This window comes from Caballeronia sp. LjRoot34 (assembly GCF_964253815.1).
Lineage (GTDB): Bacteria > Pseudomonadota > Gammaproteobacteria > Burkholderiales > Burkholderiaceae > Caballeronia.
The window spans coordinates 173,015-634,387 of the sequence record NZ_CAXUSB020000001.1; the positions used below are offsets into that span (position 1 = coordinate 173,015).

392 protein-coding genes, 2 tRNA genes, 1 other RNA gene, 3 pseudogenes and 2 riboswitches (1 of these 400 running past the window's edge) are annotated in these 461,373 nt (G+C 60.3%); of the genes and pseudogenes, 229 read left to right on the plus strand and 169 right to left on the minus strand.

Annotation, left to right across the window (positions count from 1 at the left end; translation table 11 throughout):
- Positions 1-2: 2 nt before the first annotated feature.
- Together aceK and ACSQ36_RS00790 are read right to left on the minus strand one after the other, a co-directional pair.
- The gene (gene aceK, locus ACSQ36_RS00785) at positions 3-1,802 is read right to left on the minus strand and encodes a bifunctional isocitrate dehydrogenase kinase/phosphatase (RefSeq protein ID WP_436180597.1); all 1,800 of its coding nucleotides are present in this window, start codon (positions 1,800-1,802) and stop codon (positions 3-5) included.
- A 140-nt stretch (positions 1,803-1,942) separates the two neighbouring features.
- Positions 1,943-2,407 carry a MerR family transcriptional regulator gene (locus ACSQ36_RS00790; RefSeq protein WP_436180598.1) on the minus strand — a complete coding sequence of 155 codons (465 nt, stop codon included), beginning with the start codon at positions 2,405-2,407 and terminating at the stop codon, positions 1,943-1,945.
- A gap of 109 nt (positions 2,408-2,516) precedes the next feature.
- Here ACSQ36_RS00790 and ACSQ36_RS00795 point away from each other — a divergent pair, with 109 nt between their 5' ends.
- Positions 2,517-3,596 (plus strand): MBL fold metallo-hydrolase, encoded by a 1,080-nt coding sequence (locus ACSQ36_RS00795; RefSeq protein WP_436180599.1) that lies wholly within the window; start codon positions 2,517-2,519, stop codon positions 3,594-3,596.
- Positions 3,597-3,646: 50 nt separating this feature from the next.
- Here ACSQ36_RS00795 and ACSQ36_RS00800 read toward each other — a convergent pair whose 3' ends face one another.
- Positions 3,647-5,233: an ABC transporter substrate-binding protein gene (locus tag ACSQ36_RS00800; protein ID WP_436180600.1), complete on the minus strand. Its 1,587-nt coding sequence runs from the start codon at positions 5,231-5,233 to the stop codon at positions 3,647-3,649.
- 247 nt (positions 5,234-5,480) lie between these two features.
- A riboswitch (yybP-ykoY riboswitch) is annotated at positions 5,481-5,658 on the plus strand.
- A 136-nt stretch (positions 5,659-5,794) separates the two neighbouring features.
- Between ACSQ36_RS00800 and ACSQ36_RS00805 the strand changes: the two genes are divergently transcribed.
- Positions 5,795-6,805, plus strand: a complete 1,011-nt coding sequence (locus tag ACSQ36_RS00805) for a sodium:calcium antiporter (RefSeq protein WP_213764667.1) — start codon at positions 5,795-5,797, stop codon at positions 6,803-6,805.
- Between the two features lie 143 nt (positions 6,806-6,948).
- Here the strand turns inward: ACSQ36_RS00805 and fliT are convergent, their stop codons facing one another.
- The 3 genes from fliT to ACSQ36_RS00820 all read right to left on the minus strand — a co-directional run bounded on the left by fliT (position 6,949) and on the right by ACSQ36_RS00820 (position 10,486).
- Complete coding sequence (gene fliT / locus ACSQ36_RS00810; protein ID WP_213764668.1) at positions 6,949-7,248, minus strand: flagellar protein FliT; 300 nt, start codon at positions 7,246-7,248, stop codon at positions 6,949-6,951.
- A gap of 21 nt (positions 7,249-7,269) precedes the next feature.
- Entirely contained in the window at positions 7,270-8,850 is a 1,581-nt protein-coding gene (gene fliD, locus ACSQ36_RS00815) for a flagellar filament capping protein FliD (RefSeq protein ID WP_436180601.1), read from the minus strand.
- Positions 8,851-8,989: 139 nt separating this feature from the next.
- Positions 8,990-10,486, minus strand: coding sequence for a flagellin (locus ACSQ36_RS00820; RefSeq protein WP_436180602.1), 1,497 nt, complete (start codon positions 10,484-10,486; stop codon positions 8,990-8,992).
- Positions 10,487-10,734: 248 nt separating this feature from the next.
- On the opposite strand from ACSQ36_RS00820, the gene ACSQ36_RS00825 reads away from it, so the two are divergent.
- Positions 10,735-11,682, plus strand: coding sequence for an aldo/keto reductase (locus ACSQ36_RS00825; RefSeq protein ID WP_436180603.1), 948 nt, complete (start codon positions 10,735-10,737; stop codon positions 11,680-11,682).
- Positions 11,683-12,035: 353 nt separating this feature from the next.
- Complete coding sequence (rpsU, locus tag ACSQ36_RS00830) at positions 12,036-12,248, plus strand: 30S ribosomal protein S21 (RefSeq protein ID WP_031357080.1); 213 nt, start codon at positions 12,036-12,038, stop codon at positions 12,246-12,248.
- A gap of 276 nt (positions 12,249-12,524) precedes the next feature.
- Here the strand turns inward: rpsU and ACSQ36_RS00835 are convergent, their stop codons facing one another.
- The 3 genes from ACSQ36_RS00835 to ACSQ36_RS00845 all read right to left on the minus strand — a co-directional run bounded on the left by ACSQ36_RS00835 (position 12,525) and on the right by ACSQ36_RS00845 (position 14,593).
- A complete protein-coding gene (locus ACSQ36_RS00835; protein ID WP_436180604.1) occupies positions 12,525-12,884 on the minus strand; it encodes a hypothetical protein in 360 nt (119 codons plus the stop codon).
- 162 nt (positions 12,885-13,046) lie between these two features.
- Complete coding sequence (locus ACSQ36_RS00840) at positions 13,047-13,472, minus strand: hypothetical protein (protein ID WP_436180605.1); 426 nt, start codon at positions 13,470-13,472, stop codon at positions 13,047-13,049.
- 479 nt (positions 13,473-13,951) lie between these two features.
- Positions 13,952-14,593 (minus strand): DNA-3-methyladenine glycosylase I, encoded by a 642-nt coding sequence (locus ACSQ36_RS00845; protein WP_436180606.1) that lies wholly within the window; start codon positions 14,591-14,593, stop codon positions 13,952-13,954.
- A gap of 317 nt (positions 14,594-14,910) precedes the next feature.
- Here ACSQ36_RS00845 and ACSQ36_RS00850 point away from each other — a divergent pair, with 317 nt between their 5' ends.
- Complete coding sequence (locus ACSQ36_RS00850; protein WP_436180607.1) at positions 14,911-15,813, plus strand: BadF/BadG/BcrA/BcrD ATPase family protein; 903 nt, start codon at positions 14,911-14,913, stop codon at positions 15,811-15,813.
- Positions 15,814-15,852: 39 nt separating this feature from the next.
- Complete coding sequence (locus ACSQ36_RS00855) at positions 15,853-16,689, plus strand: Cof-type HAD-IIB family hydrolase (RefSeq protein ID WP_436180608.1); 837 nt, start codon at positions 15,853-15,855, stop codon at positions 16,687-16,689.
- 162 nt (positions 16,690-16,851) lie between these two features.
- Here the strand turns inward: ACSQ36_RS00855 and ACSQ36_RS00860 are convergent, their stop codons facing one another.
- Both ACSQ36_RS00860 and aqpZ read right to left on the minus strand, forming a co-directional pair.
- Positions 16,852-17,136: a PXPV repeat protein gene (locus tag ACSQ36_RS00860; RefSeq protein ID WP_436180609.1), complete on the minus strand. Its 285-nt coding sequence runs from the start codon at positions 17,134-17,136 to the stop codon at positions 16,852-16,854.
- Between the two features lie 349 nt (positions 17,137-17,485).
- On the minus strand, positions 17,486-18,205 hold the full coding sequence (gene aqpZ / locus ACSQ36_RS00865; RefSeq protein WP_213764678.1) for an aquaporin Z: 720 nt from the start codon (positions 18,203-18,205) through the stop codon (positions 17,486-17,488).
- A gap of 293 nt (positions 18,206-18,498) precedes the next feature.
- On the opposite strand from aqpZ, the gene ACSQ36_RS00870 reads away from it, so the two are divergent.
- Entirely contained in the window at positions 18,499-18,804 is a 306-nt protein-coding gene (locus ACSQ36_RS00870; RefSeq protein ID WP_213764679.1) for an H-NS histone family protein, read from the plus strand.
- 220 nt (positions 18,805-19,024) lie between these two features.
- Here ACSQ36_RS00870 and ACSQ36_RS00875 read toward each other — a convergent pair whose 3' ends face one another.
- The gene (locus ACSQ36_RS00875) at positions 19,025-20,095 is read right to left on the minus strand and encodes a glycosyltransferase family 4 protein (protein WP_436180610.1); all 1,071 of its coding nucleotides are present in this window, start codon (positions 20,093-20,095) and stop codon (positions 19,025-19,027) included.
- 762 nt (positions 20,096-20,857) lie between these two features.
- Here ACSQ36_RS00875 and motA point away from each other — a divergent pair.
- The 13 genes from motA (at position 20,858) to ACSQ36_RS00940 (ending at position 34,258) form a co-directional block, all read left to right on the plus strand.
- The gene (gene motA / locus ACSQ36_RS00880) at positions 20,858-21,718 is read left to right on the plus strand and encodes a flagellar motor stator protein MotA (protein WP_213764681.1); all 861 of its coding nucleotides are present in this window, start codon (positions 20,858-20,860) and stop codon (positions 21,716-21,718) included.
- Between the two features lie 33 nt (positions 21,719-21,751).
- Positions 21,752-22,741: a flagellar motor protein MotB gene (gene motB, locus ACSQ36_RS00885; RefSeq protein WP_436180611.1), complete on the plus strand. Its 990-nt coding sequence runs from the start codon at positions 21,752-21,754 to the stop codon at positions 22,739-22,741.
- Between the two features lie 66 nt (positions 22,742-22,807).
- Positions 22,808-23,188: a response regulator gene (locus tag ACSQ36_RS00890; RefSeq protein WP_213764683.1), complete on the plus strand. Its 381-nt coding sequence runs from the start codon at positions 22,808-22,810 to the stop codon at positions 23,186-23,188.
- A gap of 127 nt (positions 23,189-23,315) precedes the next feature.
- On the plus strand, positions 23,316-25,562 hold the full coding sequence (gene cheA, locus ACSQ36_RS00895; protein ID WP_436180612.1) for a chemotaxis protein CheA: 2,247 nt from the start codon (positions 23,316-23,318) through the stop codon (positions 25,560-25,562).
- Positions 25,563-25,618: 56 nt separating this feature from the next.
- Positions 25,619-26,152: a chemotaxis protein CheW gene (gene cheW, locus ACSQ36_RS00900; RefSeq protein ID WP_346730505.1), complete on the plus strand. Its 534-nt coding sequence runs from the start codon at positions 25,619-25,621 to the stop codon at positions 26,150-26,152.
- Between the two features lie 44 nt (positions 26,153-26,196).
- Positions 26,197-28,014 carry a methyl-accepting chemotaxis protein gene (locus ACSQ36_RS00905; RefSeq protein WP_436180613.1) on the plus strand — a complete coding sequence of 606 codons (1,818 nt, stop codon included), beginning with the start codon at positions 26,197-26,199 and terminating at the stop codon, positions 28,012-28,014.
- 151 nt (positions 28,015-28,165) lie between these two features.
- The gene (locus tag ACSQ36_RS00910) at positions 28,166-29,113 is read left to right on the plus strand and encodes a CheR family methyltransferase (RefSeq protein WP_436180614.1); all 948 of its coding nucleotides are present in this window, start codon (positions 28,166-28,168) and stop codon (positions 29,111-29,113) included.
- Positions 29,110-29,829, plus strand: a complete 720-nt coding sequence (gene cheD, locus ACSQ36_RS00915) for a chemoreceptor glutamine deamidase CheD (RefSeq protein WP_436180615.1) — start codon at positions 29,110-29,112, stop codon at positions 29,827-29,829. Before ACSQ36_RS00910 ends, cheD begins: the two co-directional genes overlap by 4 nt.
- Positions 29,826-30,941, plus strand: a complete 1,116-nt coding sequence (locus tag ACSQ36_RS00920) for a protein-glutamate methylesterase/protein-glutamine glutaminase (RefSeq protein WP_213764689.1) — start codon at positions 29,826-29,828, stop codon at positions 30,939-30,941. The genes cheD and ACSQ36_RS00920 overlap by 4 nt, the downstream gene beginning before the upstream one ends.
- Before the next feature lie 92 nt (positions 30,942-31,033).
- Complete coding sequence (gene cheY / locus ACSQ36_RS00925) at positions 31,034-31,429, plus strand: chemotaxis response regulator CheY (RefSeq protein WP_436180616.1); 396 nt, start codon at positions 31,034-31,036, stop codon at positions 31,427-31,429.
- A gap of 11 nt (positions 31,430-31,440) precedes the next feature.
- Positions 31,441-32,139 (plus strand): protein phosphatase CheZ, encoded by a 699-nt coding sequence (cheZ, locus tag ACSQ36_RS00930; RefSeq protein WP_436183058.1) that lies wholly within the window; start codon positions 31,441-31,443, stop codon positions 32,137-32,139.
- A gap of 259 nt (positions 32,140-32,398) precedes the next feature.
- Positions 32,399-32,926, plus strand: a complete 528-nt coding sequence (locus ACSQ36_RS00935) for a DUF2844 domain-containing protein (RefSeq protein WP_436180617.1) — start codon at positions 32,399-32,401, stop codon at positions 32,924-32,926.
- Between the two features lie 18 nt (positions 32,927-32,944).
- Positions 32,945-34,258: a DUF3443 domain-containing protein gene (locus tag ACSQ36_RS00940; protein WP_436180618.1), complete on the plus strand. Its 1,314-nt coding sequence runs from the start codon at positions 32,945-32,947 to the stop codon at positions 34,256-34,258.
- A 129-nt stretch (positions 34,259-34,387) separates the two neighbouring features.
- Here ACSQ36_RS00940 and ACSQ36_RS00945 read toward each other — a convergent pair whose 3' ends face one another.
- From ACSQ36_RS00945 to argS, 4 genes are all read right to left on the minus strand, one after another.
- Complete coding sequence (locus ACSQ36_RS00945; RefSeq protein WP_436183059.1) at positions 34,388-35,158, minus strand: SDR family oxidoreductase; 771 nt, start codon at positions 35,156-35,158, stop codon at positions 34,388-34,390.
- 43 nt (positions 35,159-35,201) lie between these two features.
- The gene (locus ACSQ36_RS00950; protein WP_436180619.1) at positions 35,202-35,855 is read right to left on the minus strand and encodes a thiol:disulfide interchange protein DsbA/DsbL; all 654 of its coding nucleotides are present in this window, start codon (positions 35,853-35,855) and stop codon (positions 35,202-35,204) included.
- 188 nt (positions 35,856-36,043) lie between these two features.
- The gene (locus ACSQ36_RS00955; RefSeq protein WP_213764694.1) at positions 36,044-36,796 is read right to left on the minus strand and encodes an SPOR domain-containing protein; all 753 of its coding nucleotides are present in this window, start codon (positions 36,794-36,796) and stop codon (positions 36,044-36,046) included.
- 204 nt (positions 36,797-37,000) lie between these two features.
- On the minus strand, positions 37,001-38,785 hold the full coding sequence (gene argS, locus ACSQ36_RS00960) for an arginine--tRNA ligase (RefSeq protein ID WP_436180620.1): 1,785 nt from the start codon (positions 38,783-38,785) through the stop codon (positions 37,001-37,003).
- Between the two features lie 443 nt (positions 38,786-39,228).
- Between argS and ACSQ36_RS00965 the strand changes: the two genes are divergently transcribed.
- The gene (locus tag ACSQ36_RS00965) at positions 39,229-39,555 is read left to right on the plus strand and encodes a DUF1840 domain-containing protein (protein ID WP_089164573.1); all 327 of its coding nucleotides are present in this window, start codon (positions 39,229-39,231) and stop codon (positions 39,553-39,555) included.
- Positions 39,556-39,715: 160 nt separating this feature from the next.
- On the opposite strand, the gene ACSQ36_RS00970 is transcribed toward ACSQ36_RS00965, so the two are convergent.
- From ACSQ36_RS00970 to ACSQ36_RS01005, 8 genes are all read right to left on the minus strand, one after another.
- Complete coding sequence (locus ACSQ36_RS00970) at positions 39,716-39,934, minus strand: hypothetical protein (RefSeq protein ID WP_213764696.1); 219 nt, start codon at positions 39,932-39,934, stop codon at positions 39,716-39,718.
- 139 nt (positions 39,935-40,073) lie between these two features.
- Entirely contained in the window at positions 40,074-42,791 is a 2,718-nt protein-coding gene (metH, locus tag ACSQ36_RS00975; protein ID WP_436180621.1) for a methionine synthase, read from the minus strand.
- Between the two features lie 7 nt (positions 42,792-42,798).
- A complete protein-coding gene (locus ACSQ36_RS00980) occupies positions 42,799-43,503 on the minus strand; it encodes a DUF4276 family protein (RefSeq protein WP_436180622.1) in 705 nt (234 codons plus the stop codon).
- Positions 43,503-44,600, minus strand: a complete 1,098-nt coding sequence (locus ACSQ36_RS00985; protein WP_213764699.1) for an AAA family ATPase — start codon at positions 44,598-44,600, stop codon at positions 43,503-43,505. Before ACSQ36_RS00985 ends, ACSQ36_RS00980 begins: the two co-directional genes overlap by 1 nt.
- 28 nt (positions 44,601-44,628) lie before the next feature.
- Positions 44,629-45,717, minus strand: coding sequence for a homocysteine S-methyltransferase family protein (locus tag ACSQ36_RS00990; RefSeq protein WP_436180623.1), 1,089 nt, complete (start codon positions 45,715-45,717; stop codon positions 44,629-44,631).
- 189 nt (positions 45,718-45,906) lie between these two features.
- Entirely contained in the window at positions 45,907-46,164 is a 258-nt protein-coding gene (locus tag ACSQ36_RS00995) for a BTH_I0359 family protein (protein WP_056358215.1), read from the minus strand.
- A gap of 559 nt (positions 46,165-46,723) precedes the next feature.
- A complete protein-coding gene (locus ACSQ36_RS01000; RefSeq protein ID WP_436180624.1) occupies positions 46,724-47,953 on the minus strand; it encodes a DUF3108 domain-containing protein in 1,230 nt (409 codons plus the stop codon).
- 191 nt (positions 47,954-48,144) lie between these two features.
- On the minus strand, positions 48,145-49,008 hold the full coding sequence (locus ACSQ36_RS01005; protein ID WP_436180625.1) for an IclR family transcriptional regulator: 864 nt from the start codon (positions 49,006-49,008) through the stop codon (positions 48,145-48,147).
- Between the two features lie 293 nt (positions 49,009-49,301).
- Here ACSQ36_RS01005 and ACSQ36_RS01010 point away from each other — a divergent pair, with 293 nt between their 5' ends.
- The 4 genes from ACSQ36_RS01010 (at position 49,302) to ACSQ36_RS01025 (ending at position 53,263) form a co-directional block, all read left to right on the plus strand.
- Complete coding sequence (locus ACSQ36_RS01010) at positions 49,302-50,288, plus strand: fumarylacetoacetate hydrolase family protein (RefSeq protein WP_436180626.1); 987 nt, start codon at positions 49,302-49,304, stop codon at positions 50,286-50,288.
- A gap of 134 nt (positions 50,289-50,422) precedes the next feature.
- Positions 50,423-51,601 (plus strand): ABC transporter substrate-binding protein, encoded by a 1,179-nt coding sequence (locus tag ACSQ36_RS01015; protein WP_436180627.1) that lies wholly within the window; start codon positions 50,423-50,425, stop codon positions 51,599-51,601.
- A gap of 24 nt (positions 51,602-51,625) precedes the next feature.
- Positions 51,626-52,453 (plus strand): enoyl-CoA hydratase/isomerase family protein, encoded by an 828-nt coding sequence (locus ACSQ36_RS01020; RefSeq protein ID WP_436180628.1) that lies wholly within the window; start codon positions 51,626-51,628, stop codon positions 52,451-52,453.
- Positions 52,454-52,534: 81 nt separating this feature from the next.
- Entirely contained in the window at positions 52,535-53,263 is a 729-nt protein-coding gene (locus tag ACSQ36_RS01025; protein WP_436180629.1) for a PhaM family polyhydroxyalkanoate granule multifunctional regulatory protein, read from the plus strand.
- Between the two features lie 42 nt (positions 53,264-53,305).
- Here the strand turns inward: ACSQ36_RS01025 and ACSQ36_RS01030 are convergent, their stop codons facing one another.
- From ACSQ36_RS01030 to ACSQ36_RS01045, 4 genes are read right to left on the minus strand one after another with little or no spacing between them, the layout of a single operon-like run.
- Positions 53,306-53,824: a chalcone isomerase family protein gene (locus ACSQ36_RS01030; RefSeq protein ID WP_436180630.1), complete on the minus strand. Its 519-nt coding sequence runs from the start codon at positions 53,822-53,824 to the stop codon at positions 53,306-53,308.
- Positions 53,825-53,850: 26 nt separating this feature from the next.
- A complete protein-coding gene (locus tag ACSQ36_RS01035; protein WP_436180631.1) occupies positions 53,851-55,134 on the minus strand; it encodes a class I SAM-dependent methyltransferase in 1,284 nt (427 codons plus the stop codon).
- Positions 55,135-55,140: 6 nt separating this feature from the next.
- Positions 55,141-55,989, minus strand: a complete 849-nt coding sequence (locus ACSQ36_RS01040; protein ID WP_436180632.1) for a DUF1365 domain-containing protein — start codon at positions 55,987-55,989, stop codon at positions 55,141-55,143.
- On the minus strand, positions 55,986-57,290 hold the full coding sequence (locus ACSQ36_RS01045) for an NAD(P)/FAD-dependent oxidoreductase (protein WP_436180633.1): 1,305 nt from the start codon (positions 57,288-57,290) through the stop codon (positions 55,986-55,988). Before ACSQ36_RS01045 ends, ACSQ36_RS01040 begins: the two co-directional genes overlap by 4 nt.
- 325 nt (positions 57,291-57,615) lie before the next feature.
- Between ACSQ36_RS01045 and ACSQ36_RS01050 the strand changes: the two genes are divergently transcribed.
- The 3 genes from ACSQ36_RS01050 (at position 57,616) to rfaE2 (ending at position 60,664) form a co-directional block, all read left to right on the plus strand.
- Positions 57,616-58,617: a MerR family transcriptional regulator gene (locus ACSQ36_RS01050; RefSeq protein ID WP_436180634.1), complete on the plus strand. Its 1,002-nt coding sequence runs from the start codon at positions 57,616-57,618 to the stop codon at positions 58,615-58,617.
- A 520-nt stretch (positions 58,618-59,137) separates the two neighbouring features.
- On the plus strand, positions 59,138-60,010 hold the full coding sequence (locus ACSQ36_RS01055) for a ferritin-like domain-containing protein (RefSeq protein ID WP_213764712.1): 873 nt from the start codon (positions 59,138-59,140) through the stop codon (positions 60,008-60,010).
- Between the two features lie 171 nt (positions 60,011-60,181).
- A complete protein-coding gene (gene rfaE2 / locus ACSQ36_RS01060) occupies positions 60,182-60,664 on the plus strand; it encodes a D-glycero-beta-D-manno-heptose 1-phosphate adenylyltransferase (RefSeq protein WP_436180635.1) in 483 nt (160 codons plus the stop codon).
- Positions 60,665-60,682: 18 nt separating this feature from the next.
- On the opposite strand, the gene ACSQ36_RS01065 is transcribed toward rfaE2, so the two are convergent.
- Genes ACSQ36_RS01065 through ACSQ36_RS01075 form a run of 3 tightly spaced genes read right to left on the minus strand, consistent with a single transcriptional unit; the run spans position 60,683 to position 62,716 of the window.
- On the minus strand, positions 60,683-60,922 hold the full coding sequence (locus tag ACSQ36_RS01065) for a hypothetical protein (protein WP_213764714.1): 240 nt from the start codon (positions 60,920-60,922) through the stop codon (positions 60,683-60,685).
- Between the two features lie 13 nt (positions 60,923-60,935).
- The gene (locus ACSQ36_RS01070; RefSeq protein WP_436180636.1) at positions 60,936-61,772 is read right to left on the minus strand and encodes a type III pantothenate kinase; all 837 of its coding nucleotides are present in this window, start codon (positions 61,770-61,772) and stop codon (positions 60,936-60,938) included.
- Positions 61,769-62,716 (minus strand): biotin--[acetyl-CoA-carboxylase] ligase, encoded by a 948-nt coding sequence (locus ACSQ36_RS01075; protein ID WP_436180637.1) that lies wholly within the window; start codon positions 62,714-62,716, stop codon positions 61,769-61,771. The genes ACSQ36_RS01070 and ACSQ36_RS01075 overlap by 4 nt, the downstream gene beginning before the upstream one ends.
- 182 nt (positions 62,717-62,898) lie before the next feature.
- Between ACSQ36_RS01075 and ACSQ36_RS01080 the strand changes: the two genes are divergently transcribed.
- The 9 genes from ACSQ36_RS01080 to ACSQ36_RS01120 all read left to right on the plus strand — a co-directional run bounded on the left by ACSQ36_RS01080 (position 62,899) and on the right by ACSQ36_RS01120 (position 71,309).
- Entirely contained in the window at positions 62,899-64,032 is a 1,134-nt protein-coding gene (locus ACSQ36_RS01080; protein ID WP_213764717.1) for an MlaE family ABC transporter permease, read from the plus strand.
- The gene (locus tag ACSQ36_RS01085) at positions 64,032-64,910 is read left to right on the plus strand and encodes an ABC transporter ATP-binding protein (RefSeq protein WP_213764718.1); all 879 of its coding nucleotides are present in this window, start codon (positions 64,032-64,034) and stop codon (positions 64,908-64,910) included. The genes ACSQ36_RS01080 and ACSQ36_RS01085 overlap by 1 nt, the downstream gene beginning before the upstream one ends.
- Before the next feature lie 75 nt (positions 64,911-64,985).
- Entirely contained in the window at positions 64,986-65,954 is a 969-nt protein-coding gene (locus ACSQ36_RS01090) for an MlaD family protein (protein WP_436180638.1), read from the plus strand.
- A 110-nt stretch (positions 65,955-66,064) separates the two neighbouring features.
- Positions 66,065-66,742 (plus strand): ABC-type transport auxiliary lipoprotein family protein, encoded by a 678-nt coding sequence (locus ACSQ36_RS01095; RefSeq protein ID WP_436180639.1) that lies wholly within the window; start codon positions 66,065-66,067, stop codon positions 66,740-66,742.
- Between the two features lie 114 nt (positions 66,743-66,856).
- Positions 66,857-68,032: a VanZ family protein gene (locus tag ACSQ36_RS01100; protein WP_436180640.1), complete on the plus strand. Its 1,176-nt coding sequence runs from the start codon at positions 66,857-66,859 to the stop codon at positions 68,030-68,032.
- Positions 68,033-68,087: 55 nt separating this feature from the next.
- The gene (locus ACSQ36_RS01105) at positions 68,088-68,420 is read left to right on the plus strand and encodes a (2Fe-2S) ferredoxin domain-containing protein (RefSeq protein ID WP_089165576.1); all 333 of its coding nucleotides are present in this window, start codon (positions 68,088-68,090) and stop codon (positions 68,418-68,420) included.
- An 11-nt stretch (positions 68,421-68,431) separates the two neighbouring features.
- On the plus strand, positions 68,432-69,064 hold the full coding sequence (locus tag ACSQ36_RS01110) for an alpha/beta hydrolase (protein ID WP_436180641.1): 633 nt from the start codon (positions 68,432-68,434) through the stop codon (positions 69,062-69,064).
- A gap of 634 nt (positions 69,065-69,698) precedes the next feature.
- Complete coding sequence (locus tag ACSQ36_RS01115; RefSeq protein ID WP_213764723.1) at positions 69,699-70,910, plus strand: D-alanyl-D-alanine carboxypeptidase family protein; 1,212 nt, start codon at positions 69,699-69,701, stop codon at positions 70,908-70,910.
- A gap of 126 nt (positions 70,911-71,036) precedes the next feature.
- Complete coding sequence (locus ACSQ36_RS01120; protein ID WP_213764724.1) at positions 71,037-71,309, plus strand: DUF493 family protein; 273 nt, start codon at positions 71,037-71,039, stop codon at positions 71,307-71,309.
- Here the strand turns inward: ACSQ36_RS01120 and ACSQ36_RS01125 are convergent.
- A complete protein-coding gene (locus tag ACSQ36_RS01125; protein WP_436180642.1) occupies positions 71,293-72,273 on the minus strand; it encodes a transcriptional regulator GcvA in 981 nt (326 codons plus the stop codon). The genes ACSQ36_RS01120 and ACSQ36_RS01125 overlap by 17 nt on opposite strands.
- Positions 72,274-72,395: 122 nt before the next feature.
- On the opposite strand from ACSQ36_RS01125, the gene ACSQ36_RS01130 reads away from it, so the two are divergent.
- The 6 genes from ACSQ36_RS01130 (at position 72,396) to ACSQ36_RS01155 (ending at position 79,996) form a co-directional block, all read left to right on the plus strand.
- A complete protein-coding gene (locus ACSQ36_RS01130; RefSeq protein ID WP_213764726.1) occupies positions 72,396-72,722 on the plus strand; it encodes a DUF2917 domain-containing protein in 327 nt (108 codons plus the stop codon).
- Positions 72,723-72,887: 165 nt separating this feature from the next.
- Positions 72,888-73,637 (plus strand): lipoyl(octanoyl) transferase LipB, encoded by a 750-nt coding sequence (gene lipB / locus ACSQ36_RS01135; protein WP_436180643.1) that lies wholly within the window; start codon positions 72,888-72,890, stop codon positions 73,635-73,637.
- 13 nt (positions 73,638-73,650) lie between these two features.
- Positions 73,651-74,661 (plus strand): lipoyl synthase, encoded by a 1,011-nt coding sequence (lipA, locus tag ACSQ36_RS01140; RefSeq protein ID WP_213764728.1) that lies wholly within the window; start codon positions 73,651-73,653, stop codon positions 74,659-74,661.
- Positions 74,662-75,136: 475 nt separating this feature from the next.
- Complete coding sequence (locus ACSQ36_RS01145; RefSeq protein ID WP_213764729.1) at positions 75,137-76,420, plus strand: dicarboxylate/amino acid:cation symporter; 1,284 nt, start codon at positions 75,137-75,139, stop codon at positions 76,418-76,420.
- Positions 76,421-76,489: 69 nt separating this feature from the next.
- Positions 76,490-78,547, plus strand: a complete 2,058-nt coding sequence (locus ACSQ36_RS01150) for a sensor histidine kinase (RefSeq protein WP_436180644.1) — start codon at positions 76,490-76,492, stop codon at positions 78,545-78,547.
- Positions 78,548-78,655: 108 nt separating this feature from the next.
- Complete coding sequence (locus ACSQ36_RS01155; protein WP_436180645.1) at positions 78,656-79,996, plus strand: sigma-54-dependent transcriptional regulator; 1,341 nt, start codon at positions 78,656-78,658, stop codon at positions 79,994-79,996.
- A 111-nt stretch (positions 79,997-80,107) separates the two neighbouring features.
- On the opposite strand, the gene ACSQ36_RS01160 is transcribed toward ACSQ36_RS01155, so the two are convergent.
- On the minus strand, positions 80,108-80,644 hold the full coding sequence (locus ACSQ36_RS01160; protein WP_436180646.1) for a peroxiredoxin family protein: 537 nt from the start codon (positions 80,642-80,644) through the stop codon (positions 80,108-80,110).
- Positions 80,645-80,890: 246 nt separating this feature from the next.
- On the opposite strand from ACSQ36_RS01160, the gene ACSQ36_RS01165 reads away from it, so the two are divergent.
- Complete coding sequence (locus ACSQ36_RS01165; protein ID WP_436180647.1) at positions 80,891-81,523, plus strand: hypothetical protein; 633 nt, start codon at positions 80,891-80,893, stop codon at positions 81,521-81,523.
- A 387-nt stretch (positions 81,524-81,910) separates the two neighbouring features.
- Here ACSQ36_RS01165 and ACSQ36_RS01170 read toward each other — a convergent pair whose 3' ends face one another.
- Both ACSQ36_RS01170 and ACSQ36_RS01175 read right to left on the minus strand, forming a co-directional pair.
- A complete protein-coding gene (locus ACSQ36_RS01170) occupies positions 81,911-83,491 on the minus strand; it encodes a YifB family Mg chelatase-like AAA ATPase (RefSeq protein WP_436180648.1) in 1,581 nt (526 codons plus the stop codon).
- Between the two features lie 103 nt (positions 83,492-83,594).
- A complete protein-coding gene (locus tag ACSQ36_RS01175) occupies positions 83,595-83,870 on the minus strand; it encodes an accessory factor UbiK family protein (protein WP_213764733.1) in 276 nt (91 codons plus the stop codon).
- Between the two features lie 463 nt (positions 83,871-84,333).
- On the opposite strand from ACSQ36_RS01175, the gene ACSQ36_RS01180 reads away from it, so the two are divergent.
- The 7 genes from ACSQ36_RS01180 to ptsP (ACSQ36_RS01210) all read left to right on the plus strand — a co-directional run bounded on the left by ACSQ36_RS01180 (position 84,334) and on the right by ptsP (ACSQ36_RS01210) (position 92,153).
- Positions 84,334-84,672: a P-II family nitrogen regulator gene (locus ACSQ36_RS01180; RefSeq protein ID WP_031364354.1), complete on the plus strand. Its 339-nt coding sequence runs from the start codon at positions 84,334-84,336 to the stop codon at positions 84,670-84,672.
- 32 nt (positions 84,673-84,704) lie between these two features.
- Positions 84,705-86,204: an ammonium transporter gene (locus ACSQ36_RS01185; RefSeq protein WP_436180649.1), complete on the plus strand. Its 1,500-nt coding sequence runs from the start codon at positions 84,705-84,707 to the stop codon at positions 86,202-86,204.
- 301 nt (positions 86,205-86,505) lie between these two features.
- Entirely contained in the window at positions 86,506-87,795 is a 1,290-nt protein-coding gene (gshA, locus tag ACSQ36_RS01190) for a glutamate--cysteine ligase (protein WP_213764735.1), read from the plus strand.
- Between the two features lie 151 nt (positions 87,796-87,946).
- The gene (gshB, locus tag ACSQ36_RS01195; RefSeq protein WP_436180650.1) at positions 87,947-88,906 is read left to right on the plus strand and encodes a glutathione synthase; all 960 of its coding nucleotides are present in this window, start codon (positions 87,947-87,949) and stop codon (positions 88,904-88,906) included.
- Positions 88,907-89,274: 368 nt separating this feature from the next.
- Positions 89,275-89,769 carry a PTS sugar transporter subunit IIA gene (locus tag ACSQ36_RS01200; protein WP_213764737.1) on the plus strand — a complete coding sequence of 165 codons (495 nt, stop codon included), beginning with the start codon at positions 89,275-89,277 and terminating at the stop codon, positions 89,767-89,769.
- A 122-nt stretch (positions 89,770-89,891) separates the two neighbouring features.
- Complete coding sequence (locus ACSQ36_RS01205) at positions 89,892-90,161, plus strand: HPr family phosphocarrier protein (protein ID WP_031364349.1); 270 nt, start codon at positions 89,892-89,894, stop codon at positions 90,159-90,161.
- A gap of 231 nt (positions 90,162-90,392) precedes the next feature.
- Entirely contained in the window at positions 90,393-92,153 is a 1,761-nt protein-coding gene (ptsP, locus tag ACSQ36_RS01210) for a phosphoenolpyruvate--protein phosphotransferase (RefSeq protein WP_436180651.1), read from the plus strand.
- On the opposite strand, the gene ACSQ36_RS01215 is transcribed toward ptsP (ACSQ36_RS01210), so the two are convergent.
- The 4 genes from ACSQ36_RS01215 to gpmA form a co-directional block, all read right to left on the minus strand.
- Positions 92,141-93,358: an autotransporter strand-loop-strand O-heptosyltransferase gene (locus ACSQ36_RS01215; RefSeq protein ID WP_436180652.1), complete on the minus strand. Its 1,218-nt coding sequence runs from the start codon at positions 93,356-93,358 to the stop codon at positions 92,141-92,143. The two genes, ptsP (ACSQ36_RS01210) and ACSQ36_RS01215, sit on opposite strands and share 13 nt — an antisense overlap.
- Positions 93,359-93,541: 183 nt before the next feature.
- Entirely contained in the window at positions 93,542-94,300 is a 759-nt protein-coding gene (locus ACSQ36_RS01220; protein ID WP_436180653.1) for a HesA/MoeB/ThiF family protein, read from the minus strand.
- A 285-nt stretch (positions 94,301-94,585) separates the two neighbouring features.
- Complete coding sequence (locus ACSQ36_RS01225) at positions 94,586-96,199, minus strand: S41 family peptidase (protein WP_436180654.1); 1,614 nt, start codon at positions 96,197-96,199, stop codon at positions 94,586-94,588.
- 555 nt (positions 96,200-96,754) lie between these two features.
- Positions 96,755-97,501, minus strand: coding sequence for a 2,3-diphosphoglycerate-dependent phosphoglycerate mutase (gpmA, locus tag ACSQ36_RS01230; protein WP_436180655.1), 747 nt, complete (start codon positions 97,499-97,501; stop codon positions 96,755-96,757).
- 200 nt (positions 97,502-97,701) lie between these two features.
- Here gpmA and ACSQ36_RS01235 point away from each other — a divergent pair, with 200 nt between their 5' ends.
- From ACSQ36_RS01235 to ACSQ36_RS01250, 4 genes are all read left to right on the plus strand, one after another.
- Entirely contained in the window at positions 97,702-98,127 is a 426-nt protein-coding gene (locus ACSQ36_RS01235; protein WP_213764744.1) for a rhodanese-like domain-containing protein, read from the plus strand.
- Entirely contained in the window at positions 98,124-98,384 is a 261-nt protein-coding gene (grxC, locus tag ACSQ36_RS01240) for a glutaredoxin 3 (RefSeq protein ID WP_158937140.1), read from the plus strand. The genes ACSQ36_RS01235 and grxC overlap by 4 nt, the downstream gene beginning before the upstream one ends.
- A 133-nt stretch (positions 98,385-98,517) precedes the next feature.
- On the plus strand, positions 98,518-98,991 hold the full coding sequence (gene secB / locus ACSQ36_RS01245; protein ID WP_089165294.1) for a protein-export chaperone SecB: 474 nt from the start codon (positions 98,518-98,520) through the stop codon (positions 98,989-98,991).
- A gap of 24 nt (positions 98,992-99,015) precedes the next feature.
- Positions 99,016-100,014, plus strand: a complete 999-nt coding sequence (locus tag ACSQ36_RS01250) for an NAD(P)H-dependent glycerol-3-phosphate dehydrogenase (RefSeq protein WP_436180656.1) — start codon at positions 99,016-99,018, stop codon at positions 100,012-100,014.
- A 36-nt stretch (positions 100,015-100,050) separates the two neighbouring features.
- Here the strand turns inward: ACSQ36_RS01250 and trmL are convergent, their stop codons facing one another.
- Both trmL and ACSQ36_RS01260 read right to left on the minus strand, forming a co-directional pair.
- Positions 100,051-100,521, minus strand: a complete 471-nt coding sequence (gene trmL / locus ACSQ36_RS01255) for a tRNA (uridine(34)/cytosine(34)/5-carboxymethylaminomethyluridine(34)-2'-O)-methyltransferase TrmL (RefSeq protein WP_213764746.1) — start codon at positions 100,519-100,521, stop codon at positions 100,051-100,053.
- 19 nt (positions 100,522-100,540) lie between these two features.
- On the minus strand, positions 100,541-101,278 hold the full coding sequence (locus ACSQ36_RS01260; RefSeq protein ID WP_436183060.1) for a ComF family protein: 738 nt from the start codon (positions 101,276-101,278) through the stop codon (positions 100,541-100,543).
- A 232-nt stretch (positions 101,279-101,510) separates the two neighbouring features.
- On the opposite strand from ACSQ36_RS01260, the gene ACSQ36_RS01265 reads away from it, so the two are divergent.
- From ACSQ36_RS01265 to ACSQ36_RS01300, 8 genes are all read left to right on the plus strand, one after another.
- A complete protein-coding gene (locus ACSQ36_RS01265; protein WP_436180657.1) occupies positions 101,511-102,482 on the plus strand; it encodes a methyltransferase domain-containing protein in 972 nt (323 codons plus the stop codon).
- 307 nt (positions 102,483-102,789) lie between these two features.
- Complete coding sequence (locus ACSQ36_RS01270) at positions 102,790-103,266, plus strand: DUF2244 domain-containing protein (protein WP_213764748.1); 477 nt, start codon at positions 102,790-102,792, stop codon at positions 103,264-103,266.
- A 207-nt stretch (positions 103,267-103,473) separates the two neighbouring features.
- Positions 103,474-105,114 (plus strand): cytochrome c oxidase subunit II, encoded by a 1,641-nt coding sequence (coxB, locus tag ACSQ36_RS01275; protein WP_436180658.1) that lies wholly within the window; start codon positions 103,474-103,476, stop codon positions 105,112-105,114.
- 89 nt (positions 105,115-105,203) lie between these two features.
- On the plus strand, positions 105,204-106,841 hold the full coding sequence (ctaD, locus tag ACSQ36_RS01280; protein ID WP_213764750.1) for a cytochrome c oxidase subunit I: 1,638 nt from the start codon (positions 105,204-105,206) through the stop codon (positions 106,839-106,841).
- Between the two features lie 100 nt (positions 106,842-106,941).
- Entirely contained in the window at positions 106,942-107,082 is a 141-nt protein-coding gene (locus ACSQ36_RS01285; RefSeq protein ID WP_213764812.1) for a cytochrome oxidase small assembly protein, read from the plus strand.
- Positions 107,083-107,087: 5 nt separating this feature from the next.
- A complete protein-coding gene (locus ACSQ36_RS01290) occupies positions 107,088-107,660 on the plus strand; it encodes a cytochrome c oxidase assembly protein (protein ID WP_213764751.1) in 573 nt (190 codons plus the stop codon).
- An 88-nt stretch (positions 107,661-107,748) separates the two neighbouring features.
- Entirely contained in the window at positions 107,749-107,955 is a 207-nt protein-coding gene (locus tag ACSQ36_RS01295) for a DUF2970 domain-containing protein (protein ID WP_213764752.1), read from the plus strand.
- 84 nt (positions 107,956-108,039) lie between these two features.
- Positions 108,040-108,897: a cytochrome c oxidase subunit 3 gene (locus ACSQ36_RS01300; RefSeq protein WP_213764753.1), complete on the plus strand. Its 858-nt coding sequence runs from the start codon at positions 108,040-108,042 to the stop codon at positions 108,895-108,897.
- A 324-nt stretch (positions 108,898-109,221) separates the two neighbouring features.
- Here the strand turns inward: ACSQ36_RS01300 and ACSQ36_RS01305 are convergent, their stop codons facing one another.
- Positions 109,222-109,431 carry a twin transmembrane helix small protein gene (locus ACSQ36_RS01305; protein WP_213764754.1) on the minus strand — a complete coding sequence of 70 codons (210 nt, stop codon included), beginning with the start codon at positions 109,429-109,431 and terminating at the stop codon, positions 109,222-109,224.
- A gap of 99 nt (positions 109,432-109,530) precedes the next feature.
- On the opposite strand from ACSQ36_RS01305, the gene ACSQ36_RS01310 reads away from it, so the two are divergent.
- The 5 genes from ACSQ36_RS01310 to ACSQ36_RS01330 all read left to right on the plus strand — a co-directional run bounded on the left by ACSQ36_RS01310 (position 109,531) and on the right by ACSQ36_RS01330 (position 113,822).
- Complete coding sequence (locus ACSQ36_RS01310; RefSeq protein WP_213764755.1) at positions 109,531-110,286, plus strand: SURF1 family protein; 756 nt, start codon at positions 109,531-109,533, stop codon at positions 110,284-110,286.
- 201 nt (positions 110,287-110,487) lie between these two features.
- The gene (locus ACSQ36_RS01315; protein WP_436180659.1) at positions 110,488-111,144 is read left to right on the plus strand and encodes an SCO family protein; all 657 of its coding nucleotides are present in this window, start codon (positions 110,488-110,490) and stop codon (positions 111,142-111,144) included.
- A 24-nt stretch (positions 111,145-111,168) separates the two neighbouring features.
- Complete coding sequence (locus ACSQ36_RS01320; RefSeq protein WP_436180660.1) at positions 111,169-112,314, plus strand: COX15/CtaA family protein; 1,146 nt, start codon at positions 111,169-111,171, stop codon at positions 112,312-112,314.
- Positions 112,315-112,320: 6 nt separating this feature from the next.
- Positions 112,321-113,226: a heme o synthase gene (cyoE, locus tag ACSQ36_RS01325; protein WP_213764758.1), complete on the plus strand. Its 906-nt coding sequence runs from the start codon at positions 112,321-112,323 to the stop codon at positions 113,224-113,226.
- A complete protein-coding gene (locus ACSQ36_RS01330) occupies positions 113,223-113,822 on the plus strand; it encodes an SCO family protein (RefSeq protein ID WP_436180661.1) in 600 nt (199 codons plus the stop codon). The genes cyoE and ACSQ36_RS01330 overlap by 4 nt, the downstream gene beginning before the upstream one ends.
- Before the next feature lie 97 nt (positions 113,823-113,919).
- Here ACSQ36_RS01330 and ACSQ36_RS01335 read toward each other — a convergent pair whose 3' ends face one another.
- Both ACSQ36_RS01335 and ACSQ36_RS01340 read right to left on the minus strand, forming a co-directional pair.
- Positions 113,920-114,210 (minus strand): YciI family protein, encoded by a 291-nt coding sequence (locus ACSQ36_RS01335; protein WP_436180662.1) that lies wholly within the window; start codon positions 114,208-114,210, stop codon positions 113,920-113,922.
- 68 nt (positions 114,211-114,278) lie between these two features.
- Entirely contained in the window at positions 114,279-115,178 is a 900-nt protein-coding gene (locus ACSQ36_RS01340) for a bifunctional helix-turn-helix transcriptional regulator/GNAT family N-acetyltransferase (RefSeq protein ID WP_436180663.1), read from the minus strand.
- A 686-nt stretch (positions 115,179-115,864) separates the two neighbouring features.
- Between ACSQ36_RS01340 and nagA the strand changes: the two genes are divergently transcribed.
- From nagA to cyoD, 9 genes and pseudogenes are all read left to right on the plus strand, one after another.
- Positions 115,865-116,968 (plus strand): N-acetylglucosamine-6-phosphate deacetylase, encoded by a 1,104-nt coding sequence (nagA, locus tag ACSQ36_RS01345; RefSeq protein WP_436180664.1) that lies wholly within the window; start codon positions 115,865-115,867, stop codon positions 116,966-116,968.
- On the plus strand, positions 116,961-117,968 hold the full coding sequence (locus ACSQ36_RS01350) for an SIS domain-containing protein (protein WP_213764813.1): 1,008 nt from the start codon (positions 116,961-116,963) through the stop codon (positions 117,966-117,968). The genes nagA and ACSQ36_RS01350 overlap by 8 nt, the downstream gene beginning before the upstream one ends.
- Positions 117,969-117,982: 14 nt before the next feature.
- Positions 117,983-120,574, plus strand: coding sequence for a phosphoenolpyruvate--protein phosphotransferase (ptsP, locus tag ACSQ36_RS01355; protein ID WP_213764763.1), 2,592 nt, complete (start codon positions 117,983-117,985; stop codon positions 120,572-120,574).
- Between the two features lie 118 nt (positions 120,575-120,692).
- Positions 120,693-122,459 (plus strand): N-acetylglucosamine-specific PTS transporter subunit IIBC, encoded by a 1,767-nt coding sequence (gene nagE, locus ACSQ36_RS01360; protein WP_436180665.1) that lies wholly within the window; start codon positions 120,693-120,695, stop codon positions 122,457-122,459.
- Between the two features lie 355 nt (positions 122,460-122,814).
- On the plus strand, positions 122,815-124,197 hold the full coding sequence (locus ACSQ36_RS01365) for a DUF1996 domain-containing protein (protein WP_436180666.1): 1,383 nt from the start codon (positions 122,815-122,817) through the stop codon (positions 124,195-124,197).
- Between the two features lie 314 nt (positions 124,198-124,511).
- A complete protein-coding gene (cyoA, locus tag ACSQ36_RS01370; RefSeq protein WP_436180667.1) occupies positions 124,512-125,402 on the plus strand; it encodes a ubiquinol oxidase subunit II in 891 nt (296 codons plus the stop codon).
- Positions 125,403-125,417: 15 nt separating this feature from the next.
- Positions 125,418-127,296: pseudogene (cyoB, locus tag ACSQ36_RS01375) on the plus strand (cytochrome o ubiquinol oxidase subunit I); the annotation flags it as partial.
- A gap of 118 nt (positions 127,297-127,414) precedes the next feature.
- Positions 127,415-128,023 carry a cytochrome o ubiquinol oxidase subunit III gene (cyoC, locus tag ACSQ36_RS01380; protein WP_213764767.1) on the plus strand — a complete coding sequence of 203 codons (609 nt, stop codon included), beginning with the start codon at positions 127,415-127,417 and terminating at the stop codon, positions 128,021-128,023.
- Positions 128,024-128,356: a cytochrome o ubiquinol oxidase subunit IV gene (cyoD, locus tag ACSQ36_RS01385; RefSeq protein ID WP_158937165.1), complete on the plus strand. Its 333-nt coding sequence runs from the start codon at positions 128,024-128,026 to the stop codon at positions 128,354-128,356.
- A 228-nt stretch (positions 128,357-128,584) separates the two neighbouring features.
- Here cyoD and rpoH read toward each other — a convergent pair whose 3' ends face one another.
- A complete protein-coding gene (gene rpoH / locus ACSQ36_RS01390) occupies positions 128,585-129,520 on the minus strand; it encodes an RNA polymerase sigma factor RpoH (protein WP_158937166.1) in 936 nt (311 codons plus the stop codon).
- Between the two features lie 384 nt (positions 129,521-129,904).
- On the opposite strand from rpoH, the gene ACSQ36_RS01395 reads away from it, so the two are divergent.
- Positions 129,905-130,471, plus strand: a complete 567-nt coding sequence (locus ACSQ36_RS01395) for an acyloxyacyl hydrolase (RefSeq protein WP_213764769.1) — start codon at positions 129,905-129,907, stop codon at positions 130,469-130,471.
- A gap of 45 nt (positions 130,472-130,516) precedes the next feature.
- Positions 130,517-130,912, plus strand: a complete 396-nt coding sequence (locus ACSQ36_RS01400) for a nuclear transport factor 2 family protein (RefSeq protein WP_213764770.1) — start codon at positions 130,517-130,519, stop codon at positions 130,910-130,912.
- Between the two features lie 208 nt (positions 130,913-131,120).
- On the opposite strand, the gene leuA is transcribed toward ACSQ36_RS01400, so the two are convergent.
- Both leuA and ybiB read right to left on the minus strand, forming a co-directional pair.
- Positions 131,121-132,779: a 2-isopropylmalate synthase gene (gene leuA, locus ACSQ36_RS01405; protein WP_436183061.1), complete on the minus strand. Its 1,659-nt coding sequence runs from the start codon at positions 132,777-132,779 to the stop codon at positions 131,121-131,123.
- A 453-nt stretch (positions 132,780-133,232) separates the two neighbouring features.
- Complete coding sequence (gene ybiB / locus ACSQ36_RS01410) at positions 133,233-134,192, minus strand: DNA-binding protein YbiB (protein ID WP_436180668.1); 960 nt, start codon at positions 134,190-134,192, stop codon at positions 133,233-133,235.
- A gap of 370 nt (positions 134,193-134,562) precedes the next feature.
- Between ybiB and ACSQ36_RS01415 the strand changes: the two genes are divergently transcribed.
- The 3 genes from ACSQ36_RS01415 to ACSQ36_RS01425 are packed head-to-tail and all read left to right on the plus strand — an operon-like array spanning position 134,563 to position 136,534.
- The gene (locus tag ACSQ36_RS01415; RefSeq protein ID WP_436180669.1) at positions 134,563-135,261 is read left to right on the plus strand and encodes a fumarylacetoacetate hydrolase family protein; all 699 of its coding nucleotides are present in this window, start codon (positions 134,563-134,565) and stop codon (positions 135,259-135,261) included.
- A gap of 20 nt (positions 135,262-135,281) precedes the next feature.
- On the plus strand, positions 135,282-135,926 hold the full coding sequence (gene maiA / locus ACSQ36_RS01420) for a maleylacetoacetate isomerase (protein WP_436180670.1): 645 nt from the start codon (positions 135,282-135,284) through the stop codon (positions 135,924-135,926).
- The gene (locus tag ACSQ36_RS01425; RefSeq protein ID WP_436180671.1) at positions 135,923-136,534 is read left to right on the plus strand and encodes a LysE/ArgO family amino acid transporter; all 612 of its coding nucleotides are present in this window, start codon (positions 135,923-135,925) and stop codon (positions 136,532-136,534) included. The genes maiA and ACSQ36_RS01425 overlap by 4 nt, the downstream gene beginning before the upstream one ends.
- A gap of 45 nt (positions 136,535-136,579) precedes the next feature.
- Here ACSQ36_RS01425 and ftsY read toward each other — a convergent pair whose 3' ends face one another.
- A complete protein-coding gene (gene ftsY, locus ACSQ36_RS01430) occupies positions 136,580-137,644 on the minus strand; it encodes a signal recognition particle-docking protein FtsY (protein ID WP_436183062.1) in 1,065 nt (354 codons plus the stop codon).
- Between the two features lie 917 nt (positions 137,645-138,561).
- Here ftsY and rsmD point away from each other — a divergent pair.
- From rsmD to ACSQ36_RS01445, 3 genes are all read left to right on the plus strand, one after another.
- Entirely contained in the window at positions 138,562-139,239 is a 678-nt protein-coding gene (gene rsmD, locus ACSQ36_RS01435) for a 16S rRNA (guanine(966)-N(2))-methyltransferase RsmD (protein ID WP_436180672.1), read from the plus strand.
- Positions 139,240-139,424: 185 nt separating this feature from the next.
- Positions 139,425-139,931 carry a pantetheine-phosphate adenylyltransferase gene (gene coaD, locus ACSQ36_RS01440; protein WP_436180673.1) on the plus strand — a complete coding sequence of 169 codons (507 nt, stop codon included), beginning with the start codon at positions 139,425-139,427 and terminating at the stop codon, positions 139,929-139,931.
- Between the two features lie 89 nt (positions 139,932-140,020).
- The gene (locus tag ACSQ36_RS01445) at positions 140,021-140,278 is read left to right on the plus strand and encodes a YfhL family 4Fe-4S dicluster ferredoxin (RefSeq protein WP_213764777.1); all 258 of its coding nucleotides are present in this window, start codon (positions 140,021-140,023) and stop codon (positions 140,276-140,278) included.
- 29 nt (positions 140,279-140,307) lie between these two features.
- On the opposite strand, the gene hisC is transcribed toward ACSQ36_RS01445, so the two are convergent.
- The 8 genes from hisC to ACSQ36_RS01485 all read right to left on the minus strand — a co-directional run bounded on the left by hisC (position 140,308) and on the right by ACSQ36_RS01485 (position 147,534).
- Entirely contained in the window at positions 140,308-141,372 is a 1,065-nt protein-coding gene (gene hisC / locus ACSQ36_RS01450; protein WP_436180674.1) for a histidinol-phosphate transaminase, read from the minus strand.
- A 52-nt stretch (positions 141,373-141,424) separates the two neighbouring features.
- Complete coding sequence (gene pth, locus ACSQ36_RS01455) at positions 141,425-142,033, minus strand: aminoacyl-tRNA hydrolase (RefSeq protein WP_213764779.1); 609 nt, start codon at positions 142,031-142,033, stop codon at positions 141,425-141,427.
- A 143-nt stretch (positions 142,034-142,176) separates the two neighbouring features.
- On the minus strand, positions 142,177-142,806 hold the full coding sequence (locus tag ACSQ36_RS01460; protein WP_436180675.1) for a 50S ribosomal protein L25/general stress protein Ctc: 630 nt from the start codon (positions 142,804-142,806) through the stop codon (positions 142,177-142,179).
- Positions 142,807-142,962: 156 nt separating this feature from the next.
- Positions 142,963-143,916 (minus strand): ribose-phosphate pyrophosphokinase, encoded by a 954-nt coding sequence (locus ACSQ36_RS01465; RefSeq protein WP_213764781.1) that lies wholly within the window; start codon positions 143,914-143,916, stop codon positions 142,963-142,965.
- A gap of 48 nt (positions 143,917-143,964) precedes the next feature.
- Positions 143,965-144,041, minus strand: a tRNA-Gln gene (locus ACSQ36_RS01470).
- 55 nt (positions 144,042-144,096) lie between these two features.
- On the minus strand, positions 144,097-145,017 hold the full coding sequence (ispE, locus tag ACSQ36_RS01475; RefSeq protein ID WP_436180676.1) for a 4-(cytidine 5'-diphospho)-2-C-methyl-D-erythritol kinase: 921 nt from the start codon (positions 145,015-145,017) through the stop codon (positions 144,097-144,099).
- A gap of 16 nt (positions 145,018-145,033) precedes the next feature.
- Positions 145,034-145,606 carry a lipoprotein insertase outer membrane protein LolB gene (gene lolB / locus ACSQ36_RS01480; RefSeq protein WP_436183063.1) on the minus strand — a complete coding sequence of 191 codons (573 nt, stop codon included), beginning with the start codon at positions 145,604-145,606 and terminating at the stop codon, positions 145,034-145,036.
- A gap of 59 nt (positions 145,607-145,665) precedes the next feature.
- A complete protein-coding gene (locus ACSQ36_RS01485; protein ID WP_436180677.1) occupies positions 145,666-147,534 on the minus strand; it encodes a tetratricopeptide repeat protein in 1,869 nt (622 codons plus the stop codon).
- A gap of 85 nt (positions 147,535-147,619) precedes the next feature.
- On the opposite strand from ACSQ36_RS01485, the gene mutM reads away from it, so the two are divergent.
- Together mutM and mutY are read left to right on the plus strand one after the other, a co-directional pair.
- Positions 147,620-148,450, plus strand: a complete 831-nt coding sequence (gene mutM / locus ACSQ36_RS01490) for a bifunctional DNA-formamidopyrimidine glycosylase/DNA-(apurinic or apyrimidinic site) lyase (RefSeq protein ID WP_436180678.1) — start codon at positions 147,620-147,622, stop codon at positions 148,448-148,450.
- Between the two features lie 4 nt (positions 148,451-148,454).
- Entirely contained in the window at positions 148,455-149,513 is a 1,059-nt protein-coding gene (mutY, locus tag ACSQ36_RS01495) for an A/G-specific adenine glycosylase (RefSeq protein ID WP_436180679.1), read from the plus strand.
- 33 nt (positions 149,514-149,546) lie between these two features.
- Here mutY and ACSQ36_RS01500 read toward each other — a convergent pair whose 3' ends face one another.
- The 11 genes from ACSQ36_RS01500 to kdsD form a co-directional block, all read right to left on the minus strand.
- Complete coding sequence (locus ACSQ36_RS01500) at positions 149,547-150,179, minus strand: LON peptidase substrate-binding domain-containing protein (protein ID WP_213764786.1); 633 nt, start codon at positions 150,177-150,179, stop codon at positions 149,547-149,549.
- 34 nt (positions 150,180-150,213) lie between these two features.
- On the minus strand, positions 150,214-151,110 hold the full coding sequence (rapZ, locus tag ACSQ36_RS01505) for an RNase adapter RapZ (protein WP_213764787.1): 897 nt from the start codon (positions 151,108-151,110) through the stop codon (positions 150,214-150,216).
- Between the two features lie 97 nt (positions 151,111-151,207).
- Entirely contained in the window at positions 151,208-152,176 is a 969-nt protein-coding gene (gene hprK / locus ACSQ36_RS01510; protein ID WP_213764788.1) for an HPr(Ser) kinase/phosphatase, read from the minus strand.
- A gap of 186 nt (positions 152,177-152,362) precedes the next feature.
- Positions 152,363-152,854, minus strand: coding sequence for a PTS IIA-like nitrogen regulatory protein PtsN (gene ptsN / locus ACSQ36_RS01515; protein ID WP_165086018.1), 492 nt, complete (start codon positions 152,852-152,854; stop codon positions 152,363-152,365).
- A gap of 403 nt (positions 152,855-153,257) precedes the next feature.
- Positions 153,258-153,617, minus strand: coding sequence for a ribosome hibernation-promoting factor, HPF/YfiA family (gene hpf / locus ACSQ36_RS01520; RefSeq protein WP_213764789.1), 360 nt, complete (start codon positions 153,615-153,617; stop codon positions 153,258-153,260).
- Positions 153,618-153,792: 175 nt separating this feature from the next.
- Positions 153,793-155,316, minus strand: a complete 1,524-nt coding sequence (locus tag ACSQ36_RS01525) for an RNA polymerase factor sigma-54 (RefSeq protein WP_213764790.1) — start codon at positions 155,314-155,316, stop codon at positions 153,793-153,795.
- 164 nt (positions 155,317-155,480) lie between these two features.
- Complete coding sequence (lptB, locus tag ACSQ36_RS01530; RefSeq protein WP_213764817.1) at positions 155,481-156,248, minus strand: LPS export ABC transporter ATP-binding protein; 768 nt, start codon at positions 156,246-156,248, stop codon at positions 155,481-155,483.
- Between the two features lie 11 nt (positions 156,249-156,259).
- Entirely contained in the window at positions 156,260-156,970 is a 711-nt protein-coding gene (gene lptA / locus ACSQ36_RS01535) for a lipopolysaccharide transport periplasmic protein LptA (RefSeq protein WP_436180680.1), read from the minus strand.
- Positions 156,971-157,018: 48 nt separating this feature from the next.
- On the minus strand, positions 157,019-157,618 hold the full coding sequence (lptC, locus tag ACSQ36_RS01540) for an LPS export ABC transporter periplasmic protein LptC (RefSeq protein ID WP_213764792.1): 600 nt from the start codon (positions 157,616-157,618) through the stop codon (positions 157,019-157,021).
- A gap of 5 nt (positions 157,619-157,623) precedes the next feature.
- Entirely contained in the window at positions 157,624-158,187 is a 564-nt protein-coding gene (locus tag ACSQ36_RS01545) for a KdsC family phosphatase (protein ID WP_436180681.1), read from the minus strand.
- Entirely contained in the window at positions 158,187-159,170 is a 984-nt protein-coding gene (kdsD, locus tag ACSQ36_RS01550) for an arabinose 5-phosphate isomerase KdsD (protein ID WP_436180682.1), read from the minus strand. Before kdsD ends, ACSQ36_RS01545 begins: the two co-directional genes overlap by 1 nt.
- A gap of 181 nt (positions 159,171-159,351) precedes the next feature.
- Between kdsD and ACSQ36_RS01555 the strand changes: the two genes are divergently transcribed.
- The 5 genes from ACSQ36_RS01555 (at position 159,352) to purU (ending at position 164,600) form a co-directional block, all read left to right on the plus strand.
- Positions 159,352-161,352 (plus strand): monovalent cation:proton antiporter family protein, encoded by a 2,001-nt coding sequence (locus ACSQ36_RS01555; protein WP_213764795.1) that lies wholly within the window; start codon positions 159,352-159,354, stop codon positions 161,350-161,352.
- A 31-nt stretch (positions 161,353-161,383) separates the two neighbouring features.
- Positions 161,384-161,959, plus strand: coding sequence for an adenine phosphoribosyltransferase (locus ACSQ36_RS01560; protein WP_436183064.1), 576 nt, complete (start codon positions 161,384-161,386; stop codon positions 161,957-161,959).
- Positions 161,960-161,998: 39 nt separating this feature from the next.
- Entirely contained in the window at positions 161,999-162,613 is a 615-nt protein-coding gene (locus ACSQ36_RS01565) for a LysE family translocator (protein ID WP_213764797.1), read from the plus strand.
- Positions 162,614-162,817: 204 nt separating this feature from the next.
- Positions 162,818-163,663, plus strand: coding sequence for a DUF4743 domain-containing protein (locus ACSQ36_RS01570; protein ID WP_436180683.1), 846 nt, complete (start codon positions 162,818-162,820; stop codon positions 163,661-163,663).
- A gap of 67 nt (positions 163,664-163,730) precedes the next feature.
- Positions 163,731-164,600: a formyltetrahydrofolate deformylase gene (gene purU / locus ACSQ36_RS01575; protein WP_436180684.1), complete on the plus strand. Its 870-nt coding sequence runs from the start codon at positions 163,731-163,733 to the stop codon at positions 164,598-164,600.
- A 1,114-nt stretch (positions 164,601-165,714) separates the two neighbouring features.
- Here purU and ACSQ36_RS01580 read toward each other — a convergent pair.
- Complete coding sequence (locus ACSQ36_RS01580; protein WP_213765774.1) at positions 165,715-166,788, minus strand: AI-2E family transporter; 1,074 nt, start codon at positions 166,786-166,788, stop codon at positions 165,715-165,717.
- Between the two features lie 88 nt (positions 166,789-166,876).
- Positions 166,877-169,750 (minus strand): excinuclease ABC subunit UvrA, encoded by a 2,874-nt coding sequence (gene uvrA, locus ACSQ36_RS01585; protein ID WP_436180685.1) that lies wholly within the window; start codon positions 169,748-169,750, stop codon positions 166,877-166,879.
- A 328-nt stretch (positions 169,751-170,078) separates the two neighbouring features.
- Between uvrA and ACSQ36_RS01590 the strand changes: the two genes are divergently transcribed.
- The 12 genes from ACSQ36_RS01590 to ACSQ36_RS01645 all read left to right on the plus strand — a co-directional run bounded on the left by ACSQ36_RS01590 (position 170,079) and on the right by ACSQ36_RS01645 (position 186,248).
- Positions 170,079-171,281, plus strand: coding sequence for an MFS transporter (locus tag ACSQ36_RS01590; protein WP_436180686.1), 1,203 nt, complete (start codon positions 170,079-170,081; stop codon positions 171,279-171,281).
- Between the two features lie 179 nt (positions 171,282-171,460).
- Positions 171,461-171,991, plus strand: a complete 531-nt coding sequence (locus ACSQ36_RS01595) for a single-stranded DNA-binding protein (protein WP_436180687.1) — start codon at positions 171,461-171,463, stop codon at positions 171,989-171,991.
- 254 nt (positions 171,992-172,245) lie between these two features.
- Positions 172,246-173,550 (plus strand): tyrosine-type recombinase/integrase, encoded by a 1,305-nt coding sequence (locus ACSQ36_RS01600; protein ID WP_436180688.1) that lies wholly within the window; start codon positions 172,246-172,248, stop codon positions 173,548-173,550.
- Positions 173,468-175,081 carry a tyrosine-type recombinase/integrase gene (locus ACSQ36_RS01605; RefSeq protein WP_436180689.1) on the plus strand — a complete coding sequence of 538 codons (1,614 nt, stop codon included), beginning with the start codon at positions 173,468-173,470 and terminating at the stop codon, positions 175,079-175,081. The genes ACSQ36_RS01600 and ACSQ36_RS01605 overlap by 83 nt, the downstream gene beginning before the upstream one ends.
- 106 nt (positions 175,082-175,187) lie before the next feature.
- Entirely contained in the window at positions 175,188-177,080 is a 1,893-nt protein-coding gene (locus ACSQ36_RS01610) for an integrase (RefSeq protein WP_436180690.1), read from the plus strand.
- Entirely contained in the window at positions 177,058-177,477 is a 420-nt protein-coding gene (locus ACSQ36_RS01615) for a hypothetical protein (protein ID WP_436180691.1), read from the plus strand. The genes ACSQ36_RS01610 and ACSQ36_RS01615 overlap by 23 nt, the downstream gene beginning before the upstream one ends.
- Positions 177,437-178,144, plus strand: coding sequence for a hypothetical protein (locus ACSQ36_RS01620; RefSeq protein WP_436180692.1), 708 nt, complete (start codon positions 177,437-177,439; stop codon positions 178,142-178,144). Before ACSQ36_RS01615 ends, ACSQ36_RS01620 begins: the two co-directional genes overlap by 41 nt.
- Positions 178,145-179,220: 1,076 nt before the next feature.
- Positions 179,221-179,868: a response regulator transcription factor gene (locus ACSQ36_RS01625; RefSeq protein ID WP_213765778.1), complete on the plus strand. Its 648-nt coding sequence runs from the start codon at positions 179,221-179,223 to the stop codon at positions 179,866-179,868.
- A 154-nt stretch (positions 179,869-180,022) separates the two neighbouring features.
- Positions 180,023-180,700, plus strand: coding sequence for a response regulator transcription factor (locus tag ACSQ36_RS01630; protein WP_213765779.1), 678 nt, complete (start codon positions 180,023-180,025; stop codon positions 180,698-180,700).
- Between the two features lie 97 nt (positions 180,701-180,797).
- Positions 180,798-181,442 carry a response regulator gene (locus ACSQ36_RS01635; RefSeq protein WP_436180693.1) on the plus strand — a complete coding sequence of 215 codons (645 nt, stop codon included), beginning with the start codon at positions 180,798-180,800 and terminating at the stop codon, positions 181,440-181,442.
- Positions 181,443-181,683: 241 nt separating this feature from the next.
- Complete coding sequence (locus ACSQ36_RS01640) at positions 181,684-182,460, plus strand: aquaporin (RefSeq protein ID WP_213765781.1); 777 nt, start codon at positions 181,684-181,686, stop codon at positions 182,458-182,460.
- 14 nt (positions 182,461-182,474) lie between these two features.
- On the plus strand, positions 182,475-186,248 hold the full coding sequence (locus tag ACSQ36_RS01645) for an ATP-binding protein (RefSeq protein ID WP_436180694.1): 3,774 nt from the start codon (positions 182,475-182,477) through the stop codon (positions 186,246-186,248).
- Positions 186,249-186,422: 174 nt separating this feature from the next.
- On the opposite strand, the gene ACSQ36_RS01650 is transcribed toward ACSQ36_RS01645, so the two are convergent.
- Positions 186,423-187,343 (minus strand): LysR family transcriptional regulator, encoded by a 921-nt coding sequence (locus ACSQ36_RS01650; protein WP_213765782.1) that lies wholly within the window; start codon positions 187,341-187,343, stop codon positions 186,423-186,425.
- Positions 187,344-187,818: 475 nt separating this feature from the next.
- Here ACSQ36_RS01650 and ACSQ36_RS01655 point away from each other — a divergent pair, with 475 nt between their 5' ends.
- From ACSQ36_RS01655 to ACSQ36_RS01665, 3 genes are all read left to right on the plus strand, one after another.
- The gene (locus ACSQ36_RS01655; protein WP_213765783.1) at positions 187,819-188,982 is read left to right on the plus strand and encodes a porin; all 1,164 of its coding nucleotides are present in this window, start codon (positions 187,819-187,821) and stop codon (positions 188,980-188,982) included.
- Positions 188,983-189,204: 222 nt separating this feature from the next.
- Positions 189,205-189,621, plus strand: a complete 417-nt coding sequence (locus ACSQ36_RS01660; protein WP_255631501.1) for a CHRD domain-containing protein — start codon at positions 189,205-189,207, stop codon at positions 189,619-189,621.
- Between the two features lie 101 nt (positions 189,622-189,722).
- Complete coding sequence (locus ACSQ36_RS01665) at positions 189,723-190,649, plus strand: alpha/beta hydrolase (protein WP_436180695.1); 927 nt, start codon at positions 189,723-189,725, stop codon at positions 190,647-190,649.
- A gap of 20 nt (positions 190,650-190,669) precedes the next feature.
- On the opposite strand, the gene ACSQ36_RS01670 is transcribed toward ACSQ36_RS01665, so the two are convergent.
- Positions 190,670-191,512 carry an EcsC family protein gene (locus ACSQ36_RS01670; protein WP_436180696.1) on the minus strand — a complete coding sequence of 281 codons (843 nt, stop codon included), beginning with the start codon at positions 191,510-191,512 and terminating at the stop codon, positions 190,670-190,672.
- A gap of 106 nt (positions 191,513-191,618) precedes the next feature.
- Between ACSQ36_RS01670 and ACSQ36_RS01675 the strand changes: the two genes are divergently transcribed.
- Both ACSQ36_RS01675 and ACSQ36_RS01680 read left to right on the plus strand, forming a co-directional pair.
- Positions 191,619-193,217: an MDR family MFS transporter gene (locus ACSQ36_RS01675; protein WP_436180697.1), complete on the plus strand. Its 1,599-nt coding sequence runs from the start codon at positions 191,619-191,621 to the stop codon at positions 193,215-193,217.
- 119 nt (positions 193,218-193,336) lie between these two features.
- A complete protein-coding gene (locus ACSQ36_RS01680; protein ID WP_436183065.1) occupies positions 193,337-193,825 on the plus strand; it encodes a MarR family winged helix-turn-helix transcriptional regulator in 489 nt (162 codons plus the stop codon).
- Here the strand turns inward: ACSQ36_RS01680 and ACSQ36_RS01685 are convergent.
- Positions 193,822-195,096, minus strand: a complete 1,275-nt coding sequence (locus ACSQ36_RS01685; protein WP_436180698.1) for an amino acid deaminase — start codon at positions 195,094-195,096, stop codon at positions 193,822-193,824. The genes ACSQ36_RS01680 and ACSQ36_RS01685 overlap by 4 nt on opposite strands.
- A 146-nt stretch (positions 195,097-195,242) precedes the next feature.
- Between ACSQ36_RS01685 and ACSQ36_RS01690 the strand changes: the two genes are divergently transcribed.
- From ACSQ36_RS01690 to ACSQ36_RS01705, 4 genes are all read left to right on the plus strand, one after another.
- A complete protein-coding gene (locus ACSQ36_RS01690; protein WP_436180699.1) occupies positions 195,243-196,154 on the plus strand; it encodes a MurR/RpiR family transcriptional regulator in 912 nt (303 codons plus the stop codon).
- A gap of 40 nt (positions 196,155-196,194) precedes the next feature.
- On the plus strand, positions 196,195-197,676 hold the full coding sequence (locus ACSQ36_RS01695; RefSeq protein WP_436180700.1) for an N-acyl-D-amino-acid deacylase family protein: 1,482 nt from the start codon (positions 196,195-196,197) through the stop codon (positions 197,674-197,676).
- A gap of 19 nt (positions 197,677-197,695) precedes the next feature.
- Entirely contained in the window at positions 197,696-198,079 is a 384-nt protein-coding gene (locus ACSQ36_RS01700; protein ID WP_436180701.1) for a RidA family protein, read from the plus strand.
- A gap of 186 nt (positions 198,080-198,265) precedes the next feature.
- Positions 198,266-199,285, plus strand: a complete 1,020-nt coding sequence (locus ACSQ36_RS01705; RefSeq protein ID WP_436180702.1) for a fimbrial protein — start codon at positions 198,266-198,268, stop codon at positions 199,283-199,285.
- A 3-nt stretch (positions 199,286-199,288) separates the two neighbouring features.
- Here the strand turns inward: ACSQ36_RS01705 and queF are convergent, their stop codons facing one another.
- From queF to ilvA, 4 genes and pseudogenes are all read right to left on the minus strand, one after another.
- On the minus strand, positions 199,289-200,119 hold the full coding sequence (queF, locus tag ACSQ36_RS01710) for an NADPH-dependent 7-cyano-7-deazaguanine reductase QueF (RefSeq protein WP_436180703.1): 831 nt from the start codon (positions 200,117-200,119) through the stop codon (positions 199,289-199,291).
- The gene (locus tag ACSQ36_RS01715) at positions 200,119-201,021 is read right to left on the minus strand and encodes a 5'-nucleotidase (protein ID WP_436180704.1); all 903 of its coding nucleotides are present in this window, start codon (positions 201,019-201,021) and stop codon (positions 200,119-200,121) included. Before ACSQ36_RS01715 ends, queF begins: the two co-directional genes overlap by 1 nt.
- A gap of 123 nt (positions 201,022-201,144) precedes the next feature.
- Positions 201,145-201,221 (minus strand) — tRNA-OTHER (locus ACSQ36_RS01720).
- Positions 201,222-201,385: 164 nt separating this feature from the next.
- Positions 201,386-202,561: pseudogene (gene ilvA / locus ACSQ36_RS01725) on the minus strand (threonine ammonia-lyase, biosynthetic); the annotation flags it as partial.
- Between the two features lie 966 nt (positions 202,562-203,527).
- Between ilvA and ACSQ36_RS01730 the strand changes: the two are divergent.
- From ACSQ36_RS01730 to aspS, 12 genes are all read left to right on the plus strand, one after another.
- A protein-coding gene (locus tag ACSQ36_RS01730; RefSeq protein WP_436180705.1) for an IS5 family transposase occupies positions 203,528-204,339 on the plus strand; the annotation gives its coding sequence in 2 pieces (ribosomal slippage) (positions 203,528-203,876 and positions 203,876-204,339; 813 coding nt in all).
- Between the two features lie 707 nt (positions 204,340-205,046).
- On the plus strand, positions 205,047-209,138 hold the full coding sequence (locus ACSQ36_RS01735; protein WP_436180706.1) for a DUF3683 domain-containing protein: 4,092 nt from the start codon (positions 205,047-205,049) through the stop codon (positions 209,136-209,138).
- 36 nt (positions 209,139-209,174) lie between these two features.
- Positions 209,175-209,603, plus strand: a complete 429-nt coding sequence (locus tag ACSQ36_RS01740; RefSeq protein WP_436183066.1) for an HIT family protein — start codon at positions 209,175-209,177, stop codon at positions 209,601-209,603.
- A 49-nt stretch (positions 209,604-209,652) separates the two neighbouring features.
- On the plus strand, positions 209,653-210,063 hold the full coding sequence (locus ACSQ36_RS01745; RefSeq protein WP_436180707.1) for a gamma-butyrobetaine hydroxylase-like domain-containing protein: 411 nt from the start codon (positions 209,653-209,655) through the stop codon (positions 210,061-210,063).
- A gap of 96 nt (positions 210,064-210,159) precedes the next feature.
- Positions 210,160-210,891, plus strand: a complete 732-nt coding sequence (gene ubiE / locus ACSQ36_RS01750) for a bifunctional demethylmenaquinone methyltransferase/2-methoxy-6-polyprenyl-1,4-benzoquinol methylase UbiE (RefSeq protein WP_213765800.1) — start codon at positions 210,160-210,162, stop codon at positions 210,889-210,891.
- A 25-nt stretch (positions 210,892-210,916) separates the two neighbouring features.
- A complete protein-coding gene (locus ACSQ36_RS01755; RefSeq protein WP_436180708.1) occupies positions 210,917-211,942 on the plus strand; it encodes a Tim44 domain-containing protein in 1,026 nt (341 codons plus the stop codon).
- Between the two features lie 180 nt (positions 211,943-212,122).
- The gene (locus ACSQ36_RS01760) at positions 212,123-212,824 is read left to right on the plus strand and encodes a ubiquinone biosynthesis accessory factor UbiJ (RefSeq protein WP_436180709.1); all 702 of its coding nucleotides are present in this window, start codon (positions 212,123-212,125) and stop codon (positions 212,822-212,824) included.
- Between the two features lie 11 nt (positions 212,825-212,835).
- Positions 212,836-214,413, plus strand: coding sequence for a ubiquinone biosynthesis regulatory protein kinase UbiB (ubiB, locus tag ACSQ36_RS01765; protein ID WP_213765803.1), 1,578 nt, complete (start codon positions 212,836-212,838; stop codon positions 214,411-214,413).
- A 7-nt stretch (positions 214,414-214,420) separates the two neighbouring features.
- The gene (locus ACSQ36_RS01770; protein WP_213765804.1) at positions 214,421-215,080 is read left to right on the plus strand and encodes a methyltransferase domain-containing protein; all 660 of its coding nucleotides are present in this window, start codon (positions 214,421-214,423) and stop codon (positions 215,078-215,080) included.
- Between the two features lie 227 nt (positions 215,081-215,307).
- Entirely contained in the window at positions 215,308-215,727 is a 420-nt protein-coding gene (locus tag ACSQ36_RS01775) for an FmdB family zinc ribbon protein (RefSeq protein WP_436180710.1), read from the plus strand.
- A 198-nt stretch (positions 215,728-215,925) separates the two neighbouring features.
- Positions 215,926-216,582, plus strand: a complete 657-nt coding sequence (locus tag ACSQ36_RS01780) for a DUF502 domain-containing protein (protein ID WP_213765806.1) — start codon at positions 215,926-215,928, stop codon at positions 216,580-216,582.
- A gap of 78 nt (positions 216,583-216,660) precedes the next feature.
- Positions 216,661-218,463, plus strand: a complete 1,803-nt coding sequence (gene aspS / locus ACSQ36_RS01785; protein ID WP_436180711.1) for an aspartate--tRNA ligase — start codon at positions 216,661-216,663, stop codon at positions 218,461-218,463.
- A gap of 116 nt (positions 218,464-218,579) precedes the next feature.
- Here aspS and ACSQ36_RS01790 read toward each other — a convergent pair whose 3' ends face one another.
- Both ACSQ36_RS01790 and ACSQ36_RS01795 read right to left on the minus strand, forming a co-directional pair.
- Complete coding sequence (locus ACSQ36_RS01790) at positions 218,580-218,891, minus strand: helix-turn-helix domain-containing protein (RefSeq protein ID WP_436180712.1); 312 nt, start codon at positions 218,889-218,891, stop codon at positions 218,580-218,582.
- Positions 218,888-219,178 carry a toxin gene (locus ACSQ36_RS01795; protein ID WP_436180713.1) on the minus strand — a complete coding sequence of 97 codons (291 nt, stop codon included), beginning with the start codon at positions 219,176-219,178 and terminating at the stop codon, positions 218,888-218,890. The genes ACSQ36_RS01790 and ACSQ36_RS01795 overlap by 4 nt, the downstream gene beginning before the upstream one ends.
- Before the next feature lie 394 nt (positions 219,179-219,572).
- Here ACSQ36_RS01795 and nudB point away from each other — a divergent pair, with 394 nt between their 5' ends.
- The 7 genes from nudB (at position 219,573) to ACSQ36_RS01830 (ending at position 228,671) form a co-directional block, all read left to right on the plus strand.
- Entirely contained in the window at positions 219,573-220,049 is a 477-nt protein-coding gene (gene nudB / locus ACSQ36_RS01800; RefSeq protein ID WP_213765808.1) for a dihydroneopterin triphosphate diphosphatase, read from the plus strand.
- Entirely contained in the window at positions 220,046-221,326 is a 1,281-nt protein-coding gene (locus ACSQ36_RS01805; RefSeq protein WP_436180714.1) for a phospholipase D-like domain-containing protein, read from the plus strand. Before nudB ends, ACSQ36_RS01805 begins: the two co-directional genes overlap by 4 nt.
- Before the next feature lie 203 nt (positions 221,327-221,529).
- The gene (locus tag ACSQ36_RS01810) at positions 221,530-222,129 is read left to right on the plus strand and encodes a TetR/AcrR family transcriptional regulator (RefSeq protein ID WP_213765810.1); all 600 of its coding nucleotides are present in this window, start codon (positions 221,530-221,532) and stop codon (positions 222,127-222,129) included.
- An 87-nt stretch (positions 222,130-222,216) separates the two neighbouring features.
- Complete coding sequence (locus ACSQ36_RS01815) at positions 222,217-224,004, plus strand: acyl-CoA dehydrogenase C-terminal domain-containing protein (RefSeq protein ID WP_436180715.1); 1,788 nt, start codon at positions 222,217-222,219, stop codon at positions 224,002-224,004.
- Between the two features lie 84 nt (positions 224,005-224,088).
- Positions 224,089-226,524: a 3-hydroxyacyl-CoA dehydrogenase/enoyl-CoA hydratase family protein gene (locus ACSQ36_RS01820; protein WP_436180716.1), complete on the plus strand. Its 2,436-nt coding sequence runs from the start codon at positions 224,089-224,091 to the stop codon at positions 226,522-226,524.
- Between the two features lie 93 nt (positions 226,525-226,617).
- A complete protein-coding gene (locus tag ACSQ36_RS01825; RefSeq protein WP_436180717.1) occupies positions 226,618-227,817 on the plus strand; it encodes an acetyl-CoA C-acyltransferase in 1,200 nt (399 codons plus the stop codon).
- 89 nt (positions 227,818-227,906) lie between these two features.
- Positions 227,907-228,671, plus strand: coding sequence for an enoyl-CoA hydratase (locus ACSQ36_RS01830; protein WP_213765814.1), 765 nt, complete (start codon positions 227,907-227,909; stop codon positions 228,669-228,671).
- 96 nt (positions 228,672-228,767) lie between these two features.
- Here the strand turns inward: ACSQ36_RS01830 and fdhD are convergent, their stop codons facing one another.
- Positions 228,768-229,616, minus strand: a complete 849-nt coding sequence (gene fdhD / locus ACSQ36_RS01835; protein WP_213765815.1) for a formate dehydrogenase accessory sulfurtransferase FdhD — start codon at positions 229,614-229,616, stop codon at positions 228,768-228,770.
- Between the two features lie 204 nt (positions 229,617-229,820).
- Here fdhD and ACSQ36_RS01840 point away from each other — a divergent pair, with 204 nt between their 5' ends.
- Both ACSQ36_RS01840 and ACSQ36_RS01845 read left to right on the plus strand, forming a co-directional pair.
- Entirely contained in the window at positions 229,821-230,297 is a 477-nt protein-coding gene (locus ACSQ36_RS01840) for a nitrate reductase associated protein (protein WP_436180718.1), read from the plus strand.
- Positions 230,298-230,667: 370 nt separating this feature from the next.
- Positions 230,668-233,844, plus strand: a complete 3,177-nt coding sequence (locus ACSQ36_RS01845; protein WP_436180719.1) for a sensor domain-containing protein — start codon at positions 230,668-230,670, stop codon at positions 233,842-233,844.
- Here the strand turns inward: ACSQ36_RS01845 and ACSQ36_RS01850 are convergent.
- On the minus strand, positions 233,790-234,185 hold the full coding sequence (locus ACSQ36_RS01850; protein ID WP_213765818.1) for an acyl-CoA thioesterase: 396 nt from the start codon (positions 234,183-234,185) through the stop codon (positions 233,790-233,792). The genes ACSQ36_RS01845 and ACSQ36_RS01850 overlap by 55 nt on opposite strands.
- 315 nt (positions 234,186-234,500) lie before the next feature.
- Between ACSQ36_RS01850 and ACSQ36_RS01855 the strand changes: the two genes are divergently transcribed.
- Positions 234,501-236,396 carry an ABCB family ABC transporter ATP-binding protein/permease gene (locus ACSQ36_RS01855; RefSeq protein WP_436180720.1) on the plus strand — a complete coding sequence of 632 codons (1,896 nt, stop codon included), beginning with the start codon at positions 234,501-234,503 and terminating at the stop codon, positions 236,394-236,396.
- A 104-nt stretch (positions 236,397-236,500) separates the two neighbouring features.
- Here ACSQ36_RS01855 and ACSQ36_RS01860 read toward each other — a convergent pair whose 3' ends face one another.
- Positions 236,501-237,892, minus strand: a complete 1,392-nt coding sequence (locus tag ACSQ36_RS01860) for an MFS transporter (RefSeq protein WP_436180721.1) — start codon at positions 237,890-237,892, stop codon at positions 236,501-236,503.
- Positions 237,893-238,261: 369 nt separating this feature from the next.
- Between ACSQ36_RS01860 and ACSQ36_RS01865 the strand changes: the two genes are divergently transcribed.
- The 6 genes from ACSQ36_RS01865 to ACSQ36_RS01890 all read left to right on the plus strand — a co-directional run bounded on the left by ACSQ36_RS01865 (position 238,262) and on the right by ACSQ36_RS01890 (position 244,046).
- The gene (locus tag ACSQ36_RS01865; RefSeq protein ID WP_436180722.1) at positions 238,262-239,230 is read left to right on the plus strand and encodes a LysR family transcriptional regulator; all 969 of its coding nucleotides are present in this window, start codon (positions 238,262-238,264) and stop codon (positions 239,228-239,230) included.
- A gap of 109 nt (positions 239,231-239,339) precedes the next feature.
- On the plus strand, positions 239,340-240,662 hold the full coding sequence (locus ACSQ36_RS01870) for a Glu/Leu/Phe/Val family dehydrogenase (RefSeq protein WP_213765822.1): 1,323 nt from the start codon (positions 239,340-239,342) through the stop codon (positions 240,660-240,662).
- 281 nt (positions 240,663-240,943) lie between these two features.
- A complete protein-coding gene (locus tag ACSQ36_RS01875; RefSeq protein WP_213765823.1) occupies positions 240,944-241,837 on the plus strand; it encodes a glutamate/aspartate ABC transporter substrate-binding protein in 894 nt (297 codons plus the stop codon).
- Between the two features lie 69 nt (positions 241,838-241,906).
- A complete protein-coding gene (locus ACSQ36_RS01880) occupies positions 241,907-242,647 on the plus strand; it encodes an amino acid ABC transporter permease (protein WP_213765824.1) in 741 nt (246 codons plus the stop codon).
- Entirely contained in the window at positions 242,647-243,324 is a 678-nt protein-coding gene (gltK, locus tag ACSQ36_RS01885) for a glutamate/aspartate ABC transporter permease GltK (RefSeq protein ID WP_213765825.1), read from the plus strand. The genes ACSQ36_RS01880 and gltK overlap by 1 nt, the downstream gene beginning before the upstream one ends.
- The gene (locus ACSQ36_RS01890) at positions 243,321-244,046 is read left to right on the plus strand and encodes an amino acid ABC transporter ATP-binding protein (protein ID WP_213765826.1); all 726 of its coding nucleotides are present in this window, start codon (positions 243,321-243,323) and stop codon (positions 244,044-244,046) included. Before gltK ends, ACSQ36_RS01890 begins: the two co-directional genes overlap by 4 nt.
- A gap of 231 nt (positions 244,047-244,277) precedes the next feature.
- Here the strand turns inward: ACSQ36_RS01890 and ACSQ36_RS01895 are convergent, their stop codons facing one another.
- Both ACSQ36_RS01895 and ACSQ36_RS01900 read right to left on the minus strand, forming a co-directional pair.
- On the minus strand, positions 244,278-244,631 hold the full coding sequence (locus tag ACSQ36_RS01895) for a YegP family protein (RefSeq protein ID WP_047895661.1): 354 nt from the start codon (positions 244,629-244,631) through the stop codon (positions 244,278-244,280).
- Between the two features lie 82 nt (positions 244,632-244,713).
- Positions 244,714-245,616: a class II glutamine amidotransferase gene (locus tag ACSQ36_RS01900; protein WP_436180723.1), complete on the minus strand. Its 903-nt coding sequence runs from the start codon at positions 245,614-245,616 to the stop codon at positions 244,714-244,716.
- Between the two features lie 403 nt (positions 245,617-246,019).
- Here ACSQ36_RS01900 and pyrC point away from each other — a divergent pair, with 403 nt between their 5' ends.
- From pyrC to rnpB, 3 genes are all read left to right on the plus strand, one after another.
- The gene (gene pyrC, locus ACSQ36_RS01905; RefSeq protein WP_436180724.1) at positions 246,020-247,111 is read left to right on the plus strand and encodes a dihydroorotase; all 1,092 of its coding nucleotides are present in this window, start codon (positions 246,020-246,022) and stop codon (positions 247,109-247,111) included.
- 64 nt (positions 247,112-247,175) lie between these two features.
- Positions 247,176-248,054 carry a DUF3025 domain-containing protein gene (locus tag ACSQ36_RS01910; RefSeq protein ID WP_436180725.1) on the plus strand — a complete coding sequence of 293 codons (879 nt, stop codon included), beginning with the start codon at positions 247,176-247,178 and terminating at the stop codon, positions 248,052-248,054.
- Between the two features lie 64 nt (positions 248,055-248,118).
- Positions 248,119-248,536: RNase P RNA component class A (rnpB, locus tag ACSQ36_RS01915), an RNA gene on the plus strand.
- A gap of 71 nt (positions 248,537-248,607) precedes the next feature.
- Here the strand turns inward: rnpB and ACSQ36_RS01920 are convergent.
- Entirely contained in the window at positions 248,608-249,030 is a 423-nt protein-coding gene (locus ACSQ36_RS01920; RefSeq protein ID WP_436180726.1) for an OsmC family protein, read from the minus strand.
- Positions 249,031-249,689: 659 nt separating this feature from the next.
- Here ACSQ36_RS01920 and rplM point away from each other — a divergent pair.
- The 3 genes from rplM to erpA all read left to right on the plus strand — a co-directional run bounded on the left by rplM (position 249,690) and on the right by erpA (position 251,129).
- The gene (rplM, locus tag ACSQ36_RS01925; protein ID WP_031357525.1) at positions 249,690-250,118 is read left to right on the plus strand and encodes a 50S ribosomal protein L13; all 429 of its coding nucleotides are present in this window, start codon (positions 249,690-249,692) and stop codon (positions 250,116-250,118) included.
- Positions 250,119-250,129: 11 nt separating this feature from the next.
- On the plus strand, positions 250,130-250,522 hold the full coding sequence (rpsI, locus tag ACSQ36_RS01930; protein WP_089158812.1) for a 30S ribosomal protein S9: 393 nt from the start codon (positions 250,130-250,132) through the stop codon (positions 250,520-250,522).
- Positions 250,523-250,763: 241 nt separating this feature from the next.
- On the plus strand, positions 250,764-251,129 hold the full coding sequence (gene erpA / locus ACSQ36_RS01935; RefSeq protein ID WP_031357523.1) for an iron-sulfur cluster insertion protein ErpA: 366 nt from the start codon (positions 250,764-250,766) through the stop codon (positions 251,127-251,129).
- Positions 251,130-251,357: 228 nt separating this feature from the next.
- Here the strand turns inward: erpA and ACSQ36_RS01940 are convergent, their stop codons facing one another.
- A complete protein-coding gene (locus ACSQ36_RS01940) occupies positions 251,358-252,491 on the minus strand; it encodes an anhydro-N-acetylmuramic acid kinase (protein ID WP_436183067.1) in 1,134 nt (377 codons plus the stop codon).
- Between the two features lie 404 nt (positions 252,492-252,895).
- On the opposite strand from ACSQ36_RS01940, the gene tyrS reads away from it, so the two are divergent.
- From tyrS to ACSQ36_RS01955, 3 genes are all read left to right on the plus strand, one after another.
- Entirely contained in the window at positions 252,896-254,158 is a 1,263-nt protein-coding gene (gene tyrS / locus ACSQ36_RS01945) for a tyrosine--tRNA ligase (protein WP_436180727.1), read from the plus strand.
- A gap of 4 nt (positions 254,159-254,162) precedes the next feature.
- Positions 254,163-254,621, plus strand: coding sequence for a D-aminoacyl-tRNA deacylase (dtd, locus tag ACSQ36_RS01950; RefSeq protein WP_436180728.1), 459 nt, complete (start codon positions 254,163-254,165; stop codon positions 254,619-254,621).
- A gap of 66 nt (positions 254,622-254,687) precedes the next feature.
- Entirely contained in the window at positions 254,688-255,350 is a 663-nt protein-coding gene (locus ACSQ36_RS01955) for a histidine phosphatase family protein (protein WP_436180729.1), read from the plus strand.
- Here the strand turns inward: ACSQ36_RS01955 and ACSQ36_RS01960 are convergent.
- From ACSQ36_RS01960 to ACSQ36_RS02005, 10 genes are all read right to left on the minus strand, one after another.
- Entirely contained in the window at positions 255,347-256,282 is a 936-nt protein-coding gene (locus ACSQ36_RS01960) for an oxygenase MpaB family protein (protein WP_436180730.1), read from the minus strand. The genes ACSQ36_RS01955 and ACSQ36_RS01960 overlap by 4 nt on opposite strands.
- 48 nt (positions 256,283-256,330) lie before the next feature.
- Positions 256,331-257,395, minus strand: coding sequence for a Holliday junction branch migration DNA helicase RuvB (gene ruvB, locus ACSQ36_RS01965; RefSeq protein ID WP_436180731.1), 1,065 nt, complete (start codon positions 257,393-257,395; stop codon positions 256,331-256,333).
- An 88-nt stretch (positions 257,396-257,483) separates the two neighbouring features.
- Positions 257,484-258,065, minus strand: coding sequence for a Holliday junction branch migration protein RuvA (gene ruvA / locus ACSQ36_RS01970; protein ID WP_213765836.1), 582 nt, complete (start codon positions 258,063-258,065; stop codon positions 257,484-257,486).
- A gap of 21 nt (positions 258,066-258,086) precedes the next feature.
- Positions 258,087-258,629, minus strand: a complete 543-nt coding sequence (ruvC, locus tag ACSQ36_RS01975; RefSeq protein ID WP_031357515.1) for a crossover junction endodeoxyribonuclease RuvC — start codon at positions 258,627-258,629, stop codon at positions 258,087-258,089.
- Between the two features lie 105 nt (positions 258,630-258,734).
- Positions 258,735-260,300: a bifunctional phosphoribosylaminoimidazolecarboxamide formyltransferase/IMP cyclohydrolase gene (gene purH / locus ACSQ36_RS01980; RefSeq protein ID WP_213765837.1), complete on the minus strand. Its 1,566-nt coding sequence runs from the start codon at positions 260,298-260,300 to the stop codon at positions 258,735-258,737.
- A 106-nt stretch (positions 260,301-260,406) separates the two neighbouring features.
- Entirely contained in the window at positions 260,407-260,640 is a 234-nt protein-coding gene (locus tag ACSQ36_RS01985) for a Fis family transcriptional regulator (RefSeq protein WP_031357513.1), read from the minus strand.
- Positions 260,637-261,749, minus strand: a complete 1,113-nt coding sequence (gene dusB, locus ACSQ36_RS01990) for a tRNA dihydrouridine synthase DusB (RefSeq protein WP_436180732.1) — start codon at positions 261,747-261,749, stop codon at positions 260,637-260,639. The genes ACSQ36_RS01985 and dusB overlap by 4 nt, the downstream gene beginning before the upstream one ends.
- A 429-nt stretch (positions 261,750-262,178) precedes the next feature.
- A complete protein-coding gene (locus ACSQ36_RS01995) occupies positions 262,179-263,417 on the minus strand; it encodes a UbiH/UbiF/VisC/COQ6 family ubiquinone biosynthesis hydroxylase (protein WP_436180733.1) in 1,239 nt (412 codons plus the stop codon).
- Positions 263,407-264,813 carry an aminopeptidase P N-terminal domain-containing protein gene (locus tag ACSQ36_RS02000; protein ID WP_436180734.1) on the minus strand — a complete coding sequence of 469 codons (1,407 nt, stop codon included), beginning with the start codon at positions 264,811-264,813 and terminating at the stop codon, positions 263,407-263,409. Before ACSQ36_RS02000 ends, ACSQ36_RS01995 begins: the two co-directional genes overlap by 11 nt.
- Before the next feature lie 31 nt (positions 264,814-264,844).
- Positions 264,845-266,173, minus strand: a complete 1,329-nt coding sequence (locus ACSQ36_RS02005) for a THUMP domain-containing class I SAM-dependent RNA methyltransferase (protein ID WP_436180735.1) — start codon at positions 266,171-266,173, stop codon at positions 264,845-264,847.
- 270 nt (positions 266,174-266,443) lie between these two features.
- On the opposite strand from ACSQ36_RS02005, the gene ACSQ36_RS02010 reads away from it, so the two are divergent.
- Together ACSQ36_RS02010 and ACSQ36_RS02015 are read left to right on the plus strand one after the other, a co-directional pair.
- Positions 266,444-266,818: a type II toxin-antitoxin system RelE/ParE family toxin gene (locus ACSQ36_RS02010; RefSeq protein WP_436180736.1), complete on the plus strand. Its 375-nt coding sequence runs from the start codon at positions 266,444-266,446 to the stop codon at positions 266,816-266,818.
- Positions 266,811-267,116, plus strand: coding sequence for a helix-turn-helix domain-containing protein (locus tag ACSQ36_RS02015; protein WP_436180737.1), 306 nt, complete (start codon positions 266,811-266,813; stop codon positions 267,114-267,116). The genes ACSQ36_RS02010 and ACSQ36_RS02015 overlap by 8 nt, the downstream gene beginning before the upstream one ends.
- A 64-nt stretch (positions 267,117-267,180) precedes the next feature.
- Here ACSQ36_RS02015 and ACSQ36_RS02020 read toward each other — a convergent pair.
- The 4 genes and pseudogenes from ACSQ36_RS02020 to ACSQ36_RS02035 form a co-directional block, all read right to left on the minus strand.
- Positions 267,181-267,501, minus strand: a pseudogene (locus ACSQ36_RS02020) (low molecular weight protein tyrosine phosphatase family protein).
- 140 nt (positions 267,502-267,641) lie between these two features.
- The gene (locus ACSQ36_RS02025; protein WP_213765844.1) at positions 267,642-269,084 is read right to left on the minus strand and encodes an NAD(P)(+) transhydrogenase (Re/Si-specific) subunit beta; all 1,443 of its coding nucleotides are present in this window, start codon (positions 269,082-269,084) and stop codon (positions 267,642-267,644) included.
- Complete coding sequence (locus ACSQ36_RS02030; RefSeq protein WP_436180738.1) at positions 269,081-269,410, minus strand: NAD(P) transhydrogenase subunit alpha; 330 nt, start codon at positions 269,408-269,410, stop codon at positions 269,081-269,083. The genes ACSQ36_RS02025 and ACSQ36_RS02030 overlap by 4 nt, the downstream gene beginning before the upstream one ends.
- A gap of 1 nt (position 269,411) precedes the next feature.
- On the minus strand, positions 269,412-270,563 hold the full coding sequence (locus ACSQ36_RS02035) for a Re/Si-specific NAD(P)(+) transhydrogenase subunit alpha (protein WP_213765846.1): 1,152 nt from the start codon (positions 270,561-270,563) through the stop codon (positions 269,412-269,414).
- Between the two features lie 220 nt (positions 270,564-270,783).
- On the opposite strand from ACSQ36_RS02035, the gene ACSQ36_RS02040 reads away from it, so the two are divergent.
- The 4 genes from ACSQ36_RS02040 (at position 270,784) to ACSQ36_RS02055 (ending at position 275,230) form a co-directional block, all read left to right on the plus strand.
- Positions 270,784-271,290: an NUDIX hydrolase gene (locus ACSQ36_RS02040; protein WP_436180739.1), complete on the plus strand. Its 507-nt coding sequence runs from the start codon at positions 270,784-270,786 to the stop codon at positions 271,288-271,290.
- Positions 271,291-271,302: 12 nt separating this feature from the next.
- Positions 271,303-272,481, plus strand: coding sequence for a tRNA 2-thiouridine(34) synthase MnmA (gene mnmA / locus ACSQ36_RS02045; protein WP_436183068.1), 1,179 nt, complete (start codon positions 271,303-271,305; stop codon positions 272,479-272,481).
- Between the two features lie 396 nt (positions 272,482-272,877).
- Positions 272,878-273,453 carry a TetR/AcrR family transcriptional regulator gene (locus ACSQ36_RS02050; protein WP_436180740.1) on the plus strand — a complete coding sequence of 192 codons (576 nt, stop codon included), beginning with the start codon at positions 272,878-272,880 and terminating at the stop codon, positions 273,451-273,453.
- Between the two features lie 751 nt (positions 273,454-274,204).
- Positions 274,205-275,230 carry an alpha/beta hydrolase fold domain-containing protein gene (locus tag ACSQ36_RS02055; protein WP_436180741.1) on the plus strand — a complete coding sequence of 342 codons (1,026 nt, stop codon included), beginning with the start codon at positions 274,205-274,207 and terminating at the stop codon, positions 275,228-275,230.
- Positions 275,231-275,316: 86 nt separating this feature from the next.
- On the opposite strand, the gene ACSQ36_RS02060 is transcribed toward ACSQ36_RS02055, so the two are convergent.
- The 5 genes from ACSQ36_RS02060 to ACSQ36_RS02080 form a co-directional block, all read right to left on the minus strand.
- Positions 275,317-275,937 (minus strand): glutathione S-transferase C-terminal domain-containing protein, encoded by a 621-nt coding sequence (locus tag ACSQ36_RS02060; protein ID WP_213765851.1) that lies wholly within the window; start codon positions 275,935-275,937, stop codon positions 275,317-275,319.
- Between the two features lie 231 nt (positions 275,938-276,168).
- Positions 276,169-276,891 carry a PqiC family protein gene (locus ACSQ36_RS02065; RefSeq protein ID WP_436180742.1) on the minus strand — a complete coding sequence of 241 codons (723 nt, stop codon included), beginning with the start codon at positions 276,889-276,891 and terminating at the stop codon, positions 276,169-276,171.
- Positions 276,888-278,561 (minus strand): intermembrane transport protein PqiB, encoded by a 1,674-nt coding sequence (locus tag ACSQ36_RS02070; RefSeq protein ID WP_436180743.1) that lies wholly within the window; start codon positions 278,559-278,561, stop codon positions 276,888-276,890. The genes ACSQ36_RS02065 and ACSQ36_RS02070 overlap by 4 nt, the downstream gene beginning before the upstream one ends.
- Positions 278,554-279,255 carry a paraquat-inducible protein A gene (locus ACSQ36_RS02075; RefSeq protein ID WP_213765854.1) on the minus strand — a complete coding sequence of 234 codons (702 nt, stop codon included), beginning with the start codon at positions 279,253-279,255 and terminating at the stop codon, positions 278,554-278,556. Before ACSQ36_RS02075 ends, ACSQ36_RS02070 begins: the two co-directional genes overlap by 8 nt.
- A complete protein-coding gene (locus ACSQ36_RS02080; RefSeq protein ID WP_436180744.1) occupies positions 279,252-280,055 on the minus strand; it encodes a paraquat-inducible protein A in 804 nt (267 codons plus the stop codon). Before ACSQ36_RS02080 ends, ACSQ36_RS02075 begins: the two co-directional genes overlap by 4 nt.
- Before the next feature lie 465 nt (positions 280,056-280,520).
- On the opposite strand from ACSQ36_RS02080, the gene ACSQ36_RS02085 reads away from it, so the two are divergent.
- From ACSQ36_RS02085 to ACSQ36_RS02110, 6 genes are all read left to right on the plus strand, one after another.
- On the plus strand, positions 280,521-281,081 hold the full coding sequence (locus tag ACSQ36_RS02085) for a cytochrome b (protein ID WP_436180745.1): 561 nt from the start codon (positions 280,521-280,523) through the stop codon (positions 281,079-281,081).
- A gap of 145 nt (positions 281,082-281,226) precedes the next feature.
- Positions 281,227-281,799, plus strand: a complete 573-nt coding sequence (locus ACSQ36_RS02090) for a YceI family protein (RefSeq protein WP_436180746.1) — start codon at positions 281,227-281,229, stop codon at positions 281,797-281,799.
- Between the two features lie 48 nt (positions 281,800-281,847).
- Positions 281,848-282,432 carry a YceI family protein gene (locus ACSQ36_RS02095; RefSeq protein ID WP_436180747.1) on the plus strand — a complete coding sequence of 195 codons (585 nt, stop codon included), beginning with the start codon at positions 281,848-281,850 and terminating at the stop codon, positions 282,430-282,432.
- A 393-nt stretch (positions 282,433-282,825) separates the two neighbouring features.
- Positions 282,826-283,086, plus strand: coding sequence for an MFS transporter (locus tag ACSQ36_RS02100; RefSeq protein WP_436180748.1), 261 nt, complete (start codon positions 282,826-282,828; stop codon positions 283,084-283,086).
- A 5-nt stretch (positions 283,087-283,091) separates the two neighbouring features.
- A complete protein-coding gene (locus ACSQ36_RS02105; RefSeq protein ID WP_436183069.1) occupies positions 283,092-283,793 on the plus strand; it encodes an MFS transporter in 702 nt (233 codons plus the stop codon).
- A gap of 1 nt (position 283,794) precedes the next feature.
- On the plus strand, positions 283,795-284,001 hold the full coding sequence (locus ACSQ36_RS02110) for a hypothetical protein (protein ID WP_255631499.1): 207 nt from the start codon (positions 283,795-283,797) through the stop codon (positions 283,999-284,001).
- Between the two features lie 51 nt (positions 284,002-284,052).
- Here ACSQ36_RS02110 and ACSQ36_RS02115 read toward each other — a convergent pair whose 3' ends face one another.
- The 7 genes from ACSQ36_RS02115 to queA form a co-directional block, all read right to left on the minus strand.
- Positions 284,053-284,310, minus strand: coding sequence for a BrnA antitoxin family protein (locus ACSQ36_RS02115; RefSeq protein ID WP_213765859.1), 258 nt, complete (start codon positions 284,308-284,310; stop codon positions 284,053-284,055).
- Positions 284,311-284,369: 59 nt separating this feature from the next.
- Entirely contained in the window at positions 284,370-284,648 is a 279-nt protein-coding gene (locus ACSQ36_RS02120) for a BrnT family toxin (protein ID WP_436180749.1), read from the minus strand.
- Between the two features lie 209 nt (positions 284,649-284,857).
- Positions 284,858-285,808 (minus strand): protein translocase subunit SecF, encoded by a 951-nt coding sequence (secF, locus tag ACSQ36_RS02125; protein ID WP_213765861.1) that lies wholly within the window; start codon positions 285,806-285,808, stop codon positions 284,858-284,860.
- Between the two features lie 17 nt (positions 285,809-285,825).
- Positions 285,826-287,895, minus strand: coding sequence for a protein translocase subunit SecD (secD, locus tag ACSQ36_RS02130; protein WP_436180750.1), 2,070 nt, complete (start codon positions 287,893-287,895; stop codon positions 285,826-285,828).
- 132 nt (positions 287,896-288,027) lie between these two features.
- Complete coding sequence (gene yajC / locus ACSQ36_RS02135) at positions 288,028-288,351, minus strand: preprotein translocase subunit YajC (RefSeq protein WP_213765863.1); 324 nt, start codon at positions 288,349-288,351, stop codon at positions 288,028-288,030.
- 170 nt (positions 288,352-288,521) lie between these two features.
- On the minus strand, positions 288,522-289,709 hold the full coding sequence (gene tgt, locus ACSQ36_RS02140; RefSeq protein WP_436180751.1) for a tRNA guanosine(34) transglycosylase Tgt: 1,188 nt from the start codon (positions 289,707-289,709) through the stop codon (positions 288,522-288,524).
- 114 nt (positions 289,710-289,823) lie between these two features.
- A complete protein-coding gene (queA, locus tag ACSQ36_RS02145) occupies positions 289,824-290,876 on the minus strand; it encodes a tRNA preQ1(34) S-adenosylmethionine ribosyltransferase-isomerase QueA (protein ID WP_436180752.1) in 1,053 nt (350 codons plus the stop codon).
- Positions 290,877-291,246: 370 nt separating this feature from the next.
- Between queA and recG the strand changes: the two genes are divergently transcribed.
- The 7 genes from recG to ACSQ36_RS02180 all read left to right on the plus strand — a co-directional run bounded on the left by recG (position 291,247) and on the right by ACSQ36_RS02180 (position 301,002).
- Complete coding sequence (gene recG, locus ACSQ36_RS02150) at positions 291,247-293,487, plus strand: ATP-dependent DNA helicase RecG (protein ID WP_436180753.1); 2,241 nt, start codon at positions 291,247-291,249, stop codon at positions 293,485-293,487.
- A gap of 595 nt (positions 293,488-294,082) precedes the next feature.
- On the plus strand, positions 294,083-295,042 hold the full coding sequence (locus ACSQ36_RS02155; protein WP_213765867.1) for a hydrogen peroxide-inducible genes activator: 960 nt from the start codon (positions 294,083-294,085) through the stop codon (positions 295,040-295,042).
- 360 nt (positions 295,043-295,402) lie between these two features.
- Positions 295,403-296,896, plus strand: coding sequence for a catalase (locus ACSQ36_RS02160; protein ID WP_436180754.1), 1,494 nt, complete (start codon positions 295,403-295,405; stop codon positions 296,894-296,896).
- Between the two features lie 80 nt (positions 296,897-296,976).
- Positions 296,977-297,147, plus strand: coding sequence for a hypothetical protein (locus ACSQ36_RS02165; RefSeq protein WP_165086332.1), 171 nt, complete (start codon positions 296,977-296,979; stop codon positions 297,145-297,147).
- 155 nt (positions 297,148-297,302) lie between these two features.
- Positions 297,303-297,794 (plus strand): Dps family protein, encoded by a 492-nt coding sequence (locus ACSQ36_RS02170; RefSeq protein ID WP_213765869.1) that lies wholly within the window; start codon positions 297,303-297,305, stop codon positions 297,792-297,794.
- A 372-nt stretch (positions 297,795-298,166) separates the two neighbouring features.
- Positions 298,167-299,027, plus strand: coding sequence for a 4-hydroxybenzoate octaprenyltransferase (ubiA, locus tag ACSQ36_RS02175; protein WP_436180755.1), 861 nt, complete (start codon positions 298,167-298,169; stop codon positions 299,025-299,027).
- A 340-nt stretch (positions 299,028-299,367) separates the two neighbouring features.
- The gene (locus ACSQ36_RS02180) at positions 299,368-301,002 is read left to right on the plus strand and encodes an Ig-like domain-containing protein (protein WP_436180756.1); all 1,635 of its coding nucleotides are present in this window, start codon (positions 299,368-299,370) and stop codon (positions 301,000-301,002) included.
- A 132-nt stretch (positions 301,003-301,134) separates the two neighbouring features.
- On the opposite strand, the gene proC is transcribed toward ACSQ36_RS02180, so the two are convergent.
- The 6 genes from proC to ACSQ36_RS02210 all read right to left on the minus strand — a co-directional run bounded on the left by proC (position 301,135) and on the right by ACSQ36_RS02210 (position 308,323).
- Positions 301,135-301,947 (minus strand): pyrroline-5-carboxylate reductase, encoded by an 813-nt coding sequence (gene proC, locus ACSQ36_RS02185; RefSeq protein WP_436180757.1) that lies wholly within the window; start codon positions 301,945-301,947, stop codon positions 301,135-301,137.
- A 26-nt stretch (positions 301,948-301,973) separates the two neighbouring features.
- Positions 301,974-302,678 carry a YggS family pyridoxal phosphate-dependent enzyme gene (locus ACSQ36_RS02190; protein ID WP_436180758.1) on the minus strand — a complete coding sequence of 235 codons (705 nt, stop codon included), beginning with the start codon at positions 302,676-302,678 and terminating at the stop codon, positions 301,974-301,976.
- Positions 302,679-302,759: 81 nt separating this feature from the next.
- A complete protein-coding gene (gene glcF, locus ACSQ36_RS02195; RefSeq protein ID WP_436180759.1) occupies positions 302,760-303,986 on the minus strand; it encodes a glycolate oxidase subunit GlcF in 1,227 nt (408 codons plus the stop codon).
- Positions 303,987-304,002: 16 nt separating this feature from the next.
- Positions 304,003-305,091, minus strand: a complete 1,089-nt coding sequence (glcE, locus tag ACSQ36_RS02200; protein ID WP_213765874.1) for a glycolate oxidase subunit GlcE — start codon at positions 305,089-305,091, stop codon at positions 304,003-304,005.
- Positions 305,092-305,246: 155 nt separating this feature from the next.
- A complete protein-coding gene (locus ACSQ36_RS02205) occupies positions 305,247-306,740 on the minus strand; it encodes an FAD-linked oxidase C-terminal domain-containing protein (RefSeq protein ID WP_213765875.1) in 1,494 nt (497 codons plus the stop codon).
- A gap of 167 nt (positions 306,741-306,907) precedes the next feature.
- Positions 306,908-308,323, minus strand: coding sequence for an FAD-binding oxidoreductase (locus ACSQ36_RS02210; protein ID WP_213765876.1), 1,416 nt, complete (start codon positions 308,321-308,323; stop codon positions 306,908-306,910).
- A 193-nt stretch (positions 308,324-308,516) separates the two neighbouring features.
- Here ACSQ36_RS02210 and ACSQ36_RS02215 point away from each other — a divergent pair, with 193 nt between their 5' ends.
- Both ACSQ36_RS02215 and hmpA read left to right on the plus strand, forming a co-directional pair.
- Positions 308,517-309,068 (plus strand): cob(I)yrinic acid a,c-diamide adenosyltransferase, encoded by a 552-nt coding sequence (locus ACSQ36_RS02215; RefSeq protein ID WP_213765877.1) that lies wholly within the window; start codon positions 308,517-308,519, stop codon positions 309,066-309,068.
- Positions 309,069-309,201: 133 nt separating this feature from the next.
- On the plus strand, positions 309,202-310,404 hold the full coding sequence (gene hmpA, locus ACSQ36_RS02220) for an NO-inducible flavohemoprotein (RefSeq protein ID WP_436180760.1): 1,203 nt from the start codon (positions 309,202-309,204) through the stop codon (positions 310,402-310,404).
- 65 nt (positions 310,405-310,469) lie between these two features.
- Here hmpA and aroG read toward each other — a convergent pair whose 3' ends face one another.
- Positions 310,470-311,543, minus strand: a complete 1,074-nt coding sequence (gene aroG / locus ACSQ36_RS02225; protein WP_436180761.1) for a 3-deoxy-7-phosphoheptulonate synthase AroG — start codon at positions 311,541-311,543, stop codon at positions 310,470-310,472.
- Here aroG and ACSQ36_RS02230 point away from each other — a divergent pair.
- Complete coding sequence (locus tag ACSQ36_RS02230; protein WP_436180762.1) at positions 311,542-311,811, plus strand: hypothetical protein; 270 nt, start codon at positions 311,542-311,544, stop codon at positions 311,809-311,811. The two genes, aroG and ACSQ36_RS02230, sit on opposite strands and share 2 nt — an antisense overlap.
- A gap of 175 nt (positions 311,812-311,986) precedes the next feature.
- On the opposite strand, the gene tldD is transcribed toward ACSQ36_RS02230, so the two are convergent.
- From tldD to ACSQ36_RS02245, 3 genes are all read right to left on the minus strand, one after another.
- Complete coding sequence (gene tldD, locus ACSQ36_RS02235; protein WP_436180763.1) at positions 311,987-313,453, minus strand: metalloprotease TldD; 1,467 nt, start codon at positions 313,451-313,453, stop codon at positions 311,987-311,989.
- A gap of 100 nt (positions 313,454-313,553) precedes the next feature.
- Positions 313,554-314,387 carry a carbon-nitrogen hydrolase family protein gene (locus ACSQ36_RS02240; RefSeq protein ID WP_436180764.1) on the minus strand — a complete coding sequence of 278 codons (834 nt, stop codon included), beginning with the start codon at positions 314,385-314,387 and terminating at the stop codon, positions 313,554-313,556.
- Positions 314,388-314,472: 85 nt separating this feature from the next.
- The gene (locus ACSQ36_RS02245) at positions 314,473-318,672 is read right to left on the minus strand and encodes a YhdP family phospholipid transporter (protein WP_436180765.1); all 4,200 of its coding nucleotides are present in this window, start codon (positions 318,670-318,672) and stop codon (positions 314,473-314,475) included.
- Positions 318,673-318,878: 206 nt separating this feature from the next.
- Here ACSQ36_RS02245 and glnE point away from each other — a divergent pair, with 206 nt between their 5' ends.
- Positions 318,879-321,674 (plus strand): bifunctional [glutamate--ammonia ligase]-adenylyl-L-tyrosine phosphorylase/[glutamate--ammonia-ligase] adenylyltransferase, encoded by a 2,796-nt coding sequence (gene glnE / locus ACSQ36_RS02250; RefSeq protein ID WP_436180766.1) that lies wholly within the window; start codon positions 318,879-318,881, stop codon positions 321,672-321,674.
- Between the two features lie 1,197 nt (positions 321,675-322,871).
- Here the strand turns inward: glnE and recN are convergent.
- Entirely contained in the window at positions 322,872-324,527 is a 1,656-nt protein-coding gene (gene recN / locus ACSQ36_RS02255; RefSeq protein WP_436180767.1) for a DNA repair protein RecN, read from the minus strand.
- Positions 324,528-324,534: 7 nt separating this feature from the next.
- A complete protein-coding gene (locus ACSQ36_RS02260) occupies positions 324,535-325,437 on the minus strand; it encodes an NAD kinase (protein ID WP_213765885.1) in 903 nt (300 codons plus the stop codon).
- A gap of 221 nt (positions 325,438-325,658) precedes the next feature.
- Here ACSQ36_RS02260 and hrcA point away from each other — a divergent pair, with 221 nt between their 5' ends.
- From hrcA to ACSQ36_RS02275, 3 genes are all read left to right on the plus strand, one after another.
- Positions 325,659-326,678, plus strand: coding sequence for a heat-inducible transcriptional repressor HrcA (hrcA, locus tag ACSQ36_RS02265; RefSeq protein ID WP_213765886.1), 1,020 nt, complete (start codon positions 325,659-325,661; stop codon positions 326,676-326,678).
- A 206-nt stretch (positions 326,679-326,884) separates the two neighbouring features.
- Positions 326,885-327,952, plus strand: a complete 1,068-nt coding sequence (gene hemH, locus ACSQ36_RS02270) for a ferrochelatase (RefSeq protein WP_436180768.1) — start codon at positions 326,885-326,887, stop codon at positions 327,950-327,952.
- A 33-nt stretch (positions 327,953-327,985) separates the two neighbouring features.
- Positions 327,986-328,393, plus strand: a complete 408-nt coding sequence (locus ACSQ36_RS02275; protein WP_436180769.1) for an RNA-binding S4 domain-containing protein — start codon at positions 327,986-327,988, stop codon at positions 328,391-328,393.
- On the opposite strand, the gene ACSQ36_RS02280 is transcribed toward ACSQ36_RS02275, so the two are convergent.
- On the minus strand, positions 328,365-328,526 hold the full coding sequence (locus tag ACSQ36_RS02280) for a hypothetical protein (RefSeq protein WP_213765889.1): 162 nt from the start codon (positions 328,524-328,526) through the stop codon (positions 328,365-328,367). The genes ACSQ36_RS02275 and ACSQ36_RS02280 overlap by 29 nt on opposite strands.
- Before the next feature lie 272 nt (positions 328,527-328,798).
- The gene (locus ACSQ36_RS02285) at positions 328,799-328,984 is read right to left on the minus strand and encodes a hypothetical protein (protein WP_213765890.1); all 186 of its coding nucleotides are present in this window, start codon (positions 328,982-328,984) and stop codon (positions 328,799-328,801) included.
- Here ACSQ36_RS02285 and grpE point away from each other — a divergent pair.
- From grpE to pabB, 5 genes are all read left to right on the plus strand, one after another.
- Positions 328,983-329,564: a nucleotide exchange factor GrpE gene (gene grpE / locus ACSQ36_RS02290; RefSeq protein ID WP_213765891.1), complete on the plus strand. Its 582-nt coding sequence runs from the start codon at positions 328,983-328,985 to the stop codon at positions 329,562-329,564. The two genes, ACSQ36_RS02285 and grpE, sit on opposite strands and share 2 nt — an antisense overlap.
- A gap of 26 nt (positions 329,565-329,590) precedes the next feature.
- Positions 329,591-329,986, plus strand: coding sequence for a thioredoxin family protein (locus tag ACSQ36_RS02295; protein WP_213765892.1), 396 nt, complete (start codon positions 329,591-329,593; stop codon positions 329,984-329,986).
- A gap of 197 nt (positions 329,987-330,183) precedes the next feature.
- On the plus strand, positions 330,184-332,139 hold the full coding sequence (dnaK, locus tag ACSQ36_RS02300) for a molecular chaperone DnaK (RefSeq protein WP_213765893.1): 1,956 nt from the start codon (positions 330,184-330,186) through the stop codon (positions 332,137-332,139).
- A gap of 332 nt (positions 332,140-332,471) precedes the next feature.
- Positions 332,472-333,614 carry a molecular chaperone DnaJ gene (gene dnaJ, locus ACSQ36_RS02305; protein ID WP_213765894.1) on the plus strand — a complete coding sequence of 381 codons (1,143 nt, stop codon included), beginning with the start codon at positions 332,472-332,474 and terminating at the stop codon, positions 333,612-333,614.
- 19 nt (positions 333,615-333,633) lie between these two features.
- On the plus strand, positions 333,634-335,427 hold the full coding sequence (gene pabB, locus ACSQ36_RS02310; protein ID WP_436180770.1) for an aminodeoxychorismate synthase component I: 1,794 nt from the start codon (positions 333,634-333,636) through the stop codon (positions 335,425-335,427).
- 58 nt (positions 335,428-335,485) lie between these two features.
- Here the strand turns inward: pabB and panB are convergent, their stop codons facing one another.
- The 6 genes from panB to hda form a co-directional block, all read right to left on the minus strand.
- Entirely contained in the window at positions 335,486-336,301 is an 816-nt protein-coding gene (panB, locus tag ACSQ36_RS02315) for a 3-methyl-2-oxobutanoate hydroxymethyltransferase (RefSeq protein WP_213765896.1), read from the minus strand.
- A gap of 58 nt (positions 336,302-336,359) precedes the next feature.
- Positions 336,360-337,067 (minus strand): deoxynucleoside kinase, encoded by a 708-nt coding sequence (locus ACSQ36_RS02320; RefSeq protein WP_436180771.1) that lies wholly within the window; start codon positions 337,065-337,067, stop codon positions 336,360-336,362.
- A gap of 59 nt (positions 337,068-337,126) precedes the next feature.
- Positions 337,127-337,654: a 2-amino-4-hydroxy-6-hydroxymethyldihydropteridine diphosphokinase gene (gene folK, locus ACSQ36_RS02325; protein WP_213765898.1), complete on the minus strand. Its 528-nt coding sequence runs from the start codon at positions 337,652-337,654 to the stop codon at positions 337,127-337,129.
- 83 nt (positions 337,655-337,737) lie between these two features.
- The gene (pcnB, locus tag ACSQ36_RS02330) at positions 337,738-339,339 is read right to left on the minus strand and encodes a polynucleotide adenylyltransferase PcnB (protein ID WP_213765899.1); all 1,602 of its coding nucleotides are present in this window, start codon (positions 339,337-339,339) and stop codon (positions 337,738-337,740) included.
- On the minus strand, positions 339,332-340,018 hold the full coding sequence (locus ACSQ36_RS02335; RefSeq protein ID WP_213765900.1) for an HAD family hydrolase: 687 nt from the start codon (positions 340,016-340,018) through the stop codon (positions 339,332-339,334). The genes pcnB and ACSQ36_RS02335 overlap by 8 nt, the downstream gene beginning before the upstream one ends.
- Positions 340,019-340,094: 76 nt before the next feature.
- Positions 340,095-340,820, minus strand: coding sequence for a DnaA regulatory inactivator Hda (gene hda / locus ACSQ36_RS02340; RefSeq protein WP_436180772.1), 726 nt, complete (start codon positions 340,818-340,820; stop codon positions 340,095-340,097).
- 232 nt (positions 340,821-341,052) lie between these two features.
- Here hda and purM point away from each other — a divergent pair, with 232 nt between their 5' ends.
- Both purM and ACSQ36_RS02350 read left to right on the plus strand, forming a co-directional pair.
- Positions 341,053-342,108 (plus strand): phosphoribosylformylglycinamidine cyclo-ligase, encoded by a 1,056-nt coding sequence (gene purM, locus ACSQ36_RS02345; RefSeq protein ID WP_436180773.1) that lies wholly within the window; start codon positions 341,053-341,055, stop codon positions 342,106-342,108.
- Between the two features lie 1,106 nt (positions 342,109-343,214).
- Positions 343,215-344,345, plus strand: coding sequence for an IS110 family transposase (locus tag ACSQ36_RS02350; RefSeq protein ID WP_436180774.1), 1,131 nt, complete (start codon positions 343,215-343,217; stop codon positions 344,343-344,345).
- 457 nt (positions 344,346-344,802) lie between these two features.
- On the opposite strand, the gene ACSQ36_RS02355 is transcribed toward ACSQ36_RS02350, so the two are convergent.
- From ACSQ36_RS02355 to thiL, 4 genes are all read right to left on the minus strand, one after another.
- Positions 344,803-348,108: an SNF2-related protein gene (locus tag ACSQ36_RS02355; protein ID WP_436180775.1), complete on the minus strand. Its 3,306-nt coding sequence runs from the start codon at positions 348,106-348,108 to the stop codon at positions 344,803-344,805.
- Between the two features lie 72 nt (positions 348,109-348,180).
- Positions 348,181-348,681 carry a CinA family protein gene (locus ACSQ36_RS02360; RefSeq protein WP_213768533.1) on the minus strand — a complete coding sequence of 167 codons (501 nt, stop codon included), beginning with the start codon at positions 348,679-348,681 and terminating at the stop codon, positions 348,181-348,183.
- A gap of 54 nt (positions 348,682-348,735) precedes the next feature.
- Positions 348,736-349,272 carry a phosphatidylglycerophosphatase A family protein gene (locus tag ACSQ36_RS02365; protein WP_255631769.1) on the minus strand — a complete coding sequence of 179 codons (537 nt, stop codon included), beginning with the start codon at positions 349,270-349,272 and terminating at the stop codon, positions 348,736-348,738.
- Positions 349,262-350,305 carry a thiamine-phosphate kinase gene (gene thiL, locus ACSQ36_RS02370; RefSeq protein ID WP_436180776.1) on the minus strand — a complete coding sequence of 348 codons (1,044 nt, stop codon included), beginning with the start codon at positions 350,303-350,305 and terminating at the stop codon, positions 349,262-349,264. The genes ACSQ36_RS02365 and thiL overlap by 11 nt, the downstream gene beginning before the upstream one ends.
- Positions 350,306-350,552: 247 nt before the next feature.
- Here thiL and ACSQ36_RS02375 point away from each other — a divergent pair, with 247 nt between their 5' ends.
- The 4 genes from ACSQ36_RS02375 to ACSQ36_RS02390 all read left to right on the plus strand — a co-directional run bounded on the left by ACSQ36_RS02375 (position 350,553) and on the right by ACSQ36_RS02390 (position 354,560).
- On the plus strand, positions 350,553-352,859 hold the full coding sequence (locus ACSQ36_RS02375; protein WP_213768531.1) for an NADP-dependent malic enzyme: 2,307 nt from the start codon (positions 350,553-350,555) through the stop codon (positions 352,857-352,859).
- Between the two features lie 172 nt (positions 352,860-353,031).
- Positions 353,032-353,319, plus strand: coding sequence for a hypothetical protein (locus tag ACSQ36_RS02380; RefSeq protein ID WP_436180777.1), 288 nt, complete (start codon positions 353,032-353,034; stop codon positions 353,317-353,319).
- Positions 353,320-353,478: 159 nt separating this feature from the next.
- Positions 353,479-353,997, plus strand: a complete 519-nt coding sequence (locus ACSQ36_RS02385) for a ribonuclease (protein ID WP_346730649.1) — start codon at positions 353,479-353,481, stop codon at positions 353,995-353,997.
- A gap of 5 nt (positions 353,998-354,002) precedes the next feature.
- Positions 354,003-354,560: a barstar family protein gene (locus ACSQ36_RS02390; RefSeq protein WP_213768530.1), complete on the plus strand. Its 558-nt coding sequence runs from the start codon at positions 354,003-354,005 to the stop codon at positions 354,558-354,560.
- A 178-nt stretch (positions 354,561-354,738) separates the two neighbouring features.
- Here ACSQ36_RS02390 and ACSQ36_RS02395 read toward each other — a convergent pair whose 3' ends face one another.
- Both ACSQ36_RS02395 and ACSQ36_RS02400 read right to left on the minus strand, forming a co-directional pair.
- Positions 354,739-355,476 (minus strand): 16S rRNA (uracil(1498)-N(3))-methyltransferase, encoded by a 738-nt coding sequence (locus ACSQ36_RS02395; protein WP_436180778.1) that lies wholly within the window; start codon positions 355,474-355,476, stop codon positions 354,739-354,741.
- Positions 355,477-355,590: 114 nt separating this feature from the next.
- On the minus strand, positions 355,591-356,004 hold the full coding sequence (locus tag ACSQ36_RS02400; RefSeq protein WP_062089626.1) for a VOC family protein: 414 nt from the start codon (positions 356,002-356,004) through the stop codon (positions 355,591-355,593).
- Positions 356,005-356,377: 373 nt separating this feature from the next.
- Here ACSQ36_RS02400 and tkt point away from each other — a divergent pair, with 373 nt between their 5' ends.
- On the plus strand, positions 356,378-358,408 hold the full coding sequence (tkt, locus tag ACSQ36_RS02405; protein WP_436180779.1) for a transketolase: 2,031 nt from the start codon (positions 356,378-356,380) through the stop codon (positions 358,406-358,408).
- Positions 358,409-358,500: 92 nt separating this feature from the next.
- Complete coding sequence (gene gap, locus ACSQ36_RS02410; RefSeq protein ID WP_213768527.1) at positions 358,501-359,511, plus strand: type I glyceraldehyde-3-phosphate dehydrogenase; 1,011 nt, start codon at positions 358,501-358,503, stop codon at positions 359,509-359,511.
- A gap of 111 nt (positions 359,512-359,622) precedes the next feature.
- Here the strand turns inward: gap and fur are convergent, their stop codons facing one another.
- Positions 359,623-360,051: a ferric iron uptake transcriptional regulator gene (gene fur / locus ACSQ36_RS02415; RefSeq protein ID WP_213768526.1), complete on the minus strand. Its 429-nt coding sequence runs from the start codon at positions 360,049-360,051 to the stop codon at positions 359,623-359,625.
- Positions 360,052-360,252: 201 nt separating this feature from the next.
- Here fur and ACSQ36_RS02420 point away from each other — a divergent pair, with 201 nt between their 5' ends.
- The 9 genes from ACSQ36_RS02420 (at position 360,253) to ACSQ36_RS02460 (ending at position 369,822) form a co-directional block, all read left to right on the plus strand.
- On the plus strand, positions 360,253-361,104 hold the full coding sequence (locus ACSQ36_RS02420) for an outer membrane protein assembly factor BamE (protein WP_436180780.1): 852 nt from the start codon (positions 360,253-360,255) through the stop codon (positions 361,102-361,104).
- A 154-nt stretch (positions 361,105-361,258) separates the two neighbouring features.
- Positions 361,259-362,056, plus strand: coding sequence for a 4-hydroxy-tetrahydrodipicolinate reductase (dapB, locus tag ACSQ36_RS02425; protein ID WP_436180781.1), 798 nt, complete (start codon positions 361,259-361,261; stop codon positions 362,054-362,056).
- Positions 362,057-362,106: 50 nt separating this feature from the next.
- Positions 362,107-362,814 carry a MotA/TolQ/ExbB proton channel family protein gene (locus tag ACSQ36_RS02430; protein WP_436180782.1) on the plus strand — a complete coding sequence of 236 codons (708 nt, stop codon included), beginning with the start codon at positions 362,107-362,109 and terminating at the stop codon, positions 362,812-362,814.
- Between the two features lie 56 nt (positions 362,815-362,870).
- Positions 362,871-363,296: an ExbD/TolR family protein gene (locus tag ACSQ36_RS02435; protein WP_436180783.1), complete on the plus strand. Its 426-nt coding sequence runs from the start codon at positions 362,871-362,873 to the stop codon at positions 363,294-363,296.
- A gap of 347 nt (positions 363,297-363,643) precedes the next feature.
- Positions 363,644-366,238 carry a leucine--tRNA ligase gene (gene leuS, locus ACSQ36_RS02440; protein ID WP_436180784.1) on the plus strand — a complete coding sequence of 865 codons (2,595 nt, stop codon included), beginning with the start codon at positions 363,644-363,646 and terminating at the stop codon, positions 366,236-366,238.
- A 92-nt stretch (positions 366,239-366,330) separates the two neighbouring features.
- Positions 366,331-366,882, plus strand: a complete 552-nt coding sequence (locus ACSQ36_RS02445; RefSeq protein WP_213768537.1) for an LPS-assembly lipoprotein LptE — start codon at positions 366,331-366,333, stop codon at positions 366,880-366,882.
- A 23-nt stretch (positions 366,883-366,905) separates the two neighbouring features.
- Positions 366,906-368,024, plus strand: a complete 1,119-nt coding sequence (holA, locus tag ACSQ36_RS02450; protein WP_436180785.1) for a DNA polymerase III subunit delta — start codon at positions 366,906-366,908, stop codon at positions 368,022-368,024.
- An 85-nt stretch (positions 368,025-368,109) separates the two neighbouring features.
- Entirely contained in the window at positions 368,110-369,387 is a 1,278-nt protein-coding gene (locus ACSQ36_RS02455; RefSeq protein WP_436180786.1) for a glutamate-5-semialdehyde dehydrogenase, read from the plus strand.
- A gap of 18 nt (positions 369,388-369,405) precedes the next feature.
- Positions 369,406-369,822, plus strand: a complete 417-nt coding sequence (locus ACSQ36_RS02460) for a CopD family protein (RefSeq protein ID WP_213768518.1) — start codon at positions 369,406-369,408, stop codon at positions 369,820-369,822.
- Positions 369,823-369,839: 17 nt separating this feature from the next.
- On the opposite strand, the gene ACSQ36_RS02465 is transcribed toward ACSQ36_RS02460, so the two are convergent.
- Entirely contained in the window at positions 369,840-370,616 is a 777-nt protein-coding gene (locus tag ACSQ36_RS02465) for a copper homeostasis protein CutC (protein ID WP_436180787.1), read from the minus strand.
- Positions 370,617-371,274: 658 nt separating this feature from the next.
- Between ACSQ36_RS02465 and ACSQ36_RS02470 the strand changes: the two genes are divergently transcribed.
- The 4 genes from ACSQ36_RS02470 (at position 371,275) to ACSQ36_RS02485 (ending at position 385,203) form a co-directional block, all read left to right on the plus strand.
- Entirely contained in the window at positions 371,275-373,590 is a 2,316-nt protein-coding gene (locus ACSQ36_RS02470; RefSeq protein ID WP_436180788.1) for a type I secretion system permease/ATPase, read from the plus strand.
- A complete protein-coding gene (locus ACSQ36_RS02475; protein ID WP_255631768.1) occupies positions 373,587-374,864 on the plus strand; it encodes an HlyD family type I secretion periplasmic adaptor subunit in 1,278 nt (425 codons plus the stop codon). Before ACSQ36_RS02470 ends, ACSQ36_RS02475 begins: the two co-directional genes overlap by 4 nt.
- A 6-nt stretch (positions 374,865-374,870) precedes the next feature.
- Complete coding sequence (locus ACSQ36_RS02480) at positions 374,871-377,066, plus strand: TolC family protein (protein ID WP_436180789.1); 2,196 nt, start codon at positions 374,871-374,873, stop codon at positions 377,064-377,066.
- Positions 377,067-377,730: 664 nt separating this feature from the next.
- A complete protein-coding gene (locus ACSQ36_RS02485; protein ID WP_436180790.1) occupies positions 377,731-385,203 on the plus strand; it encodes a YadA-like family protein in 7,473 nt (2,490 codons plus the stop codon).
- A gap of 266 nt (positions 385,204-385,469) precedes the next feature.
- Here the strand turns inward: ACSQ36_RS02485 and ACSQ36_RS02490 are convergent, their stop codons facing one another.
- Complete coding sequence (locus tag ACSQ36_RS02490; RefSeq protein ID WP_436180791.1) at positions 385,470-386,315, minus strand: MurR/RpiR family transcriptional regulator; 846 nt, start codon at positions 386,313-386,315, stop codon at positions 385,470-385,472.
- Between the two features lie 296 nt (positions 386,316-386,611).
- Here ACSQ36_RS02490 and edd point away from each other — a divergent pair, with 296 nt between their 5' ends.
- The 9 genes from edd to ACSQ36_RS02535 all read left to right on the plus strand — a co-directional run bounded on the left by edd (position 386,612) and on the right by ACSQ36_RS02535 (position 410,873).
- Entirely contained in the window at positions 386,612-388,510 is a 1,899-nt protein-coding gene (gene edd / locus ACSQ36_RS02495) for a phosphogluconate dehydratase (RefSeq protein ID WP_436180792.1), read from the plus strand.
- A 58-nt stretch (positions 388,511-388,568) separates the two neighbouring features.
- The gene (eda, locus tag ACSQ36_RS02500) at positions 388,569-389,201 is read left to right on the plus strand and encodes a bifunctional 4-hydroxy-2-oxoglutarate aldolase/2-dehydro-3-deoxy-phosphogluconate aldolase (RefSeq protein WP_213768511.1); all 633 of its coding nucleotides are present in this window, start codon (positions 388,569-388,571) and stop codon (positions 389,199-389,201) included.
- 245 nt (positions 389,202-389,446) lie between these two features.
- Positions 389,447-390,835: a GntT/GntP/DsdX family permease gene (locus tag ACSQ36_RS02505; protein ID WP_436180793.1), complete on the plus strand. Its 1,389-nt coding sequence runs from the start codon at positions 389,447-389,449 to the stop codon at positions 390,833-390,835.
- Positions 390,836-390,845: 10 nt separating this feature from the next.
- Positions 390,846-391,346: a gluconokinase gene (locus tag ACSQ36_RS02510; protein ID WP_436180794.1), complete on the plus strand. Its 501-nt coding sequence runs from the start codon at positions 390,846-390,848 to the stop codon at positions 391,344-391,346.
- 666 nt (positions 391,347-392,012) lie between these two features.
- Positions 392,013-395,810, plus strand: a complete 3,798-nt coding sequence (locus tag ACSQ36_RS02515; protein WP_436180795.1) for a beta strand repeat-containing protein — start codon at positions 392,013-392,015, stop codon at positions 395,808-395,810.
- Positions 395,811-396,167: 357 nt separating this feature from the next.
- On the plus strand, positions 396,168-401,039 hold the full coding sequence (locus tag ACSQ36_RS02520; RefSeq protein WP_436180796.1) for an Ig-like domain-containing protein: 4,872 nt from the start codon (positions 396,168-396,170) through the stop codon (positions 401,037-401,039).
- Positions 401,040-401,436: 397 nt separating this feature from the next.
- A complete protein-coding gene (locus ACSQ36_RS02525) occupies positions 401,437-403,644 on the plus strand; it encodes an Ig-like domain-containing protein (protein WP_436180797.1) in 2,208 nt (735 codons plus the stop codon).
- A 533-nt stretch (positions 403,645-404,177) separates the two neighbouring features.
- Complete coding sequence (locus ACSQ36_RS02530) at positions 404,178-409,211, plus strand: beta strand repeat-containing protein (protein ID WP_436180798.1); 5,034 nt, start codon at positions 404,178-404,180, stop codon at positions 409,209-409,211.
- Positions 409,212-409,928: 717 nt separating this feature from the next.
- Positions 409,929-410,873: a hypothetical protein gene (locus ACSQ36_RS02535; RefSeq protein ID WP_436180799.1), complete on the plus strand. Its 945-nt coding sequence runs from the start codon at positions 409,929-409,931 to the stop codon at positions 410,871-410,873.
- 81 nt (positions 410,874-410,954) lie between these two features.
- Here the strand turns inward: ACSQ36_RS02535 and purB are convergent, their stop codons facing one another.
- On the minus strand, positions 410,955-412,343 hold the full coding sequence (purB, locus tag ACSQ36_RS02540; RefSeq protein ID WP_436180800.1) for an adenylosuccinate lyase: 1,389 nt from the start codon (positions 412,341-412,343) through the stop codon (positions 410,955-410,957).
- 152 nt (positions 412,344-412,495) lie between these two features.
- Here purB and ACSQ36_RS02545 point away from each other — a divergent pair, with 152 nt between their 5' ends.
- Both ACSQ36_RS02545 and ACSQ36_RS02550 read left to right on the plus strand, forming a co-directional pair.
- Positions 412,496-412,741 carry a FitA-like ribbon-helix-helix domain-containing protein gene (locus ACSQ36_RS02545; RefSeq protein ID WP_213767580.1) on the plus strand — a complete coding sequence of 82 codons (246 nt, stop codon included), beginning with the start codon at positions 412,496-412,498 and terminating at the stop codon, positions 412,739-412,741.
- On the plus strand, positions 412,738-413,160 hold the full coding sequence (locus ACSQ36_RS02550; RefSeq protein ID WP_436180801.1) for a type II toxin-antitoxin system VapC family toxin: 423 nt from the start codon (positions 412,738-412,740) through the stop codon (positions 413,158-413,160). Before ACSQ36_RS02545 ends, ACSQ36_RS02550 begins: the two co-directional genes overlap by 4 nt.
- 32 nt (positions 413,161-413,192) lie before the next feature.
- Here the strand turns inward: ACSQ36_RS02550 and murU are convergent, their stop codons facing one another.
- Positions 413,193-413,885: an N-acetylmuramate alpha-1-phosphate uridylyltransferase MurU gene (gene murU, locus ACSQ36_RS02555; RefSeq protein ID WP_436183070.1), complete on the minus strand. Its 693-nt coding sequence runs from the start codon at positions 413,883-413,885 to the stop codon at positions 413,193-413,195.
- A 17-nt stretch (positions 413,886-413,902) separates the two neighbouring features.
- Positions 413,903-414,943, minus strand: a complete 1,041-nt coding sequence (locus ACSQ36_RS02560; RefSeq protein ID WP_436180802.1) for an aminoglycoside phosphotransferase family protein — start codon at positions 414,941-414,943, stop codon at positions 413,903-413,905.
- A 248-nt stretch (positions 414,944-415,191) separates the two neighbouring features.
- On the opposite strand from ACSQ36_RS02560, the gene ACSQ36_RS02565 reads away from it, so the two are divergent.
- The 6 genes from ACSQ36_RS02565 (at position 415,192) to ACSQ36_RS02590 (ending at position 423,607) form a co-directional block, all read left to right on the plus strand.
- On the plus strand, positions 415,192-417,570 hold the full coding sequence (locus ACSQ36_RS02565) for an LPS-assembly protein LptD (RefSeq protein ID WP_213767583.1): 2,379 nt from the start codon (positions 415,192-415,194) through the stop codon (positions 417,568-417,570).
- A gap of 124 nt (positions 417,571-417,694) precedes the next feature.
- Positions 417,695-419,065 carry a peptidylprolyl isomerase gene (locus tag ACSQ36_RS02570; RefSeq protein WP_213767584.1) on the plus strand — a complete coding sequence of 457 codons (1,371 nt, stop codon included), beginning with the start codon at positions 417,695-417,697 and terminating at the stop codon, positions 419,063-419,065.
- A gap of 11 nt (positions 419,066-419,076) precedes the next feature.
- The gene (pdxA, locus tag ACSQ36_RS02575; RefSeq protein ID WP_436180803.1) at positions 419,077-420,069 is read left to right on the plus strand and encodes a 4-hydroxythreonine-4-phosphate dehydrogenase PdxA; all 993 of its coding nucleotides are present in this window, start codon (positions 419,077-419,079) and stop codon (positions 420,067-420,069) included.
- 60 nt (positions 420,070-420,129) lie between these two features.
- Positions 420,130-420,942: a 16S rRNA (adenine(1518)-N(6)/adenine(1519)-N(6))-dimethyltransferase RsmA gene (rsmA, locus tag ACSQ36_RS02580; protein WP_213767586.1), complete on the plus strand. Its 813-nt coding sequence runs from the start codon at positions 420,130-420,132 to the stop codon at positions 420,940-420,942.
- 414 nt (positions 420,943-421,356) lie between these two features.
- The gene (locus tag ACSQ36_RS02585) at positions 421,357-422,505 is read left to right on the plus strand and encodes a porin (protein ID WP_213767587.1); all 1,149 of its coding nucleotides are present in this window, start codon (positions 421,357-421,359) and stop codon (positions 422,503-422,505) included.
- Positions 422,506-422,662: 157 nt separating this feature from the next.
- Positions 422,663-423,607 carry a LysR family transcriptional regulator gene (locus ACSQ36_RS02590; RefSeq protein WP_436180804.1) on the plus strand — a complete coding sequence of 315 codons (945 nt, stop codon included), beginning with the start codon at positions 422,663-422,665 and terminating at the stop codon, positions 423,605-423,607.
- A gap of 9 nt (positions 423,608-423,616) precedes the next feature.
- On the opposite strand, the gene ACSQ36_RS02595 is transcribed toward ACSQ36_RS02590, so the two are convergent.
- From ACSQ36_RS02595 to ACSQ36_RS02665, 15 genes are all read right to left on the minus strand, one after another.
- Positions 423,617-424,552: a DMT family transporter gene (locus ACSQ36_RS02595; RefSeq protein ID WP_436180805.1), complete on the minus strand. Its 936-nt coding sequence runs from the start codon at positions 424,550-424,552 to the stop codon at positions 423,617-423,619.
- Between the two features lie 553 nt (positions 424,553-425,105).
- The gene (gloA, locus tag ACSQ36_RS02600) at positions 425,106-425,492 is read right to left on the minus strand and encodes a lactoylglutathione lyase (RefSeq protein ID WP_213767590.1); all 387 of its coding nucleotides are present in this window, start codon (positions 425,490-425,492) and stop codon (positions 425,106-425,108) included.
- Between the two features lie 177 nt (positions 425,493-425,669).
- Positions 425,670-426,662, minus strand: coding sequence for a M48 family metallopeptidase (locus ACSQ36_RS02605; RefSeq protein WP_436180806.1), 993 nt, complete (start codon positions 426,660-426,662; stop codon positions 425,670-425,672).
- Positions 426,663-426,758: 96 nt separating this feature from the next.
- A complete protein-coding gene (locus ACSQ36_RS02610; protein ID WP_213767592.1) occupies positions 426,759-427,568 on the minus strand; it encodes a lysophospholipid acyltransferase family protein in 810 nt (269 codons plus the stop codon).
- A gap of 48 nt (positions 427,569-427,616) precedes the next feature.
- Positions 427,617-428,180 carry a D-glycero-beta-D-manno-heptose 1,7-bisphosphate 7-phosphatase gene (gene gmhB / locus ACSQ36_RS02615; RefSeq protein ID WP_213767593.1) on the minus strand — a complete coding sequence of 188 codons (564 nt, stop codon included), beginning with the start codon at positions 428,178-428,180 and terminating at the stop codon, positions 427,617-427,619.
- 11 nt (positions 428,181-428,191) lie between these two features.
- The gene (glyS, locus tag ACSQ36_RS02620) at positions 428,192-430,291 is read right to left on the minus strand and encodes a glycine--tRNA ligase subunit beta (protein ID WP_436180807.1); all 2,100 of its coding nucleotides are present in this window, start codon (positions 430,289-430,291) and stop codon (positions 428,192-428,194) included.
- An 18-nt stretch (positions 430,292-430,309) separates the two neighbouring features.
- A complete protein-coding gene (gene glyQ / locus ACSQ36_RS02625; protein WP_213767595.1) occupies positions 430,310-431,317 on the minus strand; it encodes a glycine--tRNA ligase subunit alpha in 1,008 nt (335 codons plus the stop codon).
- A gap of 183 nt (positions 431,318-431,500) precedes the next feature.
- A complete protein-coding gene (locus ACSQ36_RS02630; RefSeq protein ID WP_436180808.1) occupies positions 431,501-431,998 on the minus strand; it encodes a GNAT family N-acetyltransferase in 498 nt (165 codons plus the stop codon).
- On the minus strand, positions 431,979-433,706 hold the full coding sequence (lnt, locus tag ACSQ36_RS02635; protein WP_436180809.1) for an apolipoprotein N-acyltransferase: 1,728 nt from the start codon (positions 433,704-433,706) through the stop codon (positions 431,979-431,981). Before lnt ends, ACSQ36_RS02630 begins: the two co-directional genes overlap by 20 nt.
- Positions 433,707-433,922: 216 nt before the next feature.
- A complete protein-coding gene (locus ACSQ36_RS02640; RefSeq protein ID WP_213767598.1) occupies positions 433,923-434,828 on the minus strand; it encodes an HlyC/CorC family transporter in 906 nt (301 codons plus the stop codon).
- Between the two features lie 259 nt (positions 434,829-435,087).
- Positions 435,088-435,756, minus strand: coding sequence for a gamma-glutamylcyclotransferase (locus tag ACSQ36_RS02645; protein ID WP_436183071.1), 669 nt, complete (start codon positions 435,754-435,756; stop codon positions 435,088-435,090).
- Between the two features lie 33 nt (positions 435,757-435,789).
- On the minus strand, positions 435,790-436,257 hold the full coding sequence (gene ybeY / locus ACSQ36_RS02650) for an rRNA maturation RNase YbeY (RefSeq protein ID WP_436180810.1): 468 nt from the start codon (positions 436,255-436,257) through the stop codon (positions 435,790-435,792).
- 2 nt (positions 436,258-436,259) lie between these two features.
- Positions 436,260-437,369, minus strand: a complete 1,110-nt coding sequence (locus ACSQ36_RS02655; RefSeq protein ID WP_213767599.1) for a PhoH family protein — start codon at positions 437,367-437,369, stop codon at positions 436,260-436,262.
- Positions 437,370-437,401: 32 nt separating this feature from the next.
- On the minus strand, positions 437,402-438,763 hold the full coding sequence (miaB, locus tag ACSQ36_RS02660; RefSeq protein ID WP_213767600.1) for a tRNA (N6-isopentenyl adenosine(37)-C2)-methylthiotransferase MiaB: 1,362 nt from the start codon (positions 438,761-438,763) through the stop codon (positions 437,402-437,404).
- A 170-nt stretch (positions 438,764-438,933) separates the two neighbouring features.
- Positions 438,934-439,899, minus strand: a complete 966-nt coding sequence (locus tag ACSQ36_RS02665) for a LysR family transcriptional regulator (protein WP_436180811.1) — start codon at positions 439,897-439,899, stop codon at positions 438,934-438,936.
- Between the two features lie 119 nt (positions 439,900-440,018).
- Here ACSQ36_RS02665 and ACSQ36_RS02670 point away from each other — a divergent pair, with 119 nt between their 5' ends.
- The 3 genes from ACSQ36_RS02670 to ACSQ36_RS02680 all read left to right on the plus strand — a co-directional run bounded on the left by ACSQ36_RS02670 (position 440,019) and on the right by ACSQ36_RS02680 (position 442,723).
- Positions 440,019-440,459 (plus strand): VOC family protein, encoded by a 441-nt coding sequence (locus tag ACSQ36_RS02670; protein WP_436180812.1) that lies wholly within the window; start codon positions 440,019-440,021, stop codon positions 440,457-440,459.
- Between the two features lie 10 nt (positions 440,460-440,469).
- Positions 440,470-441,648, plus strand: coding sequence for an MFS transporter (locus ACSQ36_RS02675; protein ID WP_436180813.1), 1,179 nt, complete (start codon positions 440,470-440,472; stop codon positions 441,646-441,648).
- 205 nt (positions 441,649-441,853) lie between these two features.
- Positions 441,854-442,723: a hypothetical protein gene (locus ACSQ36_RS02680; RefSeq protein ID WP_436180814.1), complete on the plus strand. Its 870-nt coding sequence runs from the start codon at positions 441,854-441,856 to the stop codon at positions 442,721-442,723.
- 205 nt (positions 442,724-442,928) lie between these two features.
- Here ACSQ36_RS02680 and ribB read toward each other — a convergent pair whose 3' ends face one another.
- The 3 genes from ribB to glpD all read right to left on the minus strand — a co-directional run bounded on the left by ribB (position 442,929) and on the right by glpD (position 446,581).
- The gene (gene ribB / locus ACSQ36_RS02685) at positions 442,929-443,654 is read right to left on the minus strand and encodes a 3,4-dihydroxy-2-butanone-4-phosphate synthase (protein ID WP_436180815.1); all 726 of its coding nucleotides are present in this window, start codon (positions 443,652-443,654) and stop codon (positions 442,929-442,931) included.
- A 158-nt stretch (positions 443,655-443,812) separates the two neighbouring features.
- Positions 443,813-443,992, minus strand: a riboswitch (FMN riboswitch).
- Positions 443,993-444,092: 100 nt separating this feature from the next.
- Positions 444,093-444,842 (minus strand): helix-turn-helix domain-containing protein, encoded by a 750-nt coding sequence (locus ACSQ36_RS02690; RefSeq protein WP_213767605.1) that lies wholly within the window; start codon positions 444,840-444,842, stop codon positions 444,093-444,095.
- Positions 444,843-445,006: 164 nt separating this feature from the next.
- Complete coding sequence (gene glpD / locus ACSQ36_RS02695) at positions 445,007-446,581, minus strand: glycerol-3-phosphate dehydrogenase (protein ID WP_436180816.1); 1,575 nt, start codon at positions 446,579-446,581, stop codon at positions 445,007-445,009.
- Positions 446,582-446,835: 254 nt separating this feature from the next.
- Between glpD and ACSQ36_RS02700 the strand changes: the two genes are divergently transcribed.
- A complete protein-coding gene (locus ACSQ36_RS02700) occupies positions 446,836-447,213 on the plus strand; it encodes a hypothetical protein (RefSeq protein WP_436180817.1) in 378 nt (125 codons plus the stop codon).
- 85 nt (positions 447,214-447,298) lie between these two features.
- On the opposite strand, the gene ACSQ36_RS02705 is transcribed toward ACSQ36_RS02700, so the two are convergent.
- Positions 447,299-447,496, minus strand: a complete 198-nt coding sequence (locus tag ACSQ36_RS02705) for a hypothetical protein (RefSeq protein ID WP_031359543.1) — start codon at positions 447,494-447,496, stop codon at positions 447,299-447,301.
- A gap of 319 nt (positions 447,497-447,815) precedes the next feature.
- Positions 447,816-448,595: a DeoR/GlpR family DNA-binding transcription regulator gene (locus ACSQ36_RS02710; protein WP_213767608.1), complete on the minus strand. Its 780-nt coding sequence runs from the start codon at positions 448,593-448,595 to the stop codon at positions 447,816-447,818.
- 765 nt (positions 448,596-449,360) lie between these two features.
- On the opposite strand from ACSQ36_RS02710, the gene ACSQ36_RS02715 reads away from it, so the two are divergent.
- Both ACSQ36_RS02715 and ACSQ36_RS02720 read left to right on the plus strand, forming a co-directional pair.
- A complete protein-coding gene (locus ACSQ36_RS02715; protein ID WP_213767609.1) occupies positions 449,361-450,188 on the plus strand; it encodes a ferritin-like domain-containing protein in 828 nt (275 codons plus the stop codon).
- A 230-nt stretch (positions 450,189-450,418) separates the two neighbouring features.
- The gene (locus ACSQ36_RS02720; RefSeq protein ID WP_436180818.1) at positions 450,419-450,934 is read left to right on the plus strand and encodes a hypothetical protein; all 516 of its coding nucleotides are present in this window, start codon (positions 450,419-450,421) and stop codon (positions 450,932-450,934) included.
- Between the two features lie 172 nt (positions 450,935-451,106).
- Here the strand turns inward: ACSQ36_RS02720 and ACSQ36_RS02725 are convergent, their stop codons facing one another.
- The 4 genes from ACSQ36_RS02725 to ACSQ36_RS02740 all read right to left on the minus strand — a co-directional run bounded on the left by ACSQ36_RS02725 (position 451,107) and on the right by ACSQ36_RS02740 (position 455,936).
- Positions 451,107-452,630, minus strand: coding sequence for a DEAD/DEAH box helicase (locus ACSQ36_RS02725; RefSeq protein ID WP_436180819.1), 1,524 nt, complete (start codon positions 452,628-452,630; stop codon positions 451,107-451,109).
- 325 nt (positions 452,631-452,955) lie between these two features.
- Positions 452,956-453,576 (minus strand): PAQR family membrane homeostasis protein TrhA, encoded by a 621-nt coding sequence (trhA, locus tag ACSQ36_RS02730; protein ID WP_213767612.1) that lies wholly within the window; start codon positions 453,574-453,576, stop codon positions 452,956-452,958.
- A 278-nt stretch (positions 453,577-453,854) separates the two neighbouring features.
- The gene (locus ACSQ36_RS02735; protein ID WP_213767613.1) at positions 453,855-455,153 is read right to left on the minus strand and encodes a c-type cytochrome; all 1,299 of its coding nucleotides are present in this window, start codon (positions 455,151-455,153) and stop codon (positions 453,855-453,857) included.
- 21 nt (positions 455,154-455,174) lie between these two features.
- Complete coding sequence (locus ACSQ36_RS02740) at positions 455,175-455,936, minus strand: c-type cytochrome (RefSeq protein ID WP_436180820.1); 762 nt, start codon at positions 455,934-455,936, stop codon at positions 455,175-455,177.
- Between the two features lie 438 nt (positions 455,937-456,374).
- Between ACSQ36_RS02740 and ACSQ36_RS02745 the strand changes: the two genes are divergently transcribed.
- Positions 456,375-457,310: a CopD family protein gene (locus ACSQ36_RS02745; RefSeq protein WP_436180821.1), complete on the plus strand. Its 936-nt coding sequence runs from the start codon at positions 456,375-456,377 to the stop codon at positions 457,308-457,310.
- A 41-nt stretch (positions 457,311-457,351) separates the two neighbouring features.
- On the opposite strand, the gene ACSQ36_RS02750 is transcribed toward ACSQ36_RS02745, so the two are convergent.
- Positions 457,352-457,654, minus strand: coding sequence for a hypothetical protein (locus tag ACSQ36_RS02750; RefSeq protein ID WP_213767616.1), 303 nt, complete (start codon positions 457,652-457,654; stop codon positions 457,352-457,354).
- A gap of 290 nt (positions 457,655-457,944) precedes the next feature.
- A complete protein-coding gene (gene dgoD / locus ACSQ36_RS02755) occupies positions 457,945-459,093 on the minus strand; it encodes a galactonate dehydratase (protein WP_213767617.1) in 1,149 nt (382 codons plus the stop codon).
- A gap of 155 nt (positions 459,094-459,248) precedes the next feature.
- Here dgoD and ACSQ36_RS02760 point away from each other — a divergent pair, with 155 nt between their 5' ends.
- The 3 genes from ACSQ36_RS02760 to ACSQ36_RS02770 all read left to right on the plus strand — a co-directional run.
- Positions 459,249-459,944, plus strand: a complete 696-nt coding sequence (locus ACSQ36_RS02760; RefSeq protein WP_436180822.1) for a FadR/GntR family transcriptional regulator — start codon at positions 459,249-459,251, stop codon at positions 459,942-459,944.
- 152 nt (positions 459,945-460,096) lie between these two features.
- Complete coding sequence (locus ACSQ36_RS02765; RefSeq protein WP_436180823.1) at positions 460,097-461,146, plus strand: DedA family protein/thiosulfate sulfurtransferase GlpE; 1,050 nt, start codon at positions 460,097-460,099, stop codon at positions 461,144-461,146.
- Positions 461,147-461,207: 61 nt separating this feature from the next.
- A protein-coding gene (locus tag ACSQ36_RS02770) for an alpha/beta fold hydrolase (RefSeq protein ID WP_436180824.1) crosses the window boundary here: on the plus strand, positions 461,208-461,373 show its 5' end (the start). It continues 194 nt past the right edge of the window; 166 of the gene's 360 nt are visible here — the first part of the coding sequence; its start codon is at positions 461,208-461,210; its stop codon lies off the right edge, out of view.

Genomic DNA, 461,373 nt, shown 5'->3' on the forward strand with positions numbered 1-461,373 from the left:
TTTCAAGCGGCGCGTGCTGCGGGTGCACCGTCCAGAAAACGCTCAGGATAACGAACGCAAAAACGGATGCTGCGTTCATACGGGAAGAAGTCGGCGAGCTCGCCGTTGAGGATCTGTTCCTTGTGCTTTTGCCAGAGAGCGGGGTCGAAGAAATCGGCGTGATGTTTCATGAACACGTCGCGCACGCGCGGGTCGCCGAGCAGGAACGTATTGTAGGTTTCGGGGAAGATGTCATGCGGCCCGACGGTGTACCACGGCTCGCCCGACATCTCGTCTTCCTCGTTGCGCGCTTGCGGCACTCGGCGCACATTGCAGTCGGTCAGGTATTCGATCTCGTCGTAGTCATAGAACACCACGCGGCCGTGGCGCGTGACGCCGAAATTCTTGTAGAGCATGTCGCCGGGGAAGATGTTCGCCTGGATCAGTTCCTTGATCGCGTCGCCATATTCCTTGATGCCGTGCTCGATTTCCGACAGCGTGCCGTTCTGCAAATACAGGTTCAACGGCGTCATGCGGCGCTCGATGTACAGATGCCTGATCACGAGGTTATCGCCTTCGTATTCGATCATTGAAGGGACCTCTTTGGTGAGCTCTTTCAGCAGCGCATCGTCGAGGCGCGATAGCGGCAACGCGACGCTGGAATATTCGAGCGTATCGGCCATGCGCCCAAGACGATCATGGCGTTTGACGAGCTGATATTTGTCCTGGATCTTCTTGCGCGTGGTTTCCTTCGGCGGCGGGAAGGTGTCCTTGATCAGCTTGAACACGTACGGAAACGAAGGCAGCGTGAACACCAGCATCACAAGCCCCTTGATGCCGGGCGCGATGACGAATTTATCGCTGGAATGGGAGAGATGATGCAGCAAGTCGCGATAAAACAGGTTCTTGCCTTGCTTCTGCAATCCCACCGACGTATAGATTTCCGCCTTCGGTTTGCCCGGCATGATCGAGCGCAGGAACTGCACATACGCCGACGGCACTTCCATATCCACCAGGAAGTACGAATGCGAGAAGCTGAAGATGATCAGCAGTTGTTCGCGCTGCAGCAGGACCGTATCGAGCGCGAGCAGGCCGGGTAATGCGTGACGCACGGGCACGGCGAAAGGCACGACCAGATCACCGTTGATGATCCGGCCCACTATGTACGCCGCCTTGTTGCGAAAGAACAGCGACGACAGCACGTGAATCTGAAAGTTAGGCGCAGCCTTGAACTCGCCGAACGCTTCGGTAATGGCTTGCATCACGCATTGAACGTCGCGCTGCAAATCCTCGAACGGCGGCTCAAGCTGGAAGTTCGTCACGATCCGCTCCAGCGTCGCGGCGAGCCCGTCTTTACTCGGGTAATACGCGCGATAGGTCGGCTTGGCCGCGAGTTCGTCGTTCTCGATGTACTCCGTCGAAATAGCCGGCCGCACGAAAATAAAGTCGTTGTTGAAGTACGAGCGATGCAGGATCTTGCAGCACACCGAATTGAAGAACGTTTCAGCGCACTCGGGCTGCCGGTGCGACGTCAGCAAGCCGATGTAATGCAACTTGATCTGCTGCCAGATTTCATCGTCTATGTGCTCGGCGTCGTACTCGTCTTCCAGACGCATCACGCACTCTTCCACCCGATCGTCGTACGACGTGATGCGCTCACGCGCGAGCCGCTGCAGCGCGTGCCAGTCGCCGGCCTCGAATAGCCCCTTCGCCGCGATGGCCGCATCGCGAAACACGCGATAGTGACGGTCGAAGCCTTCGAGCAGCGTTTCCGCGACATCGAAGCCAATCTGCGACGACAGTAACTTGGGAAAGTGATTCATATCGACCCTGCACTTCGTGTGGTGTCGCGTGACGTGGTGACGTTATCTATAAGTGTCAGACCGGGCTTTGAATCCGGCCGACATTGTATCGCCGGACGTTTTTGGTTCGTGAGCGAAGGCAGTCCTTGCCTGTTACGAACTCACGGCACCTTCGCGCTTTTCTTCCCGCTTGTATCCGCGGATTCAGTCGCCATTGCCGCCTTGCGCGTGCGTTTTTCAGCGTTCGTTGAAAGCAGTGCACGCCCTTGCGCTTCGTACACGGCGAGCTCGGCGAGCGTTGCGTTCAGGTCGTCCAGTTGCCGCTCCAAAACTGCACGATGCGCCGCGATGGTGTCGAGAAACGCATGCAACTGGGTGTCGGTCCCGGTCGGTGAATCATAGAGATCGAGCAGCCTCCTCACCTCCAGCAACGTGAACCCAAGCCGCTTGCCGCGCAGCGTCAGCTTGAGCCGCGTGCGCTCGCGCGCCGAATATACGCGGCGCATGCCGTTCGTTCCTTCGCGCGCCGGCGTGAGCAACCCCTGGTTCTCATAGAACCGGATCGCGCGCGGCGTGATCTCGAATTCGCGTGCCAGTTCGGTGATGGTGTAGCGCGTGTCTGTCATTGAATTACAAGGTTCCCAGCGCTTTTCTGAAGTCGACGTTAAAATGCAGGTTAACGTTAGCGTCAACTTGGCGGCAATGCAACCACTGACAACCCGGAGAGCCGACCGCATGAACCCGCTCGAACAGCAACTCGATTACGTTTTCGCAGACCGTCTTCCTGAGAGCGGCCACGCGATGGAAGTCACGCCCGGCGTGTTCTGGGTGCGCATGCCGTTGCCGTTTGCGCTCGATCACATCAATCTATGGGTTATGCGTGACGAGATCGACGGCGTGGCGGGCTGGACCATTATCGATTGCGGCATTTCAGACGAAACGATCCGGGCGAACTGGGAGCGCACCTTCGACACGCTGCTCGACGGCCTGCCGGTGCTGCGCGTGCTTGTCACGCATTGCCACCCAGACCACCTCGGTCTTGCAGACTGGATCTGCAATGGCGGCGAGAAGAAACGATGGGACCCGGTCAGGCTCTGGATGTCGCTGGGCGAGTACGCCATGGGCCGCGTGATGTCGGCCGGCGATGGCTCCGACGCGGGCGGCGAGCGCGCGGCACGGCACTTCTCCCGGCATGGAATGACGGACCCGGCGTCGCTCGAAGCGCTGCGTAAGCGCGATGCGTATTACCCGAAGCTCGTGCCATCTATTCCGCCGGTTTATCGTCGCCTGCGGGATGGTGACAAGGTCAAGATTGGCGGCCGTGAGTGGGAAGTGGTGACAGGGTTCGGCCATTCCCCTGAACATTGCGCGTTCTTCTGCGCTCAGACGAAGGTGCTGATTTCCGGCGACATGGTGCTGCCGCGCATCTCGACTAACGTCTCGGTGTTTGCTATTGAACCGGAGGGCAATCCGCTCGCGCTGTTCCTCGGTTCACTGGGCCGCTACGAATCTCTTCCCGCCGATACCCTCGTGCTCCCTTCGCATGGCAAGCCGTTTCGCGGCATGCATACGCGCATCGGGCAGCTTCGGGATCATCACGCGGCTCGCTTGGCGGAAGTACGCGAGGCCTGCGCGATCAAACCGCAAAGCGCCGCTGACATTGTGCCGCTCATGTTCAAGCGTCCACTCGATGTACACCAGATGACATTCGCACTCGGCGAAGCGCTGGCGCATTTGCATTTGCTCTGGCTTGCAGGCGAACTCGTTCGCCATACCCATGATGAAGACGGCGTGATCCGTTTCTCGCCAAAGTAAAAAAGCCGGGCGTTTGCGCGCCCGGCTTCTTCAGTGAATCAAAGCAACGACTATTGAACCACGACGGTAGCGAAGTTCTGCCGTCCGAACGGACTCACCCGATATCCGCTGACATTGCCGCGCGTGATTGCTGACGCGGTCGGATAGCCAAGCGGAATCCACAGCGCCTGGTCATGGATAATCTGCTGCGCTTCGGTATAAGCCTTGGTCCGCTTGCCTATATCCGCGGTCGCCTTGCCTTCATCGATCAACCGGTCCAGCGTTGGATCGCAGAAGCGCGCGAAGTTGATGCCCGAGCGCACTGCGGCGCAGCTAAATAGCGGCGATAGATAGTTATCCGGATCACCGTTGTCGCCGGCCCAGCCCATGAACAACATGTCGTGCTGACCCTGCTTCGCTTCCTTGATCAGCTCACCCCATTCGATTATTTTCACCTGTGCCTTCACGCCGATCTTCGCCAGATCCGCCTGCAGCAACTCGGCGCCCACCTTCGGATTCGGGTTCAGCACGCTGCCGTTCGGACGCACCCAGATTGTCGTGTCGAAACCGTTTGGGAAGCCTGCGTCGGCGAGCAGCTTCTTCGCGCGATCGACTGAATACGGATACGGCGTGATCTGCTTGTCATAGCTCCACGTATTCGGCGGGTACGGATTCACAGCGGGCGTGGCCGTGTTTTCGAAGACGGTCTTCAGGTACGTCGTACGATCAAAGGCGATGTTCAACGCCTGACGCACCTTGGGGTTATCGAGCGGCTTTTTCTGCGTGTTCAATGCGACGAACGCCGTCATGAACGCCGGCGTCTCGACCACTTTCAATGAACTGTCCTTCTGCGCGTCGAGCACGTCCTGCGGCTTCGGCGACAACGCGATCTGGCATTCACCCGCCTTGATTTTCTGCGCGCGCACGGAGGCGTCGGGCGTGATGGCGTAGATCAGCCGGTCCACTTTAGGCTTCGCTCCCCAGTACGTCGGGTTCACGTCGTAACGGATCACGGCGTCTTTCGTGTAGCTCTTCAGCACGAACGGACCGGTGCCGATCGGCTTCGCGTTCAGGTCGGTTTCGTGGCCGGCCTTGAGCAACTGGCTGGCGTATTCGGCCGAATAGATCGATGCAAAGCCCATGGTGAGGATGGGCACGAAGGTCGCGTTCGGCGTGTTGAGCTCGAACTTGACCGTGTTGTCATCGACTTTGGAGACGGACTTGATCAGCTTGACCAGGCCCATGGATTGCGCGTGCGGGAAGCCGCTCGCACCCGCCACCTTGTGCCACGGATTGCTGTCGGAGAGCATGCGGTCGAACGAGAACACCACGTCGTCGGCGCTCAGTTTTCTCGACGGCGTGAAGTAGTCCGTAGTCTGGAACGCCACGTTCGGCCGCAGATGAAACGTGTAGGTCAGGCCGTCGGGACTCACGTCCCATTTCACGGCGAGCGCGGGCGTGACCTTTTTCGCGACTTCATCGTAGGAGACTAGCGTGTTGAAGATCACATCCGCCGATGCGTTGGTCGTCACCAGCGAATTGAATTGCACGACGTCGAAGCCATCCGGGCTCGACTCGGTGCACACAGTGAGCGGTTTCGCGATCGCGAGCACCGGCGCGATGGCCAGTACAGCGGCTGCGAGCATTCTGAAGCGCATGAGATCTCCCGTTACGAACGTGGTCGTCAGTGTTAGTTAGTCAGTCAGACGTTTCTTGTTTGGCAGTTGCAGCTTATTGTACGGTGGGCTTCGTCGGACGCGCCCGTGCAACGAATGGGCCTGCGGGGCCGTAGCTTACTGAACCGTTATTTCCGCTACAACGACCGATTCGGGATATGCATATGGGCCTGTGACAGTTTTTTGAACATCCCGGCGGCCGGTTGCCTAATCCACCGACGCACGCTAAACTCGTGGCCGTCTTTGGGGAGTAGCCTTCCTTCCGCAATGGGAGGAGGACGCGTCAACATACTCGGCTTGTTAGCCGTGGCGCGTTCGACCGGTCAGGTTTGGCGAGACCATGGGTGCATCTTGTCGTTCACGGTCGGACGGCGCGGGATTGCACCCTGGTTCGCTGACGTCCGACCGTGAAATCATCGTGTCTCCAAAACAAAAACACCCTACATCCGCCCCAGGCCATATCTCGAGTTCGCCGGTTTCTCCGCCGTTGTTCTGCCACTCCCATTGCGTCACCTGCTCGCCGGCTTCATCGCGAGGTGCCGCATGACGCTGCTTTTCCTGCAACTCGCGCTGATGCTCGTGGTGATCCTGGCGGCATCGGAACTCTTCACCAACGCGCTCGAACATCTCGGCGAAAAGCTCGGCATCTCCGAAGGGGTCACCGGTTCGCTGTTCGCGGCTATCGGCACGGCGCTGCCGGAAACCACCGTGCCAATCATCGCATTGATGGGCGGCACGGCCAGCCGCGCGGTGAACGAGGAAATCGGCGTGGGCGCGATCCTCGGCGCACCATTGATGCTGGCGACCTTGTCGACGTGCCTGATGGCCGTCGCCGTGCTCAAGACGCGGGGCCTCAAAGGGATCGTTGCGCCCGAACATAGCGGCTTCACCCGCGATCTCAACTTTTTCCTCTGTGCTTTCCTGATCGCGGCGGCCGCCATGTTCGTGCCGCATCACGCATGGCAAGTGCGCGCGCTGTTTGCCGCGGGACTGGTCGGCGTGTATGTCACGTATGTGGTGACGACGTTCCGTGCGTCCGCCAGTCTTGTCGAAAAGGGCCACGGCACCGAGGCGCCCGAGCGGCTGCTGATCTCGCGCTTCGGGTTGCCTACCTCGCTTGCGAGCATCGTCTTGCAGATGATTCTGGGCGTGGTGTTGCTGGTTGGCGGTGCGAAAGGTTTTATCGCCGGCGTGGAAGGGGTCTCGCGAGTGCTGGGGATATCGGCGTTGCTGCTCTCGCTGATCATCATTCCGATCGCAACCGAACTGCCCGAGAAGGTCAACAGCATCATCTGGGCGCGGCGCGGCAAGGATACGCTGGCGTTCGGCAACATCACCGGCGCAATGGTGTTCCAGGGGACGCTGCTGCCGGGTATCGGCATCATGCTGACGCCGTGGGAGCCGCGTGTGGAGGTGATGACGGGCGTTTTTATCACGCTCGCGGCGGCTGCGTGGCTGCGTTTCAACGCGAAGAAGGGCGGGGTCGTGCTGTGGGCGCTGCTGGTGAACGGCGGGCTTTATGCGCTGTATCTGGCGCTGACGCTGGGGCGCTAGCCCATAAGAAAACACCCCGGAAGCACGCAGGCGCCCGGGGTGTTGAAGTAGCCAAAAGCGCTAAGCGCGTGGTTTTTGTTGTTGTCTTTTCAGAGTCAGAGGAAGGTTAAGGTGGCGTACCGGCCTCGGCCTTCCTCTCCCCATCAGAACCTGGCGGCCTGGTGATACTTGCTGGCCGCCTTGACCTTGTTCATCGCCGAACTGTATTCGATCTGCAATTCCGATTGCGTTGTCTTCGCGTCGGCGGCAATGGCGGCATCGATTGCCTGGATCCGCTTGATCACGTCCATGGCCGTGGCGTCCTGTTCCGGCGTCAACTCCATGAAAAGCGGTGTCCGCTCCTCGGTCAGGCTGGCCGCTTCCTGCCAGTCCGCCATGGCTGCCGCATGCTGGATCGCGAGCGTCAACTCAAGCAGGCGGTCGATCAGACTGTTCTGTTCCATGTCGATTTATCCTTGCCCCAATCAGCTGTTGTTGGCCGATGCCAGCGCACCCGCGCTATCGGCGCCGCCGAACAGTTGCGTCAGGTATTGCGAGTTGTTGTTCATCGTCGCCATCAGCGTATTGAGCGCCGTGAACTGCGCCTGGTACTGGCTGGTGAGCTGCGCCGTATAGGCGGTCAAGGTGGTTTGCTGCGTCGCGATGCTCGCAAGGTCCGTGTTTACCGCTGCCTGGCTGTTCGAAATCAGGCCGCCCGTGGCCAGAAACGAGTTCAGGCTGGTCGTCATCTGTGCGGCCACGCCGGTCGTCTGATTGAATAGAGCCGCAACCCCGGACGGGTTGCTTTGGAGCGCGGCGGCGAGCTTGGTGGAATCGATCACCAGTGAGCCCGCTGGCTGCGTCGCGGTGGCTTGCCCCTGTAGCGTGATCCCGATCGCTCCCAGGGAGATGGTCGAATTGCCGTTCGGCACGCCGCTGTCGATAATGCCCGCCAGCGTGTTCTGGATGGTGGTAAGCATCGGGTTGGTGGCCAACGCGCCGCCTTGCGTGCTTGCTGCCGCCGAGTTGTCGTTGCCCACCTGGCCGTAGGTGGTGACAAGCGTGTTGTAGAGACTGACGAAGCTGTTGATCGCGGTGGATGCCGACGACGTGTTTTGTGCCACGGTCAGCGTCTGCGGGGTGCCGGGCGGCGTACCGATTGCGGCAGCGGTCAGGTTCAGCGTGACCCCCTGGAGTGCCGTGGTCACCGTGTTGCTGGAACTGGTCGCTGCTGTCCCGTCGATCGAGAACGCGGCATCTTGTGCGGACGCGGTTTGCGTCCACGCGCCGGCGCTCGTGTTCACCGCCGACGTGAAGGTCGATGCAGCCCCGCTGGTGCCGGGCGTGGACGTGACGCCGAGGCTGGACAGGCCGGCATCGCCCGCCACGCCGGTTACTGCAACATTGATCGTGTTCGATGCCCCCGTGGCCGTCGATCGCAGGACCAGATGCGCGCCGTCCGTGCCGGTGACGACCGTGGCCGTGACGCCGGGATTGTTTGCCGAGGAGTTGATGGCGCTGGCAATGCCGCTCACCGTGTTGTCCGTCGACGTGATGGCGACGCTCATCGACTTGCCGCCGACCGAGATATTCATCGTGCCGGTGCCGAGCGCCGTCGTGCTGCCGAACGCGGCCGACGAGAGTGTTTGCGCGCTGGCAATTTGCGTGACCGCGACAGAATAGGAGCCTGCCGACGCGGTGGTGTCGGCGGTTGCCGTCAGTCCGGTACCGTCCGCCGTCGCCGTGAACTGGCCCAGGGCGCTGCCGTTGGATAGCGAAGCAATGCCGGCCTGCAACGCGCCGAGCGCCGCCTGCAACGCGCCGATGGCCGAAAGTTGGGTGTTGTCGTTCGTCTGTTGTGCGGAGAGCGTGCCGGTTTGGCCTGCCACCTTTGCATTGACGAGGCTCGTGACCAGCGACGAGACATCCAGCGACGAATTGCCCGTGGAACCGCTGATGATGGATTGCGCGGCGGCCGCTTCGGCTGCGGCGGACGCCGCGGCGGTGGCGGCTGCTGTGGCCGCGGCCGAGCCGGCCGAGCTGGAGGCGCTGGGAATCGTCGACATTGAGATGCTCCGTACGTCGGTTTTGCTTTCGAGCCTGAATGATAAACGTTTGTAAAACGTGTAGGGGAGGCTGGCCTCCCCGGAAAACGGATTGGGCAGACGCGTCTTGCGACGCGCCTGCCGTTACTACTTAAGGCTATTACTGGAGAAGCTTCAGAACTTGCTGCGGCAACGAGTTAGCTTGCGCCAGCACCGAGATACCGGCTTGTTGCAGCACTTGAGCCTTGCTCAGGTTGGCCGTTTCCTGTGCGAAGTCGGCGTCCGTGATTTGCGACTGAGCACCGGACAAGTCGGTCGACTGCGATTGCTGCGCCGCGGACAGCGACGTGAAACGGTTTTGAGCCGCACCCAGGGTTGCCTGGATGTTGTTGACCGTTTGCAAGGCGTTATCGATCGACTCCATTGCAGCGTTCGCGCCGTCCGTCGTGCTGACGTTGATGTTGGCAACCGTCGGGGGGGCATTGTTAGAATTTACCGCCGAGATCCCTGCAACTGCGGCGCTCGGGTTCGGACCGCCGGAGAAGCCCGCGACAGTCGTCAACGGACCAGCAGCCTTGAACGCCAAAGTGCCGGGCGCTGTCGTACTTCCCGTAGTTACGGTGAACAGAGCTGCGATGGCAGGCGCGCCGAGTGCGGCCCCGTTTTGGTCGGTGAACGAGAAGTTGCCTGTCCCATCGGTCTTGACAGTGACCGATGTGATAGACGCACCGGTCGTGACTGCTGCGCCGTTCGCGTCTAAACTCAGCCCGGTAACGGTTCCAAGCGTAAAACCTGCAGAAGCTGCATTGCCCGCGGTGTTCGCGGCGTTCAGGGCCGTCAGCGCGGTACCTGCAGCGGTCAGTGCGGCAGCCTGCGTTGCAGCACCCGAAAGGGCGCCTTGCGGGACGAGGGTCAACGATGTGCCGGTACCGGTGGTACCAGTGAGCGGACCGAACAGAGCGGTGGAAACTGAGCCAGACAGTGTCTGGTTGTTCTGGTCGGTGAACGTGAAGCCGCCCTTACCGTCTGCGAGAACGTTAATCGTCGTGATCGCCGGCGTCGCCCCTGCGGCAGCTGCGGCGCCAGTGCTATCCAGAGACAGACCGGAGAGCGAGCCCAGCGTTGCGCCTGATGCCGGAAGTCCCGTACCGAGTTGCGCTGCGGACACGCCATTGCTCAGATTCAGGCTGATCGTTTGACCAACGTTCGCGCCGATCTGGAAGCTGACATTACCCGCAGAGCCGTCCAGCACGTTCTTGCCGTTGTAGTTCGTTTGCGAAGCCACGCGGCTTACTTCAGCGATCTGCTGCGCCACTTCCTGTTGCAGTGCTGCCTGGTCGCTTGCCGACAGCGAGCCGCTTGATGCCTGCACCGCCAACGTACGAATGGTTTGCAGGCTCGACGTGATCTGCGCCAGACCGCTCGATGCCGTCTGGATCATCGAAACGCCGTCGTTCGCGTTCGACACGCCTTGATTCAGGCCGTTGATCTGCGTTTGCATGCGGTTCGAGATCGCCAGACCGGCTGCATCGTCTGCCGCGCTGTTGATGCGCTTGCCCGACGACAGACGCGTAATAGCTTGCGACAGTGCGCTTTGCGACGTGTTCAAGTTTTGCTGAGCGACCAGCGAGTTAAGATTGCTATTGATGCTAAGCATTTGGATTTCTCCTGAAAGAACTAAAAGGGCTGTTTTTGGCTACTGCACGGTCCTGTTGCATGGCGGTTCCGAGTGATGTAGCCGGCCGCCTACATGGGTTAGCGGCGCGTGAAAAAAAAACTTGAGGACTTAGGTAAGGATTTGTAGGGGGAATAGCAGTCGGCGCGCAGCCTGCGAGTAAAAGGATTCGCGGGTATTCTTTTTCGATCAGTTATTTCGTGTTTGCCTACAACAACCCGGGAGCAACCATGCAGCACCGCACTATCGGTAAGTCGGAAATCAAAGTCGCGCCGCTTGTTTTCGGCGGAAATGTATTCGGCTGGACCGCCGACGAACGGACATCGTTCTCCATCCTCGACGCCTTCGTCGACCACGGCCTTAATTTCATCGATACCGCCGACGTCTATTCCGCCTGGGTCGACGGCCACCAGGGCGGCGAGTCGGAGACGATCATCGGCAAGTGGCTCAAGGAAAGCGGCAAGCGCGACAAGATCGTGCTGGCAACCAAGGTGGGAATGCTGAGCACGCGGACGGGGCTATCTGCGGCGAATATCGAGGCCGCCGTCAACGATTCGCTGAAACGCCTGAAGACGGATTACATCGACGTCTACTTTTCCCATCGAGACGACGATAAAACGCCGCTCCTGGACACGCTCGGCGCGTATCAAAAGCTGATTACGGCGGGAAAAGTGCGCGTGATTGGTGCGTCGAATTACACCGGCGAAAGGCTGGAAGAGGCGCTGAAGATATCGGCGAAAGAGGGTATTGCGAGTTATCAGGTGCTTCAGCCTGAATACAATCTTTATGATCGCGCCGGTTATGAGAATGACCTGGAACCGGTTATCAAGGCGCACAAGATATCGGTTGTGACGTATTACAGCCTGGCGAGCGGTTTCCTGAGCGGGAAATACCGATCCAAAGCCGATACCGAAAACAGTGCGCGTGGCGCGAAAGTGTCGGGTTACCTGAATGACCGGGGCTTGAGGATTGTTAATGCGCTGGTTAAAGTGTCGGATCGCCATGACACGGAGCCGGCGGCAATCGCGCTTGCGTGGCTGATCGCACGGCCGGGCGTAACGGCGCCGATCGCGAGCGCGACATCGGTCAAGCAACTCGAGACCCTTGCCCACGCGACCCGCATTACTTTGGCGCCCGAAGACGTCGCACTCCTCGACGAAGCCAGCAATCCGGACTGAAACCGGCAAAAAGCACGCATGATCATGGGGTTGCCACCCCGCAAATGGGTTTTGCGGGGTTGGCGACCGGGCGACGATCTGATAACATCTCGCCCGAATCGAGATTTTTGCCCGATGGCGCAGCTATTTTTAAGCGACGCCGGGCGGCCCGAAGTGCGCTGCTCCGTTTTCGACAGACTGCGCATGCCGTGATCGGCGGTGAAATCCCACCTCTCTCTTTTCCGGCCTCCGTGGCCGCTTTGCTCGTGTCCGCCGTTGTTTGGGTGGACGATCGGAGTGCCGGCGCGCGGCGTTGCCTTAGGTTGACGCTTCGCCGCGCAGTCAGAAAAACGTATCAGCGATTTAGGACATCCATGACCACTATTGTTTTGAAAGAAAACGAGCCGTTCGACGTTGCGATCCGTCGCTTTCGCCGGACCATCGAAAAGAACGGCCTGATCGCCGAACTTCGCGAACGTCAGTCGTACGAAAAGCCGACGACGGCACGCAAGCGCAAGAAGGCGGCAGCAGTCAGCCGTCTGCGTAAGCGTCTGCGCAGCCAGATGCTGCCCAAGAAGCTTCACTAAGTCTTGGCAGGTCGCAGCCTGATTGACCGGCTGCACCGGGCAAAACGGCGATGCCGCCCGCAAGGGTTGCATCGCCGTTTTGCTTGTCTGATTTGATTTGCTGGTTTTAAGTCCTGGGTTTACTTCGGCTCGCGGCTCAGCTTGTTCGGGTCGTCGTGGTGGGACTTCTGTCGTGGTGGGACTTCTGTCTTCTACGCCTTGAGCGGATCTTCCTCGCTTTCGCATTTGCTCCGGCTTGGCAGGCCTTCGCGTAAGCCGGCGGGCGTTTATTCGCGCCTAGACAAACGCGTGCCGTTCGCCCACGCGCGCCAGGAGCTGGGGCCATTCGTCCACGTTGAAATCGTCGTGGACTTCCTCCAGTTCAATCAGCAACTCGACGATGTCCGGATCGTAGGCATTGACCTCCGACGCATACAGCGCGCGCAACAATGAGCCGTCCTTCGCATGCCGGTAGTACGAGATCCCAACGCCTTCGATCTCCGGCTGATACAACTCGTCGGCGATCAGCGAGCCGATCGCGCACTTGCGGCCATTGCCGCTGCGTAGCCGGCACGAACCGTTTTCGTCTTCTGATACAGCCCGTTGCGTAAGCAGATGGCTGCTCACGCGCTCGTAGATGTCTCTCGCCGTTAACATTGCATTGCTCGTTGCTTTGACTGTTTCGTTGCTCGTCCGCGCGCCTGTTTATTCGTTCGATATCGGCGCGGGCGGGGTTCGTTCGTAGGGTCAGTGCGAGGGGAATCGTTTCAGCAGCGTGGCCGCCTCGCGGAGCCCCGCAAAACCCTGTCCAATTTCCGCTCAGGCTGCCGACTTAAGTCGATCCGCCGACAAGTTGAACTGCCGGGCAATCGACGCAAATCGTTCGCGCCATTCCCACTTTCCGAACACGTCGTGTACGTTTTGCAGGCAACTGAGCAGCTCGACGGTCGTCGGGTCGTAGACGTTGATATTCGAGCGCAAGAGCGCGCGCTTCAGCGCAGTCACACCGACATCCATGTATGCCGGCACGGTTTCCGGCCCCTTGCCGACGTAGCGAATGGGCACGCCTTCCATGGCGGTCATGTAATCGCGCGCCTTGATGAAGCTGCCGACGGGACAACCGCCGCAATAACCGCGATATGCACCGCCGCCGCGGGGCAACAACGCTGCCTGGCCTTGGCCAAACAGGTGAAGCACGGCACGGTCGAAGATTTCCTGGTGTGTTAAGAAATTAAGGTTTTTCATTCTGGTTCTCCCCTGCACCGACAACTGCGGTGCTTCGTGGGTGTTCATCAACAGCGTTATCAGTATCGGACGCAGACTTCGTCGGCATAGCGCGGCCGACCACATAAAAACCGCGTCATTTCAGCGGTTTGCCTACTTGGCGGTGATCGTTCGCACGCTCTGAATACGCTTGGTAAGTGGTAAGAAGCGACAGCCGTTTCAGAGTCAACTGGCTCGCCGGAAAAAGCCGCTTACAACGTATTTATAGCGGTTCTTTCCGGTAAAAAAGTGGTGCTATGTGCGGTTGGCCGCAATTCTGACATGATGTCTGACTTCTTGCACAGAGGCGGAATCCCGTAAAAGCTTTGTAGTAAAGGCTTCAGAGCGTGATTCACCACGTAGATACGGCTATCGTCAGGATTTTCCCTGACGAGGCCTTAAACCGCGAAAAATGTTGCGAAAACGCAATGTGCGTATCGGAAAACGGTGGAGCAAATTACCTAATTTGTTTGGCGCTTGGCGGATTCGCGGCTGGGGACGGCTGCGCTGTTGCGGAACCGGCAGAAACAGGCGGCCTCGTGGTCGTTGATCATGCCGGTTGCCTGCATGAACGCGTAGCAGATGGTTGTTCCAACAAACTTGCAGCCGTATTTCTTGAGCGCGCGGCTCATGGCGTCGGAGACTTCGTTGGAGGCGGGCCCCTGTGCATAAGTTGCGCGCGGGGTGTCAATGGGCGTATTGCCAACGAACGACCACACGAAATTCGCGAGCGAGCCGTGTTCCGCCTGGATGCGCTGCACCGCGCGAGCATTAGCGACGGCCGCCGAGATCTTCGCGCGATTGCGGATGATGCGGGCGTCGAGCAGCAACCGGGCTGCGTCGTCTTCGCTAAAGGCGGCCACCCGGTCTATGTCAAAGTTGTGGAACAGAGCCCGATAACCTTCACGCTTGTTCAAAATCGTCAACCATGACAGTCCGGCCTGCGCGCCTTCCAGCACGAGCATTTCGAACAGATGGCGATCGTCGTGGGACGCAACGCCCCATTCCTCGTCGTGATAGCGGGCGAGCGATTCGGTTGTCACCCAGCCGCAACGGTGCGGCTCGGTGTTGTCGGATGGGCGGTTCTTCTTCGGGTTTGTCATGTCGGGTTCGGGGACTGCGGGGTTGGCGTTCGATCAGCATAGGCGGAAGGGCAGGGGCAGAACAGTCGGCCGATTGGCCTGGTTCTCGGGCGACTTGCCGCGCATGAACGTTTCCCGCGCGGCAAGACCGGTATGCGACGGCTCGCCGGACGCATAGGTATAACGAACGGCATAACGTCCAGTCCCAGTGGCAGTTGGCACATGGGAGAAGGTTGCCCAATGGTTACCCGATACGCGGGTTGTCCTGCGGCGTTTCAGGTCGCATAGCCCGTTCGGCTGAGTGGCGGCGTGCTGGTAGTGCCGTTAAGCTTGCGGGCATGACTACCTCAACTTACACACATAAATACCTGATCGGCGTCGACGGCGGCGGCAGCGGTACGCGCGTCGTCCTGGCGGACACGGAAGGCATCGAACTGGCACGTGCGATGGGCGGCCCGTCAGGCCTGGCGCTCGGTGTCGAGCGTGCGTGGGAAGCTATTGAAACGGCGTGTTCGCGCGCGTTTGAAATAGCGGGCCTGCCGTTCGAGTGGAGCGCATGTGCGCTTGGCTGTGGCCTCGCCGGCGTGAATCACGCGGGTTGGCTTGCCCAGTTCCATGCCACCGCGCCGGACGGGTGCGCGCTTGCCGTCGAAAGCGACGCTTTCACTACCTTGCTCGGTGCGCATGGAGGCGAGCCCGGCGTGATCGTAGCGCTGGGAACGGGCAGTATCGCCGCGTCGCTGGATGCCAACGGTCAGTTAGCGATCGCGGGCGGTTATGGTTTTCCGAGCGGCGACGAGGCGAGCGGAGCCTGGTTGGGCTTGCGGGCGGTCGTGCACTTGCAGCATGTGCTGGACGGCCGGGCACCCGCCGACGACTGGTCCGCAGCGTTGCTCGCATGTACGGACGCGACTGATCGGGACAGCCTCGTCGTATGGCTGTGCGCGGCAAATCAAACGGGTTATGCAACGCTGGCGCCAACGGTTTTCGAACATGGAAAACATCCGTTCGCGGCTCGCCTGCTTGAGGAAGCGGGGTATGAGATCGCAAAAATGGTGTCGGCGCTGGACCCGGACCAGTCCCTGCCGGTCGCGTTGTGTGGCGGGTTGGCGGTACCACTGACTCCGTTCGTTCCGGACGCGCTGCGCAGTCGCTTGCGTCTGCCCCTCGCGGACTCTGCTGCAGGCGCTCTGCAACTGGCGCGCCACGCCGCGAGCCGAAAATCGGCCCATGAGGGCTAAAATGCGAGGTTCCTAACGGCTTAAAGGAAAGTGCTTCCCATGTATTCCATCATCGCTACCGATCTCGACGGCACCTTGCTCAACAGCGACCATCAGGTCGACCCGTTCACCGTCGAAACGGTCCGCGAACTGGAAGCGCGCGGTGTGCGTTTTATCATCGCGACGGGGCGGCATTATCGCGATGTGGTCGGAATTCGGAAAGTGCTCGGCATTGACGCTTATCTGATCACGTCGAATGGCGCACGCATTCACGCGCCGGACAACGAACGTATTTACGCCCGCGACATTGCTCCGGCGGCGGTGCGCCGTCTGGCCCAACCTGATCTGGCGGGAAGCGAGCGCGTGATCGTGAATCTCTTCGCCGACGACGCCTGGCTGATCGACCGTCACGCACCCGAACTGCTGGCGTTCCATCAGGATTCGGGCTTTGACTACGACGTGATGGACCTGCGTGAGCACGACGGCGAGAACATTGCGAAGGTGCTGTATATCGGTGAGCCGGACGATCTCAAGGTGACCGCGGCGAATCTCGAACGCGAATTTGGCGATTCCATCTATGTCACTTATTCGATGCCGGATTGTCTCGAAGTGATGACGTCTGATGTCTCGAAGGGGCGGGCGTTGCAGTTTGTGCTGGACAGGCTTGATATCGACACCGCGCATTGTGTCGCTTTTGGCGACAACATGAACGACATCGATCTGCTCGAGACCGCGGGTCGGCCATTCATGATGAACAACGCGAATCCGGCGCTGATCAAACGCCTGCCGAATGTCCCGAGGACGGGCAACAACTTCGAGGCCGGCGTTGCACATCAATTGCGTGCCTTGTTCGGCATGACGGATGAGCTCGCGGCGCCGGCTCGCGTTGACGAATAAAGCGGCTTAGGCTGGAAGCGCGAGATTAGCCGAGGCAGTGCTCAATGCGGCGTTCGCCAGCGTCGTAGCCGTGCCCTTGACTCGTAGCAAAAAAGGGAACGCCTCGACCGGACGCTCCCTTTGCGCGAACGATTCTTGGCGAATCGCTACGCCAAGCGCAACTTATCCGCGCCGATTCCAGCCGTCATGACCGTAGCCGCCGTGATCCCAGCCAGTGCGGTTCCAATGTCCGCGGTCCGGTCCGCCCCAGCGGTCATCGCGATGACCCCAGGTGGGCGGCGGAGCGCGATAAAACGGCGCAGGCTGGACATAAACCGGTCCGGGTTGCACATAGCCGGGCACGCCCAGCGACAGCCCAATAGAGAGATCCGTGTGCGCCTGCGCGGCGCCGACAGCGTCCATTGCCAGACCGGCAGCAACCAGCAAATGAGTGACGATGCGTTTCATGGTGTTCTCCTTTTAGGGCGACGCGTGTCGCATGACTCCAATCTACGCAATGGCTGTCTTACGAGTATCGACGAGTTGTTAGCGAATGAAAGTGTCGCGAAAGTTTCAAGTCCGGGTTCGTCTGCAGAGTAAATGTCCGCAACGCCCTTTCAGCTATTCTTTGTCGGATGATTTCCCCGCCTCGCATAAGTAAATTGACGTTTAAAACACTCTCGGGCCGTAAGCCGCCATTACATTTGTCGCGGATTATTCATATTGATCTGCTGTATCGACGCAATAAAAACGAATTGCACAATAAAAAGCCGGGCGTTCAGTGCCCGGCTTTTTATCGGTTTTCACCGTTTTTAATTCACGCTGCAGCAAGCGCCCGGTTCTTCGCACCGGTCAGCAACGGATAAACTACGCCCGCGATGATGGCGCCAATGATCGGAGCTACCCAGAACAGCCACAACTGGTCCAACGCTGCACCGCCCACGAACAACGCCGGGCCCGTGGAACGCGCCGGGTTAACCGACGTATTAGTGACCGGAATCGAGATCAGGTGGATCAGTGTCAGGCACAGGCCAATGGCGATTGGCGCAAACCCGGCAGGTGCGCGGCTATCGGTGGCACCCAGGATGACGAACAGGAAGAAGAACGTCATCACGACTTCACACACGAGCGCTGCGATCATTGTGTAATGACCGGGCGAGTGGTCGCCGTAACCGTTGGTGGCAAAGCCGCTGGCAACCAGGTCGAAACCCGGCGCGCCGCTGGCGATCACCGACAACACGTACGCGCCGATCACGCCACCCACCACTTGGGCCGCAATGTACGGAACCAGATCGCGGACCGGGAAGCGTCCTGCAACCGTCAAACCGACGCTCACCGCCGGGTTCAAGTGGCAACCCGAAATGTGGCCGATGGCGTAGGCCATGGTGAGCACCGTCAGGCCGAACGCAAGCGCTACGCCCGCGAAGCCGATACCAAGTTGAGGGTAACCCGCGGCCAGCACTGCGCTGCCGCAGCCGCCCAGCACGAGCCAGAACGTACCAAACATTTCTGCGCCGAGGCGCTGTCCTAATCGCATGATTCGTAGTCCTAAAAATATATAAAAAACTGAAACAAACCCGACGCTTGTGATCACGAGTATTGGTACGGACGACCACGGCGGGTAAGCAGTGTAATCCGAGTCTCGGGACTAGTTGTCAACAATTGTTAAATCATCGGGAACTAAGGGATCTCTTATTAGGAATGCCCTATAGTTTCAAGATTCTTCTCATTTGCATTAGGATTTTTCGCAATTGGATGTTCAAACGTTGCATCTTTTAATCGATGCCGTTACGCTTCTCAATAATCGCAGGCTATTAGAAGGATTGGGAAATGTCGCAATACACCGAGCTCAAGGCGCAGATCGCCAAGCTTCAGGAACAGGCGGAGGAGGTACGCCGCGCAGAGCTGGAAGCAGTACTGGTGGATATCAGACGCAAGATCGTGGAATACGGGCTCACAGCCCAGGACCTGGGATTGTCGGTGGTCCGGCGAGGCCGGCCACCCAAGAAGGAGCCGCTGCCGCCGATCTATCAGGATCCCAAGTCCGGCAGCACATGGAGCGGCCGCGGCAAACCGCCGAAATGGATCGCGGGAAAGAATCGCGAGCGCTTCCTGATTAGTCAGGCGCACTCTTAAAGGAGTGCGGTGGGCGCATCGAATAGTGCAGACAAAAATAGAAGTAAATGCTGGCACGAATGAGCACAAAAAAATCCGCCCAAAAAGGCGGATTTTTTGTGCTTTGCGATAAACCGCTGGATAACGATGCAACCATCGTTTCCAGTCACGCGGGCGCCGCAATTCCAGGCTTTTCCGAGCGTCGCCCGGTCTCCGGGCGACTGACGGAGTTAGCCGGAATTTAGCCGATCGCCACTCGGCGCAATACCGGGCGCTTGGCTGCCTGCAACAACGCGGTATAGCTTTCGACATAGTTCAGCGCCATGGTCTTTGCACTGAAGCGGCGTTCGAACTGCGCACGAATTTCGGTACGTGAGAGTTCGCCCAGGCGCTGAAGTGCGCCGACCGCACCCTGCACGTCCTCGCAAATGAAGCCCGTCACGCCGTGGTCGATCACTTCCGGCACCGAACCGCGATTGAACGCGATCACCGGCGTACCGCACGCCATGGCCTCGATCATTACCAAGCCGAACGGCTCTGACCAGTCGATCGGGAACAGCAACGCCTTGGCACCCGACAGGAACTCCGGCTTTTGCTGCTCGTTGATCTCGCCGACGAATTCCACGCTAGCCTTCGACTCCGCCAGCAACGGCTCGATCGTGCTCTTGAAGTATTCCTGGTCGACCTTGTCCACCTTGGCGGCGATCTTCAGCGGCAGACCGCTTTGAGCGGCGATCTTGATGGCGAGATCGGCGCGCTTTTCCGGGCAGATACGACCCAGGAACGCGAGGTATTCCGGCTTCTTGTGCGTCTGCGGCGTCAGCAGCTTTTCCGGCAGTCCGTGATAGATCGTGTTGAGCCACCCTGCTTGTGGAAGCGGTACGCGTTGTGAATCAGAGATCGAGATGACCGATGCATCAGGAAACGCGCTGAACACCGGTTGCAGTTCGGGCAGATCCAGCCGGCCATGGAGGGTGGTCAAAAACGGCGTGTCCATTTGCGAGAACAGCGAGAACGGCATGTAGTCGAGGTGGAAGTGCAGCACGTCGAATTCATGCGCCCGGCGCCGTACGTTCTCCAGCAGCAGCGCGTGCGGAGCATTCCAGTCGCGGATGGACGGATCAAGGCGCAACGCGCGCGGCCAGGCGGCTTCCAGCTTCGCCTTGGTCTGCGAGTCGCCGCTTGCGAACAGCGTCACGTCATGGCCGAGATCAACCAGCGCGTCGGTCAGATACGACACGACGCGCTCAGTGCCGCCGTAGAACTTCGGGGGGACCGCTTCGTGCAGCGGTGCAATTTGTGCGATACGCATAACGTGACTCTCCTGTTCGTGTGGGCTTCGACGCGCAGTCTCCAAAACGAAACGAAAACCGGTGAAGCCTTGCGGACGGGCCAGCGCCAATGCTGCCGCCCCTGAAAATAAGACCCGGATGAATCGGGTTATCCCTTACGACCCATTATCAAGATGACTCTCCGTATCAACGAGTCATTTTTCAAACGCTTAACCTTGTTACAGGCCGACACACCGGCCGTTACGAAGCTCGACGTATTGCCGACGCCCTTATACGGCAAGCGATTGCGCGGCCATCATTAAATTGCGCGGTGCAAGATGCATTGCCCAGGACGCCAGATGCAGCAAGGCGTGTGCCACCGTGCAGTCACGCCGGTTGTACCTCGCCGGCGGGCGGTGCCATCCCTCACCCGTCAAACAAATGTGCGTCGCGTGAAGATTTACCAGGGTCCGCCGTTAATCAGACGACAAGGCGGCCGGCCCGGAAAACGCATTCGTCCATTTCAATCGGACTAATGCTTGCTTACAACCTGTTACCGGTTCGTAAGCTAAAAATCGGAATTTTTGCCCGATTTCTCGCTCGCAATGCACCCGCAGGCGAACAAGGCAACCGCACCGGCGCACCAGCCGACCACCTTACAGGTTTCGACGCGCCGCCAATAAAGACGATCCCTGAGGCTCGCCCACGCCGTCCCCATCCGCGATTTCCCTTCAAAGTTTTCCAGCTACTTGCCGTAAACCACTTAACGGCGGTTTCGCCGATGCAACCATGAGGGTTCAATTGTGCTGATTTTCATCGGAACACTAGTGACGCTGTTGTCCGTTTTCGGCGGTTATGCGCTGGAAGGCGGTCACCTTGGCGCATTGGTCCAGCCCGTTGAAATCCTGATGATCGCGGGCGCCGGCCTGGGCGCGTTCATCCTCGGCAACGGCATGAAGACGATCAAAGCCACGCTGCGTGTGATCCCGACACTCTTCAAGGGTTCGAAGTACAACAAGGACGTATACATGGAGTTGATGGCGCTGCTCTACGTGCTGCTCGCAAAAGCACGCAAGGAGGGCACGCTGACGCTGGAGTCCGATATCGACGACCCGGCTAAAAGCCCGATCTTCGGCCAGTACCCGAAGATCCTGGCGGATCGCCATATCGTCGAATTCCTTACTGACTATTTGCGCCTGATGGTCGGCGGCAACATGAACGCGTTCGAGATCGAGAGCCTCATGGACGAGGAGATCGAGACCCATCACGCGGAAGGCGACGGCCCGGCGCAGGCGCTGCACAAGGTAGGCGACGCGATGCCCGCGTTCGGTATTGTCGCGGCCGTGATGGGCGTGGTCCACACCATGGCGTCCGCCGACCAGCCTCCGGCCATCCTTGGCGAGATGATCGCGCAGGCGCTGGTCGGGACGTTCCTCGGCATCTTGCTTTCCTATGGATTGATCGGCCCGCTCGCGAGCGTCGCGGAACAGCGCGTGGCGGAGTCGACGAAGATGTTCCAGTGCATCAAGGTGACGATCCTGGCGAGCCTGAACGGCTACGCACCGGCTATCGCGGTGGAGTTCGGCCGCAAAGTGCTCTTCTCCACCGAGCGTCCGTCGTTCTCCGAACTGGAAGAACACGTGCGCCGCGTGAAGGCGAAGTAACCGCCTTTCGCGACCGAGCGCCCGGAGCCAGCCATGTCGAACAACAAAGATCGTCCAATTTTCATCAAGCGCGTCATATCGAACAAGAAGCCGCACTACGGCGGCGCCTGGAAGCTGGCTTACGCCGACTTCATGACGGCGATGATGGCGTTCTTCCTGTTGATGTGGCTGCTGAGCGCGGTGTCGCCGACGCAGCGCCAGGGGATTGCCGAGTATTTCAACATGCCGCTCAAGAACGCGATCATGGGCGGGCAGCGTACCGGCATGGACTCCAGCATCATCGACGGCGGCGGGCGCGATATTTCAAGCCCCGAGCCGGGCACGACTCGCATGAGCGACGGTACGCGGCGCGTGGACCGGCTCGACGAGCAGACGTTGAGGGCCGCGCAGGGCGAACTCGAGCGGCGCGACCAGGCCCGTTTGCACGACCTGCAGGTCAAGCTGATGTCCGCGATCGAAGCGAACCCGGTGTTGCGCCAGTTCAGGCAGCAGATCCGGATTGATTCGACGCAACAGGGTCTGCGAATCGAGATCGTCGATACCCAGAAGCGCCCGATGTTCGCGCTCTCCAGCAACAACGTGGAGCCCTACATGCGCGACATCCTGCGCGAGATCGGCAAGGCGCTGAACGACGTGCCGAACCGGATCGTGGTGCAGGGACACACCGACGCCACGCAATACGCGGGCGGCGAAAAGGGTTACAGCAACTGGGAGCTGTCGGCGGATCGCGCGAATGCGTCGCGGCGCGAGCTGATCTCGGGCGGCATGGACGAGTCGAAGGTGTTACGGGTGCTTGGACTGGCGTCGACGCAGAACCTGAACAAGCAGGATCCTTTCGATCCCGAGAACCGGCGCATCAGCATCCTTGTGTTGAACCACAAGTCGGAAGCGTCCATGACGCGCGAGGACATGCCGGCGACCACGATTACCAGTAGCGCGGGCGGCCCCGCCGGCCCGGTTGACGTCAAGCCCAACCTCGGCTCACTGGCGCCGGCATTGCCGGCCATGAAAGCGACACCATGACGGCAGCACCATGAGACACGCTCACGAGAGCACGACAAGAACATCGGACAGAGGGCGGCACACATCATGATCAAGAACATTCTGGCTATCGACGACTCGGCTGCCATGCGGCAAATCCTCTCGGCGACGTTTGTCGCGGCGGGGTATCGCGTGGTGTTGGCCATGGATGGCGCAGAGGCCTACGAAGCAGCGCTCGCCGAACAGTTCGATCTCGTGATCACCGACCAGAACATGCCGGCCATGAGCGGCCTGGAACTCATCGGGAAATTGCGCGGACATCGCGCGTATGCGAACACGCCGATCCTCGTGCTGACGACCGAGTCGGGCGAGCCGTTCAAAGCATCGGCGCGCGCAGTGGGCGCGACGGGCTGGATGGAAAAACCGTTTGATCCCGACATGCTGACCGAACTGGTCGCCACGCTGTCGGGAGCAGAACACCCGAACTGAAGCAACCGTTTTTTGCATGAAGCACGACGCACGAAGCATTAGTCCTTAAGCATCAGGTACGAAGAACACATTAGCTTTTACGACGCGCATAGCGACGACAGACAAGGCATCCGGTGGTGACCCAGGCATGACACTCGACATTACGCAGTTCTATCAAACATTCTTCGACGAAGCCGACGAATTGCTCGCGGATATGGAGCGGTTGCTGCTCGCGCTGGATCTGGCGAATCCCGATCCCGAGGATCTCGGCGCGATTTTTCGCGCGGCGCATTCCATCAAGGGCGGCGCGGCCACGTTCGGTTTTTCGGCGCTGACCGAGACGACGCACATCCTTGAGTCGTTGCTCGACCGGGCGCGCAATAACGAGCTGGTCCTGCGTCGCGACATGATCGATACGTTCCTCGAAACCAAGGACGTGCTGTCGGATCAGCTCAACGCATATCGCGCCAGTGCTGAGCCGGACGCAGCGGCCGCCAAGGCGATCTGCGCGAAGCTCGAATACCTGCGGGATAACGATCCGGCTGACGGTGTAATCGCCGCCGCTGAAGTTGCGCAGCCGGAGCCGTCGTTCGCCGAAGCCGCCGCAATTGCCCAGGATCTCGCGCAAGTCGCGCTGGCGCTCGGGCCGAACGAGCCGCCGCCGCATGTGGTCGAGCAAGCGAATGAGGCGGTCGAGGAAGACGGCGAGTGGGCAGAATTTCCGGCGACGCCGGACGCAAGCCATGATGCCGGGCAAGACGGTCCTCACCTGAAAATTACATTGCGGGGGGTAGGGGAGAAGGACCAGGCTCTGCTGACTGAGGAGCTTGGAAACCTGGGGAATGTTGTCGGAGAAAAGAAGTCGGGCAGCGATTTGACGTTGTGGCTCGACTCGGATGTGTCCGCCGACGATATCGTCGCCGTGTGCTGTTTCGTGATCGATGAAGCGCAGATCGCGGTCAGCCGCGGCAATGCAGCGGACGCGGCGCCTGCTAGTGGGTCGCAAGCTGCTGCAGAGCAGGAAGATCTGGAAAAGTTGAATGAGGTGGCAACTGAAGCACCCGCATCTGAGAAGACGGAACCGGTGGCGGTCGCCGCCGAGTCCCGCAACAAGACACCTGCAATCGCTGCGGTGACAGAAGCGCCCGAAGCGCCGAAAGCACCCGAGGGCGACAAGAAAACGCGCGCGGCAGCCGCGCCCGCCGCTGCGGAAGGCAGCTCCATCCGCGTGGGCGTGGAGAAGGTCGATCAACTGATCAACCTCGTCGGCGAACTGGTGATCACGCAGGCAATGCTGGCCGAAACCACGAGTACCTTCGACCCGGCATTGCACGACCGCCTGTTCAACGGCATGGCGCAGCTCGAACGCAATGCGCGCGATCTGCAGGAAGCGGTGATGTCCATCCGCATGATGCCGATGGACTACGTCTTCAGCCGCTTCCCGCGCCTCGTGCGCGATCTCGCCGCGAAGCTCGGCAAGGAAGTGGAACTCGTCACGTTCGGCCAGGCGACCGAGCTGGACAAGAGCCTGATCGAACGCATCATCGATCCGCTGACGCACCTGGTGCGCAACTCGCTCGACCATGGCATCGAAACCGTGGAAGCGCGGCGTACAGCGGGTAAAGCGGCGACGGGACAACTGGTGCTGTCGGCGGCGCATCACGGCGGCAACATTGTGATCGAAGTCAGCGATGACGGCGCCGGCCTGCGCCGCGACAAGATTTTGGCGAAGGCGCTCAAGCAAGGCATGCAGGTCAGCGAGCAAATGTCCGACGACGAAGTCTGGCAACTGATTTTCATGCCGGGCTTTTCCACCGCCGAGCAGGTCACGGACATCTCCGGCCGCGGCGTCGGCATGGACGTGGTGAAACGCAACATCCAGGCGATGGGCGGTCACGTGGAGATCCAGTCGCGTGAGGGCAAGGGCACCACCACGAAGATCGTATTGCCGCTGACGCTCGCGATTCTCGACGGCATGTCGGTGAAGGTGGGCAGCGAGATTTTCATCCTGCCGCTGAACTTCGTCATGGAGTCGCTGCAACCCGTTGCCGACGATATCTACACGGTCGCCGGCGGCGAGCGCGTGGTACGCGTGCGCGGCGAATATCTGCCGCTGGTCGCGCTGCATCAGGTCTTTGAAGTGACCGATGCGCGCACCGAACCCACGCAGGGAATCATCACGATCATCCAGTCGGAAGGGCGTCGCTTTGCCATGCTGATCGATGAACTGGTCGGCCAGCAACAGGTAGTGGTGAAGAACCTGGAAACGAATTACCGCAAGGTGCACGGCATTTCTGCCGCGACCATCCTGGGCGACGGCCGCGTCGCACTGATCGTCGACGTAGCGGCGCTGAACCGTGAAAACCGCTCGGCGCACGGCGCGTTAACTCACTAATGCGCTAGTGCACTAATCAGATAGTCGGAATACCTAACCAATTTTTGGAGGCTAATGTGGCAGCAGACATCCAATCGATTACTTCCGCGGCACAGCGCCGTGACGTTCAACGTGTCAGCCAGGCTGAAGCGGCAGGACAGGAGTTCCTCGTCTTCACGCTGGGCGCGGAAGAGTACGGCATCGACATCCTGAAGGTGCAGGAAATTCGCGGCTACGACAACGTCACGCGCATTGCGAACGCACCCGCGTTCATCAAGGGCGTGATCAATTTGCGCGGCATTATCGTGCCGATCGTCGACATGCGCATCAAGTTCAATCTCGGTCGCGTGGAGTATGACAACCAGACGGTCGTGATCATTCTCAACGTTGCGCATCGCGTGGTCGGCATGGTGGTCGACGGCGTGTCCGACGTGCTCACGCTGCAAGCCGACCAGGTCATGCCTGCGCCGGAATTCGGCGCCACGCTCACCACCGAATATCTGACGGGGCTCGGTACCGTCGATGGCCGGATGCTGATCCTGATGGATATCGAAAAGTTGATGACGAGCAAGGAGATGGAGTTGATCGACTCCGTCGCCGTGACCGCCTGAGTCTTTATATCGTTGGCTACCAACACGCTGGTCGGGAAGAAGACATGCTTAAGAACTGGTCGATTCGTACCACGCTGACGCTCGTGGGTCTGCTGTTCGTCGGGTTTGCAGCAGTGGTGAGCGCGTTGTCGCTGAACGGTTTGCGCTCAGCGGGCAATTCGCTTTCCTTGCTGGCGGACAGCGACATGGTGTCCATGCGCGCACTCAACGACGCCTCGTCGAACCTGCTGCGCTCACGCGTGGCGCTCGACCGCGTGCGTTCTCTGACTGAGGCGAACAACGCCGATGAAGCCAAGAAGGCGCTCGATCGCGGGCAGTTCCTGCTCGATAACTCGAACGAGAGCTGGAAGCTTTTCGTGTCCACGCCCAAGCCGATGCTGCCGCAAGCTACGCTCGACGACATCGTGGCGAAACACGACACGCTGATGCACGAAGGCGTTGAACCGGAGTTCGCGGCGATGCGCGCCGGCGACATGGCCGCGTATCACGCCATTGCCGACACGAAGATCAGCCCGATGTTCATCGCTTTCGACGCGGCCACGGCTGTCACGGTCGGTTTAACGCAGAAGCACGCCGAGCAGTTGCGCAGCGACGCGGCGGCGAGCATTACGTTGCTGATCGAGGTGATCGTCGGCGTGATGGTGCTGGCCGTGCTGACGCTGATCGGCACGCGCGTCGCGCTGGGCCGCATGATCGTGCAACCGATCAACGACGCTATCGATCACTTCGAGCGCATCGCTAAAGGCGATCTGACCCAGTCCGCGCATACGGACAAGACCCACGAGATCGGCCGGTTGTTTGCGGGCATTGAACGGATGCGAACGAACCTGACCACGATGGTTGGATCGGTGCATCACGGCGCGGAATCCATCGATGTCGGGGCGCGGGAAATTGCGAGCGGCAACACGGATCTCTCCCAGCGTACGGAAGAGCAGGCGGCGTCGCTGCAGGAAACGGCGTCGAGCATGGAGCAGCTCACCAGCACCGTGAAGCAGAACGCCGAGAATGCTCGCCAGGCGTCGCAACTGGCCGTCAATGCGTCGGATATCGCGTCGCGCGGCGGTCAGGTGGTAGAGCAGGTCGTGGACACCATGAGCGCGATTTCATCGAGTTCCAGCAAGGTGGTCGACATCATCGGCGTGATTGAAGGCATCGCGTTCCAGACCAATATTCTCGCGCTGAACGCGGCCGTGGAAGCGGCCCGGGCGGGAGAGGAAGGGCGCGGTTTTGCCGTCGTGGCAGGCGAAGTGCGCAGTCTCGCGCAACGCAGCGCGGCGGCGGCGAAAGAGATCAAGTCGCTGATCGGCGACTCCACCGCGAAGGTCGAAAGCGGCTCCGTGCTGGTTGCGCGCGCCGGCGAGACGATGGACGAAATCGTGCAGGCCGTGCGCCGCGTCACCGACATCATGGGCGAGATCAGCGCCGCGTCGGACGAGCAGTCGCAAGGCATTGAACAGGTGAGCCGCGCCGTCGGGCAGATGGACGAAGTCACGCAGCAGAACGCGGCGCTGGTTGAACAAGCGGCGGCCGCAGCGGCGTCGCTTGAAGAGCAGACACGCAAGCTGAAGGACGTGGTTAGCCATTGGCAGGTCAGCAGCGACGGGCCTTCCAGCGACCCGCGCGCGCGACTTGAACCGAAAGTCACGACCCGGGCGCACGCAAGCCCGGCGATTAAAGTTGCCGCGCGGCCTAACGTCGCGGGTAATCGCGCCGTTAATAAGCTTATCGCCTCACCGGCGCCGGCCGCTTTGGTCAATGGTTCAGGCAACGCTTCGGCACCGGCAGCCGCGGCAAAACCGGTCGCGAAAGCGCCCGCCACGAAGCCCGCAGTTGTCGCGTCCGGCGACTGGGAAACTTTTTAAGGCAGTGTCAGACGACCATGCAGGCCCATTGCATCGCGCTCCTCGACGGGCGTTTCACTGAAGCGCGCCGGGCCGTGTGGTTGTCGAAGAAATGCGGTGCAACGCCCGTACGGGATGCAGCCGATGCACGTTCCAGCAGAACAAAGGCTAGATGATGGCAACGCGCCCGAGCGTCGAACCCCTCCGCGACCGGACCCGAAACGGTTCGGAAGTGGAGCGCGACTTCGAATTCACCAGTGCCGATTTCGGCCGTATTCGCGAGCTGATTCACCGGCGCGCCGGGATTTCGCTGTCCGAACATAAACGCGACATGGCTTACAGCCGTCTCGCGCGACGTCTGCGCGCCTGCAATATCGATACATTCCGCCTGTATCTCGATCGTCTTGAAGCACAGCCGGATAGCGACGAGTGGGAAGCGTTCACCAACGCGCTGACCACGAACCTGACTGCGTTCTTCCGCGAATCGCATCATTTCCCGATCCTCGCCACGTTCGCGAAAAGCCGTCCGCAACCGTTCTCGGTGTGGTGCTCGGCGGCATCGACGGGAGAGGAGCCGTATTCCATCGCCATGACGTTGATGGAAACACTCGGCGACGCCGCCGCGCGCCATTGCACAGTGATTGGGACGGACATTGACAGCCAGGTCTTGCAGAAGGCCGACGCGGGCGTCTATTCGCTCGATTCGGTGAAAACACTCGGGGCCGAACGCCTGAAGCGTTTTTTCCTGAAGGGCACGGGCGCGCACGCCGGCATGGTGAAGATTCGCCCGGAAGTACGCGCGCTGGTGAAGTTCGAGCAACTGAATCTGACGGACGCGAAGTACGCGCTGCCGGGCCAGTTCGACGCGATCTTCTGCCGCAACGTGATGATCTACTTCGATAAACCCACGCAGGCGCAAGTGCTCGCACGCTTCGAGCCACTGATGAAGTCGGGCGGTTTATTGTTCGCCGGGCACTCGGAGAATTTCACCTACGTGACGCAGGCGTTCAAGCTGCGCGGCCAGACGGTGTACGGGTTGTCGCGTGACGCTGTGGCGGCGGCAACGGCCGCGGCAGCCGCGAAGAAAGCGGGCAAGACGCTTGCCGGGGAGCTGGCATGAGCGGCTTGCCGATCGCATCGAACCTTTACTTCGACAACCATTTCAAGCTCCCGGGCGTGAAGCTGTTGCCGAACGAGTTCTACATGACGAGCGAGGATATGGTGCTCGTCACGGTGCTCGGTTCATGCGTGGCGGCATGCATTCACGATCGCTCGGCCGGCATTGGCGGGATGAATCATTTCATGCTTCCCGACGACGGTTCCGACGCGTCGCAATCCAGCTCGGATTCCATGCGTTACGGCGCCTACGCCATGGAAGTGCTGATCAACGAGATGATCAAGCGCGGTGGCCGGCGCGAGCGCTTCGAAGCGAAAGTGTTCGGCGGCGGCGCAGTGCTGGCGGGCATGACGACGATCAATATCGGCGATCGTAATTCGGAATTCGTCCGCCGATATCTTGCGCTGGAAAAGATTCGCATCGTGGCCGAGGATCTGCAAGGCATGTATCCGCGCAAGGTCGCGTTCATGCCGCGCACCGGTCAGGCAATGGTCAAGAAACTCATCACGCAACAAGACCCGAGCGTGGTCGAACGCGAGCGGGCGCTCGCGCGGCAAACACCCGAAGCACGCAGCGAACGGCTTGCAAAAGCGCGTGCGCGTGTCGAGTTGTTCAGTCGACCCAAAACGACAACACCCGATAAACCCCGCATCGAATTATTCGGTGCCGCAGCCGGCCTGCAGCGAACCGTCCGCACGAAGACGGTGGAGGAAGCATGACAACGGCCCGGAGCACGGAACCAAAAATCAGTGTGCTGTGCGTTGACGATTCAGCGCTGGTGCGCAGCCTGATGACCGAGATCATCAACTCTCAGCCCGATATGCACGTGTGCGCAACCGCGCCTGATCCGCTGGTGGCGCGCGAGCTCATCAAGCAGCATAACCCCGACGTATTGACGCTCGACGTCGAAATGCCGCGCATGGACGGTCTCGATTTCCTCGAAAAGCTGATGCGGCTTCGGCCGATGCCGGTGGTGATGGTGTCGTCGCTGACGGAGCGTGGCTCGGAAATCACGCTGCGCGCGCTGGAACTCGGCGCGGTGGATTTCGTGACGAAACCGCGCGTGGGCATTCGCGACGGCATGCTCGAGTATTCCGAAAAGCTCGCCGATAAAATCCGCGCGGCCGCACGCGCACGAGTGCGGCAGACGCCTCACGTCGTGCACGCGGCGCCCGGTTCAAGCGGCGCGGTGGCTGCGGCGAAACCGACGCCGAACCTGAACAATCCGCTGGTGAGTACGGAGAAGCTGATCATCGTCGGGGCATCGACGGGCGGCACCGAAGCGATCCGCGAACTGTTGGTGCCGCTGCCGCCCGACGCGCCCGGCGTGATGATCGCGCAGCACATGCCGCCGGGCTTCACGAAGTCCTTTGCCCAGCGCCTGAACGGCCTCTGCCGGATTGCGGTGAAAGAAGCCGAGCATGGCGAACGCGTGCTGCCGGGCCATGCGTACATCGCACCCGGCGACTCGCATCTGGTGCTTGTGCGTAGCGGTGCTAACTATGTGGCGCATCTCTCCGACGCCCCACCGGTCAACCGCCACCGTCCTTCCGTTGACGTGCTGTTCCGGTCCGCCGCGCAGAACGCCGGCAAGAACGCGCTCGGCGTGATCCTGACCGGCATGGGCCGCGACGGCGCGCAGGGCATGCTGGAGATGCAGCAAGCCGGCGCGTACACCTTCGCGCAGGACGAAGCGAGCTGCGTGGTGTTCGGCATGCCGCGCGAGGCTATCGCAACGGGCGGGGTGAGCGAGATCGCGCCGTTGGCGGAAATGACCCGGCGCGTGATGGCGCGGCTCAATTCAATGGGTGAACGTGCGCAGCGCGTTTAGTCGTCGCCAACAGCCTCGCCGAAAGAATTCGGATAGAAACGCGGCGTGATGCGCCGCTTGAAGAAAACACAGGAATACAAGGAGCAGTGAAGATGGACAAGAACATGAAGATTTTGATCGTCGACGACTTTCCTACGATGCGTCGTATTGTGCGAAACCTGCTGAAAGAGCTGGGTTTCTCCAACGTCGATGAAGCGGAAGACGGCGCGGCCGGTCTCTCGCGCCTGCGCGGCGGCGGCTTCGATTTCGTCATCTCCGACTGGAACATGCCGAATCTCGATGGCCTGGAAATGCTCAAGCAGATCCGTGCCGACAACACGCTTGCCCATCTGCCTGTGTTGATGGTGACGGCGGAATCGAAGAAGGAAAACATCATCGCCGCGGCGCAGGCCGGCGCGAGCGGATACGTGGTCAAGCCGTTCACGGCTGCGACCCTCGACGAGAAGCTGCAGAAGATCCTCGAAAAGATGGCTAAGGCCGGGAGCTGACCGTGAACGAAATGACGAACCACGAGACGCTCATCGATATCGAGCAGGAAGGCGATGCATCGAGCGACCGCATCCTGGCGCGCATCGGCCAGTTGACGCGGACCCTGCGCGATTCCATGCGTGAACTCGGCCTCGACAAACAAGTGGAAGCCGCCGCCGAGATGGTGCCGGACGCGCGCGACCGCCTGAAGTACGTCGCGACGATGACGGAGCAGGCTGCCGAGCGCGCACTGAACGCCATCGAGTTGGCGAAGCCGCTGCAGGAGACCATGCAGCGCGACGCACAGGCGCTCGATACCCGCTGGGAGCAATGGTATGGCGCGCCGCTCGAGAACGCGGACGTGAAGACTTTGCTGGCGGACACCCGGGGCTTTTTGCAGCAAGTGCCGGTGCACACGGTCGCGACCAATACGCAGTTACTCGAAATCATGCTCGCGCAGGATTTCCAGGATCTGACCGGCCAGGTGATCAAGAAGATTACCGACGTGGTGTACGTGATCGAGCAGCAATTGCTCAGCGTGCTGCTGGAGAACATCGCGCCCGAGCGGCGTGAACAATTTGCGGCACAGGCGGCGGCGCTGGCCGCGTCGAGCCCCACGGGCTCGTCGGAAACCTTGCTGAACGGTCCGCAGATCAATCCGGAAGGCCGCACGGACATAGTCCAGGACCAGACTCAAGTCGACGATCTGCTCGCCAGTCTCGGCTTCTGACAATACGGACCACTCGACGCGCGCGGCCTTCGCGCTGCGCAGGTGCACGCACTTGCCCGCGTCGAGCCGTTGCCTGCGGCGTTACCCCCTGAAAGTCATTTATCGGCGCTCGACCGTACGCGTTTGTACGAAGCGTCGTTTTCCCGGTTCCGACTCATTCGACTGGCATACTGGTAGTGCTTTCTTTTGGCTTTTGTGGCGCGAACGTTGCAAAAGGCAAAATACCGAATATTGAGATAATCGAAACAGGGGAGGCGGAGTGAACACTTCGATCATTTCATTGGGCTCGCGACGCGTTACTGCGCTCGCCAGCCTGGCGGCAGGGCTGACATTGAGCTTGCTGGCTGTATCGCCGGCTTATGCCGTGCTTGGCGGCGCGCCGATGACACCGCCCGCCGGCGCCACCGTCAATAACGCCGTGGCGCGTGCGGCGGTCTCGGCGGTTGCTTCCGCAGCGGGTGCATCGGCCAGTTCTTACACCGTGCGTACCACGACGCTCGCCGTCGGGACGGTGGTGAACGAGTATGTCGGCGCGGATGGCGTGGTGTTTGGCATTGCGTGGCAAGGTCCAAGAATTCCCGATCTTCCGACCTTGCTCGGCAGCTATTTCCCTCAATACGTGCAAGGCATCCAGAACCAGCGTGCCAACGGTGGCGGCCGCGGGCCGGTCAGCGTGGCAGGCAGCGCGCTGGTGGTCCGCTCCGGCGGCCACATGGGCGCATTCGCCGGGCACGCCTACCTGCCGCAGTCCTTGCCAGCGGGCGTCAGCCCCAGCGACATCCAATAACGGACGGAGACTTCTACTATGCGTCCGACGATTTCCTCGTCCAAGCCGACCCTGCTTTCGGGCCTGCTCCGCTGGCTCGCCGTGCTGAGCGTGTCGGTGTTACTCGCTGCCTGCGGTGGCGGGGGCGGCGATTCAGGCAGCAGTTCCGTCGGCAGCGGCGGCAGTAGCGGTGGTGGCAGCGGCGGCGCCGATGGCGGTGGCAGTGGTAGTGGCTCCAGCGGCACGCCCAACGCTCAGCCGATCGCGTCGACGGCGTCCAACACGGTGCCTATCACCGTGGGACCCGGTGCACAAAACTTCGTCAATATCCCGAACGTAACGGTGACGGTGTGCGCGCCCGGCACGAACACGTGCCAGACCATCAACAACATCCAGCTCGATACCGGTTCGTACGGCTTGCGTTTGGCAAGCGACGCGGCGGCGCAGATTGTCGGCAGCTTGCCGGTGGCCCAGTCGACGAGCAATGGTCAACTGGCGGAATGCACGCAATTCGCCGATGGCTTCACATGGGGCACCGTGCGCACCGCCGACGTGAAGATTGGCGGCGAAACCGCGAGCGGCATTCCGATCCAGGTTGTGGGCGATCTGCCTGATTCCACGGTGCCGCTCAATGGCTGTATCAACGGCAGCAACGAGAACAGCTCGCGGCAACTGGGCGCGAACGGGATTCTTGGCGTGGGCGTGGCGGCGACCGATTGCGGTGCGGCCTGTACGAACGCCGCAACCAGCAACTACTACTCGTGCCCGAGCGGGACAAACTGCTCGGCCATTGCCGTGCCGGTTGCCCAGCAGGTGGTGAATCCGGTGACGAAGTTCGCGGTGGACAACAACGGCGTGATCGTGCAATTGCCGCCGGTGGCGACGTCCGCGGCGTCGGTGACCGGCACGTTGGTATTCGGTATTGGCACGCAGAGCAATAATGCGTTGACTGGCGCGACGCGGTATCTTTCGACGGACTTTGGCAACCTGGTTGGAACCTATAAGGGCGCGGCGGTTACGACCATTGTCGATTCGGGTTCGAACGGCCTGTTCTTCACCGACAGCTCATTGACGGCCTGTACGTCCACGTTTACGGACTTCTACTGTCCGGCCAATTCGCAGGCGCTCAGTGCAACTGTTACCGGGCTGAATGGAGTAACGGGCACGGTGAACTTCACGGTCTTGAACGCGCAGACGCTGGCGGCCAGCGGCACGAACTACGCGCTTAACGGACTGGCCGGGAGCATTGGTTCATTCCCGACGCTGTTCGACTTCGGCCTGCCGTTTTTCTTCGGACGATATGTCTATTTCGGCTTTAACACCAACGGAAATACGCCGTACGTGGGGTTTTAAGCGCGTTTAGTTCCGTTCGATAGACTCAAAGGCGACGACGAAAAGCAACAAAGCCCGGCGGGTTTTTGCGCCGGGCTTTGTTTTTCGCGGAAGCGGTTTTTGCCTTCGCACGCATACGGTTCCAAACGATCATTCCGCTGCGCGTGGCTTCCTCGGCGCCTTCTCCAGCAAGCGGTCATACAGCCAACGCGGCACCACGTGGAGCATCGCGCCAGCAACACGCATCTGCCATGGAAACGTCGCAAACCTCTTCTTCCCCGCGATTGCATCGGCGGTCTTGATGGCGAATACGTCGGCGTCCATCAGGAAGGGCATCGGATACGGATTGTGCTCGGTCATCGCGGTGCGGATATAACCCGGCGCGATAGTCACCACCGACACCCCTTTCGGCCGCATCTCCACCCGCAGCGCTTCGAGATACTTCAGCGCCGCCGATTTCGATGCGCTGTACGCGCCCGAACCCGGCAATCCGCGGATACCCGCCACGCTCGCTATCCCAACCAGCGTTCCGCGCCGTTCCTCGACCATGCGGGCGACGAATGGCTCAAACGTCGCGATCATCCCGAAGTAGTTGATATCCATCACGTCGCGAAAGGTATCGAGATCGCCATGACCGGTCAGCGCGCCGCGGCTGACGCCGGCGTTGGCGATCACCACATCGGCGCCGCCATGCTGCGTACAGAACTGCGCCGCGGCGTGGCCAAGCGCGGCGGCATCGCGGACGTCGGCGGGATAGATCGAGATGGAATGGGAGGGAAAGCGTGCGGCGAATGCCGCGAGAGTGTCGCCACGACGGGCAACGAGACCAAGCACCGCGCCGCGCCGGAGATATTCCTCGGCGAGCGCGAGGCCAATCCCGCTGGATGCGCCGGTGATGAAAACTCTCAACCGGGCGGGCATGACGCCATTGCCCGGCGTGTCCTTCATGGCGGCGCTCACGCCTTTACATCTTCTTCGCGCGAACCTGGCTGACCAGGAAATCGAGGACCTGAATCGTGCCCGGCAGGCTGTTCGTGGTGGCCGGACCCGTTTCGTACTTGCCCTGCACGGCGATCGTCGGCACGCCGTCGATCTTGTAGTCCTGCAACAACTTGTTATCGCGTTGGAGGTCGCTTTGTGTCGAGAAGGAGTTGTACGCGTCCATGTACTTCTTCTTGTCGACACCTTGCGTGGCGAGGAACGTAGCCTGCGCTTCCGGCGTCAGCAGATAGTTCTTCTTCACGTGGATCTCGTTGAACACGGCGGGCGTGAGCTTGTCCGCGAGGCCGAGTGCGTCGAGTGCGTGATACATCTTCGAGTGCGGGATGAAGTCGTCGCGGAAGGCAACCGGCACGCGCCTGAAGGCGACATCAGGACCTTGCTTCTTGACCCATGCTTCGAGGTACGGGTCGAATTCGTTGCAGTGCGGGCAGCCATACCACATGAATTCGATCACTTCGATCTTGCCCTGCGCGTCCACCGGCTGCGCGGTTTGCAGCACCGTGTAGTCGGTGCCCGCGACAGGCGCTGCCGGCGATGCGTGCGCCGCATTCATGGCGCCCAGGGTGCCGGCTGCAAGGCCGATGGAGAGAGCGAGGGCGCGGAAGAGTTTTTTCATAATGACCGGGAAAGGGCGTGGAGACGCGAAAGGGGAACACACGACGCTTAAAGGAGGCTTAAACCGGCTGGGCCTCGCCGGCCTGGTTCCGACCGGCGGCGCCACTGTCAGCCGCTGCTGCCATGCTATCAACCCGCGGCAGCCTTGCATGAAAGGCCGCGCGGGCTGCGAGGTCTACTGCTGAATGCTCACTGCTTCGAGAAGCGGATAACGGCGGTATCCACGCCTGCGTCGGACAGTCGCTGACGCACGGTGTTCATGTCCTCGAACTTCGTGAACGGCCCGATCCGTACGCGGAAATATGTGACGTTGCCCGCATCGCGTTGCGTGACCTTCGACTCGAAACCCTGGAAGCCGAGCCGCGCGCGCTGCTGCTCTGCATCGGCCTGGGTCTTGTACGCGCCAACCTGCAGGAAATAGCCGGTGTTCGCGTCGCCGGGTGCGGGCGGCGTGACCTTGGCCGTCGACGAAGCCTGTGCCTCAGCCGGCTTTTTCGCAGGCGTTGCGCTCGACGAGCTGCTCGGGGCGTTCGCGACCGGCGGCACGGTAGCTGGCTTCGGCGCAACGGCCGTACCGTTCGCGGCCGATGGCGGCACTTCCAGGATCTCCGGTTCGTCCTGCACGCCCGACGACTGCGTCTGGTTGTTCGTCTGCCCCGGCGCGGTGTTCGGCGGCGCGGGCTGTGCGGCTTGCGGCACGGCCTGGCCGGGCGTCTTGCCCTGTAGCGGCCGGTTGGGATCGTACGGCTGGCCCGTGGCGGGCGTGGAGCCCGCGTCGGCTGGAGCCGGCGCGACCTTCGCGACGAACGGCGTGGGCGCGCGCGTGATGTACAGCGCCACGATCACTGCAATTGCAAGGCCGACAATCAAGCCCAGCACGATACCGAGAAAAGTGCCCCCGGTTTGCTTCGACTGCTTCGACGTGCTGCGTGGTTTTGCCATCGTATGAATAGCCTGCAAAAAGTCTTCTGAATGGCCGTCGATTATAACGGCGGCCTTAAGCGTGGTTGGGCGTTGCGCGGTATTAGGTTGCCCGGTGTTGCGTCAGGTCATGCACCCGTCGTCAGCCGTCTTCACCCGTCGTACGTGCGCCGCGCTGCTTTTATGCGCCGGGCTATGACACGCCCGACACGCCCGGCGCGGGAATCACATCTTGACGGGGGCGGACACGCCGATCAGCGCGAGACCGTTTTCGAGCACCTGCCGCGTAGCGGCAAGCAACGCAATGCGCGCGTTGCGCACGCCATCTTCCTCCACCAGCACGCGCTCCGCATTGTAGAACGAGTGGAATTCGCCCGCGAGGTCGCGCAGGTAGAACGCGACCGCGTGCGGCGCGAGTTCGTCGGCGGCGTGCGAAAGCATGTCCGGATACTCGGCGAGCTTGTTCAGCAACGCCATCGCGCGTTCGCTCGAGAGCGGCGAGAGATCGACGCTCGGCAGCGTCGCTGCATTGCCGGCGTATTTCGTCTTCCAGTCGCCGAGGATCGTGCAGATCCGAGCATGCGCGTACTGCACGTAATACACCGGGTTTTCGTCGCTCTGCTTGAGCGCCAGATCGATATCGAAGACGAATTCGGTGTCGGCCTTGCGTGAGATCAGGAAGAAACGCACGGCATCGCGGCCGCGGCGAATGGTGTCTTCATCGATCTGGTCCGGTGCGACTTCCTCGCCCGGCGTCATGCCGCCCGACCATTCGATCAGGTCGCGCACCGTCACATAGCTGCCCGCGCGCTTCGAGATCTTCACTTCCACGCCGTTGCGCATGACCGTGACCATCTTGTGCAGCACGTAGTCGGGGTAGCCCTTCGGAATGCCGATGCCAAGCCCCTGCAGCCCCGCCCGCACGCGCGCGATGGTGCCGTGGTGGTCCGAGCCCTGCACGTTGATGACCTTGGTGAAGCCGCGCTGCCACTTCGCCACGTGGTACGCGACGTCCGGCACGAAGTAGGTGTACGTACCGTCGGACTTGCGCATCACGCGGTCCTTGTCGTCGCCGTCGTCGGTCGTGCGCAGCCACAGCGCGCCGTCCTGCTCGTAGGTCTTGTCGGCGGCGATCAGCGCGTCGACCGTGGCTTGCACGCGGCCTTCGTTATACAGCGACGACTCCAGGTAGAACTGGTCGAAGTCCACGCCGAACGCGGTCAGGTCCAGATCCTGTTCGTGGCGCAAATATGCGACGGAAAAGACGCGAATAGCGTCGATATCGTCCACATCGCCCTTCGCTGTCACCGGGGAGCCATCCTTGGCCGCGACCGTCGCGCCCGCCAGATAGTCGCGTGCGATATCCGCGATGTACTCGCCGTTGTACGCGTTCTCCGGCCACTCCTTGTCGCCCGGCGCAAAACCGCGGGCGCGCAATTGCGTGGACATGGCGAGATTGCCGATCTGCACGCCGGCGTCGTTGTAGTAGAACTCACGATGCACCGCGTTGCCTTGCGTGCCGAGCAGGTTCGCCAATGCGTCGCCGAGCGTGGCCTGACGGCCGTGGCCCACATGCAGCGGCCCGGTCGGGTTGGCCGAAACGAATTCGATCAGCACGCGTTTGCCTTCGTCGCGGGCGTTGTAGCCGTAGCGCGCGCCTTCCGCGATAACCGCCGGCACCACGGCCTGTTTCGCCGCTGCCGCCAGCCGCAAGTTGATGAAGCCCGGACCGGCGACCTCGGCGGCATCGACCAGGCCCAGCGCTGCCGGCAGAGCGAGCACCGCATCCACGATCTGCTGCGCCAGTTGGCGCGGATTCGCGCGCAGCGGCTTGGCGATCTGCATGGCCACGTTCGACGCCACGTCACCGTGCGCCGCGACTTTCGGGCGCTCCAGGACGATGACCGGCGCGACAAAGCTCGCTTCCGATGCGCCTTGCGACGCCTGTACGACCTGCTTGACCGCGTCGGCGAGCAGCGTTTCGAGTGTATGTTTTTGTGCGGGCAGCATGCTGATTCTTAAATCCGGTAATTGTTTCGATCCACGCGCTCGCTGAAGAACGCGGCAAAAACGTGCGATTGAGCTTCAAACGCCGATACGACGCGTGTTTCTTTGTTTGCTTCAATCCACTGCGCTCGCCCGGAAGCGGGCGAAGACTTCCGACACTCGGTCAGGACGCAATGCATGTCTGCGTATGCGCGTCTGGAAGCATAGCCGGAGCCGGTTGCGGCGATAACGCCAAAACCGGGGTTTTGTAACCGGTGGCAACATTCGCTCGGTTAAATCGGGATTTTAGCAGGTGCTAATATGTCGAATCAGGGTCGAGTCGAGAAAGCGAGTCAGGAATTAAAACAATGCGCCGGCGTGTGGTGTAGTGGCCTGGGCTGTTGTCACGCTTGGCGCATCTCGCTCATTAGCCACAAAAGGCCAACATAAAGGGAAAGGACCTTGCCATGCTGATCACATTTAAAACCAGAGCTGCACCAGACGTTCAGATGCTCGACAACCTTGCTGATTACCTGCTTGGCATCATCGGTAAGCGGCTTGGCGAGCGCGGCGTCATTACGCATGAAGAACTCCCTGAATGCATCCAGAAGCTGGAATCGGCTGTTGCGACGGACAAGCAGGAACGCGCCGAGCACGATGGCCACTTCCACGAAGGCGAGCCCGGCCATGAACCGCACGAGATTCCCGTCGGTCTGGCGCAGCGTGCGTACCCGTTCCTCGACATGATGCGCCTCGCCCATCAGGCCGAGGGTGACATCCTGTGGGGCGTGTGAGTCTCGGATTGAGCCTCGGGTGATGTGGCGGGATTTGTTCGCTGGCTGAGCCTGACGCGCACCGGTAAGTCAGCATTAAAAAAAACCCGCATCGTTGCCGATGCGGGTTTTTTTGTTCCGATGAATACGGAGCGTACGGACGCGTAGATGCATACAGTGCTTACTGCGCAGCTCCGGATGCCGGCACGCTCGAGCCTTTCTTTGCACGCGGCTTGCGGGGTTTCTTCTTGTGCTCCACGACGGGCGGCGAATAGCTCGACGCGGTGCTCGAGCTTGCGCCCGTACCCGGCTTGGCGTTGCCCTGCGCGAAGGCAGCCGGACTTCCCGACGTGAACAGCACAGCGACAGCAACGGCGAGGACAGGCGTCAGCTTGCTCATTTTCGACTTTCTCCGTGACGATTGAAGGAATGCGTGACCGCCGCCATGACGGCCTTTGCACCCCTTCGAGTGTAAGGAAAACCAAAATAACCGTAATAGACTTCGCCAATATTGTGCCGTTGTGATTCCCGGTATTTGCCTACAGTAACGGTGCCAGCGCGCGTTCGGCGTCGTTCTTCGAAATCGCCATGCGCTGCGCGAAGCTTTCCACCTGATCGTCCGCGATCTTGCCGACCGAAAAGTACGTGCTTTCCGGATGCGCGATGTAAAAACCCGACACACTGGCCGCCGGCAACATGGCCAGCGATTCCGTCACCGTCATGCCGATCTCGTTGGCTTGCAGCACGTCGAACATGTCCTGCTTCACCAGGTGATCCGGGCACGCCGGATAACCCGGCGCAGGACGAATTCCCCGATACTTTTCTTCGATCATGGCGGCGTTGTCGAGCGTTTCGCCGGCCGCGTAACCCCACAGTTCGCGGCGCACCCGTGCGTGAAGCGCTTCAGCGAAGGCTTCAGCGAACCGATCGGCCAGCGCCTTCAGCATGATCGCGCTGTAGTCGTCGTTATCGGCTTCGAACTGCTTCTCTTTCTTGTCGATATCCAGGCCCGCCGTCACCGCGAACATGCCGATGTAATCCGCCACGCCCGAGTCCTTCGGCGCGATGAAATCCGCGAGCGAGCGGTTGGAACGCTGCACGCCATCCACGATGGGACGCACGGTTTGCTGGCGCAGATTGCGCCATGTCATGGCGACTTGCGTGCGGGTATCGTCGGTATAGATTTCGATGTCGTCGTCGTTCACCGTGTTCGCCGGCAGCAGCATCACCACGCCGTTCGCCTGCAACCAGCGGCCCTGGATGATACGCGAGAGCATCGACTTGCCATCGGAGAAAACGCGGCGCGCCGATTCACCCACGATCTCGTCGTTGAGAATGGCCGGATACGGGCCAGCCAGATCCCAGGTCTGGAAGAACGGCGCCCAGTCGATGTAGTTCGCCAGTTCCGCGAGATCGTAGTTCTTGAAAATGCGCCGTCCGATGAAGGTCGGTTTTTTCGGTTCGTAGCTCGCCCAATCGATCTTCGTCTTGTTGGCGCGCGCTTCGGCGTAGGTCACCATGGGCTGCGCCTTGCGGTTCGCGTGCTGCGTGCGAATGCGTTCGTAGTCCGTCTTGAGGTCGGCGAGATATTTCTTTGCGCCGTCGTCGGAGAGCAGGCTCGACGCCACTGATACCGACCGTGACGCGTCCGGCACATAGACCACCGGACCATCGTAATGCGGGGCAATCTTCACGGCCGTATGCACGCGCGAAGTCGTCGCGCCGCCAATCAGCAGCGGCGTTTGCTTGTCACGGAAATAGGTGTCGCGCTGCATTTCGGACGCGACGTAGGCCATTTCTTCGAGGCTTGGCGTAATCAATCCCGACAAGCCGATGATGTCCGCACCTTGCTCCTTCGCCATCGCGAGGATGGTCGCGCAGGGCACCATCACGCCCATGTTGACCACTTCGAAGTTATTGCACTGGAGTACGACCGAGACAATGTTCTTGCCGATGTCGTGGACGTCGCCCTTCACGGTCGCGATCACGATCTTGCCCTTCGGCCGGACGTCTTCGCCGGCATCGGCCATGCGCTTCTTTTCTTCCTCGATGTACGGGATCAGATGCGCCACGGCCTGCTTCATCACGCGTGCCGACTTGACCACTTGCGGCAAGAACATCTTGCCCGCACCGAACAGGTCGCCGACGATATTCATGCCGTCCATCAACGGCCCTTCGATCACGTTGATCGGCCGGCCGCCTTCCGCTTCAATACGCGCCCGGACTTCTTCGGTATCCTCTACGATGAAGTTCGTGATGCCGTGAACCAGCGCGTGGGCGAGACGTTTATCGACGGGCTGGTTGCGCCATTCGAGGTTCTCTTCTTTCTTCGCGGCGCCGGTTTTGAATTTATCGGCGATTTCGAGCAAGCGGTCCGTGCCGTCCTCGCGACGATTCAGCACTACGTCTTCTACCCGTTCGCGTAGCTCGGGATCGAGATCCTGATACACGCCGAGCTGACCCGCGTTCACAATACCCATGTCCATGCCCGCTGAAATCGCGTGGTAGAGGAACACGGTGTGGATGGCTTCACGCACCGGATCGTTGCCGCGAAACGAGAACGACACGTTCGACACACCGCCGCTGATCTTCGCGTAGGGCAGGTTTTCCTTGATCCAGCGCGTGGCGTTGATGAAGTCTACGGCGTAGTTGTTGTGTTCTTCGATGCCCGTGGCGATTGCGAAAATGTTCGGATCGAAGATGATGTCTTCCGGCGGGAAACCCACTTCGTTCACGAGGAAATCGTATGAGCGCTTGCAGATCTGCGTCTTGCGTTCGTAGGTATCGGCCTGGCCGTCTTCGTCGAAGGCCATCACGACGGCTGCTGCACCGTAGCGTCGAATCAGCGTGGCGTGATGGCGGAACGCGTCTTCGCCTTCCTTCAGCGAGATCGAGTTCACGACCGCCTTGCCCTGCACGCATTTCAGGCCCGCTTCGATCACTTCCCACTTGGACGAGTCGATCATGATCGGCACGCGCGAGATATCCGGCTCGGACGCGATCAGGTTCAGGAAGCGAACCATGGCCGCTTTCGAATCGAGCATGGCCTCGTCCATGTTGATGTCGATGATCTGCGCACCGTTCTCAACCTGCTGGCGCGCGACGGCCAGCGCTTCGTCGAACTGGTTGTTGAGGATCATGCGTGAGAACGCCTTCGATCCCGTCACGTTGGTCCGCTCGCCGACGTTGATGAAGAGCGAACCGTTGGTGACGTTGAACGGCTCGAGGCCGGAAAGGCGCATGGTGTGATCGGTCATGGCTGGCTTAGCTTATGGATTCTGGGAGTCGGACGGCCAACGGCTGCGCGCCGATGTGCAGCAGTCGTTCAAACCACTGCCGGAAATGCGGGCACTGTTCGCGAATTTTATCGAGCGTGATTCTTACTGCGCTCGCCGGGCCGTGCGTTGTCTTTCTGTAACGAGGACGGAGAATTTCTAGTCGCTTTGATGGCGCGGTGTGCGGTGAGTCGTTGATCCATTCTGGGTTCGCGACATCAGCGCGCACCTTCGAAAGCGCTGCTCGATGTTTGTCCCACTCCGGTTCCGCATCGCAAAGCTTGCCGATGTCCGAGAACAATAACGATTCGAACTCGTGCGGTTGGATGTGCGGGATGAAACGCTCCGGACGGCAGCCGACGCGCGCGACGATATCGGCATGCAGAAGATGTTCGATGCGTGCAGCACGGTTGGATGCCTGCAGGCCCACGGAGTCAGTGACGCCTGGAAAAGTCTTGTGGAGCGCATAGAGATCGAACATGGTGCTTACATACGCGTCGTCATACTGCTGCAGCGCGTTTCTCACGGCGCGTGTTGTACGCTCGAGATTGAGCCCGCCACCGCGGTGTCCGCGAGACGTTTCTATGAGCAAAGCCTTCGCGTGGATGTTGGATAACCGCAGGACGGGGGCCAGCACCGCTTTCACAAAAGCCTCTTCGGTCGGACCTTCGCCGATAATGAACAAACGGGTCATCACGACGGCCTCCCACCCAGCACATTCTGATTCCAGAGCTCGCCGAGCGAATAGTCTTCCAGCCAACCTTTGAGGTGTTCAGCGTCGAGACGGTGAAATGTCGACGCGCCGCCTTCCCGGTCCACGACGACGATGTCCTCGGGCTCCATCAAGTTCATCAATTCCACCGATTGCGTGGAGACGATTACTTGCTTCCGCTCGGCCGCGCGCTTGAGCAGATCGGCGAGGATGACGATAGCGTACGGATGCAGACCGAGTTCCGGTTCGTCGATCAGAATGGTGTCCGGCATCAAATCCCATGGTTGCAGCAACAGCGTGCTCAGGCAGATGAAGCGAAGTGTGCCGTCAGATAGCGCGTGGGCATTGAACACCACGTCAGGCTTTCCTTTTTCCAGCCACTCTAGCTGGACCATTTTGCTTTCTTCGCGGGCTCGAACGAAATCGTCGAAGAACGGGGCCACGAGTCGGATGGTCTCCACGGTCATGCGGTAATTGTCCGGATACGAAGTCCGCAGAAGACCGAGGTAGGCGGCAAGGTTTGCGCCATCGACTTGAAGGCGGAGAGTGTCGAACGGAGCGTGTTGTTGCTTTACCTTTGCGTCTGAGCCGGTGTCGTGGAAGTGATAGACACGCCAACTATCAACGCCTTTCAAAACCGCTGACATGCGAGGATCGATTGACCCAGTTAGCAACGATTCCGATTGTCCGGAACCCAATAGGCGCCACGTCCCGGAAAGCAAGCTTTGGTCGGCCGTAAGACCCGCCGCCGGCACGCCTTCCTGTTCAAAAATCAGGCGCTTATCGTTAGTTGGACGGAGGGTGAAGCTGTATCCGTGTCCTCCAAACGTGAGGCCGGCGTATATACCGGCCGTCGTCTTCCTGCCGAATCGCAGCAACGCATCTGGGCCGCCTTCCACCTGCGAAAACAACTGAAACCGCTGCCCAACGATCTCTGCCAGCATTCGGAAGAAGCTAATGAAGTTCGATTTACCGGCCCCATTGGCCCCAATCAACACGTTCAGATTGCGCAACTCGAAGTCACGCAATTCGCGTATCGACTTGTACCCGGTGATCGTCAGTTTGTTGACGGCGGCCATTGATCAGTTCCAGTAGGAAAACAGCAAATCAAACCGTCTCGGTCTCATCTTCACGATAATGCGACGGCCACTTCCTTGGCTTTACATCAGCCAGTGCCTTCGCGATTTCCGCGATATGTTCCGGGGTCGTCCCGCAGCACCCGCCCGCCAGATTCACCAGCCCCGCCTGCGCAAATTCCTTCAGCAAGCTGGACGTGACATCGGGCGTTTCATCGAAGCCTGTATCGCTCATCGGATTCGGCAAACCCGCATTCGGGTAGCACGAGACATACGTGTCGCAAAGCTTCGACAATTCAGCGATATACGGCCTCATCAGCGCCGCGCCCAACGCGCAATTCAAACCAAACGTCAATGGCCGCGCATGACGCAGCGAGTTCCAGAACGCCTCGACCGTTTGCCCCGACAGGATGCGCCCCGAAGCATCGGTCACCGTGCCCGAAATCATGATCGGCAGCAGTTCGCCGGTGTCCTCAAACAATTGATCGAGCGCGAATAACGCGGCCTTTGCGTTCAAGGTATCGAAGATGGTTTCGACCAGGAACAGATCGCAGCCCGCATCCATCAGCGCCTTCGCCTGCTCGTAATAGGCCTGGCGCAGTTCGTCGAAGGTCACGTTGCGCGCGGCCGGGTCGTTGACGTCCGGCGAAATGCTCGCGGTCTTCGGCGTCGGCCCGATCGCGCCCGCGACAAAGCGCGGCTTGTCCGGCGTCGAGTACTTGTCGCAAGCCTCGCGCGCCAGCTTTGCCGACTGCGTGTTCATTTCGACCGCAAGCGATTCCATGCCGTAATCGGCCTGCGCCACGGTCGTCGCACCGAAGGTGTTCGTCTCAAGAATGTCCGCGCCGGCAGCCAGATACTGGTCGTGGATCTCACGAATCACGTGCGGCTGCGTGATCGATAACAACTCGTTGTTGCCCTTGATGTCACGAGGATAGTCGGCAAAACGCTCCCCGCGATACGCCGCTTCGTCGAGCTTGTAGCGCTGGATCATGGTACCCATTGCGCCGTCGAGGATGAGAATGCGCTGTTGCAAAAGGGCAGGCAACACGGCGCCGCGCGTGTACGGGCGGCGCTTTGCGGCGGATTTCGGGGCATCAATGGCGGCGGACGGATTCATGATCGACATGGCTCCAAACAGGCTGAAATAACCTGACATTGTATCTGTAGTAGGGCACGAACGCTTTCTTATGGCGCTTTCCAAAACACCCGGCAATCAAGCGTCATGAACAAAAAACCCCGCCACTTTCGTGGCGGGGTTTTGGGAGGTGTCGCTGGGTGTTCTTACCGCTTAGCCAAGGTAAAACGCTTAATGGAGGATCACCGGCTGGTTCATCAAGATGTCGAACTGGCCGAGAAACTCGTCCACGTCCTCCAACGATTGTTCTTCCTGCATCAACTTCTGGACATGCTCGCGAAAACGCGCCGCGAGTGCGCCGTCAATGAAGATTTCGCGCTGCATGGTCTTGTCCACGATCTCGTAACCCCCCGCTTTCATCGCGAGATGATTGTCCTGCGGCGGGAATTCGACTACACAATAGTTAGGGCTGTTGTAGATCATTTGCATGGCGACACTCCTTATTCCTGTTTGCCCGTAAGGCGTTTCACCGTCTTACATTGAGCGTTTGGGTTGGAATTCAAGGGGTGGCCTCGACGTTGATACCGAAAGCCCATCGAGGACCTTTGTTAGACATTCTCCCGCAAAAATGTTTCCAGAAGTGCCCTGAAACGCTGTGTTTCTTCTACTGGGGACAGATATGACACGTCAAGTATTGCGAATCTTGCATTCATGTTTGAATCCACCACCGCTTTCGTCCGCATCGCCGGTAATGACTCGCTCAGGCGTTTTAATCGATGTCAATTGCGCCCTCAAAGCGAAATCGCGGATCGTTTCCACGACCCTGACGAAACCTTCAACCGATGTACGTACAACCATTTCACCCGATGCCTGACCGCTTGATCGACACTTAGATACTGGCTCTGTTGACACGCGGCATCAGTTCGGGATCGAACTCTCCTCACACATCCTTGCACGTTCTGGCATCACCTGTTTAACGGAGTTTTTCGTCGAATCTTTACCCCAGACTACACGGCCTGGCTTAAGCCTGCGTTAAATCGAGCGGATATCAGGGCTTGTCGGATTCAGGCGCGACGGGCGCTGCATCTTCAGACGCATCCGGCGTGCCCGCACCGGATTGACCTGGCGTGGTGGACGGCGCTTGCAGCTTGCCGCGCCAGAGCATCTCGATCTGCATGCCGTTCGGCTCCGTCTGCAGAATACGCACGGGCAGCCAACCCAGTGCAGGTGCGAGCCAGATGTCGAGACGCCGGCGATCACCTTCGCGTCGTGGCAGGCGGGTGAAATGGCGAGCCTGTATGTTGCCGTCAGCGGTCTGGACGTTTTCATCGCCGACGGTTTCTATCGGCCAGATCTCGTTGCTGTCGTTATCGGCAACACTGAATTGACGCACTACGCCGGGCTTGTAAGTATCGGGCGAGCCGCGCACCAGAGTCGACAATTGCATGACCACGCTGAAACGGTCTTGCGCACCATCGGCAAGCGGCTGGTTATTCGGCGTGCGGGTGTAGACCAGTTGCTTCGTGGTGCGATCGAAGACGGTGATGTCGGCGGCGCGGCGGCCACGCTGCTCCGAGTATTGCTCAGGCGCAATGCCGAATCCGTCGATATGGCCCTCGCTGGAATACACATACGGTCCGACAAACGGCAGGGGGATGGAGACGACCATCTCGTAGTGCTGGCCATCGTTGAGCCAGTGGATATTGCCGATCTGGTTCATCACGCCATTGATGCGCGTGTCGTAACGAAGTTCGCCCGAGGGCGGGACGCTGAATTTATCGCCGGTTGCGGCGGCGGCTGCTTGAGAAGCTGCCGCATCGCTCGCGGCTTTCGCCGCGGCCTGTGCGGTTGCTGCTTGCGCTGCCGCTGCTTGAGCCGCTTGCTCGGCCTGAGCTGCTTGTGCTGCTTGTGCTGCTTTTGCCACTTGTGCTGCTTGAGTTGCCTGTGCCGCCTGTTCAGTCTGCGCCGTCGTGATGGCGTGCGTGGGTTGGGGCGACGGCTTGGGCTTGGGAGCGGGCCGAGGCGGCGCGACAGGCACCGGCGCTTGCACTACCGGCTTGGGCGTTAGCAACTCGACCTGCACCGGGACATGTTCAGCCGGCTCCGGATTCGATGCGTTCCCGCTCCTGTCCACCCAGCGCCCCGCGACCCAATGCAGTGCGAGAACGACGAGCAGCACGATCAGCCACACGACCCATCGAAGGGAATGGTCGGCGGATGAATTGTCGGACGATGCGCCAGCAGTGGCGCGACGGCGGCGAAGCAGGGAGAACGGCATCGGCTAGCTCAGAAACGCGCGTGGTCGGGCAAGCGGGAAAACGCTGCGAGGGAACAATCGGCAACGATCATGACAGAACGCGAATGATCAAAGGACCAGGCAGGACCAGGCGAAACGCGCACGAAACGCATATGACTCGCGGGCACGCCGCGATGTTCCGCACTCGTTAAGCATCGTACGATCCTCAAGTCTTACCGTTCGCCCGGTTTATACCCGAGTTCGTAAGAAAGTTGTCCGGCGCATTCTCGCAAGGCGGTGTCAATCTCGCCGCCCCAGCGGGTATCGAATGATCCTTCGTGGCCGAGCGCAATCAGCCCGAGCGCGAGGTCGCCGGTCGAGTCGAACACCGGCGTGCAGAACGCATGGATGGTCGGCAGCAACATGCCCTCCACGCGCGCCGCGCCGTGTGCACGGATCTCGGCGAGCACCGGTTCAATATCTGCCATCGACTGCCGTGTGGCGGCGAGTTCGCGATCGAGCATCGCTTGCGTCTTGCTGCGCGGTAGCCACGCGGCAAACAGCAAACCCGTCGCCGATGACAACAGCGGCATGACATCGCCCAGTTTCAACGAAGCCTTCGCCGGATAGCTCGACTCCATCCAGTGCACGACCGTCGGACCCTGATTGCCCCATACCGCGATCCCCACCGTCAGGTCCAGCCGGTCGCGCAATCCCGTCAGCGCGATGCGTGCGAGTTTGACGCCATCGACCCGGGCGAGGCGCGCCAAACCCATCTGCAACGCGAAACCACCCAGCTCATAACGCCCGGATACCGGGTCCTGAGAGACCGCGCCAAGCCGCAGGAAACTCACCAGGTAACGATGCGCCTTCGCCGGGCTCATGCCGGCGCGCTGAGCGAGATCGCGCAGCATCATCGCGCGCGGCTCGTTGGTCAGCACGTCGAGCAGGCGGAAGCCGACTTCGATCGACTGGATGCCGGAGCGGGACTTTTCCTCGGCGGTGTCGGCGGTGTCGGCGGAGTCGAGGACATCGTCGGCTTCGGCCTGTTCGGATGAAGGCAACACGGACGAACCGGGACGGCTGGGAGAGGACATGGAGAAATCGATAACGGCGTGAGCCGGTTCACAAAACGAGGTTAGGCCGGAGGCGCGTGAGCGGCCTGAATGGCGACGGCAAATAGCTAAAAATAGCTAAAGCAACTGCTTGAAACGGCAACCGGCAAACGCCATCACCGCTCAAAACGGACGTCCACCAGCCCTGAAAACGAACCGCCAAACGCAGCGAACCGTTCCACCGCATCAGCCCGAATCATCCCAAAACCGCCCCGACATGATTCACCATCGTAAAATAGATTTCCTCCATCGTCACTAAACGTACAAAACGGCTTATGAAACTTGCCACGCTGAAGGACGGAACGCGCGACGGCCAACTGGTCGTCGTATCGCGTGATTTGCGCACGGCGGCCATTGCCGACGCGATCGTGCCGACGCTGCAACGCGCGCTGGACGACTGGACTTTTTACGCGCCCCAGTTGCTGGATCTCTCGGATTCGCTGAACCAGGGCCGCGCGCGCCACTCGTTCGCTTTCGACCCCAAAGCCTGCATGGCGCCGCTTCCTCGCGCGTTCCAGTGGGCCGATGGCTCGGCTTACGTGAACCACGTCGAACTCGTGCGACGCGCCCGCAAAGCGGAAATGCCGCCCGAATTCTGGACCGATCCCTTGATGTACCAAGGCGGTGGCGACGATCTGCTCGGACCTGAAGACGATATCGTGTGTGCATCGGAGGCTTACGGCATCGACTTCGAAGCAGAAGTGGCCGTGATCACATCCGACGTGCCGATGACCGTCAAACCCGCCGACGCGCTCAGGCACGTCCGCCTCCTGATGCTGGTCAACGACGTCTCGCTGCGCAACCTGATCCCCGCCGAGCTTAGCAAAGGCTTCGGGTTTTTCCAGAGCAAGCCGGCCACGGCGTTCTCGCCGGTCGCGGTTACGCCGGACGAACTTGGCGACGCGTGGCGCGAGGGTCGTGTGCATCGGCCGATGATCGTGCACTGGAACGGCAAGAAAGTCGGCCAGCCCGATTGCGGCACGGACATGGTGTTCAACTTCGGCGAGTTGATCGCCCACGCGGCCAAGACCCGCAATGTGCGCGCGGGATCGATCGTGGGTTCGGGCACGGTCTCGAACAAGGATACGAAGCGCGGTTATTGCTGTATCGCCGAGAAGCGTTGCCTGGAGACCATCGAGCACGGCGCGCCCACAACCGAGTTCATGAAGTTCGGCGACAGCGTGAAGATCGAAATATTCGATGAAGCCGGCAAGTCGATTTTTGGTGCAATCGATCAGTCGGTCGTGGCGTTGAATGAATAACCGATGAATAGCGACGCCGCCAGTAAGGGGTTTCGCCCGATGCGCGCCCATGCTGCGCCGCCCTACACTTAGCCGCATTGCGTCGAAACGCTTACAAAAAACTGCGTCGGCGCACCCATAACAAGGAGACTTCGATGCAGTCAGGCGGCGGATGGGGAGCGGCGTTCAGGCAGTTGGCGGCGGGTGTCTTGATCACACTTTCAACGGCAGCCTGGGCGCAGACGCCGCATGTGAAGATCGGGCTGGTGTTGTCGTTGACGGGACCGGCCGCGTCGCTCGGCATTCCGGCACGAGACACCGTCGCGTTGCTGCCGAAGGAAATGGGCGGCCGCCCGGTGGACTACATCATTCTTGATGACGCCTCCGACACCACGCAAGCCGTCCAGACCACGAAGAAGCTGATTTCCGAAGATCACGTGGACGCGATCATCGGTTCATCCATTACGCCGAACTCGCTCGCCATGATCGATGTGGTCGCCGATGGTCAGACGCCGATGATCTCGCTCGCGTCGTCGTCGAAGATCATTGAACCGGTGGATGCCAAGCGCCACTGGGTCTTCAAGACGCCGCAAACCGACGCCATGATGGCATCCGCCATTGCCGAACATGCCAGCAATCATGGCGTGAAAACGATGGCGTACATCGGGCAGGCCGACGCGCTTGGCGAGACCTTCTACGTGGAAGTCGCGAAGTTCGCGCAGCTTCACCACATAACGATGGTAGCCAACGAACGCTTCAACCGGACGGACACCAGCGTGACCGGACAGGTGCTGAAGATCATGGCGGCGAAGCCGGACGCGGTGGTCGTGGGTGCAGCAGGTACGCCTGCCGCGTTGCCGCCGAAGACCTTGAAAGAACGCGGTTACAAGGGCGCGATTTATCATAACCACGGCACGGGCAATCGGGACTTCCTGCGCGTGTGCGGGGCGGATTGCAACGGCACGTTCCTGCCAACGAGCCCGGTACTCGTCGCATCGCAACTGCCCGACGATCATCCGGCGAAACATCTCGCGCTCGACTACATCAAGCTGTATGAATCGAAGTACGGCGCGGGGTCGGTCTCGGCGTTCGGCTCGTATGCATGGGACGCGGGTATGTTGCTGAACCGCGCGGTGCCGATTGCGCTGAAAGCGGGGGCGCCGGGCACGCCTGAGTTCCGTACCGCTTTACGCGATGCGCTGGAAAACACGCAGAATTTTGCGGACTCGAACGGCCTTGTCAACATGACGCCGAACGATCATATCGGTCTCGATCAGCGTGCCCGCGTGATAGCGGAGATCGAGAACGGCAAGTGGATCTATCAACCGCGTTGATCTTTCTTTAGCTAAGGCACGGCCATGAGCGACCTTTCTCTGTACGCGCATTACACGTCGCTGGAATTGCGGCGGCATGACCACGGTGTGCTCGAAATCGTCATGAACGGTGCGGGCGCGAACAAGAGCGGACTCGCGACCGCGGATGCGAACATGCATCGCGAACTGGCGGATATTTGGCGTGATATCGATCGCGATCCAGACACGCGCGTCGCATTGATTCGCGGCGAGGGGAAAGGTTTTTCAGGCGGCGGCGACCTGCATCTGGTCGAACAGATGGCCTCCGACTTCGAGGTCCGCGCGCGGGTCTGGCGCGAGGCGCGTGATCTCGTTTATAACGTGATCAACTGCAGCAAGCCGATCGTCTCAGCCATGCACGGACCGGCGGTCGGTGCGGGACTGGTTGCAGGCCTTCTCGCCGATATTTCCATCGCGACGAAAACTGCGCGCATTATCGATGGACACACGCGGCTCGGCGTGGCCGCCGGCGATCACGCGGCAATCGTGTGGCCGTTGCTGTGCGGCATGGCGAAAGCGAAGTATTACCTGCTGTTGTGCGAACCCGTGAGCGGTGAGGAAGCGGAGCGCATCGGGCTGGTGTCGCTGGCGGTGGACGAAAGCGACTTGCTGACGAAAGCGTTCGACGTCGCGAACCGTCTGGCGCAAGGTTCGCAGACCGCCATCCGCTGGACGAAATATGCGCTGAACAACTGGCTGCGAACGGCCGGCCCGGCCTTCGATACCTCGCTGGCGCTCGAATTCATGGGCTTTTCCGGGCCCGATGTGCAGGAAGGCATCAAGTCGCTGCGTGAGCGGCGCGCGCCCGATTTCCCGGGCGGATCGCCGTTTTAGATCCGCATCGACCAGTTTGTAGTTTCCCCTTTACCCGATCCCGATCCCTATACGTACCCGCAGCATCAAGGAGAAAGTCTCATGACCGATACGCCCGGCGGTACGTCGCCCTTTGGAAGTTTCCCAGGCATGACCGGTTTTCCCCAGGGCGACATGATGGAAAAGATGTGGGACATGATGAAGCTGAACCCGTTCGCGGCAGCCGCGGCACCGGGCGGGTCGCCGTCGCTGTCCATGATGTCCGACATGCTTGCGCCGCTCACGAACGTTGAAGAACTCGACAAGCGCATCAAGGACATGCGCGCGGTCGAGCAATGGCTCAAGCTCAACCTGAACATGCTGCAATCGGCTATCCAGGCGCTGGAAGTGCAGCGCGCGACGCTAGCCACGTTGCGCGCGTTCGGTGCGTTCGCGCAGTCGTCGGTGGAGAAGGCTTCGTCGTCGGCGCCATCGGCCGCATCCGGGTGGCCTGCGCCGCCGGGGAAAGAGCCGAAGGCCGAGCCCGAAACCGAGACGCCCAATGAAGCTGGCGTGAGCGACGCTTCATTCGATCCGTCGGGCTGGTGGAACATGCTTCAATCGCAATTCAACAGCCTGGCGACCTTGGCGATGGCGCAACAACATGCTGGCGCGGCGACGCCGAGCATGAGCACGGATGAAGACGAAAACGGCGATGACGACGGCGATGACGAGATAGAGCCGTCCGAAGCCACCGCGCCGCCCGAAGCCGACGCGCCGCCAGCGGCCAGGAAAGCCGCGGCGAAGAAAACGCCTGCCAGGAAAGCGGCGCCACGAAAGAAACCGCTTTGATTCATGCTTCAAGCGGCGTGGCGGCGAGGTTGAAACGCCAACCTACTGCGCCGCGCCGTTAGCAAGCAACTGATTGCGCAAGCCCGGCGCCGACGTGCGCGGATCGAGCCAGATCGAGAAGAATGCGCGAGCGAAGTCGTCGCCGGGAATAGTGCCGATAACCTTATCGTCGGCATAAAACGTCGTGCCACGTTCCGGCACGAATATGCCAATGACATGATCTCCCGGCTGCACGTCCGGGAAGATTTCCTCCATCTGCTCTTGCCATTGCTCCGTCTGCTCTTTGCTGGCTACCTTCAGGTTGTCCATTTCCTCCCGACCTCTTTTAGCGATCGAGCGGCCCTTGAAAGCGCGCGCATATTCGATATCGAGCGCAAACGGCCGCGCGGTCAATTCCTTGCTCGACAGACCGGTTGGCCCGACAAACAGCTTGGCGTCGTAGATATGAAAACCGTACATGCGCAACTCGCCTTCGCCCTGCACGCGCGCCTGGGGAATCGTCTGACGCACGACCGGAGCGGCATCGAAAGCAAACGCCTGCAGCGGTAAGACAATCAGCACCAGAGCAAGCGCGGCGATCCTTGCGATCAGGCGTGTTCCAGCGTGAACTGGATGACGTCGGTGTTCGAGTGCGCGAACGCGGCCTCGCAATAACATAAGTAAAAGTCCCACAAGCGGATGAATCGTTCGTCGAATCTTTGTGCACGAATCTCATCGAGCCGCGCAACAAACGCATTGCGCCACATCCTGAGCGTGCGTGCATAGTCGCGGCCAAAGGAGAACTGGTTGACCACTTTCAGCCCGTGGCGTTCCGCCGATTGCACGAACACGGCAGGCGAAGGCAGCATACCGCCTGGAAAAATATACTGCTGGATAAAGTCGGTACTCGTCCGGTAGCGATCGAACAGCGCGTTGTCGATGGTAATCGTCTGCACGCATGCGCGCCCGCCGCGCTTCAGATTGCGCTTGATGCATTCAAAGTAGCTCGGCCAATATTCCTCGCCCACTGCTTCGAACATTTCTATCGATGCAATCGCGTCGAACTGGCCGTGGGTATCGCGGTAATCCTGCAGGCGAAGATCGGTTTGGTCGCTGAGCCCCGCGTCCGCCAGACGCTGCTGCGCGTAAGCGAGCTGTTCGGTGGACAGTGTCAGGCCGGTCACGTTCGCTTTCGCTTCGCTTGCAGCGAGTTGTGCGAATCCGCCCCAGCCGCAACCGATTTCCAGCACGCCTGGATTGACGCCTTCGAGCTTCAATTCGTTCAACAATCGCCGGTATTTCGCGCGTTGCGCGTCGTCGAGCGTCTGGTCCGGCGAGCCGTCGAAGAGGGCGCTCGAATAGGTCATCGTGCCGTCGAGCCAGAGCTTGTAGAACGCGTTGCCAAGATCGTAATGTGCGTGGATGTTGCGCCGGCTGCCTTCCTTCGTATTCGCGTTGCGCAGATGCCGGAAGCGATTCGTCAGCTTGCCGAACCACGAACCGTAGACGACGGCCTCGATCGTCGTGCGGTTACGCACCATGATGTCGAGCAGCGCGGCGAGATCGTCGGTATGCCAGTCGCCCGCCAGGTAGGTCTCGGCAAAACCGATATCGCCGCTCTTCAGCGCCGCCGCGCACACGTTCCAGTTGGTCAGCACGACACGCGCATACGGCGGGTTGCCGGCGGCGTCAGGCGCTTGTCCGAAACGGCGCGTGGTGCCGTCGGGGAGGTGGACATCGAGGACGCCGTGTTGAAGCTGGCTCAAAAGCCTGAGCACGACGCGCGCGGCAGCGGGTTTGCGCTGCGCGCGATGAGTCCGCAGCAAGGGCCGGATGAACCATGATGCGGCCGGGCTGCGAAGCGATGAAGGGGCGGAGGGCTGTGTCGACATTGCAAGTCACCTGGTCCTGGTCGGCAATTCGGCCCGCTCGTGCGAGACGTTCGCAGACGGCGGAGTGGGTTTGCTCACGAACGGCACGCGCTTGAAGAACAGCTTCAGCGCTTGCCAGTGAATTTTCGCGACAACGCCGAACGTCATCAGCGGATAACCGAAGAACACGCGCAGCACATTGCGGGCATCGAGCGGACGAGCGCTTCCCGCGATGCTGGTCTGCAGCAGCGGACCCTCGCCGTCGTCGTAGTCGATGCGCGCCAGCGAGCGCAACGGCTTCCCTCGTTTCGGCGATGCAAACATGAAGCGGAACGTGTAGTGCCCTTGCACCTGGCAGAACGGCGACACGTGGAAAACCTTCGCGGCGGTGAGCGGTGTGCCGTTCAGGACGCCGCTGCCTGGATCGAGCAGGTAGCAATGGCGCTCGCCGAAAGTGTTGTTCACTTCGCAGACCACGGCGCGTAATGCGCCGTCCGCGCGCTCGCAAAACCAGAAGCTCACGGGATTGAAGACGTAGCCCAGCACGCGCGGGAACGTGTGCAGGAAGATCTCGCCAGTGGCGTCGTGGATGCCGTTTTCATGCAGCATCGATTCGATCCATTGGAGCGCCGTTTGTCCCTCGGCACCGTGGTCGCTGTCGTGAAAGCTTAGTAAGCCGAATCGATTGGTCGCGAACAAGCGCGAGTCGCGCTGCGTACCTTGGGCCAACCTTGCGGCACGTGCGCGGAGCGGTAGCCGCAACGTGTAGACGCCGTAGGAGAACGCGGTGCGTGCCGGGCGCAGCCGCTTGTGCCGCACGGGCCCGACGAGCAGCAGGTCGGGGGCATCGAAGGATTGAGGGGTGGGCGTACTCATGCCGCAGGCGCCGGTTCGGTGCTGCTTAATGTCGCAAGGGCCGCAAGGGCAGTCAGCTTCGAGGCCGCTTCCAGCCCGGACGTCAAGCCGTCTTCGTGGAAACCGTAACCAGTCCATGCACCTGCGAACCACGTATTGCGTACGCCTTGCATCGACGGCAAAGAGCGTTGAGCCTGGACAGCGGCTTGATCGAAGACCGGGTGGCTGTAGGCGAACTCGCGCATTACCGTGTCGCGACGCGGCTCACGTACCGGATTCAGCGAGACGATGACTGGCGTCTTGAACGGCAACGGTTGCAGCTTGTTGATGAGGTAATGCACGCATAACTGTGGCTCGCCGCCCAGCTCGCCGGTGCGGCTTTCGTAGTTCCATGCCGACCATGCGCGTTGCGCCGGCAGCAGCGAAGCGTCCGTATGCAGCACCGCGCGATTCGGCGCATAGCCGATCGCGCCGAGCGTGGCCGATTCGTCATGCGAGGGATCGGCGAGGACGGCCAGCGCCTGGTCGCTATGGCACGCAAGCACGACGTGATCGAAGTGTTCCGACCCCCGCGCGCTATCAATCTCCACGCCGTGCACGTTGCGTCTCACCGATGTCACGGGCGCACCCACGCGGGCATCGCCTATGACGGGCAGCATCCGCCGCACGTATTCTCGTGCGCCGCCGTTGACGGTGTGCCAACGCGGCCGGTCGTTGACTTGCAGCAGGCCGTGGTTATGACAAAAGCGAATCAGCGTGCCGATGGGAAATGCCATCATCTGCGGCGTGGAGCACGACCAGATTGCGCCGATCATCGGTAGCAGGTACCAGTCGCGAAATGCTGTCGAAAACTTTTCGCGTTCGAGAAAACTGCTCACCGGCTCGGCGAGTTGAACGTCCTTGCCAGCCAGCGCCAGCGCGGTGGTCGTGCGGTTGAACCGCAGGATATCGGCCAGCATGCGCAGGAATGCCGGGCGCAGCAGATTGCGGCGCTGTGTGAAAACCGTGTTCAGGTCGCTGCCCGCCCATTCCAGCCGACGGTCTGTCAGCGATACGGAGAACGACATATCGGTCGAAGTGGTCGGGACGTCGAGTTCTTCGAACAGCTTCACCAGATTCGGATAAGTGCGGCGATTAAAGACTAGAAAGCCGGTATCCACGCCGTGCGTGATGCCGTCGAGTGTCACGTCCATCGTGTTCGTGTGACCGCCAAAGTAGCTGTTGGCCTCGAACAGCGTCACGTCGATGCCCGCCTTGGCCTTCGCCAGCCGATAGGCGCATGCGAGCCCAGAAATCCCCGCTCCGATTACTGCAACTTTCATGACGTTGCTCCGTGTGTCTTTGTCTTTGTGTCGACGGCCTGATGGCTCTGACGGCTCTTTGTATGGAACTGCCGGCGGTTGCTCATGCCGCGTTCAAGGTGATTTACGCAATCCCGGTCGCGATGGATGCACGCAGCAGGAATTAAACGACCATTCGTTGACGATGTTTTGTCCACGACAAAATAGAAATTTCTCTATGATCGATAATGTTTAGAATTGTTGTTAGAGTCTACGAATAATGAAATTTAGGTGATTTTTCTTCATCAGTTAATTTATCTATTCAATAGTTTTGTCCATGACAAATACGTCGGAAACTGACCAATCCATGAACGTTACGGTGGGTGGTGAGACTGGAGCAGCAGGCCTGACGCCGATGAATCCTGACCCAACAGGCACGGCGGAGGACAGTGCTGTGGCGGGTATCGCGGGTATTGGCATTGGTGCGATTGCCCACGAGATCGGGCTTACGAAGGACACGTTGCGGGTCTGGGAGCGGCGTTACGGCTTTCCGCAACCGTTGCGATCTTCTGGCGGCGAGCGGCTCTATCCGCAAGAGCAGGTGACCAAGCTCAGGCTGGTCAAGCGTCTGCTGGACGCGGGCCACAGGCCGAGCAAAGTCTTGCCGCAATCCATCACGCGGCTACAGCAACTGGCGGAAGATTCAGGCGTGGGACAGGACGCGCCGGACGGGGAGCTCGATCGGCTCGTTGAGTTGCTGCGCGCAGGCCGATACGACGACTTCCGCTTCGAGCTGCTCAGGCGTGCTACGCGCGAAGGGCTCGCGCGCTTCGTTCTTGATGTGGCCGCGCCGTTGTCGGCGAGGGTGGGCAATGCATGGGCGGCAGGCACGCTGCAGGTCTATCACGAGCACCTATTCAGTGAAGCCTTGCAGGTCACGCTGCGCTCGCTGATGCGCCCGCTCTCCGAGGCTTTGCGCGGACGAGGCGCGCACCCGCGGGTGGTGCTCACCACCTTGCCGGGCGAGGCGCACGGGCTCGGCATCTTGATGGCCGAGGCCATGCTCGCGCTGGCCGATTGCGAATGCATGACGCTCGGGACACAGACGCCGCAGCAAGACATCGTCGACGCCGTTACGGCCCATGAAATCGAGATCGTCGCGTTGTCGTTTTCCGCTTCCATGCCCATGCAGGCTGTGGTCAACGGACTCATGGAGTTGCGCGCGGTGCTGCCGCCGGAGGTGGCAATCTGGGTTGGCGGTAGCAGTCCTGCATTACGGCGCAAGCTCCCTGACGGCGTGTTGAACGTCGCTGGACTTGGGCCGATTGAAGACGCCGTAGCGGAGTGGCGCCATACCGCCATGCTATGATCGACAGCCTGTTTGATGCAGCATCCACTTCGCACTACGGTTGATGCAGCGAGGGCCGCCCGGCGAGACCAAGGTACGATTCATGGTCCGGTCCAGGGCATGGCGTAAAACGTGTTGCGCCTTGCGCCTGTCACGCGCGAAAGGCATGCTTCACGCGGCGTACACAGCCGTACGGTGGCGGAAGTCCGGCAAAGATTTCGCCCAGGCAACAATTTTTAACAAGGTGTTGAAAAAGGCTTTAAACGAGCTTCATTACAGCTCGCGCTTCGTACTTACCTCAGGCACAGGGTTCGCTCCTCACCCACGGTAGACATTGCAACGCCGCTTACTGCCGCGCGTTTGCAACGGGCAGAAAGTCGCAGAGGGACGCGACAGGCGCTTCTTTACCGTTTTTGCATCTGAGCGCCTGATTCCCGCGTAAAATTGAAAGCTTCGCTGCTGGCGGCGCGGTTCCCGCGCGAGCCGGCTACAGTTACAACAGACAGTACTGTCGCACTATGTTGCAAACCAGGGGTGGACTATGAACACGATGCTTTATCCGGAACTGTATAAATCGCTGGAATCGGTTCGTTGGGACATGGAGAAAGATATTCCCTGGGACAAATTCGACTCGGCGCTGCTGACCGACGAACAAGCCAAGACCATCAAGATGAACGCGATCACCGAATGGTCCGCGTTGCCCGCCACGGAAATGTTCCTGCGCGACAACCACAACGACAGCGATTTTTCGGCGTTCATCAGCGTGTGGTTCTTTGAAGAACAGAAACATTCGCTCGTGCTGATGGAATACCTGCGGCGCTTCAAGCCTGAAATGGTGCCGACCGAAGAAGAACTGGACGCCGTTCGCTTCGAATTCGATCCCGCTCCCCCGCTCGAAACGCTGATGCTGCATTTCTGCGGCGAGATCCGCCTGAACCATTGGTACAGGCGCGCGGCCGAATGGCATACGGAGCCGGTGATCAAGCACATCTATGAAACCATTTCACGCGACGAAGCACGTCACGGCGGCGCGTATCTGCGTTACATGAAGAAAGCCATGACGCAGACCGGCGATATCGCGCGCGCTGCGTTTGCGAAGATCGGTGTCCTGATGGCTTCGGCACGGCGCACGGAAAAACCGCTGCATCCGACCAATCTCCACGTGAACCAGGCGCTGTTTCCGCGCGACACAATCCAGTCGCGTTTGCCGGACCCGGAGTGGCTCGAACACTGGCTCGACGAACAAATTCGCTTCGACGACAGTTGGGAAAAGAAAGTCGTCGAACGCATCCTGCATAACCTTTCCATTCTGTTCGAACGCTCGTTCGCGACGGCGCAGGAGTTGAACCGGTATCGCAAGGAAGTGGTGTTACGCCTGCAAGCTGCACAAGCGGCGTCGCAACTGCCGGCCTGACCGGAATTCCGACTTGTTGTTCTGAACAGCCCGCCGGTTTGTGACCGGCGGGCTGTTTTGTTTATAAAGGGTGCGTTTCCTGCGCAAACACGCTTGGACGGAAACGTGCGTCGAAGGCGGCCGGCCGCGTGGCACACTACGGTCCTTCTGAATCCCTCATCGCTTACCGACATGCCTGCTCCTTTCGAACGCAAGATCATGACGCGCGACGCGCTCGCTGCAGTGCGCCCGCAATTCGCGTCGCCGGTGGTTTTCACGAATGGCGTCTTCGATATCCTGCATCGCGGCCATGTGACCTATCTCGCCGATGCGAAGGCGCTGGGTGCAACGCTGATTGTCGGTGTGAACAGTGACGCGTCGGTGCGCATGCTCGGCAAGGGCGACGACCGCCCGATCAATCGCGAAGACGACCGCATGGCGCTGCTGGCCGCGCTGGAAAGCGTGGATTGGGTGGTGAAATTCGAGGAATCGACGCCGCTGGAGCTGATCGGCGAACTGCGTCCGGACGTGCTGGTGAAAGGCGGCGATTACGACATGGACAAGCTGGCCGAATCAGCGCTGGTGCGGAGCTGGGGCGGCAAGGCGCTGGCCATTGCGTTCGAGCACGATCGCTCGACCACTGCATTGCTCAAGAAAGTGCGCACGCAGGGATAAGTGCGTCGGCCGAAACGCTTATTGCGTGAGCGGCGCAGCCTGCACCGGCGCGGCGGGCGCGGGACCACCGACCACGGCCTGATCGGCGGCTTCTTCGGGGCTGATCGGGTGAACCCGTACTAATTCCGGATGCACTTGCCGGTCGAGATGTTGCGGTTCGCGTCCGCCGGCCGACGGCAGCGGTCCGAACACGCCTTGTACGACAACGAACATCAACAGGTTTGCCAAAACCAACAAGGCGAGCAGCCAGCGCAACATGGAAAGCGCTCCATCAATCAGGTGAACGGGAAACGGCGGCTTCGCGAGCGATCAATGCAAGCCCCGCGAGCACGAGGGAGTCGTGGCGAGTATGCGGCACCTTTAGCGCGCCCGCCACTTCGCTGGCGCCACCGCCGCTGAGAATCAGGCGTACATCGTTGTTTCCATTATTCCCATTGTTCCATTGAGCGCGCAGATCCTGCCACGCGCGCTCGATCAAGCCCGCCTGCGCGAGCAGGCATCCCGATGACAAAGCCGTACGCGTGTCGGTGGCGAAAATACCGTTGGATGAGCTGATTGCGCGGCGGGCGGTGTCAGGCGGAAGCGTGGGCAATTGTGCGGTGTGGGTGCCGAGCGATTGCATCATCATCAGCCAGCCGGGTGCAATCAGGCCGCCTGTGAAGGTGCCGTCGGCGAGGAGCGCTTCAAGCGTCGTCGCCGTGCCGATAGTGGCAATCAGCAAGTTTTCCCCGGGGTACGCGGCGTGCGCGCCGATCATGCCGCACCACCGGTCGCTGCCGAGCGCCGCTGGTTCCACGTAGCGATTCGTCACGCCCGATTGTTGCGCCTGAGCGCGCACGATCGTGCGGGGCAAGCCGGGCCAGCGTGCATCAAGAAGGGCTGTCATGCGCTCGCCCACGCGCGGCCCCGCCACGTTCGAAATCCATGCGCTTGCGGGCCGCGGCAAACTGGACCAGTCGGCTATATCCGCGAGAACGGCTTCAACGTCGATGTGCTCGAACGCGCCGCCGTTCAGCGTTTCCTGGGCCGCGCTGACCAGCGACCACTTGATCCGGCTATTGCCTGCATCGATAAGCAGAAACGGTCCTTCAAACGGTCCTTCGCTCACGGCCGTTGCTCCGCAAGCCGCAGCGAGACGTCGCCGGTGGTGGCGGTTCTCAGGCCAGTCGGCGTATCGATCTGCAACTGGCCGTTATCGTCGATACCGACTGCCACGCCGCGCGCCACTTCCACGCCTTGCTCAAGCAGCACCACCTCGCGTCCCGCGTACGCGTGCGCGGCGAGCCACTGCTGACGAAACGGGCGGAAGCCATCGGCGGCAAAACGCGCGAGGGTGGCATCGAGCGCGTTCAGGACGGCGGCGAGGGTATCGGTGAGATTCGCTTCGGGCCACGCGCGCGACAGCGATGCCGGCGTATTTCCCGGCGCTGGAAGGGCGTTTCGACGCTGGGCTTCATCGAGTTCGGCTGCCAATTCCGCCGCCCCGTGCAGGTTGATGCCAATACCGATCACCACCGCGCTCGCCCGCGGCGTATTCCACGCGGTTTCGATCAGGATGCCCGCGAGTTTGCCGTCGTCGAGCAGGATGTCGTTCGGCCATTTCAGCGCCAGTCTCGCCGATGCCGCCAGCGGCAAGCCGTTCAGCGCTTCGAGCACGCTCGTGCCGACCGCGAGGCTCAGGCCTGCGAGCCCTTCCAGCGCCCGCGGCAGCACGCAAGCGATGGAAAACAGCAACGCATTGCCCGGTTGCGCCACCCACGCGCGGCCCCGGCGGCCCCGGCCGGCTGTCTGCAAGTATGCAACTCGCACGAACGGCGTGCCATCGGCGGCCTTCAGCGTCGAACGTGGCGAGAACGAGTCGGGTGCCGACGCTGACGTCTTGTTGCGGGGCTGCTCCTTGAGCTGCGCCATCAGGTCGGCATTCGTGGAGCCCGTTTCATCGACGATCTCGATCGGCCAGCCGCGCACCGGCCGCGCGGCGAGCGACATCAGCCGGTCGCGGTCGATCCGCCAGGCGGCGTCGAGCGGGAAAGACGAGTTGGATGAGTTCATATCCGCATTGTAGCGATCTGGCGCCTGGGAGCTGGCCGGGGAAACGCGCAAGCCGATCGTTGCACCGCGTCTGGGTGCCGAAACCCTGGCCGATTGGCCAACGCCCCGCCTGTTCGAGATTCCACCACGTACCTTCGCTACAATGGCTTCTCCCTCCACCCTACCCGGAGCGTTTTCAAGCCTTGAACTTCGACACTCCGCCCGGCCTGTTGGTCGAGTCCGGCCAGCAGGGCAAGGTTGTCCGGCTTTCCGGCCAGTGGACGGCGTTCGCACTGGCGCGCGACCACGCGAACACCAAGCGAGGCGTGGTGGACCGGCTGCGCGGCGTGGGCGAAGAAGCGATCAAGCAGTGGGATCTCCTGTCGATCGAACGGCTCGATCACGTCGGCGGACAGGCGCTGTGGCGCGTGTGGGGCAGGAAGTTGCCGGAGCGCGTCACGCTCTCGGACACGCAAAGGGAAATCTTTGAACGGGTCGCGTTGCTTGACGCGAATCGTGAAGAGCCTGAGCAGCCGGATCGTATCGATCCCATCACGCGTTTCGGCCTGATGCTGTTCTCGTTCGTCGAGCATCTGCAAGGCGGCCTGGCCATGTTCGGCGGCTTCGTGCTCGACCTGATCGGACTGGTGCGGCGGCCCAAGCGCATTCCGTGGACTGAAATCTCCGCGAACATCTATAGCGCGGGCACGCAGGCGCTCGGCATTACGGCGCTCGTGGCGTTCCTGATCGGCATCGTGTTGAGTTACCTGTCGGCGCAACAACTGCGCATGTTCGGCGCGAACCAGTACATCGTGAATATCCTGGGGCTTTCGGTGATCCGCGAGCTCGGGCCGGTGCTGTCAGCCATCCTGGTCGCCGGCCGCTCCGGCTCCGCCATCACCGCGCAGATCGGCGTGATGCGCGTGACGGAAGAGCTCGACGCCATGCAGGTCATGGGTATCCCTCACGGCCTGCGGATCGTCTTGCCGCGCGTGCTGGCGCTCGGCATTGCCATGCCGCTGCTGGTCATGTGGACCAACATGGTCTCGCTGCTCGGCGGCGCGCTGGCGGCGAAGCTGGTATTGGGTATCGACCTGTCCTTTTTTGCGCGCTCGCTGCCCTCGGTCGTGCCGATCGCCAACCTGTGGATCGGGCTCGGCAAGGGTGTGGTGTTCGGCATGCTGATCGCGTTGGCCGCGTGCCATTTTGGCTTCCGGATCAAGGCGAATTCGCAGAGCCTGGGCGAGGGGACAACGACTTCGGTGGTGTCATCCATCACTATCGTGATTCTCGCCGACGCCGTGTTCGCCATCCTCTTCCAGTCGGTGGGCATCTGATGTCGGCTACCCTTGCATCCGCTGTTCGCGACAAACCGACACCCGTCACCACCGAACCGGTGATCGAAGTCGTGGACGTGACGAAACGCTACGGCCGTACGGTGATTCATGAGCATCTGAACCTGGAAGTGCGGCGCGGCGAAATCCTCGCGTTGCTAGGTGGATCGGGCTCCGGCAAGACCACGCTCGTACGGCAGATGCTCGGGCTGGAATCGCCCACGTCGGGCACGATCCGTGTGCTCGGCGACGAGTGGGCAAACATGGACGAAGACACCGCGCGCATCCTGCGCACGCGCTCCGGCATGATGTTCCAGCAGGGTGCGCTGTTCTCGTCGCTGTCGGTGTACGACAACATCGCGCAGCCGTTTCGCGAACTGGGCAAGATTCCGGAGGACCTGATCCGCGAGTTCGTGATGCTCAAGCTCGAAATGGTCGGGCTGTCGTGCAAGAACATGAGCAAGATGCCGTCGGCGTTGTCGGGCGGCATGGTCAAGCGCGTGGGGATTGCACGGGCCATCGCGCTCGAACCCGAATTGCTGTTTCTCGATGAACCAACGGCGGGGCTGGACCCTAAGGCATCGGACGAATTCGTCGATCTGATCGCCACGCTGCATCGCGCGCTCGGGCTGACCGTGGTTCTTGTCACACACGATCTCGATACCATGGTCGCGCTGTCCACACGGGTCGCGGTGCTGGCCGACCGGCGGGTACTGGTGGCAGCTCCTGTGGAAGAGGCGGTGGCCGTGGATCACCCGTTTATCCGCGAATATTTTCTCGGGCGGCGCGGCAGGCGCGCGTTGCAGGCGCTACCGCCCGAGCGCCGCGCAAAATTGCCGGCTATCGCGCTGGAAGACGCGCCATGCGGCCCCGCACTCTAGCCGTTCTTACGGGCGTTCTCATGAACGGTTTTCAGGAAAGCTCTGGCAGTACGTAGTAAAAAAAGGAACCTGTTGATGGAAAACAAATCCCATGCGTTCTGGGCCGGTCTGTTCACTATCGGGCTGTTGGTCGCTATCGGCCTCGCGGTGTTCTTTTTCAACGTGGACCGCACTGTGCGCGTGCCGTACGACCTCGTCGCGCGCACCAACGTGACGGGTTTGTACACCGACGCGGACGTCCGGTATCGCGGGCTTGGCGTGGGCAAGGTGGAGTCCATCAAGTTCGACCACAACAATCCGGGGCAGATCCGCATCCGCATCGAGGTCGACAAGACCGCGCCGATCACGCAGTCCACGTTCGCTACGCTCGGTTTCCAGGGCGTGACAGGGATTGCATTCGTGCAGCTTGACGATACCGGCAAGAATCCCGCGCCGCTGGTTTCATCGGCGCAGAAGGTGGCGTCGCTGCCATTGCGCCCGGGCTTGTTCGACCAGTTGCAGCAACGCGGTGACATCCTGATCAGAAAATTTGAACGGATTGCCGACGATGCCGACAAATTCCTGTCCGACGACATGCGTGATCAGGTGCAGCAAACCGCGAAGAGCTTGCAAGGCGCCGCTGACAGCATTGCGGTGTTGAGCAAGCAGGTCGGCCCGGTGGCGGAGCAACTGCCGCGCACGCTGAATCAACTGGACCGGACACTCGCGTCGACCAATGCGCTCGCGAACAGCCTCAGCCGGGCGGACGGCCCGTTCGTGACCAACATGAATCGAGCGGGCGAGGCCGCTCAACGCGCCGGCCAGGTGATGAACGAAGTCAACGAGTCGTTGCAGGAAATGGCCGCGCGGGTGGGTTACGAGACCTTGCCACGCGTGAATTCCCTGGCCGACGACGTGGGCAGCGCGGCGCGCTCCGTGGATCGTGCCGCCGAGACCTTCAACCGGAATCCGCGCAGCGTGCTGTTTGGCGCGCCGCAGCCGACGCCGGGGCCCGGTGAGCCGGGTTTCCAGTGGCCGTCGGCGCCGTCGAGTCCATCGAAATGAAGTTGTAAAACATGGCGCAGAACCATCCGCCCCGGGTCCGCTGCCCACGGAAATTTGGCGGACTAGAGTTCGATGTCCAAGCGTTTTTGATCTTGAAATAGGGAACTGTGATGCCACACACGATCTTGCAGGCGATGCGCTTATCGAAGCGTGCTGCGCGCCCGCTGCCGCGGGCGCGCTCCGGTTTTATCAGCCTGGCCGGTTCAGCCGTTCTAGCCGTTGCCGCCATGCTCGCGGGGTGCGCGTCGGGACCACCCGCGGCGGTGTCGAATATCCGCTACGACCTGGGTGCGCCCGCGCCGCTTGGCAACACCATGAACATGCCGCCGGTGAAAGTGCTGGCGGTGAGCGCAGCGAAAAACCTGGATACCGACGCGTTCGTGTATCGCCTGAAATATGCCAATGCCCAGCGCACCGGCAGTTATGCGGATAGCCACTGGACCATGTCGCCGGCGGAGTTGCTCACGCAGCGCCTGCGCGCGGCGCTGGCCTCGCGCGGACCGGTGCTCACGGGGGCCGACTCGGTGCGCGCGCCCATGTTGCAGGTTGATCTGACGGACTTCGAGCAAGTATTCGATGCTCCCGAGCAAAGCCATGGCGAGGTCTCGGCGCGGGTGACGTTGTCGCAGCATGGGCAGGTGGTCAGCCAGCGCACGTTCATCGCGCGGGCGCCTTCGTACACGGCCGATGCCGCCGGTGGCGCGCGTGCGCTCGCCGCAGCTTCCGACGACCTGATCGCGCAAATGGCGGCATGGCTCGGCGTGCAGCCGCTGGTCGCTTCGCAGTGAACGCCGCGAACCGCTTCAGGACCGCTCGGTGAATGCCATGCAGGCTGACGCGGCGCGCTGTGTTCCGGAACGAGCAAGGGTGCGAGGGCCAACGCAAGAACAACGGCGGCGCGCATGACGCTCAAGCACTGGCAGCGCCGTCCGTCCGCGCTCTCGCGGCAGGCGCTGGCGGTTTATACAATGCTGGTCGTCTACGGGTCGCTGTATCCGTTTTCCGGCTGGCGAACGCTCGGAATCGGCCCGTTCGCGTATCTCACTGATCCGCTGCCGCAATATCTCACCGCGTTCGACGTCATCACCAACGTGCTCGGTTACATGCCGTTCGGCGCGCTGGCCGTGCTTGCGCTCTATCCGCGCTGGCGTGGCGCGCTTGCGGCGGGCGTGGCATTTATCGGCGGGGCGATGTTGTCGGGCTCGATGGAAGCCGTGCAGACCTATCTGCCCACACGGGTGGCGTCGAATCTCGATCTGGCCGCAAACGCCCTCGGCGCGCTGCTGGGCGCGGCGCTCACCGCGCCCGCCACCAGCATGCTGCTCGACCGGGGCTTGCTGCGGCGCATGCGTTTCATGTGGTTCGAGCGCGATGCCGCGTACATGATTGGCTTATCGGGGCTCTGGCCGTTCGCCGCGATGTATCCCGCGCCGTTCCTGTTCGCTGTGGGCGATTTGCCGCGCGTGCTCTGGTCGAGTATCGACCCGGTCATGCAGGACGCGCTGCTCGCGTGGACACCTGACGCATGGAACGTCGCGACCTGGCCGGCGCATTTGGGCGCCAAGCTCCCCGACGGCGCCTGGGAAACGCTCATCACCTCGCTCAACCTGTTTGCCGCGCTGGTGTTGGCCACGTTGCCGATGCGCACTCGCGCGCCACGTGTGCGGCTGCTGCTCGGCCTGGTGATCGCGACGCTCGGCGCGAAGGCGGGCGCGACGTTCCTGCAATCGCGCGCCGGGCTCACGTTTAACTGGGCGACCGACGGCGCCATTGCCGGCATAGCGTGCGGAACGCTGGTGAGTTTGCTGTCACTGCGATGCTCGCGGGCGTGGCGTGCGACGCTGGCCGGTCTTGCGCTTGTCGTGGCGCTGGTGCTGGTGAATCTTCTGCCGGTCAATCCCTACTTCGATATCGTGCTCGCCGACTGGCGCCAGGGGCGTTATCTGCATTTCAATGGCCTTTCGCAGTGGCTTGCGTGGGTGTGGCCGTATGCTGCACTTGGCTGGTTGGCATCGACTGCGGAGCGCGCATTTCTTGCCCGGCGGCGTGACGGCGGCGAAAAGCGCCGGTCGTTATAATCGGCTGAAAGCGACACAAAAATCCCACGACATCAAACATCTTCCGGCCAAGCTCATGGACCCGTTCTACAAATATCACGTGTTCTTCTGCCTTAACCAGCGCGACCCCGACGCCGCGCGCCCGAGTTGCGCGAATTGCAATGCACAGGCCATGCAGGAGTACGCGAAGAAGCGCGTAAAACAACTCGGGCTCGCCGGCGACGGCAAGGTCCGCATCAACAAGGCCGGCTGCCTCGAGCGCTGCGAACTGGGGCCGGTGGTCGTCGTGTATCCCGAAGGGACCTGGTACACGTATGTGGACGAAGCGGACATCGATGAAATTGTCGATTCGCATCTGGTGAATGGCAAGATCGTCGAGCGTTTGCTGATCGACCAGCCTGTGGTCTGAGGGCTCACGCAATGAACGCACAGACTGACAGGTTCCTGCTCGACGGGCCGGTGGGCAAGATTGAAGTCGCGCTGGATCGTCCCGGCGACGGCGCGCCCACGCGAGGCATTGCGCTGGTTGCGCACCCGCACCCGTTGTACGGCGGGACGATGGACAACAAGGTCGCGCAGACCCTCGCGCGCACGCTCGTGCAACTTGGGTACGTCACGTATCGCTCGAATTTTCGGGGCGTGGGTGAAACGCAAGGCGAGCACGACAACGGCACGGGCGAACGCGACGATCTGCTGGCCGTGGTCGCTCATATGCGCGCACAGCCGGGCCAAGCCGATGTCCCGCTGGTGCTCGCCGGTTTCTCGTTCGGCACGTTCGTGATGTCGCATGTGGCGAAGCACTTGCGCGAGTCGGGCGAGGTCATCGAGCGGATGGTGTTCGTGGGGACGGCGGCGAGCAATTGGCAGGTGGCCGAAGTGCCGGACAACACGCTCGTGATTCACGGCGAAGTGGACGAAACCGTGCCGATCAGCTCCGTCTACGATTGGGCGCGGCCGCAGGAATTACCCGTGGTCGTGATTCCCGGCGGCGAGCATTTCTTTCATCGCAAGCTGCATGTGCTGAAGAAGATTATCGTCGACGCATGGCGTTGAATCGGCCTCGGCTTTACGCTTCACCTGTACCAACCGTCTGTTGAATCAACGCGCGGCGAGAGGCTTTCAAAGGCTTCGCGTCGCAGCCGCTTTTATCCCATTTTTCACGAATCCCCGGCACATCCAGCCACTTTCGCGGTAAAAGCGGTTTGGCGCACGGGTATAATGGCGCAGACTTTTGCGCGACCGCTTGTCGGTTCAGCGCTTGCCGTAGCGCATGCGGCATGTGTCCGGTATCTGCATAACCGGATGCGTTTTGCCCATGTGCCGCTCGAGTATCGAAGCGCGCGGAGGTCAGTCCAGCGAGCGTTTTATGCCGCGCCGGCGGATTAAGGATTCAACCGGGCTCTCGCCGGGTTTGCCTTGGGTTTTAAGTTTGCGTGCTTTACGCCGTGTTTTAAACTCTCCGCCATTCAGCGGCAGTTCGAACCCGATTTAAAAGCCGTCAAACGAAAACCGATGCAACCCGAGCGGTCCTGACGGGTCCAACGAATCCGCTTGTCGCGCGGCATCGAAAAATGTCATCGCCCAAGCGCTCTACCGGACTGCCCTTCCGCCTGTACAACCCGCGCGTTGCGTGTTTCCTTGAAGGGAATGCCTGACTCGCCGATGTTTTTTCTGCCGATCCGAACCTATGCGCTTTTCCCCTTCAAGCTTGTCCTTCGTCGCTCCTTCCTCCATTCATCGCGCTGTCACTGCCGCTATCGTCTTGCCCGCGACACTTGTCGCGGCAACCGCTTTTGCGCAAGTGCCGCCGCCCGATGTCACGGCGCGTTCCTGGGTTCTCGTCGATGCAACCAGCAATCAGGTCCTTGCTTCCGGCAACCCGGACGAGCGCTCGGAGCCGGCGTCGCTGACCAAGCTCATGACCGCTTATCTTGTCTTCGACGCGCTGAAGTCGAAGAAGATCAACATGGACCAGACGGTCATGCCAAGCGAGGCCGTGCGCCGCGTGGGCACGGACGAGTCGCGCATGTTCATCGAGGCGAACAAGCCGGTGACCGTGCACGATCTCGTGTACGGCATGATCATCCAGTCGGGTAATGACGCGGCTATCGCGCTGGCTGAACTGGTGGGCGGCAGCGAGTCGAACTTCGTCGCGCTGATGAACGCGGCGGCGAAACAGATCGGTATGAAGAATACCCATTTCGCCGATGTCAACGGCATGCCCGACCCGCAGCACTACACCACGGCAGGCGATCTGGCCGTGTTGTCCACGCGCCTGATTCGCGATTTTCCCGAGTACTACAGCATCTTCTCGGTGAAGGATTTTACCTATAACAAGATCAAGCAGCCGAACCGTAATCGCTTGCTGTGGATTGATTCGACCGTCGATGGCCTCAAGACCGGCCATACCCAGGCCGCCGGATATTGCCTGATTGCTTCGGCGAAACGTCCGCTGGACGGCGTGCCCGACGCCAGCCGCCGTCTGGTCGCCGTGATGATGGGCGAGCCGAAAGAGCACAACCGGGTGCAGGACAGCCTGAAAATGCTGAACTACGGCTATACGGCCTATGACGCGCTGCGTCTTTACAAGGCGGGTCAGGTGATCGAGTCGCCGCGTGTTTACAAGGGTACGGACAACCTGGTGAAGGCGGGCGTGGAGACGGATCAGTACATCACGGTGCCGAAGGGCATGGGCGACAAGGTCAAGCCGACGGTCACGCATAACGACACCATCATTGCGCCGATCAAGAAGGGCCAGCAGGTTGGGACCGTGAAAATGATGGCGGACGGCAAGGAAGTTGCGCAGTTTCCGCTGGTCGCGTTGCAGGATGTGCCGCAAGCCGGTTTTGTCGGCCGGACGTGGGACTCGCTGCTGATGATGTGGCAAAAGAAGAAGTAAGCGGAAGAAGTAAGCGGAAGAAGTAAGCGGCAAGGCACGGCGGCGGTTGGATTTACGTGATCCGGCTCCATCTATGCCTGCTGTACGACGCCCGGGTGGACCGGGCGTCCTGTGATGGAGAACACCATGAGCTCACCCGATATCGACGCCCTGTTCGATTTCCCCTGCGATTTCCCGATCAAGGTGATGGGCGCGACGCATCCGGAATTCCGCGATGCCGTCGTGACCGTAATCCGCGAATTTGACGACCAGTTTGACATCGAGCGTATTGAAGTGCGTCCGTCCTCGGGCGGTAAATACACCGGTCTGACTATTACCGTGCGGGCGCAAAGCCGCGCGCATCTCGACGATATCTATCGTGCGCTGACCGGCCATCCGATGGTCAAAGTGGTACTTTGAGCCTCAGTTCCGGCGCGGCCGGCAGCGGCCGCACGGGTGCATCGCAGGCGGCCGGCGTGCACTCGTAGAGTTGCTTGAAGCGCATGATTTCATCGAAGAGCCAGGTACGAAAGACCTGCACGCGTTGCGTTCCCAGCAACGCGGGCGGGCACACGAAGTAGTAATTCCACGGGCTCGGCCCGTCTACATTGAACAACCGCACGAGCCGGCCCGCCACGATTTCATGCATGGCAAGCGATCGGCGTACGAGCGCAATTCCCTGGCCTTGAATGGCCGCCTGCAGCAAATTCGACGAATCCTCGTATAAAACCCCGCGCTTTGGCTCAGGAAAGTCCACGAGCCCGGCTGCATCGAACCACGGCTTCCAGAGCTCGTCGTGCGAGCGCAGCAGCGGCACGTCGGCCATGTCGGCGGGTGTGCGCGGCAGCTTGCCGCCGTTAAAGTTCGGCGAACACGCCGGGAAAAACACTTCATCGAGCAATTCTTCCGCGTGCAATCCGGCATATTTGCCCAAGCTGCTGAAACGGATGGCGACGTCCACGTCGTCGCGGGTGAAATCGGTCAGCGTATTGGTCGAGAGCAGTTCCAGGTTGATTTCCGGATGTTCCTCGATAAACCCGCCGATCCGCGGCGTCACCCAGCGCGCTGAAAACGACGACAACATAGATACCACCAGCCGCCGGTCCCGTTCTCCTGATCGCAGGCGGCGCGTGGCTTCGGCGAGGGCGGAGAGCGTGGCACGGACCTCGGTGGCGTATTGGCGGCCAATGTCGGAGAGGCGTACGCGTTTGCCGTCGCGAGCGAATAGCGTGACGCCGAGATCGGCTTCGAGCGCGCGGATCTGGTGGCTGACGGCGCCGTGGGTGACGAACAGTTCGTCGGCGGCGCGTGAAAAGCTTTCGTGACGCGCGGCGGCTTCGAAGGCGCGCAGCGCGTTTAGGGCGGGGAGTTGTCGGAGGTCCACGGGCGTTCACTCGAGTTGCATATGTGAATTTATCTCACAAACCGAAGAAAATTGCTCGTTTTGCTGAAACGTATGCTGAGCCTATCTTATAGCCATGAACACGATTTTTGGCGGAGGCTGTCATGCGAGAAATATCCACAAGCATCACGTTTGAGATAGGCGATGGTGAAACCGTTCCGATGAAGATCGGCCGCAGCGTTCGGTTGGTCGTTCAGGGTGCGCCAGTGTGGGCTACGCGCAGTAACGATACGGAAGATTACTGGCTTGTACCAGGCGATTGCCTGAAGCTGCGTGAGCGTGAACGGTTGTGGCTGAGTACAGAAAAAGGGCGTACGGCGCAGGTGGTGTTCACGTTGGCGCCGCGGCCAGATCAGCGGGCGATTGGATGGCTGGCACGCGGTTTTGAGAAGCTTGCCGGGCGGTTCCGGTCGGGATGGAGGACGGTTTAAAGGTTTTCCGTTCTCGCTCATGTAGCGCTGTAGTTTGGCTCGCACAAGATTGCAGGGCTTAGCGGTCGAGACTGAAGCCGGGCCTCGACCGCCAGGCCGCAAAACCACTCCTTCAAAAACCGTCCGCCGACGCGAGCAACCGAAGTTCGGTAAACTAACGGGACTATGTCCGCCCAGCCGGTAATAACTCCCCACTCAGCGTCAATAGACCACTCCGTCCCTAGCGCGTTGACCCCGTCGGTCATTTTCCGCTGGCGTGGCCTTGAGCCCTACACACAAAGCTTCGACGCCATGCGCGCCTTCACGGATACGCGCACGCCCGAGACCGTCGATGAAATCTGGCTCGTCGAACATCCGCCCGTTTTCACGCTGGGACTGGCCGGTGATCCCGCGCATCTGCTCAACCCCGATAGTGACATTCCGCTCGTCAAAGTCGATCGTGGCGGCCAGATCACCTATCACGGGCCCGGACAAGTTGTTGCATACCTCCTGCTCGATCTACGCCGCCGCAAACTCATGGTCCGCGAACTCGTGCAGCGAATCGAGGCAGGCGTGATCGAAACGCTTGCATCGTATAATCTCGCAACGGAACGCAAGGAACGCGCGCCGGGCATCTACGTCGCGCCAACGCCGTCGCAGCTCGCCCATGCAGGCGCAAAGATCGCAGCGCTCGGGCTGAAAATTCGCAACGGCTGCAGTTATCACGGTGTGAGCCTCAACGTGAAAATGGACTTGCAACCGTTCCTCGCGATCAACCCGTGTGGCTATGCCGGCCTCGAAACCGTCGACATGGCAACACTCGGCGTGGCGGCAGACTGGAACGACGTGGCTCAAACGCTGGCAGAAAACCTCACTCACCATATTGGCGGCCACAGCGCGACCGCCGCCCAACCGCAGAACGGCGTGGCCGTCTGAATGGACCGACCGAATGACTGACGTAACCGGAAATCTGGCTGGCAGCACCGCTACTTCGACCCCCGCTGCGGCGCCCTACGACGCCACCGCCAAACAAAAAGCGCAGGCGAAAACGGCGCGCATCCCGATCAAGATCATCCCGATCGAAAGGCTGAAAAAGCCGGAATGGATTCGCGTGAAGGCCGCAACGGGCAATTCACGATTCACCGAAATCAAGCAGATCCTGCGCGAACACAATCTCCATACGGTCTGCGAAGAAGCGAGCTGCCCGAACATTGGCGAATGTTTCGGCAAGGGCACCGCGACCTTCATGATCATGGGCGATAAATGCACGCGTCGTTGCCCGTTCTGCGACGTGGGCCACGGCCGCCCCGATCCCCTCGATGCCGACGAACCGCTGAACCTCGCACGCACTATCGGCGCGTTGAAGTTGAAGTATGTCGTGATCACGAGCGTTGATCGCGATGACCTGCGCGACGGCGGCGCAGCGCACTTCGTGGAATGTATCCGGCAGGTGCGCGAGCATTCGCCGATGACGCGCATCGAAATTTTGACGCCGGATTTTCGTGGCCGACTGGACCGCGCAATCGGCATCCTGACCGCCGCGCCGCCTGATGTGATGAACCACAATCTTGAAACGGTACCGCGTCTGTACAAGGAAGCGCGTCCGGGTTCGGATTACGCGCATTCGCTGAAGCTGTTGAAGGACTTCAAGGCGCTGCATCCGGAAGTGGCGACCAAGTCCGGCCTGATGGTCGGCCTGGGCGAAACCGAAGAAGAAATTCTTCAAGTCATGCGCGACCTGCGTGAGCACAACGTCGATATGCTGACCATCGGCCAGTATTTGCAGCCTTCCGAACATCATCTTCCGGTGCGTTCGTACGTGCATCCGGATACGTTCAAGATGTACGAGGAAGAAGCGTACAAGATGGGCTTCACGCACGCGGCCGTTGGCGCGATGGTGCGTTCGAGCTACCACGCGGATCAGCAGGCTCACGACGCGGGTCTGGTCGGCGCGATGTAAGTTTTCCTCTGGCTTGACCAGTACGAAAAAACCCACGGAAACGTGGGTTTTTTCGTTTTGACACCGCTCCAATTGCCCGGAACGCGCGACCTCGCCGAACCCTCTTCCAATCCCCCGCAAACCTCGGGAAAGCCCGTAGATAAAGCGTCTCAGGGATAACCCGAATGCCGTCCGGATGGTCGGACGGTCTAATTCCCGAATTCCGGAAACGCAGATTTTCACTGTTTCGCGTCAACAAAAAATCCTTAAAAATCAATGCCGAACGCGGGTCAAAAACTGGCATCGACCTTGCAATATGAAGGGTGGCCAGACAGGCCATAAAAAAGACAGGGAGACGATTCGATGCAACCCATCCCATTCAGCTTTACCTGATTTTGCCGACGCCAGACGCGCATCGCCGCAGCCTAGCGCCGGCGCGTTTTTGTCTCACCCCTTTGCTTTTTCGCCGACCATGCCCGGAACAACTGTGACAACCGTGAAGAAACCTTTTTATAAAGTCCTGTATGTGCAGGTGCTGTTGGCTATTGCCATCGGCATTGCGCTCGGGCATTTTTATCCTGCGCTCGCCACCGAGATGAAACCGCTCGGCGATGGGTTCATCAAGCTCATCAAGATGGTGATCGGCCCAATCATCTTCTGTACGGTCGTGACCGGTATCGCCGGCATGGAAGACATGAAGAAGGTCGGGCGCGTAGGCGGCAAGGCGCTGCTCTACTTCGAAATCGTCTCGACGTTCGCACTTGTGCTCGGCCTGGCCGCGACGCACCTGCTGAAACCCGGCGTTGGCTTCAATATCGATCCGGCTACGCTGGACGCCAAGGCGGTCGCTTCGTACGCCGCGAAGGCGCACGGCCAGACGACCACCGATTTCCTGATGCACATCATTCCGGACACGATCTCGTCCGCATTCGCGCAAGGGGAAATCCTGCAGATCCTGCTGGTCGCGCTGTTGTTCGGTGCCGTGCTGGCTACTGCAGGTGAGAAAGGCCGCGTGGTGACGAGCTTTATCGAAGGCTTGTCGCACATCCTGTTCGGCATCGTGCGCATCATCACGAAGCTGGCCCCGATCGGCGCGTTCGGCGCAATGGCGTTCACCATCGGCAAATACGGCATCGGCTCGCTGATCCCCATGCTCAAGCTGATCGGCACGTTCTATCTGACGTCGATCGTGTTCGTGGTCGTCGTGCTTGGTGCGATTGCGCGGCTGGTGGGCTTCAACATCTTCCGGTTCGTCGCGTACATCAAGGAAGAAATGCTGATCGTGCTGGGCACGAGCTCGTCGGAAGCCGCGTTGCCGCAATTGATGCTCAAGCTCGAAAAGCTCGGCTGCTCGCGCTCGGTGGTGGGCCTCGTCGTGCCGACCGGTTATTCGTTCAACCTCGATGGCACCAACATCTACATGACGATGGCCGTCCTGTTCATCGCCCAGGCCACGAACACGGACCTGACGTGGACGCAGCAACTGACGCTGCTCGCGGTGACCATGCTGACGTCGAAGGGCGCAAGCGGCGTGACCGGCGCAGGGTTCATCACGCTGGCTGCAACGCTCGCTGTCGTGCCGACCATTCCGCTGTCGGGCATGGTGCTGATTCTTGGCATCGACCGCTTCATGAGCGAGTGCCGCGCGTTGACGAACATCGTGGGTAACGGCGTGGCGACGGTGGTTGTGTCGGCGTGGGAAAAGGAACTGGACCGCAACAAGCTGCGCGATCAGCTCAAGCACGGCGCGGTGGATACCGAAGCCGAAACCGTGTCCTGATCAGGCGAAGCGGCGGCTCATCCGAGTTCGCTGCTTAGTCGACATCCACGCGAAAGGGAATCAACAGCAATGAAAGCGGCGAAGCATTCGGCGGCGGATGCTTCGCCGCATGCGTTTACGGAGCAGGGCACGGAGCAGGGCACGGAGCAGGGCACGAAGCAGGGCACGAAGCAGGGCACGGAGGCATCGGCGGAAACCGCGTTCGAAGCGGCGCGTGCCACAATCGGGCTTCCCCATCGTCTGGAGCCCGTTCACGTGACCCGGCGTTTGGTCGTTTTCCTGCTTCTCCTCGCGGCGCTGGCCGGTGTATGCGCGCTCACGTGGAGCATCGCGTGGCAACGCGGGCTCGACACGTTGCGCCAAAACGCGGCGGCGCGTGTCGACCGCACGACGGCCGAGCTGAAAAGCACGCTCGACCGTTACGAATATCTGCCTTATCTGCTTTCGCGCCACCCGTTCGTGCAGGAGGTTCTAGCCGATCCGAACCCAGGCTTCGCCGCACGCGCGGACCGTTATCTCGCCGACCTGAACACGCACGCGCGCGCCACGGCGACCTACATCATCCAGTCGAACGGGCGCTGCGTGGCGGCGAGCAACTGGAATGGACCGGATAGTTTCGTGGGCGCGGAATACCTGTTCCGGCCGTATTTCGTCGATGCAGTCAAAGGCGGCACCGGCCGCTTTTTCGGGCTCGGCACGATCTCGCGCGAGCCCGGTTATTTCATCTCGCAGCCGGTATTCAAAGAGGGCACGCGGGACATTATCGGCGTGGCGGTGGTCAAGCTGAACCTGGAATGGCTGCAAGGCGCCGATGCCTCCGAGCCGCTGCTCGTTACCGACGATCACGGCGTGATCTTCCTGTCTTCCGTGCCGGCGTGGAAATATCACACGCTGCGGCCGCTGCCGAAGGACATCGAAGCGTCGGTGTATTCGGCGCGGCAATACGCGCAGCATCCGATCACCGCGTTGCCGATGACCATCGTGCGCACGCTCGAAGACGGCGCGCAGATTGTGCGCGTGGGAGGCGGGCGCGACGCGCCGAGTTTTCTCGCCACGCAGCGCGCATTGGGCGAGCCCGATTGGCACTTGATGACGATGGTGTCTCTCGATCCGGCGGTCGATGCCGCGTGGAGCGCGACGATTGTGACCGCGCTCGTGTTCGTCTCGCTATGTTTGCTCGCGTTCTACTGGCGCATGCGGCGTGTGCGCGTGCGTGAAATGATCCGCAGCCGCGCGCTGTTGCAGACGGCTTATGCCGAGCTGAACGAACGCGTCGCGGAGCGAACGGTGGATTTATCGGAGGCGAACGCGTTGTTGACCAAGGAGGTGGGCGAGCGCACGCGGGCCGAACAGGACTTGCGCGCCGCGCACGACGAGCTGATCCAGGCGAGCAAACTCGCCGCGCTCGGTCAGATGGCGGCGGGCATCACGCATGAACTGAACCAGCCGCTTGCCGCGTTGCGCAGTTTCTCTGACAACACCCGCGTGCTCATCGAGCGCGGCGATCACGTGGCGGCCCATGAGAATCTCGAGGCGATTGCCGCGCTGACCGAGCGCATGGGAAAGATCACGAATCAGTTGAAGTTGTTCGTGGCGAAGGCCCGTCCGAAAAACGCGCGTACCGATGTTGGCCGCGCATTGCGCAACGTGCTGGCCATGTTGCAGCCGCGCATGAAGAACGTGGTACTCGCCTTCGATGCCAACGAACGCGCCGATTCCAGCCCGCCGCTGTATGTGCGCTGCGAGGATTTGCGGCTTGAGCAAATCCTGATCAACCTGATTGGCAACGCGCTGGACGCGGTGGCCGCGTGCGATGTTCCTCGTATCGAGATTGAGTTGGTGAGGTACGAAACAACGGTCGACATTCTGGTGCGCGACAACGGGCCGGGCATTCCAGCGGATGTCCTGCCGCGTCTTTTCGAGCCGTTTTTCACCACGAAGGAAATGGGTCACGGATTGGGCCTGGGATTGGCGATTTCATCGGCTATAGCGCGGGATTACGGCGGCACATTGGTCGCACGCAACCTCGTCCCGCAGATGGAAGTGGATGGGCCCGAGGGCGGCACGCAGGCCGACGCGGATCGCTCGCACGGGGCAGAATTCGTGATTACGCTGCATCGGGCGTGAAAAGCAGGCTGTAGTAGCACGTGCCACATGCTGAGAAAATGCGATGACACGCCGTCGCTCGCGCCGAAAGCGGCACCACAAAGCAATACCCCGCAGGAGTAGAAACCCATGACCACAGGCGTTCAGGTGATTTTCATCGAAGACGATGAACTGGTGCGCCGTGCAAGCGTGCAAAGCCTCCAGCTCGCGGGCTTCGAGGTAACCGCATTCGGCAGTGTGGAGGGCGCATCGCGCCTGATCGATGCCAGTTTCCCGGGCGTGATCGTGAGCGACATCCGTCTGCCGGGTGCGAGCGGTCTCGACCTTCTGGCTCAATGCCACGAGCGGGCGCCCGAAGTGCCGGTGATCCTCGTGACAGGCCACGGCGATATCTCGATGGCCGTCCAGGCCATGCGCGACGGCGCCTACGATTTCATCGAAAAACCCTTCGCGTCGGAGCGTTTGATTGAAGCGGTTCGCCGCGCGCTGGAACGCCGCACACTCGTGCTGGAAAACCGCGCGCTGCGGCGTGAACTTGCCGGGCAGAGCAGTGTGGCGCCGAGAATCATCGGACGCAGCCCGGCGATTGAACAAGTACGCAAACTGATCGCCAACGTCGCGCCCACTGACGCCTCCGTGCTGATCAACGGAGACACCGGCGCCGGCAAGGAACTGATTGCGCGTAGCCTGCACGACTTGTCGCCGCGTCGGGACAAACCGTTTATCGCGGTGAATTGCGGCGCATTGCCCGAGCAGATGTTCGAGTCCGAGATGTTCGGCTACGAGGCCGGCGCGTTTACCGGCGCGCAGAAACGTCGTATCGGCAAGCTTGAACATGCGTCGGGCGGCACGCTGTTCCTCGATGAAATCGAAAGCATGCCGCTCGCGTTGCAGGTCAAATTGCTTCGCGTGCTGCAGGACGGCGTGCTGGAGCGGCTGGGTTCGAACCAGCCGATTCGCGCGAATTGCCGCGTGATCGCGGCCGTGAAGGGCGATATGACGGAGCACGTCGCGGCAGGTACGTTCCGGCGCGACCTGATGTACCGGCTAAACGTGGTGACGATCACGCTGCCACCGCTCGCCGAACGCCGCGAAGACGTGGTGCCACTCTTCGAACACTTTTTGCTCGATGCCGCCGTGCGATACGAGCGCCCCGCGCCTTTGCTCAACGATCGCCAGCGAGCCGAGCTGATGCAGCGCGACTGGCCGGGCAATGTGCGTGAACTGCGCAACGCGGCGGACCGGATGGTGCTGGGTATCATCGATGAAACCGGCGTCCCGCTCGATGCCGCCACGCAATCGCTGAAGGAGCGTACCGAGCAGTTCGAACGCGCGGTGATCGGGGAGGCGCTGGAGCAGTGCGGCGGTGTGGTGGCCGCGGCGGCCGATCGGCTGCAACTGGGCAAGGCCACGCTCTACGAGAAGATCAAGCGCTATGGGCTGGCGGCGAAGGGTGAGGTCGAGCGGTAGGCCGCGTGTGATTTTCCGCGTATTTTCCACGCCTTAAAAAGCAAAACGCCCGCCGATGAATCGGCGGGCGTTTTGCTTGTGCCTGGGGTAACGCGTCAAGCCGAAGCGGCGTCAGGCTGCGTTCAGCGCTTTGTCGAGAAGCGCATCGAGTTCCGCGAACGTCGGCTCACCCACGTAACGCTTCAAGATCTTGCCGTCCTTATCCACGACAAACGTAGTCGGCGTCAATTGCACGTTGCCGAACTGCTTCGCCGCGCTGCCGTCGTCCATTGCAACCTTGAACGGCAGGTTGCGCGTCTGCGCGTAGTTGGTCACGTACATTGGCGCGTCGTATTTCATCGCCACCGCCACGAATTCCAGGCCGCGGCCCTTGAAGCGGTTGTATGTGTCGACCATCGCCGGCATCTCTTTCATGCAGGTTTCGCAGTCGGTCGCCCAGAAGTTGATCAGGTAGACCTTGCCCTTGAGATCCGTCGATGTCGAAATCTTCTGACCCGACAACAGCGTGAACGTGGCGTCCGGAACGCGTTGCTGGCCGCCGAACGCAAAGTAGCCGGTGCACGCAATCACGCCGGCGACAACCGCCATCAAGATATAGCGCAGCGGGCCCTTGCTGCGCCCGGGTGAAACCTGTGAATTTTCTGACATGGAAACCTCGAGCGTGCTCGGTTCGTATCTGGTTCGTACTCGACTGATTTGCAACAACGCACAGCAATGCCAGCTTGCCTGGATGCAGGGCATTTTAGCCCCAATCTTGAAAAAGCGTTCTGCGTGCGGCTTGCTGTGAGCCTTTTGCAAGGCAGGGATCGTCCCGTGCGACAGCCGCCGTCTTGATCACCGTCAACGGTTTCAGCACCGGCAGCGGATAATCATGCTTTTCCCCCAGCTTTTCTCATGATCCGATCTTTCCCCCGCGCCTTGAAACGCGCTGTTTTTCATGCCGTAGTGTCTTCCCCGCGCACGCTGTTCAAGTCGGCCGCTTCGACCACCACGCTCCTGGTCACCGCCGCCGCGCTGCTGGCCTGCACGCCGGCCTATGACTGGCGCACGATCCAGAACAACGACGACGCGTACGAAGTTACCTTTCCGGCCAAGCCGCGTTCCGACGCCCGCGATATCGACGTCGCTGGCAAGCCGATGCATATGAAGATGCAGATGGCCGAGGCGGGCGACGCGGTATTCGCCGTCGGTACGGTTGATTTGCCCAACGCGGACCCCGCGACCCAGCGCGCTGCGCTCGATTTTCTTCAGCAAGGATTGGCGCGCAACCTCAATACCGCGCCCGCTGCGCATCCTGTGGATATCGAAGTGGCGGCAGGCGGACGTTTGCCCGGGGCGGAAATCACCGTCAGCGGGACGAGTTACGCGAGCGAGGCGAGCGCCAACGGCCAGAAGAGCGAAACGCGTCAGATCCGGGCCCGTTTCATCGCCAAAGGGACGCACGCTTACCAAGTCGCAATCGTCTCAACCAAGGCGCCGCCACCCGATCAAATTGATCAATTTTTTTCCTCGTTCAAACTTTTTTAAGTATTTGCCCCGAATCGTGTCCATTCGTTCGTCAATATTTCTCAAATTGAACGACGCGCAGCAAACGTTTCGTATCTGAGAAATCGCACAAGCATTTACAGCTAAAACTAGGATTTATCTCAGTTTTTTCAACTATCCACAGAGGCTGTGGATAACTTTGTGGAAAACATCGCCGCGCCCTCGCCAAGTGCCCGTCCGACGCGGCTTTCCTTACTTTGCCTTGATTCAGTGCAGTCAAAAATAGTTAATAAAATCAAAGGCCTGACGATCATTGACAAAATAGGTGTTTGATCAGATGTTAGAGAAACAAAGAACGATGCAATGTGCATAAGTCAAGTCTTGACAGCCGATTTTTCTTTTTTGCGGGCGGCAGTTCCGACGTGTGGTTTATGCGGTCGCAAATGCCCGTCGATATTGAATTGCTTCGGCGAGGTGAGTCGCGGTCGGTGAATCGGCCGCCGCGAGATCGGCGATCGTGCGTGCCACTTTCAGAACGCGGTAATACGCTCGTGCCGACCAGCCGAAACGTTCGCCGGCTTCGCGAAGCAAGGCTTCTCCGGTGGCATCGAGCTGGCAGACAGCGTCCACTTCCCGTCCGTCCAGCTCACGATTCGTCTTTCCTTGCCGTTCGAGTTGCCGGTCGCGCGCCTCGGCGACACGCCGTGCAACGACCGCGCTGGTCTCGCCAACGGATGCACTCCTCCCCGACAATTCCGCCGGCGACAACGCGGGTAATTCGATCTGGATATCGATGCGATCGAGCAGCGGCCCCGACAACTTGCGCAGATACCGCGTAGCGACGTCGGGCGTGCATCGGCAGCGGCCGTTCGGATCGCCGCGCCAGCCGCACGGGCAGGGATTCATGGCTGCGACCAATTGACACGCCGCCGGAAAATCGGCCTGATGCGCGGCGCGTGAAATAGTGATGCGACCAGCCTCTAGCGGTTCGCGTAGCGTCTCGAGCACCTTCCGGTCGAATTCGGGCAGTTCGTCGAGGAACAGCACACCGAGATGCGCCAGCGTGATCTCGCCGGGTTGCGGCGGATTGCGTCCACCTACCAGCGCAACCGAACTCGACGAATGATGCGGCGCGCGAAACGGTCGCTGGCGCCATTGCGAGGGCGAAAATCCGAGCATGCTGGCGGACAGAATGGCCGCCGACGACAACGCTTCGTCGTCGGTCATGGGCGGAAGAAGGCTGGGTAGCCGGGCAGCGAGCATTGACTTACCCGCGCCGGGCGGCCCGACCATCAGCAGATGATGTCCACCGGCCGCCGCAACCTCGAGCGCGCGGCGCGCGCCGGGATGGCCGATCACGTCGACGAGATCGGGCAACGGCGCGCGCCTGCGCAGCAGGGAATCGGGCGCCGCACCGCGGATAGGCGTAAGACGGCCATCGACAGAACCACTCAGGTGTGCACACAAAGCGGGCAGATCGGCGGCCCCGAATACATCGATACCCGGTACCAGCGCCGCTTCGGCCGCACTCCCCAGGGGCAGATAGATTTCGGGCATGCGGGAATCGGACTCGCGGATGGACGCGCCTTCGAGCGCCGACCCGGCGCGCGCATATTGACGCGCAGCGCCACAGGCCATGGCGAACGCGCCGCGCATCGGGCGCAGTGCACCGGTCAACGACAATTCCCCGGCGAACTCGCGATGCAGCAGCGCATCGGCCGGAATCTGGCCACTCGCCGCAAGAATGCCCAAAGCGATCGGCAGATCGAAGCGGCCGGATTCCTTTGGCAGGTCAGCGGGAGCGAGATTGACGGTGATGCGGCGAACGGGGAAATCGAAACCGCAATTCTGGAGTGCTGCGCGCACCCGCTCGCGGCTTTCACGCACTTCGAGATCGGGCAAGCCGACGATTGAAAACGAAGGTAATCCATTGGCGAGATGAACCTCGACGGTCACCTCGGGCGCACGCCCAGGGGCGGGCGCGCGGCTGCGCACCACGGCAAGCGACATGATTTTTTCCCCGCTGCCGTTGCCTCGCTAATTCGAGGCGCCGGCTTAATGATCCAACATCACGGCTCGCTTAGCCGATGACACGCTTTAGAACATCTGGACTTCAGTCCTGGACACTGGACGAACTGGACGACGGTCCGCCGCCCAGCTTCGCTTCCAGCTGCGCGACGCGTTGTTCCAGTTCCTCGAGCCGGGCGCGCGTACGCACGAGCACTTGCGTTTGGGTATCGAATTCTTCACGCGTCACCAGGTCCAGCTTCGAAAAACCCTGGGACAGCATGGCTTTCATATTCTTTTCAATGTCCTTTGCCGGCGAATTCTTGAGCAGCTCGCTCATCTTGGCCTGGAAGTCATTGAACATGTCATTCGGTTGTTTCATGCGGTTTTCCTCTTGCGCACCATATAAGTGCATTCATTGTTAGCTCAGTGCTCCGGCAAACCGGATGATCCAATTTGGTGCGTACTCTGGCGCATCAGGAGAACCCCGACCCCTCCGCGCAACACGATGCCGCGCTTTGGAACACATCTGCTTGCTGGACCTTGCGAGCACTCTAGCAACGATCCACGGTGCGCGCCAGCGAACGCAAGCGTTGCTGGCCATCCGGTCTACGCCCACGCATTGCATGCCCTTCGAGCCGGTTTGACCGGTCATGGACACGCGCATGGCATACGAGTTGCATATGTGGCCCGGGCCTTGTCCGTGCGCGCTTTTCCGGGCGGTCGGCAATGCGGCGTGGCGCATCAGACACCACTCGCGACGGACATGAGGCAACGGGGATCAGGCATCGGACCAGATTAAAGCGCTCACGCGCCAACTCTGTTCGACACACAGCGAGGGATACATGAAGCTTATTACCGCAATCATCAAGCCGTTCAAGCTCGACGAAGCACGCGAAGCGCTATCGGCTATTGGCGTCTCGGGCATCACCGTGACCGAGGTAAAAGGCTTCGGCCGCCAGAAGGGCCACACGGAGCTGTATCGCGGCGCCGAATACGTGGTCGATTTCCTGCCGAAAGTGAAGATCGAAGCGGCGGTTTCCGACGACATCGTCGACCAGGCGATCGAGGCGGTCGAGCGCGCGGCTCGCACGGGCAAGATCGGCGACGGCAAGATCTTCGTCACCCCGATTGAACAAGTCATTCGCATTCGCACCGGTGAAACCGGCGCGGACGCTCTCTAAAAAAAGACACGGCGATAAGAGGAAACAGAAGAATGCGTAAATTATTGATGTCCTTGTTGATGGCGGGGTCGCTCTTGGGAGTGAGCGTCGGCACCGTGATGGCGCAGGATGCATCCGCGCCAGCGGCTGCATCCGCCGCGGCTTCAGACACGACCGCAGCGGCACCCGCAAGCGCACCGGATACAGCCTCCCCAGTCAGCGCCGATGCGGCCCCGGCTTCGGGCGCTGACGCAGCATCGGCGGCCGCTCCGGCTTCCGGCGCATCCGACGCCGCACCGGCTGCGCCGACGGCACCGTTCTCTGTTGATTCATCGAAGATCAATTCCGGCGATACCGCCTGGATGCTGACCTCCACCGCCCTCGTGCTGTTCATGACGATCCCGGGCCTGGCGCTGTTCTATGCGGGCATGGTCCGCAAGAAGAACGTGCTCGCGACCGTGATGCAGAGCTTCGCGATCTGCTGCCTGGTCACGATCCTCTGGACCGTGGTCGGCTACAGCCTTGCGTTCACACCGGGTAACGCGTTCATCGGCGGCTTCTCGCGGGTGTTCCTGCACGGCATGAACTACATCCACGGCGACAAGGCGACCACCCTGACCGTCAGCCATCTGGCTCCGACGATTCCGGAATCGGTCTACTTCGTCTACCAGATGACGTTCGCAATCATCACGCCGGCGCTGATCGCCGGCGCGTTCGCTGACCGGATGAAGTTCTCCGCCATGCTGGTCTTCATGGGACTGTGGACGATCATCGTCTACTCGCCGATCGCGCACATGGTCTGGGAACCGACGGGCTGGCTGTCGGCGGCTGGCATCCTCGACTTCGCAGGCGGCACGGTGGTTCACATCAACGCCGGTATCGCAGGTCTGGTGTGCTGTCTGGTGCTCGGCAAGCGGGTCGGTTACGGCCGCGAAGTCATGGCGCCGCACAACCTCGTGCTCTCGCTGATCGGTGCTTCCATGTTGTGGGTCGGCTGGTTCGGCTTCAACGCGGGTTCGGCAGTGGCGGCTGACGGCCGTGCTGGTTTCGCAATGCTCACCACGCAAATCGCTACCGCATTTGCCGCGTTCGGCTGGATGTTCGCCGAATGGCTGGCCAAGGGTAAGCCTTCGGTGCTCGGCATTATCTCGGGCGCGGTGGCAGGTCTCGTGGCGATTACGCCGGCTTCGGGTTTTGTCGGCGTGACTGGCGCGATCGTGATCGGTATTGCGGCTGGTGTGGTCTGCTTCTGGTCGGCAACGTGGCTCAAGACGAAGCTCGGCTACGACGATTCGCTCGACGCGTTCGGCGTCCACGGCGTCGGCGGTATTCTCGGCGCGCTCCTGACCGGCATCTTCGCGGTCAAGGACATTGGCGGCGCGGACGGCAGCATCCTGCTGCAAGCCAAGGGCGTTCTCACCACGCTGGTCTACAGCGGCGTGGTCAGCTACATCCTGTTGAAGGTTATCGACATGGTCATGGGTCTGCGTGTCACAGAAGAAGAGGAACGTGAAGGCCTCGACGTCTCGCTGCATGGCGAACACGTCGAATAAGAAGTTTTTCGATGGAGGTGATGCCCGGCGCGAGAGGCTGCGGCGTCATCCCCTGATCGAGCGCAAGCAATAGCAGTAAGGCTCCGAGACAAGCGCAGCGATTTTGCCCGCCCACTTAGTGGCGGGCATTTTTTTGCCCTCGTTTTTGTCCCGGTTTTGTGCGAGGTAATGGTTTCTGGCTGGCGGGATTGATGCAAACACCGGCACGAACCGTGCGAATAGGCTTGGGAAAAGGCAGTTCATACCCAAATACGTGAGGCGTTTGTTCTACAATCTTTCCTCTTAAGTCCGCGAGTCATCAATGGTTCCGCACCTCGTTACGGCTTTAAACGGCCCTTTGCTCGATCTCGAGCGGAAGATACTCGACGCGACGCCGTCCATCGAACGCTGGTTTCGGCTGGAGTGGCAAGAACACACCCCGCCGTTCTATTGTTCGGTCGACCTGCGCAACGCCGGTTTCAAGCTCGCTCCCGTCGATACCAACCTGTTCCCCGGCGGCTTCAACAACCTGCCGGTGGAAGTGTTGCCGCTCGCCGTGCAGGCCGCGATGGCGTCGATCGAAAAGATCTGCCCCGACGCGAAGAACCTGCTCGTGATCCCCGAGCGCCATACTCGTAACGCGTTTTATCTTGAGAACGTTGCGCGGCTCGCCACGATCATGCGCCAGGCCGGGCTGAACATTCGCTTCGGCACGCTCGACGAGAATATTCACGGACCGGTCACCATCGCGCTCGCCGATGGACAGAAGATTGTCCTGGAACCGCTCGAACGCACGCCGCGCCGGCTGGGCCTGAAAAACTTCGATCCCTGCTCGATCCTGCTGAACAATGACCTGTCCGGTGGCATTCCGCCCGTGCTGGAAAACCTGCACGAGCAATATCTGCTGCCGCCGTTGCATGCGGGCTGGGCCGTGCGCCGCAAGTCGAATCACTTCGCCTGTTATGACGATGTCGCGAAGAAGTTTTCGAAGCTCGTCGAGATCGATCCGTGGATGATCAACCCGTATTTCGCGCACGTGGAAGGCGTGGATTACGAGGCGCGTACCGGCGAGGAAGCGCTGGCGGATGCAATCGATGGCGTGTTGAAGAAGATTGCGAAGAAGTATCGGGAATATGGAATCAGCGAGAAGCCGTATGTCGTGATCAAAGCCGATGCCGGCACCTACGGCAAAGGCGTCATGACGGTGCACGACGCGTCGGAAGTCGCCGCGCTGACGAAACGCGAACGCGTGAAGATGAACGACGCGAAGGAGGGCCTCGAAGTCCACGACGTGATCGTGCAGGAAGGCGTGCACACGTTCGAGCGCGTGGAAAATGCAGTCGCCGAGCCGGTGGTCTACATGATCGACCGGTATGTGGTGGGCGGGTTTTATCGTGTGCACGATTCTCGTGACCGCGACCAGAACCTCAACGCGCCGGGCATGCATTTCGTGCCGCTCGGCTTCGAGCATACGGCCTTGCCCGACGCCCATGCGAAGCCCGGCGCCGCGCCGCCGAACCGCTTTTATATGTATGGCGTGGTGGCGCGGCTGGGGTTGCTCGCGGCATCGGTGGAACTGGAAAAAACCGATCCGGAAGCCATTCAGGTCTAAGCTTCACCCCATCACGACGGCCGCACGAAGTTGCGGCCGTTTTGCACTTCAGGCGCGAACCCGCGCGACGTGTTAAAAATCGCGTATTGCAGGGCGCTGTTTGCCGCCGCCTATTGAATAAACCAAGGCCGAACGGCCGCTCTGGACGCTTATGGACATCCTTTTTATCGCCGATCCGCTCGATCACTTCAAGATCTACAAAGACACGACCTACGCGATGATGGCCGAAGCCGCGCGTCGCGGACACACGATCTACGCGTGCGAGCCGCAGCATCTGGCCTGGGTCGGCGGCAAGGTGGAAGGGGCAGTGCAGCGCGTGACAATCGTCGGCGACGAAGCGGATTCCGCGCGCTCGCCGTGGTACGAAGCCGCCGCGCCGGAACTGCTCGACCTCAAGCATTTCGGCGCTGTCCTGATGCGTAAAGACCCGCCATTCGACATGGAATATGTAACGTCAACGTGGCTTTTGGAGTTGGCCGAGCGCACCGGCGCACGCATCTTCAACAAGCCGAGCGCGATCCGCGATCACTCGGAAAAGCTGGCAATTGGCGAATGGCCGCAATTTGTCGTACCGACGCTGGTTACCCGCGATGCCGCGCGTCTGCGGTCTTTCCACGCCGAGCACGGCGACGTGATCCTCAAGCCGCTCGACGGCATGGGGGGCATGGGCGTGTTTCGCGTGAAGGCTGACGGAATGAACCTCGGCACGATCGTGGAAATGCTCAGCGACAACGGCGCGCGTAGCGTCATGGCCCAAAAGTTCATCCCGCAAATTGTCGATGGCGACAAACGTATCCTGCTGATCGGTGGGCAACCCGTGCCGTATTCACTTGCCCGGATTCCACAGGGCAACGAAGTCCGCGGCAACCTGGCCGCGGGCGGATTGGGTCGCGCACAACCGCTCACCGAAAACGATCGCAAGATTGCGGAAACGCTGGGACAGACGCTGTTCGCACGCGGCTTGCTGCTGGTCGGACTCGATGCCATTGGCGACTACCTGACCGAAGTGAACGTGACCAGCCCCACGTGCTTCCGTGAAATCATGGACCAGACAGGTTTCGATGTAGCCGGTATGTTTATCGATGCACTGGAACGTGCGGCCGCAGCTTAAGCAAGAAGCTGGCGATCAGTTTAATGACGAGCGGGAAGCGAGAAATTAGAGGTGGCTGTCGAAGAAGGCAGCCCAACCGTTGATTTCTCCCAGACTGTTACAATCTCCCGCTCATGAGATTCGTTTCGTGGCGCGATCCGGCCCCGAAATTGAAAGTGGAAACTTGCTGCAGCGCATAACGCTGCGCATAGCGTGCGAAATCCGACTAAGCTTAGGTATTGGCGCTTGTTGACGTTTCTGCACCCGGATCGATGTTGCAGTCGCGTTTTGCAATGTTTCGCAATTTTTCAGCACGCAATTGGCATATATAACAGCAAGTTCCCACAATTTCCGACGCATCTCGTCGTTTTGGGGCAGCACACTCTGACATGGCTGGCATTCTAATTATTGCGCACGCTCCGTTCGCTTCGGCGTTACGTGAGTGCATTACCCACATTTATGGCGGTTTGCCCGCACGCATTGGTGTGATCGATGTGAAGCCGGATTGCGACCCCGTTGAAGTCCGAGCGTTTGCGCGTTCCGAAATCGACCGTCTGAAGGAAGAAAACGGTGCGATCGTCCTCACGGACGTGTTCGGCGCGACGCCTGCGAATATCGCGCAAAGTTTGGCAAGCAACAGCGTCCGCGTGCTCGCCGGCGTCAATCTGCCCATGCTCGTGCGCGCCGTCTGTTACAGGACCACGCCGCTCGACACACTGGCTGAAAAGTCGCTGCAAGGCGGATCGAAGGGCATTCAGGAGCTGGATGCCTCGACGCCCGCCAATCCCTGCGCAATGGCCAGCGCCGCAGCTGCGGCCGTTGCCAATTGCGCTGTGGGCGCCGCCGCGACCAGTTGCATGCCCGCCAAGGTGGCAAGTCACTGAGCCGCGCTTGAGCGCGTCAAGTTGCTCCGCTGACGGCACATTGGCCGCACGTTAAGAAGATCGTTAAAAAGCATTGACCCAGCTGCATCGCGTCAGCCCTCTCACCTAGCGCCCGGAGCATCATGCTGCAACAGGAAACAACTATCGTGAACAAGCTGGGGCTGCACGCGCGTGCTTCAGCCAAGCTCACACAACTGGCGGGAAACTTTCAATGCGAGATCTGGATGAGCCGCAACGGCCGCCGGATCAACGCGAAAAGCATCATGGGCGTGATGATGCTCGCGGCGGGAATCGGCAGTACGGTAACAATCGAAACTGAAGGCTCCGACGAAGCAGAAGCCATGAAGGGCATCCTTGCGCTCATCGCAGATAAATTTGGCGAAGGACAATGACGTTGTCCTGCCTGCAGCACTGAGAAAAAGCCGCGCATTGACGCGGCTTTTTTGTGCCCGTGGACATGGCGTTGACACGCGGCGCAACAAACTGCGTCAGTTTGTGACAGAAAGTTGCTGCAGCGCAAAGCGTGCCAAATCGCGTTCGAATTTATAATGGTGCGCGGATCGCATCGCCAGCCGGTGGTCGACAAAACCGCGAGCCATACCCATAACTAGAGAGAGGTGCGCGTGTCGTTCACGCTGCATGGAATTCCCGTTTCGCGCGGTATCGCCATCGGCCGCGCGTATCTGATCGCGGCGGCTGCACTCGATGTCGATCACTATCTGGTCGAACCGGATCGCATCGACAGTGAAATTGAACGCTTTCATACGGCGCAAGCGCAGGTGCACGCGGAGCTGGACGCCTTGCGCGACGATCTGGCTGCAGATGCCCCCAGCGAAATGGGCGCGTTTATCAACGTCCATTCCATGATCCTGAACGACGCCATGCTCGTTCACGAAACCATCGATCTCGTCCGCACGCGCCGCTACAACGTGGAGTGGGCGCTGACCGAGCAGCTTGAAATCCTGAGCCGCCATTTCGACGATATCGAAGACGAATATCTACGCGAACGCAAGGCCGATATCCAGCAAGTGGTGGAGCGCGTGCTGAAAGCGCTGGCCGGCGCACCGTCCACCGCTACGCTTGTCGTGGATGGCGCGGCGACCAACGGCCACAACGACATGATCGTGGTCGCCCACGACATCGCGCCCGCCGACATGCTGCAGTTCAAGACCCAGGCGTTCAAGGGTTTCGTGACGGATCTCGGCGGCCGTACGTCGCATACGGCTATCGTGGCGCGTAGCCTGGGTATTCCGGCGTCGGTCGGCGTGCAGCAGGCGAGTGCCTTGATCCGGCAGAACGACTTGATCATCGTGGATGGAGATCACGGCATTGTGATCGTCGATCCCGCGCCGATCGTGCTGGAAGAGTATTCGTATCGGCAGAGCGAGAAGGTGCTTGAGCAGCGCAAGTTGCAACGCCTCAAGTTCTCGCCGACGCAAACGTTGGACGGCACCAAGATCGACTTGTGCGCGAACATCGAATTACCCGACGACGCCAAGACCGCGCTCGATGCAGGCGCGATGGGCGTGGGCCTGTTCCGCAGCGAGTTCCTGTTCATGAATTACAAGGACGAGTTGCCGGAAGAAGAAGAGCAATTTGCGGCCTACCGGCGCGCGATCGAATTGATGAAGGGCCGGCCGGTGACCATTCGCACGATCGACGTGGGTGCGGACAAGCCGCTTGAATCCATGGGCGGTGGCGACGGTTACGAGACCGCGCAGAACCCGGCGCTGGGTCTGCGGGCAATCCGCTGGAGCTTGTCCGAGCCGCAGATGTTCATGACGCAATTGCGGGCTATCTTGCGGGCATCGGCGTTTGGCCACGCGAAGATCCTGATCCCGATGCTCGCGCATGCGCAGGAAATCGACCAGACGCTCGATCTGATTCACGAAGCGAAGCGCCAGCTTGACGATGCGGGTATCGACTACGATCGCAACATTCAGGTCGGCGCGATGATCGAGATTCCGGCGGCCGCGATTGCCGTGCGGCTGTTCCTGAAGCGGCTGGATTTCCTGTCGATCGGGACCAACGACCTGATCCAGTACACGCTTGCAATCGATCGCGCCGATAACGCCGTCGCGCATCTGTATGACCCGTTGCATCCCGCGGTTTTGCACTTGATCGCGTTCACGCTGCGCGAAGCGAAAGCTGCGGGCGTCCCGGTTTCGGTGTGCGGTGAAATGGCTGGCGACCCGACCGTGACACGCCTGCTGCTCGGCATGGGCCTCACCGAGTTTTCGATGCACCCAAGCCAGTTGCTCGTGGTCAAGCAGGAGATCCTGCGGGCGGACTTGAAGGCGTTGCAAAAGCCGGTCGCGGACGTGCTTGCCGCGTACGAACCCGCGGAGTTGCTCGCCGCGCTGGCGGTGCTTCAGAGGGCTTGAGCGAGGCCGCGCTCGGCGATGAGTTTATCGACCACGCGCATCACGAACTCAGGCGTGATGATTGCTGTGCATTGAAACTGCTGCGGTTTGTCGAAGCGGCGGGGGCACCAGGCGAAGTTCTTGTTGTCGAACTGCGAAGTCGTGTCGTTGAAGCAACTGTTGCAGCCGTGAAAGTTGATCACGCGATACGGCGTGCGGAACTCGGTCGACGGATGAGAGAAGCCGCTGATCATGACCACCGGGGCGCCCACGGCCCATGCCAGCCAGGACAACCCGCTTCCGAGGCCGACAAAAAAATCCGCGTGTTGCAACAGGCTCATGCGTTCCTGGAGCGGCCGGTTGCCAGTGAAATCCTCGGCGCCTTCTGGCATTACGTTCATGTACTCGGTGTTGCCATACTCCTTGTCGCGGTCAATGCATAACACGCGATATCCTTGCGTTTTCAGATGCTCGATCAGCGTTGGCCAGCCGCGCGGATTGTTCCAATACTTGCATTGCGCCGTTGATTGCGTTGCTATGCATACATAGCGCTCGGCAATCGTGCGCGTCGTATCCTCTATAACCACCTTCGGCCGGCGTTCTTCGGAAGGCACGCCAAGCATATAAGCAATCATGTCCTGCATGTTGGATATACGCGGATCAGTGGGTTGATGATCGCGTTCGGAGAAGGGCTTGAGCAAACCCGGGTAATACGTCGCGTAATACGTCTGGCTTTTGAGTTCAGCTTCTGTCCCGATATGAATATCCGGATAGCTTTCCCGAAACAGAGGCTGCAAGTGCTCGGGCAACTGCATGTAGATTTCGCATTGGTGCTGTTCCCTGAATGCGTCGAAAATCGGCAGCCACGCGAGCGAATCGCCTAACGCCAGACGCGCCATGTGCAACAGAACTTTTTGCTTGGTGGCGTCGAATGCGTGGGAGAACACCAGTCGCGAGCCGTCGAATACTTGCAAGAGGAAGCGCACGAAATACTTGCGTCGACTAGTGATTATCGCGTTGGCCTCCACGACTTCGTCCAGAAGAACGTTGAACGTGTCGAGGTCAGTCATCCGAACATGCCACCCGTCTACGGGTACCTGTACCCGGCAACCGTAGTTGAAATCGTAGAGGATACCTTCGGGTCCTGTCAGCGCCGGGATACCGGGCTTGGCGAATTCGGTCTCGGTCCTGCCGCGCTGCGTGCTCGTATTTGCGGTGTTGCTCACGTGTGGCTCCAATTGCGTTGAAAGTGTAGTAGCCACGATAAGCCGGCCCGACGATCAGAAAAATTGGAGAACTCTTAAATTTGAGACGGCGAGGGAACATGCGCGCTCGCTGACGCACGGCCGGAGAGCCGAGCAGGCTGTCAGGCGGTGCTGCGATGACCTGATTGGACTTGTTAAAACAGACTATTTCTGTGCGTGCGTTCCGCAAACCGGGCAGGTTGTCTGCCGTGCGATGCGCATCGTGTTCCATTCCATGCGCAACGAGTCGAGCATCATCAGGCGGCCTTCGAGCGTCGTACCGAACCCGCCAATCACCCGTAGTGCCTCGGCCGCCTGCATGGCGCCGATGATCCCGACCGTCGGCGAGAAGACGCCCATGGTCGAGCACGCGACTTCCTCGAACGCTTCGTCTGGCGGGAACACGCATGCGTAGCACGGGGATTGCGCCGAGCGGAAGTCGAAGGTGCTGATCTGGCCGTCGAAGCGAAGTGCGGCGCCGGAGACGAGCGGCACGCCGTGGGCGAAGCACGCAGCGTTGATCGCGTGGCGAGTGGCGAAGTTATCGGTGCAATCGAGTACGACGGTGGCGTGTGGGACGTGGGCGTCGAGCCACGCTGCATCGGCGCGAACGGCGGCTGTGGTCACCTTCACGCCGGGGTTCAGTGCGGCGAGCGTAGCGCGGGCCGAATCCACCTTCGATTCACCGACCGATGCGCTCACGTGCAGGATCTGGCGCTGGAGATTGGTGAGATCGACAGAATCGGCGTCGACCAGCGTGATCTCGCCGACACCCGCCGCCGCCAGATACATCGCGGCCGGAGACCCGAGCCCACCCGCACCAATGATGATGGCGTGCGCATCGAGAAAGCGCTGCTGCGCTTCGATGCCGATTTCATCGACGAGGATGTGACGGGAATAGCGGAGAAGCTGATCGTCGTTCATCGAGCGCTCAAGTAGGCTACGACCGGAATACCTGAGAGCAGGAAACAGGCGCACGGTCGCGAAAGCGCTATTTTAATCGCGTGTCGAGGGGCGTTGGGACAGAGCACTTACTCCGGTCCCAGGCAATCACAGGATGCTGAGGTGGGACCGGGAGCGCAACGGGGGAGTAAGACTGGCGCGGCACCTATGGTGTGCCGGAGGACGGCAACGTGAATTCGTTGCTGGTTACTGCTGAATCAGTGGGCGAGGCTATCGAGCCTGCGCCCACTGATTCCGGGACCAAACTTACTGTGTAGCCGAAGCGGGCACCGGTGCAGACGCGGGCGCCGGCGTGGCATCGGCACCTGGCACGTCGGAAGCCGGCGTTGCATCCGCCCCTGGCGTAACCGGCAACGCGGGTTTGACAGCAATAGGAGCCGAAGCCGAGGGAGCCGGCTTATCCTGCGCCAGTTTCCTTTCGGAATAAGACTTCGATTCCTGCACCGGCTTGCCTTCCAGCTTGTTCAGCGCTTGTGCGAGCATGAAGTCATCGGCGGTGCCGAAATCGACAGGCTTGCGCTCGCGATCCTTACGGCGTTGCTCCGGCGTCTTCTTGTCGTTCTGCTCTTCAAGAATCCGCAGTTGCTCGAGCCGGTCCGCTTCGCGCGCGTCCTGTTCCTTCTTCTCGTTCGGGTCCTGCGTATTGGCCAGGTGGTTTGAATAATCCACTTCGCGCGTGACGAGCGCGTCGTCCGGATCACCCTCAGCGTATTGATCGACCGGAACGTCCGGGCGGATACCCTTGTTCTGGATCGACCTGCCGCTCGGCGTGTAGTAATACGCGGTGGTCAGACGCAGGGCGGTGTCGGCGGTCATTGGCCGGACGGTCTGTACCGAGCCCTTGCCGAACGTGGTCTTGCCGACAATCAACGCACGATGATGATCCTGCAGCGCGCCCGCGACGATCTCGGAAGCCGACGCCGAGTACGCATTGGTCAACACGACCATGGGTACTTTCTTGAAGATTTCCGGCAGGTTCTTCAGCGGATCGGAGTCGAAGGACGGCAGGCGATAGTTGTCGTACGTATCGCGGAAGGTTTGCTTCGCGTCCGCGATTTGCCCATTCGTCGACACCACCACGGCGTTATCCGGCAGGAACGCACCGGCCACGCCGACCGCGCTCTGCAGCAAACCGCCGCCGTTGTTACGCAGGTCAAGCACGAGGCCCTTCAGGTCCGGCTGCTGGCGCGCGAGATCTTGCAGCTTCGCGGCGAGATCCGGCACGGTGCGTTCCTGGAAGCTCGTGATCCGGATGTAGCCATAACCCGGCGCCGGAATCTTCATCTTCACGCTTTGCACCTGGATGATCGCGCGCGTCACCGTGACCGGGAAGGTCCGGTCGTCGGTCTTGCGGAAGATGGTCAGCGTGACCTTGGTGCCCGGATCGCCGCGCATTTGCTTGACGGCGTTATCCAGCGTCATGCCGCGTACCGGCTTGTCGTTGATGCGCGTGATCAGGTCGCCCGGACGAATGCCGGCGTGGAACGCCGGCGTATCTTCAATAGGCGAAATCACCTTGATCAAGCCATCTTCCGCCGAAATCTCGATACCGAGACCCGCGAAGCGACCCTTGGTCTGCTCCTGAAGCTCTTCGTAATCGGTTTTGTCTAGATATGACGAATGCGGATCGAGGCTCGATACCATGCCCTTGATAGCCGCGGTGAGAAGCTTTTTATCGTCGACCGGCTCGACGTATTCATGTTTGATTTGCCCGAATACTTCGGCAAACAACCGCAATTGATCGAGCGGGAGAGGCGCGGTGGCGGCTTGCTGGGCGGATGCGGAGAGTTGCAGCGTTGCAAATACGCCGGTAGCAAGGCCCGCGGCGATCAGGCCGATGTTTTTCAGGTTCTTTCGCATAGAGTCTGTTGCGGTCGAAAGCGGATTAGGCTGCGTCGTGGTTGACTGGGCAGTATAACTGCAAGCCCCGGACCACAACTTAAACGCAGCTTAAAGGGTTTCGCCGGGAAATGAATGGGCGGGTTCTTTTTATGCGTGATGGTTTCAAAACGAGTGTCCGCCCGCAAATGTCGGGCCCGGATTAAGGGGATTCGCAACGCGCGAGATCGGACGGCTTATTTTCGCGCGTTCGGACGATAAGCGCTGGTGAGGCGGAGGAATGGAGGGTGGGCGCGCTTTCCGGGATGCGGGCCAACGGCTGGGGACCGTGTCGGCTGAAAGCGCGAACGCGAGAGTTGCCGTTACCTTAGAGCCGCGCCGCAAGGGGCATAAATCACGGATACCGTGCGCAAGCGGCCACGCGAGCTCGCACGGCTGCTCCCTCTCAACGATACATCCGGCGAGCACCACGACCGGCGTGCACGCGAGAACCCCCCCGGCCATGCTTCAAGCCAACGGTCAGGAATGCCGGATTAGAGCACCCGCAACCGTCAGCCATTCTCGAAACAAAAACCCTTAACCCGCCTTCCCTTGTTTCGCGACCGCCGCCTGCGCCTTGGCGATTGCTTCCGGGTCGCCGAGATAATAGTGCTTGATCGGCTTCAGGTTTTCGTCGAGTTCATACACGAGCGGCACGCCGTTCGGGACGTTCAGGCCAACGATGTCGTTGTCGGAAATCCCGTCCAGATACTTGATCAGCGCGCGCATGGAGTTGCCGTGGGCGGCAATCAGCACACGCTTGCCCGACTTGACGGCCGGCGCAATGGATTCGTTCCAGATGGGCATGACGCGGGCGACCGTGTCCTTCAGGCACTCGGTCAACGGCAACTGCTCGCGCGGCACTCTTGCATAGCGAGGGTCGTTGAACGACGTGCGTTCGTCGGACGGATCGAGTGCAGGCGGCGGCGTGTCGTAGCTTCTGCGCCAGATCAGCACTTGCTCGTCGCCGTATTTCTTCGCGGTCTCGGCCTTGTTCAGACCGGCGAGCGCACCATAATGCCGCTCGTTCAACCGCCACGAATGGACGACTGGCAAGTACATTTCGTCCATCTGGTCCTGCACGTGCCAGAGCGTGCGGATCGCGCGCTTGAGCACCGAGGTGTAAGCCAGGTCAAAGCTGAAGCCGGCTTCCTTCAGCAGCACGCCGGCCTGCTGGGCCTCACGAATGCCTTGTTCTGTCAGGTCGACGTCGACCCAGCCTGTGAATCGGTTTTCCTTGTTCCACGTGGATTCGCCGTGGCGGATGAGCACTAGCTTGTACATGATGTCCGTTGAGAGGTCGGTTAGTTGGGAAGCGGCAAAAAAGCTGGAAACTGGCATCGATTCTGTGCGGCAACGCGTTCTGGCGCAACTCAGCCGATTGGCCGAGGCCATCGCGGAGGACGGTTATTTTATAATGGCTGGATTGTCCCGATTTTTTTCGACCTTTCATTTTTCCACACTCCCAATCCGGCGGTCCCGACGTGAAGTTTTTCACCGATTACACCAACCTTGTTCTTATCGCCGTCGCCCTCATTTCTGGTGGGTTGCTGCTTTGGCCGACGATTGTCCGGCGCGGCCGCGGAAGTGTTTCCGCTCCCGAGGCCGTTCAACTGATCAACCGGCGTAACGCCTCCGTGATCGACGTACGGCCGGCCACCGAGTATTCCAAGGGGCATCTGCCGGCGGCGCGAAACTTCGAGATTTCGGAGCTTCAAGCAAAAATTGGCCAGATCGCGAAGAATAAGAGCAATCCGGTCTTGCTCGTGTGTCAGACCGGCCAACAGTCCCAGAAGGCGAGCCAGATCGTGAGCGATGCCGGTTACGCCGAAGTCCACGTATTGCAGGGCGGGCTGGATGCCTGGCAAAAAGCCGGCATGCCGGTCGTGAAACAAGGAGCGGTAAAGTGAATAAAGTGATCATGTACAGCACGCAGGTGTGCCCGTATTGCCAGATGGCCGAACGTCTACTAAAGTCGCGCGGCGTGGAAAACGTCGAGAAGGTGCTGATCGACCGTGATCCGGCGCGGCGTGAAGAAATGATGACGCGTACGGGGCGCCGTACGGTGCCACAGGTATTTATCGGTGAAACGCATGTTGGCGGTTACGACGATCTGTCCGCGCTCGATCGCAAAGGCGGCCTGGTGCCGCTGCTCGAGGCCGCCTGAACAAGCAGCGGATCATCAGGCCGGGCGCGTCGGCCTGAATGTATTCGCTGCGCAATTACGCCGCCTGCGGTTTTCAGCCGGAAAAAACCGGAAAAACCGCGGGTGGCACATTAAATAATCAAGGGAAACAACCATGTCTGACGACAACAACCAGCCGTTCTTCAACATCCAGCGCATCTACTTGAAGGACATGTCGCTCGAGCAGCCCAATTCGCCGGGCATCTTCCTCGAGCAGGAAATGCCGTCGGTGGAAGTGGAAGTGGACGTGAAGGCCGAGCGCCTGGCGGAGAGCGTGTTCGAAGTGCTGGTAACGGGCACCGTGACCGCGAAGGTGACCGACAAGGTCGCGTTCCTGATCGAAGCCAAGCAAGCCGGTATTTTCGATATCCGCAACATTCCCGCCGATCAAATCGATCCGCTGGTCGGCATTGCGTGCCCGACCATCCTGTTCCCGTACCTGCGCTCGAACATTGCCGACGCCATCACCCGCGCCGGTTTCCCGCCGATCCACCTCGCCGAGATCAACTTCCAGGCGCTGTACGAACAACGTATTTCGCAGTTGTCGGCAGCTCAGGAAGGCGTGGCCAACGGCGCGACGCTGAACTAAATCCCGCATATTCCGGAGCCGGGCATGCAAGTAGCCGTTCTCGGCGCCGGTGCGTGGGGCACCGCACTGGCTGGCCATCTGGCCACTCGCCACTCTACGGTGCTCTGGGCGCGCGATCGCGCGCTCATCGAGTCACTGTCCCAAACGCACGAAAACGAGCGCTATCTGCGCGGCATAACGCTGCCCGCAGCGCTTCAGTACGACGCTGACCTTTTTTCAGCGCTGGGTCACGGCGCGGCGGAAGACGCTCTGTGCGTCGTTGCAGCACCGGTCGCGGGCTTGCGCGCGCTCTGCCGCAACATGCGTGAACTGGATATAGTTCCGGCGCATATCGTCTGGTTGTGCAAAGGCTTCGAAGCCGACACGCAATGCCTGCCGAACGAGGTGGTGGCGGCCGAATTGCCGCAGCACGCGAGCAACGGCACGCTTTCCGGACCGAGCTTCGCGCGTGAAGTCGGGCAGGGTTTGCCGGTGGCGCTGACAGTCGCGAGCGCGTCGGCAACGCTCGGCGAGCGGACCGTTGCCGCGTTTCATCACGGCGCCATGCGCATTTATACCGGCGACGACGTGATCGGCGTGGAAGTGGGCGGCGCGGTGAAGAACGTGCTGGCCATTGCAACCGGCATTGCCGACGGCCTTGGCCTGGGCCTCAACGCCCGGGCCGCGCTGATTACGCGCGGACTGGCCGAGATGTCACGGCTAGGCGTGGCGCTGGGCGGGCGCGCGGAAACCTTCACCGGCCTGACCGGGCTCGGCGACCTGATTCTCACGGCGACGGGAGATTTGTCGCGTAATCGCACGGTCGGCATGCAGTTGGCAACAGGCCGTTCGCTCACCGACATCCTCGCGGCGCTAGGTCATGTGGCCGAGGGCGTGCGATGCGCGCGGGCCGTGCTGGCGCTGGCGGAGACTCACGGCATCGACATGCCGATCACACACGCCGTGTGTCGCGTGTTATTCGAAAATGTCGCGCCGCGTGACGCTGTTCACGCGTTGTTGAGCCGCGATGCAAAAGCGGAGTGAGGATTCTCCGGCGCACGAAGACTGCGCGAAGATTCTTTATTCACCGCCCTCGAACCCTGTCTGACGCCATGCTTCGAACGTCACGACCGCCACCGTATTCGATAAATTCAAACTCCGGTTCCCCGGCCGCATAGGCAAGCGCACGCGCCGGTCATTCGTGAACTGAGTGAGCACCGTGTCCGACAAGCCCCGGGTTTCCGCGCCAAAGACGAACCAGTCACCCGCCCTGAACGTATGCCCGAAAAATGGCGTTGACCCGCGCGTGGTGAACGCAAACATGCGGCTCACGTCGGGCGCCTCGGTTTCGAGGAATGCCGCCCAGTTCGCATGGACATGCATCTGCGCATACTCGTGGTAGTCGAGGCCGGCGCGGCGCATCTTGGCGTCGTCGAGAGGGAAACCGAGCGGTTCGATCAAATGCAGGCGGGCGCCGGTATTGGCGCATAGCCGGATCACGTTGCCGGTGTTCGGCGGAATTTCAGGTTCGACCAGTACGACATTGAACATAAGCGATAACTCGTGAAAATTAGTCTTGCGGCGTGCGCAGCGCGACGAAGTTGGTGACACGCCGCGCGCCGGCGGCTTTCAGCGTAAAGGCCAGCGCGTCGAGCGTGGCGCCGGAGGTCATGACGTCATCGACAATTGCCACGTGCTGGCCGCGTATCTCGCGCAGCACCGTGAACGCATTGCCGACGTTTGTGCGCCGTGTATCGAGATCGAGCTTTGCTTGCGGCGCCGTGTCCCTGATACGCCCGATCAGCGTTGCGTCAGCCAACGAGCCGAGCCGGCGCGCAAGCGGTTTCCCGATCGACCACGCCTGGTTGTAACCGCGCATCCTCAGGCGCCGTGGCGACAGCGGCACAGGAGCGACGACATCCGGTGCCGCCGTGTCGGTACTCTCGAATGCGGCGTGCAGCTGGCGCGCAAATTCGTCGGCCGCTGCCAGCCGCGCGTGGAACTTGAGATCAAGCGCGAGTGTATCGAGCGGCGCGTGGTAATCGGCCAGCGCGATGGTCGCGTCAAAATGCGGCGGCTCCGCAATACACCGCTTGCAAGGCAAATGCGCTCCACTTTTAACGCCAGCAGATGCGGCCGAGGCCGCGGCAAGCACCGGCACGGGCAGTGCACAAACCGGGCAACGCGTGCGTGTCTGGTTCCAATACTGTTCATCGCAGCCAGCACACAATACTTTCTGCGACAAATTGCCACACAATGCGCACTGACTGGGCAACGCGATGTCGCGCAACTGGCCGAGCCGCTGCATGGCTGTGGCAGAAGCCGCGCGCAGCGAGCCTGGACCGCGCGATATGACACCAAGGACACCAAACCGTAGCTTCATACGTTCGATCCAGGGAAAGCGTGGCAGCGCAAAAATCCGCCTCAAGTGAGCGGGCGAGCGCTCAGGAGGACCGGCCGGAACCGTTGCACGGTCTGGTTTGGCTGAACGTTTCAGGAATCGACCGAGTATACTTCGCACTCTTAGAAAGTAGGTTGTCATGTCCCCAACTCCTGCCAACGCTGGCCGTCCGGCCTACGATTCGCGCCGTCTGCAGCGAATTTTCGACCGTCGCGCCTCGACGTTCGACGACGTCGCGTTCCTGCCGCGCGAGATCGCGCAGCGCATGCGCGAGCGGCTCGACTACATCAAGGTAACGCCCGTGCGCGTGCTCGACGCGGGCTGCGGCATGGGCGCCGACTTGGCCGGCCTGCGCGAGCGTTTCGCCGATGCGTCGGTGCTCGGCATGGACTTGTCGGCGGCTATGCTGGCCCGGGCGAACCAGGCCGAGATGGCCGAATCCGAAGCCAACGCCGGCTGGCGCCGGTTTCTTCCCGCCACGCTGGGCAAGGCGTTCGGCGCGCGCGGCCCACAACTGGCGCAGGGCGACTTCGCTCACCTGCCGTTTGTTGCAAGCGCGTTCGAGATGCTCTGGTCGAATCTCGCGCTGCACTGGAATGCGCGGCCCGACCTCGTATTCCCCGAATGGGCGCGTGTGCTCAAGGTGAACGGCCTTCTGATGTTCAGCACGCTTGGTCCCGACACGCTGAAAGAGCTCAGCGGCGCGTACGCGCAGGCGGAAAAATCACTGGGCCTGGCGCCACAGCGGCACACCATCGAGTTCGTCGATATGCACGATCTCGGCGACATGCTGGTCGAGAGCGGCTTCGAGATTCCGGTGATGGATCAGGAGGTGCTGACGATCACGTACAAGTCGCCGGAATCGCTGCTGAAGGACGTGCGCCGCTGGGGTGCTTATCCGCGTGACGTTGTGCCGCAAACGCATGCTCGCGCGTTGCGTGACGCGCTTCACGCAGCGCTCGAAGCGCGCCGCCGCGAGGACGGCACGATCCCGCTGACCTTTGAAGTGATCTATGGACACGCATGGAAGGCAGTGCCGCGAATGACGGCGGAGGGGCACGGTATTGTGAGGCTCGAAGACATAGGACGAGGCTCAAAACGGAGCAAGTAAACCAGTCAAAACAGCCTTTCCCACTCCTCGATCACGCGTGTTGACACGCATCCAAAAGGATGCGGCAAAAGGGCGCAGAGGCTTGTGCGGCTTGGCTTTGCGGCGTGCACCACCTTGCTTGTGGATGCTGGGCAACGCGCCTATAATGCGTCAGTTTGTCGCCGGGCTGGCATGATTTTGGGCGCATTCTGAGTGATTGGCGGCGGGAATAGATGTGACGCAGGTGTGCAGGAAGCTGGCAGCACGTGAGCAACACGCGGCGCGGTTGAGACAAATCTGACGCGGGAATCCAACGCGGGAGACGGCGATGCAAGCAACGGATCTGCCGATGGACACCGAACCGGTCATAAAGGACTGGTTGATCAAGCGGAACTGTTCTGTCTCGCCGCGGCAATTCGTGGCGTTCTACGTGTCGCTTGCGCTGTTTTCGTTGCTGATCGCGAGTTTGCTGGTGTGGGCGGGCGCTTGGCTGGTGCTGCCTTTTACGGGTATCGAGTTGCTGGCGGTCGGTATCGCGTTCGTCATTTACGCGCGGCATGCTGTCGACTACGAGCGGATTCTACTGTTTCACGACCGGCTGCTGATCGAGCGGATGGACGCGGAAACGCTCACGCAGAGGGAGTTCAATCCGCGCTGGGTGAGAGTCGAGCCGGGGGCAACACCGAGAGATCCGGTGAAGCTGGTGTCGCGGGGGGAGTCGGTGCCGGTCGGGATACATCTGGCGCAGCATCGTCGCAAGCAGTTCGCCGTCGAGTTGCGGATATGGCTGAGGCGCTGCGGTTGACAGTCTGAGGATGCGCCGGCTGGGCGCATTCAGGATGTCCGGTTGGCGGCGCTCCGCGGCAAAGCACGGAACCGGGAAGCAAGAGGGAAAGTACGCGGGAAGTATGTAGCAAAGCGGCACACGCATCGACACGCGCCGCCGAGTAGATCGTTTCCAGGGGAGGCGATGCATGAGTCGGACGGGTGCATACGGGGGTCGAGGGTCTGAATGGAAATTTTGGGTAAGGAAGCTATGAAAACAATCAAGCGAGCCCTGTCGGGCGTGCTGGCGTTAAGCGGACTCCTGTTCGCCGGCGCGGCCCTGGCGGTCAACGACAGTCCTGGCGGTCCTGCAGTTAACGAACTTAACTTCCAGACGCCGGTGACGAAGATCGCCGAAGAGCTCTACGGCCTCCATACGTTCATGCTGATCATCTGCACGGTGATTTTTCTCGGCGTGTTCGGCGTGATGTTCTATTCGGTCCTGATGCACCGGAAGTCGAAAGGACACAAGGCTTCGAATTTCCACGAAAGCACCACCGTCGAAATCATCTGGACGATCGTCCCGTTCGTGATCGTCGTGCTGATGGCGTTGCCGGCCACGAAGGCCGTCGTCGCCATGAAAGACACCACCAACGCCGACCTGACCGTGAAGGTCACCGGTTATCAGTGGAAGTGGGGCTATGACTACGTGAAGGGGCAGGGCGAAGGCATCAACTTCCTGTCCACGCTCTCTACCCCGCGTAGCGAAGTGAACGGCCAGACGCCGATCACGGACCTGTATCTCCAGGAAGTCGACAATCCGCTCGTGGTTCCGGTCGACAAGAAAATCCGCATCATCACCACCGCCAACGACGTCGTGCACTCGTGGTACGTCCCGGCGTTCGGCGTGAAGCAGGACGCGATCCCCGGCTTCGTGCGCGACACGTGGTTCAAGGCCGAGAAGATCGGCACGTTCCGCGGCTTCTGTACCGAGTTGTGCGGCAAGGAACATGCGTACATGCCGGTCGTGGTCGAAGTGTTGTCGGCTGAAGACTACACGGCGTGGGTCGATGGCCAGAAGAAGAAAATGGCCGCCAGCGCGGACGATCCGAACAAGACCTACACGATGGACGAACTGAAGGCGCGCGGCGCACAGGTCTATACGTCGAATTGCGCGGTCTGCCACCAGCCGACCGGCAAGGGCGCTGGTCAGTTCCCGGCGCTCGATGGCAGCAAGATCGCCAATGGCCCGATCGCGGACCACGTGAGCATTGTGCTGAAGGGCAAGGGCGCGATGCCGAACTGGGGCGCGACGCTCAATGACGTCGAGATCGCTTCGGTGATCACGTACGAACGCAATACCTGGGGCAACCACACGGGCGACATCCTGCAACCCCTGCAAGTCGCCGACGCACGTAACGGCAAGATGCCCGCAGGCGGCGATCATCTGGCGGGCGCAGGCGCTGCGGCTGGTTCGGATGCAGCGGCCAGCGGTGCAGCGGGTGGTTCGGAAGCAGCCAGTGCGGCAGCGCCGGCATCTGCCGCGGCGTCGGACGCTTCGGCTCCGGCGGCTGCGTTGCCGGCGAGCGTGTATTTCGAGACGGGCAAGGATGCATTGCCTGCCGACGCCGCCAGCGCCGTCCAGGCTGCAGCGGATTACGCGAAGGCTCATCCGGACGCGAAGCTGACGCTGTCAGGTTTCACCGACGCAACCGGCTCCGCCGCGAAGAACGCCGAATTGGCGAAGACGCGTGCGCAGGCTGTTCGCGACGCGCTGAAGGCCGCGGGCGTGGCGGAAGACCGCATCATTTTGAAGAAGCCGGAAACGATCACGGGCGGTGCTGACGCGAGAGAAGCACGGCGTGTGGAGATCAGTCCGGCTGCCTGACGTACCCGTTCGCCCAGCTTCCATCTGAATGAAAGGAAGCTGGCGTAGCGTACGCACAAGTGCCGCAGTATTCGCTTTAGGAGATTGTCATGTCTAGCATCGGACACGATGTACCCGCGGGCCACGACCATGGCCACGCTCATGATCACGGTCATGGCCACGACGAGCACGCGCACGAACTGCCGTACGGCTGGCGTCGCTGGCTATTCGCGACGAACCACAAGGACATCGGTACCTTGTACCTGTTGTTCTCGTTCATCATGTTCCTCTCAGGGGGCGTGATGGCGCTGATGATCCGCGCCGAGCTCTTCGAGCCTGGCCTGCAGATCATGCGTCCCGAGTTCTTCAACCAGTTGACCACCATGCACGGCCTGATCATGGTGTTCGGCGCGATCATGCCGGCGTTCGTCGGTTTCGCGAACTGGCAGATTCCGCTGCAGATCGGCGCGTCGGACATGGCCTTCGCGCGCATGAACAACTTCAGCTTCTGGCTGCTGCCGGTGGCCGCCATCCTGCTGATCACGTCGTTCTTCGTTCCCGGCGGCGCGACCGCTGCCGGCTGGACGCTGTACGCGCCGCTCTCCACGCAGATGGGCCCGGGCATGGACTTCGCCATTTTCGCGATCCACCTGATGGGTGCGTCGTCGATCATGGGCGGTATCAATATCGTCGTGACGATCCTCAACATGCGCGCGCCCGGCATGACGCTGATGAAGATGCCGATGTTCTGCTGGACCTGGCTGATCACCGCCTACCTGTTGATTGCCGTGATGCCGGTGCTGGCAGGCGCGATCACCATGGTGCTGTTCGATCGCCACTTCGGCACGTCGTTCTTCAACGCAGCAGGCGGCGGCGACCCGGTGATGTACCAGCATATCTTCTGGTTCTTCGGGCATCCCGAGGTGTACATCATGATCTTGCCGGCGTTCGGGATCGTGTCGCAGGTGATTCCGGCGTTCTCGCGCAAGACTTTGTTCGGTTATAGCTCGATGGTGTACGCAACCTCATCCATCGCGATTCTCTCGTTCATGGTGTGGGCGCACCACATGTTCGCCACCGGCATGCCGGTGACGGGTCAGCTCTTCTTCATGTACGCGACCATGCTGATCGCGGTACCCACGGGCGTTAAGGTGTTCAACTGGGTCGCCACCATGTGGCGCGGTTCGTTGAGCTTCGAATCGCCCATGTTGTTCGCCATCGGCTTCCTGTTCGTGTTCACCATGGGCGGTTTCACGGGCCTGATCCTCTCCATGGCGCCGCTTGATATCCAGATGCACGGGACTTATTACGTGGTGGCGCACTTCCACTACGTGCTGGTGGCGGGGTCGCTGTTCGCGCTCTTCTCCGGCTGGTATTACTGGTCGCCGAAGTGGACCGGCTGGATGTACAACGAGACGCGCGGCAAGATCCACTTCTGGGCGTCGATGATCTTCTTCAACATCACCTTCTTCCCGATGCACTTCCTGGGCCTCGCCGGCATGCCGCGTCGTTATGCGGATTACCCGGCGCAGTTCACGGACTTCAACCAGATTGCGACGATTGGCGCGTTTGGTTTCGGTCTGGCGCAGGTGTACTTCCTGTTCGCGGTGGCGTTGCCGGCGTATCGCGGTGGCGGTGATCTGGAGAAAGCCAGCGACAAGCCGTGGGACGGCGCCGAAGGTCTGGAATGGACTGTGCCGAGCCCGGCTCCGTTCCACACGTTCGAGCAGCCGCCGCACGTCGAGTAAAGCCACGCAGCGCGTTCCGTTCAGATTCAAAAAAACGGGACGCGCGCCACGCAGGACAATGACAGCGAAGCGCATGACTAGCGGAATAAAGCCTGAACGGATGACCCGGAATTCACAGAAGCAACGCACGCCCGAGCAAGTTCGCGCGGGCAACAAGCGGCTTGGCCTGATCCTGCTGGCGGTAGCCGCGGTGTTTTTCGCGGCGGTTGTCGTCGATCAGTACGTTCGGTCGAGAGGCTAGGGAACGTGTCGACGCCCGAGGAGATCAAGGAAGATCGCGCGTTCAACCGCTCGATGATGGTCAAGCTGATTGTGGTGGCGGCGGCCATGTTCGGTTTCGGTTTTGCGCTCGTGCCCATGTATCGTGCGATCTGCTCGATTACCGGCATCAACAATCTCGTGCAGCGCGACGTGGGCGCACGGGAAGCGAGGAACACGCAGGTCGACACGAGCCGCAAGATTTCCATCGAATTCGATGCAAACGCGCGCGGCCCGTTGCAGTTCAAGCCGGAACAGAACACGCTGGACGTGCATCCGGGCGAAGTGATGACGGTGATGTACGAGGTGACCAACCAGCAAGCCCGCACGGTTCAGGCGCAAGCCATTCCGAGCTACGCGCCCATGCAGGCCACCGAGTATTTCAAGAAGATCGAGTGCTTTTGCTTCACGCAGCAGACGTTGAAACCGAACGAGACCCGGCGCATGCCCGTGGTGTTCGTGGTGGACCCGAAGCTGCCCAAGGATGTGAAAACGATCACGTTGTCGTACACGTTCTTTGAATTGACCGCGCCTGCGTCGGTGTCGCGAAGCGGTATATAGCCCATAAGGCCGCGCTTTCCGGCAAATACGCGGCAGCCGGTGGTACGCAGAGTGGTACATAAGCCGCGCCAGGCGACGGAGACGTGAGATGGTTGAAACACAAAAGCAGGCGCCGAAGAACAGCTTTCTCCGGTTGCTGAAGGCAGTTTTCTGGTCGTTCTTCGGCGTGCGCCGCCGCAGCGACCTGGAAAGCGATGCCTCGTTGAACCCGCTGCATTTGATCGCGGCCGGGGTTATCGGGGCGGCGCTGTTTATCGTCGTGTTGCTGGTGGTGGTGCGGGCGGTGGTGGGATAACGCCAGTGGCGTTGCTGCGGAAGGATCAAGCGGCGGCAGTGGCAGAAAAAATTCAAGCAACTGGATCGAAGTGGAGAATCAATAATGAGCGGTCAAAACGAAAGCCCGTACTATTTCGTCCCGCACCCGTCGAGACATCCGATCATGGCCGCCACCGGCCTGCTGATCTCGATGGCTTCGCTGGCGTCGTGGGTCAATGGTGAATCATGGGCGCCGATCACGTTTGTCATCGGCCTGCTTTGGCTGCTGTACACGCTGTGGCACTGGTTTGGAGACTCCATTGGGGAATCCGAAGGCGGGATGTACGGCAAGAATGTCGACTTGTCGTACCGATGGAGCATGAGCTGGTTCATCTTCTCCGAAGTGATGTTCTTCGGGGCATTCTTCGGCGCGTTGTTCTACGCCCGCGAGATCGCGCTGCATGAGTTGGGCAGCCTCGATTACAAGCTGATCTGGCCGGACTTCACCGCTGTTTGGCCGAACAACGGTCCTGCCGCGCTGGTGTCGCACTTCCGGTCCATGACGCCGTGGCCGCTGCCGACCATCAATACCGCGCTGCTGCTGAGTTCAGGCGCGACGCTGACGGTTGCTCACCATGCGCTGCGCGAGAATCATCGGAAGAAAACGATTATCTGGCTGGCTGCGACCGTGCTGCTTGGCGCATGCTTTTTGTTCTGCCAGGGCTATGAATATTTCCACGCGTACAACGAACTGAACCTGACGCTGGCTTCGGGCGTGTACGGTTCCACGTTCTTCCTGCTGACGGGTTTTCACGGCTTCCACGTGTTTCTCGGTGGCACGATGCTCACCGTCGTTCTCGTGCGTGTCATTCGCGGGCACTTCACCGCGGAGCATCACTTCGCGTTTGAAGGGGCCGCGTGGTACTGGCACTTCGTGGACGTGGTGTGGCTCGGGTTGTACGTGGTCGTGTACTGGTTGTAAGTATTCAGGCAACGGTCCAGGCTGTGGCGGATGTTGGTGGATTGATCCACCCGCGTCCGGCCTGGCAGGATGGTTTGAAGTGGATTGAAAGAAGTCGATTGAAAAAGATGCTTTGCAAAGCGCCGCCTCGACCTGACTCGGGCGGCGTTTTGTTTTTGAACGCGGCTTGGCGGAATGTTGAGGAAGGCGTTTCCTGCGCGGTTTTGTCGCAGTGTTGAGTGCAACGGCCCGCTAGTATTCCGCGATCCCGGGCGAACCTTCGCGCTGCCGGAAGGCCCAACCCACACGTAACTTAAGACCTAAGAGACTTAAGAAAGACGTTACTCAGCGTCCGAGCGGAATCCCGGTGGACTGAATCCAGCCCATCCAGTGCGCGAACAGGATGAAGAGGAACAGCGAGATCGACAGCCCGACCCGCATGGCGAGCGACCACACCATACGTTGGGTCTTGCCCTTGTCGGTCATCATGAAGTACAGCGCAGAACCCAGGCTCGCGATGATGAGAATGAATGCAATGGCAACGAATATGTGCATGAAAACAGCCAGTTGGCCTAGGAAGTTCGATGGTTCGATTATCGCACCGCAGGTAACATGCCGCGTGGGCGTTCAGGTTTTCGTCGGTGGAAATGCGGTATGAAAATTCGTTTCTGGCCGGCGCTGATCATTTTGATCGTCATGGCGGTTACCGTGCGTCTCGGCTTCTGGCAGCGGGACCGTGCGCATCAGAAAGAGCAGTTGAACGCGCAGATTGTCGCGTTTGAAAACGCGCCCGTGCAACGCGTGGGCGCGACGCCGATTGCGCTGAAGGACATCAATTTTCATCGTGTGCTGGCGCGTGGTACGTTCATGCCCGATCGGGTTGTATATCTCGATAACCGGCCCTATAACGACCAGCCGGGTTTCTACGTCGTGATGCCGCTTAAGCTTGATGGCGGCGGGGTGGTCCTGGTGAATCGCGGCTGGTTGCCGCGTAATCTGGCGGACCGCACGGGCATTGAGCCGTATGACACGCCGTCAGGTGTTGTCGAGATTGAAGGCGTTGCGCGGGCGAACGCGTCGCAGGCTTTCGAACTCGGACACGGCGGTTCCGCGGCGCAGCAAAAGATTCGGCAGAATCTCGATGTCGCCGCGTACGCCACCGAAACGGGTTTGCCACTGCAACCGTTCGTGATCCAGCAATTGAACAACAGCGGTGACAAGCTGGTGCGTGACTGGCCGGCGCCCACCATGGGCGTAGATACCAACTACGGCTACATGCTGCAATGGTGGGGTATGGCGCTCGCCGCGCTCGGGTTCGGGCTGTACGCGGCAAGGCGCGCGGCGAAGAACGAAGGGAAGAAGGACGGTGACGGGCAGGGCGCACCGGAAACGCTGGATGGGAAAGTCTGATCCAATAATCGACGGGTTGGGCCAGTAAAGGACGACGCGTGTGTTCGCGTCGGGCGGGCTTGACCGGAAGTGATGGGCCGACGCACACGACCAACACCGGGACCGGCCGGCAGCCATGAAGCAGGCGCCCTGCGCTTGAATGAACGCATCGCATGAAAGAAGTACGCGATGCCGCAAACGAATAGAGGCAACATTTTGTCCATGCAAACTCCCCGACCGTCCGCGTCTGCCATTCACAAGGCGCGCGCCCAGCAGCAGGAACGCGCGCCCGGTTCATGGAACAAGGGGCGCTGGATGCTGATCCTGCTCGCGGCCGTTTGCGCCGCGCCGGTCCTCGCGTCCTACTTTATGTACTACGTGGTCAAGCCAACCGGTGGCACCACGAGCTACGGTGCCCTGATCGAGCCGCAACGGCCGATTCCCGACCCACTCGTCGTCACCGACGAACAAGGCAAGCCCATGCCGCTCACCGCCTTGCGCGGTAAATGGCTGATGATCACGGTCAACGGCAGCGACTGCAGCGAACAGTGCGTCACGCGCCTCTTCTTCATGCGGCAGGTGCGCGTGCTGCAAGGAGCGGAACGCGACCGGGTGGTCAACGTCTGGCTTCGTACCGATGACAAACCGGTGTCGAGCGTGATCCAAACGGCTTATCCACAGCCGGACACGCGCATGCTGGTCGCCGATCCCAAAGCCGTGGCGGCGTGGCTGCCGGCGGGCGCGGATTCGCAACTCACCGACCATATCTTCCTGGTCGATCCCAATGGCAATCTCATGATGCGGTTCCCGAAGAATCCGGAGCCGGAGAAGATCAAGGCGGATCTGGCGAAGCTGCTGAAGTGGTCGCGGATCGGTTGAGGACGAGTTGAGGACAGTGCACGCATGACTTACGTTTTACAACTCGGATTGATCGGCATCTGCATTGCGTTGTTGCCGCTTTCGTATGTGTGGGTGAAAGCCGACGACAACAAATTCCGCAAGCTTGTCTGGCTGACCACGTTCCTGACGCTCGACCTCGTGATGTTCGGTGGTTTTACGCGTCTGACCGATTCCGGTCTCGGTTGTCCCGACTGGCCGGGTTGTTACGGCACGTCGTCGCCGTTTATTGCGCATGCGGCCATTAACGCCGCCTATCAGGCGATGCCGACGGGGCCTGTGAGTATCGGCAAGGCGTGGATTGAAATGATCCACCGTTATTTCGCCATGGCTATCGGCGTGTTGATCATCGCGCAGGTTCTGATTGCATGGACGGCGCGTTTCAAGCGTCGGCCGTTGCACGTATCGCCCTGGTGGCCGACCGGAATCCTGATGCTGATCGTGGTGCAGGGCGCGTTCGGGGCGTGGACGGTCACCATGAAACTGCAGCCGGTGATTGTGACCACGCATCTGTTGCTCGGGCTGGCGTTGCTCGGCGCGCTTGGCTGGCTGGCCGCGCGCCAGACACCGATTCCCGCTATCGATCCCGCCGCCGCTCGCTGGCTGCCCGCGGCGTTAGTCGGATTGTTGCTGCTGGTAGTTCAGATTGCGCTGGGCGGCTGGGTCAGCACGAATTACGCGGTGCTCGCCTGCACGGACTTCCCGCTGTGCAATGGCGCGTGGATTCCGCCGATGAACTTCGAGCACGGCTTCCACCTGTGGCGGGCGCTCGGGATGACCGGCGACGGCGATGTCATCTCGCAGGACGCGCTCGTCGCGATTCACTGGACCCACAGGACCTTTGCGATCGTCGTCGTGCTATACACGTTGTGGCTCGCGGCGAAACTGCGGCGATTTGAGTCGTTGAGAAAACCCGCCAACGGCATCATGATCGTGATCGTCGTGCAGTTCCTGACGGGATTGTCGAACATCCTGCTGCAGTGGCCGCTGCCTGTTGCCGTGGCCCACAACGGCGGGGCGGCCATCCTTTTGCTGTTGCTCGTTATGGTAAACTTTCGAATCTCCTCCAGCCGTCCCGGCCATGTTGTGGGGTCGCCTGCCACGGCCCCGCGCGACGCCGTTCCCGCATCACTCCCGCGCCAAGCTCCGTGAGTTTCTATGGACAGCACGACACTGATTTCCCCGTCCGGTAACCGCCTCTCGCAGTACATTGCGCTGACCAAACCGCGCGTGACGCAACTCGCGGTTTTCTGCGCGGTCATCGGCATGTTCCTGGCCACGCCGGGCATGGTGCCGTGGACTGTGCTGATCGGCGGAACCGTGGGCATCTGGCTGCTGGCCGGGGCCGCGTTCGCCATCAACTGCCTGATGGAACAAAAGATCGATGCAATGATGCGCCGCACCGCGTGGCGTCCGTCCGCACGCGGCGAGATCACGCCTGTGCAGATCTTGCTGTTTTCAGCGGTGCTCGGCGGCGCAGGCATGTGGACGCTCTACACGTTCACGAACGCGCTGACCATGTGGCTGACAATCGCCACGTTTGTTGGCTATGCGGTGATCTATACCTGTTTGCTGAAACCCGCGACGCCGCAGAACATCGTGATTGGTGGTGCGTCGGGCGCCATGCCGCCGGCGCTTGGCTGGGCAGCCGTCACGGGGCATGTGCCCGGGGACGCATGGATTCTTGTCCTGATCATCTTCGTCTGGACACCCCCGCACTTCTGGGCGCTGGCGTTGTATCGGCGGAAGGATTACGAGAACGCCGGCTTGCCAATGCTGCCGAACACGCACGGCGAGAAATACACGCGCCTGCATATCCTTTTGTACACGGTGATCCTGTTTGCCGTGACCATGATGCCGTTTATCTCCGGCATGAGCGGTCTGCTGTATCTGGCGTCGGCCGTGGTGCTTGGCGGCGTTTTCCTTGGGTACGCGTGGAAGATTTATCGTGAATATTCCGATGCCCTCGCGCGCAAGACCTTTCGGTTCTCCATCGTGTATTTGTCGCTGCTGTTCGGCGCGCTGCTCGTGGATCATTACGTGCGGACGGTGATCGGTTTATGACGTTTTCAGTTCGGGGAATCGCTGTCTGGTTGGGATTCGTTTTGGCCGCCGCGCTGCTCGCAGGATGCGACAGCAAACCGGCGTTCACGAATCTCGACATCACGGGCAATACGCAGTTCGGCAGCGAGTTTTCGTTGCCCGACACCAGCGGCAAAACGCGCACGCTCGGTGACTTCAAAGGCAAGGCCGTGGTGCTGTTCTTCGGCTACACGCATTGCCCAGACGTTTGTCCGACCACGCTCGCCGAACTCTCGCAGGCGCTGCAACAACTTGGCGACGACGGCAAGCGCGTTCAGGTACTGATGGTCACCGTCGATCCCGCACGCGATACAGCGCCGTTGCTGGGCGAATATGTGTCGGCGTTCAGCCCGACGTTCATCGGCCTGCGTCCCGCCGACACGGCCGAACTCGTCAAGATCACGAAGGATTTTCGCGTGTATTACGCGCAGGTTCCCGGCAAGGCGGCGGGCGATTACACCATGGACCACACGGCCGCGAGTTATGTATTCGACCCGCAAGGTCGGCTCAGGTTGTTCGCACGCGACGGGCAGGGCGTGGATACGTGGGTACACGATCTGAAGTTGTTGCTCGATTAAGCGGACGCTTGCTGATAGTGACGCCAAGGCCGTTTCAACTCACGTTGAAACGGCCTTTTTCGTAGGTGATTCCCGCTCAAACTATCGCCGACAACGCTCACGACGATTGCGGCAAATTCAGTCCCGGTGCCAACCGCGTGGCGTTGAACTCGATGATGTCGTAGTGCACGAGCCGCTGCTGCGAGAAGGGGTCTTTCGCAATGATCGCGTCGAGCCGGTCACGGTCCATGGTTGCCGCCAGGATAATGCCGCCGTCGCACGGTATTTTGGGCCCAGCAATAATAAACGCGCCGGCATCGAACTGCTGTTCGAGATAGAGGCGATGAGCGTCGAGCGCGTCGTCGATTTCAGCGAGCGCGCCGGTGTAGCGCAGATGAATGACGTACATGGGCGATTTCAACCGATAGAGAACGGGCCTCAATATTAAGCCCACGCGGCCGCTCCGGTGCGCAGGCTCTAAAAGGCGCGCGGTCCTTTCAAGCGCTTTTCCCATTCGCCCTGGCCGCTTAGTTCCTCGAAACCAAATGGCCGCAGAAGAGGGGCAACCGGAACCGGGTTCAGATCGCTCGCGCAGACGATGCGGTCATACCCGGCCTCGGTGGCAAACGTCACGCACGCGTTGATCAAACGGCGAGCGATACCGCCTCGCTTCACGCCCGGTTCCATGAACAACGCCGACAGCCGTGCACTCCCGGTTGACGCGCCTATCAGCAGGCTCGCGCCTACGCTGACGCCTTCCTGCTCGGCAATCCAGCACGCATTGCGCAGCGGATCGGGTGCGGTCAGGTAATCCGCTACGACAATCGCGGTACGCGTTTCCCGCTCACATTGCGCTTGCATTCCATCGGGGGCGAGTTGCGCCTCGCGCTCAACGATCCAGCCGAAATCACCCGGCCGCGGACCGCGCAGCCGAACGCGTGCTGCGTCGCCGTTGGGCCCGAGCAGGCGCTGGACACAACCCATTGATGCAAGCAATTGCGCGCGTTGGTCCGGCGTCATTGCGTCCAGCGTGGCCGATACGTCGTCGCGCACGTGCGTGCTTAGCGCAGCCAGCGTCGTCTCTCCGGTCGTGGTCAATGAAACCTGGTTGCGGCGGGCGTCGCCGGAAAATGGCTGCCTCTCGATCAGTCCGGCGCATTCGAATTGCGTCAGCATCCGGCTCAGATAGCCGGTATCGAGCCCGAGCGTGCGCGAGATGTCCGCCGCCGTGCACGTGCCGGCGTGCATGACAGCAAACAGCACGCGCATTTCCGTTAGCGAGAGCACGCTTTGCTCGACCAACTCGTGCGGCGCCCTGACATGGCACGCATAAAACCACTGGAAACGGCGTACCGCCGCCGTCAGGCCGTTGCTCATGGAACTGTCCATATCCGCCTCGCTCTCTCGTTTTTATGCCGTTCGCCGTTTCCCCCGGCAAATCGATCGAGACCATTGTGCCGATAAAAAGTATGACCGTGCAGAAGAGCGTCGGCGGCACCTCTTGCAGCGGTCGACGGGCGTCTATAGTGTGTAGACCAGCAGCATTGAAGTGGGCTGTAATTCGAGGGTAATTACTGATGCGAAAGCATCCGTGAAATCAATTCGAGATACGTTCAACCTATTGATAATTAACAAGTTTGTGCGAGACGCGCCAATTGATTTTGAAAATTGACTGGTATTATTTTGGTTATATAATGGGCTCGCAAAAGATGGCGGCTTCGTGACCATTCTTATGCACAATCGATCAGTCAAATGATCGTAAAAATTGGTCGCAAAGTGTCAATCAAGGTGTCTGGCTGGCGACCCGTTCTTGCGTTATCAGTGCATTAAGCATGACGCCAGAGTTCCTCCATCACCGGGCCGGCGAGACGTCGAAACAGACGTCGCAAAACAATTCCAGAGGCGAAAAACGCCATCGCGGGACGTCACCGGGAACCGTTTTACCGGCGACTTCCGGCCTGCTCGCAGCGGGTGCGACGGTTGATGGAGCTTCATCATGCGCAAGCGCGCACCGCCAGACGCGCCTGATGCACGTCAAGCGGTACGTTTCACGAGAGAGATTCATGCTGAAAGGAAACATCCTGACGACCGACGGCTGGATATACGGCTCGGTCGAGTTCGCAAACGGACGGGTGACAGCGCTCGAAGGTGCGCGCGTGGACCCGAAGACCAATGACGCCCCGTACATCCTGCCGGGCTTCGTCGACTGCCATGTGCATGGCGGCGGCGGTGCGGACATCATGGAGGGCGGTGACGCCGCGACCACCGTTGCACGCGAGCACGCGAAGCACGGTACCACCAGCATGCTTGCCACCACCATGACCGCTCCGCGCGACGAACTCATGGCGGTCGTCGCGGGCCTCGGCGAACAATCCATCCGCCGCGCGCCAGGTGGCGCCCGCGTGCTGGGCGTTCATCTGGAAGGCCCGTATATCAATCCCGGCAAGCTCGGCGCGCAACCGGATGCGGCAGCGGTTGCGGTGCGCGACGAAGTGCTGAAGTACTTGTCGCTCGCGCCCATCCGCGTGGTCACGATCGCGCCGGAAATCTCCGGGCATATTGAAGTGATCCAGGAAATGGCGGCGCGCGGCGTGCGCGTGCAAGTGGGCCATTCGCTCGCTACTTACGACGACGCCGTCAATGCGCTCAAACACGGCGCACGTGGTTTCACGCATCTGTTCAACGCCATGTCGCCGCTGCATCACCGCGATCCCGGCGTGGTCGGCGCGGCGCTCGCGCATGCCGAATATGCCGAACTGATCCCCGATCTCCTGCACGTGCATCCCGGCGCAATCCGGGCTGCGCTGCGCGCCATTCCGCGCCTGTATGTAGTCACCGACAGCACCTCGGCGTCCGGCATGCCCGACGGCGAATATCGCCTGGGCAGCCAGCACGTCACGAAGTGCATGGGTGGCGTGCGTCTTGCCGACGGCACGCTCGCCGGCAGCACGCTGACCATGGATCAGGCGCTGCGCAATCTTGTCTCCATCGGCTTGCCGATAGCGGACGTTTCCAATCGCCTGTCACGCTACGCCGCCGATTATCTCGGCCTCGAAGACAGAGGCCGGATCGCGCGTGGCGCGTGGGCGGACCTCGTTGTTTTCGATCGCGAACTTGCGTTGACGGCTACTTATGTTGAGGGTGAATCAATTGTCGAATATGCTTGACGAGGCACTGGCCTCCGCCGAAGTGGTGGTCGCCCAGCTCGCCGATACCTCCCACATTGAAGCACTCGCCGCACGGCTCGCCGAAGAGCCGCGCCACGTTGCGTTGACTGTTGCGCGCGGTTCATCGGATCACGCCGCCAGTTACTTCGCAGGCCTGACCATGAGCCGTATCGGCGTGCCGGTCGCTTCGTTGCCCATGTCGGTTGCGACCTTGCAGCAAGCCCCTTTGCGCGTGAAAGGTCAACTGGCGGTGGCGTTCTCGCAGTCCGGCAAGAGTCCCGATCTGATCGGCACGATGCAGGCGTTGCGTGCCGCCGGCGCGCTGACCGTGGCCGCCGTCAACGCGCCCGGTTCGCCGCTCGCCGAAGCGTGCGAGTGGAATCTGCCGCTGCTGGCCGGGCCGGAATTGTCGGTGGCCGCGACTAAAAGCTATATCGCGATGTTGTCGCTTTCGGCGATCGTGATTGCGCATGTGCAGAAAGACGTCGAGTTGCTGAACGCCTTGAAAACGCTGCCCGACGCATTGCGCGCGGCGGGCAAGCTCGACTGGTCGCACGCTGTCGATGAACTGAAAAACGTCGACCGCATGATCGTGATCGGCCGTGGACTCGGTCTTGCGATTGCCCAGGAAGCGGCGCTGAAGCTGAAGGAAACATCGGGCATCCAGGCCGAAGCGTTCTCCAGCGCGGAAGTGCGGCATGGTCCCATGGAGCTTATCGGCGAGGACTATCCGCTGCTCGTGTTCGCACCGCGCGGTCCGGAACAGGCCGGCTTGATCCAGCTCGCCCGCGACATGCGCGCGCGCGGCGCACGCGTGCTGCTCGCTGCGCCCGCCGATGTGCCCGAAGCCACGTTGCCGCTGGTCGAGACCGCCCATTTCGCGCTCGATCCGATCGCCGCGATCCTGTCCTTCTATGTGATGGCCGACGCCTTGGCAGCCGCGCGCGGGCGTAATCCCGACGCGCCGCGCCATCTGGCCAAAGTCACCGAAACCCGTTAATCGAGAGTCATCCGATGCGCCGTGCCGAGGAGTCCCTGTTGAATCATTCCCCCGAAAACCCGAACGATTTCGTGTTGCTCGCGCCGTTCACCGGCCCGATGGTGCCGCTCGCCGATGTCCCCGATCCTGTGTTTGCGGACGGCATGTTCGGTGATGGTATTGGTATCGATCCGCTGTCAGGTGCGTTGCTTTCACCCTGCGATGGCGTCATCACGCATCTTGCCCGCACTCATCACGCCGTGACTTTGCGCACGCCGCAAGGGGCGGAAATCCTGGTTCATATCGGTATCGATACGGTCGAGCTTTCCGGAAAAGGTTTTACGCCGAAGGTCGAGCAGGGCGCCAGCGTGCGCGCCGGCCAGGTGCTGATCGAATTCGACGCCGACTACGTCGCGCAGAACGCGCCGAGCCTCGTTTCCGTGATCGCAGTCGCCAATAGCGACGCGTTCGAGGTGGTCGAGCGCGCTGGCCGAGGCATGTTGACGGCGGGCGAAAGCCAGTTGCTCGTGCTGCGCGGCAAGGGCGGCGCGAAAGCGGACGCGGCCCGCAGCGACTCGAATTTCACCGATGAAGCGCGCCGCAACGTAACGCTCGCGCACGCCGGCGGTTTGCACGCGCGGCCCGCTGCGCGCGCCCGCGAAGCGGCGCGTGGTTTCGACGCCAAGGTGGAAGTCCGTTTCAACGGCCGTAAAGCGCCGATTGAAAGCGTGGTCGGTTTGCTCGGACTCGGCGCAGGCGAAGGCGCGACGGTCGAATTGCTCGGCGTGGGCGCGCAAGCGGTCGCGGCGGTAGACGCGGTCGCGGCGGAATTGCTGCGTGAAGCGCATGGTGAAGTGGAAGAGAAACCGGCGCGCACGCAATCTCCCGCGCCGCTCGCGGTGGTCCGCGAACCCGGCAAGCCGCTCGATCCGAATACGATCGCCGGCGTGTGTGCATCGCCGGGAATTGCGGTCGGCAAGCTCGTGCGCTGGGACGATAACGACATCACGCCGCCCGAACAGGCAACCGGTACATCGGCAGCGGAAAGCCGCCTGCTGGATAAAGCCATTGCTACCATCGACGCGGAACTGGGCGAAACCGTACGGACTGCTTCGCAACGGGGTGCGGTCGGTGAGGCGGGAATTTTCGCGGTGCATCGTGTATTGCTGGAAGACCCCACGCTGCTGGATGCCGCGCGCGATCTCATTAGCCTGGGGAAGAGCGCCGGCTTCGCGTGGCGTGAAGCGATCCGCGCGCAGATCGTGTTGCTGTCGACTATCGAAGACACGTTGCTGGCTGAACGTGCGTCGGATCTCCGCGATATCGAAAAGCGCGTGCTGCGCGCGCTCGGTTATACGAATACGGCGGCACGCGAATTGCCCGACGAAGCCGTGCTCGCCGCCGATGAATTCACCCCCTCCGACCTGTCGTCGCTCGACCGTACGCGCGTGACCGCGCTGGTGATGGCACGCGGCGGCGCGACGTCGCATGCGGCAATCATCGCGCGCCAGATCGGCATTCCGGCCCTGGTCGCGGTAGGCGACGCGCTGCACGCCATCCCCGACGGGACGCAGGTCGTGGTGGATGCATCGGCAGGTCGGCTGGAGCACGCGCCCACTGCACTCGATGTCGAACGCGCGCGCCTTGAGCGCCAGCGTCTCGCGGGCGTGCGTGAGGTGAACCGGCGCACGTCACAGGAAGCGGCAGCAACGCACGACGGCCGCACGATTGAAGTCGCGGCGAACATCGCGACACTTGACGACGCCAAGACTGCCGTCGATAACGGCGCGGACTCGGTCGGTCTCCTGCGCACCGAATTGTTGTTCATTCATCGCCAGTCGGCACCTACAGCCGAGGAACATAAGGACAGCTATCAATCGATCGTGGGCGCGTTGAACGGGCGCACGGCGATCATCCGTACGCTCGACGTGGGCGCGGACAAGGAAGTCGATTACCTCACGCTGCCGCCTGAAACGAATCCGGCGCTGGGCTTGCGCGGCATTCGCCTGGCGCAGGTGCGCCCCGATCTCCTCGACGACCAGTTGCGTGGTCTGCTCGCGGTGCAACCGTTCGGCACGGTGCGCATTCTCCTGCCTATGGTCACCGACTCCGGCGAACTCGTGCGTTTGAGAAAGCGTATCGATGAACTCGCGGCGGAGATTGGCCGGACCGATCCCATTCAAGTGGGCGTGATGATCGAAGTGCCGTCGGCGGCGCTGCTGGCCGATCAACTCGCTCAACACGCGGATTTCCTGTCTATTGGCACGAACGATCTCACGCAATACACCCTCGCGATGGACCGTTGCCAGGCCGATCTCGCCGCCCAGGCCGACGGTTTGCATCCCGCGGTGCTGCGCCTGATCAAGGCAGCAACGGACGGCGCGGCGAAACACGGCAAGTGGGTCGGGGTGTGCGGTGCGCTGGCCGGTGACCCGGTCGCCGTGCCCTTGCTCGTGGGACTGGGCGTGACGGAATTGTCGGTGGATCCGGTTTCGGTTCCCGGCATCAAGGCGCTCGTGCGCAAACTCGATTACCCACTGTGCCGTCAGCGCGCTGAGGATGCCTTGGCGCTCGAATCAGCACAGGCAGTAAGAGCAGCAAGCCGCGAAATCTGGCCGCTGGACTAACACGTCCGTCCGGCAGCCAGCCTTCGCGTTTATCGCGTTTATTAGTAAAAAAAGCTTCGATCGACAACATGTTGTACCAACACGATCAACGACAAGACACTTATCTCTGGAGAACCTGATGGACGCTAACCTGTTTGCAAGAATGCAGCGTCTCGGCCGCGCGCTGATGCTGCCGATTGCCGTGCTACCGGTGGCCGGGCTGCTATTGCGCCTCGGCCAGCCGGATGTCTTCAACATCAAGATGATCGCCGATGCTGGCGACACCATCTTTACTAACCTGCCACTCTTGTTCGCCATCGGCGTGGCAGTCGGTTTTGCGAAGGACAATAACGGTACGGCCGGTCTGGCGGGTGCGATCGGTTACCTGATCGAAATCGCGGTGATGAAGGACATCAACGACAAGCTCAACATGGGCGTGCTGTCGGGGATTCTTGCGGGTTGCGTGGCCGGGTATCTCTATAACCGCTATAAAGACATCAAGCTCCCTGAGTACCTCGCGTTCTTCGGAGGGAAACGCTTCGTGCCGATTGTCACGGGGGTGACCTGTCTGGTGCTCGGCATCGTACTTGGCTATGTCTGGGCTCCAATCCAGGCGGCTATCGATGCAGCCGGCGGCTGGCTGACGGGCGCAGGCGCGCTGGGCGTGTTCGTGTTCGGCGTGCTGAACCGGATCCTGCTGGTGACGGGTCTGCACCACATCATCAACTCGCTTGCATGGTTCGTGTTCGGTTCGTACACGCCCCCGGGCGGCGGCGCAGCGGTGACGGGTGACTTGCATCGCTTCTTTGCCGGCGATAAAACGGCAGGCGGCTTCATGACGGGTTTCTTCCCGGTCATGATGTTCGGCTTGCCGGCAGCGTGCCTGGCCATGTTCCATGAAGCACCGAAGGAACGTCGCGCAATGGTCGGCGGCTTGCTCTTCTCGATGGCCCTGACCGCGTTCCTGACGGGCGTGACCGAGCCGATCGAATACACCTTCATGTTCCTCGCACCGGCGCTGTACGCGATCCACGCGGTGCTGACGGGCTTGTCGCTGGCTATTTGTTCCGCGTTGGGCATTCACCTTGGCTTCACGTTCTCGGCCGGTGCCATCGACTATGTGCTGAACTACGGTCTTTCGCAGCGCGGCTGGCTGGCGATTCCGGTGGGCATTGTCTACGCTGTGGTCTATTACGGACTGTTCCGCTTCTTTATCCGCAAGTTCAACATGGCAACGCCGGGCCGTGAGCCTGCTACGACCGACGCAGAAGTCGAATCGTACGACAACACGGGCTTTGTTTCCCCGACAGCCGGTGCTACCGTGCCGCGCGCAGTACGCTACATCGCGGCTTTGGGCGGTGCGTCGAACCTGACGCTCGTCGATGCCTGCACGACCCGTCTGCGTCTTTCGGTCGTGGATTCGGCGAAGGTTTCGGAACCGGAATTGAAGTCGATCGGCGCACGCGGCGTGTTGAAGCGCGGCGCGACGAGCGTGCAGGTCATCATCGGACCGGAAGCCGATCTCATCTCCGATGAAATCCGCACCGAACTCGAACGTTCATCCCCGCGCGGTGCAACGCCGGCTTCGTCCAAGCCTGCCGCTGCTCCTTTGGCTGCGGTCGCTCCAGGCGAGCAAGGTCCGCTGGACCCCGATCCGGTGCGCTGGCTTGCGGTGTTCGGTGGTGCGACCAATGTCGCTTCGCTTGATGCTGTTGCTGCAACGCGGCTGCGCGTGGTGGTGCGCGATCCGTCGTCGGTGGATCGTCAGCGTTTGTCGGCGCTCGACGTAGCCTGGGTGTCGGCAGATACGTTCCACATTGTCGTGGGCAATTCAGCGCAACGTTACGCGGACACCATGGCGAAGCGTCTGTCTTCTGGCGGTGGCGCGGCGCCGCTGCCGGCATAACTCGCGCCGTAGCAAGAGGTTGGCGGTTGGGCCTTCAAGGGCCCAACCGCTGACAAAGTGAACCCATTGATGCAGATGGGCTCGCAAGTTTCAAATTCCTTTGGTTTACCTGACGACCCGGCATGGCGAAAGTCATGATCCGGGTCTATTATTTGTTGCTGTATAAATAAGTAAAACTAAATAAATCGTTCCGGAAAGCATTTCCCGCGGTCGTTTCTTCCACGTAAGGGAACTGCCCTCCAGAAAGTTTGGTTATCGCCTTCGTCATTGCAAATTGATTAATAATACTAAGTAATTAAATCGTATCGAGAAACTGATTCCATCTACGTTTACGTTTCCTTCTCAGGAGTCGTTCATGAAAGTAAAACTTGTCATCTGGACCTTGCTGATGTTTGTCGCCGGGGCTGCTCACGCTAACCAGTTCAACACGCAATGCGCTTACTCTCATACGTTGCCGGACGATCCCATTGTTTACCCTGGAAAGCCGGGAGAAGCGATGGTGCATGACTTTTTCGGTAACGCAAACGCAGACGCTTACAGTACCTACGATTCATTGAACAATAATAAGGTCATCACGTGCGATTCGGCTGCGGACCGTTCGGCATACTGGACGCCGCAATTGAAGCGAGCATCGGGTGTCATCTCTCCGATGTATCAGAAGACCTACTACAAGAATGACCAGGCGGTGGTTGCTGTTCAGGCGATTCCGCCCGGATTGCAGATGCTGGCCGGAGATCACATGGGGACCGCTCCGAACTCGCACATCAACTTCTTGTGCGCTGGCAGCGGGAGTTACACAACCACCATGCCGAAAAGCTGCCCTCCTATCAGCAGCAATTCCCCGCCTTCGCAGCTCAATATCTCGGTGCATTTCCCAGATTGCTGGGATGGCAAGACTCTGACGCCCTTCGGAAGCAACCGGGCGAACCTGATGAGCAGCCTCATGAAAGCGGCAAAGGGCCAACTCAACGTGGCGTATCGGAACTCCGACGGCACATGTCCCAGTGCTTATCCGGTCAAGATTCCGGAGTTGCAAATGAATGTTGCGTATGACCTCGGGAGCGATCCGGATTTGTCCACCGCGCAGTTATCGCTCGACCCAGTGTTGCAGAATGGCACGTGGGTGCCGCAGTGGGGAAGCATGTACACCGCACATGGCGACTTTATCAATGCATGGCACGTACAGACTATGCAATACCTGGTCGATACATGCATGAACAAGGGCGGTGATTCGGGCGGTGTTCCCGGTGGGTCCTGCGACAAGAGCATTCCTGTCTATTACTCAGCGGCCGCGGCAAACGTCCAGTTGGACGGCAACGGCGCCGTTCGTCCGACGGGCGCAACTCTGGTCTCGGCGCCGGGCGACGTTATCCTGATCAAATTTCCGATGCCGGAAAACCTGGACGACTACCCGTATGTCGGCTCTTTCCTCCAGACTCTCGGCGGCAATATCACGGATACCAGTGCAGTTTCCCTTTACGTGTATGCCGCTTCGACTGACTGGGACGACGCGGCTAATTTACCCAAGGCGTCGGCATGCGGAACGACGGGCTCCATTGGCCGGTTCTATGCGGACAACGTGCAGCAGGTGCGGACCACTGACATCAGCGCGTATATCGCGGCGCAAAAACAAGCTGGAGCGAAGGAGATCGGACTCTGTATCCGAAATACTACGAAGGTCACCTTCCAGTTCTCATCACGCGAAGGGTTATGGGCGCCGGGACTTTACCTGAAGTGAAAGAATAGTCGTTATTCTGCATCAAATGATAGGTGGTTCGGGCATGATCCAGGCTCGAACCACGTTCTACGGGTGATCAGTAACGTATTCCCTTGTTCATAATTTCCGCCACTAATTTAGTTATCTCGATAATTCCCGCAAAAACTCCATAAATCTTTTACAATTAATATGCGGCAATAAGACGCATCGAATAAACACAAAATATTTTTCGAAAAAATTGGATTAAGTGGACCCTTGAAGTCGCGCTACCCTTCTCCCCGAGGCTGATTAAAAGTCTAACGTAATATCTCAAAAACGTTGAAATCGGGCAAGGTATGAAACAAAAATCCGGGTCGGGGTTTTGCAAGCGATTAGCAATTTTCCCTGCTCTTCTTCTGTCGGGCTGTGGTCAGATGGATCTTCTCGATCCTAAAGGCAGCATCGGACTGGCTGAGAAGAATCTTATTCTTACGTCTACGTACGCCATGCTGATCGTGGTGGTGCCGGTGATCTTCCTGACGCTGCTGTTTGCGTGGAAGTATCGGCAATCAAATACATCGGCCGAGTATTTGCCGAAATGGGCTCACTCTACCAAGATTGAAGTGGTGATCTGGCTCGTCCCGAGTCTGATCATTTTGTATCTGGGTATTTTGACGTACAAGAGCACACACGCGCTCGATCCTTATCAGCCAATCGTGTCAGAGGTCCAGCCAATTAATGTCGAAGTTGTTGCGCTCGACTGGAAATGGTTATTCATTTATCCGGATCTGGGTATTGCATCGGTTAACAGAATCGAGTTTCCGGTCGGTACGCCGGTGAACTTCAAGATTACGTCGGATTCGTTGATGAACTCGTTTTTCATTCCGCAATTGGGCGGCCAGATTTATGCAATGGCGGGCATGCAGACCAAACTGCATTTAATCGCGGACGAAGCGGGCGATTATGCGGGCATCTCTGCGAATTTCAGTGGTCAAGGCTTCTCGGACATGAAATTCCGGGCCGTGGCAACTACGCCAGAGGAGTTTGCGGCCTGGGTCTCGAAGGTGAAGTCATCGCCGAGTCAGCTCGACGGCGTGAACTATGCAGCCGTTGCCTTGCCGACCGAAAAGCATCCGGTCCAGTACTTCTCCAAGGTCGACGCAAATCTGTTTCAGAGCATCGTCGCGAAATATAACAACGGGCATGCTCGCAACATACCCGACCCGATCTGCCGCACGAAGGGGTAAGCCATGTTTGGAAATCTGTTGGGAAAATTAACGCTAGCGGACATACCGTTCGATCAGCCGATCATCATGGGCGCGGCAGCGTTCATGGCGCTCATTGTGCTGACCGTGGTGGTCGGGCTGACGTGGTTCAAAAAGTGGGGCTATCTGTGGAGTGAATGGCTGACGTCGGTTGATCACAAGAAGATTGGCGTGATGTATATCGTGGTGGCGGTATTAATGCTGCTGCGCGGTTTTGTCGATGCGCTCATGATGCGCACGCAACTCGCGCTCGCGTCTAATGGGCCGGGATTCTTGCCGCCCGAGCATTACAACCAGATCTTCACGGCGCACGGCGTCATCATGATTTTCTTCATGGCCATGGCGTTCATGATCGGCCTGATGAACATTGTCGTGCCGCTGCAAATTGGCGCACGCGATGTCGCGTTCCCGTTCATCAACTCGCTTAGTTTCTGGATGACCGCGCTTGCCGCCATCCTGATCAATATCTCGCTGGTGATCGGGGACTTCGCGCAAACCGGCTGGCTCGCTTATCCGCCATTGTCGGAGCTGCAATTCAGTCCTGGGGTGGGTGTCGACTACTACTTATGGAGTTTGCAGATATCCGGCATAGGGACTTTGCTCACCGGCGTCAACTTCTTCGTGACCATCATCAAGATGCGTGCGCCGGGCATGACGCTCATGAAGATGCCGGTGTTCACCTGGACGTCGTTGTGCTCGAACGTGCTGATTCTCGCCACGTTCCCGATCCTGACCGCAACGCTCGCGTTGCTGGCGCTTGACCGTTACCTCGGCATGCATTTCTTCACGAACGAAGCCGGCGGCAACGCCATGCTGTATTTGAACCTGATATGGGCGTGGGGACATCCGGAGGTGTACATCCTGGTGCTGCCGGCGTTCGGCATCTACTCGGAAGTCGTGGCTACGTTCGCGAAAAAGCCGTTGTTCGGCTACAAGACCATGGTCTACGCCACGTGCTCGATCATGGTGTTGTCGCTGCTCGTCTGGCTGCACCACTTCTTCACCATGGGTTCCGGCGCGAACGTGAATGCGTTTTTCGGGATCATGACCATGATCATTGCCATTCCGACCGGCGTGAAAATCTTCAACTGGCTGTTCACCATCTATAAGGGCCGGCTGGAATTGTCATCGCCCGTGCTGTGGACGCTCGGCTTCATGATCACGTTCACCGTTGGCGGAATGACGGGCGTGCTGCTGGCCGTGCCGGGCGCTGACTTTGTGCTGCATAACAGCCTGTTCCTGATTGCTCACTTCCATAACGCGATTATCGGCGGCGTGGTGTTCGGGTATCTTGCCGGCTTTACGTACTGGTTCCCGAAGGCGTTCGGTTTCAAGCTGAACGAAACGCTCGGCAAGTGCGCGTTCTGGTGCTGGTTCGTCGGCTTCTGGACCGCGTTCATGCCGCTGTACGTGCTCGGTTTCATGGGCGCGACGCGCCGCATGAACCACTACGACACGCCAGGCTGGCAGCCGTACATGATCGTTGCGTTGATTGGTGCGTTGATCATCCTCGTGGGCGTGGTGTTCCAGATCGCTCAGGTTGTCGTCAGCGTCGTGAAGCGGAACTCGCCCGCGTACAAAGACGTCACCGGCGACCCATGGAACGGCCGCACGCTCGAATGGGCGACCAGTTCGCCGCCGCCCGTCTATAACTTCGCGGTCGTGCCGGTGGTCCATGAACTCGACGCGTTCGCACACATGAAGGAACGCGGCCGCACACGCCACGCTGTTGAGGATTATCGCGACATCCACATGCCGCGCAACACGAGCGCGGGTCTGTTTGTTGGCTTGTTTAGCCTGGCTGTGGGTTTTGCGATGGTCTGGCACATCTGGTGGCTCGCAACTGCGGGGCTTCTGGGCGTGATCGTCACGCTGATCCTTCGTAGCTATGACAACGACATCGACTACACCATTTCGGCTGAAACCATCGCCGGCATGGACGGCACGCCGACGCTGACACCAGCGCGGACGCTGGACCTGCAGGAGGCACTGTAATGCTGCAAAAAACCATCCCACTCGATTTGCCCGGATCGCACGATGACCACGGCGCGTCGAATACCGTGCTGGGGTTCTGGGTGTACCTGATGACCGACTGCATTATTTTTGCGTCGTTATTCGCAGTGTTCGCTGTCTTGGGTCATCAGTTCGCCGACGGGCCGTCCGGCAAGGACGTGTTCGAGCTTCCCGGCGTCATGCTGGAAACCGCCATCCTGTTGCTGAGCAGTATCACGTTCGGCTTTGGCATGCTGGCCGCTCACAAGGGCAAGTCGACCGCGCTGCTGGCGTGGCTCGGCGTGACGTTCGTGCTGGGCGTTGTGTTTATCTGCATGGAAATCCACGAGTTCGGCTTGCTGATCTCGCAGGGTTACGGACCTGATCGCAGTGCGTTTTTGTCGGCGTTCTTCACGCTGGTCGCGACGCACGGCTTGCACGTAACGGTCGGCCTGATCTGGATGGCGGTCCTTGCGGTGCAGGTAATCGGCAACAAGAAAGTTACCCAGCGCGATCTGACGCGCCTCACGTGTCTCAGCCTTTTCTGGCACTTTCTGGACATCGTGTGGATTTGCGTCTTTACCTTTGTTTATCTGACGAGCGTCGTATAAATGGCAAACGCACATTCAATCGATACCGGCGCGGGCCACGGCAGCGTGCGCTCGTATGTCATTGGCTTCGTCCTGTCGGTCGTGCTGACGGCCGCGGCTTTTGGACTGGTCATGCAACAGGCGTTGGGGCCGACAGAATCGATCATCGCCATCGCGGTGCTCGCGTTCATTCAAATCCTCGTGCATCTGGTGTTTTTCCTGCATATGAACACGTCTTCATCGCAGCGATGGAATCTGCTCTCGCTCGGATTCGCCGTGCTGGTGGCGGTGATCCTGATCGGCGGGACGTTGTGGGTACTCCATAACGTCGGTGCGCACATGATGTCGCGCTAGAGGTTGTAGACGGTCTGCTGGCTGGACGCTGAGCGGCGCCATGGGGAAACCTCTGGCGCCGCTTTTTATTGGTAGGTGTCGGGCACGCCGTACACACGCAAATCGAGCAGACAAAGAAAAGCCCGCCGTCTTTCGACGGCGGGCTTTCAAGTCTTCTCCACGCAATGCTCATTCGCCCATTCACGCACCGCTAAAAAACTCAAGCGGCGAAACTCCTGCGCTAAACGGTCAAGCGTACTCGTGCAGCGCCGTGCGCATTTTCTTCATTGCGCTGGCTTCGATCTGGCGAATCCGTTCCGCCGATACCCCGAACTCGTCGGCGAGTTCATGCAGCGTCTTGCCGCCCGAGCCGTCGTCTTCCACTTCGAGCCAGCGCGCCTGAACGATCCGGCGGCTGCGTTCGTCGAGCGATTCGAGCGCGGTCGACAACCCCTCGCTTTGCAGCTTGTCGAACTGACGCGATGCAAGCACGTTGGTTGGCTCATTGTGCGAGTCGGCCAGATACGCGATAGGCGCATACGATTCTTCGCCGTCGTCGATCTGACCTTCCAGCGCAATGTCGCCGCCGGAAAGACGCGTTTCCATTTCCGAGACTTCTTCGCGCTTCACATTCAGCTCTTTCGCCAGGCTATCAACCTCGTCCGGCGTGAACGCGTTGTGCCCGGTCTTGTGGCTGCGAAGGTTGAAAAACAGCTTGCGCTGCGCCTTCGTGGTCGCCACTTTCACCGTGCGCCAGTTGCGCAGGATGTACTCGTGAATTTCAGCCTTGATCCAGTGCATGGCATACGACACCAGCCGCACGTTTTGTTGCGGATCGAAGCGCTTCACAGCCTTCATCAAACCGATATTGCCTTCCTGAATCAGGTCGGCGTGGGGAAGGCCGTATCCCAGGTAATTGCGGGCAATCGATACCACCAAGCGCAGATGCGACAGCACGAGCTGACGCGCCGCGTCCAGGTTGTCGTTGTCACGGAATTCGGTGGCGTACTGACGTTCTTCCGACGGCGTTAGCATCGGAATCCGGTTGACAGCCGAAATGTAGGCGTCGATGTTGCCGATCTGGCCGGTCAACATGGACGACTGCGCAAACGTCAGCGCACCTGCCGAAGCGGCCTTGGCCGGCGCCGAGTGTCCAGTATTCGGGAGGGTCATCGCATTGGTCACGCTTGTATGCTCCTTATCAACAAAAAACCCGATGAAAAACCGGGTCTAGCAGGATATTAGCACTCTGCTATTTCGAGTGCTAAGGATTAGAGGGGCCTTGTGTGTCCAAGTTCCCATACGCTATTAGAATCTCTGCTCCAATAGCCAATAAGTGCTTTCCCGCACTGTTGCACGCCGCGAAACGCTTTCGTTGTCAAACTTACCGAAAGAAATTTGCAAGATTTCGCATGATTTACCCGGCAATCGGGATTCGACGAAACTTAATTCCGTGTTTTCCTCATTCAGCAGAACTCTTCTGAGCACTTTTTTGAGACCGTCTCTAAAATGGCGACTTGCTGCGTTAGCGGCGAGCCTGTCTTATGAGAATCCAGCTCCGGAGTATTCATGCAGAAGAACAAAAGTGTCTGGCAAAAGCGCTCTTTCTACGGTGCCTTGTTCGGTGCGCTGGTCCTGGCTTCGGCCACGGCCCACGCCGATCAGTTCGGCTTGCAGATCGCCGGCGGGGTTGCCGACCACGATGTCCGGAAGGCGGATGTCGGCGGCGTCTGGGATCCCAACTGGACGTGGTGGCAAATCGGCGGTTTCCACTTCACCGTCGTGGGCGAAGCGCACGTGGCCTACTGGGACATTCGTGAAAGCCAGGCATCGCATCCGGGCATCTGGGAATTCGGTTTCACGCCGGTATTCCGGTTCATCAAGAGTTCGGGATGGATTCGGCCCTATGTTGAAGCTGGCGTAGGCGTACGCCTCTTGTCGCACGTTCGCGAAACCGAGACGCGGACCTTTTCCTCGTCCTTTCAGTTTGCCGACATGGTGGGCGTGGGCGCTCAATTTGGCGCACATCAGAACTATCAGGCAGGCTTGCGATTTCAGCATTTATCCAACGCCGGTTTCGAACACCCGAATCCTGGTATAAATTTCAGCGAGATATATTTGCAATACAACTTCTGACGAGGACCGCGTCCATCGGTTCCTCTAGCGCGAAAGGAATCGAAGATGCCGGCACAACCCATCGATACCCCCGTCGAGGCAATCCGTGAACTCGAGCGCGACCGTTTCCGTGCAATGGTCGACGGTGACGGCGAATTGCTGGACGCGCTGCTGGCGGAGAACGCCAGCTACGTGCACACCAATGGCAAGCGCGAGACGAAGCGTCAGTTTATCGACGCGATCACGGCGGGGCGCCGGCGCTATCGGCAGATCGAGATCCAGTCGCAGGACGTGATGCCGGGCGGCCGGGACACATGGATCGTGTTTGGGCGCGCGCTGCTCGAGATGGAGTCGAAGAACGGCGCCTTGTTGTTCCCGATCGCGTACACGGCCATCCACATTCAGGTCGATGGGCAATGGCAGTTGCTCGCGATGCAGGCGACACGCGCGGCGCTGGATTAGCACCGGTTCGACGCCGTTCGGTGGGGCGTCGCGGTTCGGCCGGCGGGGCGGCGCCTTGTGAGCGTCGGCCGTCATGTCGATACCGGTTGTCGTGTTTTATCGCCTGCTTCGCAAACTTCTGCTGCGCGGTGGCTGGGAAGCGGTACCCGGCCACATCATCGCGCGTCACTTCCTACTCACTACTCCTTGCTGTAAAAGCCGCGTTCCTTCACGCCGCTACCGCTTCGCTTTCCACTTCCTTGCGTCCGGCCCAGCGCGCGCGATTTACCGCGCTGACAATGGCGTTGGTGGCTGCCTGAACCGCGTTCGCATGCACCGCGACGCCAAATCGCATCGGTTGATCGCCGATTCGGCAACCGATGAACACCGCCGTCTCGCCCTTCGCCGTCGCGGCGGTTTCAAACGATGTCACCTCGATCGCGATACCCGCCACGCTGGCTACTGCCGCAGCGACGGCCTGCGCGTGCGCTTCGTCGGCAACCGCAGATACAGGCAGCTTCGCGTGGCGTCCATCGAAGTGCAGGGTCGAGGCATCTGCCCGCGACGCCGGCCCTTGTGCGTCGAAGTATTCGCGCTTGAACAACGCGCAAATGGCTTCGCCGGAGACTTCCGCGCCGGAGGCGTCGGCGACTTTCTGGACGGCGTGACTGAATTCGATCTGCACGCGGCGCGGCGGCGTGAAACCCAGCCCGCGTTCGAGCAAATACGTCGCGCCGCCTTTGCCCGACTGGCTGTTCACGCGGATCACGGCGTCGTAGCTGCGGCCGAGATCGGCTGGGTCGATGGGAAGATACGGCACGTCCCACACCGTGTCCGCTTCTCGCTGTGCAAAACCCTTGCGGATGGCATCCTGATGCGAGCCGGAAAAGGCCGTGAACACGAGATCGCCGGCATACGGATGACGCGGATGCACGGGAATCTGGTTGCAGCGCTCGACCACGCGGCGCACGCCGTCGATATTCGAAAAATCCAGACCCGGGTCGATACCCTGCGTGTACAAATTCATCGCAAGCGTGACGAGATCCACATTGCCCGTGCGCTCGCCGTTGCCAAAGAGGCAGCCTTCCACGCGGTCCGCACCGGCAAGGATCGCGAGTTCCGCGGCGGCGACTGCCGTGCCGCGATCGTTATGCGGATGCACGGAGAGCACGATACTGTCGCGGAAACTCATGTTGCGATCCATCCACTCGATCTGATCGGCGAACACGTTCGGCATGGCCGCTTCCACGGTGGCCGGCAAATTCACGATCATCTTGTGGTCGGGCGTGGGACGCCACATTTGCGCGACGGCGTCGCAGACTTCGCGGGAAAACGAAAGCTCGGTCATGCTGAACGTTTCCGGCGAATACTGATAGATCCAGTGTGTATCGGGGCGCGCGGCCGCGCACTCCTTGATCATGCGCGTGCCTTCCACGGCGAGCGCCTTGGTCTCTTCCTTGGACTGCGCGAAGACGATCTTGCGAAACGACGGCGCGATCGCGTTGTACAGGTGCACGATCACCCGGGGCGCGCCTTCCACTGCTTCAAAAGTCCGCTCGATCAGTTCGCGGCGCGACTGCACGAGCACTTCAATGGTGACATCGGCGGGAATGCGATTTTCGACGATCAGCTTGCGCACGAAGTCGAAATCCGTCTGCGATGCCGACGGAAAGCCCACTTCGATTTCCTTGAAACCTACCGCCACCAGCATCTCGAAGAATTCGAGCTTGGCGTCAATGCTCATCGGGTCGATCAGTGCCTGGTTGCCGTCACGCAGATCGGTGCTCATCCAAATGGGCGCGCGCTCGATCGTGCGGGTGGGCCATCGGCGGCCGTTGAGGTTGACCTGCGGAAAAGGACGATATTTCTCGGAAGGGTTGCGCATCATCATCGTGGGCCTCGGCTGAACGCGTTGTACGCGTGAAAGCGCAGTCGTTGCGAGGCGGATGCGTGGCCGGCGGCTTGCCGGCATCGTTCCGATGCGTGCTGGTCAGGTTCGCGATGTCCCATGGCGTGGGTGACGCCGGTGACGAACGTGAACGATGCAAAAGCAGCGTGCATGTGATCCTCGCGTTTTCGTGCCGTGGATGAACGGACGAAAGCAGACGACTACGGGTGGTGAAAAGGGAGCTACAAAAGGGGAACTACGAAACTGCGGGCGGGACCGCGCGAGGGACGCGCGGCGCCACGTTTAGCGACTTACGCTAGACGTAGCGATAGGGGCCGCGCTAGGCGACCCTGAGTAATTCGAAGGGAGGGGAATTGGGTAAAGCTCATTTCTTTACATTAGCGCACCGCGTGCGCCGTTGTCAACCGAAACGGTTCTCGACTGAAGAATGCCCTACCGCCTCACAATGTCCGCAATCAACTCCGCCTGACGCGCGAGCGCGGGCGGAATAGGGGCTTCACCGCGCAGCACGGTTTCGATCCAGCGGGCCGTGGTCGCCGCATCGAGAGCCTCGGGCAACGCCACCACGGGCGCGTCCGGCGAGGAGCGCTCCGCCGATATCAGCGTTTCTGTGTGCCCGTCGTGGAACCAGTCCACCTGCACTTGCCGGCGCGTGTCTGCTACCGCCTCGCCCTCTGTCCCGCGTGCGAGCAGGGCGCCGCCGGCGGCTGCATCGGGATGCTCGGTGAACAGTCCCGTCAGGCTCTCGCGATACTCCGGATGGGTGTAGTTCACCAGCCGCAAACCGGGCTGTGCGAACGGTTGCAGGATCTTGACCAGCGTATGGGTGGAATTTCTCACACCCATGATTCGCCGGATCGCAAGCAGGCGCGCGAGCTTGGGCGCGAGCGCGGCGATCGGCGCGAACGCCAGCCGGCGCGAGGCGAGGTTGTCCTCGATTTCATCGTGGGATGTGGATTCCGGAATGCCCAGCTCGGCGAAAATCGCCGCGCTCGTTACGCGGCCAGGGTCAGTTGTCACGCCATGTACGAGCACCGGCACGCCTTCCCGTGCGAGGAGTAACGCCAACAGCGGGGTCAGGTTCGGCTGCTTGCGCGCGCCGTTGTAGGTGGGGATGGAGACGGGGCGCGCGTGGTCGCGGCCGTTCTGGATATGCAACGGTTCGAACGAGCGATGCGCGGCCGCCAGCATCGCGGCGAGTTCTGCGGCCGTCTCGCCTTTCACCCGATACGCGAGCAACACGGCGCCGAGTTCGAGATCGGAGACGCGGTTATCGAGCATCGCTTCGTAGAGGGCGTACGTGTCCTCGCGGGTCAGCGCTCGCGCGCCGTTTGGCCCGCGGCCGATTTCCTTGATGAAACGGGCGCACGGGAAAGGGGCTTTGTCGGTCATTGATTGGTTAGAGCGGCCGGTTTGCGCAAGAGGTGTTCAATCGCATCGCCTTGTGCAGACTCGGCCGCTGCAATTATGGAAATGCAGGAATCACATTCAGTACCGCATTTGAGCCGGGCTTGCAAGTCGCGGGGCGGCTCGGCGGATGGTTTTCGGGGCGCTTGCCTGCTCATTTGTTCGAGGGTCGCGGGCTTGTGGGCTGATGGACTTAGGACCGCCCATGGGAATCGCAGACCGTGGGGCGTGCTCCTGTGTGCTTTGCCACGCGATGCCCTGGGGCGCATAGGCCGTTCAGCCGATTCGCGATGCGTAACGGCGCACGTTAAACTTGAGGTCCAGGTCGATGCTTCATCAAACAGGAGAAAACGCAATGAGTCACGTATTCGCTCCGGCACCCGCGGTCGCGGTGCCAGTTGTCGGTTCCAGCGACCAGTTTCCCGTTCGCCGGATTTATTGTGTCGGCCGGAACTACGAGGCGCACGCGCGCGAGATGGGCCACGACCCCGATCGTGAACCACCGTTTTTCTTCGCCAAGCCCGCCGACGCCGTGCTGTACGTCGCGCCCGGTGCAACCGGCGAATTCCCGTATCCGTCGCAGTCGAAGAACGTCCACTTCGAGATGGAACTCGTGGCGGCAATCGGCAAGCAAGGCAAAGACATTCCCGCCGGGAAGGCACTCGATTACGTCTACGGCTACGCGCTCGGTCTCGACATGACGCGTCGCGATCTGCAAGCCGAAGCGAAGAAGCTGGGCCGTCCGTGGGATACGGGGAAGGGCTTCGATCATTCGGCGCCGCTGGGTCCGATCCATCCAGTCGCGAAGGTCGGGCATCTGGAAAAAAGCGCGATCTGGCTCACCGTCAATGGCGAAGAGAAGCAGCGATCGGACATCTCGCAACTGATCTGGTCGGTCGGTGACACGATCGCGTATCTGTCGACGCTATTCGAATTGTTCCCCGGTGACCTGATTTTCACCGGCACGCCTGAAGGCGTCGGCGCCATTCAGAAGGGCGACCTGATGAAGGGCGGCGTCGAAGGACTCGGAGAGTTCTCCGTGCGCGTGGTCTGACTATAAAAACGGAGGGGACCATGAAGCTGTACAGCTATTTTCGTAGCTCGGCGGCGTATCGCGTGCGGATCGCGCTGAATCTCAAGGGGCTCGCCTATGAGTACGCGCCGATCCATCTTCTGCGCGACGGCGGGCAACAACTGAAGCTGGACTATCGCGAGCTGAATCCAGACGGCATCGTGCCGACGTTTATCGACGGTGACAACGTGCTCACGCAGTCACTTGCGATCATCGAATATCTGGAAGAGACGCATCCCGAGCCTACGGTATTGCCGGGTACGCCGCTGGATCGTGCGTTCATTCGTTCGGTCGCGCTTCAGATTGCGTGCGAAATCCATCCCATCGACAACCTGCGCGTGCTCAAGTATCTGAAGCACACGCTGAAGGTCGCCGATGAAGCGAAAGACGCGTGGTACCAGCATTGGCTCGAATCGGGTTTCGAGTCGCTTGAAAAGCGGCTCGCGAACGACTCGCGCGTGGGCAAGCTGTGTTTCGGCGATACCCCCACGCTCGCGGATCTGTGCCTCGTGCCGCAGGTGTACAACGCGCGGCGTTTTAATATCGATATGAGCCGTTATCCGACGATCGAACGTATCGCCGATCACGCTGCGCAAATCGATGCGTTCGCGCGTGCTGCGCCCGGACAGCAACCGGACGCCGAATGACGACTGCTGTTTTTTTATCCGGCGCCGGGCTTGGCGCAAGTCTGATTATCGCGATTGGTGCTCAAAACGCTTTTGTGTTGCGGCAAGGCTTGAAACGGCGGCACGTGGGCTGGGTCGTTTTTATCTGCGCGCTGATCGACGTATTGCTGATCGGGTTGGGTATCGGAGGGATGGGGGCGCTCATTGAGCGAGCGCCGGTGCTGCTTGGGGTGATTCGATGGGCGGGAGCGGTGTTCCTGTTTCTCTACGGTCTGCGGGCTTTTCACGCGGCGTGGAAGGGGCCGGGACATTTGCACGCGGAGAACGGCGAATCGCAGACGGCGTTAAAAGCGGTAACAACAGTGCTCGCTTTATCGCTGCTGAATCCGCACGTTTATCTCGATACCGTCGTGCTGCTCGGCGGCATTGGCGCCCGGTACGGCTGGCCGGGAAACGCGTGGTTTGCGGCAGGGGCAATGTGTTCGTCGATCATCTGGTTCACCGTGCTCGGGTTCGGTGCGCGCTTGCTCCAGCCTCTGTTCGAGAAAGATATCTCGTGGAGAGTGCTCGATGTGATCGTGGGGATTGTGATGTGGTGGATTGCCGGGGCGTTGATCGTGTCCCGGTAGCACGCGCGACCGCGGTCTGGCTGAACGCCAGGCCGCGGCGCCGGTTTAACTTCCGAGCAAAGCGTCCGCAAATTCGTCGGCGCTGAAGGGCTGCAAGTCCTCGACTTTCTCGCCCACGCCAATGAAGTACACCGGAATCGGCCGTTGCCGCGCGATTGCCGCGAGAATGCCGCCCTTCGCCGTGCCATCGAGTTTGGTCACGATCAAACCCGTCAAGCCCAGTGCATCGTCGAAAGACTTCACTTGGGCGAGCGCGTTCTGGCCCGTGTTTGCATCGATGACCAGCAACACCTCGTGTGGGGCATCGGGCTGTGCCTTGGCAATCACGCGCTTCACCTTGCGCAGTTCTTCCATCAGGTGGAGTTGCGTGGGCAGGCGGCCCGCCGTGTCGGCCATCATCACGTCGATCTTGCGGGCACGCGCGGCGCCGACCGCATCGAAGATCACAGCGGCCGCGTCCCCGCTCTCCTGCGATACCACCGTCACGTTGTTGCGTTCCCCCCAAACCGTGAGCTGTTCGCGCGCGGCAGCACGGAAGGTGTCGCCGGCGGCGAGCAGCACGGTCTGATCGAAGCGCTGCAAATGCTTGGCCAGCTTGCCAATGCTCGTGGTCTTGCCCGCGCCGTTCACGCCGGCGATCATCATCACGAGCGGTTGGGCGCGACCGAGCATCAAGGACTTCTCAAGCGGCCGCAGCAGGTCGGCGAGCAACGAGCGCAGCGCGGCCTTGACCTGCATCGAATCAGTGAGCCGTTCGCTGCGCACCTTTTCACGCAACGCTTCAAGCAGATATTCGGTGGCATCGACACCGGCATCTGACATCAGCAACGCCGTTTCGAGTTCCTCATACAAATCCTCATCAATCTTCGCGCCGATGAAAATCCCCGTCAGGCCCGAACTGGTCTTCGACAGGCCCGTTTTCAGGCGCGTGAGCCATGAACGCTTTGCGTTGGGTTCCGGCTCCGGCGGCGGCACGATCTCGACGGCTTCTGCCGGCGCCTTCCATTGCGATGCCGTGCGGCCTTGCCAGTACGGCTTGGCTTCTGGTGTGGCGGTTGCGGCAGGGCTTGGCGGTTGGGGCGTTGCGCTCGCAGGCGGGGTCTGCGGCAGCGGCGTCGCCGCACCGGGGGCTTCCGTCCGCGTCGGCTGGCCAACCGTGGCCGGTTGCGCTGGCGTAACCGGAGTCGTAGCGGTCGACACAGAAGACGCTGCCGTGCCTGCGGGCGCTCCGTTATCGATCGGAGACTCCGAGGCGTGAGGCGCGCTCTGAGCCGAATCCGCCGATGAAGCTGAAGCTGAACCCGATGCCGAACCCAATTCGCCCGGGGCAGCCGGACGCGCGGACCGGTCACGCGATTCCACAGACACGCCGAATGACCCGGTTTCAGCCGTGCCCTTCGTCCCGCTCGCAGGCGCATCCGGCGTCCCTGGCGCACCGGCACCCAATCCCGTTCCGCGTAGTTGCGTTTCCGAAGCCCGATCCGCTGCCGCAGCGCCTTCCCGTGCGATTTCCACCGGCTGCGCCGGCGTCACAGGCGTACTCGCGTGCCGGAGCCCTGCAGCGCCCTCGGAACGCGCCTCGGCAACGTCCTCGGCTTCGTTTTCCGCTGGCGTATCGGTATCGGCGTCGGTCGGTTTGCCTATTAATCGTTTGAAAAAGCTGAACATGGTCTGCAGTGGTGGGGTGGCGCGTTTTATCGATGCCGTCGCAACCGCGTTCCTGCGTCGAACGAGCGCAAAAACGCAAACAACGCACAAACGCAAAGGTGACGATGGCTGCCGTGCCGCGAAAGACCGCCGAAAACAGCGGGAAGAGCCGGGCGTGTGCGCAAAAAGGGCGAAAGACGCGTATTTTATCAGCCGGCACCGATGTAGTGTCCGGCCCGACGGCGAACCCCTGCATCGGGAGCGGCGGGGCTGTGGTAACGTGCCCGCATCGGCGACAAGCGAATTGTTGCAATCCGATCACGTTCTCACCCAAGCCGCGCGGATCATCCCGCCGCCTCTATCACGCCCCACGCACGTCCATGTCCCGTTCATCGATCACCCGCGCATTAGAGCGAAATCCCGAGCGAAATCGCGAACGCAACGCCGAACGCGCTCCGAAAGTCCGCGAAGCGGCGCCATCGCGCGGCGGCAAGGCAAATTCAATCCGAATCATTGGTGGCGAATGGAAGCGCACGCCGCTACCCGTTCTGAGTCTGGACGGCCTGCGTCCGACGCCCGACCGGGTCCGCGAGACGCTGTTCAACTGGCTGGGCCAGTCGCTCGACGGCAAACGTTGCCTCGATCTCTTTGCCGGTAGCGGCGCATTGGGCTTCGAAGCGGCGTCGCGCGGCGCGCTACGCGTGCTCATGGTGGAGCGCAGCGGCCGCGCAGTGGTGCAACTGAAGGCGAACCAGACGCGCCTGGCCGCGAAAAACATCGAAATCGTGGAAGCGGATGCGCTGCGTCTTGCCGGGGGCCTCGCGGCGAATTCCTTCGATGTCGTGTTCCTCGATCCCCCTTTCGGCGATACCGCCATGCTCCAGCGCGCCATTGAACTGGCTGTGCCGCTGGTGTCGCCGGGCGGCGCGCTGTACATCGAATCGGGCGAACCGGTCGATCCTGCGCAAACGCCGGCGTTGTCCGGATGGGCGATTACCCGCGAAGGCAAGGCTGGTGCGGTCCGCTATCATTTGCTGCGGCGCGAAAATGAGGAATAATGCGCGTTCCCAAATGCTGGCCAGGCGAGGCCCGGCCGACTGCGGACGGGGCGCGATGCACGTAGCGGGCTTGGTGGGCGACGGGGTATCGGAGAAATCTTCTGGTCTTGTCGATACCAGCGGCGGCCCAATCTGTACTGTAGCGAAAGACATACCAGAAGAAGTATCAGAAGAGGAGATGCCCCATGGTTGTAGCCGTTTATCCCGGAACGTTCGACCCGCTCACGCGCGGTCACGAAGACCTCGTGCGACGTGCATCGAGTATTTTCGATACGCTGGTGGTCGGAGTCGCAGATAGCCGGAACAAGAAGCCGTTTTTCAGTTTGGCGGAACGGCTGGATATTGCACATGATGTGCTGGGCCATTATCCGAACGTGCAGGTAATGAGCTTCAAGGGGCTACTGAAGGATTTTGTGCGCAAGAACAACGCGCGTGTGATCGTGCGGGGCCTGCGTGCCGTCTCCGACTTCGAATACGAATTCCAGATGGCGGGCATGAACCGTTATCTGCTGCCCGACGTCGAGACGATGTTCATGACGCCATCGGATCAATATCAATTCATCTCGGGCACGATCGTGCGCGAGATCGCGCAACTCGGCGGCGACGTCAGCAAGTTCGTTTTTCCCTCGGTGGAAAAGCGCTTGCAGGACAAGGTTGGTCCGATTGCGCCGGACCCGTCATCGGCGCCGTGAGCGTTTCAGGCGTTCACTAACGCGCGCCCTCATCAGGTCGCGCGGGCGCTGCAAAAGCCGGCTGAAATGCCGGGCGAAGAGAGTAAAGCATGGCCCTGTTCATTACCGACGAGTGCATCAACTGCGACGTGTGCGAGCCCGAGTGCCCGAACGACGCCATCTCGATGGGTATCGATATCTACGTGATCGACCCGAACAAGTGCACCGAATGCGTCGGCCACTACGACGAACCGCAATGCCAGCAAGTGTGCCCGGTCGATTGCATTCCACGCGATCCGGCACATGAGGAAAACGCCATCCAGTTGATGACGAAATATCACGGGTTGATGAAAGCGAAGGGCGCTTGATTTAACGTCAAGCATCAAGCACCCTGGTCTCAGAGCAACGCGCGCAGTGCTGCCAGCAATGCGTCGCAGTCGGCATCGGTGCCGATCGTGATGCGCAGATGCTGATCGATTCGCGGCAGCTTGAAATGCCGCACGAAAATCTCCTTCTCTTTCAAGCGTGGGGCCAGCGTGGCGGCATCGTGTTCCGGATGGCGCGCGAATACGAAGTTCGCGGCCGACGGCACCACATCGAAGCCCAACGCCTGCAAGTCCGCCGTCAGCCGTTCGCGGCTGGCGATTACCTTCGTACAGGTTTCGCGAAACCAGTCGTCGTCTTCAACCGCCGCAATTGCCGCGGCTTGCGCCAGCCGATCGAGCGGATAGGAATTGAAGCTGTCCTTCACGCGTGTCAGCGCCTCGATCAACGCTTCGTGTCCGAGCGCAAATCCCACCCGCATGCCCGCCAGTGAACGCGCCTTCGACAACGTCTGCACGACCAGCAAATTCGGATTTTCATCGATAAGCGCCACTGCCGACTCCGCGCCGAAATCCACATACGCCTCATCGATTACCACAACCGAATCCGGATTCGCCGCGAGCAGCACCTTGATCTCGGCGAGCGGCAACGCGCGGCCCGTCGGTGCGTTCGGATTAGGCAGCAGCACGCCGCCGTTGGGCGCACGATAGTCGTCCACATCGATACTAAAATCCGCGTTGAGCGGCACAACGTCTACCGCTACGCCATATAACTGCGCATACACGGGATAAAAGCTGTACGTGATATCGGGAAAACGGATCGGCTTGTCATGCTTGAGCAGCGCCTGGAACGTGTGCGCAAGAACTTCGTCCGAGCCATTGCCGACAAATACCTGGCTCTCGCGCAAGCCGTGATGCTGCGCGATAGCCGCGCGCAACGCATGCGCTGTCGGATCGGGATATTTGCGGAGCGAGTCGCCGTCCTCGCCGAGTTCGCGACGGATTGCATCGACGACGCGCGGTGAGGGCGGATAGGGATTCTCGTTCGTGTTGAGCTTCACGGGACGCGCCAGCGCGGGTTGTTCGCCCGGCACATACGGCGTCAGCTTATTGACGATATCGCTCCAGAAACGGCTCAAGATTCGCTCCTTAATTGTCCCTGATGTCCGCACGGGACGGGATGCTGCGGGTTTACGGCTGCGCGTTGCGATGCAGATTCATCATCGCGCGCTCCATCTCGCCATTGATTGCGAACGGCATGACGGCGAGGGCGCGTTCTATCGATGCATCGATCACGTCCTGTTCTTCACGACGCGGCGGTTTCAGCACAAAATTCGCCACATCCGGTTTCGCGCCGGCACGCGAGGCTTCGGGAATAAGATCACGCGGATGCCCGATGCCGATCCTCAACCGCCAATAGTGTTGCACCGACAAATGCGCGGAAATGTCCTTCAGGCCATTGTGCCCTCCGCTGCCGCCGCCAAGCTTCAGCTTCACCGTACCGGGCGGCAGATCGAGTTCATCGTGCGCGACCAGGATCTCGTCCGGCAATATCTTGAAGAACTGCGCCACGGCCACGACCGATTGCCCCGACCGGTTCATGAAGGTCTGCGGCTCGAGCAGATGAATCTCCTGGCCATTGAGTCGGCCACGGCCATAGTGACCGTGAAACCGGCGCTCGTCACGTAGCGATGCACCGGCGTCGCGCGCCAGTTGATCGACGAACCAGAAGCCTGCGTTGTGACGGGTCGCGGTGTATTCGGCGCCCGGATTGCCGAGCCCGACGATCAGTTTGATCATGTTCAATCTTGGCGGCGTAGCAACGTCAGCCGCACCAGAAAAAGGCCAAAAAAAACCCGCCGGAGCAGAGCAACGGCGGGTCACTTCGTCCGCTCTTTTGGGCGGACCCAGAGCGGACTCAAGCGGACAGGTTTTAGCCAGACTTATGCAGCCGGCTTGTCGCCTGCGCTCGGAGCAGCAGCGCCCGAAGCAGCTTCGTCGGACACGACGGCAGCCGGGATAGTCGCCGAAGCGATCACCGGGTTTTCTGCGTCGAGGTGAGCGACCAGCGCCACGCCCTTCGGCAAAACGATGTCCTTCACGTGCAGCGTGTGACCGGCTTCAATCTTCGCCAGATCGAGTTCGACGAATTCCGGCAGATCGGCCGGGAGACATTCGATTTCGATTTCATTCAGAACGTGCGAGATCACCGCGCCACCGATCTTCACAGCCGGATTCGTTTCTTGATTCAGGAAGTGCACCGGTACCTTGGTGTGCAGCTTCTTCGTTGAATCGACACGTTGGAAGTCAACGTGCAGAACCATTTGCTTGAACGGATGGTATTGCACGTCGCGCAGCAGAACCTGTTGCGACTTGCCAGCGATTTCCAGGTCGAGAATCGACGAATGGAACACTTCTTTCTTCAACGCGTGCCAAAGGGCGTTGTGATCGAGCTCAACAGCCTGAGCTTCAGCGTTCGCGCCATATACGATGCCCGGGGTCTTGCCCGAGTTACGCAGGCGGCGGCTCGCACCCGTACCTTGCAGATTGCGCTCAAAAGCGACTACTTTCATGATTCAACTCCGTAATCTGCCCGCGACCAGGCAGTGAAAACGGGGCTGTCCGCGTGTTCGCGTTCAGCCCCAGAGCAGCGATTCAGGCCTTCGTTCGCCTGAACCGATTACGCGGTTCAGCAGAGCTTTGACCCCCCGCTAAACCGCAAATACTTTTTAACCTTCCGCGAACAGCGACATCACCGAGTCGCCGCGACGGATACGCGAGAACGTCTCGGCCAGCAATCCCGCGCTCGACAGAATACGCACCTTGGTACAGGCACGTGCTTCTTCGGAGAGGGGGATGGTGTCGGTAACGACGAGTTCGTCGAGTTCCGACGCCGCGATCCGCTCGCCTGCGCCACCGGACAAAACGGGATGCGTGGCATACGCGAACACTTTCGTCGCGCCGCGTTCCTTCAAAACCTGTGCTGCCTTGCAGAGCGTGCCGGCGGTGTCGACCATGTCGTCCATGATCACGCACGTGCGGCCTTCCACTTCACCGATGATGTTCATCACTTCAGCGACGTTCGCCTTCGGGCGACGCTTGTCGATGATCGCGAGATCGGTGTTCAGTTGCTTCGCCAATGCCCGGGCGCGGATCACACCGCCCACATCCGGCGACACCACCAGCAGGTTCTCGTAGTTCTGCTTGCGCAGATCGCCGAGCAGCACGGGGGTGGCGTAAATGTTGTCGACCGGGATGTCGAAGAAACCTTGAATCTGGTCGGCGTGGAGGTCCATGGTGATGACACGATCCACGCCCGCGATTTCCAGCATGTTCGCCACGACTTTCGCCGAGATGGCGACACGAGCCGAACGTGGCCGGCGATCCTGACGGGCATAACCGAAGTACGGGATGGCTGCAGTGATCCGGCCAGCGGATGCGCGCTTGAGCGCATCGACCATGATCATGAGTTCCATGAGCGTGTCGTTGGTCGGTGCGCAGGTGGACTGCAGCACGAACACGTCTTTACCGCGCACGTTTTCCTGGATCTCGACCATGATCTCGCCGTCGGAAAAACGGCTAACCATTGCCTTGCCAAGCGGGATTCCAAGGATTTTGACGACTTCCTGTGCAAGCGCGGGATTCGCGTTGCCAGTGAATACCATCAGGCCGTCACTGCTCATCGTGCACCTGTTTCTTGGCTGGGGCGAGAGGAAAAACGCGAGAAATTATGGCAGGGGAAGAAGGATTCGAACCTTCGCATGCTGGAATCAAAATCCAGTGCCTTAACCAACTTGGCGACTCCCCTACACTAACTTTGAGTTTTGCCGGGTAGTGTAGGACAAACCCGTCAAAACGAAACTTTACGACGCGAAAGTGAAGAGAGGATGCGAATCCAGACTTTCGGTCACTTTGCTTTTCCAGCTTGCCGGGAGTTTGGCTTGCGCCACCTCAGCTTCGGCTTTGCTACGAAAAGCGGCAAACACGCTCGCTCCAGATCCGGTCATTCGCGCAGGTGAAAGATTCGAAAACCACTCAATCACCTTGGCTACTTCCGCGTACTTCTCAACCACAACTGCCTGCATATCATTTCGGCCGAAGCTGTCAGGCCAATCTGCGTCAGAACTATGTTGTGCAAGGAAGTCCGTAATTGTGAGGACTTTTGAGTCCCTCGTCAACCCTTTCTCTGAAAAAATCGCAGCGGTTGGAACATGCACAGCAGGAGTCACCACGAGGAAGAAACGCTTCGGTAGATCGACCACCTGCAGCGCTTCACCAACACCTTCCGCAAAAGCATTCCGTCCAAACACAAAAAACGGCACGTCAGCGCCCAGTTTCAGCGCCAGGTCCTGCAACGCTTCTCGCGATAAATCCAAGCCCCATAAACGATTCAGAGCCAGCAGCGTAGTCGCGGCGTCAGAACTTCCGCCGCCGAGACCGGCGCCCATGGGCAGTATTTTATCAATTTCTATGTCTACGCCAAGGGGGGTGCCTGTTGTCGACTGCAACAGATGCGCGGCACGTACAACAAGGTCATCCGCTTCCGGCACGCCAGGGACGTCAGTTTTTCGCGCGATCACGCCGTCGTCACGACGGGTGAAGTGTAGGCGGTCGCCCCAGTCGAGCAACTGGAACACCGTCTGCAACGCGTGATAACCATCCGGGCGGCGCCCGGTGATATGCAAAAACAGATTGAGCTTGGCCGGCGCGAGACAGTCGCGCAGGGATGCATCGGCCAGCGGACGCGCTGGGCCCCGCGACGAACTCGATAAAGATGACTGCATGTGATTGGACTAAGCGTTACTGGTCGAGGACGAGCTTGATGTCGAGCGGCGGTTCGGCACGCGACAGATTCAGGCGTTTCACGCCGGTTGCGGGCGCGTCGGCGTAGGCCAGGTAGTCGATGGTCCAGCCGTCCTGCTTGATTTCCTTCAGACGGCCATTTTCCGACGACGAATCCATGGTCGTGCGCGCTCGCGAGGTGGGCGCAGGCGAAGGCTGCAGCCAGTACCGCAAGCCTTCCACCGGCAAAGCGAACCCCAGCGTGTTGCTCATCAGTTGGGAGACATTATCGGCGGTCTGCGGGTCGCGATTCGGTAGTTCGAGGGTGGCCGAAGACGGCGACGACGTCACGATAGCCAGCGTTTGCCCAAGTGGATTACGCAATTGCAGCGTGACGGTGTCTCCGGTTTCCTGCCAGTCGAAGTTGCCGTACGCGTTGCGCTGCTGGCCGTTCTGGTCGTTGTACTGGACCGCGAACCGGCCGTGGTAAGCGCGGCTGGTCTGCGCAGTCACCTCGGTTGCTGCATTTGACGTTGTCGGCACGCGCGGTTTGATCGCGCACCCCGACACCACCACTACACTCGCTGCCATCAGCGCCAGCGCGCCGCGACGTGCGCGCTGACCGCTCAGGAAATTCGTTGCAATCAAGTTCAAAGGTCGTTCACCTGGAATCGTTTGAGCGTTTTCAACAATGTGTCGTTGCCGGGTTCGAGCTTTTGCGCCTGGCGCCATGTATTACGCGCCTGGTCCTGCTGCCCCGACTTCCACTGCACTTCGCCGAGATGAGCGCCAATTTCGGCGTTCGGCTGCAGGTCGTAGGCTTTCTTCAGGATGCTGGCAGCTTCCGTGGAATTGCCCATCCGATACTTCGCCCAGCCGAGACTGTCCATGATGAATGCGTCGTTCGGCGCAAGCGATACCGCTTTCTCGATCAGTTTCTCAGCCTCGTCCAGACGCTCGTTGCGATCGACGAGCGAATAGCCGAGCGCGTTATACGCCTGCGCGTTGTCCGGCTGCTCTTTCATCAGCTTGCGCAACTGCCCTTCCATGGTGTCGTAATGAGCGTTCTTCTCGGCCGCCATGGCGTAGTCGTAGGCAATGTCCGGATCATCGGGGAATGCAGTCGATGCCTTCGACAACGCCGCTTCCGCTTCCGGATACCGCTGCGCCTGGAACAGCATGGCGGCGTCCGTACGCGCGAGCAGCGCCAGGTCGCGAGGGTCCGACGTCTGCAGGCTGCCCAGCAACTGGCGCGCGTCGTCGACCTTGCCTTCCGAGGCAAGGATCTGCGCCCGGGTGACCTGTGCCGGCAGATACTGCTGGCTCGCGCGGGGAATCTTGTCGAGCCATTGGTTCGCGGCCGCGTCGTCTTTCTTCTCAAGCGACAACTGCGCGAGATAGATATAAGCCTGTCCCGGATCGGCGCCTGGCGTGCTTTCAGCCGCCGCCGCGTACTGCTTCAGGTAATCCTGCGCCTTGTCCGGCTGTTTCTTCTGAATATTGATCAGCGCGAGCGCCATTAGCGGCGTGAGATCTTTTGCATCGTTCTTGCGCATGATTTCGAACTGCTTCTGGGCGTCGTCGAGACGATCCGCCGACAAATACAGTTGCGCCAGCGCAAGCCGCGCGTCGTGCGACTTCGGATCCTTCTCGAGGTACTTCTCGAACGAAGCAATACCTTCGTCGCGTTCGTTCGGCCCCATGCGAGCAAGCGTCAACGCAGCAGGCAAATAGTCGGGCTTCAATTTCAGCGCTTGTTCAAGCGATGCCTTCGCGCCCGGCTGGTCGTCCGCGGCAATTTCCTGCCGGGCGAGTGCCAATTGCGTTTCGGGCCGGTCCATGTCGTTCTTGACCAGATCCTTCAGCACATTCAACCCGCCTACGCGATTCGGTCCGCGAGAGAGCAGGATCTGCAGCGAAAGGATCGCGTCGCCACGCTGCTCCGCGGGCACTTTCGCGAGCTCGGTGTTGAGGATCGGCTTGGCGTCGTCGGGCTTGCCGGAGAGGATCAGCAGCGACGCGCTCAACTGCGCCGCGCGTTCCGAATTCGGTGAGAACTGCTGCCAAAGCTGAACGGCCGTCAGCGCGTCGTTGGGACTTTGTGCGGCAATCGCAATCTCGGTTGCGCGCTGCGCGAAGCGCGGATCGTGCGTGTCGCGCGCGAGGGCGAGATAAGTCTGATAGGCGGGCGCTGCCTGGTTGCGTTGCAACGCGACTTCCGCTGCGAGCACCTGGAACACGATCTGGCTGGACGCAGCCACATTCGGCAAGTCCTGCACTTCCTTGCCCGTGGGCGGCGCGGTGATCAGGTCCGCTGCGCTGATGGCCGACTGGTCGTCGTCAGGCGAAGGAAGTTGCGCGGGGCTCTGCGCGTAGGCAGGCGCAAGCGCAAACGCTGCCACCGCGAACGTCACTGCGGCCGCGAGCTTGCTCGGGTAGACCGGCTTACCGCGTGCGGCGCTCGTTTGAGCGGTCGCTGCACGCTGCTTCGAAAACAACTTTACGAAGGACAAGTTCATGGAAATCCGATCAATGTTTCAGTCGATTGTAACGCGCTCGCTACAATACGCGCACATCCCACAGCAAGTTACAGACCAGTAAACCATGCCAGAGTTGCCGGAAGTCGAAGTAACCCGACGCGGGATCGAACCGTTCGTTACCGGACGCCGGGTTGAGCGTGTCGATGTCCGTACACCGGCGCTGCGCTGGCCCATTCCGTCTCATCTCGCGAAGACGATGAAGGCGCTGAAAATCGAGAAGGTCGAGCGGCGCGGCAAGTACCTGTTGTTCGAAACCTCCGAAGGCTGGCTGATCGTGCATCTGGGCATGACAGGGACGCTACGGGTACTGCGTAACGTGCCGCGTCCGCCGGATGCGGCGAAGCATGATCATATCGACCTGATCTTCGATGATTTCATTTTGCGCTTTCGCGATCCGCGGCGCTTTGGCGCAGTGCTCTGGCATTCGCGCGCAGATGGTGATGTCCTCGACCATCCGCTGCTGGCCGGCCTGGGCGTAGAGCCATTCACCGCTGAATTTTCCGGCGCGCTGATGTACCGGCAGACGCGCGGGCGCAAGGTGTCCGTCAAGCAGGCCTTGCTCGCGGGCACGATGGTTGTGGGCGTGGGCAACATTTACGCGTCCGAGAGCCTGTTTCGAGCGGGTATCCGGCCGACCGTCGCGGCCGGGCGCGTCTCGCTCGTGCGCTACGATCTCCTCGCCGACGCCGTGCGTACCACGCTTGCCGCCGCGATCGAAAAGGGCGGCAGCACGTTGCGCGATTTCGTGGGAAGCAATGGCGAGTCGGGCTATTTCCAGCTCGATTATTTCGTCTATGATCGCGCGGGCTTGCCGTGCCATGTTTGCGGAACGGCCATCAAACAAATCGTGCAAGGCCAGCGATCCACGTACTTTTGCCCGCGCTGCCAGCGCTAGCCCCATGCTCCAGCTCACCGACTTCTCCACGCGCCTGATCGCGTGGCAACGTGTTCACGGCCGCCACGACTTGCCGTGGCAAAACACGCGCGATGCCTACCGCATCTGGCTATCAGAAATCATGTTGCAGCAGACGCAGGTATCGACGGTGATTCCGTACTACGCGCGTTTTCTCGACCGTTTCCCCGACGTGAACGCGCTCGCCTTCGCCCCGCTCGACGACGTCATGGCGCTCTGGGCCGGTCTCGGCTACTACTCGCGCGCGCGGAATCTGCATCGATGCGCGTTTGTCGTATCGACGGAGCATGGCAGCGAGTTTCCCCGCAGCGTCGATGAATTGGCTGAACTGCCGGGTATCGGTCGTTCGACGGCGGCGGCCATTGCGTCGTTCGCGTTCGGCGCACGCGCGACGATTCTCGATGGCAACGTAAAGCGGGTGCTCGCGCGGGTGTTTGGCATCGACGGATTTCCGGGCGAAAAGCGCGTGGAAAACACGATGTGGACATTGGCCGAATCGCTGCTTCCCGACGCCGCGCACAAGGACGAAGTCACCGCGTACACGCAGGGTTTGATGGATCTTGGCGCCACGCTGTGCGTGCGTGGCAAGCCGGATTGCGCGCGCTGCCCGTTTGCCGGCGATTGCGTGGCGAACGTGACCGGACGGCAAAAGGAATTGCCTGTGTCGCGCCCGAAAAAGACCGTGCCGACACGCAAGACCTGGATGCTGGTGCTACAGGACGGCGATAGCGTCCTGCTTGAAAAGCGCCCGCCGACGGGCATCTGGGGCGGTCTGTGGAGCCTGCCGGAAGCAGAGGATGAAGGCGCGCTCGCGGCAGTCGCACATGGTTTCGGCGGGTCGGCCGAGCTTCAGCGGCTAACTCCCTTCACGCATACGTTCACGCATTTCAAACTGGATATCGAGCCGCGTCTCGGGCAGGCGAACGGCGTGCCCGACGCCGCCGATAACCGGACCGTGTGGGCGCCGCTTGCGAATATCGATGCGTATGGTGTGCCTGCGCCCGTCCGCAAATTGCTTGATGCGCTGCAGGGTTCGCTGATTTGATATTGGCAAGATGCTAAAACAACTAAAGCAACGTCAAAGCAGTTGATGCTGCTGCATATAGTGATGCACGACATCGATCCGCGCGGCTGCATCCTCAAGCTCCATCAGCTTTTGCCGGGCGCGCATGGGGATCGGCAGGATCTCGGATAAACGGTTGGATACCCACGTCGGATCGTCGAGAAGGAAGGGCTCGGTGAACGGCAGGTCCTTCGGCTCGCGTGCCTTGATTGCATCGATGATCCGCTCCAGCACCTCCGCGCACGCCCCAAACTTCACCAACGCTTCCGTGCCGTCCAGCGGCGTGTCGTCGCCAATGATTTCGGCTACGCCCACGAGCAAATTGCTCGGCTCCACGCGATGCGACAACAGTCGAAAGCGTGTCGTCCCGCGCGCCTGGACCAGCAGCATGCCGAACGTGTCCACGTCGCATTGCGTGATCTCGGCCAGGCAGCCGATGCTCTCGGGCACCGACGGGTCCCCCGGCGACGCGATCTCATTACCGCTTTTCAACAGGCACACGCCGAACGGCGTGCTTTCGCGCAAGCACGCACGCGCCATGTCGAGATAGCGGGCTTCGAAGATTTTCAGGGGAAGATGGCCGCCCGGAAACAACACGGTATGCAGCGGAAACAGCGGCAGGTCGGCGAGAAGGGGATTGGTGGACATCGCGCGCTTCTTTAAAAAGGCCGCCCGAAGGCGATCAGGTTTGCAAGGGCGCGACGTGTCCATCCACAGCGATGGGTGCGTCGCGGTGCCGCACAATCACATTGGCCTTGTCCCCGAAGCGCGCGGCGAGCGCCTGGGCGATGAATACCGAGCGATGCTGGCCGCCCGTGCAGCCGATTGCAACCGTCAGGTAACTACGGTTGTCGTCACGAAATTGCGGCAGCCATTTGCCGATGAACGTGCCCACGTCGTCGATCATCTGGTGGACCATCGGCTGGGCCGACAAAAAGTCGATAACCGGTTGGTCCAGGCCTGTCAGCGGCCGCAGTTCGTGATCGTAGTAGGGATTCGGGAGCGTACGGACATCGAAGACAAAATCGGCGTCGAGCGGGACCCCGCGCTTGAATCCGAACGATTCGAACATCAGCGTCAGCCCGGCCGGTTCCTGTTCGATAAAACTCTTCACCCACGCGCGCAACACGTTCGCCCGCAGATTGCTGGTGTCGATCTGATGGCCAAATTCGGCGAGTCCCGAGACAAGTTCGCGCTCGCGTTCGATCGCTTCGCCCAGCGACGTCAGCAGGCCCACAGCGGCGTCCTGATTGGACGAACCCGACAACGGATGACGGCGGCGCGTCTCGGAGAAGCGCTGAATCAGCGACTGGGTACTGGCATTGAGAAACAGCACGCGCAGGTCGAACGCTTGCGAAAGATCTTTGATGATGGCGGGCACTTCGTCGAGCGAACGGCTCGAACGTGCGTCGATAGCGACGGCCAGACGCGGCTGCCCCTGACTATGGAGATACGCCGCGAGCTCGGGCAGGAAGCGCGGGGGCAGGTTGTCGACGCAATAGTAGCCGGCGTCTTCGAGCGCGTTCAGGGCGACGGATTTGCCGGAGCCGGAGATGCCGGTAATCAGAATGATGCGCATGAATAAGGACTCGTTCGCTCGAGATAAAAGCACGCAGAAAATTCGGGTCCGGGCGGCGGCTGAGTCTGGAGGCCGCCGGTCTTGCCAGTTCGACCCGTCAGATCAGCTTGCCGGGGAACTGGCTTTCGGGGTCCTGCATTGCAAGGCGCTGACGATCCATGAAGTCACGGAGGGTGTCGATACCCCGCAGTTGCAGGATCGTGTTGCGCACCGCCGCTTCCACGAGCACGGCCAGATTCCGGCCGGCCGCCACCTGGATGGTGACCTTGCTGATCGGCAAGCCGAGCACGTCGACAGCCTGGCTTTCCAATGGCAGCCGCTGAAATTCACCGTCCGGACGACGCACAAGCTGAACGATCAGCTTGAGCTTCATTTTCCGCCGAACGGCGGTTTCACCAAAAATGGTTTTGATATCCAGCAGGCCCAGACCCCGTACTTCAAGCAGGTTCTGCAGCAGCGGCGGGCATCGGCCTTCGACAAAATCCGGACCGAGGCGCACGAAGTCTACGGCGTCGTCAGCGACAAGACCGTGACCGCGGCTGATCAACTCGAGCCCGAGTTCACTTTTGCCGAGACCGGAGTCGCCGGTCAGCAGCACGCCCATGCCGAGGATGTCGAGGAACACGCCGTGCAGCGTGGCGCGCGGAGCAAGAATCCGCGACATATAAAGGCGCAGGCTGTCGATCACCGCCGCCGCGGACATTCGTGTGGTGAAGAGCGGCGTGGACGAGCGGGTGCAGCGCAGAACCAGTTCAGGCGGTGCGCCGACTTCGCCCGCAACCACCAGGAAAGGCGGTTCCAGCGCGATCAGTTCGGCCATGTTGCGCGACCGGTCTTCGTCGGACTGACGCTGGTAGTAGGTGATTTCGGCGTCGCCGAGTACCTGGATGCGGTTGGGGTGAATCAGGTTCAAGTGCCCGACGAGATCGGCGCTTGACGTTGCATTGGCAACGGTTTCGGTCGAAAAACCGCGCTCCCAGCCTTCGTGACCCGTCAGCCAGCTCAGTTTGAGTGTGGCTGCGTTGTCGTCGAAAATGCTCTGGGCGTTGATGCTGGACGTATCCATGAGGCCGGAACTCCGAGAGAGGCCGCGAGCATGGGGCAATTGAAGAGCCGGGTTTGGTCTCTTCAATGCTTCGCTCAATAGGACCGATTGTGCGCTAGAAGGGCCGCCGGCGCGAGAGGGCCGTTCGGCCTGGTCTCTCGCGCCGAGTCCGGCTTCAAGTCCAGCACGAGGCCCGGCTCAAAGAGCTTAGGGCTGCCATTGCGTGAGCACCTGGTACAGCGCCTCACGGTTTTCTTCGGTATTCAGGCGTTCGCGTGCATCCCGGTCGGACAGCAGCTGCGCTATTTCCGAGAGGATTTCGAGGTGCTGTTGCGTGGCCTGTTCGGGAACAAGCAGAAAGATCAGCAGCGACACGGGCTGCCCGTCCGGCGATTCGAAAGCGATCGGCTCAGCCAGGCGCACGAAGGCGGCGAGCGGATGCTTCAGGCCCTTGATGCGTCCGTGCGGAATGGCGACGCCTTCGCCGAGACCGGTCGAGCCAAGGCGCTCGCGCGCGAAGAGATTGTCGGTGACGATACTGCGGCCAATGCCGTTCTGGTTCTCGAAGATCAGGCCCGCTTGCTCGAATACACGTTTCTTGCTGGTGACGGACAGTCCGAGGACGACATTTTCGAGGGGAAGAAATTTGGCTAAACGATTCATGTTGGCAGGCAGATGCGTGGCCTGAATTCTCCTCATCGTGGCGGCTGCAGAACCTGCACGAAACGCTCACGGCGATTTTGGTAAGGAATGCGCGGGAGACCAAAGTCTCGCTTCACTCCGATTAACAATCCCGGTACTCAAACTAACCGGACCATTATAGAACAGCGCAATCAGCGATGGTGCGGCGCGCCATACGCTGAATGCGTTTGTTGCGCATAACGCAACGGTTGATGCCATGCCTCAATTCACCCCTGTTGCTGAAAAAACGGCCCGAAACCGGCGGTGACAAAAAAAGCCGCCTGCTTTCAGGCGGCTCGTGCCGACTATCGGACTGATGGGCTCCGGTCCACATTGCTCCGGAATCCGGCGCATCGAAAAAACCTCCAGCCGATGCGCCGTTCACCCCATTTGAATCATTCCTCTAACCACTCACGGTACCTTACGGCGCCGGAACTTCGCTCTCCTGCGGTTCGTGTCCGTACTTCATTGTGGCGTGCGCATGCTCCTGGATCTTGTCCTTGTGGCGCAGCACTTGCCTGTCCAGCTTGTCGACCATCAGGTCGATGGCCGCGTACATATCAACGTCACAACTCTCGATGAAAATGTCCTTGCCCTTCAGATGCAGGTTGATTTCGACCTTTTGCCGCTTTTCCTTTTCCCTATGATTGTCGACCGAGAGGACCACACTGCCGTCGATCACCTGATCGAAGTGCCGCAGCACTCTATCCAGTTTGGTGATCACATATTCTCGCAACGCAGGCGTCAATTCGAGATGGTGTCCACTGATCTGCAGATTCATAGTTGCTCTCCAAGCTAATGGCCGCCTGGACGCTATCACGCTACTCAAACCGGCCGCTGCTTGCCCGCACGTGTCCATTCTGTTGAACGGTGGTACGGAACGGGAGAACGCATCGGCCAGCTCGCTCGCGCTTTCGCGACGCGGCCGGTAAAGGCCCGCCGCAACATGCAGCGGGCTACAGAGACTTTCGCAAATTCACTGCCGGGATTTTCAGAGCTTCGCGATATTTGGCCACCGTACGGCGTGCGACCACGAACCCCTGTTCTGCCAGCAACTCTGCGATGCGGCTGTCTGAAAGAGGAGATTTTGAGTCTTCAGCTCCTATCAGTTGCTTGATGAGTGCCCGGATCGCCGTGGACGATGCCGCGCCACCCGTGTCGGTTGAAACGTGCGATCCGAAGAAGTACTTAAATTCAAGCGTCCCGAATGGGGTCAGCATGTACTTACCGGTTGTCACACGTGAGACAGTGGATTCGTGTAAACCCAGCGTATCAGCAATCTCCCTCAAAACCAAGGGCCGCATTGCAATTTCGCCGTGGGCAAAAAAGTTCTTCTGACGCTCCACAATAGCTTGTGCAACGCGGAGAATCGTCTCGAATCTTTGTTGAATATTCTTGATCAGCCAGCGCGCTTCCTGAAGCTGCTGACGCAACGAACCACTGCCCGGATCGCCGCGATTGTTGCGCAAAATATTCGCGTAGAGGTGATTGATGCGAAGCCGCGGCACGATTTCCGGATTCAATTCTGCCGTCCACCCACTCGACATTTTGCGCACGAGGATGTCAGGAACCACGTAATCCGCTTCGCTCTTGCCGAACGCGGCGCCGGGGAACGGTTCCAGTGATCGGATCAGCAAATGTGCATCGCGCAATGCGTCATCGGACGCTTTGAGCTGCTTGCGCAAACGCGTGAAATCGCGTGCCGCGAGCAGTTCCAGATGGTGCATCACAATATCGAGCGCTAGCGTGCGGATAGACGATGCTTCGAGCCGCAACAACTGCAGCTTCAGACATTCGGACGCCGAACGGCCGCCCACGCCCGGCGGATCGAAACTCTGCAGCAACGCGAGCGCCGCGCTCAGTTCGTCGACATCGACTTCCAGTTCATCCGGCAGATCCGCCTTTACTTCCTCGAGCGACGACGTGAGATATCCGTCTTCATCGAGTGATTCAATCAGGAACGTGATCAGCGCACGGTCACGCTGATTTGCCTTCGTCATGCGCAGTTGCGACGTCAGGTGGTCGCGCAGCGTAGTAGTGGATTCGTGGATCTGCAGCGGCGGCAGGTCGTCGTCGTCCGAGCCGCTATTCGAGCGGCCGTAATCTTCCAGATTCCACGAACTCGAATCCGGTCCGTTGTCCGACGAACTCATGCCGTTGTATTCGTCTACCCCTTGAGGGTCGCCGCTTTCCGAACGTTCGGTGGTGGTCGTGCTGCTGCTCGACGACGTGCCGTTGCTCATCATGGGATCGGGCGCGTTCACCGACGCCCCCGACGTGATCAGCGAACCGTCCGCTGCCACGCGCAAGGGGCTGGTGGTCCAGTCGTCCTCGTTCTCGAGCAGTGGATTTTGCGCGACAGCCATCGCGACTTCCTGCTGCAGTTCGAGCGTCGACAACTGTAGCAGCCGGATGGACTGCTGCAGTTGTGGGGTCAGCGCAAGATGCTGCGACAGGCGGAGTTGGAGGCTGGCTTTCATGGCAAGGTTGTATTCATTGTAGAGAGTTTGCCACGGGCGCGACACCTCGCGGGGATCGACCAAAAACATGTGCCGCCTCGCGGGCGGCACGTAACATCTGTTGGCGGCGCGGGACGCCGTCCACAACGGTGTTGCATGGGGCGCGGGACACTATGTCCCCGCGCTCACATGCGGAAATGTTCGCCGAGATAAACGCGCCGCACGCTCTCATTTTCGATGATATCGCTTGGCGCGCCTGCTGCGAGCACGCTGCCGTCGCTGATGATGTAAGCATGGTCGCAGATGCCGAGCGTCTCGCGCACGTTGTGGTCCGTGATCAGCACGCCAATGTTGCGCTGCTTCAGGAACTTCACGATCTTCTGGATTTCGAGCACAGCGATTGGGTCAACGCCGGCGAACGGTTCGTCCAGCAGGATAAACGCCGGGTTGGTCGCGAGCGCACGGGCAATTTCCACTCGCCGGCGTTCGCCGCCCGAGAGTGACAAAGCCGGGTTTTCACGTAGATGCGCGATCTGAAGTTCGTCCAGCAACGCTTCCGCGCGATCCGTAATCGCTTGCTTGGAGAGCGGCTTTTCGTTTTCGTCCGTTTGCAATTCAAGCACCGCGCGAATGTTCTGCTCGACCGTCAGCTTGCGGAACACGGACGCTTCCTGCGGCAAATACGAGAGCCCGAGACGCGCACGCTTGTGAATGGGCAGCAGGCTGATCGAGGTGCCGTCGAGCAGGATTTCGCCGGCGTCCAGCGGCACCAGTCCGACGATCATGTAGAACGACGTCGTCTTGCCCGCGCCGTTCGGCCCGAGCAGCCCGACCACTTCGCCGCTTTTCACGTCGAGCGAGACATCTTTCACGACCGTGCGCGAGCCGTAGCGTTTCTTCAGGTTGCGGACGGTGAGCGAACTGCTCGTGCCGGCCGGCTTGCGATGAGGCATGGCGGGCGAATTCACGGCTGCTGCGTTCCTTGCATCTTGGTGGACGGCGTCAGGGTGGCCGGCGCGCCGTTCAGCGGCGCGGCGCCGCCGTTACGCGGGGCGAGCATGGCGCGCACGCGGCCAGTCGGGTTGCCTGGACCGGCGACGTCAGGTCCGGCTTTCGCCGTATAGAAGTCTTTCTGGCCGTCGTAGGTAATCACGCTGCCGTGTACTTCGTCCTGGATCGTGGTGAGGCCTACGAGGCGGCGCACAACGGCACGCGTGGTCAGCGTGGTGAGATCCTGCTTGCCGTCATAGTCGATCCGCACGGCATTGCCTTCTATGTATTCGTCGAGGCCGTCGCGCTTCTGGCGGAAATACGAGAGCGCGCCGCCGGTGGACGTGCCGGTCGCGTACTGGTACCCCTGCGGATCCTGCGTCACGTCAACACGGTCGGCCTTGATGATGATCGTGCCTTTGGTCGCGACAACGTGGCCCGTGAAGATGTTGACCTGCTTCAGGTCGTCATAGGTCATGTTGTCCGCTTCAATATTCAGCGGTTTGTCGTTGTCGGCGCGTTCGGCGTGCGCGGCTGGGGCGAAAGCCAATAGCGAGGCCGCCAGCGGCAGCGCCACGCATGTTGCCGCGATCCCGAATTGCACGATACGTGCGGCGCGGCGCGAGAACGCAGCGCATGCTGCGCACAGACGGCCGGATTCGGGTCGGAGAAACGGTTTGTTCATGCAGTCACACTTGAATGGATTAAGCGCAATTCGTCGGAACTGCCGGGTTTATTTGGACGAGGTGCCGAGGGTGTCGGAGGCGGCGATCTGGCCGCGCACCTGCCCAAAAAGCTTCATTACCCGGGTCGCGTTGTTGTAGTTCATGCCGTTGCCCGTCATCACGGACGGACCGCGCTGAAGTTTAACCGGCTTTTCTGTTTCGATGACATCGTCGTTCACAAGGATGCGAAAGTGCTCGGAATCCGCCGTCATCTGCGGGTCGCCGTAGCCTGCCACGCGCAAAATGTGCGCGTTCTCGTACAAGTCGACAATCGAGACGTCGCCGTTCACCGTACCGCGCTCGGACGTGGCCGTCACGGTCGGGCGCAGCGGCTGGAACATGCGCATGGCGGGTTTCGTGAGGTCGCTGACTTCATTGTCCTCGTAATGCACCATCGAAATCGCGGTCAGCCGATACTGCGTCGTGCCGGTGGTGTCCAGTTCCGAGACCGAAAAATTCGTCGCGAAATAGTCGGGCGTGTGTTCCTTCGGGCGCTCCGGTTCCTGTGGCTTGGGCATCGTAGCCTGCATCAGCCAGTAGGTGATGCCCGCCAGCGCGGCCGCCGCGACCAGCGGCAACGCTGAGGTCAGTTTCTTGGGTCGTTGCATGGGATTCAGGCTCCGATAGCCGCGGCAAGCAGGCCGTCGTAGCGATTCTGCGCGCGCAGGATGGCGTCGCAGACTTCACGCACCGCGCCTTCACCGCCGCGCTTGGCCGTGGCGAGATGTACGCGGCTCAGCACTTCCTCATGCGCGTTGGCCGGCGCCGCTGCGAAGCCGCACAGCCGCATCACGGCGAGATCAGGCCAGTCGTCGCCCATGTAGCCGCATTCGGTTGCCGGAATACCCGTGGTTTGCAGCAGTTGGGCCAGCGCGATGGTTTTATCGGCGACGCCCTGGTGCAGGTGCGTAATGCCCAGCTCGCCCGCCCGTGCCGCGACAATGCCGGAGTTGCGCCCGGTGATGATCGCTGTCTGCACGCCCGCCGATTGCAGCATTTTCACGCCGTGGCCGTCGAGTGAATTGAAGGACTTCATGGCGTCGCCGTTGGCGGTGAAAAACAGGCTGCCGTCGGTGAACACGCCGTCGATGTCGAAAATCATCAGTTTCACGCGGCTCGCGCGGTCGTGCGCGTCTTCCGTTGCGGCGATATCCGGCGTGAAAGACAAGGTCGACATCAGATTACCTTCTTGGAAAAGAGGTCGTGCATGTTCAGGGCGCCGATCAGGATCGCGTTTTCATCGACGACCAGCATCTGATTGATGCGATAACGCTCCATCAGTTCCACAGCTTCCACCGCGAGATGGTCCGGACCGATTGTGCGCGGATTACGCGTCATGACGTCGATCAGCGGCAGCGCACGGAAATCGCCGTCGCTTTGAAGAATCCGGCGCAGGTCGCCGTCGGTGAAGATGCCTTCAACATGACGCTTTTCGTTGACCACGGCCGTCATGCCCATGCGCTTGGCGGTGATCTGGAAGAGGGCGTCGGAGACGGTGGCGTTCAGCGGCACTTCCGGCACTTCCGGCCCGACGCGCATCACGTCGCGTACGTAAGTGAGCAGGCGCCGGCCGAGCGCGCCGCCCGGATGCGAGCGCGCGAAGTCGTCGGGGCCGAAACCGCGGGCGTCGAGCACGGCGACCGCGAGCGCGTCGCTCAATGCGAGCACCGCCGTTGTACTGGCGGTCGGCGAGAGATTCATCGGGCAGGCTTCTTTATCGACGTGCGCGTTCAGATGCACGTCGGCCAGTTTCGCGAGGCTTGATTCCGGCCGCCCGGTGATGGCGATCAATTTTGCCCCGAGGCGCTTGATGATGGGCAGAATGGCAACGAGTTCGGAGGTTTCGCCCGAGTTCGACAGGGCGATGAACACGTCTTCGGCGGTCACCATGCCGAGGTCGCCGTGGCTCGCTTCGGCCGGATGAACGAAGAAGGCGGGCGTGCCGGTGCTCGCGAGCGTTGCCGCGAATTTACGGGCGATATGCCCGGATTTTCCGATACCCGATACCACCACGCGGCCCTTGCATCCGAGCAGGAATTCGACGGCGCCGGTGAAGTTGTCGTCGAGTTGCGCGGACAGGCCGCGCACAGCGTCGGCTTCAATTTCCAGCACGGTGCGAGCCAGCGCGAGTGCCCGGTCGCCATTGATTTTCGCTATCATGCGCGAAGTATAACAAAGGCATCTTTGCGCCGCGCCGGAGACGGGGCGGCCTTCAGCCGCTCATCCGCCCCCGAAAGGCCGTGTGTTTTGTTGCGCGCAAGCGTTGTGCGCGTTAAAAAAACACAAGATCCGGATGTGCTCCCCGAGCCGCCATCCGCCGACAAACGAGGACGCTAGACGGATGACTTCCCCGCTTGAAATGACGTTGCTGTTGCTGCTGTGTTCCGTGGCAGGGGTCGTCGTATTCCGCTTTTTCAACCTGCCGCCCATGTTGGGTTACCTGGCGGTCGGGATCATTGTCGGACCGCACGCCGCCGGCATCGCACCGGATAGTGACCGCGCGCAGCATCTGGCGGAATTCGGCGTTGTGTTCCTGATGTTTTCGATCGGGCTTGAATTTTCGTTATCGAAATTGCGTTCAATGCGGCGGATTGTGTTCGGCCTCGGCGCGAGTCAAGTGGCCGGAACGATTGCGTTGGCCCTTTTGTTCGGGTGGATCGCGAACTTCTGGACCGACATGTCGTGGGAGGCGAGCATTGCGCTGGGCGGCGCGCTGTCGATGTCGTCCACCGCCATCGTTTCAAAAATGCTGGCCGAACGCCTTGAACTGGAATCCGAGCATGGCCGCAACATCTTCGGCGTATTGCTGTTCCAGGATCTGGCCGTGGTGCCGCTGCTGATCATCATTGCCGCGTTTGGGAATGGCAATTCGAAGGAGCTGGCGTTCTGGCTTGCGCTTGCAGCCATCAAGATCGTGGTTGCGTTGACGGTGCTGCTGTTCATCGGCCAGAAGTTCATGACGCGCTGGTTCAATATTGTCGCGCGCCGGCGCTCGCAAGAACTGTTCATGCTGAACCTGCTGCTGGTCACGCTGGGCGCGGCGTTCATCACCGATAAATTCGGCCTCTCGCTCGCGCTCGGCGCGTTTATCGCGGGTATGTTGATCGCGGAAACGCCTTACCGGCATCAGGTGGAAGAGGACATCAAGCCGTTTCGCGACGTGCTGCTCGGGCTGTTTTTCGTGACCACGGGCATGCTGCTCAATCCGCGCGTGATCTGGGAACATCCCTTTCTCGTGGCGTCGTTTTTCATCCTGCCGATCCTGCTGAAAGCCGTGATGATCACCGGCCTCGCGCGGCTGTTCGGCTCGCCCCCGGGCGTGGCGATGCGCACCGGCCTGAACCTGGCGCAAGCCGGCGAGTTCGGTTTCGTGCTGCTGAACCTGATCCTCGATAAACATCTGGTCGAGCCGGTGCTGCTGCAAGCCATCCTTTCGTCGATGCTGCTTTCCATGCTGGCCGCGCCGTTCATCATCCAGAACGCCGACCGCATCGTGCTGCGGCTTTCATCGACTGAATGGTTGCGGCAGTCGCTGCAAATGACGCGCATTGCGACGCAAAGCATCAAGCAGAGTGGCCACGTCATCATCTGCGGCTATGGCCGGGCGGGGCAGAATCTGGCGCGGATGCTGGAACACGAGGGGTTGTCGTACGTCGCGCTCGACCTGGACCCCGATCGCGTGGCGGCAGCGGCGGCGGCGGGTGAAAGCGTGGTGTACGGCGATGCCGGCCGGCGCGAGGCGCTGGTCGCCGCCGGCATACATCGCGCGGCCACGATCGCGATCACCTTCGCGAATACGCCGTCCGCGTTGCGCGTGCTGCACAGTATTCACGAGTTGGAGCCGACGTTGCCCACCATCGTGCGTACTGTCGATGACGCCGATCTGGAAAAGCTGATTGCGTCGGGTGCGACGGAAGTGATTCCGGAAATCGTGGAAGGTAGCTTGATGCTGGCGTCGCATACGCTGGTGCTGATGGGCGTGCCGATGCGGCGCGTGGTTCGGCGCGTGGAAGAAATGCGCGACGAGCGTTACAGCATGCTGCGCGGATATTTTCACGGCGCGGATGAGGACGACGATGAGCGTCGCGAGCAGGTCCGGCTACAATCAGTTCCCGTCGATGCAAACGCCGACGCGGTCGGCCGTACGCTCGATGAGCTTGGGCTGGTGGGCGACGGAGTAGAAGTGACGGCCATTCGCCGGCATGGAATTCGCGGCGTGGAGCCTGATCCTGACACCAAGCTGCGGGCGAGCGACATTGTGGTGCTGCGCGGTTTGCCCGAGGCGTTGCAGCTGGCGGAAGAACGGCTGTCGCGCAATCGCCGTGCGGGCGCGGTAGCCTGACGTTTTCCAGGAGACATCAAACATGCCTGAAATGTCTGAGTTCGCAGCGCCCTCAGTACCGAATTTATCCAATCCAGCCGGTTTTATCCGGGAGCGGATTCGCACGGTGCCGGACTGGCCGCAGCCCGGCGTGCAGTTCCGCGATATCACGCCGGTTTTGCAGGATCGGCGCGCGTTGCGTACGCTGATCGACCTGCTGGTGCAGCGCTATATAGATGCACGAATCGACACGATCGCCGGGCTTGATGCGCGTGGTTTTATCATCGGGCCAATTCTGGCGTACGAATTGAGCCTGGGTTTTGTGCCGATCCGCAAGAAGGGCAAGCTGCCGTTCAGGACGCTGTCGCAGTCGTATGAACTTGAATATGGCAGCGCGACCGTCGAAATTCACGAAGATGCGTGCAAACCGGGCGAGCGGGTAGTGCTGGTTGATGACCTGATTGCAACGGGCGGCACGATGATGGCCGGCAAGATGTTGCTCGAACGGCTCGGCGCGGTGGTCGTTGAGGGCGCGGCGATTATCGATTTGCCGGAGCTTGGCGGATCGACGCTTCTGCGCGAATCGGGTTTGCCGCTTTATACGGTCTGCGAATTCAGCGGCCACTAATTTCTTCGATTTCTTCGATTTCTTCGATTTCTCCGAGTCATGCCTAATTTCCTTTTGTTTCTCGCGGCTTCCATTGCTATTACCGTGGCGCCCGGTCCGGACAATCTCCAGGTGCTCGCGCGTGGTATCTCGCAGGGGCGCGCGGCTGGGCTGGTTGCGGCGCTTGGGTTTGCCGCCGGAATTTCGTTTCACACGACGCTTGCCGCGCTTGGGGTCGCAGCGTTGCTCAAGTCTTCCCCGATGGCGTTTGAAGCGGTCAAGCTGGCCGGCGCTGCTTATCTGATCTGGATTGGCATCAAGGCGATTCGTAGCAAGGGTTTGTCGAGCGCGCATGAGCGGCCGAGTCAGCCGTTGGCCGTGGTGTTTCGGCAGAGTGTGATCGGCAATATGATGAATCCGAAAGTGACGCTGTTTTTTATCGTGTTCCTGCCGCAGTTCGTTAATCCGCATGGCGGCCAAAGCGTCATGTTGCAGATGTTCGAGCTTGGCGGCGTGTTCATGTTGCAGACGGTGGTGGTGTTCTCGGTTTTTGGCGTTGCAGCCGGGATGATCGGGGCTTATCTGAAGCGGCGTCCGAAGGTGGGGGTGTGGCTCGACCGGTTGGCCGGGGCAACGTTTATCGGGCTGGGGATTCGCGTGGCGTTGAAGGATTAAGAGGGGTTTTCGGCCGCACCCAGCCGAGGATTGCTTCGGCAGGTTCGGGCGGATGTCAGGTTGCCGCTTTTCAGGGTTCGTGGGCTGCTATTAAGGCAAGTGGCAGCAATCTGGCATTGACCCTCCCGACCAAACCCGAACCCCGACCTGAGTACGAACAAGACCCCCTGTACAATTTCCGGCTTTCCGCCGCCGGAGCCCATCATGAGCTTGCCTGCCATTGTTGCCGCGCGTCGTTTCGATGCTTCGGTGCACCTGCCGTTTTACATCGACCGTGAACGGGTCGGCTGGATTCGGCGCACCGACGCGCCCGCGCTGCACTCATGGCCGGACGTGTTTCATATCGATCAAACGTCGATCCGTCTCGCCAATACCTTCTCCGATCTCAACGCGCGCAGCGCCGCGCTGGGCGCAGTCATCGGCATGCTGGCGGCTGACGGCCGCATTCCCGGCTGGCGCAACGAAACCTACGCGATCCGCAATGCCTTCGACGCCGAGCCGCTTGCGTTCATCGAACGGGCTGCGTCGCGGTTCTTCGGCACAATGACCTACGCCGTCCATCTGAACGGTATTGTTGAAGAGCCGGGCCGCGCGCCGGAGTTATGGATCGCCCGGCGCAGCGAAACAAAAGCGACCGATCCGGGCATGCTCGATAACGTGGTGGCGGGCGGTATTGGCTGGGGAATGGGGATCGAGGAAACGCTCGTGAAGGAGTGCTGGGAAGAAGCAGGCATGCAGCCGGAGCTTGCTGCCAAGGCCGTGCGCGGACGTGAATTCTACGTGCTGCAATCGCTGCCCGAAGGCACTCAGGCAGAGTTGATTTACGTTTTCGACTTGAGCTTGCCCGCGGATTTCGCGCCACGCAATCAGGATGGCGAAGTGGGCGAACACCGGCTTGCCCGTATCGATGAAGTCGCGCGGTGGATTGAAGAAGGCGCCATGACAGTCGATGCCAGTCTGGCCACCCTGGATTGCCTGCTGCGCCGCAACTGGATAGACGAAGAAGCGTGCGAGGGCATGCCGGCGATTTATTTACCGCCGGCGGTTTGAACGCCTGTGAACCTGCTGTGAACGCGCGTTGAACGTGCTTTGAAACATCTCAAAGGAGTATCGGTTCATGTCGACCGAACATAGTTTTATCTTGAAGTTGTCGTGTCCGGATCGTCCCGGCATTGTGCATGCCGTGTCTGGATTCCTGTTCGATCTCGGCAGCAATATTCTTGATTCCGCGCAATTCGGTGACAGTCACACCGGCGAATTTTTTATGCGCGTGCATTTCCAGCAAGTGGGCGGAGATCCGGGTCTCGTCGCGTTGCGGACGTCGTTCAGCACGCTTGCCGATGAGTTCGGCATGAAGTGGGAACTGCATGATGCGTCGGTGAAACCGCGCGTGATGATCATGGTGTCGAAGATCGGGCATTGCCTGAACGATTTGCTGTTCCGATATCGCACCGGCCAGCTCGGGATTGAGATTCCAGCGATCGTTTCGAATCATCGGGATTTTTATCAGCTTGCTGCCAGTTATGACGTGCCGTTTCATCATCTGCCGTTGATTGCGTCCACGCCTGAGGGGAAGGCTTCGCAGGAAGCGCGGGTGCTGGAGATCGTCGATCAGCACAAGATCGATCTTGTTGTGCTCGCGCGATATATGCAGATTTTGTCGCCGGAAATGTGCGTCGCGCTCAATGGCCGGGCGATCAATATTCACCATTCGTTCCTGCCGAGCTTCAAGGGCGCCAAGCCGTATTACCAGGCGTTTGATCGCGGTGTTAAGTTGATTGGCGCTACTGCGCATTATGTGACGACGGATCTTGATGAAGGGCCGATCATTGAGCAGGAAGTGGAGCGTGTGGACCACAGCATGGCGCCGGATCAGTTGACGGCGATCGGGCGTGATGTGGAGTGTGTGACGCTCGCGCGTGCGGTGCGGTGGCATGTTGAGCACCGGATCGTGCTGAATGGGAGTAAGACAGTAGTCTTTAAGTAGGTCGTTCGCACTTGGTTTTTGGGGTTTTGGGGTTTTGCGGCGGGAGGGTTCCGGGGGGCGGGGTTGTGCTCGGTTCCAGGGTTAGCGGTCGGAGGTTATGCCCGAGGGTAGGTTCTGGGGTTAGCGGTCAGGGTCAATGCCGGGTTGGTGCTTTCGGCCTTAGTGGTCTGCGAGAGTCGGATTTTCTCTTTATCACTATTAGCCACTGTGCGTGGCGGCACGTCATTTCTTTGTCCAAAGCGACAAAGAAACGAAGCAAAGAAAACGCTTTTAAACCACGCTACCCTAAGTGTCCACAGCGTGCAGTTTTCATTCATAGGTGCCCCAAAAGCACGGTGCTCGCCAGAGCCACGGATGTTTGAACCCCTCCTTCTCGCGAATCCTGACACGAACACGCTTCGCCCCGTACGCTCTCGGGCAAGCACCATTGCCAATGAACCCGCACGGCCTTACGGATATTTACGGCTGCGGTTTTTTGACAGGTTACCCACCTGATCTGTGCGACCGTATTCATAGGCCACAGCTTGATGCGTGTTTGTGTTTACCGTTTTAGTTTGTGTGAACTGGCTGCGCGTTCTGTACAGCTATTTTCATCGGTTACGGCCACCCGCATCTTCGCGACCTCATTTCCAGCAGGTTTGGCGACGTGGTTCGAGGCGCGTACACATTGGAGGGAGGTTATCCGCGGATAGCGCGGGGTGCTCCTTGGGCAGGTTCAATCACTGGTGGCGAAGCGTGTGGGTATCCGTGTTCGGAGAAGGAGGGGTTCACACATCCTTCGCTCTGGCGAGCACCGTGCTTTTGGGGCACCTATGAATAGAAACTGCACGCTGTGGACACTTAGGGTAGCGTGGTTTGAAAGCGTTTTCTTTGCTTCGTTTCTTTGTCGCTTTGGACAAAGAAATGACGTGCCGCCACGCACAGTGGCTAATAGTGATAAAGAGAATATCCGACTCTCGCAGACAGCTAACACCGAAAGCACCAACCCGGCATTGACCCAGACCGCTAACCCCAGAACCAGGCAACCCGGCATCAACCCCAACCGCTAACCTTGGAACCAGACCAACCCCGGAACCAGACCACCCCCCCCGTCCATCGGCGCGAGCACCCCCACTCAGACCAGTCTCAAATAAACCAGCTCGCGCTTAAGATACGCATAAAAAATCGGCGCAGCAATCACCCCTGGCAGTCCAAAAGCGGCTTCCATCGCGAGCATGGCCAGCAGCAATTCCCAGGCACGCGCCTCGATCTGCCCACCAATAATCCGCGCATTCAAAAAGTACTCGAGCTTGTGAATGACGATCAGAAAGACCAGCGACGCCACAGCCGTCCCAAACGACACCGACAATGAAATCCCCACAATAATCGCGTTCGAGACCAAATTGCCGATCACCGGCAACAACCCGACGATAAACGTTACCAACACCAGCGTCTTCGACAACGGCAGCCGCTCGTGAAACACCGGCAGCGCAACCAGCAAATACAACGCCGTGAACGTCGCGTTGATCGCGGAAATCTTGACCTGCGCGAAAACGATCCGCCGAAACGCCTCTGAGAAACGCGTCACGCGCGTCACGAGCGCAGTAGAAAGCGGCAGACGATGTGTCGTCCGCGGCACACCCACCGCGATAATCGCACCCACGATCATGCCGATCAGCACATGCCCGAAACCGCGCGCCGCGTCTTTCCCGCCCTGCTGCAACATGGCGGCGTGCGTTTGCATCAACTCGGTCGCCTTGTCCTTCATCTGCTCTGCATCGACAGGAAGGTAGTTCGCTATCCAGTCGGGCACCTGCAGTCGCGCATGCGACGTGAGCTTCATCAACTGATCGAGAAGCTTCTGCACGCTAGGAACATCGCGCTGAAAATGATCGATGAGCAAGATCGTGGCGCCCGCCAGCCCCCCCACGATCACCACCGCCACGATCACGACCGCGACCCAGCGCGCACGTCCGCTCGTCATGGTCTTTTCGATCAGGGGCGCGATGGCGTGCACAAGCTGATACACCAGCATCCCCGCCAGCAGCGCACCGAGCAACTGCAAATGCAGTACGAGGAACAAACCGGCGAACGCGGCGATATAGCTGCCAATCTCCACCGCCGACAACGTCGGCATGCTCATGTCGCTCGTCAGCCGGACGGGCCGGACAGCGGGCCTGTTTTCGGCCGCTTCGTTGCGCTTTGCCATGAATCCTTCAGTCTCCTGCCGCTAACGGGTTACGGACTGCCGCGGTCCGAACGGCGCGCGGCTCATAGTGGCGATGCGGGCGAATCCCTCATGCAGCCGATCTCGGCCTTTGCAGCAAAGGCGCAAGATACCGGCCGGTAAAACTGGCCTTCGACTGTGCGACATGCTCCGGCGTCCCCTGCGCGATGATCTGGCCACCGCCGGCGCCGCCTTCCGGACCGAGGTCGATGACCCAGTCCGCAGTTTTTATTACATCGAGATTATGCTCGATGATTACGACAGTATTACCTTGATCGCGCAGCCGATGAATCACTTCGAGCAAAAGTGCGATGTCGTGGAAGTGCAGGCCGGTGGTCGGTTCGTCGAGAATATACAGAGTCCGACCCGTATCGCGTTTGCTCAGTTCCAACGAAAGCTTGACGCGCTGCGCTTCGCCGCCCGACAGCGTGGTCGCCGACTGACCGAGCCGGATATACCCAAGACCCACATCGAGCAAGGTTTTCAGCTTGCGCGCAACAATGGGCACGGGCTTGAAGAACTCGTGCGCGGCCTCCACAGTGAGGTCGAGCACCTCGTGGATGTTCTTGCCCTTGTACTGGACATCAAGCGTTTCACGGTTATAGCGCTTACCGTGACAGACATCGCACGGCACGTAGACGTCGGGCAAAAAGTGCATCTCGACCTTGAGCACGCCGTCGCCCTGACACGCTTCGCAGCGCCCGCCCTTCACATTGAACGAGAAGCGGCCGGGATCGTAGCCCCGTTCCTTCGACGCCGGCACGCCCGCGAACAACTCGCGGATCGGCGTGAAGAGGCCGGTGTAGGTCGCGGGATTCGAGCGCGGCGTGCGGCCGATGGGCGATTGATCGACGTTGATCACCTTGTCGAAGTGTTCCAGCCCTTCAATGGCCTCGTAAGGCGCGGGTTCGGCGGAAGAACCGTATAGATGCTGGGACACGGCGTGGTACAGCGTGTCATTGATGAGCGTGGACTTGCCCGAGCCGGACACGCCCGTCACGCAGGTCAGCAATCCGACCGGCAGATCGAGCGACACGTGCTTCAGATTGTTGCCGTAGGCCTCGATGATCCGCAGCCGCCGTTCGTCCGGCGCCGTGCGGTCGGTCGAATAGCTGATGCTCCGTTTGCCCGATAAATACTGTCCGGTCATCGAATTCGGGTCGTTCTCGACGTGCTTCGCCGTCCCTTGCGAGACAATCTCGCCGCCGTGCACGCCCGCTCCCGGGCCCATGTCGACCACGTAGTCGGCCATGCGGATCATGTCTTCGTCGTGTTCGACCACGATCACCGAATTGCCGATGTCGCGTAAGTGCTTGAGCGTGGCGATGAGCCGGTCGTTGTCGCGCTGATGCAAGCCAATGGACGGTTCGTCGAGCACGTACATCACGCCCGTCAAGCCGGAACCGATCTGCGATGCCAGCCGGATGCGCTGCGCCTCGCCGCCGGAGAGCGTTTCGGCGCTGCGTTCCAGCGACAAATAATCCAGCCCGACGTTGTTCAGGAACGTGAGCCTGGCGACGATTTCCTTGATGACCCGATCGGCGATCTCGCCCTTCGCGCCTTCCAGGTGCAGCGTCTGAAAGTAACCCAGCGTCTCGCGCAGCGGCCAGCCGCTCACTTCGTAAATGGCTCGCGCATTTTCGCCCGTGCCGAGCTTGACGTTGCGCGCCTCGGTCCGCAGCCGCGTGCCTTCGCACGCGGGGCACGCCTGGTTGTTCTGATACTTCGCGAGTTCCTCGCGGACCGCCGCCGAATCGGTTTCCTTGTAGCGGCGTTCCAGACTCGGGATGATCCCTTCAAACGCGTGCTCGCGGACCGTCGTCCGGCCGCGCTCGTTGATATACGAGAATGGAATGACCTCTTTGCCGGAACCGAACAGCAGGATCTTGCGGACGTCTTCGGGCAGATCTTCGAACGCCGCGTCTATATCGAATTCGAAAAACGACGCCAGGCTTTGCAGCATCTGGAAATAGAACTGGTTGCGCCGGTCCCATCCTTTCACTGCACCCGCCGCGAGCGATAGCGACGGATGAGCGACCACACGCTTCGGGTCGAAGAACGTGATCTGGCCAAGGCCGTCGCATTCGGGGCATGCGCCCATGGGATTGTTGAACGAGAACAGGCGCGGCTCGAGTTCCTGCAGCGAGTACGAACAGATCGGACAAGCGAACTTCGAGCTGTACAGATGCTCTTTCTCGGAATCCATTTCGAGCGCGATTGCGCGGCCATCGGCGAGACGCAGCGCTGTCTCGAAGGATTCCGCGAGCCGCTGCTTCATGTCCGGCCGCACTTTCAACCGGTCGATAACAACATCGATAGTGTGTTTGTCGTTCTTCTTCAGCTTCGGCAGCGACTCGATCTCATAGATCTTCGCCACGCCTTCGTTCGCTGTTCCCCCACCCGAACGCACGCGAAACCGGATGAAACCCTGCGCCTGCATGGCTTCGAACAGCTCCAGATGCTCGCCCTTGCGATCCGCCACCACGGGCGCGAGAATCATCAGCTTCGTTTCCTCGGGCATGGCGAGCGCGGCGTCGACCATTTGCGACACGCTTTGCGCTTCGAGCGGAATGTGGTGGTCCGGGCAGTGCGGCGTACCGACGCGGGCAAACAGCAAGCGCAGGTAGTCGTGAATCTCGGTGACGGTGCCGACGGTGGAGCGCGGATTATGCGAAGTCGCTTTCTGCTCGATCGAAATAGCCGGCGACAATCCTTCGATCAGGTCGACGTCCGGTTTCTCCATCAGCTGCAGGAATTGACGCGCGTAGGCGGACAAACTTTCGACGTAGCGGCGCTGGCCTTCGGCGTAGAGCGTGTCGAACGCGAGCGACGATTTCCCCGAACCCGACAAGCCCGTAATCACGATCAGCTTGTGACGCGGCAAGTCGAGATTGATGTTCTTAAGATTGTGGGTGCGAGCCCCACGAATACGAATTTCTTCCATGAACCGGGCGGAAAGTAAGGGGGCTAAACCTGCTACTATAACGACTTTTCGAGGGCGCGTTGCCCGCGCTCATCGGCGTCAATCAAGCGTGCGGCGGGGTTACGAAGGGTGTTGGCGGATTACTGATGGTCCACTGACGGTCCATTCAAGCGGTGCTCGGGCAATATCGCGCGAGTTTTGCGTGCCGCCCTGGCGCAGGTTTGGAGCAGGTCCAGACGCTTGAGCTACCCGTCTCATATAGTGCCGTTCCGGGCAACCACAAGGCGGCCGTGCTTGAGTTCCGCGTCCGCGCGCACGGCCAGACGCGTTTCCACATTACCTCTTCCCGATGTCCAATCCGTCTGCTACGTCCACACGTTTGAGCGCGCCCGAGTTGCGTGCGACCGTGTCGCTTGCCGCTATCTTCGCGCTGCGCATGCTCGGTCTCTTCATGATCATGCCGGTGTTTTCCATCTACGCGAAAACCCTTCCCGGCGGCGACAACGTGCTGTTGGTCGGCATCGCGCTCGGTGCTTACGGGGTCACGCAGTCGCTGTTGTACATCTTTTACGGCTGGGTCTCCGACAAACTCGGGCGCAAGCCGGTGATCGCGTTCGGGCTGATCGTGTTCGCCATCGGCAGCTTCGTGGCGGCGGTCGGCCATTCGATGACGTGGATTATCGTCGGCCGCGTGATCCAGGGCATGGGAGCGGTATCGTCGGCGGTGATTGCGTTTATCGCGGATCTGACCTCTGAAGAAAACCGCACGAAAGCCATGGCCATGGTCGGCGCGAGCATCGGTGTCTCGTTCGCGGTGGCCATCGTCGGCGCGCCGATCGTGTTCGAATGGGTCGGCATGAGCGGACTGTTCACGCTGATCGGATTTTTATCGATACTCGCGGTCGGCGTCGTGATCTGGGTTGTCCCGGACGCGCCCAAGCCGCCCGTGCACGCGAAGGCGCCGTTCGCCGAAGTGCTGCACAACGTGGAATTGCTGCGACTGAACTTCGGCGTGCTCGTGTTGCACGCCACGCAAACCGCACTGTTTCTCGTTGTGCCACGCATTCTGGAGGCGGGCGGTTTGCCGGTCGCAGCCCATTGGAAAGTCTACTTACCCGTGATGGGACTGGCGTTCGTCATGATGGTCCCGGCCATTATTGCCGCGGAAAAACGTGGAAAAATGAAGGCCGTGATGGTCAGCGCCATAGGTCTTATCCTGATTGGCCAGTTGTTACTCGGCGCCGCTCCGCATACCCTGTGGTCAGTGGCAGCGGTTTTGTTCGTGTACTTCCTGGGCTTCAATGTGCTGGAAGCGTCGCAGCCGTCACTCGTCTCCAAACTCGCGCCTGGCACGAGAAAGGGCGCGGCGGCAGGCGTCTACAACACAACGCAGTCGATCGGCCTCGCCATAGGCGGGGTGATCGGCGGCTGGCTGCTGAAAGTGGACGGGCAGAGCGCTGTATTTTTCGCGTGCTCAGGGTTGGTTTTTGCATGGCTGATCGTGGCGGCGAACATGAAACCGCCACCGCAGAAAGTCCGGCGCACGGTTTGAGCAATGTTAGTTTCTAGTCGGGCGTGTTTCGCCGTGTTGGCGAAATTCTGCCGCAGCGTGGTGCATGAGGTTTGCGGGTTTTGCAGGTCTTGCTGAACAGGTCGACTGCCACCGCGTGTCGCGTTGCGAGCGCACCGCATCAGGTCAAATTGAATTGAATTGAATCAACAGGAGAAATCATGGCATCCGTCAACAAAGTCATTCTCGTCGGCAATCTGGGAGCCGATCCGGAAACCCGCTATCTGCCGAGCGGCGACGCCGTGGCCAACATCCGTCTTGCCACCACCGATCGCTTCAAGGACAAGACGTCCGGCGAGATGAAGGAGCTGACGGAATGGCACCGCGTGTCGTTTTTCGGGCGGCTGGCCGAGATCGTGAACGAATATCTGAAGAAGGGCTCGTCGGTGTATATCGAGGGCCGGATCCGTACGCGTAAGTACACCGATCAGGCCGGCGTGGAAAAGTACGCGACCGAGATTGTCGCGGAACAGATGCAGATGCTGGGTGGACGCAGCGGCGCGGGCGGCGGTGGCGGTGGTGATGAAGGCTACAGCCGTGCGCCCGCCGAGCGTAGCAGCGGCGGCGGTGCTAGCCGGGGCGGTGCAGCGGCCGGACGTCCGGCAGGCGGCGGCAGCGCCGGCGGCGCAAGCCGGCCGAGCGCGCCGGCGGGTGGTGGTTTCGACGAAATGGACGACGATATTCCGTTTTGAATTCCCGTAACCAAAAAGTGTAAACATCAACCCCGCCTTTGTGCGGGGTTTTCCTTTTTCTATCTGCGCTTTACGGCCTCTGAACATCCGCAACATTTGCCGTAGGGGTACCGCGGCGATCGCTGGTTTTGTGTTGGTAACACTTACCGTCAACGGATTGACTTCGGATAGGCCATGGGCGGGCATTCGCAGGGTCCTGGCTCGGAAAAACTGTAAAGATCGTCTATGTTGGATTCAGGCATTGGGAGATATCCATGAATGCTCGATTCCACGTAGTGACGGTCCTGCACCCGAGCGGCGAGCGTCTGCCGATCCTGCTCGATGCCGAGCGGCAGCCAGTCACCTGGATTAACGTATATCTGATACAGCGTTTGCGCCTTAGGCTATCTGTGAACAGTCTGGTCAAGACGCTGCGTGTGCTTGGCTACTTGTGGGTGTGGGCGTATCAGGAAGGATTTCCGCTTGAGGCGCGCTTACGATCTGGACAAGGCCTGACGCAAGAAGAAATCTTCGGTCGGCTTCATCCATGGCTACGGCGCAACTTCCTGACGACAGGGAAAGTCCGCAAACTCGTGGTCTCACCTGCCACGACCGCATTCCGGTTGAGCGTTGTCGCGCAATGTGTCGTGTGGCATCTTGAGTGCTCAATGTCAGCGATGTCCGTAGGCAGCTCGGAAATCCCCGACATGCGCGAAAAGTTGCTGCTTATGAAGCGTAGCTTCGCGAGCGCAGCGCGGGTGCGCATACCGTCTGCCGTCCACGCGGCGCCGTTGTCCGCCGATCGGTTGCAACGGCTGCTGCAGATCTGCCATCCAGACTCTCCCGACAATCCGTGGAAAACGCCCTATCGCCAACGCAACTTCCTGATCGTACTGATCATGGTTACTTTGGGCGTGCGGCGAGGGGAGTTGCTCAAGCTACGGGTTTCGGATTGCCGCCTGTCCCGAGCGATCCCGGAAATTCGCGTTGAACGTTCACCCGATGATCCCTCTGATCCACGAATCAACGAGCCGCAGGTCAAGACCGAGCCTAGACATCTTCCTTGCGATTCATCACTCGCTCGATCCCTTAACGAGTACATCTGCAGGACGCGCAGGACCATTCCCGGTGCCAACAAAAGCCCGTTCTTGTTCCTGAGTCGAAGCGGTCAGCCGATGAGCCTCATGCGCGTGAACGGGCTGCTCGATCAAGTTGCTGCTGTTCATCCTGAATACGACGACCTGCATGCGCATTGTCTGCGAAGCACATGCGCCATGAACTTCCGGAAAACAGGATTGGATAGCGGCTTGGATGAGGAGCGTGTCGAGAAGGACATGATGTACTTCTTCGGCTGGCGCTCATCAAGTTCGATGAGGCCGTACATTGATGCCGCAATCAGGCGGGAGTCGTGTCAGATCAGTTTGGGGTATCAAGCAGCGTTCTTTGGCCAGTCAAACGTCGGGGCGTCATGTGACGAACAGTCAAGTGAATCAGGCTATGGCCGCGCGTCTGCGCCAGTTCGGATTACCTCAATTGCCCGATTACATCGTCGATCGGGACGGTCGCAGGATGGACCTTAGTGGCCTCGTTTGGAAGTTCAATGTCGCAACCGAGCACATAGCTGTCGATTGGTCGGGTCTCACGGTTTGGAACTTGCACGTGATCTATGCGGTGCGACGTTGGGCGATCCTGCTGCTGACACAATTGTCTGGCAACACCGTTGCGATCGAGATCGACGCCGTCCTTGGCGCGCTGCATGGTCGGCCAAACGACGTTGACACCGCGTCGGCCGAATTAAGAGGAGTGTGGCACGAACTGTCGGCTATCGATGAGCCCTTGCGCTTGAGGAGTGCAATGCGCGTATTGATGGAGAAGGCAATTCAGTGCTTGCGTGCGCGCAAGGCGATGGACGATTTTTACGTACTGCGCAACTGGTACACCTGGTGTTCAGAAACACTAGACTGCCTTGGTTTCGACGAGGAATTTGCGCTGGAACTGGACGACGTCCGGATTCCGGCTCGACCGTCCCGCATGGCCGTTGAACTTGAAGACCCGGACTGCGGCCCGCTTTGGGATACCGAGGTAACGATATTGCGTCGTGCGTTGCTTGAGGACGGATCCATGTCGCGGGTACATGTGATGCAGCGTGCTGCAGTCGCGTTGAGTCTTGCCTATGGTCGCAATCCTGCCAACTTCTGTCTGCTACGGGAGGCAGATCTGCAGAATATCCTGAAGGGATTTGACGTACCGGAGCAATGGACATTGGTGGTGCCAAGGATCAAGAAGACGGGTATCGGTGCCCGCCAGGCCTTTATTGAAGAGGGCGTGAGCGGCGAGCTAGCCGGTCATTTGCAATCGCTTGTGGCGTCCAACAGTTCGATTGACTGCGGCGCCTGCCCCCGACCACTCTTCATGCGTAGTGAAGTTGACCACTGGCGTCAGTCCACCGGCGTCTGTGAGTACGGCTATCACATCACGGTCCAGCAATTCCGCATCCTCATCAAACAGTTCGCGGTGCGGATGAATCTGGTATCGCCGCGCACAGGACGCGCGCTTCACATCACCTCTCGTCGACTGCGGTACACGTTTGCAACGTCGATGGTCGAACTGGGCGTCTCACGGCGAGTGTTGGCTTCGATGCTCGATCACTCGGATACGCAGCATGTCCAGGTCTACTACTCGCTCAAAGGAAAGCGTCTAACCAAAATATTGGACCGTGCAGCGGCGCTGAAAATAGCGCCGTTGATGAAGCTCTTTCGTGGAACGTTGGTGCCTTCTGCCGAGTCCGCCGTGAACGGCTCGAACCCAGAAAAAAGCGTCCGATTTGTAGGCGACATATCAGCGGTACCGCCTGTTGAGATCGGAGCGTGTGGTCAGGATCGGCTCTGCGCGCTTGATCCGCCGTTCTCGTGCTATCTCTGCCCGAAATTCCAGCCATATGTAGAAGCCGATCATCAGGCCGTTCTGAACGAACTGCTGGCGAGTCGCGAGTACCGGCAAACAAAGTATGGTTTGCGTCTCTCGATTCAGCTCGACGATGTTATCTACGCGGTTGCTCAAGTCGTCCGCGAGGTTGATGAATATGTTGGCAGGAAAGGTCATCAGACGTAAGTCGATGGCGGCGCCGACCTGCGCGGTTGGCATGCCGTCGGCAAACTGGGTCATCAATCGTGAGACGCTCGTGTCAAGAGCGAGGGCTGCCGTCCCGTTCCCGGGGGTGCTCTGGGAAGATGCAACTTGGGACGTGACGCGCGCGTATGAGCACCGCACGCGTGCGTATAAAGCGGATACGCCAGCGCAGCGATTGCTGTTCACGCATCACAGCCGCACACCTCGCAACGTCGGTGCACCACTAAGCGGTTCGTTTGGTGATGTAGTCAAGGCACTTGTCTGCCTGAGACACCGTCAACGAGGCCAGTTAGCAAGCAGCCACATGGTATTTGTGCGGGCCACGCGTTACGTGGTCGAGGCAATGGCGGATCGAGCCGATGATATCGGTGACTTGACGGCCGATCATCTTGACGTTGCGGCAGCGGTACTCTTTGCCCGCGAACGGCAATCATCGGCCTACAAGGTCGTGGGGCACATGGAAGAGTTCGCCGACATGCTGGATCGTAACGGTTTGTGCCGCCTGAGGCTCGATTGGCGATACCGGCGGAAAATTCGTCCTCGTTTCCGATCAGATGCGCGGCGCTTGGAAGATGAGGAAACAACATCGGGTCGTTATAGCCGTCTGCCGGACGAACAAGCTATACAGGCAATAGGTGCGCTTTACCAAGGCATTGAGCGTAATGCCGCTCCAACCGATCCTGCAAGCGCCGATCGCATCATGGTGCTGATTGCGACGGTGATGGTCTGCACCGGCTTGCGCGTGGGGGAAATGCTGACGCTACCGGAGCGCCCCGTTTCGGTGGCTGAAGACGGCAGCAAGGTTCTTCGCTATGCGCGCTTGAAGGGCCGCGCTGACGACGTAACCGTCGATTGGCAGCTTAAGCCTTTGCTAACAGAAACGGAAAGACTGGTAGAAGAGGTGTTGGCGGAACTGCATGAGGCGACAGAGGGTGCGCGAGACGTTGCGCGTCAATATGCGTCAACCGGAGAGTTGCTATCTACTGTGCCATCCGAGGCTGACCTTGATAGCGTGGCGTTGCCCGCAATGATTGGATTGCGAAGCAAAAACGTCGCCCAGTTCCTGCAGGCCCGAAAGATTGCGTACAGGATCGTGGAAGGAAGGATACGGTTCAGCCGCGCTGATTTGCTCAAGGGCCTGGAGCTTGATCACTGGGCGTTGCCGACCATACCGGGCGCGCTGGGGTCTGGATTGGCGTTGCATGAGGCGCTATGCGTGGTCTATGCAAACCAGATGCACCGCGGTACCAAGACCACTCTGTTGTATGCGGCGCGCCCCATCACCGATCAGAGTGTTAGCGACTTCCTTGGTGGGCGAGGCGAATGTTCCTCGATCTTCGAGCGCAGTCGGATCGTGTGCGATGACGGAGCACAGATCGACATCCGCTCGCATGGATTCCGCCACTTCCTGAATCATATGCTCGACGAAGGTGGTGCCCCCGATCTCGTCCAGACAAAGTGGTTTGGCCGCAAGCATGCAGCTGATACAGGGGCGTACCAGCATTCGAGCCCAGCAGAAAGAGTTGCGCACGTCGTCAGCGAGATTATGGGTGGTCGTATGAAAGGGGCGGTACCCGATATCGTCGGCGTGCTTCCCGTCAATCGCGCCCGGACGTTTCTCGTTGCACGGATCCATGCAGTTCACGATGTCGGTCCGGGCATGTGCCTGCACGACTTCCAGATGTCGCCGTGTCCGCGTCATTTGCAGTGCGCGGACAACTGCGACGACTACTTATGGCTGAAGCACGACGAGTCGCGTTTAGACGAACTCAAGCGACAAGCGGCCGTCGTCTTCGTAAGCCTAAAAAATGTCCAAGGTCAAATCGATGACAAGGCGCTGGTTGAGCCGGACTGGATACGACATTTGCGCACCCGGTACGACCAACTGATGGTTCAATTGGCGATGCTGGACTTCGTTGAAGCGGACCTTGTGCGCTATATCGACCGACGAGGACATAATGACAAAAGCGATCCGTGCTAACGTAAAACTCAGCGAGCGCAAGGCAGCGGGCATCATCGCTGAACTTGAGCGTTGGAGAGACGGCGAGCTTGGTACGAAGCTGACTTGGGAACGGATAGAGGCGTTCTCAGGGTTCACTCGACAGGCGTTGAGCCGGCATCCCCTGATCGTTACTGCCTACCAGACGGCAAAAGGCGCGCTCGTGACTCCTCATCGACGATCGCGCTCACGCTCGCGGAATGAAGAGCTCTTATATCTTGACCAGACAATCGAGGATTTGCGGGCGGAGCTCAGGCGTTATGAGTTACTGGAGCAAAAATGGCTCGAACGTTGGCAATGCATTGCCTATCATTGTTCGCGTCGCGGACTGAACATTGATGAGTTCGACCGTCCGATCGACACACAAGCAAGACGATAACGGGGCAACCACCTATCTCTCAATCGACGCAAATATGCGCGCACCAAAGAATCAGTTGCCCAGTGTTGCCCGACGTCTGCGAGCGGGTCAAATGCTCGTGGCCGGCGAAACCATTGACTCTGTTTCACGCCAGCTTGGCATCTCGGCTGCGAGCGCAAAGCGCTATAGGGCGATCATCGACGTCGGTGGACTAGACGCATTGGAAACCATGGGCGTTGGTGGCAGGAAATCCGCGCTCAACGCGGAGGCACTTGAATGGATTGCTGATTCGCTTCGTGGCTCGCCAGCCGCCTTCGGCTTCGACTCTGATCAATGGACCGATGGACGTCTCAAGTCAGTAATTCGGGATCGGTTCGGCACTGACTTCTCCCGGGTGTATGTCAGACAAATCATGATCGATTTGGGCTTTGCTGACCGACTGAAAATCCGACGAGGCAAAACGACGACTTCGCGCTCTCGAGTTCTCACGCCGGAAGCGCTCTCATGGATTGCCGCGGCGTTGCGACACTCTCCGAAGGTCGAAGGTCTTGACGGAGAGCGCTGGACTAACGAGCGACTGAGGGTCGCGATAGAAAACCGTTTAGGTGTTCGGTACTCGCGCATGCACGTCTGGAAGATAGCAACCGAGCTTGGTCTATCGCATTTAATCAGCAAGGCGAGGAAATGACGGCGCTAATTCCTGCCCACTCAGCATAGTTGCTGCGACAGACGACTTATTGGAATGATGGGGAGTCGTTTTAAAAGACAGTACAAAATCTCAACCATTCGCCCGGAACGGAGGGCGACGGACCAATTAAACTCAGCTTTATACCCCGCGCTAACGCGCATCGACGAAGAGGCTTCACGGAAGCCCAAGTTGACGATTCATGCAGGTCCCTACGGGCCATGCCGCGCGCGACAGACGCCCGCGGCCAATGTTTACGACAATACGAAATAGAACCGTTCTAAAGTCGACCAAAGCAGTTTTCGCTGCGTTTGACTAAAAAGCCCGCCTCGTGCGGGCTTTTTGCGTTGTGCGTACGTCGAGGCGACGATCAACCGGTCGCTGGCGTTCACCGCCTTGTCGGGGCTCGGCGCGGCTCGACCGGTGGTATCGAGAAGATAAGCGTTGCGATCACGCCACGTGCCACCGGGCCAGCACGCGACCACCGAAAAATATGAAGACCAGGAAAAAATGTCCGATATGAAACACAGGGCGTCGCCGTGCTCACTTTGTCCGCTCCAGCGCACGACGCCAGGATGAACGGGTTTCCAGCGTATCCATCACTGGGATAAAAGGCGCGTGGACAAATGACCGTGCCATTAGTGACCAATCTCGACAACGCCCAATTTTTGTCCGCCACTCTGTTGGCAGGTACATATAGCCGTCCTCCGTGCGCATCGTCGGATTGCGTATTTCGCAACTAATTAGAGCATCGTTTCTAGATCGAGAGGATTAGGACAATTCGTATGGAATCGTCGGGCACTTAAAAACTACTCTGATCCTCGTTGAACCGCGCGATGCAGCATGCCGGACATAAGTCGCCCATAGCAGGCACAAGCCACGCAAGTGAGCACACCGACCCGCGTGCAATAAGACAACTCTTGGAAGTGACGCACTGTGTAGCAGGAACATTGAGAGTGTTCCTATATGGAGCGGCTTATCGCCGTGTTCTTATGTGCAACGGCGCATTACCAAATTGATTGTTGCCACTCGGCGCGGATTCAACCCGAAGTGCATACAAAAAAAACTGAGAGGCAGCATTGAAACTGCGAATCGTTCTGGCAGACGATCATCCGTTCGTTTTGCTCGGCATTCGAGCGACGTTCAGCATGGATGAAAATCTGGAAGTCGTGGCCGAGGCTGCAAGCGCTGCAGAGCTGCTGAGGCTGCTGGTGTACACACCATGCGACGTGCTGGTGACCGACTTCGCCATGCCCGAGCAAGGCTCGCAGGCGGAAGACGGCCTGCGTCTCATCAAGCGCTTGCGGCGGGACTGGCCGGCCATCAGCATTGTCGTGCTAACCAGCATGAGCAACGTCGCAATCCTCCGTTCAATCCTGGCCGCTGGCGCAATGAGCTTGCTCAACAAGGTCGAGTCCATGGACGAGCTTGCGGCAGCGGTCAAGTTTGCAGGCGTTGGACGCCGTTACCTGAGCACGTCGATCGTCTCGGCGCTGGCGGTGGCCGGAGCAGAAACCGACGCACTAGGAGAGGGCCCGCGCCTTTCGCCGCGAGAGATCGAAGTCGTGCGGATGTTCGCGAGCGGTTTGTCGATCACCGAGATCGCGCGTTTCATGAAGCGCGATGTCCGCACGATCAGCCGTCAGAAACGCGACGCCATGGGCAAGCTCGGGGTCCAGAACGATCCGGGATTATTCGCGTTTGCACGTGCGCACGGAATGACGTGATGTTGCAGATTGCGAAAGGCTTTCGGAGGCATCTTATGTCGATGACGGCGCGAATCAACGATCCTTCAGCGGGCCGTGCAACCACCGGTAAATTGAAACCCGCCGCGAGCGGACGCATCACCTGGGCGAATTTCAGGTTAGAAGAGGTTAGTAAATGATTGCGTTCACTCAACGAATCAAATTGGCGGTAGCGGACGATCATCCATTAGTTGTTCTTGCCATCGAGCGCCTGATCGCTAATGTGCAGAACATTGAAATTGTGTCTCGGGCGCAGGATTCAACCGGGCTGGTGGAAGCACTCGAGAAGCAGGAATGCGACGTCGTCATCATGGATTTTTACATGCCGGGCGGCGAGCATGGTGATGGTATCGATCTGATCAAATACATCGTCGAACATCATCCGAAAGCGGCAATCGTCGTTTTATCCATGACAACGGATGCGGACCTGATCTCGCGCGCCCTTGATGCGGGCGCCAACGCGGTAGTCAGCAAGCAGGACCGGCTAGAGCTTATCTATGTGGCTATCGTGACGGTGCTCGCGCACGAGGATTATCTTGGACCGTCAGTGCGCGCACTGCTCGCGGACGCGAGTTCGGCAAACCGGGTGGACATCATTCGACAGAAACTCACGCGCCGCGAACTGGACGTCATTGCTCGCTATGCGCGCGGTGGCAATGTCACCGAAATTGCGCGCGAACTCGGTCGCAGCGTCAAGACAATCAGCGCGCAAAAATGCGCCGCCATGCGCAAGCTCGAGTTATTGACGGATGCCGAGCTTTACCGGTTTGCATTCGACAGTGGCCTGGTCCAGGCACAACGGCTGGGAGTTTAGCCAACGGCATTAAAAGCCGTCGCAATACAAGCACGACTTGTATACATCAGGTCCAGGAGACACGTGGGCCATCACGTACCAGGCGTATAAAACAAAAATGGATTCGAAAATCCGGATTATCGTGGCAGACGATCATGCGGTCGTGCGAGAGGGGATCCGCATCTGGCTTGAGCGGGATCCGCGAGTAAAGGTAGTGGCTACGGCTGCAGATACTGAATCGCTCGCAGACCGGATAGACAGCTTTCCGTGCGAGGTCGTGATATCCGACATTGGCATGCGGGGTATCAACGGCGAAAACAATGCCATAGCGTATCTACGACGTTTCCTGAGGCAAGCACGGCGGCCGCGAGTGATCATTGTGACCATGATCGCTCAGCCCCAAATGCTGTCAGGGTTGCTGGAACTGGGCGTGGACGGCCTGATCGACAAGCGCGATTGCATGGAAGCGCTGAACCAGGCGGTTGTCGAGGTGGTCGATGGCGGACGTTTCGTCTCGAAGCACGCGGGGGCGCTTCTGGGCAACGAACTCGTCAATGTCACCGGTCGCGCCGGCGTACTAAGCGCCCGCGAATGGGAAGTCTTCCAGTTGTACGCGAGCGGCTTGTCGCTGATCAGCATTGCGCAACGCCTGGAGCGCAGCGTGAAAACCATTGGCACGCAAAGGCGCAGCGCGATGCGTAAGCTTGGGCTGAGAAGCGAGACTGAATTGATCGACTACTTGAGGCAAATTGGCCTCGCATAACGTCGAAACCACGTTCAAACCACGTTGAAATTCCCGTTCCAACCGACACCACCGGAATCGCATAGGCAACAAACGGACACGCGTTGTTTCTCAGAAATGTTTAGGAACGCTCTGATTAAATAGGTTCGCCTTTCGCTCCAGACTTGAACGCTTTACTTCGCCAACGCGCGTGACCCAGCCAATTTTTTCTGTGCGGTCGGACGTGTGTCGGCCGAGGGCGAATTTCAGACGGGGTGACGGGATGTTCAAGAAACTGATAGGCGAGTGCGTGGGAAGCTTTTCGCTTGTCTTCTTCGGCTGCGGCAGCATCGCACTGGCGAGTGGTAATTTTCGCCCCGACATCGGACTCGTCTGCCAGGCGGTGGTCTTCGGCCTTGCGGCAACCACGCTGGTCTACGTTCTACGTCCCGTTTGCGCCGCTCATTTCAATCCCGCGGTCACCGTCGGGTTTGCCGTCGCCAACCGTTTTCCCGTGCGGGACCTGATCCCGGCTATCACTGCTCAGGTCGGGGGAGCGACCGCCGGCGCGTGGCTCCTATATGTCGTTGCGAGCGCACGCCCGGGTGTCTCGCCCCATCTCATCGCATTCGGCGCCAATGGTTACGGGGCTCATTCGCCGGCCGGATATCAACTGCACGCGGCGCTGATCGTCGAGGCGCTGACGACCTTCGTCTTTGTCCTCGTGAATCTCTGTGTCGAGTCTGACCGGCAAGCGCGTTTGAGCGGCGCCGTGCTGATCGGGCTGTCGCTGGCGTTGTGTTCGCTGCTCGCCATTCCGGTGACAAATGCGTCTTTGAACCCGGCTCGTTCCACTGGCGTCGCGCTCGTGGTGGCTGGCTGGCCGCTGGATCAGCTCTGGATGTTTTGGGCGGCGCCCCTTGCGGGCGGCGTGCTGGCAGGCCTCGTCCATCCCATGCTCCAGCGCGGCGCTTCGAGTAACGGCGAGCCGCTGACACACGTCGGCCGTATCGACGGCGCGCTCGGTATCGACGGCGCGCTCGATAAGCAGCTGTCGTAACGAGCGCGAACATCATGTCCTCTCCCTCCATCCTCCGTCTGGTTCGCCTGATGACGCTGTTGGTGCTCGTGTGGGCAGCATCGGGCGTTTCAGCCGGACCCTTGCGTGTTCAACCCGCGAAACAAACTACGCAAGACTATTCGACGCTGACCCGCGACGAATCCCAGGCTCGCCGCTCAGAACCCATTCCCGGAAGCACCGGTACCGAACAGCCGCAGACGCTGAGCCTAAGCGCCGACGAGCGCGCCTATTTGCACTCGCTGCCGCCTCTTACGCTCGGCGTCGACGCCAGTTGGGCGCCGTTCACCTATGTGGATTCCAGCGGCGAGTCGAGAGGCATCGCAATGGCATACGCAAGCTATTTGTCGAAGGCGCTGGATATCGATCTCGAGCGGCGTGTGTATCAGGACTGGGGCGATGTGTTGAACGCCTTCGCTCGCGGGCAGATCGACATGGTAGCGACTACCGAACGCGAGACGCCGCGTCTTGCCGGCGGAATCCCGACCGGCTCGGTGGTGGACTATCCGCTCGTCATAGTCGGGCGGCTGGGCGAACCGGTGATGAATGGTATAGAGCAGGCGTCATCGCGGCGGATCGTCGTGACGGCGCGGCTGGCGGCTAGCGGGCGGCTTGGCAATTTGCCGTCGGGCGCCGCGCTTATCATCGCGCCCAACCTGAATGCCGCGCTCGACCGCGTGGTCCGGGGCAAGGCGGATTTGTTCGTCGGCGATCTCGTTACTGTCGATATCGCTCTCGCCGCGCGTTACGAGGACGAGTTGAAGATCGTCGGGCCGGCCGGCAATTTCGAGCATATGAGCTTCGCGCTGCGTCCGGAATTCGGCCGTCTCGTGCCACTGATCGACCGTGCGTTGAGCGCCATGTCGGACGCCGACAAACAGAGCATCCTCGCCGTCCGCCGGGCAGCGCTCGACCCGCCGGCAAGCGGCTGGAGCGTCAATGCCATGCGGCTGCTACCGGCGCTGATTGCTATTGCCGTGGTGCTGGCGGTCACGTTGCGGGCGTTCGTCCTCCTCCAGCGCGAAATGGCACGGCGCGTGGAAACGGAGCAGCGTCTCGCTACGCAACTCAGTTTCCAGCAGACCATGATGGAGGTGGTGCCGTATCCGCTGGTCGCGAAGGATCGGGAGAATCGCTACATCGCGGTGAATCGCGCGTTCGAAAAGACGCTCGGGCTGAAGCGCGAGGACATTATCGGACGCACGACGCTCGAGGTTCAGTCGTGGGGGGTTGATAACAGCCAGCGCCTGCATGATCTCGTGGGCATGAGTATCGAGCACGGGCGGCGCGAGCAGATCGAAATCACGTTTCACAATCGCGACGGCGCGCTGCGTCACGGGCTCTTCTGGACCGGCGCATTCGCGGCGGCGAATGGGGCAATGGCGGGTGTCGTCGGCACGATGATCGACATCACGGACATTCGCGACGCGGAAATGCGCGCGCGCGAAAACGAACGCCGCCTGCACGACGTCACACGCTCCCTGCCGGCCGTCGTGTTTCAGTTGCGGCGCACGAAGGATGGGGCGTACAGCTTCCCGTACATCGGCGGCGATACGCGTCATTTATTCGGCACTGATCTCGCGGCGCTCGGCAGCGACCAGGTGGCGGGTCTATCACTGATTCACGCCGACGACAAGCGCGGTCTGGGCGAGGCGATCGAACGTTCGGCGCTCACGCTGGATCCGGTTCACATGGAGTTTCGCTCGATCGTCGACGAAGGCCGCCACTGGATTCGCGCGCATCTCGTGGCGCACCGCGAGGCGGACGGATCGGTGGTCTGGAATGGCTATTGGGTCGACGCCAGTGTCGAGCGCGCGCGGGCCGACGAACTCGCCGCGGCGCGCGATGCGGCGGAAGCGGCCTCCCGCGCCAAGGATGATTTTCTCGCGATGATGAGCCACGAAATCCGTACCCCCATGAACGGGGTGCTCGGACTGGTGGAGGTATTCGAGAACACACCGCTCAATCCCGATCAATCGCAGATGCTCGGCATGATCCAGGACTCGGCGAGCGCGTTGCTGCAGATTCTCGACGACCTGCTCGACTATTCGAAGATCGAGGCGGGGCGTCTCACCATTGAATCCATGCCGATCGACCTGCGTGAACTGGTCGATAACGCCATCGGTTTGCTCGCGGGGCGCGCGCACGAAAAAGGATTGCGCGTGCGGGTGGATGTATCGCCGGATATTGCCGCGAGTTTGCGCGGTGACAGCGTTCGGCTGCGGCAGGTGCTTTTCAATCTGATAAGCAATGCTATCAAGTTCACGATGAAAGGCGAGGTCGCGCTCACGGTGAATCTGGTCGAGAGCGCGCACGGCGTGCAGACCGTCGAATTGAACGTGGAAGACACAGGGATCGGGATTGCGGCTGAGGCCCAGGCGAGTCTGTTCGAGCCGTTCGTGCAGGCGGAGTCGTCTACTACACGCCGCTTCGGTGGCACGGGCCTCGGGTTGACGATCTGTCGCAAGCTGGTCGAACTGATGGGCGGAACGCTGGAGCTGCAAAGCCAGGTGGGCGTGGGCACGCGAATGATCGTGCGGCTCGATATGCCGGTCGAAACGGCGAACTATCAGATCGATGGCTTGCGGGGCAAGAGCGGGATTATCGCTATCGACGATCAGCGGGTGGCGCGTGCGCTTGTTGACTATGGTCAGGCGCTCGGCCTCAAGCTGGCAATCCGGTCCAGCGACGACGCCGCGCTGCGTGATCCGCATACCTTCGACGGCATCGATCTCGTGTTTCTCAGCGACACCCATCCGCAAGCGCTGCCACTGAAAACGCGCGTGATTCACGTCACGGAAAAACCGAAACCCACGGGTTATCGCATTCTGGACAACGACATTCGCGTAAGCGTCAATCCAATCTCCTGGCGCGGTTTGGGCGCTGCATGCGTGGCCGCGTTGACGGGGTTGCCTCAGCTTGTCTCGCGTGCAACGCGCGGTATCGATACAAACAACGAGCCGCCCGATCGCGAGCGCGCAATCCGCATGGGGCGGCTTGTGCTCGTCGCGGAAGATCATCCCGTGAATCAGGAACTGATCCGCCATCAACTGGCGCTGCTGGGCTTTGCGTGCGACGTGGTGCAGGACGGCGTGGAGGCGCTCGCGGCACTCAAGCAGACGCACTACGGCTTTCTCATCACCGATTGCCACATGCCGAACATGACTGGCTATGAACTGGCGCGGCGCGTGCGCGCGAGCGAACTGGGGTTGTCGAAGAGATTGCCGATCCTGGGCATTACCGCGAGCACGGCGCCCGAGGAGTTGTCCATGTGCCGCGACGCCGGCATGGACGACTGCTTCATCAAGCCCACGCGGCTCGTCACGTTGCGCGACCATTTGAATCGATGGCGTGTCATGGACAGCGCATCAGCGGCGCCGGAACCGGTTGTTGTCGAGGAACGGGATGTTGATACCTTCGACGCAGAAACCGATGAGATCGATCTGGACTACATGACGCAACTCTGGGGCAGCGGGACCACGGTCAAGGCGTTGCTCGACGCATTCGTGTCGTCATTCCGTGACGATCTCGACACGCTCAGAACCTTGCTCAATGGCGGCAGCGTGGCGCAGTTGCGCGAGTGGCATCACCGGGTGATCGGAGCGGCTAGCATTTTGCAGTACCGGCCGTTGCAGATTGCCCTCGACAGGTTCCGACGTGATCTCGTCGACAAACCGGACGGCCTTCGCCGCCAGGATGGCGCAGCGCTGATCGTGCGCTGCGAGGTTCTACTCGAGCGGATTGAAGCGCAACGTGCGGAGATGGCGTGATGTTTGCGGATCGGGGCGTTAGTCTGGTGCTGCAGCACCGGTCTTCTTGCCGGCGGCTAAACGCATGGTGATCGAGCGCTGAAGTTTCAACCAGGCGCTGCAAACAAAACGGGCCAATTTCAACGCAGATTGGAATCGGCCCGTTTGTTCGTCATGCCTGCGTTTTCAAGCCCGTTAAAACAAGGCGTTCATCGCCGTGTCTTTCCTGAAATGCGCGAGCGCGAAATCAACAAACGAACGCGTTTTTGCGGACACGTGACGGCGTCCTGGATACACCAGCGAGACTTCCTTGTCCGCGTTACTCACCGCGTAGTCAGTGAGCAACCGCACGAGCGTGCCCTGTTCAAGATCGTCCGCGACATGGCTTTCCGGCAGTGCCGTGACGCCCATGCCGGACAGCGCGGCTTGTCGAAGCATTTGCGAATTGTTGACCGTGTAATCCGGATCGATGACGATATCCTCGTCCTCACCGGTCGCGCCCGTGAACGACCACGTGGACCCGTGTATGTCCGCTGATGGCGACAGGAACGCGTGAGCGGCCAGATCAGCGGGCCGCAGCGGTACGCCGTGTTTCGCGAGGTAATCCGGTGCGGCCACAATGACCGGCGTCACCTTGAACAAGGGCCGATTGATCAACGTGCCGCTGTTCACCATGCGCGGCACGACAATACCAACGTCGAAACCCTCATCCACCAGATCCACTGGCCGATGCAGCAGCGTGAGACGCAGTTTCACGTTGGGAAACGCGTCGCGATACTCACACAGCAGCGGCGTGAGTCCGAACAGTGAGAACGACGCCGATGCCACGAGCTTCAGCGTGCCGGAGGGATCGAACGATGTTTGCGAGACCGTCGATTCAATCGACTCGACCTGTTCTATCACCGCCCGGCAGCCTTCGGCGTACGACGCGCCGGCTTCGGTGAGCGACACGCTTCGCGTCGTGCGGTTGAGCAGTCGCGTATTGAGGTGCGCCTCGAGCAACGCGACGTAACGCGTGATGACAGCGTTCGATAAATCGAGCGCAGCCGCAGCCCGGCCGAATGACCCGGTTTCAGCGACTTTCACGAAGACGCGCATGGCTTGAAGATGATTCATTGACCAACCGATGAACAAAGAGTCGCCCCGTGTATGTCACGCCTCGGGGCCGAAAAAGACACGGGTGAGGGCGCTCTTTCTCAAGCCTCACTCGCGTGCGCGATGCTAATGCGGTGGGGTTGTCGGTGAAATAGGAATAAGACGAAAGCCGATGAAAGCGCGTTTGTGTCGCGCAGTTGCTACTGTCGCAACTCTGCAACGCGTTCAACTAATTAGGTATCCAGAGGTTAATTCGAGATAACACGAATGCCTGACGGAACAAGCGTTTGTGCGAAAACGAACCCCATTTTTTGATTTATTCAAAAAGCCTTTTGTGTGCGTCTTGATGGTTTGGTTAAAAGCCAGCGCCCTAAACTTTGTTTCAGCCGAATCACGGTGTCCGGTGAAGACCGGAAACGAGTCGCCTTGGTGTTACGCAGGAAGGCGTCGCGTTATGCAACCAGTCGAGTCGTCAGACTCATTAAAGGGATCACACATGAAAAAGACTCTGATCGTCGCGGCCGTTGCCGCTTCTTTTGCGACCGCCGCAAATGCGCAGAGCAGCGTTACGTTGTACGGCCTTATCGATGCTGGTTTCAGCTATGTGAACAATGAAGCTGCTACGAACGTTGCCAAGGGCAGCGCTGCAGCATTCCGCCTGTCGAGCGGCAACCTCAACGGCAGCCGTTGGGGCCTGAGGGGCACGGAAGACCTCGGTGGCGGCATGAAGGCAATCTTCACGTTGGAAAGCGGTTTCAGCATGGGCGATGGTTCGGCGCTTCAAAAGCAGAACGGCGGCACCAACGGTACTGAGTTCGGTCGTCAGGCATTCGCAGGTATCTCGACTGCTCAGTTCGGCACGGTAACGTTGGGTCGTCAGTACGACTCCGTAGTCGACTATCTTGCCCCAATGACGGCTACCGGTAGCTGGGGTGGTACGTACTTCGCGCATCCGTTCGACAATGACAACACGCAGAACTCGTTCCGCGTCAACAATTCGGTCAAGTACCAAAGCGCGAACTACTCCGGCTTCACGTTTGGCGGTCTGTATGGCTTCTCGAACCAGGCTGGTGGATTCGGTAACAACCGTGCGTACAGCGCTGGCGCACAGTACGCAAACGGTCCGTTCAAGATTGCAGCGGCTTACCTGCAACTGCAAAATCCTGACTCCAACCTCGCTGGCGGTGCGATGACGGACAACGGCGCTGGGACGAACCTGGTGGCACAAAGTGCGGGCGCGTCAGTGCAGACGCAACGCACGTACGGTGTTGGCGGCAACTACGCGATCGGGCCGGTGACGGTTGGCGGTGCATGGACGCAAAGCCGCTTCCAGTTCGCGGTGGGCGATTCCACGGCGCGCTTCAACAACTATGAAGTGAATGCACGTTATGCACTGACGCCGGCATTGGCACTTGGCGCCGCGTATACGTACACCGACGTGAAGGGTTACACCGCCGGTCCGAACAACAACGACCACATGAAGTTCCATCAGTTTGGCTTGCAGACGGACTATTCGTTGTCGAAGCGTACGGACATCTATGCTGAAGGCATCGTTCAGCTTGGTAAGCAAGGTGCTGAAGCGCAGATTTATGGCACGAACGCCAACTCGGTTCACGGCAACCAGGTTGTGGTATCGACGGGTATCCGTCACCGCTTCTAAATTGCTGAAAGTTTGATGTTGTAACGAAAAGGCGCCGCAAGGCGCCTTTTCGCATTTCCAGCCCGGTATCGGCTACCCGGGTTCGTGGGTAAGGGCTTGACAAGCAAAATGCACTACCATGGCGCGTCGATGAGCAGACGACTCGTCCGCTCGTCAGTCACCCAGGGGAGAGCAAACATGTTCACGAGATTTCGTCTGCGTAACAGCGTGTTGGGTTTGAGCATGGTGTTGATGTCGTCTGTCGCGACAATCGCGTCGAGCTCAGCTTTCGCCGATACCGTCGCTTTGCAAGCGAACCTGCAACCGTCGAGTGAAGTGCCGCCGCGCGTGAGCAAGGGTCATGGGGTGCTGAAAGCCACCTTCGACACCACCACGAAGACGCTGCAGTGGACCGTGACGTACGCTGACTTGTCGGGTCCCGCGACCATGGCCCATTTCCACGGCCCCGCGCCCGTGGGGCAGAACGCGAAGGTGCAGGTTGCTATCGACAAGAACGCGCTGCCCAGTCCAATCGCCGGCCAGGCCACGCTTTCTGAGCAACAGTCCACCGACCTGATGGCCGGGCAGTACTACTTCAATATCCACACCGAGAAGAACCCGACCGGAGAGATTCGCGGCCAGGTAATGCCGGCGAACTGACAAGGCGTTTGGTTTGCAGGACACGCACTGCGGGCGTCTCTTCTCTATACGCGACTTCGCGAACGATCGTACTATTGACGTTCATCGAAAGAGGAGTCGCCATGAGTTGGCAAAGTGCATTGGCCTGCTGGGTTTTACGTCGCCGGATGCGCCCCGAAACGGCTAAGCCGGGTATCGATGTTGCGCGAGCGCGAGCGTTGACGTCGAAGCGCGCGTGGTTGCCGAAAGTGCCGTCGGGCTGGCGTCTTGAAGAGCGATACGGCCAGGACGATGCCCCGCTTCGCGGTGAGTGGCTGTTGCCCGCTCAGCCGTCTGGCATCACGATCCTGTACCTGCATGGCGGCGGTTATTATTTTTGCTCGCCCGCGACGCATCGCGGGCTCGTGTTTCCCCTCGCGAGACGGTCAGGCGCGCGGACCTTTTCCCTCGATTACCGGCTTGCCCCCGAGCACCCGTTTCCCGCCGCGCTGGACGACACACTGACTGCTTATCGAAAGCTGTTGGCCGATGGCGTGCCGCCTGCGTCCATCGTGATAGCCGGCGATTCGGCCGGGGGCGGTCTCGCGCTCGCGACGTTGCTGGCTTTACGCGATACAGGCGATTCACTTCCCGCAGGCGCGGCGTTGTTTGCGCCGTGGACGGATCTGGCGGCGACCGGCGCGTCGATGACGACCAACGATGGCCTCGATCCCATGTTCTACGGTCGAGCATTCGCGCCGGCGGGCAAGCTTTATACCGGCGATGCCGATGTACGTAACCCGTACGTGTCGCCACTCTATGGGCGGTTCGACGGTTTGCCGCCGCTCTTCATCCAGGTCGGCGATACCGAAGTGCTGCTTGACGATTCCACGCGCGTGGCCGAGAAAGCGCGTGCGGCCGGCGTGAACGTGGACCTCGAGATCTGGCCGAAAATGCCGCACGTCTTCCAGATGTTCGCGCCGTTTGTGCCTGAGGCTAACCGCGCGCTGGAGCAGGCGGCGGAGTTCGCGCGCCGGGTGACGGCTCCGCAAGCCGTGGAAGCATTGTAGAAAGTAGACAAGCTGGCGGTTCACTTCCCGCTCGCTATATCGATGGTCTGAAAAGCGCGCTCGACGGCCAGTTGCCCATATTCCCGCTCCAGTCGGCGCACGGTGAAATGCCCATGCGCCATCTGCTGGAAGTGATCGATGAACACCGTGTTGACCATGGCCCCGAGCACCGCGCCGATTGCCGGGATCGACTTGGCGGCAACTTGTTCGCTGACCTGCACCGAGAACCGCGACGCCACCGTCTGCAAGAACTTGAGCAACGCGGTCGAGCCGTGTCCGCTCAAACCCTTCGACGCCAGCTCGCTCGTCGCCTTCGATACCGACTGCGCCAAGGTCCCACGCACAATGAAATAGCCGATATCGGCGGCATCGTCGCTCGAACTCGGGCCGCCCATGCCGAGCACCATCAGGCATTGCAACTGGGTGTCGATCAGATGCACGTCTTCGCCCTCGCTGCGCGCAATGTCGCAGATCGAACGGAACATCAGCGTGGTCGTGACGGGCAATTCCACCGGCAACGCGAACAGCCCAAACGCGCCGCCCGCTGCGCCCGTTGTCGCGACGGCCAGCTTGTGCATCAGGTTGTGCGGTTTTTCGGGTGGCAGCAAGACGCCGTCAACCGTACTTTTACTCAGCGTGCGCAGCGCGAGTTGCAGACATTTTTTGAGCGCTGCCTGGGTTGCGTCGTCGATTTTTTCCTGCGCGACGTTCGGCATCCGCGCCATCAGCTTTTCGATGGGCGAGCCAACCACGCTCGCCAGTTTCATCGTCAGCGATGGGCTTTCCAGTGCTTCCTTGGCACGGCGCAAGGTCGCGAGATCTTCCTGCGAGAGGGGCGAAGCGGCGATCGGCGTCGGTTCCATGGCAATTTCAGAAAAAGGTTGAGAAGGCGTCTGGCCTTGGATTAGAGCCTTTCAGCGTGCTATGATTCACATTCTGTTGATAAGTCAATCATTGCGGTATCAAAAAATGGCCGTTCATACTGCCGAGCAGCACTCTGCGGGACAAGTGCTCCCGTTTCGCGAATCGTTGATGGCGATGCTGGGCATCTGCTTCGTGACCATGCTGGTCGCACTCGATCAAACCGTGGTCGGCACGGCGTTGCCCACCATCGTCGCCGAACTCAGGGGTTTTGACCTTTACGCCTGGGTCGCTACCTCGTACTTGCTTACGTCCGTCATTACCGTGCCTATTTTCGGCCGGCTCGGCGACTATTACGGCCGCAAACCGTTCGTGATCGCGTCTATCGTCGTGTTCACCGTTGCGTCCGCGCTTTGCGGCCTCGCCAACAATATGCTGTTCCTCGTGCTCGCGCGCGGACTTCAGGGCATTGGCGGCGGCATGCTGGTCGGGACCGCGTTTGCGTGCATTGCCGATCTGTTTCCTGACTCCGTCGTGCGTCTGCGGTGGCAGGTGATGATGAGTTCGGCGTTCGGTATTGCGAACGCAGTCGGGCCCTCGCTTGGCGGGATTCTGACGCAATACTACGGCTGGCGCTCTGTGTTCTACGTAAATCTGCCGGTCGGCCTGCTGTCAGTGTTTTTCGTCTGGCGCTTCCTTCCGCACCTTCGGCACATCAAGCACGAGGGCAAGATGCGTCTGGACTGGCAAGGCGCGGGCCTGATCGCGATTGCGCTGGGTTCGTTGCAACTGTTTGTCGAAATGTTGCCGAAGCACGGCTTGTCGGCCGAGTCGTTGCTGCTGCTGGCCGCGAGCGTTGCGTCCAGCTATGCGCTCTGGAAATGGGAACGTAGCTGCGATTACGCCATTCTTCCCGTCGATATGTTCCGCAACAAGAGCCTGTCCGCGCTCTTTACGCTGGCGATTCTTGGCGGTTTCGCCATGTTTTCGCTGCTGTTTTACGCGCCTTTGCTGTTTCAGGGCGGTTTTGGCATGTCGCCGAAAGACGCCGGTCTGATGATCACGCCGCTGGTGGTGTTCATTACGATCGGCAGTATCGTGAATGGCCGGATCGTGACGCGCGTGAAGAATCCCAACGCCATGCTGTTTGTCGGTTTCGCGCTGCTCGCGGTGGCGTGTCTCGGCGTGGTGATCGCCACGCGCTCAATGCCGCGTCCGCTGTTGATGATGTTCATGGTGCTGGGCGGAATGGGGCTGGGTTTTGTCATGCCGAACCTGACCGTGTTCGCGCAGTTGACCGCGGGAAGGGAACATCTGGGGATTGCGACGGCGCTGCTGCAGTCGCTGCGCATGATTGGCGGGATGATCGGCACGGCGTTGACCGGCACGCTGATCGGCCATCTGTATGCGAGCGGCGTGCAGCTCGCGCTCGACAAGGACAGCGCCACTCACTGGCTCGGGGACCTGAGCGATCCGCAGATTCTCATCAACCACGACGCGCAAGCCACGCTGCTTTCGCAACTCGCGGCCGCGGGTCATAACGGCGCGATGCTGCTTGAATCGGCACGCGAGTCGCTGGTTGCGGCCATTCACATCGGTCTGGCGGTGGCGGCGGTTGTGGCGGTGCTGGCTGTGTGGCAATCGCGTCGCGTACCGCCGGTGCGCCTGAAGGGCGCGAAGATCGAACCGACGATTGTGGCGGAATGAGCTCGACAGCAGAAAGCAAGCACGCCGACGGCACCACCAGCACCACTGCCACGAACGACGCGCGAACGCGCAACACGGAAGTAATCAGCACCAAAGCAGTCAGCCGGGAACCACTCAGCATGGACGAGACGGAACGTATCGCCTTCATACAGCAGTTCGGGCGCACTTATCGTGCGTTCATGCAGGCGTTCGAATCGCAGGTCGGCCATCCGATGCCGCGCTGGCGCATCCTGCTCGCGCTGCACGATCATGCGGGCGAGTTGTCGCAGAAGCGGCTGGTTGAGAGGCTGCGCGTGGACCCGGGCGCGCTCACGCGGCAGTTGAAGACGCTGGAGGCGCTGGGCTGGATTGCGCGTAGTGTTGATCAGCGTGACAACCGGGTATCGAATGTGGTCCTGACCGATACCGGCCGTGCCGTCACCGAAGCCGGCATGCCGCGCCGCAATACCTTCCTTCACGAGACACTGTCGACCCTTCCCGACGACGCCGTCACGGCGCTCTCCGGCGCGCTGCGCGCGCTCGAGCAGCGCATCCAGGAAGTTACCGCCGGAACCGCCGAACTGAACAGCCCAGGCGAGCCGGGCAGCGCCGTCTCCGACGAAGCCTAGAACGACGTTTCGATCACTTCCTTCACGCGATATTTTGTATCGACGACCAGAATCTGGCGCCATTTGTCGAAGGTGAGACAGGGGTGCGAGATGTCGAACGCGATCATGTCGCCGACCTTGATGTCGTCGCCCGGCTTGATCCGCAAGTAGGCGTGCTGATCCATCATGCCGAAGATCTCCCAGCCTTCATCGGTCGTGATGTCGCGCGGCCATTGCGTGCCCGGACGGAAATGGCGAGCGGGCTCGGGCATGCCGGCGTCGAAGGCGGCATCGCGTTTTCCCAGGCCGATGATCACGCGATCCGGCTCCGGAATCGACTGCACATAGGCCCACAATTGCAGCGCCGGTTTCAACCCTTCGCCCATTTTCTTCGCAATCGGATTGCGCGCGAAAATCTCGCTCTGCGCTTTCTTGTACACGCCCACGTCATGCGTCAGGTAACAGCCCGGACGCAGGATCACTTCGATTGCATCGCTATTCGCTTTCGCGAATTCATCGGCGACGACGTCGTACCAGGCAGACCCCGCGCCCGAGAGAATGGCCGGCTTGCGTTCGATCTTGCCGTCGGCGACCAGCGCGCGCGTTACGTCCACCGCGTTCTGTAGAAAAGCCCGTACCTTGGATTCGTCCTGCAGCACGCCTTCGTAAATCTCGACGCCGGTGAGCTTCACGGCATCGGGCCAGCGTGCAATGGCGGCCAGCACTGCGTCGCGCTGCGCGTCGTCGCGGATGCCGGTTCGGCCGCCCGCTACGCCCAGTTCGAGCAGCACGTTCACCTGCTTGTTCACATCGCTGAAAAACGTGCCGAGCTGATCGACGTTGTCCGCCGAATCAACGAGGCAATGGAACTCAAAATTGGGATCGGTCAGCAATTCCGCGATCATGCCCATGTTGCGCTTGCCGACCAATTGGTTCGCCATCAGCACACGATGCACACCGCCGCGATACGCCGCCCGCACTTGATGCGCGGTGGCAAGCGTGATGCCCCACGCGCCGGCTTCCAACTGGCGTCGAAACAATTGCGGCGCCATGGTCGTCTTGCCGTGCGGCGCGAGTTTTACGCCGTATTCCGCCACGAAGGCCTGCATCCACTTCAAATTGTGCTCGATCCGGTCCGCGTACAGCACGGCGGCCGGCAGGCTCACGTCCTCGTCCAGCAGATTCCAGTCAAGGCGCGCGGCATCCGCCAGATGCACGCTGACGCCCGGCACCATGCCCAGACCCTTGCCGAAAGGGTCGATTGTCGCGCTTTGATAGTTTGTAACTTTCATGTGCTGCTACTCCATCGTTCGGTTGTATAGAGTCGGGGGCTTGTTTTGTTGGGTTCGATTGATATCGAGATTGACGCGACAATGGTACAGAAAGTACGATGCCTGAGACATTGTTATTTAGTACCAAGCGCTCCGAAAGGGTTTTCATGAATGTGTCGTCCGAACCACCAGCCTTCGATATCGTCGCCCGGATTGCCGAGCGCGCGCCCGAATTGCGTTCGGCGGAACGAAAGGTCGCGGCGCTTATTCTCGACGATTTGACCGGCGCATCGCGCGCCAGCATTGGTGCGCTCGCAAAAAAAGCCGAGGTCAGCATTGCGACGGTGACGCGTTTTGCGAAGGCGGTTGGGTGCCATGACGTGCGCGAGCTTAAATTGCGGCTGGCTCAGGCGGCGGCGGTCGGCCAGCGGTTCCTGCGCGGCGGTTCGTACGATGAAACCGGCACCGACGATCCCGCCGATTCGCTCGCCGCCCGTATTTTCGACGATATCCAGACCACGCTCGCTCACAATCGCGGCGCGTTGCGAGCGGCGCCGATAGCCGCTGCCGCCGATGCGCTAGCCGATGCACAGATGATCTACGTGTTCGGCATGGGCGGCGGGTCGACCGCTTTAGCCGATGAAATGCGTTTTCGCCTGGTCCGGCTGGGCCGGCCGGTGGCGTCGTATCAGGATGGTTTGCTGCAGCGGATGGTCGCCGCGACGCTCTCGCGTGAGCATGTGGTGGTGGCTTTATCGGTGACGGGGCAGACGCCCGAAATGGTGGAGAGTTGCCGGATCGCGCGGGAATATGGCGCGCGGGTGATCGCGCTGACCGCGCCCGCGTCGCCGCTCGCGCAACTGGCCAACTGGCTGATTCCGATCATCGCGAACGAAACTGATTTTATCTACAAGCCTTCGACGTCGCGATACGCCATGTTGATGGCGCTCGACCTGCTCGTCACTGAACTTGCCGTGAAGCAAGGCGATACGAGCCGCGAGCTTTTGCGGCGCATGAAACATGCGCTGGACGCGTATCGAGGCGGCGGTGTCGATGAACGTCAGCCGTTGGGCGATTAACCTGCGCTCAAACAACGCGCGAATAGTGAGGTGATAGAGCATGGCATCGGATGGAGAACACGTCGATACGCTGATCAAAGGCGCGCGGGTGATCGACGGAACGGGCGCGCCGGCGGTTCAGCGCGATGTGGCGGTGAAAGATGGCCGGATCGTGGCGATTGGCGAGCTAACTGGCTGGACGGCCGAGAACGTCGTGGAGGCGGAAGGGCGCGTGCTGGCGCCAGGTTTTATCGATGTCCATACGCACGACGATACCCACGTCATTCGGTCCCCGCAGATGCTGCCGAAGCTATCGCAGGGTGTGACGACGGTGATTGTCGGCAATTGCGGCATCAGCGCGTCGCCGGTGACGCTGAAGGGCGATCCGCCCGATCCGATGAATTTATTAGGGGAGAGGGGCGATTTCTCTTATCCGACCTTCGCGGCTTATATCGACGCGGTGAACGAGGCGCGGCCGGCCGTGAATGTGGGCGCGTTGATCGGGCACACGGCGTTGCGCAACAACCATATGGACCGGCTGGATCGCGGTGCTTCCGCGCAGGAAATCGATGGCATGCGCGCGCAGTTGGAAGAAGCGTTGTCGCACGGGGCGCTGGGGTTGAGCAGCGGTCTCGCTTATGGCTCGGCGTTCAGTGCACCGCCGGAAGAAGTGATGGCGCTGGCCGAGCCTCTGGCCCATGCCGGTGCGTTGTACACCACGCACATGCGCACCGAATTCGACGCCATTCTCGACGCGATGGGCGAGGCGTATCGGGTGGGCAAACACGCGCGCGTGCCTGTCGTGATCTCGCATTTGAAGTGCGCGGGGCCATCGAACTGGGGGCGCAGCGCCGAGGTGTTGAAGTCGCTTGAAAATACGCGCGAGGGTCAGCCGGTCGGATGCGATTGTTACCCGTACAACCGGAGTTCATCGACACTCGATTTGAAGCAGGTGACCGGCGATATCGAGATCACGATCACGTGGTCGGAGCCGCATCCGGAGATGGCCGGGAAGTTGATCTCGGGAATCGCGGCGGAGTGGGGCGTGACGCAGCAGGAGGCGGGCAAGCGCTTGCAGCCGGCGGGGGCGGTTTATCACAACATGTCGGAAGACGACGTGCGGCGGATCCTGTCGCATCCCGCAACAATGGTCGGTTCCGATGGTTTGCCGAATGATCCGCTGCCGCATCCGCGTTTATGGGGCGCGTTTCCGCGGGTGTTGGGGCATTACGCGCGGGATACGTCGCTGATTGCGCTTGAGGAAGCGGTGCGGAAGATGACGGGGTTATCGGCGCGGCGGTTTGGGTTGTCGGAGCGCGGTCAGATTCAAGTGGGATATCACGCAGATCTCGTTCTCTTCGATGCCGACAAGGTTAGTGACACCGCAACGTTCGCCGAGCCTCGACAGGCTGCTGCTGGTATTGATGCGGTTTGGGTGAATGGGGTGCTGTCGTATCTCGATGGCGCTGTGACAGGATTGCGAGCAGGACATTTTGTGGCGCGTGGCGAGGGTTCCAGACTCGATGCGCTTGGGCACTTTTGATTAACGTTGAGGATGTGCAATGAAACGATATGGCGTGGAAGGTGGTAAAGGACAAGGCGGCGCGGTCATGCCGTTTTCGAGGGCCGTTGAAGCGGACGGATGGCTTTTTGTTTCCGGCCAGACGCCGATGGAAAATGGCGAAGTGATTGAAGGCGGGATTGTTGCCCAATCGCATAAGGCGATTCAGAATGTTTTCGCGATTTTGAAGGAAGCCGGGTATGGCGCGGAGCACGTCGTGCGATGCGGCGTCTGGCTTGACGATCCGCGGGATTTTGCGTCGTTTAACAAGGTCTTCAAAGAGTACTTCGGGGAACATCCGCCAGCACGCGCTTGCGTGGTTTCATCGATGGTGATCGATTGCAAGGTCGAAGTGGATTGCGTGGCTTATAAGAAGGCCGGCTAAGTAAAAGCTGATTTATATAAATCAGAGTGCATCCGCGAAGGTGAATGTCCGGATGCACAAAATGAAAAAGTCTTTTTCAGGTGCAGTTTGATTTTTTTCAGCGAACATGGCGAAATGGCTTTTGCGGGTTATAGTCCCCTGTCAAAGTAATACGTCGACGTTTCAAATAATCAAACGGACACGATCTTGTGCCACACAATTCGCAATATTCGCTATCTGATGTTTGTGCTGGCGGTGTTATTTTCGACAAAGGTATTTTCTGCATATAGTGACTGCACTGCTCCGCTGCCAGCGTTTGTCAACTTGCCATCAGTTTCCGTGCCGACTAACCTAGCAGTCGGACAAGATATTCCTGGCGCAAAAGCTAGTTTTTCTATCACCATTACCTGTACCAATAAATTCAACGGAACCGTGCATTGGTACGCACAGGTGCAGGGGTTGTCTGCGACACTGGTGGATGGATATTCGGATGTATATGTGTTTCCGGGGATAACGCAAGGGATCGGCTTCCGGATGCGCGCGATTGATGGAACAGTCATGAAGCCCATTTCGTACAGCGGCACATCAAATACGTTTGATTTTGGTGTGGCGCAAACTGGCGTGAGCGTGCTTCAAGGATCATTCGAACTAGTTAAGACAGCTAGCGCCGTCGCGGCGGGGTCTTTCAAATTTGGCGCATATGTCAGCGCGCCAACCACCGAGTATGCGAACGGTGGTAGCGCAGCGAATAGCCTTTTAAGTTGGGGCTATACCATCAACCCAGTGACAGTCGCCGCGTGCTCCGTCGTAAAATCAGATATCGCGGTGCCGCTGCAAAATGTGCATGTTTCCGAATTGCCGGCTCCAGGCGCCATTGCCTATCCAACGAATTTTGGAATAGATCTCCAGTGTGAAAGCAATGCCAGGCCTCAAATCACCTTGACAGATGCGGCCACACCGCTGAATCAATCTACGGAGCTGACGCTCGCCCCCGGTTCTACTGCTTCAGGCATCGCAATTCAGATTCTTTATAATGACGCACTGGTACGCCTGGGACCTGCTCCAATCTTCTACACGGGATCGGACGCTGCGATTACCAATTCGCTGGATTTAGGCACCGTTTCCGGTGGTATTCATCTTCCATTCACGGCGAGATATATACGGACCGGCAATTTAACGCCCGGGAGTGTGCTCGGGAGAGCTACCTTCACCTTTACGTATCAATAGTGGTTACTGCCGCGCCAACCGTGCGTTATCCGGCAGTGGCAAATTAAAGTTGGTCCGAAACGGATTGATATCCAAGCCGCCGCGCCGTGTATATCGTGCATATACGGCAAGGCGTTCCGGTTTGCATTCACGCATCACATCCAGAAATATCTGCTCAACGCATTGCTCATGAAACCCGGTATGTTCACGATAAGAAATGATATATCGCAGCAATCCCGCATGATCAATTGGCGCACCGACATAACGAATCTGCACACTGCCCCAATCCGGCTGCCCGGTCACCGGACAATTGGATCTCAGCAAGTTCGAAAACAGCGTCTCATCAACCGGCGATTCACCAAAAGATGCACGCAGTAACGAGGGATCGGGAGAATAAACATCGGTATCCAGATCCAGCCGATCCAGCGATAAACCCTCAAACTCTTCCATCTTGAGTTTCAACGCAAACTCATAAGGTGCGACAAGCTGCACGGACACATTCGCGCCACAAACCGCGGAAACGTCCTTGCGAATCGCCGCACGAACCTCATCGATAGAATCAAACGCCGTCTGTGAGAAAGATCCCAGATACAGCTTGAATGACTTCGACTCGACAATATTCGGCGAATCCGCCGGCACGATAAACGTCGCCACCGCGATCTGCGGTTTGCCCTTGCGGTTGAGCCACGACAGTTCGTAGGCGTTCCAGATATCGGTGCCGAAGAACGGTAGCGGACCCGTGAGACCGAGCGCGTCGCGCCCCGACTTTCGGCCGATGGGAAAAAGCAGCGCCGGATTGTATCGTTCGAAGTACTGGACCGGCTTGCCAAGGGGAGAGTGTTCGGGCGTATTCATTATTCGTTCGATATGCCGCTCGGGACGTGCCCCGTCGCTGTCACGACGCGGGCCGAATCGCAATGGCCAATTTGGTCGTCGAAGAAAAAGTCGGGTTCGAACTTGCCCAGGAACGGGCCTTTGTCCAATCCACCGAGGAACATCGCTTCGTCGATTTCGATGTTCCAGTCCATCAACGTCCGGATCGCCCGCTCGTGCGCCGGCGCCGATCGCGCTGTCACAAGCGCCGTGCGAATCCGCATCCGCGTGGTGTCGTGGCTAAGTTTTTGCAGCTTGTGAAGCGCTTCCAGCAACGGTTTCAACGGGCCGTTCGCCAACGCCCGGTCTTTCTTGCCGACTTCGTGCGCCACAAACGCGGGCAAGCCTTGCGCCTGGAACACTTGCTCGGCTTCGTCGGAGAAAAGCACGGCATCGCCGTCGAAAGCAATCCGAATTTCGTCAGGATACCGGCTCGCGGCAAGCGGCGCTCGCGGCACGACCGTCGCGGCGGGAAAGCCGGCGGCGAGGGCGGCGCGGACATCGGTGGAATTCGCCGATAGGAACAAGGAGGCTCGGAACGGCTCCAGATACCGGAACGGCGATTCACCGCGCGTAAAGACCCCGCGCTCGATCGCCAGACCGTGTTCCTTGCATGAACTGAATGCGCGTAAGCCGCTAATAGGATCACTGCGCGACAAGATCACGACTTCCGCGCGCCGCTCGCCGTCCACGTTCAACGCGAGCAACTTCTCGATCAGCGAGAACGCGATGCCGGGTTTAGCCGGAACATGAAGCCGCGAACGCTGCAGCGCCTCGTATTCGCGCAAGTCGCCGGTCTCATAGACTTCGTTCTCTTCTTCGAAATCAAACAGCGCCCGCGATGAAATCGCGACCACCAGCTTGTCGTCCAGCGTGAAGGCCATGCGAAACGTCCGCTCGTCAGGCCAGGAACAGCTTGTAGACGGGATTCGCACCTTCGTCCCACCACTGATAACCCAAGGTCGCAAGGAATTGCCCGAACGCGGCGTTATCCGATGCCGGCACCTGGACGCCGACGAGAATCGAACTCGTATCCGCGCCCTGGTTCCGGTAGTGGAACAGGCTGATATTCCAGTTCGGCGCCATCGACGAAAGGAATTTCATCAGCGCGCCCGGGCGTTCGGGGAATTCGAAGCGCAGCAGGCGTTCGTCTTGCGCGAGCGGCGAATGGCCGCCCACCATGTAGCGGATATGTTGCTTCGACAGCTCGTCGTGGCTGAGATCGACCGTAGCAAATCCGTGTTCGATAAACGCGTTCGCCATCTGCACCGCTTCGCCGCGCGTCTTGATCTGCACGCCGACGAAGATATGGGCGGCGTGGGCATCGGCGATGCGGTAGTTGAATTCTGTGACGCTGCGTGTACCGACCAGCTCGCAGAACCGCTTGAAACTGCCGCGTTCTTCCGGAATGGTCACCGCGAACACCGCTTCGCGCGCTTCGCCGACTTCAGCGCGCTCGGCGACAAAACGCATCCGGTCGAAGTTCATGTTTGCGCCGGACGTGACGGCGACCAGCGTCTGCGCTTCCAGCCCATCGCGCTCCGCGTATAGCTTTGCACCCGCAACTGCCAGCGCGCCCGACGGTTCCAGCACGCTGCGCGTGTCCTGGAAGACGTCCTTGATCGCGGCGCAGAGGGCGTCGGTGTCCACCGTAATGACTTCGTCGAGCAACTCGCGGCATAGCCGGAATGTTTCCTCGCCGACGAGTTTTACCGCGGTGCCATCGGCGAACAGCCCGACTTCGGCCAGCGTGACGCGCTCGCCTGCATCGATGGATTGCTTCATCGCGCACGAATCGATGGCTTGCACGCCGATGACGCGGATCTCCGGGCGCACCGCTTTGACGTACGCCGCGACGCCCGCCGCGAGCCCGCCGCCGCCGATGGGGACGAAGATGGCGTGGATCGGGCCTTGGTGCTGGCGCAGGATTTCCATCGCGACGGTGCCTTGGCCGGCGATGACGTCGGGGTCATCGAAAGGATGAACGAAGGTCAGGCCACGTTCTGCCTGCAACTTGACGGCGTGGTCGTACGCGTCGCTATAGGATTCGCCGTGCTGCACGATTTCCACGGTTGGACCGCCGAACGCGCGCATGGCGTCGATCTTGACTTGGGGCGTGGTGACCGGCACGACGATGACGGCTTTGCAGCCGAGCCGCGTGGCCGAATAAGCGACGCCTTGCGCATGATTTCCCGCCGATGCCGTAATCACGCCGCGTGCAAGCACGTCAGAGGAAAGTTGCACCATCTTGTTGTACGCGCCGCGAATCTTGAACGAGAACACCGGCTGGTTGTCTTCGCGCTTCAGGTAGACCGAGTTGTGCAGCCGCGCGGACAAATTGCGGGCGGGTTCGAGTTCGCTTTCGCGGGCGACGTCGTAGACGCGCGCGGTCAGGACTTTCTTGAGGTAATCGGGGTATGTCATTGCGGAGCCGTTCGCGCGCGGCTTTGCGCGCCATTTTTTGTGAGCGAAAACGTTGATAATAGCGTAGGGGCTCGCTGGCGCTCGGGTTTTGGGGCTTTTGGGGGGCGTTGGTTCTGGGGGGAGCGGTCGGGGTCGGTGCTGGGTTGCTAGGTTCTGGGTTAGCGGTTCTGGGTCTATGCCGGGTTGGTGCTTTCGGCCGTGGTGGTATGCGAGAGTCGGATTTTCTCTTTATCACTATTAGCCACTGTGCGTGGCGGCACGTCATTTCTTTGTCCAAAGCGACAAAGAAACGAAGCAAAGAAAGCGCTTTCAAACACGCTACCCTAAGTGTCCACAGCGTGCAGTTTCTATTCATAGGTGCCCCAAAAGCACGGTGCTCGCCAGAACCACGGATGTTTGAACCCCTCCTTCTCGCGAATCCTGACACGAACACGCTTCGCCCCGTACGCTCTCGGGCAAGCACAATTGCTAAGGAACCCGCACGGCCTTACAGGTATTTACGGCTGCGGTTTTGACGGATTAGCTACCTGGTCCGTGCGACCGTATTCATAGGCCACAGCTTCATGCGTGTTTGTGTTTACTGCTTCAGTTTCTGTGAATTGGCTGCGCATTCTGTACAGCTATTTTCGTCGGTTGCGGCCACCCGCATCTTCGCGACCTCGTTTTCAGCAGGGTTGGCGACGTGGTTCGAGGCGCGTACAAATTTGGAGGGAGGTCGTCCGCGGATAGCGCGGGGTGCTCCTTGGGCAGGTTCAATCACTGGTGGCGAAGCGTGTGGGTATCGGTGTTCGGAGAAGGAGGGGTTCAAACATCCGTCGCTCTGGCGAGCACCGTGCTTTTGGGGCACCTATGAATGAAAACTGCACGCGGTGGACACTTAAGAGACTGTTGCAGAATTACAAAAAGGGGCTGTTAACTTTTTGGCTCTGGTGTTAACTTCTGTCTTGTTTTCCCTGACAGGAAGCCATGGCTAAGGAACTTATAGACGACCAATTATGGGCACTCATCGAACCGCTGCTGCCCAAAGCTGCGCCGCGCAATCGCCGGTATGCAGGACGCAAGCCAATACCTGATCGCGCCGTGCTCACAGGCATCGTGTTCGTGCTGCGCGCAGGCCTCGCGTGGAATTTGCTGCCGCAGGAAATGGGCTGCGGGTCGGGCTCCACTTGCTGGAGGCGCCTGGACCAGTGGCATAAAGCGGGCGTATGGCAACGCATGCACGAAACGATGCTGGCCGAACTGCGCCGTCGAGGCCAACTCGATATGGCCAGAGTACTGGTCGACAGCTCCTCCATTCGCGCGTTGTACGCGGGAAAAAAACAGGCCCAAACCCCACGGACCGGCGCAAACTCGGCAGCAAACACCATATCATCGTCGATGCGCAAGGCATCCCGCTCGGCGTCATCCTGACGGGCGCAAACCGCCATGACGTCACTCAGCTTGACCCACTGGTCGAAGCCATTCCGCCAATTCGAGGCAAGCCAGGACGGCCCTTGCGTAAGCCCAAAATTGTTCAGGGCGACCGAGGCTATAGCTCTGAGCCACATCGGCGACGCTTTCGCAAACGCGGCATCACTCCTGAACTCGCGAAACTGCGCTCACCCCATGGCAGTGGTCTAGGCAAAACACGTTGGCCTGTCGAGCGTACGATCGCTTGGCTGCACTCCTATCGCCGCCTGAAGATGCGCTACGAGAAATATGCGCACATACACGAAGCCTTCCTCACGCTCGCGTGTGCTTTAACTTGCTGGACCCGGCTAAAAAATATGCAAACTTAATTCTGCAACAGTCTCTTAGGGTAGCGTGGTTTAAAAGCGCTTTCTTTGCTTCGTTTCTTTGTCGCTTTGGACAAAGAAATGACGTGCCGCCACGCACAGTGGCTAATAGTGATAAAGAGAAAATCCGACTCTCGCAGACCACCACGGCCGAAAGCACCAACCCGGCATGAACCCCGACCGCTAACCTAGAACCCACCACCCCGGCACCAACCCGACCGCAAACCCCAGAACCAACGACATCCCCGCCGCTGCCCGCCCCCCCGCGATCCCCACCAAACCCAACAACAGTTGAAAAAACCACCAAAACCCCGTCGAAAACTGACATGCACAAAGCCCTTCAACCCACTACCGAGTGCGAACGACAAACACCCCGATGAGTTAGAATTCCTTTTTCGATACAGGATCGGAAGATGCAACGGCAGTCCCGGACCGGCTTTTTGACGCATGTTCCCCGCGACGCTCTACGCGAGTGCTGCGCGCTCTGCTGCGCTATCCACGCGGCTTCGGAACGACATGCGCGTCATCAGCGATCGTGCCGCTGATTCCGGACCCTCCGAAGGTTTTGCATCGTTTGCCACCCCTGCCGGCGAGCACCTTCACAAAAAAAAGTATCACTCGAAAATCTGCGCCTCCCCGCGCAATGCCGGCTATAGCGCTGCTCGTGATTTCATTGTCAGCACAGGCGCCGGCTCACCGAACTGTCGAATATGAACGCACCCCAAGCCTTCGATCCGAACGGCGCCGCGCATGCCGTGGCCCTGGATACCGAGCCGCGCCTGCGCGAAATTCCCTATAACTACACGTCGTTTTCCGATCGCGAAATCGTAATCCGCCTGCTGGGCGAGGAAGCCTGGGCCGCATTGGCCATCCTGCGTAGCGAACGCCGCACGGGCCGCTCGGCACGGATGCTGTACGAAGTGCTCGGTGATATCTGGGTCGTGCGTCGCAACCCGTATCTGCAGGACGACCTGCTCGATAACCCGAAACGCCGCGCATTGCTGATCGAAGCGTTGAATCACCGTCTGGGCGATATCGAAAAGCGTCGCAAAGCGGATTTGTCGCAACATCAGGACGACGCCGGCCGGGATCGCGCAGCGCGCGTGGAACTGCTGATCAGCGCCGCCTGCCGCGCGGTCGAAGATTTCAAGAAAGAGTTCGAACAGACCTACGATCTGCGCAAGAAGGCATCGAAGGTATTCAGTAAGGTCACCGAGAAAGACAACATCAAGTTCGACGGCCTGTCGCGCGTCTCCCACGTGACGGACGCAACCGACTGGCGCGTCGAATACCCGTTCGTCGTGCTGACGCCGGACACCGAAGCGGAAATCGCCGGCTTGATCAAGGCGTGCTTCGAACTAGGACTCACCGTGATTCCGCGCGGAGGCGGCACGGGCTACACCGGCGGCGCGATTCCCTTGACGCCGTTCGCGGCCGTCATCAATACCGAAAAGCTCGAACAGCTCGGACCCGTCGAAATGACGGACCTGCCGGGCGTCGACCATAAAGTCGCGACCATTTTCTCGGGCGCGGGCGTGGTCACGCGCCGCGTAACGGAAGCGGCCGAACATGCCGGTTTTGTGTTCGCCGTCGATCCGACGTCGCTGGATGCATCGTGCGTCGGCGGCAATGTCGCGATGAACGCCGGCGGCAAAAAGGCCGTTCTGTGGGGCACGGCGCTCGACAATCTGGCCTGGTGGCGCATGGTCGATCCGCAGGGCGACTGGCTCGAAGTCACGCGCCTGGATCACAACTGCGGCAAGATTCATGACATCCCCGTGGCGCGTTTCCGGCTCGACTGGTTCGACGGATCGCGTGCGCCGGGCGAGAAATTGCTGCGCACTGAATCGCTCGATATTGCCGGCAGCAAATTCCGCAAGGAAGGGCTCGGCAAGGACGTGACGGATAAATTCCTGTCGGGTCTGCCGGGCGTGCAGAAGGAAGGCTGCGACGGTCTGATCACATCGGCGCGCTGGATCCTGCACAAGATGCCCGCGCATACGCGCACCGTCTGCCTGGAATTCTTCGGCCAGGCACGCGATGCGATTCCGAGCATCGTGGAAATCAAGGATTACTTGTTCGAGACGTCGAAACAGGGTGGCGCGATTCTCGCCGGTCTCGAACATCTCGACGAACGGTATTTGCGCGCGGTCGGTTACGCGACCAAAAGCAAGCGCAACGCGTTTCCGAAGATGGTGCTGATCGGCGATATCGTCGGTAATGATCCCGATGCGGTCGCCCAGGCCACGTCCGAAGTCGTCCGCATGGCGAACGGCAAGAGCGGCGAAGGCTTTGTCGCGGTGAACGCCGAAGCGCGCAAGCGTTTCTGGCTGGATCGCTCGCGCACGGCGGCCATCGCGAAGCATACGAACGCGTTCAAGATCAACGAAGACGTCGTGATCCCGCTGAACCGCATGGGCGAGTACACCGACGGGATCGAGCGGATCAACATCGAGTTGTCGATCAAGAACAAGCTGCAACTCGTGGATGCCCTCGAAACGTTCTTCAAGACGGGCAAGCTGCCGCTCGGAAAGAGCGATGACGCCAACGAAATTCCGAGCGCCGAATTGCTTGAGGATCGTGTACAGCAAGCGCTCGATCTGTTGCAGCGAGTGCGTGAACGCTGGACGTTCGTCGGCGAGAAGCTGGATCTGCCGTTGCGCGAAGCGCAGCATTATATGGTTCAGCTCGGCTATGAAGGGCTCGCCGAAAAACTGGCCGATCGCGTGGATTCGCAGCCGGGCGTCCGCGTATTCGACGTCGCGCAAGACCGCACCATTCGCGTTTCCTGGAAGCAGGAAATCCGCGCCGAATTGCGTCACATCTTCAACGGCGGCGAGTTCAAGCCCATCCTCGAAGAAGCGCAGAACATCCATAAGAAGGTTCTGCGTGGCCGCGTATTTGTCGCGCTCCACATGCATGCCGGGGACGGCAACGTCCACACCAATATCCCGGTGAACTCCGACAACTACGAGATGCTGCAGGACGCGCATGTCGCGGTCGCACGCATCATGAAGCTGGCGCGCGATCTGGATGGCGTGATTTCGGGCGAACATGGAATCGGCATCACGAAGCTGGAGTTCCTGACCGAAGACGAGATCGCGGAATTCCGCGCGTACAAACAACGCGTTGACCCGCAAGGCCGTTTCAACGCGGGCAAGTTGCTCGCGGGCGCCGATCTGCGTAACGCCTACACGCCGAGCTTCGGCTTGATGGGCTACGAATCGCTGATCATGCAGCAGTCGGATATTGGCGCGATTGCGGATTCCATCAAGGACTGCCTGCGTTGCGGCAAGTGCAAGCCGGTCTGCGCGACCCACGTGCCGCGCGCCAACCTGCTGTATAGCCCGCGCAACAAGATCCTCGCGACGTCGCTGCTGGTCGAGGCGTTCTTATATGAAGAGCAGACCCGCCGCGGGGTATCCATCAAGCATTGGGACGAATTCAACGACGTCGCCGATCACTGCACCGTCTGCCACAAGTGCGTGACGCCGTGCCCGGTGAAGATCGATTTCGGCGATGTCACCATGAACATGCGCAACCTGCTGCGCAAGATGGGCAAGAAGAAGTTCAACGCGGGCAATGCTGCCGGCATGTTCTTCCTCAACGCCACGAACCCGCAGACCATCAACCTTGCCCGCACGGCGATGATGGGCGTCGGCTACAAGGCGCAGCGGCTGGGCAATGAAGTGCTGAAGAAGTTCGCGAAGAAACAGACGGCAAAACCACCGGCAACGGTCGGCAAGCCGGCGGTGACGCAGCAAGTCATCCACTTCATGAACAAGAAGATGCCGGGCAACCTGCCGAAGAAGACGGCGCGGGCGTTGCTGGACATCGAGGACAACAAGATTGTTCCGATCATCCGCAATCCGAAGACGACGACCTCGGATACGGAAGCGGTCTTCTACTTCCCAGGCTGCGGCTCGGAGCGCCTGTTCTCGCAAGTCGGCCTCGCCACGCAAGCCATGCTGTGGGAAGCGGGCGTGCAGACGGTGTTGCCGCCGGGTTACTTGTGCTGCGGTTATCCGCAACGCGGCGCGGGTCAATTCGATAAAGCCGAGAAAATCGTCACGGACAATCGCGTGTTGTTCCACCGTGTGGCCAATACGCTGAATTATCTCGATATCAAGACGGTGGTGGTGTCGTGCGGGACTTGCTACGACCAACTGGCCGGATATGAATTCGAGAAGATTTTCCCGGGCTGCCGGATTATCGATATCCACGAATTCCTGCTGGAAAAGAATATCCGGCTGGAAGGTGTGACCGGTACGCGCTACATGTATCACGACCCCTGCCATTCGCCGATCAAGACCATGGACCCGATCAAGCTCGTGAATGAAATCATGGGTTCGGCGCACGATGGCTACAAGATCGAGAAGAATGATCGATGCTGCGGCGAATCGGGCACGCTCGCGGTCACACGGCCGGACATTTCCACGCAGGTCCGTTTCCGCAAGGAAGAGGAAATCCGCAAGGGTGCGGCCAAGCTGCGGGACATTCCGCTCGTGGGCGAGGCGGGCGCGAATGGCATCAATCTGGCGAACGCGTCGGCGGGAACGGCGGGTGCTGCGCCGGGATCGGTGCTAAAAGCAGGCGACGGGGCACAATCCACCGGAACCGACGTCAAGATCCTCACGAGCTGCCCGTCCTGCCTGCAGGGTTTGTCGCGGTATAACGAGGACGCGAACATAGAAGCGGATTACATCGTCGTGGAAATTGCCCGCAAGGTGCTCGGCGCGAGCTGGATGGAAGATTACGTGGCGCGCGCTAACGATGGCGGTATCGAGCGCGTGCTGGTGTAATAGCGGAACCGGGGCTTGTTTCGCTAGAGGAAAATGATGGACTGTGTCTTTTGCCGTGAAGACGGCGGCGAGGTCTTGTGGTCGGATGACGCAGTGCGCGTCGTCCTCGCCGATGAGCCCGAATGGCCGGGCTTTTGCCGGGTGATCTGGCATGCGCACGTGGCGGAGATGTCCGATCTCGACAACGCCGCCCGGCTCAAGATCATGACGGCGGTAAACGGCGTGGAGCGCGCGATCCGTCGCGTGCTCGCGCCGGCGAAGATCAATCTGGCAAGCCTCGGCAACCAGGTTCCTCACGTTCACTGGCACGTCATTCCGCGCCATTCCAACGATTCCCGTTTCCCGCTGCCTGTCTGGGCGCCGCGCCAGCGCACGGTGTCCCAAGCGCTGTTGTCGAATCGCCGGGCACAGGCCACTTTGTTGCGCGAAGCAGTGCGCGCCGAGATGGCGCTGGCGTTCGGCTGACCCTCTGACCCGGGCTAACTGACCTCCTGATTCAATAAAAAGGCTCACCATGAGCGGACTGACCAAACAAACGCCGATTCCGACGGGGATTGTCGTGCATTCGAAAACGCGCGCCCTTGAGTTGCAATATGGCAACGATCAGACGTATCGGATCCCGTTCGAGCTGTTGCGCGTATATTCGCCGTCGGCGGAGGTACAGGGCCACGGTCCCGGCCAGGAAACCCTGCAAACGGGCAAGCGCGACGTGCTGATCATCGCGATCGAGCCGGTTGGCCACTACGCGCTGCAGCTCAATTTTTCCGATGGCCACAATACCGGTCTTTATTCCTGGGACATCCTGCATGACCTCGCGGTCCGTCAGGATGAACTCTGGGCAGGCTATCTCGCCAAACTGGAAGCGGCGGGCGTTGACCGCGACACGCCAATGATGCCAAAAGCGTCCGGTGGCCACTGCCATTGACCGATTTTTACCTTGTCGCGGCAATTTGTCGCGGCAATCGGCCAAAACCCCTTTTCGGGCGCGGCCAACAACACGAACAAGACAAGGACGAACGCGATGAGCAAGACCCACTTCGGTTTTGAAACGGTCGACGAACAGGAAAAAGCGAAGAAGGTGGCGGGCGTTTTCGATTCGGTCGCAAGCAATTACGACTTGATGAACGACCTGATGTCGGGTGGTCTGCATCGCGCGTGGAAGTTCTTCGCGATCGGCCAGGCGAAGGTTCGTCCTGGCTACAAAGTGCTCGATCTGGCAGGCGGGACGGGCGATCTGGCGAAAGCGTTCGCGAAACAGGCGGGCGAGAAAGGCGAGGTCTGGCACACGGATATCAATGAATCGATGCTGCGCGTCGGGCGTGACCGCCTGATCGATCGAGGCGTGATCACACCGACTCTGATCTGCGACGCGGAGAAGATTCCGTTTCCGGACAATTATTTCGATATCGTTACAGTTGCCTTTGGACTTCGTAATATGACGCACAAAGATGGTGCGTTAGCCGAAATGTATCGGGTATTGAAGCCGGGCGGCCGAGTTCTGGTTCTGGAGTTCTCGAAGGTATGGGAGCCGTTGAAGAAGGCGTACGATCTCTACAGTTTCAAGTTTTTGCCGTGGCTTGGCGACAAATTCGCGAAAGATGCGGATAGCTATCGTTATCTCGCGGAGTCAATCCGGATGCATCCGGACCAGGAAACGTTAAAAATAATGATGGAACGCGCAGGATTGGATCGAGTCGAATATTACAATTTGTCAGGTGGCGTGGTAGCTTTACACGTCGGGACCAAATTTTAGTGTTCCACTTTTATAAGGATTCGAAATGTCCGATTCGCGCTTACCCCAAACTCGGGGTTTCCTGAAGTCGTTATTCAGGAAAGCCGGGGTCGTTGCGCTGGCTGGCGTAATCATGGCCGGTGCTTTGATCGCTGAAGATGCAGAGGCACGCCGCATGGGTGGCGGCCGCAGCATGGGTCGTCAATCAACGACTGCTGCTCAACAGAATCAAGCTACGCCGCCCTCGCAGTCCATGCAGTCGAGCCAGGCCGCCAATGCACAACGTGCAGCACCGGCAGCGGCGCCTGCCGCCGCTGCTGCACAGCCTGCGCGTAACCGCTGGATGGGACCGCTCGCCGGTCTCGCCGCGGGTCTTGGCATAGCAGCGCTGTTGTCGCACTTCGGTCTTGGCGGCGCGTTCGCTGGCGCAATGGCAAACATGATCATGATCGCGTTGATCGTGATGGCCGCTGTGATGGTGTTCCGCTTCATCATGAACCGCAGGAAAAACGCAAACACACCGGCGTATGCAGCCGCCGGCGCGGGTTCGCCGTTCGGCGGATCGGCACGTACCGGGTTTAACCAGCACGAGCCGAGCTATGTTCCGCAGTCGGCGCCGGGCGGTTATGGTCCGTCCGCCGCTGCGCTGAGCAGCGCGTCCACGGCGGGCGCCGTGGACGCCGCGCCGCAGGTCGAGGTGCCGGCAGGCTTCGACAGCGAAGCGTTCGTGCGTAACGCCAAGGTTTATTTCGTGCGCTTGCAGGATGCATGGGACCGAGGCAATTCCAACGATATCCGCGAATTCACCACGCCGGAAATGTTCGCGGAAGTGAAGCTGGATATCGATGCACGCGGTACGCAGCCGAACCGTACCGACGTCGTGCAACTCAACGCCGACATCCTGGGCGTCGAGGAGCGCGGCACGGAAAGCCTTGCCAGCGTGCGTTTCCACGGCCTGATTCGTGAAACGGAAGGCGCTGCTGCCGAACCGTTCATCGAGATCTGGAACCTGTCGAAGCAGAAGTACGGCAACGAAGGCTGGTTGCTGGCCGGGATTCAGCAGGTCAGTTAATTGGCAGATGGCAAGCTGGATGACGGGCTGAAAAAGCCGGTCGTCCGGGCGTTAGAGTGTAGGCCTTATGGCTAACGTGACGTTCGCGTTGCCAGGGGGCAAACGATAACGCCGGTTGCAAAGGTAGAATAGAAACCCGCGCGAGTGACCGCTTGCGCGGGTTTTTTCATCTCAGAGCCGATGACGCACGCAGACGAATTCGCCCCCCCCGCAGCACCTTCTGCCACTCAGGCCGCAGCCAGAACCGCATCGAAAGCGTTCGCGGCCGCTGTGAACCATGTGCTCGCGCGCGAATCCTGGGCTCGCGAGCGCCTTGTGCCTTACGCCGGCAAGACCGCGCAGCTGGCACTCTCGCCGTTCTCGCTGTTGTTGATGGTCCAGCCGGACGGGTTCATTGCCGCCGTCGACGAAACCGAGGCGCGCACTTTCGACGTTACCCTCTCTGTTCCCGCCGAGGCCGTCCCGGCGTTCCTGCAAGGCGGCCAGGCGGCTGTGATGAAACACGTCCGCATAGAAGGCGACGCGGAGTTCGCGACCACCATCGCGAAGCTGGCCGAACATCTGCGCTGGGAGCCCGAAGAAGATCTGGCCCGCGTAATTGGCGACGGCCCCGCTCACCGCATTGGCTCGACCGTACGCAAGGTGAGTGAACAAGCGCGCCGCTCCGGTCGGAATCTGCTTGAATCGGTGGCTGAATATCTGCTCGACGAACAACCTCAACTCGTGCGCCGCAGCGCCCTCGACACGTTCAATGCCGAACTGTCGGAAGCCCGGGACGCGCTTGCGCGCGTCGAAAAACGCATCGAGCGACTCGAACAAAAAGCCGAAGCCCGAGGCGCGTCAGCGTCCGGCGCCGCGTCAGCGCGCGGCACGAGCAAGTAATGGGCTGAACCATGCGTCTTCTGCGTTTCCTCAAGATTTTTTTCACCGTAGTGCGATTCGGGCTCGACGAACTGGTGATGAGCGGCATCCAGGACCGCCGTGTCCGCTTGCTCATGCGCGTCACCACGTTCGGCCGCAAGTTCGACGTTCCACGCGGGGTGCGGCTGCGTCTCGCGCTTGAAAGCCTTGGACCCATCTTCGTCAAGTTCGGGCAGGTGCTGTCAACGCGGCGCGATTTGCTTCCTGTCGACATAGCGAACGAACTCGCCAAGCTTCAGGATCAAGTGCCGCCATTCGATTCGGATGTTGCTATCGGCCTTGTGGAGAAGTCGCTGGGCTCACCCATCGACGTTTTGTTCGACGACTTCGAACGTGTACCGGTGGCGAGCGCATCGATCGCGCAGGTGCACTTCGCCAAGATCAAGACCGGCGCGCATGCGGGCAAGGCAGTAGCGGTGAAGGTGTTGCGGCCGAACATGCTGCCCGTGATCGACTCGGATCTCGCGTTGCTGCGCGACATTGCGTACTGGACCGAGCGGCTATGGGCGGACGGCAAGCGGCTGAAGCCGCGCGAAGTGGTTGCCGAGTTCGATAAGTATCTGCACGACGAACTTGACCTGATGCGCGAGGCTGCGAACGGCAGCCAGTTGCGCCGCAATTTCGCGGGCCTTGATTTGCTGATGGTGCCCGAGATGTATTGGGACTATTCAGCGCCCACCGTGCTGGTGATGGAGCGCATGGTCGGCGTGCCGATCAGCCAGGTGGAAGTGCTGCGAGCGGCGGGCGTGGATATTCCGAAGCTGGCGCAGGAAGGCGTCGAGATATTCTTCACGCAGGTATTCCGCGACGGCTTTTTCCACGCCGACATGCATCCCGGCAACATCCAGGTGAGTCTCGCGGAAGAGACGTTCGGGCGGTATATCGCGCTGGACTTCGGGATTGTCGGCGCGTTGTCCGATTTCGATAAAAACTATCTGGCGCAGAATTTCCTGGCGTTCTTCAAGCGCGACTATCACCGGGTGGCCACGCTGCATCTGGAATCGGGCTGGGTGCCGCCGAGCACGCGTGTCGAAGAGCTGGAAAGTGCTATCCGCGCGGTCTGCGAGCCTTACTTCGACCGGGCGTTGAAGGATATTTCGCTGGGCCAGGTGCTGATGCGGCTCTTTTCCACTTCGCGCCGCTTCAACGTCGAGATTCAGCCACAACTCGTGCTGCTGCAGAAAACGATGCTGAACGTGGAAGGGCTCGGCCGGTCGCTCGATCCCGAACTCGATCTATGGAAAACCGCCAAGCCGTATCTCGAACGGTGGATGAACGAGCAGGTCGGCTGGCGCGGCTGGTACGAAAGACTGAAATTGGAAGCGCCGCAATGGAGCAAGACGCTGCCGCAGTTGCCACGCCTGATTCACCAAGTACTGGCTGACCGGCATGACCAGCCGCGCGGCGGCAATGACGAGCTCATGCGCATGATCCTGCTTGAGCAGAAACGCACGAATCGTTTGCTGCAAGCGTTGCTGATATTCGGGCTAGCGGTGGGCGCGGGCGCTGTGCTTGTCCAGTTCTGGCAGGTATTTGCATACGGAGGTTGAGGGCACCATGATTGACACTCGCAAACCTGCTGAGCCCGCTGTTCCGCCCAGCTTCGACACGCGCGACCCGAATTCCCCCGATTTCTGGAACGAGCGCTTCGACCAGCGCTTTATGCCTTGGGATCAGGCCGGCGTGCCCGAAGCGTTCAAGGCGTTTGCCCTCAAGCATCGGAACGCCTTGGCGAATGTGCTGATCCCCGGCTGCGGCAGTGCGTACGAAGCGCTATGGCTTGCGCGCGAAAACTGGCCGGTCCGGGCTATCGATTTTTCACCAAGCGCCGTTGCTGCGGCACGTGAACAATTGGGCGAACACGCTGGCGTGGTTGAGCAAGCCGATTTCTTCACGTACCAGCCACCGTTCGAAACGAACTGGATTTATGAGCGCGCATTCCTGTGCGCTTTGCCGCGAGGCCGTTGGCAGGATTACGCCGTGCGCATGGCCGAACTGCTGCGGCCCGGCGCGCTGCTGGCGGGTTTCTATTTCCTTGGCGAGACACCCAAGGGGCCGCCGTTCGGCATTGAGCGGGGCGCGCTTGATGCCCTGCTGACGCCGTATTTCGAGCTCGTGGAAGAGCTTGAAGTGACCGGATCCATCGACGTCTTCGCGGGACGCGAACGCTGGCTTACCTGGCGTCGGCGTGCGCCGACAGCTAACCCTCCCGCCTGAATCCACCGTATCCAGCGTGTCGCCTGTAGTCGGCTGACACGACCCCGTACCTGCATCAAGCGGCCTGCGCTTGCACACGCTCTGTTTCGACAAAAGAAACCTGCGCAAACCTGCCGCATCCCCTTGAAACCTAAGCCTGCCAACCCAAAATTAAGGGTTGGCCGATGGTTTGCGGCTATAATTCAAGGCTTTGCAAGCGCCGAAACGTTAATCGTAGGAAGAGTGACATGCCGATCTACGCGTACCGCTGCGAGTCCTGCGGCTTCGAAAAAGACGCGCTCCAGAAGATGAGCGATGCACCGCTCAAACAGTGCCCGCAGTGCGGGAAGGAAACATTCGTCAAGCAGGTGACGGCCGCGGGCTTTCAGTTGAAGGGTTCCGGCTGGTACGTGACCGACTTCCGCGGTGGCAATAATGGCGCCGCCGCTGTCCGGAAGGAAGAGGGCGGTAAGAAGGACGAGGGCGCCAAAGCCGAAACGAAGAGCGAAGGCGCATCGGATTCGGGTAATTCGAGTAAAGAGTCGAGCAAGGATTCAGGTAATCAGTCGTCGAAGACCGATTCGGCCACTGCAAGCGCGCCGGCGGCAGGCAGCACGACGTCGGCTGCTGCGTCATCGGGCAAACCGGCGTCGCCTGCATCGAATTGATGCTTGTGGCTGGAGCGAAGCGCGAAGCCTGCAACGCAATCTTGCCCGACCTGTGCGTCCAGTGCGCTCAGTTGCACGATCTGCTCGATCTGTCCGATCGCACGCAAGAAGATGACCGCCCGACGCCATGAATGTGCAGCGGGCGGCGAACCAGCCAAACCGTTGAGGCCCACGCGGGGCGGCCTTCCGGCTGTGTAAATGACGACCAAAAAGACTACGTTGAAATCCGTGTTCGCGACCGGCCTGCTGGTGCTGGTTCCACTCGCCATCACGCTGTGGGTGATCGGGCTCGTGATCGGGACCATGGACCAGACGCTCCTGCTGCTGCCGGAATCCTGGCAGCCCGAGCGGCTGTTCGGTTTTCATCTGCCGGGCCTCGGCGCTGTGCTGACGCTCGCCTTCATTTTCGTCGTGGGCTTGCTCACGCAGAACTTCGTCGGCCAGAAACTGGTCGAGTGGTGGGATGTGATCGTGCGTCACATTCCCGTGGTCGGACCGCTGTATACCAGCGTTAAACAGGTGTCGGACACGTTGCTCTCCAGCAGCGGCAACGCGTTTCGCAAGGCACTGCTGATCCGTTACCCGCATTCGGGGTCCTACACCATCGGTTTCCTGACGGGCATTCCCGGCGGCGACGTGGTCAATCACCTGACCGAAGATCATGTGAGCGTCTACGTGCCGACCACGCCGAATCCCACCTCGGGTTTCTTCCTGATGGTGCCGAAAAGCGAAGTCATCGAGCTCGACATGTCTGTCGATGCTGCGTTGAAGTACATCGTCTCGATGGGAGTAGTCGCGCCGTCCATGCCGCAAGCGCAGGCCGCGCCGCGCCGCCCCGTCGATCCGCCGCTGTAATGCCGGCGTGCCGCGAACAACGCTTGAGGGCTTGTGCGCGCGCGCCGTTGATCAATGAATAACGAAAGACACAACATCATGTCGATGAGATCTGAATACTGCGGTCTGGTGACCGAAGCTCTGCTGGGCCAAAGCGTTTCGCTGTGCGGCTGGGTACATCGCCGGCGCGACCATGGCGGCGTTATTTTTATCGATTTGCGCGATCGTGAGGGCCTCGTGCAGGTCGTCTGCGATCCGGATCGCGCTGAAATGTTCAAGGTGGCCGAAGGCGTGCGCAACGAGTTTTGCGTGCAAGTGAAGGGTGTCGTGCGCGCTCGTCCTGAAGGCACGGCGAACGCCGGGCTGACGAGCGGCAAGATTGAAGTGCTGTGCCATGAGCTGAATGTGCTGAACCCGTCGGTAACGCCGCCGTTCCAGCTCGACGACGACAACCTCTCCGAAACCACGCGCCTTACGCATCGCGTGCTCGATTTGCGCCGTCCGCAGATGCAGCAGAACCTGCGTTTGCGTTATCGCGTGGCTATTGAAGTGCGCAAGTATCTGGATGCGCAGGGTTTTATCGATATTGAAACGCCGATGCTCACCAAGAGCACGCCGGAAGGTGCGCGCGATTACCTGGTGCCGTCGCGTACGAACCCGGGTCAGTTCTTCGCGCTGCCGCAGTCGCCGCAATTGTTCAAGCAATTGCTGATGGTGGCGAACTTCGACCGCTACTACCAGATCGTGAAATGTTTCCGCGACGAAGATCTGCGCGCGGATCGTCAGCCGGAATTCACGCAGATCGACTGTGAAACGTCGTTTTTGACGGAACAGGAAATTCGTGATCTGTTCGAAGCGATGATCCGTCACGTTTTCAAGGAAACGATCAACGTCTCGCTCGACGAGAAATTCCCGGTCATGCTGTACTCGGAAGCCATGCGCCGTTTCGGCTCGGACAAGCCGGATCTGCGCGTGAAGCTGGAATTCACGGACCTGACGGACGCGGTTCGCGACGTCGATTTCAAGGTCTTCAGCACGCCGGCCAATTCCAAGGACGGCCGCGTGGCGGCGATCCGCGTGCCGCGTGGCGGCGAGATGTCGCGCAGCGAGATCGACGGCTACACGGAATTCGTGCGCATCTACGGCGCGAAGGGCCTGGCCTGGATCAAGGTGAATGACATCGCGAAGGGGCGCGACGGCCTGCAAAGCCCGATCGTGAAGAACCTGCACGACGCATCGATCACCGCGATCATCGAGCGGACCGGCGCGCAGAACGGCGACATCATTTTCTTCGCGGCGGATCGTTCGAAAGTCGTGAACGACAGCCTGGGCGCGTTGCGTCTGAAGATCGGCCATTCGGAATTCGGCCGCGCGAACGGCTTGTTCGAAAAGGGCTGGAAGCCGCTGTGGGTGACCGACTTCCCCATGTTCGAGTTCGACGAGGAAGACAACCGTTACGTGGCTGCGCATCACCCGTTCACGAGCCCGAAGGACGAGCATCTGGAATATCTGGAAACGGACCCGGGCCGCTGCCTCGCGAAGGCCTATGACATGGTGCTGAACGGCTGGGAAATCGGCGGCGGATCGGTGCGGATTTATCAGGAAGAAGTGCAGAGCAAGGTGTTCCGCGCACTCAAGATCGGCGCTGAAGAAGCGCGTATCAAGTTCGGCTTCCTGCTTGACGCGCTTCAGTACGGCGCGCCGCCGCATGGTGGTATTGCGTTCGGGCTGGACCGGATCGTCACGATGATGGCAGGCGCCGATTCCATCCGCGACGTGATCGCTTTCCCGAAGACGCAGCGCGCGACCGATTTGTTGACGCAAGCGCCGAGCGAAGTGGACGAAAAGCAGCTGAAGGAATTGCATATTCGTTTGCGTGCGCCGGAGCCGAAGCCGCAGTAAGCTTGGGCAGCATCACGGGTTGAACAAAAAAGGCGCCGCAGGGCGCCTTTTTCGGTTCATGGGGTCTCTGGAACTGTCTTGAAAACTCTCCATGCGCGTCAGACCCGGCGAATGCGTTATAGCGCGGCCAGATAGTCGAATGTCTCAGGGTGTTGCTCGACCAGTTTGATCAGCACTGCGGCCTGAGCATTAGGTTTTGCAGTTCCTTGCTCCCAGTTCTCGAGCGTGCGCGGGTTGACGCGCAACCGGTGAGCCAGCACCGCTCGTGAAACATTCATTTTGGTTCGCATTTCCCTGATCTCGGCCGCCGAAACTTCCACCCGTGACGGAATCTCCATATCGATCGTCCGCAAAGTCACTTTGCCTTTCCGCTGATCCTCCAACGCGGTGACACCTTGCTTTAATTCCGCAAACAGATTGCGTTTCATTCGTTGTTCCTCAAAGTCACTTCTGCGCTCAAAGCGGACGCCAATTCCCGGCGGTCGTCATTTGATAGGTCGTCCATTTCGTCTTTGCCGTAGAGCGTAAACAACCAGACTTGCCAGCCAGTAACCCAGTAGTAGTAAATCACGCGGATTCCGCCGCGCTTTCCTTTTCCTCGCTTGGTTGTTGCCGAAGCGAAGCTTACGGAGGCCACCGGTGCCTTTAATGACGTCGCCCGCAGTGGGGTGAGCAAGCAGCTCTGCCTGAGGCCTGCGATATTCGTCATCGTCAAGATAGTCTTCCCGGTACCGACTGAACGCAGGTAATTCTATAAAAGTCAGTTTCATTGAATATACGCAAGTTACGTATGATGAGCAAGGTGCGCGGCTGCGCCCCGACGTGATCAGTCGAATACATCACAAGGAGGGGCTGACGTTATTGTGGACAGCTCAATACGGGAAGGCAGTGCGTTGACCAAAAGCACCTTTGCGATGTTTTTTGACCGATTGCACCAATTGGTTGAAGCGGAGTTGATGGGGTTGCTAGCGTCTCGCTCCAGTTCACGCCGCGCCTCCTCCGTCCCCCATTTGCAACAGACGAAACGAAACCGCCACCCGGTGCGCCTTTTCCCGTTTTTAGGTTACATTCTTCGGCCAGCCTCTTATAAAGGCCGCAACGTTCCCACCATGTCCAAGCCGCCGAAAATTCCCGAGTCTGTCCTCGTTGTCATCCATACGCCCGAACTGGACGTGCTCGTCATCGAGCGCTTCGACCGGCCGGGTTTCTGGCAGTCCGTGACGGGTTCGAAAGATCACATCGACGAACCGCTGGTCCTGACCGCGGCGCGCGAGGTTGCCGAGGAAACGGGGATCGTGGTCGGCAGCCCGGGCGTGCCGGAGCGCTCACTGCTCGACTGGCATCACCAGATTGAATACGACATCTACCCTGAATGGCGGCATCGCTATGCTGAAGGCGTCGTACGTAACGTCGAGCACCAGTTCAGCCTGCTCGTCCCGCATTGCGTGGAAGTGACGCTCGCGCCGCGCGAGCACACCGCCTTTCTCTGGCTGCCGCTTCGTGAGGCGGCGGCGAAGTGTTTTTCATCGTCGAATCGTGAGGCGATCCTGCAATTGCCCGAGCGTCTCGCGGAGCACAACCGGTGATCGGTTTCGGCACGCCCAAACGGCGGTTTGCCCGACTCAAACTAGCCCTGTTTGGCGGACGCCGCCCAGTACGGCTGTGCTTCACCATCAACAACACGGTGCGGTTGTTCAAATCCGGCGTGGAATTTTTCCCGGCGCTGATTGAACGCATCGACGCCGCGCAGCACGACGTTTCGCTTGAGACCTACATCTTCAGCGACGATGCAGCCGGCCACGCCATTTCCACCGCGCTGATGAACGCGGCCCGGCGCGGCGTGCATGTACGCGTGATCACGGACGGTATCGGCACGGCGAAGCTTCCGCTCTTCGATGAATGGGCGCAGGCGAACGTCGAGCATCGCGTGTACAACCCGCATCTGTTCGGGCAGCTCGGTTTTTCGCGGACGCACCGTAAGCTGGCGGTTATCGATCATCACGTTGCGTTTTGCGGCGGCATCAATATTGTCGATGACTTCGAGCAGAACGGCGTCCATCTCGACCACGCGCGCTGGGATTTTGCGCTGGAGGCGCAAGGCCCGGTGGTCAAGGACGTGCGGGAAGCCTTCGATCTCCAATGGCAACGGATTCGCCTCGGCGTGAAGCCGCTGGCGCCGCGGCCGCAGGATCAGCAAGGTACGCCGGGGGCATCGTCGAGGACGAACCGGCGCGCGTTGCGAGCACGCCTGCGAGCGCGACGGGGCCTGATCCACGCGGTCGATCAACCGTGCGTGGCGTTCGTCGCCCGCGACAATCTGCTCAATCGGCGCGCAATCGAAAAGGCGTATCTCGCCGCGATTTCGCACGCGGAAAAAGAAGTGATGCTGGCGAATCCGTATTTCATGCCGGGGCGTAAGCTGCGCCGCGCGCTGGCGCGCGCAGCGCAGCGTGGCGTACGCGTCACATTGGTCATCGGGCGAAAGGAGTTTGTCGCGCTCGATTACGCCACGCCGTTCCTGTATCGCAATCTCCTGAAGTACGGCGTGCGGATCGCGGAATACGAGAAAACCATCCTGCATGGCAAAGTGGCCGTGGTGGACTCGAACTGGGCTACGGTTGGATCATCGAATCTGGACGCATTGAGCCTCGTGCTGAACAATGAGGCGAACATGGTGCTGGTGAATCACGAGAACGAGATCGTGAAGCTGCGCGACGCTATCCTGGCCGCCTTCCACGACGGCCGCCCGATTACCGTCGAGCAATACGCGGCGCGCTCCGTTGGTGAGCGTCTGCTTAACTGGCTCGCCTACAACACGTATCGCACGATGATGAAAATGCTCACCATCGGCCGCTACGATTGAGGCGTAAAAACGCCGTGCGGTCAAACCCGGGCCGCCCCGACTGGCTGTCCGCCTATAAACCGGGACAAACTAAGACTCAACCGATAGATATAGTCACAAGTTAGACCCCGGTTTCTAATAAAAAGCTTGTTTCATGAGCGGCTAGCTATAACAATAGTACGGCCGTTCGATTTTATTTCGATTCAACGAAAACGGTAAAGATCATGCGAAAAGGCGAACAGACACGAGTCGCGATCCTCGATGCTGCGCTGGACCTGGCAAGCAGGGACGGGCTTGAGGGTTTGACGATCGGCTTGCTGGCCGAACGGATGCAAATGAGCAAGAGCGGTGTGTTCGCGCATTTTGGCTCGCGCGAGGATCTTCAGGTGGAGGTGGTGAAGGAATACCACCGTCGCTTTGAAGACGAAGTGTTCTACCCGAGCCTGCGCGAAGCGCGCGGTTTGCCGCGTTTGCGTTCAATGCTGGCGCGCTGGATGGAAAAGCGCATCGAGGAAGTGACAACGGGCTGTATCTACATCAGCGGCGCGGTGGAGTACGACGATCGTGCCGACAGCGCGGTCCGCGAGCAACTCGTGCACAGCGTGACCACCTGGCGAGCGGCGCTGACGCGTGCGATCAACCAGGCGAAAGATGAAGGGCATTTGCGCCCGGACACAGATCCTGCGCTGATGCTGTTTGAACTCTATAGCTTCACGCTCGGCCTGCATCATGATGCGCGTTTCCTGCACTTGCCGGAAGCAGTGCAACTGACGCGGGACGCGCTGGAAAAAACGATTATTTCGTATCAAAGCAACGGCCGTTAGGCGTCGGGCGAATCGGCAGAGGGCATGCTGTAAAGCAGATTCGGCGGCGACCAAGGCTCAAGCTTCCTGGACACTTGGAGAAGAAAAATGGGACAGTACACAGCGCCGCTGCGTGACATGCAATTTGTCTTGCATGAATTGCTCAACGTGGAAGCCGAGGTCAAGAACATGCCGAAGCATGCCGACCTCGACGCGGATACCATCAATCAGGTTCTCGAAGAGGCCGGCAAGTTTTGCGCCGAGGTGCTTTTTCCGCTGAACCGGATTGGCGACCGCGAAGGTTGCACGTACGAAGGCGATGGCGTCGTGCGCACGCCGGCGGGGTTCAAGGAAGCCTACAAGCAATACGTGGAAGCGGGCTGGCCGGCGCTGGGTTGCGATCCGGAATACGGCGGCCAGGGCTTGCCCGCGTTCGTGAACAACGCGCTGTTCGAAATGCTGAATTCGGCGAACCAGGCCTGGACGATGTACCCCGGCTTGTCGCATGGCGCGTATGAGTGCGTTCACGCGCACGGCGCGCCTGAGTTGCAGAAAACGTACTTGCCGAAACTTGTGGACGGTACCTGGACCGGCACCATGTGCCTGACCGAACCGCATTGCGGCACGGATCTGGGAATGTTGCGCACGAAGGCCGAACCGAACAGTGACGGCTCCTACGCCATCATCGGCACGAAGATTTTCATCTCCAGCGGTGAACATGATCTGGCTGAGAACATCGTGCATCTGGTACTGGCTCGTTTGCCGGGCGCACCGATCGGGACCAAGGGCATCTCGCTTTTCATCGTACCGAAGTTCATTCCGACTGACGCGGGCGCTCCTGGTGAACGCAACGGCGTGAAGTGCGGTTCCATCGAACACAAGATGGGCATTCACGGCAATTCAACGTGCGTGATCAATCTGGATAATGCGAAGGGCTGGCTTGTCGGTGAACCGAACAAGGGCTTGAATGCCATGTTCGTGATGATGAACGCCGCGCGTCTGGGCGTCGGCATGCAAGGATTGGGACTGACGGAAATCGCGTATCAGAACTCGCTCGTGTACGCGAAGGAACGCCTGCAAATGCGTTCGCTGACGGGTCCGAAAGCGCCGGAGAAGGCCGCCGATCCGATCATCGTGCATCCGGATGTTCGCCGCATGTTGCTCACGCAAAAAGCCTACGCCGAAGCGGGCCGCGCGTTCACGTACTGGGCTGCGCTGAACATCGATAAAGAACTGTCCCACGCCGATGAATCCGCGCGTAAAGACGCCGCCGATCTCGTCGCGCTGCTCACGCCGGTCATCAAGGCGTTCCTGACGGACAACGCGTTCGAAGGGACCAACATGGGCATGCAGATCTACGGCGGCCATGGCTTTATCTCCGAGTGGGGCATGGAGCAATACGTCCGCGATGCCCGCATCAACATGATCTACGAAGGCACGAATTCGATTCAGGCTCTGGACCTGCTCGGCCGCAAGATCCTCGGCGACATGGGCGCGAAGCTGAAGAAGTTCGGCAAGCTCGTCACCGACTTCGTGGAAGAAGAAGGTGTGAAGCCGGAGATGCAGGAGTTCATCAACCCACTCGCGGATATCGGCGATAAGGTGCAGAAGCTGACCATGGAAATCGGCATGAAGGCGATGCAGAATCCCGACGAAGTCGGCGCCGCTTCCGTGCCGTATTTGCGTACTGTCGGGCACTTGGTGTTCTCGTATTTCTGGGCGCGCATGGCACGTATCGCGCTGGATAAGGAAGCCGAAGGCGATCCGTTCTACAAAGCGAAGCTCGCCACCGCGCGGTTCTACTTCGCCAAGCTGCTGCCTGAAACGGCATCGACGATTCGCGCTGCGCGCGCCGGATCGAAGACGCTGATGGACTACGACGAAGCCTTGTTCTAGGCCTCTTTTGCACTGCGCTACGTCATCTACGTTTTGAATGGCGTGGCGCATCGTCTTTTCGAATACCTCTCCCGGAGACACAACGTGAGCAATCTGAACATACGCAAGGTGGCCGTGCTCGGCGCCGGCGTGATGGGCGCGCAGATCGCTGCGCATCTGATCAACGCCCAGGTGCCAGTCCTGCTGTTCGACCTGCCGGCTAAAGAAGGTCCGAAGAACGGCATCGCGTTGAAAGCGATCGAGAATCTGAAGAAGCTGTCGCCCGCGCCGTTCGGCGTGAAAGACGACGCGCAATACATCCAGCCCGCGAATTACGACGATGACATCGAGAAGCTGAAAGAGTGCGATCTCGTGATCGAAGCCATCGCCGAGCGTATGGACTGGAAGCACGACCTATACAAGAAGGTGTCGCCGTATATCGGTGAAAAGGCGATTTTCGCGACGAATACGTCGGGGCTGTCGATTACGGAGTTGTCGAAGGGTTTTTCGGACGAGTTAAAAGCGCGTTTCTGCGGCGTGCACTTTTTCAATCCGCCGCGCTACATGCACCTGGTCGAACTGATCCCGACCGATACCACGCAACCGCAGATCCTCGACCAACTCGAGACGTTCCTGACGAGCGTGGTGGGTAAGGGCGTCGTGCGGGCGAAAGACACGCCGAATTTCATCGCGAATCGCGTGGGCGTGTTTTCGATTCTCGCGGTGATCGCGGAAGCAGAGAAGTTCGGACTGCGTTTCGATGAAGTCGATGACTTGACCGGTGCACGTCTCGGCCGCGCGAAATCGGCGACGTTCCGTACGGCGGATGTGGTCGGTCTCGACACCATGGCGCACGTCATCAAGACGATGCAGGACAACCTGCCGGACGATCCTTTCCTCGCGTTGTATGAAACGCCGGCCGTGCTCGCCGGTTTGGTAAAGAACGGCGCGTTGGGGCAAAAGTCGGGCGCTGGTTTCTACAAGAAGGAAGGCAAAGTAATCAAGGTGTTGGACCCGAAGACGGGAACGTACGTGGATGGCGGCGGCAAGGCGGATGAACTCGTCGGCCGTATCTTGAAGCGTCCGCCGGCGGAACGCTTGAAGCTTTTGCGTGAGTCTGAAAACCCGCAAGCTCAGTTCCTGTGGTCCATTTTCCGCGATGTGTTCCATTACATCGGTGTGCATCTGGAATCTGTTGCAGACAATGCCCGCGATATCGATCTCGCTATCCGCTGGGGTTTCGGCTGGAACGAAGGTCCGTTCGAAAGCTGGCAAGCGGCTGGCTGGACGCAAGTGGCGAAGTGGGTGCAGGAAGATATCGATGCAGGCAAGGCGTTGTCGAAAGCGCCGTTGCCTTCGTGGGTGTTCGACGGTCCGGTGGCCGAGAAGGGCGGCGTGCATACGGCTGAAGGATCGTGGTCGGCTACGGCTTCTAAATTCATTCCGCGTTCATCGCTTGATGTTTATAACAAGCAGGTGTTCCGCGCACCGCTGATCGGTGAAGCGGGTATCGATCCGAAGACCTACGGCAAGACGCTGTTCGAAACCGATGCCGTGCGCGCCTGGGTCGATGACCGTGCAGGCGAAGACGACGTTGTGATCGTGTCGTTCAAAAGCAAGATGAACACGATTGGACCGTCGGTGATCGAAGGTTTGACGAAAGCGATCGAACTCGCCGAAGCCGATTACAAGGGCGTCGTGATCTGGCAAACGTCCGCGTTGAAGCTCGGCAATCCGGGCGGCGCGTTCTCGGCCGGTGCGAATCTCGAAGAAGCCATGCCCGCGTTCATGATGGGCGGCGCGAAGGGGATCGAACCGTTCGTGAAGAACTTCCAGCAAGGCATGTTGCGCGTGAAATATGCGAGCGTGCCGGTGGTGGCCTCCGTGTCGGGTATTGCGCTCGGCGGCGGTTGTGAACTCGCGCTGCATTCTGCGAAGCGCGTGGCGCACATCGAAAGCTATATGGGGTTGGTGGAAGTGGGTGTGGGTCTCGTGCCGGCGGGCGGTGGTTTGAAGGAAGCCGCGTTGCGCGCAGCGAGCGCGGCCAGCGCCGTGAATGCAACCAGCGATCTTTTGAAGTTCTTGCAGAAGTCGTTTGAAAACGCCGCGATGGCGAAGGTCTCAGCATCGGCGCTGGAAGCACGCGCGATGGGGTATCTCAAACCGTCCGACACGATCGTTTTCAACGTCCACGAATTGCTCGATATCGCGAAGAAGGAAGCGCGGGCTCTTTCGGCAGCCGGTTATCGTGCGCCGTTGCGTGCCACGCAAATCCCCGTAGCAGGACGCTCGGCGATCTCGACCATCAAGGCGTCGCTCGTGAATATGCGCGATGGCCGTTTCATCAGCGACCACGATTTCCTGATTGCGAGCCGTATCGCGGAAGCGGTGTGCGGCGGCGATGTGGAAGCAGGCAGTCTCGTCGATGAGGAATGGCTGTTGGCGCTGGAGCGTCGCGCGTTTGTCGACCTGCTTGGCACTGCAAAGACGCAGGAACGGATCATGGGCATGTTGCAAACCGGCAAGCCGGTTCGTAACTAACGCGGGCAACTTAACATTTGCGTTGACCGGAGTAAGGCGCTAAAGCGCCAACTCCAGCCGACACGCCAACTCTGGTCAACAAAGGAGCTGCAAATGAGCAAACAAGTGCAGGACGCATATATTGTCGCCGCGAGCCGGACGCCTATCGGCAAGGCGCCGCGTGGCATCTTCAAGAACACACGCCCCGACGAGCTGCTGGTCCACGCGATTCGTTCAGCCGTGGCGCAACTGCCGGGGCTGGACACGAAGCTGATTGAAGACGCGATCATCGGTTGCGCGATTCCCGAAGGCGAGCAAGGGCTGAACGTGGCGCGCATTGGCGCGTTGCTGGCCGGCTTGCCGAACACCGTGGGCGGGGTGACCGTGAACCGGTTTTGCGCCTCGGGCGTGACCGCGTTGGCGATGGCCGCCGACCGGATTCGCGTCGGTGAATCGGACGTGATGATTGCGGGCGGATGTGAATCGATGAGCATGGTGCCCATGATGGGCAACAAGCCGTCGTTGTCGCCGCATATCTTCGATCGTGACGAGAACGTCGGCATTGCTTACGGCATGGGCCTGACGGCAGAACGCGTGGCCGAGCGCTGGAAGATCAGCCGCGAAGCGCAGGACGCGTTCTCCGTGGAATCGCATCGGCGGGCTTTGGAAGCTCAACGCACCGGTGAGTTCAACGATGAAATCGCGGCGTTCACGCTGAACGAACGTTTCCCGGATCTGGCAACGGGTGAGATTCGCGTCAACGCACGCGAGATCAAGAACGACGAGGGCCCGCGCGATGGCACGACCATGGAAGGGCTCGCCAAACTGCGCCCCGTCTTCGCCGCGAAGGGTTCGGTCACGGCGGGCAATAGCTCGCAGACCTCCGACGGTGCAGGCGCGTTGATCGTGGTCAGCGAGAAGATCCTGAAGCAATTCAACCTGACGCCGCTCGCGCGTTTTGTGAGTTTCGCAGTGCGTGGCGTGCCGCCGGAAATCATGGGCATCGGGCCGAAGGAAGCCATTCCTGCCGCGTTGAAAGCGGCGGGTTTGACTCAGGACGATATCGACTGGATTGAACTGAACGAAGCGTTCGCGGCGCAATCGCTGGCTGTGATTCAGGACCTCGGACTTGATCCATCGAAGATCAATCCGCTTGGCGGCGCGATTGCGTTGGGTCATCCGCTTGGCGCGACCGGCGCCATTCGTGCCGCGACCGTGGTTCACGGCTTGCGTCGGCGCAACCTGAAGTACGGCATGGTGACCATGTGCGTGGGAACGGGCATGGGCGCGGCGGGCATTATCGAACGGATGTAAGCGGGTAGCGCTAAAACGTAGAACGACGGTTCGCGCGCCATCCGGTTCGCGAACCGTTTCTTCATTCAGGATTCGTTCAGGAGACGAGAATGGACATCATCACCGAACACGTCGACGGCGTGCTGAGCATCACCATCAACCGTCCGGCCCGCAAGAACGCGCTGACGGCCGCGATGTATCAAACCATGGCCGACGCTTTCTTCGATGCTGAAAACGATCCGGCCGTGCGTGTGGTGCTGATTCGCGCCGTGGGCGATACGTTCAGCGCGGGCAACGATATCGAGGACTTCATGAAGGCGCCGCCGGCAAAGCAGGACGCGCCCGTGTTCCAGTTCCTGCGCCGCATCAGTACCGCGCAGAAACCGGTGGTGGCGGCGGTGGCGGGCGGGGCTGTGGGTATCGGCACGACGATGCTGCTGCATTGCGACCTGGTCTACGCAGCGTCTACAGCGAAATTCGCGTTGCCGTTCGTGCAGCTTGGGTTGTGTCCGGAGGCGGCGTCGAGTTTGTTGTTGCCGCGCATTGCGGGTTATCAGCGGGCGGCGGAGAAGCTGCTGCTGGGCGAACCATTCGATGCAAACGAAGCCGCGAACATGGGCATCGTGAATCGCGTTTTGCCGGCGGAAGAGGTGGACGACTTCGCGCTGAAACAGGCGAAGAAACTCGCGGCATTGCCGGCGGCATCGCTGAAGGCGACCAAGGCGTTGATGAAGGGCGCTCAGGCGACAGAAGTCAGCGCGCAGATGGCGGCAGAGGCGGAGCACTTCGCCCACATGCTGACCGCGCCCGAGGCGAAGGAAGCGTTCACGGCGTTCTTCGAGAAGCGCAAGCCGGATTTCAGCCGGTTTAATTGATGACCGGCTTGGGCTCGCGGATAAACCGAGGGCTCAAGTTCCGGTGTTGTAGACGGGGTGGCTTGAAGCACGCCAGGGCTTTGCTCAACGCTTCGCTCAACGTGTGGCGCCGTCCGCGTGCCCATACTCCACGAACCCGTTCTCCCGCGCAAAACTCACCAGCCGCAACCCCGCCTTTTCCGCGATGGAAATAGCCAGCGACGTAGGCGCGGAAATAGTGACGAGCATCGGCACACCGACCCGCGCCGATTTGCGCACGAGTTCATAGCTTGCCCGGCTCGAAAGGAATACGAAACCTTGCGTGGTATCCACCCGTTGAAGCACCAGATGCCCGATCAGTTTATCGAGCGCGTTGTGGCGTCCCACGTCCTCGAACGCGTATTTGACCGCGCCGCTTTCGTCGCACCAGGCGGCGGCGTGCAATCCACCGGTCAGCTTCGATAACTGCTGATGCGCCGGCAATTCATGCGCGGCGTGAGCAATGGCGTCATCTGCAAGACGGTTCAAAAAACCCGTGTCAGGCACACGCTCTGGCTGCAGATCCAGCAAGTCGATACTCTCGATCCCGCACACCCCGCAGCCCGTTCGACCGGCTAATGCCCGTCGCTTCTGCTTCAGCGCGACAAACGCCTGCTGCACCACCTGCAGATGCACTTCCGCGTGCGGCAAGGTGTCGCTGGCGGGGGTATCGTGGAAAAATACCTCGATGTCGTGAATGTCACTGCCACGCTCCACAATGCCTTCCGTCAGCGAAAAGCCCACCGCGAACGCTTCCAGGTCGCGCGGCGTGCACATCATGACCGCGTGCGAAATGCCGTTGTAGACCAGCGCGACGGGCCATTCCTGGCCGACGTCGTCGGCGGCGTCGCGTATTTCGCCCAGCCGGTGGCGCCGTACGGACCGTTGTACGTAGCCGGGCTGGTCGTCGATGTCTGTGTCATTCATTGCATGGCTCACTTGCTGATTGCTTTCGATGTCGCGTTTTAGCCGCTTTAAGCGACTTCCCATCAGCATTTACGAGATAAATTCGGGCATAACCCTTGCTCCTTTATGGGGCAGCAGACACACTACAAGCCGTTCAAGGCCCTACGATAACCTACCGCGGCCTCACTCGCTTTCCTTGTCCATTACGCCAACGAGGCACCTGCCATGGCACTTTACGACGCTCCGCGCCTGTTCGGATTCGAACTGGAGTCGACTGAGAATCTGAGCTTCATTCCGCTCGTCGTGCGCTTTAACCTGGACCGTTTCGGCCAGATCATTTCGCTCGATCAGTGGAGACGGCTGCCGCACAGCGACCGCGAACTGCTCGCGCGTTTTCCTGTTGAAGACGACGCCGCGATCGAACCCAATTTCGACCGGGCGCTCGCCGAGATGCTTCGAACCCACGCCGACGCAACGCCGGAGACATTCGCACCCGATGGCGATCCGATCTGGGCGCACACCGACGTCGTGCCTGAAACCGTGATTCGCCAGAGCAGTTTGTGCGGGATCGGCTCGCCGAGCCTGGGTCGATGGTCGGAGCTTTCGCCGTTCCAGCGTTACGCGTTGGCGAAGTTATCGCGCAAGGCCGAAGTCAACCACGACTTCGTTCCGGCGATGCGAGAGTTTGGCCTAGCCGATTAAGTGGTTACTTGCGTCCACAGACGGGGCTGCTGGCGGCCGAGGGGCGCTAGCGGGCATCTGAGGAGTGTCCGCGTATACAACCCGGGCGGGATCGAAACCGCGCTGGGTGGAAATCGTTAGCGCGCGAGATCAGATTTTCCGCCGGGGAACCGTAGTCTGCCAGTTGCACCCACCCGAATACCGACATGGGCCGTCGCATGCCGTACGCTGCGCTTGGCCTCCACCGGCTACCCTTTAAAAGGCGCCTTTTAAGCGCTTACCCTAAATTCCCCTCCGCTCCTGCCGATAATCAACTATCGATACACGGAAATCGATGCGAAGACACGCGCCCAGTCTTCCCAGCCCCGCCTCCCGGACGGCGATCGAACCCATGAACTCATTCTTTTCCCGCCGTCTGCTGGTGAACCTGGCTGTCGTTCTGATCGCCATGGGGGCGAACGCGTTCGTCGCATACCAGCAAATCGACCGGCAAAGCGATGCCGACGCGCGTACGCGCCGCTCGCTCAGCCTGATGCGCGACCTCGACGCGTACCGCAGCGCTCTTGGCGAAATCCTCCCGGAAATCAGCTGGTACGAGGCAAGCGGCGTGCTTACGGCGGCAGACGTGCGCGAGGCGCGTGCAGAACATATCAACGCGCTGGAAAGCGGCCTGCGCGCCCAGCTCGATTACGAACCCGACATGCAAGGCGCGTTCTACCTGCTCGGCGAAAGCGCGCGCATCGCGAAACGCGACGGTCAATCGGCGTTCGAACGCGCCGCCATAGACGCGCCTGGCGCGGCCCGCGACTGGACCCGGCAAGCCGTCCGCCGGCTCGCCGAAGACCAGCTATCGCTTGATGTCGAACTGGCGGTGCTGCGCGCGAGGGAAGCCGATTCGCTCGCGGCCACGCTCAATGAATCCGCGGTAGCGTCCAGCCGCGCAGTGTTCTTGCTGATCCTCACGATGCTCGCCGGCGGCGGCGCGCTGATCTACACCTTCGCGCGCCACGAGAAATCGGCGCGCGACAAGTTGCGCATTGCCCGGGCAATGCAGCGCAGCAACGAGCGTTTCCGCGATTTGTTCGACGCGCATCCGGTACCCATGTGGATTGTCGACGCCGCGACGTATCGCTTCGTGGCGGTGAATCCAGCGGCGCTTGCGCATTACGGTTACAACGAACTCGAATTCCTGTCGATGAGCATGCGCGACCTGCACGCCGACGACGACTTCGACCGGTTCGCGACACTTCTCGCGCGCCACAAGGGCAATCAGCCGCGCCAGACCGGCGCGCAACGGCCGGCGGGCGTCTGGCGGCACAAGCGCCGGGACGGCGCGCAGGTGAGTGCTGATATCTCATCGCACGCACTGACCTATTCGGGGCATCCCGGCATTTTCATGCTCGCCAACGACGTCACCGATCGCATCAATGCCGAGACCGAGGCGCGGCGTTCGAAGCAGATGCTGGAATCGCTTATCGACAATATTCCGCAGCGGATCTTCTGGAAGGACCGCGAATCGCGTTATCTGGGCTGCAATTCCGCCTTTGCCCGCGATGCCGGTCTCGCGAGCAAGGAACAGGTGGTCGGCATGACCGACGCCGAGCTGCCCTGGTGGCGCTCGGCGGAGCAACTTCGTGACGACGATCTCCAGGTCCTCGCGACCGGTCAGCCGCTGATGAACGTGGAATGCGACGTTGAGCGCGACGACGGAGTGCGTGCGTCGATTACCAGCAAGATGCCGCTGCTCGACGGGGCGGGGCGCATTATCGGCGTGCTGGGTTCGTACGACGACACGACCGAGCGCAAGCGCGCCGAACTCGCGCTGCGCCTGCAAAGCCGCGCGCTGGATGCCTGCGTGAACGCCGTGCTGATCACCGGCACGAGTGCTACGGGCAACGTGATCGAATACGCGAATCCGGCGTTCAAGCGCATTACGGGTTACGACCCGGCCGATATCGTGGGTCGCGATTGCCGTTTCCTCCAGCGCGACGATCTCGACCAGGAAGGTCTTGAGGCAATCCGTATGGGTCTCGCCGCGAACCGCGAAGCGAGTGCGGTGTTGCGTAATTATCGTAAGGATGGCGTACTATTCTGGAATCAGCTGTTCATCGCGCCGGTGCCGGATGCGCAAGGCCGCACGACGCATCACGTCGGCGTGATCAACGATGTCACCGAAGTCGTCCGCTATCAGGAGCAGCTCGAATATCAGGCGAACTACGACACGCTTACGCGGCTGCCCAACCGCAATCTCCTGCGTCAACGGCTACAACACGCGATTGATCGGGCACGCCGCGAGGACAACACGGTGGCCGTGGTTTTTGTCGATCTCGATGGTTTCAAGAACGTCAACGACAGCCTGGGCCATAGCGTAGGCGACCGGTTGCTCGCGGTGGTCGCCGAGCGGCTGGCGCGTTGCGGCCGCGCCGGCGATACGGTCGCGCGCCACGGCGGCGACGAGTTCGTGATCGTGCTCCCGGACATGGCCGGCGAAAGCGCGCTGATTGCCTGGATGGAGCGCGTGCGAACCGCCATTTCGGACCCGGTATGGCTGGATGGAACGGAAATGTACGTGGGCTGCAGCATCGGCGCGAGCCTGTTTCCGCAAGATGGCGACGACGCCGAAACCGTGCTCAAGAAGGCCGATATCGCGATGTATCGCGCGAAGGACATGGGACGCAACACGTACCAGTTCTATCAGCCGGAAATGAATGCGAGCGTGGGGGCGCGGATGGACGTCGAGCGGCGTTTGCGGCGGGCGTTGCGCGACGGCGAATTCCTGCTGCACTACCAGCCGCAAGTGGAGCTGGCGACGGGCGAGATTGTCGGCATGGAAGCGCTCGTGCGCTGGATGGACCCGGAGTTCGGGCTGGTCTCGCCGGGCGCGTTTATTCCGGTGGCCGAAGAATGCGGGCTGATCGGGCCATTGTCCGAGTGGGTGCTGCGCGAGGCATGCCGGCAAAACAAGGCATGGCAGGATGAGGGATTGCCGCCGGCGCGGATGTCGGTGAATCTGTCGGCGCGGCAATTCCAGCAGCGCGATATCCGCGTACTGGTGACGTCCGTGCTGGAGGAAACGGGTCTTGCGCCGCATTACCTGGAAATCGAGCTCACCGAGAGCGCCATCATGAACAACGGGGAAGACGCCGTCACCACGTTGTCGGAGCTGGCGGCGCTCGGCATCAGCATTGCCATCGACGACTTCGGGACCGGGTATTCAAGCCTCAGTTATCTGAAGCGCTTTCCGGTGGACCGGTTGAAGATCGACCGCTCGTTTGTTGCGGATATCGGTACATCGGGAGGCAATGAAACGATTACTTCAGCGATCATCGCGCTGGCTCACTCGCTTGAGTTGCAGGTGATCGCGGAGGGCGTGGAGACGGCGGCGCAACTGGACTTCCTGGTTGCTCGCGATTGCGACGAGATGCAGGGCTTCTTCTTCTCGCCGCCGCTGCCGGCCGGCGAGATTCCCGCGCTGTTGCTGAAGAGCGGGACCAGCCCGCGCCCCGGTTCCGATCAGTCCAGGACGGGCAACGCGCGCGGACGGCGGTCGCTGTCGGTGGCAACGTAGGTCAGCGTGGCCTCCGTGACCTTCACCACGTCTTCTGCCAGGCTCATGCGCTGCGCGTAGACCTCGACCGATACCGTCACCGACGTATTGCCCGTCTTCACGATATCCGTATAAAAGCTCAGCAGATCGCCGACAAACACCGGCTGCTTGAACACGAACGAATTCACCGAGATGGTCGCCACGCGCCCGTTCGCGCGCCGGCTGGCCGGGATCGATCCGGCGATGTCCACCTGCGCCATGATCCAGCCGCCGAAGACGTCGCCGTGGACGTTGGCATCGGACGGTTGCGGCACCACGCGCAGCGCGACCGGTTTGTTCGGGAGTTGCAAAGATTGGGTCACGAGCGGATTTCCATGAAAGAGTGAGGGATGCCGGCGGTCAGCGCGCCGATGCACCTTCTGCGACAATGCAGGATTAAATGATGTTGCTGGCGCTCGAACGAGTCTGGTTTGAATCTGACTTGTCCACACCCGTTTCAGCGTGCTTTTACGGCGTTTAGCGCAGGTTTGACTGATTGTTGCCGACGCCGGGAAACATCGAATTGTACGGGAAAGCCCGCATTTTGAGATGGGCGCCCGTCCCGCGATACCTCGCTCGTCCGACACCGTTTGGCACCCTGTGACCCTGCGGCGCGGACCTCTGCAGACCTCGAATCCATGCGCCGCAACTCTCCCTCCGAACCGGTTCCTATTGCGAAAGGCCCGCGTAACGACTGGCAGACCATTCTCTCGCTGCTGCCGTACCTGACTACGTACAAATGGCGCGTCGGTTTTGCGCTGACCTGCCTGATCGGCGCGAAAGTCGCGAATCTGGGCGTGCCGATCGTGATGAAAAAGGTCATCGACAGCCTCAGTTCTATCCAGCATCTGACCGCGCTCGGACGCGCGCAGGATTCCGCCGCGATCATCCTGGTGAGCGGCGTCGGCCTGCTGGTCGTGGCTTACGCGGTCGTGCGCCTGTCCACGTCGCTCTTCACCGAGTTGCGCGAAATGCTGTTCGCGAAGGTCACGGAAAGCGCCGTGCGGCAACTCGCGCTGAAAGTGTTCCGGCATTTGCATTCGCTGTCGCTGCGGTTTCATCTCGACCGGCAGACCGGCGGCATGTCGCGGGATATTGAACGCGGCACGCGCGGCATTCAGCAACTCGTTTCATATTCGCTCTACAGCATCCTGCCGACACTCGTGGAAGTCGGCCTCGTGCTCGGATTTTTTGTCGCGAAATACGAAGCGTATTACGCGATCGTCACGTTGATTGCGCTGGTGACGTACATCGTGTTCACGATCAAGCTCACCGAATGGCGCACGCACTTCCGGCGCACGATGAACGAACTCGATTCGAGGGCGAATTCGCGTGCCATCGATTCATTGTTGAATTACGAGACCGTGAAGTATTTCGGCAACGAAGAGTGGGAAGCGCAGCGTTACGATGAAAACCTGAGGCGCTATCGCACGGCGGCCATTCGTTCGCAGCGGTCGTTGTCGGTGCTTAACTTCGGGCAGCAATTCATCATTGGCACGGGGCTCGTTTTCATTCTCTGGCGCGCGACGCAAGGCGTTATTGCAGGGCATCTGACGCTCGGCGATCTCGTGCTGATCAACACGTTCATGCTGCAGTTGTATATCCCGCTGAATTTCCTGGGCGTGGTGTATCGCGAGCTCAAGCAGAGTCTCACCGATATGGACCGCATGTTCACGCTGCTCGGCGCCGGGCGTGAAGTGCCGGACGTGCCGAATGCTCCGCCGCTGGTCGTGAAGGGTGCGGAGGTGCGGTTCGAGAACGTGAGCTTTTCGTATGAACGCGCGCGGCCGATCCTGCATGGCGTCGATTTCACGATTCCAGCGGGGACGACGACGGCAGTGGTCGGTCATAGCGGTTCAGGCAAATCGACGCTCGGCCGTCTGCTGTTTCGTTTCTATGATCTCGACCGTGAGCAAGGCGGCCAGATTCTGCTGGACGGCCAGGATATCCGCGATGTCGCGCAGGATTCGCTGCGTGCGGCCATCGGCATCGTGCCGCAGGATACGGTGCTCTTCAACGATTCGATCTACTACAACATTGCGTATGGCCGGCCCTCGGCTTCACGCGATGAAGTGATCGCGGCGGCGCGGGCAGCGCATATTCATGAGTTCATCGAAAGTTTGCCGGCGGGGTATGAGACGCCGGTGGGTGAGCGCGGGTTGAAGTTATCGGGCGGGGAGAAGCAGCGCGTGGCTATCGCGCGGACTTTGTTGAAGAACCCGCCGCTCCTCATCTTCGATGAAGCCACGTCCGCGCTCGATTCGAAATCGGAACGGGCCATTCAGCATGAGCTGGATCTGATCGCACAGGAACGGACGACGTTGATCATTGCGCATCGGTTATCGACGGTGGTTCATGCGCAGCAGATTATCGTGATGGATCACGGGCGGATTGTGGAGCGCGGGACACATGCGGAATTGATACGCGCCGGTGGGTTGTTTGCGCAGATGTGGGCGCTGCAACAGCAGAAGGCAGCGGAGCCGGAAGAGGGTGCGAATGATGTAGTGGAGGTGGGCGAGCCGGCACGGGCTTGAAGCGCCGTGACATCCGGAAAGGCGATTGCCCAAGCTGCCGGGACGGAACAAAAAAGCGTCGATGCCTTCGGGCATCGACGCTTTTTGCTTTAAGCCGCGCGACCTTATTCCGTGGCGTGAACCATCGCCGTTGCGCCGCCATGCCCGGCCGCTACCACTCCAGGCGCGGCCCAGCGCAGCCACTGCGCGCGCAACGCGAGCAGGAACCCAAACGCAAAGACCGCCAACACGCCGAACGTCGCAAAACCCATCTGATAACTTCCGGTACTTTCCTTAGCCATCCCCATGATTACCGGCAGATAAAACCCGCCAATCCCGCCCGCCGCACCGACAATCCCCGACAACAGCCCGGTCTTGCCTTTCCACCGCTGCGGCACGAGCTGGAACGTCGACCCGTTGCCCAGTCCGAAGCACAGATAAAGACAAACCAGCAACGCGATACCACCCGCCACCGGCGGCATCCACACCGCAAACGCAAAGTCGGCGATAGCAATCACCGCCAGCAGCACGAGCAACGCGCGCACGCCGGTCACGCGATCGGCGAGATAACCGCCGAGGGGCCGCACGATCGCGCCGAGGAACGCGAGCATCGCCATGAATAGACCGGCTTCGATCTTCGGCATCTGATAGAGGTTGGTCAGCAGCAACGTCACATACGACGACATCCCGACAAACCCGCCGAACGTAATGCTATAGATCAGCATGACGACCCAGGTATCGCGTTCACCAAGCACCGCGCGGTAATGTTTCGGCAGCACGGCAATCGCGAGCAGCGCGCCGAGCACGGGCAGCAGCAAGACACCCGTACGCCCGCCGCCGAACACGCCGCCGTGCACCGCGAGCACCATCACGATCAACCCACCGAGCGTGATCGCGAAACTCGTCATTGCGCGCGATGTGCTGCCGCTCTTCTGACCGCCATCCGATGCCCACACGAACAGCGCAATCGCCGTGATCGCGAGCAAGGGCAATGCGGCCGCGGTGGCAAGTTTCCAGCCGAAGGCATCGGCGAGATGGGGGAACAGGAAACCATCGAGTACCGCGCCGATATTGCCCGCCGCGGCCAGTCCGAGCACAAGACCCTGCACCTTCGGCGGATAGTTGCTGCCGGCCATCGGCAACGCGACGGCGAAGCTCGCGCCGCCCATGCCGAGGAATACACCAAGCACGAGCAGCAGCGAGTACGACGGCGTGCCGGACAAAAGCGGCAGCACGATCGTCGGAACGGATGAAAGCACTACGCCCATCAAAGCCACGCGGCGGCCATCGGTGGATTGGTACAAGTTGCCCAGCGTCACGCGCAGGATCGCGGCTGCCAGCACCGGCACCGCGACGAGAAAGCCCTGCTGCGCGGCGGTCATCGTGATGTCCTTGCTCATGAACGGCGCAAGCGGTCCGTACAGCACCCAGACGGTGAAACCGGTATCGAAATACAGGAAGCAGGCAACCAGCGAGCGCCAGTTGCCGCTCTTTAACGAGGTGAGCAGGTTTTTCATCGGATTCTCCGCGTGGATCGGCTCTGGCAATGCATCGATGATGTGTTCTTAAAGACGCCCGACGCTCGGCCGACCGGGAATTGCAAGTATCATGCCAACGAAATCCATCTTTAAGCGGGTAGCCGCAGACTGAACGTCGGCGCGGCTTTGCACCGGATGAAGGCCCATAAGCGCTAACAATTAGCCCAACTGGACACGATGCCGCACGCACTGGTATCGCTGCAGCGCAGCACCGCGCGTGTGCGAGTCGCGTGAGAATGGTGCGAGCGCCTCGCGCCGTTCAAAGCGGACCGCCCGAAGTTGCCGCGAACGCAACGGTAAAATGCGGGTGCGTTCAGGGAGCATCCCCAACCAGGCCGAAGGAGCCGCATGGAACTGAAATGGCTCGAAGATTTCGTCTCGCTCGCGGAGACGCGCAGTTTCAGCCGCTCGGCCGAACTGAGGCACATTACGCAGCCGGCTTTCTCGCGCCGGATCCAGGCGCTCGAAGCGTGGCTGGGCACGGATCTCATCGACCGCTCGGTCTACCCGACGCGCCTCACGCAAGCCGGTCAGGTTTTCTACGAGCAGGCGCTCGCGATGCTTTCGCAGTTCCACGAAGCGCGCACGCTATTGCGCGGGCAGACCGGCGTGCCCAATGCGACCATCGACTTCGCGGTTCCGCACACGCTCTCGCTGACCTATTTCCCGCGCTGGCTACACCATATAGAAGCGCGACTGGGGCGCATCAACACGCGATTGCGCGCGCTGAACGTGCACGACGCGGTGTTGTCGCTGGTGGAAGGCGGCTGCGATCTGGTGATGGGTTATCACCATCCGAGCCATCCAGTGGCGCTCGATCCCGCCCGCTACGACATGCTCACGCTCGGCACCGAACCCATCAGCCCGTTTTCATCGGTGAACAAGGGTGGCCGCGCGCGCTACACATTGCCCGCTACCGCCGATGCTCCCGTGCCATATCTCTCATACACGCCTAACGCTTATCTCGGCCGCATGACGGAGGTGATCATCGCGACCTCGCCGGCGCGTCTTTATCTCGACAAGGTCTACGAAACCGACATGGCCGAAGGTCTGAAGGCGATGGCGCTGGCTGGTCACGGCGTGGCTTTCCTCCCGCATAGCGCAGTGGCCAACGAAGTCGATGAAGGCAGCCTGATCCGGCTCGACCGGGGAACCCGCGGAACACCGGCGGGTCAGTTCACGCTGACGATGGAAATTCGTTTGTATCGAGACAAAATGGCGTCGAAGGGTGACGATCCTCGCCAGGCTTTGATGCGTAATCTTTGGGAAGCAGTGGGCGAAGAGGTATTGAGACCGGCGGAAACCCAGGCCACATAAGCGTCTCAGACGTTATGCAAGATAAACATAACGCAATGATGAAACGGCATTGGATTTCAATATCCGAATTTTCGACAATGAAGCCATTCCACACAACGCTGGAGCTTCGATGTCATCGCCGCAACAAGACCGCACCGCTTCTGCTGTTCCCGCTGTTCAGCACGCCATTCCCTCCTATCTCGATTCCACGCATCTTGGCCCCTGGGGTAACTATCTCCAGCAGGTCGATCGTGTCGCGCCGTATCTCGGCTCGCTGTCGCGCTGGATTGAAACCCTCAAGCGCCCGAAGCGCATCCTGATCGTCGATTGCCCCATCGAACTCGATAACGGCACGGTCACGCACTTCGAAGGCTATCGGGTCCAGCACAACATGTCGCGTGGTCCGGGCAAAGGCGGCGTGCGGTATCACCAGGACGTTACGCTTTCCGAAGTGATGGCGTTGTCGGCGTGGATGTCGGTGAAGAACGCGGCTGTGAACGTACCGTACGGCGGCGCAAAAGGCGGTATTCGTGTCGATCCGCGCACGTTGTCGCGTGGCGAACTCGAACGCCTGACACGTCGTTATACGAGCGAAATCGGCATCATCATTGGGCCGAATACGGATATCCCTGCGCCGGACGTCAACACGAACGAGCAGATCATGGCGTGGATGATGGATACGTACTCCATGAACCAGGGCCAGACAGCAACCGGCGTGGTGACCGGCAAGCCGATCTCCCTCGGTGGTTCGCTCGGCCGCAAGGAAGCAACCGGCCGCGGCGTGTTCGTCGTGGGCTCGGAAGCGGCGCGCCGGATTGGCTTTGACATTGAAGGCGCGCGCATCGCCGTGCAGGGTTTTGGTAACGTCGGCGGGATCGCTGCACGGCTGTTCCAGGAAGCCGGCGCGAAAGTGGTGGCGGTGCAGGATCACACCGGTTCGCTGTACAAATCGTCGGGTATCAATGCAGCCGCGTTGCTCGAGCACGTGGCCAAGCACGGCGGCGTGGGTGGCTTCGAAGGCGCGGACCCGATCGGCAAAGACGAGTTCTGGACCATTGAAACCGATATCCTGATTCCGGCCGCCCTCGAAGGCCAGATCACGGAAGAAAACGCGCCGAAGATCAGGACGAAGATCGTGGTGGAAGGCGCCAACGGCCCGACCACAACGGCGGCCGACGACATTCTCCACGACAAGGGCATTCTCGTAATTCCCGACGTGGTCGCTAATGCGGGCGGCGTGACGGTGTCGTACTTCGAATGGGTGCAGGATTTCTCAAGCTTCTTCTGGACCGAAGACGAAATCAACCAGCGACTCGAACGTGTGATGCGCGAAGCATTCGCGGCCGTGTGGCAAGTGGCCAGCGAGCATTCGGTATCAGTGCGCACGGCGGCGTTCATTGTCGCGTGTACGCGAATTCTGCAAGCGCGCGAAATGCGTGGCCTGTATCCGTGATTTCAGGCATCAGAAACGTTTGCGCGCGTTTGCCTGCATGAAGCGGCGCTAACGCAAAAAGCATCAAGACGCCCGCCGTCGTCCTTCAGGACGTCGACGGGCGTTTCGCGTAAAAACACAAGAAAATTAGGGCAGAACCAACGGCAATTGAAAGCGCTGAAACCCCCGCTCAGCCTGACCACAGCGGGTGTCTCAAAAATGACAACTGTGGACAACATTCATTCTTTCAAATTTATTACCCTGCTAAAATTGCGCCGTTTTCGCCAAGGAGATCACACATTATGAAGATTAAAAAAGCTGCGCTGCTGCTTGCCGCACTGGGACTTTTCGCATCGGGCGCGCAAGCGCAAAACAACGATACGCTCAAGAAAATCAAGGATTCAGGGAACATCTACCTGGGTTTCCGCGAGTCGTCGATTCCGTTCTCGTATTACGACGACAAGCAACAGGTCATTGGCTATTCGTATGAGTTTGCTTTGAAGGTGGTCGACGCCGTCAAGGAAAAGCTCAACATGCCGAACCTGAAGATTCAACAGAAGTCGGTCACGTCGCAAAACCGCCTGCTGCTCGTGACGGGTAACCAGATCGACCTCGAGTGCGGTTCGACCACGAACAACCTCGAACGTCAGCAACAAGTCGCGTTCTCCAACACCATCTTCGTGATCAGCACGCGCCTGATGACCAAGAAGGATTCGGGGATCAAGGACTTCGACGACCTGAAGGGCAAGACCGTTGTGACGACCGCTGGAACCACGTCCGAGCGCCTGCTTCGCAAGATGAACCAGGAAAAGAGCATGGGCATGAACATCATCAGCGCGAAGGATCACGGCGACTCGTTTTTGACGTTGTCGACGGGACGCGCAGTAGCGTTCATGATGGACGACGCTTTGCTGGCCGGCGAACGTGCGAAGTCGAGCACGCCGCAGGATTTCGTGATTGTCGGTACGCCGCAATCGCGTGAAGCTTATGGCTGCATGCTGCGCAAGAACGATCCAGAGTTCAAGAAGGTAGTCGATGACGCCATCGCCAAGGTCGAAACCTCGGGCGAAGGCGACAAGATCTACAAGAAGTGGTTTGAAAGTCCGATTCCGCCGAAGGGTCTTAACCTGAACTTCCCGGAAAGCGATGACATGAAGGCGCTTTTCAAGAACCCGAACGACAAGGCAATCGATTAATCTCGGTTCTGCTCGATTGATGGAAACGGAAGGAGCGCTGCTTCTTCCGTTTTCTTTTGGAGGGAGTCCATGTCCTACCACTGGAATTGGGGCGTTTTCCTAAGCCCCGTCTCGACCGGCGAGCCGACAACCTATCTCGGCTGGCTTATTTCCGGTTTCTGGGTGACCGTTACCGTGTCGCTTGCGTCATGGATCGTGGCGCTCGTGGTCGGCTCGTTGTTCGGCATTCTTCGCACCGTGCCCAACAGGAAGCTGGCTGCCATCGGCACGGTTTATGTCGCCATCTTTCGTAATATCCCGCTGCTCGTTCAGTTCTTCATCTGGTACCTCGTGATACCGGAGTTGCTGCCCGTTTCCATCGGCAACTGGTTCAAGCAGTTGCCCCCGAACGTGCAGTTCTATTCGTCATCCATCATCTGCCTCGGGTTGTTCACCGGAGCACGCGTGTGCGAGCAAGTGCGCTCGGGCATTGCGGCCTTGCCGCGCGGACAGCGCGCCGCCGGTCTCGCCATGGGTTTCACCGAATGGCAGACGTACCGCTACATCCTGATGCCGGTCGCGTACCGCATCATCGTGCCGCCGCTTACGTCGGAATTCTTGAACGTGTTCAAGAACTCGGCAGTGGCGTCGACCATCGGGTTGCTCGAATTGTCGGCGCAGGCGCGACAGCTTGTGGATTACACCGCGCAGTCGTATGAGTCGTTCATCGCCGTGACGCTTGCCTACATGCTGATCAATCTGGTCGTCATGCAACTGATGAAAGTGGTCGAAGCCAGGACTCGGCTGCCCGGCTACATTGGAGGCAAGTGATGCATCATTTCAATTGGAGCAGTGTGCCGAGTTCGCTGCCTACGCTCTGGACCGGCGCCATCATCACCTTCAAGATCACGGTGCTCGCGCTCGTGTTCGGGATTCTCTGGGGCACCGTGCTCGCGCTGTTTCGCCTCTCGGGCATCAAGCCGCTCGAATGGTTCGCGAAGGGGTATGTGACGCTGTTTCGTTCGATCCCGCTCGTGATGGTGCTGCTGTGGTTCTTTTTGATCGTGCCGCAATTCCTGCAGAATGTGCTGGGGTTATCGCCGGAAATCGATATCCGGCTCGCTTCCGCCATGGTCGCGTTCTCGCTGTTTGAGGCCGCGTATTATTCGGAGATTATTCGTGCAGGCATTCAGGCGGTGTCGCGCGGGCAGGTGAACGCGGCTTTCGCGCTCGGCATGACGTACACGCAGTCCATGCGGCTGATCGTGTTGCCGCAGGCGTTTCGCGCGATGGTGCCGCTGCTGCTCACGCAGGCTATCGTGTTGTTCCAGGATACGTCGCTGGTGTATGTGATCAGCCTCGCGGACTTTTTCCGCACGGCCACGAATGTGGGCGATCGCGACGGTACGACTGTCGAAATGGTGCTGTTCGCCGGTGCCTGTTATTTCGTGGTGTGCCTCGCCGCATCCGGTCTCGTCAAAAGTCTTCAGAAAAAGGTCGCTCGATGATCTCACTCAAGAATGTTTCGAAATGGTATGGCCCGTTTCAAGTGCTCACCGATTGCACGACGGAAGTCAAAAAAGGTGAAGTAGTGGTGGTGTGCGGTCCTTCGGGCTCGGGCAAGTCGACGCTGATTAAAACCGTGAACGGACTTGAGCCGTTCCAGAAGGGCGAGATCACGATCAACGGGCAATCGATCGGCGACAAGAAAACCAACCTGTCGAAACTGCGCTCGAAAGTCGGCATGGTGTTCCAGCACTTCGAACTGTTCCCGCATCTGACGATCGTGCAGAACCTGACGCTGGCTCAGATCAAGGTGCTGGGTCGTTCCAAGGACGAAGCGACAGCGAAGGGATTGAAGCTGCTGGAGCGCGTGGGTTTAAGCGCTCACGCCGATAAATTCCCCGGCCAGCTTTCCGGTGGACAGCAACAGCGGGTGGCGATTGCGCGGGCGTTATCGATGGATCCGATCGCCATGCTCTTCGATGAACCCACGTCCGCGCTCGATCCGGAAATGATCAACGAAGTGCTCGACGTGATGGTGGAATTGGCGCAGGAAGGCATGACCATGATGTGCGTGACGCACGAAATGGGCTTTGCGAAGAAGGTCGCGCATCGCGTGATCTTCATGGACAAGGGCTTCATTGTGGAAGACGACAAGAAGGACGCGTTTTTTGAGAACCCGAAGTCGGATCGGGCCAAGGACTTTTTGGCGAAGATTTTGCATTGATGGTTTGATGCGGGCTGGTTTGGCTAACGCCGATCAGCCGGGCGAGTTGGCTCAAAGAGAGCTTGGACTGCCGGGCTAACTTCCCCGTGGTCCGCGGGCAACTGGCCCTCCTGACCATGCACGGCAACCGATCGGCTACGCTGATCAAGTCAACGTCAAACATGCGCCGTAAAAATGGCCTTTCCGGCGTGAGCTGGAACGGCCATTTTTGTCTTTGTGTGTGGACCAGCGCTAGTGGCTGGTCGAAGCTGCTTTCGTGTTGTCCTGTGTCACTGCATCGGGCGCATTTTTCTTCAGCGATTCAATCCCGGCATCTCTGGCCGCCGCGCTGCTATAAGCTTCGCTCACGCCAATAACCTCGTGATTGCCGGCCTTCAGATTGAAATAAGGTGCGCCGCTTTTGTCCGTCTTGCGCTCGTAGCGTTCATCGATCAGCGCATTCGCCTTGACCGATGCAATGCCATGTTCCGCCGACGCTCGCGTCACATACGTCTCGCTCTTGAGGATCGGTTCGCCGTTGGCCGCCCGCAGGTTGAAATAGAACTGGCCGTTACGGGCGCGGTCGATGACGAATTTTCCTGACATTGCATAAGCTCCCTGGGTAGTGGAACAAGCGTGAGTCCAGGTGATTCTCCGGCCGCGAAGCTGCTCCGCAATTACTCCGCATTTACTCTATACCGAGTTCGGTCTCCACATCCGCGGTCGTTTCGATGGTCTCGGCGCGCAGCACCGATTCAACGCAAACCTTGCACAACGGTTCAAGTGCTTTCTCCGCGACGTCCGCCGGCACGGGAACGTTGACCGTCCTGAGCAATGCGCCGTGCTGGAACAACGCCAGATCGCCGGGCGTGAAACGCGTCCAGATTTCGTCGTCGGTAAGCGGCGAGGTGGCGATCACCGCAACGCGATCTTCCGGCGTGGTGTACTTCGCGAAATCGATCGACATGTCGGCGTCGATCAAATGCGCCGTGGAGAACGGCCAACTGCGCACGAGGTAATACAGATGCGTGGAGCAATGCGTGAACAGCGCCTGGCCGTTCGACATCAGGAAATTGAATACGCCGAATTGCGTGATCTCGCGCGTCAGCTTTTCGAGCGCCGCGAACAGTTCGTCCAGCGGCGGCTGGCAACCGGGGAATTCGCGTCGCAGACCTTGGAGTAACGCGCAGAACGCCAGCTCGCTGTCGGTGGTGCCGACCGGTTGATATTGTCCGTTCAGACAGGGTTTGAAATCTTTCAGGTCGCCGTTGTGCGCGAAAATCCAGTGCCGTCCCCACAACTCGCGCATGAACGGATGGCAATTCTCAAGCAGGATGTGACCTTGCGTGGCCTTGCGAATATGCGCGATCGTGTTTTTCGACTTGATCGGATAACGCTTCACCATTTCGGCGAGGGGTGAACTGGCCGACGACTGGTGATCGATGAAAAGGCGGCACGCCTTGTCTTCAAAGAACGCAATGCCCCAGCCGTCCGCGTGATGGTCGGTGACGCCGCCACGCGCCGCGAAACCGGTGAACGAGAAAGTCACGTCCGTGGGTTCCGCGCAGTTCATTCCGAGAAGTTGGCACATTGCTGGGGCTGCAGACTGGGTGAATGGAGCTAACCGTTACAATACGGGTAGCCAAAGCATAGCACCGACGAAACCGCCAAAAAATCGCGCCTTTCGACCGCGGGGTGGCATCGTTGTGGAATTTCCACGGTATCGGCCGGCTTGCGGGAGAAAAACTGACCGATTGGGTGGGGCGCTTGCTCTCGGAGCCCCCGCTGGTGGTCTCCGCTGGTAGTCTCATCAAGCACGCAGTGTCGGGGCTTGATTCACTGATCCGGGCCGCCGATATTGATGGCGAAGCTGCGCCGCTTGCAGGTGCTTCGGTCTCGCTTATGTTTTCCGTGCGTGTTTATGCTTTTTGGTTTCGCGGCCGCCACAGTCCCTGCGTTTTCGTCATCCGATTATTTTCATCGTTATCACGCCAATGTCCGCTTCCACGCCTGCCTCTGTCTCGCCCGCTTCGCCCGTTGACTCCGTTGACTCGATTACGCTCGCGCGTCCCGACGACTGGCACTTGCACGTTCGCGACGGTGCCGTGCTCGCCGCCGTCCTGCCGCACACGGCGCGCCAGTTCGGCCGGGCGATCATCATGCCGAACCTGCGTCCGCCCGTGACGACGACCGAATTGGCTGCGGCGTATCGGGGGCGCATCCTGGCCGCGTTGCCCAAGGATGGCCCGGGTGCGCGTTTTGAGCCACTGATGACGCTTTATCTCACCGACAACACGCCGCCCGACGAAATTCGTCGCGCCCGCGAAAGCGGTTTCGTCCACGGAGTAAAGCTTTATCCGGCAGGAGCGACGACCAATTCCGACGCCGGTGTCACGAGCATCGCGAAGTGCGCGAAGACGCTGGAGGCGATGCAAAAGCACGATCTGCCGCTGCTCGTGCATGGCGAAGTAACGGACCCGGCCATCGATATGTTCGATCGCGAGAAGGTGTTTATCGACCGCGTAATGACGCCGTTGCGCCGCGATTTTCCGGCGCTGAAGGTCGTGTTCGAGCACATCACGACAAAGGACGCCGCTGATTACGTCCGCGATGCCGACGGCCCGACCGGCGCCACGCTGACCGCGCATCACTTGCTATACAACCGCAATGCGCTGTTTGTCGGCGGAATCCGCCCGCATTACTACTGTTTGCCGGTGCTCAAGCGCGAGACGCATCGCGTGGCGCTGCTCGCGGCGGCTACGTCGGGCGATCCGCGCTTTTTTCTCGGCACGGATAGCGCGCCGCACGCGAAGGGGTTGAAGGAGCACGCTTGCGGCTGCGCGGGGTGTTACACGGCGTTGCACGCGCTGGAGCTCTACACGCAAGCCTTCGATCAGGCCGGCGCGCTCGGTCGCCTCGAAGGTTTCGCGAGTTTCCACGGTGCGGACTTTTACGGTTTGCCGCGCTCGACAGAGAGCGTGACGCTGCGTCGCGAACCCTGGACGCTGCCGGCGGAATTCATGGCGGGTGGGGATGAGATCGTGCCGCTGGGCGGCGGAGAATCGATTAGCTGGCGGATGGAGTGACGGTTGCCGGGGCGCGCTTGGGACAGGTCCGAGCGCAGAACCTCCCGCCTCTTGAGCTACTCGTATGTCAGACCGGGAAAATTCACTGAAGGCTGAAAACGCGGAGACGGCATCGACGCCAACCGATACCCGCGCGGCGCAGCGCTTTATGGATATCGACTGGTCCTGCCCATGGCTCGCGCCACTTGCCGAGCGCGGTGAGCGCTGGCGCCAGGCCGCGCTCGATAGCTACTCAGCGTATCTCTCCACCCTCAACGCCGATGCACACAACGACCCGCGCGTCACCGGGCGGGGCAAGCTGCTATCGTTCATCGCACAGGACGAGTTGCCGGCGGGGGCGTCGTACGAAGGGCATATTGCCGAGACGGGCTGCGTGCCCACGCGCTATAACCTGCACGATTTCTTCAATGGCGCGATGTGGTTCCAGTACCCACGAATCAAGGCGGCGCTGAACGCCCGGCAGGCTGCGGAAATCGATGTGCTCGGCATCGGTCCCACACGAGGCGCCGCGCGCGACGCCCTGACGCTCTTCGACGAAAACGCGATCCTCTTTGCCTGTGCAGACGCGTCGCTCGCCGCTGCACTTCGCGCCTTCGACTGGCGCACGTTGCTCGTCGAACAACGCGCAGCCTGGGGCCTTCGATGCGAGGCGCGCATCTTCGGCCACGCGTTGCTGGAAAAGCTGATTGCCCCGTACAAGGCGTGCACGGGGCACGCCTTGATCGTCGAAGTCGAGCCAGCCTATTTCTCATCCACCGATATCGAGCGCCGCGCGATCCTCGACCGCGCAGTGTCTGAACGGCTAAAGAGCGAAGCCATTTCCAGCCGATATTTCACGCCACTGCCCGTGCTGGGCGTGCCGGGCTGGTGGCCTGAAAACGAAGTCCCGTCTTTCTACGACGACCCTCAGGTCTTTCGATCCGGCCGCCGATCGCGGACATAGCGGGTGCCGGAGCCGGAGCATGACAGCGAGGTTGCGGCACCCCTCATGCTAAAATCATCGTCGCAAAGTAGGCTAGGCAGTCGCGGCTGATCCGGTTTCGACCGGAGAGGGCGAGGAAAGTCCGGACTCCACCAGGCAGGGTGATGGCTAACGGCCATCCGTGGCGACACGCGGAACAGGGCAACAGAAAGCAAACCGCCGATGGCCCCGGGCGCAAGTTCGGGGATCAGGTAAGGGTGAAACGGTGCGGTAAGAGCGCACCGCGGCTGCTGCAAGGCAGACCGGCAAGGTAACCTCCACCCGGAGCAATTCCAAATAGGCAGGCGCGCATCCTCGTGATGCAGGACGGTGCCTCCGTCTCGTCTGCGGGTAGGAAGCTTGAGCGCGCCAGTAATGGCGCGACTAGAGGAATGACTGCTACGCGCGTCACGCTTTCGGGCGTGAGGCGTGCACAGAATCCGGCTTATCGGCCTGCTTTGTGAGATTCAAAAAGAAAGCCGGCGTCAGTGATGACGCCGGCTTTTTTTCTCGTTTCTTCTTCGATGCGAGGAATTCAGCTCGCGACAATATCAAAGGAATGCGTCAATTCGGCCGTCTTGGCCAGCATGATCGACGCCGAGCAGTATTTGTCGTGAGAGAGGGTGATCGCGCGTTCGACTGTCGTGGGATTCAGGTTCTTGCCCGTCACCGTGAAGTGGAAGTGGATCTTCGTGAACACCTTGGGGTCTTCGCTTGCGCGCTCGGCCTTGAGCGTCACCGAGCAACCCGCGACTTCCTGACGGCTTTTCTTCAGGATCATCACGACGTCGTACGCAGTGCAGCCACCCGTGCCGAGCAAGACCATTTCCATTGGCCGCGGCGACAGATTGCGGCCGCCGCCTTCCGGTGCGCCGTCCATTGTGACCAGATGGCCGCTGCCCGTTTCCGCGGCAAACGCCATTCCGTCCTGTCCCATCCAGCTAACTTTGCATTCCATGAGAAAACTCCGGTGCCATAAGACACTTGTCTAATCGTCTCGATTGTAGCGTTTTAGCTGATTGTAGGAATCGCAGCAGCGCGGGCGTTTGGGCCAGCCGTGGGGCATTGTTGCATTGCGATACGTACGACAAATCAGCGATTTCCCTACTGGAATCAAGGGATTTCAACTGTAAATTGTGCGTAAGCGGCTTTTTAATTTTAGCTAAGTATTTGATTGTAAATAGTAAAATACTGAATTTTAACTTTCGTCTGTATTTTACATTATGAAATCGAATCCCATAATGCAAATTTACTTGCTTTGCACAAAAGCGCTTCATATACTTGCTCCTGTCTCCTCCACCTCCTCCTAGGTGGATTCCGCCCGAGCCCAAGGCTCGGGCTTTTTTTCGTCTGCTTTAGCGTCAATTACGATCATGGCGAGCCCATCGCTCGCTCGCAAAACCTCTGCACGATGCGATCGTTCAGCGCTGAACCGGGGTGAATTCGCTTGGCCGAAAGGCAAGTTTTGACTTCACATCAAAATTTCCCTTATAATTCAAAGTTCTCTATCCGCACCATGCCCGCGGACGAGAACCAGGGAGAGCCCGCACGCGCCTCGATGCGCAACTTCTCATACAAGCGGGACAAAGCAGGGCAGATTTATTTTTTGGATCGATCATGAAGACGTTTTCCGCAAAAGCCCATGAGGTGACGCGTGAATGGTACGTGATTGACGCGACGGATAAGGTTCTCGGACGTGTCGCCAGTGAAGTGGCCGCCCGACTTCGCGGCAAGCACAAACCCGAGTTCACCCCGCACGTCGACACTGGCGATTTCATCGTCATCATCAACGCCAGCAAGTTGCGCGTCACGGGCAACAAGGGTACTGACAAGAAGTACTACCGTCACTCGGGCTATCCGGGCGGCATCTACGAAACGACGTTCAACAAGATGCAAGAACGCTTCCCGGGCCGCGCGTTCGAGAAAGCCGTTAAGGGCATGTTGCCGAAAGGTCCGCTCGGCTACGCGATGATCAAGAAGCTCAAGGTCTACGCTGGCGCAACGCATCCGCATACGGCTCAACAGCCTAAAGCGCTCGAGATCTAAAGGGAGCCCATATGATCGGTAATTGGAATTACGGTACGGGTCGCCGCAAGAGCGCCACTGCCCGCGTGTTCATCAAGTCCGGCACGGGTCAGATCATCGTCAATGGCAAGCCCATTGCTGATTATTTCTCGCGCGAAACGTCGCTGATGATCGTGCGCCAGCCGCTCGAACTGACGAGCCACGCCACCACGTTCGACATCAAGGTCAACGTGAACGGCGGCGGCGAAACGGGTCAGGCCGGTGCGGTTCGCCACGGCATCACGCGTGCGCTGATGGACTACGACGCAACGCTGAAGCCCACGCTGTCACAAGCTGGCTTCGTTACCCGCGATGCTCGTGAAGTTGAACGTAAGAAGGTTGGTTTCCACAAGGCACGTCGCAGGAAACAATTCTCGAAGCGTTAAGCTGTTTGGCGGTTTCGTCGTTGTTACGGCGAAATGGCTCAAAAAGCCGCCTGCGTGTATGCGCCGGCGGCTTTTTTCGTGGCAGATGCTGGCGGATCGCGGCCGTCTTTCGGTGATGTTCCAAGCAGCCACGGCAAATTCGGGATAGTGTGGAGCGATAGCCTATTGATTACATGGGCTTCCAGCACGATATTGAGATCAGCCCTACAATAGGCACTAGAAGCTTTTTTGGAGAGTTCGAATGAACGCTGTCACAGATACCCCCACGACCGAAATGCCGTTGCCGTTCGTTTTCACCGACGCAGCAGCTGACAAGGTCAAGCAACTGATCGACGAAGAAGGCAATCCGGAATTGAAGCTGCGTGTGTTCGTGCAGGGCGGCGGCTGTTCGGGTTTCCAGTACGGCTTCACGTTTGACGAAGCCATCAACGAAGACGACACCGTGATGGATAAAGCAGGCGTCCAGCTTTTGATTGATTCGATGAGCTATCAGTACCTTGTCGGCGCCGAGATCGACTACAAAGACGATCTGAACGGCGCGCAGTTTGTAATCAAGAATCCGAATGCAACCAGCACCTGCGGTTGCGGATCGTCATTCTCGGCGTGATTCTGATTAGTTGATTAGACTACGCGGCATCATGCAAACGTGAAACGGAGCCTTCGGGTTCCGTTTTTGTTTTGCTTCGTGCGTTCGTTCGAACGTATGTTCCGATGAAAAACTGAAGCGATGACATACGGGACCCGGTTTTCGGCGCCATGCCTGACCGAGCCGTCAGTTTCTCTTTTGTGCGGGTAGCCTTTTCACGAAGCATGGGCGGTCAACGGCGGGTTGCCCTCAACGCGGATAAATCGCCCCTAAAACTCGTTCCCCGGCAGCCCCTGTTACCGCCGATACATTGCCCGGCTTACGGGCCACGCAGCGCATCGCGAGCCATGCGAACGCCAATGCTTCCACCTGCTGTGGTGGCACCCCGAGCGCTTCAGTGGTCATCACGGGGACACCCGCCACGCCGCTCTCCCCAAGCGCCTGCTGGATTGCACGCATCAATACCGGATTACGAGCACCGCCTCCGCACACGTAGACCGCACGGCAATCGGAAGCATGCCGCTCGATTTCTCTTGCAACGGTAATGGCTGTCAGCGCGACAAGCGTGGCCTGCACATCTTCGGGCGATATCTTTTCGAAACCGATGAGCTTGGCGTCGAGCCACGCAGGATTGAACAGATCTCGCCCGGTGCTTTTAGGCGGTTGCTGTTCGAAGAACGGTTCGTTGAGTAGCGCGTTCAGCAGCGGGCGATACACCTGACCCTGTGCCGCGAAATGACCGCCTTCGTCGAAGGGGCGTTTCAGATGCCGGTGCGCCCATTCGTCCAGCAGGGCATTCGCCGGTCCGCAATCGAAACCGTGGACGCTGCCGTTGGCCGCGAGAATGGTGATGTTACTGATGCCGCCCAGATTGCAGACCACGCGCGTCTCGTCCTTGCTGCCAAAAATGGTCGCGTGAAATGCCGGGACGAGCGGCGCGCCCTGACCGCCGGCCGCGACGTCGCGGCTACGGAAGTCGGCGACGATATCGATGTTGGTCATTTCTGCGAGCAGCGCGGGATTGTTGATTTGCCGCGTGTAGCCCTTTTCCGGCCTGTGCCGCACCGTCTGCCCGTGTACGCCGATCGCGCGGACTTTCGCGGACGATTGGCCGCTCATGCTCGCCAGTTCGTGACAACACACGGCGTAACGCGTGGCGAGCGCGTTCGCGGCAAGGGCTTCCCGTTCCAGTTCGTTGTCGCCTGGGGCCTGGAGGGCGAAAAGCGCGTCGCGCAGGCCTTGCGAGAACCCGACGTGAGCCTCGCCCAGCACGACGGGCGGGTTCCCGGCCGTGAACTGGACAGCAATGCCGTCCACGCCATCCATGCTCGTGCCCGACATCAGCCCAAAGTACACGCCGTCCGCCATGTCGCCTGTTTCCATCGCCTCGGTCCGTCGCACCACGTTGCTCTCCTGTTCGATGCCGGCTCACCGATGACCCAGTTCGAGCCGTCATCGATGCAATTCTCGCGGCCAAAGCGGCCGCGATGGACCGATTATCCACGCATCGATGCCGCTCGTTAAGCCGTTAGCCATTCGGCCATGTTTCGCGCTTCGTATCCGGAGTCTAGGCGCTCGAAACATGGCCGAACGGCCAACGCGGGGCCAACAAGCCGGGAAAACGGGGCGAAGGCAGACGACATCACGTAAAATCCGTTGCCTGAACAAGCGAATGCCGCACGATTTTCCGTGTCCGAACGCGACTGTGAACGAATCCGGAAGCAGCGGCCGTTGCCCGATCGGCGCCTGTTAGCGCCCCGAATAAATCACCCGAAAAAGTTGCAAGCATGACCACTGAACCGAACGACTCTCCGGCACCGGCTTCGACTGCGAAAACCTTGCCCCTCACCGACGAGGTGCAGGCCGCGCTCGCCATCGCGAAACGGGGCTGTGACGAGCTGCTGATCGAAGCAGAATTCGCACAGAAGCTCGCCCGAAGCGCTGCGAGCGGCAAGCCGCTGCGCATCAAGCTGGGCCTCGATCCGACCGCGCCTGATATTCATATTGGCCATACGGTGGTCCTGAACAAGATGCGTCAGTTGCAGGATCTCGGCCATACGGTGATCTTCCTGATCGGCGACTTCACGTCGCTGATCGGTGATCCGTCGGGGCGTAACGCCACGCGCCCACCGTTGACCCGCGAGCAGATCGAAGAAAACGCGAAGACCTATTTCGAGCAGGCCGCGCTCGTGCTCGATCGTGAAAAGACCGAGATGCGCTACAACAGCGAATGGTCCATGCCGCTCGGCGCCGACGGCATGATCAAGCTCGCGTCGCGCTATACGGTCGCGCGGATTCTTGAGCGCGAGGATTTCACGAAGCGCTACCAGGGTGGCATCCCCATCTCGATTCACGAGTTGCTGTACCCGCTCATGCAGGGTTACGACTCGGTTGCGCTGAACGCCGATCTCGAACTCGGCGGCACGGACCAGAAGTTCAATCTGCTGGTTGGCCGCGAATTGCAAAAGCAATACGGCCAGGAGCAGCAATGCATCTTGACCATGCCGCTGCTGGAAGGGCTGGATGGCGTCGAGAAGATGTCGAAGTCGAAGCACAACTACGTCGGCATTAGCGAGAAGCCTTCTGACATGTTCGGCAAGCTGATGAGCATCTCCGACACGCTCATGTGGCGCTACTTCGAGTTACTGTCGTTTAGAAGTATCGAAGAGATTGCGCGTTTCAAGAGCGAAGCCGAGGGTGGTCGTAACCCGCGCGATTTCAAGGTGCTGCTGGGACAGGAGATCGTCGCGCGTTTCCATTCGCCGGCTGACGCGGAACGGGCGCTGGAAGACTTCAACCATCGTGCAAAGGGCGGCGTGCCGGACGAGATTCCGTCGGTGACGCTCAGCGGTGCACCGCTCGCCATCGGGCAACTGTTGAAGCAAGCTGGGCTGGTGCCTTCGACCAGCGAGGCGCTGCGCAATATCGAGCAGGGTGGCGTGAAGATCGACGGTGCGACGGTGTCGGACAAGGGCTTGAAGATCGAAGCGGGCGAGTTTGTGGTGCAGGTCGGCAAGCGCCGCTTCGCGCGCGTCACGCTGGCAGCGTAAGCGCGTGATCGCACTCATTCAGCGTGTCTTGCGAGCCGACGTGCGTGTGGGCGACCGTGTGACGGGTGCGATCGATGCCGGCTTGCTGGCGCTTGTGTGCGCGGAGCGAGGAGACACCCAGGCCATTGCGGACAAGCTGCTGGCGAAGATGCTGGCGTATCGTGTTTTTAGCGATGCCGCCGGCAAGATGAATCTGCCGGTTCGGGATATCGATGGCACCGGGCGTGCGGGCGGCGTGCTGCTGGTGTCGCAGTTCACCCTCGCCGCCGATACCTCCAGCGGACTGCGGCCAAGCTTCACACCGGCCGCGCCGCCAGACGAAGGCCGTAGGCTGTTTGATTACTTCGTTGCGCAGGCGCGCGCCACGCATCCCATTGTTGAGACGGGCGAGTTCGGCGCGGACATGCAGGTGTCGCTGGTCAACGACGGGCCGGTCACGTTCTGGCTGCAAGTACGTTCCTGAGACGTCTCCGAATTTTGTCACTGTGCCCGTTGTTTAGGGCGCATCTTCCGGAATTTCACGCATCTCATGACCACGCAAGTCCTCTTCATCAGGCACGGCGAAACCGACTGGAATCGCATCAAGCGTATTCAGGGGCACACGGATATTCCGCTGGCGGCGACCGGCGTTGCGCAAGCAGGGCAGCTCGCACAACGTGTCTTGCAGGAGTCGAAGGCCGGCGCCCGACTCGACGCGGTGTATTGCAGCGATCTGCTGCGTGCTCAGCAGACCGCCAAACCGTTTGCGGACGCGCTAGGTTTGACGCTGAACCTGAACGAAGGTTTGCGTGAGCGTTTATACGGTGACTTTCAAGGTCACAACGGTGAAGAGATCCGCGCGAAGTATCCTGCTGAATATGCGGCCTGGCAGAGCCATGATCCAGGTTTCGCGCCGCCAGGCGGGGAATCGCAGCGCCTGTTTTCGCGGCGCGTGCTGGGCGCTGTCGGGCCGATCGTGGCCGCGCATCCGGACGGACGTATTGCGGTCGTCGCTCACGGTGGCGTGCTGGACTGCATTTATCGGTTCGTGCGTGGATTGCCGCTCGACGTACCGCGTGACTGGCCGCTGCTGAATTCCAGCGTTAACGTAGTGGACTTTGAGAACGGTCAGGCGAAGGTTGTCTCATGGGGCGACGTCGCGCATCTTTCGTCCCCCGGAAGCGACGACGACCTGAAGGAAGTCCCGCGCTAATCAGGCTTCATCGCAGCGCGCCGTCGCGCTCGCTTGGACACACCGTTATGCAACGCCCAGCGTATCAACGGCGCAATCATCTTGATGCCCGGCCGCGTCCACGCGCGGCGTAGCGGCGCAAACGCGCCGAATCCGAGCATCGATTGCGCCCAGTCAGGCAGCAGGTCCACACCCGCGTTCAGAATCAGTGCGCTGGCAGGTTTCATTGCGACACTGGGCGCTGGCGCGTTCATTAATACCTTCAGCACTTCCCGGGTACGCTCGCTTGCTTCTAGCTGTGGCCGCATTGACGCCAGGTACTTGTCGATCTCCGCACAACTCTTCGGCACGTTGGTGGCACCGAGCCTCTCCGCTATGGTCGATGTCTCCGCGTAGTAGGAATCCTGCGCATCGAGGGGTAGCAACGGGTTCACGTATCGCAAATGCGCCTTCATGAAACTCGATACTTCCGCGACGTGAACCCACGTCAGCAACTCAGGATCGCTTGCTCGATACGGCCGGCCGTCGGGCGCCGTGCCTGTCACGGAGAGGTGAATTCGCTTCACACGTTCGATGAGCGCAAGCGCGTCATGCTTATTACCGTACGTCGTACCCGCGATAAACGTGGCCGTGCGACGCAGGCGTCCGAGAATATCGGTGCGAAAGGTAGAGTGGTCCCAGACGCCCGCGAGCGCCATTGGGTGCAGGGCCTGAAGCAGGAGGGCGCTGACGCCTCCGGTCATCATCGACGTGAAGTCGGCATGGACTTTCCAGCAAATGGCGTCGGGCCCGAACAGTCCCGGGTCGCCCGGCGGAGACGAATAATCCAGCGTTGGCCCACTGCCGGTAGTCAGGCTCGTGACACCGTTGGCGAGCCTGGAGCGCAGTCGCTTGACCAATTGGCCGGCGAAACCGGATGACTCGTCAGGACGCGGACTTGCTTGATCGGACATCGGTTCGGCTATTGGCTATCAGTCTGTTGTGGCTAATACTGCTGTTGCTCAACTGTCGGTGTTGGCGTCCCACAGTTCGCGAATCGGGCCGGCGTCGGGGGCGGCGAGGCCAAAGTGGCGATACGTGAGCAACGTGGCAACGCGTCCGCGCGGCGTGCGCTGCAAGTATCCCTGCTGGATCAAATAGGGTTCAAGCACGTCTTCAATCGTGTCGCGTTCTTCGCCAATAGCCGCCGCCAGATTGTCGACGCCGACCGGACCGCCATCGAATTTGTGCAAGATGGCTTCCAGCAGTTTCCGGTCCATCAGGTCGAAGCCAACCGGATCGACGTCGAGCATCTTCAACGCGGCATCGGCGACTTCGGCTGTGATGTTGCCATCCGCTCGCACCTCGGCGTAATCACGCACGCGCCGAAGCAGCCGGTTCGCGATTCGCGGTGTCCCGCGCGCCCGCTTCGCAATTTCCAACGCCCCTTCCGGGACAATATCCGCCTTGAGCAGCGACGCCGAGCGCGTAACGATTCGCGCCAGTTCGCTCGCGGTGTAGAACTCCAGCCGCGACACAATGCCGAAGCGATCGCGTAACGGATTGGTCAGCATGCCCGCCCGGGTGGTCGCGCCGACCAGCGTGAATGGCTGCAAATCCAGCTTTACGCTACGTGCGGCCGGACCTTCACCGATCATGATGTCGATCTGATAATCCTCAAGGGCCGGATACAAAATTTCTTCGACGACCGGCGACAGCCGATGAATTTCGTCGATAAAAAGCACGTCGTTCTTTTCAAGGTTGGTCAGCAGCGCGGCGAGATCGCCGGCGCGCTCCAGTACCGGTCCCGACGTTTGCCGCAGATTCACGCCCATTTCTCGCGCGATGATATGCGCGAGCGTGGTCTTGCCGAGACCCGGTGGCCCGAACAACAGAACGTGGTCAAGCGCCTCGGACCGCCGCCGCGCGGCCTCGATGAAAATCTGAAGCTGATCCCGGATCTTCTCCTGCCCGACGTATTCCTCGAGATCGCGCGGCCGCAGTGCGCGCTCGAACACTTCCTCGTTCGGCGAGACGGGAGTGGCCGAAATGATGCGTTCGGCAGCGAGTTTGTCGGTTTCTATCATGCGTCGATTGTACCGCGTGGCTCGAACACGAAAAGCTGGCCGATCGGCCGACTGTTGGCCGGGTCAGCCGCGTGGGAGACTGGCCTGACTAGCTCTTGGAAAGCGCTTTCAGGGCCAGCTTGATGCCTTCCGAGACGCCGGTACCAGCCGGAACATTCTTGACCGACATAAGCGCTTCTTTTTCGGAGTAACCCAATGACAGCAACGCATTCAGGATATCGCTCGCGTGGTCGGGACCGCTCACCGTGCCCGCGGCCGTGCCCAGATCCGCGCCAAGCTTGCCCTTCAGTTCGAGCAACAGCCGCTCGGCCGTCTTCTTGCCGATACCGGGCGTGCGTGTCAGGCGCGCGGCGTCCTGCATTGTCACGGCTTGGGCGAGTTCCTGAACGCTCATGCCGGACAGCACGGCCAGCGCCATGCGCGCCCCGATCCCGCTGATCTTGAGCAGTTCACGGAAGGTCGTGCGCTCCTGTTGCGTGCCGAAGCCGTACAGCAAATGCGCGTCTTCACGCACGATCAACTGGGTTAGCAACACGACCTTCTCTCCGCTGTTCGGCAGGTTATAGAAGGTGCTCATCGGTACGGCAATTTCGTAGCCTACGCCGCCGCAATCAACGAGCAAGTACGGCGGATTCTTTTCCAGTAAAACGCCTGCAATGCGACCAATCATGGTGAGGAACTTGTAGTGAAGTTAGCCGACAAGACGGCCGCGCCGTACGCGCAGGCCCTTTTTAGCCAGCGATGGTGCGATCTCGCCGAGTGCGGTCATCGCGCCGCCAGCGTGCGCGTGGCAGATGGCCATGCCGAGTGCATCCGCGGCGTCGGTGCCGGGGACCCCGGTAAGCGCGAGCAATCGAACCACCATCTGCTGCATTTGTTCTTTCGTGGCGCGGCCATAGCCCACCACGGCCTGCTTCAACTGCAACGCCGTGTATTCGGCGACCGGCACGCCGCTCGCGACCAGGCCGCAAATTGCCGCGCCGCGCGCCTGGCCGAGCAGCAGCGTGGATTGCGGATTAACGTTGACGAACACTTTCTCGATTGCGGACTGGTCGGGCGCGTGTTGCCGGACCAGCGTCGAGATACCTTCGAAGATCGTGTGGAGACGCGACGGCAAATCTGCGTCGGCGGTCTTGATGACGCCGCTGGTCACATAGGTCAGCGTTTGACCGGTCTTGTCGATGACGCCGAACCCCGTCACGCGCAGGCCCGGGTCAATACCGAGAATTCTCATGGAGTGCCGTTGGAACGTAGTGCTTGCGATACTAACAGCGCGGCGCAAAAAGTAAAAAACCCGGTGCGCCTGCCGGCCACCGGGCTTCCGGAACGTGAAACAAGCTCAGTGACGGAAGTGCCGCGTTCCGGTCAACACCATTGCAATGTTGTGCTCGTCCGCAGCGGCGATCACTTCGTCATCGCGCATGGAACCGCCCGGCTGGATAACGCAGGTCGCGCCAGCGTTGACCACGACGTCGAGGCCATCGCGGAACGGGAAAAACGCGTCCGACGCCACAGCCGATCCGGCCAGCGACAAGCCCGCGTTCTGCGCCTTGATGCTGGCAATGCGCGCCGAATCCACGCGGCTCATTTGACCCGCGCCCACGCCGATCGTCATGCCGCCGCCGCAGAACACAATGGCATTCGACTTCACGAACTTTGCGACACGCCACGCGAACAGCAGATCGTCCATTTCCTTCGGCGTCGGATGACGCTTCGTGACCACGCGCAATTCGTGCGGCTGGACGTTCTTCGAATCCAGCGATTGGACCAGCAGGCCGCCGCCCACGCGCTTCAGGTCGAATGCGTTGTGACCGTCGCCGAGATCGATTTCCAGCAGACGCACGTTTTGCTTCGCCGCGAAAATCTGCTTGGCTGCATCGCTGAACGAAGGCGCCATCAGCACTTCCACGAATTGCTTCGCAACAGCTTGCGCCGCCGCTTCATCCACTTCAAGGTTGAACGCGATGATGCCGCCGAACGCGGAGGTGGGATCGGTCTGGAACGCTTTCGAATAGGCTTCGTGCGCGTCCGCGCCGATCGCCACGCCGCACGGATTCGCGTGCTTGATGATCACGCAGGCTGGCGCATCGAAGGTCTTTACGCATTCCCATGCTGCGTCGGAGTCCGCAATGTTGTTGTACGACAGTTCCTTGCCCTGCAATTGCTCGTAGTTGGCGAGCGCGCCAGCCGGCGTTGTGAGGTCGCGATAGAACGCAGCGCTTTGATGCGGGTTCTCGCCGTAACGCAGATCCTGCACCTTGGTGAACGCGAGGTTGAACGTCGACGGATAGGTGTTGCGGCTCTTGTGCTGCAACTCGTCGGTCAGGCTCGTCAGGTAATTCGTGATCGCGCCATCGTATTGAGCGGTGTGCGCAAACACTTTGGTGGCGAGCTTGAAGTTCGTCGCGTAGCTGACGGTGTTCTTGGCCGAGCGCATTTCGTCGAGGACGATCGCGTAGTCCGAGGGATCGACAATCACCGTTACGTCACGATGATTCTTCGCCGCCGAACGCAGCATGGTCGGGCCGCCAATATCGATATTTTCGATCGCGTCTTCCAGCGAGCATTCTTCCTTCGATACCGTCTGCACGAACGGATACAGGTTCACCACCAGCAGGTCGATGGTCGGAATGTCGTGTTGTTCGAGCGCGGCCATGTGTTCAGGAGAATCGCGGCGCGCCAGAATGCCGCCGTGAACCTTCGGGTGGAGCGTTTTCACGCGGCCGTCGAGCATCTCCGGAAAACCGGTGTAGTCGGCGACTTCAGTGACAGGCAGGCCTGCATCAGCCAGGAGTTTCGCGGTGCCGCCGGTCGAGAGCAGGCTAACGCCTAGCGCCGACAGCGATTTCGCAAATTCGACGATGCCAGACTTGTCGGAAACGGAAAGGAGCGCTTGCTTGATCATGATGGGAGCGGCGGAAGCCGGTAGGGGAGTCGAGGGGAATCAGGAAATTCGAGTCGACCGCCGTACGCCGCGACGGTCCGGGTGGTACATCAATAAGACAATTGCTTTAAATGAGTCCGTGCTGTTGCAGCTTCTTGCGCAGCGTGTTGCGGTTGATACCGAGAAACTCGGCCGCGAGCGACTGGTTGCCCTCGGCTTGCTTCAGCACGACTTCCAGCATCGGCTTTTCGACGCACGAAATCACCATCTCGTAGACGTCGTGCGGTTTGGAACCGTCCAGGTCCTGGAAATAATTGTCCAGGCTCTGGCGGACGCATTGTTCTATGTGATGTCTACTCATGCGGCTAGTCGGTCTGTGTGGTTCTGCCCGTCGCACGATTCTTCGGCTTCGTCGTTGCCGCCGCGGTCGCCGTCTGCGTCGAGTTCTTCGACATAGACGAGACGGTCGGACAACGCCTTTTGGGCGTCGAAGAATTCGTTCACGGCGAGCAATTGTTCGCGTGTGGAATCCAGCGTGTTCATCCGATGTCTGAACGTGTTGGCGCCGGAAAGGCCGCGAGTGTACCAGCCGATGTGCTTGCGCGCTGTACGAACGCCCGTGAATTCGCCATAGAAATCATAGTGATCTTCGAGATGCTCATTCATCAGTTGCTGGATCTCGTCGATACGCGGCGCCGGCAAATGTTCGCCCGTTGCCAGAAAGTGTTCGATCTCGCGAAAGAGCCACGGGCGTCCCTGTGCGGCACGGCCGATCATGATCGCGTCCGCACCGGTCACGGCCAGGACGTGACGCGCTTTTTCGGGCGTGGCGATGTCGCCGTTGGCCACCACCGGAATGCGCACGGAAGCTTTGACGGCGGCAATGGTCTCGTACTCCGCGTCGCCTTTGTACAGGTCCGCGCGAGTGCGGCCGTGCACGGTCAGCATGGAAATGCCGGCGTCTTGCGCAATGCGCGCAATATTCAGCGCGTTCTTGTTCTCGCGGTTCCAGCCCGTGCGGATCTTCAGCGTGACGGGCACGGCGTCCGGGCCAATGCCGACTGCGTTCACCACGGCTTGCACGATCTGCGCGACCAATGCTTCGTTTTGCAGCAATGCCGATCCAGCCGCCACATTGCAGACTTTCTTGGCTGGGCAGCCCATGTTGATGTCGATGATCTGCGCGCCGTTCGAGACGTTGTGACGCGCGGCTTCGGCGAGCATTTTCGGATCAGCGCCGGCGATTTGCACGGAAATAGGCTCCACTTCGCCGGTGTGATTCGCGCGACGGAGCGTTTTCTCGCTTTTCCACAATTGCGCATTCGACGCAACCATTTCGGACACCGCGTAACCCGCGCCCATGCGTTTGCACAACTGCCGGAACGGGCGGTCCGTCACCCCGGCCATGGGGGCGACAAACAAGTTGTTGCGCAAAATGTGGGGGCCGATGGCCGGGGCGGAAATGGGCATGAAACTCGCGGCGTCCTAAATGCAGGGACGCAAAAGCGCTTAAGGAAACGCGTATTTTACCGCGAACGCGCTGGGTCAATTAAGTCCAATCGCCGCGCAAGTTGTTAAATCTTCTATGAATATCGTGGACGTCATAGAGGAAAAGCTCAACTATGGGCCGATGAATGCAGTGCGGCGAACGCATGTTTGACTCAATTGGTGCAGCGGGCCGAGTGCGAGGGCGACGCTCGTTGCTCGCCGCGATCGGAACACGCTGACTTCACCCAAAGCGCGCAGAAGGCTAACCGCACGAATTACGTGAATCGTTGTGAACGTCAGAGCGTGCGGTGCTCGAAAGTGTTCCCAGCGTGATCGACTCAGGAGAATTCACTTGTAGCAATCACGCCGCTCGCCGTACTGACTCGAAGCCGCTGCAAGTATTCGGCCAAGTCAGCGACGTTGCCCGAACATCATCTGTCGCGCCAGCACGGTTTTAACCGGCGGGACGAGTTCCAGCGCGCTCAACGCCAGCCCGCGCATTGCGGCGAGGGGCGCGAAATCAACGGTGAAAAGACGTGCGAGCGTATCGGTTGCGCCAATCGTCATGCGGCGGTCGAGTGCGCGCCGTTGCGCAAAAAGACTCAATGCAACCGTAGTCGGGCCGTTCGTCGATAACGCGTCGCATAGCGCGTGAGCATCGCGTAAGCCCAGATTGAGCCCTTGTCCCGCAACGGGATGCAGCGTTTGCGCCGCGTTGCCGATAGCAACCGTGCGCCGGTCGACCAGTGCGTTCAGCGCATTCAGTCCGAGCGGGAACGTCGCACGCCCAGTGATGCGCGTGAAGCGGCCCATGCGTTCACCGAACGCCGAGCCAAGCTCGGTGAGGAATTCAGCGTCGGGGAGTTGTGAGCGCCGCGCCGCTTCTTCAGGGGCGCTGCACCAGACAAGCGCGTAGTCCGCCTGACGCGCGCCGCCGGAGGGCAACAACGCAATCGGCCCTTCGGGCGTGAAGCGTTCCCACGCAACGCCAGGTTGTGGCGACGATACGCTCACCGTCCCGACAATGGCCGTCTGGCCATAATCGCGCGTGTTCTTGACCTCGGCGGAAAGAGCGGAAGAAGCAGCGGAAGAAGCGTCCGCGTCCTTGTATAACCCGCCTTCGGCATTCACCAGAATGCGTGCGCGGATCGTGCGGTCGCCGGTGGCCGAATGGATCGAGAGCGTGACGCCCTCGTGGTCGTGCAAGGGTGTCGATGCGGTGGTTTCCGTGAACCAGTGCACGCCGGTTTTGCTGACAGCTTGCGCAAGCGTTGTAACAAGCGAGCCATAACGCACGACATAGCCGAGCGCGGGCAGACCGTGTTCATCGTGGTCGATCAGCGTGCGGCCGAACTGTCCGCGTTGTGAAACGTGAATGCGTTTGATCGGCGTGGCATCGGCGGGGAAACCGAGCGATGACTCAAGCATCGCGCGGCTGCCATGCGACACCGCAATGGCACGCGGATCAGCCGATGCCGCCCCGGGCTCGCGTGCATCAATCAACGCTATCGACAAGCGCGACGTCGCGCTCCGTTTCGCCAGCCAGCCGGCGAGCGCGAGCCCAACCGGACCCGCGCCGACGATTGCGATATCGAAGTGATAATCGGCAGGCGGTGCATGGCCGATAGTTTCCGCGGTTTCAATTTGCATCTGGCGTTTGCGCGTCGCGCATCAAGGCTTCTATTTCGTCGGCATCGACGGGCACTTCGCGCGTCGTCAACTCGCAGCCGTCGGCGGTGACAATGGCGTCATCTTCGATCCGGATACCGATATCCGCATACCGTTCGGGAATATCTTCGGCTGCGCGAATGTACAAACCCGGCTCGATAGTCAGCGTCATGCCCGCCTTCAACGTGCGCCACGCGCGTGCGCCCTGGTCGTCGAGTTGCGCGTGGGCGTCGCGATAATCGCCGGCATCGTGCACGTCCATGCCGAGCCAATGGCTTGTCCGATGCATGTAGAAACGCTGATAAGCCCGCTCGGCGATGACATCGTCCACGGTCGCAAACTTGTTGCGGTCGATGATCCCCGTATCCAGCAATCCCTGCGCCAATACACGCACGGCAGCTTCATGCGGCGCGTCGAAACTGACGCCCTCGCGGGTTGCGTCGACGGCGGCATATTGCGCGGCCAGCACGATGTCGTAGATTTCCCTTTGCGCCGATGTGAACCGCCCGCTCGCCGGAAACGTGCGCGTGATGTCGGACGCGTAGCCGTCAAGTTCGCACGCGGCGTCGATCAGGATCAGGTCGCCCTCGCGCACGATCGTGTTGCCCGCCGGGTAGTGCAGCGTGCAGGCATTCGCGCCGGCGGCGACGATTGTTCCGTACGCGGGCGCTTGCGCGCCGCGTCGGCGGAACGTGTAGAGCAACTCGGCTTCGATCTCGTATTCGTGCATGCCGGGGCGGCAGGTTTGCATCGCGCGCCGGTGTGCTTCGGCGGAGATGGTGCCCGCGCGCCGCATGATCTCGAGTTCGTGCGCGTCCTTGATCAGGCGCATTTCGTCGAGCACGGGCAGTAAATCGATCGCTTTCGTGGGTGCTTTCACGCCGATCCTGCTCTGTGCCCGAACCGTCGCGAGCCAGCCGCGAACCTGCTCATCGAGCTCACCGGAACTGCCGAGCGCATAGTGCAGCGCGGGGTTATCGGCGAGCAGGCGCGGCATTTCCGTATCGAGCTGATCGATGGGGAACGCTGCGTCAAACCCCAACGCGAGACGTGCGCCTTCAGGGCCGTATCGGAAACCTTCCCAGGTTTCGCGCTCGGCATTTTTTTCGCGGCAGAACAGGATGGCGGCGGGTTCGTCCGCCTCGGCGCTGGCGTTGAGGACCAGCGTGGCTTCGGGTTCGGTGAAGCCCGTCAGGTAATAGAAGTAGCTATCGTGGCGGAACGGGTAATCGGCGTCGCGATTGCGCATGACTTCGCGCGCTGTCGGAAGGATTGCCACGCCGCCGCCCGACTCTCGCAGCGCCGCGAGGACGCGGTCACGGCGGCTGCGATAGACGTCGATGGCTAATAAGGATTGGGCTTCAGTCGATGAGTTCATTCAGCGATTGTAGCGCCGCCTCCGCGATGCTTCACTCCTCTACGTCGGGCGCTTGATCGGCGGCGGGTTCCGCTGCTGCCGGGCGATTGCGCACGCTGCCGGCGATCATGTCGAAGCGGAACAGCCGGCATTCGAGCGCGCCGTTGAAGAGCGGCGTTTTCGTCGATTCACGCAGTCGCAGCATGCCCGGCAGTTTCCGATCCGATGTCAGCACGTACGCGCGCCAGCCCGGAAAGCGCTGTTTCATTGCGTTGCCGAACGAGATGAAGAATTCCTGATCGGCGGGATCAGGTTGCGCGCGGTGGAACGCTTCTTCGTCTTCGTCGTGACCGCGGTTCTTCGGTTCGCGAAGCTCGCCGCGCGGACCACGCCCGCGCACTTCAATCCGCTCGCCGTACGGCGGATTCGCGACCAGAATGCCCGGGGTATCGGACGGCGGCGTCATGTGGCGCGCATCGAGTTGTTTCAACGACAACTCCGGCAAACCCGCGCGTTCCAGATTCGAGTACGCCTTGTCGAGCATGTCGCCGGAAATGTCGCTGCCGTAGATCTGGATATCCGCACGCGATGACTTCGCGGCGTGTTTGGCATCGACGGCCGCGCCTTTCAGCTTTTGCCACGCGTTCACGTCGAATTGTTTCAGCTTTTCGAAGCCGAAGTTGCGGTCCACGCCCGGCGCAATGTTCAGCGCGACTTGCGCGGCTTCGGCGAGGAAGGTGCCGCTGCCGCACATCGGATCGTAAAGCGGCGTACCGGGCGCCCAGCCGGTCAGGCGCAAGATTCCCGCCGCGAGGTTTTCACGCAAGGGCGCGGCGCCCTTGTCGAGTCGCCAGCCGCGTTTGAAGAGCGGATCGCCGGAGGTATCGAGGTAAAGCGTGCATTCGTTCAGCGTGAGGAACGCGAAGACGCGGACGTCGGGTTGCGCGGTATCGACGCTCGGACGGTTGCCGGTGAGTTCGCGCAAACGGTCGCAGATGGCGTCTTTCACGCGCAAAGTCGCGAATTCCAGGCTGCGCAAAGGGGATTTGATCGCGGTGATATCGACGCGAATGGTTTCATTCGGCGAGAACCACTTTTCCCATTGCTGCTGATACGCGAGTTCGTAGATGTCGTGTTCGCTGCGATACGGGCCTTGGGCCAGTTTCAGCAACACACGGCTCGCGATGCGGGAATGGAGGTTCGCGGCCATGCCGGCTGCCCATGAGCCGCGGAAATGCACGCCGCCGGGGACTTCCTTGCCGGTTCTGAACTGCGAGCCCTCAATGTGCTTCGCTCCGATTTCGGCGAGTTCGGCAGCCAGCGGCGCCTCAAGACCGCGCGGGCAGGGGGCAAACCAGTCGAAAAGGAAAGTAGTGGCCATGGGGCGGTGCTTTTTTGGGAATCGAAGGGGGATATTGTACGCGGGGGAGGGGCCGGAGATGGGTTAGCCAAGCGCGCGGCGGCAGACGAGGTTTTCGTAAGCTCGGTCGGGCAGAAGCGAATTCGAACGCTTCTGTAACGGAAATGGATGTTGACGTTAGCCGATTGGCTAGTTACGTCGTAACCCACGAATCGGTATCGTTGCTCAATAACAGAGGGTGGACTGCGTTGGAGGTATCGCACTAAGTGCTATAGTTTATGAAGGACGGAAATGCGGATTTTTAAGACCAAATGGTTTGCACGCTGGGCCGATACGGAGGGCGTGACCGATGCGGCTTTGCTGAGTGCCGTCGAGGAAATGAACCGGGGTCTGATTGATGCGAATTTGGGCGGACACGTATTCAAGAAGCGAGTTGGTATCAACGGACGGGGCAAGCGCGGCGGATTACGTACGCTGCTGGCGTTTCGAGTGGGTGAGCGAGCCTTCTTCGTGTTCGGGTTTGCCAAGAACGAGCGGGCCAACGTGAGCGACAAGGGGTTGGCAGCGTTGAAGCTGCTGGGGTCGCAATTGTTGGGCTATGACGCGCGCACGTTGACTCAGGCGCTGCGTACGGGCGAGTTACATGAGGTGGAGAGCGATGAGTGACAAACTGCTGAAGGCGCTGCACGAAACGGCGCAAGGGCTACACCAGGGTGGAACGATGCATGCCGTGACACTGCGGGAGTTCGATGCGCTATGCCTGCCGCCGATCAAGGATTACAGCGCGGCACAGATCAAGCGGCTACGCCAGCGCACCAAGGCGAGCCAAGCGGTGTTCGCGGCGTGTCTGAACACGAGTGCATCGACGGTGCAGAAATGGGAGCAGGGCCAGAAGCGGCCGAACGGGCCGTCGTTGAAGCTGCTCGATCTGGTTGATCGTAAAGGCCTGGAAGCGATGTTTTAAAGGTTCTGCTGAACTGGGACTGTCAGGCGGGTCCCCCAAATCTTCGGTCCGGATCTGACACTCATCAGCTCATGAACCTTCCAGCTTTTCGGTGTAACAGGGCAATCAATTCCGGGTCCATGAAACCGTACTTGTCCGGAATATCCAGGCAAACGATTCGTTTCCCTTTTAGATATCACCCGAACGTTTTGATCAGTTTGGCCTTGTGCCGTCGCTCCATGACGAACAGCACTTGCGCCCACTCAATTTGGTCGGGCTCCAGCGGAGTTGCCGCGTCGGGAGCCAAACCTGCCGAATCGGTTTCGACGTCAGGCCAAGACGAGAATACCTGTTCCGCCGTCGGGCTTCTCAGGCGATTTCTGCTGCATACGAATAGTGCTCGCATTGGGTCCTTCATTTCTGTTGTCTTTGCCTTGAGAGCCAGAGACCGAGCGCGGCTGTTTCTATTCCAGCGCCATAAAAAATAACAAAACGCCGGTGTCTCTCGCGAGCACACCGGCGTTTTGTCTTACCCGGCAGCGACCATCACTCCACCGCCTTCACCATATCCTCGATCACCTTCTTCGCGTCCCCGAAAACCATCATCGTCTTGTCCATGTAGAACAACTCGTTATCCAGCCCGGCATAACCCGCCGCCATGGACCGTTTATTCACGATAATCGTTTTCGCCCGATACGCCTCCAGAATCGGCATGCCCGCAATCACCGATTTCGGATCGGTTTTAGCCGCCGGGTTCACCACATCGTTCGCCCCAAGGACCAAAACCACGTCCGTCTGCTGGAATTCACCGTTGATATCCTCCATCTCGTGGACCAGTTCATAGTCCACTTCGGCCTCCGCCAGCAACACGTTCATATGCCCAGGCATACGCCCGGCCACTGGGTGAATCGCGTACTTCACGTCGATGCCTTTCGCGATCAGCTTATCGGTGAGTTCCTTCAACGCGTGTTGAGCGCGGGCCACAGCCAACCCATACCCCGGCACGATTACCACCGTCTCAGCGTTACCGAGCATGAACGCGGCGTCATCGGCGGAACCGGATTTAACCGGACGTTGCTCTTGCGCGCCGCCCGTCGCCGCTGCGCCGCCTTCGTTACCAAACCCGCCCAGCAGCACATTAAAGAACGAGCGGTTCATCGCGCGACACATGATGTACGACAGAATCGCGCCCGACGATCCAACCAGCGACCCGGCGATAATCAGCATCGGGTTATTCAACGAGAAGCCGATACCCGCCGCCGCCCAGCCCGAATACGAATTCAGCATGGACACAACCACCGGCATATCCGCGCCGCCGATCGGGATAATGATCAGCACGCCGAGCGCGAACGCGATCAGCGTCATGATCACGAACGGCAGCCACGACTGCGTCAGCATGAAAATGATGCCAAACCCGAGCATCGCGATGGCGAGCAGCAGGTTGATCGTGTGCTGGCCGCGATACACGACCGGCGCACCCTTGAACAACCTGAACTGATATTTGCCCGACAGCTTCCCGAACGCAATCACCGACCCGGAAAACGTGATCGCACCCACAAACGTGCCGATAAACAACTCCACGCGATTACCCACGGGAATCGGTTCACCCACCGCTGCGAGACCAAACGCTGAGGGTTCCGAAACAACCGCATACGCAATACATACCGCCGCCAGACCGATCAGCGAGTGCATCGCGGCGACGAGTTCCGGCATCTTCGTCATCTCGACTTTCGCCGCGACATACGCGCCAATCGCACCGCCGACCACGAGCGCCCCGAACAACAAGCCTAGCCCGAGCGACAGATCCGATCCCAGCGTCGAAGCCTGCTTCACGATCAACGCGATAGTCGTCAGAATCGCGATCGCCATGCCGGCCATGCCGAACGTATTGCCAATGCGAGCCGTCTTCGGATTCGACAGCCCTTTGAGCGCCTGGATGAAACACACCGAGGCGATGAGATACAGGAGAGTGACAACGCTCATGCTCATTGCGCGGCCCCCTTCGAAGCGTTGGCGATCTGCTTGGGCGCTTTCTTCTTGAACATCTCGAGCATTCGCCGTGTCACCAGGAACCCGCCAAACACATTGACCGCGGCCAATAACACCGCGAGCGTGCCGAAGAACTTGCCGGTGTCGCCAATCGTCAAGCCGGCCGCAAGCATCGCGCCGACAATCACGATCGCGGAAATCGCGTTCGTCACCGCCATCAAAGGCGTGTGCAGCGCGGGCGTGACGTTCCATACCACGTGATAGCCAACGTAGATCGCCAGCACGAAAATGATCAGGTTGATGACCGTGTGATTTACCAGTTCCATGTCAGTCTCCTTTGATCCCGCGCGTGACCTGGCCGTCGCGGCACAGGAGCGTCGCGGCGACAATATCGTCGGCCATATCGATGTTCAGCGTCCCTTCCTTCGTCACGATCAACTTGATGAAATCAAGCAGGTTGCGGGCGTAGAGGGCGGAGGCATCGGCGGCGACCATGGAGGCGAGATTGGTGTAGCCGACCAGATGCACACCATGTTTCGTCACGACCTGATCGACTTCGGTAAGCGGACAATTGCCGCCGCGTCGGCCTTCGTATTCGGCGCCGCGTCCCGCCGCCAGATCGACGATGACCGAACCCGGTTTCATCGCCTGGACGGTTTCCGCCGCGATCAACGTCGGCGCGGGGCGGCCGGGAATCAACGCGGTCGCGATGACGATATCGGCTTGTTTTGCACGTTCGGCCACCAGCACCGATTGCCGCGCGAGCCAGCTTGGCGGCATGGGACGGGCGTAACCACCGACGCCGACCGCGGCTTCGCGTTCTTCATCGGTTTCGTAGGGGACTTCGAGGAACTTCGCGCCCAGCGATTCGATCTGTTCCTTCACGGCTGGACGCACATCGGAGGCTTCGATCACCGCGCCGAGCCGCTTGGCCGTGGCGATAGCCTGCAAGCCCGCCACGCCCGCGCCGAGCACGAGCACCCGCGCCGCTTTCACGGTGCCGGCGGCGGTCATGAGCATGGGCATGAAGCGCTGATAGATATTGCTCGCGACCAGCACGGCCTTGTACCCGGCGATATTCGCCTGCGACGACAACACGTCCAGGCTCTGTGCACGCGTGGTACGTGGCGCAGCTTCCAATGCGAACGCGGTAATGCCGGAAGCGGCCAGACGCGCATTGTTCTCGGCGTTGAACGGATCGAGCATGCCGGCAATCACCGCGCCGGACTTCAGCAGCAGCAATTCGGCTTCATTGGGCGAATGAACCTTGAGGACGAGATCAGCGGCAAACGCGGTATTGGCATCGACCAGCTCGGCGCCGGCAGCGGCGAAGGCGTCGTCGATATAACTCGCTGGCACACCCGCGCCGCGCTGCACCGTAACCCGGTGACCTTGCGACACGAGCTTCTTGACCGTCTCCGGCGTGGCGGCGACGCGCGCCTCGTTCGCCCGCGTTTCGGCAGGTACTCCGATATGCATCTTCATCCTCCTCACGTTCTAGTTTTTGATTTGGCCGTGCGCAGTCGCTCGCGTGTTTGCAGCAACGATCCTGCACATGATTAAGCGGGTGTTTAAGCTGTTATTTGCGACTGATCGTCACTGTAACCGAAACATTCGCGAAAAATGACGCCATCGGACAACAACGCGCACGATCCCTGCGGGCGGCGTAAAAACGCGCAAAACGGTAAAATACCGTCCCATGAAACCAGAACGATGGACACCGCGCGTGACGGTCGCGGCAATTGTGGAGCGGGACGGGCGCTTTCTCGTGATCGAGGAGCACACGTCGGACGGGCTCAAGATCAATCAGCCGGCCGGGCATCTGGAAGCGGGAGAAACACTCGTCGACGCCGTGATGCGCGAGACACTCGAGGAAACCGCGCACCGTTTCGAGCCGCAGGCGCTTGTCGGCACGTATCTCACGCATTTTGAGCGCCCGGGAAGGTCGGTCACGTATTTGCGGTTTACGTTCTGCGGCACGACGTCGGGCGAGGTACCGGGTCGGGCACTGGACGCGGGCATCGTGCGGGCCATGTGGCTTACCGCCGGCGAATTGCGCGCATGCGCTGATCGGCACAGGTCGCCGGCCGTGCTGGAATGTCTCGATCATTACCTCGCCGGGCGCCGCGTGCCGCTCGACTTCATTCATACGCATTCGGTTGCGCCGGTGCAGGTTCAGGGCCTGAATTCAGCTTCAGATGCGTAATTCAGGCAAGTAATTCGGGCAAGTAACGTAGAGAGCAAAATGAGCAAGGCCGGAAAACAGAAAGTCGTGGTGGGCATGTCGGGCGGCGTGGATTCGTCGGTCACCGCATGGCTGCTCAAGGAGCAGGGCTACGACGTGATCGGCCTGTTCATGAAGAACTGGGAAGATGACGACGACAGCGAATACTGCTCGACGCGGCAGGACTGGATCGACGTGGTGTCGGTGGCGGACCTGATCGGCATCGACGTGGAAGCGGTCAACTTCGCGGCCGAATACAAAGACCGCGTGTTCGCCGAGTTCCTGCGCGAATATTCAGCCGGCCGCACGCCGAATCCGGACGTGTTGTGCAACGCCGAGATCAAGTTCAAGGCCTTTCTCGACCACGCGATGTCGCTTGGCGGCGAAACCATCGCGACGGGGCACTACGCCCGCGTGCGGGAACGCGACGGGCTGTTCGAACTGCTGAAGGCCACCGATTCGACCAAGGATCAGTCGTACTTCCTGCACCGGTTGAATCAGGCGCAGTTGTCGAAGACGTTGTTTCCTCTCGGCGAGATGCCCAAGACGAAGGTGCGTGAAATCGCGGCGCAGATCGGCTTGCCGAATGCGGCGAAGAAGGATTCCACGGGCATTTGTTTTATCGGCGAACGGCCGTTTCGCGAGTTCCTGAACCGTTATCTGCCGACGCAACCCGGTCCGATGAAAACGCCCGACGGCAAAGTCATCGGCGAGCATGTCGGGCTGGCGTTCTATACCTTCGGTCAGCGTAAAGGCATCGGGCTCGGCGGTAGCAAGGACGGTAGCGGCGACCCGTGGTTTGTCGCGGGGAAGGACATGGCGTCGAACACGCTGTACGTGGTGCAAGGGCATGACCATCCGTGGCTGCTGTCGCATTCGCTCGTGGCCGGCAATACCAGTTGGGTCGCGGGCGCCGCGCCGGTCGAAGGCACCGTTTGCGCGGCCAAGACGCGGTATCGGCAATCGGATGCAGCGTGTGTGATGGGGACGCCGGGATCGGCGGATGGTCGCTTCGAACTTCGTTTCGACGACGCCCAATGGGCCGTCACGCCAGGACAATCGGCCGTGCTCTATCAGGGCGATGTGTGCCTGGGTGGCGGGATCATTGAATCGGCTGCGACTGCCCAGCCTGTGCGCCGCGACGCAGGAGCCGCCTTGCTCACGGCAAGGTAGGGTTGTGTTCAACCATCAAGCTGGTGGAAGCGGGCTGCGGCCCGCTTTTTGTTGCACGGAGTTCGCCAGAAAACACGGTCAAATCAGTAATTCACAAAAAATCGGTACATACCCGGTGAGGTTTGGGCACGCTCTGAGCAGTCCAGACGGAAAAAATTGGAGCTGCGTGGTGAAAAACTTCTGAAAAAATTATACAAAGATCTTGACTATCTATCTTCTAGTAGATAAATTGTCGTCATGGATGCCGCAATGACCCGACATAGCAAGACAAGATGATGGCGTGGACGAGATTTGCACTGCGAGATGGAACGAGTTGATTGGACCGTAACTCTGCACAACGAGGCAGCACGAGCGCAACACCCCTGTGGAAGTAACGAGTAACGAGCCCAAACCGAAATGAATACCGAGAAAACCCCCGACAAAAATACTGTGCGCGAGCAATTGCTCGATCATGCCCAGGTTTTGCTGATGACCCGCGGCTACAACGGTTTCAGTTATCGGGATTTGTCGGCACTGGTCGGCGTGAAGACTTCGAGCATTCACTACTACTTCCCATCGAAGGAAGACCTGGTGCTAGAAGCGGTGAATACGTACAGCGCGGACGTGATGTCGTCTATTTACGCCATCGATAGCTCCGCCTCCGCCGAGAAGAAGCTCGACCGCTATGTAAAGCTGTTCGGCAAAATCGTGGGCGAGGGCGATCAGGTTTGTCTTTGTGGAATGCTTGCCGCCGATATTGAATCGCTTCCCGAAGCTGTCCGCCATTCGGTTCAGGCTTTCTTCAAGGCAAACGAAGCCTGGCTAGCAAAGGTGCTGGCCGAAGGCGAGAAGCAAGAAACCTTGAGGGTGAACGGAAAGCCTGACGCGACGGCACGTGCGTTGTTCGCGGCATATCAGGGAAGTTTGCTGGCCTGCCGTCTGTTTCACACCAAGGTGCGTTTGGATGAAGTCACCCAAACTGTGAAACGTTAACTCACGATGTGGGTGGAAACGCCTTGCGAACGAATTGAGCGCCGTGCGACGAGCTACCGAATAAGCGGGTTGGATTGCAAGTGCAAAGTGTGGAAAAGAATGTTTTTCCTGATCTCGCCGTCATTGTTGATGATAATTGTTGAGAATGATTAAGCGTGTACCAAAATTAGCATTTATCCAATTGTCTATCTTCAGGTAGGTAGATTTTGATTGCCGATTTTATTCGTTGACAACTCATTTTGAAGTTATTTTTACCGTCGTCAAAAAGGCGTCGACGAAGATAGGCCGGCGAGTCGTGGCTTCGCCCGTAAATGGTGAATCGGTATCGACGGTTTTGATTTTTAGCCACGCAGGCCGAGTTGCATCGACGTTGGACCGGCGCAGTTAATTAGTTGAGCGTTTGTCGGGTGGCAGCACACGGCGGTTCGCGTCAATTTTGTTGTCTTGGTCGCAGTTAACGCGGTAGCTAACAAAAAGGTTAGCTAGGTTTGCTGAGTTGCTGAGTTACCTAGGCATCGAGTTTAAGTTGGCCAGTTATCTATCTATGAGTAAATAAAATTAAGAATTTTTCTTCCTTCGTTTTCAGTGCTTCGTTTTCAGTACCCCGTTTTTAGCATTCCGTGTTTCAGCCGTTTCACGTCGCAAGTCGTGGGCAGTCAGGCATCACCCGTCTTACCCAACCGCAGCAACCCGGTTTTCGCACCGGGCCCTAACCCCTAACCCGCCGTCCCTTCACTAACAGGAGTGAACCATGTACAAGCTCAAGTCCTTCGCCATCGCCTCCGCTGTTGCTGCAATGCTTGGCGCAAGCGCCGCCGCGCAAGCCGCTCCAGTGCTCGAACCCGCGACGCAGCAGTTTATCGACGCGCTCACGGCTCAAAAAGGTCCGCCGATCTACACCCTGTCTCCCGCCGATGCCCGCAACGTCCTCGCCGGCGCGCAGTCGCAGCCGGTATCGAAGGAAGCCGCGCAGATCGAGGACCGCGTGATCGACGCAGGCCCGACGGGCAAGATCGCGATCCGCATCGTACGTCCTGCTCACGCCAAGGGCGTGTTGCCCGTGATCATGTATTTCCATGGTGGCGGTTGGGTGCTGGGCGACAAGAATACGCACGACCGCCTGATCCGTGAGATCGCGAACGGTGCACAGGCTGCGGTGATCTTCGTGGATTACGATCGCTCGCCGGAAACGAAATTCCCGGTGCCGACGGAGGAAGCCTACGCCGCCACGCGCTACGTGGCTGAGCATGCAAAGCAGTTCGACGTCGATGCGACGCGCATGGCCGTGGCGGGAGACAGTGTCGGCGGCAACATGGCGGCGGCGGTCACGTTGATGGCGAAGGAGCAGGGCGGCCCGGCGTTGCGTTACCAAGTGCTGTTCTACCCGGTCACCGATGCGAATTTCGACGACGGCTCGTACAACGAATTCGCCGATGGTCCGTGGCTCACCAAGAACGCGATGAAATGGTTCTGGGACGCGTACGCGCCGAACGCCGCCGATCGCGAAAAAATCACGGCGTCGCCGCTGCGTGCATCGCTTGATCAGTTGAAGGGCTTGCCGCCCGCGCTCGTCATTACCGACGAAAACGACGTGCTGCGCGACGAAGGCGAAGCCTATGCCCGCAAGCTGTCACAAGCTGGCGTCCGGGTGACGGCGGTGCGCTACGCCGGCGCGATCCACGACTTCGTGATGTTGAACGCATTGGCCAATACCCCGGCCACGCGCGCTGCGATCGATCAGGCGAATACCGTGCTGAAGAAGGCTCTGGCGAAATAAGCGGGTACACACGCAGGGAATCACTGACATGCAAAAGCCCCACGCGTGGGGCTTTTCAAGTCACTCTCACCGCGGCGAACGCAGTCTTAACTACCGTCAGTCGGCAATGTATCGATGAAAGACTGGCGCTGCGACAAACGCTGAACGTGCTTGTCCAGATTGGGATACTCCTCGCGCCAGTTCACGTCGGGCATCCGGAAATCGAGATAACCGAGCGCGCAACCGCAAGCGATATCGGCGAGGGTGAAATGATTCGCCGAACACCAGTTCTTGGCGGCAAGCCCTTTCGACATGGCCTTCAGGCCGTCGTCAATCTTGCGTTGCTGGCGCGCCACCCACGCCTCGTTGCGCTGCCCTTCCTCGCGCTGGGTGGTTTCCAGGCGAATCAGAACGGCGGCGTCGAGCATGCCGTCGGCGAGCGCTTCCCAGCATCGCACTTCCGTGCGCTCGCGGCGTTCCTGCGGCAGCAGTTTGCCGACCGGGGTCAGCGTATCGACGTATTCGCAGATCACGCGCGAATCGAAAACGGCTTCGCCATCGTCCAGAATCAGGCACGGCACTTTGCCGAGCGGATTGAAACTATGGATTTTCGAATCGGATGCCCAGACGTTTTCGAGCACCAGTTCGCAGTCGATTTTCTTTTCTGCCATCACAATCCGCGTCTTTCGGACATACGGGCTGTTGAGCGAACCGATCAGTTTCATCATCTGTGTTGTCGTTTCTGCAAAGAGTAGTCACGGAGATGGATCTTAACCGCCCGGACGCGCGCCGACTGTAAATTCAAGATGGCGGCGTTGTGGTCGGGCGACAAAAAACCCGGTGCACCTTTCGGTGCAACCGGGTTGCGGTCTGGCGGCACGAAGTCGCGCCCGTGACAGGCGCTTTGGCCTATGCGGCGCGTCCTTCAGCGACGTAGCGCGCAACCGCGTCGGCCATGCTTACTGGGCAGACGCCGCGTTTGCGGACATGGCGGCGGCAGGACAGGGAAGCACCGCCGGCGTGCGAGCCGCCACTTTTCCGGCCTTGCCAACCGAAGCGGAAGCGGAAGACGACACGGGCACAGGCACCGAACTCACCGTCCGAATCCCGGCGGAAATCTCGCTGGCGAGTTGATCGACATCACGCCGATGCCCCGCCACCAGCGCGTCATATCCGGCATCGACAGTTTGTTCCGCCTGCGTCCGGCACGTGAGGACAGCCTGGTTGTTCACGCCGCGCACGCTCCAGACGGCGTCGATCAACGCGCGCCGGCCCGGCGACGACTCGAAGCGCTGAACATTCACCTTCACGCGATACACCGGCACGCCCTCGGGATGCGGCGTGCCGTAGACGTCGATGGCGCCCAGTCGTTGCGACAAGTCCGCCGACAACGCGCGCCGGACTTCATCGGCGGGAAGGGACGCCCAGCGCTCGTCCTCGAGCACCCGGACTTGCGCCGAGCCGTCCTGCACAACCATCTGGTTCTTCGCGACTTGCGGCGGCATGTCCACCGGCGACACTTCCAGATAGAACGAAGCGGGCGCGGCCGTTCTCGTCGCGGCGTCATTGCCGCCGAGCGTATAAAAGCGGCTGGCCGGCGAACTGCTGCACGCGGCGAGCGCAGCGACCAAGCCTATTGCCGACACTCCGCCGACGGCCCTCAATACTCTGGCCAAGCTCATGGCTTATCTCCTGGTTTTCCACGCACGAGCGATTCCGGATGACGTTCCAGATAATCGGCGAGCGCATTGAGCGATTGCAGTGTCCGCGTGAGTTCCTGCAGCGCCTGGTGAACATCCGACTGCAGCGGCGAGTCCTGTTGCAGCGTGCTTTGCGCCTCGCCGAACGTTTTCCGCGCGGCGGTGAGCGTGTCGCGCGCTTCGGGCACAACCTGCGTGCCGAGCTGATTAAAGAGGTCGTTCGCGTTCTTCAGCGCGCTGTTCAGGTTGTTGCCGATATCGTCGAACGGAATCTTGTCCAGTTTCTTCGCGATGTCCGCCACCTGCAGTTGCAGTTCGTCGAGCGTATTGGGCACGGTTGGCAACTCGAGCGGATCGGCTGTGGCATCCACCGTGACTTTGGCCGCTTTCGGGAATACATCGAGCGCGACATAAAGCTGCCCGGTCAACAGATTCCCGGTACGCAACTGTCCGCGCAAACCGTTTGAAACCAGCTTCTGGAGCAGTTCCTGTCCGGCCACGGTGTTCTGACGCGGCACCGAGTCGCGGAAGCGCTTGCCCAGCCGATCCGGATAGATATTCATGGTCACCGGCATCTGGAAGGTGCGCGTCTTCGGATCGTATTCGATCCCGATGCCCGTCACGCTACCGAGCAGGATGCCGCGGAAATCGATTGGCGCGCCCACCGACAAGCCGCGCAGCGACTGGTTGAAATTCATGACCACGCGGATTGGCTGGCCGTCCGGATCACGCATGGCGTCCTGTTCGTCCGAACCGAGGCGGAAGGTCATATTGTCCGGCGCTTGCTGTCCGGGCTCCTGATTCGGCGGCGTCTGGAAGGCAATCCCCCCCAGCACGACAGTCGCCAGCGACTGCGTGTTCAGCTTGAAGCCGCTTGCATCCAGCCGCAGGTCAACGCCGCTTGCGTGCCACCAGCGCGAATTCGTCCCGACATACTGATCGTACGGCGCGTTCACGAACACCTGCATGGTGACGCCCGTGCCGTCCTTGTCGAGCGAAAAGCCGACGACTTGCCCGACCTGCACGCGCCGATAGTAAATAGGCGAGCCGATATCGATGGAACCCAGCGATTCGCCCTGCAAGGTGAATTGCCGCCCCTTTTGATCGCCGGTCACGGCGGGCGGGGTTTCAAGCCCGACAAAATGGGTTTCGTCCTCTTTCGATTTCCCGGCATCCACGCCTATATACGCACCGGACAACAGCGTGCCGAGCCCGGTTACGCCGCTTGCCGCCACGCGCGGGCGCACGACCCAGAAGCGCGTGTCTTTCACCGCGAAGTCCTCGGCGACCTTGGTCAACTGGACGTCGACGAGCACGCGCGAGTGGTCTTTCGACAGCGTAATCTCCTTGACCGTGCCGACATCGACGTCCTTGTATTTCAGCTTGGTCTTGCCCGTCTCCAGGCCTTCCGCGCTCACGAAGCTGATGGTGATCGTTGGTCCGCGTCCCGCCACCGATTTCACCACGAGCGCAATGCCGATCAGCGCGGCGATCAGCGGAATCACCCAGACGAGCGACGGTATCCAGCGGCTGCGCGGTTCGATCACCGGATCCGGAAGATTGGGCGGCAAGCCACCGCCGCCGCCTGCATTTCGCGACGGCTCGTTCGGGCCTTTGATGGTGTTGTTCGAAGGACCTTGCGGGCTAGTCATGTTTCTTTCCTGAAGGTTCGATGTGATCCCACATCAGTCGCGGGTCGAATTGCATGGAGGCCAGCATGGTGAGCACCACCACACAGCCGAACGCGAGCGCGCCCGGCCCTGGCGTGATGACGGCGAGTGAACCGAAGCGCACGAGCGCAACGGTAAGTGTCACGACAAAGACATCGAGCATTGACCACCGGCCGATTTTTTCGACGATTCGATACAACGTCGTGCGTTGGCGAGGACGCCACTTGGAGCCCGATTGGGTGGCCCAGGTGAGAAACGCCAGCGTGCCGAGCTTGAGCATCGGCACGAGAATACTAGCGATAAAGATGATCGCGGAGAGGGGATAGTCGCCATCGTTCCAAAACATCGCCACGCCGCTCATGATTGTGTCGTCTTCGGAACCGACGATCGACGAGGTGTGCAGCACCGGATATAAATTCGCCGGAATGTACAGGATCGCCGCGGACAACAGCAACGCCCAGGTGCGCGCGACCGAGTCAGGATTTCGTCGATGCAGCGGCGAGCCGCAGCGCACGCAAAGCTGGCGCTCGACCGTGAACACGCGCTTTTGCACGCGGTTGCACGCGTGGCAGGCGATCAGCCCCGCCTCCTTGGCCGTGGTAAATGCCGGTTCGGGAGATGCGGACCCGTCGGGCGTGCCGGCGGCATCGGTATGGGTGTCGGGTTTGTCGGTCATGGCTTCGTCGGTGGAGCGGCTGCGTCGGGCGGGGTCGCTTGCGCCGTCCCTTGCGTCGTCCCTTGCGTCGTCCCTTGCGTCGGCGCGAAAGAATGCAGCAAGCCGGACGGGGAGCCGGAATGTGGATCGGCTGAATGAGCCGATACCGGGCCGGACCGGAGGCCGCCAAAAGGCGTGTATCGCAACGGTCCGCGACCTCCCACGCGCTCGGCGATTTCCCATAGCGCGCGTGGATCGAAGGTGAGGATGACGGCGAACAGCAAGGTCAGCGCGCCGAACGCGAACAGCGCCGCTTCCGGAATCACGCGGGCGATGCTCACCATTTTCACCAGCGTTACAAGTATCCCGAGCATGAACACTTCGATCATTCCCCACGGCCGCACGAACTGAATCGCGCGCAGCACCTGGCTGAAGCCGGCTGGAATGAAACCCGCGCGCAACGGCACGAGCAGATACAGCATTGCAATCAGTTCGGTGAGCGGAAAGAGAATGGTCGCGCAAAAAACCATGGTGGCGATCACTTCCATGTTCTCACCCCACAACGCGACGATTGCACCAATCAGGGTCGTTTGGGACGTGATGCCGTTCGTTTCCAGTTCCACAATAGGAAAAGCCTGCGCGATCAAAAACGTAATCAGCGCGGCAAGCGTGATGGAGCAAAGCTTGTCCAGATTCGACGACACGCTCTGGTAAAGCGTGGCGCCGCAGCGCGTGCATTTCGCGGAGCTGCGGGAAGGCAGGGCGCGTTTATGAAACAGCGTGTCGCATTCGTGGCATGCGATCAGATCGTCTTCTTCCATAGGCGGAATACTGGGCTCGTGCTGGCGTGTTGTTTTAGTATCTTGAACGTCATGGTTTGGGAGCGGCTGCATACAAGAGCAAGGGCCGGGCCAGCGGGCATGGTAACAAACGGCGAGCTGCCACGCGGAAGAGCCGCGGAGACTTCACTCACCCCGTCACGGGCAAGGCGCCCTGGCGCGTGCCCATGCTGATGAGCGGACCTTGGTTGGCTCATCGCCCAAATGGAATTGTCGGCGCGCGTGGCCCGTTATCCCGGACAACAAGCTCGACAACAAGCCACTGATACCAGATTTGACACGCGGGCGCGGGCGAGTCGGCAACTATTTCTTTATCGAAAAGCCGGTTTTTACTTGTTCGGGTAGGATGGCGGCCTTGAGACCTTGTCGTCGGGTTGTTGCGGTTGCCGCGCGAGAAACCGCTTGGGGTCAAGTCATCAATTCCGCACTCTTTCTGGTGGATCACGTATGGAACGCAGCCCGAATTTCGCCAGCTCCGAGCGCTACAGCCGGACCGCGATCGGCCTTCACTGGCTGATCGCATTGCTGATTGTATGCGGCTTCTATCTTGGCTGGATCATGACCGATATTCCCGGTTTCACGCCAACCAAGCTCAAATATTTCTCCTGGCACAAATGGATCGGCGTGACGGTGTTCGTGCTCGCTGTCGTGCGCGTGCTCTGGCGCGCCACGCATAAGGCGCCGTCCATGCCGCGGCGTATTCCCGCGTGGCAAAAAGGTGTCGCTCACCTCACGCACTTTCTGCTTTATGCGCTGATGCTCGTGATTCCTGCCTCCGGGTATCTCTATAGCTCGGCGGCCGGCATTCAGGTCGTGTATCTCGGACTGGTGCCGCTGCCGATGATCATCGGACCGGACACCGCGCTGAAAGTCACGCTGAGGCTGGTCCATATTTACCTGAACTACACGCTGCTCGTGCTGGTGATCATGCATGTCCTGGCGGCGTTGAAGCATCAATTCGTCGATCGTGACGGTTTGCTCGCACGCATGATTCCGTTCCTCCGATAAACACTGTCCGTTCGCATTCAACGGAAACGAAGCGTAATTGATTCCTTGTTGTTGATAGCCAGTTTCCTCCGCACAGGTTGCGCTGGATTGCGTTTGACTTTTCAATAGCGGCTCAACCGGGTTTCCCGGTGGCCTTAGGACAAACATGAAACACGCGAAATTTTCCCGTTGGTTGCTTGCAGGCGTTTGCTCCGCATCGCTGGTTGCGGCGGTTTCCGCCTTTGGTCAAAGCCAGGTCGATACGACCAAGAGCACGGTGACGGCGACATCGAAGCAAATGAACGTACCGGTTGAAGGCAAGTTCAATAAGTTCACCGCGCAACTCGACTTCGATCCGGCCAAGCCGGCTGCGGGCAGCGCGAATATCAGCATCGATACAAGCAGCTACGATCTCGGCGATGACAGCTACAACAAGCAAGCCGCGAACAAGGACTGGTTCGATACCGCCCATTTCCCGACCGCTACGTTTGCGTCGACGGCGATTGCACCGGCCGGTGGAACCAAGTTCGACGTCAGCGGCAAATTGACCATCAAGGGCAAGTCGCAGAACGTCACGGTGCCGGTCACGGTCACGAGCCAGGGCGCAACGCAAACCTTCGATGGCTCATTGCCCATCAAACGCACACAGTTCGATGTCGGCTCGGGTGAATGGAAAGACACCTCGGTCGTGGCAGACGAAGTGATCATCAAATTCCACCTCGTCGCCGCCAAGAAATAAACCAAGAAATAAGCGCTCATCGATCATCACATTCATCCTGGAAAACTCATGAAAAAGAACCTTCTGATTGCAGCCGCTGGCGCGCTTTTCGCAGCAGTTTCCTTTAACGCGATGGCTGAAGAAGTCACGTACCAACTCGACCCGAGCCACACGTATCCGAGCTTCGAAACCGACCACTTCGGCGGCATCTCGATCTGGCGCGGCAAGTTCGACAAGAGCAGCGGCACGGTGACGCTCGATCGCGCGGCCAAGAAGGGCACGCTGGACGCGACCATCGACATGACGTCGATCGATATCGGCAATGACAAACTGAATGGCGAACTGAAGAGCGCGCAATTTTTCGACGCCGACAAGTTTCCGACAGCGACCTACAAGGGTACGTCGATAAAGTTCAAGGGCGATGTACCGGTTGAAGTGATCGGTGAGTTGACGCTGCATGGCGTGACGAAGCCGCTGAACTTGAAGATCGAATCGTTCAAGTGCTTCACGAACCCGATGCTGAAGAAGGAAGTGTGCGGCACAGAGTCGACGGCAACGTTTGATCGCGGCGACTTCGGCGTGGACTACGGCAAGGCGTATGGCTTCAAGATGAAGACCACGCTGCATATTCAAGCCGAAGGCATTCGGCAATAAGCCGGACGTTCTTTCCCGCTGGTTCTTTCCTGCGAGATAAGAAAACCGCTTCCGACCGAAGCGGTTTTTTTCGTCCCCGGTACTGCGAGCATTTCGATCCGGATTTCGGTGTGGCACAGTCGGCCGCGTTTTCGCTTTGGCCGACAGCTAGTCGTACCGACAAGAACAGGATCATCTTTCATGGGACCAGAGTAGGCGCTGAAGCGCCAACTCTGGTCGACCGCAACAAGTTGCATGGGACCAGAGTAAGCGCTGAAGCGCCAACTCTGGTCGACACAAGGATTGGAGAAATGCATGAGCAGTACGCCCGCAGCAGTACCGATCAGCCGCCCAGCCGCGTGGCGCGCGGTGGTGGCCGCGTCCATAGGCAACGCGCTCGAATAGTTCGACCTCGTGGTCTACGGGTTCTTCGCAGTCGTTATCTCGAAGTTGTTTTTCCCGTCGGGTAACGACTCGGTCTCCATCCTGCTGACACTCGGTACGTTCGGCGTATCGTTTTTCATGCGGCCGCTCGGCGCCATCGTGCTTGGCGCGTATGCCGACAGGGCAGGGCGCAAGGCCGCGCTCACGCTGTCCATCCTGTTGATGATGATGGGCACATTCATCACGCCGTACTGCCCACGTACTCGTCCATCGGCGTTGCCGCGCCGTTGATCCTGGTGCTCGCGCGCCTGATCCAGGGCTTCTCGGCCGGCGGCGAGTTTGGCAGCGCGACTGCGTTTCTTGCCGAGCACGTTCCCGGCCGGCGCGGTTTCTTCGCGAGCTGGCAGGTCGCAAGCCAAGGCTTGACCACACTCCTGGCGGCGATATTTGGCGTGGTGCTGACCGGCAACCTGTCGCCGGAACAGATGAGTTCATGGGGCTGGCGTGTGCCGTTCATCTTCGGCTTGCTGATCGGGCCGGTGGCGTACTACATCCGCACGCGCCTCGACGAAACGCCAGAATTCCTCGCCTCCGCTCCCACGACAACCCCTTTGCGCGACACCTTCGCGTTGAACAAGGAACGCTTGCTGATCGCCATCGGAACGGTGGTGCTGGGCACGGTGGCGACGTACCTCGTGCTCTTCATGCCGACCTATGCGATCCGGCAGTTGGGACTCGCGCCATCGGTGGCTTTCGCGGCCATCCTGCCCACGGGCGCAATCCAGATGGTGCTCTCACAATTTGTAGGTCATTTCTCCGATACCCACGACCGCACGCGCATCATGCTGATTTCGGCGGTGCTGTTGCTTCGTGTTGATCTATCCGCTATTCACGTGGCTCGTCGGGCATCCGACCTTCGGCACGCTGCTGGTCGTTCAAGCGGTGCTCGGCGTGTTGATGACCGGGTATTTCGCGGCGTTGCCAGGGTTGTTATCTGAGATGTTTCCGGTTGCCACGCGCACGACCGGAATGTCGCTGGCTTATAACATCGCGGTGACGGTGTTCGGTGGATTCGGGCCGTTCATCATCACGTGGCTGATTGCATCGACGGGATCGAAGGCCGCGCCCAGCTTTTATTTGATCTTTGCCGCAGTGGTGAGCCTGATCGCGTTGATGGCGGCGCGCAAGCGGCTCGGGTTCAAATGAAGCGCTAGGCGTGGGTTTGCACGCCTAGCGCTGTTGCCGATGGCCGCAGTCCTACGAGTGCTGCTTCTGCTGCGCCAGCATGTAGGCACGCAGAAGTTTGTTGATCCGCGTTTGATACCCCTGGCCTTGTTCCTTGAACCAGGCCAGGACGTCAGCGTCCAGACGCATGGTCACCGCTTGCTTGGGCGGCGTGTGGAGTTCGGCGCGCTGGAAGAAGTCGTCGCCTAGTTCGGGCATCTCGCTGGTGTCGATACTGGAATCCGGCATGGTTTCCAGGCGTTTCCAATCCGTCTTCGTGGCTTTGCTCATGATGTGTGCTCCTGCCCTTGTTGCCGCGACGTGGCAGTAGGGCGGTTCAATAAAGCGGTTCACTGTACAAGCGCGTGTCTGTAGCGCTTTATTTCAGGCCGGGTTGCTTTGCGCGCCGAGATGATCCGAATGGTGTCACCGCTACGCTCGACATAGACGACCACAGCTACGATCAACTGCATCCACCCGAGTGCAATCCAGCGATCCTCTCCAAAGTCTTCCCTGCCGTCCGCCGCGGTCAACACCGTATGCTTGAAAATTTCGACTGCGTCAGTGAAGTCGATGCCGTGCTTGCGGATGTTGCTTCGATTCTTCGCTTCGTCCCATTCGAATTGCATGCGATCACCTGTATTTACGATTGTACATACAATGTACGGAGTTAGGCATTAATTTGCGGCGTGCATGCTGTGGGAGAGCAACGACACCATCCACGAAATGTTGCAATTGCCGGCTCAAAAGCAAAAAAAGGCCGATTCGCGAGAATCGGCCTTTCATATTGTCGAACCCTGAATTTCAGCGTTCGAACCTCACATCTTGAAGCAGGCTATCAAACCTCTGCGCCAGCATTCGGATCGGTGGGGTCGTATTTCGGTTTCTTGTCCTTGATCAGGTCTTCGCGTTTCACGCCCAGCCACATAGCGAGCGCAGCCGCGACGAACACCGACGAATAGATACCGAACAAAATGCCGACCGTCAGAGCCAGCGCGAAGTAATGCAGCGTCGCCCCGCCGAACAGGAACATGGACAGCACCATCATTTCCGTACAGCCGTGGGTAATGATGGTTCGCGACATCGTGCTGGTGATAGCGTGGTTGATCACCTCGATCACCGTCATCTTGCGTTGCTTTCGGAAGGTTTCACGAATCCGGTCGAAGATAACAACCGACTCGTTCACCGAATACCCGAGCACCGCGAGAATGGCTGCCAGCACGGAGAGCGAAAACTCCCATTGGAAGAACGCGAAGAAGCCAAGAATGATCACCACGTCATGCAAGTTGGCGATCACGCCGGCCACCGCGTATTTCCACTCGAAGCGGAACGACAGGTAGATCACGATACCGATCACCACGCACGCCAGCGCGAGCAGCCCGTTAGTCACCAACTCCTTGCCAACCTGCGGACCGACGAACTCCACGCGCTGCAACTGCACCTGCGCATCCTGATTCTTCAGCGCGGCCATCACCTGATCGCTCTGTTGCGCCGACGTCAGGCCTTGCTTCAACGGCAGGCGAATCAACACGTCACGTGACGTGCCGAAGTTCTGCACCTGCGCATCGGGATAACCCAGCGCGCCCAACGTGCCGCGCACCGGTTCAAGCGGCACCGCTTGCGGATATTGCACTTCCACCACGGTCCCGCCGGTGAATTCCACCGACAGATGCAGCCCACGATGCACGAGGAAAAACACAGCCGCGAGGAATGTGATGAGCGAGATCGCGTTGAAGATCAACGCGCGCTGCATCAGCGGTAAGTCGCGGCGAATACGAAAGAATTCCATGATTTATTCTCCGGGACTCAGTTGGACGAGCCGGGTTTTTTCGGTTCAATACCAGGACCCGAACGACGGCGCGCGACCGGCTTGCCGGTTCGGACCGCAGGCGCGGCCTGCTTTTGCGAACGGGCTGAAACCGGTGCTTTGGCGCGTGTAGCGGGCAGGACGACCTGATCGACGGCGGAGTCGTCGCCACGCTCGTTTGCCAGGTAAGCAGCGGTGGCCGCAGCCGTGTCGGCGCCGGCGGGACGCCAGACCTGACCGATTGCGAGCGACTGCAACTTCTTCTTGCCGCCGTACCAGAGGTTCACGAGGCCGCGCGAGAAGAACACCGCGGAGAACATTGACGTCAGGATGCCGATACAGTGTACGACCGCGAAGCCGCGCACCGGACCGGAGCCGAACGCCAGCAGCGCCATACCCGCGATAAGCGTGGTCACGTTCGAGTCGAGAATCGTGGCCCATGCGTGCGTAAAGCCGTTCTGGATAGCGAGCTGCGGCGGCGCGCCGTTACGCAGTTCCTCGCGGATCCGTTCGTTGATCAGCACGTTCGCGTCGATGGCCATACCGAGCGCCAGTGCAATAGCTGCTATACCCGGCAGCGTCAGCGTGGCCTGCAGCATCGACAGGACGGCGATCAGCAACAACAGGTTCACCGACAGCGACAACATGGAGATCAGGCCGAACAGCATGTAGTACGCGATCATGAAGACGGCGATCGCGGCGAAACCGTACTGCACGGAATCGAAGCCCTTGCGAATGTTGTCGGCGCCAAGGCTCGGGCCGATCGTGCGTTCTTCGATGATGTCCATGGGCGCCGCGAGCGAACCTGCGCGCAGCAACAGGGCCAGGTCGGCGGCTGCTTGCGGCGAAGGCTGGCCGGTGATCTGGAAGCGGTCGCCGAGTTCGGACTGGATGGTCGCGACCGTCAGTATTTCGCCCTTGCCCTTTTCGAACAGGATCATGGCCATCGGCTTGCCGATGTTGTCGCGCGACACGCTGCTCACCGCGCGGCCGCCGGCGGCGTCCAGGCGAATGTTCACTGACGGACGCTGATGTTCGTCGAAGCCCGCCGATGCGTCGATGATCCGGTCACCCGTGAAGATCACCTGCTTTCTCACGAGCGTCGGGCCGGTATTGCCCTGCGTAAAGAGTTCGTCGCCGGGGGGAACTGGATCGTTCGGACCGGGATGGGTGTTGGTCGGATCGGCGAGACGGGCTTCAAGCGTTGCCGTCCGGCCGATGATGTCCTTCGCCTTCGCCGTGTCCTGTACGCCCGGCAATTCGACCACGATACGGTCGGAGCCTTGCTGCTGGATTACCGGTTCGGCCACGCCGAGTTCGTTCACGCGGTTATGCAGCGTGACGATGTTCTGCTTGAGCGCGCTGTCTTCCGCCAGCTTTTGCGCCGCCGGCGTGAACGTACCGACGACTTGATAACCATCGCCGCCCTGGCGCGTCGCCCATTGCAATTCGCTCAGGCCATTCGACAGCGTGGTGCGCGCGGCATCGGCTGCTGCCTGGTCGGCAAAGTTGACCATGACTGACTGATTCACTCGATTCACACCGCCATCGCGGATGTTTCTATCGCGTAACAGCGCGCGTGCGTCCGCGGCGTTCGAGTCCAGCTTCTTGTTCAGCGCACCCGCCATGTCCACTTGCAGCAGGAAGTGAACGCCGCCGCGCAAGTCGAGGCCGAGGTACATGGGCAGCGCGTGCAATGCGGAGAGCCAACGCGGAGAAGCTGCCTGCAGATTCAGCGCGACGATATATTGCGGATCGGTCGGGTCGCTGTTGAGCGTTTTCTGCAACAGATCCTTCACGCGCAGCTGCGTGTCGGTGTCTTTCAGGCGCACGCGAATGTTGGCGTTCAGCGACGAATTGTCGAACGTCACTTCATCCGGCGTCACCTTGTCGGCGGCCAGCGCGGTTTCGATGTTGGCAAGCGTAGTTGAATCCAGCTTGACCGTTGCCTTGCCGCTCGATACCTGCACCGCCGGCGCTTCGCCGAAAAAATTGGGCAGTGTATAGACGAGGCCGATGACTAGCGCCACCAGCATCACGGCATATTTCCAAAGTGGGTAGCGATTCATGGGGATGGCCGAACAGGAGAGTTGGCGAGGAAGGGTAAGCGATGCGTCCGGCGATGAGCGCGGCTATTGGCCACGGGGGCCACACCATTGGGCCGGGCCACGCTGGCCGCGCCGGACGCGAGAAAGTTGGCCTTAGAGCGACTTGATCGTGCCTTTCGGGAGGATAGTCGTGACAGCAGCCTTCTGGATGGTAATTTCCGTACCTTCCGAAATTTCGACGCCAACGTACGCGTCCGTCACCTTCGTGACCTTGCCGACAATACCGCCGTTCGTGACCACTTCATCGCCCTTCGCCATGGCGGACAGCATATTGCGATGTTCCTTCTGGCGCTTCATTTGCGGACGAATCATGATGAAATACAGCACTGCAAACATCAAAATGAGCGGCAAAAAACTCATGATGCTCGACTGGGCGCCTTCTGCGCCGCCGCCGAAGGCTCTTGAAATAAAATCCACGTCGGTCTCTCCGTTATAACGATCAGAAAATTAGCCCGCTATTCTATCACCGGGCTACGCAAGCCAAGCGCGGAATGCGCTTTGTGATCAAGCTGTTAAAGCGTTGCGTAACGCAATTGTAATGTTTCTTGGGCCGATTGCAGATTCATGGCCGCACGTTAGCCATCCGGTCAGTCAATTCCGCGTGCGCGATCCTCTTTAAACTGCTTCACGAATGCGTCAAACGCGTGATTTTCGATCGAATCGCGGATTTCCTGCATGAGTTGCAAGTAGTAGTGCAGGTTGTGAATCGTGTTGAGTTGCGAGCCGAGAATTTCGCCCACGCGATGCAAATGATGCAGATAACCGCGCGTGAAGTTGCGGCAGGTATAGCAGCCGCAGGTTTCATCGAGTGGCTTGAGCGAGTTCTTGTGGGCAGCGTTGCGGATCTTGACGTCGCCGAAACGGGTGAACAGCCAGCCGTTGCGTGCATTGCGGGTCGGCATCACGCAGTCGAACATGTCGACGCCCGACGCTACGCCCGCCACCAGGTCTTCCGGCGTGCCGACGCCCATCAGGTAATGCGGTTTGTCCGCGGGAAGCTTCGGGCCGATGTGTTCCAGCACGCGCATCATGTCTTCCTTCGGTTCGCCGACGGACAACCCGCCGATCGCGAAGCCGTGGAAACCGATGTCGGCGAGTCCGGCCAGCGATTCGTCCCGCAAATCTTCGAACATGCCGCCTTGTACGATGCCGAACAGCGCGTTCGGATTTTCACCTTTGGCGAATTCATCGACGGAACGCTTGGCCCAGCGCATTGACATGCGCATGGAGTCAGCGGCGTCCTGGTGCGGCGTGGGCACGTCGTTGGTTGCATACGGCGTGCATTCGTCGAACTGCATCACGATGTCCGAGTTCAGCACCTTCTGGATCTGCATCGAGATTTCCGGCGATAAAAACAGCTTGTCGCCGTTGATGGGCGACGCGAACGTGACGCCATCTTCGGTTATCTTGCGTAGATCGCCGAGTGAAAAGACTTGAAAACCGCCGGAGTCGGTGAGAATCGGGCGCTGCCAGTTCATGAACCGATGCAGCCCGCCGTGCGCCGCTATCGTTTCCAGTCCCGGGCGCAGCCAGAGGTGGAACGTATTGCCGAGGATGATCTGGGCGTTCATTTCCTCGAGCTCGCGCGGTGCGACGGCCTTGACCGTTCCGTACGTGCCGACGGGCATGAAGATCGGCGTTTCGACCACGCCGTGGTTCAACGTGACGCGGCCGCGTCGCGCCTGGCGGTCGGTGGTGATTAGCTCGAACTTGAGGCCGTTCTCGGGGCGGCCCGGTGTTTCGATCGTATCGGCGGTGTTGCTTGCTTCGGTCATTCAAAAGCTCCTGTGCCACCGGAAAACAGTCCGGCGCAGATCGGTGAGACGTGTTGTGGGTTCGTACGCGGCCACGATGATACGCGGCGCGTGCTGCGTTGCAGGCAGGGTTCTTTAAGCCGCCGCCTGCCGCGTGAGCAGCATGGCGTCACCGTAACTAAAGAATCGATACCGCTCCTCAATCGCATGCGCATATGCCGCGCGGATCGCATCCATGCCGGCGAATGCTGAGACCAGCATCATCAGCGTGGATTTCGGCAAATGGAAGTTCGTCACGAGCCGGTCGACTACGCGAAACTGGTATCCCGGCGTAATAAAAATGTCCGTCTCGGCACTGGTTTCCGCGAGCGGCCGGCCAGCTTCGGCGGCGTCGCGGGCGGCGGCTTCGAGCGCCCGCAGCGAAGTCGTGCCGACCGCAATTACGCGATTTCCCCGCGCTTTCGTCGCCGTGATCTTGTCCGCCAGTTCCTGCGGTAGCCGATACCATTCGCTATGCATCTTGTGGTCCGCGAGATTCTCCACGCGCACTGGCTGGAACGTGCCCGCGCCCACGTGCAGCGTCAGCGTTGCGCGCTCCACGCCGCGTGCGTCGAGCGTGGCAAAGAGCGCCGGGTCGAAGTGCAGGCCGGCGGTGGGCGCCGCGACCGCGCCGGGGTTCGCCGCGTAGACCGTCTGGTAGCGGGTTTCATCGAAGGAATCGGGATCGTGTTCTATATACGGCGGCAGCGGGAGGCGGCCATGTTGCTCGATCAGCGTCAGGCAATCGGCGGGGAAATGCAGCGTGTAGAACGGTTCCACGCGTTCACCGACCGTGACCTCGAATGCATCGGCGAGAATCAGTTTCGTGCCCGGCAACGGACTTTTGCTTGCCCGGATCTGCGCGAGCGCGGTCGTCGCGCCGGTCAGCCGCTCGACCAGCACCTCGATACGGCCACCGCTGGCCTTCTGGCCGAGGAACCGCGCCTTCAGGACTTTGGTATCGTTGAACACGAGCAGGTCGCCGGGTTCGAGCAAGTTGGGCAGTTCGGTGAAATGGCGATCGGTAAAAGCGGCCGTCTGCGTGCGGTTATCCACGTCGAGCAAACGGCTCGCGCTGCGCTCGGCGAGCGCCGTTTGCGCGATCAGCTCGGGCGGCAGATTAAAATCGAAGTCGGAAAGCGTGAACATGGGGAAAGCAGGTCGATGCGCGATGAAACGCGCGTTGTTTTGGCCAGGCGCTTGGCAAGGCGGCGCGGGTAGGCGCAGGTTCAGTGCGTTAGTGCAGGTTTCGCGGGACGGCGGTCTGATCGACCGTTACGACGGCTTCAAATAGCGTCGCGGCCTTGCGAAAATCCGCCGGGCCGCTTGCAGATCACGCCTCGGAACGCGCCGGGAAGCCGTTGGTTTCGCGGTTGCGTCCCATACGGCCGATGAGCAGAAACCTGTCGCCGACCGCATGTTCAGGCGCTTTAACGAACCCGCACATGCCGCGCGGCGAGCGGATGATGACTGCATCGCCGTGCCGAACGAAGCCGATATTGTACTTTGAAGAGATTAGATGCCCTTGTCCGACCGCCGTTTGCTCGTTGCTCCCGACGCTGAAGACGCTCCCGATGCAGCCGGTGAACCCGACGCGCCTGTTCAAAAGCGCAAACGCGGGCGCGCGGCGGGCGCGAAAAAACTCGCGGATCTGGAGATCGCCGCTGACAAGGTCCAGCCGCTAAAACCCGCTGCCGCGCCGCCCAAGCCCGTCGATAAACTCGCCAAGCTCGGCCTGAAATCCGATATTGATCTCGTGCTGCATCTGCCGATGCGTTACGAGGACGAAACCAGCATCACGCCGATCGGCCATCTGATTCCCGGTGACAACACGCAGACTGAAGGCGTGGTGTTCGACAACGAGATTGCGTACCGGCCGCGTCGGCAGTTGCTAGTCAAGATTCAGGACGACGCCGGCGACGAACTCACGCTGCGGTTTCTCAATTTCTACGGTTCGCAGGTCAAGCAGATGGGGATCGGCGTGCGCCTGCGGGTTCGCGGCGATGTGCGCGGCGGCTTTTTCGGCATGGAGATGGTGCATCCGGTGGTGCGTCCGGTGGATGAAGACACGCCGCTGCCGCAAGCGTTGACGCCGGTGTATCCGAGCACGGCGGGGGTATCGCAGGCGTATTTGCGCAAGGCTATCGACAGCGCGTTGTCGCGGGTTCATCTGCCGGAGTTGCTGCCCGAAAAAATCGCCCGCGCGCATCTAAAACCGCTGAACGTTCCCGCGTTGCTCGATGCCGTGAAAACCTTGCATCACCCGCACGCCGATTCCGATGAAAACGCGTTGATCGACGGTACGCATCCGGCGTGGACGCGTATCAAGTTCGAGGAATTGCTCGCGCAGCAGTTGTCGCTCAAACGTGCGCACGAGGAGCGCCGCACGCGCGCCGCGCCGGTGATGCCCCGGTTACAGGATGTGCCCGAATCGCTGGTCGCGCGGTTTATCGGCACGTTGCCGTTCAAGCTGACCGGCGCGCAGGAACGCGTGTGCACCGAGATATCCGGCGAACTCATGTTGCCGCACCCGATGCAGCGCCTCTTGCAGGGCGATGTGGGCAGCGGCAAGACCATCGTGGCCGCGCTCGCGGCCGCGCAGGCTATTGATGCTGGTTATCAGGCGGCGTTGATGGCGCCGACAGAAATTCTTGCCGAGCAGCACGCGCGCAAGCTGCGTGCTTGGCTTGAGCCGTTGGGCGTGACGGTGGCATGGCTTGCCGGCAGTCTGAAGGCGAAGGAAAAACGTGCGGCGCTGGAAGCGGCGGCATCGGGGGCGGCGCAGCTTGTGATCGGAACGCACGCGATCATTCAGGACGCGGTGGAGTTTGCGCGGCTTGGGTTTGTGATCGTCGATGAACAGCATCGGTTTGGTGTGGCCCAGCGGCTTGCGTTGCGGGCCAAGGCGCACAACGCTGCGGATGGCGTGCACAACTTCCAGTCGCATCAGCTGATGATGTCGGCCACGCCGATTCCGCGGACGCTTGCGATGACGTATTACGCGGATCTGGATGTATCGACGATTGATGAATTGCCGCCGGGGCGCACGCCGATCCTGACCAAACTTGTCGCTGATAACCGCCGGGAGGAGGTGATTGCCCGTGTGCGCGAGGCGGCGCTGACGGGGCGGCAAGTGTATTGGGTGTGTCCGCTGATTGAGGAAAGCGAGACGTTGCAATTGCAGACGGCGGTGGAGACGTACGAGACGCTTGTAGCCGCGTTGCCGGAACTGCGCATTGGGCTGGTGCATGGGCGTTTACCGCCGGCGGAAAAGGCTGCCGTCATGGATGCGTTCACGCGTGCCGAGGTCCAGTTGCTGGTCGCGACGACGGTGATCGAAGTGGGGGTGGACGTACCGAATGCGTCACTGATGGTGATCGAGCATGCGGAGCGTTTTGGTTTGGCGCAACTGCACCAGTTGCGTGGCCGTGTGGGGCGGGGCAGCGCGGCTTCGGTGTGTGTGCTGATGTATGCCGGGCCATTGTCGCAGACAGCGCGTGCTCGTTTGCAGACGATGCGTGAAACCACTGATGGTTTTGAAATTGCGCGTCGCGACCTGGAGATTCGTGGTCCTGGCGAGTTCCTTGGTGCGCGTCAGTCGGGAGCGGCGATGCTACGTTTTGCGAGTCTGGAAAATGATGGCTGGCTGATTGAACCGGCGCGGGCGGCGGCGGACCAGATGCTGGCCCAGTTCCCGGAGGCGGTGACGGACCATCTGGCGCGGTGGCTTGGTGCGCGTGAGCAATATCTAAAAGCGTGAAACGGGTTTTTGGTTCGCACCGGTCGGGATTGGCGACGTGGTTGTTCTTCTGTGCGTGTTTATCTGGAGGGGGGGTGTCCGCGGATAGCGCGGGGTGCCCCTTTGGCAGGTTCAATCACTGGTGGCGAAGCGTGTGGGTATCGGTGTTCGGAGAAGGAGGGGTTCACACATCCTTCGCTCTGGCGAGCACCGTGCTTTTGGGGCACCTATGAATGAAAACTGCACGCTGTGGACACTTAGGGTAGCGCGGTTTGAAAGCGTTTTCTTTGCTTCGTTTCTTTGTCGCTTTGGACAAAGAAATGACGTGCCGCCACGCACAGTGGCTAATAGTGATAAAGAGAAAATCCGAGTCAGGCAGACCACTAAGGCCGAAAGCACCAACCCGGCATTGACCCCGACCGCTAACCCCGGACCCTAGCAACCCGGCACCCACCCCAACCCCATCCGCCCCACCCCGAACCCCACCAAAACATCCCGTCCACCGGTGCGAACGAAAACCCTTTGAAGAACTCCAAACCCCACCGCGGGTTGGCGAATCCCCCCGACGGGTGTATAAGTCAAATCCTATCGATTCAATGACTCTGATTGGCCCCTAATGACCTTAACCGAATTGAAGTACATCGTTGCGGTGGCGCGCGAGCGGCATTTTGGCCGTGCGGCCGAGGCGTGTTTCGTGAGTCAGCCGACCTTGTCGGTAGCAATCAAAAAGCTGGAAGATGAACTGAACGTGCAGATTTTCGAGCGCGGCACCAGCGAAGTCAGCGTCACCCCAATTGGCGAACAGATCGTTACGCAAGCGCAGCGCGTCCTCGAACAAACCCTCGCCATCAAGGAAATCGCGAAGCAGGGCAAGGACCCGCTGGTCGGGCCGTTGCGCCTGGGCGTGATCTACACCATCGGCCCGTATTTGTTGCCCACGCTCGTCAAGCAGATGATCAAGCGCGTCCCGCAGATGCCGCTGATGCTGCAGGAAAACTACACGCTCAAGCTGATCGAACTGCTGAAGCAGGGCGAAATCGACGTCGCCATCATGGCACTGCCGTTTCCCGAAACCGGCCTGATGGTGCGCGCGTTGTTCGATGAACCCTTCGTCGTCGCGATGCCCGCCGGCCATCCGTGGGAAAACCGGCCCAAGATCAATGCCGACGACCTGAAGCTGGAAACCATGCTGCTGCTGGGCAGCGGCCATTGTTTCCGCGATCACGTGCTCGGCGTGTGTCCCGAGTTGATGCGTTTTTCGCAGAACGCGGACGGAATCCAGAAGACGTTCGAGGGTTCATCGCTGGAAACCATCCGGCACATGGTCGCCAGCGGCGTTGGCATTACCGTGCTGCCGCGGATGTCGGTGATGGAAGTGAAACCGCATGCGGGCGGCGTGGATGCCGGTTTGCTGAGCTACGTCCCCTTCAATGACCCGGTTCCGGACCGGCGCGTCGTGCTGGCGTGGCGCAAGAGCTTCACGCGGATGCCGGCTATCGAAGCTATTTGCGATGCAATCGCTGCCTGCAATATTCCAGGCGTTACGCGGCTAGAGTTGCCCGCCGCCGTCAATTAACGGCTTCATAGCCGCTTTTTAGGTCCAACCGCGCCCCTGGCGGGCGCGGATTCCGGCCCCATTTCTCCGTTCTTCGAAGCCCGGCATCGTTGAAATTTGCTCGGCCTATCGCATAGATAAAATTAATTGAATTCGATATTCGAATAGTGTTTGCTATTCTTAGCTTCATGGATCGGCCCCGATCCGCCAGAACAACACCGGAGGAAGCCATGACGCTGATTGCCCGCCAGGCCACGCAATTCACTACGACTTTTCGCGAAGCCAAAGGCGTTCTGGTGGACGTGCTAGCCAGTTTCGCTCGCACTTGCTGAACTTCCCCGACATAACGTTTCGTCCCAGACAAATTTCACGGAGCAATCGATGACCAATCGCATCCTCACCACTGCAGCAGGCGCGCCAGTCGGCGATAACCAGAACTCGATGACTGCTGGTCCGCGCGGTCCGATCGCGCTGCAGGATTTCTGGCTGATCGAGAAGCTCGCGCATTTCGACCGTGAGGTGATTCCTGAGCGCCGTGTGCACGCCAAGGGGTCGGGCGCGTTTGGCACGCTCAAGGTCACGCACGATATCTCCCGTTTCACGAAAGCGAAGGTGTTCGCGGAAGTCGGCAAGCAAACGCCGTTGTTCATGCGCTTTTCGACCGTTGCCGGCGAACGCGGCGCGGCTGACGCCGAGCGCGACGTGCGTGGTTTCTCGATTAAGTTCTACACGGAAGAGGGCAACTGGGACGTGGTCGGCAACAACACGCCGGTGTTTTTCATCCGCGACCCGCTGAAATTCCCTGACTTCATCCATACGCAAAAGCGTGACCCGTACACCAACATGCGCAGCAACGTGGCGGCGTGGGACTTCTGGTCGCGGCATCCGGAGTCGTTGCATCAGGTCACCATCCTGATGAGTGATCGCGGGATTCCGAAAAGCTACAGGCAGATGCATGGTTTCGGCTCGCACACGTATTCGTTTATCAACGCGGACAACGAGCGCTTCTACGTGAAGTTCCACTTCAAGTCGCAGCAGCCGCTCGAGAATTTCACCGATGCCGAAGCCTCAGCGGTAGTGGGTAGCGACCGGGAAAGCGCGCAGCGCGATCTGGTCGACAACATCGATCGAGGCAATTTCCCGAAGTGGAATTTCCGCATTCAGGTGATGACGGAAGCTGAAGCGGCAACGTACCGCATGAATCCGTTCGATATCACGAAGGTCTGGCCGCACAAGGATTTCCCGCTGATCGACGTGGGCACGATCGAGTTGAATCGCAATGCGGGCAATTATTTTGCGGACGTCGAACAGGCGGCGTTTTCGCCGGCGAACGTGGTGCCGGGTATCGGCTTCTCGCCGGACCGCTTGTTGCAAGGGCGTTTGTTCTCGTACGGCGATGCGCATCGGTATCGGCTTGGCATCAATCACCATCAGATTCCGGTGAATGCGCCGAAGACCGCCGTGCAGAATTCGTTTCATCGCGATGGCGCCATGCGTACCGACGGCAACAGCGGCAGCCGCGTGAACTACGAGCCGAACCGCTTCGGCGACTTCGCGCAGGACCCGAGCGTGAACGAGCCGGCGTTGGCGGCGGGCGCGGTGGAACGTTACGACCATCGTGAAGACACGGATTACTACAGCCAGCCGGGCGCGCTGTTCCGTCTCTTCGACGACGCGCAAAAGCAGCGCTTCTTCGGCAACATCGCACGGCACATTTTCGGCGTGCCGAACGAGATCGTCGCGGTGCAGATCGAGCACTTCCGCCGTGCCGATCCGGCCTATGCAGCGGGTGTTGTCGCGGCGCTGGCGGCGTTGGGCCAGAAGGTTGAAACGGTTGAAACGGTTGACGCGAACGCCGAAGCCGCAGTGAAGTAAGCAGGGTGGGACGCGAACTCAGCAATGCGCCGACTATGCGTCCCGTCTGATTTGACATGCTGAACTCAAGGAGAACGACGATGACACAAGCGATCATGACACTCGAACGGGCGGTGAGCGGTATCGAGGCGAAGAGTCTCAATGCGTCGCGCGGCGTACGGCTCGCGATCGGTTTTGGCATCGTCGCGGCGAGTTACGCGGCGGTGATTATCGAAGGATTGCATGGCGTTGGTTTCGCCGGATTGTCCTGAAGACGCGTCGTATTGACGCGCCCGATAGCCCTTGTGGCCCGCCTCCATGGCGGGTCGCACCGCGCTTCTAAGATAAACTGACGAACGCTCGGCGGCCACGGAGCAGCTTCACCCGGGCTTGCCCGCACCGTTCGTATCACTCTCACGGAGTCACTATGGCGAAGAAAATCGCATCACCGGCTGTGAACATCGGTATCAGCGACAAAGATCGCAAGAAGATCGCCGATGGCTTGTCGCATCTATTGGCCGATACCTACACGCTGTATCTGAAGACCCATAATTTTCACTGGAACGTCACGGGGCCGATGTTCAACACGCTTCACCTGATGTTCGAGGGGCAATACACGGAACTGGCGCTGGCGGTGGACTCCATCGCTGAACGCATTCGCGCGCTGGGTGTGTACGCGCCGGGTAGCTATCGCGAATTCGCGAAGCTGTCGTCCATTCCCGAAGCCGATGGCATTCCGGCAGCCGAAGAGATGATTCGCCAATTGGTGGAAGGTCAGGAAGCGGTCGTGCGCACCGCGCGCGCGATTTTCCCGCTGACGGATAGCGCCAACGACGAACCCACCGCCGATCTGTTGACCCAGCGCATGCAGATTCACGAGAAGACTGCGTGGATGTTGCGCGCGATGCTGGGGCAGTAAGGGTTTGAGTTGATCGTCATGGATTAAACGTGGCGGATGTAATGGAAGAAGCCTCGCGTTCAGTAGAAAGCGGGGCTTTTTGGGTTTTGGGGTTTCTCGTCAATGCGCGGGCTGCAGATCATGGTGCGGGTTGAGCATCGCCTGTCCGCGAGAACCGGCGCGAAGCCGGGACCGCTGAGTCGAAGTGTAAAGGTGGTCGAGGTTCCACCCTCTCGAATGGGCGGCCAAGCAACAACCCCGGCGGTTTCCGTGTCTGGCCAGGCGCTATCAACGTTGCAGGTCGGGCCGTCCACGTTGACTACGATGGAAACGAGCAGTGAATCTCCGCTGCCTTAAAATGCTGTCATCACCATTTGCCGCCGCCCGGTTCCCATGTTCGCTCGCCTCCCGCTCTATCTTCGCCTCGTCCGCATGGACAAGCCTATCGGCAGCTTGCTGTTGCTGTGGCCGACGCTGAACGCGTTGTGGATTGCATCGAACGGTCATCCGTCGCCGATCCTCCTGCTGATCTTCGTGCTCGGCACGTTGCTCATGCGCTCGGCGGGTTGCGCGATCAACGACTACGCCGACCGCGACTTCGATAAACACGTCAAGCGCACCGAAAACCGGCCGATCACGTCCGGCAAGATTGCTGCATGGGAAGCCGTGGAGTTGGCGGTGGCGTTATCGTTGATCGCGTTCCTGCTGATCCTGCCGCTTAATACGCTGACGAAAGAACTCTCGGTGTTCGCGCTTTTCGTCGCGGGGAGTTATCCGTTCACCAAGCGGTTTTTCGCGATTCCTCAGGCGTATCTGGGTATCGCGTTCGGCTTTGGCATTCCAATGGCTTTTGCCGCCATCCAGGACCACGTGCCCGCGCTCGCGTGGATCATGCTGGCGGCGAACGTGTTCTGGTCCGTTGCCTACGATACCGAATACGCAATGGTCGATCGCGACGATGACATCAAGATCGGCATCCGTACATCGGCGCTGACGTTCGGACGCTTCGATGTCCTCGCGATCATGCTTTGCTATGCCGTAACGCTCGCGATCTACGTGTGGATCGGCTTGGCGCTAGGGTTCAGCGCGTTGTACTGGGTCGGCTGGGCAGCGGCGGTGGCGTGCGCGATTTATCACTACACCCTCATCAAGAACCGCGAACGCATGCCGTGCTTCGCCGCGTTCAAACATAACAACTGGCTTGGCGGCGTTCTGTTCGCCGGGATTGCGGCGCATTACGCGTTCATGCGGTAAGGCCTCGCATCTTCTTCACGCCGAACTCGCTCGTATTTTCCACCGGGCGTTCTACGGCACCTATTCGCTGAGTTCGCTTCGTCGGCGTGACAACCGTCTGCTTGCGCAGCGCTGGCCTATCGATCTGCTTGCGCACTGGCTCGCTTGCATCGATCTCATTCACGTTCGGTTGTATTTGGGATTTATCCGATATTTCGACGTGTCACTGCGCCTCAGAATCGTTTCGCAAATCGAAACGTTCAACGGTATTAAAACGAAAATCGATTTTGTGGAGCGCGAGCCGCGCCGTTTGTCGGGCGCGGCCGCGTTAATTGTCAGCGCACAGAGGTAATAAAAAAACATGTCGCAAGTCCCCAACAGCAATCAAACCCTCGTCAACGCAATCAGCGACCCGATCACGCTGCCGCCGGCGCCTTATAACCTCGGCCTGGCCGAGCACACGCCCGACGGCATCGAGAATTTCGTTTCCGGCGAAACGACGAGCGACGCGACCCCTGTTCTCGCGTTCATCTCGATCGTGGGCGACACCTACTCGCTCTACGACAATGGCGTGCTAGTCGGCACGCAAGTCCCCACCGGGATTAATACGGGCTGGGCCTTGCCGACGCTGTCGGATGGCGTGCATAACCTGACCCTGACGTACGTCACCCCCGACGGGGTCACGAGCGCGCCATTGAACGTCAGTTTCACCGTCGATACGTCGGTGCCCGCAGCACCCGTCATCACGAGCGTAGTCGATACAGCCGGTCCGCTGGCAGGCAACGTGGCGCCGGGCGGCCTTTCGACCGATGGCCAACCTGCTATCAACGGTACCGGCCATAAGGGCGACACGATCAGCGTCTACGACAATACGACGCTGCTCGGCACGACCACCGTCGGTCAAGACGGACAGTGGCACTTTCAGCCGGCAGCGCCGTTGTCGAACGGCGCCCACAACTTGAACGCGACTGAAACGGGTCTTACGGGGACGAGCGTAGCTTCGGCTAGCTATCCGTTGAGCGTTACCTACATCATGATCACCGGGGTTCATGACGCGAATAACCAGCCCGTTTCCGACGGCGGCACGGCAAACGGTGCATTGACCATTACCGGTTGGCTTTCCGATCCAAGCATCGCGGCCAATGGAGTTACCCTCGACGTTAAAGGCGGAAGTCTGAGTCAATGGAACCGAATGGTGGACGTTCCGCTTGTCGTCACCGGCAACACGTTCACCGTCACTCTGTCGAAGGACACGTTCACGGGCCTTCAAAACCCGAGTTATCTCGGCAGCGGGACCTTCTCGTTTGGGGTTGAAGCGTCTGGAAGCATGGGTCATGTCATGACAATGACGGATCCCAGACTGACCTACACTGTCACCGACAATTTCGACGCCACGGCTCAAAGCGTCGCTGCGACGCACGTCGATACCTCGCTGGCGGTGAATGACACCGCGGTGCTCGCCGCTCAGTCGCCCGCTGCGCTTCATGCTGTTGTTGGGGACCACGACACATTCAAGGGGGGTGCGGAGAACACCACGGTTGACCTGAATGCAGATCCCGCATCCTATTTCACCCAAGCCGCAGCGCATATCCAGGGGGGCGCCGGTGGTATCGACACGCTTCATCTGACTGGCGATCATCAGGTTCTGGAGCTCACGTCGCTAACCGGTCACACGGCGGCGGCGAAGGTTTCCGGCATTGAAGCGATCGATCTTGGCGGTGCACACAACGCACTCAAACTGTCGCTGGTCGATGTCCTCAACCTTGGAGAGACGGATCTGTTCCAGAAGGACGGCAAGCAGCAAATGTTGGTCAGCGGTTCGAACGGCGACTCGGTCGATTTGTCGAATTCCCACGTTGCGGGCGTGACCGATGGTCTTTGGCAGCAGGAAGGAACGACACAAGTAAGTGGCGTGACTTACAACATATACGAGCACTCAGGCGCTCATGTGGAGCTGCTGGTCCAGCAAAGCGTGCAAGTTTCGTTGCACGCCTGACGTTAATTCCTAGCGCAAGGCGAGCCGTTCGTCACTGATTCGTCGAACGGCTTGCAGGCCGAAAAAATGCCGTTGCGGAGCAGTTCCGCAACGGCGCTTTTGTTGTGCATCCGACCCGGAAATGTCAGCTTTTCAAGCCTTCCCCAACTCCTCGCCCATTGCCTTCGCCCTTGCATCCGCCGCCAACGCGCCGCGGACGATTGCGTCCTTAACCCCCTGTGCATCGAAGGAAGCGAGCGCGGCCGCTGTCGTGCCGCCTTTCGATGTCACGCGTTCTCGCAACACGCTCGCTGGTTCGCCCGATTGCGCTGCCAATTGCGCCGCGCCGGTAAACGTAGCCACAGCAAGCGCACGCCCTTGCTCCTCGTCCATGCCAAGTTGGCGCGCCGCTTCCTGCATCGCTTCGATGAAATAGAACACGTACGCCGGACCGCTGCCCGAAATGGCGGTGACGGCATCGATCTTCGCTTCGTCGTCGAACCAGACGATTTCACCTACCGCTTCCAGTACCTTCGATGCCAGCGCCTTCGCTGCACTATCGACACCCGGCAGCGCAGCCAATCCCGTCACGCCCATGCCGATCAGCGCCGGCGTATTCGGCATGGTGCGCACGATCTGCGTATAACCGCCGAGCCAGCGCGACAAATCGGCGGCACGAATGCCAGCCGCAATACTGATCACCAGTTGCTTCGACAACACCGGCTGCAAGGCCGCTGCTACGTCCTTGAGCACTTGCGGTTTGACGGCAAGCAGGATGGCGTCGTAGTCCGCCAGTTTCGAATCGACCGCCACGCCCGTCGCAATACCGAACTGCTTTTCAACGCGTTGCCGCGCCTCCTCGCCAGGATCGACGACATACAGATCCGCAGCCGCAACGCCGCGCTTGATCAAACCGCCAATAAGCGCGGATGCCATGTTGCCGCCACCGATAAACGCAATTTTCATGATGAAGTTGACGTGGTCGAGAAGAGTTAATGAGAGTAATCACGCGTGCCGAAGATAGCCGTGCCGATACGAACGATGGTCGCGCCTTCGAGAACGGCGGCTTCAAGATCCGCTGACATTCCCATGGAAAGCGTGTCGAGTTCAAGGCCGTCCGCGCGCAATGTGTCCATGATTTCGCGCAGACGCCGATGCGGCTCGCGTTGTTCATCGAGTGTGCTGGCCGGTTCGGGAATGGACATCAAACCGCGCAACCGTAGATGAGGAAGCGCGGCAACCGCACGCGCGAGCGCCAGCGTTTCGTCTGGTGTTACACCACTTTTCGACGCCTCTCCGCTCACGTTCACCTGCAGACAGACGTTAAGCGCGGCCATATTGTCGCCGCGCTGGTCAGACAAACGCTCGGCAATCTTGAGCCGATCGACCGAATGCACCCAGTCAAAATTCTCGGCGACTACTTTCGTCTTGTTCGATTGCAACGGTCCGATGAAATGCCACTCGATCTCGCCGCGCAACTCCGCCAGCTCAGCAATTTTCGCGACCGCTTCCTGCACGTAGTTTTCGCCGAACGCACGCTGTCCTGCGTCGAAAGCCGCGCGAACATCTTCTGCAGGAAAGGTCTTCGATACCGCGAGCAACGTGACCGCTGACGCGTCGCGCGAAGCATCAGCCGCCGCTTTCGCGATGCGCTGACGGACTTCGTCGAGGTGACGGGCTACATGAGAGGAGGACATGGAATCGGACGCCGCAAGGTGAGTAAGCAGAGGTCCGATTATACGGATGCGGTGCGCCGAAACAGCCGGCGCCCGCCAGCGTTAGCCATACAGCAGATGTTCGACCAGTTGAATCCAGTGCACGACGGGCGTGGACGTGCCGCTCTGCAAATGCGCGATACAGCCCACATTCGCCGATACGATCATCTGCGGCTCGAGCTTTTCGAGCTTGTCCAGTTTCTGGTCGCGCAACGTGTAGGAGAGTTTCGGCTGCAGCACCGAATACGTTCCGGCCGAGCCGCAGCACAGATGGTTATCGGCGGGAAGATGCACTTCTATGCCCAGCGCCGTCAGCAAGTTCTCCACGTGGCCGCGAATCTGCTGGCCATGCTGCAGCGTGCACGGCGGATGAAACGCGACGGTATGCACCGCGCGACGCCTGACCATGGCCGTCAGTTCGTCTTCGTACTGCGGCAGGATTTCCGCGAGGTCGCGCGTCAGCTCCACAATCCGCGCCGCCTTCTCCGCGTAGACCGGATCATTGCGCAGCAAATGCGCGTATTCCTTGACCGTCGCGCCGCAACCGGACGCGTTCATCACGATCGCCTCCACGCCGTTTTCCACATACGGCCACCACGCGTCGATGTTGTTGCGCACGTCGTCCAGCGCTTCATCGTTATAGCCGAGATGCAGGCGGATCGCGCCACAGCAACCGGCGTCCGGCGCGCTCAGGATCTGAATGCCCAACGCATCGAACACCCGTGCAGTTGCTATGTTGACGTTCGGCATCATGGCGGGCTGGACGCAGCCGGCGAGCATCAGCATCTTGCGCGCATGCGTGCCGGTCGGCGGTTCGAGCGGCCGTTGCGCAACCGGAATCTTGGTCCGCAAGGCTTTGGGCAACAGCGGCCGGAATTGCTGGCCGAGTTTCATCGCGGGCGTGAAAAGCTTGCTGTTCGGCAGGAAGTTGGCGAGCAGTTTGCGTTGGACGCGCTGGCCGAACGGCCGCTCCACTTTTTCTTCCACCACCTTCCGGCCAATCTCCACCAGCCGTCCATATTGCACGCCCGATGGGCACGTGGTCTCGCAATTGCGGCACGTGAGGCAGCGGTCCAGATGCAGTTGCGTGCTGCGTGTCACGGGCGCGCCTTCCAGCATCTGCTTGATCAGATAGATTCGGCCACGCGGGCCGTCGAGTTCATCGCCCAGTATCTGGTAGGTCGGGCACGTCGCCGTGCAGAATCCGCAATGCACGCACTTGCGCAGGATAGCCTCGGCTTCTTCGCCATCGGCGGTATCGCGCATGAAGTCGGCGAGGTTGGTTTGCATTGCGTGTGTCTTCAGTTCAGAAGTCGGGGTAGAGGCGGCCGCGATTGAAAATGCTCGCGGGATCGAATGCAGCTTTCAGGCCACGATGAATCTTCATCAGCGGGGCGGGCAAGGGCGTGAAGACACCCGCTTTGCGATCGTACGCCGCGCTCGAACGGAAGATGGTCGCGTGGCCACCGGCCTGCTTGGCGCTGATACGCACGGTTTGCGGATCGGCGTCGGTGATCCACCAGCGTTGCGCGCCGCCCCATTCCATCAGGTGCGGACCGGGGAGATGCATCGGCTCGGCAATCGATGGCAGCGACAGCCGCCACAAAGCGCACTTCGGCGGCAGCACGGCGAAGAACGGATCGGTTTGTTCGCGCAAACCGTGCCAGAAACGCTCGGCTTCCACGGCGTCCACCACTTCTCCGCCCAACGATGTCCGCGCCGCTTTCACCGCCGCTTCTGCGCCGCCCAGGCGCAACGCGAGCGTGTGGCCGCGCCACGCACTGCCGGTCAACGGCAACGGATGGCCGCTCCATTCGTTGAGTTTACGCACGGCGTCCGTGTCGTTCATCTCGAACTTGAGCGTGGCTTCGGCGACGGGTTTCGGCAGCACTTTCACCGATACCTCCAGGATCATCCCCAGCGTACCGAGAGAACCGGCAAGCAGCCGCGAGACGTCGTAGCCCGCCACGTTCTTCACCACCTGACCGCCGAAATGCAGCACGTGGCCCTGGCCGTTCATCACCACGGCGCCGAGCACGAAGTCGCGCGCCGCGCCGGTCGCCGCGCGCCGAGGGCCGGCGAGTCCGGCTGCAATACAGCCGCCGATGGTAGCGTTTGGTCCGAAGTGCGGCGGCTCGAACGGCAGCATCTGGCCGCATTCGTCCAGCCGCGCTTCGATCTCGCTGAGCGGCGTGCCGGCCTTCGCGGTGATCACGAGTTCGGCCGGGTCATATTCGATAATCCCGCGATGCGCCCGCGTATCGACTATCTCGCCTTGCAGCGTCTGGCCGTACCAATCCTTCGTGCCGCCGCCGCGAATCCTTAGCGGGGTGTTGCTCGCCGTCGCGGCGCGCACGCGCTCCGACCAGCTCGCGACAATGTCTTCCTCTGTCATGGTGTCCAGCGTTTTATGGCTCTTGGGTCAGTGTATCGGCGTGTTCCCGCGCGGCCACTCGTATAAACGTGGATACCGTCCGGGCTCGAACGCCTGCAATCACCGCCGATGCTTCAAAGGGACATTTATCTACACGCAATGTTGGGAAGCGTCGCCTAAAAGCGTGGAATCTCGGGATGCGGCAGCAAGCCGCCGCGAATATGCATTTTCCCGTACTCGGCGCAACGCGCGCGCGTCGGGATGCCTTTGTCGGGATTAAGCAGGCCGGGGGGATCGAAGGCACGTTTTATCGCGTGAAACGTATCGCGTTCTTCGGGGGAAAACTGGACGCACATGGAGTTGATCTTTTCGATACCCACGCCATGCTCGCCCGTCACCGTGCCGCCCAGTTCCACGCAGGTTTCCAGGATGTCCGAACCGAATGCCTCGGCCCGGTGCCATTCGTCGAGATCGTTGCCGTTGAACAGGATCAGCGGATGCATGTTGCCGTCGCCGGCATGGAACACGTTCATGCAACGCAGTGCATACTTTTTTTCCATCTCTTCAATACGCGCCAGCAGCGGCCCGATCTGGCGGCGCGGCACGGTGCCGTCCATGCAGTAATAATCAGGCGAGATACGGCCGGCCGCCGGAAACGCGTTCTTGCGGCCGGACCAGAACTTCAGCCGTTCGGCTTCCGAGCGAGAAATCTGGATGCGATTCGCGCCGAATTCGCGCAGCACGGCCGTCATCCGCACGATTTCCTCCATGACTTCGTCTTGTGTGCCGTCCGATTCGCACAGCAGGATCGCCTTCGCGTCGAGGTCGTAACCCGCTTTCACGAACTCCTCCACGGCGCGTGTCGCGGGTTTATCCATCATCTCGAGCCCGGCGGGGATGATGCCGGCCGCGATGATCGCCGCGACCGCGTTGCCGCCTTTGATGACGTCGTCGAAGCTGGCCATGATCACCTGGGCCGTTTGGGGCTTGGGGATCAGCTTGACGGTGATCTCGGTGACGATGGCGAACATGCCTTCGCTGCCGATCAGCACCGCCAGCAGGTCGAGCCCAGGCGCGTCTAAACCGAGCGAACCGAATTCGAGGATGTCGCCTTCCATCGATACCGCGCGTACCCGCATCACGTTGTGACACGTCAGGCCATACTTCAGGCAGTGGACCCCGCCGGAGTTCTCGCTGACATTGCCGCCGATCGTGCAAGCAATCTGCGATGACGGATCGGGCGCGTAGTAGAGCCCGAAAGGCGCCGCGGCTTCGGATATGGCGAGATTGCGCACGCCCGGTTGGACCGTTGCGGTACGCGCGTAGGGGTCGACTTCGACGATCTTGCGAAAGCGTGCAAGGGACACCACGATGCCATGCCGGATCGGCATGGCGCCGCCCGACAAACCTGTGCCCGCGCCACGCGGGACGATAGGCACATCGAGCCGCGCGCAGATCTGCACGACGCGCTGAACCTGCGCTTCGGTTTCGGGCAGCGCGACGGCAAGCGGCAGCCGCCTGTACGCCGCGAGTCCGTCGCATTCATAAGCGGCCGTGTCTTCCTCGCGATACAGCAGGCAATGCGTCGGCAGCACGGCCATCAATGCCTGGACCACTTCGCGCTGACGCTGCGCCAGCACTTCAGGCGTTAGCTCGGCGGGTGCGTTCATGTTCCCTCCCGGCGGTGTGTGTGCTCTGGAGCATTCCAAAAAGCAGAGCGTTGATCTTGCACCTGCGCGTGCTTTCCGTCGATCGGGCTAATTACGGGGACGGAGCATGTTTTTGCGCCGGCGCGTTGTTCGCGCTGGACCTGCAGCACAGCCCGACCCGCATTCGATCAAGCGTCGTAGGAGAAAATCTTGCCCGGGTTCATCAGGTTTTTCGGGTCGAGCGCGTGTTTGATCGAGCGCATCACGCTGATTGCGTCCTCGCCATGTTCCTCGATCATGAAACCCATCTTGTGCAGCCCCACGCCGTGCTCGCCGGTACACGTTCCGCCCATGCGCAGCGCGCGCTCCACAATGCGGCGGTTGATCCGCTCGGCTTCTTCGAATTCTTCGGGCTTGGCCGGATCGAGCAGCATGGCGACGTGAAAATTGCCGTCGCCGACATGGCCGACGATCGGGCAGGGCAGCGTGCTCGCCTTCAGGTCCTGCTCCGTTTCGATCACACATTCGGCGAGCCGTGAGATTGGTACGCAGACGTCGGTTGTTACGGCGCGACAGCCGGGCTTCAGTTGCAGCATCGCGAAATAGGCGTTGTGACGCGCGTTCCACAGGCGGCTGCGGTCTTCCGGCCGTGTTGCCCATTCGAAATCGGTGCCATTATTTTGCGCAACGATCTCCTGCACCGTTTCCGCCTGCTCCTTCACGCTGCTTTCGGTGCCATGGAATTCGAAGAACAACATGGGCGATTCGCGGAAAGTGAGGTTCGAATGGCGGTTGATCGCGCGCACGGCGAGCGAATCCAGGAACTCGACGCGCGCGACGGGCACGCCCATCTGAATGGTTTCGATGGTGGCGCGTACGGCGTCGCCCATCGATGGAAATGCGCAGACCGCCGCCGATACCGCTTCCGGCTGCGGATAAAGCCGCACGGTGATCTCGACGATCACACCGAGCGTGCCTTCCGAGCCCACGAACAAGCGCGTGAGGTCGTACCCGGCCGACGATTTGCGCGCGCGCGTGCCGGTCTTGATGACGCGGCCATCGGCTAACACGACGGTGAGGCCAAGCACGTTTTCGCGCATCGTGCCGTAACGCACGGCGTTCGTACCCGACGCACGCGTAGCCGACATCCCGCCAATGCTCGCATCCGCGCCGGGATCGATCGGAAAAAACAACCCGGTGTCCTTCAGCGCTTCGTTCAACTGCTTGCGCGAAATTCCCGGCTGGACGGTGACCGTCAGGTCTTCGGCGTCAATCGACAACACCTGGTTCAAGCCCGACATATCGATCGATACACCGCCCTGAACCGCCAGCAAATGCCCTTCCAGCGATGATCCGTTGCCGTACGGAATGACCGGGACATTGTGTTCGGCGCACAGCCGGACCACCGTCTGGACCTCTTCCGTGCTGGTCACGAAAACGACGGCATCGGGCAGTTGCGGATCGAACGGCGATTCGTCGCGGCCATGGTGTTCGCGGACTGCCGTGGTGGTGGAAACGCGTTCGGCGAACGCGGCCTTCAGCGCGTCGAGCAGGGCGGCGGGGAAGGTGCGGCGGACGGCGAGCGGGGGGACGGGGTGGTTCACGGCATGTCTCCGGACATCGGTGTGATGGGATGTTGGGATGCACGACATTTCGCATCGAAATGCGGGAATCGTGCGTTTTATCTACTCATTTTACGCCGATAGGCTAGATCGAGCCGGGCTCCGGGCAATGCCCCCGCGTTGCCTATAATGAGCGCGGGCGCTGACCGGCGTTCCGGGTTACCTGGAGAACATCATGGGCAATCGCCTGAGCAAGATATCGACGCGCACCGGCGACGACGGCACGACCGGCCTCGGCGACGGCAGCCGCGTGCAGAAGGACGACGCGCGGATCACGGCGATCGGCGATGTCGATGAACTGAATTCGCAGCTTGGCGTGCTGCTGTGCGAACCGCTGCCGGACGACGTGCGCGCCGCGTTGTCCGCCATTCAGCACGATCTCTTCGATCTCGGCGGTGAGCTCTGCATTCCCGGCCATTCGATGATCGAGAAGTCGCATCTTGCTCGTATCGATGAATGGATTGCGGAGTACAACGCGACTTTGCCGCCGCTCAAGGAATTCATCCTGCCGGGTGGATCGCGGGCGGCGTCGCTTGCGCATGTCGGGCGGACGGTTTGCCGGCGCGCGGAGCGATCGATTGTTGCGCTCGGCCGGGTGGACAAGATCAACGCGGCGCCGCGGCAGTATGTGAATCGGCTGTCCGATTTGCTGTTCGTGCTGGCGCGCGTGTTGAATCGTGTGGATGGCGGAACCGACGTGTTGTGGAATCACGAACGCAAGGTCTAAGGTAGGGCGTGGCCGGCACCGATTGCTCTGCCGACGCCACAATCAGCATCGTCTTATATCGCTGCGACAAAACGCGCGGATGTCTGGCTCCTTTAAAGATGTATTATAAATACATCTTTAAAGGAGCCCATGAATGACAGCCTTGACCGCCGACCAGATTGCCCGTGTAAAAGCCACCGCTCCCGTGCTCGCCGAACATGGCGTGACTATCACCAAACACTTCTACAAGCGGATGTTCGCCCATCATCCCGAGTTGAAAAACGTGTTCAACCAGGCGCATCAGCAAAGCGCCAGTCAGCCACAGGCGTTGGCGCGAGCGGTGTACGCGTATGCCGCGAACATCGATAACCTCGGCGCGCTCGGTTCGGCCGTCACGCATATCGCCCACAAACACGTGAGCCTGAATATCCGGCCGGAGCAATATCCGATCGTCGGTGAAAATCTGCTGGCTGCCATATCCGAAGTCCTGGGTGATGCCGTCGATGAACCCACGCTCAGCGCCTGGCGCGCCGCCTACGCGCAACTCGCGGAGATTTTGATCGGGGCGGAAAAGGGGCTTTATGCCCAAGCCGCGTGGAGCGGTTTCCGGCCGTTTGTGGTGTTTCGACGCGAACAGGAAAGCGACGAGATCACGTCGTTTTATTTGAAGCCATCCGATGGTGGTCCGGTCTGCCATTTCGAGCCGGGTCAGTACGTCAGCGTGAAGCGGTTCGTGAAGGAGATCGGCGTTGACCAGCCGCGTCAATACACGCTCTCCGATGCCCCGAACGGTCAGTGGCTACGTATTTCGGTGAAGCGCGAGCGGGCTCAGGATAAGCCGGCTGGATACATTTCCAATCTCATGCACGATGGGATGGACGTCGGCGGGATTGTTGAGGTCAGCGCACCGATGGGCGAATTCACGCTCGACGTAACCAAGACGACGCCCGTTGTATTGATCAGCGGCGGCGTAGGTATTACGCCGATGGTGTCGATGCTCGCTTCGCTCGCCGCTCAGGACAGCACGCGGCAGATATCGTTTGTTCACGCGTGCCGCAATGGCCGCACGCATGCATTCGGCCGATGGCTGGACGCGATTGTTGCAAAACATCCGAACGTGTCGCGCGCCGTGTTCTATGAAAACACTCACGCCGACGACCGCCCGGGAACGGATTTCGACTTCGCGGGGCGGCCGGATTTCGCCCACATAGCCGATAAAACCCTGCTCCCCGACGCCGATTATTATTTGTGTGGCCCCGTGCCCTTCATGCGCGCGCAGCAGGATGCGTTGATAGCGGCGGGGGTATCGAAGTCGCGGGTGCGTACCGAGATCTACGGTTCCGGCGAGATGGCGTAGGGCGTTTGCGTTTGAAGGAAAGGCCACCAGATTGGCGGCCTTTTTTTAACCCGCGCTCAGGCCAATCAGTTCCCATTCCCCCGCGCCACGCGCCGCTGCTTCACGGCGTCCGCCAGCCCTTCCAGCACGTTCAGGCTGTCTTCCCAACCGATACACGCGTCGGTGACGCTTTGCCCGTACGTCAGCTCGCAGCCTTCCTTCAGATCCTGCCGTCCCGCGACCAGATTCGACTCCACCATCACGCCGATAATCCGTTCGTCGCCACCCGCAATCTGCCGGCCGATATCGGCGCAAACCGGGATCTGGTTCTCATGCTTCTTCGAACTGTTCGCGTGGCTCGCATCGATCATCAGCCGCGCGGCAAGCCCGGCCTTGCTGATGTCGTTGCATGCAGCGTTCACGCTTTCCGCGTCGTAGTTCGGCGTTTTGCCGCCGCGCAGGATGATATGGCAGTCCTCGTTGCCGGCCGTCGATACGATGGCCGAATGGCCACCCTTCGTCACCGAGAGGAAATGGTGCGGCTGCGACGCCGCCTTGATGGCGTCAACTGCAATCTTCACGTTGCCGTCCGTGCCGTTCTTGAAACCGACCGGGCACGACAATCCCGACGCCAGCTCGCGATGCACTTGCGATTCTGTCGTCCGCGCACCGATCGCACCCCATGAAATCAGGTCAGCGATGTACTGCGGGCTGATCATGTCGAGGTATTCGGTGCCGGCCGGCAACCCCAGTTCGTTGATTCGCAGCAGCAATTCGCGCGCGGTCCGCAGGCCGTCGTTGATCTTGAAGCTATTGTCCATGTACGGGTCGTTGATCAACCCTTTCCAGCCGACCGTCGTACGCGGCTTTTCGAAATACACCCGCATCACGATTTCCAGTTCGCCCGCAAAGCGCTTGCGCTCCTCGACGAGACGGCCCGCATATTCCAGAGCCGCTTTGGTGTCGTGGATCGAGCATGGTCCGACGATCACGATCAGGCGGTCTTCCATGCCGTGCAGGATGCGATGCATCGACTGGCGCGAGTTGTAGATCAGGTTCGAAACCAGCTCGGCGCAGGCGAACTCACGGATCAGGTGAGCAGGGGGCGTGAGTTCTTTCAATTCGCGGATTCGGACATCGTCGGTGTTGTGCGGGGGCATGCTGGTTCTCCAGGAACGCGTTTTTGATGCTGTGTTCGTTTGTCGATACGTCCGACAGATCAGGGACAGTGCAAAAAGTCGTCAAAAAAGTGGGCATAAAAAAACCGCCAGGCTGCGCTGGCGGTTTTTCGGGAAACTTGGGTTCTACACAAACGACTCACCCCTCTCGATCCGCCAGCGGCTTGAGATGCCAAAAAAAGTAAAAATAAAACTTGGCGGACATGATGGTTTGGGTCGTTGGGTAAAAATTGAACGTCTGGCTTTATAACCTTAAACACGCGCGGTTGGCAAGTTGTCAGCTGCCAAAATGCGGATATTCCGCGCTGTAGCACTGATTTCCGCACTAAACGTGAGCGTTTCATGCGGATTTCCCGCGTAGTGCGCTCGAAAGCTTCAGGAAGCGCGGCGCGGGAAAGTCACTGGTCAAACGGCCGGCTACACGCTCAAACCGTGCCGCCCACTGTCATTTTTTCGATTCGCAAGGTTGGCTGACCCACGCCTACCGGCACGCTCTGGCCTTCCTTGCCACACACGCCCACGCCGCCGTCGAGCGCCATGTCGTTGCCGATCATGGTTACGTACTTGAGCGATTCCGGGCCGCTGCCGATCAGCGTTGCACCCTTCACCGGGTACGTGATCTTGCCGTTCTCGATCATGTACGCCTCGGACGCGGAGAACACGAACTTGCCGTTGGTGATGTCGACCTGACCGCCGCCGAAATTCACCGCGTACAAGCCGTTTTTCACCGATGCCAGGATTTCACCCGGATCCTTGTCGCCATTGAGCATGTACGTGTTGGTCATGCGCGGCATGGGCAGGGCGGCGTAAGACTCGCGCCGGGCGTTGCCCGTCACCGGCATCTTCATCAAACGTGCATTCAGCGAATCCTGAATGTAGCCCTTGAGAATGCCGTCCTCGATCAAGGTCGTGCATTGCGTAGGATTGCCTTCGTCGTCGATATTCAGCGAACCGCGCCGGTTCGGCAGCGTGCCGTCGTCGACAACTGTCACGCCCTTCGCCGCCACCCGTTCACCGATACGCCCCGCAAACGCCGACGACCCCTTGCGGTTGAAGTCGCCTTCCAGCCCATGGCCGATCGCTTCGTGCAGCAGCACGCCGGGCCAGCCCGGTCCGAGTACGACGGTCATTGCACCGGCAGGCGCAGGACGCGCGTCGAGATTAACGAGCGCCGCGTGTACGGCCTGATCGACGTAGTGGGACAGGATCTCGTCGGTGAAATAGGCGTAGTCGTAACGTCCACCACCACCGCCGCTGCCCATTTCGCGACGTCCGTCCTTTTCAGCGATTACCGTCACGGACACGCGCACCAGCGGCCGGATGTCCGCGGCCAGCGCGCCGTCGCTGCGTGCGACCAGCACGACGTCATATTCACCCGCGAGACCCGCCATGACCTGGACGATGCGCGGATCGCGGCCACGCGCCATTTTCTCCACGCGTTCGAGCAACTTCACCTTCGCGGTGGCGTCGAGCGACGTGAGCGGATCGGACGGGAGATACAGGTCGCGGCCGAACACGCCGGTCAACGAGCTGGCCGACTTGATCTTGTGCTTGCCGCCGCCGGCCTTTGCGATGGCGCGCGTGGCGACCGCCGCCTGACGGATGGATTCCGCGGACAAGTCGTCCGAATACGCAAACGCCGTCCGGTCACCCGACACGGCGCGCACGCCCACACCTTGATCAATGCTGAAGCTGCCCGATTTGACGATGCCTTCTTCCAGGCTCCACGCTTCGCTGCGTGTGGACTGGAAATAGAGATCCGCGTAGTCCACGCGGTGCGTGAAGATCTCGGCCAGCGTGCGCGTAATAGTGGATTCGTCGAGGCCGTAGGGCGTCAGCAGGATCTCTTTCGCGGTGGCGAGATTTCGGATGCCGGGTTCGATGATGTTCATTCGTTGCCTGTGGCGAAGTCTGGGGGGATTAAACGCATTCTAACGTTGGAGTGTTTATGCCACACCCTGACCAAATGGAGGGGGGCTCCGAAAAAACAAGCTAGCCCAAAACGCGATGCCGCAGAGCCGGAAGGCTTTGGCGGACGGATGCAATACGCGCGGCATCAATCGCTCCGGCTGCCACGCCCGCACCTTCTTCCACCACGGCCACGATCTCGCCCCACGGATCGATCAGCATGCTGTGGCCCCAGGTCCGGCGGCCGTTTTCGTGTTTGCCGCCTTGCGCGGCGGCCAGCACGTAGCATTGGTTTTCGATTGCGCGCGCCTTGAGCAGCGTTTCCCAGTGCGCCTCGCCGGTGGTGTACGTGAACGCGGACGGCACGACTATCAACGCGCAATCGTCCATTTTTCTGTAAAGCTCGGGAAACCGCAGGTCGTAACACACCGACAACCCCACGCGTCCGAACGGGGCTTCAAACGTACGCACTTCGGTTCCCGGACAGATCGTGCGGGCTTCATCGAAGGATTCCGTGCCTTTCTCGAAATTGAAGAGATGAATCTTGTCGTAGCGGGCGACCTGCTTGCCGGACGGATCGAAGACCAGAGTGGTATTGAGCACGCGCGCCGGTTCAGGCGATTCCAGAGGCAAGGTCCCGCCGATCACCCACACGCGATGTTCGCGCGCCGCGTCCGACAGGAACTGCTGGATCGGACCGTGCCCGGGCGTTTCGCGGATCGCGAGCTTGTCCGTGTCCTTGAAACCCATGTAGCAGAAATATTCCGGCAGCAGTACAAGCTGTGCGCCATCGCGCGCGGCTTCGGCAATCAGCCGTCCCGCTTCCGCAATATTGCGCTCGCGATCCGGCGCGCTCACCATTTGCAGCGCAGCTACGCGGAATGCCCCGGGGGTGCCTTCGCTTGATTTTTCGCTCATGTCAGCCTGCTAAAAGGGGCGCGATGGTAACCGAAATCGCTTGTTGCCAGCCTGTGTGATCTTCACTGAAACGCTATTAAAAAGATCAGTTGGGCACGGTGGCAGCGGGAATTTCGATCTTACCCTGATCGCCTTTCACCCGCTGAATGACGGGTTTCGACCACGAGCCGGTAATGGAATAGTCAATCGTGAACGCTTTTCCAATCGACTTCGATAGCAGCAGGTCGGCCACCAGCGTGCCGATCCCGAGCAAAGGATTGATCACGGCGGCGCCCAGCGCCACGGCGCCCGCGCTGATGGTCGGGATGACCTTGGCGTGCAGGTCCTGGGTTTCCTTCGGCAGATCGACCAGCCCCTTCAGCTCGACGCGTGCCGGCGCCGTGATCATCGTGAAATCATTGGTGCGGCCGATGCCATCCTGAACCGTGCCTGAACCGGTGATTTTTTCGAACGGCAGTCCTTTGCCGACCACGTCCTGGAAATTCAGCGTGAGGAAGTGCGCGAGGCTTTGCAGGCTGAGCACGCCGAGCAGCTTGGCCGCGCCCGGATTGACCTTGAGAATCTGGCCATGATGCAAGTCGACGTCCAGCTTACCGTTGAGCGTGGGTAGGTCGACTGCAGCCGGACTGCCGTCCCAGCCAAGCTGACCCGTCACGGTGCCTTTGCCGTTCTTCACCGTCCGCGGCAAGCCGAGCCGTTCGACCAGCGCACCGGCATCGGTGATGTCCAGCTTGAAATCCACCGCGGTGCGGCGGGGGGCGTTGTCGTCGGCGTCGGCTGGAAAACCGACGGGACCGCTGATCGTGCGCCAGTTGGCCGTGGCCGACAGTGTCGCGTCCGGATTGCTCAAATCCAGTTTGTCCAGATGCCAGACCGGCACGTTGTCTTCCACGTCGTTGCGCGCGTCCACCTCAAGGCGTCCGAGCGTGCGCCCGCGCACCACGAGTTCGTTCACGATCAAATCGATGGACGGCATGTTGGCCGGCGGCTTGCGGATCATCTGTGTGACCAGGTCGGTTTCCTCCTTCCCCGGAATCACGACCTTCGTGAACCGCGCCTGCAACGCGCCCGGACTGCCCTTTGTCGCGCCCGGCATCCATTGCGCATTGCCCGTAACCTGATCCGACGCAATGTTCGCCTGCCACTTGCGGTCATCGCCGAGATTTGCGCCGATCGCCACATCTTCCCAGCGCCGGTTGAGCAGCTTGATCGTGGCGAAATGCAGCGCGAAGCGCTTGGGGAGGAATTGCTTCATCGCCTGCGATTGCGATTGAGTCTGCGGGTCCGGCTGTGGCATCGGTCCCAATTCGGCGATCAGCTTGCGCCACGCGTCGGCATCGAGTTCGTCGATATCCACCGCCGCCGTCACGCCCTGTTCCGGCAGATCGGCCGGTTTGTTTACGCCGATAGCACCCCGTTCCACGATCGGCGCTTCCTTGCCGGTCTGCTTGAGCAAGTAATGCGCATTCACCGGCCCGAGCGTGAGTTTCGCGTCGTGCTCCTGGGGCGATCCGGCCATTGCCGTGAACGTGAACGAGACGGGCATGGGCGTGCCCTCGCTCTTGTTGAAGGGCGCCGGAAAGTCCAGGCCGAGGCCGGTCAGGTCGGAGTTGGCCTCGACCTGCGGCAACGCATTTTTCACGCCGCGCACGCGCAGGTCGTACGGTGCGGTGCCGCTGATGTGCTTGAGAATCTGCGCCGCTTGTGCCTGATCGCGCGCGTTCAGGCTCTGGGCCGCGTCGCCACCTATGCGGCCGCTTACATCGAAGGCATAACTGCCGTCGGGTTTCACGCCGCCGGTACCACGCACGTCGCCGCCGAGGAATTTCGCCGTGAGGCCATCGAGCGACGCGGTCTTTTCGCCGAACCGCGCCCGCCCTTTGAGATTCGATAACGGCGGCAACGCAGCGTATGCAAGCTCGTTGCCGTTGAACGTGAGCGCGCCTTTGTAACCCACGTGCGGCCGTACGCCGGGCGGCGGCGCGACCCGCGGAATTTCCAGTTGCAACGCGAGCGCGGCGTTACCGGTGGCGCGAATCTTCGTCGACACGTGGTGTGAGAGCGCGCCGAGCGAGCTGTCTTCCACGTAACGAAGCATGTCGGTGATCGGGCCATGCGCGTCGGCGTCGATCAGCAGCTTCGATTCGCGATTGCCCAGGTCTTCAATCCGTCCCGTCGTCTTGACCACGCTCACGCCGAGATAATGGCCGCGCGAAATATCGAAGCCCAGCTTGTTTTCGGCGAGATGAAACGTCCCGTCAATACCATCGAACGCCGGCCACACGTTCGGCGTTCCGTTTGCCATGGTCTTGGGCGGATAGGGCGTTGGCTCGAACTTGCCGCCCGAGAAGGGCGCGACGATGCGGAACTGGCCGGCATCGGGGAACTTTGCGTAAGGGAATTTCGTCAGGTCGCCGTGAATCTCGATGGTGGCGTTGCGCGAAACGCCGGATTGCAACGCGTGGCCCAGATAAACGCGTAGTTTTTCGCTGATGCTCGTCGGCAGGTAGTGCACGAGGCTCGTCACATTCAGGCGCGCGGCCTTTGCCTTGAGATCGAGCGAACCCCTGCCTTCGCCTTCGTTGCGATAGTCGGCCGTCGCACTCGCTTCGGCGTCCGCATTCTTGACGTGCAGCGTCTCCACGTGGGCGGTGATCGCCTTGTGCGGCTTGCCGGGCGCGTCGGTGAGCGTCCAGGTCACGCGGCCGTCGATCTGATCGAGCACGAGACGCGGGTTATCGAAGACGCCGGGGATGGTGATCGCGGTATTTTTCGTATCGATAACCGCGCTGCCGTGATCCTGATCCGCGTCAATACTGCCCCACAGGTTTTCCACGCCCGGAATCCCGGCCCGCGGGTGGTTGTTGATCGTCAGGCCCGGCGGCGGTTCCTGGGCCTGCACGCTCACGCCGCGCAAGTCGCCCTTGACCGTGTAGCGTATCGGCGGCTCGGCGCCCGTCTGCCGCTGAGCCAGCATTTGAGCGTGGTTCGCCGGTCTGGGCCGCTCGGTTTGCAGCGTGTAGTTGGCAATCTGGCCACGCGGGTTGAATCGGATCAGATCGTTTTGCGCCTTCGATGGCAACGGCAGCGTGCGCAAGAATTCGCCGAGGATGCCGAGATCGACGACATCGCCCGATACCCCGAACATCTGCCCGCGCTGCAAGGTCGCCGCACGGTAATGGCCGGTCAGGGTGTGCAACGCCAGCAGGCGAGACACGGGCGTGCCGTCGGCGAGCGGCGGCTGGCCGAGTTCTGCGTGCAGGTTTGCAAGGTGCAGCGTGTATTCGTCGTCCTGTTGCGCAAGATCCCAGCGGAAGTCCGCGATCGGCACGTCGAGACGCGGCTGCGTTGGACGCACGCGCAACGCGATGTCGGAGCCGGTCAGGTCGCCGCCCGCTGATTGCAGCTTGCCGCTCGCGAAGTCGAGCCAGATGCGGTTGTCGAAACGTCCGCCGTAGGTCGCGAAGGGCATCGTCGCGTACTGCGAGAGCTTGGGCAGATCGACAGGACCGGTCGACAGATACGCCTGGCCCGTCCAGTTCGCCGGCCGGCCGGGCACGCTGAAGCGGGGCGTGGTGAAGTCCGCGCGGAAGTCGAGCGGCCCGTGCAGCAGGTCGCCGTCGGGGGACGCCTGCAACGCCAGCCGATGATGCGGGCCGTCGTTGAGAATAGCGAGCTTGATACGCTTGAGCGCGAGTTCCGGCGCATTGCGCTCGCCGTCGTGCCAGCGCAGCGTGCCGTCGCGCAGCACGATGGCTTGCTGTCTCAGCAGCCAGGTCATGAACGCGTCGTTGCCCGTGTGTTTCGCCTGGATCGGCACGCCGGCTACGCTGAAGGTTCCGTCGGCGGCGCGCGAGATGACGACGTCGGGGCCATCGACGGTGAGATTCGAGAGCAGCGGAATGGGACCCAGCAGCGAGCGCCACGCGACCGTGGCGCTGGCGTGCGGCACGGCGAGACCCGGCGTGCCGTCGGCGGCGTCGATCCGGAGATTGTCGATATCGAATGAAGGCTCGAAGCCGGACCACTTCGCCGTGATACGTCCGATGCGCAACTGCGCATGGATCTTCGACGAGACCATTTGCTCGATGCGCGGCTTGAACACATCGATCTGGGGAAGCACGGCGTAACGCAGCGCGAGATAGATCCCGGCGACCGCGAAATAGACCACGGCAACCAGCACCAGAAGGACTTTGAGCACCCGCGACAACGCGAGCTCGGCGCGACCACCTAGCTTCACGGGCACAGCTTCAGGTGGGTCGGCGAATTCCTTTCGGTCGGACATGCTGCGGCGGGTCGGCGATATGGTAGGTTTTCGAGATTTGACGTTGAAATGTAACACAGCGCGCAGCGCAAAAAACTGCGGGAACACGCTACCATGCGGCCGCTAAGCCGCGCCGGACGGCGTTCTGCACACCTCGCGCCAATGTGCGCAAAAGCCCCGGCGCACTGCCGGACTTGTTTGTGAGCAATGACTGAGCCCGACTTTTCATGACCGACGCCGTTTTGCTGAGTGCCAGCGCTTCCCACTATGCCGCGCGCGTGTATGCCGCGCGTCCCGAATTGCCGGCCCAAGTGGCCGAATGGTCACAAGCGCCGATTCGCCGCGCCTGGATAGAGGCGCGGCTGAACGCGCTCTGCGACGCGTGTTCGGCGCGTTCGGCCAGCGGCCGGCTTGATGAAGCCGCGCTCAAGACCGCGCTGCGGCGGTTGCGCATCGAGGTTTTCTGCACGGTGATGGAACGCGATCTCGCGGGCCTCGCGCCGGTTGCCGAAGTCACGGGCGCCATGACCGATCTTGCCGAGCTGACTATCCAGCGGGCGCTCGCGGTGTTATCGGCGGATCTGGAGGTCACGTTCGGCGAGCCACGCGGGCCTGACGGACAGCGCTTGACGCTGGGTGTAGTGGGAATGGGGAAGCTCGGTGGACGTGAGTTGAATGTGTCGTCGGATATTGATCTGATTTTCGTCTATGAAGAAGACGGTGAGACGGCAGGCGGCGAACGCGCGGCGTTGTCGACCCAGGAATATTTTACGCGGCTCGGCCGTAAGCTCATAGGCGCATTGGCCGAGGTGACGGAAGACGGTTATGTCTTTAGAGTCGATATGCGGTTGCGGCCAAACGGCGATGCCGGCCCGCTCGCTTGCGGGCTCGGCATGCTCGAGGAATATTTCTATGTGCAGGGCCGCGAGTGGGAGCGGTACGCGTGGATCAAGGGGCGGCTGGTCTCCGAGGGTGAAAGCGAAGCGGCGCAACGGCTGGCCAAGCAGCTCGACGCGCTCGCTACGCCGTTTATCTACCGGCGGTATCTCGACTACGGCGTGATCAGCGCGATTCGTGCGCTGCATGTGCAGATCAGGCAGGAAGCGCAGCGGCGCGCGTCGATGCGGCCGGACAAAGCCGACGACATCAAGCTCGGTCGTGGCGGCATTCGGGAGATCGAGTTCAGCGCGCAGGTGTTTCAACTGATCCGTGGCGGCCAGATTGCCGATCTGCGGATTCGTCCGACCTTGTCCGTGCTGAATCGCGCGGCGGCGCACGGGTTGATATCGGCGAATGTATGTAGCGAACTCACCGGCGCGTACTTGTTCCTGCGCAAGCTCGAACACCGCTTGCAGTATCGAAACGATGCGCAGACGCACGCCATGCCGGTCGCGCCGGACGACCGCGCAGTGCTTGCCGATGCAATGGGCTTCGCCGATTACCCGGCGTTGACCGATGCGCTGGAGGCGCATCGGACGCGCGTTGAGTATCAGTTCGACCAGACTTTCGCCGATAAGGTGAAGGGCGACGGCGGTTGCGCGGTCGCGGAAGATTCGGCGGCGTCGTGGGTATGGAGCAGCGCGCTTGCCGACGACAGCGCCGAAGAACAGTTGGTCGAGCGCATGACCGAACTGGGTTTCACCGATGCCACCGCTGTGCTCACACGTCTGCGCAACGTGTGGAAGTCCACGCGATACGAAGGTTTGCCCGAGCGCAGCCGGGAGCGGTTCGATATTGTCGCGCAACGTGCGCTCGAAGCGGCGAAGGCCGTCGAGCCGCCCGAGCGGCGCGGCGACACCATTGCCCGGCTGTTCGACCTGCTCGAAGCGGTCAGCCGCCGCGGCGCTTATCTGGCGTTGCTCACCGAATATCCGGCGGCGCTCGAACGGGTGTTGTCGGTGCTGGGCGCGTCGCGTTGGGCGGCGGGATATCTGATCCGCCATCCGCAGCTTCTTGATGAATTGCTCGACGATGAAGTGATCGCGAGCCCCTTCGACTGGGCGCAATTTCGCGAATCCTTGCGCGCGCAGATTGCCGCCGCCGATGGCGCCGAGCAGCAGATGAACTTGCTGCGGCACGCACATCAGGCAGAGGTGTTCCGCATTCTGCTGATCGACCTGAGCGGCAAGCTGACCGTTGAACATGTGAGCGACCTGTTGTCGGCGCTGGCTGATGCCGTGCTCGATGTCACTATCGAAACGGTGTGGTCGCAGTTTCCCAAGCGTCACCGTGAGGTACCGCGCTTTTCTGTGATCGCTTACGGGAAGCTGGGTGGGAAGGAGCTGGGTTACGCGTCGGACCTGGACCTGATTTTCCTGCACGACGACCCCGACGAAGCCGCCGCCGATATTTACGCGATGTTCGCGCGCCGGCTGGTCACGTGGCTCACGACGGCAACGGGCGCGGGCACGTTATTCGATGTCGATTTGCGGCTGCGTCCGAATGGTGAATCGGGTTTGCTGGTGACGAGCCTGGAATCGTTCCGGCGGTATCAGATTCGTGAGGGCGATGCCGCGAATACGGCGTGGGTCTGGGAACATCAGGCGCTGTCGCGGGCGCGTTATTGCGCTGGCGATGCCGAGATTGGCGAGCGCTTCGAGGAAATTCGCGCCCAGGTTCTCACGATGCCGCGAGACGCCGCTGCGTTGGCGCAGGAGATTGTTGCGATGCGTGAGCGCGTGGATGCCGGGCATCCGAACCGGAGCAAGTTATTTGACCTGAAGCACGACCGCGGCGGGATGGTGGATATCGAGTTCATCGTGCAGTATTGCGTGCTGTTGCACGCGCGCGAAGACGCTGAATTTATTCGGAATATGGGCAATATTTCGTTGTTGCGACTGGCTGCGGGGTTCGGGCTGATGAGTGCCGAGGAGGCGGAAACGGTGGCGGCTGCGTATCGGCGGTATAGGAAGTTGCAGCACACGCTGAGGCTCGACGGGATGGAGAAGGCGCGGGTTGAACCGGATGTTGTGGTGGCGGAGAGGGAAGCGGTAACGGGGCTTTGGAAGCGGGTATTTGGGTAGGTTTTCGTTCGCACTCGGGGGGTGGTCGGGGGGGGGCTAGGTGGGTCTATGCCGGGGGGGCGGGGCTAGCGGTTCTGGGTCAATGCCGGGTTGGTGCTTTCGGCGTTAGTGGTCGGGGTTGATGCCGGGTTGCTGCTTTCAGTGTTAGCGGTCTGCGCGAGTCGGATATTCTCTTTATCACTATTAGCCACTGTGCGTGGCGGCACGTCATTTCTTTGTCCAAAGCGACAAAGAAACGAAGCAAAGAAAACGCTTTAACCGCTCTACCCTAAGTGTCCACAGCGTGCAGTTTTCATTCATGGGTGCCCCAAAAGCACGGTGCTCGCCAGAGCGAAGGATGTTTGAACCCCTCCTTCTCGCGAATCCTGACACGAACACGCTTCGCCCCGTACGCTCTCGGGCAAGCACCATTGCTAAGGAACCCGCACGGCCCCACCCGCATTTAAGGCTTCGTTTCTTGGTAGGTTCGGTGAGTGGCTTGCGTTGGAGGGCCCCCGTGGCCAGCTTCGCCAATCACAGCCTGATGTGTATTTTCGCCACCAGTGATTGAACCTGCCCAAGGTTCACCCCGCGCTATCCGCGGACAACCTCCCACCAAATCAGTACGCGCCTCCAACCACGCCGCCAACCCGTCAAGAAACGAGGCTGCGAAGATATCCTGGGCTGTAGCCCACGAAAATAAGCGCGCCGACCGAGCAGCTAACCCACAAAGAAGAACCGCAGAAGCAAATACGCGTTAGGCCGTGCTGGTTCGTGGGCGCCTCGTGCTTGCCCGAGAGCGTACGGGGCGAAGCGTGTTCGTGTCAGGATTCGCGAGAAGGAGGGGTTCACACATCCTCCGCTCTGGCGAGCACCGTGCTTTTGGGGCACCTATGAATAGAAACTGCACGCTGTGGACACTTAGGGTAGCGTGGTTGAAAGCGCTTTCTTTGCTTCGTTTCTTTGTCGCTTTGGACAAAGAAATGACGTGCCGCCACGCACAGTGGCTAACAGTGATAAAGAGAAAATCCGACTCTCGCAGGCCGCTAACGCCGAAAGCACCAACCCGGCATTGACTCAGACCACTAACCCCAGAACCTAGCACCCCGGCATAGACCCCCGACCACTAACCCCAGAACCGACCACCCCAGCACCGACCCCCGCCCACTAACACCGCCCCACCCAAACAGAACCCCGAGTGCGAACGAAAATCCCTTCTTACGCGGCCAACATTTCCTTCGCATGCTTACGCGTGGTGGCCGTAATCTCAAGCCCCCCCAGCATCCGCGCAACTTCTTCCACCCGTTTCGATTTATCCAGCGGCGTAACGGTGCTAACCGTTCCCCCCGCAGAATCACCGGCTTTAGCCACCTGGAAATGATGATCGCCGCGCGCCGCGACCTGCGGCAAATGCGTCACGCACAGCACCTGCCGGTCGCGGCCGAGTTGATGCAGCAAACGCCCGACCACTTCCGCCACGCCGCCGCCAATCCCCGTATCCACTTCATCGAAAATCAATGTGGGGGTCGGGCTCGCCGTGCTCGCAATTACCGCCAACGCGAGACTGATCCGCGCGAGTTCGCCGCCAGACGCGACCTTCGCCAACGGCCTCAACGTCACGCCCGCATGCCCAGCCACCCGGAATTCGATCTGCTCAAGCCCGTTCGCACCGCCCTCTGCAAGCGGCACGAGCGCGACTTCAAAGCTGCCGCCGACCATCGATAATTCCTGCATGCCCTTGGTGACCGCCTTGCCAAGCGACTTCGCGGCTTTCCCGCGCGCCTTCGACAACACCGTCGCTTCCGCCAGATAAACCTCTTTCGCCTTGGCAACCGCCGCGCGCAGTGCATCGAGATCAGCGGCGGCATCGAGCGCCGCCAGCTGTCTGCGCCGCTCGGCATGCTCCTCGGGCAACGCTTCGGGCTGCATGCGAAACTTGCGCGCGGCCGAATGCAGTTGTTCCATCCGATGCTCGACCTGCGCCAGCCGGTTCGGGTCAAGCTCAAGCCGCTGAGCGTAGTGCGAGAGCGAATATGAGGCTTCCTGCAATTGAATCTCGGCGGGTTCGAGCGAAGCCAGCACGTCGGCGAGCGCAGGGTCGATATCGACAAGACCGCGCAGCTTCGACACGATCGCGGAGAGCTGCGTGATCATGGCTTCGTCCGACTCGGACAGCGCGTTCAGCGCGCCCTGCACACCGTCGATCAAACTCGCCGAATGCGACAGCCGATGATGCTCTGCGCTGACCTCTTCCCACTCACCCGGCTGCGGCGCAAGTTTGTCGAGTTCACTCAGTTGCCATGCGAGACGCTCGCGTTCCAGTTGCAACTCGCGATCGCGGTTTTGCGCGAGTTCCACCGCATGCGTTGCGTCGCGCCAGACCCGGTGCGCCCGCGCTACTTTCTGTGCCGAGTCGAGCAGGCCCGCGTGAGTATCGAAGAGTTCGCGCTGGGCGTCCGGGCGCATCAGCAATTGGTGGGCGTGCTGGCCGTGGATGTCGACGAGCATTTCGCTCAGTTCACGCAATTGCACAAGCGTAGCCGGCGTACCGTTGATAAACGCCCGCGAACGTCCACTTGAATCGACGACGCGCCGCAGCATGACCGTGTCGGCGTCGCCGGCAGCCAGCGCGTGCTCGTCCAGCCAGCGCGAGACTTGTGCGTGAGTAGAAAACTCGGCGGTGATGTCCGCGCGCGCTCCTCCGGTCCGCACGATGCTGGCGTCGGCACGCGCGCCGAGCGTGAGCGCGAGGGCATCGATAAGAATCGACTTGCCGGCGCCGGTTTCGCCTGAAAAGACGGTGAAGCCGCGCTCGAACTCAAGGTCTAGCGCGGCGACAATGACGAAGTCGCGAATCGAGAGATGACGGAGCATGGGCGTCTTAGAGTTTCGTGGCGTCTTCGTGCGAGGGATATTCGTTCCAGTGCAGCTTCTTGCGTAGCGTGGCGTAATGGCTATAGCCGACCGGATGCAACACCGGCACGGTATGACGCGAACGCCGCACTTCAATGGTGTCGTTCAGTTCGACCGCGGTAAACGACTGCATGTCGAAATTCACGTTCACGTCGCGCCCGCCAATAATCTGGATATCCACTTGCGAGTCGTCGGGCAGAACAATTGGACGATTCGACAGCGAATGCGGCGCGATGGGTACGAGTACAAAACCCTGCAATTGCGGATGCAGGATCGGTCCGGAAGAGGAGAGCGCGTATGCGGTCGAACCCGTGGGCGTGGCGACAATCAGACCGTCCGAGCGCTGGTTGTACATGAAACGCCCGTCCACCGACACGCGCAGCTCCGCCATGCCCGAAAAGCCGCTGCGATTCACCACGACGTCATTGAACGCCAGCGCGTGATAGATCGGCCGGCCGTCACGGACAATGCGCGCTTCGAGCAAGGTCCGCTCTTCGCGCTCGAAACTGCCGGCGAGCATTTGAGGCACCAGCTCCTGCATTTCGGCCAGCGTGATGTCCGTGATGAACCCGAGCCGCCCGTGGTTCACGCCAATCAGCGGCGTGCGATACGGCGCGAGCTGCCGGCCAATGCCAAGCATGGTGCCGTCGCCGCCGAGCACGACCGCGACGTCCGCGCGCGCGCCAATTTCCGGCGCGGTCAATGCGGGGTAGTCAGTCACGCCGACGTCGTGCGCCGTTTCCGCTTCGAACACGACGTCGAAGCCGCGTTTCACAATGCACGCGGCGAGCGCCGTCAGCGGCTCCCTGATGCCGGGCGTGTTGTTGCGCCCCACGAGCGCGACAGTCTTGAATTGGGTACCAATTTCCATGCCGGCATTACACCATAGGTGAGTGTCGAAAAGAACCGCGCGCCACGTCCGCGGTGCCTACGGCTTGTCTGTATATGCTAAGCCCCGGGCGTGACGGGGAATTGTCGTTAGAATGGTGCGGATCATGAATTGATGACGGGTGAATGACAAAAATACGTCAATCGTCGTCGCTATATTTGCTGCGCTCGCTGTTTCCTTACACGTTGAGCTAAACTTTCCCCATGCTAGACCCACGTGCCCAGACCCTCCTCAAGACGCTGATCGAGCGCTATATCGCCGAAGGTCAGCCGGTCGGTTCCCGCACGCTGTCCCGTTATTCCGGACTCGAGCTCAGCCCGGCCACCATCCGCAACGTCATGTCGGACCTGGAGGACCTCGGACTGGTGGTGAGCCCGCATACGTCTGCGGGCCGGATTCCCACGCCACGCGGCTACCGGCTCTTCGTGGACACCATGCTCACCGTCGAAACTACCGACGACGAAGCCATGACCTCCGCTGTCAAGATCAAGCTGCAGGGCGGCGAGCCGGCGAAGATCGTGGCCGCCGCGGCTAGCGTGCTGTCGAACCTGTCGCAATTCGCGGGCGTCATTCTCACGCCGCGCCGCAGCCACATGTTCAAGCAGATCGAGTTCATGCGCCTGTCTGATAAACGCATCCTGCTGATCATAGTGACGCCGGAAGGCGACGTGCAGAACCGCATCATGGCGACCCAGCGCGACTATTCGCCGTCGCAGCTCACCGAGGCGTCGAACTATATCAACGCGAATTTCGCCGGACTGTCCTTCAACGAAGTACGCCGCCGACTGCGCGAGGAAATCGACGCGCTGCGCGGCGACATGACCTCGCTGATGCAGGCAGCGGTGGCCGCGAGCGTCGACGAAACGGATCAAGGCGACACCCTGCTGATTTCCGGCGAGCGCAACCTGCTGGAAGTGGCGGATCTTTCCTCCGACATGGCGCGGCTGCGCAAGCTCTTCGACGTGTTCGACCAAAAGACGAGTCTCCTTCAATTACTCGATGTCTCGAGCCACGCGCAAGGCGTGCAGATATTTATAGGCGGCGAGTCGAATCTCGTGCCGATCGAGGAAATGAGCGTGGTGACCGCGCCCTATGAAGTGAACGGGAAGATCGTGGGCACGCTGGGCGTGATCGGACCTACGCGGATGGCCTACAACCGCGTGATTCCCATTGTTGATATCACCGCGCGCCTGCTCTCCCTCTCGCTCAGTAGCCAGCAATAGTGCAATAAGCGTGCAATAAGCGTGCAATAAGCCGTCTGCCGGTCCGGCCCGCAAAATGCTGCGAATCCCCCCGGCAGACAACCCATCTTGCCTTGCCCCAGCCCCGTTCACCACTCGGCCGTTCGGCCGATGTTGCGTTCCGAAACGCGCCGCTATAATGGGTTTCACTTACTTGACCGGCACGGGCTTCACAGCCTCTCCCCTTTATGCGCTACGACCTCGAGTTGCCTTCGCAGCCTTTCGCTTCGCATCGCGTTGCGGTGCTGCTGATCAACCTCGGCACGCCGGACGCGCCCACGCCCAAGGCCGTGCGCAAGTACCTCGCGCAGTTCTTGTCGGATCCGCGCGTGGTGGAAATTCCTGCGCTCGCGTGGCAAGTCATCCTGCGGCTGGCAATCCTGCCGTTTCGCGGCCGTGCGTCAGCAAAGAAATATGCCCAGGTATGGCTGCCCGAAGGCTCGCCGCTGCGGGTCTATACGGAAAGGCAGGTGGAGGGGTTGCGGCGCTTGTTCATGGTGAACGACTATCACGTGATCGTTGACTACGCCATGCGCTACGGCACGCCCGGGATTCCGGCCATGATGAATCAACTCAAGCTGGAAGGCGCCGAGCGCGTGCTGCTCGTACCCATGTATCCGCAGTATTCGTCGTCGACCACGGCTACGGCGTTCGATGACGCGTTCAACGCCTTGCGCCGCGTGCGCAATCAGCCGGAATTGCGCACCATCCGCCAATATGCAGACCATCCGGCCTATATTGGCGCGCTGGCCGAGCAGGTGCGGGACTATTGGCGGCATCACGGCCAGCCGGACTTCGCAGCGGGTGACCGGCTGGTGCTGAGTTTCCACGGCGTGCCCAAGCGCACCATGGATCTTGGCGACCCGTATCATGATCAGTGTCAACAGACCGGTTCGTTGCTCATGGCTGCGCTCGGGTTGTCGCCGGTCGAATGCCGCGTGACATTCCAGTCGCGTTTTGGCCGGGCAGAATGGTTGCAACCTTATACCGCGCCTTCGCTCGCGGAACTTGGCGCGGCGGGTGTGAAGCGGGTGGACATGTTCTGCCCGGGTTTTACGTCGGATTGCCTGGAAACCATCGAGGAAATCGGCATTGAAGTGCGTGATGAATTCCTGCACGCTGGCGGCAAGGAATTTCACCGGATTCCATGTTTGAACGCATCGCCGGCCTGGATCAAGGCGCTGGGCGAAATTGTCGCGCAGCACCTGCAGGGCTGGCCGGTGCAGGCGCCGCAAACGCTGAGCGCAGCCGCATAGACCACCGCATTGACCAGTTACCATTGACCACTCGTGAACTACCAGATCTCAACTGACTCCAGCGCGCGCCTTCGTATCGATAAATGGCTCTGGGCGGCGCGTTTTTTCAAAACGCGCTCGCTGGCAAGCGACGCCGTCGAGAAGGGTCGCGTGCGTATTGGCGGCGCGAATGTGAAGCCGTCCAAGGATGTGCGTGTTGGCGATCTCGTGGAGATCGAGATTGAACACGTGCTTTGGCAAGTGAACGTGCTGGGAATTTGTGAAGTGCGCGGTCCGGCGCCCATTGCGCAGACGCTTTACGCTGAAACGGACGCTGGACGGGAAAAACGCGTGGCGGAGAATGAGCGGAGGAAGACGTATCGTGAGCCGGCAGCCGCATTGCAGGGGCGCCCGACCAAGCGCGACCGCCGCATTATCGACAAACTTTCAGGCTCGGACTGAAAAACTGTTCCATGGTGGCCGAGACGCCGCCGTACTCCGTAGTGTGGTCGTTGACCGCGCCGGACATGCAAATAGTCGTGGTGCCGCCAACGAGTACCAATGCGACGATCGCAATAGCAAAGGTCAGTTTCATGGGCACCCCCTGTAACAACGCAACAGCTCTGAAAAGCGGACGCTAGAGCTGACTTGAAGCAAGCTTTAGCGATTAAAAGACTTGGATTCGGGCATTCGTAAGATTAGGGTTAACTAGCGCTTCCGAAGACATGTTCGAAGTGTAGGTGAGCAACTCAACCGGCTCAATCTGAATCTGATGACAGGCCCAAAATGGTTGTAACCGGTCATTTCTGCAGGCTAGAAACAGCCCCGGAAAGCACGTGCAACCCCTTGAAAACGCTCATCTGAGCCTCAGATGGGTTTCTTAGGACGAACAAGGATGTCCCTCGCTTCACTCGCACTGTCCGCTGTTCGGGCCCGTTGCGTTTTTGCAACGTTGAGTTGGCGGTTATCATCGGCAGCTTTTTGATGGGCCGAAACCGCAACGTTGCGTTCGATTTCATCCGTTTTCACCCATAGCAAAATCTCAAGCGACATGGAAAACACGCAAGACAATTCCGCGAGCCAGAACCCCTCGCCCGCCGACAATACCGCGGCGGCTCAAACTATCCAGCAACCCGGCGTGCCGGACGGGAATTCCGCACCGGAAACCGTCGACGCAAACGAAACCGAGGCATTGCTCGCTGAAGCGCAAGCGAAGGCAGCATCGTTGCAAGAAGAGTTCTTGCGTGCGAAAGCCGAGACCGAGAACGTGCGGCGCCGGGCGCAGGAAGATGTGCAGAAGGCGCATAAATTCGCGATCGAAAACTTCGCGGAAAACCTGCTGCCGGTGCTCGACAGCCTGGAAGCCGCGCTGACGCATTCGTCCACCGACCTGGCAAAAGTCCGCGAAGGCGTCGAGTTGACGCTGCGCCAACTGACCGCCGCGCTCGAAAAGGGCCGTGTCGTCGAGGTAAATCCGGTTGGCGAGAAGTTCGATCCGCACCGCCATCAGGCTATTTCGATGGTGCCGGCCGAGCAGGACGCGAACACGGTGGTCTCGGTGCTGCAAAAGGGCTATGTGATTGCGGACCGCGTTCTGCGCCCGGCGCTCGTCACGGTCGCCGCGCCGAAATAAGCATTTCAGCCGGAGATGTTGCTGTCATGGCCAATATCCCTGTCGATGTCACCGCGTTTGCCGCTTTCGACATGCAGGAATTGAGCGCCGGGACGTTCGACGCCGGCCTCGAGTCGGCGGCGGACGAACTGGCCGTTGTGTATTTCTGGGGTTTCGAGTGTTTCAACTGCGAAATCGCGAAGAAGGCGATGCTCGCAAAACCGGATGAAATCCGGGCGCTCGGGCTGAAATGGTTTCACAGCAACATCTACGAGCATCGCGATCTCGGCCGCCGTTTCATGTTGCATGGCGTGCCAACGTGGTTCTTCTTCTACCGGGGCAAGCGCCTCGGACGAGCAACCGGCTGGCATGGGCTTGGCCAGTTCGAAGCCGCTGTCGCCGCCGCTCGCGAGAAAATTCGGGCGCTCGAAGCGAAGGGTTGAGCCGGTTAGCCAGAAAAAGTTTCAGAATGGCTGAAAAAAAGCGGGAAAGCGTCAGTTTCTGGTCTTGAAAACGATGCGAACGCTCTTATTTGGCGTACAGGGTTAAATTTTGGGCATCCGGCTAGCGATTCGACCGTCAACCACGTCGAAAACGCGAAAACGGACCTGCTGCAATCAAAGTCAGGAGAGTGATAAAAATGGGCAGAATCATTGGTATCGATCTGGGCACGACGAACTCGTGCGTCGCGATCATGGAAGGCAACACGGTCAAGGTGATTGAGAACGCGGAAGGCACGCGCACCACGCCGTCGATCATTGCTTATGTGGACGACAACGAAATTCTGGTCGGCGCGCCGGCGAAGCGTCAGTCGGTCACGAACCCGAAGAACACGCTGTACGCAGTCAAACGGCTGATCGGCCGCCGTTTCGACGAAAAAGAAGTACAGAAGGACATCGCGTTGATGCCCTACAAGATCGTGCGCGCCGATAACGGCGACGCCTGGGTTGAAGCCCGCGATCAAAAACTGGCACCGCCGCAAATTTCGGCAGAAGTGCTGCGCAAGATGAAGAAGACCGCTGAAGACTATCTCGGCGAAGAAGTGACGGAAGCCGTCATTACGGTTCCGGCGTATTTCAACGACAGCCAGCGTCAAGCGACGAAAGACGCGGGCCGTATTGCCGGTCTGGACGTGAAGCGCATCATCAACGAACCGACCGCAGCCGCGCTCGCGTTTGGCCTGGACAAGAACGAAAAGGGCGACCGCAAGATCGCCGTGTATGACTTGGGCGGCGGCACGTTCGACGTGTCGATCATCGAGATCGCGGACGTTGACGGCGAGAAGCAGTTCGAAGTGCTCTCCACGAACGGCGACACGTTCCTCGGCGGTGAAGATTTTGACCAGCGCATCATTGAATACATCATCGGCGAGTTCAAGAAGGATCAAGGCGTCGATCTGAGCCGCGACGTGCTCGCGCTGCAACGCCTGAAAGAAGCTGCTGAAAAGGCGAAGATCGAGTTGTCGTCGGCCGCTCAGACCGAAATCAACCTGCCGTACATCACGGCGGACGCGTCGGGTCCGAAGCACTTGAACCTGAAAATTACGCGTGCGAAGCTGGAGTCGCTGGTTGAAGACCTGATCGAACGCACGATGGAACCGTGCCGTATCGCGATTAAAGATGCAGGCGTGAAGGTCGGCGAAATCGACGACATCATCCTGGTCGGCGGTATGACGCGTATGCCGAAGGTGCAGGAAAAGGTGAAGGAATTCTTCGGCAAGGACCCGCGTCGTGACGTGAACCCGGACGAAGCCGTGGCCGTTGGCGCTGCGATTCAAGGCCAGGTTCTGTCGGGTGATCGGAAAGACGTGTTGTTGCTGGACGTGACGCCGTTGTCGCTGGGTATTGAAACCCTCGGCGGCGTGATGACGAAGATGATCAACAAGAACACGACCATCCCGACCAAGCACGCACAGGTCTATTCGACAGCTGATGACAACCAGAGCGCCGTGACGATCAAGGTGTTCCAGGGCGAGCGCGAGATGGCAGCAGGCAACAAGCTGCTGGGCGAGTTCAACCTTGAAGGCATCCCGCCGGCATCGCGCGGCACGCCGCAGATCGAAGTGAGCTTTGACATCGACGCGAACGGGATTTTGCACGTCGGCGCGAAAGACAAGGCAACGGGCAAGGAAAACCGCATCGTCATCAAGGCAAACTCGGGCCTGTCGGACGCCGAGATCGACAAGATGGTGAAGGACGCTGAAGCGAACGCGGAAGAAGATCACCGTCTGCGTGAACTGGCCGACTCGCGCAATCAGGGCGACGCGCTGGTGCACAGCACGAAGAAGGCCGTGGCTGAATACGGCGACAAGATCGAAGCGGCTGAAAAAGAGCAGATCGAAGCGGCATTGAAGGATCTTGAAGAAGCGCTGAAGGGCAGCACGGCTGACAAGGCTGCGATTGACGCGAAGATCGAAACGCTGGCAACGGCGTCGCAGAAACTCGGCGAAAAGATGTATGCCGACATGGCTGCAGCGCAAGGTGCGGCGGGCGCGGCCGGGGCAGCGGGCGCAGCAGGCGGCCCCGGTGCGCAGGCGGCGCCGGAGCAGCACGACGATGTTGTCGATGCCGACTTCAAGGAAGTGAAGAAGGACTGAGTCGATTGAACCGCATCACCAGTTCGTCGATGAAGGAACCGGTCCCGTGCAGCTTTGATTTTGCACGGGACCGCGACGAAAAATGTCTTGCGCCCAGTTGAGCGTACGGACGAAGAACGCGCCTGGCGAGCCGAATGGCTTTCCGGGCACGTTGTTTTTTTAGAGGGCGCTGCGCTTCGTGCGGCTTGATTTGCGTGCTGGTCACTTATTGATCGCGCGAATCACGCATGGTGGCCAGGCGTCGACGAACCACATGAGTCGCGAGACTCCAGGCATCCAAGAGGGAGCTGCCGGACCTGATCTCTGATCAGGCGCGGTGGCGCTGAACCGATATGGCGAAACGGGATTACTACGAGGTTATGGGCGTCGCGAAGAATGCGAGCGACGACGAAATCAAGAAGGCTTATCGCAAGCTTGCGATGAAGCATCACCCCGACCGCAATCCGGATAACAAGGATTCGGAAGCGCATTTCAAGGAGGTCAAAGAGGCCTACGAAATGCTCTCGGATCCGCAAAAGCGCGCGGCCTACGATCAATACGGGCATGCCGGCGTCGATCCGAACATGGCCGGTCCGGGTCAGCAGGGTTTTGGCGGATTCGCCGATGCCTTCGGCGATATTTTCGGCGACATCTTCGGCCAGGCGGCCGGCGGCGCAGCGGGAGCCAGTCGTGGGCGCGCGGGTCCGCAGGTTTATCGCGGCGCGGATTTGCGCTACAGCATGGAAATCTCGCTGGAGCAGGCGGCGCACGGCTACGACACGCAAATTCGCGTGCCGAGCTGGGTGAATTGCGAGATTTGCAAGGGCTCGGGTGCGAAGCCCGGCACCAAGCCGGAAACCTGTCCGACGTGTCAGGGACAAGGCACCGTGCGCATGTCGCAGGGCTTTTTCAGCATCCAGCAGACTTGCCCGAAGTGTCATGGCACCGGCACCCACATTCCTGAGCCGTGCGGTCATTGCCACGGCGCGGGCAAGGTGAAGGAAACGAAGACGCTGGAGGTGAAGATCCCGGCGGGTATTGACGACGGCATGCGGATTCGCTCGTCGGGTAACGGCGAGCCCGGCATCAACGGCGGTCCGAGCGGTGACTTGTACGTCGAGATTCACATCAAGCAGCATTCGGTGTTCGAACGCGACGGCGACGACCTGCATTGCCAGATGCCGATTCCCTTCTCCACGGCGGCGCTTGGTGGCGAGATTGAAGTGCCTACGCTGGCTGGCCGCGCGAGTTTCACCGTGCCGGAAGGCACGCAGTCGGGCAAGACGTTTCGGCTGCGTAGCAAGGGTATCAAGGGATTGCGCTCGAGCATTGCCGGGGACTTATATGTGCATGTGCAGGTCGAAACGCCGGTCAAGCTCACCGACCAGCAACGTGATCTGCTCAAGCAGTTCGAGCGTTCACTGACGGAAGGCGGCGCGCGTCATAGCCCGCAAAGCAAGAGTTGGTTCGATCGGGTGAAGAGTTTCTTCGATTGAGGTTCTCTCGACCAAGGCGATGATCATGCAGCAACGCCGCGAGGTTTTCGCGCTGCTCGACGATTGCGACTCGACCGCCGAAAGGCGGTCGAGTCGCCTGTACGCCAGCTTCTTGCATGAACGATCGTGCCATGATCCCGCGCAACTCGACGCAGTGTGTGCGATTGTTGAAGCAGACCTGCGCGACGGATTGCACGCCGTCATGCTCGCGGATTATGAATTTGGCCGCAATCTTCAGTTAGCGCAGCCCGGCGATGCCGCGCTGCGCTTTTTGTTGTTCCGCGAGTGCACGTTGTTATCGTGTGAAGAGGCGAATCAATGGCTCGTCGCGCGTGATAACGGGCTGGCCGGCCAGCCATCGGTGGCGGGTGTCGCGAACGTTGAAGCGAGCGTGACGCCCGACGCGTTCGCCCAGGCCATCGCGGCCGTTCAGGACGCGTTGCAGGCCGGCGATTCCTATCAGATCAACTACACGTTCCGTCTCGCCTTCGATGTCTTTGGCTCGGCAGTTGGGTTGTATCGAAGGCTGCGGGAGCGGCAGCCCGTGCAATACGGCGCGCTGATTGCGCTGCCCGACGGGCGCGATGTGCTCTCGTGCTCGCCCGAGTTGTTCATCCGGCGCGAGGGCGACGTGCTGCAGGCGCGGCCGATGAAAGGCACGGCGCCCCGCAGCGCGGACCCGGAATGGCTGCGGCTCGATCCGAAGAATCGCGCCGAAAACGTGATGATCGTGGACTTGCTGCGCAACGACATGTCGCGTGTCGCGGTCACGGGAAGCGTGCACGTGCCGCGCTTGTTTTCGGTTGAACCGTACACGTCGGTTTGGCAGATGACATCGACGGTGGAAGCACGGTTGCTTCCGGGCACCACGTTCGCGCATATCCTTCGGGCGCTCATGCCGTGCGGGTCGATCACGGGCGCGCCCAAGCACAAGACGATGCAACTGATCGATGCGCTGGAAAGCACGCCGCGCGGCATTTATACGGGCGCGATCGGCTGGCTGGACAAGCGCCGGGACTTCTGTTTGTCGGTGCCGATCCGGACACTGGAAATACAGCACGGCAGAGGCAGGATGGGCGTGGGCGCGGGCATTGTGCTGGACAGCATCGCCGCCGATGAATTCGAGGAGTGCGAATTGAAGGCTCAATTCCTGATTGGCTCCGATCCGGGTTTCCAGCTCTTCGAGACCACTTTTGCAACTAAGGAAGAAGGGATTCGCCATTGGGATCGCCATCTTTCGCGGCTTGAGGCCAGTGCGCAGTGGTGTGGCTTTCCGCTTGATCGGGCGAAGCTGCAGGAATGTATCGATGAAGCATGCGCGGGCTTCGAAGCGCAGGCGGGTTATCGGTTGCGGATTGCGTTGAGTAAAAGCGGTGAGATCACCGTGACGAGTGCGCCGCTCGTGCCGTTGGCGGCGTCGACGGCCGACGTTTTGCTGGCGTCGGAATATGGTTTTGCAGCGCGATCGGCGGACGATCCATTGCTCAGGCACAAGACGACGTCGCGTGCAGAGTATGACCGTGCGTGGCGCGAGGCCGAAGCGCTAGGCGCGTTCGACATGCTGTTTTTCAACGAGCGCGCAGAGCTGACGGAAGGAGGGCGATCGAACGTGTTCGTGAGACTCAATGGCCGTTGGCGCACGCCGCCGCTCGACGCAGGATTATTGCCGGGCGTGATGCGTGCCGTATTGATCGAAGAGCTGGATGCTGAGGAACGCACACTGACGCGTGAGGACCTTGACCGTGCGGAATCGTTGATGATCTGCAACGCGCTGCGCGGCGCGATGCCGGCGCGGTTGAAGCGGTTGAGCTAAGCAGAGGCGAACAAGAACGCCGCCTCTGACAGAACAACAAACGAACAACAAACCCCCTTTAAAACGTGTGCTCCGGCCCCGGAAAGGTCTTTTCCCTCACGGCGCGAACATACGCCTCGACTGCTGCAAGAATGCTCGGCTGCCCTTGCATGAAGTCTTTAACAAACCGCGGCCGTTTGCCGGGAAAAATCCCGAGCATGTCGTGCAGCACGAGCACTTGGCCCGAACAATCGAGCCCTGCGCCAATGCCAATAGTCGGGATGACCAACTGCTGCGTCACCTCGCTAGCCACCAGCGTAGGCACCGCTTCGATCACCAGCAATTGCGCGCCGGCATTCTGAAATGCGAGGGCATCGCGGCGCATTTGCTCGGCGCCGGCGTCGGTTTTTCCTTGCACCTTGAACCCGCCAAACGCGTGCACCGATTGCGGCGTCAAGCCCACATGCCCGCAAACGGGAATTGACCGGTCAACGAGAAACCTGACCGTATCGGCGACCCATTCTCCGCCTTCGATCTTCACCATCTGCGCACCCGCGCGCATCAACTGCACGGCGTTCGCATAGGTTTCCTCGCGCGAGCCGACGGTACCAAACGGCATATCGGCGACGACCAGCGCGTTCTTGTTGCCGCGTGCGACCGCGGCGGTGTGATACGCAATATCGGCTAGCGTGACGGGCAGTGTCGTGCCATGCCCTTGCAACACGTTTCCAAGCGAATCGCCGATCAGCAATACATCGACGCCCGCGCGATCCAGCAACGCGGAAAAACTCGCGTCGTAGCACGTCAGCATCGTGATTTTTTCGCCGGCTTCACGCATGGTCCGAAGCTTCGGGACGGTGATCGCGGTGCGGCTGGTTTCCTGCAAATACGCCATGAGAATTTCCACATCGACTAGATAAGAGACGGCACGCCTGCGCGCAAGCCGGACGGACTTAAAGTGACGTGCCCTTGACAAAGAATTCCTTGCGCCCACGCATGGTTTCAATTCGATCAACCAGCAGCGCCAGATCGGCGTCCGATTCCAGCGGATTCAGATGCTCGGCGTTCACCGTCAACAGCGGCGTGGCGTCGTAGTGATAGAAGAAGTCATTGTAGGCGTCGCAGAGGGCGCGCAGGTACGCGTCCGGGATTTGCAGTTCCATCGGCACCGCGCGCTTTTGAATGCGCGCGAACAGTACCTCGGGACTCGCCTGCAGATACACGACCAGATCCGGCGCGGGCGCTGACGTATCAATACGCTTGGCGATCTCCCCGAACAGCTCGAATTCGTCGTCGGGGAGCGTGAGACGGGCGAACAACGCGGTTTTATCGGTGAGGAAATCGGTGATGAGCGGCGCGCTGGCGTGTTGCCCGAGATGTCCGGGTGCGCCTAGCAACGCCGCTGCGATCTCCTGCGTTTGCTGCGCGCGCTGCAACGTGAATTGCAATTGCGTAGGCAGCGCGTAACGCGTGTTGTCGCGATAAAACCGCTCTAGAAACACGTTCTCCTGCGGGCGCTCGAACAGCGTGCGCATCGACCAGCGTTCGGCGAGCAAACGCGCCAGCGTGGTCTTGCCGACGCCAATAGGCCCTTCAATCGCAATATACCGATGCGGCGGGCGCAACTGCGGCGCGGTGACGGTAAGGGGCGACATGCTCATGGGCTATTCACCTTTCAGGCTTCGCGTCGCGGAATTTCGGGCTTCGCATCGCAAATTTTTCAGGCTTCGCGTCGCGAAGTGCAGCGGGAAGCGAATAGCGGGCACTGATGTGTCGCCACTTTTTCAATACGTTGATCCTGAACCGAGGCGAGGAATGCATCGGCGCGGCCGCGTTGCGCGATGACTACATCGCGGTCGAGTTCGACCAGCGGCACGAGCGTAAACGCGCGCTCGGTGAGACGCGGGTGGGGCACGACGAGATCGGCTTCCTCGATGCAGGAATCGCCGTACAGCAGGATGTCGATATCGAGTGTACGTGGCGCGTTCCTGTATGGCCGCTCGCGTCCGAAATGGCTTTCTATGCCGTGGCACAGCCGCAGCAACTGGCGCGCGGCCAGCGTGGTATCGATCTTGACGACGTAATTGAAGTAGTCGTCGCCACCGGCGTCCACGGGCGCGGTGCGATAGAGGCTCGACTTCGCGAGCACGGTGATCGTGTTTTGCTGAGCAAGACACACCACTGTGTCTTTCAGGGTCTGGCGCGCGTCACCAAGGTTTGCGCCCAGGCCCAGATAAGCTACCGTCATGGCATGAATCCTACGACTGTCGTTTGGCGTTACACGGCCCACGCGCGTTGATCGACATGATCAAAACACGCGCACGGTCCGTGTCAATCGTCGCGCTGGCCACCGCTTTCGTCGCCATACCGTACATCACGCACGTCACGCTCTTCGCGATTGTCGCGAGCTGACCCTTCTACGGTGCTCGCGCCGCCCTCCATTCCGTCACCCGGCCTGCGGCTTTTGGCGTTGCTGCTACGCCGCCGTCGTTTCGTGGGTACCCGGTCCTTCCCGCCGTGCGAAAGCAGTGACTCGCGCGCGGCAGCGTCCCCAGCAATGAAATCCGTCCACCACTGACCAACCGATGCATCCAGTTCGCCGGATTCGCATCGCAGCAGGAGGAAATCATAACCTGCCCTAAACCTTTGGTGTTCCAGCAGCTTCATCGCGCTTCTGCCCGAGCGTTTTTCGAGCCGAAGTTGCAGGCCCCATATCTCGCGCATATCCGATGAAAACCGCTTATGGATAGCGAGTTTTTCGGTCTGCATGTCGAGCACGTCGTCCATTGCACGATGCAGTGCGGGCACGGGGAATTCACCGGCCGCCGTGAACTGCTCCCAGCGCGTCTGCATGTCGTTCCAGAGCAGCGTGGCGAACAGGAAACCCGGCGATACACCTTTGCCGGCGCGCACGCGTTCGTCGGTATTGGTCAACGCGAGCGTGATGAATTTCTCGCCGTGCGGCGATTCGAAAATCACGTCGAGCAGCGGCAATACGCCGTGATGCAAACCTTCCGCGCGCAGCCGCGTGAGGCACGCGAGCGCGTGGCCTGAAAGCAGCAGCTTGAGCATTTCATCGAAGAGGCGGGCGGCCGGAACGTTGCTGATCAGGTCGGCCAGCTCCGCGATCGGCGCGCGCGTGGCAGGCTCGATCTCGAAGCCGAGCTTCGCGGCAAAACGCACGACACGCAGCATGCGCACCGGGTCTTCGCGGTACCGCGTGGCCGGGTCGCCGATCATGCGCAGCAAACGCGCGCGGATGTCGGCCATGCCGTCGTGATAATCCAGCACGGTTTGCGTGGCCGGATCGTAATACATGGCGTTGATCGTGAAGTCGCGGCGCGTGGCGTCTTCGTGCTGCTCGCCCCACACGTTGTCGCGCAGCACGCGGCCGCTGGCATCGACCGCATGCGTGCGCGTGTCCATTTCACCGCGTCGCAAGCGCGGCGGGGGCGGTGAGGGCGGTGCATCGGCGGGGGTATCGACGAGTGCGCGGAACGTCGATGTTTCGATGATGTCCTGCCCGAACTGCACGTGCACGATCTGGAACCGCCGGCCAATGATGCGCGCGCGCCGGAACAGTTTCTGCACCTGGTCGGGCGTAGCGTCTGTTGCAACGTCGAAATCTTTCGGCGCGACGTTCAGCAGCAGGTCGCGCACGGCGCCACCCACGATAAACGCGCGATGCCCGCCTTGTTGCAGACCTTCGGTCACGCGAATCGCGTTCTTCGAGATCAGGGCCGGGTCGATGCCGTGCACGTCCGCCGACAGGATCACGGGTACGTTCGGATCGCGTTTCGCGACGGCGGGCGCCGCTTTTTTGCGCGTGCTTTTGCGGGCGGGTTTTACATCGTCGGAGAGCGGGGCGGTTGCCGGGGTCTCTTCTTTGGCGCTTTCCTGGCCGAACAGCTTGCGGATGAGTTTTTTAATCACGTGGGGAGAAGATTTCCAGGATGCGCCAGCCGCGGGCTTGCGCATGCGCGCGCAAGGTGTCGTCGGGATTGGTCGCGATCGGGTCGGTGACTTTCTCGAGTAGAGGAATGTCGTTGTGCGAGTCGCTGTAGAAGTAGCTGTGTTCGAAGTCGTTCAGGCTTTTTCCCAAGGACGCGAGCCACGCTTCGGTGCGCACGATCTTGCCCTCGCGATAGCTCGGCGTGCCCGTTGCGCGGCCGGTCAGCTCGCCGTTGGGGATATTGTCGACCGTTTCGACCTCGCACGCGATCAACGCTTCAATCCCGAACGCCCGGCCGATCGGCGCCGTGATGAACGCGTTCGTGGCGGTGACGAGGCAGCAGAGATCGCCGGCTTGCTGGTGCTTGCGCACGAGTTCCAATGCCGCCGGAGCGATGGCCGGCGTGATGATTTCGCGCATGAATTGCGCGTGCCAGTCGTCCAGTTGAGCGCGCGGGTGCTGGGCGAGCGGTGAAAGCTGGGCGTTGAGGTACGCGTGGATATCGAGCGTGCCGGCTTTGTAGTCTTCGTAGAACGCGTCGTTTTGCTTCGCGAACTTCTCTGCGTCGACAATGCCGAGTTTCGCCATGAAGCGGCCCCATTCGTGGTCGCTGTCCGTCGGGATGAGAGTGTGATCGAGATCAAAAAGGGCTAGGTTCATGGGAGCGCATTTTACTTGAAGCGGGTGGAAGCGTTCGCTGGCTGCTCGCGGCGCGGTGATGGGCTTGAAATCGGGCCTAAAAAAGCTCGGTCTGCGGACGGGGCGCGTTGTCTTCTTTTGCGGCGAGCATCGTGCGTAATAAGGGCAGAGTCACGGCGCGCTTTTGTTCCAGCGAAAAGCGGTCGAGTTCATCGAGCAAGGTCATGAGACTTGGCATGTCGCGGCGAAAATGCGTGAGCAGGTAGGCGGGGACGTCGTCGGCGAGCGCAATGCCGCGCTCGCGCGCCGCGTGTTTCAGCGCGCTGGCTTTGCTTTCGTCGGAGAGGGGCGTGAGCTGGAATACGAGTCCCCAGCCGAGGCGCGTGCGCAAATCTTCTCTCACCGATAACCCCAGCGGCGCCACATTGCCCGTTGCCACCAGCGCGCTGGCCGGATGCGCGCGCACCTCGTTGAACAGGTTGAAGAGCGCGATTTGCTGGGCGCCGGAAAGCTGCTCGCAGTCGTCGATGGCGTAAATGCTCGCCGTGGGGTCGAAGGTGAACGCGGCCAGCGGCGCTTGCGGGCTCAGAAAGCGCGCCCGCCCGTTCGCTTCGTGCACCAGCGCCTGCAGCAGATGGCTGCGCCCGCTGCCGGCTTCGCCCCAGACGTAGAAGGTCCGGTCGGCTACGGGGCCGGCTGCGAGCGCACCGTCGAGTTCGCACAGACGGGTCACCAGTTCGTGGTTGCCGGCGGCGAAAAAATTATCGAAGGTGGCGAGCGGCGGCGTGCCGAGATCGAGCGTCAGTTGGCGTTGCACGGGCAATCGGTTCCGTCAGGGCGTATCTTGAAAAGCGGCGCGCTCAGCATACCGATGCCCGGTTTATGCCGTGGCGAAAGGCGTTGAGCGCAGGGTCGAGTTTCCAGCCGGATGGGCGCGAGTCTCGAAAAGGGTTTGGTGCGGTCTTTCGGAGCCAGGGTCGCGAACTGCGAGAAATCCGGCTGGGCGGCTGGCATCGGTTAAAATCTCATTTTACCGACCTTCTCGCCGATCCCCCATGAATCAACCGAAATCCGCCTCAGACGCCCAAGGTTTGTCCTATCGCGACGCGGGCGTGGACATCGATGCCGGCGACGCGCTTGTCGACCGGATCAAGCCCTTTGCCAAGAAAACCATGCGCGACGGCGTGTTGGGGGGAATTGGCGGATTCGGCGCACTGTTTGAAGTACCTAAACGATACAAAGAGCCGGTGCTGGTATCCGGCACGGACGGCGTGGGTACGAAGCTGCGGCTGGCTTTTCAACTGAACAAGCATGACACGGTTGGCCAGGATCTGGTTGCCATGAGCGTCAACGACATCCTGGTGCAGGGTGCTGAACCGTTGTTTTTCCTCGATTATTTCGCTTGCGGCAAGCTGGACGTGGATACGGCTGCGACCGTGGTGCAGGGCATTGCGCAGGGTTGCGAGTTGGCCGGGTGTGCGTTGATTGGTGGTGAGACGGCTGAAATGCCGGGCATGTATCCCGATGGTGAGTACGATCTGGCCGGGTTTGCGGTGGGTGCGGTTGAGAAGAGCAAGATTATCGATGGCTCGACCATTCAGCCTGGCGACGTCGTGTTGGGTCTTTCTTCTTCTGGGATCCATTCAAACGGGTATTCGTTGGTGCGCAAGATTATTGAGCGTGCGCAGCCTGATCTGAATGCTGATTTCGATGGCCGTTCGCTTGCTGATGCGTTGATGGCGCCTACGCATATTTACGTGAAGCCGTTGTTGTCGTTGATGTCGCAGATGGCTGTGAAGGGTATGGCGCATATCACCGGCGGTGGGCTGGTTGAGAATATTCCGCGGGTTCTGCGCGATGGCTTGACGGTTGAGCTGGATCATCGGGCGTGGCCGTTGCCGCCGTTGTTTTCGTGGCTGCAGAAGCATGGCGGTGTGGCTGATGCCGAGATGCATCGGGTGTTTAACTGCGGAATCGGGATGGTCGTTGTGGTCGATGCTGCGGACGCTGAAGCCGCTACGGGGCTTTTGTCGGCTGCGGGTGAGCAGGTTTGGTCGATCGGTGTAGTGCGGGAATCGCTTGCCGGGGAAGCTCAGACTGTCGTGGTGTAGGTTTTCGTTCGCACTCGGTTGGGATTTGGGGGCGGGTTGCTAGGTTCCGGGGTTAGCGGTCGGGGTCTATGCCGGGGTGGTGCTTTCGGCGGTAGTGGTCGGGGTCTATGCCGGGTTGCTGCTTTCAGTGTTAGTGGTCTGCGAGAGTCGGATATTCTCTTTATCACTATTAGCCACTGTGCGTGGCGGCACGTCATTTCTTTGTCCAAAGCGACAAAGAAACGAAGCAAAGAAAGCGCTTTCAACCACGCTACCCTAAGTGTCCACAGCGTGCAGTTTTGATTCATAGGTGCCCCAAAAGCACGGTGCTCGCCAGAGCGACGGATGTGTGAACCCCTCCTTCTCGCGAATCCTGACACGAACACGCTTCGCCCCGTACGCTCTCGGGCAAGCACCATTGCCAAGGAACCACCCCGGCCTCACGCGTCTTTGGATGTGTGAACCCCTCCTTCTCCGAACACGGATACCCACCGCTTCGCCACCGGTGATTGAACCTGCCCAAGGGACACCCCGCGCTATCCGCGAACAACCTCCCTCCAAATGTGTACGCGCCTCGAACCACGTCGCCAACCCTGCTGGAAACGAGGTCGCGAAGATGCGCGCGGCCGTAACCGACGAAAATAACTGTGCGGACCGCGCGGGTAACTCACCAAAACCGGAGCAACAACACGCGTGGTGCCGTGACCTATGGACATAACCGTCAGACCACGTAGCTGACACGCGAAGAGCGCGGCATCCAGAACGCGTGAGGCTGCGCTGATTCTTGAACGCTGGTGCTTGCCCGAGAGCGTACGGGGCGAAGCGTGTTCGTGTCAGGATTCGCGAGAAGGAGGGGTTCACACATCCTCCGCTCTGGCGAGCACCGTGCTTTTGGGGCACCTATGAATGAAAACTGCACGCTGTGGACACTTAGGGTAGCGTGGTTTAAAAGCGTTTTCTTTGCTTCGTTTCTTTGTCGCTTTGGACAAAGTTAGTATGACTTCCGTGAGCAGTAAGGGCTGGCCCCCGTGACAGAGCTAAAACACGCGGGTTAGCATAGCGCCAGAGCCGTAACAGTGAGGGCGAACCCGTCACTCATAGGTTTTGTTTCCAACACGGAGGCCAGCATGCAAAACGATATCACGTTATTTGTCGGACTGGATGTTCACAAAGACTCGATTACAGTTGCCTACGCGCTGGGCAGCGGCGAAGTCGAAGTGCTCGGCAAGATCGGCACGCGCTCTCGCGATATTGATCAGTTATGCAAAAAGCTTCAATCCAAGGCTCGCCACGTAAAAATCGTTTATGAAGCCGGTCCTCTGGGCTATGACCTGCAGCGCCGCCTCGCTGCCAAAGGCTTCGAGTGCATGGTGTGCGCCCCCTCGCTGATCCCGCGCAAAGCCGGCGATCGCGTGAAGACCGACCGCCGCGACGCGCTCAAGCTCGTGCGCTCACTGCGCGCGGGCGACCTCAGCGCAGTGCATGTGCCCACCGTCGAAGACGAAGCGTTTCGCGATCTTGCGCGTGTCTGGGCCAGTACGCGCGATGCCCTCAAACGCGCCCGCCAAGCGTTAAAATCGTTCCTGCTCGCCCACGCCGTGCGATACGCGGGCACGGCGAACTGGGGGCCGGCGCATCGACGCTGGATCAGCAAGTTCTCGTTCGGCAACGCATGGCAGGACCTCGCCTTCACCGAGTTGCGCCGCGCGATCGAAGACCGGTTTGCGCAGTGCGAGCGGCTTGAGTCGGCCTTGCGCGAAGCGGTGCCGCAGTGGCGCTTTTATCCCGCCGTGCTCGCCCTGCAAACCATGCGCGGCATCAAGTTCACCACCGCCGTTGGCTTGCTCTCGGAGATCGTCGATGTGACGCGCTTTGCCCATCCTCGGCAGTTGATGGCGTGGCTGGGCATAACGCCTTCAGAATACTCGTCGGGGGGCAGCCGGCGCCAGGGCAGCATCACCAAGACGGGCAATTCGCTTGCGCGAAAGTTGCTGATCGAGGCCGCCTGGAGTTATCGGCATACGGCCCGCGTGAGTCCCGAAATTCAGCAGCGTCATGAGGGCGTGCCCAAGGTGATTATCGATCGCGCCTGGGACGCGCAGTTGCGTCTGTGTGGGCGCTTTAGAAGAATGGTGGCGAAGGGCAAACTCAAAAACGTGGCGGTCGTCGCGATCGCTCGCGAACTCGCCGGGTTTATCTGGGACATCGCCCGTCTGGGCATGGAGCAGGCGATCAACAACTCCAGAGCGGCTGTCTAAACCAGCAAAAAACAGTTTTGCAATCATCGAAAAGGCAGTTTCCTGAAGGCGGCGTAGCCCGGCATCAGAGTTACCCGCGGCATTTCTTTGCAACGGCTTATCAACGGTTCACGCCGACTTGCGCACAAAGTTAGCGGCAGGCTCACGAGACGGATCACTGTAATGCGGTAACCAACCCGCGAATATCAGATTGATTCACCGTCGAGTGTTACTGCTACGCCGCCCTCAGGAAATTGTAGGAAGAGAAAAGATGACCACAGCTAAAAACACCTGTTGACACGGAAAGTCATATCAGTCATATCAGAAATGACGTGCCGCCACGCACAGTGGCTAACAGTGATAAAGAGAAAATCCGACTCTCGCAGACCACTAACGCTGAAAGCATCAACCCGGCATAGACTCCGACCACTAACCCCAGAACCTAACACCCCACCCACCCCCAACCCCGAGTGCCAACTCAACCCACTGGCATTGGCGCCAGCAACGCCTCAATATCCTCGGCAGAAAACTTCACCGCCCCAGCCGCGTCCTCACGCAAAATACTATCGGCGAGAGCGGCTTTGCGGCCCTGCATCGCCACAATCCGTTCTTCAATACTCCCCGCCACAATCAGCTTGTACACAAACACCGGCTTCAATTGCCCAATCCGATGCGCCCGATCCGTCGCCTGATTCTCCGCCGCCGGATTCCACCACGGATCGTAATGAATCACCGTGTCCGCAGCGGTCAGATTCAACCCCACGCCACCCGCCTTCAAACTGATCAGAAACAACGGTACCTCACCATCCTGAAAACGCGTCACCGGCGTAATCCGATCAGTCGTATCTCCCGTCAACATGACATAAGGAAGCCCGCCTTTATCGAGCGCGGCAGCAATAATCGCCAGCATCCCGGTGAACTGCGAAAACAACAGCACCCGACGCCCTTCTTCAAGCAACTCCGGCAGCATATCGAGTAACAAATCGAGCTTCGCCGATTCCTCCACACGCTTCGCCCGCGCCAGCTTCACCAACGCCGGATCACAGCAAACCTGCCGCAATTTGAGCAACGCCTCAAGCACGACAATATGGCTGCGCGCCAATCCCTGATCCGCCACCGCCATCCGCACTTTTTCCTGCATCGCGATCCGCACGGTCTCGTACAGATCACGTTGCGCACCCTCGAGCGCCACGGTCCGCACAATGGTCGTCTTCTGCGGCAATTCCTTCGCCACCTCATCCTTCCTTCGACGCAGCATGAACGGCCGAATCCGGCGCACCAGCAAATCACGCCGCACCGGATCGTCGTATTTCTCGATCGGTGTGCGCCAACGCTTCGTAAAATCTTTCTGTGTCCCAAGGAAACCGGGCAGCAAGAAATCGAATTGCGCCCACAACTCACCCAGGTGGTTTTCCAACGGCGTGCCAGTCAGACACAGCCGATGCCGCGCGCGTAAATCGCGAATACCCTTCGCAGCCTTGGTCGCGACGTTCTTCACTATCTGCGCTTCATCCAGGATCAGCAGGTGGTACTCGTGCAACGACAACATCGCCTGATCGCGCCACAGCAGCGGGTACGTGGTCAATACAAGATCGTGCTCGCCAATCTGATCGAAACGTTCCTTGCGCTGTGGGCCGTGCAGATCCAGCACCCTCAAATCTGGCGCAAACTTTTTCGCTTCCTCACGCCAGTTGTGAACCAGCGTGGTCGGCAACACCACCAGCACCGGCCGGTCCAACCGTCCGGACTCCTTCTCGACCAGGATGTGCGCCAGCGTCTGCACGGTTTTGCCGAGACCCATGTCATCGGCGAGAACGCCCGACAGATTGCGCTCGCGCAAATACTGCATCCAGTTGAGCCCTTCGCGCTGATATCCCCGAAGCTCGGCATGCAAGCCAAGCGGCACGGGCACTTCCCGCAGCCCCGGCCCTTCCTGCAAACGCTGAGCAAGCTCGCGTATGGACACATCGCCGTGAAACTCCCAGCGGCCCGTGTCGCTGAGCGCTTCCAGCCGCCCGGCATCCTGTTCGGAGACGCGCAGCGGATGCGTGCCGAGGGTATCGAAGAGATCGATCAGTACGCGTACCACCGGCTTGATCCGCGACGCCCGCACCCGCAGCCGCTCGCCAAGATCGGTCTTGAGCTCGATGCCTTCGTCGTCGTGGATCGAATCGATAGCGCCCGCCAGCCAGCGCCGGTCGCGCTGGAACAGGTCAGCCAGCAGCGGTTCCAGCCGAACGCTCCGGTCCCCCACGGCAATGCCGAGTTCCAGGTCGAACCAGCCGTCGGTTCCCTGGCGCGCGGTGCCCTGGATGTCGTCGATCTCAATAAAGTCGAAGCGAAATTCCGGCGTCATGCTCACGCGCCAGCCGTCCTCGCGCAACGCGGGGAGCGCGTCGTTGGTGAACACGGCCCATGCGTCGGGCACGGGCAAGCCGAGCACGCCGCTGGGAATGGGCTTGGGTCCAAAACGCTGATGCGAGGGAATCTGGCGGAAGCCAAGATCGTAGAGCGAGGCCAGATAACGCGCTTCAACGTCGTGGCGGCGTCTCACCTGGACCATCTCACCGGACGCGGCGCGCATGACCGTGGTAGCGCGCGTGGGGTCGATGCTGAAACCGTCGTAATCGAAAGTCACGAGGGCAAAGTCGAGCACGTTCGCGGCGGTGCGCTCGTCGCGGGGACGCCAACTGCTGTTGACGGGCCGCGTATCGAGCACAAGCACCGGCACCGGTTCCGTATCGACAATACGCACGTTCAGCGTTTCCGGCTCCGGCGGCGGAGGCAGATCGGAGTCGACTTCACGCAGCATTGCGCTGACCAACGGCGCTTCGGCAAGCGAGATGGGCGGCATCGACAAATAATCGGCCAGTTGCCGCGCGGGTTGCGGCATATCGACGATGCCCGCTTCAAGCGTCTGCGCGTCGGCGAACCACAGCGGTTCGGTGGGAATGACCAACGTGGCAGGCGGCTCGGTTTGCAGCACGGGACGCACGCGATCGTCCAGATCGGGCGTCCACTCGATTCGTCCCGGCCGTTGCTCACCTTCACGCAGCGGCCGGCGCGGCCCCGAGGTCTCGTGGCTGGCCAGCCTGGCGCTGAATAACCGTCCTGTCGCCAGCATGCGCTGCAGCAAGTCCGCGCCTTCTTCGCCGTGGAGCCCGAAGCCGCCGAAATCGTTGCGGGTACGTCCAATGAGGAGCCCCCGCACGATGCTCATGTCTTCATCGCCGACGAACTTCGGCTGCTTGACAAGCGCCGCGTCCAGATTCGTCCAGGGCCGGTCGAACGTGTGGACCGAACCGTCCGGACTGAGCCGCACTTTATACAGCGTGACTTCGGCGGTGCGCATGATGCGCGACGTTCCCAGCATATAAACGAGCGCGAGCGCGCCGCTCGACTCGCCGGGCTTTTTTGCGGAGGCACTGCGAGTGGAGGCGAACCGCGAGCGGAATCCTTCAAGCCAGCCTGCTACCTCGGGGCGCACGGTTTCGGACTCGCGCGGTCTGTCCGCGGCGCTCGCGAGCAATACGGCGGCGGCATGCTTGCAGCCGAATCCGACCGGGCACGAACAACGGCCTTGCGCGGAAAGTTTGCCGTGCTGATCGTTAAACGTCACCTCCACGGTATAAGGCTGGCGTTGCGTCCCTTGAACGTTGGCGCGCAGCACGTCTTCGTCCCAGTGCAGACGCGTCACGTCGTCCACGTACCCGCGTGCCTTGGCAACGGTATGCGCGCCGAGCCATTTGACGATTTGCGCCGTGTTGTACACAAACGCCGGCATCAGCAAACCCGCCCGTGCATGGCCCTTCCTGTCTCCGCCTGTCTTGCCGCCATCCGCTCGATCACCGTCTTCTCACCGTTCCCTTCGTTCCAATAGTTCCAGCAAGCCGCGCAGCGCGTACGCCGCCGCCTGGGTGCGAATCTGCTCGCGATCGCCCTTGAATTGCTGCGTCTCCACCGCCGTGTGCAAGCGGTTGCTCCACGCAAAAGACACCATGCCGACAGGCTTCGTTTCCGTGCCGCCGCCCGGTCCGGCCACGCCGGTAATCGATAGCGATACCTGCGCCCGGCTGTTCCTCAGCGCACCTTCCGCCATGGCTTTGGCAACCGGTTCGCTGACCGCGCCGTGGCGCTCGATCAGGTCGGCCGGCACGCCGATCATCTCGGTCTTCGCCAGGTTCGAATAGGTGACGAAACCGCGCTCGAACCACGCGCTGCTGCCGGAAATATCGGTCATGGCGGCGGCGACCATCCCGCCGGTGCACGACTCGGCGGTCGCGAGCATCAGCCGCTCGTCGCGCAGTTTGTTGCCGGCACGGATGGCGAGCTGGTGGACGACGTTATCGGTAGCCATGGCAAAGCCTCGGGTGGGGGCGGTCGGAACCGTGAGATGCGGGCAAGACAGAAATCAAATGGTCATGCGCCATAGCGCAATCACGAGCAGCGTGAAGAACGCAGCGGCAATATCGTCGAACATGATGCCGAAACCGCCTTTCAACCGGCGGTCGAAATAACTGATGGGCGGCGGTTTCACCATGTCGAAGAAACGGAACACGATGAACGCCCACAACTGCCCGGTGAACGTGGCCGGCGTGACGAACAGCAACACCAGCCAGAACGCGATGATCTCGTCCCAGACCACCGGCGACGGATCGGAAATGCCCATTTTCTTCGCCGTGAAACCGCAGAACCAGCAGCCGGCCACGAACCCCACGGCGATCAGCAAGGCCCATTCGGCGACCGTCAGGTGCGGGTTGAACACCACGAACGACGCCCACGCGAACAAGGTGCCGACGGTGCCGGGCGCGATCGGCGACAAGCCGCTGCCGAAGCCCAGCGACAGGATATGCAGCGGATGCGACAGCATGAAGCGCGCACTCGTGCGGCGCGACGGCTTCGGGCGGGGTGTCTCGTCAATTGTGTCGATGATCGGATCAGTCTGCATGAAAATGGTCGAAGCCCGTGTCGGGGAAAGAAACCGGACCGGTGTTGTCGCGCCAGTCGATGGCCGGCAAGTCCTTCGGCGCTGTGCCGGACGTGTTGGACGCCGCTCGTCCCTCGGCGGCCGGACCCTCGATTGTACCGATACGCGTCAACAAAACTCCCTGCGCCGTCCCTATCCGTTCGATTTCGGTCCTCACGGCGGCTGGCGCGGTAAAGCAGAGTTCGTAGTCGTCGCCGCCCGCCAGGATGCAATGCACCTGCGCGGCCGCAGGCAGGTCGGCGAGCGTGCCGGCGCGCGGTATCTGATCGATATTCACCGTCGCGCGCACGTTCGAGCGCTTCAATACGTGGAGCAAGTCGCCGGCGAGACCGTCGGAGATATCGAGCGCGGCGTGCGCGACACCCCGCAACGCGATGCCGAGCGCCACGCGCGGTTCCGGCAGTTCGAGCGCCTTGATTGCGATGGCTTCGCCGGCAGGATCCTTCATCGACCATTCGCCGCGGCGGATACCGAGTCCGGCACGCGCGCCGCCCAGCACGCCGGATACCCAGATGTCGTCGCCTGGTCGTGCGGCATCGCGCCGCAGTGCCTGCGCAACAGGGACATCGCCGAACACGGTAATGCTGATGCACACGTGCGGGCCGCTGGTTGTATCGCCGCCGATCAGCTCGCAGCCGTACTGGTTGGCTAGTTGGAAAAGGCCGCTGCTGAACGCTTCGAGCCAGCTTTCATCGGCTTTCGGCATCGACAACGCCAGGGTGAACGCGCGCGGCTTCGCGCCCATGGCGGCGAGGTCCGACAAGTTCACCGCCAGCGCCTTGTAACCGAGCGCCCACGGGGACACATCGGGGAAAAAATGGCGGCCCGACACGAGCATGTCCGTGGAAATTGCCAGGTGCTGTCCGTGCTTCGGGGCAAGCAACGCGCAGTCGTCACCTATGCCGAGCGTCGCCTTCGGCGCGTCGTCCGTTGCCGGGAACGCGGCGGCGGGCTGGGAGAAATATCGTTCGATCAGGGAAAACTCTGAGAGCATCAGCAATCCGGCGACGTGGTGGGAGAGAGTTGGCGACGATGCCTGCCTGTTGACGCGCGTTTCATCTCAATAAGGGAATTTTGCGGCGTGAACCCGCTGCCGGCGTACGGCTGATGCTGCTTTTCCAGCCCTTGTCCAAATGGGCTATGTGCCGCGAATTGCCGGTATTGCCATCCGGAGGGTCGGTTGATTGGCGCTACAATGCGTTCGAACTTCTATTCTAATCTCGCCTAAAGCCAGACGCCTCATGACCTCTCCTGCCGATAGCGCCAAAGCCAAGCTCCGCGAAGCCGCACTCGATTACCACGAGTTTCCCACCCCCGGCAAAATCGCGATTGCTCCCACCAAGCAGATGATCAACCAGCGCGATCTCGCGCTGGCGTATTCACCGGGCGTGGCGTTCGCGTGCGAGGAAATCGTCGCCAATCCGCTGAATGCCGCGCGTTTCACCGCCCGCAGCAACCTGGTCGGCGTCGTGACAAACGGCACGGCGGTCCTCGGGCTCGGCAATATCGGGCCGCTCGCGTCGAAGCCGGTCATGGAAGGCAAGGCCGTGCTGTTCAAGAAGTTCGCCGGTATCGACGTGTTCGACATCGAGTTGAACGAGATGGACCCGCTGAAGCTCGTTGAAGTGATCTGCGCGCTCGAACCCACGTTCGGCGGCATCAACCTGGAAGACATCAAGGCGCCGGATTGCTTCATCGTGGAGCGGGAATGCCGCAAGCGCATGAAGATCCCGGTGTTCCACGACGACCAGCACGGCACGGCTATCGTTGTCGCGGCTGCTATTACCAACGGCCTGGTCGTGGTCGGCAAGAAGATTGAAGAAGTGAAGCTGGTTACCTCGGGCGCGGGCGCCGCAGCGCTGGCCTGTCTGGACCTGCTGGTTGAACTTGGCCTGAAGCTCGAAAACATCTTCGTGACCGATCTGGCCGGCGTGGTCTACAAGGGCCGCGTCGAGTTGATGGACCCGGACAAGGACCGTTTTGCGCGCGAAACCTCGGCGCGTACGCTGGCCGACGTGATGGAAGGCGCCGACGTGTTCCTCGGCCTGTCCGCTGGCGGCGTGTTGAAGCAGGAGATGGTCAAGGGCATGGCGCAAAAGCCGCTGATTCTCGCGCTCGCCAACCCGACGCCGGAAATCCTGCCGGAACTCGCACTGGAAGTGCGTCCGGACGCGGTGCTTGCCACCGGCCGTACCGACTATCCGAACCAGGTCAATAACGTCCTGTGTTTCCCGTTCATTTTCCGCGGCGCACTCGACGCAGGCGCGAGCACGATCACGCGCGAAATGGAAATTGCCGCGGTGAACGCGATCGCGGAACTGGCGCGGCAGGAACAAAGCGATATCGTGGCAACGGCTTATGGCATTCAGGACCTGTCGTTTGGTCCCGAGTACCTGATTCCGAAACCGTTCGACCCGCGCCTGATCGTGAAGATCGCGCCGGCGGTGGCCAAGGCCGCTATGGATTCAGGCGTGGCCACGCGTCCTATTGAAGACATGGACGCGTACGAACAGCATCTGCAGCAGTTCGTCTATCACAGCGGCACGACCATGAAGCCGGTGTTCCAGCTCGCACGCAGCGTGGATCCGGACAAGAAGCGCATTGTGTTCGCGGAGGGTGAAGAGGAACGCGTGCTGCGCGCGGTCCAGATCGCGGTGGACGAGAAGATTGCGAAGCCGATCCTGATCGGACGACCGGCCGTGATCGCTCAGCGCATCACGAAGTACGGTTTGCGTTTGACCGCTGGCGTGGACTTCACGGTTGTGGATACCGATCACGACGAGCGGTATCGCGACTTCTGGCAGACATATCACACCATGATGGCCAGGAAGGGCATCAGCGCGCAGATGGCGAAGCTGGAGATGCGCCGCCGCACCACGCTGATTGGTGCGATGCTGGTCAAGAAGGGCGAAGCGGACGGCATGATCTGCGGCACGATCAGCACGACACACCGCCATCTGCATTTCGTCGATCAGGTGATCGGCAAGAAGGAAGGCTGCAGCGTCTATGCAGCAATGAATGCGCTGGTGCTGCCGGGCCGGCAGATCTTCATTGTCGACACGCACGTGAACGTGGACCCGACCCCCGAGCAGCTCTGCGAGATCACGATCATGGCGGCGGAAGAAGTGCGCCGCTTTGGCATTGTGCCGAAGATCGCTCTGCTTTCGCATTCGAACTTCGGTACCAGCAACGCGCCGACGGCCATCAAGATGCGCGACACGCTGGCATTGTTGCGCGAGCGTGCGCCGGATCTGGACGTGGACGGCGAAATGCACGGCGACGTAGCGCTGGATGCCAACCTGCGCCGCGAAGTCCTGCCGGAATCAACGCTGGTAGGCGACGCGAATTTGCTCGTACTGCCGAATATTGATGCCGCGAATATTTCGTACAACCTGCTGAAGACGGCAGCGGGCAATAACATTGCCATTGGGCCAATGCTGCTGGGCGCGGCTCAGCCCGTGCATGTGCTGACGGCGTCGGCTACGGTGCGCCGGATCGTCAACATGACGGCGTTGCTGGTGGCGGACGCAACGGCTGCGGCGCGGTAAGGGTTCGAAGCGAGATTAAAGCTCGCCGGACAGGAATCCGCGCAGGGCTGGCGGGTTCGAGTAGAACTCCGGGAAGAGGGGTTGCAGAAATAGAAAGACGGATTGCAAAGAGGGATTGCGGCAAGTGGTCGCAATCCCTCTTTTTCATTTCCGCGACGATTGGACCGCATAGTTGCAGCGTTTCGTCGGCTTAATGATCGGATTCCTGATGGTCACGTCGCGCGCCGGAACAAAAAAAAGCGTGCCGGATGATCCGGCACGCCACGAGGCATGCAAGGGGATTTGCTTTCTCCTCCAAACAGCAATGATGCCGATTTTTACACCGTGGGAGCTTCGCGAGAGAGGCGACGCTGGCTCCGCTCCCCAAACCATGCATGAAGTCATTTTCAACCTAAATAAGATAAAAATATCTCAGACTGATCCTAAATATGATCGAGGCCTATTTTTTTGTCATTCGTGAAAAAGCGTTGGCGAGCCGCATGTAACGGTCAGATAAGAGGCAAAAAGCGCCTGAAAAACGGGCATCTTCCGAACCAACATTGATTCCCGGTGTCATTAGCGATACCCTTACGTCTTTAATGGTCGTCATATTTCTGGGTTCAAAGCGGGGACAGGTTTCGTGAAGCGCGCATGGTTTTGTGGGTTCATTGTGGCGCTTTCGTGGGTGTTGAGCGGCTGCGGGAAAAGCGGGCCGGATTCCCCAAGCCCGGCCGCGAGCGCCTTGGCAGGAGCGTCGCAGGCGGAACCGCCGCACGTGTTGCAAGACAAGGACAAGCTGAAAAGCGATCCGCGCGCAAAGAGCTGGCGCGATGCCGCATCAACGGGTTCGGAACCGTCGCAGACTACCGTCGACGCCGCACAATTGCCGAAACAGGCCGTTGTGACGCTGCGGCGGATCGAGGCTGGCGGGCCTTTCCCGTATGAGAAAGACGGCATCGTGTTCGGCAACCGCGAGCGTATGCTGCCGCCGCACCCACGCGGCTTTTACCACGAATACACCGTTCCTACGCCGCGCGCCCGCGATCGCGGCGCACGGCGGATCGTATGTGGCGGGCCCCGTCGGCAGGTCGACAACTGCTTCTATACCGACGACCATTACGTGAGTTTTAAACGCATTGCGGGATTAACTTCGGGATGAACGGCATGAGCGACAACATCTACGCGCACGACAACGGTGTCGCGGGTGATCTTTTCGCCGGCGATGGCAACATGTTTCAGCGAGTTTTGCGACTCCGCACGACAGACGAAAATCGACCCGACGACGAACAGAGCACGGCGCTGTCATCATTGAACGAGGGGTCTATGAGTCTTTTCAAGACGGTACGATCAAATATCGTGCAGTCGATCCGCGCTTTCAGGGTCCAGGATCTCGCCGACGAAGCGAGCAAGCTCGGCCAGCATTTTCTCTACGCGTATTGCGGCCAGGCCCAGAGCAAGCAGGAAGTGCTCGAAACCATCGCCACGTCGTTTTTGTTTCCGAAGCACTTCGGGAAGAATTACGACGCGCTGTACGACAGTCTCACCGACCTCGTGCACAAAGCCGGTTCGCAGCCGGGTTTCGTGATCGTGCTGGAAGCACTGCCTGTTGCGCAGAAATTTGACAAGGAAGGGCGCGAGACCTTGCTCGACGTGTTTCGCGAAGCAGCGGAATTCTGGGCCGAACGGCGTGTGGCGTTCAGGGTGTTTTACTCGTTCGCCTGAGCCGTTCGCCTGAACGCAAGCGGCAAGCGCCCGAGTTCTGAACAAGTTCCATGCGCAAGGCGTTGAGTTTTCTCGGCGCAGAGAAGTTAGAAAGCCGGTCATCGTCTGTTGAACACAGGCGCTGACTGGCTTTTTTGCGTTTTATTTCGAGATGGATCGCAGCGATGCCGCGGTTAATTCACCACCCGCCCCAGCGCGCGGCCAGTGCCGCGAGGACTGCAATACCCGCCGTCTCGGTGCGCAAGATGCGAGGTCCGAGACCAAGGGTGACAAAACCGGCATCGATAATGGCCGCTTCCTCAGCCGGCGAAAATCCGGCTTCCGGCCCGATCGCGATAGTTACGGACGCGGTGGGCGCGCTCGCCGGCAAAGAGGCAAACCCAAGCTGCGCTCGTGGCGACAGCAGCAACCGCAACTCGCCGTCTTCGGCGGGCGGCAGATTGCCGAGCCATTTATCCAGGTCCTGAGGCACTGCTACGTCCGGCACCCGATTTCTTCCGCATTGCTCGCACGCGGCTCGCACCAACGCCTGCCAATGTCCTTGCCGACGCGCCGCGCGTTCGCCCGATAACCGCACTACGCCGCGCTCGGCAGTGAGCGGAACGACGGACGTGACGCCCAGTTCGACCGCCTTCTCGATCAGCCAATCCATCTTGTCGCCGCCCGCCACACCTTGCACCAGCGTGACGCGATACGGCGGCTCCGCTTCGCGGTCGGTGAATTCATCGAGTTGCACGGTCGCTGTCCGCTTGCCGATCTCAACCAGACGCGCGCGATATTCGCCGCCCGAGCCGTTGAAGAGGTGGACGGTGTCGTCGGTTTGCAGGCGCAGGACGTGAACATGGCGGACGACATCGTCCGGCAAGGGCATGATTTCGCCCGCGACGAGCGGACTGGCAACAAAGAAACGTGGCATGAAATGACTCGCCCGGACGCCGTGAAGCGCGCGGGCAGGGAAGTGATGGAGCTTGAGTGCGACCTGATCAACGTTCAAGGTTCGACGAACAACCGTGAACGCGACGTACCCAGCCTAATTCAAATGCCGGGCGATTGCCCAGCGATACCCGTCCGGGTCTTCAAACTGCGCAAAACGGTCGCCCCAGTACTGGTCTTGTGGTTCGATCAGCGGCTTCGCGCCAACCGCGACTGCACGTGCGAACGCGGCGTCTACATCGTCTACGTAAAGATAGAACGATTGCGGCGCCATCAGGCCCGTGCTTTTCGGCGTCTTCGCGTGCGAACCATAGGCGCCTTCGGGGGCGAACATCAGGATCAACTGTCCGCGATACGTCATCTCGACGTGGATCACGGCGCCGTCGTCGTTGACGCTGTCACGCACCGCAAAACCTAGCGCCTGTTCGTAGAAACCGGTGGAGACACGGGCATCGCGAACGGTCAGGTAAGGCGTGAGCCACGGCACATCGGCGGGGCGGGGGTCGGACATAAGGGCTTCTCCTCGAGCTCGGCTTGATCAGTGCATTGTGCCATGACGCCCTTTGGCAGAAGGGCTGCGCGGATTTCTGTTGCTGCGCGACGTCGCGTCCGCTCGCTATGCCGGTGCAGGGAGCGTGCCCGCGCGAAGCGTTCGTTATGATCTACGTTCGCGGCGGCGGCCAATTGGCGGCCAATTGGCGGCCAATTCCTTCGGCGCCGCGACGGCCCTCGCGGCAGTGCGCCAAAGTCGTCTGCTAGAATAACCGGCTTCCGATCCTCTTCGTTTCTCGTCGCTCCGGGTGTTGAAAACGTGGTTTCATCGTTTGCTCCGGTGCGTCGCCGAGAATCATCCCAGGATTTTTTCAGGACCTACCGGACTCGACATGACGACCCCGAATTCCAGCCAGACCAGCCTGATGGCCAACGCAATCCGTGCGCTGGCAATGGACGCTGTTCAACAAGCCAACTCCGGCCATCCGGGCATGCCAATGGGCATGGCGGAAATCGGCGTCGCGCTCTGGTCGCGTCACTTGAAGCACAACCCGGGCAACCCGCACTGGGCTGACCGCGACCGTTTTGTCTTGTCGAACGGTCATGGTTCCATGCTGTTGTACTCGTTGCTGCACCTGACCGGCTATGACCTGCCGATCACCGAACTCAAGAACTTCCGCCAACTGCATTCGAAGACGCCGGGACACCCGGAATACGGCATCACGCCGGGCGTCGAAACGACCACCGGCCCACTTGGCCAGGGTCTGGCGAACGCGGTCGGCATGGCGCTCGCCGAAGCGCTGCTCGCGGCGGAGTTCAACAAGGACGGCGCGAAGATCGTCGACCACCACACGTACGTGTTCCTCGGCGACGGCTGCATGATGGAAGGCATCTCGCACGAAGCCTGTTCGTTCGCGGGCACGCTCAAGCTGCACAAGCTGATCGCGCTGTACGACGACAACGGTATTTCCATCGACGGTCACGTTGAGCACTGGTTCCACGACGACACCCCGAAGCGTTTCGAAGCCTACGGCTGGAACGTGATCCGCGCGGTAGACGGCCACAACGTGGACGCGGTGGACGCAGCCATTGCGCAAGCGAAGAACTCGGATAAACCCACGCTGATCTGCTGCCGTACGACTATCGGCAAGGGTGCGCCGACCAAGCAAGGCAGCCACGATTCGCACGGCGCGCCGCTCGGTCTGAAGGAAATCGCCGATGCACGCGCAGGAATGGGCTGGAGCTGGGAACCGTTCGTGATTCCGCAAGAAGTCTACGCAGCATGGGACGCGAAGGAAGCGGGCGCGCACGCGGAAGCGGAATGGAACAAGCAGTTCGATGCCTACCGCGCGAAGCATTCGGCCGAAGCCGCGGAATTCGTGCGCCGGATGAACGACGAACTGCCGGCCACGTGGGCGCAGGACGCGAAGAACATTATTGAAGCCGCGAATCAGAAGGGCGAAACCATTGCCACGCGCAAGGCTTCGCAGCAGACGCTCGACGGCCTCGCTGCGGCGCTGCCTGAGCTGCTGGGCGGTTCCGCCGACCTGACGGGTTCTAACCTGACCAACTGGAAGGCATCGAAGCCGGTGCGCGCCGGTGAGAACACGAACGAGATCCAGTGGGGCAACCACATCAACTACGGCGTGCGCGAATTCGGGATGAGCGCTGCCATCAACGGCATTGTGCTGCATGGCGGTTATCGGCCGTTTGGCGGCACGTTCCTGACCTTCTCGGACTACAGCCGCAACGCGCTGCGCGTGGCCGCCCTGATGAAAGCGCCGTCCATTTTCGTGTTCACGCACGATTCGATCGGCCTGGGCGAAGACGGTCCGACGCACCAGTCGGTGGAACAAACGTCGAGCTTGCGGCTGATTCCGCACTTGCAAGTGTGGCGTCCGGCGGACACTGTCGAGACCGCCGTCGCATGGACGCATGCCATTGAGCACAAGGGCCCGTCAGCGTTGATCTTCACGCGTCAGAACCTGCTGTTCTCGCCGCGTAACGACGTGCAGATTGCGAATATTGCGAAGGGCGGCTACGTGCTGCGCGACTGGAACGACGACATCCCGGCACGCAAGATCATCCTGATCGCAACGGGCTCGGAAGTCGAACTGGCGCTGAAGGCCGGCGAGAAACTGGCGCAGGAAGGCATTGGCGCGCGCATCGTGTCCATGCCGTGTACGAATGCGTTCGATCTGCAAGATCAGGAATATCGCGACCGCGTGCTGCCGAAGGGCGTCGTGCGCGTGGCGATCGAAGCGGGTGTGACCGATTTCTGGCGTAAGTACGTGGGTCTCGAAGGCGGCGTGGTGGGCATCGATTCGTTCGGCGAATCCGCGCCCGCCGGCGAGCTTTTCAAGTATTTCGGCTTTACCGTCGAGCATGTCGTGGAGACGGCGAAAGCCGCGCTCGCGGGCTGACAGGGCGCTGGGTCAGCGCTTATGACCCAGCCAACCCAGCGAACCCGGCAGCAGCGAACTGGAACCTTTTTTCAGCCATCAGGAGATAGATCATGACGATTCGCGTTGCAATCAACGGCTACGGCCGGATCGGCCGCAATACGCTGCGCGCCTTGTATGAAAACGGCAAGAAGCACGACATCGAGATTGTTGCCATCAATGACCTCGGCGACGCCAACACGAACGCGCACCTGACGCAGTACGACACGGCGCACGGCAAGTTCCCCGGCGTTGTGTCGGTGGATGGCGACTACCTCGTGGTCAATGGCGACCGGATTCGCGTACTGGCCACCCGCAATCCGGGCGAATTGCCGTGGGGCGAGCTGAACGTGGACGTCGTGATGGAATGCACCGGCTTCTTCACAACGAAGGAAAAGGCCAGCGCGCACATCAAGGCTGGCGCGAAAAAGGTCATCATCTCGGCGCCGGGCGGTAAGGACGTTGACGCAACCATTGTCTATGGCGTGAATCATCACGTGCTGAAGGCGTCGGATACGGTGATCTCGAACGCATCGTGCACAACGAACTGTCTCGCGCCGCTGGTCAAGCCGCTCAACGACAAGATCGGCCTGGTGAACGGCCTGATGACGACTATCCATGCGTACACGAACGACCAGGTCCTGACGGACGTGTATCACGAGGATTTGCGTCGCGCGCGCTCGGCCACGCATAGCCAGATCCCGACGAAGACGGGTGCTGCGTCGGCGGTGGGCTTGGTGTTGCCGGAACTGAACGGCAAGCTGGACGGTTACGCTATTCGCGTGCCGACCATCAATGTGTCGATCGTGGATCTGTCGTTCATTGCTGCACGCGACACGACGGTGGACGAAGTGAATTCGATCATGAAGGAAGCATCGGAAGGCTCGTTGAAGGGCATCCTGGGCTACAACACCGCGCCGCTGGTGTCGATCGACTTCAACCACAACCCGGCTTCATCCACGTTCGACGCGACGCTCACGAAGGTGTCGGGCCGTCTGGTGAAGGTATCAAGCTGGTACGACAACGAGTGGGGCTTCTCGAACCGCATGCTGGACACGGCCGTAGCACTGGCTAATGCGAAGTGATGCAGCGTTGTTGATCTGAAATCAAGCTGAAAAAAAGCCGCCGGTTTGCAAGAACCGGCGGCTTTTTTACACGTTGCGCGCTGAACCACACGCACGAACGGTTAATTGAAATCAGTTCTTTCTGTGTGGACACTGCTCCTTCGTACACGTGCCATACAGTGCAAGCGCGTGCTCGTGCAGCTTGAAGCCGCGCTCCTTCGCGATATCCTGCTGACGGCTTTCGATTTCAGCGTCGAAGAACTCTTCCACCCTGCCGCAGTCCAGACACACCAGATGGTCATGATGGGTCCCTTCGTTCAGCTCGAACACGGCTTTGCCCGACTCGAAATTACTCCGCGTCAGCAGGCCGGCTTGCTCGAACTGCGTAAGCACGCGGTACACGGTGGCGAGACCGATGTCGAGTTCTTCGTGCAACAGGTTTCTATACACGTCTTCTGCAGTCAGGTGACGCACAGGACTATGCTGGAAAATCTCAAGGATCTTGAGCCGGGGCAAGGTTGCCTTCAGCCCGATATTTTTCAGATCGGCGGGATTGGTCATCGCTAGGCATCCCTAGAGTACAATTCAAGGTTCTCATAGTAATGCGTTTTTACCGTTCCGGTCACCATCCGAACGAAATGGCGCGATCTCCGAAAGACTCCGAAACTTCTTGCGCCCCCACGGGCGATGGGCCAGGCGAAGGGTGAAATGAAGGGTGAAATGTTTCTAAAATCTTTATTGAATAGCCGGGAGAGCCGTCGTATGCGCGGAACCTTGATCGCTGCCGCCACTATGACCGTCCTGGCTGGTTGTTCCGCTTACGATAGCGTTACGCAAAGCATCGCGCAGCGCATCACACCGTATCGGATCACGGTTGTGCAGGGGAACTTCGTTTCAGCGGAAGCGGCGAGCCAGATGAAGGTCGGCCTGACGCGCGACCAGGTGAAGACGCTGCTGGGCACGCCGTTGCTGGCGGACATGTTCCATGCGGATCGCTGGGACTACGTTTTCTACTTCAAGCGGGGTTCCACGTCGGTCGTGCAGCAGCGTGATTTCGTCGTGTTGTTCGCGGGCGATCACGTAGCGAGCTGGTCGGGTGGCGAGGGTTTGCCTTCGAATCTCGAATTGCTTGCCGAAATTGACGGCGACAAGGGCCGCAAGCTCACCGCCGCTACGGCTGCGGCCACGGCCGTTTCAGCCAGCGGCGCCAGCGCAACGGACGCAGCTGCTGCAGCGGGTACGTCCGCTAGCGGCGCAGCGGTCGCGGGAACGGCGAGTGCGTCGGGCGTCCAGCCGGATGCATCGAATGCGTCGAACGCATTTGCCGGCGACGCCAACCAGCAAGCCGCTCAAGCCGCCAATCGCGCGACCGACGCCGTGCAGGCACCCACGGGCCGCACCCGCTCGTCGGCCATGCCGACGGTGCCGGGCAACCCGGGATTGCCGCCGAACGTCAACGCGGCAGGCAACTCGCAGATCCAGCTGCAACGTCGTCCGAATACGATCACGATCCCGGACAGCACCGCTGTGGGTCCGCAAGGCACGTCGCCTGCCCCGGCGAACACGAGCAACGGTTTAGGCGCGTCCTCCGTGCCGGCAACGACCACCAACTAAGCAGAACGGCGGGCCGACGTACGTTGCCCGCCTGCTTTGTCTGGTTTCGTCGAGACCTGTCCTGTTCGGGCGGCCGTGTGCCATGCGGCCGCCGTATCTGTCGTATCGCTGCCATGCTTCTGACTTCATCGCCCCAACTCACGCGAGACACGCCATGAAAATCGCCATTGCCGGCGCATCGGGCCGCATGGGCCGCATGCTCATAGAAACCGTTCTCAAGGACGCCAACGCCACGCTGGCCGGTGCGCTCGACAGAACCGGATCGCCGCAACTCGGCCAGGACGCGGGCGCGTTCCTCGGGCAAGAGACGGGCGTTTTGCTGACTGACAATATTGAGCAGGTTTTCGCCAACGCGGACCTGCTGATCGACTTCACGCGTCCCGAAGGCACGCTCGTGCATCTGGAAGCGGCGTTGCGGCATAACGTGAAAATGGTGATCGGTACCACCGGTTTCAGCGATGAGCAGAAAGTCCGCTTGCGTGCGGCCGGCGAAACAATCGGGATCGTGTTCGCACCGAACATGAGCGTGGGCGTGAATGTGACGCTCAAGCTGCTCGAATTCGCGGCAAAGCATTTTGCCGAAGGTTACGACATCGAGATCATCGAGGCGCATCACCGGCACAAGGTTGACGCACCCTCGGGCACTGCGCTTGCAATGGGTGAAACCATTGCGCACGCGCTCGGCCGCGAGTTGAAGGATTGCGCCGTGTACGGCCGCGAAGGGGTGACGGGGGAACGCGACCCATCGACCATCGGTTTCGCTGCGATTCGCGGCGGCGACATTGTCGGCGATCACACCGTGTTGTTCGCGGGCATTGGCGAGCGGGTCGAGATCACGCACAAGTCGTCCAACCGTCTGTCTTATGCGCAGGGCTCGTTGCGCGCCGCCCGCTTTCTTGCGAGCCGCGAGCGCGGTTTCTTCGATATGCAAGACGTGCTCGGTTTGCGCTGAGCCCGATTCTGAGCTGATTCTGAGCCACCCAAACCCCGGGGTTTTTTCCGATGGCTACAACCGGCATCATCCATTACCTGCAGAGCAGCGACGGCATCACGCATGGCGTCGCGGGCGTGCTTCTGGCCATGTCGGTGGCGAGCTGGTGTTTTCTCATCGTGAAGGCGTGGGTTTTGGTGCGCGCGAAGCGTCAGGGGCCGCGAGCCGTGCAGCGTTTCTGGCAGGCGCCGACGCTGGCCGAGGGCATCGCGGAATTGCGAAAAGTGGATCGGGAGCGCGTGTATCTGCCGCTCGCGGTTGCTGCATGGCGAGCCACGGAAGCGGAAATGCCGGGGGCGCTGATCGCGCATGTGGAGCCCGGCGAGCGGGTATTGCGCGCGTTGCGGCATGCGTTGCTGGCATCTCAGCGGCGGCTTGAGTTCGGGCAGGTTTTGCTGGCGTCGGTGGGGAGTACGGCGCCGTTCGTCGGCTTGCTGGGCACCGTGTGGGGCATTTATCACGCGCTCGGAAGTATTGCGGCGAGCGGACAGGCGATGATCGAGAACGTAGCCGGCCCGGTCGGCGAGGCGCTCATCATGACCGCGTTCGGGCTGGTCGTGGCAATCCCCGCCGTGCTTGCGTACAACGTGCTGGGGCGGCTCGTGCGGCAGATTTCGGAAGAACTCGACGGTTTCGCGCACGACCTGCACGCCTATACAAGCGGTGTGGCGCCGCGCCGCGTCAAGAGCGCACCCGTCGTTCAAGACCACGCGGTCTAAGACGTCGCGGTATTCAGACCTGACCCTTCAAGACCACGCATCCGGACGAGCACATCATGGCATTCGGCGGACTGGACAAGAAATCGAACGGCGCGCCAATGGCGGAGATCAACATGACGCCGTTGATCGACGTCATGCTGGTGTTGCTGGTGATTTTCATCATCACGGCGCCGTTGTTCACGCATGCTATCCGGCTTGATTTGCCGAAGGTCGCGTCGCAAGCCGCGCACGAGACGCCGGACACGATCACGCTTTCCATCGATGCCACCGGCAAGCTCTACTGGAACGATAAGCCGATCACGCTCGAGCAGATGCGAAGCCAGTTCGCAGCTGAAGGCAAACGCGCAACGCCGCCGGAGATTCACTTGCGGGCGTCGAAGGACACGCGCTACGACGTGATCGCGCAGGTGATGGGGGCGGCGCAGGGCGCGGGGCTGAACAAGATCGGCTTCGTGACGGATCAGGTGAAGCCGGCGCATTAGCACCTGGACGAGTGACGCTCCAAAGCCAAACCGACGCTCCAAAGCCAAACCAACGCAGAGCCCTCGACTGCAGCGCTTCGCCGGGATAAAAGTCCCATGCGCGACGCAAGCCCAAGGCGCTGGAACGCACACTGCCGGAACCTTCTGCCCCAACGGTATAATCGCGTTTTGGCCGCGCGGGCGCGCCCAACCGGGGTTGGAATAGCGCCAGGCAGCGGCCCGAGGGGCTGCGATCCTGGCAAAGCCCGGGCAGAATCCGGGCAGAACCCGCAACCGACGCCAGCCGAGCACCGCCGCCAGGCAGTACTGCCGCAACGCCGAAAGGCAAAACCGCCAAAAACCACACCATGCAAGATAAATACGTACCCGCCGACGTCGAATCCGCAGCGCAAAGCGACTGGCGCGCGAAAGATGTCTACCGGGCGACCGAAATCAGCGACAAGCCCAAGTTCTATTGCGTGTCCATGTTGCCGTACCCGTCGGGCAAGTTGCACATGGGCCACGTGCGCAACTACACCATCAACGACGTGATGTACCGCTTCCTGCGCATGAACGGCCACAACGTGCTGATGCCCATGGGCTGGGACGCGTTCGGCATGCCGGCAGAAAACGCCGCGATGGCGAACAACGTGCCGCCGGCGAAGTGGACTTACGACAACATCGACTACATGAAGAAGCAGATGCAGTCGATGGGGCTGGCTATCGACTGGTCGCGTGAAATTGCGTCGTGCAAGCCCGAGTACTACAAATGGAACCAGTGGCTGTTCCTGAAGATGCTGGAAAAGGGCATTGCGTATAAGAAGACCGGGACGGTCAACTGGGACCCGGAAGACCAGACGGTGCTTGCGAACGAACAAGTCATCGACGGGCGCGGCTGGCGTTCGGGCGCGCTGGTGGAAAAGCGCGAAATCCCGATGTACTACATGCGCATCACGGATTACGCGGATCAGTTGCTCGGCGACCTGGAAGGCCTCGGCTGGCCCGAGCGCGTGAAGGTGATGCAGCAGAACTGGATCGGCAAGAGCTTCGGCGTGAATTTCGGCTTCCCGTACGAGATCGACGGCGAGAGCAAATTGCTGCGCGTGTTCACCACGCGCGCCGACACCATCATGGGCGTGACCTTCGCTGCCGTTGCTGCTGAACATCCGCTCGCCACGCGCCTTGCTCGCGATAACGCGGGTTTGCAGGCGTTCATCGAAGAATGCAAACGCGGCGGCGTGGCTGAAGCCGACGTCGCGACGATGGAAAAGAAGGGCATGCCGACCGGCTTCTTCGTCACGCATCCGCTGACGAAGGAAAAGGTCGAAGTGTGGATTGGCAATTACGTGCTGATGAGCTACGGCGAAGGCGCCGTGATGGGCGTGCCGGCCCATGACGAACGCGATTTCGCATTCGCGAAAAAATACGCGCTGCCGATCAAGCAAGTGGTCGCGGTGCAAGACAAGACCTACAGCACGGACGCCTGGGAAGAGTGGTACGGCGAGAAGGGCGTGGGCACGCTGATCAACAGCGGCAAGTACGACGGCCTCGGTTTCGAAGACGCGACCAGCGCAATCGCCGCCGACCTGAAAGCGCAAAATCTCGGCGATAAACAAATCACCTGGCGTCTGCGGGACTGGGGCATTTCGCGCCAGCGCTACTGGGGCACGCCGATCCCGATCATCCACTGCGCGACTTGCGGCGATGTGCCCGTGCCGGAAGCTGATCTGCCGGTCGTGTTGCCGGAAGACCTGGTGCCGGACGGCACGGGCAATCCGCTCGCCAAATCCGAAGCCTTCGTCAATTGCACGTGCCCGAAGTGCGGCGCACCGGCGAAGCGCGAGACGGACACCATGGACACCTTCGTCGATTCAGCCTGGTATTTCTCGCGTTATGCCGCGCCGGACGCCACGTCGATGGTCGACGAACGCACCGATTACTGGATGCCGATGGATCAGTACATCGGCGGGATCGAGCATGCGATTCTTCACCTGTTGTATTCGCGTTTCTGGACCAAGGTCATGCGCGACCTGGGCTTGGTGAAGTTCGGCGAGCCGGCGAAGAACCTGCTCACGCAGGGCATGGTGCTGAACGAAACCTATTTCCGCGAAGACGCGGCGGGCAAGAAGACGTGGATCAACCCCGTCGACGTAACCGTCACGCACGACGACAAAGGCCGCCCGGTCGGCGCGGTGCTGAACGCCGATGGCAAGCCGGTGGTGATCGGCGGCGTGGAGAAGATGTCGAAGTCGAAGAACAACGGTGTTGATCCGCAATTGCTGATCGATGCCTACGGCGCCGACACCGCGCGTCTGTTCGTCATGTTCGCTGCGCCGCCCGAGCAGTCGCTCGAGTGGTCGGGTACGGGCGTGGAAGGCGCGAGCCGCTTCCTGCGCCGCGTGTGGCAACTCGCGCATGGCCGTGCCGATGCGCTTAAAACACATGCCAAGCTCGATTCATCGAAGTTCAACGACTCCGATCGCACGCTGCGCCGCGAGATCTACACCATCCTGAAGCAGGCCGATTTCGACTACGGCCGCTTGCAGTACAACACGGTCGTCTCGGCGGCCATGAAGATGCTGAATGCCGTGGATAGCGCGAAGGACGCAACGCCCGCCGTGCTGACCGAAACCTTCGGCGTATTGCTGCGTGTGCTGTATCCGGTCGTGCCGCATATCACGTTCCAGTTGTGGCAAGAACTCGGTTATGCCGATCTGCATGGCGGTTTGCTCGACGCATCCTGGCCGAAAGTGGATGAAGCCGCGCTTGAACAAGCTGAAATCGAGCTGGTCTTGCAGGTCAACGGCAAGGTGCGTGGCTCGCTGATCATGGCGAAAGATGCATCGCGCGAGGACATCGAAAAGGCGGCGGTCGCCCATGAAATGTTTGCGAAGTTTTCGGAAGGGCGCACGCCGAAGAAGGTCGTCGTGGTGCCGGGCCGGCTGGTGAACGTGGTCGTATGAGCCGGAGATCGCGCGCCATGAAAATCCTGGAGGACGTTGTGAGCAGGAAAGCTGTCAGCTTGAATTCGACCAACACGACGACGAAGCGCGCGATCAGCCGGCGCTCGATCCTGACGCTGGCGTGCAGCGCGGTGCTGCTGTCCGCCTGCGGCTTCCAGTTGCGCGGGCAGCAGGACTACGCGTTCAAGCGGCTCGCCATTAGCGGCGGCACGCCGGAAATGCTTGGACGCCTCCAGCGAGTAGTGGAAGGCGGCAGCGACACCGTGATCGTCAAGGTGTCGGAAAAACCCGACGCCATCCTTTCGCTGACCGGCGGCAACGGCATGAAGACCTTGAGTCTGAATGCACAAGGCGTCGTGCAGGAGTACGAACTCGACTACAACCTGAATTATTCGATGGTGGGCGCCGACGGTACCTTGCTGATTCCGCCGAGCGTGATTTCGCTGAACCGGGCGCTGACATATAGCGATCAGTTCACGTTGGCGAAGGGTATTGAAGCGCAGACGCTGTATCGCGACATGCAGTTCGACGCTGTGGACCAGTTGACGCGCCGGCTTGCAGTGGTGCGTTCGCTGCATCCGGCGCCGAGCGAGGCTTTGCCGGGCATCGCGCCGCGTGCGCCGTTGCCTGTGCCGCCGCTCTAAGCGCCGGAACGTCACGAAAAACCATGCAACTTCGACTCGACGCGCTCGACGCGCACCTCGCGAAAGGCCTGAAGGGCTTGTACGTTGTCTATGGCGACGAGCATCTGCTCGCGCAGGAAGCGTGCGACAAGATTCGCGCGGCGGCCCGGGCGCAGGGTTTCACGGATCGATCGGTGTTTGTCGTCGACCGTTATTTCGACTGGAGTTCGTTGTTGGGCGCGAGCCAGTCGATGTCGCTCTTCGGCGACCGCCAACTGGTTGAGTTGCGCATTCCCACCGGCAAGCCGGGCAAGGAAGGCGGCGAGGCGTTGAAAACCCTGGCCGCCGCCGATAACCCCGACGTCCTCACGCTTATCACCTTGCCACGGCTCGATGCCGCCACGCAAAAGTCCGCGTGGTTCACAGCGCTGAGCGGGCCGGGCGTGATGATGAAGATCGATCCGGTCGAGCGTGCGCAGTTGCCCATGTGGATCGGCCAGCGGCTGAGCGCGCAAAACCAGCGCGTGGCGCCGGGCGAGGACGGACGGCGGGCGCTGGTGTTTATCGCGGAACGGGTGGAGGGCAATCTGCTTGCCGCGCATCAGGAAATCCTGAAGCTTGGGCTTCTGCATCCCGCAGGCGTGCTGACGTTCGAACAGATCCATGACGCGGTGCTCAACGTCGCACGCTATGACGTGTTCAAGCTCAACGAAGCCATGCTGACCGGCGACGTCGGCCGCTTGACGCGCATGCTCGACGGCCTGAAGGGCGAGGGCGAAGCCGGCACGCTCGTGATCTGGGCGCTGGTGGAAGAAATCCGCACGCTGCTGCGCATGAAACGCGGCGTTGCGGCGGGCAAGCCGCTCGCCACGCTGCTACGCGAAAACCGCGTCTGGGGACCTCGCGAGCGGCTGATCGGACCCGCGCTCTCGCGCGTGAGCGAAGCGGCGCTTGAAAAGGCATTGTCGCTGGCGGCGAAGCTGGACAGGCAGGTGAAGGGATTATCCGGCGGTGGCGGTCCGCGAGGCAGCGCAAACCCAGGCGATCCGCCGCCCGATCCGTGGGACGGCATGTTCGAACTCGCGATGACCGTCGCGTCGTCGGGCAGTCCACTGCACGGCAAGCCGCCCGCAGCCGCGCCGGCTACTAAGCGCCCAGCCTGACAACGGCTTAAAATCGGTTGCTGGCATGCCGTCCGATCTGACAGCCTCGCCACATCAAGCGTCGAACGAACCCAAGAGAATGACGATGACCAACATCGACGAATACATGACCGACCTCGGCCGCCGCGCGCGCCAGGCTTCACGCGCGATGGCGCGCGCGTCGACGGCTGCGAAAAACGCCGCACTCAACGCGGTCGCCGACGCGATAGAACGCGAGCGCGCCACGTTGAAGGACGCGAATGCGCGAGATCTCGCCCACGCTCGCGACAAAGGCCATGACGCCGCGTTCATCGACCGCCTGACGCTTTCCGATAAAGCGCTGAATACGATGATCGAAGGCTTGCGGCAAGTGGCCGCGCTGGCTGACCCTATCGGTGAAATCAGCGGGTTGAAATTTCGGCCGAGCGGGATTCAGGTCGGCCAGATGCGCGTGCCGCTCGGCGTGATCGGGATCATTTATGAATCGCGTCCGAATGTGACCATCGACGCAGCCGCGCTTTGCCTCAAATCCGGCAACGCGACCATTCTGCGCGGCGGTTCCGAGGCGCTGGAATGCAATACGGTGCTGGCGAAATTGATTGGTGAAGGGCTGGAAGCGGCCGGCTTGCCGCAGGACGCGGTGCAGGTCGTGGCGACGGCGGATCGCGCGGCGGTGGGCAAGCTGATCACCATGACCGAATACGTCGATGTCATCGTGCCGCGCGGCGGCAAGGGCCTGATCGCGCGATTGATGGAAGAAGCCCGGGTGCCGATGATCAAGCACCTCGATGGCATCTGCCACGTCTACGTGGACGACCGCGCGGATCTCAACAAGGCGCTCAACGTGTGCGACAACGCCAAGACGCATCGCTACGGCACCTGCAACACCATGGAAACGCTGCTGGTGGCGCGCAGCATTGCGGCTCAGGCGCTGCCGGTGCTGGCAAAGGCGTTCCAGGCAAAAGAGGTGGAACTGCGCGTGGATGCCGCGGCGCGCGCCGTGCTGAACGAGGCAAAATTCAGCGGCCCGCTCGTGGACGCCACCGAGGCCGACTGGAGCACCGAATATCTCGGCCCCATCCTGTCGATCAAGCTGGTGAACGATCTTGACGAAGCTATCGATCACATCAACACCTATAGCTCGCATCACACGGATGCGATCGTCACGGAAGACCACGACCGTGCGATGCGTTTCCTGCGTGAAGTCGATTCGGCAAGCGTGATGGTGAATGCCTCAACGCGTTTCGCCGATGGTTTCGAATTCGGCCTGGGTGCCGAAATTGGCATCTCGAACGACAAACTGCATGCGCGCGGCCCGGTTGGACTGGACGGACTCACGTCGTTGAAATACGTGGTGCTGGGCCACGGCGAAATACGCCAATAAATCGAGAAAATGCCTCCGATGCTCTGGATCAAATCGCTGCACATAGTATTAGTGGCTTCGTGGTTCGCCGGCCTGTTCTACCTGCCGCGAATTTTCGTCAACCTCGCGTCGGAAACCGACGCGGCAGCCACGCGGCGACTGCTGCAGATGGCGCGCAAGCTGTTCCGCTTCATGACGTTTATTGCTGTGCCGGCGCTGGCATGCGGCTTGTGGCTGCTGCTGGTAATGGGAATCGGGCGCGGGCAGGGATGGATGCACGCCAAGCTGGGCATTGTCGCGCTGGTGATTATTTATCACGCTTATTGCGGGGTTTTGCTCGGGCGGTTTCAACGTGGCGAAAATAAACGTTCGCACAAGTGGTACAGACTGTTTAACGAGTTTCCCATCCTCGGGCTGCTCGGTGCGACGCTTTTGGTGGTGATCAAGCCGTTCTAAATTGCGTTACCGCATGGTCACGTCAAGCGGTGCACGTGTTGCCACGCTTGATTCGCTTCAGAAAGAATCTGTTTCACCAGGTCAGCCGACGTCTCCACGATCGCGTATTCATCCTGTCCCGGACCGCCCATTTTTACCCGTTCATTGCGATAGCGCATGCCACTGGGGAAGGGCACGCGTCCGGAGGTGTGGTACTCGACGCAACCGGTTTGCGCGACCAGTTGCGCAATATTGTTCACCCGCACGCCGGCGCCCGGCATGATCACCAGGCGCTCCCCGGCGGCCTCACGCAGCTTGCTGAGGAGCGCAGCACCTTCCGGTGCACTGGCTTCCTGTCCGGAGGTGAGGAGGCGGTTGCAGCCTGTGGAAATGACGTCTTCCAGCGCTTCAAACGGATCACGCGCTACGTCGAACGCCCGGTGAAACGTGACCGGCATGGACGCAGCCAGTTCCACCAGATGCCGGGTACGAGGCACATCGATATCACCGTCGGCGGTGAGCAACCCGATCACCACGCCGTCGACGCCGAGCCGTTTGCAGGCGAGGATATCTCGCGCCATCACGTCAAACTCGACATTTGAATATAGAAAGTCACCACCGCGCGGGCGGATGATGACGTTCAACTGTATCTGCAGTTTTTCGCGCGCGCTGGCGATGGCGCCGTATGAAGGGGTAGTGCCTCCTTCCAGCAGGTTGTCGCAAAACTCGACACGGCTCGCGCCGCCTTCTTGCGCCGCCAGGCATGAGGTAACCGAACCCGCACAGATTTCCAGCACGACAGGGGAGGTTGACATGGAGGGGTTTCCTCATTGAGACATAGCCTCGCAGCTTAAAGCACGCCAACCCGGGCATCGTCCTGCTCGTGCTTATTTCTCACGCTTATTGCGATGTTTTTCCCGGGCGGTTTAACGAGGCGAAAATAAGCATTCTCACAAGCGGCACAGAATGTTTAACGAATTTCCCGTCCCCGGATTTGCTGGTGCGACGCTTCTTGTTGTTATGACGCCATTTTAATCATCGTTACGTTCTGCTTCGTTAATCAAAATGCCGGCCCGCGCGCCGGCATTTTTGCGTCTGGCCGTCCCATCCGAATTCCCCATCGCTATTCGTTTAAGTAGGCGTAAGCCGCTGATTTTTCAGCTCATGTTCACGAACAACTCAAGAGTTCGGCATCCGTTTAATTAGGACCATTCTCATGGTTCTCTGAGCCTCCGACGACGAGAATCAACTCATCGCATTAAGTCAGTGCGCTGAGCAGCAATTACGGATTCCCTTCGCTGTTTGTATTTAGGACGCTTCTTATTTTCGGTGTCCGAGCCCGTGCAGATAATGCATCCGCTGAAATAAATGCATCCCGCGACGAATCGTTCCGCGTCGTTACCGAACGACGTATCCACCCCGGCCGGTCCGGAGGCCCAAGCCTCCTCACCGGACGCTCAAAAGTCAAATGCCATGAAAAATGAAGTACCGGGCGCGATAACGCCCATTCAACCGGACGGCGACGATGCATTGGCGCTATCGACGAAGGTTGACGACACGCTGTTGAAAAGTCTCGTATGGATGGCCGCCTATCACGGCAAGCCGACCAGCGAAGCGGCAATGCTCTCGGGCCTGCCCGCGGGACGATTCATTTCCCCCAAGCAAGCACAGCTCGCCATGGAGCAGTCGGGTTTCAATGTCGGCGTGGTCGAACGCCAGCCCAACGAAGTGTCGCCCATGTTGCTGCCGGTCATCCTGTTCCGCAAGGATCACGGTGGTTGCGTCCTGCTCGGCCGCGCGCCCAACGACGTCAAGGTCATCAAGCCGGCCGCTGAAATCAAGGAAGGCCAGCAACCGGCCCAGGACGAAATGGAAGCCGCCTACCTGGTGGTGCTGCCGGAGACGGGCTCGAAGGTCGTCTCCATCGGCGTCAGCCAGCTCAAAGCCAACTACACCGGCTTTGCGATGCTGGTGAAGCCCGTTGGCAAGGTCGACATCCGCGCAGGCATACCTGAGGAGAAGTCGGACGGCCACTGGCTGTTGAGTACGTTGTGGCGTTATCGCCGTTATTACTGGAGCGCCGCCCTTGGTGCGCTGCTGATCAATGTGCTCGCGCTGGCCGGCACCTTCTTCACGATGAACGTCTATGACCGCGTGGTCCCGAACCAGGCGTTTGTCACCTTGTGGTCGCTCGCGATTGGCGTGGCGATCGCCATGCTGTTCGAGTTCATTGCAAGAAACGTCCGGGCTCATGTGCTCGATGTCGCCGGCAAGAAAGCCGATCTGATCATGGGCGCCATGTTGTTCAAGAAGGCGCTCGCGATTCGCATGGAGCACAAGCCGGCATCGTCGGGCTCGTTTGCCAACCAGTTGCGCGAGTTTGAATCGGTACGCGACTTCGTCGCTTCAGCCACGCTCGCCACGTTGTCGGATTTGCCCTTCACGTTCCTGTATATCGCGGTGATCTTCATGATCGGCGGCATGCTTGGGTTTATCCCGCTGCTGCTGGTCCCCGTGATCATCGGCGTGAGCGTGTTGATTCAATGGCCGCTCAAGAAGGTGATGAAGGAAAACCTGCGCGAATCGTCGCTCAAGCAAGGTGTCCTGATTGAAAGCGTGGAAGGCATTGAAACGCTGAAGGCCACTGGCGGCGAGCGTTACATGCAGGAACGCTGGGAACTGTTTTCAGCCAAGGCGTCTGACACTTCGATGAAATCGAAGCATCTCTCGGCGCTCGCCATGAACTTCGTCTCGTGGATCACGCAGTTCGAAACGGTGATGATCGTGGTGGCCGGCGTGTACATGATTTCCGCAGGCAAGCTGACGCAGGGCGCGTTGATCGGTTCTGTGATCCTGGCTTCGCGAGCATTGGCGCCGCTGGCGCAAGTGGCCGGTCTGGCTGTGCGCTTCCAGCAAGCCAAGGCTGCACTCGACTCGCTCAGCGGGCTGATGAAGAAACCGGTGGAACGCGATCCGGACGTCCAGTATTTGAACAACCCGGGTATCAGCGGCGCGATCGAGCTCCGTCAGGTGGGCTTCCACTACCCGGTTCAGAACGGCATGAAGCCGCCTGAATTCCTGAAGAACATCAACATCGACATTCGTGCGGGAGAACGCGTCGCCATTCTGGGCCGCGTAGGTAGCGGCAAGTCATCGTTGCTGCGCGTGATGTCGAATCTTTATCGTCCGACGAGCGGCCAGGTGTTCAGCGACGGCATCGATATCACGCAAGTCGATCCGGCCGACTGGCGCGAAAAGGTGGGCTATGTGTCACAGGACAGCCGCCTGTTTTATGGATCGCTTCGTCAGAACGTGATGATTGGCCGTCCCGATGCAAGCATCCACGAGTTGCTGCGAGTAGCCAAGCTGACCGGACTCGACGCAATAGCCGCTGGCAATCCACACGGCTGGAACATGCAGATCGGCGAAAACGGCGACGGTTTGTCGGGCGGTCAAAAGCAACTTGTCGCCATCGCTCGCTGCCTTATCGCGCGTCCCACGCTCATTTTGATGGACGAGCCGACCAGCGCAATGGACACGCAAACCGAGAGCGCATTCATCAGGGATCTGGCCGAAGCCACGCGCGGCACCACGCTGGTCGTGGTCACGCACCGGCCCTCGCTGCTGCAACTGGTTGATCGCATCGTGGTTATAGATGCAGGAAAAGTGGTCACCGATGGCCCGAAGGAAGAAGTGCTTGCCGCGTTGCGCAACCCTGCCGCTCCAGCCGTGAGTCACGCGCAGGGAACCGATACACAGGCGCACGGCGCCATCAAGGAACCATCATGAAATTATTTACACGATTGGGCTATTGGGCCCGCTCACTGACGCCGGGCGGCCGCAAAAAGAATGCCGCGCCTTACGTCCATCCGGCTCACACGGCCTACATGAACGACTTGCGCGAATCGATGCTCGCGCAGTCGATCCCCGGCACCATGGCCATGCTCTACCTGGTTGCCGCCGTGATTGTTGGCGGGTTGATCTGGGCGAAATTTGCCCACGTTGAAGAAGTTACGCAGGGACAGGGGAAAGTGGTTCCGGTCATGCGTGAGCAGATCATTCAGAGCCTGGAAGGCGGAATTCTCGCCGACATGCATGTGAAAGAAGGTGACGTAGTCGAGAAGGGCCAGTTGCTGTTGAACATTGACCCGAAGCGTGCTGATTCGTCGTACTCCGAAGGTCATTCCAAGCTGATCGGTCTCGAAGCCAAGGTTGCACGGCTGCGTGCCGAAGCAAATGGCACGGCCCTCGTGTTTCCCGACGATGTCCTAAAGGACCCGGCCGTCGTCCTGAGTGAGACGCAGACGTATCAATCACGTCGCCGCTCCCTGCAAGACACCGTGGCTTCGCTTCAAACAAGCTATGGGCTGGCGATGAACGAAATCAACATGACGGAACCGCTCGCAGCGCGTGGCCTGATTTCGGAGACCGAAGTTCTGCGCATGAAGCGCAGCGCGAACGAGTTGCAGTCGCAGATTGTGGATCGCCGCAACAAGTACAAGTCCGATGCCAACGACGAAATGTCGCGCCTCGACCTCGAGTTGTCGCAGACGAAGGAAAACCTGGTAGGACGCGCTGACGTGCTGGAACGCACCACGCTGGTCGCGCCGGTCAAGGGCACGGTCAAGGACATCAAGATTACGACTATCGGCGGCGTGATTCAGCCAGGCGCGCAGATCATGAGCATCGTGCCTTATGCCGACCAGTTGATTGTCGAGGCGCGTATTCAGCCGAAAGACGTGGCCTTTCTTCATCCGGGACTCCCGGCCATGGTCAAGATTTCTGCTTACGACTTCGGGATTTACGGTGGCTTGAAGGGGCATGTCATTGACGTCAGCCCGGACACGCTGCAGGACGAGAAAGCGGCGCCGGGCAAACCCGATGCCATCTATTACCGGGTACAGGTTCTGACTGATAAAAGCGAACTCGTGGCCGCCGGCAAGCATTTGCCGATCATTCCCGGCATGACCGGCAACGTCGAAATTCGCACTGGCGAAAAGACCGTGCTCTCGTACCTGCTGAAACCCATTTTCAAGTCGCGTGAAGCGTTCCGCGAGAGATAAGTCGACATGTCAACACAATCAAACCAAGTGCGGTTGATCCGCGCCGGAAACAAGCTTGATGGCGCGCTTCCGTATGGCATCACCCCGAACCGGACGTTGTTCTCCGCGATGGGCGTATTGGTCGGTAGCGGTGTTATCGGGCTGGCATTCAGCGCAACGGACGCAAAGGCCAGGTCTGCGCTTGACGACATGGCGTGGGCGCCGCAGCAGTCACGGCTAACCCAGCCGGCAGCTTCGGTCGACAACAACATGGACGGGGCGGTAGCGCTGGCTCGCGCCATAGCGCCGGGCGCACCGCGAGCCCAGCCGGTGGCGGTGGCTCCTGCCGCGGCTGCCGTGTATGAGTCGCCGCAAGCGGTTGCGGTGTCACGCGCTATTGAAGCGAATCCCGCGGCCATGCAGCCCTTGCAGGCAAGCGCTAGCGAAGCGGTGCAACCCTCGGCCGCGCGTTCAGGCGCGAGCTTGCCGCCGTTATCGGGCAGTTTTGCCCAGGCCTTCGCGAACGCCGGCATTGTGCAAGCTTCGCAGCAACCCGCCGTGCCGGCAGTTCAGGCCGCGGTGCCGCAGATTGCCGTCCCTGCGTCGGCCGCTGCGTCAGCCCCTTCCGCGCCGCGTCCGGAATTTACCGCTACCAATAGCGCACGCATCGGCATGGCGCAGTCGCCTATTCGCGCCGTCAGCCCGGCGCAAACAGCATCCGCCGTTTCTCCACGGATGCCCAACGTGCTAAGCGATCTCCAGTCACTGCGAGGCTCGCTGGCTACGGGCAGCACTGCACAAGCAGACAGTGATTCGTCGTCCGTATCAGGTGCAGGCATGGCGAACAAGGTATCGGTGCAGGCCACGCTTGACGCCCGATCGGCCATGGTGATGGCCAATCCGCCGGCCGGCATTCGCCGCACCGTGCGCACCATGCGCTCGAACGACCAGACGTATTCGGACTGGCTGGACGACGGCAGCACGTCGCGTTCGGTCCTCGATACAGCGGTCGTGCCGGAGCAGGCAGTACGCGCCGCCCTGCGCAACGCGGCAGACGCCGCTGCTGCGCGCAGCCCGGCCCTCAAGCAGGCGCGCAATGACTGGGACGCGGCAAAGTTCGACATCGATCAGGTGAAGGGCCAGCGTTATCCGCAGATCCAGGTCGGCGCGAATTCGCCTGCCATTACCGGCGACAGCGCGAGCTTCAACCAGTACAACCGTCCGACCGCGAGCGTTGCGATCACTACCCTGATCTATGACTTTGGCAAGACGAGCAAGAGCATCGACAGCCGCACGAAAACGGCGCAGGCCGCGGAGCTGTACTACCAGACCCTGGCGCAGCAGAATGCTTACGACACCTCGAGCAGCCTGGTCGAGCTGGCCAAGAACCGCGCCGTGTATGCGATTGGCGAGAACTACGTGAAGCGCATGTCGCAACTCGTGCAAATGCTGGAAGAGATCGTCAAGGCCGACCCGGGTCGCCTGAGCGAGTTGACGCAAGCTCAGGCCCGATTGCTGCAGGCCCAGACGTCCCAGGCAACGGTTGCAGCACAAGTGCGCACGCAAGAGATCGCGGTCCGCAAGCTGGTAGGCGAAGAGCCCACTCCCATGCCCGGCGGCGTTCACTGGCAATTCATGCTTGATGGCGTAGATTCAGCGGTCAGCGCCGTGGCGCAGAACCCGGCAATCGCGCAGGCTGACGCGGAAGCCGAAGCTGCGAAGTTGAACGCTCAGTCGGTGCGGGCAGACTCAATGCCCAAATTGAACTGGGTGATCAACAAGAATACGGCGCCGGACGTGTTCGGCAACCGTCAGCCCTGGTCAACCATGCTGCAACTGTCCTGGACGCCATTCCAGGGTGGCAGCCAGCGTGCCGCCGAGCGCGCAGCGCTCTCGCGTGCTTCGTCGAGCCTTGATAAGCGCGACCAGCTGGCGCTCGACTCGGAATTCAAGGTACGGGATGCCTACCATGACGCGCTCGCCATGAGCACGCGCGCCAAGCTGTACGACCAGCTTTCCACGGAATCGGATCTGATCCGCAAGCAGTTTTTCGAGCAGTGGTATCACCTGAACCGACGGACGTTGCTGGACGTGTTGTCCGCTGAAAGCGATTTCTATAACAACCAGGTTAGCGCAGTTACAACGCAGTTCGACGCCTATCAGGCTGTTCTTAAAATCCATCTCAATAATGGCACGCTGGATTCGTGGTTGACGGGCGCTTGACAGCCCGGAGTCGCTGTAAATTAATCCGCTAGATCAACGTTTTTATAGATTGCCGAACGGCATGGATTCGCACGTATTTTCAAGGCCAATTAACGACTTGTCGTTAATTGGCCTTTTTCATTTTTATAAATTGATTGATTAAGTCTGTTGGTCATTAATCGAATCGGCATATTTATTAGTAACTTATATTTTACAAATTTCGACAATTTATGACGAAATTGACGTTGCTTCGGTTGTCAGCGTGCAACGCTTTTTCTTTATAAGAATAATCCTAATTGAATGAGGCCGTTTAAGAGGCGGGGTGTGTGCCGGCCTCTTCGCCTTTGCCAGCAATGGACTTGACCAAATAACCGGTGCGCGGCTTCCTGGATTCGTACGGAGGATCAATGTCGAGAAACAAGGATTCAGTTTGCGAGACGCAAATTAGGAGTTTTCGCATTAAGTAGCTTCGGTTCCAAATCTATAGTTCGTTTGCGTTCACAAGAACCGGGCCTCACAAGTAACCCCGGTTTCAGTGCTTCGGTATTAAAGAACCGAAAGAGGCATCGAACGCCGAGCGTTACGCGGAAGCTGCAAACGCATTGGCCATCCGGAATAAAGGTGGCGATCGATCTCTGCCGAGCCGCAAGGCGATTTTCTATTTTTGTAAAAAGGTATTCATAGCATGAACAAGTCATACAAATCAGTCTGGAATGAATCGACGGGATCATGGGTCGCAGTTTCGGAACTGGCAACTGGACGCAGCAAGAGCAAGCGTGCAAAAACAGCCATCTCCAAGGCTATCCTGACGCAGATCGCGGTCGGCGGCATGAGCCTGGCAGGCGCCGGCGTCGCCATGGCTGACGACACCGTCAAGTCGGGCACGAACGCGACTGTCAATATTGCTGACGGCGTAGCGATTGGTGTCAATTCGGAAGTCGATGCAGACGCAGCGGCCCCCACCAAGATTGGCGGTATCGCGATTGGCGATTCGGCGTACTCAATGGGTTCGGGCGTGGCCGTCGGCCAGAACAGCCAGGCCAGCTCGGACAGCCTTGCGTTTGGTTCGGCTGCAGTGGCTGGAAACGGCGGCACGGCAATCGGCGCCAACGCTTACACGATCAACAACGGTGGCGTTGCAATCGGTCAAAGCGCTTCGGCAACGGGCTCCGGCGCCATGGCTTTGGGCATGAACGCCTCCGCATCGGGTTCCGGTTCGGTAGCACTGGGCCAGGATTCAGTTGCAACCGACAAAAACACGGTATCGGTAGGTAACGCAACAACGCAGCGCCAGATCGCGAATCTGGCTGCCGGCACGCACGCTACGGACGCAGTGAACCTGGGTCAGTTGGCAGCAGCAGGCTTGAACATCAACACGAGCGGCGTGGTTCAGAATGCATTCGTGGCCTATGACACCACGGCCAAGACGGGCGTGACGCTGGGCGTTGGCACCGCAGGTGCGCAAATTCATAACCTCGTTGCCGGTGTTGCTGACACGGACGCAACCAACGTTGCTCAGTTGAAGGCATTGGGCGCGACCATTGGCACGAGCGGTACGGTGACGAACTCGTTCGTTTCTTACAGCACGACTGGCAAGGACCTGGTTACGTTGCTGGGCGCGTCGGGCACGAAGATCTCGAACGTAGCAGCAGGCACAGTCGGTGCGACGAGCAAAGACGCTATCAATGGTTCACAACTGTACGCTGCTGAAAACAGCGTAGCCACAATATTGGGCGGCTCGGCCGGCGTCAACGCTGACGGCACCATCAAGGCACCGACCTACACGGTCGGCGGCAAGACATACAACACACTGGATTCCGCGCTGACGGCTGCTGCCGCGGCAACGGGTACGGGCGGTTCGGCCGCCAACAGCGTCGTCTATGACCAAGTGGGCCAGACCTCAGTAACCCTGGGTGCTGCAGGCACGCCGGTCAAGATTTCGAACGTGGCGAACGGCACGACCGCCAATGACGCAGTCAACCTCTCGCAGCTCACTTCGGCAACCGCGGGTTTGGCAACGGCAGTTGGGAACTCCAAGTACATCGGCATCAGCACGGTCATGAGCGGCAGCCAGGCGCAGGCCAGCGGCCAGGACGCGGTCTCTATTGGCGGCAATGCTTTTGCCAGCGGTGACGAAACGCTCGCTCTCGGAACGAACTCCAAGGCTACTGCGCTCAATTCCATTGCGATCGGCTATGGCTCGAATGCTAACCAGGCAAACACCGTTTCTATCGGAGCGCTGGGCAAGGAACGTCGCCTGACGAACGTGGCAGCAGGTACGGGTAACACCGACGCAGTCAATCTCGGTCAGGTCATGACCCTGTTGGCTAACGAAAGCACTGGCCTTCAGGCTACGCTGAAGAGCTCGCCGACCCTGTTGGGCGCAAGCAGCCCGGCTCTCCTCGGTGCAAGCGGCGGTCTCCTCGGTGACGTCACGCCGATCACGCTGGATCAGGTTATTGCCGTCGGTCCGACCAACAAGCTCGGTTCAATCTCGGCAATCGGAACGGATTCAGTTTCTATCGGCTTGAACACGTCGTCGACCAACACGAACTCGGTCGCAATTGGTTCGAACATCAATTCAGTCGGCGTGAACTCCGTGGCAATGGGTTACGGCACGATTGCCAACGGTTCGAATTCGATGGCGTTCGGCAGCAACGCAACCTCGGTATCGGACGGCGGCCTGTCGATCGGCAATTCGTCCGCTGTTGACGTGGACTCACCGGACGGTATTGCGATTGGTACAAACGCAGAGTCCGCCAACGACCGCGCAATCGTCATTGGTAAGAACTCAGGTGCTACCGGCGTGCAATCGTTGGCCTTGGGCAACCAGTCCATGGCGCTTGCTGATGGATCGTTCATCATTGGTAACAACAGCACGGTAACAGGTACAAATTCGTATGTGTTGGGTAGCAACAATGCGAAGGTGTCGGGTAGCAACAGCGTGGTCCTCGGTAACGGCAGCGATGGCACGCAAAGCAATGTCATCTCTGTTGGCGCGAAGGGTTCGGAACGCAAGATCGTGAACGTCGCAGCAGGCACGACCACGACCGATGCAGTGAACCTGGGTCAGATGACGACCGCAATCGCAAGTGCAACGGCCAGCACGGGTGCGAACCCGAACGCTGTTTCGTATGACACCTCGGCGCACGACAAGATCACGCTGGGTACGGCTGGCACAGCTGGCACGCCGGTCACGATCGCAAACGTAGCTGACGGCAAAGCCAATAACGACGCAGTGAACGTTGAGCAATTGAAGGCAGCTGGCCTGAATATCGACACGAACGGCGTGGTTCAGAACGCATTCGTGGCATACGACAGCACGGCCAAGACTGGCGTAACGCTGGGTAACGGCACGGTTGGCGCGCAGATTCACAAATTGGTTGCCGGTACGACAGCAACCGACGCAGTGAACCTGGGTCAGTTGACAGCAGCAGGCTTGATCGTGAACTCGAGCGGTGTGGCTCAAAACGCATTCGTGGCATACGACAGCACGGCCAAGACTGGCGTAACGCTGGGCACGGGTACGGTTGGCGCGCAGATTCACCAAGTCGTTGCCGGTACTACGACAACCGACGCAGTGAACCTGGGTCAGTTGGCAGCAGCAGGCATCATTGTGAACTCGAGCGGCGTGGTTCAGAACGCGTTCGTGGCATACGACAGCACGGCCAAGACTGGCGTGACGCTGGGTACGGGTACGGTTGGCGCGCAGATTCACCAAGTAGTGGCAGGCACGACCACGACCGACGCAGTGAACCTGGGTCAGTTGGCAGCAGCAGGCATCATTGTGAACTCGAGCGGCGTGGTTCAGAACGCGTTCGTGGCATACGACAGCACGGCCAAGACTGGCGTGACGCTGGGTACGGGCACGGTTGGCGCGCAGATTCACCAAGTCGTTGCCGGTACCACGACAACCGACGCAGTGAACCTGGGTCAGTTGGCAGCAGCAGGCATCATTGTGAACTCGAGCGGCGTGGTTCAGAACGCGTTCGTGGCATACGACAGCACGGCCAAGACTGGCGTGACGCTGGGTACGGGTACGGTTGGCGCGCAGATTCACCAAGTAGTGGCAGGCACGACCACGACCGACGCAGTGAACCTGGGTCAGTTGGCAGCAGCAGGCATCATTGTGAACTCGAGCGGCGTGGTTCAGAACGCGTTCGTGGCATACGACAGCACGGCCAAGACTGGCGTGACGCTGGGTACGGGTACGGTTGGCGCGCAGATTCACCAAGTAGTGGCAGGCACGACCACGACCGACGCAGTGAACCTGGGTCAGTTGGCAGCAGCAGGCATCATTGTGAACTCGAGCGGCGTGGTTCAGAACGCGTTCGTGGCATACGACAGCACGGCCAAGACTGGCGTGACGCTGGGTACGGGCACGGTTGGCGCGCAGATTCACCAAGTCGTTGCAGGTACCACGACAACGGACGCAGTGAACCTGGGTCAGTTGGCAGCAGCAGGCATCATTGTGAACTCGAGCGGCGTGGTTCAGAACGCGTTCGTGGCATACGACAGCACGGCCAAGACTGGCGTGACGCTGGGTACGGGCACGGTTGGCGCGCAGATTCACCAAGTGGTTGCAGGCACGACAGCAACGGACGCAGTGAACCTGGGTCAGATGACGACGGCAATCGCAAGTGCAGTGACTACCGGTGGTGCAAACCCGAACGCTGTTTCGTACGACACCTCGGCGCATGACAAGATTACGCTGGGTACGGCTGGCACAGCTGGCACGCCGGTCACGATCGCAAACGTAGCTGACGGCAAAGCCAATAACGACGCAGTGAACGTTGAGCAATTGAAGGCAGCTGGCCTGAATGTCGACACAAACGGCGTGGTTCAGAACGCATTCGTGGCATACGACAGCACGGCCAAGACTGGCGTAACGCTGGGCAACGGCACGGTTGGCGCGCAGATTCACCAAGTAGTTGCAGGCACGACCACGACCGACGCAGTGAACCTGGGTCAGTTGCAAGCAGCGGGCATCGTTGTGAACTCGAGCGGCGTGGTTCAGAACGCGTTCGTGGCATACGACAGCACGGCCAAGACCGGCGTGACGCTGGGTACGGGCACGGTTGGCGCGCAGATTCACCAAGTCGTTGCAGGTACCACGACAACGGACGCAGTGAACCTGGGTCAGTTGGCAGCAGCAGGCATCATTGTGAACTCGAGCGGCGTGGTTCAGAACGCGTTCGTGGCATACGACAGCACGGCCAGGACTGGCGTGACATTGGGTGTCGGCACAGCTGGCGCGCAGATTCACAACCTCGTAGCAGGCGTAGCTGATACGGACGCAACGAACGTTGCTCAGTTGAAGGCAATGGGCGCTACGTTCAACTCGAGCGGCGTGGTTCAGAACGCGTTCGTGGCCTACGACAGCTCTGCCAAGACCAGTGTAACGCTGGGTGCAGCAGGCACGCCGGTCAAGGTTGCAAACGTAGCTGACGGCGTTGCCAACAACGACGCAGTGAACGTTGAACAGCTGAATAGCGCTATCAGCACAGCGACGTCCGCTAACCAGATCCTGAGCTCCAGCTTGAAGTATGTCCGCTTCGGCGCCAGCTCTGCGGCTACGGCGCAAGCAACGGGCACGGATTCAATGGCAATCGGCGGCAATGCATTCGCCAACTCAACAGGTGGCCTGGCCTTCGGTCTGAATTCGCGTGCAACGGGTGCAAACTCGGTGGCACTGGGTACGGGCTCGCTGGCTAGCGTGGACAACACGGTATCGGTTGGTACGCAGTTCGCACAACGTCGGATCGTGAACGTGGCAGACGCCACGGGCAACAACGACGCTGTCAACCTGGGTCAGGTTGAAACCATGTTGGCAGGTGTAACTGCCACGCAAACGCCGGTCAAGTCTGTGCAGCAGCTTTCAGCGACGCGACTCGGTAGCAACGCAGACGGTTCGCCTGCCACCGTGTTTGCCTTGACAGATGTAATGGGCGTAGGCACCACGGACAAGCTGGGTCAGGTTGAAACGTCCGGTACTGATTCAATCGCAATTGGCTTGAACACGAAGGCCAACGCTGACAACACAGTATCGATTGGTACGAACGTCAGTGCGACGGCTAACCAGGCGGTCGCTATTGGTAGCGCAGTGATCGCGAACGGCGTCGGCGCCACGGCAATCGGCGTGAACGCTTCGGTTATTGCTGACCGTGCGCTGGCAATTGGTAACGGTTCGGATGCTGAGAACACGGACTCGATCGCCATGGGTACGAACGCAGCAGTGGGCGGCTCGGGCACAAGCGGTATCGCGATTGGTAACGGCGCGGCAGTCAGCGGCTCTGGCACCATCGTAATGGGTAACAACAGCTCGGCGTCAGGCACGAACACGGTTGTCATCGGCAATAACATTGTTGGTTCCAAGGCGAACACTTATGCTTTGGGCAGCAACAGCGTGATTCTCGGTAACGGCAGCGATGGTTCGCAGAGCAACGTTGTGTCTATCGGTGCCAAGGGTTCGGAACGCAAGATCGTGAACGTGGCTGCTGGTACCACGACCACGGACGCGGTCAACCTGGGTCAGATGACCTCGGCAATCGCCGCAGCAGGAACAGGCGGTGGCGGTTCGACACTGATCACGCAAGCTGCTGCAGGTGCTGACCTTCTGGTTGGCGGTGCAACGGACGGTACGCATGTGAACTTCGCTAACAACGCGGGTGTCGCACGTGAACTTCTGGGGGTAGCGGCAGGCACGAAGGCCACGTCCGCAGTGAACCTGAGCCAGTTGACGCCGGTAGTTGCGGCTCTGGGTGGCGGCGCAGCGATCAATTCGACCACGGGTGCCGTAACTGGCCCGACGTATTCGATCGGTGGTCACACAACCACGAACGCAGGCGATGCATTCAAGGACGTTGATACCGGCCTGACGAACCTGAACAACGCGGTCGCAGCAATCTCGGCGGATACGGGCGGTACGGGTCTGGTTGCTCAAGATCCTACGACGCAAAACATCACCGTCGGCAAGATGACTGGTGGCACTGTTGTCGACGTAACGAATTCGTCGGGTGTTCAGCGCACGATCACCGGTGTAGCTGCCGGTGCCGTGAACTCGTCGAGCTTCGACGCAATCAACGGCTCGCAACTGTTCAACAACGGGCAAAGCATCGCAACCGCGATCGGCGGCGGCGCGCAAATGAACTCTGACGGTTCGTTCACGCAGCCTACGTTCAACGTGGGTGGTGGCACGGTTCATAACGTCGGTGACGCAATCAGCAACCTCGACAGCCGTGTTACGCAGAATGCGGACAACGTGACGAATCTGCAGACCACGGTGAACAACATCACCGCAGGTGGCGGAGTGGCAGCGCCGAACGCAGTGTCGTATGACTCGTCAGCACATGACCAGATCACGATGGCTGGTACGGCTGGTACGAAGTTGACGAACCTGACGGCAGGAACGTTGGCAGCAGGTAGCACGGATGCAGTAACCGGCGACCAGTTGTACACGACGAACCAGGACGTTGCTGCTCTTCAAGCTTCGGTGACGAACATCGCCGCGACGGGCTCCACGAGTATCGGCATCAACGGTATCAACGGCACGAATGGCGCGGACGGCACACCGGCTGCAGCAGCATCGGCAACTGGCAGCGACGCAATCGCCATGGGTGACAACGCTTCGGCTTCCGGCGATCACGCAGTTGTGATTGGTGGCGGCGCAAGCGGTACGGGTGACGGCACGATCGCTATCGGCGGCAACGCTGGTGCGTCGGGTACGAACTCGATCGCTATCGGTAACGGTGCTACGGCTCCGGCGAACAACGCAGTCGCACTGGGTGCAAACTCGGTGGCAGATCGTGACAACAGCGTTTCGGTTGGTTCGCAAGGTAACGAGCGTCAGATCACGAACGTTGCAGCGGGTACGCAAGGTACGGATGCAGTCAATCTGAACCAGATGAACTCGGCAGTGGGCGGTATTGCTCGCAAGGCGTACAGCGGTATTGCGGCAGCCACAGCGCTGACGATGATCCCGGACGTCGATGCTAACAAGACGTTGTCGATCGGTATTGGTGGCGGTACGTTCCAGGGCTATGCAGCATCGGCCATTGGCGGTACGGCTCGTATCACGCAGAACATCAAGGTGCGCGTAGGCGCAGGTTGGTCGGCAGCGGGTACGACGGTTGGTGCGGGTGCTTCGTACCAGTGGTAATCAGGGCTTAAGCCTCGGGCCCGGTTCGTCAAGAACCGGGCTGGTTCAAGGGCTTTTGCACTACAAGTTGTTCATGTTGTAGCAGTACCTTAAGGCAGTACTTGAAGCGGGTTCTTCTTCGGAAGAACCCGCTTTTTTTTGGGGCTTACGCAGAGCAGGGGCGCAAGCATGCAGATCACGCGCACACGGCCGCGACCTGTTTGCGGCATGGACATGGTCGGGTTCCCTGGCCGTCAGGCCACAGCAACGCTTCCCAAGTAACCTTCCTAATTCCCCACTCGCCTTCTGTCGAGCACGCCCTTGGCGTCCGCCAGCCTTTCCGCGAACTCGGGTCCCCTCGCCAGCGCTACCCCCACCGCCAGAATGTCGCCTATAGCGAGATGGGACACGCGAGAGGTCATCGGCGAGAAAATGTCGGTGTCTTCATCGACGTTCGCAAAGAGTCCCACGCTCGCGAGCCGTGCCAGCGGGGAGCTTCCATGCGTGATCGCAATGACCTTGGCGCCGCCCTGGAGCGCGGACTTCACGGCGTCCAGAATGTCGCGCGTGCGTCCCGTATTCGATACCGCCACCACCACGTCCCCCGCGCCCAGCAGCGCGGCGGACGTGGTGTAAGTGTGCGGGTCCGAATAGGCCACGCTCGGCACGCCGAGCCGGAAGAATTTGTGCTGGATATCGAGCGCGGCAATGCCGGAGCCTCCCGCACCGTAGAACTCAATGCGTCGCGCGTCCGCCAGCAAATTGATTGCCGCGGCCACGCTATCCGACGACAAACTATTGCGCACCTGCAATAGCGCGCCAATGGTCCTGTCGAGTACTTTTGCGGCTACGCCGGCGGCGGGTTCATCGGCGCGAACGTCACGAAACACAGCGGGGGCGGGAACGTCGGACGCAATGCTTTGAGCCAGCCGGATCTTGAACTCGCGGAAACCTGAAAATCCCAATGCCTGGCAAAAACGCGCAATGGTCGGCTGGCTGACACCGGCGCGTTTGGCGAAATCGGTCATTGCGAGATCCAGCACCTCTCGCGGAGCGTCAATCACATAATCGGCAAGCTTGCGCTCGGATGGGCGCAACTGCTCGCGCATTGCTTCGACTTGGGACAGCAACATCGTGAATCTCACCTATGCTGGAATTGAACGGACTATAGCTGATTCGCGGTTATGTACAAAAACTACACAACCAAAAGCAACTTGATGCCGAATTCCGTTGACTATCAACCGTATCATTCGTCTATCAGTTAAAGTTGAACGGACAAGTAAGGGTTTTCCAGATATGAAAAATGTAGTTTTTCTACTAACATTCGTCTGATCCGCTCGGTTATCGTCAAATACCAAACTGCCGACTCCGAGCTTCTACTCGTCCCGGCGCCCCCGGATGCTCGCCGACCCCAGGCGAAGGAGTTTCGATGGTTTCCCCGCATTCGCATCTCAACAAAGTGACGCAGCGCGTGATCGAGCGCAGCAAGCCGACGCGCGCGGCCTATCTGGCCCGTATCGCCGGCGCACAGGGGCACTTTCCTGCCCGCGGCGCGCTTTCGTGCGCCAACCTCGCGCATGGTTTCGCCGGCATGGAAGGCCAGGAAAAGATCGCGATCAAGGCGATTCGCGAGCCGAACATAGGCATTGTTTCGTCCTACAACGAGATGCTTTCGGCCCATGCGCCGTTCAAGAATTACCCCGACATCATCAAGCACGCGGCGCGCGAAGCGGGCGGTGTGGCGCAGTTTGCGGGCGGCGTTCCGGCCATGTGCGACGGCGTTACGCAAGGCAACGCGGGCATGGAGTTATCGCTGTTTTCGCGCGAGGTCATTGCCATGAGCACGGCGGTGGCGCTGACCCACAATATGTTCGATGCCGCGCTGTGCCTCGGCATTTGCGACAAGATCGTTCCCGGCTTGCTGATCGGCGCGCTGCAATTCGGGCATTTGCCGACCATTTTCGTTCCGGCGGGCCCCATGACAAGCGGCCTGACCAACGACGACAAAGCCAAGGTTCGCCAGCAGTTCGCCACCGGCGGCTGCGACCGCGACGCGTTGCTCGAAGCAGAAGCCGCGGCTTACCACGGCCACGGCACATGCACGTTCTACGGCACGGCGAACAGCAACCAGATGCTCATGGAAGTCATGGGCCTCCACTTGCCGGGCTCGGCCTTCATTCACCCGCACACGCCGTTGCGAGACGCGCTCACCGCCGAAGCGGCGAAGCGGGTGCTTGAGCTGACTGTGGAGCGGGGGCATTACACGCCGGTCGGCCACGTGGTCGATGAAAAAGCCATAGTCAACGGCATCGTCGCGTTGCTGGCTACCGGCGGTTCGACGAATCACACGCTTCACCTGGTGGCAATCGCGCGGGCGGCGGGCATCGTGATTGACTGGAATGACTTCGATGAACTCTCGCAGGCCGTGCCGCTTACGGCGCGGATTTATCCGAACGGGAAGGCCGACGTGAACCACTTCCACGCGGCAGGCGGTATTGCGTTCCTGGTGCGGGATCTGCTGGAAGCCGGTTTGCTGCACGAAGACGTGCAAACGGTGGCGGGTCATGGCCTCAAGCATTACACCCGCGAGCCAAAATTGATCGATGGCAAATTGCAATGGATCGATGGCCCCGAAGCCAGCCACGATACAAAAGTGTTGCGCAGCCACAAGGAACCCTTTGCGCCCGACGGCGGTCTGCGCCTGATGCAAGGCAAGCTGGGGCGCGGCGTGATCAAGATATCGGCGGTGGCTGACGCGCACCGGCATGTCAAGGCGCCGGCAATTGTTTTCGATTCACAGGAACAGGTCCAGGAAGCCTTCGATAACGGCGAACTCAAGCGGAATTTCGTGGCGATCGTGCGGTTCCAAGGGGCGCGCGCCAACGGTATGCCGGAGTTGCACCGGTTGACGCCGCTTCTCGGCGTGTTGCAGGATCAGGGCTTTCATGTTGCTTTGGTCACGGACGGGCGTATGTCGGGTGCGTCGGGCAAAGTGCCCGCGGTGATCCACATTTCGCCGGAAGCATTGCTGCAAGGGCCGTTGGGCAAGGTGCGCACGGGCGACATGATTGTTATCGATGCAAACAAGGGTGTGCTGGACATTGAAATAGATGCAAACGAATGGAACGCGCGTCCGGTCGAACAGCCTGCGCACCAAGCTGAGAACGAAGTCGGATTCGGGCGCGAATTGTTCGGCGTGTTCCGCAGCGCGGCCATGCCGGCAGAACTGGGGGCATCGGTATTCGGCCCCATGGTGGGCGAACAGAGCGAACAGAGCGAACTGAGCGAACTGAGCGAACAACACGCAAACATTGCCGAGCGCCGATAAAACCACCGTCGAGCCTGAGAGAACCAGAACCAGAACCACTATAAGGAAGGAGCAGAAAATGAAGTCAGTCAGTGAAATAGTGCGTCTTGGGCCGGTCATACCCGTGCTCGCGTTTGAATCGGCGGAGCAGGGTGAGAACGTGTCGCGGGCATTGCACGCGGGCGGCGTCAAGGTGCTGGAGATCACGCTTCGCACGAAGGCGGGACTGGAGGCAATAGAACGCGCGTGCGGACTGGGCGATGACATCGTGGTCGGCGTGGGCACCATCACCCGGCCGGAACATTGCGCGCAGGCGAAGAAAGCGGGCGCGCAATTCGGGGTATCGCCGGGATTGACGAAGGACATTCACATGGCCGCTCTCGACGCCGGCTTGCCGCTGCTGCCGGGCGTGATGACGCCGACTGACATCATCACGGCCATGGAACTGGGTTACGAAATCGTGAAGCTGTTTCCGGCGCAACAGGCGGGGGGCATTGCGATGCTTCAGGCGCTGAACGGTCCGTTCCCCGGCCTGAAATTCTGCCCGACGGGCGGCATCACAGCGGAAACCGCGCCGAGCTTCCTGGCGTTGCCGAACGTGGTGTGTGTGGGTGGATCGTGGTTGACGCCCAAGGCGGCGCTCGCCGCGCAAAACTGGGAGGAAGTGACGCGTCTGGCGCGTGCTGCCAGCACCCTGGCGCCGCGACCGTAAAGCGCCACACAAGCCCCGCCCTTGAATATCAAGGAACGACCGAAGCCCCTGCCATCTGCCATCTGCCAGCGGGGGCTTTTTCACATCAAGACACGTTTGAAAGACGTATTTCTCTACCTGCAAGTAAAATCCCCGGGTTGAACACCGGCTGCGCTACGGCGTGTTGCGACGACCAGGCCCCGACGGGCTTGAGATCCAGTCTGCTGCCGCGCGGCATATCTACTAAACAACCTCGGAGGCGCTTAATGGAGCCAGTCCACGGCAGCATGCTGTTGGTGTACGCGGTTATTGCCATCGCATTGCTGATCCTGCTGATCACGCGTTACAAGGTTTATCCGTTTCTTGTCCTGGTGATCGTTTCGTTGTTGCTTGGCCTGGCAGTCGGCATGCCGATGGAGAACATTGTCAAAGCGTTCGAGACCGGCAATGGCAACACGCTGGGGCATATAGCGATCGTGGTCGGACTGGGCACCATGCTCGGCAAGATGATGGCCGAGTCGGGCGGCGCGGAGCAGATTGCCAATACGCTGATCAAGTGGTTTGGCGAGAAGCATATTCACTGGGCCATGATGTGCGTGGCGATTATCGTCGGCTTGCCGGTGTTCTTCGAAGTGGGTTTCGTGCTGCTGATCCCCATAGCGTTCAACGTCGCGAAACGCACCAACAAGTCGCTGTTGCTGGTTGGCTTGCCCATGGTCGCCGGGCTTTCGGTGGTGCATGGATTGATTCCTCCTCACCCCGCCGCGCTGCTTGCCGTGCAGGCTTACCACGCGGACATTGGCCGCACCATAGCGTATGGGCTCATTGTTGGCATTCCTACTGCGATTGTTGCGGGCCCGCTGTTTGCGCTGCTGATCAGCAAACATATCAAGCTGCCTGAAAACAATCCGCTCGCGGCGCAGTTTATCGACTCAGGCAAGGAAGGCAAGGAAGGCAAGGAAGGTAAGCAAGGCGAGAAGCGCGAGCTGCCCGGGTTCGGCATCACGCTGCTCACTGTCTTGTTGCCCGTGATCCTGATGCTGATTGGAAGCTGGGCCGACCTGATTTTCGCGCCCAAATCGCTGCCCAATAACTTGTTGAAATTTGTAGGCAATGCCGACGTCGCGTTACTGATTGCCGTGCTGTTCAGTTTCTGGAGCTTCGGGGCGTCTCGCGGCTTCAACCGTGAACAGATCCAGAAGTTCTGCGGCGATTGCCTCGCGCCCATTGCCGGCATTACCTTGATAGTGGGCGCGGGCGGCGGCTTTGGGAACGTGCTGCGCGAAAGCGGGATCTCGCAGCAGCTGGTTGCCACTGCTTCGGCTGCGCATTTGTCGCCATTGCTGCTTGGCTGGTTTGTGGCTGCGCTGATCAGGCTGGCAACCGGGTCCGCAACAGTTGCCATGACCACGGCGTGCGGGATTGTGGCGCCTATAGCGGCGGCATCGAATGGCGCGGTCAGTGCGGAATTGCTGGTGCTTGCCACGGGTTGCGGATCGCTGATTTTCTCGCACGTGAACGACGGGGGATTCTGGCTCGTCAAGGAATATTTCGGCATGACGGTGGGTCAGACATTCAAGACGTGGTCGCTTTGCGAAACCATCATTTCGCTAATGGGATTAGGTTTGACCTTTGCGCTTGCGACGGTCGTATAAGGAGATTCCGATGATATTGATTGCGATGGGCGTATCCGGTTGTGGCAAGACCACAATAGGCGAGATGCTGGCTGAACGGCTGAGCTGCGATTTCGCCGATGCCGACAGTTTTCATAGCCAGGCAAACAAAGACAAGATGCACCAGGGCATTCCATTGACGGACGAAGACCGCTGGCCGTGGCTGAACGCTATTCGCGCTTCGATAGTGGAGAAGCAGGCTGACGGCACGCCGCATGTCTATGCCTGCTCGGCTTTGAAGCGCGTTTACCGCGACATTCTTCGCAACGGAGACCCGGACGTGACTTTCGTTTATTTGAAAGGATCGGAAGAACTGTTGAGAGAGCGCATCAAGACACGCAAAGGGCATTTCTTCGACCCGGCATTATTGCAAAGTCAGCTTGATACATTGGAACCGCCCGGCCCCGACGAAGCCATTGAAGTGGATATTGCGTTAGCGCCGGAGAAAATTGTAGATACGGTATTGAGTGCAATGCACGACCGCGGTTTCTAAATTCAAGCATCTATTACGAGCACGTGCTTCGCATGCGTTTCAAAATTAAAGCGGGTTCAGCGCAACGCTGAACCCGCTTTATTTTATTCAGGCCGGTTTCTCATATTCCGAATTGGGCTTGGCCGTCCATCGCGCGGTAATGGGCGGTTCTATCTGTGGCGGAGCAGGCGGACAGACCTGGGCAACCCTATTTGACCTTTGACTGCTCGACAGCGGCGCGGTGCAAGCCGGATCGACACAGTCGGGTTTCGTCACGGAATGGCGAATACATCGTTTGCAAAGGCCTGTGTAATTCGGCCTGGCGTGCCACTTATCAACCACGCGGTTGGGAAATTGTGCGTTTCAGCGTTGTACTGGAACCTTGCATAAGGGTCCTATATTGTCGAGCGCGGTGAAGAAATTAGTTATGCAAAACATAGATACGATTGGAGAAATATTTTCAACAAATGTTGGGAGCATCTGTGTGCCAGTTTGACTCATTTTAACTTTGCATTTAGGACTTTTCCTGTAGGTGCGTATTCCTTTAACAGTCAGAATCGCCGTTCATGCGTTGGAACCCACTATTTCATAGTTGTCCGACTCGTTCATCTGGGTGGTCGGCTCGGTTCGCGCTGAACGTGGCTCAGAGTTGCACCCTTTCAATTCACTGTAACAAAAGGTAATAACATGGCACTCCAAACATCCGATCCGTCAGCGGCAGTCATCACGTCAGTTGGCACGGTAGGGAACGGCGGCACGATCTCGAGCACCACGCCGGTCATCACGGGCACGGCGGACGTGGGCGACATCGTCAGCATTTATGACGGCGTGCGACTGCTTGGCACGGCATTGGTGGGTGTGAACGGCACGTGGTCATATACGCCGACCGTAGCGCTCAAACTTGGCGCGCACAGCTTCGCGGCCATCCCGCAGGACAGCAAGGGCAACTTCGGCGCCTCGTCGGCAACGGTGGGCGTGCAGATCGCTTCGAACGTGGCTCCCACGCCAGCCATCACAAATGTGCTCGATACCATTGGCACGAATGCGGCTCTCGTGAGTATTCCGAGTGGCGGCGCGACCAGCGGCAATCAGCCCACTGTCAGCGGCACGGGCACGGCCGGCGCCACCATCTACATTTACCAGAATGGCGCCGGATGCGGCACCGCGGTCGTTGACGTGACGGGTCACTGGTCGGCGAAGATTCCGGCAGCCATGACGGACGGCGCGCATGCCATGACCGCCGTCCAGATTGGTACTGGAGGACAGACGTCAAGCGCGTCGTCGGCCAGCTGGACGATCACGATCAACACCACCACGCCGGCCACGCCGGCAGCACCGACCACCACGGACGACAACGGCAACCCTATTCCCGCAGGCAGCACGACAGCTGACGCGCATCCGCATATCCACGGCAAGGGCACGAACGGCGACACCATCACGGTGTACGACAACGGCGTCGTCATCGGCTCGACCACGGTTGCAGGGGACGGCACATGGACCTTCACGCCGTCGCCGGATTTGCCCAACGGCAACAACAGCATCACGGTGATTGAAACGAACCCGGCGGGTACGTCGAGCGCGACATCGCCGGCAACGGCCGTGGTGGTGGACACGACCACGCCGGCAAAACCGTCGACGCCGGTTCTGACGGACGACAGCAACGCATCAATTCCTGCGGGCAGCACCTCGTCCGACGGCCATCCGCACATCAGCGGCACCGGCACGGCAGGCAACATAGTCAACGTGTACGACGGCGCGACCCTGATCGGCTCGGCCGTGGTTGACGTCACCGGCAAGTGGACCCTCACGCCGTCAACGGATATGGCCAGCGGCACGCACAGCATCACGGCCACGCAAACCAACGCGGCTGGCACGACGGGCGCGGCATCGGCCGCAATTGCGTTCACGTTCACGCCTGTGGCAACGGTACCGGTCATTACGCTTCTGCACGAATACAACGGTTCGGTCGACGTCAAGTCCGTACCGAGCGGCAGCACGACGCCGTACACGGGCAACGTTATCTATGGAACGGCGCACTACGGCGACACGATCTCCGTATACGACGGCGCGAGCCTGTTAGGTTCGGTCGGTGTGTCAGTAGACGGCTCATGGTGGATCGGGTCGGGCATCACCTGGGCAAGCGGCGTGCACACCATCACCGCTACGGCCAAGACTTCCGGCGGTGTGACGAGCACGGTTTCAAACACGTTCACTTTCACCGTGAACACCAGCACGCCGGCGACGCCGGCGGCACCGACCTTTACGGACGACAGCGGCAACGCGATCGCCGCAGGCAGCACGACGGCCGACGCGCATCCGCACATCAACGGCAAGGGCACGGCAGGCGACATCATCACGGTGTCCGACAACGGCGCCGTTATCGGTTCGACCACCATTGGAAAAGACGGTACATGGTCGTTCACGCCGACAACGGACATGGCCGCTGGCAACAACAGCATCACGGTGATTGAAACGAACCCGGCGGGCACGCCGAGCGCGGCTTCGACCCCGGTTGTCATCACGGTCGTTACGACCGCGCCGGCCACGCCGGCCGCACCGAGCTTTACCGACGACGCGGGCGCAACCATTCCCGCAGGCAGCACGACGGGCGACGCCGCTCCGCATATCAACGGCACGGGCACGGCAGGCGATACGATCACCGTGTACGACGGCGCCACGGTGCTGGGCACGGCGGTGGTGAACTCAAACGGCACCTGGACGTTCCAGCCGGCAACGGCTTTGTCTAGTGCTGCGCACAGCATCAGCGTCACGGAATCGAACGTGGCGGGCACGAGCGCGCATTCGGCAGCCTCGACAGTGACTGTCGCTGGGCCATCGATCGTGATTACCGGCGTGTACGACCAGACTGGTCACCTAATCCCGGATGGCGGTGCCAACAGTGGATCGTTTACCGTCGACGGGACTATCACTGGCTATGCTAACGGCGATCGGGTTGTCCTTGGTTTCTCTGCGGGCGCTGCGGGCGACAGCTCCTTGCTCTATGTAACGGTAGCGGTCAGCAATGGCGCATTTTCATATACCTTCGATCAAGGTACGAAAGACGGAAACGGGCATCCTTTCTTTCTCACAACAGGGAGTAGCTTAACCTTCAGCGCTATTGCGCAGCATGTGTCAGGCAACTTGGGCACGAACTACGCGACGTCCGCAAACTACACGGTCAACGAAACCAACTGGACCTACACGACCATCCCGGCTACTCCGGCCGCGCCGAGCTTTACCGACGACGCGGGCGCAACCATTCCCGCAGGCAGCACGACGGGCGACGCCGCTCCGCATATCAACGGCACGGGCACGGCAGGCGACACGATCACCGTGTACGACGGCGCCACGGTGCTGGGCACGGCGGTGGTGAACTCAAACGGCACCTGGACGTTCCAGCCGGCAACGGCTTTGTCTAGTGCTGCGCACAGCATCAGCGTCACGGAATCGAACGTGGTGGGCACGAGCGCGCATTCGGCAGCCTCGACAGTGACTGTCGCTGGGCCATCGATCGTGATTACCGGCGTGTATGACCAGACTGGTCACCTGATCCCGAATGGCGGTGCCAACACTGGATCGTTTACCGTCGACGGGACTATCACTGGCTATGCTAACGGCGATCGGGTTGTCCTTGGTTTCTCTGCGGGCGCTGCGGGCGACAGCTCCTTGCTCTATGTAACGGTAGCGGTCAGCAATGGCGCATTTTCATATACCTTCGATCAAGGTACGAAAGACGGAAACGGGCATCCTTTCTTTCTCACAACAGGGAGTAGCTTAACCTTCAGCGCTATTGCGCAGCATGTGTCAGGCAACTTGGGCACGAACTACGCGACGTCCGCAAACTACACGGTCAACGAAACCAGCTGGACGTACAGCGCTCCTCTCAGCGCAACGCACAACGCCGCACCGGTGGTGGACGACGCTGCAGTCGCTGTCGACCCCACGGCTTCAACGTCGGCTCACCACACGGTAGTCGGCGAGCACGACGCCTTCATCGGCACGGCGGCCAACGGTAACGAGACGGTGGACCTGAACGCGGACCCGGCGTCCTACTTCAAGGAAACCACGGCGCACATCCAGGGCTCGGGCGGTACGGCGATCGACACGCTGCACCTAACGGGCGACCACCAGGTGCTGGATCTGACATCGCTCACCGGCCAGACGGCGGCGGCGAAGATCTCGGGCATTGAAGTGATCGACCTGGGTGGTCATACGAACAACCTGAAGCTCTCGCTGACGGACGTTTTGAACCTCGGCGAACAGGACCTGTTCCAGAAGGACGGCCATCAGCAATTGATGGTGAAGGGTTCGGACGGTGACACGGTTGATCTGTCGAACGCGCACATTGCTGGCGTGGCCGACGGCGTGTGGCAAGCCGAAGGCACGGCGGTGGTGGGCGGCGTGACGTACAACGTGTACGAACACTCCGGCGCGCACACCGAGTTGCTGGTTCAGCAAGGCGTGCAGATCGCGTTGCATAACTAAGTAATACCGTAGGGGAGCGGGCGGCCTCGGCAAAAGTTCAGCCGGCGCCGCCCTTATCTTTAAATGGTTGCAAAACAAGAGGCCGCAACGGGAGCTATCCCGCTGCGGCCTTTTGTCTTGTATTCACACTTCGGCATAAATTCGATCAATTTAGCAACAAATAGCCGCTAAATCGGCCCATTTTTAAGAGCTTTCGGATATGTAAGGCGAAGAGGTTCTGGTTAGAATCAGCCGCACGTATCGGGAATATTGCGCGTTGCGCAATGGATCGGTGCGCTTTCTCGAAGCCGTGCGCGTGCGTGTCTGACCGAGCACCGGCCAAGTTTCATCGTTTCACTAGCAATAGAGGCAAAACACATGGCACTGCAAACACAACAATCCTCCCAAGCGGTCATTACGTCGGTCGGCATGGCGTCCAACGGCGGAACAGTTGGCAACCCGACGCCGGTTATTGCCGGGACTGCGGATGCGGGAAGCACTGTCAAAATTTATGACGGCATCAGGCTGCTTGGTACGGCCATTGCCTCGGACAACGGCACATGGTCGTTCATTCCCGTGGTCGAGCTGAAGGTCGGAATGCATAACTTTGCCGCCATTGCGTCGGACGGGCTTGGCCATGACAGCGCGTCATCGGCTGCAATGAGCGTTCAGGTTGCCGCACCCGTTGAACCGGTCCCGCAACCCGTGATGCATTTCATGAGCACTGCGCCCCAAACCGTTGTTGTGTCGGCAGCGGACGATTCGCGTCCCGTGCTGACCGGTGGCGGCAATGGCACGCCTGGCGACGTCGTCACCGTACTCGACGGCGGCACGGTTCTTGGCAGTACTACGGTGGATACTAACGGCAATTGGTCGTTCACGCCCGAGGCCGATCTGTCGGTCGGCACGCACAGCATTCGCACGGTGGAGTCGAATCCATCGGCACCCGTGATCACGAGCCTGGTCGACAACCAGGGTCCCCTGGCCGGCAACGTTGCGCCGGGTGGCCTGATCACCGATGCGCAACCCACACTCAACGGCCTGGGCCATGTCGGCAGCACGATCAATGTCTTCGACAACGGCACCCTGCTCGGCACCACGGTGGTTAGCGAGAACGGCACCTGGAGCTTCACGCCGGCAGCCGCATTCCTGGTCGGCGGCCACGGCCTGACGGCAACTGAAACCAGTACAGGTCATGTGACGAGCGCGGCATCGCAGGAGTTCGACTGCACGTTCACCAAGATCATGGTGACCGGTGTGACCGACAGCCACGGCGCGTCGGTGGGATACGGCGGCATGACAGACGGCACGGTGACCATTACTGCCTGGATCGATTCGAGCATTTCGTCGCAGGGCGCGACCTTCATGTTGTCCGGCCCCGGTACGAATGGCTGGGAAAGAATGTCGACCCAGCCGGTGCTGAATGGCAACACGCTGACCGTTGTGCTGAGCCAGCATGACTGGGACGGAATGGGCGGCACGCTCACGGGCGGCAACTATTCCATTGGCTTCCAGACCGCCGCCGGTTCGACCATGTTCAATCCGGACCTGGGCTTTACTTTCATGGACACCTTTAGCAGCGCTACGGTTCCGTCCGCGCCGGTCATCAGCACGGTGACGGACGCCACAGGGCTTATCACGAATGGCATGACGACTGGGGAATCGCATCCCACGTTCAGCGGCACCGGCGTTCCCGGAACCGTGGTCACGCTGTTTGACGGCAACACGGCAATCGGTTCGACCACGGTCAGCATGAATACGTCATGGGACATCACGCCCACGGCGGCGCTCGCCAACGGCTCGCACGACATTTTCGCGACGCAATCCAGCGCGGCAGGCACGAGCGGCCACTCAGCGGACATCCACTTCACGGTGAACACGAGCGTGCCTGCTGCGCCTGTGATCACCGAACTGATGGACCACAACGGCGGGATCATCGTAACGGGCGGGACCACGGCCGACACGCATCCTTCGATCAGCGGCACGGGCGCTCCGGGCAACTCGATCATGATTTACGACGGCATCCGGATGATCGGCATGACCAAGGTTGCCAATGACGGCACCTGGAACTTCCAGCCGAATTCGTTGTTTGCGCTCGGCTCGCACGACATCTACGCCATGCAATCCAGTTCGGCGGGCACGAGCTTGCAGTCCGCGGATATTTACTTCACGGTGGGCTCGGGCACGCCGCAACAGCCGTCGCGTCTTGTCCTGACGGACGACAGCGGCGCGTCGATCGCCCAGGGCGGTATATCAACCGACGGCCATCCGCATATCAGCGGCACAGGTACGGCGGGAGACGTGATCCGCCTGTTCGACAACTCGTTCCTCATCGGCTCTGCGGTGATCGACACCAACGGCCGCTGGACCTACACGCCCGGCGCGGACCTGTCCGTGGGCACGCACAACCTGTTCGTGACCGAAACGAATGCGAGGGGCGAGACCAGCCCTCAGTCCAGCGTCTTTTCGTTCATCTTCAACCCGGGTAATCCGGTCACTCCGTCAGGCGCTCCCACAGCGCCGCTGGTGACGGGCTTGATCGACGCCTCCGGTTCGGTTGTCAGCCTGATCTCGAATGGCATGGACACGGCAGACGCGCGTCCTACGCTGACAGGCACGGGAACCGCCGGCGACGCCATCAGGCTGTTCGATGGCACGTCGGTCATCGGCATGGTCACGGTCGGCTCGAACGGCACCTGGTCGGTCCAGCCTTCCACGCCGCTGTCCTCGGGCCCGCATGATCTCTATGCGGTCGCTATAAATGGTCAAGGCACGAGCGCGCGTTCCGCCGACATCAATTTCAACGTGACGGTTGCTCACGGGCCGCAACAGCCATCGCTGCCTGTCCTGACGGACGACGGCGGCGCGGCCATTGCCCCGGGTTCTGTCAGTACCGACGGCCATCCGCATATCAGCCGCACGGGCACGGCGGGCGACACCATCCGCGTGTTCGACGGCTCCACGCCGATTGGCTCCGCGCTGATCGATTCGAAGGGCCACTGGACCTTCACGCCGGCGGCGGACTTCGCCGTGGGCACGCACAATCTGTTCGTGACCGAGACCAATCCGGCGGGCGACACCAGCCCGCAGTCCGATGCTTTCTGGTTCAGCTTCAACCCGGTTGTCCCCGTTGATCCGTCCGCTCCCTCTGCGCCGGTGATCACGGGCCTGATCGACACCGCCGGCCCCCTGGCAGGCAACGTTTCGCCGGGCGGCCTCGTGACTGACGGACAACCCACGCTTAACGGCACGGGTCATGCGGGCAGCACGATCAACGTCTTCGACAACACCACGCTGCTCGGCACCACGGTCGTGAACGATAACGGCACGTGGAGCTTCACGCCGGCAACCGCGCTGCAGGTCGGCGGTCACGGTTTGACGGCAACTGAGACCAATTCGGATCACGTGACGAGCGCTGCATCGCGGGAGTTCGACTTCACGTTCACCAAGATCATGGTCACGGGCGTGACCGACAGCCACGGCGCGTCGGTTGCACAAGGTGGAATGACCGATGGCACGGTGACCGTGACCGCCTGGATCGACTCGAGCATTTCGTCGCTAGGCGCGTCGTTCATGTTGTCCGGCCCCGGTACGAACGGCTGGGAAAGAATGGTGACTCAGCCGGTGCTGAACGGCAATACGTTGACCGTTGTGCTGAATCAGCAGGACTGGAACGGGCTGGGCGGCAAGCTGACGGGTGGCATCTACTCGTTCGGTTTTTCGACCGGATCAGGTTCGACCCTGTTCAATCCGGACCTGAGCTGGACCATCATGGATACGTTCAGCAGCACGGCTATTCCGTCCGCGCCGGTCATCAGCACGGTGAGCGATGCAACTGGCCTGATCACGAACGGCATGACGACTGGGGAATCGCATCCCACGTTCAGCGGCACCGGCGTTCCAGGAACCGTGGTCACGCTGTTTGACGGCAACACGGCAATCGGTTCGGCCACGGTCAGCGTGAACACCTCATGGGACATCACGCCCACGGCAGCGCTTGCCAACGGCTCGCATAACATTTTCGCGACCCAGTCCAGCGCGGCGGGAACGAGCGGTCACTCCACGAATATCCGCTTCACGGTGGACACCAGCGCGCCTGCGGCCCCGGTGATCTCGGAAATCATGGACCACGGCGGCCATCTGGTCGTGGCGGGCGCTACGACGGTCGACACCCATCCTTCCATTAGCGGCACGGGCGTTCCCGGCAGCACGATTACCCTGTTCGACGGCGGCAGCAGAATGATGGGCGTGACCAAGGTCGGCAATGACGGCACGTGGAACTTCCAGCCGAACGCGTTGTTTGTCACCGGTCCGCACGACATCTACGCCGTGCAATCGAATTCGGCCGGCGCGAGCGTTCAGTCTGCCACTATCCACTTCACGGTGGATCCGAGTTCGGGCACGCCGAAAACGCCTGTGATCAGCATCACGGACGACAACGGCGCGCCGATCCCACAGGGCGCGGTCAGTTCGGACGGCCATCCGCATATCAGCGGGACGGGCGCGGCAGGCGACGTAATCCATGTGTTCGACAACTTCATGGTGATCGGATCCGCGGTGATCGACGGAACTGGTCACTGGATGTTCACGCCAGCAGCGGATTTGTCGGTGGGCACGCACAACCTGTTCGTGACCGAGACAAATTCGTCGAATGCGAGCAGCCCGCAGTCCAACGTTGTCTCGTTCGACTTCTCGCCGTCCAGCACGCCGGTTGTCAACTCGGACGCTCACTCGGCAGTCGATGAGCATGGCGCCTTCCTGGGTACGGCGGCCTATGGTAACGAGACGGTGGACCTGAACGCGGACGTGAGTTCGTACTTCAAGGAAAACACGGCGCACATCCAGGGTTCGGGGCACGGCGCGATCGACACGTTGCACCTGACGTTCGCTCACCAGGTGCTCGATTTGACCTCGCTGACCGGCCAGACGGCGGCGGCGAAGATCTCGGGCATCCAGGTGTTCGATCTGGGTGGCCACTTCAACAACCTGACGCTTTCGCTGACGGATGTGCTGAACCTTGGGCAACAGGACCTGTTCCAGCAGGACGGCCATCAGCAGTTGATGGTGAAGGGTTCGTCCTTCGACTCGGTGGACCTGTCGAGCACGCACATTTCAGGCGTGGCTGACGGTCAATGGCACCAGGAAAGCACCGCGGTCGTGGGCGGCGTGACGTACAACGTGTACGAGCACTCCGGCGCGCATGCGGAATTGCTGGTTCAGCAAGGCGTGCAGATCGCGTTGCATAACTAGGCAGCGCAGTAGAGAGGAGAGCGGTTTGCAGATAGAACCGCTCTCCTCTTGGTAGGAGCCAAGGAAAAGGCCGTCACGGGAGCAATCCCGAGACGGCCTTTTTTCTTGGCTCTAACCCTTCTGCAAGGCCAGAAGCAAGCGCCTTTTTAATCGGGTCCAGCAACTCTCGTTTCGATGCCTCTTTGATTTGTTAACGAGCATTCATGCAATTGCCCTGTCCGATACGGATGCATTGCATTCATTTAGGACTTCTCCGATATCAACACCGCTGACTCGCATGGAGGATTTGCCGTTGCACGTTTCGAATTGTGCAATTTACTTCCAATTCGTTTCCTTGGGGCGCGTGCACCGGCGGGTTCGGCGCCCCGTTGACGTCGGAATAATTAAAGGAGATTGAATGATGGCGCTTGGAACACAAGACCCGTCTCGGGCAGTGATTACATCGGTTGGCGCGGCGCTTGACGGCGGGGTGGCGAATAGCACCACGCCGGTCATCAAGGGGACGGCGGACGCAGGGGACACCGTCACCATTTATGACGGCGTGCGGGCGCTCGGAACAGCAATGGTGGGGATAGACGGCTCCTGGTCATTCACGCCGTCCGCAGCGCTCAAGGGCGGAATTCACAGCTTCGCGGCGATCGCCCAGGACAGCCAGGGCAACTTCGGCGCCTCGTCTGTGCCGTTGAGCGTGCAGATCGGCGCGACCGTAGTTACGCCGGTCGCGCCGGGCATTACAGAGCTGACCGACAACGTGGGCGGCATCACCGGGCCGATCACGAACGGCATGACCACGGACGATTCCCGGCCGGTCTTGACGGGCACAGGCACGGCGGGTAACACGATCACGGTGTACGACGGCGCCACGCTGATTGGCACGACCACCGTGGCGGGCAACGGCACGTGGAGTCTGAGGCCCGCAACGGCGCTCACCGACGGCGCGCATGATGTCTTCGCGACGCAGAGCAATTCGGCGGGCACAAGCCCGCATTCGACCGACATCAGCTTCAAGGTGGACACCAGCACGCCGGCCACGCCGGCCGCGCCCACCTTGACCGATGACAGCAACGCGTTGATTCCTGCGGGCAGCTCGACGACTGACGGCCATCCGCATATCAGCGGCACGGGCACGGCGGGCGACATCATCACGGTGTACGACGGCGCCACGGTGCTGGGCACGGCCACGGTTGGCCACGACGGCAAATGGACGTTCACGCCCGCAACAGATTTGGTGATAGGCGGGCACAGCATCAGCGTGACGGAAATGAATGCGGCGGGCACGACGAGCGCGCATTCGCCCGACACTGGTTTCACCTACGGGGTCGCACCCACGGAAACGGTAACGATCACGAATTTGCTTGATACCGTTTCTGCCGCGAACACGTATGTCAGCAACAATGGTTTGGTGCTGGGCGCGAGTCCGACGGTTCAGGGTTCCCTTTCCTCAGTTCTGCAAACCGGCGAGACCGTGGCTCTCTACCGGGACAATGCGTTGATCGGCACTGCAACGGTGAACGGTAGCACCTGGTCATACAAAGACTCGGGTGTAACCGGCGGCTATCACACGTATACGGCGAAAGTGGTGAGTGGCGGCTTGGCAGGGGTAACGTCGAATACTTTCGGGTTCACCGAGTCCACGTCGTCTGGCGGGCAGGTATGGAATGTATCCACCTCAGGATACCAAACGATCTACATAGACATTACCGGGATGAATCTTGCGGGACTCTACGGTGCGGGATCGCTCTGGACGAACACCGCCTATGCGAATAATCCCGGCGCAACAGCCACCCTGACTTCACGAGGAAACAACATTTACAGCTACGGTTGGGGCTATACAACGCCCAAAGGGGTGGAGGAAAGTATTTTTTGGAAAACGACCAACGGAACGCTTTATCTGATAGATGACAAGCGTGCCGAGTCCAGTTGGAACCTCGTCGGGTTCAACGTCCATTTACCGGTTTCGGGCGGGGTCTGGGCGCCAGCGGTGCCGGTTCAATCGGTAAGCGCCGTTCACCAAACGGACGACCAGGCGCTTATCGGGTCGTCCGATCAGGCGAAGACCGACGACTCAACCACGACGAATCATCACACGGCGGTGAGTGAGCACGACACCTTCGTCGGCCACGCGGCCAACGGTAACGAGACGGTGGACCTGAATGCGAACCCGGCGTCCTACTTCAAGGAAACCACGGCGCATATCCAGGGCTCAGGCGGTACGGCGATCGACACGCTGCACCTGACGGGCGACCACCAGGTGCTCGATCTGACATCGCTGACCGGTCAAACGGCAGCGGCGAAGATTTCGGGTATTGAAGTGATCGACCTGGGTGGTCACACGAACAACCTGAAGCTCTCGCTGACCGACGTGCTGAACCTCGGTGAACAAGACCTGTTCCAGAAGGACGGCCATCAGCAGTTGATGGTGAAGGGTTCTAATGGCGACACGGTTGACTTGTCGAATGCGCACATTGCGGGCGTGGCTGACGGTCAGTGGCAAGCGGAAGGCACGGCAGTGGTCGGCGGGGTGACGTACAACGTGTACGAACACTCAGGCGCACACACCGAGTTGCTGGTTCAGCAAGGCGTGCAGATCGCGTTGCATAACTAAGCAGCGCAATTGAGGAGAGCGGTTCCCGGACGGAGCCGCTCTCAGCTGACAGAAACATGGAAAGGCCGTTGCGGGAGCAATCCCGCAACGGCCTTTTTCTTGGTTTTTGATAGTTCGGCAAGGCTTCAAACAAGACCGCCTCGGCATTCTGATTGCGCGGCCGGCGGCGTGGCTAACGCAAGCCATCTCGTATTGCAGCGGTCGCCGCTGCGCGAAGGTTACCCGGCGGAGTTGCGCGGTGGCCGCCGCTCAAATTGTGTGACCAGCCGCGCAGACCCGACGCGTTCCATGCACCGAAGCGCATGCCGTGCATTACGCCTGGCTATCGTTACATTTCTTTTCATACAGGTCGTCCGCGGAGCCTCGCCTTTAGGATTTCTCTGGTATCTATGCCGTTGATTCGCATGGAGAATTCGCGGCTGCACGTTGGGAAACGTGCTGTTGCGCAATGGACAAATCCGTTTCCGAGGGGCGGGTCGAACCAAGCGGCTTGACGCCCCATCGACTTCATAGCAATCAAAGGTAATTGATCAATGGCGTTTCAAACACAAGACCCGTCTCAGGCAGTCATCACGTCGGTGGGCGCAGCGCTCAACGGCGGCACGGCCAACAGCACCACGCCGGTCATCAAAGGGACGGCGGACGCGGGCGATACTGTCAGTATTTATGACGGCGTCCGGTTGCTCGGCACGGCATTGGTGGACGTGAACGGCACGTGGTCGTTCACGCCGAGCGTGGCGCTCAAGGGCGGCTCGCACAGCTTCGCGGCCATCGCTCAGGACAGCAGCGGAAACTTCGGCGCGTCGTCGGTACCGTTGACCGTGCAGGTCGGCTCAACCGTGGTTGCACCGGCCGCGCCGGGCATTACGGCGCTGACCGACAACGTGGGCGGCATCACCGGGCCGATCACGAATGGCATGACCACGGACGATTCGCATCCGGTCCTGACGGGCACGGGCACGGCGGGCAACACGATCACGGTGTATGACGGCGCTACGCTGATTGGCACGGCCACGGTGGCAGGCAACGGCACGTGGAGCGTGAAACCCGCGACGGCACTGGCCGACGGCGTGCACGACATCTTCGCGACGCAGAGCAATTCGGCGGGCGCAAGCCCGCACTCGACCGATATCAGCTTCACGGTAAACACCACCACGCCGGCTACGCCGGCCGCACCGACCCTGACCGACGACAACGGCAACGCCATTCCCGCAGGCAGCACGACAGCCGATGCGCATCCGCACATCAACGGCACGGGCACGACAGGCGACATCATCAAGGTGTACGACAACGGAGTGGTAATCGGTTCGACCACGGTTGCCGGGGACGGCACATGGACATTCAAGCCATCGACGGACTTGTCGAACGGCTCGAACAGCTTCACGGTGATTGAAACGAACCCGGCGGGGACATCGAGCGCGACGTCGCCGGCAACGGCCGTGGTGGTGGACACGACCACGCCGGCAAAACCGTCGACGCCGGTTCTGACGGATGACAGCAACGCATCAATTCCTGCGGGCAGCACGACAACCGACGGCCATCCGCACATCAGTGGCACGGGCACGGCGGGCTCTATGGTCAAGGTCTATGACGGTTCGACGCTGATCGGTTCAGCCGTGGTTGACGGCACCGGCAAGTGGAGCTTCACGCCGTCAACGGACGTGGCTATTGGCACGCACAGCATCACGGCCACGCAAACCAACGCGGCTGGCACGACGGGCGCGGCATCGGATGCGGTCGCGTTCACGTTCATGCCTGTGGCCGGGGCGCCGGTCATCACGAATGTGCTTGATACGGTGGGCACGAGCCCGACTCTGGTGAGCATTCCGAGTGGCGGGGCGACCAGTGGCAATCAGCCCACCATCAGCGGCACGGGTGTGGTCGGCGACACGGTGTACATTTTCCAGAACGGCGCTGGATGCGGCAGCACGACCGTCGACACCACCGGCCACTGGTCGCTGAAGATTCCGGCAGCCATGACGGACGGCGCGCATATCATGACGGCCACGCAGTTTGCCAGCGGACAGGCACAAAGCGTTGCGTCGAACAGCTGGACGATCACGATCAACACCACCACGCCGGCTACGCCGGCCGCACCGACCCTGACCGACGACAGCGGCAACGCGATCGCCGCAGGCAGCACGACGGCCGACGCGCATCCGCACATCAACGGCAAGGGCACGACAGGCGACATCATCAAGGTGTACGACAACGGCACGGTAATCGGTTCGACCACGGTTGCCGGGGACGGCACGTGGACATTCAAGCCATCGACGGACTTGTCGAACGGCTCGAACAGCTTCACGGTGATTGAAACGAACCCGGCGGGGACATCGAGCGCGACGTCGGCGGCAACGGCCGTGGTGGTGGACACGACCACGCCGGCAAAACCGTCGACGCCGGTTCTGACGGATGACAGCAACGCATCAATCCCTGCGGGCAGCACGACAAGCGACGGCCATCCGCACATCAGCGGCACGGGCACGGCGGGCGCTACGGTCAAGGTCTATGACGGTTCGACGCTGATCGGTTCGGCCGTGGTTGACGGCACCGGCAAGTGGAGCTTCACGCCGTCAACGGACGTGGCTATTGGCACGCACAGCATCACGGCCACGCAAACCAACGCGGCTGGCACGACGGGCGCGGCATCGGATGCGGTCGCGTTCACGTTCATGCCTGTGGCCGGGGCGCCGGTCATCACGAATGTGCTTGATACAGTGGGCACGAGTCCGACTCTGGTGAGCATTCCGAGTGGCGGGGCGACCAGTGGCAATCAGCCCACCATCAGCGGCACGGGTGTGGTCGGCGACACGGTGTACATTTTCCAGAACGGCGCTGGATGCGGCAGCACGACAGTCGACACCACCGGCCACTGGTCGCTGAAGATTCCGGCAGCCATGTCGGAGGGCGCGCATATCATGACGGCCACGCAGTTTGCCAGCGGACAGGCACAAAGCGTTGCGTCGAACAGCTGGACGATCACGATCAACACCGGCACGCCGGCTACGCCGGCCGCACCGACCCTGACCGACGACAACGGCAACGCCATTCCCGCAGGCAGCACGACAGCCGATGCGCATCCGCACATCAACGGCAAGGGCACGACAGGCGACATCATCAAGGTGTACGACAACGGAGTGGTAATCGGTTCGACCACGGTTGCCGGGGACGGCACATGGACATTCAAGCCGTCGACGGACTTGTCGAACGGCTCGAACAGCTTCACGGTCACTGAAACGAACCCGGCGGGGACATCGAGCGCGACGTCGCCGGCAACGGCCGTGGTGGTGGACACGACCACGCCGGCCGCGCCGGTTCTGACGAGCGCCACGGACGCAGTAGGTCCGATCCAGGGTGTGATTCCGGCGAACGGTTTCACGGACGATTCGCACCCGACCATTGCAGGCACGGGCAAGGCCGGCGACATCATCACGATCCTGAACAATGGCGTGGCAATCGGCTCCACGACGGCGGACGTAAACGGCAAGTGGTCGTTCAAGCCCACGGCGGCCTTGCCGGAAGGCCCGACCGTCCTCACGGCCACCGACACGAACAAGGCAGGCACGACCAGCGCTGCTTCCGCGGCGCTTTCGTTCACGGTCGACACGCTTTCTGGCGCGCTGCCGGTGATCACCGGCGCCACGGACAACGTGGGCCCGGTGAAGGGCGAAGTCCTCTCAGGCGGGACAACCGACGATCCGAAGTGCGTGATCCACGGCACGGGCCATGTGGGCGACATCATCAAGGTGTACGACGGCTCGACGGCCTACTTCTGGGGTTCAGCCGTGGTGGTCGCGAACGGCACGTGGAGCATGACGCCCACGTCCGCTCTGAATGACAACACGCATAAGCTTTTTGCCATAGCAACGGCTGGGGATGGCACTGGAGCGGTTAGCGCCCAGACACCGTTTTTCCTGCTTACGGTCAACACCACTACCCCAGCCACGCCGGCCGCGCCGACCCTGACCGACGACAACGGCAACGCCATTCCCGCAGGCAGCACGACAGCCGATGCGCATCCGCACATCAACGGCAAGGGCACGGCGGGCGACATCATCAAGGTGTACGACAACGGCGCGGTAATCGGTTCGACCACGGTTGCCGGGGATGGCACGTGGACATTCAAGCCATCGACGGACTTGTCCAACGGCTCGAATAGCATCACGGTGATTGAAACGAACCCGGCGGGCACGCCGAGCGCGACGTCGCCGGCAACGGCCGTGGTGGTGGACACCACCACGCCGGCCAAGCCCGTGATCACCGGCTTGGCCGATGACAACGGCACGGCCATCCCGGCAGGCAGCACGACGACCGATGCGCACCCGCACATCAGCGGCACGGGCACGGCGGGCGACACGGTCAAGATCTATGACGGTTCGACGCTGATCGGCTCAGCCGTGGTTGACGGCACCGGCAAATGGAGCTTCACGCCGTCAACGGACATGTCCAATGGCACGCACGACATTTCGGCTACCGATACGAACAAGGCTGGCACGACGAGCCCTTCATCGGACCACACGACCTTCACCGTCGGCAACCATGGAGGCACGATTCATGCGGCGGCGTATGGTCCGATGCAAACCCAAGTGCTTTGGACCGCCGATTTTACGGGGATCAACCTGCCGGTTGGGACCATCTGGCTGGTTTACTACGATGGAAATCCGAATACGACTCCCGTTTCAGGTGTTCACTCAAATGGTGGTACAAACGTAGTGTTTACATCTGTATGGTCGGGGATAGTAGATCCTAATTTGCTTGTTGCTTACTGGTTTATTCCAGACGCCAACGTCCACCCCAGCAGCAACGTGGTCTCGACCTACGATATCGATTTCAACGCACCTGGCAGTATGTTGCTTATATCGGGTAAGGAAAGCATGGCTAGCACTTTGATGGCGAGCGGTGCGTATGTCAAATTCGGTACCACCTTCAGTGCTACGCGGGATTTGAGTCTGATGGGTGCTGATGCCACTCCTCCGGACTCGGTGGCGGAGGCGAACTCGTTGACTGATGACGGGCAACCTCACCATTCGGTCGTCGGCGAGCACGACACCTTCAAGGGCACAACCGGCGACGACACGGTAGACTTGAACGCGGACCCCACGTCCTACTTCAAGGAAACCACAGCGCACATCGAGGGCAGCACAGCGCACCCGACGGAACCCGCAGGCGTTATGCCAGCCGCGAATACATTGCATTTGACGGGAGATCACCAGATTCTCGATCTGACCTCGCTGACCGGCAAGACGGCGGCGGCGAAGATCTCGGGTATTGAAGTGATCGACCTGGGTGGTCACGCGAACAACCTGAAGCTCTCGCTGATTGACGTGCTGAACCTCGGTGAACAGGACCTGTTCCAGAAGGACGGCCATCAGCAGTTGATGGTGAAGGGTTCTAATGGCGACACGGTTGATCTGTCGAACGCGCACATTGCGGGCGTGGCAGACGGTCAGTGGCAGGCGGAAGGCACGGCGGTAGTGGGCGGCGTGACGTACAACGTGTACGAGCATTCCGGTGCGCACACCGAGTTGCTGGTTCAGCAAGGCGTGCAGATCGCGTTGCATAACTAAGCTAAGGAAATCTTTAAGACCGACGGTTCCAAAAAGGATCGTCGGTTGGATGACCCGAAAAAGCTAATTGGCCGCCGTTGCAGAAGTGATTCTGCAACGGCTTTTTTGCGTCCTCTTAACGGCGCAGATCGCCCTGACGGCATCATCATTTCGTCGTCGACGTAACAGCCGGCGAGACGCATTGATAGCAACCAATTCAGCATCGCATCGACACGTTCAAAACAAGCACGGTTGTCAACACATCCCTACGCGTCGTCCCAAAACTCTGAATTTCAATGTTGAGATGGAGCGGTCACGCGCGGTGCTTTATCGTCGAACGCATCGCAATTTTCTGGGAGTCAGGATGTCGAGCGCATCATCCTTGCCTGAGCGACCTGTCTATCGATCGCATGTCGCATAGCGTCAGCGGCATCAACAGCGAAGAGGACTTGTTCCACAAGGACGCACGCAACAGTCTGCGTTAAATGGCAAGGAGGGAAGTTTCGTTGACCTTTTCGAACTTCCGATGGCCCAGTGATGAAGGGCAACGAATAAGAACACGGGCGCGCAGGTTGACGGTGTTTATGCATAACGTCGACCCGCATTTGAACGCCCATGCCGAATTGCCGGTGCAGCAGAAAGTACAGGTCGATTGTATTGACACGGTGAAAGTCGCAGCCACTTCTTGATCAGTCATGCGCGGTTGCATTGACTCGCTATAAAAAAGGATTCGCGAAAATGGTCTCTAACCTAGATGTTCGCGCACAAGCTGTCATAACCGAAGTGGGAGGCGCGAAAGATGGCGGTACGATCCACACTGAAAAGCCATTGATTGTCGGCACGGCCAATCCGTTCGCAACTGTAGACGTGTACGACAGTGCAACGCTGCTCGGAGTCGTAGTCGCGAATGGGCAAGGGGGATGGTCACTCCAGCTCTCCACACCGCTTTTCGATGGCGTCCACGACTTGTCGGCGGTTCAGGCTGCAGACTATGGCGGTGACCGCACGGTTAATTACTTCACCGTTACAACCGAAGCGGTTGAAACTCCGCTTATTGACGACGTTTTCGCGAACCACGCGTCGCTCTACGTGACAGACGCGGCGGCTGACTCCGCGCTCAGCAGCGTGCCCTATTTTCCCGCGAACTTCTTTCACGTCCGGTCTGCCGCGAGGGTTCCCGACAGCGACGCCTCGGGACACACTGTTTCCAGTGCCGTCAATGCCGCCGAGCCGTCAGAGCCCCCAAAGCCGTCCGAGCCTTATGCAAGGCGAACACTGGAGTTCGCCCATGGTGAGAAGAGTGTCGAAACGTTCGCGTTTCTCGGTCATCACCAGGTTCTGGATCTTGGCGCGCTGACGGACAGATCGCTGGCGACGTCCTCAGGGATTGGCGGCTTCGATCTTGGCGGTCAACACAACGCGTTGAAAATGTCGCTGGCCGACACACTCAGCCTGGGCGAGCACAATCTTTTTCTCGACGATGGCAAACAGCAACTGATGGTCACCGGCAAGGATGGCGATTCAGTTGACCTGAGCAACTCACCTGTTGCGGGATTGTCCGACGGTCAATGGCAGCATCATGGAACCGCGCAGGTTGGCGGGCACACGTTCAACGTGATTGAGCACTCGGGTAGCCACACTGAATTGCTGATCGAGCAGGCAGTGCGAATCGAGTTGCATTGAGCGGGCAGCAAAAAGCAGTTCGAGACAACCTTCCCCGAACTGCTTCTGGTCAAAACACGCGGCTATGGTATTGCTTGAGCGTTACTTGATCCGATTCGCCAATTCGACAGCCTTACCCACATATGACCCGGGCGTCATGGCGAGCAGCAATTGCTTGGCTTCATCCGGAATGGCCAGTCCGCTTATGAACGTCTGCAAACCTTCGCGCGTAATGCCTTTGCCGCGCGTCAATTCCTTCAACTGCTCATACGGATTTTCAACGCCATAACGCCGCATGACCGTTTGCACCGGTTCGGCCAGAACTTCCCAGCAATTATCCAGATCTTCATTCAGGCGTGCGGCGTTCACTTCGAGTTTATCGAGTCCGCGAATCAAAGAGTCATAGGACAGCAGCGAATAACCGAACGCCACGCCAATGTTGCGCAGCACTGTTGAATCCGTGAGGTCCCGCTGCCAGCGCGAGACGGGGAGTTTATCGGCGAGATGGCGCAGCGTTGCATTCGCCAGGCCCAGATTGCCTTCCGAATTTTCGAAGTCGATAGGATTGACCTTATGCGGCATGGTCGATGACCCGATCTCACCCGCTTTGGTCCGCTGCTTGAAATAACCGACGGAGATATAACCCCACACATCGCGATCGAGATCGAGCAGGATGGTATTGGCGCGCGCCATGGCGTCGAACAATTCGGCCATGTAATCGTGCGGTTCAATTTGAATGGTGTACGGATTGAACGTGAGTTTCAGCCGGTCTTCCACCACGCCTTCAGAGAACGCCTCCCAATCGAATTCCGGATAAGCAGAAAGATGCGCATTGAAATTGCCGACCGCGCCATTCATTTTGCCGAGAATCGGCACTTCCGCAATCCGTTCTATCGCGTTTTGCAAGCGCGCCGCCACGTTCGCCATTTCCTTGCCGAGCGTTGTCGGGCTGGCCGGCTGGCCGTGCGTGCGTGCGAGCATTGGCTGCGCGGCATGCGTGTGGGCGAGTTTGATCAGGCGCTCGTGCACGGAGCGCAGCGCGGGCAGCATGACGTGTTCGCGCGCGCCCGCGATCATCATGCCGTGCGACGTATTGTTGATATCTTCCGATGTACACGCAAAGTGGATGAACTCGCTCGCGCGTTCCAGCTCCGGCTGTCCTTTTACGGATTCCTTGAGCCAGTATTCAACGGCCTTGACGTCGTGATTCGTGACCTTTTCAATGTCCTTGATGCGGGAGGCATCGTGCACGGTGAAGCGTTCGGCGAGTTGCAGAAGGAAATTCTCGGACGCTTCGGAAAAGCTCGGGATTTCGTCGAATCCCGCTTGCGACAACGCGATCAGCCAGTGAACTTCGACCTTCACGCGATGTTTCATGAACGCGTATTCGGACAGCCACTCCCGCAGCGCTTCAGTTTTGGCGGCATAACGGCCGTCGAGCGGCGACAGCGCGGTCAGCGCGAAGAGGGTATCGGAACGGGTATCGGACATGGGCAACCGCGAAGAAAAGGCGAAAGGGAAGGAGAGATTTTAACATTTGCGAACCAGTCACCGAATGGCGCGTGTATCAACCTGCTGGCTCGAGATCATTCTATGCATTTTATGATAGCATTGCAGTCAATGACAGCAAAATGGAGTGCCCAATGGCAACGCTGACAATTCGCAACCTGGACGATCAAGTTAAGGCATTGCTTCGTGTGGAAGCTGCCCGGCATGGCCGTTCCATGGAAGAGGAGGTGCGGGTGATCTTGCAGAATGCGGTAGCGGGCACAGCAAACGTTACGGGTTTCGGCAGCCGTATCCATCAACGCTTTGCGAGTCTTGCCGACAACGGTCTGACGCTACCGGAACGGACTGAACGGCCACGGGCCGCTGAGTTTCCGGAATGATTATTCTGGACACGAATGTCTTGTCGGAGCTCATGCGCGCCAACCCCGACGAAAACGTGCTGGCCTGGCTGGATGCGCAAAACTCGCATGACTTGCACACCACGGCTATTACCGTTGCAGAATTGTTGTACGGTGTTGCGCGGCTTCCGCACGGCCAGCGCAAAACCGCGCTGCGCGGCGCGATCGAATCGATGCTTGACGGAGAATTAGCCGGCAAGGTGCTAGCCTTCGACCAAGGTTCCGCGCGTCGGTATGCGGCCCTCGTAGCCGCACGCGAGGCGCAAGGCCGGCCAATCAGTTCAGCCGATGCGCAAATCGCCGCTATCTGCCACAGTTGCGACGCAGTGCTCGCAACGCGAAACGGCAAGGACTTCGAAGCGACAGAAATCCCGGTCATTGATCCCTGGACGGCAGCGTAGCGTGCGGCGTCCGCTTGCGTCCACTTTTGCGTTCACTTGCCCCTCAGTTCGCGATCCAGCGCCTCTAACTGCGCCGCCGTTCCAACGTTCTCCCATCGGCCTTCATACAACTCGCCTGTAGCACGTCCGGCTGCGACCGTTTCCTGGTAATACGGCGTCAATGCGCGCCGTGTGTTGGGCGCGAGATCGCGAAACATGCGGGTATCGTATAGGCCGATATTGCCGAACGTGAAGCGCGGCGAGCCATCAAGAGAGAGCCGGCCATTCGGATCAAGCGCGAAATCGCCGAGCGTATGAAAGGGCGGATTCGGCACCATCACCAGATGCATTGCAGGTTCATCACGCAACGCCATCTGTGCGGCGCGGTCGTGCAAGTGTGTGTAGTCGAATTCGCAGAACACGTCGCCGCTGACCGCCGCGAAAACGGTGGCTTCGCCATGCTTTTCCAGCAGCGGTAAAGCCTTGGCAATTCCGCCCGCTGTCTCCAGCGCGTGTATTTCAGGCGAGTAGCGAATTTCAACGCCCCAGCGCGAACCGTTGCCGAGATTCGATACAAGCATGCGCCCAAGCCACGCGTGATTGATGACGATCGTCTTGAATCCGGCGGCAGCGAGCCGTTCGATTTGCCAGACGATCAACGCTTTGCCACCGGCTTCAAGCAAAGGTTTGGGACGTCTGTCAGTCAGGGGCCGCATGCGCTCGCCACGCCCGGCGGCGAAAATCATGGCTACGTTGAGAGCCGTCAAAACGTATATCCCACATCCACGGCGCGGCCTTCCAGCGTATCGAGCAAGCGGGCAAATGGCCTTAACGGCCTGTAGCGTTCGGACACCTTTCTCGCATAGCCCAAGAACCGCGGCAGATCGGCCAGATATTGCGGCTTTCCATCGCGATGATAAATCCGCGCGAACAGCCCCAGAACCTTGATATGCCGTTGCAAGCCCATCCACTCGATCTGCCGGTAAAACTCGCCGAAATCGGCGTCCACGGGCAATCCCGCTGCGCGCGCGCCTTCCCAGTAATAGACAAAACAATCGAGTTCGAACGCTTCTTCCCAACTGATGAACGCGTCGCGCAACAAGGAAGCGATGTCATAGGTCAACGGCCCGTAAACCGCGTCCTGGAAGTCCAGCACGCCTGGATTGGGCTCGCTCACCATCAGGTTGCGCGGCATGAAATCGCGCAGCATGAAGATTTGCGGCTGTGCCAGCGCGCTTTGAACCAGAACGTTGAACGTGTCGTCGAGTACCTTGCGTTCAGCCGCGTCCAGCGTGTGGCCGAGATGACGCGTCACGAACCACTCCGGCATCAGTTCCATTTCGCGACGCAGAAACGCTTCGTCGAAAGCAGGCAAGACGCCTTCGCGCGAGGTCGACTGAAACCGGATCAAGGTATCGATAGCCGCGCGCATCAGCGCTCGCGCGTTTTTTTCATCGAGTACGGAGAGGTACGTGGTCGTGCCGAGATCCGTCACCAGCATGAAACCGGCATCGAAATCCGTCTCCAGGATCTGCGGCACATGCACGCCGGCCTCGCGCAACAAACCCGCGACCTGCACGAATTCGCGGCACTTCTCAGGCGGCGGGGCATCGACGGCAATCAGGGTCTTGCCGAATTCGAGCCCGGCGTTGCTCGCCAGCCGGAAATAGCGCCGGAAACTGGCGTCGGTGGAAGCGGGCGCCAGCGTGGAAAGATCCAGCCGATACCGCTCGGCCACAGTCTGCAGCCAGTCGTGAAGTTGTGTAAGGCGGAAATTCGAGGAATTGGGGGGATTGGGCGTCATAAACTCGAGGGGTGAAACGTCTTGCCATATAATACCCCACGACTTTTTAAGCATTCCGTTTGCGCCCGGCGCGAAGCCTCCGGCAAGCCATGACGGCTGCCGGTGGTTAAGATTACCGCCCGACCATCCATCGATCGATTCACTTTCGTTCGCAGCGAACCGTCAACTCCGGTGGCGCGAGTTCCGGTGACTGTGCCAGGACGCTCTCGTCGAGCGCCGAGCGTGACGCGATTGAACAGCACTCAAACATGCCGCCACGACAGTTTTCCAAACCAGTTCCATTGCGCGAAACGCGGCTACGCAGACGGCGGCTGTTCGCCGCGCTGATAGCCGTGCCGGGCCTGATGCCGGCGCTCGCGCACGCGCAGCTAGCGGGCGCGGCAGCCGACTCGCAGCCGCTCGGCGACGCCTGGAGCCTGCGGCTTGCGCCGCAGCTCGAAGAGCGGCCGTTGCGCCAGGGCAGCCAGCCGGCCACGTTCGTGCTCGGCGACCACACCACGGGCACGGCCGACCAGGACATGGCCGCGAAGGGTTCGGCCGAATTGCGCCGTAACGTCTCGGTGATCAAGTCGGATGCGCTGCATTACGACCAGGACACCGACATGGCCGATGCTTACGGCCATGTCAGGATCTTCAACAACGGCAATTCGTTCATCGGCCCGGAAGCGCACTTGAAGGTGGAGGCGAACGAGGGTTACATGACGAACCCGAAGTACCGCTTCAATCTCTCGAACGGCTCGGGCAGCGCGCAGCGCGCGGACCTGATCGATGACGAACAAACGCGCGTGGATCACGGCACGTACACGGCGTGTTCGTGCGAGTTGGATCCGGCCTGGTACATCAAGGGTACGTCGTTCGACTTCGATACCGGCGCGAACGAAGGCGTCGCGCACAACGGTGTGCTGTTCTTCCAGGGCTTCCCGGTGTTCGCGAGCCCGTGGCTGTCGTTCCCGCTGACTGGCGAACGGCGCAGCGGACTCTTGCCGCCCACGGTGTCGGTGAATTCGACCACCGGTTTTGAAGTGGAGATGCCGTACTACTTCAATATCGCGCCGAATCGCGATCTGGTGGTCACGCCGCGCCTGATGACACGCCGCGGTATTCAGATCCAGTCGACGTTCCGGTATTTGTCGCCGACTTATTCGGGCACGATCACCGGCGAATTCCTGCCGCAGGACTTGCAGACGCATACGAACCGCTATGCGATCTACATCCAGCACCAGCAGAACTTTGGCGGCGGTTTCGGCGCCTATATCAACTACAACAAGGTCTCGGACAATCAGTATCCGGAAGACCTGGGCAACGCGTCGAACCAGATCATCAACGGCACGCAGGTGCTGTATCAGCAGGAAGTAGGGCTCACGTACAACAACGGACCGTGGTCGATTCTCGCGCACGAGCAGCGCTGGCAGGTGTTGCCGCCGGCGACCTCGCCGTATGCGCGCGAACCGCAGTTGAATGTCCTGTACAACAAGTACAACGTCGGCGGTTTCGACTACGGCGCGGAAGCGGACTACACGCGCTTTACGACCACCATCGCGGACTCCACGGAAGGTCAGCGGGTTGTTTTTAATCCGTACCTGAGCTACAGCGTCACCGGCCCCGGTTATTTCGTTACGCCGAAGATCCAGTATCACTTCGCGTCGTACGACCTGAACGAGATCGGCAGTGCGGCCAACGGTACGCCCGCGGGCCAGCCGAAGAACCTGTCGGAATCCATTCCTACCGTCAGCTTCGACACCGGCCTGGTGTTCGACCGTTCGGTGCGCATCTTCGGGGAGGATTACATCCAGACCCTGGAGCCGCGCCTGTATTACGTGTACACGCCGTACCGCAATCAGGAATTCGCGCCGATCTTCGACACCGGCCAGTCGGACTTCAGCCTCGCTGAAATCTATACGCCGAACACGTACGCGGGTAACGACCGTATTGCCGATGCAAACCGTCTGACGGTGGGCCTGACCTCGCGTTTCATCAACCCGGCAACGGGCGACGAACGCGCGCGTTTTGTGATCGCGCAGCAGTATTATTTCCAGCCGCAGCGCGTCACGATCACGGAAGGCCAGCCGCTCGACCAGGCGAAACACTCGGACCTGATCCTGGGCGCGTCTTTCAAGCTGGGCGCTGGTTTTTCACAGGAAACTGCGTTCCAATATAATGCCGACAACAACCAGTTGGTGCGGTCGAGCATCGGTTTCGGGTTCAGCCCGGCGGCGCGCGAAGTCATCAATATTGGGTATAGGTACACGCGGGCGAACGAAACCACGCTGTCCACTTCGCCGATCAACCAGATTCTGGTTTCGGCACAATGGCCATTGTCGCGACACATTTATAGCGTCGCCCGGGTGAACTACGATCTGGCAGGGCATCGACTCGTCGACGGGCTGCTGGGCTTCCAGTACGATGCCGACTGCTGGACCTTGGGCGTCGGCTTGCAGCGTTACGCAAACGGTATCACCAGCACCGGAAGTAACACTGCCGGGACGCGTATTCTCGCTCAAATGACGTTCAAGGGCCTGTCGAACGTCGATAATGGGCTGACCGCGGCGTTCCGTGCCGGCGTCAACGGTTACACGCCGCCGCCGCCGCCGCCCGCACCGCTCGCGCGTTACACGAATTACGAATGAGCGTGCGGAGTGTGTGCCGGGGAATACGCCAGGGTATAGGCAGGAAGCCGTAGGTACAGGGCAGAAGGGCAACAGGCAACAGGGTCGGTCACCGGCCGCAATCGATGGAGTATCTGTGTCAAACATGAACAAGTTGAAGTGCGCAATGTTCGCGGCAGGTGTTTTCGCCGCAGCTTTACTGGCCGGACCGGTGGCGCACGCTCAGGCGCTGGCGCCCTCGCCCACGGCGGGCGGCGCGCAGATTGCGGACTCTGTCGCGGCTGTTGTGAACAGCGATGTCATCACGGAACGTGAACTCGCCGACCGCACGGGTCTGATCGTGCGCCGCCTGCAACAGCAGAACGCGCCGGTTCCGCCGGCGGATCAGCTGCAACGTCAGGTGCTCGACCAGATGGTGATCGAGCGGATTCAGTTGCAGAAGGCGAAGGAAGACAACATCACCATTGACGACGCGACCGTGCAACGCACGCTCGAGCGTCTCGCGCAGCAAAACCAGATGACGCTCGACGTGTACCGCGCGCGCATCGAGGCGCAAGGGGTGCCCTGGACGACTTTCCAGCGCGATGCCCGCACCGAGCTGACGCTATCGAAATTGCGTGAGAAAGAGGTGGACAGCAAGATCACGGTGTCGGACGGCGAAGTGGCCAACTACGTGGCCAGCCAGCGTGGACCGAACGCCCTCCAGTCCAACGACCTGCATCTCCAGCACATCATGTTCAAGGTGCCGGAGAACGCGTCGCAGGCTGACATTGCCGCTATCCAGGCGAAGGCTGAAGGCGTGCTGAAAGACGCGCAAAGCGGGTCGGACTTCGCCAAGCTGGCCAAGAACAATACGCAGGATACCGACGCAGCCAAGGGCGGCGATCTCGGTTTCCGCACGCAGGCTTCGTTGCCGGCTTCCATTGTGAGCGCGGTTGCAACGCTGCGTCCGAACGAGGTGAATCCGCAACTGATTCGCACCGACGGCGGTTTTGAGATCATCAAGCTGGTGGAGCGCCGGACAGGCCAAGGCCAGGCCGCCGATGCCCCGAAACTCGTGCAAACCCACGTCCGGCACATCTTGCTGCGCGTAGCCGACGGCGTGTCCGAGTCGGCCGCCCGTCAGAAGCTGCTGGAAATCAAGGATGACGTTCAGAAGGGCGGCGATTTCGCCAACTTCGCGCGGACTTATTCGCAGGACGGTTCGGCGTCGCAAGGCGGGGACCTCGGCTGGATCAGCCCGGGCGAAACCGTGCCGGAATTCGAGCGCGCCATGAACAACCTGAAAGACGGTCAGGTCAGCGACCCGGTTCGCAGCGAGTACGGTTATCACTTGATCCAGGTACTGGGACGCCGCGAGGCAGAAGGCTCGGTGCAGCAGCAACTGGACACGGCGCGTCAGGCGATCGGTCAGCGCAAGGCCGAGCAAGCGTATTCCGACTGGCTGCGCGAGCTGCGCGACACCGCTTACGTGCAATACAAGGGCGTCGCGGCTCAACAAGCGCTGAACCAGTAAGGCTTGGCGAGATGAACGCAGCAAGCCGCTCACCGTCGCCATTGTCCATAGCCATTACCACCGGGGAACCGGCGGGTGTGGGGCCTGAATTGACGGTGGCGGCGCTGGCTGAAGCGGCTCAGCGCTGGCCGTCGGTGCGGTTTACCGTGCTTGGCGACCGTGAGCTGATGGCCGAGCGGGCTGGTTCATCGCCGTGGCTTTCAACGGGCGCGGCAATCGAGATCGAGCATCACGCGCTGAGCGTGCCCGTCACTGCTGGCAAGCTGAACGCCGCTAATGGGCGTTATGTGCTCGGCCTGCTCGATGCAGCCATAGACGGGGCGGTGAGCGGTCGTTTCGACGCTATCGTCACCGCGCCGCTGCAGAAAAGCACCATCAACGACGCCGGCGTTCCGTTCACCGGCCACACCGAATATCTCGCTGAACGCACGCATACCCCGCGCGTTGTCATGATGCTCGCGGGCATGGGCGACCGGCCGCTGCGCGTCGCGCTCGCTACCACCCATCTGCCGCTGAAAGACGTGTCGGCGGCGTTGACGGTGGATGGCATTGTCGAGACGTTGAGCATTATTGACCGCGACCTGAAAGCGCTGTTCGGTCTGCCGAAACCGCGCATCCTCGTGACCGGGCTCAACCCGCACGCGGGCGAAAACGGTTACCTGGGCCGCGAGGAAATCGATGTCATCACGCCCGCGCTGCTGCAAGCGCGCGCGCTGGGCATCGACGCTCCCGGTCCCTATCCGGCTGATACCTTGTTCCAGCCGCGTTATCTCAAAGACGCCGATTGCGTGCTCGCCATGTTCCATGACCAGGGTTTGCCGGTCCTGAAATTCGCGACGTTCGGCGAAGGCATCAACATCACGCTGGGGCTGCCGATCATTCGCACGTCGGTCGATCACGGCACTGCGCTCGATCTGGCCGGTACGGGCCGCGCCGATCCGGGCAGCTTGATAGTGGCTATCGACACAGCCGTCGCCATGGCGCGCCACCGCCGCACAGCCTGATTTCTTTTGCCTCGTTCCTTGTCTGTTTCCTTTTCATTGCGGTTTTAATCGGCTTCTCCGATGTCCATCAAGCACCAGGGCCACTTCGCGCGCAAGCGCTTCGGGCAGAACTTCCTCGTCGATCAAGGCGTGATCGATTCGATCGTCGACACCATCGCGCCCAAGCGCGGCGAACGCATGGTCGAAATCGGCCCGGGTCTTGCCGCGCTCACCGCGCCGCTGGTCGAACGGCTCTCCACGCCCGAATCGCCGCTGCACGCGGTAGAACTGGATCGTGATTTGATCGGACGGCTTGAGAAGCGGTTTGGCAATCTGCTGGCGTTGCATGCCGGCGATGCCCTCGCGTTCGATTTTGGTTCGCTCGCGCTGGAAGGTGAAAAACCGTCGCTGCGGATTGTCGGGAATTTGCCCTACAACATTTCCAGTCCGCTGCTGTTTCACCTGACGGCGTTCGCGCCGAAAGTCATCGATCAGCATTTCATGCTGCAGGACGAAGTGGTGGACCGGATGATCGCCGAGCCGGGCAACAAGGACTTTGGCCGCCTGACGGTGATGCTTCAGTATCGCTATGCAATCGATAAGCTCATCGACGTTCCGCCCGAATCCTTTAATCCGCCGCCGAAAGTGAATTCCGCGATCGTGCGGATGATTCCCTTCGCGCCGCATGAGTTGCCGGACGTGGATGACAAGGTTCTCGGCGAAGTCGTGCTCGCAGCGTTCTCGCAGCGGCGCAAGATGATGCGCAATACGCTGGGCGTGTATCGAGATCGCGTGGATTTCGATGCGCTGGGATTTGACCTTTCACGCCGCGCGGAAGAAGTGCCCGTGGCCGAGTTCGTGAAACTGGCGCAGGTGGTGAAGGCGGCGCAGTAGTCGCTTTTAAGGCCGCAGGCGGGTTTCGATAGCGCGTGTGGTGTTTCCGCCTGAGCGTGCCTCGCCGGTCGCGCCAAGGCAGTTTTATCAGGCCGCGATCCCCCTTGCTGCCGCTCCTTTCGTCTTTTTTATCTCATTATTCCGGGTTCGCTGACGCGAATCTCGCGACCTCTGTCCGCTCCTCTTTTCTTCTCGCCTTCATGCGGCCACTGCATCCTCGCGATGCAAGAAATGCACTGGAGTTAATCCCATCGCTGGTCTCAAATTGGCAGCGCAAACGCGCAGAAAGACTCTTGTAAGGGGCAATCGCTTCAGCGGCATGACGCGGGTGCATCGGAGACGGCAACGACTTCTTTGATTCGTGGCGATACAGGCGAGGCCTGATCGTCGCATGACGACATCACGAGGAGACGTATGAACAGGTCGGGACAACTTAAAAAAACGGGTGGATTGGGAAAATGGTGCAAGGTGACTTACGCGTTGCTGCCCGCCGCGTTCGCCTGCGAAACGAGCCACGCACAATCCAGCGTCACGCTCTACGGCATCGCCGACGTGAGTGTGCGCTATCTGTCCAATGCCGACACACGGGGTAACGGCCGCTTCCTGATGGGACCCGGCGGCATGAGCGAGAGCCGCTGGGGCATCAAGGGCGTTGAAGATCTGGGCGGTGGCTGGTCAACCTTCTTCAAGCTCGAAAACCGCTTTCTCCTGAACAACGGCCAGAGCGACACCACCATGCCGTTTTTCAACGAAGCGCAAATCGGCCTGCAGTCGTCGACGTATGGACAGGTCGTGTTGGGCCGTCAGTACAACGTGATGATCGAAGGTATCACCATGGGCGGGTACTCCAGCAATCCATGGATTCCCTACGACTTCAACTTTCAGCCCGAAGTCACCATGACCGGCGGTATCTGGAGCAGCAACCAGATCCAGTATCACGGCAGGTACAAGGACTTTCGCATCTCGACCGCCTATTCGTTCAGCGGCAACGCTGGTCATATGGCATATGGCAGCCAGTACGGCGTAGCAGCAGCCTACGCGCCGGCGAACGGCCCATTCACGCTCGGTGGAGCGTTCAAGGAGACGAAGGACTCGCTCAACGGCAGCAACGCAAAGGCGTGGACCGTTGGCGGTTCGTACACGTGGGACAAGACGCGTTTCGCGCTGGGTTATATCGTCAATCAGAACGACAAGGGGTTCTCCACCTTCGCCAACGGACCGTTCGCCGCGCCGGGACTCGCCGCGCTGAAATACTCCGACTTCAAGCGGCGCAGGATGATACTCGGCGGCGTTACGCAGCAAGCAGGTGCATGGCACTTCGCCGCAAACGTGTGGCGCACGCTGCAGGCCGGCAAGACCCAACCGCAGGACGGCTCGGCGTGGCAATTTCAACTGGTCACCGATTACGACCTGTCCAAGCGCACAGACGTGTATCTGGAAACCGATTATTCACTCTATAGGGGCGATCTGATCGGCTCTCAGTTGCAAGGGGTCAACGCTGTCAGCCTCGCGCAGAAAAGCACGCAGCTTGGCGTGATGGCCGGAATCCGGCACAAGTTTTGAGCCGGGACCGGCGGCATCCGGCGCGGGACGCCGCCGGTTTTTTGCAATTTTTCACGAACGTCCGGCGCCGGTATGCGCGGCTCCGTGGCAGCAGGAGGTGATATAACCACCCGGCTCCGAAACCAGCGATCAATTATTTAGGGTTCCGTTTTAAATCATGCATGAGATCAATTCGCGTCGCCTCGCGCATATGGTTGCGCTCGCCGAAGAGGGTAGTTTCGCGCGTGCGGCGGAGCGGGTTCATCTGAGCCAGCCCGCGCTTAGCCGCAGTATCCAGGCGCTGGAAGACGAGTTCGATATCAAGCTCTTCGATCGCGCAGCGCGCGGCGTCGCGACAACCGCCGCCGGCCGGATGCTGGTCGAACGTGCCCGGCGCGTGCTGTTCGAAACACGCTGTCTTTTTCGCGATGTCGAGCTGATCAGGTCGGACGCGCTGGGCGAAGTGAGAATCGGAATGGGGCCTTATGCCGCCGCCATCCTGTTTCCAGATTTACTGGTCGAATGTGCACGGCAGTTTCCAGCTACCAAGGTATCCGTACAAATAGCAGAAGCCAGTATGCTGATGCAAAGCCTGCGCTCGGAGGACGCTGACTTCGTGGTGATGGATCGTCGTGAAACGCCGGCTGCGCCCGATGTCACCACCCATCGCCTGGCCAGTCACGACGGCGGCTGGTTCGTGCGCCCCGGTCATCCGTTGCTCGCGCGTGCGCCGGTGCCGTTGGCGGCATTGCGCGAATTCCCCATGGTGTCCGTGCCGCTGTCTGCGTTCATGGAAGACGCGTTGCGCCGGCTGCTGAAGTTTCGCGCGCACGAGGCCGTTCCCGTGCAGTTGGAATGTAGCGATGTCACCGTGCTCAAGGATGTAGTCGCGCGATCCGATGCCGTGATGTTCTGCACGGCTTCAGTGTTACAGCGAGACCCCGATGGCCAGCGCCTGGTGCGCGTGTCGATTGTTCATCCGCGCAAACTGGGGCTTCAATTCGCGCTCGTTTGCCTTGCCGATCGAACGCAATCCGCCGCGGCGGAGGCGGCGCTCACGCTTGCCGGGCAGATCATGAATGACGCCAGCCGCGCCGCGCAAGCGGCCGGGCGTGCCCGGTAGCCGGCCTTTTCAGGTACGCCGCCGTCCGGCGGGTGCATTGACGAGCGCAATGCCCGTGACAACCAGCGCCGATGCAAGCATGAAACGCGTAGTGAGCGTTTCCCCCAGCAGCACGACGCCGAACGCGACACCGAAGATGGGCGTGAGAAACGAGAATACCGAGAGCCGCGACGCCATGTAGCGCGTCAGCAGCCAGAACCACGTGAGATAGCTCAGGAACGCCACCACGATCGCCTGATACGCGAGGCTGGCGACGGCAGTTGGTGTGATCGTGCTCACATGCGTTTGCCCGAGCGCGAAGGCGAGCGCAAGCAAAACAATGGCCGATACCGCGAGCTGATAGAGGAGCGTCTTGCTCGCGCTTGCACGAGCGAGCGGTGATGCGCGGATGACGACCGTTGTCGCTGCCCAGAACACGCCGCCGAGCACGCCGAGAGCATCGCCGGCGGTGCCTTGCCATGTCGATGCGCTGCCCGTTGCCGGGTGCAGGAAGCCATCGGCGAAAGCGAGTGCGATGCCGCCGAACGCAAGCGCTATTCCCGCCCACTGCACCCGCTTCAGCTTTTCGCCCGCGACGAACCAGTGCAGGCCAAGGGCCATGAAACACGGCGCGGTGTAGAGAAAGACGACCATGCGCGTGGCGCTGGTCAACGTCAGTCCCAGGAAAATGCACACGAACTCGCCGCCGAACAGCACGCCGGCAAGCAGGCCGGATGCGAGGGTGCCATCGCGGCGAAACAGCGCGACGCCGCGTGAACGTGTCCATATCCAGACAAGGACTGTCGCGATGGTTGAACGGATGCCAGCCTGAAGCAGCGGCGGGAAAGAGCCGTTCGCGCCCTTGATGGCGACTTGCTGGAAACCCCACACTGCGCATAACGCGATCATCAACAGGATGGCGGTGGCGTCGGGCGCGCGGCGCAAGGGCAGGGCTTTGGTGCTCATTGAATTATTGTGGTTTAACCGGTTGCTGAGCCAAGTCTCTGGCGCATTCTGCCATCGATGGCGTAAGGCTGTCATGCGGGCGCGTTGCGCATGGAGTCAGCGTTACCGGCACTTGGTGCGCGGCCCGGCAATGTCGAGTGACTAATCTTGGCGCGTTGTGCGCTGCACGAAAATGGGGGAGCGCTGGCGTTTGTTCACTTTGTTCACGCTGAATAGATCGCGCTGGTGAACATCAATAATTCAGGATATCTGATGATAATTCGCGAAAGGTCCACATCAGGCGGAAACGAATGAGGCTCCCGAAGGAGCCTCAAACAGCGCGGGAGCGCTTGGCTGGAAACCTGCATGCCAGCACGGCTGGACCCTGCTCGCGCAGGAGGCAGATAGACGTCCTTGCGAACCCCGTAAGCCTACCTATCTGTAACCGGTGAAATCTCGCGCCATCGAAAAGCGCCATTTTTTTGGGGCGGGGAGCAACCAATGCAAATGTGACCGTCGCAGAAAGTCTGGAGATAAGCCGCCATCGCTGGCAGGTCGTTACCCCTAAACCGCCTCAAGCATGCTTCTCGATCAACTCGACCTTGTAGCCGTCCGGATCTTCAACAAATGCGATCACCGTCGTCCCGCCTTTCACCGGACCGGCTTCGCGCGAGACCTTGCCGCCGGCTTCACGGATGCGATTGCACGCTGCCGCCGCGTCGTCTACTTCCAGCGCGATGTGGCCGTAAGCCGAGCCCAGATCGTACTTGTCGACGCCCCAGTTGTAGGTCAGTTCGAGCACGCTGGTTTCGCTTTCATCGCCATAACCGACGAACGCCAGCGTGTATTTGTACTCGGTGTTTTCGCTTTGACGCAGTACTTTCATGCCGAGGATGCGCGTGTAGAAATCGATGGATCGCTGCAAGTCGCCGACTCGCAGCATGGTGTGAAGAAGTCGCATGATGGGGTTCCTGTGGGGAATGTCGATGGAACGGGTGGTCCGCTTTACCGTGTCTTTTACTGTGTCTCAGCGAACAACGCGCACGATTAAAACGGCCACATCCAAAATTGTACCGCCCGCCGCAAAGGCTCGCAGCGCGATGCCCTGTACCGCTCCGCGCTCCCCGCTCACGAAGCGTTAAAGCAGGGGCAGCAATTCGGGCGGATGATGCTTAAGCGTATGCCGCGCTTCGCGGAAATCCGGGAAAATGGATTCGACGGTGGCCCAGAAGCGCGCACTATGATTCATCTCTCGAAGGTGCGCGAGTTCGTGCGCGACCACGTAGTCGATAACATGCACGGGGAAATGAATCAGCCGCCAGTTGAGGCGGATCTTGCCGTCGCTGGAACAACTGCCCCAGCGCGTAGCTGCGGACGACAACGCGTATGCCCTGAACTCCACGCCCAATTTGGCCGCATACACGGGCAACCGCTCTCCAAAAACCTGCAACGCCTGAACATGCAGCCAACGTTGCACGCGCTCGCGAATGAGCTGACCCTCTGCCAGTGCGGGAAGGCCGAGCCAGAGCACGTCACTTTCTGTATCGAAGGCCGGTTGCGTCGCGCTCTTGCCCGTCGTACCCGGCGCCGCGGTCATCATGACAGTGACGGTCCGCCCGAGATACGGAAGCTGCGCCCCATCCTTCCATTCAATCCGCGGTACCGCGCGTTGCTCCACGCGCGTTTGCCATTCGGTGAGCTTCTTGAAGATCCACTTTTCCTTCTCGGCAATCGCGCTTTCTATTGCCCCGATCGTCACCCAGCGCGGCGCGGTAATCGCGAGACCGGTACCGTCGATAGTGAAGCCGATCGTCCGGCGCGACGAACGTTTCAAACGGTAATCGAGCATCTGCGAACCGAGCACGAGTTGCCGACTGCGCGTGCCGTCGGGCGCAACGGGTTTGCGCAGAGGCGGCGCGGGTGTGCTTGCCGTCTCGGTTGTATCGGTCGGCGCGATCTCGCCACGCAATGTTGCTGGCATGGCAGGGGCGGGTGAGGCAGGTGCGCCCGACGCAGCAGGCGATGGTGCCGCACTCGACAGCCTCGGCTCACTGGGGAGGTTGAGCGGCAGGTCGAGTTGCGGGTTGTCGAGCGCGGCAGCGGGACGCTGTCGCGAGGGAGTCTTCTGCATCGGCTCAGCTTGGCGCACGCGGCGCAGGAATGACGGGAAGAACGACACTAACGATAGAAACAAACGTAACGAACGTAGCGATAACGACACCAGGGTCTACAGGCCGGTAGCCGCGCCGTGAGACTTGGACTCTGACTTAGAGTCAGACTTAGCGTCAGCCTTGGCGGCGAAACCATCGGCGGGACCGTACGCGTCCGGATCAATGCGACGCATTTCCGCTTCGATCCAGCGCTCCACGCGCACGTTGACTTCATCCGGCGTGAGGCCTGTCGTGTCGATCGGACGACCGATCGACATAGTGACTATACCCGCATATTTGAGAAACGATTTCCGCGGCCATACGTGTCCGGCGTTGTGGGCAATCGGGACGACCGGTGCGCCCGCCGCGCACGCGAAACGCGCACCGCCTGACTTGTACTTGCCCTGCTGGCCCACGCGTGTACGCGTGCCTTCCGGGAACATGATGACCCATGCTCCCTCGGCCATGCGCTCGCGCCCTTGCCGCGCCACCGATGCAAACGCATCCTTGCCCTGACGCCGGTCGATATGAACCATCTTCAGCATGCCCATGGTCCAGCCGAAAAACGGTACAAACAGCAACTCACGCTTGAACACATAGCAGAGCGGCCGTGGCATCAACGCGGGGAATGCCAGCGTTTCCCAGGCCGACTGATGCTTCGACAACAGCACGGCCGGACCGTCGGGGAGATTCTCCATGCCTTCGATCCGGTAGCGGATGCCGTTCAGGTATCGCATCACCACGATGCACGACTTGCACCAGTACGCCGCCATCCAGTATCGCTTTTCAGCGCGCATGAACGGGAACACGAGGAAGCACGTGCACGCGTACGGCACCGTATAAACGACGAAAAAAACCATCAGCAACAGCGAACGAATGAAGCGCATCGGCTTGAATAAGTCTTATGTGATGTGACGAAAAAAACCAGCGTCAGGTCAGTCTTGATGTGCGGCGAGGAAGTCGAGCGCGAAGGTGCGCAGGTCGTCGTGTACTTTCGTATTCGACGGAAGATTCCCCGCTGCCAGCGTTTTATGCCCCTTGCCGGTCAGCACCAGATGCAGCGCGAAGCCGAGCGCCGCGCCTGCCTGCAGATCGCGCAGCGAGTCGCCGACCACGGGCGTGTCAGCAGGATCGATCTCGAAGCGCTCGATGATCTGCTTCAACATGCCGGGCTTTGGCTTACGGCACTCGCACTCGTCTTCCTGCGTATGTGGACAGAAAAACACCGCGTCTATACGGCCACCCACTGCCGCCGCCGCCCGGTTCATCTTTTCGTGCATTGCGTTGAGCGCGGCCATGTCGAACAGACCACGGCCTATACCCGATTGATTCGATGCAATCGCCACGCGGTAACCGGCCTGGTTCAAACGCGCGATTGCTTCCAGGCTGCCGGGGATGGCAACCCATTCGTCGGGCGATTTGATGAATGCGTCCGAGTCGACGTTGATCACGCCGTCACGATCGAGAATCACCAGTTTCTTGTTTGCGTTGGTCGGCATGGTGTGGCGCATCAGGTGGCAAGCTTCGAAATGTCCGCGACGCAATTCATCTGCTGATGCAGTGCGCCGAGAAGAGCCAGGCGGTTACTTCGCAGCGCCGGATCTTCCGCGTTCACCATCACGTCGTTGAAGAAAGTATCCACGGCGTCGCGCAACGCGGACAGCGCCGACAGCGCTTCCGTGTAGTTGCGCTCGGCCAGTTGCTTTTGCACGCGCGGCGCGACTTGCTCGAGCTGAGCGTACAGCGCCTTTTCGGCCGCTTCTTGAAGCAGCGCTGGCTGCACACTCGACGGCACGGCTTCCGCCGACTTCTTCAGGATATTCGAGATGCGCTTGTTCGCCGCGGCAAGCGATGCGGCTTCCGGCAACGACGCGAATTCGCGCACAGCGTCCAGACGCGCGACGATGTCGTCCAGGCGCGTGGGGTTCAGACTCAGCACAGCGTCGATTTCAATTGCGTTGAAACTACGCTCGCGCAGCACGCCGCGCAACCGGTCCATGAAAAACGCGTAGATGGCGTCGGTTGAATCGACGACTTGCGGCATGCCGGCGAATTGCTTGTGTGCGATACGCAGCAAGTCGAACAGGTCGATGGCAAGGCGCTTTTCCAGCAGGATGCGCAACACGCCGAGCGCGTGACGACGCAGCGCGAACGGATCTTTCTCGCCGGTTGGCTGCAGGCCGATGCCCCAGATGCCGACGAGCGTTTCCAGTTTATCGGCCAAAGCGACGGCGCTGCTCACGCCGTTGGGCGGGGTTTCATCGCCGGAGAAACGCGGCTGATAATGTTCCGAACACGCGAGCGCGACTTCTTCCGCCTCGCCGTCGTGGCGCGCGTAGTACGTTCCCATGGTCCCTTGCAATTCCGGGAATTCGCCGACCATGTCGGTGATCAGGTCGGCCTTCGCGAGCAGGGCGGCGCGCCTCGTGACGGTAGCATCCACGCCGATCATGGGCGCGATTTCGCCGGCCAGCGCTTCAAGCCGCTGCACGCGTTGCAACTGCGAACCGAGCTTGTTGTGATACACCACGTTCGCGAGCAGCGGCACGCGGTCGGCGAGGCGTTTCTTCTTGTCCTGCTCGAAGAAGAACTTGGCGTCGGCCAGACGCGGACGGACCACGCGTTCGTTGCCTTCCACAATATCGCCCGGCGTCTGCGTGTCGATGTTCGACACAATCAGGAAACGCGAACGCAGCTTGCCGTGATCATCAGTCAGCGCGAAATACCTCTGGTTCGTCTGCATGGTGAGGATCAGGCATTCCTGCGGCACTTGCAGGAACGACTCGTCGAAACGGCACTGATACACGACCGGCCATTCGACCAGCGCATTCACTTCGTCCAGCAACGACTCAGGCATGACCACGCGATCTTCACCCGCGAACGCCAGCAATTGCGTGCGGATGGATTCGCGGCGGTCGTCGAAACTCGCCACGACCTTACCTTTCGAGCGCAGCGTCTCGGCGTAATCATCGGCGTGCGTGATCGCGACAATCCCTTCCGACATGAAGCGATGCCCCAGCGTGGTGTCGCCGGAGTCGATGCCGAGCGCGCTCACCGGCACGATTCTGCGGCCATGCAACGCGACCAGCCCATGCACCGGCCGCACGAACTGCACGCTAGTGCCGTCGGGGCGTTGATAGGTCATCAGCTTCGGGATTGGCAACTTGCCAAGCGTTTCTTGCAGCGCGGTCTGCAGGCCGTCGGCAAGCGTTGCTCCGGGTGCCGCGTAGCGCAGGAAAAACGCTTCGGCCTTGCCGTCCTGGGCGCGTTCGAGGTCGCCGATGGGGAAATCGGGGAAACCCAGCGCCGCGAGTTTCTTCGCGAGCGGCGCGGTGGGCTGGCCGTCTTTGTCCAGTGCGACGGAAACCGGCAGCACCTTCTCGCGTACTTGCCGTTCCGGCGCGACTGCGCGCACGTTCTTGATGACCACGGCGAGACGTCGCGGCGTGGCGTATTTTTCGAAACTCGCTTCGCCTTCAATCAGGTCGCGCGCGGCAAGCCGCTGCACAATCCCTTCGGCAAACGAGGTACTCAGGCGCGCGAGCGCTTTCGGCGGAAGTTCTTCGGTCCGCAACTCGACGAGCAGCGATGCAAGGTTGGTTTCAGTCATTGTTATGTCGTGCTCTGGTCAGGCCTGATCGATATTGCGCTCGACCTTCAGCGCCGGCGCCCACGCGGGCTTGGCGGCATCTTGTGCGTCCGTGGTGAGTCCGGCCGCGGCGTGTACGGGGTTGCCCAGCATCGGGAAACCGAGCGCTTCACGCGACTCGTAATACCCCTTTGCAACGGCACGCGACAAATCGCGAATCCGGCCGATATACGCCGCGCGCTCCGTCACCGAAATCGCGCCACGCGCGTCCAGCAAGTTGAACGTGTGACCGGCTTTCAGCACGAGCTCATACGCGGGCAGCGAGAGCTTCGCTTCGATCATCTTCTGGGCTTCGGCTTCGTAGCTCTTGAAGAACGTGAACAGCAGGTCGACGTTCGCGTACTCGAAGTTGTAGGTGGATTGCTCGACTTCGTTCTGGTGATAGACATCGCCATACGTCAGGCGGCGCAGTTCGCGGCCGTTCGGCGTGTCCTCTTCCCATTCGGTCCACACGAGGTCGTAGACGTTCTCCACTTTCTGCAGATACATGGCGAGCCGTTCGAGACCGTAGGTGATCTCACCGAGCACCGGCTTGCAGTCGATACCGCCGACCTGCTGGAAGTACGTGAACTGCGTCACTTCCATGCCGTTCAGCCAGACTTCCCAGCCGAGGCCCCATGCGCCGAGCGTTGGATTTTCCCAGTCGTCTTCCACGAAACGCACGTCGTTCTGCTTCAGGTCGAAGCCAAGCGCCTCAAGCGAGCCGAGGTACAGGTCGAGGATGTTTTCGGGCGCGGGTTTCAGCACCACTTGATACTGGTAGTAGTGCTGCAGGCGGTTCGGGTTGTCGCCGTAACGGCCATCCTTCGGACGCCGGGACGGCTGGACATACGCCGCGCGCCACGGTTCCGGGCCGATAGCGCGCAGGAACGTGTGAACGTGCGAGGTACCCGCACCGACTTCCATGTCGATCGGCTGGAGAAGCGCGCAACCCTTGTTATCCCAATAGGATTGCAGCGTCAGGATGATTTGCTGAAAAGTGAGCATGAATGCCTTTGAAGCGTGCCTTCGAAGCTTGGGGCCGGTGGGCCGGCGCGTGGTCGAAGCGGACCGGAAAAATGCACCGGCCGGAGGGCTAAAACGTTGAATTTTAGCGGGAATGAGGGGCTTGTGCGACTTTCCAGGGATGACCGGCGGACTCATCGGCCATTCGGCCGGTAAAAACGGGGATTATCCGCCGAGCCGTTTCCTCATCGGCACACAATCCATGGTCAGGCCGCGTGGCGAATGGTACGGCGCGATTTCATCGCCGTGGAAACCGAGCGCGCGATAAAACGGCGCGGCGTTCAGCGTGGAGTCGAGCTTGAGTTCGCGAAGTCCTTCCGAGCGGGCGAGCGTTTCAAGGTGACGCATCATTGCCGCGCCGATGCCGCGTTTCATATACGCCGGATGGACAAAAATCGCATCGATTTTGCCGGTCGCGAGGTTGATCATGCCGGTGCCCGCCACGTGCTCGTCAATGACGGCCACGAGGAAACGCGCTTCGACGGCATCGGCGAATGCTGTCGAGGTCGTACCGCCCGTCCATTCTTCGAGCTGATCCAGCGGATACGCCCCCGCGCATTCATTCATCACGGCGGCGCGGCGGATGTCCCACGCGGCGTCCGCGTCTGCCCGCACAGCTTTGCGGATGATGAACCGGGCGGGTTCAGGATTTTCCGATGCCATTGTCGTCAGGTTTGTTGCGCCCATTCCTGCCCGGCGCGAACGCAAATCCGAATGCGAGCAACAACAGCGACACCAGGATCACGGTCATGTTGCCGCTCGTGACATAGGGCGTACGGCCGGATGTGCCCTGCACGATGGCATCAAGAGAACCGACTGTGTACACGGGCAACCGTCCTACTACAGCGCCATTCGCCGCGATCACCGCGGTGATGCCCGTGTTGGTCGAGCGCAGCATTGGACGGCCGGTTTCGATCGAACGCATGCGGGCCATTTGCAAATGCTGATCCAACGCAATGGTGTTGCCGAACCACGCAAGATTCGTCGAGTTCACCAGAATGCCCGCGGGCGCTTCCTGTTCGCGAATCGTCCGCGCTATCTCTTCGCCGAAAATATCTTCGTAGCAGATATCGACGGCAATCGGCTGGTTGTGTACGAAGAACGATTTCTGCACCGGCGGGCCGCGCCCGAGATCGCCGAGCGGAATGCCCATGAGCGCCACGAACCAGTGGAAACCCGTCGGCACGAATTCGCCGAATGGCACGAGATGATGTTTGTCATAGCGGTACACGTCCCGCTGATTCGGCGTGATGCCGAACAGGCTGTTCGTGTAGCCGGTGATGCGTCCTTCCGAAGCCGTCACGCCGATAGCGCCAAACAGAATGGAGGAGTTGGTTGTATCGGAGAAAGTGCGCAGCGCAAGCGCCAAATCCGGCGGCACCTGGACGGCAAGAATGGGCAACGCGGTTTCCGGCGTGACAATAAGATCCGCAGGCTTCTCGGTGATCAGCTTTTTATACAGCGCCAGCGATTGATCAACGCCGTCCTGCTCGAACTTCATCTCCTGCTTGACGTTGCCTTGCAGCAGCCTGACGGTAAGCGGCGCGTTTGCCGGGATCGTCCATTCGACCAGCGACAACAACATGCCGGACGCAAGCAACCCCACCGCCACGATGAACGGCGCAAGTCGCGCAGCCTTGGACGTTTCAGCCGCTGAGTTGCGCCGAAAGCCATAGAACCCCTGCACGAGCAGCGCCGCCACAAGCCCGAGCACCCAGCCAACGCCATACACGCCCGCGACCGATCCGAACCCCGCCAGGGGGCCATCGACTTGCGCATACCCGCTGGCAAGCCACGGGAAGCCGGTGAACACAAGGCCGCGCAACCACTCGCCCAGCGCCCACGCGCTCGCAAAGGCAAACGCGCCGTGCCAGGTCGGCACGAAGCGCGGTTCATCGGCTGGCACGGTAGCAGAGGAGCCCGTGTCGTCCTCATTGTCTTCATATCGCGCACGACCCGCGCACAGCGACCAGACCACGCCCGCCAACGCCGGATAGATCGCGAGATACATTGAAAACAACGCGACGGCCGCAGCCGCCAGCGGCGCCGCCATGCCGCCGTAGTCGTGCATGCTGACATACAGCCACCACACACCCGTCACGAAGTTGCCGAATCCAAATGCCCAGCCCGTCAAGGCCGCGCTTTTCCAGCCATTGGTGCGCGTAAGCCACGCGAAGAACAGCGTGAAAATCACCAGTTCGACCCAACCGCCGTGCGGCGTAGGTGCGAACGAAAGCGTATTCGCGGCGCCCAGCACGGCCGCGACGAGGTAATGCCAGAACGGCAAGGACTGAGCCGTGCCGGCGCGTTTTTCAGCGGGCATCGGCCGGGAGCTGCGCCGTGAGGTAACAGGAGACGAAGAGTCGGCCATGGATTACGGGTCGGCAGAAAGTAAGCGAATGACAGAGCGTGACCGGCGCTCGTCATGTCACGAAAAAGGCGCAAAACGCCTGCATAGCCGACACACCACCGGCCACTGACGCGTAGTGTGAACAGTCAGTGTTACAGGCTTGAGCAAGTCAGGGCCGCTCAGTGTGTGTGGCGTTCCGACGCGTTCTCTATTTTGATCAAGCGAAAGTAATCGCGTTCAATCGCGTTCGTCGTCGTGGTCGCGCCGCGAATTCCCGTCGAGCAGGTTCGTATTCGGCGCGCGCCGTACGCGCAGCACGTGGATCTGGCGAGCGTCGCCGCGCAGAATCTCGAACACGAACTCGTCAATCCGCACCTTCTCTCCACGATGCGGCACACGTCCGAACCGGTGCGTGACCAGCCCGCCGATGGTGTCGACTTCGTCGTCGGAGTAATGGGTGCCGAACTGTTCGTTGAACTGCTCGATGCCGGTCAGGGCACGCACACGATGCGCTCCATCGGGTGTCGCAATGATGTTGCCGGCTTCTTCGTCGAAGTCGTACTCGTCTTCAATGTCACCAACAATCTGTTCCAGCACGTCTTCAATCGTGATCAGTCCCGCCACGCCGCCGTATTCATCGACGACGATGGCAATGTGATTCCGGTTCACGCGGAAATCGTGCAGCAAGACGTTCAGGCGTTTCGATTCGGGGATGAACACGGCGGGGCGAAGCATGCCGCGGACATCGAATTCTTCTTCGTGGTAATAGCGCAGCAAGTCTTTTGCAAGCAGCACGCCGATCACGTTGTCACGGTTGCTTTCGAATACCGGATAGCGCGAGTGCGCTTTTTCGAGCATGAACGGAATGAACTGCTCGGGCGTTTCGGCAATGTTGATGGCGTCCATCTGGGCACGCGGAATCATGATGTCGCGCGCGCAGAGTTCCGAAACCTGGAACACGCCTTCAATCATGGAGAGCGAATCTGCATCGAGCAGATTGCGTTCGTGGGCGTCCTGAAGGACTTCCAGCAATTCGTCGCGCGATTCAGGTTCGTGCGAGATGAAATCGGTCAGGCGCTCAAGCAGCGTGCGCTTTTCCGGCGGTTTGTCGGTGTGTCGTCGACTGGGATAGGCGTCGTTCATAGTGGGGCGCCCGGAGTGTTCCGGACGCGAAATTACGGAGCGTTAAGAATACACCAAGGAAAATTCGCGCCAATTCAAGCGGGCACGAAGACGTTCAAATCTCGTAGAAACATCGTAACTGATAAATATCGGCTGAGTATGTCGAGCCGGTGACGTTGGCCGATCGGTCGCAGTTGGGCATATTACTGAGCATTCTCAGCAGGTTCATGCGTGCCTTCATGCGTACCTTCAAGCGTACCTCTAACGTGTCCCGTCACATTCATTCCTGCGACGAATTCACGGAATTCACATTCTGGCAGCGCTGCAACAGCGCTTCGAGCTGCCGGTCGGGCATGCCGCATTCACGTAGTGCGGCGACCGTGCGGCTGACGTAATCAAGCGTGGTGCCGTATCGGCCGGTGGCGCAGCCGAGCACGTGGCGCACCATCGGGTCTGCCAGCTTGCCGGTGTAGGTGGAGGCCTCACGTCGCATCACGAACGCCAGCGCGTCGACACGGCGGCCGTCGACCAGCGTGCACGGCAACCAGGCCACGCGGTACGAGTTCATCGCCATTTCGCGTCGCCACAGCACGTCAAGGTGCGGCTCCGCGCCAACGGCGGCAAGCCGGAACGCCATGCCCGTGCATGAACCGCCGCGATCCAGCGCCAGTACGAGCCCAGGCTGTTCGGGCGTGCCGCGATTCACGCGCGACCACAAATACAGTCCGCGATGATAACCGTGCACCTTGCTGCGCACCGTTTCCACGGCGGGCAAGCCCGGGTTCCAGATCAGCGATCCATAGCCGAACAGCCAGAGATCCGTCTTGCGATCCCAGTGCGCCAATGCTTTTTCACGCGACGCCGCAAGTTCTTCATCGGTGAGAAGACGCGACTCCTCGAACACCGGCGGATAGTCGTCGGGAGTCTGCGCAGGCAGTTCCTTCAGCAGTTCGGGGAGCGGGGAAGGGTCGTCAGTCACGGCTTAGTTCGGCGGCAACGGCAAGTAAGGATCGGTGAAACCCAGCTTTTGCATGATGCCGGTTTCGATCGATTCCATTTCCTCCGCTTCCGCCGAATCTTCATGATCGTAGCCCTGGGCGTGCAGCGTACCGTGCACGATCAGATGCGCATAATGCGCGGCGAGCGGCTTGTTCTGCTCGCGCGCCTCGCGTTCCACTACCGGACAGCACAGCACCAGGTCGCCCGTGACCGGATCGTCTTCCGACTCGGCGTAGGCGAACGTCAGCACGTTAGTGGCGTAGTCCTTCGTCCGATAAGACCGGTTCAGCGTCCGGCCTTCGTCGGTATCGACGAAACGCACGGTCAGTTCCGCGTCCGCGAACAGCGACGCCTTGATCCAGCTGGCGACGGTTGCGCGCGGCAACAGCGCCTTGTGCCCAGGGAAGGCTTTAGCGGCGGGAAACTGCAGCGTCAAGGCAAGTTTGGGCATGCTTATTCAGAGCGATATTTTGCGGCGGCAATCGCGGCCGCCGCGGCATCACGGTCCGACTGCGCGTCGTACGCTTCCACAATGCGCGCGACCAGCGGATGGCGCACCACGTCCACGCTGGTGAACTTCGTCATCGCGATACCGCGCACATCGGCCAGTATGTGTTGCGCTTCGATCAGCCCGCTCCTGTGCCCACGCGGCAAATCGACCTGCGTGGTGTCGCCGGTGACAACGGCCTTCGACCCGAAACCAATTCGCGTCAGGAACATCTTCATCTGCTCGGGCGTGGTGTTCTGCGCTTCGTCCAGAATGATGAACGCATGATTCAGCGTCCGGCCGCGCATGTACGCGAGCGGCGCGATTTCGATCATCTGGCGCTCGAACATTTTCGCGGTTTTATCGAAGCCGAGCAGGTCGTAGAGCGCGTCGTAAAGCGGCCGCAAATACGGATCCACTTTCTGCGCGAGATCGCCCGGCAGGAAACCCAGCCGCTCGCCCGCTTCCACGGCAGGACGCGTCAGCACAATGCGCTTGACCTGATCGCGTTCGAGCGAGTCCACCGCGCAGGCCACCGCCAGATAGGTCTTGCCCGTACCCGCCGGGCCGATGCCAAACGTCACATCGTGCGCAATGATCTGCTTCAGGTATTCCCGCTGCATTGGCGTGCGGCCGCGTAGATCGGCGCGTCGCGTGTACAACTTTGGCCCTGGATCTTCCTCGTCGCCCAGGTCGATGGTCACGTTGGGTTCATCGAAGGGATGATCGGGGTCGCCGCGAAAACGTGGATCGACAGGGTCGGAATTGAGATTGTTCGAAGGCTTATTGACGTTCAACCCGCGCCTCGCCGCATTGCGCGCTTCGACCAGCGCCAGCTGGATGTCGTCCACCGACAACGTGTCCTTCGCGCGATTGTAGAAATTCTCGAGCGCCGCCAGCGCAACTTTCGCGCCGCGCCCGCGGATGGTGATCTTGTGTCCGCGACGCGTGAGCGTCACGTCGAGCGCCTGCTCGATCTGCCGCAAGTTTTCGTCGAGCGGGCCACAGAGGTTGGCGAGCCGCGCGTTGTCTTCGCGCGGTGCGGTGAATTCCATATGCTGCTGAGCGGTCTTCAAGGCGAGAGTCGGGTTCCTGTCGAAGCTGCGGTTTAGTGAGTTGTCGCTGGCGTCATAATCAGTTCGCCGCGCAACGAATGCGGATACGCCACGTTGATTTCCACATCGACCATCTGGCCGATCAGCCGTTTGTGCGATGAGATTGGCGCCGGGAAATTCACCACGCGATTATTCTCCGTGCGCCCGGCGAGTTCGCTCGGGTCTTTGCGCGACGGGCCTTCCACCAGAATGCGCTGCACCGAACCCAGCATGGCGTTGCTGATCTTCGCCACGTTTGCCTCGATGGTCGCCTGCAAATGTTGCAAACGCTTGAGCTTCACTTCGCGCGGGGTGTCGTCGTGCAGGTTTGCCGCGGGCGTGCCGGGACGCGGGCTGTAGATGAACGAGAAACTGGTGTCGTAACTCATTTCGTCGATGAGCTTCATCATCTTCTGGAAGTCATCTTCCGTCTCGCCAGGGAACCCAACAATCATGTCCGTGGACAGCGACAAATCCGGACGAATCGCGCGCAATTTGCGGATCACGGACTTGTATTCGAGCACGGTATAGCCGCGTTTCATGGCCATCAGGATGCGATCGGAACCATGCTGCACCGGCAAGTGCAAGTGGCTCACGAGCTTGGGCACTTTCGCGTAGGTATCGATCAGGCGCTGCGTGAATTCCTTCGGATGCGACGTGGTGTAGCGAATCCGTTCAATGCCCGGGATTTCTGCCACGTATTCAATCAGCGTAGCGAAATCCGCGATGTCCGTGGAATGCTGTGTCACCGGTCCACGATACGCATTCACGTTCTGGCCGAGCATGGTGACTTCGCGCACGCCCTGGTCGGCGAGACCGGCGATTTCGGTCAGCACGTCGTCCAGCGGCCGCGATACTTCTTCGCCGCGCGTGTAGGGCACCACGCAATAGCTGCAGTACTTGCTGCAACCTTCCATGATCGATACAAACGCGCTCGGGCCATCAACGCGAGCCGGCGGCAGATGATCGAATTTTTCGATTTCCGGAAACGAGATATCAACTTGCGCGCGGCCGCTGGAACGCCGTTTCGCGATCATTTCCGGCAGGCGGTGCAAAGTCTGCGGGCCGAACACCAGGTCCACGTACGGAGCGCGGGACACAATAGCCGCGCCTTCCTGGCTTGCCACGCAACCACCCACGCCAATGATCAGGTTCGGGTTCGCTTCCTTCAACTCGCGCACGCGGCCAAGGTCCGAGAAAACCTTTTCCTGCGCTTTTTCGCGCACTGAACACGTGTTGAAGAGAATGACGTCCGCGTCTTCCGGCGTATCCGTCTGGGTGAGGCCATGGGCTGCTCCGAGCACGTCGACCATTTTGTCGGAGTCGTACTCGTTCATCTGGCAGCCAAAGGTCTTTACATACACTTTCTTGGTCATGAATTTCGCCGGTCGCAGTGATTAGTCTGGGGGCGCGGTATTTAATGCGTTGAAGGGATTTACCTATTTCGTTCGTCGGCGTTTGCGCTTGGTTTTAGCGCTGCTTTAGCCCTATTTCGCCTGAAATGGCCGAAATTCGGACGCCGCATCGCTCGACGATTAGCTCGATATTATAGCGTCCGCTCGACTTCGTGACCCTGCTGGCCGGGCGGGTAGGCCAAGTCGCCAAGCAATTCCGCCGTCGCCCGGGCGAAGCGTTCGATCAGGAAATCCAGCAGCACGCGCACCCGCGGCGCCATATACCGGTTGCCGTGGAACACCGCGTGAACCGCCGCTTCGTTCGAACACCAGTCTGCCAGCAAAATTTTCAGCGCGCCGGAGCGGACGTCGGCGGCTATATCCCAGATTGATTTGTGCGCAATACCCTGGCCAGCCAGCGCCCAGGCCCGCGAGAGCGCGCCGTCGTTCGTTTCCCAGGCTTCGTCGAGGGGCACGGTGTGGGTGAAACGCTCGTCGCCGCGGACGAACTGGAACTGATTGAACGTAGCCGTCGATGTCACCAGCACCGTGAACGTGTGCGCGCTGAGATCGGCGGGCATTTTCGGTTCGCCGTGCCGCGCCAGATAGTCCGGCGATGCACACAGCACACGCCGGTTCGGCGCCAGCCGCCGCGCGACCAGATTGCCCTCCGGCGGTTGGTTGAAGCGAATCGCCAGATCAATATCCTCCAGCAGCAGATTCGACACCGAATCCGACAGCGTCAGCGAAAAGCTCACATCCGGATGCAGGTGGCTGAATTCATCGAGCCAATGGCACAGCAGGTTGCGGCCGAAATCCGATGTGGCGGAGATCCGCACTTTGCCGCGTACGAGATTCTGGCCGGCGTGCAGCGCGGCTTCGCCGTCCTCGATAGCCTGCAGCGCAATCCGACAATGCTGCAAATAAAGCCGGCCCTCGTCGGTGAGCCTGAGCTGGCGGGTGGTGCGCTCGAACAGCCGTGCGGTGAGGGATTTCTCCAGCTTGAGCAGCCGGGCGCTGGCCGCCGCCGGAGACAAACCGAGCTTGCGCCCCGCCGCCGACAAACTGCCGAGCGCTGCCGCTTCGGTAAACAGGCGCATATCGCCGAGTCGATCCATCGTCATTCTCAATTTTCTTTTGATAATGCTTCAAATGCTACGCCAATTATCAAAATGTCTCTTCGCGCGCAGAATTTGGTGCGTTGCAGCGTGTGAAGCTGGAAATCATGCCGCCTGAAGTGTCTAAACCTGCCCTGATGAAACTCGATCACGTCACCATCGTCGCGCCCGATTGCGAGCCGATCCGCCATTTTCTCGTCGATATAGCCGGCATGAAAGTCGGTCCGCGCCCGCCGTTCGGCATAGGCGGGTACTGGCTTTATCTCGACGACGTGCCGGCCGTGCATCTGATCGAGAACGGTTCGGTGCTGGCGTCGCCGCCCGGTGGCCGGGCGGCGACGCGCATCGATCATCTCGCGTTGCGCGTGCAAGGCGCGGCCGAATGGCAGGCGTTGCTCGCGCGTCTGCACGAACACGCGATTCCATTTTCTGAAGCCGACGTTCCGCTCGCCCGCGAACAGCAAGTGTTCGTGCAGCTTGCGCCAGGCGTGGTCATCGAATTCGTGACGTCGGCTTCGTCACCATCGTCACCATCCTCACCCTCCGCATTCTCAAACTAAGGGGATTTCCATGCCTATTCCACTTCTGGCGCTCGCGATCAGCGCGTTTGCCATCGGTACAACCGAGTTCGTGATCATGGGGCTGCTGCCCGACGTGGCCCGCGATCTGGCTGTATCGATTCCATCGGCGGGTTTTCTCGTCACGGGCTACGCGCTGGGCGTAGCCGTGGGCGCGCCGCTGCTCGCCGTGCTGACCGCAAAAATGCCGCGCAAACTCGCGCTGCAATTGCTGATGGGCGTGTTTATCGCCGGTAATGTGCTGTGCGCCGTTGCGCCCGGTTATTCGATGCTCATGGTTGCCCGCGTGGTGACGTCGTTCGCGCACGGCTCGTTTTTCGGCATTGGCGCGGTGGTCGCGGCGTCGCTGGTTCCCCCTGAAAAGCGCGCGAGCGCGATTGCGCTGATGTTCACCGGGCTCACGCTCGCGAACGTGCTCGGCGTGCCGTTCGGGACGTTTATCGGACAGGAATTCGGCTGGCGCTCGACGTTCTGGGTCGTGGCGGCGCTCGGCGTGCTGTCGCTGATCGGCGTGGCCGCGCTCGTGCCGAACAAGCACGATTCGGGACCGTCGAACCTCGGTCACGAACTGCGCGTGCTGAAGGAACCTCAAGTCTGGCTCGCGCTGGCAATGACGGTGCTCGGCTTCGGCGGCGTGTTCGTGGTCTTCACCTACATCGCGCCGATCCTCGAACAGGTCAGCGGATTTTCGCCACACGGCGTCACGTTGGTGCTCGTGTTGTTCGGCGTCGGATTGACGATCGGCAACACGATCGGCGGCAAGCTGGCCGACCGGGCGCTGATGCCTTCGCTGATGGGCATTCTCGTCGCGCTGGCCATCATCATGGCGGTGTTCGCGAAGACCAGCCACAACCAGACGCTGGCGGCCATCACGATCTTTATCTGGGGCATCGCCGCGTTCGCTACCGTACCGCCGCTGCAAACGCGCGTGGTCGAAAAGGCGAAACACGCGCCGAATCTGGCGTCGACGCTGAATATCGGTGCGTTCAACCTGGGCAATGCGGGCGGCGCGTGGCTTGGCGGCGTGGTGCTGCAGCAAGGGCATCCGCTTGATTCGCTGCCGTGGGTGGCGGCCGTGGTGGCCGTGGTCGCGCTTGGCGTGACGTGGTACGCGGCCCGACTCGATCGCGGCGGTCAGGGAGCGAGCGCGGGTGCGGTCGATGCGGTTTGAATCCCTGGGGCGTGCGAGACGGGGGAATATGCGCGCCGATTCAGCGTGCGGCATGCGACGGTACGCGCGCCGATCCGCCCTGCGCGATAGGGCGGCCTCCACGCCGATCTAGCCGGATGTTGACCCGGCGTCCTCAACCGACTAGCGTGTCGTGCGAGCCGCATCCGCGGCTTCTCGCTTCATCACGCTTTTCGACCGAGGTTTTATGGAAGACATCACGCTGCGCCAATGCCTGAAGGGCGCATGGCGCGACGCCGCCTCCGCCGTGCGGCACATGCCGATCGTATTTCTAGTGGCGTTCGTAGCCGTGCTCGCGACGGCAACTGCCGGCTACAAGGCGCAATTTCCCGGCATGGCGGAATCGGGCGGTTCGCTCGCTGCGATGACCGGCAGCAGCGCCGGTCATGCCGCCGGGTTCGGACAGGCGCTGGTTTCTCTTGGCGTCACGTTTGTACAGACATTGATACTCGCCGTGCTGGCCGTGTTCGTGGTCCGCTTCGCGATGAAACTGAGCGCGGAGCCCGCCGAAGCTTCCGCCACCTCCGCGCCCGTACTGCCGTCGGCACGTCTCTGGGACGCCGGTATCCGGCGCTATTTCCTTCTCTGCATCGCGCTGGTTGCCGGTTACGTGGGGGCGACACTCGCGGTCGTTATCGTGTGGATCGGGTTGCGGCTGGCGGGATTGTCCAGCGGCACATCGATGGCCGCGACCGCCACGCTCGCTGTGCTGGCCGTATGCGGCGTGAGTTATGTGTCGGCACGGCTTTCCTTGCTGTTTCCGCACACTGCGGCTGGTGGCCGGATTCAATGGCGCGCCGCCTGGGAGGACACGCGCGGGCACTTCTGGTTTATCACGACGGCCGCCGTGCTCGCGATCCTGCCTATCATTTGTATTGCGACGGTGTTGACGGTGATCGCGGAAATGCTGGCGACAGCAGGGTCCATCGGCAGCCTGACGATGGGTTTGATGGTCGTGCAAAGCGTAGGCACGCTGCTTTATACGGCAACGGGCGCAACCTGCTCGGTCTGGCTGTACAGGAAGTTCGCGGCGATTTTGAGAGAGGAATCTGTGTGATTTTGTGGTGGCGGCGTTTGTTTCTCCACGTTTGCATGACAGCGGTTTGAAACGCGTGAACGGGCGCTGCGGTGGCTGAGTTGCCCTTTTGCCGGACGCGGTTGTTTCCAGCTTGCCACGATGCCCAAACGCAAAACGCGGCCCTTCAACTCAGGGCCGCGTTTTTCATGGCTCTCGATACTACGTCGAACGGAGCCGCACGCCGTTAAGCCGCTTCTTCTATCGGTTCGCGCGCGGCGGCGAGCGCCATGCGGAAATCGGCGAGTTCGGCGATGGTCAGCACCGGAATGTTGCGCTCCTTAACAAATGCATCGATCTGCGCGCCGCGCGCCATCGTGCCATCCGGATTCATCAGTTCGCATAGCACGCCAGCCGGCTTCAACCCGGCGAGGATCGTCAGATCGACGGTTCCTTCCGTATGACCCCGCCGGGTCAGCACGCCGCCCGGCTGTGCGCGCAACGGGAACACATGGCCGGGACTTACGATGTCGCCAGCCTTGACGTTATCGGCGATCGCGGCGCGGATCGTGGTCAACCGGTCAATGGCTGATACGCCCGTCGTCACGCCCTCGCGTGCTTCTATAGACACCGTGAATGCCGTGCCGTATTTGCTGCCGTTGTCGGCGACCATCGGCGGCAGGTGGAGCGCGCGAACGGTCTCGTCCGGGAGGCACAGGCACACGATGCCGCTGCACTCGCGGATCATCAGCGCCATGCCTTCGACGTCGAGCTTTTCAGCCGCGTAAATGAGGTCGGCTTCGTTCTCGCGATCGTCGTCGTCGAGCAGGGCGACCGCGCGGCCTTCGCGCAACGCTTGCAGGGCCGCGGCAACTCGGGGAGGGATGACAACGGAAGCGTCGCCTGCGCGAAGTTGCGCAAGATCAGCAAAGGCGGTGGCGGGGGAGGTGAAGCTGGACACTGAGTCGAACATGGGTGAAACGCTCTCGCAAAAGAAATGGGGCGAAAAACGTTTCAGGGCATTGCAAACAGACAGAACGACACGCGTTTTCAGCGCCATCAATCGACAGCGCCCGTTCGACGCGGACACAAGAACGCCGCGGCAAACACGCGAAACGGACATGACCGTCTGCACATCTTCTCTCATCCGGACTATGACCGTCGGCTCTGGCATCTCACCAGATCTGCTGACCCCGTTACGTGGCTCGCAATGACTTGCAAGCTGCGTTCACGGGCGCTCGCGGGCTCGCGGGAGGCTTCAGCCACTCGCATACCGCCGGTGGGGAATTACACCCCGCCCTGAAGACGTACTGACTTGTCGCTAAACACTTAACAACGCGACTAATTTCAGGATACAACAGACCAGCCGATGTTGCAGTACTGCATGTTTATAGCTTGGACGCAAGCGCGCCTAGCTGGCATCGTCGATACGACGTGAATCGGCCGGAACATGCCAGCGCGGCGGCGTTTCCGCGTTCACCGTGACCTGATAGGCGCGTGCTTCCGTGTTGCCGGGATTGCGCAGCGTGTGGGGCTGATCCGCGTCGAACACAATGGCGTCGCCCGTGGCCAGCAACTGCGCCCGGTCATGCACGCGGATTTCCAGCGTGCCGTCGCTTACAACCAGATTGATCGTGGTGCCGGGCGGGTGCGGACTGCCGGATTCGGCGTGCAGCGGCGCAATGCGTAGTTCGTGGAATTCCGCCGATGCCGGCGCGCTCAGCGGAAACAGCGGCCGGGCCGAAAAGCGTCCATTCGATGTCACGAGGCGCGTTGCCTGCTCGGCCGGCAAATATTCGATGCCATTGGTCGCGTGGCGTCGAAGGAACGCCGCCACCGACACCTTGAGCGCGCTCGCGATCTTGTGCAGCACCTTGATGGACGGCACGCTCCGCCCGGATTCGATCTGTGCCAGCATGGCCCGTGATACGCCCGACGCGCGAGCAAGGGCATCGAGCGAAAGCTGGCGTTCGGCACGCAGCCGCGCCAGGTTCACGCCAACGAGATATTCGAGCGCGTCGTTCGCTTCCTGCGCGTCGGTGTTATGCGTTTGATGAACGTTAGCCGATGCCGCCCGTGTTGCCTCGGCGAGTTCGGCCGGCGCGTGCGCATCGAACGACTCGCGCACGAGTTCCAGCGATGAATAAGCCGGTGCAACCATGATGAGCCTCCAGTCTTTCATTCGTTCAGTCGATAAGACCCGCCCAGCGAAACGGCGCGGGGACAAGTGAAAGCAAGACTAGCATTGGCTTAACGTGGGTCAAACGAAGATATCGTCACACCGTTATCAGGTGCCGCAGGGTAGCTATTCGCGGCGACGCCCGGTTAAACGACCGTGCGAGTGGGCATGAATGAAGCCGCCCGCGGTTCCTTCTCCTGCTTGCTGGATGCGAACCACCCGTCGATCCGGTGAACCACGTCATCCAGTGAACCCGGCTCCAGGTGGAGGCCGAGTTTCGAGCGGCGCCAGAGCACGTCGTCCGCACAGGTTGCCCACTCGTTGTCGCGCATGTAGCGGAGTTCCGCTTCGTAGAGGCCGGGCGCCAAGGCCTCGCCGAGATCGGCGAGCGAGCTTGCATCGCCCAGGAGTTTCTGCGCGCGCGTACCGTAAGCGCGTGCATAACGATGCGCGAGCCCGCCGGGCAGCCAGCGATTGCGCTCCTTGAACGATCTGAGGAAAAGCGCGAAATCGGCATTGGCAATGTCCCCGCCGGGGAGCGGTGCGCCTTCCGTCCAGGGTTTATTCCGGGCCGGCGACTGTAGCGCCTCGCCGAGCTTGTCGACGGCTTCTTCGGCCAGCTTGCGGAACGTGGTGATCTTGCCGCCGAACACCGATAACAACGGCGCTTCGTTCGCGGGCGTGTCGAGTTCGAGCAGGTAATCGCGCGTGACCGCCGACGCGTTCTCCGCGTTTTCGTCCTCGAGCAGGCCGCGCACACCGGCATAGGTCCAGCAGACGTCGGCCGGACTGATGTGTTTCTTGAAGTAGCGATTGATGGAGTCGCAGAGGTACGCGGTTTCTTCCGGGCTGATGGCGACTTTCGACGCGTCGCCGTGATACTCGAGATCCGTCGTCCCGATCAGCGTGTACTCGTGCTCGTACGGAATCGCGAAGATGATGCGTTTGTCCGGATTCTGGAAAATGTAGGCGTGGTCGTGCTCGAAGAGGCGCCGGGTGACGATGTGGCTTCCCTTGACCAGCCGCACGGTGTGGCGTGTGTGCGTGTTGCTGTTGAGTGAATCCTTGAGCAGGTCGCTGACCCACGGGCCGGCAGCGTTCGCGATGGAGCGCGCCCGAATGTCAAAGGTCGCCCCGTGGTTGTCGGCAAGTGTGGCATGCCAAAGACCTTCGCCGCGGCGCGCACTGATCAGGCGCGTGCGCGTCTTGATTACCGCGCCGTGTTCCTGCGCGTCAACGGCGTTGAGCGCGACGAGTCGTGCGTCGTCTACCCAGCCGTCGGAATAGACGAAACCGCGCTTGATCGAGTCGATGAGCGGCGCACCGGCCGGGTGCCGGCGCATGTCAATGCCCCGGGAGCCGGGCAGCAATTCACGGCGCGCGAGGTGATCGTAGAGGAAAAGGCCGGCGCGGATCATCCAGGCGGGGCGCAGGTTGGGCATGTGCGGCATCACGAAACGCAGCGGCCACATGATGTGCGGCGCCGCGCGCAGCAACACCTCACGCTCTTGAAGCGCCTTGCGGACGAGCCGGTATTCACCGTATTCGAGATAACGAAGTCCGCCGTGAATCAGCTTTGTACTCGACGACGACGTGTGTGAAGCCAGGTCGTCCTTTTCGCACAGCATGACGGTGAGGCCACGGCCCGCCGCGTCCCGCGCTATACCCGTGCCATTGACCCCGCCGCCCACCACGAGCACATCATAAAGATTGCCTTGCATCGCTTGTCCGCCCCATGGCCACCAACAGAGAACTCCGTCGGAACATAATAATGTTCGAATTCGAAATTTAACGAACAAAAACGAAAATGTAAAGTCGTCTGAATGGCTAACGCTCGCTATTACGGCGTTTTGCCGGAAAAGTGCAGGTCGTGGTCGTATTTGTTCCCGATCGGGCTCATAGGCCGTCCGGCCGAGTGGCGCGAAGCGGGCCAGCGACCGATACTGTAGACACTGGAGACCAAGGAGTGGACGCAATGCGAAAGATATTGATGGCCGGCGCGCTAGGCGCGCTGATGCTGGGCGGATGCATATCCGCGCCGGATGTTTCGGGATCAAGGGGGGCGCCGTCCCTGGCCGCGCTTCAGTCCATGTGCGGCGGGAGTGCTGTCGATTACGGCACGGACGCACAGGGCGTGTATTCGGCGCTTCTAGACGCTTACGTGGCGCAAAAGCGCGGCAAGTTGCCAAAGGAGCAGTTTTGCGCGTTCCAGGCGGGAATTGCGGGTCAATATACGAGCTTTAGTGCTAGCCGTACGCCGGCGGCGCAAAGCGCGTGGGCTTTGTTCTTCGCAGATCAGCGGGCGCAAGCGCTTAGCTGGCGCGCAGCCGTCGACCCGACATTGCGCGGCTAGTTGGGCCGCTATCTGGTCCGCTACCCGGCTCGCTCATGCAGCCTGATTGGCACGCTGGCGAGGGTGAGCTGACTGCAGAGCAGATTTACGAATACCGTTTGATTGCTTTGATCGTGGAGTCGCCGGAAGCCGTCAGGCTCCACAACTGGCGTCCAGACGCAAGATTTTCCAACTGGACAAGCTGGCGTTCGAGCAGGGCGTCGAGTTCGTCGCGCACCATGTCCATCTGATGGGGCGCGTCTTGCAACAGGAGCAGCGTGGCAAATTCATGCGGGCTGAGCATCGTGTTCTCCATGACGATCGAACGGCACTTTATCCGGTCGGTGACCGGCATCCGTGCTTGGGAACGTTGGGCGAGGCTGGAACTTCATGTCCGGCAGACGCATGCTGCATAGCGTGGCTGGCAGCGCCGAAAAGCGGCGCTTCGTTGCCGGGGATTTGATTGTAGGCAAGTGCCGGACGAGTGCCAAACGCTTGCGGAAAATATTGGGTTTGACTTTTCAGGGGCGTGAAAGCGGTTCGGCGGACAGGCGGAATCGTAGAAATTACATGAGGTTCGTGCCGCAGTGCACACAGGCGGTGCAGCGTGTGCGGGCTGGCCGTTACTCCGCTATGAACACCTGCGTGTTTGCCTCGGCGAGCGTTTGAGCCATGTCGGGTGGCGCGGGGGCATCGGTGAAAAGCGCGTCGATCTGGCTCAGATGACCGAGCCGGACGAGCGCAGGGCGGCCGAATTTCGAATGGTCAGCGGCGAGGAACACCGTGCGGGCGTGTTTGATGATCGCTTCGGCCACGCGGACTTCGCGGGTATCGAAATCGCGCAGCGTGCCGTCGGTTTCAATGCTCGACGCCCCAATGATCGCGAAGTCCACCTTGAACTGGCGAATGAAGTCGATCGCCAGCTCGCCCACAATGCCTTTGTCCCATGGCCGCACAATCCCCCCGGTGATCAGCACCTCGCATTCGGGGTAACCGCTCATCATGCTCGCCACGTTGAGATTGTTCGTGATTACGTGCAAGCCGCGATGCCGGTTCAACGCCCGGGCGACTTCCTCAGTCGTCGTGCCCAGGTTGATGAAGAGCGACGCCTGATCGGGAATGTGCTGGGCAACCAGCGCGGCTATGCGGCGCTTTTCGTCGTGGAACATGCGCTGGCGCGCGGTGTACGAGACGTTCTCCGAACTGGTCGGGAGGCTCGCGCCACCGTGATAGCGGCGCAGCAGGTTCATGTCGGAGAGCCAGTTGACGTCGCGGCGAATGGTCTGCGGCGTGACGTCGAAATGCGTGGCCAGGTCCTCTACCGTCACGAAGCCATCGCGTTGCACCCAGTCGAGCAGCTCTTGCTGTCGTGCGTTCAAGGTGATGCGGGGATCTCGTGTCATGGCGTCGAAGAGTGCGCTTGATTGTCGTGAGGTGGCCCGTATTGTAAGGGAAAGGCCCGGCAGGACGGCAATGCCCGATCACCCGCGTTGCCTTTGGATATCGCTGTCCGAGAGCCGGGATGCAAGCGCGCCAACGAGCCTTGCCGGTGCTGTTTAGGGCTCGGGCGGCACATTGAGAGCGACAAGTTCGTTACCACGCGTTACGTCGATTACGCCGATTAGGCCGCGCCGCAACCGCGAACGGTTTGGGGTGAAGCCGCTCCCGCATGATCCACACGTGTACATATCCGCATGACCCCATGTCCGCACGGGCCGTACGGATTGCATGCTTCGCGTTCTGCGCAGCAACTCGTCAGGATGGCAAAATAGATGCTGTCGAGTCTGAATGCGGGTTAGCGGCCGGGACTCTACCGCGCTGTGTGCGGATTCAACAGGCAAATCGATCGGCCAAAACGCTATTGCTGAATCGTCTTTTAGCGGCTTGCCGAAATACGTCTGTAAGGGAATGGGAATCAAGCATTGCGTGCGTTATCGCAACGCGATCCGGCGCGGTACGATTTATGCTGATTTGTGCGGTATCCGGAACTGACATGTGGTTCTAACGGTCTGTGTTCGTGTCTGCAGCTTCGTTGCAACCCGGCTAAGATGCAGGCTCCAAGTCTTTAACCACATGAGGACGCCGCGACGTTACGTTCACGGCGTCGCCTGATTTTCGGCCGGTTTGGCTGACGGCGCGTTCAGTACAGCTTTGGGAGCGCGATTTTTATGCACACTGACAGTACCCATGTGATGCCTTGGCGGATCGAAGATATCGACCTGTCCCGGATCGACCGGCGTAAAGCGGCATCCAATGAACACCTTCTCCTGTTGCTATGCGCGGCCTCGTTCATTGAGAGCGGGACCGATCTTTATACGAGCAACCTGAGTACGTATTTCAACGACGACCCCGAAGTTTCCGACTGGCTCAACAACGAGTGGGAACCGGAAGAAATGCAGCATGGCCGGGCGTTGAAAACGTATATCCATCATGTGTGGCCGGAGTTCGACTGGGACACGGCGTTCAAGAATTTCTTCGCCGAATACTCGCTGACCTGTTCGGTCGAGGACTTCGAAAAAACGCGTGCGCTGGAAATGGTCGCGCGTTGTGTCGTTGAAACCGGGACGGCCACGCTGTATCGGGCAATCAATGAGTGCTCGGACGACCCGGTTCTCAAGCAACTGACGGACAATATCCGTACAGACGAAGTCCGCCATTACAAGCACTTCTTTCGCTTCTTCAAGAAGTACAACAAGATCGAAGGCAACGGTCGCTTCGCCGTTCTCGGCGCGTTGCTGCGTCGTGTAATGGAAATCAAGAATGAGGATTCCGAGATCGCGCTGCGCCATGTATTTGCGATCCGCTACCCGGAGCGCGCAAATGACACCGCGCACAATCGGGAGTTGGCGGCGCGGGTGAATGCGCTGGTCCGGCGCAATTTGTCGGCTGATATGTGCGTGAAAATGCTGCTCAAGCCGCTCGATCTGCCGGCCCGAATTCAGCCCAGCGTGCACTATCCGCTCGCGAAGATCACGCAGCACGTGTTCTTCCGGTAGGCCCAGCCGGCGTTTGCATCGAACAGTTTGCTACGCTTTAATCTGTTCGGGTCGAATTCCCCGCTGCTTGCAGCGTAAGCGATCTTTGCCGTGTTCGTCGGGGCACTGCGGAGCCAGAGCCGAGGCGCGAAGCGTACGAGTCTCTGTGTAGCAATACCGCGCTGCTTGCGGCGGGGAAGCTTATTCGATGGCCCGCTTTCGCGGGCCATCGTCTTTTCACGGAGATCCGCATGACCGCTTCCACCGCGTCCGCCGCACCCGGCCTCGAGCACGGCACGTTTGACGAATGGCCTGCCGAATTGCGGACCTTGTTCGACGGCACGTCGATCGAGACGAAAACGGGCTTCACGGCGTCGTTGCTCGCAGCCGATGACGGCCGCGTGCGGACATCGCTGCTGAGCGTCGGCGAGTTGTTCGCGCCGGATCCGGGCACGTTGTGTTTTTCGTTGTGGCCGCAGTCGAGGGCGGCGCGGTTGGTGTCGAAGACGGGTAACGCCACACTGACCTTCGTCTTCGATGAGGCCTTCTTCCAGGTACAGCTTCAGGCGCGAATTGCGCCGTTGGAGGGTTCGCCGGTCACGTGTTTTATCGCGACGATAGAAAGCGGGGAATGGCAGAAAGTGCCTTACGCGCGGCTCGTGCAGGGCATTGGGTTCGAGTTTGCTCAGGGGCAGGGGGACGCGGTGCTGGCCCGCTGGCGAGAACAAATCGATGTGCTGAAGCGTGCGGCGAGCGCCGCTGCCTGAAATAAAAAAGCGGAGCCGAGGCTCCGCTTTTTTATCGAACGCAGTGTGGGGCGGTTGCCCGCAAAAGAGTTCCATTTGACTTTCCGCCGCCATAGCGAAGCCGAAAGCAACCGCCTTCCCTCAAGCGAAGAAGGCGCGGGCGAGCTTCCCACCCGCACCCACATCGCGCTATTTAACGCCCGCGTTGTCCCGTGCGGGGCGTATCGCGTCGACCTGCACCGCCGCCGCCTTCGCTGCGCGGCTTGCCGCCGAGCAGCGCAGCGCCGGGCGGCCGTGAGCCTTCCGGCTTGCGCGGCGCGGCGCCATTACCACCGGTTTTCGCCGCAACGGGTTTCGGCGAGCGCGAACCGTAGCCACCGCCGTTGCCACCATTACCACCACCGCCATTGCCATTGCCGTTACCAGCCGGCTTGGCCGACGGCCGGCCGCCGCCGTTCGACTGCTTCGGCGCGCCCTGACGCGGTGCGCCTTGACCTTGACGCGGTGCGCCTTGACCCTGACGCGCACCGCCGCCGCCCTGGCTGCGTCGGAGAATCGGTTCCGGCTTCTGCGTCAGATCCGGTTCAAAGCCCGCGATGACCTCTTGCGGAATTGGCCGCTTGATCAGGCGTTCGATGTCCTTCAGCAACTGATGTTCATCGACGCAAACCAGCGACAGCGCCTCACCCGTTGCCCCGGCGCGCCCGGTACGGCCGATCCGGTGAACATAATCCTCCGGCACGTTCGGCAGATCGAAGTTGACGACGTGCGGCAACTGGTCGATATCGATACCGCGCGCCGCAATATCCGTCGCCACCAGCACTTGCAGCGTGTTGTCCTTGAACTCAGCCAACGCACGCGTACGCGCCGACTGACTCTTATTACCGTGAATGGCCAGCGCGCTGATGCCGTCCTTCGTCAATTGTTCGGCGAGCCGGTTCGCGCCATGCTTCGTGCGCGTGAAAACCAGCACCTGGAACCAGTTGTTCTTTTGAATCAAATGCGTGAGCAACTCGCGCTTCTTGTCGCGATCGACGGGATGAATCTTCTGCGCGATAGCTTCGACAGTCGAATTCCGACGCGCCACTTCAATCAGCGCCGGGCGGTCGAGCAGGTTGTCCGCAAGCGTCTTGATTTCTTCGGAGAACGTAGCCGAGAACAGCAGGTTCTGGCGCTTCGGCGGCAACTTGGCCAGCACGCGCTTGATGTCGTGGATAAACCCCATGTCGAGCATGCGGTCGGCTTCATCGAGCACGAGAATCTCGAGCTTCGACAAATCGATGGTCTTCTGCTGCATGTGATCGAGCAACCGGCCCGGCGTTGCCACGACAATATCCACGCCGCGTCGCAGTGCATCGATTTGCGGATTGATGCCCACGCCGCCGAACATCACGGTCGATTTCAGTTTCAAATACTTGCCGTAGCCGCGCACGCTTTCTTCCACCTGGGCGGCGAGTTCGCGCGTAGGGGTGAGGATCAGCGCGCGGACCGGGCGCTTGGCACCGGCCAAAGGTGCAGGCGCTTCTGACAAACGTTGCAGGATAGGCAGCGTAAAGCCCGCTGTCTTGCCCGTGCCGGTTTGCGCGCCTGCGAGCAGGTCACCGCCGTTCAGCACAGCCGGAATGGCTTGCAACTGGATGGGAGTAGGGATGGTGTAGCCGAGTTCGTTGACAGCGCGAAGCAAGGGTTCGGACAAGCCGAGGGAATCAAAAGACATAAGTGTTCACAGATTCGGTATGACGACCGGCGCTATCGCTAAAGCCCCAAAAGCTTAAAGCCCCAAAAGGCCTGAAGCCCAAAAAAAGGCGGCCCGCACCACTAGGTGCGTGCGTACGACGATCGAGGAAATCGGGCGGCATGACGTTCGAGGCGCTTGCTCAAAGCACAAGCTACGAGCGCCGGGAAAGTTGCCGCGAAGATCAACGCGCTATCAAGACACGCTGACTGGCGTTAAGTTGCATTTGAAACGCCGTAAAACGCTTCGCGTCAGGCATTGGGTGCCGTTTTAGGGCAGGCTCATGCTACGTACTCAAGCAACATACTCAAGCAACGTAACGTGCAATGCTGACGAATTGACACAAGCTGCCGCCCAACACGAACAGGTGCCAGATGCCATGTCCATGCCGGATGCGCTCGTCGTTGATGAAAAAGTAAATGCCGGCGCTGTAGATCAAACCGCCGGCCAGCAGCCACGCCGTGCCGGCGGGCGGTAGTGCTGAAACGAGAGGACGGATGGCTACGAGCGCGAGCCAGCCCATCATCACGTAAATCACCATCGATACGCTGCGGGTTCGACGCCCGAGCGTGAGTTCCTGAACGATGCCAAGAGCGGCGAGCCCCCAGCTTACGCCGAATAACGACCAGCCCCACGGGCCGCGCAGCGTGACAAGCGTGAACGGTGTGTAGCTTCCCGCGATCAGCAAGTAAATGGCCGAATGATCGCATTTTTGCAATACCGCCTTGGCCCGCGGACTGCGGACCCAGTGGTACAGCGTGGAAATGGTGTACAGCACGAGCAACATGGCGCCGTACACGGCAAAGCTGACGATCTTGTACGGGTCGCGTTCCATCGCGGCCATGGTGACGAGCGTAGCGACCCCTGCCACCGACAGCACCGTGCCGACGAGATGGGTCACGCTGTTGAACCGTTCACCAATGTGCATCGACCATCCTCATCGCGGTATTGCGTCCTGTCTGCAACGCCGCGCTTTTCTGCTTCATTTTCTACATCAGGAAATGTTGAGACCGGAGCAAAACCCGCGCAATCCGGCAAACCAACCTCGGGCATTTTACCGCCCCTGAGGCGCATCCAGACTGCCTACCCGCGTTCCAGCTTATTCGTGCTCAAAAAAGAAGAAGGGCGCAGTCCCGGTTTCGAGGCCTGCGCCCTGCTTGCGCCTTTCAGCGTATTTTACGCTACCTGCGGAAAACCCTTCTTCAATCAGTCCAGCGGAGCCGAACGCAGGTTGCTGACTTGTTGCGGCGACACCGGCGTCCCGTGGTTGCCCCATGACATACGAATGTACGTCACCACTGCAGCCACTTCCGTATCCGACAGCGATTGAGCGAACGGCGGCATGCCATACGGATGCGGGTTGCCTTCCGTGCTCGGCGGATAACCGCCATTGAGCACCATGCGGATCGGGTTCACGGCCGACTGCATCTGGATGGACTGGTTCGTGGCAAGCGGCGGGTAGGCCGGCGGTTTGCCGAGACCATTTTCCGCGTGGCACTTCGCGCAGTTTTCCGTGTAGATCTTCTTGCCCTGCTGCAGCAATTCCGAACCGAACTGCGCCGATGTTTCGAACTGCATCGTTTCCGGCGCTTCGCCCTTTTGCGGAATCGACTTCAGGAACGTCGACATGGCGTTGATGTCCGCGTCCGTCATGTACTGCAAGCTGTTGTGGACCACTTCGGCCATCGGGCCAAACACCGCGCCGCGTTGCGACACGCCGGTCTTCAGCAGGTCGTTGATGTCCTTGATGTCCCAGTCGCCGAGACCCGCTTCCTTATTCGACGTCAACGACGGCGCATACCAGTTCTGCAGCGGGATCAGACCGCCGCCGAACGCTGCCGAGCTGACCGGGCCGCCCAGCGGGTTGATCGATGTATGGCACATGCTGCAATGGCCAAGCCCTTCGATCAGGTAAGCGCCGCGGTTCCACTCAACCGACTTGGTGGGGTCCGGCTTGAATTCGCCTTCACTGAAGAACAGCACGCGCCAGCCAATCAGCATGTTGCGCTGGTTGAACGGGAAGCGCAGTTCGTGCGGACGGCTGGCTACATTGACCGGGGGCACCGAGCGCATGTACGCAAACATGGCGTCCGAGTCGGCGCGTGTGACCTTGGTATAAGCCGTAAACGGCATGGCCGGGTACAGCAGGCTGCCATCTTTCGAGCGACCGAGATGGATCGACCGGTAGAAATCTTCCGACGTCCACTTGCCAATACCGTACTGATCGTCCGGCGTGATGTTCGGCGTGTAGAGCGTGCCGAACGGCGTGAGCATGGGCAGGCCACCGGCAAACGTCTTGCCGCCGCGAACCGTGTGGCAGGCAATACAGTCGCCAGCACGCGCCAGATACTCACCGCGTTTGATCAACTCGGTCTGGTCGGCGGGCACGGCGGCAACGGCGCCGCCCGAATGGAAGGTGTCGCCACCTGACCAGAGTGCTGCGGCGGCTGCGGCGGCCGTAATGACAACAACAGCCGAAAGTGCGAACAGGGACTTGCGTTTCATATTCTTCTCGCTCCTCGCGCCTTATTGCGGTTCGCTGCCGCAGGCGAGCGGCGTTTTGCGCGAGCCTGCGGGCGCGGGTACCGGATTAGCCGGTGCGGTTTGCGTGGAGAGCCAGGCGGCGACAGCGGTCACGTCGTCGTCGGTCAGGCGGGTGGCGATCTGTTGCATGCAGTCAGGTGCAATTGCGTGACGCGAGCCCGCACGCCAGGCGCCAAGCTGCGCGCTGATGTAGTCGGAGTGCAATCCCACGAGACCCGGAATAGCCGGTTGCATACCCGTCAGGTTCGCGCCGTGGCACGCCGCGCAGGCCGGAATACCGCGCCCTGCGTCGCCGTTCAGCACGATCTGCTGGCCCTTTGACAACGTGGACGCCGACACAGTCGGCTTGGCCGGCTGCGGATACGGCGGACGTTGTTCCGAGAAATACGTGGCGATCTGATGAAGGTAGTCGTCCGAGAGATACGTGACGAGGTAGTTCATGGGCGGATACTTCCGGCGGCCTTCGCGGAAGTTCTGCAACTGGTTGTACAGGTAGTCAGCCGGCTTGCCGGCAAGACGTGGGAAATAGTCGTTGTCCGTGCCTTCGCCGTGGACGCCGTGACATGCCGTGCAACCCTGTACACGCGCTGCCATGGTGTCCGGCGCCATTGGTTGGGCGGCGGCTTGAGCGGGCGCCGGGGTTTCTGCTGCGCCGGCGATGCTGGAGGAGCCGATCAGCGCCAGAGCCATTAGCGGGGCGAGCAACGGACGAAAGATGCGTCTTGAAGACACGCGACACTCCATGAATTTCGAGGACCTGCCGAGCTTCGTTCGGCCCGGTGCGAATATGTGGTGAACCATTGCCACATTGGCTCTGCGAGCCCGTGATGCGACGCGGCATTCTATCATCGTTGCCTGATGGTGACTATTTGAGCATCGCCCTGTTGCGCCTCGCTTTCAACGTGTACGCGACAATTTGCCGCGCGACCGATCGACAGGGGTTTTTGACTATGCGTGACAGTTAACAGTTGATGGTGTTTGACAAAGCATCGATGGGTTTTCCGAGGCTCGGCGGTGGTTTTGTGTGCCTCGGGTGTCCTTGCGCATGGGTGCATTCCATGTGGCCGTTCCGCTAGACTCGCGTTCCCGGTGGTTTGTTTAGTTTCCTCTTCGACCCTTCATCGAACCTTCAATGCATTCCTTGTTTATTTTCAGCCTGAATTTCTGCGTCAAGGCGCGGTCATGAGTGACGATCCGCTGTGGTTCGCTCAAGTCATCGTTGCCGCGATTGCCGATATTGCGTTTGCCTGCGCGCTCGGCGGGGCGTTCCTGAGCGTGTGGTTATCGAAGGAAAACGCGGCTGCGCCTGTTTCTCCCGCGCATCTCGGCTGGGTGAGGGCGCGGCGGCTGAGCACGGGCGGCGCGGTCGTGCTCGCGGTGGCGGATCTTGTGCTGGTGTGGATGCAGGCGGCATCGATGAGCGGTGCGCCTCTCTTTCAAGCCTTCGATGCAGTCGTCACCGTTGTGACCGGCACGCACGCCGGCACGGGCTGGGCGATTGCGTTCGCTGGCAGCGTGCTGCTGATCCTGGCTACGGCGTTGGGTAATCCGAAGGGCGGACCGCGGATCGGGTTGTTCGCCGTCGGCGCTCTGGTGGCAGCGGCGGGTAAGGCGTCGGTGGGACATGCCGCCGATGCCGGCGCGTTTTCGCTTGCCGAAGGCGTGCAGACGGTTCATCTGCTGGCAACGGCCGTGTGGGGCGGGTTGGTCATCGTGTGCGCGTGGCGGGTGTTGCCGGCGCTGGGGACGTCGCTGGCGCGGGCGTCCTTGATTCGTATTTCCGGGAAGGTTTCTACGGCGGCGGTGGTTGCCGTATCGCTCGTGATTCTCACCGGGATTTACAACGCTTGGCGCGGGTTGGGAGGATCGGCTGTGGCGCTCGAAACGAGCGGATGGGGCCATGCGCTGGTTGTGAAGGGCGTGCTGATTGCCACCGCGTTACTACTCGGCGCGATGAACCGATGGTCCGTCATGCCGCGATTGCAGCGCACTGCATCGACAGTCGATGCGCACACGTTCACCGGCGTGATGCGGATGGAAGCGTTGCTGATTGTTGCTGTGTTCGTCGCGGCCGCCGTGCTGTCGCACAGCGTGCCGGGTTTTTCTGCGATGGGTTAATCGTCGGGGGCTACATGCGCTAAGTTACCGGATGCCGATACTTACTCGTAGCCCAGTTTGTGACTCACGATCGGTGCGCAGAACAGCGCCAGCGCGCAGCCGATCGCTTTGCCCTGAAGTTCGACGAAAGCGCGGTGCGACATGGGCCACGAGATCACCACATCGATGAGTTGCGGCAAGCAAAACAGCACCGCCGCGCCGACAAAACAGCGCGTCACCGTCGACATGCGCCAGCCGTGATGGGCGCCCATCACGGCACCAATCACGCGCAGCACGCCGAACAGCACCAGCGCGCCGACGGCCATCTGCGTGCGGACGAATTCATCTGGAAGGGTGTAATACATGCTGGACTCTCTAGCTTGATCGTCGCGCTCTTCCCGGGCGCTGGGTCGAAACAAACACACGTACGCCAGATAACGCAAGACGCGGGCCAGGCGTCGTCACCGCATGCAAACCCTTTCGGCACAAGGGTTTCGTGTACCGAAAGGAAGCCGTTTCCAGTGCTGTAACCCGTTGGCTTATGCGATCTTGCCAGCAAGTTACGTAACGCCATCGAGACGGAATTCCTGTCTCAATAACGCCATTCTACGATGCCCGCCGCTTCTGCATAGTGCGGTGCATCGCAATTCTTACATCACCACTCTGCAACGCTGCCATCCGCGTGACGCCACACCGGATTGCGCCAGCGATGCCCAACCTTGGCCATCTCGCGCACCTTCTCCTCGTTCACCTCGATGCCCAAGCCCGGCCCTTGCGGAATCATCACCATGCCGTCTTCATATTTGAAGACTTCGGGGTTCTTGATGTAATCGAGCAGGTCGTTGCCCTTGTTGTAGTGAATCCCGAGGCTTTGCTCCTGGATGAAGGCGTTGTAGCTGACCGCATCGATTTGAAGGCAGGTCGCCAACGCAATGGGCCCAAGCGGACAATGGAGGGCGAGGGCGACGTCGTAGGCTTCGGCCATCGATGCAATCTTGCGGCATTCCGTAATCCCGCCCGCGTGCGACGCGTCCGGCTGGATGATGTCCACGTAACCGCCGGCCAGGATGTGCTTAAAGTCCCAGCGCGAGTACAAACGCTCGCCGAGCGCGATCGGTGTGCTCGTCTGGTTCACGATGTCGCGTAACGCCTCAACGTTCTCCGACAACACCGGCTCTTCGATAAACAGCAGCTTGAACGGATCGAGTTCCTTCGCGAGGACCTTCGCCATCGGCTTGTGCACGCGGCCGTGGAAGTCCACGCCGATGCCAATATTCGGTCCCACCGCCTCACGCACCGCCGCCACGTTATTGATGACGGCCTGGACTTTGTCGAAGGTATCGATGATCTGAAGTTCTTCCGAACCGTTCATCTTCACCGCCTTGAAACCGCGGTCCACGACGGCGCGCGCGTTGCTCGCGACATCGCTGGGGCGGTCGCCGCCGATCCACGAATACACCTTGATCCGGTCGCGGACCTGGCCGCCGAGCAGCGCGTGAATGGGCACGCCGTGATGCTTGCCCTTGATGTCCCACAGCGCCTGGTCGACACCCGCAATCGCGCTCATGCCGATCGGCCCGCCGCGATAAAACCCCGCGCGATACATGACCTGCCAGTGGTCTTCGATCAGCAGCGGGTCCTTGCCGATGAGGTAGTCCGAGAGTTCATCGACTGCCGCCGCGACCGTATGCGCGCGGCCTTCCACCACCGGTTCGCCCCAGCCGACGATGCCTTCATCGGTCGTGATCTTCAGGAAACACCAGCGCGGCGGAACGATAAAAGTCTCGAGTTTGGTGATTTTCATGCTGGCGTCTCCTGATTTTTCCGGTGAGTGAGGAACGAGGGTTTCTATGCTATCAAAAAACCGTTTGATGTGTATATTAATAGTACTATTCGATGGAAACCCTTGTCGGGGAAGGGTCCGTATAATCGCGTGGTTTTGATTGCCTGGCGTCAACTTTGGGAAAGGGGAAGGATATCCAGCACGATCTGCACGGACGCGTGGCGTATGAGCTTGGCACCGAGATTCTGCGCGGCGATTTCCCGCCGGCGTCTACGTTGCCGCGCGAAGCCGAACTGATGGAGCGTTTTGGCGTCAGCCGGACGGTGCTGCGCGAGGCGCTGCGCACGTTGACATCGAAGGGATTGATTGAATCGCGGCCGAAGATTGGCACGCGCGTGCGGCCTCGGCAGGCTTGGAATCTTCTCGATGCGGACGTTCTTGAATGGTATTCGCGGGTTGCGAAGCCGTTGCAGTTCGCGATCAAGCTGCAGGAAATGCGCGAGATGATCGAGCCGTATGCCGCTGCATTGGCCGCCGTAAATCACGATGACGCGGCGTTATCACGTTTAAGCCAGGCACATCAAGCGATGCTGGATGCGCGCAATGTCGATGAATGGGTTCGTGCCGATTTGCGGTTTCATCTGAGCGTGTTGAACGCGTGCAGCAATGAGTTGCTGGTGCCGCTCGGGACGTTGATCGAGCGCACGCTTGAGGCGCAGTTGCGGTTGAATGCGCGGCGGGCGGAGGTTTTCAACGCATCGATGGCGGAACATACCGCCGTTTTCGATGCCATCGTCGCGCGGGATGCGGCGACGGCGCGTGACGCGATGGGTGGTTTGCTCGGCGTCACGCGGGCGCGAATTGAGGGGTAGGGCGGAGATAAACGACGTTCGGCACACTCGGCGATATTTTCATTTTCGAGATAAAGTTGCGGGTCCGAGCGCTGTTTTGGCATGGTTTTAGCCGACGTTTTTAGGTGATCTATCCGACACGCGGCGCTCCGCACCGTCCCGAAGGAGCCCGAATGCCGTACGTCCCGATCTCCGTTGTGTCGTCGTGGGGCGCGTGGGCCGTGTTCGTCAGCGTGCTCGCCACCCAGCTCGGCGTTCCCATTCCTGCTGCACCCATGCTGGTGCTGGCCGGCACTTTAGTCGCGGCCGGGCTGGCTTCGTTCTGGCATATGTTGGCGGCTGCGGTCATCGCGGTGATCATCGCCGATTCGCTTTGGTTCGCTGCCGGGCGGTTGTATGGCCGGCGGTTCCTGAACTCGCTCGTGCGATTTTCGCTTTCCCTCGATACCACTTTGCGTACCGCCCGGAGTTGGTTCGAACGGTTCGGCGTGCCTTTGCTGGCGCTTTCTAAATTCGTTCCGGGATTGGGATTGGTGTCGTCGCCGTTGCTCGGGACGACGCAGATCGATGTGCGGGTTTTCGTGTTCTGGGATCTGGTGGGCGCGGCGCTCTGGGCTTCGGCGTGGATGCTCGGCGGCGCGATTTTGAAGGCCGAAGTCGCGCATCTGCTGGCGTTCGTGAGGACGTACGGGCTCACCGCGCTCGATGTGCTCGCAATGGCCGCAGGCGCGTTTTTGGCGTACCGATGGGTGCGCCGCATGCAGTTTCGTCGATGGCTCGCGAAGTATCGGATATCGCCCGAACAACTCGATGAAATGATGCGGTCGGATGCACCACCCGTTATTTTCGATGCCCGGCCGGAAGAGGTGAGGAGGAAGGAGGCGCATCGGATCAAAGGCGCGATCCCGCTGGATTTGGAGTCGACAGGGAAAATCGATCCGATGTTTCGGGAGCACGAGGTCGTGGTGTATTGCGTGTGTCCGAATGAAGCGACGGCGAAGCAGATCGCGCGGCAGTTGAGGGCGAAGGGGTTCCGGAACGTGCGGCCGCTGAAGGGCGGGTTGGACGCGTGGGAGAAGAAGGGGTTTCCGGTGGAGGCTATTCCTTTTGATTCTTTTGGGGCGGCTGCGGGGGCGTTGGATTCGTCTTCGTCTTCGCTCGATGATGACGATGATCGGAGTTTGGGCGATATGGTTACCGTTCGGGCTACGGCGCCGGAGTGAGGTTTTTTGTTTGGGATTTAGTTGTTCTTCGAGTTGTTCTCGTTAATTGGAGTTGCATCGGATGAAGCTGTTGGACGGGGTGGATCCCTCGCAACTTTTTGGCCTGCCAGCGCCGGATATCGCCACGCTTGATGATGGTTTGCAAGTTCCCTTTGTACAGACTGGGCACGAGCATCACGAGGTGATGCTGTTCGTGCATGGGTCGCTTTGTGACTTTCGATACTGGA

Excerpts from the sequence above, each read along its gene's own strand:
- nagA (WP_436180664.1), top strand. The coding sequence starts at position 115,865 with ATGCTGAAAGGAAACATCCTGACGACCGACGGCTGGATATACGGCTCG.
- ACSQ36_RS01170 (WP_436180648.1), bottom strand. The coding sequence starts at position 83,491 with ATGTCGCTTGCCGTGGTGCGCAGCCGCGCGCCCGCCCCTGGGCGTGCG.
- ACSQ36_RS02260 (WP_213765885.1), bottom strand. The coding sequence starts at position 325,437 with ATGGAAATTGGTACCCAATTCAAGACTGTCGCGCTCGTGGGGCGCAAC.
- ACSQ36_RS01855 (WP_436180720.1), top strand. The coding sequence starts at position 234,501 with ATGCGCCGCAACTCTCCCTCCGAACCGGTTCCTATTGCGAAAGGCCCG.
- grpE (WP_213765891.1), top strand. The coding sequence starts at position 328,983 with ATGGAAAACACGCAAGACAATTCCGCGAGCCAGAACCCCTCGCCCGCC.
- ACSQ36_RS01900 (WP_436180723.1), bottom strand. The coding sequence starts at position 245,616 with ATGTGCCAACTTCTCGGAATGAACTGCGCGGAACCCACGGACGTGACT.
- coxB (WP_436180658.1), top strand. The coding sequence starts at position 103,474 with ATGGAAATTTTGGGTAAGGAAGCTATGAAAACAATCAAGCGAGCCCTG.
- ACSQ36_RS01160 (WP_436180646.1), bottom strand. The coding sequence starts at position 80,644 with ATGTCAGAAAATTCACAGGTTTCACCCGGGCGCAGCAAGGGCCCGCTG.
- ACSQ36_RS02725 (WP_436180819.1), bottom strand. The coding sequence starts at position 452,630 with ATGTCTTTTGATTCCCTCGGCTTGTCCGAACCCTTGCTTCGCGCTGTC.
- ACSQ36_RS02000 (WP_436180734.1), bottom strand. The coding sequence starts at position 264,813 with ATGAACTCATCGACTGAAGCCCAATCCTTATTAGCCATCGACGTCTAT.
- hrcA (WP_213765886.1), top strand. The coding sequence starts at position 325,659 with ATGCTAGACCCACGTGCCCAGACCCTCCTCAAGACGCTGATCGAGCGC.
- panB (WP_213765896.1), bottom strand. The coding sequence starts at position 336,301 with ATGGCGTATTTGCAGGAAACCAGCCGCACCGCGATCACCGTCCCGAAG.
- purU (WP_436180684.1), top strand. The coding sequence starts at position 163,731 with ATGTCGACCGAACATAGTTTTATCTTGAAGTTGTCGTGTCCGGATCGT.
- dnaJ (WP_213765894.1), top strand. The coding sequence starts at position 332,472 with ATGGCGAAACGGGATTACTACGAGGTTATGGGCGTCGCGAAGAATGCG.
- ACSQ36_RS01445 (WP_213764777.1), top strand. The coding sequence starts at position 140,021 with ATGGCCCTGTTCATTACCGACGAGTGCATCAACTGCGACGTGTGCGAG.
- eda (WP_213768511.1), top strand. The coding sequence starts at position 388,569 with ATGAAGTCAGTCAGTGAAATAGTGCGTCTTGGGCCGGTCATACCCGTG.
- ACSQ36_RS01815 (WP_436180715.1), top strand. The coding sequence starts at position 222,217 with ATGGGACAGTACACAGCGCCGCTGCGTGACATGCAATTTGTCTTGCAT.
- ACSQ36_RS02350 (WP_436180774.1), top strand. The coding sequence starts at position 343,215 with ATGCAAAACGATATCACGTTATTTGTCGGACTGGATGTTCACAAAGAC.
- ACSQ36_RS01680 (WP_436183065.1), top strand. The coding sequence starts at position 193,337 with ATGGACGAGACGGAACGTATCGCCTTCATACAGCAGTTCGGGCGCACT.
- ACSQ36_RS01775 (WP_436180710.1), top strand. The coding sequence starts at position 215,308 with ATGCCGATCTACGCGTACCGCTGCGAGTCCTGCGGCTTCGAAAAAGAC.
- ACSQ36_RS00940 (WP_436180618.1), top strand. The coding sequence starts at position 32,945 with ATGCGTCCGACGATTTCCTCGTCCAAGCCGACCCTGCTTTCGGGCCTG.
- secD (WP_436180750.1), bottom strand. The coding sequence starts at position 287,895 with ATGAATCGCTACCCACTTTGGAAATATGCCGTGATGCTGGTGGCGCTA.
- ACSQ36_RS01400 (WP_213764770.1), top strand. The coding sequence starts at position 130,517 with ATGCCGGCACAACCCATCGATACCCCCGTCGAGGCAATCCGTGAACTC.
- leuS (WP_436180784.1), top strand. The coding sequence starts at position 363,644 with ATGCAAGATAAATACGTACCCGCCGACGTCGAATCCGCAGCGCAAAGC.
- ACSQ36_RS02535 (WP_436180799.1), top strand. The coding sequence starts at position 409,929 with ATGGTCTCTAACCTAGATGTTCGCGCACAAGCTGTCATAACCGAAGTG.
- ACSQ36_RS02420 (WP_436180780.1), top strand. The coding sequence starts at position 360,253 with ATGCGCGGAACCTTGATCGCTGCCGCCACTATGACCGTCCTGGCTGGT.
- gmhB (WP_213767593.1), bottom strand. The coding sequence starts at position 428,180 with ATGCCGACCAACGCAAACAAGAAACTGGTGATTCTCGATCGTGACGGC.
- lptC (WP_213764792.1), bottom strand. The coding sequence starts at position 157,618 with ATGCAACGACCCAAGAAACTGACCTCAGCGTTGCCGCTGGTCGCGGCG.
- ACSQ36_RS00990 (WP_436180623.1), bottom strand. The coding sequence starts at position 45,717 with ATGAATCCGTCCGCCGCCATTGATGCCCCGAAATCCGCCGCAAAGCGC.
- pabB (WP_436180770.1), top strand. The coding sequence starts at position 333,634 with ATGATCATGCAGCAACGCCGCGAGGTTTTCGCGCTGCTCGACGATTGC.
- glcE (WP_213765874.1), bottom strand. The coding sequence starts at position 305,091 with ATGACAGAGGAAGACATTGTCGCGAGCTGGTCGGAGCGCGTGCGCGCC.
- metH (WP_436180621.1), bottom strand. The coding sequence starts at position 42,791 with ATGACCGATCACACCATGCGCCTTTCCGGCCTCGAGCCGTTCAACGTC.
- ACSQ36_RS01830 (WP_213765814.1), top strand. The coding sequence starts at position 227,907 with ATGGACATCATCACCGAACACGTCGACGGCGTGCTGAGCATCACCATC.
- miaB (WP_213767600.1), bottom strand. The coding sequence starts at position 438,763 with ATGACCAAGAAAGTGTATGTAAAGACCTTTGGCTGCCAGATGAACGAG.
- rfaE2 (WP_436180635.1), top strand. The coding sequence starts at position 60,182 with ATGCCTGCTCCTTTCGAACGCAAGATCATGACGCGCGACGCGCTCGCT.
- gltK (WP_213765825.1), top strand. The coding sequence starts at position 242,647 with ATGCATCATTTCAATTGGAGCAGTGTGCCGAGTTCGCTGCCTACGCTC.
- rsmD (WP_436180672.1), top strand. The coding sequence starts at position 138,562 with ATGTCCCGTTCATCGATCACCCGCGCATTAGAGCGAAATCCCGAGCGA.
- ACSQ36_RS02705 (WP_031359543.1), bottom strand. The coding sequence starts at position 447,496 with ATGCTCAGCCCGCATGAATTTGCCACGCTGCTCCTGTTGCAAGACGCG.
- ACSQ36_RS00950 (WP_436180619.1), bottom strand. The coding sequence starts at position 35,855 with ATGAAAAAACTCTTCCGCGCCCTCGCTCTCTCCATCGGCCTTGCAGCC.
- ACSQ36_RS02170 (WP_213765869.1), top strand. The coding sequence starts at position 297,303 with ATGGCGAAGAAAATCGCATCACCGGCTGTGAACATCGGTATCAGCGAC.
- ruvB (WP_436180731.1), bottom strand. The coding sequence starts at position 257,395 with ATGATAGAAACCGACAAACTCGCTGCCGAACGCATCATTTCGGCCACT.
- murU (WP_436183070.1), bottom strand. The coding sequence starts at position 413,885 with ATGATTTTCGCCGCCGGGCGTGGCGAGCGCATGCGGCCCCTGACTGAC.
- ACSQ36_RS00850 (WP_436180607.1), top strand. The coding sequence starts at position 14,911 with ATGACTACCTCAACTTACACACATAAATACCTGATCGGCGTCGACGGC.
- ACSQ36_RS02365 (WP_255631769.1), bottom strand. The coding sequence starts at position 349,272 with ATGCAGACTGATCCGATCATCGACACAATTGACGAGACACCCCGCCCG.
- glnE (WP_436180766.1), top strand. The coding sequence starts at position 318,879 with ATGACCGACGCCGTTTTGCTGAGTGCCAGCGCTTCCCACTATGCCGCG.
- ACSQ36_RS01010 (WP_436180626.1), top strand. The coding sequence starts at position 49,302 with ATGAAACTTGCCACGCTGAAGGACGGAACGCGCGACGGCCAACTGGTC.
- cyoD (WP_158937165.1), top strand. The coding sequence starts at position 128,024 with ATGGCAAACGCACATTCAATCGATACCGGCGCGGGCCACGGCAGCGTG.
- ACSQ36_RS01395 (WP_213764769.1), top strand. The coding sequence starts at position 129,905 with ATGCAGAAGAACAAAAGTGTCTGGCAAAAGCGCTCTTTCTACGGTGCC.
- ACSQ36_RS00795 (WP_436180599.1), top strand. The coding sequence starts at position 2,517 with ATGAACCCGCTCGAACAGCAACTCGATTACGTTTTCGCAGACCGTCTT.
- holA (WP_436180785.1), top strand. The coding sequence starts at position 366,906 with ATGCAACTTCGACTCGACGCGCTCGACGCGCACCTCGCGAAAGGCCTG.
- ACSQ36_RS02590 (WP_436180804.1), top strand. The coding sequence starts at position 422,663 with ATGCATGAGATCAATTCGCGTCGCCTCGCGCATATGGTTGCGCTCGCC.
- ACSQ36_RS02525 (WP_436180797.1), top strand. The coding sequence starts at position 401,437 with ATGATGGCGCTTGGAACACAAGACCCGTCTCGGGCAGTGATTACATCG.
- lolB (WP_436183063.1), bottom strand. The coding sequence starts at position 145,606 with ATGGCAGCGAGTGTAGTGGTGGTGTCGGGGTGCGCGATCAAACCGCGC.
- ACSQ36_RS00985 (WP_213764699.1), bottom strand. The coding sequence starts at position 44,600 with ATGGCCGCCGTCAACAAACTGACGATCACCGGGTACAAGTCGATACGC.
- ACSQ36_RS00955 (WP_213764694.1), bottom strand. The coding sequence starts at position 36,796 with ATGGCAAAACCACGCAGCACGTCGAAGCAGTCGAAGCAAACCGGGGGC.
- argS (WP_436180620.1), bottom strand. The coding sequence starts at position 38,785 with ATGCTGCCCGCACAAAAACATACACTCGAAACGCTGCTCGCCGACGCG.
- ACSQ36_RS02550 (WP_436180801.1), top strand. The coding sequence starts at position 412,738 with ATGATTATTCTGGACACGAATGTCTTGTCGGAGCTCATGCGCGCCAAC.
- ACSQ36_RS02025 (WP_213765844.1), bottom strand. The coding sequence starts at position 269,084 with ATGAGCATGAGCGTTGTCACTCTCCTGTATCTCATCGCCTCGGTGTGT.
- ACSQ36_RS01640 (WP_213765781.1), top strand. The coding sequence starts at position 181,684 with ATGTTCAAGAAACTGATAGGCGAGTGCGTGGGAAGCTTTTCGCTTGTC.
- ACSQ36_RS02390 (WP_213768530.1), top strand. The coding sequence starts at position 354,003 with ATGAGCGACAACATCTACGCGCACGACAACGGTGTCGCGGGTGATCTT.
- ACSQ36_RS02455 (WP_436180786.1), top strand. The coding sequence starts at position 368,110 with ATGACCAACATCGACGAATACATGACCGACCTCGGCCGCCGCGCGCGC.
- ACSQ36_RS00965 (WP_089164573.1), top strand. The coding sequence starts at position 39,229 with ATGCTGATCACATTTAAAACCAGAGCTGCACCAGACGTTCAGATGCTC.
- thiL (WP_436180776.1), bottom strand. The coding sequence starts at position 350,305 with ATGCTCTCAGAGTTTTCCCTGATCGAACGATATTTCTCCCAGCCCGCC.
- ACSQ36_RS01130 (WP_213764726.1), top strand. The coding sequence starts at position 72,396 with ATGCGAGAAATATCCACAAGCATCACGTTTGAGATAGGCGATGGTGAA.
- aspS (WP_436180711.1), top strand. The coding sequence starts at position 216,661 with ATGTCGATGAGATCTGAATACTGCGGTCTGGTGACCGAAGCTCTGCTG.
- ACSQ36_RS01155 (WP_436180645.1), top strand. The coding sequence starts at position 78,656 with ATGACCACAGGCGTTCAGGTGATTTTCATCGAAGACGATGAACTGGTG.
- ACSQ36_RS01890 (WP_213765826.1), top strand. The coding sequence starts at position 243,321 with ATGATCTCACTCAAGAATGTTTCGAAATGGTATGGCCCGTTTCAAGTG.
- hemH (WP_436180768.1), top strand. The coding sequence starts at position 326,885 with ATGCGCTACGACCTCGAGTTGCCTTCGCAGCCTTTCGCTTCGCATCGC.
- ACSQ36_RS02735 (WP_213767613.1), bottom strand. The coding sequence starts at position 455,153 with ATGAAACGCAAGTCCCTGTTCGCACTTTCGGCTGTTGTTGTCATTACG.
- ACSQ36_RS00980 (WP_436180622.1), bottom strand. The coding sequence starts at position 43,503 with ATGACCCGTTTGTTCATTATCGGCGAAGGTCCGACCGAAGAGGCTTTT.
- ACSQ36_RS01425 (WP_436180671.1), top strand. The coding sequence starts at position 135,923 with ATGACGACTGCTGTTTTTTTATCCGGCGCCGGGCTTGGCGCAAGTCTG.
- ribB (WP_436180815.1), bottom strand. The coding sequence starts at position 443,654 with ATGTTCGACTCAGTGTCCAGCTTCACCTCCCCCGCCACCGCCTTTGCT.
- ACSQ36_RS02545 (WP_213767580.1), top strand. The coding sequence starts at position 412,496 with ATGGCAACGCTGACAATTCGCAACCTGGACGATCAAGTTAAGGCATTG.
- lipA (WP_213764728.1), top strand. The coding sequence starts at position 73,651 with ATGACTGACGTAACCGGAAATCTGGCTGGCAGCACCGCTACTTCGACC.
- ACSQ36_RS02005 (WP_436180735.1), bottom strand. The coding sequence starts at position 266,173 with ATGGCCACTACTTTCCTTTTCGACTGGTTTGCCCCCTGCCCGCGCGGT.
- ACSQ36_RS02510 (WP_436180794.1), top strand. The coding sequence starts at position 390,846 with ATGATATTGATTGCGATGGGCGTATCCGGTTGTGGCAAGACCACAATA.
- purM (WP_436180773.1), top strand. The coding sequence starts at position 341,053 with ATGAATCAACCGAAATCCGCCTCAGACGCCCAAGGTTTGTCCTATCGC.
- ACSQ36_RS02745 (WP_436180821.1), top strand. The coding sequence starts at position 456,375 with ATGAGTGACGATCCGCTGTGGTTCGCTCAAGTCATCGTTGCCGCGATT.
- edd (WP_436180792.1), top strand. The coding sequence starts at position 386,612 with ATGGTTTCCCCGCATTCGCATCTCAACAAAGTGACGCAGCGCGTGATC.
- ACSQ36_RS02395 (WP_436180778.1), bottom strand. The coding sequence starts at position 355,476 with ATGCCACGTTTCTTTGTTGCCAGTCCGCTCGTCGCGGGCGAAATCATG.
- ACSQ36_RS01810 (WP_213765810.1), top strand. The coding sequence starts at position 221,530 with ATGCGAAAAGGCGAACAGACACGAGTCGCGATCCTCGATGCTGCGCTG.
- hprK (WP_213764788.1), bottom strand. The coding sequence starts at position 152,176 with ATGGATACGTCCAGCATCAACGCCCAGAGCATTTTCGACGACAACGCA.
- ACSQ36_RS00920 (WP_213764689.1), top strand. The coding sequence starts at position 29,826 with ATGACAACGGCCCGGAGCACGGAACCAAAAATCAGTGTGCTGTGCGTT.
- ACSQ36_RS01955 (WP_436180729.1), top strand. The coding sequence starts at position 254,688 with ATGACCACGCAAGTCCTCTTCATCAGGCACGGCGAAACCGACTGGAAT.
- pyrC (WP_436180724.1), top strand. The coding sequence starts at position 246,020 with ATGTCCGCTTCCACGCCTGCCTCTGTCTCGCCCGCTTCGCCCGTTGAC.
- ACSQ36_RS01025 (WP_436180629.1), top strand. The coding sequence starts at position 52,535 with ATGACCGATACGCCCGGCGGTACGTCGCCCTTTGGAAGTTTCCCAGGC.
- ACSQ36_RS02080 (WP_436180744.1), bottom strand. The coding sequence starts at position 280,055 with ATGGAAGAAGACGATCTGATCGCATGCCACGAATGCGACACGCTGTTT.
- ACSQ36_RS01055 (WP_213764712.1), top strand. The coding sequence starts at position 59,138 with ATGAACACGATGCTTTATCCGGAACTGTATAAATCGCTGGAATCGGTT.
- ACSQ36_RS01740 (WP_436183066.1), top strand. The coding sequence starts at position 209,175 with ATGGACTGTGTCTTTTGCCGTGAAGACGGCGGCGAGGTCTTGTGGTCG.
- ACSQ36_RS01050 (WP_436180634.1), top strand. The coding sequence starts at position 57,616 with ATGAACGTTACGGTGGGTGGTGAGACTGGAGCAGCAGGCCTGACGCCG.
- ACSQ36_RS01205 (WP_031364349.1), top strand. The coding sequence starts at position 89,892 with ATGCTGCAACAGGAAACAACTATCGTGAACAAGCTGGGGCTGCACGCG.
- ACSQ36_RS02120 (WP_436180749.1), bottom strand. The coding sequence starts at position 284,648 with ATGCAATTCGAATGGGACGAAGCGAAGAATCGAAGCAACATCCGCAAG.
- glyS (WP_436180807.1), bottom strand. The coding sequence starts at position 430,291 with ATGACTGAAACCAACCTTGCATCGCTGCTCGTCGAGTTGCGGACCGAA.
- ACSQ36_RS01100 (WP_436180640.1), top strand. The coding sequence starts at position 66,857 with ATGACGCTCAAGCACTGGCAGCGCCGTCCGTCCGCGCTCTCGCGGCAG.
- ACSQ36_RS01985 (WP_031357513.1), bottom strand. The coding sequence starts at position 260,640 with ATGAGTAGACATCACATAGAACAATGCGTCCGCCAGAGCCTGGACAAT.
- ACSQ36_RS01580 (WP_213765774.1), bottom strand. The coding sequence starts at position 166,788 with ATGGCAAAGCGCAACGAAGCGGCCGAAAACAGGCCCGCTGTCCGGCCC.
- ACSQ36_RS01040 (WP_436180632.1), bottom strand. The coding sequence starts at position 55,989 with ATGAGTACGCCCACCCCTCAATCCTTCGATGCCCCCGACCTGCTGCTC.
- purB (WP_436180800.1), bottom strand. The coding sequence starts at position 412,343 with ATGTCCGATACCCGTTCCGATACCCTCTTCGCGCTGACCGCGCTGTCG.
- ACSQ36_RS02040 (WP_436180739.1), top strand. The coding sequence starts at position 270,784 with ATGAAACCAGAACGATGGACACCGCGCGTGACGGTCGCGGCAATTGTG.
- ACSQ36_RS01500 (WP_213764786.1), bottom strand. The coding sequence starts at position 150,179 with ATGTCCACCAATCCCCTTCTCGCCGACCTGCCGCTGTTTCCGCTGCAT.
- ACSQ36_RS01760 (WP_436180709.1), top strand. The coding sequence starts at position 212,123 with ATGACGCACGCAGACGAATTCGCCCCCCCCGCAGCACCTTCTGCCACT.
- ACSQ36_RS01555 (WP_213764795.1), top strand. The coding sequence starts at position 159,352 with ATGACTTCCCCGCTTGAAATGACGTTGCTGTTGCTGCTGTGTTCCGTG.
- ACSQ36_RS02355 (WP_436180775.1), bottom strand. The coding sequence starts at position 348,108 with ATGCCGGCGTTTGTGTACAACACGGCGCAAATCGTCAAATGGCTCGGC.
- ACSQ36_RS01700 (WP_436180701.1), top strand. The coding sequence starts at position 197,696 with ATGAAACGATATGGCGTGGAAGGTGGTAAAGGACAAGGCGGCGCGGTC.
- ACSQ36_RS01295 (WP_213764752.1), top strand. The coding sequence starts at position 107,749 with ATGGTTGAAACACAAAAGCAGGCGCCGAAGAACAGCTTTCTCCGGTTG.
- ACSQ36_RS02035 (WP_213765846.1), bottom strand. The coding sequence starts at position 270,563 with ATGCATATCGGAGTACCTGCCGAAACGCGGGCGAACGAGGCGCGCGTC.
- ACSQ36_RS01715 (WP_436180704.1), bottom strand. The coding sequence starts at position 201,021 with ATGGCCTTCACGCTGGACGACAAGCTGGTGGTCGCGATTTCATCGCGG.
- ACSQ36_RS01685 (WP_436180698.1), bottom strand. The coding sequence starts at position 195,096 with ATGAAAGTTACAAACTATCAAAGCGCGACAATCGACCCTTTCGGCAAG.
- lnt (WP_436180809.1), bottom strand. The coding sequence starts at position 433,706 with ATGGCCGACTCTTCGTCTCCTGTTACCTCACGGCGCAGCTCCCGGCCG.
- ACSQ36_RS02180 (WP_436180756.1), top strand. The coding sequence starts at position 299,368 with ATGTCGCAAGTCCCCAACAGCAATCAAACCCTCGTCAACGCAATCAGC.
- ACSQ36_RS01840 (WP_436180718.1), top strand. The coding sequence starts at position 229,821 with ATGGCACTTTACGACGCTCCGCGCCTGTTCGGATTCGAACTGGAGTCG.
- ACSQ36_RS01310 (WP_213764755.1), top strand. The coding sequence starts at position 109,531 with ATGAAAATTCGTTTCTGGCCGGCGCTGATCATTTTGATCGTCATGGCG.
- ACSQ36_RS02155 (WP_213765867.1), top strand. The coding sequence starts at position 294,083 with ATGACCTTAACCGAATTGAAGTACATCGTTGCGGTGGCGCGCGAGCGG.
- ACSQ36_RS00800 (WP_436180600.1), bottom strand. The coding sequence starts at position 5,233 with ATGCGCTTCAGAATGCTCGCAGCCGCTGTACTGGCCATCGCGCCGGTG.
- ACSQ36_RS00995 (WP_056358215.1), bottom strand. The coding sequence starts at position 46,164 with ATGCAAATGATCTACAACAGCCCTAACTATTGTGTAGTCGAATTCCCG.
- ACSQ36_RS01180 (WP_031364354.1), top strand. The coding sequence starts at position 84,334 with ATGAAGCTTATTACCGCAATCATCAAGCCGTTCAAGCTCGACGAAGCA.
- ACSQ36_RS02360 (WP_213768533.1), bottom strand. The coding sequence starts at position 348,681 with ATGGCTACCGATAACGTCGTCCACCAGCTCGCCATCCGTGCCGGCAAC.
- aroG (WP_436180761.1), bottom strand. The coding sequence starts at position 311,543 with ATGCCCCCGCACAACACCGACGATGTCCGAATCCGCGAATTGAAAGAA.
- proC (WP_436180757.1), bottom strand. The coding sequence starts at position 301,947 with ATGAAAATTGCGTTTATCGGTGGCGGCAACATGGCATCCGCGCTTATT.
- ACSQ36_RS00870 (WP_213764679.1), top strand. The coding sequence starts at position 18,499 with ATGTCGCAATACACCGAGCTCAAGGCGCAGATCGCCAAGCTTCAGGAA.
- kdsD (WP_436180682.1), bottom strand. The coding sequence starts at position 159,170 with ATGATAGCGAAAATCAATGGCGACCGGGCACTCGCGCTGGCTCGCACC.
- ACSQ36_RS02765 (WP_436180823.1), top strand. The coding sequence starts at position 460,097 with ATGCCGTACGTCCCGATCTCCGTTGTGTCGTCGTGGGGCGCGTGGGCC.
- fdhD (WP_213765815.1), bottom strand. The coding sequence starts at position 229,616 with ATGAATGACACAGACATCGACGACCAGCCCGGCTACGTACAACGGTCC.
- fur (WP_213768526.1), bottom strand. The coding sequence starts at position 360,051 with ATGACCAATCCCGCCGATCTGAAAAATATCGGGCTGAAGGCAACCTTG.
- ruvC (WP_031357515.1), bottom strand. The coding sequence starts at position 258,629 with ATGAGAATTCTCGGTATTGACCCGGGCCTGCGCGTGACGGGGTTCGGC.
- cyoA (WP_436180667.1), top strand. The coding sequence starts at position 124,512 with ATGAAACAAAAATCCGGGTCGGGGTTTTGCAAGCGATTAGCAATTTTC.
- lptB (WP_213764817.1), bottom strand. The coding sequence starts at position 156,248 with ATGCCTCATCGCAAGCCGGCCGGCACGAGCAGTTCGCTCACCGTCCGC.
- ACSQ36_RS02075 (WP_213765854.1), bottom strand. The coding sequence starts at position 279,255 with ATGACCGACAAACCCGACACCCATACCGATGCCGCCGGCACGCCCGAC.
- maiA (WP_436180670.1), top strand. The coding sequence starts at position 135,282 with ATGAAGCTGTACAGCTATTTTCGTAGCTCGGCGGCGTATCGCGTGCGG.
- ACSQ36_RS02530 (WP_436180798.1), top strand. The coding sequence starts at position 404,178 with ATGGCGTTTCAAACACAAGACCCGTCTCAGGCAGTCATCACGTCGGTG.
- dusB (WP_436180732.1), bottom strand. The coding sequence starts at position 261,749 with ATGCCCATTTCCGCCCCGGCCATCGGCCCCCACATTTTGCGCAACAAC.
- ubiE (WP_213765800.1), top strand. The coding sequence starts at position 210,160 with ATGAGCAAGACCCACTTCGGTTTTGAAACGGTCGACGAACAGGAAAAA.
- ACSQ36_RS00875 (WP_436180610.1), bottom strand. The coding sequence starts at position 20,095 with ATGCGTATCGCACAAATTGCACCGCTGCACGAAGCGGTCCCCCCGAAG.
- mutY (WP_436180679.1), top strand. The coding sequence starts at position 148,455 with ATGCTCCAGCTCACCGACTTCTCCACGCGCCTGATCGCGTGGCAACGT.
- ACSQ36_RS01250 (WP_436180656.1), top strand. The coding sequence starts at position 99,016 with ATGCAAGTAGCCGTTCTCGGCGCCGGTGCGTGGGGCACCGCACTGGCT.
- ACSQ36_RS02505 (WP_436180793.1), top strand. The coding sequence starts at position 389,447 with ATGGAGCCAGTCCACGGCAGCATGCTGTTGGTGTACGCGGTTATTGCC.
- ACSQ36_RS01570 (WP_436180683.1), top strand. The coding sequence starts at position 162,818 with ATGAGCTTGCCTGCCATTGTTGCCGCGCGTCGTTTCGATGCTTCGGTG.
- ACSQ36_RS02060 (WP_213765851.1), bottom strand. The coding sequence starts at position 275,937 with ATGATGAAACTGATCGGTTCGCTCAACAGCCCGTATGTCCGAAAGACG.
- ACSQ36_RS01635 (WP_436180693.1), top strand. The coding sequence starts at position 180,798 with ATGGATTCGAAAATCCGGATTATCGTGGCAGACGATCATGCGGTCGTG.
- ptsP (WP_213764763.1), top strand. The coding sequence starts at position 117,983 with ATGCGCCGTGCCGAGGAGTCCCTGTTGAATCATTCCCCCGAAAACCCG.
- ACSQ36_RS01065 (WP_213764714.1), bottom strand. The coding sequence starts at position 60,922 with ATGTTGCGCTGGCTGCTCGCCTTGTTGGTTTTGGCAAACCTGTTGATG.
- cyoC (WP_213764767.1), top strand. The coding sequence starts at position 127,415 with ATGCTGCAAAAAACCATCCCACTCGATTTGCCCGGATCGCACGATGAC.
- ACSQ36_RS01075 (WP_436180637.1), bottom strand. The coding sequence starts at position 62,716 with ATGAACTCATCCAACTCGTCTTTCCCGCTCGACGCCGCCTGGCGGATC.
- dnaK (WP_213765893.1), top strand. The coding sequence starts at position 330,184 with ATGGGCAGAATCATTGGTATCGATCTGGGCACGACGAACTCGTGCGTC.
- glyQ (WP_213767595.1), bottom strand. The coding sequence starts at position 431,317 with ATGCTCACTTTTCAGCAAATCATCCTGACGCTGCAATCCTATTGGGAT.
- ACSQ36_RS01465 (WP_213764781.1), bottom strand. The coding sequence starts at position 143,916 with ATGAGCAGTGACGGCCTGATGGTATTCACTGGCAACGCGAATCCCGCG.
- ACSQ36_RS02095 (WP_436180747.1), top strand. The coding sequence starts at position 281,848 with ATGAAAAAGAACCTTCTGATTGCAGCCGCTGGCGCGCTTTTCGCAGCA.
- ACSQ36_RS02630 (WP_436180808.1), bottom strand. The coding sequence starts at position 431,998 with ATGGCATCGGAAAATCCTGAACCCGCCCGGTTCATCATCCGCAAAGCT.
- trmL (WP_213764746.1), bottom strand. The coding sequence starts at position 100,521 with ATGTTCAATGTCGTACTGGTCGAACCTGAAATTCCGCCGAACACCGGC.
- ACSQ36_RS01165 (WP_436180647.1), top strand. The coding sequence starts at position 80,891 with ATGATCCGATCTTTCCCCCGCGCCTTGAAACGCGCTGTTTTTCATGCC.
- glpD (WP_436180816.1), bottom strand. The coding sequence starts at position 446,581 with ATGCAAGGCAATCTTTATGATGTGCTCGTGGTGGGCGGCGGGGTCAAT.
- gloA (WP_213767590.1), bottom strand. The coding sequence starts at position 425,492 with ATGCGACTTCTTCACACCATGCTGCGAGTCGGCGACTTGCAGCGATCC.
- ACSQ36_RS01415 (WP_436180669.1), top strand. The coding sequence starts at position 134,563 with ATGAGTCACGTATTCGCTCCGGCACCCGCGGTCGCGGTGCCAGTTGTC.
- ACSQ36_RS02030 (WP_436180738.1), bottom strand. The coding sequence starts at position 269,410 with ATGGAACTGGTAAATCACACGGTCATCAACCTGATCATTTTCGTGCTG.
- ACSQ36_RS02470 (WP_436180788.1), top strand. The coding sequence starts at position 371,275 with ATGAAAAATGAAGTACCGGGCGCGATAACGCCCATTCAACCGGACGGC.
- ACSQ36_RS02240 (WP_436180764.1), bottom strand. The coding sequence starts at position 314,387 with ATGAGCGAAAAATCAAGCGAAGGCACCCCCGGGGCATTCCGCGTAGCT.
- ybeY (WP_436180810.1), bottom strand. The coding sequence starts at position 436,257 with ATGCCCAAACTTGCCTTGACGCTGCAGTTTCCCGCCGCTAAAGCCTTC.
- ACSQ36_RS02065 (WP_436180742.1), bottom strand. The coding sequence starts at position 276,891 with ATGAGCTTGGCCAGAGTATTGAGGGCCGTCGGCGGAGTGTCGGCAATA.
- hmpA (WP_436180760.1), top strand. The coding sequence starts at position 309,202 with ATGACAGCCTTGACCGCCGACCAGATTGCCCGTGTAAAAGCCACCGCT.
- ACSQ36_RS01735 (WP_436180706.1), top strand. The coding sequence starts at position 205,047 with ATGAACGCACCCCAAGCCTTCGATCCGAACGGCGCCGCGCATGCCGTG.
- ACSQ36_RS02050 (WP_436180740.1), top strand. The coding sequence starts at position 272,878 with ATGAATACCGAGAAAACCCCCGACAAAAATACTGTGCGCGAGCAATTG.
- ACSQ36_RS01525 (WP_213764790.1), bottom strand. The coding sequence starts at position 155,316 with ATGAAAGCCAGCCTCCAACTCCGCCTGTCGCAGCATCTTGCGCTGACC.
- ispE (WP_436180676.1), bottom strand. The coding sequence starts at position 145,017 with ATGCAGTCATCTTTATCGAGTTCGTCGCGGGGCCCAGCGCGTCCGCTG.
- ACSQ36_RS02190 (WP_436180758.1), bottom strand. The coding sequence starts at position 302,678 with ATGTCCTCCTCTCATGTAGCCCGTCACCTCGACGAAGTCCGTCAGCGC.
- ACSQ36_RS01225 (WP_436180654.1), bottom strand. The coding sequence starts at position 96,199 with ATGCGAAAGAACCTGAAAAACATCGGCCTGATCGCCGCGGGCCTTGCT.
- ACSQ36_RS02485 (WP_436180790.1), top strand. The coding sequence starts at position 377,731 with ATGAACAAGTCATACAAATCAGTCTGGAATGAATCGACGGGATCATGG.
- ACSQ36_RS01350 (WP_213764813.1), top strand. The coding sequence starts at position 116,961 with ATGCTTGACGAGGCACTGGCCTCCGCCGAAGTGGTGGTCGCCCAGCTC.
- ACSQ36_RS01045 (WP_436180633.1), bottom strand. The coding sequence starts at position 57,290 with ATGAAAGTTGCAGTAATCGGAGCGGGGATTTCTGGGCTCGCATGCGCC.
- ACSQ36_RS01565 (WP_213764797.1), top strand. The coding sequence starts at position 161,999 with ATGCCTAATTTCCTTTTGTTTCTCGCGGCTTCCATTGCTATTACCGTG.
- ACSQ36_RS02010 (WP_436180736.1), top strand. The coding sequence starts at position 266,444 with ATGCGGATTTTTAAGACCAAATGGTTTGCACGCTGGGCCGATACGGAG.
- ACSQ36_RS01265 (WP_436180657.1), top strand. The coding sequence starts at position 101,511 with ATGTCCCCAACTCCTGCCAACGCTGGCCGTCCGGCCTACGATTCGCGC.
- ACSQ36_RS01090 (WP_436180638.1), top strand. The coding sequence starts at position 64,986 with ATGGAAAACAAATCCCATGCGTTCTGGGCCGGTCTGTTCACTATCGGG.
- ACSQ36_RS02435 (WP_436180783.1), top strand. The coding sequence starts at position 362,871 with ATGGCATTCGGCGGACTGGACAAGAAATCGAACGGCGCGCCAATGGCG.
- ACSQ36_RS02665 (WP_436180811.1), bottom strand. The coding sequence starts at position 439,899 with ATGGATCGACTCGGCGATATGCGCCTGTTTACCGAAGCGGCAGCGCTC.
- nudB (WP_213765808.1), top strand. The coding sequence starts at position 219,573 with ATGTCCAAGCCGCCGAAAATTCCCGAGTCTGTCCTCGTTGTCATCCAT.
- ACSQ36_RS01895 (WP_047895661.1), bottom strand. The coding sequence starts at position 244,631 with ATGTCAGGAAAATTCGTCATCGACCGCGCCCGTAACGGCCAGTTCTAT.
- ACSQ36_RS02750 (WP_213767616.1), bottom strand. The coding sequence starts at position 457,654 with ATGTATTACACCCTTCCAGATGAATTCGTCCGCACGCAGATGGCCGTC.
- ACSQ36_RS02090 (WP_436180746.1), top strand. The coding sequence starts at position 281,227 with ATGAAACACGCGAAATTTTCCCGTTGGTTGCTTGCAGGCGTTTGCTCC.
- ACSQ36_RS01105 (WP_089165576.1), top strand. The coding sequence starts at position 68,088 with ATGGACCCGTTCTACAAATATCACGTGTTCTTCTGCCTTAACCAGCGC.
- ACSQ36_RS01755 (WP_436180708.1), top strand. The coding sequence starts at position 210,917 with ATGTCCGATTCGCGCTTACCCCAAACTCGGGGTTTCCTGAAGTCGTTA.
- dgoD (WP_213767617.1), bottom strand. The coding sequence starts at position 459,093 with ATGAAAATCACCAAACTCGAGACTTTTATCGTTCCGCCGCGCTGGTGT.
- ACSQ36_RS01920 (WP_436180726.1), bottom strand. The coding sequence starts at position 249,030 with ATGGAATGCAAAGTTAGCTGGATGGGACAGGACGGAATGGCGTTTGCC.
- ACSQ36_RS02460 (WP_213768518.1), top strand. The coding sequence starts at position 369,406 with ATGCTCTGGATCAAATCGCTGCACATAGTATTAGTGGCTTCGTGGTTC.
- leuA (WP_436183061.1), bottom strand. The coding sequence starts at position 132,779 with ATGATGCGCAACCCTTCCGAGAAATATCGTCCTTTTCCGCAGGTCAAC.
- ACSQ36_RS01650 (WP_213765782.1), bottom strand. The coding sequence starts at position 187,343 with ATGAATCATCTTCAAGCCATGCGCGTCTTCGTGAAAGTCGCTGAAACC.
- ACSQ36_RS01335 (WP_436180662.1), bottom strand. The coding sequence starts at position 114,210 with ATGTACGTCATTCATCTGCGCTACACCGGCGCGCTCGCTGAAATCGAC.
- ACSQ36_RS00945 (WP_436183059.1), bottom strand. The coding sequence starts at position 35,158 with ATGCCCGCCCGGTTGAGAGTTTTCATCACCGGCGCATCCAGCGGGATT.
- ACSQ36_RS01085 (WP_213764718.1), top strand. The coding sequence starts at position 64,032 with ATGTCGGCTACCCTTGCATCCGCTGTTCGCGACAAACCGACACCCGTC.
- cheD (WP_436180615.1), top strand. The coding sequence starts at position 29,110 with ATGAGCGGCTTGCCGATCGCATCGAACCTTTACTTCGACAACCATTTC.
- ACSQ36_RS01605 (WP_436180689.1), top strand. The coding sequence starts at position 173,468 with ATGGCCGCGCGTCTGCGCCAGTTCGGATTACCTCAATTGCCCGATTAC.
- gpmA (WP_436180655.1), bottom strand. The coding sequence starts at position 97,501 with ATGTACAAGCTAGTGCTCATCCGCCACGGCGAATCCACGTGGAACAAG.
- ACSQ36_RS01865 (WP_436180722.1), top strand. The coding sequence starts at position 238,262 with ATGGAACTGAAATGGCTCGAAGATTTCGTCTCGCTCGCGGAGACGCGC.
- ruvA (WP_213765836.1), bottom strand. The coding sequence starts at position 258,065 with ATGATTGGTCGCATTGCAGGCGTTTTACTGGAAAAGAATCCGCCGTAC.
- ACSQ36_RS01690 (WP_436180699.1), top strand. The coding sequence starts at position 195,243 with ATGAATGTGTCGTCCGAACCACCAGCCTTCGATATCGTCGCCCGGATT.
- ACSQ36_RS01340 (WP_436180663.1), bottom strand. The coding sequence starts at position 115,178 with ATGAGCAACGGCCTGACGGCGGCGGTACGCCGTTTCCAGTGGTTTTAT.
- rpsU (WP_031357080.1), top strand. The coding sequence starts at position 12,036 with ATGACCACTATTGTTTTGAAAGAAAACGAGCCGTTCGACGTTGCGATC.
- fliD (WP_436180601.1), bottom strand. The coding sequence starts at position 8,850 with ATGTCGACGATTCCCAGCGCCTCCAGCTCGGCCGGCTCGGCCGCGGCC.
- ACSQ36_RS01770 (WP_213765804.1), top strand. The coding sequence starts at position 214,421 with ATGATTGACACTCGCAAACCTGCTGAGCCCGCTGTTCCGCCCAGCTTC.
- aceK (WP_436180597.1), bottom strand. The coding sequence starts at position 1,802 with ATGAATCACTTTCCCAAGTTACTGTCGTCGCAGATTGGCTTCGATGTC.
- ACSQ36_RS01285 (WP_213764812.1), top strand. The coding sequence starts at position 106,942 with ATGACCCGGAATTCACAGAAGCAACGCACGCCCGAGCAAGTTCGCGCG.
- ACSQ36_RS01150 (WP_436180644.1), top strand. The coding sequence starts at position 76,490 with ATGAAAGCGGCGAAGCATTCGGCGGCGGATGCTTCGCCGCATGCGTTT.
- uvrA (WP_436180685.1), bottom strand. The coding sequence starts at position 169,750 with ATGGAAGAAATTCGTATTCGTGGGGCTCGCACCCACAATCTTAAGAAC.
- ACSQ36_RS02490 (WP_436180791.1), bottom strand. The coding sequence starts at position 386,315 with ATGTTGCTGTCCCAAGTCGAAGCAATGCGCGAGCAGTTGCGCCCATCC.
- ACSQ36_RS01005 (WP_436180625.1), bottom strand. The coding sequence starts at position 49,008 with ATGTCCTCTCCCAGCCGTCCCGGTTCGTCCGTGTTGCCTTCATCCGAA.
- secB (WP_089165294.1), top strand. The coding sequence starts at position 98,518 with ATGTCTGACGACAACAACCAGCCGTTCTTCAACATCCAGCGCATCTAC.
- ACSQ36_RS02055 (WP_436180741.1), top strand. The coding sequence starts at position 274,205 with ATGTACAAGCTCAAGTCCTTCGCCATCGCCTCCGCTGTTGCTGCAATG.
- ACSQ36_RS01300 (WP_213764753.1), top strand. The coding sequence starts at position 108,040 with ATGAGCGGTCAAAACGAAAGCCCGTACTATTTCGTCCCGCACCCGTCG.
- glcF (WP_436180759.1), bottom strand. The coding sequence starts at position 303,986 with ATGCAAACCAACCTCGCCGACTTCATGCGCGATACCGCCGATGGCGAA.
- ACSQ36_RS00840 (WP_436180605.1), bottom strand. The coding sequence starts at position 13,472 with ATGAAAAACCTTAATTTCTTAACACACCAGGAAATCTTCGACCGTGCC.
- ACSQ36_RS02680 (WP_436180814.1), top strand. The coding sequence starts at position 441,854 with ATGGAAGACATCACGCTGCGCCAATGCCTGAAGGGCGCATGGCGCGAC.
- ACSQ36_RS02675 (WP_436180813.1), top strand. The coding sequence starts at position 440,470 with ATGCCTATTCCACTTCTGGCGCTCGCGATCAGCGCGTTTGCCATCGGT.
- ACSQ36_RS01545 (WP_436180681.1), bottom strand. The coding sequence starts at position 158,187 with ATGTCGACCTTGTCTTTCACGCCGGATATCGCCGCAACGGAAGACGCG.
- ACSQ36_RS01675 (WP_436180697.1), top strand. The coding sequence starts at position 191,619 with ATGGCCGTTCATACTGCCGAGCAGCACTCTGCGGGACAAGTGCTCCCG.
- rpsI (WP_089158812.1), top strand. The coding sequence starts at position 250,130 with ATGATCGGTAATTGGAATTACGGTACGGGTCGCCGCAAGAGCGCCACT.
- ACSQ36_RS01175 (WP_213764733.1), bottom strand. The coding sequence starts at position 83,870 with ATGAAACAACCGAATGACATGTTCAATGACTTCCAGGCCAAGATGAGC.
- ACSQ36_RS01880 (WP_213765824.1), top strand. The coding sequence starts at position 241,907 with ATGTCCTACCACTGGAATTGGGGCGTTTTCCTAAGCCCCGTCTCGACC.
- ACSQ36_RS02165 (WP_165086332.1), top strand. The coding sequence starts at position 296,977 with ATGACACAAGCGATCATGACACTCGAACGGGCGGTGAGCGGTATCGAG.
- ACSQ36_RS01630 (WP_213765779.1), top strand. The coding sequence starts at position 180,023 with ATGATTGCGTTCACTCAACGAATCAAATTGGCGGTAGCGGACGATCAT.
- ACSQ36_RS01015 (WP_436180627.1), top strand. The coding sequence starts at position 50,423 with ATGCAGTCAGGCGGCGGATGGGGAGCGGCGTTCAGGCAGTTGGCGGCG.
- ACSQ36_RS02560 (WP_436180802.1), bottom strand. The coding sequence starts at position 414,943 with ATGACGCCCAATCCCCCCAATTCCTCGAATTTCCGCCTTACACAACTT.
- ACSQ36_RS00910 (WP_436180614.1), top strand. The coding sequence starts at position 28,166 with ATGATGGCAACGCGCCCGAGCGTCGAACCCCTCCGCGACCGGACCCGA.
- ACSQ36_RS02465 (WP_436180787.1), bottom strand. The coding sequence starts at position 370,616 with ATGTCAACCTCCCCTGTCGTGCTGGAAATCTGTGCGGGTTCGGTTACC.
- ACSQ36_RS02740 (WP_436180820.1), bottom strand. The coding sequence starts at position 455,936 with ATGGAGTGTCGCGTGTCTTCAAGACGCATCTTTCGTCCGTTGCTCGCC.
- ACSQ36_RS01665 (WP_436180695.1), top strand. The coding sequence starts at position 189,723 with ATGAGTTGGCAAAGTGCATTGGCCTGCTGGGTTTTACGTCGCCGGATG.
- ACSQ36_RS01115 (WP_213764723.1), top strand. The coding sequence starts at position 69,699 with ATGCGCTTTTCCCCTTCAAGCTTGTCCTTCGTCGCTCCTTCCTCCATT.
- ubiA (WP_436180755.1), top strand. The coding sequence starts at position 298,167 with ATGTTCGCTCGCCTCCCGCTCTATCTTCGCCTCGTCCGCATGGACAAG.
- ACSQ36_RS02115 (WP_213765859.1), bottom strand. The coding sequence starts at position 284,310 with ATGAGCAAAGCCACGAAGACGGATTGGAAACGCCTGGAAACCATGCCG.
- ACSQ36_RS02295 (WP_213765892.1), top strand. The coding sequence starts at position 329,591 with ATGGCCAATATCCCTGTCGATGTCACCGCGTTTGCCGCTTTCGACATG.
- tkt (WP_436180779.1), top strand. The coding sequence starts at position 356,378 with ATGACGACCCCGAATTCCAGCCAGACCAGCCTGATGGCCAACGCAATC.
- ACSQ36_RS02700 (WP_436180817.1), top strand. The coding sequence starts at position 446,836 with ATGCGAAAGATATTGATGGCCGGCGCGCTAGGCGCGCTGATGCTGGGC.
- ACSQ36_RS02430 (WP_436180782.1), top strand. The coding sequence starts at position 362,107 with ATGGCTACAACCGGCATCATCCATTACCTGCAGAGCAGCGACGGCATC.
- rplM (WP_031357525.1), top strand. The coding sequence starts at position 249,690 with ATGAAGACGTTTTCCGCAAAAGCCCATGAGGTGACGCGTGAATGGTAC.
- ACSQ36_RS01995 (WP_436180733.1), bottom strand. The coding sequence starts at position 263,417 with ATGCAAATTGAAACCGCGGAAACTATCGGCCATGCACCGCCTGCCGAT.
- ACSQ36_RS00970 (WP_213764696.1), bottom strand. The coding sequence starts at position 39,934 with ATGAGCAAGCTGACGCCTGTCCTCGCCGTTGCTGTCGCTGTGCTGTTC.
- ACSQ36_RS00845 (WP_436180606.1), bottom strand. The coding sequence starts at position 14,593 with ATGACAAACCCGAAGAAGAACCGCCCATCCGACAACACCGAGCCGCAC.
- ACSQ36_RS02230 (WP_436180762.1), top strand. The coding sequence starts at position 311,542 with ATGCTGGTTCTCCAGGAACGCGTTTTTGATGCTGTGTTCGTTTGTCGA.
- pth (WP_213764779.1), bottom strand. The coding sequence starts at position 142,033 with ATGATCAAACTGATCGTCGGGCTCGGCAATCCGGGCGCCGAATACACC.
- ACSQ36_RS00855 (WP_436180608.1), top strand. The coding sequence starts at position 15,853 with ATGTATTCCATCATCGCTACCGATCTCGACGGCACCTTGCTCAACAGC.
- ACSQ36_RS02595 (WP_436180805.1), bottom strand. The coding sequence starts at position 424,552 with ATGAGCACCAAAGCCCTGCCCTTGCGCCGCGCGCCCGACGCCACCGCC.
- ACSQ36_RS02245 (WP_436180765.1), bottom strand. The coding sequence starts at position 318,672 with ATGTCCGACCGAAAGGAATTCGCCGACCCACCTGAAGCTGTGCCCGTG.
- ACSQ36_RS01365 (WP_436180666.1), top strand. The coding sequence starts at position 122,815 with ATGAAAGTAAAACTTGTCATCTGGACCTTGCTGATGTTTGTCGCCGGG.
- queA (WP_436180752.1), bottom strand. The coding sequence starts at position 290,876 with ATGTTCACGCTTTCCGACTTCGATTTTAATCTGCCGCCCGAGCTGATC.
- ACSQ36_RS01000 (WP_436180624.1), bottom strand. The coding sequence starts at position 47,953 with ATGCCGTTCTCCCTGCTTCGCCGCCGTCGCGCCACTGCTGGCGCATCG.
- ACSQ36_RS02710 (WP_213767608.1), bottom strand. The coding sequence starts at position 448,595 with ATGACACGAGATCCCCGCATCACCTTGAACGCACGACAGCAAGAGCTG.
- ACSQ36_RS00835 (WP_436180604.1), bottom strand. The coding sequence starts at position 12,884 with ATGTTAACGGCGAGAGACATCTACGAGCGCGTGAGCAGCCATCTGCTT.
- cheZ (WP_436183058.1), top strand. The coding sequence starts at position 31,441 with ATGACGAACCACGAGACGCTCATCGATATCGAGCAGGAAGGCGATGCA.
- ACSQ36_RS02280 (WP_213765889.1), bottom strand. The coding sequence starts at position 328,526 with ATGAAACTGACCTTTGCTATTGCGATCGTCGCATTGGTACTCGTTGGC.
- ACSQ36_RS02160 (WP_436180754.1), top strand. The coding sequence starts at position 295,403 with ATGACCAATCGCATCCTCACCACTGCAGCAGGCGCGCCAGTCGGCGAT.
- ACSQ36_RS01320 (WP_436180660.1), top strand. The coding sequence starts at position 111,169 with ATGACTTACGTTTTACAACTCGGATTGATCGGCATCTGCATTGCGTTG.
- ACSQ36_RS00790 (WP_436180598.1), bottom strand. The coding sequence starts at position 2,407 with ATGACAGACACGCGCTACACCATCACCGAACTGGCACGCGAATTCGAG.
- ACSQ36_RS02715 (WP_213767609.1), top strand. The coding sequence starts at position 449,361 with ATGCACACTGACAGTACCCATGTGATGCCTTGGCGGATCGAAGATATC.
- ACSQ36_RS01595 (WP_436180687.1), top strand. The coding sequence starts at position 171,461 with ATGGCATCCGTCAACAAAGTCATTCTCGTCGGCAATCTGGGAGCCGAT.
- recN (WP_436180767.1), bottom strand. The coding sequence starts at position 324,527 with ATGCTCCGTCATCTCTCGATTCGCGACTTCGTCATTGTCGCCGCGCTA.
- ACSQ36_RS01330 (WP_436180661.1), top strand. The coding sequence starts at position 113,223 with ATGACGTTTTCAGTTCGGGGAATCGCTGTCTGGTTGGGATTCGTTTTG.
- gap (WP_213768527.1), top strand. The coding sequence starts at position 358,501 with ATGACGATTCGCGTTGCAATCAACGGCTACGGCCGGATCGGCCGCAAT.
- ACSQ36_RS01200 (WP_213764737.1), top strand. The coding sequence starts at position 89,275 with ATGGCTGGCATTCTAATTATTGCGCACGCTCCGTTCGCTTCGGCGTTA.
- fliT (WP_213764668.1), bottom strand. The coding sequence starts at position 7,248 with ATGGAACAGAACAGTCTGATCGACCGCCTGCTTGAGTTGACGCTCGCG.
- mutM (WP_436180678.1), top strand. The coding sequence starts at position 147,620 with ATGCCAGAGTTGCCGGAAGTCGAAGTAACCCGACGCGGGATCGAACCG.
- erpA (WP_031357523.1), top strand. The coding sequence starts at position 250,764 with ATGAACGCTGTCACAGATACCCCCACGACCGAAATGCCGTTGCCGTTC.
- ACSQ36_RS01315 (WP_436180659.1), top strand. The coding sequence starts at position 110,488 with ATGCAAACTCCCCGACCGTCCGCGTCTGCCATTCACAAGGCGCGCGCC.
- ACSQ36_RS02640 (WP_213767598.1), bottom strand. The coding sequence starts at position 434,828 with ATGAACGACGCCTATCCCAGTCGACGACACACCGACAAACCGCCGGAA.
- ACSQ36_RS02605 (WP_436180806.1), bottom strand. The coding sequence starts at position 426,662 with ATGCAGAAGACTCCCTCGCGACAGCGTCCCGCTGCCGCGCTCGACAAC.
- ACSQ36_RS01860 (WP_436180721.1), bottom strand. The coding sequence starts at position 237,892 with ATGAAAAACCTGCTCACCTCGTTAAAGAGCGGCAACTGGCGCTCGCTG.
- ACSQ36_RS01120 (WP_213764724.1), top strand. The coding sequence starts at position 71,037 with ATGAGCTCACCCGATATCGACGCCCTGTTCGATTTCCCCTGCGATTTC.
- ACSQ36_RS01960 (WP_436180730.1), bottom strand. The coding sequence starts at position 256,282 with ATGTCCGATCAAGCAAGTCCGCGTCCTGACGAGTCATCCGGTTTCGCC.
- purH (WP_213765837.1), bottom strand. The coding sequence starts at position 260,300 with ATGATCAAGCAAGCGCTCCTTTCCGTTTCCGACAAGTCTGGCATCGTC.
- cyoE (WP_213764758.1), top strand. The coding sequence starts at position 112,321 with ATGGACAGCACGACACTGATTTCCCCGTCCGGTAACCGCCTCTCGCAG.
- lipB (WP_436180643.1), top strand. The coding sequence starts at position 72,888 with ATGTCCGCCCAGCCGGTAATAACTCCCCACTCAGCGTCAATAGACCAC.
- ACSQ36_RS00890 (WP_213764683.1), top strand. The coding sequence starts at position 22,808 with ATGATCAAGAACATTCTGGCTATCGACGACTCGGCTGCCATGCGGCAA.
- ACSQ36_RS01655 (WP_213765783.1), top strand. The coding sequence starts at position 187,819 with ATGAAAAAGACTCTGATCGTCGCGGCCGTTGCCGCTTCTTTTGCGACC.
- ACSQ36_RS02285 (WP_213765890.1), bottom strand. The coding sequence starts at position 328,984 with ATGTCGCTTGAGATTTTGCTATGGGTGAAAACGGATGAAATCGAACGC.
- ACSQ36_RS02570 (WP_213767584.1), top strand. The coding sequence starts at position 417,695 with ATGAACAAGTTGAAGTGCGCAATGTTCGCGGCAGGTGTTTTCGCCGCA.
- ACSQ36_RS00905 (WP_436180613.1), top strand. The coding sequence starts at position 26,197 with ATGCTTAAGAACTGGTCGATTCGTACCACGCTGACGCTCGTGGGTCTG.
- ptsN (WP_165086018.1), bottom strand. The coding sequence starts at position 152,854 with ATGAGGAGAATTCAGGCCACGCATCTGCCTGCCAACATGAATCGTTTA.
- ACSQ36_RS01845 (WP_436180719.1), top strand. The coding sequence starts at position 230,668 with ATGAACTCATTCTTTTCCCGCCGTCTGCTGGTGAACCTGGCTGTCGTT.
- ACSQ36_RS01670 (WP_436180696.1), bottom strand. The coding sequence starts at position 191,512 with ATGGAACCGACGCCGATCGCCGCTTCGCCCCTCTCGCAGGAAGATCTC.
- ACSQ36_RS00820 (WP_436180602.1), bottom strand. The coding sequence starts at position 10,486 with ATGCTTAGCATCAATAGCAATCTTAACTCGCTGGTCGCTCAGCAAAAC.
- ACSQ36_RS01940 (WP_436183067.1), bottom strand. The coding sequence starts at position 252,491 with ATGGAAACAGGCGACATGGCGGACGGCGTGTACTTTGGGCTGATGTCG.
- aqpZ (WP_213764678.1), bottom strand. The coding sequence starts at position 18,205 with ATGCGATTAGGACAGCGCCTCGGCGCAGAAATGTTTGGTACGTTCTGG.
- ACSQ36_RS02335 (WP_213765900.1), bottom strand. The coding sequence starts at position 340,018 with ATGAACCTAGCCCTTTTTGATCTCGATCACACTCTCATCCCGACGGAC.
- dapB (WP_436180781.1), top strand. The coding sequence starts at position 361,259 with ATGAAAATCGCCATTGCCGGCGCATCGGGCCGCATGGGCCGCATGCTC.
- ACSQ36_RS01095 (WP_436180639.1), top strand. The coding sequence starts at position 66,065 with ATGCCACACACGATCTTGCAGGCGATGCGCTTATCGAAGCGTGCTGCG.
- ACSQ36_RS01600 (WP_436180688.1), top strand. The coding sequence starts at position 172,246 with ATGAATGCTCGATTCCACGTAGTGACGGTCCTGCACCCGAGCGGCGAG.
- ACSQ36_RS02480 (WP_436180789.1), top strand. The coding sequence starts at position 374,871 with ATGTCAACACAATCAAACCAAGTGCGGTTGATCCGCGCCGGAAACAAG.
- ACSQ36_RS01745 (WP_436180707.1), top strand. The coding sequence starts at position 209,653 with ATGAGCGGACTGACCAAACAAACGCCGATTCCGACGGGGATTGTCGTG.
- ACSQ36_RS02515 (WP_436180795.1), top strand. The coding sequence starts at position 392,013 with ATGGCACTCCAAACATCCGATCCGTCAGCGGCAGTCATCACGTCAGTT.
- folK (WP_213765898.1), bottom strand. The coding sequence starts at position 337,654 with ATGACGGTAGCTTATCTGGGCCTGGGCGCAAACCTTGGTGACGCGCGC.
- tgt (WP_436180751.1), bottom strand. The coding sequence starts at position 289,709 with ATGACCGAAGCAAGCAACACCGCCGATACGATCGAAACACCGGGCCGC.
- ACSQ36_RS01035 (WP_436180631.1), bottom strand. The coding sequence starts at position 55,134 with ATGTCGACACAGCCCTCCGCCCCTTCATCGCTTCGCAGCCCGGCCGCA.
- ACSQ36_RS01645 (WP_436180694.1), top strand. The coding sequence starts at position 182,475 with ATGTCCTCTCCCTCCATCCTCCGTCTGGTTCGCCTGATGACGCTGTTG.
- ACSQ36_RS01260 (WP_436183060.1), bottom strand. The coding sequence starts at position 101,278 with ATGCAGCGGCTCGGCCAGTTGCGCGACATCGCGTTGCCCAGTCAGTGC.
- ACSQ36_RS02015 (WP_436180737.1), top strand. The coding sequence starts at position 266,811 with ATGAGTGACAAACTGCTGAAGGCGCTGCACGAAACGGCGCAAGGGCTA.
- hpf (WP_213764789.1), bottom strand. The coding sequence starts at position 153,617 with ATGAATCTGCAGATCAGTGGACACCATCTCGAATTGACGCCTGCGTTG.
- queF (WP_436180703.1), bottom strand. The coding sequence starts at position 200,119 with ATGAATACGCCCGAACACTCTCCCCTTGGCAAGCCGGTCCAGTACTTC.
- ACSQ36_RS02520 (WP_436180796.1), top strand. The coding sequence starts at position 396,168 with ATGGCACTGCAAACACAACAATCCTCCCAAGCGGTCATTACGTCGGTC.
- ACSQ36_RS00825 (WP_436180603.1), top strand. The coding sequence starts at position 10,735 with ATGCAGCACCGCACTATCGGTAAGTCGGAAATCAAAGTCGCGCCGCTT.
- motB (WP_436180611.1), top strand. The coding sequence starts at position 21,752 with ATGTCGAACAACAAAGATCGTCCAATTTTCATCAAGCGCGTCATATCG.
- ACSQ36_RS00805 (WP_213764667.1), top strand. The coding sequence starts at position 5,795 with ATGACGCTGCTTTTCCTGCAACTCGCGCTGATGCTCGTGGTGATCCTG.
- ACSQ36_RS02400 (WP_062089626.1), bottom strand. The coding sequence starts at position 356,004 with ATGTCCGACCCCCGCCCCGCCGATGTGCCGTGGCTCACGCCTTACCTG.
- ACSQ36_RS01220 (WP_436180653.1), bottom strand. The coding sequence starts at position 94,300 with ATGAACGACGATCAGCTTCTCCGCTATTCCCGTCACATCCTCGTCGAT.
- rsmA (WP_213767586.1), top strand. The coding sequence starts at position 420,130 with ATGTCCATCAAGCACCAGGGCCACTTCGCGCGCAAGCGCTTCGGGCAG.
- ACSQ36_RS00860 (WP_436180609.1), bottom strand. The coding sequence starts at position 17,136 with ATGAAACGCATCGTCACTCATTTGCTGGTTGCTGCCGGTCTGGCAATG.
- ACSQ36_RS01780 (WP_213765806.1), top strand. The coding sequence starts at position 215,926 with ATGACGACCAAAAAGACTACGTTGAAATCCGTGTTCGCGACCGGCCTG.
- ACSQ36_RS01875 (WP_213765823.1), top strand. The coding sequence starts at position 240,944 with ATGAAGATTAAAAAAGCTGCGCTGCTGCTTGCCGCACTGGGACTTTTC.
- rapZ (WP_213764787.1), bottom strand. The coding sequence starts at position 151,110 with ATGCGCATCATTCTGATTACCGGCATCTCCGGCTCCGGCAAATCCGTC.
- ubiB (WP_213765803.1), top strand. The coding sequence starts at position 212,836 with ATGCGTCTTCTGCGTTTCCTCAAGATTTTTTTCACCGTAGTGCGATTC.
- lptA (WP_436180680.1), bottom strand. The coding sequence starts at position 156,970 with ATGAACAAACCGTTTCTCCGACCCGAATCCGGCCGTCTGTGCGCAGCA.
- ACSQ36_RS02565 (WP_213767583.1), top strand. The coding sequence starts at position 415,192 with ATGCCGCCACGACAGTTTTCCAAACCAGTTCCATTGCGCGAAACGCGG.
- nagE (WP_436180665.1), top strand. The coding sequence starts at position 120,693 with ATGGACGCTAACCTGTTTGCAAGAATGCAGCGTCTCGGCCGCGCGCTG.
- ACSQ36_RS01870 (WP_213765822.1), top strand. The coding sequence starts at position 239,340 with ATGTCATCGCCGCAACAAGACCGCACCGCTTCTGCTGTTCCCGCTGTT.
- ACSQ36_RS01305 (WP_213764754.1), bottom strand. The coding sequence starts at position 109,431 with ATGCACATATTCGTTGCCATTGCATTCATTCTCATCATCGCGAGCCTG.
- ACSQ36_RS01660 (WP_255631501.1), top strand. The coding sequence starts at position 189,205 with ATGGTGTTGATGTCGTCTGTCGCGACAATCGCGTCGAGCTCAGCTTTC.
- ACSQ36_RS02085 (WP_436180745.1), top strand. The coding sequence starts at position 280,521 with ATGGAACGCAGCCCGAATTTCGCCAGCTCCGAGCGCTACAGCCGGACC.
- ACSQ36_RS01485 (WP_436180677.1), bottom strand. The coding sequence starts at position 147,534 with ATGAACTTGTCCTTCGTAAAGTTGTTTTCGAAGCAGCGTGCAGCGACC.
- cheA (WP_436180612.1), top strand. The coding sequence starts at position 23,316 with ATGACACTCGACATTACGCAGTTCTATCAAACATTCTTCGACGAAGCC.
- ACSQ36_RS01020 (WP_436180628.1), top strand. The coding sequence starts at position 51,626 with ATGAGCGACCTTTCTCTGTACGCGCATTACACGTCGCTGGAATTGCGG.
- ACSQ36_RS01590 (WP_436180686.1), top strand. The coding sequence starts at position 170,079 with ATGTCCAATCCGTCTGCTACGTCCACACGTTTGAGCGCGCCCGAGTTG.
- secF (WP_213765861.1), bottom strand. The coding sequence starts at position 285,808 with ATGGAATTCTTTCGTATTCGCCGCGACTTACCGCTGATGCAGCGCGCG.
- ACSQ36_RS01825 (WP_436180717.1), top strand. The coding sequence starts at position 226,618 with ATGAGCAAACAAGTGCAGGACGCATATATTGTCGCCGCGAGCCGGACG.
- ACSQ36_RS01615 (WP_436180691.1), top strand. The coding sequence starts at position 177,058 with ATGACAAAAGCGATCCGTGCTAACGTAAAACTCAGCGAGCGCAAGGCA.
- ACSQ36_RS02110 (WP_255631499.1), top strand. The coding sequence starts at position 283,795 with ATGTTTCCGGTTGCCACGCGCACGACCGGAATGTCGCTGGCTTATAAC.
- ACSQ36_RS02070 (WP_436180743.1), bottom strand. The coding sequence starts at position 278,561 with ATGACTAGCCCGCAAGGTCCTTCGAACAACACCATCAAAGGCCCGAAC.
- ACSQ36_RS02205 (WP_213765875.1), bottom strand. The coding sequence starts at position 306,740 with ATGAACGCACCCGCCGAGCTAACGCCTGAAGTGCTGGCGCAGCGTCAG.
- ACSQ36_RS02720 (WP_436180818.1), top strand. The coding sequence starts at position 450,419 with ATGACCGCTTCCACCGCGTCCGCCGCACCCGGCCTCGAGCACGGCACG.
- ACSQ36_RS01790 (WP_436180712.1), bottom strand. The coding sequence starts at position 218,891 with ATGAAACGCAATCTGTTTGCGGAATTAAAGCAAGGTGTCACCGCGTTG.
- ACSQ36_RS01185 (WP_436180649.1), top strand. The coding sequence starts at position 84,705 with ATGCGTAAATTATTGATGTCCTTGTTGATGGCGGGGTCGCTCTTGGGA.
- ACSQ36_RS02585 (WP_213767587.1), top strand. The coding sequence starts at position 421,357 with ATGAACAGGTCGGGACAACTTAAAAAAACGGGTGGATTGGGAAAATGG.
- tldD (WP_436180763.1), bottom strand. The coding sequence starts at position 313,453 with ATGAACATCATCGAACCCGGCATCCGAAATCTCGCCACCGCGAAAGAG.
- tyrS (WP_436180727.1), top strand. The coding sequence starts at position 252,896 with ATGACCACTGAACCGAACGACTCTCCGGCACCGGCTTCGACTGCGAAA.
- ACSQ36_RS01460 (WP_436180675.1), bottom strand. The coding sequence starts at position 142,806 with ATGAAAGTAGTCGCTTTTGAGCGCAATCTGCAAGGTACGGGTGCGAGC.
- pdxA (WP_436180803.1), top strand. The coding sequence starts at position 419,077 with ATGAACGCAGCAAGCCGCTCACCGTCGCCATTGTCCATAGCCATTACC.
- ACSQ36_RS01110 (WP_436180641.1), top strand. The coding sequence starts at position 68,432 with ATGAACGCACAGACTGACAGGTTCCTGCTCGACGGGCCGGTGGGCAAG.
- ACSQ36_RS01695 (WP_436180700.1), top strand. The coding sequence starts at position 196,195 with ATGGCATCGGATGGAGAACACGTCGATACGCTGATCAAAGGCGCGCGG.
- cheY (WP_436180616.1), top strand. The coding sequence starts at position 31,034 with ATGGACAAGAACATGAAGATTTTGATCGTCGACGACTTTCCTACGATG.
- ACSQ36_RS02375 (WP_213768531.1), top strand. The coding sequence starts at position 350,553 with ATGACCTCTCCTGCCGATAGCGCCAAAGCCAAGCTCCGCGAAGCCGCA.
- ACSQ36_RS02610 (WP_213767592.1), bottom strand. The coding sequence starts at position 427,568 with ATGCGCTTCATTCGTTCGCTGTTGCTGATGGTTTTTTTCGTCGTTTAT.
- ACSQ36_RS01270 (WP_213764748.1), top strand. The coding sequence starts at position 102,790 with ATGCAAGCAACGGATCTGCCGATGGACACCGAACCGGTCATAAAGGAC.
- trhA (WP_213767612.1), bottom strand. The coding sequence starts at position 453,576 with ATGCACATTGGTGAACGGTTCAACAGCGTGACCCATCTCGTCGGCACG.
- coaD (WP_436180673.1), top strand. The coding sequence starts at position 139,425 with ATGGTTGTAGCCGTTTATCCCGGAACGTTCGACCCGCTCACGCGCGGT.
- ACSQ36_RS02690 (WP_213767605.1), bottom strand. The coding sequence starts at position 444,842 with ATGGTTGCACCGGCTTATTCATCGCTGGAACTCGTGCGCGAGTCGTTC.
- gshA (WP_213764735.1), top strand. The coding sequence starts at position 86,506 with ATGGTTCCGCACCTCGTTACGGCTTTAAACGGCCCTTTGCTCGATCTC.
- gshB (WP_436180650.1), top strand. The coding sequence starts at position 87,947 with ATGGACATCCTTTTTATCGCCGATCCGCTCGATCACTTCAAGATCTAC.
- ACSQ36_RS02215 (WP_213765877.1), top strand. The coding sequence starts at position 308,517 with ATGGGCAATCGCCTGAGCAAGATATCGACGCGCACCGGCGACGACGGC.
- ACSQ36_RS01910 (WP_436180725.1), top strand. The coding sequence starts at position 247,176 with ATGTCAGACCGGGAAAATTCACTGAAGGCTGAAAACGCGGAGACGGCA.
- ACSQ36_RS02475 (WP_255631768.1), top strand. The coding sequence starts at position 373,587 with ATGAAATTATTTACACGATTGGGCTATTGGGCCCGCTCACTGACGCCG.
- recG (WP_436180753.1), top strand. The coding sequence starts at position 291,247 with ATGCCCTTGTCCGACCGCCGTTTGCTCGTTGCTCCCGACGCTGAAGAC.
- ACSQ36_RS01620 (WP_436180692.1), top strand. The coding sequence starts at position 177,437 with ATGAGTTCGACCGTCCGATCGACACACAAGCAAGACGATAACGGGGCA.
- ybiB (WP_436180668.1), bottom strand. The coding sequence starts at position 134,192 with ATGACCGACAAAGCCCCTTTCCCGTGCGCCCGTTTCATCAAGGAAATC.
- ACSQ36_RS01560 (WP_436183064.1), top strand. The coding sequence starts at position 161,384 with ATGTCTGAGTTCGCAGCGCCCTCAGTACCGAATTTATCCAATCCAGCC.
- ACSQ36_RS02320 (WP_436180771.1), bottom strand. The coding sequence starts at position 337,067 with ATGAGCATGTCGCCCCTTACCGTCACCGCGCCGCAGTTGCGCCCGCCG.
- ctaD (WP_213764750.1), top strand. The coding sequence starts at position 105,204 with ATGTCTAGCATCGGACACGATGTACCCGCGGGCCACGACCATGGCCAC.